Raw genomic sequence first — 461373 nt, 5'->3', positions numbered from 1 at the left:
CCAGAACTGGCCGCTGGCCGATCTGCTGTCCGCCGACGCGGACTCGCTGTACGCGACGGCGACGGGAGCCATCACGCTCGCCGATCGCCGCAGGCTGCGATTGTTCCTTCGCCGGGATCCGTACGGGCGGTTCTACTCGTGCCTCGTGTTCCTGCCGAGGGACCGTTACACGACGTGGTCGCGCCTTGCCATGCAACAGGTGCTGCTCGACGAACTCGACGGCACGTCGCTCGAATACAGCACCCGCCTCGGTGAGACGCTGCTCGCGCAGATCCACTTCACGGTGTACACCGAAACGGACGTCGTCACCGAGCCCGACACCGTTCGCATCCAGGATCGGCTCAACGAGGCCGTAAGGACGTGGGACGACTCGCTGGCCGAGGCCATCCTCGCCGAGCGGAGGGCCCGCGCTGGCAATGGCAAGGCCGTCACGCTGGCCGGTGAGGAATCGGCGACCGAGCAGGCGCAGCGCTTCGCGTCGGCCTTCCCCGAGGCGTACAAGGAGGACTTTGACGCCGAGACCGCGTTGATCGACCTGCGGAGGCTGGAGGCACTCGGCGACCCCGATGCGATCGACATGTCCTTCTACCTCCCCGCGGGCGCCGAGCCGGGAGAACGCCGGTTCAAGCTGTACCTCCGTGAGGGCGTCACACTGTCGGCGCTGCTGCCGATGTTGCAGCGGATGGGCGTCGAGGTGGTGGACCAGCGGCCTTACGAGGTGAGGACCGAGGACGGCAACCGGTGCTGGATCTACGACTTCGGGATGCGGATCGAGCCGGGAGTGCTCGCCGAGCTGGGCGACGCCGCTGAGGACGACCTGCGGGTGCGCTTCCAGGACGCCTTCGCCGCGGCCTGGCACGGGCTGGCCGAGAGCGACGGCTTCAGCGCGCTGGTGCTCAAAGCCGGGCTCACGTGGCGGCAGGCCGCTGTGCTGCGCGCCTACTCGCGGTATCTGCGGCAGGCCGGATCGCAGTACTCGCAGGGCTACATCGAGACGGCCGTCCTCGCGCACACGGAGGTCGCGAAGGCGCTGGTGCGCCTGTTTGACCTGCGTTTCGCTCCCGATCGGGACGACAGCAACCGCGGCGAGGACGTCGATGCCCAGATCGCCGAGATCAACATGATGATCGACTCGGTGACCAGCCTCGACACCGACCGCATCCTGCGGCGCCTGCTCTCGGCGATCGTGGCGACACTGCGGACGAACTACTGGGTCACGGGCGAGGACGGTTCCCCGCGCCCGTACCTGGCGTTCAAACTGGACCCGCAGCGTGTTCCCGACCTGCCCGAACCCCGCCCCGCGTACGAGATCTTCGTGTACTCGCCGCGGGTCGAGGGTGTGCACCTTCGGTTCGGCTCCGTGGCGCGAGGCGGTCTTCGCTGGTCCGACCGCAGGGAGGACTTCCGCACCGAGATCCTCGGCCTCGTCAAGGCTCAGGCCGTGAAGAACGCCGTGATCGTCCCGGTAGGAGCCAAGGGTGGCTTCGTGGTCAAGAAGCCGCCGGTTCCGACCGGCGACCCCGGTATCGATCGGGAGAACCACCAGCGCGAGGGCATCGCCTGCTACCGCATGTTCATCTCCGGCCTGCTGGATCTGACCGACAACCTCGTGGACGGCGTCACGGTGCCCGCGCCCGATGTCGTGCGCTACGACGGTGACGACAACTACCTCGTGGTGGCCGCGGACAAGGGCACGGCGACGTTCTCCGACATCGCCAACGAGGTCGCGGCAGGCTACGGCTTCTGGCTCGGCGACGCGTTCGCCTCCGGTGGTTCGCGTGGGTACGACCACAAGGCCATGGGCATCACCGCGCGGGGTGCGTGGGAGAGCGTCAAGCGCCACTTCAGGGAACTCGGCAAGGACACCCAGCGCGAGGATTTCACGGTCGTCGGTATCGGCGACATGGCGGGCGACGTCTTCGGCAACGGGATGCTGCTGTCGAAGCACATCCGGCTGGTGGCCGCGTTCAACCACCTGCACATCTTCCTCGACCCCAACCCGGACGCCGCGTCCTCCTACGAGGAGCGGAAGCGGCTGTTCGAACTTCCGAGGTCGTCGTGGGAGGACTACGACCGTTCGCTCATCAGCGAGGGCGGCGGTATCTATCCCCGGTCTGCCAAGACCATCCCGATCAGCCCGCAGGTGCGGCTCGCGCTGGGGCTGGCCGACGACGTCACCACGATGGCGCCCGCCGAGCTGATCAGGTCGATCCTGCTGGCGCCGGTCGATCTGCTGTGGAACGGCGGTATCGGAACGTACGTCAAGGCGGAGAGCGAGACCCACGCCGACGCGGGAGACAAGGCCAACGACGCGGTTCGCGTCAACGGTGGTCAGCTTCGCGTGAAGGTCGTCGGGGAGGGTGGCAACCTCGGCTTCACCCAGCGGGGCCGCATCGAGTTCGCCAGAAGCGGCGGCAAGATCAACACCGATGCTCTCGACAACTCGGCGGGGGTGGACTGCTCCGACCACGAGGTCAACATCAAGATCCTGCTCGACCAGCTCACCGCGAAGGGCGAGTTGACATCCGACCAGCGGAACGCGCTGCTGGAGGAGATGACCGACGAGGTCGGGCAGCTTGTGCTGGCCGACAACTACCGGCAGAACGCCGTGCTCGGTGTCAGCAGGGCACACGCCGCGCCGATGGTCTCGGTGCACAGCAGGCTGGTGGCCGCGCTGGAGAAGAAGGGGGTTCTCGACAGGGAACTCGAAGCGCTGCCCGGCAAGGCGGAGTTCGCCGCGAGGGAGAAGGCAGGGGAGGGGCTGAGCTCACCCGAACTGGCGACGCTGCTCGCGCATGTGAAGCTCGACCTCAAGGACGAGGTCCTCGACAGCGACCTTCCCGACGCCGACGTGTTCGCCCGCAGGCTGCCGGAGTACTTCCCGACACCGTTGCGGCGCGACTTCGCAGGTGAGATTGCGAAGCACCCTCTCAGCAGGCAGATCACCACCACACTGCTCGTCAACGAGGTGATCGACGGTGCGGGCGTGTCGTACGCCTTCCGGCTCGCGGAGGAGCTGAACGCGACAGGAACGGACGCGGTGCGGGCCTTCGCGACCGTCACGGGCGTGTACGACCTGCACTCGATGTGGGAGGGCATCGACGCGCTCGACAACGCCGTCTCCACCGACATCGCCGATGCGATGGTGCTGGAGACCCGCAGGCTGCTCGACCGCGCTGCCCGCTGGTTCCTCACCAACCGGCCCCAGCCGCTCGCGGTCGGGGCCGAGATCAACCGGTTCGCCGAGCCAGTCGCGACGCTGGTGCCGAAGCTGGGCGACCTCCTGCGCGGCCAGCAGGCCGAGGCCGTGCGGCGGGAGACCGAGGCGCTCGTGGAGGAAGGAGTTCCCGAGGACCTCGCCCGCAGGGTGTCGTTGCTGCTCACCGGCTACTCGCTGCTCGACATCGTCGAGGTAGCCGAGATGGCCGAGCGCGAAGTGGGGATGACCGCCGAGCGCAGCCCCGTCGAGACAGCCGAGCTGTACTACGCGTTGTCCGACCACCTGGGCATGGATCGCATGCTCACCTCGGTGAACGCACTGGAACGCGGCAGCAGGTGGCACTCGCTGGCGCGTCTCGCGCTGCGTGACGACCTGTACTCGTCGCTGCGGGCGATCACATTGGACGCTCTGCGGCACAGCGACCCCGGGGACAGCGTTGACGACAAGATCGCGCAGTGGGAGCAGGCGAATTCGTCGAGGCTGGCGCGTGCCCGTGTGACGCTGGACGAGATCGAGGGCTCGGGAAGGCTCGATCTGGCGACGCTGTCGGTGGCCGTGCGGCAGATCCGCGGCACGGTGCGCTGAGGCGGGGACCATGAGCCGGGAGGCGAGTCACTACGTCGCGCAGGTTCGGCCCCGATGGTCCGATATGGACGCGTTCGGACACGTGAATCACGCGCGGCTGGTGACGTTGCTGGAGGAGGCGAGGGTGCCGCTGCTGTTCGGCGGCACCACCGCGTCGAGCGACGACGCGGGCCTCCGACGTGATCACGGACGTCGCGCGAGTGAGCTGTCGGAGTTCGCCAAGGGCATCGTCGTGGTGCGCCTGCATGTCGATTACCGGGCGCCGATCGTGGTGGACGGCCGTGCGGTGCGCGTCGAAATCACGCTCGCCGACCTGCGGTATGCGTCGTTCACCCTCGACTACCGGGTACGAACGGGTCCTGCGGAGGACGACACGGTGGCTGCGACAGCGGCCACCGTGCTCGCGCCGTACGACCTCGAACGAGGAAGGCCACGCCGCTTGTCCGAGGCCGAGCGCGCCTTTCTCACCGAACATGTGCCGAGTGGAGGACGGGTGTGACCGAGCTACGGATTCCGGATGCCGCCGACAGGGAGAGCCTCGGCGCGTTTGTGGCTCGGGCGGTGCGCCTCGATGCCGCCACCGCCGTACGCCTGCGGCAGCGCAACGAGCACCTCGTGGAGGCATGGGCCACCACGCCATTCGACGTCCTCGTGACGCGGTCGGTCGAGGGTGAGGTGACGCCGTCGGACGTGACGGTCTCCGGTAACGAACTCCTGGCCGCGCTGACCGTCGCCAGGGTGGACGCCATGGACCCCGGCCCACCGCGCGATCTGCTGTGGCGGTCTGAATTGCCGTCGGTGAACGGGTGGAGGGCCGTGGACTCGCTGCCCGTCACGGTCGTGAGTGACCTGGCCGACCGGGGTGTCGAACTCGCGCGTGAGAACGTCGGCCCGCACGGCACACCTCCCGCGTCCCTGATGGACCAGACCGTCCTCACGGTCTCCGGGAGCGAGGACGAGGTCAAGATTCCGATGCGGTGCCTGTTCGCCCTGTCGGGGATGGGGTTCGTGGACTCGTCGGTGGGCGAGGACACGGTGCGGGTGTCGGCGACGGACTCCTGGTTGCGGCTCGACGCCCGCTACGGCGCTGTGCTGCGCCGCAGGCACGCGTTGCTGCCGCTGCTGTTGTGAGGCCCGTGGGGATGCTCACGGCATCATGGCCCGCAGGTGTTCGATCTCCGCGGTCTGCGTGGTCACGACCTCCTGCGCCATCGCGAGCGCGCGCGGCTCAAGGCCATGGGGAAGGTAGTCCTCGGCCATGGTGAGCGCGCCCTCGTGGTGGGTGATCATGAGTTCGCAGAACAACCGGTCGAACTCCTCACCGGTGGCGGCGCGTAAGGCGGCGAGTTGTTCCTCGGTGGCCATGCCGGGCATCCGGTCGTGTCCGGCATGACCGCCGTGGTCCCCGTGGCCGCTGTGATCACCGTGGTCGCTGTGCCCCTCGCGGCCGTCGTGCTCCTTGTCGCCGTGGCCTTTCGCGTGCTCGTCGAGCCACGACCGCATCATCGCGATCTCGCCCTCCTGCGCCACGGCGATGCGCTCGGCGATCGATTCGACTCGCGCGCTGCGTGAGCGGTCTGGGACGAGGTCCGTCATCACCAGGGCCTGCTCGTGGTGCGGGATCATCATCCGCATGTAGTCCACGTCGGCGTCCGAGACCTGGACCTGCCGCGCCTGCTCGGCCGCCCGCTCAGCCTGGACGACGTCGGCGGCCTCGCCGGGGCCGTGCGGCACGATGACGGCGGGCGAGGCCGACTGCTCCGGCTCCGCCGTGCAACCGGCGACAAGCATGACGATCACGGCCGCAGCGGCCGACAACGCACCTCGCATGGGATTCACACCAGCAGGTAACACCCTTCAGCGTCAAGTGGTCACCCTCCGCTGTCGTCAGAACCCTCCGATCGCCGCTATCTCCGATCGGGTGTCGGTGACCAGAATGACTCGACTGGTCACTCACCCGACCGGGAGGAGAACGCGCGTGAACACAGGACGCAGGCGCGGAGGTCTGGCTGGGGCGCTGCTCGGCGCCACGGCGCTGGCTTTCGCGGGCCTCGGCGCACCCGCCTCGGCGCAGCAGGACGACATCCCGGATGTGGACGAGGTGGTGCACAGCCGCAACATGCAGCCGATCGCCCACCTCGACAAGGAAGGCCCCTTCGCGGGCCGGAGTGCGTACAACACCGACATCGCGTTCACCAGGGGACACGCGGTGCTGGGGAATTATGACGGCTTCACCGTCTACGACGTGAGGAAGCCGTCGAAGCCACGGGTCGTCAGCCAGGTGCTGTGCCCCGGTGGGCAGAACGACGTGTCCGTGTCCGGCGACCTGCTCTTCCTGTCCACCGACTACGCCCGCACGAACGACTCCTGCACGAGCGAGCCCTCGGAGGCGTCGAACCCGGATTCCTGGGAGGGCATCAAGGTCTTCGACATCAGCGACCTGTCGAGGCCCGAATACGTGGCGTCCGTGCGCACCGACTGCGGCTCGCACACCCACACCATGGTGCCCGCGCCGGAACGGAAATCCGTGCTGCTGTACGTGTCGTCGTACTCTCCCGCGCCGGAGCTGCCGAACTGCCAGCCGCCTCACGACAAGGTGTCGATCGTCGAGGTGCCGATCGACAGCCCACAGGACGCGAAGCTGGTGGCGACTCCCGTTCTCTTCCCCGACGGAGGTAACCCCGGTGACGGCTACTCACGCAAGACCACCGGCTGCCACGACCTCACCGCCTACCCCGAGAAGAACCTCATGGCGGGGGCGTGCATGGGCGACGGCATCCTCGTGGACATCAGCGACAGGATGAACCCCCGCGTCATCGACCGCGTGCAGGACAACACCAACTTCGCGTTCTGGCACAGCGCCACGTTCAACAACGAGGGCACGAAAGTCGTGTTCACGGACGAACTCGGCGGTGGCGGCATGCCGACGTGCAACGCGGAGATCGGGCCCGAACGCGGTGCGAACGGGATCTACGACCTCACGGGAAGCGGCGACGACGCGAAGCTCGCGTTCCGCAGCTACTTCAAGATCCCGCGTCACCAGGGAGACACCGAGAACTGCGTCGCGCACAACGGCTCACTGATCCCGGTGCGGGGTCGCGACATCATGGTCCAGGCGTGGTACCAGGGCGGTGTGTCGGTGTGGGACTTCACCGACTCCGACCGGCCGAAGGAGATCGCCTACTTCGAGCGTGGACCACTGTCCGACACCCAGAACATCACCGGCGGTTCGTGGTCGGCGTACTACTACAACGGCCACATCTACTCGTCGGACATCCAGAAGGGTTTCGACGTGCTGGACATCCGTGACAGGCGCACGGCTCCGGCGAAGTCGGTGATCTTCGACGAGTTCAACGCCCAGACTCAGCCTTCCTACGGTCGCCGCTGAGCGGAGCACTTTCCCTGACGAGTACGAGGGCGCCGGTCTCGCTCGACACGTGATCGGCGCCCGCGTGCGCGTTCTACTCCCAGCTGTTCATCAGCGAGTTCGCTGCCATCTCCAGGTACCGCCAGAGCTGCGACCGGTAGGGCTCCTCGATGCCGGATTCGTCCACGGCGATCCGCATGGCCCGAAGCCAGGCGTCCCGTTCGATCGGGCCGATCTTGAACGGCACGTGCCTCATCCGCAGCCGGGGGTGCCCTCTGCGATCGGAATAGGTGTGCGGCCCACCCCAGTACTGCATGAGGAAGAGCCGGAGGCGCTCCTCCGCGGGACCGAGGTCTTCCTCGGGATACATGGGGCGAAGGACCTCGTCGCCTGCGACCTCGGCGTAGAAGCGGGCCACGAGCCTGCGGAAGGTCTCCTCACCGCCCACCGCCTCGTAGAAGGACTCGGGCTGCGGTGCCTGCGGGGAGGAATGGGCACTGCTCACGTCTGTCACATCTCCATTCTGCCGGTTGCGCGGTGTGGGCGGTCTTCCTCGTCACGACGTCGGACGGGGCCCGAAGAACCGTCCGAGCGGCGGGTCGAAGCCCTCGCGCTCCAGTGCGCGCATGATCTCGGCCCGCAGCGCGCGCTGGACAGCCCACTGACGTCCTGGCCGCACCTTCGTGGTGAGGCGGAACTGGATGGCTTCGGGCGTGACGTTCTCGACTCCGAGCACCTGCGGGGATTCGAGGACGTCGGGACGGATCGAGGCGTCCTCCGCGGCCTCCTTGGCGACCTCTTCCAGCACGGCGGTGGCCTTCGTCACGTCGGTGTCGTATCCGAGCGGGATGTCCACGACGGCGACGGCGTATCCCTGGCTGAAGTTGCCGACCCTGAGCACCTCGCCGTTACGCACATACCAGACCGTGCCGTTCAGGTCCCGCACGGTCGTAATGCGCAGACCCACCGATTCGACCGTGCCGATGGCCTCTCCGACGTCCACGACGTCCCCGACGCCGTACTGGTCCTCCAGCATCATGAAGATGCCGGAGAGGAAGTCCCTGACAAGGTTCTGCGCGCCGAAACCGATGGCGACACCGACGATGCCGGCCGAGGCGAGGATGGGGGCGAGGTTGATGCCCAGTTCGCCGAGGATGAGAACGAACGCGAGGCCGAACACCACGAAACTGGTCAGCGACTTCAGGACCGACCCGATGGTCTGGGCTCTCTGTCTCCGTCGCTCCAGCGCGACAGGGCCGAGCATCTCGGGAGCCCGCTCCTTGAGCGGACGCAGCAGCGCGGGAAGTTTGCCGGGGCTGTCGGAACCGGGCTCCCCTGCCGGGGTGCGGGTGAGCCGGTCGATCAGCTTGCGGATCAGCAGCCGGACGAGGAACGCACCGAGCAGGATGAGCAGGATGCGAAGGGGCCGCGCCACGAGCCAGTCGGCCGATGCCGCCAGCCATTCGTTGCCGGTGATGCGGTAGACCTGACCGCACCACGTCTCCATGTCCCTGGTGCAGTCCGGCGGCTCGCTGAGAAACTCTTCCACTGCGCTGCGCACTCCCTCCCTGGTGTGACCCAGCACACCGGCAGGCCGATGTGGGTCTCGAATCGCGGCATGTTGACCGGAACCGGTACGTCCGCAACCGTACTCAGGTGAGCCACGTGGCTAAACGCACGTGCGCGCAGGGTGCGTTGTGTGTTCGACTGGGGGCTGCACCGGTGGAGGTGGTCGCGTGCCAGACCGACAACCCAGCCCATCCGGCGTCGTCACCCGGCAGCCTGCCGGGCCGGCGCCCGAGACGCTCGCGCCCTGTGTGCCCGCAACCGGGGTCGTCGGACCGTCAACCGGCCCGCCCGCGAGAGCGGGAAGGGTCACCCGGTCCTACCATCGCCGTTCGCGGGACCCCGGGGGAACCGGGCCGACTCCGTCGTCGCCCGGCCTCGGGAAGCGGCGCGTGCTGCTGCTCAACGCCACGTTCGAACCCCTCACCGCGCTACCGCTGCGCCGCGCCATCGTGCTGCTCGTCTGCGGCAAGGCCGAGGTGGTGCACGAGGATCCGGCCGGGATTCTGCTGCGCTCGGCCACGATGACGGTGGAGCTGCCGTCGGTGATCAGGCTCAGCAGATACGTCCGGGTACCTTACCGGGCTCAGGTACCCCTGACTCGTGCGGGTCTCATGCACCGGGACCGGTTCCGGTGCGCGTACTGCGGCGGGAAAGCGGAGACCATCGACCACGTGGTGCCCCGAAGCAGGGGAGGGGCGCACTCGTGGGAGAACTGCGTCGCGTGCTGCGCGACGTGTAACCACCGCAAGGCCGACAAGCTCCTCTCGGAGCTGGGGTGGCGCCTGCGGGTCGTGCCGAGGGAGCCGCACGGGCCTCACTGGCGGTTGCTGGCGCATGCCAAGGAGGCGGATCCGTCGTGGCGGCGTTACCTGGGGGCGCCGGCGGCCTGATCCGGCGGTGTCGTCGGTTCAGTGGGTGACGCGGGTACCGCAGGTCACGCGCGTGCCACGCGTCACCCTGGTGCCACGGGTGACCCTGGTGCCCGCCGTGACGCGGGTGCCGCGCGTCACTCGCGTGCCACGCAGGTCGGCGGTGACGCGGGTACCACGGGTTGCGCGGGTGCCACGGGTGACGCGGGTACCGGCCGTGACCCGGGTACCGCGGGTGACTCGGGTGCCGCACGTGACTCGGGTGCCCGAGCCGGCGGCGTCGGTGGTGTCGGTGGCGGCAACGCTCGAAACGGTGAACATGGCAGGTCCTCCTGTGACCGCGTGGTGACCTGTTAAGGGCTTGGGGACGATGGCGCAAGGCCCGTACAGGTGAAAAACGTACGAGCCTTCGCCGGGGGGAACAAGGTGTTGTCGCCGGGTGCCACCGCACGTACGTGGAGTTACGACCTTTCGCGAGCAAGCCTTCCCCTTATCGTGGGATGACCCGCGTGGCAAGCGGGTGACCAGGGGGCCGGGCGCGGCGGAGAGCGGGATATTTCACCGTGGCAGGTGAGTAGTGACCGGGACGGTCGGCTACCCTGCGGCCGTGAGCATCCTCGAGACGATCCTGGTCTTCGTGGCGATACCACTGGCCGTCTACGGCTTCTTCGCACTGGTGACGCTACGGTCTAAGTTCGCGAGCAGGCCCCGATACCGACCGGGGCAGGCGTGGGACTACCCGCCCGTGTGGTGGACCGCCAACCCGGAGGGTGCGGGACAGCACACCGCGGATTCCGGGCACGGTGACGCCGCTCCGTCGAAGGTTCGAGGAGGTGCCAGTGGCAACTGGTGAACTGACCCGCGAAAGCCCGTCAACCGGACTCGAGGGAACCGAACTCCAGCCAGGTACCGCTGTGACGGCGAGCGGCCGGGTCTCGGTCGCGCAAATGTACGAGCCCGCTGCTCCGTCCGGCCCATTCGGTACTGCTGCACTCGCTCGCCTCGACGAGGCGTTGACGCTGGCCAGCAGGGAGACCGGGCTCGACTTCAGCATCTACGTCGGCGAACTCGGTGACGAGCCACGCACGGGAGCGGAGACCCTGCACGACACGCTCGGTGAACGGGGGGACGACTCCGTTCTCGTGGCCGTGTCACCGGGTGAGCGGGTCGTGGAGGTGGTCACGGGCGCTCACGCCGCGCAGCGACTGTCGGATCGGGGAGCCAAGCTCGCGGTCATGAGCATGGTCGCGTCGTTCAAGGAGGGCGACCTCATCGGCGGCCTCGTCAGTGGCCTGCGCATGATGGCCGACCAGGCGGGGTCCACGCCGCGGTCCTGAGCCCTTTCGGCACGAAGGCCGCCGTACGCCACTGGCGAACGGCGGCCTTCGTCGTGCTGGCCTGCCTGATCAGCTCTGGTCGAACTGCCGTGCGGCAAGGGCCCGCACCACACCGGCGCGGCCCTCGCTCACCAGCCGCCGCAGCGCGGCGGCATGGGCTCCGGCGAGCCACGCGTCGGCTTGGGCGATCCCGTCCTGTGACACATCCCACGACGGGTACAGCCCGAGGACGGTCGGCTGCGCGCGTTCGCTCGACCGGCGGCTCCACACCTCGTCGAGCACCTCGAAGTAGCGCTGCGTGTAGTCGCCGAGCAGGTGCTTCTGCGCGGGGTGGGTGAAGCCCGCGATCACGGCCTCGTTCACCGCGTTTGGCGATTCGTCGTCGTAGACGGCGCGCTGCCATGCCTGTGCCTTGGCCTCGGCGGTGGGGCGCAGGGCGCGGGCGCGTTCGGCGTGCCTGCGGCCGGTCGCGGTGTCGTCACGGCGCAGTTCGGCATCGATCTCGGCGTCGGAGGCGCGTCCGTGCGCGACGAGTGCGTGGAGCAGGCGCCACCGCAGGTCGGTGTCCACGGTCAGGCCCTCCAGCGGGGCGGAGCCGTCCAGCCAGCCCGCCAGAACGTCGAGGGTCGGCTCGTCGAGCACCGAACTCGCCAGCGAGTTGACGAACGCCAGCTGGTGGTCCGATGCGGGCTCTGCCGAGCGGGTCAGCTCCAGCAGTGCGGCGGTGAATCCGGGCCAGCCGTGCTCGGCCGCCCACGACGGCTGTGCGTAGGAGTTCAACGCCGTCTGCGCCTGGAGCAGCAGCCTCTGCACCACGCCGACCTCCGTCTCGGCGTGGACTCCCCGCTGCACGAGGGTGACGAAGTCGCGGGCTTTGAGTTCGGCGTCGCGGGTCATTTCCCATGCGGCCGACCAGCAGAGGGTGCGGGGGAGGGGCTCTGCGATGTCGGCGATGCGGTCGGTCAGCGTCGCCAGCGATGCGGGGTCGAGTCGCATGGCGCAGTAGGTGAGGTCGTCGTCGTTGACGAGCACGAGATCGCCCGCCTCGGCACCGACCAGGCCGGCCACCTCGGTGGTGGCGCCCTCGACGTCGAGTTCGACGCGGTGTGTGCGCACGAGTGTGCCGGTGCCGTCGTCGCCGTAGACGCCGACCGCGACGCGGTGGGTGCGCACCTCCCCCGCGCCGGGCTTAGCGCCGCCCTGCTCGATGGTGAAAGAGCGGTAGCGGCCGTCGTGGCCGACCTCGAAGTGAGGGCGCAGCGTGTTCAGCCCGGTGGTTTCCAGCCACTGCGCGCTCCACCACGACAGGTCGCGGCCGGACGCCTCCTCCAGCGCGGCGAGCAGGTCGGCTAGGGTGGCGTTGTCCCAGGCGTGCTTGCCGAAGTAGACGCGCAGCCCGGACAGGAAGTTCTCCAGCCCGACGTAGGCGACGAGCTGCTTGAGCACGCTGGCGCCCTTGGCGTAGGTGATGCCGTCGAAGTTGACCTCCACGGCGTGCAGGTCCACGATGTCGGCCGCGATGGGGTGGGTGGAGGGCAGCTGGTCCTGCCGGTAGGCCCACGACTTCTCGATGTTGGCGAAACTGGTCCACGCACCGGTGTACTCGGTGGCCTCGGCCTGCGCCAGCACACTGGCGAACGTGGCGAACGACTCGTTCAGCCACAGATCGTCCCACCAGCGCATCGTCACCAGATCGCCGAACCACATGTGCGCCATCTCGTGCAACAACGTCTCGGCGCGGCGTTCGTAGGCGTAGCGGGTCACCCTGCTGCGGAAGACGTAGTCCTCCAAAAACGTCACCGCACCCGCGTTCTCCATCGCCCCGGCGTTGAACTCCGGCACGAACAGCTGATCGTACTTCGAGAACGGGTACGCCACCCCGAACGCCTTGTGGTAGAAACCGAAACCCTGCTTGGTCTCGGTGAACAACCGCTGCGCGTCCATGAACTCCGCCAGCGACGCCCGGCAGTAGATGCCCAGCGGGATCGTGGCGTGCTCGTCGGTGTAGGTGTCACGCCACTCCGCATACGGGCCCGCGATCAACGCCACCAGATACGTGGACATCCGCTCCGAGGTCGCGAACACCGTCCGCACCGCCCCCTCCGCGGTGTCCTCCCGCGAGGCGACCAGCGCGTTGGACACCACCACCCAATCCTTCGGCGCGGTCACCACCAACCGATACGTCGCCTTCAGATCAGGCTGATCGAAACACGCGAACATCCGTTTGGCGTCCGCGGTCTCGAACTGGCTGTAGAGGTAGACACCACCATCCACCGGATCCACGAACCGGTGCAAACCCTCGCCGGTGTTCATGTACCGGCACTCCGCGTCCACCACCAACTCGTTCTCAGCGGCCAGACCAGGCAACGCGACGCCCTCGTCCTCCACATACCCCGACACGTCGAGACGACGGCCGTTGAGGACAGCCTCCCGCACGCCCTCCGCCACGATGTCCACCCAGCTGCTCTCACCAGGCCGGACACACGAGAACCGCACCGTCGTCCTCGACGAGAACACACCCTCACCAGGCCCACCACGGCCGTCGGTGAGATCCAACTCGATATCGTAAGTGTCAACCTCCAACAAGCCTGCACGCTGTTGAGCTTGCTCACGGGTCAAATTCGGGGCGGGCACTGGCACCTCTGCGCTGTTCGTCTGTTCTCGGATGTTTTGTCGGTGGTCGCACCTACTGTGCTCAGCGCATCCAATCATGAGCAGGTGGGCGCGGCGACGGGAACAACGCGTGCGGACGCGCTGTTGGCTCCCGTGAGGCTTACCCGGCCTGTCCCCACCCGCAACCAGTGACGGCAAGGAGTTGCCATGACAGCAGGCGCCGCTTCAGAGCGCACCCGGGTTGATTTCTACTTCGACCCCGTCTGCCCCTTCGCGTGGATCACGTCGAGGTGGATCATCGAGGTCGAGAAGCAGATCGATCTCGATCTCCGTTTCCGGGTCATGAGCCTGTCGGTGCTCAACGAGGGCCGGGAACTCGAACAGTGGTACCGCGAGCTGATGGACAGGGCGTGGGCGCCCGTGCGGGTCGCGACCGCGCTGGCCGCCGAGCGGGGCGAGGAAGTGCTGCGTGACTTCTACACCGCTTTCGGCACCCGCTACCACAACGAGGGCAACAAGGACATCGAACTCGTGCTCAAGCAGTCGGTCGAGGAGGTCGGTGGCTCCCCCGAGGTGCTGAAGGCCGGCGACTCCACCGGCTTCGACGAGGCGCTGCGCGCGAGCCACCACGAGGGCATGGACCCGGTGGGGGAGGACGTCGGAACCCCGACGATCCACATCGACGGGGTGGCGTTCTTCGGCCCCGTCCTCAACTCGATTCCGAGGGGTGAGGACGCCCTGCGGGTGTTCGAGGGCGCCAGAATGCTCGCGAGCTACCCGGACTTCTTCGAGCTCAAGCGCACGCGTACGGGTTCGCTGAAATTCGACTGACGCCGTCAGTCCCCGGGTTTGGTCAACGCGGCCAGCGTGACGTCGGCAGGCAGGGGAGAACGCGCGAGGGCAGCTTCGTGGCTCAGCTCCCCGGCCCGTACCCGCTCACGCAGTCCGAGCACGGTGAACAGATCGGAGCGGCAGGTTTCGATGAGTTCGGGGCCTGTCGGTTCGCCATGGCCGGGGACCACCGTCGCCGCTTCCAAGGCCGCGATCTCGTCCAGAGCCGCAGGCCAGGAGGCCAGCGTGGTGTCGCTGCCGAACGACTCGGCGCTGAACGTGCCTCCCGGCACGTGCTCCACAAGATCACCCGCAAACAACACGCCCGCGTCGGCGACGTGCACCACCACGTCGCCGGGTGAGTGGGCGACGCCGGGATGAGCGAGCACCACCTGACGGCCACCGAGGTCGAGGGTGACGCGGTGCTCCACGGACAGGCCCAGCAGGCCGGGTAATGCGGCCTTTCCCGCTTTGCCGAGTTCGTCCCAGCACGCAGGATGAGCCCACACGTCGCAGGGCAGGAAGGCCGGGGCACCGTACGCGTGGTCGTAGTGATCGTGCGTGAGCACCGTCGTCCACGGCAGTGACGTGATGTTCCGCACGGCGGCGGCCAGTTCCGCTCCCTGCTCCGCGTCGCCTCGGGTGTCCACCACGAGGCATCGGTCGTCGCCGAGCACAAGACCCACGGACAAATCCATTTCGGTGTACCTGCGTACGAGGACACCCTCGGCCAGTTCCACCCATCGCGCATTCATCGGTGGCAGCCTACGGCCGCTGTGCCGGGCCCGTTCGGCACACGTCGCAGGGGATGGCAGACTTGACAGCCGTGCGCGTGTACCTGGGAAGCGACCATGCCGGCTACGAGTTGAAGAACCACCTCGTCACTCACCTGCGGGAGCAGGGCCACGAGGTGACCGACGTCGGCCCACACGTCTACGACGCGGCCGACGATTACCCGGCGTTCTGCATCGAGACCGCCCGGAGGGTGGTGGACGACGAGGGCAGCCTCGGCATCGTCATCGGCGGGTCGGGCAACGGTGAGCAGATCGCCGCCAACAAGGTTCCCGGAGCAAGGGCGGGGCTCGCCTGGAGTGTCGAGACCGCCAAGCTCACCCGCGAGCACAACCACGCCCAGTTGATCGGCGTCGGCGCGCGCATGCATTCGCTGGAGGAGGCCACGGAGATCGTCGAGGCGTTCCTGGCAACCCCGGCCTCCGAGGACGCGCGGCACGTGCGCAGGGTCGGGCAGATCAGCGACTACGAGCGCACCGGTACCGCTCCGGAGCTGCCGGAGAGCTGATGCCCGAGGGCCACACGCTGCACCGGTTGGCGCTGCTGCACCAGCGACGGTACGCCGGTGCTCCGGTGGAGGTGTCGAGCCCGCAGGGACGTTTCTCCGCCGAGGCGGCTGTGGTGACCGGGAAGGTCATGACGGCGGCCGAGGCATACGGCAAGCACCTCTTCCACCATTACGGTCCACAGGGGACAGTGCATGTCCATCTGGGACTCTACGGTTCCTTCACCGAGCACACGGTGCCCGTCACCGAGCCGATCGGACAGGTGCGCATGCGGCTCGTCGGCGGTACACACTGGACGGATTTGCGGGGACCGACCCGCTGCGAGTTGCTGAACCCTGGTGAGGTGGAGGCCATCGTCGCGAGGCTCGGCCCCGACCCGCTGCGCAGGGACGCCGATCCCGAACGAGCCTGGCACCGCATCTCCCGCTCGCGGACCTCACTCGCCGCGCTGCTGATGGATCAGTCCGTGATCGCGGGAGCGGGCAACGTCTACCGTGCCGAGGTGCTGTTCCGCCAGGGGATCGACCCCCTGCTGCCGGGCAGGTCACTGCGCCACGAGCAGTGGGAGCAGTTGTGGGCCGATCTGCGCGATCTCATGCGGGACGGCGTCCGCCTCGGCCGCATCGACACGGTCGCCTGGCGGCATCGTCCCGAGGTCACGGGTCGCGCACCACGCAACGACCGCCACGGTGGCGAGGTGTACGTCTATCGTCGTGCCGGACAGCCGTGCCTGGTGTGCGCGACGCCGGTAGCCCAGACCGAACTGGCAGGCCGCAATCTGTACTGGTGCCCCGCCTGCCAGCGACCCTGAGCCGAGGTGGCCTCGCCTGGCGCACGTCGCCGTGATGCCGGGTGCCGATTGCTGCTTCGAGAACAGGGCGTGATCCCGCCGAGCGACGACAGGTGCTCGCTCGCCGCGCTGATGGCACCGGACCCGCCGATCCACACCGGTAGCAGGCGGTCCAGCGTCGGCAAGCGCGCCGTGTGACGACGGGCTTCGTGGAATGTGTGCCGCCGCGACATGACAAGGCGGGCCGGGACCTTCTCGGAGCTGCCCGGCCCGCCCATCAGCGCGTGACCTAGAAACCGCCGAAGTCGCCGCCTCCGAAGTCGCCCCCGCCGAAGCCTCCGAAGTCGCCGCCTCCGCCGAAGTCACCTCCGCCGAAGTCCTCGCCGCCGCCTGCGTCGCCACCGGCGTCACCACCATCACCAGCGTCGCCACCGTCTCCGGCGTCGCCGCCCTCCATCGCGTCCTCCTGGCCCGCGTCGTAGCCCGCTTCCCAGGCCGCGGCGCTCGGGATTCCGGCCATTCCGGAGAACATCGCGGAGAACAACATCATCGAACCGAAGCCCCACGCACCCGCGACCAGCGCAGGCTTCCACCATGGCTCGCTGTACCAGCCCTGTGGCACAGGGCGTCCTGCGACCCGCCCGCCGGGGTAGTAGTGCGGGGTGCCTGCCGTCGGCTGTGGTGACGCTTCGTAGTGCTGTCCTTCGACATCGACGGAGCGGTGCTCGGTGACCTTGCCCGCGCGTTCCCGCTCGGGGTCCTCGGGAAGCGCGGGACCGGGGTCGAGGCCCATCGCCGTGCGCGCGGCGCGGACATAGTAGAGGCCCTCCAGCGCTGTCTTCTTCGCGAGACGCGCCTGCTCGACCGTCTGGGCGCGCTCCATCTCGGAGCCCGCTGCGGTGTATCGCTCGCTGGCATCGGCCATTGCCTGCTGGGACGCCGTGTCGGTGCCGGTGAGGTTCAGAACCTGCCCACCGAGGCGTTCGACCCACCTCCTGGCGTCGGCCATCGCGTCGTCGAGTTGCCGCCGCTTGGCCTGTGCCTGAGACCGGACGAGGTACGCCGTGCCCGCGATGACGATCAGCAGGAGCACGATCACCGTGATCGTGGTTCCCATGGGCTACTCCCCGCTTGTTGGGCTCACTGAACCAGACAACGCGGACAGTATCCCAGGAGTTCCCGATCGGATCACCAGGCGCGACCGACGGTGAAGGACTCCGTCCAGATGTTCTGGAGCCGGACGACGTCACCAGGTTCGGGTGCGGCCCACATCCGGCCGTCGCCCGCGAAGATGCCGACGTGGTAGACCCGGCCGCCCTCGTGGAAGAACAGCAGGTCACCGGGGCGCATCGCGCTCTTCGGCAATTCGGGCAGAGCCGCCCGTTGCTGGCGTGACGTGCGGGGCAGCTCGATACCCACCCGCGCGTGCACGTATTGCGTCAGGCCGGAACAGTCGAACTGATCGGGGCCCTCGGCGCCGTAGACGTACGGGTCACCGGCCTGCTGGGCGGCTATGTCGATGATCCGTTCGCCGATGGGGGTTGCGGATTTGCCGGAATGGTCTCCCGGCTTGGGTTTGTCTTTCACCGCTGCCGAGGAAGCTTCTCCGCCGCCGCTTCCGGCCGCATTCTGATTCATCATGGCCGAACCGACGTTCGGGGTCGCCACCAGCGTCACGGCACCGGCGACCAGCACAGCCGCCGTTCTCGCGAAAGTTCTGTGTGCCATCTGTTTCCTCCAGGCTGATTTGCGTGTTCACGGATCTCCTCTTAGGACTTCGCCGCCGTTTTCGGCGACACAGAACGGTAACCACGCGCAACGTGCGCAAAGCGAATTGTGCAAAGAGGGAAGTCAATAAAGGAGTGAATCCGAGGAATGGGGGGTTTAGCTCCGGGACGCTTTCCGACCTGCGTCTTCATTACTGAACGCAGTCAAAAGAACACTAATGGTGGTGACTCGGATCACAGGAAAATTTGTGATATGGGTCACTGTCCTGGGGTGGTGGGAAACAGCGCTTCCACCGTTCTGCAGGGAGGACGGACAGGTGGCGCGGGGGCGCCGAGATCTGAGGGCTTACGACGACGAAGGCCCGGCCGCTGGGTCGGCGACCGGGCCTTCGGTGGAGCGGGCGACGGGAATCGAACCCGCGTAACCAGTTTGGAAGACTGGGGCTCTACCATTGAGCTACGCCCGCGGGCGGCCGGATCACCCGGCCGCGTAGGTAGTGTAGCGGCACCCGCTAGAGTGGTCGCACACCGCCCTCGGGCGGACGGGGTGTGGCGCAGCTTGGTAGCGCATTCGCTTTGGGAGCGAAGGGTCGCAGGTTCAAATCCTGTCACCCCGACAGAGTGGCTTCGGCCAGCGGAAACACCGGTCTCGGTTGGCCCGTTGGCCGAATCCGGTCGGGGGCGCGGCGCCGAATGACACCGGCGCCTGGATGTGGACTCTGGCCCCGTCGCCGAGGGTTCCGGCAGCTGAGCTTGGAAGTTCCCTGCACATTGAGTGGGATCGATCACTCCACGACGGGTGGCCGAGCGCGCTGAGTCGGTGGCCGGCCTCCGTTCGAGGACCCGGCCACCGACCCACGGCGGAGCGCTGTGCGCCAGCGCGTCAGTGCGAGGTGGCCTTCTCGGCACCGGCCCCGGTGAGCGCGCGTACCTCCATCTCCTTGTGCTTGCCCTCCAGATGTTCCTTGGAGAGGACCGTTCCCAGCCAGCCGAGGAAGAACGACACCGGGATCGACACCAGTCCCGGGTTCTGGAGCGGGAACCAGTGGAAATCGACACCGGTGATCATGGATTTCTCGCTGCCTGACACGGCCGGTGAGAACACGATCAGCACGATCGTCACCGTGAGCCCGCCGTAGATCGACCACAGCGCGCCCGAGGTGTTGAACCGCTTCCAGAACAGCGAGTAGAGGATCGTCGGCAGATTCGCGGAGGCGGCGACGGCGAACGCGAGAGCCACGAGGAACGCCACGTTCTGGTCCTTGGCGAGGATGCCGCCGACGATCGCGACGGCGCCGATCACACAGGCGGTGATGCGGGCGACCTTCACCTCAGCGTTCTTGCTGTCCACCTTGCCGTGCTTGATGACGTTGGCGTACACGTCGTGGGCGAACGACGCCGACGCGGTGATGGTCAGGCCCGCGACCACGGCGAGGATCGTCGCGAACGCCACCGCGGCGATGAAACCGAGGAGCAGTGGGCCGCCCAGCGCTTCCGCGAGCAGTGGCGCGGCCGAGTTCTCGCCTCCCGGCGCGTTGCTGATCGTGTCCGACCCGACGATCGCGGCCGCACCGTAGCCCAGCACCAGCGTGAAGAGGTAGAAGAGGCCGATCAGGGCGATGGCCCAGACCACGGACTTCCTGGCGTCCTTGGCCGTCGGCACGGTGTAGAAGCGCATGAGCACGTGCGGAAGGCCCGCCGTGCCAAGTACGAGTGCGACGCCGAGCGACAGGAAGTCGAGTTTGGATGTCTCGCTCGCACCGTACTTCGCGCCGGGGTTGAGCACGGACTCGCCGCCTGGCGAGTTCTCGGCAGCCGAGCCGAGCAACTCGGAGAGGTTGAGCCCGTAGCGGCCGAGGACCCACACGGTCATGGCGAAGGTTCCCGCGATGAGCAGAGCGGCCTTGATGATCTGCACCCATGTGGTGCCCTTCATGCCGCCCACCAGCACGTACACGATCATGACGACGCCGACGACCGCGATGACCACGGCCTGACCGAAGTCGCCCTCGACGCCGAGCAGCAGGGACACGAGCGCACCGGCTCCGGCCATCTGCGCCAGCAGATAGAAGAAGGAGACCGCCATCGTGGAGGTCGCCGCCGCCGCGCGAACGGGCTTCTGCCGCATACGGAACGCCAGTACGTCACCCATCGTGAACTTGCCCGTGTTGCGCAGGAGTTCGGCCACGAGCAGCAAGGCCACGAGCCACGCGACAAGGAACCCGATCGAGTAGAGGAACCCGTCGTAGCCGTACACCGCGATGGCGCCCGCGATGCCGAGGAACGACGCCGCGGAGAGGTAGTCGCCCGCGATGGCCGTACCGTTCTGCGGCCCGGTGAACGCGCGTCCCGCCGCGTAGTAGTCGGAGGCGGTCTTGGTGTTCCGCGACGCCCTGAAGACGACCACGAGGGTGATGAGCACGAACAGGGCGAAGATGGTGATGTTGAGGACCGGGTTGTTGCCTTCGATGCCCTGTGCCAGCGTCATGACGCCTCCCCTTCGACGTCGTGCCTGATCCGGTCGGCGATCGGGTCGAGCTTGCGGTTCGCGTAGCGCACGTAGAGGCCGGTGATGGCGAACGTCGAGACGAACTGGAGCAGGCCGAGGACAAGCCCGACGTTGATGTTGCCGACGACCTTGACGGACATGAAGTCGTGCGCGTAGTCCGCCAGCACCACGTACAGCAGGTACCAGACGAGGAACAGCGCGGTCATGGGGAAGACGAACCGCCGCAGCCGGGAACGCAGGCGCTGGAAGTCCTCACTCGCGTGGATCTCCGCCCAGGCAGGCGATTCCGGCGGGTGGGTGGGGGGCTCGGTGGCACTCACTCCTGACCTCCTCGTCAGTGACACATCAGGACATGTCGCACGTGAGCGCGCCATGGGCGTGCGCGAACGCCTCACGTGCGTGGTGCGTCACAGTAAGGAAGGGGCCGGACCGGACGACATCGTCAGCGGACCAACCGGCGCGTGATGCGACGAACGGCCGACGAGCGGCGCGCCGTCCACGACGAGTGGCCCAGATCACGAGCCAGTGTCGAGCGGTCGGTGAACGTCATCCTGCGGTGCTCGTGAAGGTGCAGGCGCAGCATCGCCGCCGTTGCCCACGGTTGCGGCCTGCCGAACAACGACACGACGACCATCGTGGCGAACGCGAGGGGAACCGACCACGGGGCGGGTTGCACGAGCAGGATCGACACCCAGCCCGGCACCGGTGGGTCGGCGACACCGAGTGCGAAGCCACCGCAGGAGGCGAGCAGCCCCGCACTCACCCCCGCCACGGCACCCGTGGCCGTCAGGCGCGACCACCAGATACCGAGGACGAGCAGCGGGCAGAAGGTTGAGGCCGCCACGGTGAACCCCCACGTGACGAGTGTGCTCGCGTCGAAGGAGAGCGCGAGCAACGCCAGCGGGACCACCACGGCCGCGGCACCGACGACCGCGACCCGCAGTTGCCTCAGCCCTCCCGGCACGAGGTCGTGGGAGATCGCGCCGGAGACGACGAGCAGCAGACCGAGCGACGTGGCGAGGAACGCGGCGAACGCGCCTGCCGTGAGCAGCCCGGTGAACAGCCCGCCCATCGCGCCCGCGTCCACCTGTGCGGGCAGCGCGACCACGGCGCTGTCGGTCGCGCCGGAAAGGTAGAGGTGCGGCACGAGAACCCTCCCGAGCATCCCGTAGACGCCGGGGAAGATGTAGAAGACGCCGAGCAGTGCCACGGTGAGCGCCGCCGTGCGCCGGGCGGCCCTGCCGTCGGGGCTGGTGTGGAACCGCATGATGACGTGAGGAAGCCCCATCGTCCCGAACATGGTCGCCACGAGAACCGCCCAGGTCGCGAGCAGCGGATGACCGCTGCCGCCGAGGTCGAGAAGCGGATTCTCCCACCCCGGTGAGCCGGGAGCGACCGAGTCCTTCGGCACGGGTGCGGCGCTGCCCTCCGCAAACACGATCGTGGACCCCGCAGGCACGTGCCATTCGCCGGGAGGGACGGCCTGTCCTTCACCGTCGCGGCCGACGACGCGCACGCCGTCGGGCACGTCGAGGGTGGCGTCGATCCGGAAGGACACCGGTGTGCGCGCCTCGAAGTGCGTGAACTCGACCGGATGCAGTGCCTCTCGCCGAACCTCCGGTCCCACCTGTGTGAGCAGCCACACGGCGGGGACGATGAACAACACGAGCTTCAGGACGAACTGGAACGCCTGCACGTAGGTGGCGGCGCGCATTCCGCCCAGCGCGAGGGTGGCGCTGACGGCGACACCCGACAGCAGCACGCCGACCCAGTACGGGGTGCCGCTGACGACGCTGAGCACCAGCCCTGCCGTGCGGAACTGCGGCACGAGGTACAGCACGCCGATGACCAGCACCACCACGGCGGCGAGCTTGCGCAGGGCAGGCGATCCGAGCCGGGCCTCGGCGAAGTCGGGCACGGTGAGAGCGCCGGATCGGCGCATGGGTGCGGCGACGAGCGCGAGCATGGCGATGTATCCGGCCGTGAAGCCGACCGGATACCACAGCGCCCCCACACCGTCGCGGACCATGAGCCCCGCCACCCCGAGGAACGACGCGGCCGAGAGGTACTCGCCGGACACGGCGGCGGAGTTCAGCAGCGGGGACACGCGGCGTGAGGCGACGAGGAAATCGGACGTGGTGCGCATCGCGGCGACACCACGCAGGCCGATGGCGAGCGTGGTGAGCAGCACGGTCGCCACGGCGAACGCGACGATCATCGGTTTTCCTCGTGGGAAACGTTCTTCTCGACGGCGCTTTCCTCCTCCTCGGCGCGCCGCAGGTGCCAGAAGGCCAGCAGTGTCATCGAGGGGAACGGCAGGACCATCACCGCGAGCCAGGACACCGGGACGTCGAACAACCGCAGCTCACCGAGCCATGGCGACAGCGCCAGCACGAGCGGAAGGCCGAAAACCAGCGCGAACGCCGTCATCATCGCGACGACCGCGCGCCGCCGCTGCCGCCGGTAGAGCGCGACGGCGAACGGCGCCTCGACAGGATCGAGCGTGGTCGGCCGCCACGGTCCCCGGTAGCGGCGCCGGGCATGGGCGAGCCGGGTTTGCGGACTCGTCACCGTCACCCTGCGCTGCGCGCTCACGGAGCCGTGCCCTGATGCAGCTCACCGCGTTGCGCCGCCCGCAACAGGCGCTCCCTGAGGTTGCGGGCGTGCCTGCGGCTCACCGGCACGTCACCGAGGTCCGTGTGAGCCAGCAGCCCGCCGACAGAGTCACTGCGCAGTTCGCGCACCGCGGCCAGCGCCACGAGGAATCCCCGGTGGGTGCGCACGAAACCGGCGTCCGCCCAGTACTCCTCCAAACGGGAGATCGGCATCCGCACCAGGTGAACACCCGAGCGCGAGTGCAACCGGACGTAGTCGCCGTGCGCCTCCACGAACCGCACCTCCTGCCTGCTCACGTATCGCGTGCGGCCCGCCGACTCCACGGGCAGTGCCGCGAGCGCGTCGGGAGCGGGCTGCTGCGAGGCGGGCTGTGCGGACCCCTGCGAGGACCCGGCCGAGGTGAGGCGGACCACCCGCGCGAGCGCGTCGGCCAGCCGCTCCGGCCGCACGGGTTTGAGCAGGTAGTCGATCGCGCCGATACCGAAGGCGGCGACAGCGTGTTCGTCGTAGGCGGTGACGAACACGATGGCGGGCGGCTTCGCGAGCTTGGTCAGCAACCTGGCGAACTCCAGCCCGTCGAGGCCGGGCATCGCGATGTCGAGGAACACCGCGTCGAACTCCTCCGACTGCAACCGCTTGAGCGCGGACACGGCGTCGCCCGCGGCGACGACGTCGGACACCTCGGGGGCGTCCCGCAGCAGACGGCACAGGTCGTCCAGCGCGGTCGGTACGTCGTCCACCGCGAGCACACGCACAGCTTCTCCGGTCACGGCATCACTCCCGGCTGGAAACGTGGCACCCGCACGATCACCCGTGTGCCCTCGCCCTCCTCTGTCTCCACGACGAGGCCGAACCACGGTCCGTACACGTTGCGCAGCCTCCGATCGACGTTCGCGAGTCCCACACTCTCCGACTCACCGGCTCCGGCGAGCAGGCGCCGTGCCTTCGCGGGGTCCATCCCCGTCCCGTCGTCCTCCACACTGATCACGCAGTCGGTGCCCTCCGCCTCCCCGAGCACGGTGACCGTGCCGCCCTCCGGCCTGCGCTCGATCCCGTGTCGCACGGCGTTCTCCACGAGCGGCTGGAGCACGAGGTAGGGGATGGACACGGGCAGGACCTCGGGAGCCACGCGCACCTGCACGCGAAGGCGCTCGCCGAGAACGGCGCGCTGGAGGGCCAGGTACGTCTCGATGGCATGGAACTCGTCGGCGACGGTCGTGTACTCGCCGTGGCTGGCCAGGCTGTACCGGATGTAGTCGGCGAAGTCGAGCATCAGCTCGCGCGACCGGTCGGGGTCGGGACGGACCAGCCCGGCGATGACGGTGAGCGCGTTGTAGACGAAGTGCGGCGAGATCTCCGCGCGCAGCGCCCGCAGTTCGGCCTCGGCGGCCTCCTCGGCGGACGCCTCCAGCCTGCCCCTTTCGAGCGCCGCCTCCCCGAGGCTCGCGACCTCACGCAACGCAGCCGTTCTCGCCGTTCCCGCGACGACGAGCACACCGGCCAGTTCGTCGTGCACGATCAACGGGAGTGCGACCACCTCCGCCCTCCTGCACAGGTTCTCCGTGTGCAGCACGTCCTCGATCATCGCGGCCGTATCGACGTCGGAGGGCATCGTCCCCGCGACGACGAGGTGGCCGGACAGGTCGGAAAGACCGACGGCGTCGGCGGCGAGCAGACGGCGGATGCCGCGCGCGGCCGCCCGCACCCTCGGACCGGCCAGGCCGTCGGCGAGGTCCTCGGACACGTGCCTCGCCGTCTCAAGGGTGGGACCGGGGTCGCGCAGTCCGCGTCCCCACGGTGTCCATCGGCTGCGAGACGGAGTCCGGGCCGCCACGGACGCCGCCCGCCCTCCGGGTATCGGCAACGGACCTCCCAGCTACGTCGGCGGTAGGGGGAATCTAACGGCGTGCCGGGTCCGCCGGAAGGGTGCGGAGCGGGCGAATCCGGCCACGGCGCGCGCGAGGGGTGTCGGACGGAGGCGTCGCCGGAACATAATCGCGGTGGTGATGACGCCATGGCACTTCGTGACGACGAGCAACGTCGGCTCGCCGAGATCGAGCGCAGGCTGAGCGAGGACGATCCCCGTCTCGCCAGGCGACTCGCGCACCTCGGCTCCGCCTACCTGTCGCGGTCGATCGTGACGTTCGTCGCGTTGTGCGCGTGCTTCGTCGCGGGCCTCGCGCTCGTGGCAGCGGGCACGCAGTTGCGGTTCTGGCCGGTCAGCATCATCGGAATCGTTCTCGCCGTCGGCGTCCCCACCGTGGTGACGTGGCGCGTGTGGCTGCGCGGGCTGCGCTGAGGTCGCGAACCAGTCGATCTCTCGAACTCCCAGATCGTGAGTTTCGGCAAGTAAAGTGACGGGCACCATCGCGGACTGTCCATCCGATCAGGAGGGGTTGACGACACCCACATGAGCAACCCGCCCCACACGAAGACCAAACTGTTCAGCCGCACGTCCTGGAGCGAGTGGAAACGCGTCGCCGACATTCTCCGGCAGGAGACCGTCGGCGGGATGCTGCTGCTGGCTGGCGCGGTCGTGGCTCTCATCTGGGCCAACTCGCCGCTGTCCGACAGCTACACCGCCGTGCGCGAGTTCACCATCGGCCCGCATGCCCTGCACCTCGACCTCTCGGTGTCGCAGTGGGCTGCCGACGGGTTACTCGCCATCTTCTTCTTCGTGGTGGGGGTCGAACTCAAACGGGAGTTCGTCGTCGGCGACCTGCGGGATCCACGCAGGGCAGCCATCCCGATCGTCGCGGCCGTCGGTGGCGTCGTCCTGCCCGCTCTGATCTACGTGCTGGTGAACCTCGGTGACGCGAGCGCGTTGCGAGGCTGGGCCATCCCGACCGCCACCGACATCGCCTTCGCGGTCGCGGTTCTCGCGGTGGTCGGGCGGTTCCTGCCCTCGGCGCTGCGGATGTTCCTGCTGACACTCGCCGTGGTGGACGACCTCATCGCCATCTGCATCATCGCGGTGTTCTACACCGAGGAACTCTCCGTGGTTCCGCTGCTGCTCGCTCTCGTGCCGCTCGCGGTGTTCACACTGCTCGTGCAGCGCAGGGTGCGGTCGTGGTGGCTGCTCGTCCCTCTCGGTCTTGTGACCTGGGCGCTGGTGCACGCGTCCGGAATCCACGCGACGGTCGCCGGTGTGCTGCTCGGCTTCGCGGTGCCCGCGCTCAAGCGCGAGGGCGAGGCCGTCTCCGTCGCGGAGCACTTCGAACACCGGTGGCGGCCCATCTCCGCAGGCGTGGCGGTGCCGATCTTCGCCCTGTTCGCCGCAGGTGTCGCGTTCGGCGGGCTCGACGGCCTCGCCTCGGCGCTGACCGATCCCGTCGCCATCGGCATCATGGCCGGTCTCGTCCTCGGCAAGGCCATCGGCATCTTCGGCACCACGTTCCTCATGAGCCGGTTCACCAGGGCCGAACTCGACAGCGACGTGGCATGGGTGGACGTCTTCGGCATCGCCGTTCTCGCCGGCATCGGGTTCACGGTGTCGCTCCTGGTGGGCGACCTCTCGTTCGGGGAAGGCGACGAGCGGGGCGAGACCGTCAAGATCGCCGTGTTGTTCGGGTCATTGCTGGCGGCGCTCATCGCCTCCGTGGTGTTGCGCATGCGCAACCGGCACTACCGCAAGATCCACGAGAAGGAGACGAGGGACGCCGACCGCGACGGCATCCCGGACATCTACCAGGGTCGCGATTCGAGTGAGGACCGCCTCGCCTGACGGCTCCGGCACGTTCACCCGGGGTGCGGACCCGCGCCTCGGGTGAGTGTGGTCGGTGGCCTAGACTCGGACATCCGGTCCCTGCTTGGCCTGCGGTCGCTGGACCGGTTACCGATACCGACTCAAGTCCCGGCGAGGAGATAACGTTGAAGAGCACCGTCGAGCAGCTGAGCCCGACGCGCGTGAAGATCAATGTCGAGGTGCCGTTCGACGAGCTCAAACCGAACTTCGACCGCGCCTACCGGAAGATCGCTCAGCAGGTTCGGATCCCAGGTTTCCGCCCAGGCAAGGCCCCGGCTCGTGTACTCGAGAGCCGCATCGGCAGGGCCCCGGTGCTCGACGAGGTCGTCAACGAGGCCATTCCCGCCAAGTACCTCGAGGCCGTGCGCAGTGGTGAGGTCCGCACGCTCGGACAGCCCGAATTCGAGGTGACCCGGCTGGAGGACCGCGAGGTGCTGGAGTTCAGCGCCGAGGTTGACATCCGCCCTGAGATCACTCTTCCCGACCTCGACGACCTCACGGTCAGCGTGGACGACGTTGAGCTCGACGACGCGGAGATCGACGAGCAGCTCGACCAGCTGCGCGCCCGGTTCGGCACGCTGACCGGTGTGGACCGTCCCGCCGAGAACGGCGACTTCGTGTCGATCGACCTCTCGGCGACGGTCGATGGCGAGGAGGTGCCCGACGCCGCCACCACCGGCCTCTCCTACGAGATCGGTTCCGGCCAGCTCGTCGAGGGTATCGACGACGCCATCATCGGCGCCGGCGAGGGCGAGACCCGCACCTTCACCACGAAGCTGGTGGCAGGCGAGCACGCGGGCAAGGACGCGGAGGTCACCGTGAAGGTGAACTCCATCAAGCAGCGCGAACTTCCGGAGGCCGACGACGAGTTCGCCCAGCTCGCCAGCGAGTTCGACACGCTGGAGGAGCTGAAGGCCGACCTGCGTGAGCGGCTGATGCGCATGAAACGGGTCCAGCAGGGCGTCCAGGCGCGCGACAAGGTGCTCGACGCGCTGCTGGAGCGCGTGGAGGTGCCGCTGCCGGAGAAGGTCCTCGAAGCGGAGATCTCCAACCGCAAGCACGACGCCATCCACCCGTTCGACCACGACGAGGAGGCGTTCAAGCGCTCGCTGGAGGAGCAGGGGGGCAACCCAGAGGAGTGGGAGAACGAGGTCCGTGAGGAAGCGGAGAAGTCGGTGCGGACCCAGCTGCTCCTCGACGCTCTCGCCGACGAGCGGGAACTGTCGGTGAACGACTCCGAGCTCACCGAGCGCATCATCTACCAGGCGCAGCGTTTCGGCATGAACCCCGACGAATACGTGCGGAGGGCGCAGGAGGCTGGCCAGCTCGGCGCGATCTACGCCGACGTGCGCAGGGGCAAGGCACTCGCCACGGTGGTGCGCGAGGTGACGGTGACGGACGCCTCCGGCGAGACACTGGACCTCAGTGAGCTCTTCGGCACCGACGAGTCCGACGAGGCCGCCGAGTCTGCGGGCTCGCAGGAAGCCGACGAGACTGCCAAGGGTGAGGGGTCGAGCGAAGGCGACGCGGCCAAGGCCGCCGACGGCGGTTCGGACAAGTCCGACGCCTGACCAGTGACCTTTTCTCATGCTCTGAGCGAACTCGGGCGGTATCAGGACTTCTGAGCCGCCCGAGTTCGTTAGGGTCGGTGACAAGATCTTCGAACTCCCGAAAAGGCAGGCAGACGTGACGCAGCACATGCCCGAGGGGCGGACCGGCACCGCCGGTCTCAACCTGACCGACTCGGTGTACGAGCGGTTGCTCCAGGAGCGCATCGTCGTGCTCGGCTCCGAGGTGAACGACGAGGTCGCCAACCGCATCACCGCGCAGCTGTTGCTGCTGGCCGCGGAGGACCCGCAGTCGGACATCCGCTTCTACATCAACTCGCCGGGCGGGTCGGTGACCGCAGGCTTCGCCATCTACGACACGATGCAGCTCATCGAACCCGACGTCGCCACCTACGCGATGGGGCTCGCGGCCTCGATGGGCCAGTTCCTCCTGTCGTCGGGAACGCCGGGCAAGCGGTACGCCTTGCAGCACGCGCGCATCCTCATGCACCAGCCGTCGGCCGGTGTCGGTGGTACGGCCTCCGACATCGCCATCCAGGCCGAGGTCTTCAGCAAGTGGAAGTACGAGCTGGCTCGCATCACGGCCGAGCAGACCGGCCAGACGGTGGAGCAGATCATCGCCGACGGTGACCGCGACCGCTGGTTCACCGCGACCGAGGCCAAGGACTACGGCTTCGTTGACCAAGTCCTCACCCGTGAGAACCCGACCCCGAACGCGAACTGACCGGGCAGGGTAGGAGGAGAATCATGAACGGCTTCCAACTTCCGCAGTCCCGGTACATCCTGCCGTCGTACGTGGAACGCACGAGCTACGGGATCAAGGAATCGAACCCGTACAACAAGCTGTACGAGGAACGGCAGATCATGCTGGGCGTCCAGGTGGACGACGCCTCGGCCAACGACGTCATGGCCCAGTTGCTCCACCTCGAACACGAGGACCCCGACAGGGACATCATCCTCTACATCAACTCGCCTGGTGGGTCGTTCACCGCGCTGATGGCGATCTACGACACGATGCAGTACGTGCGCCCCGACATCCAGACGGTGTGCCTCGGGCAGGCCGCTTCGGCCGCCGCGGTCCTGCTGGCGGCCGGCACGAAGGGCAAGCGGCTCGCGCTGCCCAACTCGCGCGTACTCATCCACCAGCCGGCCACCGAGGGCGCGTACGGGCAGGTTTCGGACCTGGAGATCCAGGCAGCCGAGATCCAGCGGGTGCGCCGCCTCATGGAGAACACGCTGGCGAAGCACACGAACAAGTCGGCCGACGAGGTCAGGCGCGACATCGAGCGCGACAAGATCCTGACGCCTCAGGAGGCCAAGGAGTACGGCATCATCGACCAGGTGCTGGAATACCGCAAGGCGTCGCAGGACTGACAGCGGCAGGGAAAGGGCGGCAGGCGACGGCCATCCGACGCGTCGGTGTTCGAGCCGCCGCCGCCCGATTCCCGCACTAGGCTGGAACCTTCGAGCGTCCGATCGCTGGTAATTCTCCCTTCGGGCGCTCGGGACGGGTACCGTCAGTGGCAACGCACGACAGAGGTGTCATCGACACCGGGAGGGGACGAGGTCAGCGGTCATGGCACGGATCGGCGACGGCGGAGACCTGCTGAAGTGCTCTTTCTGCGGCAAGAGCCAGAAACAGGTGAAAAAGCTCATCGCCGGGCCCGGTGTGTACATCTGTGACGAGTGCATCGAGCTCTGCAACGAGATCATCGAGGAGGAGCTCGCCGAGACGAGCGATGTCAAGCTCGACGAGCTGCCCAAACCCGCTGACATCCACGAGTTCCTCGAGCAGTACATCATCGGCCAGGACGAGGCTAAGCGAACGCTGGCAGTGGCCGTCTACAACCACTACAAGCGGATCCAGTCGGAGTCCAGGGGGACGAAGGACTCCAAGGACGAGCCCGTGGAGCTGGCGAAGTCCAACATCCTGATGCTGGGGCCGACAGGGTGCGGCAAGACCTACCTCGCGCAGACGCTGGCGAAGCTCCTCAACGTGCCGTTCGCGATCGCCGACGCCACGGCCCTCACCGAGGCCGGATACGTGGGCGAGGACGTCGAGAACATCCTGTTGAAGCTCATCCAGGCGGCCGATTACGACGTCAAGCGTGCCGAAACCGGCATCATCTACATCGACGAGGTTGACAAGATCGCCCGCAAGTCCGAGAACCCGTCGATCACGCGCGACGTCTCGGGCGAGGGTGTGCAGCAGGCGTTGCTGAAGATCCTGGAGGGCACCACGGCGTCGGTGCCGCCACAGGGTGGCCGCAAGCATCCGCACCAGGAGTTCATCCAGATCGACACCACGAACGTGTTGTTCATCGTCGCCGGCGCTTTCGCGGGTCTCGAAAAGATCATCAACGACCGCATCGGCAAGCGTGGCCTCGGTTTCGGTGCGGAGATCCGAACCAAGCGGGAGATCGAGGAGAGCGACGTCTTCAGCGAGACGATGCCGGAGGATCTGATCAAGTTCGGTCTGATCCCCGAGTTCATCGGCCGGTTGCCGGTGGTCGCCAGCGTCACCAGCCTCGACAAGGCATCGCTGGTCAGCATCCTCACCGAGCCCCGCAACGCGTTGACCAAGCAGTACAAGAAGTTGTTCGAGATGGACAACGTGGAGCTGGAGTTCACCAAGACCGCGCTTGAGGCGATCGCCGACCAGGCCCTGTTGCGGGGCACCGGGGCCAGGGGTTTGCGCGCCATCATGGAGGAGGTCCTCCAGCCGGTGATGTACGACATTCCGAGCCGCGACGACGTCGCCAAGGTGGTCATCACCGAGCAGACCGTGCGCGAGAACGTGAATCCCACGATCGTGTCGCGTCAGCCGACACGCAGGCAGCGGGAGCGTGGCGAGAAAACAGCCTGAGGGCACCACCGCTACTCTCGGTTCCCATGACAGTGACAACGCCGACGTCGCCACCTGTTCCAGGTGGTGACCAGGACGTCGATTTCGACGCGCTGGCACAGAAATTCGTCGCCGTGACACGGTTACGTCGCCCTCGGGTGCACCTCGCCATCGTGGTCACACTGGGTGTTCTGACGGCCGTGTGCCTGCTGGCGACCGTGACGCGCGCGTCTGCCGTGCCGCTCATTCCCGTGGCGGGGCTCGCCGCCGCGGCCTTCGCCGCACGGCGAGCACGGACGGCACCGACCGACCGGCAACTGGTGACGCACCTTGCGGTGGCGGCGGTGGCGATCGCCGTGTCGCTGTGGTCGATGTCCTTTCTCACGCGGACTTTTCTCTGAGGTTTACGCGAGCCACCCTTCGGATAACCCGTACGGGTTAACAGTGCGCTGGCAGGGGGTCGGTGGTTGTGTCAGGACTCCGGGGGGCTGAGGAGACGTTCTGCCATCAGGCGTTCCTCTACCAGGACGACGGCGACTATGTTGCCGGTGTCGTCCCGTTCGTTCTCGACGGGCTCAGCAGGGGAGAAGTCGTGGCCGTGGCGGTGCCTGCCCGGCGGTCGCATCTGCTGGAGAAGGCGTTGAGCACGGCTGCCGCGCGAGTGCGGTTCATCGACATCGAAGACGAGGGTCGAAACCCTGCCCGGCTCATCCCCGCCGTGTTACACGCCTTTCTCGACGAGCATCCGGAGCCGGTGCGCGTGGTGGGAGAACCGGTGTGGCCGGAGCGTTCCGGCGAGGAATACGCGGCGTGTGTGCAGCATGAGGCGATGGTGAACCGGGCGTTCACCGGTCGCAGGGCCACGTTCCTGTGTCCCTACGAGGCGGCGCTGGGGCCCAGCGTGCTCGACGATGCCGAGGCCACCCACCCGTTGCTCGTCGATGCCGCCGGAGTACGCCGGAGTCGCCATTTCTCACCCGAGGCGGCGTACGACCGTTACAACCTGCCGTTGCCCACGTCGCGTGATGCGTTCCTCGTGCCGTTCGACATCGAGACCCTCTCGAAGGCGCGCCGGGTCGCCACCGAATTCGCTGCCCGCGCGGGGATCGAAGACGAGCGGCTGGAGGACGTCGCGCTGGCGGTGGGGGAGGTGTGCGCCAACAGCGTCCAGCACGGGGGCGGCCACGGCGAGCTGGCGGTGTGGTCGGACGAGGAGGGCGTGGTCTTTCAGGTGTCCGACGCGGGCATTCCTTCCAGTCGGCTCGCGGGCCGCAGACCACCTACGATGTACCGGCACGGTGGCCGAGGGCTGTTTCTTGTCAACCAGGTCGCCGATCTCGTCCGCACCCATGTGGCAGCAGACGGCATGACCACACGGGTGCGCATGCGCTATGACGGCACCCCGCGCGCGGCTGGGTGAACCCGCACGGCGGCACGCACCACCGCGACACGCGCCCGGCTGCGCGAGCCGGTGTCGGCCCGCTGGTTCACGTCCTGCGCTGTGGTATGCCGGGCGCGTAGCGCCCGAGGAAACGCAGCAACCCGGGCACGGTGGTGCGGAAGTAGGCGCCGTTGTGGCGTCCGGGGTCGATGTCGGCCACCTCGGGGTCGGCTCTGCGGATGAACGTGCGCACCCCTTCGATGAACGGGTCGTCGGTGCCGCACCAGATGCCCGTGGGGATGCCCCGTGTGGTGGCGACATTGGCCAGCGGGTCCATGGAGCGCCACTCGGCCATGCTGCGCCAGGCGTCGCGCTGACGCATCCTGCGCCATGACATGAACGCGGGGGCGATGGCGGCGATGGCACGCACGGGTTGACGTCGTTCTGACCGGCGCCGCGCGTAGAGCAGAGCGCCGAAGCCGCCCATGGACGTTCCCGCCACCGCGAAGGGGAGACCCCGCCGGTCGCCGAGGCCACGCTCCCGCAACCAGGCGGGAATCTCCTCCAGCAGCATCCCCATGGGATCGTCACCTCGGCGGTGTTCGTGCCAGTAGCTGTTGCCTCCGTCCACGGCGACGAACCCGAACGGCGGGACACGCCCGGCGTGCACGGCATCGGCGAGCTCGGACACCAGGCCGGGTGGCCCTGCCCAGCGGGCGTTTCCGTTGCGGCCGTGGAGCAGCAGCACCATCGGCAGGCCGAGTGGTGGCGGCCTCCGGGGCAGTTTGTAGACGACCTCGACGTCTCCGCCCCTGAACTGGGAGTACCGGCGTTCCACGATCATCGTGCCATCGGGGTCCGCCGATCTCGTCGTCGAGGATGCGCTGTACCACGAGGTGACTCCGAGCGTGGTCAGGGCGGTGGTGCCCAGCAGAAGCGCCCGCCTGCTGGGCATGTGCCCGTTGTTCCACAGCCTGTCGTCGGTCATCCTCAGCACCCGCACCCCCAGGTGACTCCACAAGCCCTCAGGGCTTGTCTGTCCTCATGCGATTCCGTTTCCGGTATACAGATTCATGCTTTGCCCCCGCAAAAAACCGACCAGTGTCATGTGGTGATCCTCGGCGAGCGCGACGGCCAGTGAGGACGGAGCGGAGACGGCAGCGACGAGGGAGATACCCGCCATCGCGGCCTTCTGAACCAACTCGAACGAGGCACGGCCGGACAGCAGAAGGCCCAGATCGGATGCGGGAACACGGTTCTGCTGGAGCGCCCAGCCGAGGATCTTGTCAACGGCGTTGTGCCTTCCGACGTCCTCCCGCACGGCGAGGAGGGTGCCGTCCGAGGTGAACAGCCCGGCCCCGTGCAGCCCGCCGGTGGCGGCGAACACGCGCTGCCGTCGTCTCAGCGCGCCGGGCAGGGTGGTCAGGAGTTCGGCGTCGATCGTGAATCCGGAGTCCGAGGGCGGGAACCGGCTGGCGAGTCGCACGGCGTCCAGCGCGGCCTTTCCACACACCCCGCACGAGGAGGTGGTGTAGAAGTTGCGGCGCACACCGACGCCGGGCATGGGCACGTCGTCGGCCAGGGTGAGGTCGAGGACGTTGTAGGTGTTGCGCCCCTCGTCGTCAACGCCGTCGCAGTACCGCGCGAGCACGACGTCCTCTCTGTGGCCGATGACGCCTTCCGACAGCAGGAAGCCGTGAGCCAGTTCGACGTCGTGGCCGGGTGTTCGCATGGTGACCGCCAGTGGGGTGCCCGAGATGCGGATCTCCAACGGTTCCTCGACCGCGAGGGTGTCCGGCCGTCGCCGCTGTCCCTGTGGCGTCAGCGTGCGCACGGGCCTGCGTACGGTCACTCGCCCCACGGTGTATCACTTCCTCGCTTCTCAGGTGCGAACTGGTTCGCCGCTTCCCATGATGTCGCGGCGCGCGACGGGCTCGCATGAGCGAAGTGCTCGTGAGATCGCCACTGTGGAGTCACGTTTCGAGGGGCGAGCGCGTCGAAGGCCCGACGTTGCCGACCGCTCGACCACGAGAGGTGCCGCCGCGACGAACGACGTTGTTACCTGGCGCTGGCTGTGGTGTCGCTCTTCGTGGCCCTGTCGTGGTGAACGGCCCGCCCGTAGGGTTGGCGCATGCTCCTCGCCGAGGAAATGTTGCTGGTCGCCTTCGACCCCGAGGCGGGGAGCGAGGTCCTTGTGACCTCCGAGCTGCGCTGGGGACTGGCAGGCGCGGTGCTGATCGACCTTGTTCTGCTGGGGCGGGTGGGCGTCTCGACGAAGGCGGATGGCGGTCGCAGGGGCAGGATCGTCGTCAGGGACGGCACTCCGACCGGTCACGGTGTCCTCGACGATGTGCTGCTGCGGCTGTTCAACGGCCTCGCCGGACAGCCGATCGTCCGTGTGATCCGCACGCTGGCGGGCGCGGACCTGAAGCTCCACCTGCTCGATGGTCTCGTCGAACGTGGCATCCTGCGGCGATCCGAGCGCAGGGTGCTGAAGGTCCTCGTCACCGTTCGCTGGCTCGCGGCGAATCCCTGGTACAGGGAACAGGTAAAGGCGCGGCTGCACCGGGTGCTGGTCCATGGCGAACAGCCGGACGTGCGCACGGTCGCGCAACTCCGCCTGCCCGGCAGGGCCGCGCTTAAATACATCGTGGGCCACGAGAACGTCAAGACGGCCCGGCGTGCTCTCAAGACGATCAAAGCGGCCGATGAGCCGACCGGCGACCGGCGCCGCCTCGCCGTCATGGCGATCTGCGACGCCGCCAGGAAGGAGGCGTCCCGAGGCGAATGACGACGGTGGCGTCCTGCGCCGCCCTGTCGTGGCAGGTGAGAGCCGGTGCACGGCGCCCAGCGGACGTTCGTAGACTTACTGATCGTGACGGAGACCGCAGCCAGCACCCCCGACCTGCCCAACGCGTGGAATCCGGCCGACGAAGAGGCCGACATCTACCAGCGGTGGGTAGCGGCTGGCTACTTCACCGCCGACGCGACGTCGGACAAGCCGCCGTTCACCATCGTGCTTCCGCCGCCCAACGTCACCGGCAGCCTGCACATGGGGCATGCGCTCAACCACACGCTCATGGACGCCATGACGCGGCGGCGGCGCATGCAGGGCTACGAGGTGCTGTGGCTCCCCGGCATGGACCACGCGGGTATCGCGACGCAGAACGTCGTGGAACGGGAACTGGTCAAGGAGGGCCTTTCCCGCCACGACCTCGGACGCGAGCGGTTCGTCGAGCGGGTCTGGGAGTGGAAGGCCGAGTACGGCGGCAGGATCCTCGACCAGATGAAGCGCCTCGGTGACGGCGTTGACTGGTCGCGCGAGCGGTTCACGATGGACGAGGGCCTGTCGAAGGCCGTCCAGACGATGTTCAAGCGCCTCTACGACGACGGCCTGGTGTACCGCGCCGAGCGCATCATCAACTGGTGCCCGCGCTGCATGACGGCACTGTCGGACATCGAGGTGGATCACTCCGACGACGACGGCGAACTCGTCTCCATCCGCTACGGCGACGGGGACGACTCGATCGTCGTGGCCACGACACGGGCCGAGACGATGCTCGGCGACACGGCCGTGGCGGTGCACCCTGACGACGAGCGCTACGCGCACCTCGTGGGCACCGAGGTCGAACTGCCGCTGACGGGGCGGCGTATCCCGATCGTGGCCGATGCCCACGTGGACCCGGAGTTCGGCACGGGTGCCGTCAAGGTGACGCCCGCGCACGACCCCAACGACTTCGAGATCGGCAAGCGGCACGACCTGCCCATGCCGACGATCATGAATGAGCGCGGCGTGATCACCTCGCACGGTCCTTTCGAGGGCATGGACCGCTTCGAGGCCCGTCCCGCCATCGTCGCGGCGCTGCGGGAGCAGGGCCGCATCGTGGCGGAGAAGCGCCCCTACGTGCACGCGGTCGGCCATTGCTCGCGTTGCGACACCGTGGTGGAACCGCGCCTGTCGTTGCAGTGGTGGGTGAAGGTCGAGCCGCTGGCCAAGGCGGCAGGCGACGCCGTGCGCGACGGCCGTGTGAAGATCCACCCGCCTGAGCTGGCGAAGCGCTACTTCGACTGGGTTGACGACATGCACGACTGGACCATCTCGCGCCAGTTGTGGTGGGGCCACCGCATTCCGGTCTGGTACGGCCCGAACGGCGAGACGGTGTGCGTCGGCCCCGACGAGCAGCCGCCGACGGGTGAGGGCTGGACGCAGGACGCGGACGTGCTCGACACGTGGTTCTCGTCGGGCCTGTGGCCGATGTCCACGATGGGCTGGCCCGAGCCGACGGCCGACCTGACGAAGTTTTACCCGTCCAGCGTGCTGTCCACCGGCTACGACATCCTCTTCTTCTGGGTCGCCAGGATGATGATGTTCGGCCTGTACGGCATGCGGGACAACGGACCGGAGCGTTCGATTCCGTTCGAGCACATCTACCTGCACGGGCTCATCAGGGACGCCCAGGGCAAGAAGATGTCGAAGTCGCGCGGCAACGTCATCGACCCGCTCGACTGGATGGACCGTTTCGGTGCGGACGCCACCCGGTTCACGCTCGCGCGCGGAGCCAACCCTGGCGCCGACATGGCGCTGGCCGAGGAGTGGGCCGCGGGCTCACGCAACTTCTGCACGAAGCTGTGGAACGCCACGCGGTTCGCGCTGTCCAACGGCGCCACCGTCGCGACGCCGGTGCCCGACGCCAGCGAGCTCACCGAGTCCGACCGCTGGATTCTCGGCAGGCTCTCCACCGTGGTGTCCGAAGTGGATGATCTGCTTGAGCGATTCCAGTTCGCCAAGGCCACGAACGTGCTCTACCACTTCACGTGGGACGAGTTCTGCGACTGGTACCTGGAACTGGCGAAGGTGCAGCTCTCCGGTGAGCACGCCGACGGCACGCGTGCGGTGCTCGGCCACGTGCTCGACGTCGTGCTGCGGCTATTGCATCCGTTCATCCCGTTCATCACGGAGCGCCTGTGGATCACGCTCACGGGCGGGGAGTCGCTCGTGGTGGCCGAATGGCCGGCCGGTGAGAAGTGGACCAGGCAGCCCGACCCCGGCGCCGACGCGCGCATCGTGGACGTGCAGAAGCTCGTCACGGAGGTGCGGCGGTTCCGCTCGGATCAGGGCCTCAAACCCGGCCAGCGCGTCGCGACACGGTTGTCCGGTGACGGTTTCGCGGTCATCGCGGGCCACGAGGAGGCCGTGCGTGCGCTGGCCAGGCTCACGTCGCCGGGTGACGGCTTCTCGGCGACGGCGTCGCTGGAGGTCGCGCTGTCCGGCGGCATGGCGACGGTGGAGGTGGACACCTCGGGTGCCATCGACGTCGCGGTCGAACGCAAGCGGCTGGAGAAGGATCTCGCCGTGGCGAGCAAGGAGCTGAAGCAGACCGAGGGCAAACTCGGCAATCAATCCTTCTTGGACAAGGCTCCCGCCGACGTGGTGGAGAAGATCCGCGCTCGCAGGGATATCGCCGCCGCCGACATTGAGCGCATCACGGCCCGGTTGGACCAGCTCGGCTCGTGACGCCGAGGGTGGTGGCGGAACTCGTCACCACCCTCGCTCGCCGAGGTGTCCGAGGATGACCTCGGCGACGCCCTCCATGCCCCAGCGGTTCGGGTGGTAGTTCGCCGCGCCGATGGGGTTGATGTGTTGACCTTGGATCCACGCGTGGTCGGCGCACGCGTCGTGGCCGAGGGATGCGGGATAGGTGTCGATGAACGTCGTCGTGCCGTTGTTCGCGGCGGCGGTGGCGAGCGCGGCGTTGAGTGTCTCTTCGATGTCGTTCAGCCAGGCGTAGTCCCCGTCGGCGAACGGCAGGATGCCGGGGCACGTTCCGCTCGGCGGGGCGATCCTCGGGTACCCGATGAGCAGGATCGTGGCCTCCGGTGACCGTTCCCGGACGCCGTCGAGCACAGCCTCGACGTCCTCGCGTGTCTTGGTGATGGCGGCCTTCAGCGTGTCAACGCCATCGACGGTGAAATGCTCCCTGCATGGGCTTCCTGTCGGATCGGAGTCGCGGAGCCCGGGGCACGTGCCGATGACGCTGCCGAACACGCTGTGGTCGTTGCCGCCGATGCCGATGGTGACCAGGTCGGTGTCGGGCCGCAGCGCGTCGAACTGCGGGCGGTTGTACCCGAACGTGATCTTCTGCGGTGACGTCATGTCGCCGGTGTCGGCCCCGGCGCAACTGGCGTCGGTGAGCACAGTGTGGCCGAGGCGATAGGCGACGAGCGAAGGGTAGTTCGCCGTGGAGCGCAGGCAGCCGACGGGATCGAGGCGCTGGAACGGGATGAGCGGGCCGGAGGTGTAGGAGTCGCCGAGCGCGACGTAGTGCGTCCAGCCGTGCGACCACTGGGACGACGGAGCGTGCGACTGACCCGTTGGCCGGGCTGACGTGGCCGAGGCCGCGGGGCTCAGAAAGGTCAGGGTGAGTATCGGGGCGAGCACGGACACGAGGACGGCGACCAGGCTCCGGCGGCTGCGCATGTCCTAGTTCTATCTGCTCACCAGCGACGGTGGATCTTCCGAACGGGTGAGATCGACGATGTGTGATAGCCATCGTTGAGTGCGCTGCACGCGCGCTTAGGTGTTGTAAGTCGCAACTTTTGTTTGACATACGCAAAAGATCGACACTATTGTGCCCAGTCATGACTGTGACTGGCCTCACCGGGGACGCGCCGGTTGTCCGGATGCGGGGCATCACCAAGGAGTTCCTCGGCAACCCGGTGCTCCGCGGTGTGGATCTCGATCTCCATCCCGGTGAGGTGCACGCGCTGGTGGGAGAGAACGGCGCGGGCAAGTCCACGCTGATGAAGATCCTGGCCGGGGTCCACACCGCTGATGCGGGCAGCGTCGAGCTCGACGGCAGGCAGGTCACGTTCTCCTCGCCCCGGCAGGCTCAGGCGTCGGGTGTGTCGATCGTCCACCAGGAGCTGAACCTGCTCGGCGATCGTTCCGTCGCGGAGAACGTGTTCCTCGGCTCGGAGCCTGTCCGCAGGGGCGTGGTTGACCGGCGGCGCATGGAGGCCGACACGGCGGCGCTGCTGGACGATCTCGGAGCGACGGGAATCTCGCCTCGCGACCCCGTGCGGCTGCTTTCGGTGGCGCAGCGTCAGGTCGTGGAGATCGTCAAAGCGCTGTCCACCGATGTCAGGGTGCTCGCGATGGACGAGCCCACAGCGGCTCTGGCCGACCACGAGGTGGAGTTGCTGTACCGGCTCGTGCGCCGGCTGTGCGAGCGGGGTATCGCTGTCCTCTACGTCTCCCACCGCCTCGTGGAGGTGTTCGACCTCAGCCACCGGATCACGGTGCTCAAGGACGGCGCGCTCGTGACCTCCCAGCCTGCGCGTGAGCTGACGAGTGACGACCTCGTGCGGCACATGGTGGGCCGCTCGCTCGACACCCTGTTCCCGCCGAGGGCGACCGAGTCCGAACTGGGTGGCACACGCCTGCGGCTGGTGAGTTGCGCCAACGAGCGGCTCTCGGACATCGACCTCACCGTGAGGGCAGGGGAGATCGTCGGTCTCGCCGGCTTGCAGGGCGCGGGCCGGTCTGCGGTGGCGCGTGCGGTGTGCGGCGTCGAGCCGTTCCGTGCGGGAACGGTGGAACTGGACGGCGAGGTGGTGCGCCTGACGTCGCCCCGTGCGGCTGTCCGGCTCGGCATCGCGTACGTCACCGAGGACCGCAAGGGCGAGGGCCTGGCGCTGCGGCAATCGGTGCGGGACAACACGTTGCTCGTGCGCAGGGCCGCGTTCTCCCGGCGTGCACGGTTGAAACCGGTGTCGCTTGCGGACCTGCTGGAGTCGGTGACCGTGGTCGCGCGCTCTCCGGACCAGGAGGTGCGGTTCCTCTCCGGGGGGAACCAGCAGAAGGTCGTGCTCGCGAAATGGCTGGCTGTCGAGCCGAGGGTGCTCGTCGTGGACGAACCGACCCGAGGCATCGACGTCGGCGCGAAGCAGGCGGTGTACGAGCTGCTGCGCGGACTGGCTCGTGACGGCGTGGCGATTCTGATGATCTCGTCGGAGCTGCCCGAGTTGATCGGCATGAGTGACCGGGTGCTCGTGATGCATGACGGGCGGATCGCGGGCGGACTGCCCTCACCTCCGACGGAGGAGGCGGTGATGAGGCTGGCGACGGGCCACGCCGTGGAGACGACACAGGAGGCCGTGTGAGCGAGGATTTTGTGCCGCTTACTGAGGCCGATCGGGTGCGGGTGTCCCGCAGGACGCAGGAGGCCGTGTGAGCGAGGTTGTCCCGGCTCCCGTAGTGAAACGTCCTGAATGGACTCGGCAGCTCAAGAACCCCGTCGTCGCCGTCTACGCGGCCCTGGTGCTGGTGCTGATCGTGGGCAGCGTGCTCGTCGGTGTGAGAGGAGGGGTGCTGCTCGATCAGGGTGGCATTCTGAACATCCTGACCCGCAGCACCGCGCTCGGCCTTGTCGCGATCGGACAGACGATGGTCATCCTGACCGGCAAGCTCGACCTGTCGGTGGCCTATCTCGCCGGGCTGTGTTCGCTGATCGCGGCGGAGACGATGGCGGGCAAGGAGTCGATGATCCTGCCCGCCGTGTTGCTCACGATCGCGTGTGCGGCAGGCGTGGGTCTGGTCAACGGGCTCGTGGTGACGAAGCTGAAGGTCAATGCCTTCATCGCCACACTCGGCACGGGCCTGGTGATCCGGGGTTATCTGGAACACAACTACGAAGGCCCCGCTGGTGAGGTGCCGAGGGTGTTCCAGCATCTCGGCTACGACCGCATCGGACCTGTCCCGGTTTCGGCTTTGCTGATGTTCGGGCTGGCCGTCCTCGCCTGGTGGTTCCTCGCGAGGACCCGCCCCGGCTATCACGTGTACGCCGTGGGCGGCGACGAGGAGGTCGCGCGGTTCTCCGGTATCCGTCACGACCGCACCGTGATCACCGTGCACGTGCTGTGCGCGGTAGCGGCGGGGCTGGCGGGCCTGTTCCTGGCGAGCAGGCTCGGCTCCGGCTCGCCGTGGGTGGGGATCGACGGCGGCTACGACCTGGAGTCCATCGCGGCCGTCGTGCTCGGCGGCACGATCCTCGCCGGAGGCCGGGGCGGGGTCGCGGGCACGATCGGCGGCGTTCTCATCCTCGCCACGCTCGACACGATCTTCGACGACCTCGGCATGAACTCGTTCTTCAAGGACGTCGTCCGTGGAGTGGTGCTGATCGTGGCCGTCGCCCTGTACGCCCGTCGCAGGAGGGCCACCCGATGACGCAGCCAGACACGCAGGCGACTCGCAGGCTGCCGCGCCCGACGTTCTCCGACGGCACAGGACCCGTACTGGCCGTCCTCGCGTTGCTGCTGGTGGCGCTCGCCTTCGCCGGTCCTGCCTACAGCGAGCCGTCGGGATACCTGGCGTTGCTGAAGCGGGCAGCCCCGTTGATGATCCTCGCGATTGGCCAGTACTTCGTCATCGTCAGCGGTGGGTTCGATCTTTCGGTGGGATCGCTGGTGACCGCAGAGGTGGTGATCGCCGCGAGGCTGCTGGACGGCGACGAGTCGGCGACGCTGTGGGTGATCCCGCTGCTGCTGGCGATCGGCGCGGTGGTGGGACTGGTCAACGGGCTCGTCACCACCCGGCTCTTGGTGCCGTCGTTCATCGTCACGCTGGGGATGCTGCTGGTACTCGACGGTGCGGTGTTCCTGTGGACGGGTGGCGCGCCGCGCGGCTCGCTCACCGAGGCGTTTCGCACGGTGGGTCGCGAAGGCTTCGACGTGCCACTGCTCGGTCAGGTGCCGTGGTCTGTGCTGCTGCTCGCGGCGCTCGTGGTCGCGGCTGTGATGTTCATGCGCAGCGGGAGGGGCCGCACCCTGGTCGCTGTCGGGGACAACGAAACGGCGGTCCGCCTCGGTGGTGGCAGCGTCGAGGGGATGCGCCTGCTGGCCTTCGTGCTCTCGGGGCTCTCGGCGGCCGTCGCCGCGATCCTGCTCGGCGGTTTCGCCGGTGTGTCGGCGCAGGTCGGTGAGGGGCTGGAGTTCCAGGTCATCACCGCTGTCGTGCTCGGTGGTGTCGTGCTCGGTGGCGGACGCGGTTCCGTCGTCGCCGCGATGGCGGGCGCGCTCACGTTGGAAGCCCTGTTCTCGTTGCTCAACCTCCTCGGCGTCTCGGGAGGACTGGAGTCGGCTGTGCAGGGCGTCATCATCATCGCCGCCGTGGCCTACGCGGCACTGGGGCGGTCGAAGTTCCGGACAAGGAGAACGGCATGAGAAAGACATGGCTGACCGCCGTCGCGGCGGTCGGTGCACTCGCGATGGCGAGCTGCACCAGCGAACTTCCCGCCGAGACCGGAGCGGGGGACACCGCGCAGGCCGAGTCGTCGCAGTCGAACAACGAGTTCTTCGACAAGGCCGAGTACGAGCGGCAGCTCGCGCTGCGGGACGCCACAGCCGAGGGGCCCGCGGACAAGCCGTGGGAGCAGGCGCTCGAACCGGAGCTGGTTGACACCTCCGAGTACGCGAACGACGGCCCCTACCACCTGTGCTTCTCGAACGCGTCGGTGGACAACCCGTGGCGGCAGGTCGGATGGAAGACCATGCAGGCCGAAGTGGACCTGCACGACGAGATCGAGAAGTTCACCGTGCTCGACGCGGAGGCGAAGGACGACAAGCAGATCAGCGACATCGCGTCGCTGACCTCGCAGGGCTGTGACGCGCTCATCGTCTCACCGAACACGACCTCGACGCTGACGCCTGCCGTGGAGCGGGCGTGTGACAACGGGATGCCGGTGATCGTGTTCGACCGCGGTGTCAACACCGACTGTCCCGTGACGTTCATCCATCCCATCGGAGGTTACGCGTTCGGTGCGTCGGCCGCGGACTTCCTCGCCGACGAGGTGGGTGAGGGTGGCAAGGTACTGGCCCTTCGGGTGCTGCCGGGTGTCGATGTGCTGGAACATCGGTGGGCAGCGGCCGAGCGGATCTTCGCCGACCGTGGGGTTGACGTCGTGGGCGTGGAGTTCACCGAGAACGACACCGCGGGTGCGAAGAACATCGTCAGTGACTACCTCCAGCGCGAGGGACAGATCGACGGCATCTGGATGGACGACGGCACGGCGGCGGTCGCGGTGCTGGAGGCGTTCGAGGACCAGGGCATGGAGGCTCCCGCCATCTCTGGTGAGGACCAGCAGCAGTTCCTTGAGAAGTGGAAGAGCGAGAACCTCACCGCGCTGGCGCCCACGTACCCGACCTACCAGTGGCGCACGCCCGTCATCGCCGCGCTCAAGATCCTGAAGGGCGAGGAGGTGCCGAGCGAGTGGATCCTGCCGCAGCCGGTGGTGACCTCGGACAACCTCGACGACTACCTCTCGGCCGGTATGCCGCCGTTGCACTACGCGCTGTGCGGCTGCCAGGAGATGCCCGGCTTCCCGCAGCGCTGGAAGTGAGGGGAGCCACGAGTGCATCCCATCGGGGTGAACACCTGGGTCTGGACGTCCCCGCTGGACGGCAAGGGCCTTCGTGAGCTGGTGCCAGCCATCGCGTCGGCGGGGTTCGACGTCGCCGAGCTCCCCGTGGAGAACCTCGGGGACTGGGACCCCGCCGAGGCGGCGGAGCTGCTCGCCGACCACGGCTTGGGAGCGTCACTGGTCCTCGTCATGTCCGAGGGGCGCGAGCTGGTCCGAGCTGACGCCGCCACGGTCGCCGCCACTCAGGACTACCTGCGCCGGTGCCTCGACATCGCGGCCTCGCTCGGGGCGCCCGCGCTGGCGGGGCCCGCGTACACCTCCGTGGGCCGGACCTGGCGGATGACCGAACGCGAGCGAGCCGAGTGCGTCCGTGAGTGGCGCGACAACATCGGCCCTGTGGTGGAGCACGCGGCCGACGCCGGGGTTGTCCTCGCCGTCGAGCCGCTCAACCGCTACGAGACCAGCCTGTTCAACACCGTGGACCAGACGTTGCGGGCGATGGACGGGCTGCCGGGGTGCGGCATCGCGCTGGATCTCTACCACCAGAACATCGAGGAACGTGACATCGCGTCGGCCATCCGCTCGGCTCACGGGCGCATCGCCCACGTGCAGGTGTGCGCCAACGACCGGGGCACACCGGGCCGCGACCACTTCGACTGGCCGCACCTGCTCGCCGCGATCGCCGACGCCAACTACCTCGGCTCGCTCTGCATCGAGTCCTTCACGTCCCACAACGACAGCATCGCGACCGCCGCCTCGATCTGGCGCCCGCTCGCGACGAGCCAGGACGCACTGGCTGTGGACGGGCTTGCCTTCCTCAAGGAGGTGATGTCGCAGCCGCTCGGATCGTGATTCCCACCGTGGACGGCGCCGGCACGCCGTGCTCGCTCATCTCCCTCTTCTCACCGTGAGGATTCCATGAGTAGACGCAAGACACTGTTGTCGCGCATCGGCGCCGGCGCGCTCGGCGGGGTGCTCGCCGCCGGGTTGCTCCCGGCAGGCGCCCAGGCCCAGGAAGCCGAGTTCCACGCGCTGTTGTTCACCAAGACGGAAGGCTATCGGCATGCGTCGATCCCGGCGGGGATCGCGATGTTCGAGAACCTGGCCGCGGAGCACAACTTCACGTTCGACCACACAGAAGACTCCACCGTCTTCAACGAGACCGACCTCGCCGAGTACGACGTCGTCATCATGTTCCAGACCTCGGGCATGGTGTGGGAGAACGACGCGCAACGCGAGGCGATGCAGAGCTACGTCGAGGACGGTGGCGGTATCGCCGCCATCCACAACGCCACGGACATGGGGATCGAGAACGACTTCCCCTACTGGGACGACCTCGTCAACGCGGGTGCGCACATGCCGTCCCACTCGCCGGGCGTGCTCGACGGCACGGCGAAGGTCACCGACCACCGGCAACCCTCGACGGAAGGGCTTCCGGCGCGCTGGGAACGCGCCGAGGAGTGGTACAACTTCGACAAGAGCATGCGCGGTGACGTGCACGTGCTCGTGTCGGCCGACGAGTCAACGTACGATCCCGGTCCCGACGCGATGGGTGCGGACCACCCGATCTCCTGGTGCCGCGACGTGGGGCTGGCCCGGGTCTGGGCGACGGCGATGGGCCACGACACGGCGGCGTACAGCGAGGAACTGTTCATCCAGCACATCCTCGGTGGCGTGCGCACGGCCGCCCGTACCGTGGACGCCGACTGCTCGGCCACGGTGGATAGCGCGTTCGAGAAGGTCGCGCTGGACACCAACACGCAGGCTCCGACCGCGATGGACATCGCGCCGGACGGCCGCGTGTTCTACACCGAGATCCTCGGCCGCGTGATGGTGTACGACCCGGCCGCCGAAAGCACCTCCACCGCGATGGAGTTGCCGGTCTACTCCGGCGGTGAGGACGGTCTCGTCGGGCTGGTGCTCGATCCGGACTTCTCCGAGAACGGCTGGGTCTACCTGTACTACTCGCCTCCTGGCGAGGAGGAGATCAACCGGGTGTCCCGGTTCACGGTGGAGGGCAACACGATCTCGCAGGGCACAGAGGCGAAGATCCTGGACATTCCGGCGTCGCGTCGCGCCGAGCCCGGCCACACGGGCGGTTACCTGACTTTCGGGCCGGACGGCAACCTCTACATCGGCGTCGGCGATGACACGAACCCGTTCGAGTCGAGTGGCTTCACCCCCATCGACGAGCGGGAGGGGCGTGATCTCTTCGACGCGCAGAAGACCGCGGCGAACACCAACGACCTCCGCGGCAAGATTCTCCGCATCACCCCGCAGGCCGACGGCGGATACACCGTGCCGGAGGGCAACATGTTCGCCCCGGGAACGGAGAAGACACTGCCGGAGATCTACGCGATGGGTTTCCGCAACCCGTTCCGGTTCACTGTGGACATTGATGGCACCATCTATCTCGCCGACTACGGACCCGACTCCGGTACAGCGGACCCGAACAGAGGCCCTGACGGCAAGGTCGAGTGGAACATCGTGAAGGAGCCGGGCTTCTACGGCTGGCCCTACTGCGTCGCGAACAACATCGCGTACAACGACTACGACTTCGCCACCGGAACGTCGGGGGAGAAGTTCGACTGCGCCAACCCGGTGAACGACTCGCCGAACAACACGGGGCTCACCGAGCTGCCCGCCGCGCAGGAAGCCGACGTGTGGTACGGCTACGGCGCGTCCGAGGAGTTCCCGATCCTCGGCACGGGCGGCGCCGCGCCGATGGGCGGACCGGTGTACCGGTACGACCCCGCCCTGGATTCGGAGATCAAGTTCCCCGAGTACTACGACGGCAAGCCGTTCTTCTACGAGTGGGCGCGCAACAAGATCTACACGATCACACTCGATGAGCAGGGTGAGGTCCTGAACCTCGACCCGTGGCTGACGAGTCAGCGCACACTCGCCCCGATGGACATGCGGTTCGGTCCCGACGGTGCGCTGTACCTGCTGGAGTGGGGCGGCGGCTACGGACGCGACAACCCGGACTCCGGCCTGTACCGCATCGAGTACAACCAGGGCAACCGGCGGCCGGTGGTCGAGGTGAGTGCCGACCCGACGTCGGGCACGAACCCGCTTGCGGTGTCGTTCAGCAGCGAGGGCACACACGACCCCGAGCAGACGGAGATCACGTACTCGTGGGACTTCGGTGACGGCGGCACGTCCACCGAGGCCAACCCGACGCACACGTACACCGAGAACGGGCAGTACAACGTCCAGCTCACGGTGACGGACGCGACGGGGAAGACGGGTGTGGGCAACGTGACCGTGACGGTGGGCAACACCGCGCCCTCGGTGTCGGTGAAGGCACCCGCTGACGGCGGTTTCTTCGAATTCGGTGACAGGGTGCCCTTCGACGTCGATGTCACCGACGCGGAGGACGGCGAGATCGACTGTGCTGAGGTCGTCGTCCAGCCCGCACTCGGCCACGACGCGCATGCGCACCCGATGGACCCGGTCAACGCCTGCGAGGGTGTGATCGAGACGATCGTGGACGACGGGCACGCCGGTGCGAACATCTTCTACTCCGTCGATGCCAGCTACACCGACCACGGTGGCGACGGTGTGCCCGCGCTGACCGGCAGGGACACCGTGGTGCTCCAGCCCAAGCACAAGCAGGCGGAGTACTTCACGTCGTCGCAGGGCATCCGCGTGGTGAACCACGCGGGTGCGGAGAACGGCAAGCGGATCGGTGACATCAGCGACGGTGACTGGATCGCGTTCACCCCGGTGAACTTCACCGGCATCGACGAGGTGTCGCTGCGCGTGTCGGCTCCGGACGGCCGTGGTGGAGCGGTGGAGCTGCGTGCGGGCGCGGTGGACGGTCCGCTCGTCGCCGAGGTGGACGTGCCCGCGACGGGCGGCTGGGACAAGTACGTGGAGCTGCCCCCTGTCGCCGTGACCGACCCCGGTGGGACGACCGAGCTGTTCGTCGTGTTCCGCGGCGGAACCAGCCCCTTCGACCTCGACTCGCTTACGTTCATCGGCGACGGCGTCGCGCAGGCCGACGGCGAAGCCCCGACCGTCACGGTGTCCGGTGTGGAGGACGGCGCGTCCTACGGCGACTCCGGTGATCTCACGCTGGGCTTCGAGGCGACGGATTCCGGCTCGGGTGTGGCTTCCGTGGAGGCGACGCTCGACGGAGAGATCGTGGACAACGGTGTGCGGCTGCCGCTGTACACCCTTGACCTGGGTGCCCACGAGCTGGTGGTGACAGCCACCGACAAGGCGGGCAACACGGCGGAGCGGAAGGTCACCTTCACGGTGACGACCTCCGTCGAGGACCTGCGGGCACTGGTGAAGCGCTTCGCGGAGGACGAACGCGTCAGCAGGGCTGTCGAGAAGAACCTGGACGGAAGGCTCGTCGCGGTGGAGAAACTGCGGCGGACCGATGTCGCCGCGGCCGCGACGACGCTGGAGAAGTTCGTCGCCGAGGTCGAGAAGCAGGTTCGGGACGAGGAAGTGAAGACCGTGCTGGTCCGTGATGCGAGGGCACTGATCGAGCAGTGGCGCGCGTGACGGATCGGTGACAGCCGTGGGGGCGGATGCCGGGCCGTCCCCGCAAAGGCCGGTGCCGGACGGCGAGTGATGCCGTCCGGTACCGGCTTCGTCATGCGTGCGGCAGCCCGTCCAGCCCTCGCGTGACGACGCGCACGGCCTCGCGCGCGGCGGCGTAGGCGTCCGATGTGGACCCGGAAGGGAGGATCGCCGACAGTCCCGCGCTTTGCATCGCCCCGATCAGGGCGCCGACGGCTGCGGCGGCCTCCGCCTGAGTGAGCACGCCGGGATACGCGTTGTGCAACACGGTGGCCAGCCTGAGTTGTGCTTCGTGGAGCAGGCTCAGAGCAGCGCCGCGCAGCTCAGGGACCGACAGGATGAGCCGCCCCTGCGCGATCTGCTCGGCGCCGGTGCCGCCGCTGTCTCCTTCGAGCAGCAGGTGCAGCAGGTCGTTCGCGGTGGCGAGCAACGCGTCCCTCGGTGACAGTGTCGCCGTGTGCTCGGCGAGCTTCGCCTCGACGACGTCGATGCGCTGCCTCCGGTGTGCGAAGAGGATGTCCTCCTTGCCTCTGAAGTAGTTGAACAGGGTCTTCGTGGAGACGTCGGCCGCGGCGGCGATTTCGGCGACGGTCGTCTCCGCGTAGCCCTTCTCCGTGAACAGGCGCAGAGCCTCCCGCTGGAGGGCGTGGCGTGTCCGTTCCTTCTTGCGCTCGCGCAACCCGACCTCGGTCATGGACATCACTGTAGAACTGGCCCCCTAAAACTTCATTGACTGTAAAAATCAAGTCAGTGTAACTTTAGCTTCAGCGAAAGGAGCTTATATGGCCTTGCCACTGCCGATAGCCCGAACGAATCCGTTCGACCCGCCGTCGTCGCTGCTCGACGGCGAGCCCCTGCGCCCGCTGGCCTTCCCCGACGGGCACGTCGGCTGGCTCGTCACCGACCACGGCCTCGCGAGACAGGTGCTTGCCGACCCGCGCTTCTCCACCAAGATGGAGCTGCGCAGGGTTCCCGTGGAGCGGCCCAAGATCGAGGGGTTCGAAACGGGCCAGAGCGCGCTGCGTGGCTTCTTCATCGCCATGGACCCACCGGACCACACCCGCTATCGCAGGGCGCTCACGGGACAGTTCACCGTGCGGAGGATGAACGCGCTGCGCCCTCGGATCGAGCAGATCGTGGCCGAACGCCTCGACGTCCTCGAGAGCAAGGGCCAGGGCGCCGACCTCGTGAGCACCTTCGCGTTGCCCGTGCCGTCTCTGGTGATCTGTGAGCTGCTCGGTGTGCCGACTGAGGACAGGGGGTTGTTCGAAAGTGCCGCCTCGACGTTGCTCCGCCTCGACGCCTCAGACGCGGACGCGGCAGAGGCGATGACGACCCTGCTCGGATACCTGAGCGAGCTCATCACGCGGAAACGCCGGAGCCCCGGCGACGACCTCCTGAGCGGTCTCGTCTCGGAGGAGGAGGAGTTCGACGAGGAGGAACTCCTGGGCATCGCGCTGCTGCTGCATGTCGCGGGACACGAGACCACGGCCAACATGCTGGCGCTCGGCACCTTTGCCCTGCTGAGCCATCCGGAGCAGGCCGAGGCCTTGCGTTCAGGGGCCGTGCCCGTGGCCTCGGCGGTGGAGGAACTGCTGCGATACCTCTCGATCATCCAGTTCGGCACCGGCCGCGCCGCCCTCGAAGACCTCGAACTGGGCGGGCAGCGGATCAAATACGGCGACACGGTGATCCTCTCGATTCCCGCGGCCAACCGCGATGCCGACCGGTTCGCCGAGCCCCACACGCTCGACCTCGCCCGGAACGCGCGCGGCCACCTGGCTTTCGGATACGGCGTGCACCAGTGCCTCGGGCAGCAGCTCGCCCGCATCGAGATGGCAGCGGCGTACCCGGCGTTGTTCGGGAGGTTCCCGAAGCTGCGCTTGGCCGTTCCACCCGAGGAGGTGCCGCTGCGCCACGACATGGCGATCTACGGTGTGCACGCACTGCCCGTGGAGTGGTCGTGATCGAGGTGCGCAGGGACGTGTGCGTCGCGTCCGGACTGTGTGTTCTGACCGCCCCTGGCGTGTTCGATCAGGACGACGACGGGGTCGTGCTCGTGCGGGGCATTCCGGCAGAGCACGCCGAGGCTGTCGCCGTCGCGGTCGATGAATGCCCCTCCGGCGCGCTCAGGCTCGCACCCGGCGGTACGTGAGGAGGTAGCGCCAGAACGGAACCACGCGCACCCTGCTTCCCGGCAGCAGCCTGGCGGCCTCACGGCGGACGTCGTCCAGAGACATGTCCCAGCTGCTGACCGGGGCCGTGGGAACTCCGTCGGGACCACCGCCGAGGCGTTCGGCCAGCGACACGATCGCCTTCGCCAGCAGGTTGAGCGGGATCGAGCCGATCGACACCGCCCAGTCGCGTGCGGTCGAGGGATCGGCCAGGCCCAGCACCACGAGGACGCCACCCGGCGCGAGTGCGTCACGCAGCCGCGTCACGGTGTCGAACGGCATGTGGTGCAACGACGCGACACAGGTGATGAGGTCGTAGTGCTGCGAAGGCAGGGGATGAGTCGCGGCGTCAGCCTGCCGGTAGGTGATCGTTCCGGGCCCGGGCGAACCGATCGCTGAGGCCACAGCCAGCATCTCGCCTGCGGGGTCCAGCGCGTCCACCTCCAAGCCCCGCGCGGCGAGCCTGCGGGCGAGTTTCCCCGCGCCACACCCGACATCCAGCGCTCGCCGCGCGCCTGCGGGGGCGAGCCGGAGCAGCAACGGATGGTAGGCGTCGTTGTGGTCGAAGGGCACGCGGTCAGCGTATCGGCGGCGACGTAGACTCGGTGGTGTCACCGCGAGTTGTGAGGGAGAGTGCGTGCCGTCCGACGACCAGGAGTTTCCTCCGGAACTGTCGCAGGGGGAGAACTTCATCGCCGGTCCGTTGCCGGACGACGAGATCGATGCCGAGCCGGTCGATGAGGCCGCGATCGATTCCGAGGCACGCAGGGAACTGCTGGCTGTGGAGGCCGAACTCAACCGCCGCTGGCCCGAGACGAAGATCGCGCCGTCACTGACGCGGATCTCCACGCTGGCGAACCTCCTCGGTGATCCTCACCGCGCGTACCCGGTGATCCACGTGGCCGGCACCAACGGCAAAAGCTCGACGGCGCGGATGATCGAGGCGCTGCTCAGCCACCTCGGGCTTCGAGTCGGCCGGTACACCAGTCCCCACCTGCAACTGGTCACCGAGCGGATCAGTATCGACGGCGCGCCCGTCTCGGCTGAGAAGTACGTCGGCACCTACCGCGACATCGAACCGTTCGTGTCGATGGTGGACGACGCGGCGGGTGAGAACGAGCCGAGGATGAGCAAGTTCGAGGTGCTCACCGGCATGGCCTTCGCCGCGTTCGCCGACGCTCCCGTCGAGGTCGCGGTGCTGGAGGCGGGGATGGGTGGCCGCTGGGACGCCACCAACATCGCCGAAGCCCAGATCTCCGTGATCACGCCCATCGGCTTCGACCACACCGACTATCTCGGGGACGACCTCCGGTCGATCGCGGGGGAGAAGGCCGGGATCATCAAGCCCGGCGGCGTCGCCGTGCTGGCCGAGCAGCAGCCCGACGCCGAGCGGGTCCTGCTCGAAAGGGCGGTCGAGGTGGACGCCGCCGTCGCCAGGGCAGGCAGCGAGTTTGGCGTGTTGAGCCGCGACGTCGCCGTCGGAGGGCAACTGCTCAACCTCCAGGGGCTCGGCGGCGTGTACGACGAGGTGTTCCTTCCCCTGCACGGTCTGCACCAGGCAGCCAACGCGGCACTGGCACTCGCCGCCGTCGAGGCGTTCTTCGGCGCGGGCAAGGACCGCAAACTCGTGGTGGACGCGGTGCGTGAGGCATTCGCCTCCGTGGCAACCCCCGGCAGGCTGGAACGGGTCAAGGCGGCGCCGACCGTACTGCTCGACGCGGCACACAACCCACACGGCGCCGCCGCACTCGCCAGCACGCTCGACGAGGAGTTCGCATTCCGCAGGCTCGCCGCCGTGGTCGGTGTGATGGCGGACAAGGACGCGGCCGGAATCCTCGAAGCCCTCGAACCCGTGGTGTCCGACCTCGTCGTCACCCGCAACTCGTCGCCGAGAGCCATGCCGGTGGACGAACTCGCCACGCTCGCCGTCGGTGTCTTCGGTGAGGAACGCGTCACCGTGGAACCCCGTCTCGACGCCGCCATCGAGACCGCGGTGGCCCTCGTCGAGCAGCCGGAGGACCCCGAGGAGCCGGTGTCGGGCGGCGGCGTTCTCGTCACGGGATCGGTGGTCACGGCGGGAGAGGCCCGCACGTTGTTCGGCAAGGAGCCAGCATGAGTGAGTCAGCCTCGCGGGGCGAGCAGGCGGCCTCGGGCACACCTGCGCCACCCGCGAAGGACCCGATGAAGGGTTTTCGCGGGGTGCAGGCCGGGACGCTGGTGCTGGAGGCCATCGTCGTCGGGCTCGCGTTGCCGGTGGTCGCTCAGCTCGGCGACGGGCTGGAGAGCGTCCAGGGCTGGACGGTGGGCGGTATCGCCGTGGCATTGCTCGCGTGCAGCGCGCTGCTGAGGTTCTCCTGGTCGATCTGGGTCATCCTCGCCCTCAACGTCGTCCTGGTGGCCTTCGTCGTGACGCTGCCGTGGGTGACGGTCATCGGCGTGCTGTTCCTGGCGGTGTGGGGCTGGCTGATGTGGCTGCGCCGCGATGTCGCCCGCCGCATGGCCGAGGGTCGTCTGGCCAGCCAGCAACCGAGCGGGCAAGCCGACCGCTGACCTGACACCCCTGGCACACCGTGTCCGCAGTTCCTGCACGCGTGTTCGCAGTTTGTGTACGCACCCCGGCTGAGGTCGTGGGCCACTGAGGCAACGGAGTCACTCGGTCGTCGAATCGAGTGGAAGCGAGTGTCAACACCGCCCACGAGGTTTGGCGTGAACGAGTCAGTGAGAACGTTCCCGTGCCGAGACGAACCGATCGGGTGCGGCGCCCGGAACACGGTGCGCGACCGCGGTCCCGTTAGGCTGCGCACACCGGGGGTCCGAGTTCGGCCCTCTTCTCGCACGTCATCACCGAAGGAGTAACGCACCGTGAGTGAGCGCACGCTGGTCCTGGTCAAGCCCGACGGCGTCGAGCGTGGTCTCGTCGGCGAGGTCGTCGCCCGGATCGAGCGCAAGGGACTGCGCCTCGCCGCCATGGACCTGCGCGTCGCGCAGCGTTCGGTGGCCGAGGAGCACTACGCCGAGCACAAGGACAAGCCGTTCTACGGCGACCTGCTCGACTTCATCACGTCGGGGCCTCTCGTGGCCATCGCGGTGGAAGGCCCGCGTGCCATCGCCGCATTCCGCCAGCTGGCTGGCGGCACCGACCCGGTCGAGAAGGCCACGCCGGGCACGATCCGCGGCGACTTCGCCCTGGAGACGCAGTACAACCTCGTGCACGGTTCCGACTCGCCGGAGTCGGCCGAGCGTGAGCTGAAGCTGTGGTTCCCCAACCTGTGACGACGGCTGCCGAGGCCGCGAACGCACGGGAGGACACCGTCGGCAGGTGACCGGGCGACAGCCGCCCGGTCACCTGCTCGGTGCTCAGCCTGCTTCCACCCTGCCGAGCCCTGCCTCATCGAGGAGTGCCGCGATCTCCTGCTTCTCCTCGTCGTCGAGTCGCCGCAGGGGCAGATTCGTCGCGGGGTTGGCGATGACGCCGCGCACCGCGAGTGCGGCTTTGAACGCACCGAGCGCACCGGCCGTGAAGCCGATGCGGGAGCGGTCGGCCACGGAGATGATGCGGAACAGCCTGGCGAGCCGCTCCTGTTCCTCGGCCGCCGCGCGGTGATCGCCGTTGCGGGCAGCCCTGTGGAGGCGCACGTAGCCGTGCGGGTCCACATTGCCGAGCCCCGGCACGATGCCCGAGGCGCCCACCTGCACAGCCGTGTCGGCGAACAGCTCCGAACCGGTGAGAGCGGGCAGGTCGGTGCTCCGCAGAATCTCCCTGAAGGCGGCGAGGTCGCCGCTGGAGTCCTTCAGCGCCACAACCAGTTCCTCGGCGGCCAGTTGCGCCACGATGTCCGGGGTCAGCGGGACGTGGACGGCGCTGGGGATGTCGTAGGCCACGACCGGCACGTCCACGGCCGTGTGGACGTGCCGGAAGTGATCGACGATCTCGGCGGTGCCTGGCCTTACGTAGAACGGGGCGGTGACCACCACGGCGTCGGCGCCGAGTTCGGCGGCCTGCCGCGCGTGTTCGACGACCCTGCGCGTTCCCGTGTCGATCGCACCGGCGAGCACCGGCACGGCCTTCGCCGCCGTACCGGCCACCACCTCGATCGCCGCCCGGCGCTGCGCGGTGTCGAGCAGCGCGATCTCGCCGCTCGACCCGCCGACGAACAGCCCGTCCACACCGGCGTCGAGCTGAAAGGACACCAGCCGTTCGAGAGAGGCGCGGTCCACGTCCCCGTGTTCGTCGAGCGGGGTGACGAGCGGGGGGACGACGCCGTGCGGACGCCGGGAGGGGTCAGGAGCCACTGCTTGCCTTCCTTTCCGGTGTGGACAGTGCGGGTGCGTCGGAGGGCACCCGCAGCGCGCGGCCGATCCGCGCGGGAACGTCGAGGCCGATGATGAGGGCCACCACGACGGTCAGTGACACGGCGAGTGTGGTCAGCGCGGAGCCGAGACTGCCGAATTCCTCGGCGATCGCGGCGCCCGCGAGCGGTGCCACGGCACCGCCGAGCGCGCCGACGTTGTAGGAGAAACCGAGACCGGCCGCACGCAGCCGGGTGGGGAAGTGGTCGCCGATGAACTTGGGCAGCAGCCCCGAGATTCCCTGGCTGGTGGCCTGCATGGCGAACAGCAACACCCACAGCAGCACCACGTTGCCCGCAGGCAGGGCGAACACGGGGAACACGAAAGCCAGTGACACGAAGAGGCCGAGTACGTAGGCGCGTCGGGTGCCGAGCCGGTCGCCGACCATCCCGGCGAGGCACGACCCAGCCGCGTAGCCGAGGCCTGCCCACGTCAGCGCGTTGGAGACCTGCCCCGCGTCGTAGCCGAGTTCGGTCTTCAGATAGGTGGGCAGCAGCGATTGGATCGGCCACGAGTACAGGAACGCGCAGAAGACCGTGAGCATGATCGCGATCATCACCGGCCACAGACGTCCGGCGAGCTGCACGGCGAACGCCACGAGACACAGCACCGCGAGCACGATCAGGTAGGGGATGGCGCCACCTCCGGTCCGACTGAAGATCAACACAAGTGCTCCGGAGAGCACGACCGCGAGAGCGATGTTGGGGATGCGGCGGTGGGGCGCGAACAGCACGGACGACGTTGTCGCCTCGGCGCGTCCGCCGACCTCGGCCTCCCACTCGGCGGCCTCGGGCAGGGAACGACGCAGGTAGAGGGTGAGGGCGATCGGCACGATGCCCGCGTAGAAGAGCCACCGCCAGCCCCCGGCAGGCACGATGACCTCGTACGCGAGGGCGGCGAGCACCGTCCCGATCGGGTAGGCCGACAGCAAGAAGCCCGTGGCGCGATTGCGCATCGACGTCGGCCAGGACTCCATGACGTAGGTGGCGCTGGCCCCGTACTCACCGGCCATGCCGATGCCGACGATCGCGCGGAAGAGGAACAGCGACCAGTAGTCCCAGGCGAAACCGCACAGGGCGCTGCCGATCGAGAAAGCGAGGATCGCCAGGATCATCGCGGGTTTGCGGCCGAACCGGTCGCCGATCGCGCCGAGCGCGAGCCCGCCGAGCCAGCGCGACACGAACGCCGCGGAGACGAGGGTGGCCGCCTGGGTCAGGGAGAGGTCGAAGTCGGCGGCGATCTCGGTGAGGACGAGGGTGATGAGGATGAAGTCGAAGCCGTCGAGCAGGTAGCCGAGCCAGGCGGCGAAGAACGCTTTGCGCTGGGAGCGACTGAGCTGACGGAACGAGTTGGGGACATCGGGCGGCGTCGGCGTCGTTGCCATGACCTGGACCTCCGTGGAAGACCGGACATAGGATGTCCTATGTCGGCGGGTACCGTAGCCCCGGAGGGACGGCGAATGCAAGGTTCGAGGGCAGGGCGGACTTCGGTAAGGGTGCGGGGCCACCATGGGTGAACCTCTAGACTCGGCTGCCGTGACAACCTCGACGGCGGGCGGGCGCAGGCAGGGAGCCCGCGCCAACCAGAGGGCGCTCCAGGATGCGATCAAGCGTCTCATCGTCGAGCGCGGGCTCGCGCCGGGTGCGCCGCTGCCCACCGAGGTCGAGCTGATGAAGGAACTCGACGTCAGCAGACACCCGCTCAGGGAGGCGATGAAGGCGCTGGAGGCTGTCGGCATCGTCGATATCCGCCACGGCTACGGCACGTACGTCGGTTCCGTGCCGCTCACCGGTCTCGAAGCGGGACTGGCGTTCAGGGGAGCGTTGTCGCTGCGGGGCGACTACACCGACATCCGTGATCTGCTCGAAGTGCGGGAGGTCCTGGAGACCGGGCTCGTCGATCGGGTTCTCGGCGTCTACGACCGGATCGACCTCGACGCGCTGACCGCGACGGTGGTCACGATGGAGGAGGAAGCCGGGCAGGGCAGGTACGCGCCCGAGGCGGACTGGCGATTCCACGAGATCCTCTACCGGCCGCTCGGCAACGGACTCGTCCTCGACCTGCTCCGCGTGTTCTGGCGGGTTTTCAACACTCTCGACGCCGAACTCCCCAGGGCGGATGACACACCGCAACTGACCGCCCGCAGGCACAGGGCGATCCTGGAAGCTCTCCGCGCCAGGGACGAGGCGGCTCTGCGTGCGGCGGTTGACGAGCATTTCCGAGGTATCAGGGCGCGGGTGCCCGATCGGGGTTGAGTTCCGCTGTGTGGTGTCACGGCGGCTCGAAATCGCTTTAATCCTGTCGGTGTTTTCTGGCAGTGTTGCCGTCGTGTCGGACGACAGCAGACCGCAGGAGACCGAGGGAGACGCCCTCGTACTGGCCGAGGGACTGGTCAAGCGCTTCGGTGACTTCGAGGCGGTGCGAGGTATCGACCTTAATGTGCGCAGGGGTGAGGCGTTCGGATTCCTCGGGCCGAACGGCGCGGGCAAGTCCTCCACGATGCGCATGATCGCCTCGACGTCCCCTCGATCGGGAGGGCGGCTTTCGGTACTCGGGATGGACCCCGACAGGGAAGGCCCGCGCATCCGGGCGAGGCTGGGTGTGGTGCCGCAGCAGGACAACCTCGATCAGGAACTCACGGTGCGGCAGAACCTCCAGGTGTACGGCCGCTACTTCGGACTGTCGCGAGCGAGCGCGAGGGCGAAGGCGGAGGAGCTGCTCGACTTCGCGCAGCTCGTGGACAAGGCCGATGCCGAGGTCGAGTCGCTGTCCGGTGGAATGAAGCGCAGGCTCACCATCGCCCGCTCGCTCGTCAACGAGCCGGAACTGCTGCTGCTCGACGAACCCACAACGGGGCTCGACCCGCAGGCTCGGCATTTGTTGTGGGACAAGCTGTTCCGTCTCAAGTCGCAGGGGGTCACCCTGCTCGTCACCACGCACTACATGGACGAGGCGGAACAGCTGTGCGACCGCCTCGTCGTCATGGACGGCGGCCGGATCGTGGCGGAGGGCTCACCTGCCGACCTCATCTCGCGTTACTCGACGCGGGAGGTGCTGGAATTGCGGATGCCGAAGGCGGAACACGAGCAGGCGGTCGCCGTCGTCAGCGATCTCGGCGAGCGCATCGAGGTGCTGCCCGACCGCATCCTCGTCTACACCGATTCGGGGGAGGCGGCACTGGAGAAGTGCCACTCGCGGGGTGTGCGTCCCGTGTCGAGCCTGGTGCGCCGCAGCACGCTGGAGGACGTCTTCCTGCGTCTCACCGGCAGGAGCCTGATCGAATGACCACCACCGAACGGCCGCTCGTGAGCACCGTCCGGTCCGAGGTCCGCGTCGTCGGTGCGTGGCGGGGTGCCTGGCTGCGCGTCGAGGGACAGTGGGCCTGGTATCGCAGATACTGGACGTCCAATTTGTACTCGTCGGGGTTGCAGCCGTTGCTCTACCTACTGGCGATGGGAGTCGGATTCGGCTCGCAGGTCGAGCCGGGGGCACTCACGGGCGGGGTGTCCTATGTGCAGTACGTCGCGCCTGCCCTACTGGTGGCCGGAGCCATGCAGTTGGCGGTCGGTGAGTCCTCCTACCCGGTGCTGTCGGGCTTCAAGTGGCAGAAGGACTACCTGTCGATCACCGCGACGCCCATCACGCCGGGCCAGGTGCTGGGCGCCCATTTCCTCTGGATCGGGCTGCGCAGCGTACTCGCCGTGGTGGTGTACGCGGTGGTGGCGGCGTTCTTCGGCGCCTGGACCGGCCCCGGCGTCGTCGTCGCGGCGATCGTCGGCGTGGCCACCGGCCTGGCCTGCGCCGCCCCGGTGACGGCGTTCGCCGCCACGACCTACGACGAGGGCACCCGCTTCGCGGCGCTGTTCCGGTTCGTCGTCATCCCCATGGTGCTGTTCGCGGGAACGTTCTTCCCCGTCTCGGAGATCCCGCTCGCGCTGAGGTGGCTCGCGTGGATCTCGCCGTTGTGGCACGGCAACGAACTCGCCCGTGGCGTGACCCTCGGCGGGCTGGACCTGCTTCCCGCACTCGGCCACGCGGCGGTGCTCGTGGCGCTGTTCGCCGTCGGCGGCCTGCTCGCCCGGCACTTCTTCTACCGAAGGCTGGTGGTGTAGGCGATGGTGGTCACCGAAAACGCGGCCGCTGGGGTGCGTGTCCCCGGGCGCAGGTCCGGCGGGCTGCTGCTGCGGATCCTGCCGCCCTCGCTCTACGCGGGCAGGGCGAGCGCTCTCATCGAGAGGTCGGCACTGGTCTACTCCCGTGCGTGGCTGGTGTTCGTCTCCGGGGTCTTCGAGCCGCTGTTCTACCTGCTCGCGTTCCGGGTCGGTTTCGGGCAGCTCGTGCCCGAGGTCACCGGACCGGGTGGCGGCACGATGAGCTACGTGGCGTTCGTGGCTCCCGCCCTACTGGCCGCCTCGGCCATGAACGGCGCCGTGTTCGACGCGACGTACGGGGTGTTCTTCAAGTTCCGCTACGACAAGACCTACGAGGCCGCGCTCAGCACACCGCTGGGGCCGCTCGACATCGCGCTCGGTGAGATCGGCTGGGCCGTGTTGCGCGGCGGGCTGTACGCGGTGTCGTTCTTCGGCGTGATGGGTGTCATGGGGCTCGTCACCACGCCGTGGGCGGTGCTGGTGGTTCCGGTGGCGGTGCTCGTGTCGTTCGCGTTCGCCGCCGTTGGGATGGTCTGCGCGACACTGCTGCGCACCACCTCGCAGTTCGACTACATCCAGCTCGCGGTGATGCCGCTGTTCTTCTTCTCGACGACGTTCTACCCACTGTCGGTGTACCCGGAACCGTTGCAGGTGCTGGTCCAGTGCCTTCCGCTCTACCACGGCGTCGAGCTGTCCCGAGGGTTCGCCGCCGGTGTCCTGGACTGGTCGATGGCCGGGCATGTCGCATACCTGGTGGGCCTCGCCGCGCTCGGTGTCTACGGCGTGTCGAGGAGGCTGCACACGTTGCTGCGCTGACCGGGCCGCAGGCTCACCGCGAGCGCGGTGCGGCGTCGCGATCGGTGCGCCGCGGGTCGATCAGCGGAACCCGGTGGCCTGCTCCACGGCAGTGAGGGCATCGACCCTGCCGTGGCCGAAGAAACCGTTGTAGCCGGTGTGGCCCTCGCAGTGGGTGTCCTGGGTGCCGTTGCCGGTGAGGTCGTCGTCGGGGCAGGGTACCGAGGTGGCTGTCTCGGTGAGGGTGCGGCGTAGCTGGTCGGGCGGCGCGCCGGGACGCTCGGACGCCACCAGCGCGGCCACGCCGGTGACGTGCGGTGCGGCCATCGACGTGCCGCACAGCGTCGCGTAGCCGCCCGGCACGGTGGAGAGCACACACCGGCCGCCGTCTCCGCCGGGAGCAGTGAGATCGATCACCCCGAGGCCGTAGGAGCTGTACCCTGCCTTCCTGCCGTCCCGGGTGGAAGCCGACACCGACACGGCGTCCCGGAGACCTGCGGGCAGAACCTCGCACGCGCGGCCTTCCGGGGCGAGTGCGTGGGAAGGAGTCAGCTCGGCGGCCTTGTTGGACGCGGCCACGACGGTGAGCGTGCCCCGCTCGTGGGCATGGCGCAGGGCGCGCCGGATCGCCTCGCGCACGGCATCGCGCCCGGAGCCCCGCGCGCAGGTACCCGGCCACGGCGACACGAGAAAACTCCCGTTCACAAGGTCGAAGTCATGGTCTGCCGCCCACATCAGCCCGCACACGGCGGCCTCCGGCGTCACCCTCCCCGCGTCGTCCACGACCCGAACGGACGCCACCCGGGCACCGGGCGCGACGCCGGTCACACCGCGGGCGTCGTCGGCGGCGGCGAGGACACCGGCGACATGGGTGCCGTGAGCCGACGCGCCAGGTCTCCAGCTCGACGGGTTCGGGTCCGCGGCACCCGAGAGGCACCCGGCCGACAGTTCGCTGTCCACGCTGTGTCGAAGATCGGGGTGGTCGGCGTCGATCCCGGAGTCGAGCACGCCGATCACCGCGTCGTCGCTGCCCCGCTGCCGGGTGTGTGCCTGCTCGGCGCGGATCGCGCGCAGGTTCCACTGCCGATCCGTGAGGTCGTTCGCGTCGCCGGTGAACTCGTCCGGTGACCTCGGCACCGTGCCCGCCGACTGGCTGGTATGGCCGGGCTCCCGCGACGCGATCGCGCGGCGCGGTCCGATGTATTCGGTGAAGCGGTTGTCGGCCGAGGTGGCCACCCCGACCGCGATCTGCGCGTGGAAGGTCCCCAACTCGCCGCACGCGGCGTCCACCCGTGCCGCGGCCTGGGCACTGTGGGTCGGTGGCTCGAACACCACGAGATAGCGCACGACCTGGCCCCCCGTGTCGCACTGCCGGACCCCGCCACGAACGGTGTCCGTCCCGGCACCACCCGCGAGCAGGAGCAGAACGGTGAGCAGGACCGCACCGGCGCTGCTGCGCACGCCCACCTCCGTCACGTCCGCGCGTGTCGTGTCCCCGTCTGCGCACGGTAACGAGCAGGTCAGAGGCCGACAAGCCGAACGAACGGGCACGTCGAGTCGCACTCGTTGCCGAACGCGAACGATGACAGCCGGGCCATGTGGGATACTGGATGTCGGTTGCCGGGTTGGCATCGCCGCCGACGAGGTGGCGGACAGCTCAGGGCGACCCGGCGATGCGCTGGGAAAACCGCGCGTTGGTCGCCGCCACCCACATCCTGTGTCGGGCGGCTCGACGACGTGGCGACGCTTTGCGGGGCGTTGGAGGTCGAACCGGTTCGTCGTCGCGGGACCCGTCATCGGGGGTCCGTGCCGGTTCGTCCGGCCCTCCGGTGACATGCAAGGCAAGGATTTCCGTCTCGGTGACCTCACCAGGGCGGTACACAACAGAGAACGGCTCCTGTGCGGCCGCGTGATGAACGCGCCCGGGGGCGGAGGAGATGTATGTCGAACGCGGAGACACCCGCCGAGAACGCTGGCGGGACTGCCGCCACACCCACCGCGCGTGCGCTGGCCGAACTCCCGGACAAGACCCGGGTTCACGTGCTGGCCAAGGTGCTGGGTACCAGCAGCCGTGAGGTGCTCGCCACATTGGCGCAGCTCGGCCACACCGCGCGAAGCCCGCAGTCGGGCGTCGCGAAGGACGTCGCCGTGCGGGTGGCGGAGGCACTCGGGGCGACCGCGCAACCGGGGGCCACCACGGAAACCGAAGGGCACGCCGAGGAGCCCGGGGCGAAGGCAGCGGTACCGGCGGCCGAAGGCAGCGCGGACAGCACCGGCGGAACAGACAGCACCGGCGGCGTGGCGGACACCGAAGCGCCGGTGAGGACGCGGGACAGCGAGCGACCATCGCCGGGGATCGGGACGGAAGCCGGTACCGGAACCGCAGGTGAGCCGGTGCGAGCCGATGTGAAGGAGAGGGAGGCGCAGCAGGGCGGCGAGGCTGCTGCTGTGCCGGGCGGCATGGAGCCGGAGCGGGAGGCCCCGCGCCGGGCGGCCACGGTGCCCCCGCCGACGGCGCCGTTCGCCGCGGCGACGCCGCAGGCGCTCACCCCACCCGCACTCACGCCACCCGTGCGGGCGCAGGAGCCCACACCGCCGCACACCCCGATCTTCGCGGCGCCCTCGCCGCTGTTCCTCCCGCCCGATCCGGTCACGGTGGCAGCAGCCCCTGTCACCCCGGCGCAGCAGGACACCGGTGAGGCCGCGGAGAGCGAGACCGAGCACGACCAGGACCGGACAGCCGACGGTGACGGCGACGGCGATGGCGAGGGCGGCAGCCGACGGCGCCGTCGGCGGGGTCGCCGAGGCCGGGGCAGGGGCAAGGGCGGTGATGACGCGGGCACGGGTGACGAACAGCAGCATTCGCCGGAGTCCGAGCAGCCGGACGAGGACACGACCCCCGACGAAGAGCCGCAGGCCAAGCAGGAGAACGGCGCAGGGGAACACAAGGAACAGGCGGAGACGGAAACGGCCAGCAGGCGCCGCCGCCGACGTCGCCGCCGCAAGAGCGGTGACGACGACCACGCCGAAGCCGCTGCCTCGGACGACCCGCCGAACACGGTCGTGCACGTCAGGGAGTCCAAGCCCGCCGAGGAGAAGGAGGGCAAGGCGGAGGACGGCGTCCGCAGCGTGCGGGGCTCGACACGGCTGGAGGCCAAGCGCCAGCGCCGCCGCGACGGCAGGGAAGCAGGTCGCAGGCGCGCCCCGATCCTGTCGGAGTCGGAGTTCCTCGCGAGGCGTGAGTCGGTCGAGCGCACCATGGTGGTGGCCGAACGCGGCGACTCGACCCAGATCGGTGTCCTCGAGGACGGCGTGCTCGTCGAGCACTTCGTCACCTCGGCAGGCACAGGCTCGATCGTCGGCAACGTCTACCTCGGCAGGGTGCAGAACGTGCTGCCCTCCATGGAGGCGGCGTTCATCGACATCGGGCGTGGACGCAACGCCGTGCTGTACGCCGGTGAGGTCGATTGGGACGCGGCCGGCCTCGAAGGCAAGGCCCGCAAGATCGAGCAGGCGCTGTCCAGCGGCGACCACGTGCTCGTGCAGGTGACCAAGGACCCCGTCGGTCACAAGGGCGCGCGTCTGACCACGCAGATCTCCCTGCCTGGCAGGTTCCTCGTGTACGTGCCGTCCGGTGGTGCCACCGGCATCTCGCGGAAGCTCCCCGAGAACGAGCGACGCAGACTCAAGGACATCCTCAAGCGGATCGTCCCCACCGACGCCGGTGTGATCATCCGGACGGCTTCCGAGGGCGTCACCGAGGCCGAGCTCGCCAGGGACGTCCGCAGGCTGGAGGCGCAGTGGCAGGTCATCAAGGAGAAGGCCGACGCGGCGAACGGTAAGAAGGGCAGCGCCCCCGTTCTGCTGTACGAGGAGCCGGACCTGCTGGTGAAGGTGGTCCGTGACCTGTTCACCGAGGACTTCAGCAAGCTGGAGATCCAGGGCAGCACGGCGTGGGAGACCATCCGCTCCTACGTCGAGCACGTCGCGCCGGACCTGCTCGACCGCGTCAAGCGGTACGTGGGTACCGGGGACGTGTTCGCTGACTACCGGATCGACGAACAGCTCATGAAGGCGCTCGACCGCAAGGTGTGGCTGCCGTCCGGCGGCTACCTGGTGATCGACCGCACCGAGGCGATGACGGTGATCGATGTCAACACGGGCAAGTTCACCGGCTCCGGTGGAAACCTCGAAGAGACGGTCACCAGGAACAACCTGGAGTCGGCTGAGGAGATCGTGCGGCAGCTCCGCCTGAGGGACATCGGCGGCATCATCGTGATCGACTTCATCGACATGGTGCTGGAGTCGAACCGTGAGCTGGTGCTGCGCAGGCTCACCGAGTGCCTTGGGCGCGACCGCACGCGCCATCAGGTCGCGGAGGTGACGTCGCTGGGACTGGTGCAGATGACGCGCAAGCGCGTCGGCACGGGCCTGCTGGAGGCGTTCTCCACCACCTGCGAGCACTGCAAGGGCCGTGGCGTGATCGTTTCGACGGAACCGCAGCGCGGCAACGGGCACGGTGGGGGCGGCGCGAACCACGGTCATCACGGAGCACACCAGGGTGGCCAGCACACGTCCCGCCGTTCGCGCAAGGCGGCGAAGGCCGCCGAGCAGGAGGCCGCGAAGAGCGCCGAGCAGGCTCCGCAGGTTCCCACCCCGGAACAGCGTGAGTCGGTGGTGTCCGCGGTGCAGGCCGTGGCCAATGCCTCCAAGGTCGTCGCCACGAAATCCGCCGAGGCTCCGCAGGAACAGAAGGCCACGGAGCCCCGGACTCCCCGGGAGCCGGACGAGAGTCGCGCGGAGTCCCGGGAAACCGGCGCAGGCAGGCCCGAGGCCACGCGCGAGCCCGTCGAACACCGTAACGGCGCCGTGCCTCCCGCGCCGGAGCGCGCGGAGCCCGCGAAGGAGAAGCCGGCGGAACACGCTCGGCCCGCAACACGAGACGAGGAACCGGTGATCCCCGCTCCCGCGCAGAGGGTGGCGCGGCGGCCGCGCCGCGCCGCGAGCCGTCCCGCAGGGCCACCGGTGCCCGCCAGGGACAACGGCTGAGGAACCCGTCGCGGCGCACCGGATCCCACGCGACCCCGGTGCGCCGCTGCCGGAGAGCACTCAGTACCCTGTAAGACGGCCCGCGACCTGGCGGGTCGTCGTAGCCCCAATTTAGTAGTCGAGTAATCAGGAGACTTCCGTGTCGGCGTATGCAGTCGTCAAGACCGGCGGCAAGCAGTACAAGGTCGCCGTCGGCGATGTCGTCGAGGTCGAGAAGCTCGACGGCGAGCCGGGCACCGAGCACACCCTTCCCGCCGTGATGGTGGTTGACGACGGCAAGGTCACGACGGACGCCGACGCGCTGGCGAAGGTCTCGGTGACGGGCAAGATCGTCGAGCAGACCAAGGGCCCGAAGATCCGCATCCACAAGTTCAAGAACAAGACCGGCTACCACAAGCGCCAGGGTCACCGGCAGCAGCTGACCCGCCTTGAGGTCACCGGCATCAACAAGTGAGGAACCTGACCAGCCATGGCACACAAGAAGGGCGCGTCCAGCTCTCGCAACGGCCGTGACTCCAACCCGAAGTACCTCGGTGTCAAGCGGTTTGGCGGTCAGGTCGTGAAGGCGGGCGAGATCATCGTCCGTCAGCGCGGCACCAAGTTCCACCCCGGCGTGAACGTCGGCCGTGGAGGAGACGACACTCTGTTCGCTCTTGCTCCGGGCTCGGTGGAGTTCGGCACGAAGCGTGGCCGCAAGACGGTCAACATCGTGCCGGTCGAGGCCTGACCGGCCCGGCCAGCGCACGCTACTCGAAACGAGGGACGGGCCCGGAACACCTCCGGCCCCGTCCCTCGTTTTGCTGTCACAGGTGTTATTTGCCCAGGAAGGCGGCCCCAATGGCATCCCGATTCGTGGATCGCGCGGTGATTCATGTCGCCGCGGGCGACGGCGGGAACGGCTGCGCGTCGGTGCACCGTGAGAAGTTCAAGCCACTCGGCGGGCCCGACGGCGGCAACGGCGGCCACGGTGGTGATGTGGTGCTCGTCGTCGATTCCGGGGTGCACACGCTGCTGGACTTCCACTTCCGCCCGCACGCGCGAGGCGGCAACGGCAAGCAGGGCCAGGGTGGTCACCGCAGCGGTGCCGCGGGTGAGACGCTGGAACTGCGGGTTCCCGACGGCACCGTCGTGCTCACCGAGGACGGCGAGGTACTGGCAGATCTCATCGGTGAGGGAACCCGGTTCGTGGCCGCGCAGGGCGGTCGCGGTGGGCTCGGCAATGCCGCGCTCGCGTCGAAGGCCCGCAAGGCCCCCGGGTTCGCGTTGCTGGGGGAACCCGGTGAGCAGCGAGACCTCGTCCTCGAACTGCGGTCGGTGGCCGACGTCGGCCTGCTCGGCTTCCCCTCGGCAGGGAAGTCGTCGCTGATCTCCGTGCTGTCGGCGGCCAAACCGAAGATCGCGGACTATCCGTTCACGACGCTGGTGCCGAACCTGGGCGTCGTGACGGCAGGTGACGTGGTGTTCACGATGGCCGACGTGCCGGGGCTCATTCCCGGCGCCAGCCAGGGCAAGGGACTCGGCCTCGACTTCCTGCGTCACATCGAACGGTGCGCCGTGCTCGTGCACGTGGTGGACTGCGCCACCTATGAGCCGGGCCGCGATCCGGTGTCCGACGTCGATGCTCTGGAGGAGGAGCTGTCCCGGTACACCCCCGCGCTCGGGGGTGATCTGGCCACCCGCCCGCGAATCGTGGTGCTCAACAAGATCGATGTGCCGGACGCCGCCGAGCTGGCCGAACTGGTGAGGCCGGAGTTCGAGGCGCGCGGCCTGCGGGTCTTCGAGATCTCCACCGTCGCGCACAAGGGCCTCAGCGAGCTTACCTACGCTCTCGGCGAGATCGTTGAGTCCTATCGCGCGTCGCAGCCAGCGCCGACACCGACGAAGGTCGTGGTGACCCCGAAGGCCGTGGACGACGGCGGGTTCACGGTCGAACCCGATCCGGAGGAGGAGGGCGGGTTCATCGTGCGGGGCGCCAAACCCGAGCGGTGGATCCGGCAGACGAACTTCGCCAACGACGAGGCCGTGGGCTATCTCGCCGACCGGCTGAACCGTCTCGGTGTGGAGGATCGATTGGCGCGGCTCGGTGCCGAGCCGGGATGCCCGGTCACCATCGCAGGGGTCACGTTCGACTGGGAACCCTCGACCCCGGGTGTGGTGAGCACGCTGACCGGACGCGGCACCGATCCTCGGCTCGAACGGTCCGACAGGGTGACCGCTGCCGAGCGGAAGGAAGCTCGCAGGCTGCGTCGGGAGGGGACCCCCGACGACGTCGCGGACGACTCCGGGGACCCGGGGACGGGTGAGCCTGCCGAGGGCGCCGATGAGTGAGGTGCGGGCCGCCATCGCCCGTGCCGGGCGTCTTGTCGTGAAGGTCGGCTCGTCGGCGCTGACCACGGCGGGAAGCGGGCTCGACGTCGCACGGCTGGACGCGCTCGTCGATGCCATCGCCCAGCGGGTGGAGCGCGGGACGCAGATCGTGCTGGTGTCCTCGGGCGCCATCGGTGCGGGGCTGGCGCCGTTGTCGCTGAGTGCGCGCCCGAAGGACCTCGCGACACAGCAGGCCGCCGCGAGCGTCGGGCAGCTCGCCCTCGCTCATGCCTACGCCGAGTCGTTCGGCCGGTACTCGCTCACCGTGGGGCAGGTGCTGCTGACCTCCGACGACGTGGTGAGGCGAGCGCATTACCGCAACGCCCAGCGCACGTTCTCCCGGCTGTTGGCGCTTGGCGCGGTGCCGGTGGTGAACGAGAACGACACCGTCGCCACCGAGGAGATCCGGTTCGGCGACAACGACAGGCTCGCCTCGCTCGTCGCTCACCTGATCGGCGCCGACGGTCTCGTCCTGCTGTCCGATGTGGACGCTCTGTACGACGGTGATCCCCGGGCTGGAGGAACGCGCAAGATAGCCGAGGTGACGTCGGAATCCGATTTGGAGGGCCTCGCCGTCGGCCGGTCCAGCTCAGGGCTGGGAACGGGCGGCATGATGTCCAAGGTCGCCGCCGCACGAACGGCCGCGGCTGCCGGGATTCCGGTGCTGATCGCCGCGGCCGAGCAGGCGCGTTCGGCGCTGGGGGAAGCCGGGGTCGGCACGGCGTTCACGCACGCGCCGGCCCGGATGTCCGCGCGCCGGTTCTGGCTCGGGTACGCGGCGGGTTCGCGCGGAAGGCTCCTGCTGGACGACGGTGCCGTCACGGCCGTGGTGCGACACCGCCGCTCGCTGCTGGCGGCGGGCATCGTCGGGGTGGACGGGGACTTCCAGGCCGGTGACGTCGTGGACCTGGTGAACCAGGAGCAGGTCGTCGTGGCACGCGGCGTCGTGGCCTTCGACGTCACCGAGCTACCTGAGCTCATCGGCCGCTCCTCCCACGAACTCCCGCCGGAGCAACGCCGCGAGGTCGTCCACGCCGATGACCTGGTGCCCGTGCGTCGTCGCCGCTGACGCCCATCCACCGTGTCCGCACCCTGTGCACGGGTGCCTGCACTTCCCGTACGGGTGTCCGCAGTCGATGTCCACGTCTTCGCACTTCCTGTACGCGTGCTCGGCGCGAACGAAAACCGGATCACGGGCCGGCACGGGGCCTGCTACGCTCGCGCTGTGTCCAGCCCCGAGGCATCCAGACCCGAGCCACCGGTCGCTCCGGTGGCTTCGCGTGCCGACTGAACCTCGCCTGCCTCTCGCGCTCGCGGGGAAATGACGTCGCACCGTCGCTCGTGGCGACCGGCTTCGGCTTCCGCCCTTTCGTGGTGATGCCCCGGCGTGCGAGTGTTTCCCTGCGAAGTCCGTAGTGGACGGATCCACGCCGACTGTCACCACGCTTTCCGTGACGTCGTCTGGAGTCGTCGTGCCACACGTGTTGTACCTGCTCGGGCTGGCTGTGTTCGCCCAGGGCACCTCCGAATTCATGCTGTCGGGCCTCGTGGCGGGAATCGCCACCGATCTCGACGTGTCAGTGGCCACCGCTGGCCTGCTCACGTCCGCCTTCGCCGTCGGAATGATCGTCGGCGCACCGGCCATGGCCACACTCAGTCTCCGCTGGTCGCGCCGCAAAGCCCTACTGGGTTTTCTCGGTACTTTCCTGGTCGTGCACGTCGTCGGGGCACTGAGCACCGACTTCGCCGTCCTGGTGGCCACGCGGGTGGTCGGCGCGCTCGCGAACGCCGGTTTCCTCGCCGTCGCGCTGGCATCCGCGGCGGCCATGGTGACGCCGGAGTCCAGGGCGAGGGCCACCTCCATCCTGCTGTCGGGGACCACTCTCGCGTGCGTCGTCGGAGTACCTGCCGGTGCGGTGCTCGGTCAGCTGTGGGGATGGAGAGCGGCGTTCTGGGCGGTGGCGGCCCTGTCCGCGCCCGCGCTCGTGGCGATCACGCGAACCGTGCCGGACGGTGGCGGTGCGGAAGCGAAGCCGAGCGCACGATCCGAATGGTCCGTACTTCGTGACCCGAAGCTGCTGCTGACGTTGCTGGCAGGCGCTCTTGTCAACGGGGCCACGTTCGCCTCGTTCACGTTCCTGGGGCCGATCGCGACGGAGGCCCTCGATCTTCCCACGATGTGGGTGCCGGTGGTGCTGGCGCTGTTCGGGCTGGGCGCGTTCGCCGGAGTCACGGCGGCAGGCCGTACGGCCGACGCGTGGCCGGGGCGCGTGCTCGTCGGTGGCGGTGCCGCACTCGTCGCCGGCTGGGTGTTCCTTGCCTTCCCCGCCACGACGATGTCGTCACCGGTGCCCGCGCTGACGGCGGTGTTCCTCCAGGGCGCCCTCTCGTTCGCGGTGGGCGCGACGCTGATCGCGCGTGCGCTGGCCGTGGCCGAAAGGGCGCCGACGGTAGGCAGTGGCCTGGCGACGGCCGCGTTCAACGTCGGCGCGGCGGTGGGGCCGTGGCTTGGAGGCATCGGCCTCGCGGGCGGTTCCGCAGTACGGGCTCCGTTGTTCGTGAGCACACTGCTCGCCCTCGCCGGTGTGGCGCTCGCCGCGTGGACCCTTCACCGCACCCGCTCAGCGCAGATGGGTGCCGCTGGTCTCGGGCAGGCGCCAGACGACCAGGAACGTGACGACCGCCGCCGTGGCGACGTAGCCGAAGAACGCCGTGGAAAGGCCGGCCGCCGACAGCGCCGTGATCAGTAACGGCGCGGTGCCGCCGAATACCGCGACGGTCAGGTTGTACCAGGCGCCGATGCCCAGTCCGCGCAGAGACGTGGGGAACAACTCGCTCATGACGGCGGGCGCGATGGAGGTCATCGCGGTGTAGAGACCGAGCCCGACGCAGAACACGAGGAGGAGGTTGAGAAGCCCCGGCTGCACGAAGGACGACAGCGGCACCACCAGAACCGCTGTGGCCGCAGACCACACCAGCAGTTGCGGTCTGCGGCCGACCCGGTCGGACAGCGCGCCCATGGGGTACTGCAATGCCACGAACAACGCCGTCGCGATGGACAGTGCCAGGAACACGTCCACATCGTCCGCACCCCGCGCGTTGACGGCGAAGGGCGTGAGCGCACTGAAGAAGGTGTAGTAGCACAGTGTGGACAGCATCGTGAACCCGACGAGCTGTCCCACAGCCTTCGGGTGCTGCCGCAGTGTGGTCAGCAGCGGCCGGTGAACGCGCCGTGCGGCGGAGGCGTTGCTGCGGAACTGTTCGGTCTCGTCGAGGGTGCGGCGCAACCAGAGGGCGACGAGCCCGAGCACACCACCGAGCAGGAAAGGCAGCCTCCACCCCCACGACTCCAGCTGGGAGGTGGTCAGCGAACGGGCGAGGAGGAAGCCGAGAACGGAGGCGATGAGCACGGCGGTCCCGGTGGAGATGTAGAAGAACGAGGAGTACCGGCCACGTCGCTCCGGGGGTGCCACCTCGGCGAGGTAGGCGGACGCGTTGGACACCTCGCCGCCGAGTGAGAGCCCCTGCGCGATACGGGCGAGCAGCAACAGCAGCGGCGCGCCCCACCCGATCTGGTCGTAGCTCGGCAGCACACCGATCATCACCGAACCACCTGCCATGAGCGTGATCGTGAAGATCATCGCTGGTTTGCGCCCACGTAGATCGGCGAATCGGCCGATGATCATCCCGCCGAGCGGGCGGAAGAAGAACGCGAGTGCGTACGTGGCGAAGGTGTTGATCTGCGCGAGATCGCCGGGGAAGAAGGCGCTCGCGAAGTAGATGCTGAAGGTGGCGTAGATCGTCCAGTCGAACCACTCCAGCGCGTTGCCCGCACTGGCGGCGAACAGTGTCCTGATCGGCAGCCGGTGCCGCCCTGCGGACTCCCCGGTGATCTCCACACCCGTGCCGGTCATGTCGTCCCTCCCGGTGGTTCAGTCCACGCCCGGTGGTGAACTGTGCCACAGGAGTGAGCGCCGGGAAAGGCCCCGAGCGGCACGGTGGTTGCATTGCATGGACCGCCGGAACCGCCGGTGGCCCGGTGCAGCGTCTAAGGTGGGTTGCCATGTCCGCACGTCGGCTCGGGGTCATGGGTGGCACGTTCGATCCCGTCCACAACGGTCACCTCGTCGCCGCGAGCGAGGTGCAACACCGGTTCGGGCTCGACGAGGTCATCTTCGTCCCCACGGGACAGCCCTGGCAGAAGGCGGGCAGGGCGGTGTCGAAGGCTGAGGACCGCTACCTCATGACCGTCATCGCCACCGCGTCGAACCCGGTGTTCTCCGTCAGCAGGGTGGACATCGACAGGGGCGGCCAGACCTACACCGTGGACACGCTGCGTGACCTCCGCGCGGAGTACCCCGACGACGAGTTGTACTTCATCACCGGAGCCGACGCGCTCGAACAGATCCTGACCTGGCGCGACGCGGACGAACTGTTCGAGCTGGCTCACTTCATCGGTGTCACCCGCCCGGGCTACCAGTTGAACGGCCACCACCTGCCGGAGGGCAGGGTGAGCCTCGTCGAGGTCACCGCGATGGCCATCTCCTCCACCGCGTGTCGCGAGCGGGTGCGCAACGGCGAGCCCGTGTGGTACCTGATGCCCGACGGTGTGGTGCGCTACATCGACAAACGCAGGCTGTACACGCGGGATCAGGGCTGATATCGGGGCGCACCCGTTGTCCGGCTGCGGGTAGGCTTTTCCGGCATACGTTCTACTCAGTAAGGAGCACCGTGGCAGCGACGGCCGAAGCCCGAGACCTCGCGACCGCGGCCGCACGAGCGGCCTCGGACAAGAAGGCGACCGACGTGGTGTTGCTCGATGTCTCGGAGCGGCTCGTGATCACAGACGTCTTCGTGATCGCGTCCGCACCCAACGAGCGGCAGATCGGGGCCATCGTTGACAACATCGAGGAGAAGCTGCGCACCGCGGGGCACAAGCCGGTGCGCAGGGAAGGCGCCAGGGAGGGGCGCTGGGTGCTGCTCGACTACGTTGACGTCGTCGTGCACGTTCAGCACACCGAGGAGCGCGCGTTCTACGGTCTGGAACGGCTGTGGAAGGACTGCCCTCGCATCGAGGTGACAGGGCTGGGACCGCGGCCGGAGGACGACGAAGGTGCCGACGGTGACCAGGGGACGGACGCGCCGTGACACTCCGGCGGCTCGTGCTCTGGCGGCACGGTGAGACCGATTACAACGCGGCAGGACGGATGCAGGGGCAGCTCGACTCGGCACTGACCGAGGTCGGCTGGAAACAGGCGCGGTTCGCCGCGTCGGCGCTCGCCCGGTTCGAGCCCGGTCTCGTCATCGCATCCGACCTGCGCAGGGCCACCGATACCGCCACGGTGCTGACGGAGGCGTTCGATCTGCCGCTGCGGCTGGACAAGCGGCTGCGCGAGACCCATCTCGGCGAGTGGCAGGGTCTCACCGGCGCGGCCGTGGACGAGCGCGCGCCCGGCGAGCGCGACCGCTGGCGGCTCGACGCGACGTGGGCCCCGCCGGGTGGCGAGTCCCGCCTCGAGGTCGCCGAGCGGGCCCACGAGGTGGTCGCCGACCTGCTCAACAGCGACGAGAGAGCTGCCACCGTGCTGTTCGCCGCGCACGGCGGGTTGATCCTCGCGCTGACCGCGAAGTTGCTGCGGCTGCCCGTCGAGTTGTGGCCGTCGCTCGGGGGCATCGGCAACTGTCATTGGGTGGAGCTGGAGCACCAGGCCGGCACGTGGAGACTGCGCGCCTACAACGCGGGAATCACCGGGTGACGAAGCCGGGCTCACCACGGATTCTCGTGTTCGGTGACTCGCTGAGCTTCCACGGCCCCGAAGGTGGCTGCCCTGCAGATGATCCGAGGCTGTGGCCGAATGCCGCCGCGCGCGCCCTCGGGGGAAGCGCCGAACTCGTCGCGGGAGCGGGGTGGACCGCCCGCGACGCGTGGTGGTCGATGATCGGCGATCCCCGGGTGTGGGCGGAGTTGCACCGGACGGATGTCGTGGTGCTCGCGGTGGGCAGCATGGACACGCTGCCGTCACCGCTACCGACGTACCTGCGCACGGGTTTGCGCTATCTCCGGCCCGATCCGCTTCGGCGCATCGTGCGCGGGGCGTATCTCGCCGCGCAGCCCCTGCTGTCGGTCGCGTTGCGGGGACGGCCCTCCGCCCTGCCTCCGCGCCTGACCGCGCGCTACCTCGACACGGCCCTGTCCGCGCTGCGTGTGCTGCGTCCCTCGCTGCCCGTGGTGGCCTGGCTGCCGTCGGTGCATCGCGCGCGGTCGTACGGTCATGTGCAGACCGCGCGTCCGCGTACCGCCGCCGCCATCGCGGGCTGGGCCGAAGGCAAAGGCGTCCCTGTACTGGACGTGCCGGCCGTCGTGGCCTCTCATGTCTTCGGTGGGCACGGCAACCCAGACGGCATGCACTGGGGCTGGGAAGGGCACGCGGCGGTCGGCGCCGCGATGGCCGAGCTGATCCGGCCGCTGGTCACCCATGAGGGCGCCGTCGCTGCCGACGCCGACCGGTTCGGCCACGTAGGCTGACCGGCGTGCCGGTCGCGGTTGTCACGGATTCCACAGCGCATCTGCCCGAGGGTTTCGCCGAGCGGAGCGACATCACCGTCGTTCCACTGCATGTCCTCGTCGATGGTGTCTCCTCGCTCGACGGCGTCGAGTTCGGCCCCTCGGCACTGGCGAGCGCGCTGGCGCAGCGGAAGATCGTGACGACCTCGCGACCCTCGCCCGCGGCCTTCGCAGCGGTTTACCGGAATGCGCTGGACGCGGGGGCCGACGCCATCGTGTCGATCCACCTGTCGAAGAAGCTGTCCGGTACTTGGGAGGCCGCGCTGCTCGCCGCTCAGGAAGTGGGGCCCGACCTCGTGCGCGTGGTCGATTCACGCTCCATCGCGATGGGCTTGGGCTTCGCCGTGCTCGACGCCGCGGAGGCGGCGGGCCGCGGCCACGATGTCGCGGAGGTCGAGCGGGCCGCCGTGGCCGCAGCCGAGGCATCGGACACGTTCTTCGTCGTGGAGACCCTGGAATATCTGCGGCGCGGCGGTCGGATCGGTGCGGCTTCGGCATTGCTCGGCACCGCGCTCGCGGTGAAGCCGGTGTTGCACATGACCGACGGCGAGATCCGTCCATTGGAGAAGGTGCGCACCATACACCGTGCGCTGAACCGCTTGGTGGACCTTGCTGAAGAGGCCGCCGGTGACGGCGAGGTGTCGGTCGCTGTCCACCACTTGGCGGCTCCTGACCGCGCCGCGGCGATCGCCACGCGGCTCGACGAGAGGTTGTCAGGATCATTGGGATGCGTCGTCTCCGAGTTGGGGGCGGTGATCGGTGCGCACACCGGTCCCGGTGTGGTCGGTGTGGTGGTGCATCGGCGATTCCGGTGACGTGATCGTGACACCGCGTCGAGCCGAGGACGCCTGTCGCGGCCGAGTTGTCCACAGGATCGGAGTTGTCCACAGGCGCAGTGCGATCCTCTCGTGCCGAACAGCCGTGTCACCGTAGCGTCGAACGCATGGTCGAGACGACAGGGAACGCGACGGCGGAGAACACGGCGTCGGTTACGGGCACGATGTCCCGAACAGCGCGAGCAGAGTCCGTACAGTATCGCCGTAATCTCGAGTTCCGGATGGACGAGCAGGATCGGGACCGTGGCGGGGGCGTCGATGGTGTCCACGGCGTTCCCGGTGTGAGTGCTGTTCGTACGGTTCGGGAAACCGAGGCCGGTGATCGCACGGGCCACGCCGGCGACTGCATAGAGGACAGCGGCGACAGCCCTTGCCGTGTGGACGTGCTCAGTGAGGACCGATCCGGTCCTGGCGACGTCGGCGGGCCGCCACAGCGTGTGCGGCTCGCGCAGTTGGCCGCCGAGGCCAGTGGGCACGCTGAGCGTCCGGAGGCGGTGAGCAGGCCATCACCACGCCATCGCGAACCGTCAGGCGAGACACCGCTTGCCAGGCTTGTGGAGCGTTGGCGTCCCGGCCTGCACGGTGGCGCGCCCGCACGCCGCAGGCCTGCCATGGTCGTCGCGGCGGTGGCAGGGGTGGTTCTCGGTGTCGTCACCGCGATGCTGATCGGCAGCGGTCCTGAGCCGGAGCGAGCGCCGCCATTACCCGTGGCCCGCCAGAACTCGGTGCCGAATCTTCCTCCCTCGGGTGCGGGGACACCCGCGAGCGCCACCGCGACATCCCTGGTGGTCAGCGTCGTCGGGAAGGTCGCTGAACCCGGGCTGATCACCGTGGAACCCGGTGCCCGGGTCGCCGACGCCGTCGAGCTCGCGGGAGGGGCGAAGCGGGGTGCCGACCTGCTCACGGTCAATCTGGCGCGCCGGGTCTCGGACGGTGAGCAGATCTACGTCGGCGTGACACCGCCTCCGGGTGCGAGCCAGGAGGACAAGGCAGGCACCTCCAGCGTGTCCACATCAGACGGTTCAACGTCGTCGAAGGTGGATCTGAACTCCGCTGATCAAGGGTTGCTGGAGACTCTGCCGGGCGTGGGGGAAGTGACGGCGGCGCGAATCCTCGAATGGCGCGACAGCCATGGACGGTTCACGTCTGTCGAGCAACTTCGTGAGATCGACGGTATCGGCGCCAAGCGGTTCGCGCGCCTGCGCGACCGGGTATCCGTCGGATGACGGAGAACAAACGTGATCGTTCGGGTTGCGGAACACCCGGCTCCCACCAGCATAGGACGGCACGACTGGCGGTTGGTGCCCGCGGCGGTGACGGTGTGGGCGGCGACGATTCTCGGCCTTCTGGGCGGCTGGTGGCTTGCCGTGCTGTGCGGGGCCACCGGCTGCGTCTGCGGTATGGCGTTGTGGCGGTGGTCCGGCCGGTCTGGCCGCGCTGACGGCACCGACGGCACCGACGGAGCTGCCGACGTCGGCGGCGTTGGCGAAAGTAGCGGCGTTGGCGGAACTGAGGCCACTGGAGGAGCTCACGGCACCAGCCGCTCCGGATCAGCTGCCTGCCCCGGTCGAGGCGGACGGTCTGAGCGGTCGGACTGCCCACGGAAACGTTGTGACCGCTCGCGATGGCGACCGGCTGCCGGTGCGCTCCTGATGTGCGGACTGCTCACGGCGTGGCCAACCGCAGTCCGGTTGTACGACGCGGAACATGATCCGCTCAGGGAGAGGGCGCGAAGAGGGGAGGAGGTGATGCTGACCGCCGTGGTCGCGGAGCGGCCGCGCCAGGTGCACACGAGTGGGTACGGCTCCCTGCGAGGCGGAACCCGGTCGGTGCTCGTACCCGTGGATGTCCGGCATGTGAACTTCGGTGGGGAGCGCATCGATTCGGATGGCCGTGTGTTGTTGCTCGGCGCGGCGGAGTCGTGGGCCGGTGTGCTCGTCGGACAGCGGGTGACGGCACGCGCCGAGCTGGCGCCCGCGCGTCCTCACGAGCTGACGGTCGCGGTTGGTTACGTGCGCGGGCCGCCCAGCGTTGAAGGGGAAGCACCGTGGTGGCAGCGGGGCGGCGAATCGTTGCGGGTCGCGTTCCGCGATGTATCCGGCGTACTCGACCAGGAATCGGCCAGCCTGCTGCCAGGACTGGTCGTGGGCGATACCACCGGGCTGCCGGGCCGGGTCGAGCAGGAGTTCCTCGACGCGGGGATGTCGCACCTCACCGCCGTGTCCGGGTCCAATGTGGCCATTGTGTGCGGCGCGGTGTTGTTGCTGGCGCGGGCCTTCCGTTTCGGGCCGCGCGGTTCTGCCGCGCTCGCCGCAGGCGCGCTCGCCGGGTTCGTGGTCCTCGTGGGGTACGAGCCGAGCGTCCTGCGGGCCGGTGTGATGGGTGCCGTGGGCCTGCTCGCCCTCGTCCTCGGCCGTCGTGGGTCCGCCTTGCCCGCGCTGGCAGCGGCGGTGTGCGTGCTCTGCCTCCACGATCCCGAAATGGGGGTGAGCATGGGTTTCGTGCTGTCGGTAGTGGCGACGGCGGCGCTCGTGCTGGTGGCGCCGCCGTGGTCTCGGACGCTGGCCCGCAGGGGACTGCCTCGGGGCGTGGCCGACGCGATCGCGGTGCCCGCAGTGGCCTTCCTCGCGACGGCGCCGGTCATCGCCGGGATGGTGGGCGAGGTGAGCCTGGTGTCCGTGGTCGCCAACCTCCTGGCGGCCCCTGTCGTTGCTCCTGTGACCGTGCTGGGCGCCGTGGGCGCGATACTCGCACCGATCTGGCCTGGCGCCGCGGAGCTGGTCGTGCGCCTCGCCGGTCCGGGGGTGGAGTGGTTGATTCTCGTGGCCCGGCGGGCAGCGGCGGTTCCCGGCGCGGTGCTTCCATGGCCGCAGGGTTGGTGGGGCGGAGCGCTCGCGGTGGTCGTTGTGGCCGTCCTGGTCTGCGGGTTCCGGTTCCGCCGGTCACGGTCGTTGTTCGTTCTCCTGGCGGCGGTGGCGTTGGTGCTGGCTCTGCCGGTGCGGGTGCTCACTCCGGGATGGCCGCCCGACGACTGGGTGCTCGTCGCGTGCGACGTGGGTCAGGGCGACGGACTCGTCCTGGCCACGGGGGAGCCGGGGCGAGCGGTGATCGTCGATACGGGGCCCGATCCGCTGTCACTCGACCGCTGCCTCGACCGGCTCGATGTGGAAAGGGTGCCGTTGGTGGTGCTCACCCATCTGCACGCCGATCACGTGGGTGGTCTCGCCGCGGTGTTCGACGGACGCGCCGTCGGTGCGGTGGCCGTGGGGCCCGGGCGTGCCCCGGGCTGGGCGTGGAGGGATGTGCTGGAGAGTTCCTCCACCCGTGGTGTTCCGGTGGTCGAGCTGGCGGAAGGTGATCGGCTCGTCTGGGCCGAACTGTGGCTGGAGGTGCTGGCTCCGGCCGGGCCTGTCGATCCGCCTTCCGGAGACACCGGAGACACCGGAGACAGAGGCGGCACCGGCGGCACCGACGACACTGGCGGCACCGACGGCACCACGGTCAACAACAGTTCGGTGGTGCTGCGGGCCACTACACCGGCAGGACGTGTCCTGCTGACCGGTGACGTCGAGCTGACGGCGCAGGCGGAGTTGCTCGCGGCGACCGATCTCCGCGCGGAGATCTTGAAGGTGCCGCACCACGGGAGCCGGTACACGCTGCCCGCATTCCTCACTGCGGTGTCGCCCAGGGTGGCTGTCACCAGCGTGGGAGCGGACAACACCTATGGGCACCCCAGTCCGGTCACTCTCCGGATGCTCACGGGCGCTGGGGCACTCGTGACGAGGACTGACACCGGTGGTGACGCGGCCGTGGTCATGGACGGTGGTCAACCGGCCGTCGTCGAGCGAGGACCGGAGCCGCGACGGCGGCGGGGCCGCGCTGGGGAACTCATCCGTCCAGCGCGGCTTGCACGGCCTCCACCGACGGCGGGACGGTGGCCTTGGGCCCCACCCGGTCGCCGAGCGCGTCCAGGGTCTTCAAACCGTCCCCGGTGATCAGCAGGACCGTTTCGGCGTCAGGGTCGAGGCTGCCCTCGTCGAGGAGCTTCTTGGCGGTCGCGACCGTGACACCCCCGGCGGTCTCGGTGAAGATGCCCTCGGTGCGGGCGAGCAGCCGGATGCCCTCCACCACCTCGTCGTCACTGACGTCGGCGATGGCTCCACCTGTCCGTCGAACGGTGTCGAGGACGTACGGCCCGTCGGCGGGATTTCCGATGGCCAGCGAGCGGGCGATGGTGTCGGGGCGGACCGGCCGAACCACGTCGTGGCCCTCGCGGAACGCCGACGACACCGGCGAGCATCCGGTGGCCTGCGCACCGAACACGCGGTACGGGGTGGACTCCACGAGACCGAGTTCGCCGAGTTCGTGAAACCCTTTGTCCACTTTGGTCAGTTGGGAGCCCGATGCGATAGGCACGACGATCTGCTCGGGAAGCCGCCAGCCAAGCTGTTCGGCGACCTCGAACGCGAGCGTCTTGGACCCCTCCGAGTAGTAGGGGCGCACGTTGACGTTGACGAACGCCCAGCTCTCGTGTTCGGCGGCGAGCTGGGTGGCCAGCCGGTTGACGTCGTCGTAGTTGCCGTCCACCGCGATCAGCGCGCCGTCGTACACGGCTGTGGTGAGCACCTTCGCCCGCTCGAGCGACGACGGAATCAGCACGACGGAACGCCAGCCTGCCCTGGCCGCCGCTGCGGCGACGGCATTGGCGAGATTGCCTGTGGAGGGACAGGCGAGCGTGTCGAAACCGAACTCGCGAGCGGCGGCCAGCGCCACGGCGACGACACGGTCCTTGAACGAGTGCGTCGGATTTCCGGTGTCGTCCTTCACCCACAGGCGCCGCACACCGAGTTCCTTCGCGAGCCGGTCGGCCCGCACCAGCCTCGTACAACCGGGCTCGGTGTTCGGGATGTCCTCGACGTCCGATGGAACGGGGAGCAGCTTCTTGTACCGCCAGATGTTGCGCGGCCCCGCCTCGATGTCCTCCCTGCGGACCCGCCCGAAATCGTAGGCGACCTCCAGCGGAGAGAAATCGTGCGGCGAGACGAACTCCGGTGCCAGCGGCTGGCGGTGTCCCTCCTCCTTTGACACGAGTTCCACGGCAGGGCCGAGGTCGATGGCGCGGCGGGAGGGAGTGGGCACAACTACGGTCATCGCGAGGTCCTTCCTCATCTTTCCCGCTGACGCGGGGCGGAATTGGCACCGATGTCGTCAGCTACCTCGCACGAATCCGAGATGACAGGCTGACGCCGGTTGCCGGGGCTTCAACGGGCCGTTCCCTCTACCCCTCTGGATGAGCTATTCGGTTGTGATCCGCCGTGGGCGTGCCGCGGCGACGAGACCGTAGCATACGGCGTCCACACCGCAGGCCGCCACGACTCCGCCGAGGAACGTCGCTCGTGGCAGGATCGAGCCGTGAGTCGTCCAGCCACTACGCCGCCACCACTGCACCTGGTGCTCGGGGAGGAGGAACTCCTCGTCGAGCGGGCTGTTCGGGAGGCACTCGACACCGCCCGCCTCGCCGATCCGACCGCCGATGCCACTCGCGTGCGCGTGAGCGATCTCACGCCTGCCCAGTTCGTGGAGCTGGTGAGCCCGTCACTGTTCAGCGAGGGACGCGTCGTGGTGCTCGACGCCGCGCAGGACATCGGTCAGGACAACGCCGACGCTGTGCTGTCGTACATCAGGGACCCTGCGGACGGCATCGTGCTGGTGGTCGTCCACAGCGGCGGCGGGCGGAGCAAGGCCGCGAAGTCGTTGCCCTCGGCGTTACGCAAGGCTGGGGCTGTCGTCACCGAATGCGCGAAGATCACCAAACCCGCCGAGCGGGAGTCGTTCGTCCGGGGGGAGGTGCGCAGGGCAGGCGGGCGCATCGACGCGGCCGGTGTCGTGGCTCTGATCGACGCGGTGGGCACCGACCTCAGGGAACTGGCTTCGGCCGCCGCGCAGTTGGTCGCCGATTCCGGCGGTGCGATCGACGAGGAGGCGGTGCGGCGATACCACCGGGGCAGGGCGGAGGTGACGGGCTTCCAGGTCGCGGAGAAGGCGGTGGCCGGTGACCGGGCGGCCGCGCTGGAATCGCTGCGGTGGGCGCAGCAGATCGGGGTGGCCAACGTGTTGCTGGCGGATGCGCTCGCCGACGCGGTCCGCACGATCGCCAGGGTGTCCGCAGCGGGCCGTGGCAACCCGAACCAGATGGCGGGCGAGCTCGGTATGCCGCCGTGGAAGATCCGCAAAGCGCAGGGCCAGGTGCGGGGCTGGAGCGAGGCGGGGCTCGCCGCCGCCATGCGGGTGGCCGCGCGGGTGAACGCCGAGGTCAAGGGCGCTGCGGCAGACCCGGGATACGCTCTGGAGCGTGCCGTGCTCGACATCGTGTCCGCCCGGCACCAGCGCTGAGCACGGGGCCGAACCCAGACAGGGCTCTCCTGCGAAAATCAGCTCCCGCGTCCGCTCGACACCCAGGAACCGCGCTGAGCACCAGGCGGGACCCCGGCATGACGAACCCCCGGCGTCCTGTTCCCGAGCCTCCCGAAGGCCATCGCATCCCGAGGGCGGGTGCAACGGCGACTCCGGTAACCCGAGACGACTGCGCCGGGGGCTGTCGAACCGGGTCTGTCAGAGCTTGTTGACGCGCTGCGCCATCGCCGACTTCTTGTTGGCGGCCTGGTTCTTGTGGATCACGCCCTTGGTCACGGCCTTGTCGAGCTTGCGCGCGGCGTCGCGCTGCAATTCGATGGCCTTCGCCTTGTCACCTGCGTCGGCGGCCTCGCGGAACCGGCGGATCGCGGTCTTCATCGCCGACTTGACCGACTGGTTGCGCACGCGGCGCTTCTCGTTGGTCTTGATGCGCTTCATCTGGGACTTGATGTTGGCCACGTGGGCGCTCCTTCGTCTCTCGGCGGTTGTCGCTGCCGCGCTGAACCGGCCCCGGGTGATGAGGTGTGATCGCCCCGGGTTTCCTCCCTTGCGGAATGCCGCACGGCAACAGCTGAACAGCCTAGCAACGCCGAGACCACGGGGAATGCGACACCCCGGAGGCCCCCGTGAGACCGTGGAGACATGGACGTGCTGAGCAGCCGAATCCTGTTGAATCCGAAGGATCCCGCCGTCACGACGGCGTTCTACCGCGACATTCTCGAGCTGGCGATCTACCGTGAGTTCCCCGGTGGCACGGTCTTCTTCCTCGGCGGAGGTTTCCTCGAAATCGTCGGCCGGGGCGAGGCAGGGCCCTCGGAGAACGTCGCCCTGTGGCTCCAGGTCCGGGACCTCGCCGCGGTGGTGGCCGATCTGGAAGGAAAGGGCGTCGTCTTGGATCGCGAACCGCGAAGGGAGCCGTGGGGCCTCGACGAGGCGTGGCTGTCCGACCCTGACGGAACCCGGATCGTGCTCGTGGAAATCCCCTTCGACCACCCTCTCAGGGTCGATGTCCGCACCCGGTGACGTGTCGGCCTATCCCGCTCGCCAGGCTCGCAGTTGCACGGCGAGACCGGCGAGGGGGCCGGGGGGCTGCCACGTCCATGTCTGGACGTCGGTGAAACCGGCTGCTTCCACCTCGGCCGCGAGTTCGTGGCGGGTGACGGAGAGCCACTTCTCGTGCGCCGAGAGCACCATCCTGCCGCTGGGGCGCAGGACGCGGCGCAGTTCCGACCACGCAGCCGCCCTGTCGTCCCACAGGTGGAGATTGTTGACGCCGAGGACGACGTCCACCGACTCGTCCTCGGCGCCGGTCCTCGCCGCGGTCGCGTGGCGGAGCACCACGACGCCGTCGTCCACCGCGCCTGCGCAGCGCCGCGCGCTCAGTTCGAGCATTTCCCGCGACGGATCGACACCGATCACCGTGCGTGCCCGTTCGGCGACCGCCGCGAGCCCCACGCCCGGTCCGGGGCCGATGACGAGTACCGTCTCGTCCGCCGTGGGGGCCGCGATCGACACGACGTGGTGCTCGGTCGCCGCGTTGCCCCTGGCCATCACCAGGCCGCCGAGCCTGCCGAGTGGTCCGCGTGGATGACCGAACGCGCGGTCGAGTACCTGTCCGAGAGAGCTCATACTTCGAGGTCAACACGAAAGCGCGGGACACGCATCGGGGATCACCCCGGAATACCGGCGCGGCGAGGCATGGGAACATGAACTTCACCAGCCACGAGTGACCCCGAGGTACGAGTGACACAGCCACGCCCTTCAGCCGACGCCACGTTCACACCGCCGGAGTTCATCCGCAACTTCTGCATCATCGCCCACATCGACCACGGCAAGTCCACCCTGGCCGACCGCATGCTGCAGCTCACCGGTGTGGTCGAGGAACGGACGATGCGTGCCCAGTACCTCGACCGCATGGACATCGAGCGGGAGCGGGGCATCACGATCAAGGCCCAGAACGTGCGCCTTCCGTGGCGTCACGAGGGCCAGGACCACGTACTGCACCTGATCGACACTCCGGGCCACGTCGATTTCACCTACGAGGTCTCGCGGGCGCTGGAGGCCTGCGAGGGTGCGATCCTGCTGGTGGACGCGGCGCAGGGCATCGAAGCGCAGACCCTGGCGAACCTCTACCTCGCCCTCGACAAGGACCTGCACATCATCCCGGTACTCAACAAGATCGACCTGCCCGCCGCCGACCCGGACAAGTACGCGGCCGAACTCGCGGGCATCATCGGGTGCGAACCGGGTGACGTCCTCCGGGTCTCGGCGAAGACCGGCGAGGGCGTGCGCGAGCTGCTCGATCACGTCGTGGCGCAGGTGCCGCCGCCTCAGGGCGAAGCCGACGCACCCTCGAGGGCGCTGATCTTCGACTCGGTCTACGACACCTACCGGGGCGTGGTCACCTACATCAGGGTCGTGGACGGCAGGATCACGCCGAGGGAACGCATCAAGATGATGTCCACCGGCGCCACCCACGAGCTGCTGGAGGTCGGCATCATCTCGCCGGAGCCCAAGGCGTGTGCCGGGCTCGGCGTCGGGGAGGTCGGCTATCTGATCACCGGAGTGAAGGACGTCCGTCAGTCGAAGGTCGGCGACACGGTCACGTCGGAACGCAAGGGGGCCACGGAGCCGCTCGCCGGGTATCGCGAACCCGTTCCGATGGTGTTCTCCGGCCTGTACCCCGTGGACGGGTCCGACTATCCGGACCTCCGGGAGGCCCTCGACAAGCTCCAGCTCAACGACGCGGCCCTGAGCTATGAGCCCGAGACGTCGGTCGCGCTGGGGTTCGGGTTCCGCTGCGGTTTCCTCGGGCTGCTGCACCTGGAGATCACCAGGGCCAGGCTGGAGCGGGAGTTCGGGCTCGACCTGATCTCCACCGCGCCGAACGTGGTGTATCAGGTGTTCATGGAGGACGGCACGGAGCACGTCGTCACCAACCCGTCCGACTGGCCGTCCGGGGGCAAGATCGCGGAGATTCGCGAACCGGTCAGCAAGGTCACCGTGATCGCGCCGTCCGAGTTCATCGGCGCGATCATGGAGCTGTGCCAGGGCAAGCGCGGTCACCTGTTGGGCATGGACTACCTCTCGGAGGACCGGGTCGAGCTGCGGTACAACCTGCCGCTCGCCGAGATCATCTTCGACTTCTTCGACGCGCTGAAGTCGCGCACCCGTGGCTATGCCTCGCTGGATTACGAGGAGGCCGGTGATCAGGCCGCCGATCTCGTCAAGGTGGACATCCTGTTGCAGGGCGAGCCGGTGGACGCCTTCTCGGCGATCGTGCACAAGGACGCCGCCTACGCCTACGGCAACCGCATGGCGACCCGCCTGCGCGAGCTGATCCCTCGCCAGCAGTTCGAGGTGCCGATCCAGGCGGCGATCGGTTCCCGCGTTATCGCGCGCGAGACCATCAGGGCGATCCGCAAGGACGTCCTCGCCAAGTGTTACGGCGGTGACATCTCGCGGAAGCGCAAGCTGCTGGAGAAGCAGAAGGAAGGCAAGAAGCGGATGAAGACCGTCGGCCGCGTCGAGGTGCCGCAGGAGGCGTTCGTGGCCGCGCTGTCCACCGGTGACGGCGACAAGGGCGACAAGCCCGACAAGGGCAAGGGCAAGGGCAAGAAGTAGCTCCCACTCGCTGGTCCATACCGATGGGCGTCCGGGCACGGGAGGCAACCGGTGGGCGCGTCACACGGCCGGTGGGGTTGTTCGTACGCTGGTGCCATGTTCGACAGCCTGCGCGTGCCCGTGATCGCCGCGCCCATGGCCGGTGGCCCTTCCACGCCCGAACTCGTGGCCGCGGTGGGGCGAGCCGGAGCCTTCGGATACCTGGCGGGCGGATACCTCAGTGCCGCGAGACTGGCTGAGCAGATCGCCACTGTCCGGCGTCTTTCGGACACCGCGTTCGGTGTGAACCTGTTCGTGCCGGGCATTCGATCCACTGTGGACTTGAGTGCGTACGTCGAGCGCGTCGGCAGGGAGGCCGATCGCTACGGCACCGAGGCTGGCGAGCCCCGCTGGGACGACGACGGCTACTCGGCGAAGCTCGATCTGCTCGTCGAGGCGCGGGTGCCTGTGGTCTCGTTCACCTTCGGGCTGCCCTCCGACTCCGACGTCGAACGACTGCACGAGGTGGGCACCACGGTGGTCGTCACGGTGACCTCGCCGGAGGAGGCACGGCAGGCCCAGGAGGTGGGCGCCGACGCGCTGTGCGTGCAGGGCTTCGAGGCCGGTGGGCATCGCAGTGTGTTCACCGACGACCCCGACGACCCCTGCGGAGGGCCGCTGTACGGGCTGCTGGCGGCATTGCGGCTGTGCGCGAGCGTCACCGACCTGCCGCTGGTGGCCGCGGGTGGGCTCGTGCGGGGTGCCGATGTGGCTGCCGTGGTGACGGGCGGAGCCGTGGCCGCGCAACTGGGCACCGCGTTCCTGCGCGCCGACGAGGCCGGGACCAACCCCACTGCGCGGAAGGCTCTCGACGACGGCGGTCGTCCCACCGCTCTGACCCGCGCGTTCAGCGGTCGCCCCGCGAGGGGACTCGTCAACCGCTTCCTGCGGGAACACTCGGCCCACGCACCGGCCGCCTATCCCCAGCTGCATCGGCTGACCAAGCCCGTGAGGGCCGCGTCCGGCGGCGCGGGCGACCCCGAGGCCATGTCGCTGTGGGCAGGGCAGACCTACACCCTCGCCGAGGGCGGACCCGCACAGGACATCGTCGGCAGGTTGTGGGAGGACGCCCGGCAGGCGCTGCGCCGCGCGGCACGTCGCTTCGAGTGAAGCGGTGCGCCGGGCAACGTTCGGTGGCCGAGGTACACGCCTGCGGTGCCCTCCACAGTCCTTGCCGTCCTCGGCACGTGCGGGAGCGACGCGGCGAAAGCCGCACGGCTGAGCCGCCGCGTCGCGATCAGCACGTCACCGCGTGAAGACGATCTTGCCGGCGGTGCGGCCTTCGAGCATGTCGGCGAACCCTGAGGCGGCCTCGGTCATCGGCAGCTCGGCGCCGATCCGTGGGCGGATGCCTGCGAGTTCGACGTAGGAGAGCAGGTCGGCCAGTTCGTCCCGCGAGCCCATGGTGGAGCCCACCACCCGCAACTGAAGGAAGAACACGCGCTGGAGGTCGGCGCTCGGGTCGCCGCCACTGGTCGAACCCGAGACCACGACGATCCCGCCGGGCTTCAGCGACTTCAGCGAGTGAGCCCAGGTGGCCTTGCCCACAGTCTCGAAAACGGCGTCCACCCGTTCCGGAAGGCGAGCGCCCGGCTCGAAGGTGGCGTGAGCGCCGAGCTGCTCGGCCAGCGCGCGCTTCTCCTCCGACCGGCCCGTCACCCACACCCGCATCCCGGCGGCGTGCCCGAGCTGCACGAGAGCGGTGGCGACACCACCGGACGCGCCCTGCACCAGCATGGTCTGCCCAGGCCGGAGCCCGGACTTGACGAACAGCATGCGGTAGGCGGTCAGCCACGCTGTACCCATCGTGGCGGCCTCCGTGAACGAGAGACCGGCCGGTTTCGGAAGCACGTTCCGGGCAGGCACCACGACGCTGTCGGCGAACGTGCCCTGGTACTTCTCCGTCAGCAGCGTCCGCTTCGGATCCAGCGTGTCATCACCGTGCCACGCCGGGTCGTTGACGACGGAGTGCAGCACCACCTCGGTCCCGTCGTCGAGGACACCCGCTCCGTCACACCCGAGGATCATGGGGAACTGGTCGGGCTTGATCCCCACGCCCCGCAGGGTCCAGATGTCGTGCATGTTGAGGCTGGCCGCGCGTACCGAGACGCGGACCCAGCCCTCGGGTACGTCGGGGTCTTCACGCTCGCCCACGACGAGCGAGGCCAGGGGATCGTCGGCGTTGGGTTCTTTGGCGTAGACGGCGAACATGGCGCCAACCTACCTGGCGTACGCTCGGTGAGGTGTTCGACGGAGTGGCCGGCTGGTGGGACGGCTTCGAGTTGTGGCTCGCGCAGCAGTGGTTCCCGATTCAGTTCGTGCTGGTGGCCGCCGTGCTCCTACCCCTGTGCGCGGGAGCCGCGTGGGTGATTCACCGAGGCGTTGACGGCATTGCCGACCGGTTCGCGGCCCCACGCGGGAACGCGACTGACGACACCCGTGGTGACGACGACCTCGGGAGGTCCGATGCTGTCTCGTAGGCGCATCCGTATCGCGCTGATCGCATTGATCGTGCTCGCGCTGGTGGGGTGGTTCGCGCAACAGGCACTGGGGGTTGGCGATCCGGGCCCCCATGGCGGTAGCCTGCCGGGCGCGGAACCCGTTCCCGGGAACGGGGCGGCATGCGTCGTCACCGGGGTTTCGCACCACGACGGTAGGAGCAACGGGGCAAGGGAGACGTTGTCGGTGCACAGGTCAGCCGGTACCTGCGGGGAGGGTCTCCCGCAGCGCGTCGCGGTGGAACAGCCGTGACGGTCCGACCCAAGCTGGATTCGAAAACGCTCGCCGACCAGGCGCGCGCTCGGGGCGCGTACCCGCACGTGGTGGACACGGCGGCGTATCCCGATCGCGGCGGCACGCTCGACGCGATCGCCTCCGCCCTGTCGCTGCCCGAGCACTTCGGTCGCAGCCTCGACACGTTCTACGACGGGCTGACCGACCTGTCGTGGCTTCCGCCCGGCGAGCACGTGTTGATCTGGCGCGCAGCCGACGTGCTCAAGCGCGCCGATCCCAGGTCCTACCTCGCCGTGCACGGCGTGCTCTCCGACGCGCAGCGCGCGCTGAACCCCAGGCAGGGGCGGCGCGACGGGCGCAGCCTCACCGTGGTACTCGCCGACTGAGCGACCCCGGGTCCTGTCCGGACCTGATGGTGCGGACCCGGGGCGCCGTCGCTGCGTCAGGAGCTCTCGGGAACCCAGTTCGGCTTGCGCTTCTCGCCGAACGCCGTGATGCCTTCCTGGCCTTCCTCGCTGGCGAAGAACTCGGCGGACAGCGCCAGCATGCGCTCGAACGTCTCGGGCATCGCGCGTGCCGTCTCGCCCTGCAACAGGTTCTTCGTCGCCGCGAGGGCGGTGGGCCCGCCCAGCGTGAGCGAGGTGACGTAGCGGTCCACCGCGGCGTCGAGTTCGTCGGCGGGAACGGCGGCATTGAGGAGGCCGATCTCAGCCGCGCGCCGTGCGTCGAACTTCTCGCCCGTGAGGAACAGCTCGTGCGCGGCCCTGGCGTTGAGACGGGGGAGCACGGGTACCGAGATCACCGCCGGTACCACACCAATCCGCACCTCGGTGAACGCGAACGTGGCGCTCTCGGCAGCGACCGCGATGTCGGTGGCGGCGACCAGACCCACACCGCCAGCCCTCGCGTGGCCTGCCAGTTTGGCCACGACCGGCTTCGGGCTCGTCCACAGCCGTTGCAGCAGCGCGGGGAACTCATTCACCCCTTGCTGCCCCGCACCGGCGCCCTTCGCCTCCTTGAGGTCCATACCCGCGCAGAAGACGGGGCCGGTGTGCGCGAGCACGATCACGCGCACGGCGTCGTCGTCGATCGCCCTGTCCAGGCCGACGGCGAATTCCGATCGCAGCTGAGCGGACAGCGCGTTGCGGTTGTGCGGAGAGTCCAGGGTGATCGTGGCGACTCCCGCAGCGGTGGTGTAGTGCACCAGTTCGTCTGCCATGCCCCACACCTTGGCACACCGTGTCCCGAGCCTCCTGCGCCGTGTCCGCACTTCTCGCACGTGTGTTGGCACTTCTCTTACGTCTGTCGGCAGGTCGTGCGCGGCTGCGTTCTGTGCTGCACCGAGCGTGGCCCTATACCAGACTCGGAATCCGTGTTGTTCTCACTGTGGCCGGTCTGGCTCGCTGTGGTCGTGTTCGCCGTGTCGGGGCTGGGCACCGTGCTGTCCAGCGTTCGTCTCGTTGGCCTCGGCGACACCCTCGCCGACCGTTCCGGCTGGGGCGAGGCGTTCTTCGGTGCGGTGTTCTTCGGGCTGGTGACGTCCTTGTCGGGCATCGTCATGACGGCGGTCACCGCAGCGGACGATGCTCCGCGACTCGCCTACAGCAATGCCGTTGGTGGGATCGCGGTGCAGACTCTCGCGATCGTGGCCGCTGACGCGGCCTACCGCAGGGTGAATCTCGAACACGCCGCCGCGTCGGAGCAGAATCTACTCTTCGGGTGCCTGCTGATCGTGTTGCTCAGTACCGCTCTGCTGGGGTCGTTCAGCCCCGATGTCACCGTGCTCGGCGTGCATCCCATCTCGCCGGTCCTTGTGGCGCTCTACCTCGGCGGTCTCAGGCTGATCCGGACGCGAGGGCAACCGATGTGGCGAGCGGTGACCACCCGAGATACGAGGCTCGACCGTCCCGACGAGCAGGACGCCTTCGCATCACGGTCCACCGCCTCGCTTGTGGGCGAGTTCACACTGATCGCGGCTGTCGTGGTGATCGGAGGCTGGGCCGTCGCACGCGCGGCCGAGAGCCTGGTGACGGCCACCGGGCTGAGCGCGGGTTTCGTCGGCGGCGTGCTGATGGGCCTCGTGAACGCCATTCCTGAGACGGTGACAGCCGTGACGGCCGTACGGCGGGGTGCGCTGACCCTGGCGATCGCGGCCATCATCGGCGGCAACAGCCTCGACACACTCAACCTCGTCGTCGGCGACGTCGCGTACCGAACGGGCTCGCTCTTCCACTCGGCCACCCCGGATCAGCTGTTCCTCACCACCGCAGCCCTCCTGATGACGGCAGTTCTGCTGGGAGGGCTGCTGTTGCGCCAGCGCGGTGGCTGGTGGCGGATGGGCTTCGACGGGGTGCTGCTGGCCGTGATCTACGCGGGCGCGGTCGTCACACTTCTGTTCTGAACCGGGGTGCGTGCAAGAAGTGCGGACACACGTGCAGGAGGTGCGGACACGAGACACACGGTGTCGTGTCCGCAGTCTGTGCACGGGCGTTTGCACCTCACGGCGCCGAATCCGTTCGGGAAGTGCCGACACCCGTACGGGAAGTGCCGACACCCGTACGGGAAATGCGGACACGGGTGCAGGAAGTGCCGATCCAGGGTCGTCACCGGCGGGGCTATTCATTGGGCATCGGCATCGGCATCGGCATCGGCTGCGGCATCAGCATCGGCATCGGCTGCGGCGTCGGCATAGCGGCGGAGCACGACGTCGGCTACCCGAACGTCGGCGCCGAGCGGGGCGGCGACGAGCACTCCGGGCTCGGCGTTCCTCGCGAGCCTCGCCACGCGCTCCGGCAGCAGACCCGGCGCGAGGAACCAGGAGGCGAGGGCGAACCGCCGGGCCCCGCCTGCTCGCAGCGTTCGCAGAGCCGACGGCACATCCGGCCGCGCCGCGCTCGCGAACGCCGGACTGACCAGGCATCCGTACCGCCGCTGCCAGTCGCGGGCGAGGGCAGCGACGGCCGTGTTGGCCGGGGCGGACGACGTTCCGACGGCCGCGAGCACGACGCCGAGTTCCGGGTCGCCGAGATCGGCTCCGGCCTCGGTGAGGCGGTCGAGAGCGACCTGCTGTATCCCGGCTTCGGGGCCGAGGACACCGGCCACCGTCACCTGCGAGGACCTCAGCCGTGAGGTCGCCCCGGCGACGATGGCGGGCAGATCGACGCGGGCGTGGTACGCGCAGGCCAGCAGCAGCGGCACCACCACGGCTCGCCGGTGCCCTTGTTCGTGCAGGCCGGTGAGCACCTCGTCCACCCGGGGTTCGGACAGGTCGAGGAACGCCTCACGGACCACCAGGTCAGGGGCGAGCCGCCGCAGCACGCCGGCGAGGTCGCGCACGGTTGCGGGGGACCGGTCGTCACGGCTGCCGTGCGCCGCCACGACCAGCGCCGCTCGTCCGGTCATGTGCCTGGCGCGGCGAAGCGCTCTCCGACGAGTCCCGCGGCCAGCGTGTCACCGTCGGCGGGGTCGATCACCAGGAACGACCCCGTGCGCGGGCTGTCACCGTAGTCGTCGAGGGGGAGCGGTTCGGACAGCCGCAGCGTGGCCGAGCCGATCTCGTTGCGCCCCAGCGATTCCGGCGCCGCCACGGTGGACAGCGTCTGCTCGTCGAACCGCGACCGGAGTTCCCGCACCAGTGCCTGCACGGTGCGCGTGCCGTGTTTGACGAGCACTCTGGTCCCCTGCGTCAACGGTTTCGCCGACAGCCAGCACAGTGTGGCGCGGCACTCGTCGGTCACGGCAGGTGCCGCCGTCGCCGACGCCAGCAGATCACCGCGGGCGACGTCGAGGTCGTCGGTGAGCAGGAGGGTCACGGATGTGCCCGCACAGGCCTCGTCGAGTGGACCTCGCGGAGTGTCGATGCGATCCACCGTGCTGCGCAGGCCGGAGGGCAGCACCACGACCTCATCACCGGGTCGGACGGTTCCCGCCGCGATCTGCCCCGCGTACCCGCGATAGTCGGGGTGCGACGCGGTGCGCGGCCGGATCACGTACTGCACCGGGAAACGGAACGCGGCATCGTGCGGGTCCGGTGCTATCGGCACGGTTTCGAGGTGCTCCAGCAGCGTCGGCCCCGCATACCACGGCATGTTCGGCGAGCGGGTGGCCACGTTGTCGCCGTGGAGTGCCGACACCGGGACGGCGAGCACGGCGTTCTCGGGGTACCCGAGCCAGACGGCGTGTGCCGTGAACTCCTTGGCGATGACCGAGAACGCCGCCTGGTCGTAGTCGATGAGGTCGGTCTTGTTCACGGCCAGCACGAGGCGCGGGACGCCGAGCAGGGCGAGCACGGCCGCATGGCGGCGGGTCTGCGCCACGACACCCTTGCGTGCGTCCACGAGCAGGACGGCGAGCTGTGCGGTGGATGCGCCCGTCACGGTATTGCGCGTGTACTGGACGTGGCCGGGCGTGTCGGCCAGCACGAAACTCCGCTTCGGGGTCGCGAAGTACCGGTAGGCGACGTCGATCGTGATGCCCTGTTCACGTTCGGATCGCAGGCCGTCCACGAGCAGCGAAAGATCTGGTGTGGACAGTCCTTTGTCCACGCTCGCGCGTTCGACGGCGTCGAGCTGGTCGGCGAGCACCGACTTCGTGTCGTAGAGCAGGCGCCCGACGAGCGTGGACTTCCCGTCGTCCACACTGCCCGCGGTGGCCAGCCTCAACAGCGGTGCCATCAGAAGTACCCCTCCCGCTTGCGATCCTCCATCGCGGCTTCCGAGAGCCGGTCGTCCGCTCTCGTGGCGCCGCGCTCGGTGAGCCTGCTGGCCTTGACCTCGGCGATCACCTGCTCGACGGTGGTGGCGGTGGATTCCACGGCCCCGGTGCACGAGCCGTCGCCGACGGTGCGGTAGCGCACCATCAGCTCCCGCACTTCCTCGCCGTCGCGGGGCCCGCCCCACGGCCCCTCGGTGAGCCACATGCCGTCGCGGCGGAAAACAGAGCGCCGGTGGGCGTAGTAGATCGAGGGCAACTCGATGTCCTCCCTCGCGATGTAGTTCCACACGTCGGCCTCGGTCCAGTTGGACAGCGGGAAGACCCGCACGTGCTCGCCGGGACGGTGCCGCCCGTTGTAGAGGTTCCACAGCTCGGGGCGCTGGCGCCGCGGGTCCCACTGGCCGAACGCGTCTCGCAGGCTGAAGATCCGTTCCTTCGCCCTCGCGCGTTCCTCGTCGCGCCGCCCGCCGCCGAACACGGCGTCGAAGCGGTGCTCGGCGATGGTGTCGAGCAGTGGCTGTGTCTGGAGCGGGTTGCGGGTGCCGTCGGGGCGTTCTTCGAGCCTGCCGTCGTCGATCCAGTCCTGCACCTTCGCGACGATCAACCGGAGGCCGTGAGTGTTCACCACGTGGTCGCGGAAGGTGATGACCTCCTCGAAGTTGTGTCCCGTGTCCACGTGGAGCAACGGGAACGGCACCGGCGCGGGCCAGAACGCCTTGATCGCGAGGTGCAGCAGCAGTGTGGAGTCCTTGCCGCCGGAGAACAGGATCACCGGGCGGTCGAACTCTCCCGCGACCTCACGGAAGATGTGCACCGCCTCCGATTCGAGGGCTGCGAGGTTGTCCCGCGCCGCGTCCGTCGCGGTCTGTGCGGTGGTCATGGATTCCCTTCCTTGGCGCGAAAGCTTCCGGAACAGTTCTCGCGGGTCGTGACCGTCAGGCGTGCAGACCGCATTCGGTCTTCGACGTCCCTGCCCAGCGGCCGCTGCGGGGGTCGGCGCCCGGCGCGACCTTCGCTGTGCAGGGTGCGCAGCCGATCGAGAGGTAGCCCTCGCCGACCAGCGGGTTCTGGAGGATGCCGTGCCGCTGGAGGTAGTCGTCGAACTGCTCGTCCGTCCACGCGGCGATGGGATTGACCTTGACGAGACCGTTGCGGTCGTCCCACATGACGACGGGTGTGTCCGCCCTTGTCGGCGCATCGACGCGGCGAACGCCGGTGATCCAGCACGAGTACCTCGCGAGGGTGCGCCGCAGGGGGACCACCTTCCGCAGGTGGCAGCACCGATTGGGATCGCGGTCGTGGAGTTCCGGTCCGTACTCGGTGTCCTGCTCGGCCACGGTCAGCTCGGGCCTGGCGTTGACGATGCGGATGTCCGGGTAGACGGTGGCGACCGCGTCACGGGTGCCGATCGTCTCGGCGAAGTGGTATCCGGTGTCGAGGAAGAGCACGTCGATGTCGGGCTTCACCTTCGTCGCGAGGTCGATGAGCACGGCATCCTGCATGTTCGAGGCGACGACGAGATCGTCGCCGAACCGCTCGACGGCCCAGCGCAGTGCCTCTCCGGCGTCGGCCTCGGCCAGACTCTCCGACGCCTCGGCCGCCAGCGCCGTGAGGGCGTCCCGCGACGCGCTCGTGGTCATCGACTCACCTCCGGTATTCGCAACCCGACGAACCGCACCGCGAAGACCCGCCTACAGGCTTCGCACAGCCAGGCGGCGCGGTTCGTGCCGTCCGTGCCGTTTTCGGGACGGAGTTCCTCTTCGCCGCAGTAGGGACAGTGGAAAGGCGTGGCCCTCGTGGCCCCGGGGTCGCTCATGCGAGATCCGCTTCCTCGGCGCGGGCGGCCCAGTGTGCGAATCGCTCACCCTGCTCGCGCTGCGCGAGGTAGGTACGCACGAGCCGTTCCACATAGCCCGCGAGTTCCGTCGCGACGACCTTGTGGCCGCGCAGCTTGCGGCCGAACCCGGCCTCGAACCCGAGCCTGCCACCGAGGTGGACCTGGAATCCCTCGACCCGCTTGCCGTCGGCGTCGGTCACGATCTGTCCTTTGAGACCGATGTCGGCGACCTGGATGCGGGCGCACGAGTTGGGGCAGCCGTTGAGGTGCACGGTCACGGGATCGTCGATATCGGACTGAATCTCCGCCAGCCGCTGTTCGAGATCGGCGACGAGCCGGGCGGCACGCGCCTTCGTCTCGACGATCGCGAGCTTGCAGAACTCGATGCCGGTGCAGGCCATGACACCGCGTCGCCACGGCGACGGATCGGTGTGGAGCCCAGCCTCGGCGAGAGCGGTTCGCAGGCCGTCCACCTCCGACTCGGCGACGTCGAGGACGATCAGTTTCTGTTGCGGTGTCAGCCGGACCCGCGTCGAGCCTGCGCGTTCGGCTGCCTTGGCCGCGGCGACGAGCATCGACCCGGAAGCCCGGCCCGCCACGGGGGCGGCCCCGACGTAGCAGAGCCCGTCCTTCTGCCGGTGCACGCCGACATGGTCGAAAGGCCGCTCACCGGTCTCGGGGGCCGGGCCGTCGGGAAGGCGGTGTCCGAGGTACTCCCGCTCCAGGACCTCCCGGAACCTCGCGGCTCCCCAGTCCTTGACGAGGAACTTGAGCCTGGCGCGGGATCTCAGTCGGCGATAGCCGTAGTCGCGGAACAGGCCCACCACGCCCGCCCACACGTCCGGCACCTCGTCCAGCGACACCCACGCGCCGAGGCGGACGGCGAGCATGGGGTTGGTGGACAGCCCTCCGCCCACCCACACGTCGAAACCCGGCCCGTGTTCGGGGTGGTGGACGCCGACGAACGCGACGTCGTGGATCTCGTGAGCGACGTCGGGAAGGCCGGAGACGGCGGTCTTGAACTTGCGGGGGAGGTTCGCGAACTCGTCGGCGCCGATGAACCGGCGCTTGATCTCTTCGACGGCGGGAGTTCCGTCGATCACCTCGTCGGCGGCGATCCCCGCGACGGGAGAACCGAGAATCACCCTCGGGCTGTCGCCGCACGCCTCCGTGGTGGACAGGCCTGCGGCTTCGAGCCTGGCCCAGATGGTGGGGACGTCCTCGATGCGGATCCAGTGGTATTGGATGTTCTGCCGGTCGGTGATGTCGGCCGTGTCGCGGGCGTAGGTCGAGGAGAGCTCGCCGAGGAGTCGGAGCGCCTCGGTGCTCAGCACGCCGCCGTCGATGCGCACGCGCAGCATGAAGTAGCGGTCTTCGAGTTCCTCGGGTGCGAGCGTGGCCGTGCTGCCGCCGTCGATGCCCGCCTTGCGCTGGGTGTACAGGCCGTACCAGCGAAAGCGGCCCCGCAGGTCGGCGGGATCGATGGTGTCGAAGCCCCTGCGGGCGTAGACGTTCTCGATCCGCGCCCTGACGTTCAGCGGGGAATCATCTTTTTTGGAGCGTTCGTTCGCGTTCAGCGGCTCCCGGTGGCCGAGGGCCCACTGCCCCTCGCCTCGGGTTCGCCGGGTTCGGGTGGCACTGCCTGCGTCTGGGGCCATGTCGCGGAGTCCTCCGGAGCTGGTCGATGTCGGGACAGGGACGGCAGGCCGGTCACCGACGGCAGAGCTCGTCGTCCACGCGCGGGGAGCCGACGTGGTGTCGCGTCGTGAGGTACACACCTGCTGATCTCACGGGCTCACCGTCGCACGTGGTTCGGATGTGGTCCAGGACGGTTCGCATCGTGGGAACCGGCCCCCTACCAGTGGTTCTCGTGCTCCCGGATGCCGCGCACGCACTCGCGTTGCAGCGCTCGTTGCCGCCGGAGCCGATCGAGAAGCCGCAACGGCCGCGCGAGGGCACCGGGTTCGCCCGTTCGTCGTTCGACGCCGAGCAGGTCACCGTCGAGGGTGCCCAGCATCGACCAGCTCTCCCAGCGTTCCAGGTCCGGCATGGAGTAGTCGTGCCCGAAGAGCAGGGCCGTGCCGGGGGCGGAATCCGGCAGGGCGAGGTTGCCGAGCCGGACGGCGTCCCCGTCCGCACCGTCGTTCCCGGTGAGCTCGACGACGGAGACGCGCGGCCGGATGCCTTCGGGCCGGACGAGGAGGGCGTGCCGTTCCGGATTGGTCCGTGGTGCCGTGCTCTCCGGCTGTTCCCGCCGCGTCAGCCGTACGATGATCCGGGGCAGCCACCACCAGTTCTCCCTGCATAACAGGGGGCTGTCGGCCAGTGTCCTGGACGGCGGGTACTTGACCAGCTCCTGTTTGAGCAGCTCCACCGCGAAGTGGTCGCCGTCGAGGTCGTCGATGATCTCGGGAACCCCCACGCTCACGAGCCCCTGCCGGGCACCGCGCAGCGATCGGGAATCCGTGACGGCGAAGGCCACGCTGGTCGCGCTGCGAAGCCCCGCGATCTGGCAGGCCCGCGAGTAGGGGAGCGCGACGGCGGGGGCGCCCTGATCGAGGACCGGGGTCGCCGCGAGCGCGCACGGGTGTCCTTCGTGGTCGATCCAGCACACCTCGGCCGCGATCGCGCGGCGCCATAACGGAACAAACTCGGTCATCGGCTCAGCCCTTACCAGATCGTCATTGGCCTGTTACGTTGCCACCTCGTCACATCGAGGACGACGGAAACTCGGGAAGTGAGCGTATGCCTGCTGTGGTCGTGGCCCTGTCGGTGGCCGTGTTGTTCTATCTCGGGTACCGCTACTACTCGGCGTATCTGGCGACGAAGGTGTTCGCCCTCGACCCCGCTTTCGTGACGCCCGCGCACAGCATGCGGGACGACATCGATTTCATGCCGACGAACAAGCACGTCCTCTTCGGACACCACTTCACGTCGGTGGCGGGAGCAGCGCCGATCGTGGGACCGGCCATCGGGGTGTACTGGGGCTGGGGTCCCGCTCTCGCGTGGATCATCGTGGGAACGATCTTCGCGGCGGGGGTCCATGACTTCGGTTCGCTGGCCGTGTCCGTGCGGCACAGGGCCAAGAGCATCGGCACCCTGGCCAAGGAAGTGGTCAACAAGCGGGCACGAGCGCTCTTCCTGGTGATCATCTTCTTCCTGCTGACCCTGGTCAACGCCGTGTTCGCGGTGGTGATCGCGAACCTGTTCGTCGCCAATCCCGAGGCCGTGCTGCCGATGCTGCTCCAGATTCCCCTCGCCATCGGGATCGGGCAGTATGTCTACCGCACGCGCAGCGCGGCGCTGCTTCCCTCGATCGTGGGTGTGGTGCTCCTGTATGTGTCGATCGCTCTCGGCCAGGTGCTGCCGATCTCGCTCGAAGGAATCGCCGCGCAGGAAGGTTTTCTCACCGAGCGCAATATCTGGGTGATCCTGCTGTTCGTGTACACCTTCGTGGCGTCGCGGCTGCCGGTGTGGGTGCTGTTGCAGCCCCGCGACTACATCAACTCGCACCAGTTGTTCATCGCGCTGGGTGTCATCGGGCTCGGCATCGTCGTCGGGATGGACACCCTCAAGGCGCCGCTGGTCAACGACACGCCCGATGACTCGCCGAGCTGGTTCCCGCTGCTGTTCATCACGATCGCGTGCGGCGCGATCTCGGGTTTCCACAGCCTTGTGGCGTCGGGAACCACGTCGAAGCAGCTCGACAAGGAGACCGACGGCCGGTACGTCGGCTACGTCGGTGCGGTCGGTGAGGGCTCGCTCGCCGTCGCCTCCCTGCTCGCCTGCACGGCCGGGGTCGTCGCGACGACGGCGGACTGGGACGCCCTCTACGCCGACTTCGCGACGGCGTCCGGCGGGGCGACGTCGAACTTCGTCAACGGAGTCGCGAGTTTCGCGGGCAATCTCGGTGTTCCCGCCTCGATCGCGGTCGTCTTCGCCGCCATCGTGGTGATCAGCTTCGCCGCGACGACCATGGACACCGGGGTTCGTCTCCAGCGCTACATCGTCCAGGAGATCGCCGAGATCTCCGGGGCGAAGCGCCTGGCGCGCAACGCCACAGCAGCGACGATCATCGCGGTGGTGGTTCCGCTCGTCATGGCGTTGCTGCCGGGTGGCGGCGAGAAGGGTTACACGTTCGGCGTGCTGTGGCAGCTGTTCGGCACCACCAACCAGCTCACCGCGGGGCTCGCCCTCGCTGTGATCGCCGTGTGGGTGACGAAGAGCCGCCGTAACCCGATCGCGGTGCTCGTCCCGCTGGTGTTCCTGCTCGTGATGACGTGCTGGGCGCTGCTGGAGAACCTCGTCACGTTCGTCGAGGAGGAGCAGTGGGTGCTCGCGCCGCTCGACGCGATCATCTTCGTGCTCGCGCTGTGGCTCATCGTCGAGGCCGCGCTGGCGCTGCGCTCCTCGTGGCGCTCGCGTGAGGCCGCGACCGAGCCGCAGCCGGAGCCGGAGCCCGAGCGGTGAGTGTTCTCGAAAGGATCGGCTCCGGGTGGCGGCGTCTCGAACGCGCGCACGACGCGGTGTTCGTCGCCCGGTGGCGGCGGGGGCTGCGGCGTGAGGCTCGCCGGGAGCAGGACGTCCTCCGTGCGCTGGTGTCGCTGGAATCGCTCGGCGTTGACAACCCCGTCGCCTACGAGACGCTGGATCTGCTCCCGTATCTCGTCGCCGATGTCCACGCCTGGCACCAGCGCATGGGCGCCGAGCGATTCGGTGACCCTGGAGTGTGCTGTTGATCAGGTTCATCGGCGGTAAGGGAGGTGTCGGCAAGACCACGCTGTCCGCCGCGTTCGCACTGTCCCGCGCCCGGCGGCGCGAGCGCACTCTCGTGGTATCCACCGACCCGGCGCACTCGCTCGGCGACGTGCTCGGCCGCACGCTGGGCGACGACCCTGTCGAGGTGTGGCCCGGCCTGTGGGCCGCGGAGATCTCGGGGGAGGCACAGGCGCGGCGGAGGGTCGAGCAGGTGGCGGAGGACGCGCGGCACGCGGTGCCCGCCGACGTGCTGCCTGCCGTGGAGCGGCACCTCGCCCGTGCCGCCGAAAGTCCGGGCACGGTGGAATCCGCCCTGCTGGACCGGCTGACCGACCTGGTGGGACAGGTGGGACATCGGTGGGACACCCTCGTCGTGGACAGTGCCCCGACGGGGCACATGGTGCGCTTGCTGACGCTGCCCGCATTGCTGACTCCGTGGATCGAGGGCCTCGCCAGGCAGCGAGCCAGGGCCGCCGGAACGGAACGCCTCGTCGCCGGCATGATCGGCGACACGGCCGAGCAAGAGCCCGACCCGCTGTTGCGGCGGTTGCATGCCCGGCGCGACAGGATGGAGTGGATGCGCACACGGCTCACCACCGACGCGCTGGTGCATCTCGTGGTCGTTCCCGAACGCCTCCCGCTGGCCGAGACGATCAGGGCTGCCGAGTCGCTCGGCGACGCGGGGCTGCGGCTCGGCGCCGTGCTCGTCAACCGGGTGCTTCCGCCCGACGACCCCGGCCTGCTCGGCCGAAGGATCGAGCAACAGACCGAGGTGCTGCGGGAGTTGGAGCGGCACTTCCCCGGCGAGACCGTGGTGCGGCTGCCACTGCTCGCCGGTGCCCTGACCGGTGTCGGCGAACTCGCCGCGCTCGCGGACCTGCTCGACGCCGCCGACCTGGGGTGACCCACCGGGTGCGACACTGGGCGGTGTGGATGAGTCGCCGGTTCCGTTCGTCCTTCCTCCCGACGCGCTGAGGGGAGTGGGCAGCCGCCCGTTCGGCGTGTACGTGCACGTTCCGTTCTGCGCGACCCGCTGCGGGTACTGCGACTTCAACACCTACACGGCGGGCGAACTGGGATCGGCCGCCTCACCCGAGTCCTGGCTCGACGGTCTCCGCAGGGAACTCGACCTCGCCGCGAAGCTGCTCGGCGCGGCCCCGCCCGCCGACACGGTGTTCGTCGGCGGCGGCACCCCGTCACTGCTCGGCGCGGGCGGCCTCGGGCACGTGCTGGACGCCGTGCGATCGTCGTTCGGGCTCGCACCGGGAGCCGAGGTGACCACCGAGTCGAACCCCGAATCCACGTCGCCGGAGTTCTTCGCCGGGCTGCGTGAGGCCGGGTATACGCGCGTCTCGCTGGGCATGCAGTCCACGGCCCGGCACGTGCTGACGGTGCTCGACCGCGTGCACACGCCGGGGCGGCCGACCCGTGCCGTCGCCGAGGCGCGCGACGCGGGGTTCGAGCATGTGAACCTCGACCTCATCTACGGAACGCCCGGCGAGCGCACCTCCGATCTGCGGGCGTCCGTCGAGGCGGTGCTCGACGCCGGTGTGGATCATGTGTCGGCGTACGCGCTGATCGTCGAGGAAGGCACGGCGCTGGCTCGCCGCGTGCGCAGGGGAGAGCTGCCCCCACCCGACGACGATGTGCTCGCCGAGGATTACGAACTGATCGACTCGATGCTCTCGGCCGCGGGACTGCGCTGGTACGAGGTGTCCAACTGGGCGGCGTCCGAGGCGGCGCAGTGCCGCCACAACCTCGGCTACTGGCTCGGCGGTGACTGGTGGGGAGCCGGTCCCGGCGCGCACAGCCACGTCGGCGGAGTGCGATGGTGGAACGCCAAGCACCCGGCGAGGTACTCGTCCGTGCTCGCGCAGGGTCACCTCCCCGTGGCGGGACAGGAACGCCTGACCGGCGACGACCGGAAGCTGGAGCGGGTGATGCTCGAACTGCGCCTCGCCGAGGGACTTCCGCTGGACGCGCTCGACGGCGACGGTCTGCGGCAGGCGGAACGGGCCGTGTCCGACGGTCTGCTCGATCGCGCTGCCGCTGCGAAGGGCAGGGCCGTGCTCACCGACCGGGGCAGGCTGCTCGCCGACGCCGTGGTCCGCCGTCTCGTGGTGTAGCGCCTGCGCGTCAGCGATCGGGACGGCAGCGCCGGACGACCCGGATCGTCATGCCCGCACTGGCGAGCCGGTTGAGCAGTGCGTCTCCCATCGCCGCTGCCGTGGTGACCTGGCCCGACGTGGCCGGGAGCTGGTCGAAGGCAAGGCACAAGGCCGACTCCGCGAGCATCTTCGCCGTTTCGTCGTATCCGGGGTCGCCGCCTGCGAACTCGGTGACGACGCGCTCGCCGCCGCCCTCACCGACGAACCGCACGGTGAACCACGACCGAAGGCGGCGCTGGGCGCTGGGGCCTTCTCCGGGCTTGCGGAGGGTGCCGAGCGCTCTGCGCGCGGGCGGGATCTGGGCGAGGACGCCGAGCAGCACCAGCCCGAGCGCTGCGGCGGCGATCGTCGGAAGCCGCTTGACGGACGCGTAGTGGCGGTAGGTGAAGTCGGGGCCGTAGCGGTCGAGTGCGGCGGCCGAGAAACCGACGATCCGCGGGTCGATGGTCGGCAGCGGCACCTGCCAGCGGCCGGTCTCCCTGTCGCGGTACAGCGGCCCGTTCGGCAGGTGGACGCGGCGGTTCTCCGGCCGTGGCTCGACCTCGCGGCGCCGCCGCGCCGCGCGCGCCATCCGCGTGGGCCTTGAGAGTGCGGTGAGCAGCGAGGCATAGGTGCCTCCCGAGAACTCCGCATGCGCCCGTACCTGGCCCTCCACGGTCAGCGGGACACCCTTCGGCAGATGCTGCACGGTGAAGTAGACGCCGAGGTCGTAGGGCACGGAGTCGAAGCCGCAGGCGTGCACGATCCGCGCCCCTGTCCTGCGCGCGGTCTCGTGGTGGGCCAGGTACATGCGGTCCACGAACTCCGGCTCGCCCGTGAGATCCACGTAGTCGGTGCCGCCTGCGGCGCAGGCCGCCACGAGCGGCTCGCCGTAGTGCAGGTAGGGGCCGACCGTGGTGATCACCACGCGGGTGGACTCGACCAGCCGCCGCAGTGATCCGCTGTCGGTCACGTCGGCCTCGATCAGCGGGAGGTCCTCCAGGTCGGGGTTGATGCGCGCGAGGCGCTGTCGCAGCCGTTCGAGCTTGGCCGGGTCGCGTCCGGCGAGAGCCCAGCGGCACCCGAGAGTGGCGTGGGCCGCAAGGTACTCCGCAGTCAAGCCGCCGGTGAATCCCGTTCCCCCGAAGAGAACGAGGTCGTACTCGCGCTCGGCCATGGTGTCCCTCCGTAGTCTCGGGGCGTGTTCTATGCGTAACACGCCGGAGCGGCACTCCACGGCACAGGTGACCAGAGTCAAGCTCATCGGACGTGCGGCGCTGCGACGGACGGCCGATTGAAAGAGCCGGGCCCGGGGTACCTGCTCGATCATGACGGAGAACCACGACCTCGCGCCCGAGGCTGACGTCACCGAGCAGCAGCTCCCCGCCGTCGAGACAGCCGATCTCCCCGTGGAGACGCGGGTGCCGATGGAGGCGAATCCCGCAGACGTGGCAGAGCAGGCCGCGCCCGTGCCGTACGACGAGGACGACGACTTTCGTCCGAGTACCTGAGGTGTGAGGTTCTCGCAACCGGGGTAAACGGCCCCCCGAGACCGCAGAGACCGCAGAGAAAACCGAGCCAGCAGAGACAACCGAGATCACGGGAACCACGGAGACCGCTGGGGACTGTCAAGGCCGGCGCCAGCACAGCAGCACTGACGGCACCGACAGCACTGACGCGGTTCCACGAGCACGGAGGTGACACCACCGATGGCCGACACGTCTCGCCTGCCCACCCCTGTCGCCGAGGTCTGGGAGTGGCAGCGACACGGCAATTGCCGGAATCTCGACAGCTCCGTGTTCTTTCATCCTGACGGAGAACGCGGTTTCGCGCGCGCCGACCGCGTCGCGAGGGCGAAGGAGATCTGCCGTACCTGCCCGGTGATCGTGCAGTGCAGGCACCACGCCTTGACGGTGCAGGAACCCTTCGGCGTCTGGGGGGGACTCGACGAGACCGAACGCCGAGAGGCGATCGCGCGCAGGAAGAAGCTCCAGCCGACGGCCTGACTCTCCCCGTCTTCCGTGCCGATCGTCGTCGCTGTCGGGAAGGAGAGCCGGGTGCGGCTGGGGTATACATTGCTGACCGAACAGGCAGGTCCGCGCGCTCTTGTCGAGCATGCCGTCCGCGCCGAGCTGGCCGGCTTCGACTTCGCGGTGATGAGCGACCACTACTCGCCGTGGCTCGATTCGCAGGGGCACGCCCCGTACGCCTGGAGCGTGCTCGGCGCGGTGGCGCAGGCGACCGAGCGCGTGGAGTTGATGACCTACGTGACCTGTCCCATCATGCGCTACCACCCCGCTGTGGTCGCGCAGAAGGCCGCCACCGTCCAGTTGCTGTCCGAGGGACGGTTCCTGCTCGGCCTCGGGGCGGGGGAGAATCTCAACGAGCACGTGGTGGGGCGGGGCTGGCCCCCGGTGAACGTGCGCCACGACATGCTGGCCGAGGCGATCCGCATCATCAACGACCTGTTCGACGGGGGCTACACGAACTTCTCCGGTGAGCACTATCGCGTCGATTCGGCGAAGCTGTGGGACCTGCCTGACCTGCGCCCGCCGATCGGCGCGGCGGTCTCGGGTGACCAGTCGATACGGCGATTCGCTCCGCTGGCCGACGCGATGATCGCCGTGCAACCAGAACCCCGGCTGTGCTCGTTCTGGGACGAGGTGCGCGTGTCGGCGAACGCCGACGACTCCCGCAAGATCGCCCAGCTGCCGCTGTGCTGGGACACCGACGCCGACGCCGCCGTGGCGCGTGCGCACGACCAGTTCCGGTGGTTCGCCGGAGGATGGAAGGTCAATGCCGAACTCCCGGGAACGCAGGCGTTCGCCGCGGCCACGCAATTCGTGACCCTCGGTGATGTCGCCGCCTCGATCCCGTGCGGGGCGGATGTCGAGCGGGTCGTGGACGCGGCCAAACCGTTCTTCGACGCCGGTTTCACCGATCTCGCGCTCGTCCAGATCGGTGGCGAGCATCAGGAATCTTTCCTCGACGCGGCCGAGCGGGAGTTGTTACCAGCGCTGCGCGAGACGTCCGCGCACTGAGCCCCCGCAGGCGGGAACGGGATCACCCTTGGCCGACCGTCGTTGACGGTGCCCTCACCACGGCAAGGCCGCCAACGCGAGCACCGCCGCCGTCGTCACCAGCACCGCGACGACGGCCAGCGTCGCCTTCGGCGCCGCAGGAGGAACGGCGCGGCGGAGATCGCGGTCCCTCCTCGCGCCTGCCGTGGCCAGCACGACCGCGGCGACGGCGGTGCACGCGGAGGCCGCGGTCAGCTCACTCCAGCCCGTGTGCGCCGTGTGGTAGAGCAGCAACAACGACACCGCCCCTGCGCCGAGGGCGCTGCGCTGCCACGCGAGCCCGGTGCGTTCGGACGGCAGGCCACGCTCCTCGGTCACCCCTTCACCACCAGAACGGCCGCGACGACGGTGATCACGAGCACGACCGCCGACACGACGGGTAGCAGCGGGCTGCGGGGAAGCGGTTCGCGGCGTCGCATGGCGCGCTGGATTCGCCACCAGCGCGGGTAGGCGAGGGCGGCGAGCAGGGTGGCGAGACCGATGCACAATGCGGCGAGCAGCGTGCGCGCGGTGGCGGTGGCCAGTCCCGGCACCAGTTGATGCACCGCGACCCCACCCGCGACAAGCCCGAGCGACGTGCGAATCCACGCCAGAAAGGTGCGTTCGTTGGCGAGGGTGAACCGATAGTCCGGTTCGATCTCCTCGCGATCGTCCGTCACGCCGTCGCGAGGATCGGGTTCACGCGCCCGCACGGCGGAAGCCGGAAGCCACGAACGCCCTGCTCGTCAGGTGTGGTCTCGGGCGCGGCGTCACTTGTCCCCGGCCACGGCCTGCACGGCGTCGTCGATGTTCTCGTACACGGGCATCTGCGCGACGAGGCCCGTGGCCTCCAGCGGACGGAGGACGACGCGTTTCGTCGCCACGATCGCCCACGTCAACGTGTCGTGCGCGGCCTGTTCCGACAGTTCGGCCAGCACGGACAATCCCGCCGAGCCGAGGAAACCGACGCCGTCGAGGTCGAGCACGAGGGCGCTCGGCGCGGTGACGTTCTGCTTGACCCACTGCCGCAGTTCCGGTGCGGAAAGCAGATCGACCTCGCCGGAGACGTGCGCGAGCACCACATCGCCCTGCCGCCGTTCTGCGTCGATACGCATGCCATGACTGTCCAGCGACCGTGGCTGCGCGGCCGACGTCGATTGGGAGGCCAGGGTGTTCGGGTCGGTGCTACGCACTGTTGTCCCTCCGTAGCGTTCGGACAGAGCGCACAGGCAGGATTCGCGATCCGCGATGGCTTGCACGGGCATCCCCGACGTCCTGCCGTGGTTTGCGGCTGAAGCTCCACCGCCCTTCCTACCGTAGGAAGCGCGCCACCTGCAGCGCAACCTTTTCCCGTTCTGCTCACAGGCTCGCCGCATCGGGTTTGTGATCGTCCCCGGATGGGTAGGCGCCTAGCTCGCGAACACAGGGAGAGTGTCGATGAGCGATGGCAGCGAACCGGTGACTCCTCCGCAGGACACCGGGATGCCGGACAGCGTCGAGACCGACCCGGCCGCGTTGAGCAGTGCCGAGGATCTGGACGAGGACAGGTTGCGTGTCGATCCGCTGGAGGAGGGAGTCGAGCCTCCCGAGCACTGGAGCGTGGCAGAACGCTACGCCACGACACCGTTCGAGCAACGTCACGGCGAGACACTGGATCAGCGAGTGTCGCAGGAACGGCCCGACGTCGGCGAATCCGAAGCGCGTGAGGAGGACCTCGACTTCGGCCCCGGCGGCGGAGCCGAGAACGGTCCCGAGGACGCCGTGGAGGCGACCGTGGACTACGTCACCGAGGACGTTCGGCCGGCCCGGCCGCACGAAGAACCGGATACTCCCGCTGTGCGGCGTGGACAGAACGCCGACGAGGTGGACGAGGCGGGAGAGCCCGACGTGATCCGGACTCCGGACGACGAGGATGGTGGCGGGCGCGGTTGATGCCTCTGGCCAAGGGGCGCCCTGTGCGTGAGCGGAGAACGTGTCGTCCAGCGGACGAGAGCGTGGTGACGAGGTGTGGTCGCGTACGAGGGGGCACAGAGATTCCTCCCGCGTGAGCGAGATCTGAGCGCACTACGCGAAGCGTCGGCAGATTGCCGGGGCTGCGATCTGTATGCCGAAGCGACACAGACGGTCTTCGGCGAGGGCTCCGTCCGCGCCCGGCTCGTCATGGTCGGAGAGGTACCCGGCGATCGCGAGGACCGTGAGGGAAGGCCCTTCGTCGGCCCTGCGGGTGGGCTGCTCGACCGCGCGCTCGCCGATGCCGGCATCGACCGGGACGACGTGTACGTGACCAACGCCGTCAAACACTTCCGCTTCACCCGGGACGACCGTGCGAGCAGGCGCATACACAAGAAGCCGTCGCGGTCGCAGATCGTGGCGTGCAGACCGTGGCTGCTGGCCGAACTCGACACCGTCAAGCCCGATGTCGTGGTCGCTCTCGGTGCCACGGCGGCGCAGTCGTTGTTCGGCAAGGACTTCCGGGTCAGTTCCCGGCGCGGAGAGGTACTGGAGTTGCCGGGGCCGCCCGATCTGCCGCTCGCCGTGGCGACCGTCCACCCCTCGGCAGTGCTGCGCGCACGGGATTCCGAACGCGACAGCGCCTATGCCGGTCTCGTCGCCGATCTCGCCGTGGTGGCGAAGGCCGCTTCGCGCCGCACGGCGCGGTGAGCGCGGTGAGCGCGCGAGCGGCGTGTCCGGGTCGATGCCCCTACGGTGGGAGTGGGAGCTGTACGCGAACGAAGGGAACACCGACATGCTCGCCATGACCGACGCGGCCGCCGAGGCGATCAGCGCTCTGACCGCACAGGATGGCCAGGACTCCGCGGGCCTGCGTTTCGCGGTGCGGGAGGAGACCGAGGCCGGCGCGCAGCTCGCGCTGTCGATCGCCCCGGCTCCCGAGGAGGGCGATCAGGTCCTCGGCACGGACAGCGGAGCCAGGGTCTTTCTCGAACCTCAGGCGGCGACGTTCCTCGACGACAAGGTGCTCGACATCCAGCAGGACGACGAGGGACAGCTCAACTTCGCCGTCATGCCGCAAGCAGGCTGATCCGTTTGATCACGGGTCATCGGTGGTACGCCGCGTCGAGACACCGGCGACCACCGATGACCCGTGTGCGCGGACGAGGGAGACGGACCAGCGATGAAAGCCGTGACCTGGCAGGGCAAGCGCAACGTCCGGGTCGAGGAGGTACCTGACCCGAAGATCGAGAAACCCACCGACGCGGTGATCAGGGTGACCTCCACGGGAATCTGTGGATCGGATCTGCACCTGTACGAGGTGCTCGGTGCGTTCCTCGAACCGGGAGACATCCTTGGCCACGAACCGATGGGCATCGTCGAAGAGGTCGGCGCCGAGGTGGAGAACCTCAAGCCGGGGGACAGGGTCGTCGTCCCCTTCAACGTCTCATGTGGACACTGCTTCTACTGCGACCGGAACCTGCAATCGCAGTGCGAGACCACGCAGGTGACCGAACACGGCAAAGGTGCGGCCCTCTTCGGCTACACCAAACTCTACGGGCAGGTACCGGGCGGTCAGGCCGAGCGGCTGCGGATACCGTTCGCGGATTACGGTCCGATCAAGGTGCCGGACGGCCCTTCAGACGATCGCTTCCTCTACCTGTCCGACGTGGTGCCCACCTCGTGGCAGGCCGTGGAATACGCCGCCGTCCCTCCCGGCGGTTCGGTGCTGATCCTGGGACTCGGGCCGATCGGGCAGATGTGCGCGCGCATCGCCCGGCATCGGGGCGCGGGCAGGGTGATCGGTGTCGATCTCGTTGACGAGCGCCTCGAACTGGCCAGACGGTACGGCGTTGACACCATCGATCTGCGCCAGTACAAGCATGTGGCGGACGCGGTGCGCGACCGCACCGACGGACGGGGTGCCGACTCCGTCGTGGACGCCGTGGGCATGGAGGCGCACGGGGCGCCGGTCACGGGGCTGGCTCAGCAGCTGGCGACACTGTTGCCGAGTCCGATCGCGGCGAGGGTCGTGGAGAAGGCCGCGGTGGACCGGCTCTCCGCGCTCTATCTCGCCATCGACGCTGTCCGCAGAGGCGGCACCATCTCACTGTCCGGTGTGTACGGTGGGATGCTCGACCCGATGCCGATGATGACGTTGTTCGACAAGCAGGTCCAGCTCCGCATGGGCCAGGCGAACGTGCGGGCGTGGATCGACGATGTGCTGCCGTTGGTCAGCGATGACGCTGATCCGCTCGGGGTGGAGGATCTCGCCACGCATCACCTGCCGCTGTCCGAGGCGCCCGACGCCTACGACATGTTCCAGAAGAAGCGGGACGGCGCCATCAAGATCGTGCTTGCGCCCTGAGCTCCTGACAGAGTCGCGTCGCGAGCCGGACAGGCGGATGCGTCAGGGGCTCTGTGCTATGCGGTCACCGACGATCGCCGCTGTCGCCTCCCGCAGCAGTTCGGCGGCTCTGCGCAGGGAGTCTTCCTTCGAGGTGGCCTGGTCAACGAGGGCACGCCAGGCCGTGAATCCCGCTTCGGCGAGGTCGGCGGGGGAGAGCGTGATCCGCCCCGCGACAACGGCGACCGGCACTCCTGCTCCGTGTGCGCGGTCGGCGACCCCGGCGGGAGCCTTTCCCGCGAGGCTCTGGGCGTCCAGCGACCCTTCGCCCGTGATGACGAGATCGGCGCCGCGGACGGCGTCGTCGATGCCCGTGAGGGACGCGACGAGGTCGAAGCCCGACTCCACCTGGGCGCCGATCGTCATGGCTGCTCCCGCGACACCCCCGCCCGCGCCTGATCCGGGGACGGCGGCTATGTCGCGCCCCCCTGCCCGCAGCAACGCGTCGGCGCACGTGCGCAGCCCCGTTTCGAGATGCTCCACCTCGCGGGGCCCAGCACCCTTCTGCGGGCCGAACACGGCCGCGGCGCCGTCGCGGCCGAGCAGCGGATTGGTGACGTCGGTCGCCACCCTGAACTCGATGCCGTCGAGCAGCCGCCGCGCCGCTGTGAGGTCCACGGTGGCGACCGAGGTCAGAGCCCCGCCACCGAGCGGAACCGGGTTGCCCCGCGCGTCGTGGACGGTGGCCCCGAGCGCCCGCAGCATTCCGGCGCCGCCGTCGGTGCTCGCCGTGCCGCCGACTGTCAGCACCACGCCGCGAGCACCGCCCTCGACCGCGTGCCGGATCAGCTCGCCGACGCCCTGGGTGTGGGTGAGCAGGGCTGTCCGCGCGGACGGCTCGACGTAGGAGATACCGCACGCGCTCGCCGACTCCACGTAGGCACTTCCGCCCAGAACCACGTACCGTGCGGCGACCGGCCGCGACAGCGGTCCGGTGACCTCCACGTCCACCCTGCGGCCGCCCGAGGCGACAAGGACGTCGAGGGTGCCTTCCCCACCGTCGGCCACGGGGCAGCGATCGATTCGCGCGTCCCCTGCGGCGTCGCGGACACCGGCGGCCATGGCGTCGGCCGCCTCGACCGCGGTGAGGCAGCCCTTGAACTTGTCGGGAGCGACGACGACGTGCACGATCTAGCTCCTCACAGGAGTGGGCGGTTCCTCGCCACGCAGCACCGCGACGGCATTGCGTGCGGCGAGCACGGCCATCGCCGTGCGGGTCTCCGTCGTGGCGGACCCGAGGTGGGGCGCGAGCGCCACATTGTCCAGTTCCAGCAGCGCTGGATGGACGTCCGGTTCCCGTTCGAACACGTCGAGTCCCGCACCGGCGATCACACCGCTGCCCAGTGCCCCGGCGAGAGCGGCCTCATCGACGACGGGGCCACGGGTGGTGTTGATCAGGAAAGCGGTCGGTTTCATGGCGGCGAGCGCGCCCGCGTCGATCAGATGCCGGGTCTGCGGGGTGAGCGGGCAGTGCAGCGAGACGACATCGGAGGAACACAGCAGCTCGTCCAGCGGGACGTACCGGGCGTCGAGTTCCCGCTCCACCGAGGTCTCGGCGCGGCGACGTCCGGTGTAGACGATGCGCATCCCGAACGCTCGCGCCCTCCGGGCCACGGCCGTGCCGATCTGGCCGAGCCCGACGATGCCCAGCGTCTTGCCCTGGAGCCCGGTGCCGAGCAGGAACCCGAGATCGAACCGCCACGGTTCCCGCGCGCGCAGCAGCCGTTCACCCTCGCCGAGTCTGCGGGTCACCGACAACAGCAGGCCGAAGGTGAGGTCGGCGGTCGCATCCGTGAGCACGCCGGGCGTGTTGGTGACGACGACGTCGCGGGCGTGCAGGGCGGCCACGTCGATGTTGTCGTAACCGACGGCGACCGTGGACACCACCTTCAGCTGTGGGCCTGCCGCGTCGGCGAACGCTCCGTCCACCCTGTCGTGCAGCGTGCTCACCACGGCGTCGGCTCCTTTCACGGCGGTGTGCAACTCCTCGGTGGGCAGAGGGCGGTCCGGCTCGGGAACCCAGACGTCACCGGATTCCCGCAACAGCGCCATGGCGTCCTCGGCGATCCTCCGGGTCGCCACGATCCTGGGTCTCATCGAGGTCGTCCTCCCACATTCGTCGCAGGCCAGATGTGCCCCGCGAAGGACCTTAGCCGCACGAACGCTTCGGAGGCTCGGGGCGCGGCCGGAACCGGACGGCGCGGTGTGAGCAGGTCGGCTTCGTCACTTCGATCGATCCGGTGGTGGAGCGGGGCCGAGCATCCTGCGAGAGTTGCGGTCAGCAGCGCAAGGGACCTCGCAGGGATCGGGCGGGGACCACGCAGGGACGCAGAGGAGACACCATGACTGACGTGTTCGTGCTCGACGGGATTCGCACTCCCTTCGGCCGTTACGGTGGCGCGCTGTCCGGCGTGCGACCCGACGACCTCGCCGCACACGTACTGCGCGCGCTGGGGGAACGCAACGACCTCGACCCGTCCGTCATCGACGAGGTGATCCTGGGCGACGCGAACGGCGCGGGCGAGGACAACCGGAACGTGGCTCGCATGGCGACGCTGCTCGCTGGATGGCCGACGAGCGTGCCGGGCAGCACCGTGAACCGGCTCTGCGGCTCCGGCCTCGACGCCGCGATGCAGTTGAGCAGACAGATCGCGGTCGGTGAGGCGTCGGTCGCCGTCGCGGGCGGTGTCGAGTCGATGAGCCGCGCGCCGTGGGTGTTGCAGAAACCGGGTAAGGCGTTCCCGAACGGCAACGAGACGCTGCACTCCACCGCATTGGGCTGGCGGATGATCAACCCGAGGATGCCTGCGGAGTGGACGGTCTCGCTCGGGGAGAGCACCGAACTGCTGGCCGAGAGGTACGGCATCAGCCGCGAGCAACAGGACGAGTTCGCCCTGCGCAGCCACCGCGCCGCAGCGAAAGCATGGGACGAGGGCTTCTACGACGACCACGTCGTGCAGGTCGAGGGCACGGAACTACGCCGCGACGAGGGCATCCGCCCCGACACGTCGCGCGAGAAGCTCGCGAAGCTCAAGCCGTCGTTCCGCCCCGACGGCACAGTGACGGCCGGTAACGCCTCACCGCTGTCCGACGGTGCGTCGGCGGTCCTGCTCGCCGACCGGGCCGGTGCCGACCGGATCGGAGTCACACCGCTGGCGCGGATCGCGGGCCGCGGAGCGGCGGGAGTCGATCCGGACATGTTCGGCATCGGCCCCGTCAAGGCCGCCGAGATCGCGCTGAAGCGGGCCGGGATCGGCTGGGGTGACCTCGCGGCGGTGGAGCTGAACGAGGCGTTCGCCGCGCAGTCGCTGGCCTGTCTCGCCGACTGGCCGGAACTCGACCCGCAGATCATGAACGTCCACGGCGGTGCCCTCGCGATCGGCCACCCGCTCGGCGCGTCGGGTGGCCGCATCCTGGCGACACTGGCGCACACGCTGCGCAAGCGCGGCGGTGGCTGGGGTCTCGCGGCCATCTGCATCGGCGTGGGCCAGGGCCTCGCGGTGGTTCTCGAAGCCTGACCCCAAGGACGGTGAGCGGGGCCGCAGGCGATCGCCCGGCGGCCCCGGCCGCCGTTGCCTCGGGGAGCGTTCCGCCGGAGGCGATGGCATGTGGTGTTCCTGTGGTGGCCTCGGCGGTGAGTGGGCTGAGCGGCAACTGTGGTGGACGGGTGACCGTGGTGCTGCTCGGCGGCGAACGCGTGGTACCCGCAGCCGCGCTGAGCGGCGAGGAGCTGTGTGGGGTCTTTCGTTTCTCTGTCGTTTCTCCGGACAGTGAGTGACCTGTCACGCTACGATGCTGCTCGTTCGCGTATGGGTGAGGGGGCGAGCAGGTGGAAATCAACAGCGGAACTGGTGATCTTCCCGCAGACGGTGACGACCAGGGGACGTCGATGAGGCCGGGCGGCAGCGCCGCCGCCGATGTCGGTGGTATGGCGAGGCTGTGGGACGACACAAACTTCATCGTGGACGGCAAACCGTCCCAGCCGGGCGCGGAAGGAGGCTTCGACCTCGATCTCGCCACAGCCGAAGGCCTCTACAGAGAAGCCGTTTCTCTGGCCAACGACCTGGCGCAGATCATGATCGAAGCGGATCGCCTTTGTGAGACTCAGCCGCCGGCTGACGACCCGGCGAGTGTGAGTTTCAACAACGCTGGTGTCGAAGCGTTCAAAGCGGGCGCCGCGCATATCCAGGCCGAAGTGGAGTACTTCCGGAGCCTTGCCAGAGCGCTGGGAAAGGCATTGGGCGTCTATCAGGAATCCGATGAGCAGGCCGGACGGGACATCTTCGCCTCTGGTGACGAGGCGAAGTCCGGCGGGGGTTACATCTGATGAAGTTTGCAATCGCGGTGGTGGGCACCTGTGCTGTGTTGACTGTCGTAGGGTGTTCGGCGAAGCCGAGTAGTGAGGCGGTGCCGACGCCACTGTCGTCGGTGTCCTCGTCGGCGGGTTCTGGGGGTAGTCCGAGGTTGCCGCACAGTGGTGCCCCAGCCGTGGCGGACCCGTTGCCGGAGTCTGTGCTGTCGGATCATCCGTGCGAGGTGCTCACGCCGGAGCAGGTGCGGCAGGCGTTGGGACCAGGGGCGTCGGAGGGCGAACGCAGAGATCTGGAGCAAGTCGGGCCAGGCTGTGGTTGGGGGAATCCGGAGAATGCCGCTGCGTTCCAAATTGGCTTCAGTGTCGTGTCTCGGGAGGGGCTGAGCGCGCAGTATGCGAATACGAAGCCACAGAAGGCGGTTTTCCGGGAGTTGGCGTCGGTCGCAGGATTTCCTGCGGTGGCCTTCAAGAGAAGCGAAGACGACAACTTCTGCACTGTGGCAGTGGGAATAGCCGACGAGTATTCGATAACAGCTGGTGTGAGCCAGAGCTTGGAGAAGGAGTCAGACGGAACCGATTCCTGCGTTCCGGCGGAGAAGGTCGCCGAAGTGGTCGTGGGGAACCTGAAGGCCAAAGCGGGAAGGTAGCCAGTGAGGTCCGGGGCACCGTTGTTCGGGAAAGCCGACGGCCGTGTGGCTCGACGGTGCCCCACGTGTGTGGGTGCGATGGACGATCCGGTGGTGATCGATGCGTTGCCGGAGCCGGTGCTGTTCTGATGATCCGGGTGTGAGAGCCGGTCAGGGAGACAGCAGGGCGTGAGCTTCCGAGGGGAGAGCGCAAAGTCCTCCAGGCCGAGGACGGCCTTGCCCCCGTCGTGACGCGATAGGTTGGATACATCATGCAGTCACGTACAGGACGCGCCGCGCAGGCCGAAGGTGCGGGGACACCGTTGACGGGTCCGACCTCGGCGGGAGTGTCGTGAGAACCGCGGGCCTGCTCCTCGCGGCCGGAGCGGGGCGCCGGTTCGGCCGCCCCAAGGCCCTCGTCGAGGTGGAGGGCGAGGCTTTGGTGACCCGCGCCGTGCGCGTGCTGGCCGACGGCGGCTGCGACCCCGTCGTCGTCGTGCTCGGCGCGCGGGCCGACGACGTGCGAACGCTGCTGCCCGGCCGTGTCACCACCGTCAACGTGCCCGATTGGGAGGAAGGCATGAGCGCATCCCTGCGCGAGGGGCTGCGCACACTCGCCCACCTCACACCCGTTCCGGACGCGGCCCTCGTCCACCTCGTGGACCTGCCAGGCGTCGGGGCCGACGTCGTGGCCCGTCTCCGTGAGTCGGCCGCCCCCGAGGCGGTGGTGCGCGCCGCCTACGGCGGGGTGCCCGGCCATCCGGTTCTGCTCGGTCGCCGCTGGTGGGCCGACATCGCCGAGGTCACGCGCGGTGACGTCGGCGCGAGAGAGTGGCTGCGCAGCCGTGCCGACCTGCGGCTCGTGGAATGCGGTGATCTTTCCGAAGGCACCGACATCGACTCTCCTGCCGACCTGCCGGGGTCGCAGCGCGACTGAACAGGGGCCCCAGCCGCGCGCCGGGGCCAGTAGGCTCGGCCGTGTGACAGCCGACAGCAGCGGACTGCCCGGCTCGGGCGCGGTGTCGCCGGAGACACCGGACGAACTCGCCTCGATCCTGGACCAGGTCGGATACCTCGCCGACGAAGGTGTGGCCACGGCCGCGTTTCTGGCACTGCGCATGCGGCGACCCCTGTTCTGCGAGGGAGAACCCGGCACGGGCAAGACCTCGCTCGCGGTCGCACTCGCCGAAGCGCTGAAACAGCCGTTGATCCGGTTGCAGTGCCACGAGGGCATCGACGCGGGGCAGGCACTGTACGAATGGGATTTCCCCCGCCAGTTGCTGCACCTGCGGGCGCTGGAAGCAGCGGAGGGCGGGCGGCTCGACGCCGAGACCGCGGAGCAGTCCCTCTACACGGAACGATTCCTCCTGGCGCGCCCCTTGCTGCGCGCCCTCACATCGGCGCCGTGCGTGCTCCTCGTCGATGAGATCGACCGCGCCGACGACGAGTTCGAGGCATTCCTGTTGCAGCTGCTCGACGAGAACGCCGTCACGATCCCGGAGTACGGGGAGGTGAGGGCCGAGGTTCCGCCGCTGGTGGTACTGACGTCCAACCGCACCCGCGAGGTCCACGACGCGCTGAAGCGCCGGTGCCTCTACCACTGGCTCGAACATCCGGGGCTCGACAGGGAGATCGCGATCCTGCGCCGCAGGGTGCCCGGCATCGGCGACCGGCTCTCCCACCAGGTCGCCGAAGCCGTCCAGCGGCTGCGCTCGCTGGAACTGCTCAAGCCACCGGGCGTGGCCGAGGCCATCGACTGGGCGAAGGCGCTGACGGCGTTGAACAAGGACACGCTCGACGCCGCCTCCGCGGCCACCACACTCGGGGCCGTCCTCAAGTACAGCGAAGACCTCGACAGGGTGCGCGCGACACTCGATTCGCTGCTGAGCTGATGAACGCCGACAGCGTGGGGCAGTGCCCGCGGCCGGAGCACAATGGAGACATGAGCACGCGGGCGTCGAGGCCGCATTCGTCGGCTCGGCCGACGGTGGCTGGATCGTCGGCTCGGCCGACTGTGGCTGGATCGTCGGCTCGGCCGACGGTGGCTGGATCGTCGGCTCAGCCGACTGTGGCTGGATCGTCGGCTCAGCCGACTGTGGCTGGATCGTCGGCTCAGCCGACGGTGCCGACCCCGCTGCCCGGCCTCGTCGGCTTCGCGGCAGCGCTCCGGGAAGCCGGCTTGCGGTGCGACGCACACCGGGTGCGGGCCTATCTCGACGCGGTGGACCAGATGGACATCGCCGACCCGCGCCGCCTGTACTGGGCTGGCAGGGTGGCGCTGTGTTCGGAACCCGACGACATCCCTCGCTACGACGAGGCGTTCGCCGCGTGGTTCCGCGACGAGCCGCCCGTGCGGCAACGCAACGCCCTCCCCGTGCCCACGCCACCGAGGATCGCGGCTCTGGTGACCCAGCCTTCGGGAACGGGTGAAGGCACGGAAACGCAGGATCCGCTCAGTGTGGCCGCGACCGACGCCGAGGTACTGCGGCATCGCGACCTCGCCGAACTCACCAAGGCGGAACGGCGCCACCTGAGGGAGCTGCTGGACACGCTGCGTCCCGTGCCCGCGCCACGCCCGTCACTGCGGTACCGCACAGCGCGAAGAGGCCGGCTCGACGCGAGCCGGACACTGCGGGCGATGCTCGCGGGCGGAGGGGAACCGGGGAGGCTCGTGCACGCCAGGCGCCGAACACGGGCCCGCAGAACCGTGTTCCTCATCGACGTGTCCGGGTCGATGAAGCCGTACGCCGACGCCCTGCTGCGCTTCGCGCACGTCGTGGTCCGCGCGGCGCCCTCCGACGTGGAGGTCTTCACACTGGGCACGCGGCTCACCCGCGTGACGCGGCAGTTGCGGCAACGGGACCCCGAGCGCGCCATGCTCGACGCGGCGGGTGCCGTCCCAGACTTCGCCGGAGGCACGCGGCTCGGCGAGACGCTACGGGTGTTCCTCGACCGCTGGGGACAGCGCGGCATGGCTCGCAGGGCCACCGTGGTCGTTTTCTCCGACGGCTGGGAACGCGGCGACACCACGCCGCTTGGTGAGGCGTCGGCGCGGCTGAGCCGCCTGGCTCACCGGGTCTTCTGGGTCAACCCGCACGCGGGGCACGAGGGTTACCAGCCCGTGCAGTCCGGCATCGCCGCCGTCCTGCCGCACGTGGACCGGCTGCTCGCCGGTCACAGCCTGGCCACGCTGGAACGACTGCTGAGGGAGACCGCTCATGCATGACGTGCTGGACGAGCTGCACCGCCGCTGGCAGGCGGGACAGACCGTGGGAGTCGGAACCGTGGTGGCGACCTTCTCGTCGGCGCCCCGCGCGCCCGGCGCCGCGATGCTGGTGGGAGCCGAGGGCGACGTGGTCGGCAGCGTGTCCGGCGGCTGCGTCGAAGGTGCGGTGTACGAGCTGGCGCAGCAGGTCGTGGACACCCGCGTTCCCGTGCTGCAACGCTACGGCGTCAGCGACGACGACGCGTTCGCCGTGGGGCTGACGTGCGGCGGCATCATCGACATCTTCGTCGAGCGCATCGACCGCGACTCGATGCCCGAGCTGCCCGACCTCGTCACCTCGGTACGTGAGGGCACACCGGTGGCGGTGGCGACGATCGTCGAGCACACCGACCCGGCACTGGTGGGCAGCCGCATGCTGGTGTGGCAGGACCGGGTGGCCGGAGGGCTCGGCTCGTCGCGCATCGACGACGCCGTCGCCGACGACGCGCGCGGCCTGCTCGCCTCGGGCCGGTCGGGGACGCTGCGCTACGGGCCGGAAGGGCAGCGCAGGGGTGAGGGCATGGCAGTGTTCGTGAACTCCTTCGAACCGCAGCCGAGGATGCTGGTGTTCGGCGCGATCGATTTCGCCGCCGCGATGGCGAGGATGGGTTCCTTCCTCGGCTACGAGGTCACGGTGTGCGATGCCCGCCCGGTGTTCGCGACGAAGAGCCGGTTTCCGGACGCCGACCACGTGGTCGTGGACTGGCCGCATCGCTACCTGGCCGCGGAGGCCGAGGCAGGGCGCATCGACGGCAGGACGGTCGTCACCGTGCTCACCCACGACCCGAAGTTCGACGTTCCGGTGCTCAAAGTGGCGCTGCGCCTCGACCTCGCCTACGTCGGAGCCATGGGCTCCCGGCGCACCCACGACGACCGGCTGCGCCGCCTGCGTGAAGCCGGTATGACCGACGCCGAGCTGAAACGGCTGTCGTCGCCGATCGGCCTCGATCTCGGTGCGCGCACACCAGAGGAGACCGCCGTGTCGATCGCCGCCGAGATCATCGCTTTGCGGTGGGGAGGCGGGGGCCGCAGGCTGTCCGACACCGACGGCCGCATCCACACTGAACAGCACCGCTGAGCGAGCGAGGCCGATGAGGCGCCAGCCCATGGTGTCGAAGACACCTGGGGCAGCCGGATGTGGTTGCCGGAAGAGTCGCGGAAACCGGAGTCGATGCCGTAGGGCCGTTCCTCGGGAGGCTTTCGTCCTGGTCGTGCACCCACACCTGCATGCTGTGCCGATCCGGAATACCCTCACTCCTCACTGTTCGATCAGGTGTTCGGAGGTTGGCGACGTTACCCGTCTCCCTTCCCCGCTTCTTCCCGAAACGTCCGGAGTCGTGGCTGCCCGTACGCGCGCGGCACGCATCCGGGCACCGGGGCCGCCGAGGGCCGGAACTCACGCCGGTACGCGGTCGGTGACCTGCTGTAGGTGCGGGTGAAGCTGCTGGTGAACGACCCCACGCTGGTCAAGCCGACGGCGTGGCAGGTCTCGGTGACCGTCCGTTCGGTGGGACGCGGCAACGCCGCGGCGCGCTCCAGCCTCCTGGTCAGGAGGTAGGCATGGCGGATTCCCGAACGCCTCGCGCGAACGTTCGCAGAAGTAGGAACGCGGCAGCGCGGCCGCCTCGGCGAGGTCGGCGACGGTGAGTGGCTCGGCGTACCGCGCGTCGGCGAGGTCCTTCGCCCTCAGCAGGTGCCGGGTGATCGACGGGAAGCCCATGGGCGTCAGTACCCGGGCTCGGGCGACCTGGAACGCTCGTTTTGGTGCAATGCTGCAAAGCCGGTGCCCGATCGAGGGACGGGGCCGGGTCCTCCTGCGCCAGGGGTTGTCGCGGCAGTGTGGACGTAGCAGGGTTGCTTGTGAGGCCGATCACTGGATGATCGGCTACGGCCCTTCCACCCGCGGCCCGCTCCGGCGGGCCGAGCCAGTACAGGAGGCCCCATGCGCATCACCGTCACCGTTGACGGAACCCGCTACACCGACGAGGTCGAGCCGCGCACACTCCTCGTCCACTACCTGCGCAACCAGCTCGGCAAGGTCGGCACCGTGGTGGGGTGCGACACCAGCAACTGCGGTGCCTGCACCGTCCATCTGAACGGGCAGAGCGTCAAGTCGTGTTCGGTACTCGCCGTCCAGGCCGACGGCAGCGAGATCACGACGATCGAGGGACTCGCCCGCGACGGCGAACTGCATCCGGTGCAGAAGGCGTTCCAGGACAATCACGCGCTCCAGTGCGGGTTCTGCACACCGGGCATGATCATGCAGTCCCTCGACCTGCTTTCCGAGAACCCCGATCCCGACGAGAAGGCAGTCCGGGAAGGGCTTGAGGGCAACCTCTGCCGCTGCACCGGTTACCAGAACATCGTCCGTGCGGTGAGGGACGCGGCCGAGAGCATGCGGCCGGGAGCCGGACCAAGGGCCGAACGGGCCGGTGAGACCGCCGAGCGCGCCGCGACGGCACCGAGCATGGGCGGAGGTGCGGAGTAGATGACAGCCACGATGGAGCCGGAGATCGGCAAGGCCCGTCGCCGCAAGGAGGACGCGCGGCTGATCACCGGAAGAACCCGCTGGACCGACAACATCACGCTGCCGGGCATGGTTCATGTCGCGGTGCTGCGCAGCACCGTCGCACACGCGCGCATCACGAACATCGACACGTCCGAGGCGCGCCGGATGCCGGGCGTCATCGCGGTGTACACGGCCGACGACCTCGACCCCGATGGCGCCATCGGCATGCCGTGTGCCTGGCCGATCACGCCGGACATGAAGTGGCCGCGAAGGCCGGTCCTCGCGCAGGGCACCGTGAACTACGCGGGCGAGGGCATCGCCGTCGTCGTGGCGCGCAGCCAGGCCGAGGCGTACGACGCGCTCGCCGAGATCGACGTCGATTACGACGAATTGCCCGTGGTGCTGGGGCTGGAGCACGCGCTCGCGGACGACGCGCCGCTCGTGCACGCCGATCTGGGCACCAACCGCAGTGCCGTGTGGACGTTCGACTCCGCCGAGGCGGGGTCGGGTGACGACGTCGAGCGGGCCATCGCGGAGTCCGAGGTGGTGTTGCGGAAGCGGTTCCGGCAGCAGCGGCTGATCCCGGCGTTCATGGAGCCGAGGTCGGTGGTGGTTGACCCGACCGCGGCGCAGCTGACCATGTGGTCGGCGACGCAGATCCCGCACATCACCAAGACGTTGTCCGCGCTGACGCTCGGCATCCCCGAACACCAGTTGCGCGTCATCGCGCCCGACGTGGGCGGCGGGTTCGGCGGCAAGCTGGCGGTGATCCCCGAGGAGTTCATCGCGCTGCTCGTGGCCCGCAGGCTCGGCAAGCCGGTGAAATGGACCGAGTCCCGTTCGGAGTCGATGGTGGCGGCACACCACGGCCGCGACCAGATCCAGGACATCACCATCTGCGCCAAGCGTGACGGAACGCTCACCGGCTTGAAGGTGGAGCTGCTCGCCGACATGGGCGCCTATCTCAGCCTCGTCGGGCCCGGCGTGCCCATCCTCGGCGCGTTCATGTTCAACTCGATCTACAAGTTCCCCGCGTACCACTTCACGTGCACGAACGTGTTCACCAACACCACCGTCACCGACGCCTACCGGGGCGCGGGACGGCCGGAGGCCACGTTCGCCATCGAGCGCATCATGGACGAACTCGCGGCTGAACTGGGCATGGACCCGCTGGAGCTGCGGGAGAAGAACTGGATCGCCCACGACGAGTTCCCGTACACCACCGTCGCGACGCTGACCTACGACTCGGGCAACTACGAGGCCGCCACCGAGAAAGCCAAGCAGTTGTTCGACTACGACGGTCTGCGCCGCGAACAGCGCGAGCGGCGGGAGCGCGGCGACACGGTGCAGTTGGGTATCGGTGTCTCGACGTTCACGGAGATGTGCGGCCTGGCGCCGTCGCGGGTGCTCGGTTCACTCGACTACGGGGCAGGCGGCTGGGAGTACGCCTCCATCCGCATGCTGCCCACCGGTAAGGTCGAGGTCGTCACGGGGGTCTCACCGCACGGTCAGGGCCACGAGACGGCCTGGAGCCAGATCGTGGCCGACCAGCTCGGGGTCCCGTTCGAGGACGTCGAGATCCTGCACGGCGACACGCAGTCGTCCCCTCGGGGCCTCGACACCTACGGTTCCCGTTCACTCGCCGTCGGCGGCATCGCGGTCGTCAAGGCCGCGGAGAAGGTCGTGGCCAAGGCCCGCACGATCGCCGCGCACATGATGGAGTGCTCCGAGGACGACCTCGAATTCTCCGGAGGAACGTTCACGGTCAGGGGCACCGACCGGTCAACGGGAATCCAGGACATCGCCCTCGCGGTGTTCGCGGCTCACGACCTGCCCGACGGAGTCGAGCCCTCGCTCGACTCCGACGCGACCTTCGATCCGGAGAACTTCTCGTTCCCGCACGGCACCCACCTGTGCGCGGTGGAGGTGGACACCGAGACGGGGCGGGTGGCGATCCGCGACTACGTATGTGTTGACGACGTGGGTTCCGTGGTCAACCCGCTGATCGTCGAGGGCCAGATCCACGGTGGGCTCGCCCAGGGCATCGCGCAGGCGTTGTTCGAGGAAGCGGCCTTCGACGAGGGTGGAACGCTGATGTCGGGCACGTTCGCCGACTACCTGCTGCCGTCGGCGGCCGACCTGCCGTCGTTCACCACCGACCGCACCGAAACCCCCGCGACGACGAACCCGCTCGGGGTCAAGGGCGTCGGCGAGGCAGGCACCATCGCCTCAACACCCGCGGTTGTGAACGCGGTGGTGGACGCGGTGCGGCACTTCGGAGTCACCGACATCGAGATGCCGTGCACGCCGATGCGGGTGTGGCGGGCTGTCCACACAGGAGAGCGGGCCGCCGGAGGCCTTGGCACCGAGGCCGGTGGCGGTCTCGGATCGATCGACGCCGCGACTGGAGGTGCACAGTGATTCCGGCCCCCTTCGACTATGTGGCTCCGACCACGGTGGACGAAGCCGTGCGGGCTCTCTCCGAGGCGGGAGAGGACGCGAAGCTGATCGCGGGTGGGCAGAGCCTGCTGCCCGTGTTGCGGCTGCGTATGGCAGCGCCCACCACGTTGATCGATATCGGGCGGATCGCCGAGCTTCGAGGGGTGCGCGACGACGGCGACGCCGTCGTGATCGGGGCGATGACCACGCACCACGAGGTCTTGCGCGATCCGCTCATCGCCGACCACGCGGAACTGCTCGCCAAGGCGACTGCCACCGTGGCCGATCCGCAGGTGCGGCACAGGGGCACGTTCGGAGGCTCGCTTGCCCACGCCGATCCGGCAGGGGACCTCCTGGCGCCTGCCCTTGCTCTGGACGCGGAGATGGTGGTGCGCGGCATGGACGGCTCCCGGACGCTGGCCGCCACGGAGTTCTTCTCGGACTTCTTCACCACGGCCATGCGGCCCGACGAGATCCTCGTCGAGATCAGAGTGCCCAAGCACACCGGCTGGCGGGCGCACTACGAGAAGTTCAACCGGGTCGCGCAGGCGTGGTCGATCGTGGCCGTCGCCGCCACCGTGCGCACCGAGGCGGGCGACATCGCCGAGGCGAGGATCGCGCTCACCAACATGGCGTCGGTTCCGGTGCGGGCCAGAGCGGTCGAGGAGGCGCTGGTCGGTCAACCCGCCACGGCCGAGGCCATCAGAGCGGCCGCGGAACGTGCGGCGGAGGGCACCAGCCCCACCACCGACAGCAATGCCGACGCGGAGTATCGACAGCACCTCGCCCGGGTACTCACCGGCAGGGCACTCACCACGGCGGTGACGGGCTGACGGTCACGACGGCCCGTGAGTGAAGGCGGTGTTCCCGAGGCCACGCTCGGTAGCGATCTCCGGGTTACAGTGGCCTCGGGGACAGCCTTGGTGATCAAGCCCAGGCACGAAGGAAGACTTGAGGAAGGAGGTCGGCCCGTGCGGCTCGACCACGAATTCACCGTTCCGGCGCCCATCGACGAGGTGTGGAAGGCGGTGCTCGATCCGGAACGTGTCGCGCCCTGCATGCCGGGAGCCACCCTCACATCGGTGGAGGGTGACAAGTTCAAGGGCACGGTGAAGGTCAAGCTCGGGCCGGTGTCCCTGCTGTACAAGGGATCGGGCGAATTCCTTGAGAAGAACGCCGACGAGCGCAAGATCGTGATCAAGGCGTCGGGCAAGGACGCGCGGGGTGCGGGCACGGCGGCGGCCACCGTGACGGTCACTCTCACCGCCGAGGGCGGCTCGACCAAGGGCGGCGTGGCCACCGACCTGAACGTCACCGGAAAACCGGCCCAGTTCGGTCGCGGCATGATCTCCGAGGTCGGCGGCAAGATCCTCGACGATTTCGCCGCCAACCTGGCCGATATGCTCACCGGGGCAGGCGCGGCGAAGGCCATGCACGGCGAGGAGACCACGCCCGGTGCGCCGAAGACCTCCGAGGGCGCCACCGCGGGGGCCACGACAGGGACCGCAGCGGCGGCCGGAACGGCGGCGGCTGCGGGAACGGCAGAGGGAACGGCGGGAGCAGAGGCGGGCGCGGCACCCACCGGGAAGCCGAAGCTGGAGAGCGTCAAGCCGACGGCCACCACGCCGCAGAGGGAAGCCGAGCCCATCGACCTGTTCGACTACGCGGGTGCCTCCGTGGCCAAGCGGCTCGCGCCCGCGCTCGCGGGTCTCGCGGCCCTGTTCGCGTTTCTGGCCGTCCGAAGGCTGCTGCGCCGCCGCCACCGCTGCTGACAGGTGTGTCCGCAGTCTGTGCACGGGTGTTCGCACTGTGCGTACGACTGTTCGCACCTCGTGCACGGGTGCCTGCACCTGCTGCACGCCGCCGCGCGGGAAGACCGGCTCGTGCGGCGGCGTTGCACCCGGTATGAGCGCTGATCACGAGACCGACGTCGTCGTCATCGGTGCCGGTCAGGCAGGGCTGTCGGCCGCCTACTTCCTGCACCGCGCCGGACTGCGCGGCGATACCGGATTCGTGGTGCTCGACCACGGCAAACGGGCGGGCGGGGCGTGGCAGTATCGCTGGCCGTCGTTACGGATGGACCGGGTTCACGGCGTTCATGACCTTCCCGGGCTGCGGCTCGCCGAGGTTCCCGGCGCGAGCGACCCGGACCGTCCCGCCGCCGAGGTGATGGCGGACTACTTCGCCGAGTACGAGCGTGTGTTCGACCTGCCGGTGCGCCGTCCCGTGAGCGTGCGTGCCGTGAGCAGGACCCCTGACGGCCGGTTTCTCGTGGATTCGGCGGGGGAGGCGTGGTCGGCGCGTGGCGTGATCAACGCGACGGGAACGTGGGACAAGCCGTTCTGGCCGTACTACCCGGGCCGCGAGACGTTCCGGGGCAGGCAGCTCCATACCGCCGACTACACCGGTCCCGCACCACTGGCGGGCGCGCACGTCGTGGTCGTGGGTGGCGGCACATCGGCGGTACAGCTACTGACCGAGATCGCGGACGTCGCCGAGGGCACCACCTGGGTCACCCGGCGACCCCCGGTTTTCCACGAAGGCGAGTTCACACCGGAATACGGGCGGAAGGTCGTCGCGGCAGTGGATGCCCGGGTGCGCGAGGGGAGGCCACCGGGCAGCGTGGTGGGGGTGACCGGCCTGACGCTGACCCAGCAGGTGCGGGCCGCGCGGGACTCCGGAGTGCTGGTTCGGCACCCGATGTTCGAGCGCATCACGCCGGGCGGCGTGCGCTGGGCCGACGGCAGGGAGCAGCGCGCTGACGTGATCCTCTGGGCGACGGGCTTCCGCGCGGCGCTCGACCACCTCGCGCCGTTGCGGTTACGCGGGCCGGGCGGCGGTATCCGGATGGACGGGACGCGCGTGGTGGGGCAGCCCCGGCTGCGTCTTGTGGGCTACGGGCCGTCGGCCAGCACCGTGGGTGCGAGCAGGGCAGGACGGGAAGCCGTGCGTGGCTTGCTCGCCGAACTCGGCAGCTGAGCGATGTCCGCACGCGTCGGCAGCGAACGGACGGGAGCCCCACCGTCGCGTGTTCGCAGCCTCCGTCGGTGACGTCGCCCCTCCGCTGCGAGCATCCCGTGCGCACGGTGAGGGCGCACGCGCCCTGCGTGGACACAGGCGCACAGCGTGCGGGCTGAGGTGTGCAGTGTTCGGACACAGGCGCACAGCCTGCGGGGCCAGGCGTGCACCGTGGGAACTCGGTCCCCACGGTGCGGCACTTGCGTGGTGTGCGGGAGCTCATGCACACGATGGCGGCACGCGGTCACACAGTGCAAAGGCGCGCACAGGGTGCAAACACACGCGCACAGGGTGCCAACACCCGTGCACAGGGTGCGGACACGGCCGTCTGTCCTTAGTGGACCTCGAAGTTGGCCATCATCATCATGTCCTCGTGTTCCAGGTTGTGGCAGTGGAACACGTAGCGGCCCCGGTAGCCGTCGAAGCGGAGCAGGATTTCCGCCTGCCCGCCGTTGTCGAGGTCCACGGTGTCCTTCCAGCCCGAGGTGGTCGTTCCGCCGCCGAGAACCTGGAACGGCGCCAGGTGCACATGGACCGGGTGTGGCACGTTCTGCGCCCTGATCCGCCAGAGCTCCACCGACCCCAGTGCGGGGTCGGCGTCGATCCGCCATGGGTCGAATGCCTTGCCGTTGACGGTCCACAGGGTCATGCCGTGGTGTTCTGCGCCGCCACGGGCGAACACGAAGTCGCGCTCGACGCGCACCTGCGACCGCGAAAGGGGCTCGATCTCCACCAGTGTGCGGGGCACACGGCTGTCGTCGCGGACTCTGCGGGTGACGACGAACCGCATGACGTGCCGCGTGCCTCCCTCGCCGAGGGTGTTGACGAGGGTGATCTGCTGCCCCGGCCGGTATGCGGAGAAGTCCACCACCACGTCGAAGCGTTCGGCCTGCGCCATCGGCAGTGCCTCGTGGCCGACCGGCGCCGCGAGCAACCCCTGATCGCCGCCCACCTGCGTGAACGCGGTTCCGCCGGGCGGCGGCGGGTCGAGCGCGAGCCGGTACCGCCGCGCGTTTGAGGCGTTGAGCAGCCGGAAGCGATACCGCACGGCCTCCACCTCCAGCAGCGGCCACGGCACGCCGTTCACCAGGACACAGTCGCCCATGACTCCGCTGGCGAATTCGTCGGTCACCCCCGGTTCACCACGTAGAGAGGGATCACGCGCGGGGTAGTCGAAGGAGCCGTCCTCGGCGAAGGCGCGGTCGGTGATGAGTAGCGGGATGTCCCGCTCGCCGTTGGGAAGACGGAGTCGCTCCTCCTCGTCGTCGCGTACCAGGTGGAACCCGGCGAGCCCTCGGTACACCTGCGGTCCGGTGAAATCCATGCGGTGGTCGTGATACCAGAGCGTGGCGGCCGGCTGATCGAGTGGATACACGTAGTCGCGTCGCGCGCCGGGCTGGACGAGGTCGGTCGGGTAGCCGTCGTGTTCGGGAGGCGTCCTGCCACCGTGCAGGTGCACCACGGTCGGCACGGGCAGGTTGTTGCGGTGCCGCACCACTGTGCGCCGACCCCGCCGCGACACGATCGTCGGGCCGGGGAACCGCCCCTCGTAGCCCCACACCCTGGTTCGCAGGCCGGGCAGGATCTCCACTTCGGACTCGCGTTGGACGATGTCGTAGTAGTCGGTGGTGGAGTCGGACGACGACGGCCGCGCCACGCCGGGGACGGTCAGCGGCAGCGTGAACGGCTCCGGAAGCCGGGCCCGGGAGCGCAGAACGGCACCAGCACTCGATTCCGTCGTGGTGTTGGGACCGCCGGAGCGCGACAGCCCGGAACACGCCGAGGTCAGCGGCAGCGCCGCCAGCCCACCCGCCGCGAGTCGCATCGCCGTTCGCCGGGACACGTTCGTGCTCATCGGCCCTCCCGCCTGCGCCGCAGCTTGTTGTCGAGCACGACGGCGAGCACACCGCCCGCCACGGCGGTCAACTGGGGGCCGAAGCCGATGACGAAGGCCCACGGTGTCTCCACCACGCCGTCGGCGGCCACGAGCCTGCCGACGAGTTCGCTGAAGAGGGCGAAACCGACTGCCAGCCCGGCGAAAACACCGAGCACGGCGACTCCGAGAGTGCGCATGACGGCACGCTAGGCGCCGGCGCCGCAGCGGGGCGTCCGTCCTCACGCGGTTCTCGACGCGCCGAGGTGTCGTCGGGAAGCGACATCGGGGCGGTCGCGGACTCGACTGTGGACGACCGCAACCTGCCCCTCAGGCGGCTACTCTCGACGGCGTGCGCATCGGTGGCAGGGTGAACGGCCGCGTCCTCGACGCGGTGCTGGCCGTGGCCGTCACCTCGGTGGTCGCGGTCGCCATCGCGGCGGATCTGGGTGGGACGCGCGGGCCTGAACCCGTGGCGTTCCTCTTCGCTTTCGGCCTCGGCGCCCTGATGTTCGTGCGGCGCTCCTACCCGGTGCTGACCCTCGCGGCCACCGTGGCGGGCATCATCGGCTACTACCTCGCGGACTACCCGCCGATCGGGCTGGCGATCCCGGTCGCGGCGGCGCTCTACTCGACAGCAGAGGCGGGCAGGGCGAGGGTGGCCCTCGCCGTGGCGTCCGGGCTGCTGGCGGTGACGACCGCATTCCGGCTCGCGGAGGGTGACGACCCGGCGTACCTGCTCGGATACGAGTTCGCCTCCACCGTCGGCTTGATGGCCGCGGCGATCGCGCTCGGCGACGGCGTGCGCTCGCGGGCTCTGCTCGCGGCGGAGCAGGAACGGCGCGCGCGACGCAGGATGGAGGAGGAGCGGATGCGCATCGCACGCGAGGTGCACGACGTGCTCGGCCACACCGTCACGGTGATCTCGATCCAGGCGAACGTCGCCACCGAAGCCGTGGACGACGACCCCGAGGCGGTGCGGGCGGCACTGGGGGTGATCCGCACGGCGGCCGACGGAGCCGTGCGGGAGCTGCGGGCGACCGTGGGGCTGCTGGCCTCGCCCGATGACCCGTCGCGCGCCCCGGTGGGGAGCGTGCGCCACCTCGACACTCTGGTACGGGCGACCTCGGAGAGCGGGTTGCCGGTCAACACCACGGTCGAGGGTGTACCGAGGCCGCTGCCGTCGGCGGTGGACTCGACGGCGTATCGGATCGTGCAGGAGGCCCTGGCCAACAGCCTGCGCCACGCGAAAGCCACTCGCGCCGATGTCGCGCTCACCTATGCCGACGACCGCCTGCTGATCAGCGTCGCCGACGACGGCCGTGGTCGGCAGAGCGCGCTGGACGACGCCGAGGACAGCGGTCCATGGACGGGCAACGGCCTTCGCGGTATGCGGGAACGTGCCGAACTGCTCGGTGGGGTGCTGACCGTCGAATCCTCGCCGGGGCGGGGTTTCCGTATCGAAGCCGAACTACCCCTGGAGTGGCGATGATCCGGGTTGTCGTCGCCGACGACCAGCAGCTCGTGAGGGCCGGGTTGTGCTCGTTGCTCGAACGGGCCGACGACATCACGGTGGTGGGGGAGGCCGCGGACGGGGCAGGCGCGGTCCACGCGGTGCGCTCATTTCGCCCTCATGTGGTGCTGATGGACATCCGGATGCCGGGCACGGACGGCATCGAGGCGACCCGGCAGATCACGGCCGACGCGGCGTTGCGGTCGGTCAAGGTCGTCGTGCTGACCACGTTCGACACCGACGAACACATCTTCGACGCCGTTCGTGCCGGCGCGGCAGGTTTCCTGCTGAAGAACACGGCTCCCGAACAGCTGCGGGAAGCGGTGAGAACCGTGACCGACGGCGAGGCGCTGCTCTCCCCGTCGGTGACGAGGCGGGTGCTCGCGTCGGTGGCCGCCGAGAGCGGCGCGGTGCGGCCACACCTGCTCGACCCGCTCACGGAACGCGAGCGCGAAGTCCTCGCCGAGATCGCCGCGGGGCTGTCCAACGCGGAGATCGCGGCGGCCCTGTACCTCAGCCCTGCCACGGCCCGCACCTACGTCAGCAGGTTGCTCGCCAAACTCGGCGCGCGGGACAGAGCGCAGCTCGTGCACATCGCCTACGAGGCGGGGCTCGCGCGGCCGGGGATGCGTCACCGGTCACGGTGAGTCGCCGCGCCGGCGTCGAGCCGGGAGGTGTAGCGCTCGCGGGCCTGTTCGACCAACTCGGGAGCCACCCACGCGACCGGCCGGATGTCCACGAGCAGCGGCTCGTTGTCGGGCCCGAAGTCCACCCGCGTACCCGACAGCAGCCACGGACGGGCGCCCTCGTCGAGTTCACGGAGATACTGGCACACGCGCCGGGCGAGCCAGTCCTCGAGCGGCAGTGTCCACCAGCCCGGCGCGGCGAGAGGGTTCGCCGAGACACCAGGCATCGTCAGGCCGCTCTCGTGGTCGGTGCTGGAGTGTCCGGCATCGGCCTCCGGGCCGGGCGAGTAGCGCAGGTACGGCGCCTCTCCTGACCTCGTGAGTTCGGCCAGGTGAGCCAGCGTTCGTACGGTCGGCATCTCCGCTGCCATCACCCGGGAGATACCCCCGTCGTGTTCGACCAATCGTCCACCTCTGCGCGGGCGGAACGCCCCGTCTGCGGCACGGAGCGTCGCCCGTCACTCACGCGGTTGTTTCGGGTGCGGGGAAGGATTGCCGATCTCGGTCGCTGCGCATTCTGTAGTCGCACGGGCGCGGAGCGTGCATGGGTACGCGCACCGTTGCTGTGATCGAAAATCCAGTAATCCGAGGAGAACTCTCACTATGGCAATCCGCAAAGCCGCTGTCGTCACGGCGATCGCGATCGGCGCCGCGCTGGCCGTTTCGGGCACCACCAACGCTTCCCCCGACGAGAACTGCGCGACGACCTCAGTGCAGTCGATGTCCGACACCGAGTGCACCGAGTACGAGTTCGCCAGCAGCGACGAGGAGTGGGACAAGGACAAGCACCACGACAAGGACTGGGAGCACCACGACAAGGACTGGGACAAGGACAAGCACCACCACAAGGACTGGGGCCACCACGACAAGGACAGGCACCACCACAAGAAGCAGATCCACAAGAAGCCGCACGGTGGTGTCGAGACCGGTGACGGCTCCCTCGCGGCGCTGCTCTGACCCGGTTCACGATGCGTGATGTGACGTCTCGCCGTTCCCGCCATTCGGTTCGCCGGCTGGCGGGAACGGCCGCGTTGGCGTTCCTCCTGCTGCTCACCGGATGCGGCGGCCCCGAGCAGGTCTCAGGGCACGCCGAGGCGGCGATGGAGCAGGTGCAGGCCGACGCGCCACAGGAATCTCAGCCCCGGCCTCCTGCGCTGTCGCCGTCTCCGCCGTCGCGGTTGCGCATCCCCTCCGTCGGCGTGGACACGGACACCTTCGTGGAACTCGGTCTCAAGCCGGACAACACCATGGAGGTTCCCGAGGGAGCGGAGGCGGTCGGCTGGTACGTCGAATCGCCGACCCCCGGCGAACCCGGACCTTCGGTCCTCGCCGCGCATGTGGACTGGAAGAACCAGAAAGGTGTCTTCTTCGACCTGCGTAACCTCCGGCGCGGTGACGACGTGATCGTGGACCGCGCCGACGGCACGTCGCTGCGGTTCCGGATCGACGAGGTCGAGCAGTACCCGAAGGACGGGTTCCCCACCGAGAAGGTGTACGGAGACACCACCGGCGCGGAGTTGCGGCTCATCACCTGCGGTGGCACGTTCGACCGCTCCGAGGCGAGTTACCGCGACAACGTCGTGGCCTACGCGACGATGGTGCCGGGCGGCTAGGCGTATCGCGGCCCGTGCCGCAGCGCGGGGTCCTGCCCCTTCGTGGCAGGCGAGAAGGTGATCGGTGTCGTGGTGGACGAGTTCCGGCTCGGCCACCCGGCACCGATTTCGTGTTTCTCCGGCCATGAGCACTGCCGGTGCGGCAGGGCCGGCAGTGCTCATGGCCGGTGGCGTGGTGCTTGGCGTTCGGTGAGAAGGGGGCCACGTCGCGTTCACGCGCCCGTCAACGTCTCCGCCTACGGTGAGATCGCCCTGCGACGCCCGTCGCCCGTTCGGCGCCGCGACGGCGGTGTGGTCGCCGTCCGCGTTGCCACAGGGACGCGACAGTCCTCGCTCCGTGCTTTTCGGCCGCGTCGCCGGAGCGCGGAACACTACCCGCCAAGGAGATTCCCATGCGTGTCAGAGCGGTTCTCGCCTCGGTCGTCGCCACGGCGGCACTGGTCACGGCTCCTGCGGCCGCGTCAGCCCTTCCAGCTCCGCAGAACCTCACCACCGCGACGCCGGAATCCCGGCCGTGCGCTGAAGCGCCCCTCCGCGCCGTGGCCACGACCGCCGTGTTCAACAACCCGGTGGCAGGGCAGCCGACGGGCGTGGTCGAGCAGATCTGTTCACTCGTCAAGCAGGCGGAGCCGGGCTCGACCATCCGGCTGGCCCACTTCGTGATCTCCGGCAACGCCGGTGCGGATTTCGTGGGCGAGTTGGTGAAGGCACACCGCAGGGGAGTCGATGTGCAGGTGGTCCTCGACGGATGGCAGGACGACAACGCCGCCGTCGATGCCCTGCGCGCGCAGATCGGCACAGACAAGGCGCGCGACTCCTGGCTGCACGTTTGCGGCAACCTCTCGCCGGAGGGCAACACGTCGTCGTGTCTCGGCACGAAGGGGCAGCACAACAAGTTCTACCTCTTCTCGCGCACGGGTGGCCGGTCGAGCGTGGTGGTGCAGTCGTCGGCCAACTTCACCGACCTCAACTCCTCGACGTACTGGAACAACGCCACCACGCTCGTCGGCAACCGCCGCCTTCACGACGCCTACGCCTCCTACTTCGCCGACCTCGCGGCGCAGCAGCAGGACGCCGGCTACTACCGCACCGTGACCACCGGGATGCGCGGCGGTTCGGTGACGGCGCATTTCTTCCCGAGGGCGCAGGGTGATCCGATCGAGGAGTTCCTCGACGGCGTCGCGTGCGGTGACGGCACCACCATCCGCGTCGGAATGTCCGAATGGGACAGTTACCGCATCGGGATCGCCGAGCGCCTCGTCGAACTGGCCGAGCAGGGCTGCGAGATCAGGATCGTCAGGGGCCTCATGGACGACGACGTGAGCGCGCTGCTGGCAGGGCACGAGGGCATCGCGATGCGCACACTCGGCACGGCGAAGGAGCTGCCGGGGCGGATCCACTCCAAGTACCTCATCGTCGAGGGCCGCATCGACGGTGACGCCGACGCGCGGCGGGTGCTCACCGGAAGCCCGAACTTCAACCACACGTCGCTGAGGCGCAACGACGAGGCGATGATCTCGACCAACCTCCGGCCGATCTACGACGCCTACGAGGACAACTTCGAGCAGATGTACGCGGCGGCGCGGTGAACGACCGGGTCGCGAGGACCCACCCGAGGGCCGCGACCCCCGGGCCGTCGGCGGCGCGGCGTACGCACCCCGGTGCGGGGGCCGTGCCTGCCCCGGCCCGGGGTTGCGCCAGCGGCACCGCCCGACCTCGCTCCCCGAGCGGTGTTGGTCACCGTTCGTCGCGCGTGGTGGACTGGCCACGTTCCGGTCGGTACGGTCTGGAACTCGACAACCGAAACACCCAACTGGATATCGCGGCTGATCGAGCCCGAGCGGGAGAGTCCCCGTGCTGTCGGCGGGGCACCGAAGGAGTAAACGCCCCACAATCTCTCAGGTCCACCCACCGCTTGCGGCGAGGCCACTCTGGAAAGAAGGCACTGCGGGTGCCTCACCCAAGGTGTAAGCCGTGCGCGCTCGCACGGTGAAACTCTCAGGTGCCCATGACAGAGGGGGAGTTCCAGCACAGGGCGGGTAACCCTGTCCTACGGCGAGAAGGAGCTCCTCATGTCCGTGTCATCCTCGGCGCCCCCGCCACCCGTTCCTGCCGCGCAGGCACCACCGGCCTTCGTCTCCCGGCACGTCGGTCCAGGGCCGTCCGACCAGGCCAAGATGGTGGCCGAGTGCGGCTTCGGCAGCGTTGACGCCCTCGTCGCCGCCGCCGTGCCCAGCGCGATCCGCACCAGCGACGAGCTGCGCCTTCCCGATCCCGCATCCGAGGAGCAGGCCATCGCCGAGCTGCGCGAACTGGCGCGCCGCAACCGGCCGATGACCCAGATGATCGGCCTCGGCTACCACGACACCGTCACACCGGCCGTCATCCGCCGTAACGTGCTGGAGAACCCGGCCTGGTACACGGCCTACACGCCGTACCAGCCGGAGATCTCGCAGGGGCGGCTCGAAGCGCTGCTCAACTTCCAGACGGTGGTCTCCGACCTCACCGGGCTCGCCACGGCCAACGCCTCGCTGCTCGACGAGGGCACAGCCGTCGCCGAGGCCGTGATGCTCATGAAGCGTGCCGCGAAGTCGCGGTCTAGCACGGTGGTCGTCGATGCGGAATGCCTGCCGCAGACCGTCGCGGTGGTCCGCACCCGCGCGCAGGCCGTGGGCGTCGAGGTCGAGGTCCGCGACCTGTCACTGGGGCTTCCCGAGGAGTTCTTCGGTGTCGTGGTGCAGTACCCAGGGGTTTCCGGGGTGCTGCGCGATCCCGGCTTCTACGAGGGGATCGCGGAGGCAGCGCACCGCGCCAAGGCGCTGTACTGCGTCGCGGCCGACCTGCTCGCGCTGACGCTGGTGACCGCGCCCGGCGAGTTCGGGGCCGACCTCGCGGCTGGCACGACGCAACGCTTCGGCGTCCCGCTCGGCTACGGCGGCCCGCACGCCGGATACCTCGCCGTGCGGTCGGGGCTGGAGCGCTCGCTGCCGGGCAGGCTCGTCGGGGTCTCCATCGACGCGGCCGGTGCGCCTGCCTACCGGCTCGCGTTGCAGACACGCGAGCAGCACATCCGGCGTGAGAAGGCCACGAGCAACATCTGCACCGCCCAGGTGCTGCTGGCCGTGATGGCGTCGATGTACGCCGTCTACCACGGCCCCGACGGTCTGCGCCGCATCGCCGAGCGGGTGCACGGGCACGCGGTCGCGCTGGCCGACGCGCTGAGGGCCGGTGGCGTGGAGATCGTCCACGACCACTTCTTCGACACCGTGCTCGCCCGCGTGCCAGGCCGTGCGGAGGCCGTGCTCGCCTCCGCACGGGAGGCGGGCGTCAACCTCGGCCGCGTCGATGCCGACCACGTGAGGGTGGCCTGCGACGAGGTGACCACGCCGGAGGTGCTGGCCGTGGTCCTCGGCGCGTTCGGCGTCGAGGACTCCCCTGCCCCTGCCGCGCGTTCGGCGCTGCCCTCCGGACTGGAGCGCACCGGCGAGTACCTCACGCACGAGGTGTTCCACACGCACCGGTCGGAGACCGCGATGCTGCGCTACCTGCGCAGGCTCGCCGACTCCGACTACGCGCTCGACCGGGGCATGATCCCGCTCGGCTCGTGCACGATGAAACTCAACGCGACCACCGAGATGGAGCCGGTGACCTGGCCGGAGTTCGCGAACATCCATCCGTTCGCGCCTTCGGAGGACGCCGAGGGATACCACGAACTCGTGGCGCAACTCTCCGCGTGGCTCGCCGAGGTCACCGGCTACGACAGCGTGTCGCTGCAACCCAACGCGGGCAGCCAGGGTGAACTCGCCGGTCTGCTGGCCATCAGGGCCTACCACCGCGCGAACGGGCAGCCCGAACGCGACGTGTGCCTCATTCCGTCGTCGGCGCACGGCACCAACGCCGCGTCCGCCGTACTCGCCGGGATGCGGGTGGTCGTCGTCGCGTGCACGGCCGACGGCGACGTGGACCTCGACGATCTGCGGGCCAAGGCCGACGCCCACCGCGACACCCTCGCCGCGATCATGGTCACCTACCCCTCGACACACGGCGTGTACGAGGCGGGCATCGGTGAGCTGGCGGAGATCGTGCACGAGGCGGGCGGGCAGGTCTACGTCGATGGCGCCAACCTCAACGCCCTGCTCGGCCTCGCCAAGCCGGGCGAGTTCGGCGGCGACGTCTCCCACCTCAACCTCCACAAGACCTTCTGCATCCCGCATGGCGGTGGAGGACCGGGTGTCGGGCCCGTCGCGGTGCGCGCGCATCTCGCGCCGTACCTGCCGAACCACCCGCTGAGCGTCGAGGCCGGTCCCGAAACCGGTATCGGCCCGATCTCGGCCGCGCCGTTCGGCTCGGCGTCGATCCTGCCGATCTCCTGGGCCTACGTGCGCATGATGGGCGCGGAGGGGCTCACCGAGGCCACCAAGATCGCCGTGTTGAACGCCAACTACGTGGCGGCACGCCTCGCGCCGCACTACCCGGTGCTCTACACCGGTCAGAACGGGCTGGTCGCCCACGAGTGCATCCTCGACCTTCGCGGCATCACCAAGCAGACCGGAGTCACGGTCGATGACGTCGCCAAGCGGCTCATCGACTACGGCTTCCACGCGCCGACCATGTCGTTCCCCGTTCCCGGCACCCTCATGGTGGAGCCCACCGAGAGCGAGGACCTCGCCGAACTCGACCGCTTCTGCGAGGCGATGATCGCCATCCGGCACGAGATCGACGAGGTGGCTAACGGCACGTGGCCCGTCGAGGCAAGCCCGCTGCGAGGAGCTCCCCACACGGCCGAGCAGCTCGCGGGAGACTGGACGCTGCCCTACGACCGGCGCACCGCCGTCTACCCCGGCCACACCTCGCCGAAAGGCAAGTACTGGTCCCCCGTCCGGCGCATCGAAGGCGCCTACGGCGACCGCAACCTCGTGTGCTCCTGCCCGCCCGTCTCCTCCTACGAAAGCGCAGGTTCGCCGTCGTGACCGACTCCACCGTGAAGACGACACCGCTGCACGAGGTCCATGCCGAACTCGGCGCGTCGTTCACCGAGTTCGCGGGCTGGTCCATGCCCGTCCGGTACTCGAGCGAGCTGGCAGAGCACCGCGCCGTGCGCGAGGCGGCAGGGCAGTTCGACCTCTCCCACATGGGCGAGATCGAGGTGACCGGGGCCGGCGCCGCCCGCGCGCTCGACTACGCGCTGATCGGCAACCTGTCGGGTGTGAAGGTCGGGCGGGCCCGCTACACCATGCTGTGCGACACCGACGGCGGCGTGCTGGACGACCTCGTCGTCTACCGCCTCGCCGAGGAGCGCTTCCTCGTTGTCGCCAACGCGGGCAACGCGGCGCTGGTGAGCAAGGAGTTGCGCGAGCGGAGCGAGCAGTTCGACGCCACGGTCACCGACGTCGGCGACCGCACCGCGCTCATCGCGGTGCAAGGCCCCGCGTCGGCGGCGATCGTGGCCGAGGCGAGCGGTGCTGAACTCGACGGGCTGCGCTACTACGCGAGCATGCAGGCCACCATCGCCGGTCACGAGGTGCTGCTCGCCCGCACCGGCTACACCGGAGAGGACGGCTTCGAGCTGTTCGTCGGTACCGGGGACAGCGCGGTCAGCGCCGACGGCGCCGACGGCACCGCACCTGCCGTCGCCGTGTGGCGGAGGCTCGCCGAGGCCGGTGCCTCCCACGGACTGGTGCCCTCGGGGCTCGCCTGCCGGGACACGCTGCGGCTGGAGGCCGGAATGCCGCTGTACGGCAACGAGCTGACCGCCGCGCGCACCCCCTTCCACGCCAACCTCGGCAAGGTCGTGAAGTTCGACAAGCCAGGAGACTTCATCGGCCGTGCCGCACTGGAGCGGGCGGGTGAACCCGACGTCGTGCTCGTCGGCCTCCGAGGCGAGGGCCGTCGTGCCCCACGCCACGGCTACCGTGTGCTCCACGGCGACCGCGAGGTCGGCGAGATCACCAGCGGCGCGCTGTCGCCCACCCTTGGTCATCCGATCGCGATGGCGTACGTCACCGCCGACGTCGCCGAACCCGGAACGGCCCTTTCGGTCGATATCCGGGGCCGCACGGCCGATGTCGAGGTCGTGTCCCTGCCCTTCTACCGCCGCCCCTCCACGTCGAAAGGCTGAAATCCGTGTCTTCTCCGAACATCCCGCAGGACCTCCGCTACAGCAACGAGCACGAATGGGTGCGCACGGGAAGTGACGGGGTCGTGACCGTCGGCGTCACCGCGTTCGCGGCCGAATCACTGGGAGACGTGGTCTTCGTTCAGCTTCCCGACGCGGGTAGTACCGTCACAGCGGGTGAGGTATGCGGCGAGATCGAATCGACCAAGTCCGTCAGCGAGCTGTATTCGCCGGTGACCGGGGAGGTCGTCGAGGTCAACGAGTCCGTCGTGGACTCGCCAGAGACCGTCAACTCCGATCCCTACGACGCGGGCTGGTTGTTCACGGTCCGCACGGAGTCGGTGCCGGAGCTGCTCGACGCCGACGCGTATGCCGCGCTGATTCAGGAGGGCTGACATGAATTCGTTCGACGCCGACCTTTCCACGGTCGATCCGGAGGTCGCCGAGGCGGTGGCCGCCGAGCTGCACCGGCAGCAGTCAACGCTGGAGATGATCGCGTCGGAGAACTTCGCACCCGTCGGCGTGCTCGAGGCGCAGGGATCGGTGCTGACCAACAAGTACGCCGAGGGTTATCCCGGCAGGCGGTACTACGGCGGCTGCGAGCACGTCGATGTCATCGAGACCCTCGCCATCGAGCGGGCGAAGGAGTTGTTCGGCGCCGAGCACGCCAACGTGCAGCCGCACTCCGGCGCGCAGGCCAACGCCGCCGCCATGGTGGCACTGCTGGAGCCGGGCGACACCATCCTCGGCCTCGACCTCGCGCACGGCGGGCACCTGACGCACGGCATGAGGCTCAACTTCTCCGGCAAGCTCTACAACGTCGTCGCCTACCACGTCGATAGGGAGACGGGCAGGCTGGACATGGCGGAGGTCGAGCGGCTCGCCGCCGAGCACAAGCCGAAGCTGATCATCGCGGGCTGGTCGGCGTACCCGCGTCAGCTCGACTTCGCGGAGTTCCGGCGGATCGCCGACTCGGTGGGCGCCAAGCTGATGGTGGACATGGCGCACTTCGCGGGTCTCGTGGCGGCCGGCCTGCACCCGAACCCGGTGCCCCACGCCGACGTCGTGACCACCACGACGCACAAGACGCTCGGCGGCCCGCGCGGCGGCATCGTCCTTTCGCGGCAGGAATACGCCAAGAAGATCAACTCGGCGGTGTTCCCCGGCCAGCAGGGCGGCCCGCTGGAACACGTGATCGCGGGCAAGGCGGTGGCCCTGAAGATCGCCGCCACCGACGAGTTCCGGGAGCGCCAGCAGCGGGTGCTCGACGGCGCGAAGCTCCTCGCGGAGCGACTGTCGGGTGAGGACTGCGTCGCGGCGGGGGTCCGGGTGCTGACCGGAGGCACCGACGTGCATCTCGTGCTCGTCGATCTCGTGAACTCCGATCTGGATGGCAAACAGGCCGAGGACCGCCTGCACAGCATCGGCATCACGGTCAACCGCAATGCCGTGCCGTTCGACCCGCGCCCGCCGATGGTGACCTCGGGACTGCGCATCGGCACACCGGCGCTGGCCACCCGAGGGTTCGGCGCCGACGACTTCGCCGAGGTCGCCGACATCATCGCCAAGGCCCTGCTGCCCGAGTTCGACGACACCACCCGCGACGACCTGCGCTCCCGCGTCGCGACCCTGGCGGGCAAGCACCCGCTGTACGCAGGCCGGTCCTGACCACACCGCCGTGTCCGCAGCCTGTGCACGCGTGCTGGCAGTTCTCGTACGCGTGCGTGCGGTGTGGGGACACCACGGCGGGCCCTGCCCTACGGGGCGTGGGGACACCGCGTCGTCACGAGGTGATGAGGGCTACGGCGAGTCCGTCGTAGCCCTTCACTCCCACGGTCTGGAGGGCGGTCGCGTCGAGGCGGGGTTCGTCCCGTAGCAGCTCGATCGCCTCGCGGGTGCCGAGGATCGCGGGATCTGCACTGCCCGCGTCGGTGACCGTCCCCCTGCGCACCACGTTGTCCACGACGATCACTCCGCCCGGCCTTCCGAGTCGCAGCGCCCAGCGGAGGTAGTGGGCGTTGCTGGCCTTGTCGGCGTCGATGAATGTGAGGTCGAACGGGGTGCTCGCGTCGAGTCCGGGGAGGACGTCGAGCGCCTTCCCGACGCGGATGTTCACCCTGTCGGCCAGCCCGGCCCGCTCGATGTTGCCGCGAGCGACCTCGGCGTGGGCGGGGTCTGCCTCGATCGTCACGAGCCTCCCGTCGGAGGGGAGGGCCCGCCCGAGCCAGATGGTCGAGTAGCCGCCGAGTGTGCCGATCTCCAGAATGCGACGCGCGCCGACCATACGGGCGAGGAGATTCAGCAGCTTGCCCTGGTTGGCGGCCACGGCGATGTCGGGTAGTCCGGCTTCGGCGCATGCTCGCACGGTGGCGTCGAGGACGTCGTCGTGCGGGGCCAGCTTCTCGTCGAGGTAGTGATCGACGGCGGTCCACAGGTGCTGTTCCATGGCGAAAGGCTAAGCCGGAGCGCGAAAGCTGCGGACCCACGTACGGGAGATGCCAACGCGCGTGCGGGAAGTGCGGACACGCGTGCGGGGAGTGCGGACACGAGACGCCGTGGTTCGTGTCCGCAGTCTGTGTACGGGTGTTTGCATCGTGTGGTGCCAACATGCGTGCGGGAGGTGCGGACACGGACGCGGTCAGTCGTCGAAGGCGTCCTCGGGGAGATCGTCCGCCTGCATTACCGCTTCTCTCAACGCTCCTCTGAGTCTGCCCACGTCGAGAGACGTCAGCACCGCGGCTTCGCCGGGCGGTGCGACGAGCACCACCCTGCCCGCGTTCACGAACACCGTCAGTTCCCGGCGCCGCCCGGCCAGGTCGCGGCAGGGGACAGCCCACTCGTCTCGCGAACTCACCCAGCCCCCCTTCATCCCACCAGGAGAGACTGTAGTAGCAAACATCACCTCAGGTGATCGATTCGGTCGATTCGGTCCGAAGACGACGTCACTCGCGTGAGCGAGGCGAAGGCCGCGAGCGCCGCGATCGCCGCAGCGGCCATCGCGACGGCCATCGCCAGCGCCGATCCGCCGAGCAACCCGACGAGGGGGGATGTTCCGCCGCCGACGAGGAACTGCACGAGACCCAGCAGCGCCGACGCCGATCCCGCGGAGCGGGGATGGTCGGCCAGCGCGAGCGTGGTGGCGTTCGGGCTCACCATGCCCACGGACGACACGGTGACGAACAGCGGTGCGAGCAGCAGCGCAAGCGGTGCCTGCCAAGCTGCGGCGGCCACGATGCCGAGCCCGCCGATCACGGCGATCACCAGCCCGGTCCGCAGCAGTGTCCTCGGCGCGAAACGGCCGAGGAGCCTGCCGTTGATCTGTCCGACGAGTACGAGGCCGAGCCCGTTCGCGCCGAACACGAAGCCGTACTCGGAAGGGGAGAGGCCGTAGTCGTGTTGCAGCACGAAGCTCGACCCTGAGATGTAGGCGAACATCGCCGCGAAGGCCAGTCCGATGGTGAGCGCGAACCCGATGAACACGCGGTCGCGTAGCAGTGCGGCGTAGGTCCGCGCGATGCGGCCGGGGCGGGCCGAACGCCGGTTCTGCCGGGAGAGGGTTTCCGGCAGCGCGAGCGCGGCCACCACGAGCAGCAGCACACCGAATCCGGTGAGTGCGATGAAGATTCCCCGCCACGACGTCAACCGCAGCAGCTGACCGCCGATGACCGGCGCGAGCACGGGGGCGGCTCCGGTGACGAGCATCAAGGTGGAGAAGAACCGCGCCATCGCCACGCCCGAATACAGATCACGGACCGCGGCCCTGGCGATCACCATGCCGGTGGCCGCTCCGAGCGCCTGCACGGCCCTGGCCGCGATGAGCGCGGGAACGGAGGGGCTGAATGCCGCCAGCGCGGACGCCGCGGCGAACACCGCCACACCCACGAGCAGAGGTCTGCGCCTGCCGAAGGCGTCGGACAGCGGCCCCGCGACGAGCTGGCCGATGCCGAGCCCGACCAGGAACACGGCAAGGGTGAATTGCAGCTGGGTGTCGGTGGAGCGCAGTTCCTGCGCCATCACGGGCAGCGCGGGGAGGTACATGTCGATAGACAGCGGCCCGAAGGCGGTGAGCCCTCCGAGGAGCAGTGCGTAACGCGCCGTGCGGTGTGGCCGGGAGGTCGCCGCCCTTTCCGTCACCGGTTCGGTCGTCGAAGCTGCCGTTGTCGTCTCACTCGCCGCCGTGCTCGCGGTCATCCGACCTCCTTGCGTCGTGTCGTGGCCGGGTGCGCCTCACCACAGCAGCGCGCCCTGCCATGCGAGTGCCGTCTGCCTTGCCGGGGCCTGGCGCTGTCCTGACCGGTGTGGACCGGAAATCCCGCCCGTCGTGATGAGGTCGGCCGCCCGTGGGTGAGGTTCGTTCCACATCACCCTTGCCGAGGGGACGGGTGTCACCTGGGCGGGGAAGGCCGCTCGGAAGCGGTGACCTCGGCCTGTGGCGGCTCAACGCCGTCCACTCGGGGCATCGTCGCCACGGTGGTGTCGAAGCCACCGGGAGCCACCGGGAGCCACCGAGAGCCACCGCGCGGCACCGGCAGTCTACGTGGCCCCCCGCGGCGGAAAAACCTCAGGTCGCGTCGCCGGGGCAGGTACACCGGCCGATGCGGTCGCGCGAGACCACGATCGCACGACACAGCAACGGTCCCGTGAACACAGGTGGTCCGGTTGTTCACCGGTGTGTTCACGGGACCGTTGCCGGGGTTCTTCTCAGCGGTTGAAGATGCGCGACAGCAGCCCTCCATTGCTGGGCTCGTTCTCGTGGCCCTGGCAGCGCTGGCTCTTCGGTACGTCGCGCAGAACCTGGTCCACGTGCTGGCCGCATCCGGCCCAGGTGGTCTTCCCGCACTTGCGGCATGTCACTGGACGGCACATGAGAGTTGTCCTTCCTGGATTGGGTGATTCATCACGACAGGGCGAGGAAGAGCTTCTCCAGCTCGTCGGTCGTCAGACCGTCCTCGACCTTGGCTGTTTCCTCGGGGTCGGTGATGCAGTACTTCATGGCGTTCGAGACGATCGTGAAACCGGCTCTGTCGAGTGCCGTGGACACGGCGGCGAGCTGGGTCACGACATCCCGGCAGGAACCTCCGTTCTCCACGGCGGCGATCACGCCGTCGAGCTGACCTCGGGCGCGCTTGAGCCGGTTGAGGATGCGACGCTGGGTTTCGGGGTCGGCGTTTCTCATCGGGCGATCACTCGCTTTCGTTCGTTGTGGCTCGAAGGAGCCGGGGTGCGATCACGTCCTCTGTGGTCCGGCTCGATCGCACCGGCGGCGGGTCAGGTATCGGCTGCCGCGATCGAGGACCGAACGCGCGCCATGTCCAGATCCTTCACCGAGCTGATGACACGTTCCAGCGCGGCTGAGGACAGCGCGCCGGGTTGGGAGTAGACGAGCACGCCTTCCCTGAAGGCCATCAGAGTGGGGATGGACGAGATCTTCGCGGCCCTCGCCAGCGCGGGCTGTGTCTCCGTGTTCACCTTGCCGAAGGCGATGTCGGGGTGAGCGGTCGCTGCGGCCTCGAAGATCGGGGCGAACCTGCGGCACGGTGCGCACCAGGCCGCCCAGAAGTCAACGAGGACGATGTCGTTCTCGGCCACGGTCTGGGTGAAGTTGTCCTGTGTCAGCTCGAATGCGGTCATCTCGCTCCTTTCGGTGGGCGCTATCGCGCTTGTGGCTGCGGCACCAGTGGGCACCGGTCGGTGGTCAGGCGGCAGATGATCGCCAGCCCTGCCAGCGCCGCCGCGACGATCCCGACGACGAGCCCGGCGGGCGGTGGCAGTTCCTGGGTGAGCACGAAGACACCCATGACCAGCACGAAGATGCCGAAGCCCTTGCGCAGCGCCGCCTCAGGAACCCGGGAGGTCAGCATGGCGCCGAGTATCGAGCCGACGATCGCGGCGGCGGTCACTCCGAGGACCAGAGGCCAGTTGAGCGCCACCGTGGTGAGGTATCCGGCGAGTCCCGCGAAGGATTTCATCGCGATCACCACCAGGGAGGTTCCGACGGCGATGGCCATGGGAAGTCCGCCGAGCAGCGCGAGTGCGGGGACGACGAGGAATCCACCGCCCGCTCCGACGAGCCCGGTGACGAGGCCGACGACGAGTCCGTCGAGGATGATGCGCTTGAGCGGAAGGTCGCCGTGCCCGGAGTTTTCGCCGGTCGCCTTCTTCTTGCCCCGGATCATCGCGGTCGCGGTGGCGACCATCATCAACGCGAACGCGATCATCAGGACGGTGTCGGGGATGTAGCCACCCGCGAGTCCACCGACGAAGGCGCCTGCCATGCCCGCGGCACCGAAGACGAGCCCGGTGCGCCAGCGGACGTTGCCCTTCCTCGCGTGCGTGATCGCGCTGATCAGCGACGTCGTGCCGACGACGAAGAGGGACGCGGCGATGGCCTCCTTCGCGGGCATGCCTGCCACGTAGGTCAGCAGCGGGACCGTGAGGATGGAGCCCCCGCCGCCGAGCAGCCCGAGCGACAACCCCACGGCCACGGCGAGAACCAGAACGATGATCACAGAGATTCCCATGTCTCCTGCCTTCCGTGAGGCCGTGAGCCCGGTGTGCTCACCGGGCGGTGGTGGAGCCGAAGCCGGCCGGAGCGGATGCCCGACCGGCTGAACAGGCCGTGGCCAGCCCAACCGGTGCGCACCCGGTGCTTCCCGGCGGCTTCGGCGACACCCGTGAGGTGTGACACGACGGTTTCCTCAGAACTGCTGGGGCGCCGTCGGGATGCTGTTGAAGGCATCCTCGACCGTGGGGTCGGCTGCCGTGCGGTTCCACGGCATCTTCGCGAGCAGTGCTGCCATGCCGCAGGAGTTGGTCAGAGCCGAGAATGTCAGCCCCGCGCCGATCGCGGCGGAGAGGTAGCCCAGCTTCGGGGTGATCAGCTTGGCGCCGGCGAGCCCGAGCAACACGAGCGAACCCGCTGCCATGCGAACCTGACGCTCCATGTCCCAGCGCTGGGCTCCGTGGATCACGTCACCGCCTGCGGCCTCGTACGCGGCGATCCCACCGGTGAGCACACTCGCGTGGGAGATACCCACCGCGGCGAGCCGCTGGTGCGCCTGCGTGGCCCTGACTCCGGACTGGCAGATCAGCACCGCCTGGCCACTGATGCGCTCGGCGAGGTCGTGCGGGTTCTTCGACAACAGCGGCAGGGGCAGGTTGTAGGAACCGCGGATGTGCACGGACTCGAATTCCGCAGGCGTGCGCACGTCGATGATCGTGAGCTTGTCGCCTTCGGCGAGCCGCTTCTTCAACTCGGCAGGGTCGATGGGCGAGACACCGTTGGTGGTCGCTCGATCCATGAGGTCGGTCTCCGTTTCGGGGAAAATGGTGGTGGTCGCGCGGTGGTCGCCGGAAAGCCGGCGACCACCGCGAGGGGGTGTGTGTTCGCTGGTGCCGGGGGCGTTACGCTCCGGCGGACACCGGCTCGTCGCGGTCCTGCCGTGCCGCGTTCCAGGCCGTCCATCCCGCGTAGCTGCCGTCGAGTTCGACGACGTCGTAGCCCTCCCTGCGCAGGGCGCTCGCGGCGACGGAGTTACGCACACCGCTCTGGCAGTACGTGACGATGGTGCCTTCGGCGGGCAGCGTGTCGAGGTTCCAGAGCACCCGGCCGGCGCTCAGTTGCTCGGAACCCGGGATGTGTCCGGCCGCGTGCTCAGTCTTGTTGCGGACGTCGAGCACCAGTGCGGCGTCGAAGCCCTCCAGTTCGGCGGGCGAGATGACCGAAGGCTTGACGATCGGCAGGTCGTCGAGGCTCGTGGTGTAGCCCGCGACGGTGTCGATGCCGACGCGCAAGAGGTGATCACGCACGGCGTGCGCCATCTCCTGATCACGTGCCAGCAGCACGAGCGGGCGGCTCTCCCGCTCGGGGTCGTAGGCCCAGCCGCCGTAGGTGGCGGCCTTGCCAGGGCCCGGAATGTTGAGCGCACCCGCGACGGTGCCCTCGTGCACGTCGGCGTGGGACCGGGTGTCGGCGAAGATCATTTCACCCGCGTCGAGTGATCGGGCGATCTCCGCGTTGGCCAGTTCGGCGAGTTCCGGAAGCGGTCCGAGGACGGCGGGGCCTTCCCTGTTCTGCCGCTTCATACGGCCGAAGTACGCATGGGCGTCGGGCTGCCCGCTGAGCAGCTCGTCGATGAAGCCCTGCTCGTCGTTGTCCCGCAGGTACGGGCCCCACCAGGCGTTGAGCCGCTCGTACCCGACCGTGGTCGAGGGCAGCGCGCCCAGCGCCTTGCCGCAGGCGCTGCCCGCGCCGTGTGCGGGGTAGACCTGCACGTGATCGGGCAGGGTCAGGAAGCGGTCGCGGAGGCTCGCGAAGAGCTGGCGAGCGCCCTCGAATCGGGTGTCAACCCCACCGGCCGCCTCGTCGAGGAGGTCGGGGCGTCCGAGGTCGCCCGCGAACACGAAGTCTCCGGAGAGCAGGTAGCCCGGATCGTCGCTGAAGGCACCGTCGGTGATCAGGAACGAGAGGTGTTCGGGCGTGTGGCCCGGGGTGTGGCTGGCTCGCACCGTGATGTTGCCGATGGTGATGGCGTCACCGTCGTAAAGGCGGGTGGCGTCGAAGCCGTACTGCCAGTCCTCGCCGCCCTCACCCGAGACGTACACCTCGGCTCCGGTCGCCGCTCCCAGCTCTCGCGTCCCGGAGAGGTAGTCGGCGTGGATGTGCGTCTCCGTCACTGCCACGATCCGCATCCCGTGCCGCTGTGCCAGGTCAAGGTACTCGCCGATGTCGCGACGAGCGTCGATCACGACCGCCTCGCCCTTGGCCTGGCAGCCGACGAAGTAGCTGGCCTGGGCGAGATCGTCGTCGTAAATGCGTTCAAGCAGCATGGCATCTCCCTCGTGCGGTCTGTGTGCCTTCGTCAGTCTGGCATATACCCGGGGGGGTATGCAAACACGGTGGGAGACGCTGGTCGGGGTCGGGTGACGGCGATCACGGCAGGCGTGGCTGTGATCGCCTCGGCCGTCCGGGACCGGGTGGGTGCGACGTGGTTCGCACGCTGGCCCCGGACGGTCCAGCGCGCAGGTCAGGACAACGCGGTCAGCGCAGCGCGCAGGATGTCCTCGGCCTCGGCGGGCAACCGGCGCTCCGCGTGCAACCGATGCGCGGCCTCGGCGAGCCGCCGCCGATCCTGCGAGGTGCCCGTGTGCCCGCAGAACGCGGGCAGCAGCACGGCCAGCGACCGCAGATCACGCTGCTCGCACAACAGGTCGAGCAGGTCAGCCACGCGTTGTTCCCCGGAGTTGTGGACGACGGCACCGGTGTCCCGCAGACCCTCCGCCACGGCGTAGCGCAACCAGTCGGCGTACCCGCCCGAGGGCAGCGCGCCGAGCCGGTCTGCCGCGTGGCGGAAGTGCGTGGCGGCCTGCTCGGCATCGCCGAGTGCACGGTGGCAGCGGGCGATGCAGGCGTGCAGCGACGGGTAGAACGCGGCGACCCGCTCGTCGCCCACCGCGTCCGCGCGGGCGAGGCACACCTGGTTCCAGTGCAGTTCGTCGGCGATCGTGGATTGGTGGCGGGCGAGGTAGTGTGCGGCGACGCAGGCTTCGTAGTCGTCGCCCGCCCGCTCCCACGCCTGCTCGAACAGTGCCTTCGCCTCGGCGGGCCTGCCTTCCGCTTCCGCGCGCATTCCCTGCGAACACAACGCGATCACGGGGTTGTCCTTGTCGAGCGACTGCTGTGTGGATTGTGCGGTCATGGCTGTCCTTCCTCGTGAGTGTTCTCTTGCTGTCGCATGTGGACCGGCATGACGAGCGTGGTGAAGCTGCCCTGGTCGGCGGAGCGGACCACCGCGGGCCGGTCGGCGGCGGTGATCTCCAGCAGCACGTCGGGGCCGACGCCACAGGCCACGGCAGGCGCCAGCACGGCGGGATCGAAGGCCAGGCGTGCGCTGCCCGAGCACACGGCGGGCACGGTGGTGTCGCCCACCCTCAGCGCGTCGGTGTCGGTCTCCAGCACCACGGCCTCGCCGTCCGTGTCCAGCGCGCCGAGCAACGCGTCGCGGCCGACGACGATCCGGCTGGTATGCGGCCCGAGCGCGTCGAGAATCCCGCGGTAGTCGGGGTAGTCGCCGGTGTGCACGGGCAGCGGCACGACATCCTCGGTGCCGTCCTTGCCGTCCTCGGCGACGAGGCGTGCTGTTTCCGCGTCAACGACCAGCCGCACGACGTCGTAACGCAAGCCCCACGGCAGCGCGTTGAGCATCGCCTCGACCGGGATCAGCAGCTGGTCCGGCCTTCCCGTGACGCGGTGGGGAACGAGTTCCCTGACCGCGAGGCGATAACGGTCGGTGGCCACCAGCCGGAGCGCGTCGGTTGTCCACTCCACCAGGACGCAGCCGAGTGCGGCGATCTCACCTGTGCGAGAGGCTGCCGGAGCCACCTGCCTGATCGCGCTGGCGAGTTCGGCTCCACCGACGGAGATCTCCCCGTGGGCGGGCCGCTCCACCATGCGCAGCGCGGCCTCCACGGCGGCGTGCGCGGTGTCGGCACGGGCCCGCAGCCTGCGGGCGTGGGCCGTCAGTATCTCGCGGGCGCGGTCGGGTTCACCGGCCAGGACGGCGGTGATGTCGGCGAGCGGTACCTCCGCCTGCCTGAGCGTGCGCAGCAGCACGGCATCGCGCTCCTGCCCCGTGTCGTAGTAGCGGTATCCGGAGTCGGGGTCCACGTGTGCCGGACGGAGGACGCCGCAGTCGTCGTAGAAACGCAGTGCGCTCGGGGTGAGGCCGACGCGGCCTGCGAAGGCGCTGATCGTGTCCATGAGGCAGAGTCTGTGGCCTCGAGTGGCTTGAAGGTCAACCGTAGGATGCGCGGCACAACGGCGAGTCGGCGGCACGGCGGGAGGAGACGCGGATGGGCGAGCGGTTCGGGAACTACCAGAGCGAGATCTACCTGTCCGGTTACGGGGGAACGCCACCGGCGTTCACGACGGACCTCACCCGCCTCGAATCGTCCGCCGAGAGGGTGCTGGAATCGGGGCCGTTCTCCTACGTCGCGGGAGGCGCGGGGGCGGGGGCGACGATGCGCGCGAACCGGGAGGCGTTCGAGCGCTGGGGACTCGTGCCCCGCATCCTCACCGGAGCCACCGAGCGAGACCTGACCACCTCGGTGCTCGGCGAGACGCTGCCCGCGCCCGTGGTGCTCGCCCCGGTGGGGGCGCAGTCCATCGTGCATCCCGGCGCCGAGCCTGCCACCGCGAGAGCCGCCGCAGGGCTGGGGCTGCCGATGGTGCTGTCCACCGCGTCGTCAACGAGCATCGAGGAGGTGGCGGCCGCCTCGGGCGCGGGGCCGCGCTGGTTTCAGCTGTACTGGCCGAACGATCCCGACGTGTGCGGCAGCATCCTCGTCAGGGCACGCGCCGCTGGATACACGGTGCTGGTCGTCACGCTCGACACGTGGTCGCTCGGGTGGCGGCCGTGCGATCTCGACAACGGATACCTGCCCTTCCTTCGAGGTGAGGGTACCGCCGTGCCGTTCACGGACCCGGTGTTCCGCTCCCGGCTCGACGCCACGCCCGAGGAGGACCCCGCGACGGCCGTGCTGCGCTGGATCTCGATGATCACCGGAACGGACCGCGACTGGGACGCGGTGCCGTTCCTGCGCGAACACTGGGAAGGGCCGATCGTGCTGAAGGGCGTCCAGCACGTCGATGACGCGCTACGTGCCGCCGACGCCGGGGTGGATGGCATCGTCGTGTCGAACCACGGCGGGCGGCAGGTGGACGGTGCCGTCGCGGCGCTGGAGGTGCTTCCCACCATCGCCTCCGCGGTGGGAGACCGGCTCGACGTGCTGTTCGACTCGGGTATCCGCACGGGTGCCGACGTCGTGAAGGCGCTGGCATTGGGTGCGAAGGCGGTGCTCGTGGGCCGCCCTTACGTCTACGGGCTGGCCCACGGGGGCGAGGACGGCGTGCGGCACGTGCTGCGCTGCCTGCTCGCTGATCTCGACCTCACGCTGGCGTTGTGTGGCCACCGCAGTGCCGCCGACGCCGGACGGAACTCACTCGTGCGACGGTGACCCCGGCACGGCGAGGTGACCTGGGCGCCGCTACCCAGCCGTTGCCGTCCAGCGGCCCTGGCCACACGGCAACGGATGTCTCACGCCTGTGGAAGACCCGGACCTTTTCGCGGGCCGATCAGGTTGCCGGCCAACGTCAGCACAACCCCGCCGAGCAGCACCCACGGGCCGGGGTCCGCCACGTCGAAGTGTCCCTCGAACAGCATCGCGATGCCGAGACCGTGGAGGATGAGGATGGTGAGGGCGCTGGTCGCCACCAGCAGGCGGAACCGCGTGAAGGTGGCGTGGGTCAGCCGGGTGCGGGGAAGGCCGCTCATCAGCTTCGCCACTTTCTGCGTGCGCACGGCACCGAGTGTCCAGGGCAGCGCGTACAGCGGTTGCAGGGCCACAGCCACGAAAGCCAGCCAGGCCACGTACATGTCCGGCATGACGAACAGGTTGTCGCCGACCGCGTCCAGGAAGTCGAGGAAGCCAAGCGAGTTGTCGCCGATGGTTACCCACGGCAGCACGAGAAGACCTACGAGGGAGGCCACCACGCCCAGTGCGGCCGGGACGGCACCCCACCCGGGCAGGGTGAGCGGTCCCTGCGGAACGGGCCCATGGGGGAACTGTCCCGGCACGGGTTGCGGAGGGTAGGGCTGCCCCGGGTACGGCTGCTGGCCGTACGGCTGCCCGGGGTAAGGCTGCTGCTGGAAAGGCTGTGGTTGCTGCGACGGCTGGTTCGGCATCGCCGGATACTGCTGGGGCTGGAACTGTTGCGGGTATCCCTGGCCCTGGACATGAGGGGGATTCGGCTGTGCGAGCCACGCCCCTGGCTGCGGTTGCTGCTGAGGCGGTTGCTGGCCGGGAGTGTGAGATTGCCACGGCTGAGTCATGGCGTCGCAGCGTACCCGCAGGTGGTGACGGTGACACCGTGCGTTGTGCGGAAAACGGGTGGCCGTCGCCCGAGGGTCGCCGGTTAAGCTGGCCGCCGTATGTCCCCCTCATCCTTTCCGCAGTCGCTTCGCGAGTTGCGTTCCCGCCTCTCCGACCTCACGGTGCGCGACGCGCACCGGCTGAGCCGTCGGCTCGACGGGCTCGGCAAGGCACGCGAACCCAAACCCGGGATACTGGCCGCGATCGCCGTGGACGTGGAGAAGGCCGAGGAGCGGGTGCGGCGGCGCCGCGAATCGCTGCCCGAGGTGACCTACCCCGACGAGTTGCCCGTCAGCAGGCGAAGGGACGACCTCGCCGAGGCCATCCGCGACAACCAGGTGGTGATCGTCGCGGGGGAGACGGGCTCGGGTAAGACCACGCAGCTTCCGAAGATTTGTCTCGACCTCGGGCGCGGTGTGCGCGGGCAGATCGGGCACACACAACCGCGCAGGCTCGCCGCGAGAACGGTGGCCGAGCGCATCGCGGCCGAGTTGAAGACCGACCTCGGCGCGGCGGTCGGCTACAAGGTGCGCTTCACCGACACCTCGGGCGACGACACCCTGGTCAAGGTGATGACCGACGGGATCCTGCTCGCCGAGATCCAGAACGACCGCCTGCTGCGGCAGTACGACACGATCATCATCGACGAGGCGCACGAGCGGAGTCTGAACATCGACTTCCTGCTCGGCTACCTCAAGCGTGTCCTGCCGCGAAGGCCCGACCTGAAGGTGATCATCACCTCGGCGACCATCGACCCCGAGCGGTTCTCCCGGCACTTCGACGGCGCGCCGATCGTGGAGGTCTCCGGCCGCACGTACCCGGTGGAGGTGCGGTACCGGCCGATCGTCGATCCCGACGATCCCGGTGCCGAGGACCGCGACCAGGTGCAAGCCATCTGCGACGCCGTCACCGAACTGCGAGCGGAGGGCCAGGGCGACATCCTGGTATTCCTCTCCGGCGAGCGGGAGATCAGGGACACTGAGGAAGCGCTCGCGGGCATGGACCTGCCGAACACGGAGATCCTGCCGCTGTACGCGCGTCTCTCGGCGGCCGACCAGCACCGCGTCTTCGCGCCGCACCGGGGACGCCGGATCGTGCTCGCGACCAACGTGGCCGAGACGTCGCTGACCGTTCCGGGCATCAAGTACGTCATCGACCCCGGCACGGCCCGTATCTCCCGCTACAGCCATCGCACGAAGGTGCAGCGGCTGCCCATCGAAGCGATCTCGCAGGCGTCGGCCAACCAGCGCAAGGGACGATGCGGGCGCACCTCCGACGGCATCTGTATCCGGCTGTACTCCGAGGACGATTTCACCTCACGGCCCGAGTTCACCGATCCCGAGATCCTGCGGACCAACCTCGCCTCGGTCATCCTTCAGATGATCTCGCTCGGACTCGGCGACATCGGCGCCTTCCCGTTCGTCGAGGCGCCCGACCGCAGGCAGATCACCGACGGCGTGCAGCTGCTCACCGAGTTGGGCGCACTCGAAACGCCGGGATCGGGGCAGGGCAAGGCCACGCAGCGCGGGGCGGCACGGAGCGGGTCCGCACGGGGTAAGGCCGGGCAGGGGCAGGCACTCACGCAGGTGGGGCGCACACTGGCGCAGTTGCCCGTTGACCCCAGGATGGGCCGGATGATCGTGGAAGCCGCGTCGCTCGGCTGCGTGCGCGAGGTACTGGTCATCGCCTCAGGGCTGTCCATTCAGGACCCGCGCGAACGGCCTTCGGAGAAGCAGCAGCACGCCGACCAGCTGCACGCCCGCTTCGCCGACCCGAACTCCGATTTCCTTGCCTACCTGAACCTCTGGAACCACGTCAGGGAACAGCAGAGGGCGCTGTCGAACAACCAGTTCCGCAAACTGTGCCGGGCCGAGTACCTGAACTACCTGCGCATCAGGGAATGGCAGGACGTCCACTCGCAACTGCGCCAGCTGACGAAACAACTCGGTATCACACTGAACGACGTGCCCGCTGACCCGCAGCGCGTCCACACCGCACTGCTCGCGGGACTGCTGTCCCATGTCGGGCTCAAGGACCCGGCGAAGGGTGACTACCTCGGGGCGCGCGGAGCCCGCTTCGCGGTGTTCCCCGGCTCGGCGTTGTTCAAGAAACAGCCGAGGTGGATCGCCTCGGCCGAACTGGTCGAGACCTCCCGGCTGTGGGCGAGGGTCAACGCCAGGGTGGAACCAGAGTGGATCGAGCCGCTGGCCCAGCATCTGGTGAAGCGCACGTACTCGGAGCCGCATTGGGAACGTAAGCGGGGCGCTGTCGTGGCGCTGGAGCGGGTGACGCTGTACGGCATCCCGCTCGTGGTCGGCAGGAAGGTCGATTACGGCCGGATCGATCCGGAGATGTCGCGGGAACTGTTCATCCGTCATGCTCTCGTGGAGGGCGACTGGGACACCAATCACCGCTTCTTCCGCGACAACCGCGCGCTGCTGGACGAGGTCGCCGACCTGGAGAACAGGGCACGGCGGCGTGACCTGCTCGTGGACGACGAGACGCTCTTCGAATTCTACGACCAGCGCGTCGGGGCCGAGGTCACCTCGGCGCGGCACTTCGACACGTGGTGGAAGAAGACCAGGGCCACGCAGCCGGACCTGCTCGATTTCGAGAAAGCCATGCTCGTCAACGAGCGCGCCGACGACGTGCGGCAGGCCGACTATCCCGACACGTGGCGGCAGGGCAGCCTGACGTTCGACCTCACTTACCAGTTCGAGCCGGGGGCCGACGAGGACGGCGTGACCGTTCACATCCCGCTCGCGGTGCTGAACCAGGTCGCCGCAGGCCCCTTCGAATGGCAGGTTCCCGGTCTGCGTGAGGAACTCGTCACCGCGCTGATCAAGTCGTTGCCGAAACCGTTGCGGCGTCAGCTCGTGCCTGCGCCGGATACGGCACGGCAGGTGCTGGCCGAGGTCGGCCCCGCCGACGGTCCGTTGCTGCCGACGGTGGGGCTGGCGCTGGAGCGGCTCCGCGGGGTGGAGGTGCCGCTGGAAGCGTGGCAGCTCTCGTCGGTGCCCGGCCATCTGAAGGTGACCTTCCGGGTGGTCGGCGAGCGCGGCAGGACGCTCGCCGAAGGCAAGGACCTCGAAGCGTTGCGCGACAAACTCGGCGACCAGTTGCGCAGCACCATTTCCGCCGCCGCCGACGACCTGGAGCGGTCGGGTCTGCGTACCCCCGACTTCGGTTCCCTGCCGCGCCAGTTCTCCGCCCGGCGCGGCGGACACGAGGTGAAGGCGTATCCGGCGCTGGTTGATGAGGGCGACAGCGTGGCCGTGCGGATGCTCGACACACCGGGCCAGCAGCGCGCGGCGATGTGGCGGGGCACGCGCAAACTGTTGCGGCTCAACGTCGCCTCGCCCGCGAAGTACGTCAACCGTCACCTGTCGAACGAGTCGAAACTGGTCCTGACCCGCAATCCCCACGGCGGGGTAGCCGCACTGGTCGATGATTGCGTGAACTGTGCCGTGGACAAGCTCATGGCAGGAGCAGGCGGCCCGGCATGGGACGAACGGAACTTCGCGCCCCTTCTCGAACGGGTGCGCTCAGGGCTGAACGGCACCGTGCTGACCGTGCTGCGCACCGTGGAGGACGTGCTGCGCGCGGCGCACGACGTCGAGGCGAGATTGCAGACCGTGCGCGGTGACGCCCTCACCGAGTCCCTTCAGGACATCCGGGCCCATCTGTCCGGACTCGTCCACGCCGGATTCGTCACCGAGACGGGCTTCGACAGGCTCGGCGACCTGGTGCGGTACGTCAGGGGAATCGAGCGCAGGCTCGACAAGCTGCCCTCAGACCCGGCGCGCGACGTCGAGCGGCTGCGGGACATCGCGTGGCTTCGGCAGGAGTATCAGGCTGTGGTTGACGCGCTGCCCCCTCGCACGGACCCGAGCCCTGAGCTGGCCGAGATCCCGTGGATGATCGAGGAGCTACGGGTGAGCTTCTTCGCCCAGACCCTCGGCACGGCCTATCCCGTCTCGCTCAAGCGAGTGCTGAAAGCTTTGGACACCGCAGCCCCCTGACGCCGTGTCCGCACTTCCTGCACGCGTGTCCGCACTTCCTGTACGCAATGCGGGATTTCAGGGCCGGTGTGGACACTCGGCCGAATTCCCTTGACCTCGACGTTACTGGAGATACCAGGCTGTCGGTGTGCCCGCCGTCAGGCTGGCAGGGAGTGAGGATAGAGGGACGATGACCACGACAGCGACTGGCACGACAGGCAGTCTTGCCGCAGACCCGGTGACCGTACTGGGCCTCGGCGACATGGGATCGGCGATCGCCAGGGCGTTCGTCGAACGCGGGCACCGAACGACGGTCTGGAACAGGACCGCGAGCAAATGCCGCCCGCTCGTCGAAGCGGGGGCCTCGGCGGCCGCTACTCCCGACGAGGCGGTGGAGGCGAGCCGGTTCGTCGTGGTCTGCCTGCTGGACAGCGCAGCGGTGGACGAGGTACTGGGCTCCGTCACGAGCTCGCTCGCGGGCAAGGTGCTGGTGAACCTCACGAGTGGCTCTCCCAGCCAGGCGCGATCCAACGAGCGCTGGGCGCGAGAACGGGGCGCCGAGTATCTCGACGGCAAGATCATGGGAGACCCGCCGGATGTGGGTACGTCGAACGTCTCGCTCTCGTTCAGCGGTTCCCGCAGTGCGTTCGACGCCCACGAGCCGATACTGCGGGAACTCGGTGGCGTCGCGTACCACGGCGAAGACGCCGGCCTTGCAGCCGTGGAGTTCCTCGCCCAGGTCGCGATGGGATACGAACTGTTGATCGGTTTCCTGCACACGCTCAGCGTGGTTCACGCGGAAGGCGTCGAGGTGGAGGCGTTCGCTGAGCGCGTCGCGGGCTCGGTCGCCGCATATCCGCCCTTGCTGACCATGATGGGTAAGGCGATCGGCAGCGGCGAGTACGGGCCCGATCTCGGCTCTCTCCGGGTGCAGGCCGCGTTGATGGACGATCTGATCAGCCACAGAGAATCTCTCGGTGTGGAGGCAGTGCGGATGCGGGAGGTCAAGGAACTGATGGATCAGCGCATCGCCGACGGCCACGGTGGGCAGGGCTTCTCCAGCCTGTTCGAGCTGCTGACGAAGCGCTAGCGACGCCGTGTCCGCAGTTCCCGCACGCGTGTCCGCAGTTCACGGCGCATCGGCGTAGACCTCGACAGCCGTGGTGGGCATGGGAAACCGCACCGGGCACGAAGGCCCGAACACCAGCGTGGTGGTCTCTATCGCCGCCCCGGCCAGCTCCGTGGTGACGCGGTCGGCCAGCTCGGCGGGGCAGTGCACGAGCACCTCGTCGTGCTGGAAGAACACCAGGTGTGCCGGTGCGGGCAGGCGTCGGCGGAGCATCGCGAGGAACACGGCGGTCCAGTCGGCCGCGCTGGCCTGCACCACGAAGTTGCGGGTGAAGCGGCCCCAGTCGCGCGCGACCCTCCGGGCTGTCTCCTCGTCACCGTTGCCGCCTGTGAGCGTGCGCCATTCCTCGGAAGGAAGGGGTGACGTCCTGCCGAGGCGAGACCGGACGGTACCACCGCGCTCGCCCTGAAGGGCCGCGTGCTCCACATAGGACACGGCGTGCGGGAACCGCCGTCGCAGCAGAGCGAGCAGTGAGGCAGCCTCACCTGCCACTCCGCCGTACATCGCCGAGAGCATCGCGATTTTCGCGCGGTCGCGGTCGTCGCCGCGGGGCGTCCTGCCGAACATGGTGGAGGCGAGGCTCGCGTAGAGGTCGGCCGACGCCGACACCTCCGCGAGCCTGCGATCACCGGACAACGCGGCGAGGACACGCGGTTCCAGTTGCGCGGCGTCGGCCACGACGAGCGTCCAGCCCTCGTCGGCGCGCACGCACTCGCGCAGCACCTTCGGAATCTGCAGGGCCGCCCCACCTCGGCTCGCCCAGCGGCCTGACACCACACCGCCCACGACGTAGACGCCGCGGAACCGGTCGTCGCGCACCCACTGATCGAGCCAACTCCAGCCGTGGGCGGAGTGCAGGCGGGCGAGTTCCTTGTACTCCAGCAGCGGCGCGATCGCGGGGTGGTCGATTCTGCGAAGGGCGTGGGCGCGGGCGGAGGTCACCTCGACGCCGTCCCTGCGCAATGCGCGCACGATGCTGCCGGGGGCGTCCGGGTTCACCGGTCTTCCACCGAACGCCGAGGCGACCCGCTCGGTGAGTTCGGCGAGTCTGCGAGGTCGTTGCCCTGACGGCACTCTGGGGCCGAGTAGGTCGGTGAGCAGTCTTCTGTGCACGTCGGCACGCCACGGCAGCCCGTCTGCCGACATCTCCACGGCGGCCAGCGCGCTGGCGGCCTCGGCCGCGACGAGCAAGCGCATCCGATCGGGGTGAGGGAGATCGCGAATCCGCTGTTCCTGGTCGAGGAGAACGACTTCCGCCGCTTCACCGGGGTCCACACCCGGTGGAAGACCCGAGTGGTGGAGGTCGAACAGGGTCGGTTCGTCGCCGTCGTCCGCCGGACCGGAGTCAGCGGCGAGAGGAGGCGGCAGTCCTTTCGCCCTGGCGTAGGCGGAGGAGAGCGAACGTGATTCCCCGTGGCGGCCCGCGTGGGCGAGCAGCAGGTATTCGGTCAGCGCGAGATCGATGCATCGACCGATCCGCACGCCGTCGGCGACCAACGGAGGGTAGTCGTGCCCGACCGAGGGGAACACCCATCTCGGCTCGTGCTCGCGTTCCCACCTCCGTATCAGTGCGGCGGCCTCGGCCGCGTGGAGCCCGTCTTTTCGCGCACCCGGGATGGGTGTGCTGGGGCGCACCAGATAGCCGCCGTCCGGCTGCCGCGCCACGATGATGCGCACCAGGACAGTGTGCGGTCGCCCACCGACATTTCACCCTCGACGAGGTAACCTACTTGCCGGTAGGTTTGCGTTGTCGTGGGGACGAGGAGGTGGGCATGGGCTTGTCACTGCTCGACCGGGTCGCGGGCGCAGTGGTACGGACCGCTCGGAGCATCGCGGTGCTGCACAGGGCTGGGCTCGTGCCGGTACCCCGCCTCGACGAAGCCGTCCGGTCGATGATCCTCACTCGCCGCTACGGTCCCCTCGCCGGTTCCGTCCGCATCGCCGCCCGCCGTTCCCCTCACTCCGTCGGCCTCGTTGACGAGCGTGGCTCGCTGACGTTCGCCCAGCTCGATCTGCGGTCGAACGCGCTGGCACGGGCACTGGCGCGGCGTGGTGTGAGGGCGAGCACCACCATGGCCGTGCTGTGTCGCGATCACCGAGGGCTCGTGCTGACCTTGCTGGCGGCTGGCAAGCTCGGCGTTCCGGTGTTGCTGCTCAACACCGGGTTCGCCACACCCCAGCTCGCCGACGTCGTCGCGCGCGAGAACGTCGGCGTACTCGTCCACGACGCGGAGTTCACGGACCTGCTCGGTGGCATCGCGGGTGTCGATCGGTACCTCGCGTGGACGGACTCCGATGCGGCGACCTCGCCGGATGTGCCGCTGCTTGACGACGTCATCGCCGGTGCCGACGACCACCCACTGCCCGCGCCGGCCAGCCCGGGTGGCTTCGTCCTGCTGACCAGCGGGACCACGGGGGCCCCGAAGGGAGCGCCCCGCCCGAAGGTCTCCGCACTGCGTTCCGCCGAATTCCTCGACCGCATCCCGCTGCGCACGGGTGAGGCGACGTACTTCGGGGCGCCGTTGTTCCACGCCACCGGGATCTCCCAGTTCATCCTCTCCTGCGCGCTCGGATGCACGGTGGTGTTGCGCAGGCGGTTCGACCCCGAGGCCACGGTGCGCGGCGTCGCCGAGAACCGGTGCACCGCTCTCGTCGTGGTGCCCACCATGCTTCAGCGGATTCTCGACCTCGGACCGGAAGTACTGGCCAGATACGACACGTCGAGCCTGCGGGTGATCTTCGTCGCCGGGTCGGCACTCGCGCCGGAGGTCGGCAACCGCGCCAGGGCGGCGTTCGGTGACGTCGTCCACAACGTCTACGGCTCCACCGAGGTCGCGATCGCCACGGTCGCCACACCGCAGGACTGGGCGCGGGCGCCTGGCACGGTGGGCAGGCCGCCGGTCGGGTGCCACGTGGCCCTGTACGACGACGAAGGACGCCGCATCACCACGCCGTACGTCACCGGCCGTGTGTTCGCGGGAAGCGGGCTCGCCTTCACCGGTTACACCGATGGCAGGGCCAAGGACACCATCGACGGCCTCATCGCCACCGGCGACGTCGGGCATTTCGACGCGGAGGGCCTGCTGTTCCTCGACGGCCGCGACGACGAGATGATCGTCTCGGGTGGCGAGAACGTCTACCCGGTCGAGGTCGAGAACGTGCTCCTGGCGCATCCCGGCATCCGCGAGGCCGCGGTGATCGGCGTGCCCGACGAGGAGTTCGGGCAACGGCTGAAGGCGTTCGTCGTCGTCCGAGACGGCTCCACGGTGGACGCCGATGCCGTCCGTGAGCACGTGCGCGGCAACCTCGCGAGGTTCAAGGTGCCGCGCGATGTCGAGTTCCTCGACGCGCTGCCCCGGAACTCCACCGGAAAGATCCTCCGCAACGCCCTGGCGTAGCCGTGTCCGCAGTCTGTGCACGCGCGTTCGCAGTCTGTGCACATGTGTCGGCAGCTTGTGCACAAGCCGCGTACACCAAGTGCGGACACGCGTACGGGAGGTGCGGACACGGCGTCAGGCCAGGTGGCGGCGGGAGGCGATGCCACGCGGGCGTGGCGGTGGCAGCAGGCTGAGCAGGGACCCCGTCGGAACGTCGAGAATCTGTTCGAGGACGAGCACCGCGCGCAGCGACCGTTGCCGCTCGGGCTGTCGCTTGCCCGACTGCCAGTAGCTCAGCGCGGTGACGCTCACCGGCACCCCTCGTTGCTGGAGTCGCACTTGGATCCGGTCGAGGCTCAGGCCGCTGGTGGAGATCGCCGACCGAAGCTCCTCCGAAAACGCCGTCGTGCTACTCATTGTGTCCCCTCGCCTGCCCTGGATAACGATCTGGGAACACGTTAGCAGCACCTGTAACGCCTGGTGAGGAATCCGCTGCGAAAGATTTGATCCGAACGGAGTAGTGCTCACTCGGTCGAATGGTCCAGAACTGGTAAATGTGAATCATTGCCCATGTTCCACGGTCGGCGCTCTCATGGTCACACCACGTTGTTGCCTGACACGGAAGGAATCCGATGGGCACCTCAAGGAAAGTCACCAGGGCGGCCCTGACCGGCGCCGTCGCGGTGGGTGTGACAGGACTGTTCGCCACCGCGATGGCTCCGGCGTCGGCCGCGACCGGCGAGGTCCTGCACGCGGACTCGGCGAAGGCGATCGACGGCAGCTACATCGTCGTGCTGAAGGACCAGCAGGCCGGTTCGCTGTCGGCGTCGGAGGTCGCGGCGCAGGCGCGTTCGCTCGCCGGCGACTACGGCGTCGCGGTGAAGCAGACGTTCGACACCGCACTCGACGGGTTCACGGTCAAGGCCGACGAGGCGACCGCGAAGCGGCTGGCCGCCGACGAGTCCGTGGCTTTCGTCAGCCAGAACCAGCGCCTCCACATCTCCGACGAGCCGGGCACACGGGCGGTGTCGTCGTGGGGACTGGACCGCATCGACCAGCGTGACCTGCCGCTCGACGACAGCTACACGCCGCCGAGCTCGGCCGCCGATGTTACGGCGTACATCATCGACACCGGTGTGTCGGCGCACAGTGACTTCGGCGACCGCCTCCAACCGGGCATCGACTTCGTGGACAACGACGAGGACGCCACCGATGAGAACGGCCACGGCACGCATGTGGCCGGCACGGTCGGCGGTTCCACCTACGGCGTCGCCCCCGACGTCAAGCTTGTCGGTGTCCGCGTTCTCGACGCCAACGGCAGCGGCACCACCGCCGGGGTCATCGCGGGTGTCGAGTGGGTCGCGGAGAACGCCTCAGGGCCTTCCGTGGCGAACATGAGCCTCGGCGGCGGTGTTGACGAGGCTCTGGACGAGGCCGTCCGCGGTGCCATCGCGGCCGGTGTCACGTTTGGTGTCGCGGCGGGCAACGAATCGTCCGACGCCAGCAACTCGTCGCCCGCCAGGGTCGCCGAGGCGATCACCGTCGCGGCGAGCGACCAGGACGACAGCCAGGCGTCCTTCTCCAACTACGGCGACGTGGTGGACATCTACGCCCCCGGCGTGAACATCACCTCGGCGTGGCACGACGGCAGCGAGAACACCATCAGCGGTACCTCGATGGCCACCCCGCACGTGGTGGGTGCCGCGGCGCTGCACCTGGCCGCCAACCCGGACGCCTCGCCCGCCGATGTCGCCGACGCGCTGACCTCCTCGGCGACGCCGGACGTCATCTCCAACCCCACAGGTGAGACTCCGAACCGCCTGCTGTACGTGGGAGGCTGAGGCCAGGACCCTGACCCGCACATCACTTCTCCTCCCGGCCCGGCGCACCTCGCGCCGGGCCGGGCTCGTTACTGATGGGTAAGTTCCGGGTAGGGTCGGGCGCATGGCCGTCAGGAAGAACATCGTGATCACCGGCGCGAGCTCGGGCCTCGGTGAGGGAATGGCCCGCCGATTCGCCGCAATGGGCCGTGATCTCGCCCTGTGTGCCCGCCGCCGTGAGCGGCTCGACGCCCTCGCGGCGGAACTCACCGAACGGCACCCCGGCATCCGGGTCGTGGTCCGCGAACTCGACGTCAACGACCATGACCGGGTTTTCACGGTTTTCGAGGAGTTCCGGTCGGAACTCGGCACGCTCGACCGCGTCGTCGTGAACGCGGGCCTCGGCAAGGGGCAACCCGTCGGGACGGGGCATTTCACCGCCAACCGGCAGACCGTGGAGACCAACCTGGTGGCAGGACTCGCCCAGTGCGAGGCCGCCGTGTCGGTCTTCCGGGAACAGAACGCGGGACACCTCGTGGTGATCTCGTCGTTCAGCGCGGTGCGGGGAATGCCGCGCAACCTCACCGCGTACGCCGCTTCGGAGGCGGGCCTCGCCACGCTCGCCGACGGCATCAGGACGGACCTGCTCAGCACTCCTGTCGCCGTCACCACGGTGCTGCCCGGCTACATCGAGTCGGAGATGACCCGCCGCGCCTCAGGCAGAACTCCTCTGCTGGCGAGCGCGGAGGCGGGTGCGAGGGCACTCGTCGCGGCGATCGAGAAGGAACCGGCGAGAGCCTACGTTCCTTGGTGGCCGTGGACACCGCTCAGCGTGCTCGTGCGCATGCTTCCCGCAGGCCTGCTCCGCAGGATCGGCTGAACCGGAAAGGCTGGGCCGATGGGAGTCGTTTACCTGATCCGGCACGGGCAGGCGTCGTTCGGCGCCGACGACTACGACGTCCTTTCCGGTCTCGGGCGGGTTCAGGCGAGGGCACTCGGCGCCGAACTCGCGCGAAGGGAGACGGCGGTGTCACTGGCGTGGTGTGGCACGCTGTCCCGCCAGCGAGCCACAGCCGAATTGGCGCTCGCCGAGGTCACCGGTGACATCTCCGTGGAGACCGACGCCCGCTGGAACGAGTACGACCACGTCGAGATCGGGGCCCACCACGGTGGCGGGCTCGCGCAGGACAGCGCCGACCCGAGGGCGTACCAGCACATGCTTGAGAAGGCGCTGAGGGCGTGGGTCGAGGCCGGCGCCGACAGCCCGTGCGCCGAGACGTGGCCGATGTTCCTCGCCCGCGTCCGTGCGGCGTTCGACGATGTCGTGTCACGTGTGGGAACGGGGGAGCGGGCTGCCGTCTTCACGTCAGGTGGGGTGATCTCGACGTTGTGCGGCGACCTGCTCGGCGACGCCGTCACAGGGTTGCTCTCCCTGAACCGGGTGACGGTCAACGCGGGACTGAGCAAAGCGGTCACCGGCCGTTCCGGAACGACGCTGGTGTCGTTCAACGAACACGGTCACGTCGATGGTGAGACGGTGGGATTGCTGACCTACCGGTGAGCACGGCCGTCACGTGGCCGCGAGTTCGGGCAGCACCTCGTCGGCGAGCGACCGGAGGACGTGACTGAGGAGTGAGTGCACCTGTGGGCGGTCGAGAGTGCCACGCACCAGCCATTCCCGCCCCGCGGCCTTGACCATGCCCGCGTAGGCGCGGACGACGGCGTTGAACTGCTCCCACCTCGTGTCGTCCCGGTGGAAACCCAGGGCTTCCAGCACGCGGTCGGCGGCGTGCCGGTCGGCTTCGTCGAGGATGCGATCGACCTCGCTGTCCCGTCCTATGCCTTCGGGGGTGATCGCGGCGAGCCACCTCGTCTCCTGCGCGCTCACCATGTCGAGGAACCACTCGACAGCGGCGTTCGCGCGTTCCTCGGTTGATCCGGCAGGGCGGAGGGACACGGCTCCGTCGGGGACGTTGAGCGCTCTCCGCACCACGGCGAGATACAACTCGCGTTTGGTACCGAAGTAGTGGTTGATCAGACCTCGTGCCACGCCTGCCCGTGCTGCGATGTCCGAGGTGGACACATCGGCATAGGGGCGCTCCCCGAACAGTTCGGCGGCGCAGGCGAAGATCTGCTCTCTGCGTCGGTCGGGCTCCAGCCGCCGCCATTTCGGCGCGGATTCCGTGGTCATGCGCCGCAGTTTCTCACTTCTTTCCGCGTCGCGCCGGGAGAATCGGCGGTCGGAGAGCTCTGGTGGCCGACACGGGCACGATCGGGTGGTGTGGAGCCACGGGGACGGTGCGTCGGTACGGGGCGGGTCGCGACACCACGATGAAAGGGCGGCGTCGCGACCGTCCTTCTGCGTCACCGCTGTGTCGTGTGGATGGGCAGGCAGGCGTCGCCTCCGCCCGCGAGCGGTCCGACCTCGATGACCGTCGTGAGCGGATGCACTGTACCCGCGATCTGGAGCGAGGTGGAGGTGTCATCCGGTGGGGCTGTTGACGGCGCGGCCATGAGTCGATCGGGTGGTTCGGGCGTCGTCGGTTAGGGTAGGCAAGGCATGCCTAATCTGGCGGCGGCGGTGCGACGAGGAGTCCCGATGGCGGAACAGCGCGGAGGCAAACCGATCATCCAGGCCAGGGTGGTGCGCACCGAGCGGCTCACTCCCACCATGATCAGGGTGGTGTTCGGCGGCGAGGATGTGGCGTCGTTCCGGCACAACGGCTTCACCGACTGCTACGTGAAGGTGCTGTTTCCCGTCCCGGGTGTGAGCTATCCGGAGCCGTTCGACTTCGACACCGTCAAGGCGTCCCTCCCTCGTGAGCACTGGCCGCGTATGCGCACCTACACCGTCCGCCATCACGATGCCGAAGCCGGGGAGATCGCCCTCGACATCCTCGTGCACGGCGACGAGGGACTCGGTGGCTCGTGGGCCTCGCGGGTGCGGCCGGGTGACGAGGTCCTGCTGCGCGGTCCCGGCGGAGCCTACGCGCCACGGTCCGATGTCGATCACCATCTGCTGGTCGGCGACGAGTCGGCGCTGCCCGCGATCGCCGCCACGATGGAGGCGCTGCCTGCCGATTCGATCGCCACGGTGCGTCTGCTCGTGGAGAACATCGCCGAGCACCAGCCTCTCGCCACGAAGGGGGCCGTTGACCTGCGCTGGCTGCACAGAGCGGACGGCGCCGACCTCGTCCGTGAAGTGCGTGGCCTGACGCTCGGAGGCGGCACCGTCCAGGCTTTCGTCCACGGCGAGGCGGCCATGGTGCGCGAACTCCGTGGCCATCTGCTGCGGGAACGCGGCCTCGACAGGGGCCTGCTGTCGATCTCGGGTTACTGGCGGAAGGGCCGCACCGACGAGGCGTGGCGTCAGGAGAAGAAGGCGTTCATGGCGTGAGGCCGGCGTGGCACGCAGGGCCGCCACGGCCCTGCGCCCTTCTCAGGCAGGCACGGACTCGGTGATTCGCTCCCACGCCCTGTGCCGCGCGAGCCGGTCGAGCAGCGTCGTGGCGAAGTCCTCGGGCAGTGCGTCGCCCTCGGCTGTCGTCGTGATGAGGCCCTGATCGTCCATCACGTCGGTGCTCTCCGCGATCCGGCCGGTAACGCCTGCCGTGCGCAGGAGTTCCGTTCCCGAACCCCACGCGGCCACCGGTTTGGCGTGCTTGTACGCCTCGGTGACGAAATGGACCGCGTAGCCGTCCTCGCGTAGCGTTCCGACACCGGCGGCCCCCGAGGCGACCACGACGGCGTCGTAGAGCACCGACGCCATGGTGGTGATCGCCCGATCGGCGCTGACCGGGCCGTGCTCGCCGCCGTCGAGTTCACCGTCCACGGGTGCGAGTACCTCCGCCGTGACTCCCCGGTCCGCGAGTGTGGCGACGAGGCGCCGCAGCCCCGCGCCGTCGGCGCCGTCGGCGGCGAGCACGGCGACCGTGCGGGTGTCCGGCCGGTCCAGCGCCGTGTTGAGCTGGGACAACGCGGGGGACGACCGGCCGTGGTTGGGCCGGGACACCTCCGTGGGCGGCTCCACCCCGATACCGCGTGCCACCCGCACGGCCAGATCGTGGTCAACGTGGTTCAGCCGCTCGACGACGCGGGCCCGGATGGGCTTGTGCTCGACCTTGCCGAGCTCGAAGCGGAACGCCGCCACGATGTGCTCCGCCTCGACCTCCGACATGCTGTTCCAGAACAGCGTCGCCTGGGAGTAGTGATCCTGGAAGCTCTCGCTGCGCTGACGGATCTTGTGGCCATCGACCTTCTCGGTGTAGTGCGAGAAGGTGCCGGACTCGGCGATCGCGGGGCAGCCGCCGCCGAGGGTGTTCTTGTGGTACGAAGTCTGTCCTTTGTGGATTTTCTGCTGGCCGTAGCCGTCGCGCTGGTCGTTGTGCACGGGCGCGACGGGGCGGTTGACAGGCAGCTGCGCGAAGTTCGGGCCACCGAGCCGGATCAACTGCGTGTCCAGGTACGAGAAATTGCGCGCCTGGAGCAGCGGGTCGTTGGTGAAGTCGATGCCGGGCACGACGTTGGCTGTGTGGAAGGCGACCTGTTCGGTCTCGGCGAAGAAGTTGTCCGGGTTGCGGTCGAGCACCATGCGCCCGACAGGACGCACCGGAACCTGTTCCTCCGGGATGATCTTCGTCGGGTCGAGGAGGTCGAAGTCGAAGGCGAACTCGTCCTTCTCCTCGACGAGCTGCACCCCGAGTTCGTACTCGGGAAAGTGACCGGCTTCGATGGCGTCCCAGAGATCGCGGCGGTTGTAGTCGGGATCTTTCCCGGCGATCTTCTGGGTCTCGTCCCACACGAGCGAATGGGTTCCGAGCAGCGGAGTCCAGTGGAACTTCACGAACGTGCCCCGGCCGTCGGCGTTCACGAGCCGGAACGTGTGCACGCCGAAGCCCTGCATCATGCGGTAGCTGCGCGGCAGAGCGCGGTCGGACATCAACCACATCATCATGTGGATGGTCTCGGGCTGGAGAGCGACGAAGTCCCACAACGTGTCGTGGGCGGACTGCGCTTGCGGGATCTCGTTGTGCGGTTCTGGCTTCACCGCGTGGACGAAATCGGGGAACTTGATGCCGTCCTGGATGAAGAACACCGGCATGTTGTTGCCGACGAGATCGTAGTTGCCCTCGTCGGTGTAGAACTTCGTGGCGAAACCGCGGACGTCGCGCACGGTGTCGGCCGAGCCACGCGACCCTGCGACCGTCGAGAACCGCACGAACACCGGCGTGCGCTGGGCCGGATCGCTGAGGAACCCGGCCACCGTGTACTCGCCGAGCCAGTCGTCGTAGGGCTGGAAGTAGCCGTACGCCCCCGCGCCGCGCGCGTGCACGACACGCTCGGGGATGCGTTCGTGGTCGAAGTGGGTGATCTTCTCCCTGGCGTGAAAATCCTCGAGCAGGGTGGGGCCGCGTTCGCCTGCGGAGAGCGAGTCGTCGGTGTGGTCCACCCGCACACCCTGTTGCGTGGTGAGTGCGGTGTCGTCGTTCGTGACGCGAAACCGGTCGAGCTGCTCGTGTTTGGCGTCGCCGTGGTCAGGATGGCGCCGGGATTGTGCTGCCATGGCCGGGTTCCCTTCGTGTCGAGCCTCGAAGCGTCGATACCCGGCCGTGGCAGCCCGAAACGATCAGAAGGAGAACACGCCGCCGGAATGCGCGTCGGCGACGCAGCGGTTGGAGTACTCGGTGTCGAACTTGACCGGCGTGCCGTGCCAGTTGCCGCTGGCGGTGGCCAGCACCGGCGAGTAGATCATCGTGCACGCCTGGTTCTTCACGGGCAGCCGCGTGAAGTCGCCGTCGGCCCGCTCCAGTGACCGGCAGGCGGCCTCGCCCTGAGGGTGGTTGCCCTGTGTCGGGCCGCAGGTCAGCTGGACGGATGTCGTGCCGCCCCTGGCGTCGGTGAGAGTCAGGACGAACGAGGAGTCCGGCGTGACGGGGTCCGCGGGGCCGGTCGTGCACACGGCCATGACCGCGCACGCGGCGAGGGAAGTTGCTCCGAACATGGACATGTCTCGACTATCGGCTCGCGGTCGGGCGAACCTGTTGACTCGATCGGCTGGAAGTGATCACTCGTTCCGGCGGCTGATCTTCACGAATGTGGTCGAGATCACCGGGAACGGCCCCTTGCGGTCGCTGAAGCGTTCCGGCCGTCGCCTTCTCCGCTGTCCAGGGTCTTTCGTCACCGCTGGGCACCCTGAAACCGTGTCCCCACCCGTAAACTCGTGGTCGAGCAGGTGACGAGAGGAGGTGCTGGTGGCCAGCGCGGAGGAACGTCGATTCGAGGTCCTGCGTGCCATCGTCGCCGACTACGTGTCGAACCAGGAGCCGGTGGGGTCGAAGGCGCTCGTCGATCGGCACAACCTGGGCGTGTCCAGTGCCACGGTGCGCAACGACATGGCGGCGCTGGAGGAGGAGGGGTACATCACCCAGCCCCACACCAGCGCGGGCAGGGTCCCCACCGACAAGGGGTACCGGCTGTTCGTCGATCGACTCTCCGAGGTCAAACCCCTCTCGGCGGCCGAGCGGAGGGCGATAGTCCAGTTCCTGGAGGGTGCCGTCGATCTCGACGACGTGCTGCGGCGGTCGGTCCGGCTTCTCGCCCAGCTCACCCGGCAGGTCGCGGTGGTGCAGTACCCGACGCTGACCACGTCCACGGTCCGGCACGTGGAAGTGGTGGCCCTCACCCCGGCGCGGCTTCTGATCGTGCTCATCACCGACACCGGCAGGGTGGACCAGCGTACGGTCGATCTGGGGGACGTCGCAGGGGACGAGACCGTCGCCCGGCTGCGTGAGGTGCTCAACGGCACACTGTCGGGGCGCAGGCTGCCCGACGCGGCCGCGAAGGTGTCGGAGTTGCCCGAGCAGGCGCCCTCCGACCTTCGTGATGTGATGGTGCGCGTCTGCACCGTGCTGGTGGAATCCCTCGTCGAGCACCCCGAGGAACGCCTCGTGCTCGGGGGAACGGCGAACCTCACGCGGAACGTCGCCGACTTCCCCGGATCGCTGCGCCAGGTGCTCGAGGCGCTCGAGGAACAGGTCGTCGTGCTCAAGCTTCTCGCGGCCGCTCGCAACCCCGGTGCCGTCACGGTGCGGATCGGGGAGGAAAATGAGGACGAGCAGATGCGGAGCACCTCGGTCGTGTCGATCGGGTACGGCTCGGACCAGGTATTACTGGGGGGAATGGGCGTGGTCGGCCCCACCCGGATGGATTACCCCGGGACGATTGCTGCCGTACGCGCGGTCGCCACGTACGTGGGCCGGATCCTTTCCGGGCGGTAGGAGGTCCGGTGCGCCGGGCTCGAAGCCCGGATGACAGGCTTGTGCAGGCTTTCTAGGAGGACGGCAGACGGTGGCCAGGGACTACTACGGCATCCTCGGCGTGTCGAAGAACGCGACCGAGCAGGAGATCAAGCGGGCGTACCGCAAGCTCGCGCGTGAGTTGCACCCCGATGTCAACCCCTCCGACGACGCGCAGCACAAGTTCAGCGAGGTCACGACGGCCTACGAGGTGCTGTCCGATCCGCAGAAGCGCAAGATCGTCGATCTCGGTGGCGACCCGATGGACAACGGGGCAGGCGGGGGTGCCCGCGACCCGTTCGCCGGTTTCGGCGGGCTCGGCGACATCATGGACGCCTTCTTCGGCGCCGCGGCCGGTGGGGCACGGGGCCGGGGTCCGCGCAGCAGGGTGCAGCCCGGCTCCGACGCGCTCATCCGGTTGAAGCTGACGCTGGAGGAGTGCGCCACCGGCGTCAACAAGCAGATCACGGTGGACACGGCCATCCTCTGCGATCGGTGCCGTGGTGCGGGCACCGCGGAGGGCGGCAGCGTCGTCACGTGCGATACCTGCGGCGGTCAGGGCGAGGTGCAGTCCGTGCAGCGGTCGTTCCTCGGGCAGGTCGTCACGGCACGCCCGTGCCCGACCTGCCGGGGCTTCGGCGAAGTCATCACCGACCCGTGCCAGCAGTGCGGCGGTGACGGCAGGGTGCGGGCCCGCAGGGACGTGACGGCCAAGATCCCACCGGGCGTGGGAGACGGCATGCGGATCAGGCTGTCCGGTCAGGGCGAGGTCGGCCCCGGCGGCGGTCCCGCAGGCGACCTCTACGTCGAGGTGGACGAGGTTCCGCACGATGACTTCGAGCGGCAGGGCAACGACCTGCACTGCCGGCTGCGCGTCCCCGTCACGGCTGCGGCGCTCGGCGCGGTCATCCCCATGGAGACGCTCGTGGACGGCGAGACGGATGTGGAGATCGAGCCCGGTACCCAGCCGAACACCGAACTTGTGCTCACCGGGTTCGGAATGCCGAGGCTTCGCTCGTCCGGCAGGGTGGACGGCCGTGGCGACCTGCACATTCACGTCGAGGTCGTGGTGCCGACCAAGCTCGACGACGAGCAGGCCGATCTACTGCGAGAGCTGGCACGGTTGCGTGGCGAGGAGGTCCCGACCCTGGCGGGCAACGGCCACAAGCCGGGTGGGTTGTTCTCGAAGCTGCGCTCCAAGAGCCGCTGACGCCCAGGACGGGACGGAGCGACTGTCATGGCTGGGGCGGCCGGTACCACTCCGCCGGTGTTCCTCGTGCCGGAACTGCCGGAAGGCGAGTTCGCGACGCTGGACGGCGAGGAGGCGCATCACGCCGTCACCGTGCGCCGGTTGCGCACCGGCGAGCGGCTGACGCTGTCGGACGGGCACGGTGGGGTCGCCGACTGCGTCACCGTCGCCGCGCATCCGGGGCGCAAGCCGATCGTGGAGCTGCGGGTCGTCGCCACGCGCACGGTGCGGGCTCCTGCGCTGCGCGTCACCGTCGTGCAAGCGCTGGCCAAGGGTGATCGTGGCGAACTCGCGGTGGAACTGGCGACGGAGGCCGGGGCCGACGCGATCGTGCCGTGGCGCGCGGCCCGCAGTGTCGTCCGCTGGGACGACGGTGCGAGGACCGAGAAGGCGCTGGGCAAGTGGCGGGGTACGGCCAGGGCAGCGGCCAAGCAGGCGAGGCGTGCCTGGCTGCCCGAGGTCGCAGAACCGGTGACCACCCGGGATCTCGCCGCCGTGTTGTCGGAGGCGGATCTCGCGCTCGTGCTCGACGGTGACGCCCAGGAGGGGATCACCGAGGTGCCGTTGCCGTCCGAGGGCGAACTCGTGCTCGTGGTCGGCCCCGAAGGCGGGGTCGCGCCCGAGGAATTCGCCGCGTTCACCGCAGCCGGTGCGAGGCGTGTCCGGCTGGGACCGACGGTGCTGCGCACGTCCACGGCCGCGGCGGTGGCGCTCGGCGCGCTCGGAGCGCTGACCGCGCGCTGGGCGTAGGGCCAGGTGCGGCTTAGGCCGATCGGACGCTTTCGCTGGCCCCTGTGGCACAAGTCCGCCGCTTTCTCCGCCGTTTCCCCTCGCCGTGGACACCCGGGTCCTACGCTGAGGCGCAGCCTGCTCGACTTGCGGCCTGCCGGAGAACACCCGAGGCGGCCTGCAGCGAAGGCAGCGCGAAGATCCGCCGGACGTCTCCCCCTCGGTCCGGCGGAAGCCGCGGTGGCGCGTGGAGCAACCCCCAGGCTGCACCGCCCCGCGGCGCCCCAGCGCCGATCGTGGGCGAAGATGACAGAACGCGACCACGATCCACGCAGGGAGGGACCTTGAGCGAGCACCAGCCCACCGAGCCCGGCGATTCCTCGGAGACGTTGTTCGAGCGGGTGATCGCGAGGGAGATCCCGGCCGACATCGTTCACGAAACCGCCACCACGCTCGCGTTCCGCGACATCAGCCCTCAGGCCGTCACGCATGTTCTCGTGGTGCCCAAGACCCGCTACCGCACCGTGGCTGAGCTGGCCGCCGCCGATCCGGCCCTGCTCGCCGACATGGTGGACACGGCCGCGAAGGTCGCCGAACTGGAGGGTCTCGGCAACGGTTACCGGCTGGTGTTCAACACCGGTGCCGACGCGGGTCAGACGGTCTTCCACGTGCACGCGCACGTGCTCGGCGGGGAACAGCTCGGTCACTTCGGTCGTTCTTCGGAGTGAGGACGGCAGGTCGCTAAACTCACCTGCCCCTTGGCGGGCGATGCGGTTAGCATCGTCAGCGTCCATCACCGTTGTCGAGCAGCACGATCGTGCAGAAAGCAGGCCCGAGGCCACGTGGCCGGAACCGAACCGTTGCAGCCAGCCGAAGTCACCGCCTCCGAGAACCGTTCGGCCCAGTCGAAGTTCTCGATCCCCGACGCCGCCGCGCTCGTGCTCCTCGGCTCAAGGGACGAGAATCTCAAGGCCGCCGAAGACATCCTGAACGCGGACGTTCACGTCAGGGGTAACGAGGTCACGCTCACCGGAGCCCCGGCGGACGTGGCGTTCGCGGAGCGCGTCTTCGACGAGCTGGTCATCCTCGCCCGGCGCGGCCAGCAGGTCGGCCCCGACACGGTCCGTCGCACGGTCGCCATGCTGTCGGCGGGGGGAGCCGAATCGCCCGCCGACGTGCTCAGCATGGACATCCTGTCGCGGCGCGGCCGAACCATCCGGCCCAAGACGCTCAACCAGAAGCGCTACGTCGATGCGATCGACCAGCACACGGTGGTGTTCGGCGTCGGCCCGGCAGGCACGGGCAAGACCTACCTCGCGATGGCCAAGGCCGTTCAGGCGCTTCAGAACAAGCAGGTCACGCGCATCATCCTCACCCGTCCCGCGGTGGAGGCAGGCGAGCGGCTCGGGTTCCTCCCCGGCACGCTGTACGAGAAGATCGACCCGTACCTTCGCCCGTTGTACGACGCGCTGCACGACATGGTGGACCCCGATTCGATCCCTCGCCTGATGCAGGCTGGCACGATCGAGATCGCGCCGCTGGCGTACATGCGCGGAAGGACGCTCAACGACGCCTTCATCATCCTCGACGAGGCGCAGAACACCACGCCGGAGCAGATGAAGATGTTCCTCACCCGCCTCGGGTTCGGATCGAAGATCGTGGTCACCGGCGATGTGACCCAGGTCGATCTGCCGAGCGGCCAGCGCAGCGGCCTGCGGGTGGTGCGTGAGATCCTCGAGGGTGTGAACGATCTGCACTTCGCCACGCTGACGAGTCACGACGTGGTCCGGCACCGCCTCGTCGGCGACATCGTGGACGCCTACGAAAAGTGGCAGGCGACGCAGGACGCCGCGACCGGCGACAGCAAGGCGGCCGGTGGGCGAGGCCGCCGGTGAGTATCGAGATCGCCAACGAGTCCGGCATCGACGTCGATGAGACGTCCATCGTGTCGGCGGCACGGTTCGCACTCGACCGCATGGAGGTCAGCCCGCTCGCCGAGCTCTCGGTCGTGCTGGTCACCCTCGACGTGATGGAGGACCTGCACGTGCGGTGGATGGACCTGCCGGGGCCCACCGACGTGATGGCGTTCCCCATGGACGAACTGGAGGCGGGCCGCCGTCCCGACGCGGTGGAGTCGTCCCCCGCTCTGCTCGGTGACATCGTGCTCTGCCCCGCGTTCGCCAAGGACCAGGCGCGCAAGGCAGGGCACTCGCTGCTCGACGAACTGCACCTGCTCACCGTGCACGGCGTGTTGCACCTGCTCGGGTACGACCACGCCGAGCCGGAGGAGGAGCAGGAGATGTTCGGCCTCCAGAACCGCATTCTCGGCGAGTTCCGCGACACCCTCGCCGCCGCGCGCAGGCAGGACGCGCAGCGCAGCAACGACGACCGGCTGCTGGGGGCTGCCGGTCTCGACGGAAGGTCTGAGTCGGAGCCATCGTGACCTCTTCGGCCGTCATCCTGGTCGTGGCAGTCCTTCTCGTGTTCCTCGGCGGCGTCTTCGCCGCGGCCGACGCGGCGATCGGCACGGCGTCGCCGGCGCGAGCCGAGGGCCTCGAACGCTCGGGAAGGTTCGGGTCGCGCCAGCTCATCCTGGTCATCCGTGAGCGCACCCGGCACATCAACCTGCTGCTGTTGCTGCGCATGGGGTGCGAGCTCACGGCCACCGTGCTGGTCACCGTCGTGGCGCTGCGCTGGGTCGATCCAGAGTGGCTCGCCGTGTTGCTCGCCGCCCTGATCATGGTGCTGGTCAGCTATGTCATCGTGGGTGTCGGTCCGCGCACGATCGGCAGGCAGCATCCGTACCGGGTCGGTCTCGTCGTGGCGGGTCCGGTGCGGGTGCTGGGAACCGTGCTCGGGCCGCTCAGCAAGCTGCTCATCCTGGTCGGTAACGCCATCACTCCCGGTAAGGGTTTCCGGGAGGGGCCGTTCACCACGGAGGCGGAGCTGCGGGAACTCGTGGACCTCGCGCAGGAACGCGGTGTCGTCGGCACCGACGAGCGCGAGATGATCCACTCGGTGTTCGAGCTGGGTGACACGGTGGCGCGCGAGGTCATGGTCCCGCGCACCGAGATCGTCTGGATCGAGCAGACCAAGACCGTGAGGCAGGCACTGGCGCTGTCCATGCGAACCGGCTTTACTCGCCTGCCGGTGATCGGTGAGTCCGTGGACGACATCGTCGGTGTGGTGAACCTCAAGGACCTGGTGCGGGCGTCGTTCGCGGAGGACGGCACGGGGCGTCAGGTGAGCGAGCTGATGATGCCTGCCGACTTCGTTCCCGACTCCAAGCACCTCGACGGCCTGCTCAGGCACATGCAGCGTTCGCGGCACCACCTGGCGATCGCGGTTGACGAATATGGCGGCACGGCCGGGCTCGTCACCATCGAGGACATTCTCGAGGAGATCGTCGGCGAGATCACCGATGAGTCCGACACCGACGACCGGCCACCCGTCGAGCACGTTGACGAGCAGGTGGTGCGGGTGTCCGCGCGGTTGAGCGTTGACGACCTCGGCGAGCTGTTCGGAGTCGATCTCTCCGAACACGATGTGGAGACGGTCGGCGGCCTGCTCGCGCAGCGGCTCGGCCGCGTGCCGCTGCCCGGCGCGGAGGCCGAGGTCGAGGGGCTGCGACTGCGAGCGGAGGGCGGCAAAGACCGGAGAGGCCGGATGCGGATCAGCACCGTGGTGGTGCGCGCCGCCGATGGCAGGAGGATCGGGCCGGGAACGCCCACCACCACGGAAGACCACGGCAAGAACGGCGATCACGGCGATCGCGACTGGAGAGTGGAACATGCCTGAACTCGACCCCGAGGACGAGAAGATCGTCATCCTGGCGCGATCGACGCGCGCGAGGACGCAGGCCGCGGAGGGCGCGGCCGTGCGGGACACCGACGGTCGCACGTACGCCGCGGCGACGGTGCGGCTGCCGTCGCTGACGTTGACGGCCCTCCAGGCCGCGGTGGCGGCGGCGGTGTCCAGCGGAGCCGAGGGTCTTGAGGCGGCTGCCGTGGTGACGGAGGAGCCGATGGTGCAGGGAGCCTCGGTGCAGGCCGTGCGAGACCTGTCCCCGGACGCGCCGATTCTGCGCGCCGATCCGTCGGGCACCGTGCGGGAGACGGTACGGTGACCGACGCCGGACATCGCTCCGGGTTCGCCTGCTTCGTCGGCAGGCCCAACGCCGGAAAGTCCACATTGACCAACGCGCTGGTTGGCTCCAAGATCGCCATCACGTCGAGCAAGCCGCAGACGACCCGGCATGCCATCAGGGGCATCGTGCACCGGGAGGACGCGCAGCTGATCATCGTGGACACTCCAGGGCTGCACCGGCCGCGCACGCTGCTGGGGCAGCGGCTCAACGATCTCGTGCGCGCGACATGGTCCGAAGTGGACGTCGTTGGGTTCTGCGTGCCCGCCGACGAGCAGATCGGGCCCGGCGACCGGTTCATCGCGGCCGAGCTCGCGAAGATCGCCCAACGCACCCCTGTGCTCGGCATCGTCACCAAGACCGACCTGGTCGGCAAGGAGCAGGTCGCCAAGCAGCTGCTCGAACTCCAGGACGTCCTGGACTTCGCCGACCTGGTGCCGGTGTCGGCCGTCGAGTCCTATCAGGTGGACACACTGGCCGACCTGCTGGTGGAGCGGTTGCCGGAGGGACCGGAGCTGTACCCGGACGGTGAGCTGACCGACGAGCCGGAGCAGACGCTGGTGGCGGAGCTGATCCGTGAGGCGGCGCTGGAGGGGGTGCGCGACGAACTGCCGCACTCCATCGCCGTGACGATCGAGGAGATGTACCCGAGACCCGGCAGGGACGACCTCATCGACGTGTACGCGCACCTCTACGTGGAGCGCACCAGCCAGCGCGGCATCGTGCTCGGGCACCGGGGCGGCAGGCTCAAGGAGGTGGGCGCGAGGGCCCGCAAGCAGATCGAGGCGCTGCTGGGGAGCAAGGTGTACCTCGATTTGCACGTCAAGGTGGCGAAGGACTGGCAGCGCGACCCGAAGCAACTGCGCAAACTTGGCTTCTGACGCCGTGTCCGCAGCCTGTGCACGCGTGTCCGCACTTGTCGTACGAGTGTCCGCACTTCTCGCAGGCTGGGCACGTGTCTCCTCGGGGTTCGCCCTCGGTCCGCAGGGGTCGAGGGCGAATGTGCCGAAGTCGGCCAACCCGACGTCATTGAACGGTATGCTCCTGGTGCACTACGTTCTGTGACAGGGGAGGGTCCATGACGAATCCGTACGGGCAGCAAATGCCTTACGGCGCACCGATGCAGACGCAGCAGGGGCAGCCGGGGCAGATGCAGCTCGGCCCGCCGTCGGCGGGGGTGCCCGCTGCCCAGTACGCACAGCAGCCGTACGGCCAGCAGCCTTTCGCGCAGCAACAGTACGGCCAGCCGCAACCGTACGGTCAGCAAGCGTACGGTCAGCAGCCTTACGGTGCGGGGATGGCAGGGTACGGGCAGGGGATTCCCGACTACAAGGGCTGGGCCATCGGCTCGATCTTCCTCTGCTGGATCGTGGCGATCTTCGCCATCATGAAGTCCAACGAGGTCACCGCCTATCAGATGCAGGGCAACACGGCCGCGGCCATGCAGGCATCGGAGCAGACGAAGACCTTGTGCATCGTCGCGACCGTGCTCGGAGCGTTCGGCTGGGGTCTCAGCCTGATCTGGCTCATCATCCTGGTCGCGTAGGCGCCGTGTCCGCGCTCCGTCGCGGTGACGGGCGAGATGCCGTGTCCGCGAGGAGCATGACGCCGCGGTGGGCGACAGGCGCAACGGAGCGATGGGCCTGACTCGCCTGCGCGTCCGACCCACGTGGGACGATGGGGTCCGTGAGTCTGTATCGGGACACCGGCGTGGTGTTGCGGGTCCACAAGCTCGGTGAGGCCGATCGCATCATCACCCTGCTCACCCGGCGGCACGGCAAGGTCCGCGCCGTGGCGAAGGGGGTGCGCCGCACCACGTCCCGATTCGGTGCGCGGCTGGAACCGTTCGGTCACGTCGATGTGCAGCTCTACACGGGTCGCACCCTCGATGTCATCACCCAGGTCGAGACGGTGGACGCTTTCGCGCTGCCGATCGTCGGCGACTACCAGCGTTACACGGCCGCCAGCGCCGTCGCCGAGACGGCCGACCGGCTGACCGCCGAGGAGGGCGAGCCGGTGCTGAAGTTGTACCTGCTCGTGGTCGGGGCACTGCGGGCGCTGGCCGAGGGCCGCCGGGACGCCTCCCTCGTGCTGGACGCCTTCCTGTTGCGATCGATGGCGTTCGCGGGCTGGGCTCCGGCGATCGCCGAGTGTGCCCGCTGCGGGGAGCGCGGGCCTCACGCCGCGTTCAACATCGCGGCGGGGGGATCGCTGTGCCCCCGGTGTCGCGTTCCGGGCTCGGTGCACCCCGCCCCCGAGGTGGTCGGGCTGCTCGACGCTCTCCTGCACGGAGACTGGGACATCGCCGAGGGCAGTACCCACGGCGTGCGACGCGACGTGAGCGGCCTGGTCGCGGCGCTCCTTCAGTGGCATCTCGAACGGCAGTTGCGGTCGCTGCCGCTCGTGGAGCGCCGTACCCGCGAGGCGCCGGGCGCGGGCACGTTAGGGTCTGACACGGTGTCCGGCGAGACGGAGGTAACGAGTGCGGCGCAGGGGACGCGAGGCCGCGACAACGCACAGGGAACTACGGGAGCCTGATCCGCACCCTTCGGGTGCGAAGCCCCCGAACATCCCACCCGAACTGGTCCCGCAGCACGTCGCCCTGGTGATGGACGGCAACGGCCGGTGGGCCAACCAGCGCGGGCTGCCCAGGATCGAGGGGCACAAACGCGGTGAGGCCGTGATGATCGACGTGGCCAGCGGTGCGGTCGAGCTGGGTGTGAAGTGGCTTTCGGTGTATGCGTTCTCGACGGAGAACTGGAAGCGCAGCCCCGAGGAGGTGCGTTTCCTCATGGGCTTCAACCGCGACACGATCCGCAGGCAGGTGGACTATCTCGGCTCCATCGGGGTGCGCATCCGCTGGGCGGGCCGCACGCCGAGGCTGTGGCGCAGCGTCATCAAGGAGCTGAAGGACGCCGAGGAGAAGACCCGGCACAACACACGCCTCAACATGACGATGTGCGTGAACTACGGAGGCCGGGCCGAACTCGGTGACGCGGCGAGGCGGATCGCCAAGCTGGCGGCCGAAGGCAAGATCAATCCGGACAAGGTGGACGATCGCATGCTCGCGAAGTACCTCTACCAGCCCGAAATGCCTGACGTGGATCTGTTCCTCCGGCCTTCGGGGGAGCTGCGGACCTCGAACTTCCTGCTGTGGCAGTCCGCCTACGCCGAGTTCGTCTTCCAGGACACGCTGTTCCCCGACTTCGATCGCACGAAGCTGTGGGAGGCGTGCCTCGACTACGCCAAGCGCGACCGCCGGTTCGGTGCCGCCGTCGATGCCGCCGCTGCCGCCGCGGCACGGGAAGGCGGTGGGGCGTGAGTTCGGAGGCCGCCGACACCGCCGAGTTGCTGACCTCGGCCCGCCGTGCGCTCGAACGTTTCCTCGACGTCAGGGTCGATGACGACGGGACGCTGACTTTCTCCCACGCTGACGTGCCGTGCGTGGTGCAGGCCATGCGGCTCGCCGACGGGTTGTCGGTACTGAGCCTGACGTGCGTGGTCGCGTGGGACCTGCCCGACGAGCCCGCTCTGGCGGTGACCGTCGCGGAACGCGCCGGTCAGGGACTGTTCGGAACACTCGGCATCGTCCACACCGAACGCGGGATGGACCTCACCCTGCGGTACGCGTTTCCCGCGCAGGGCCTCGATCCGGCCGCGCTCGGCACGTTGCTGATGCTCGTGGTGTCCACCGCGTCCCAGGTCCGCGCCGAGCTCGTCCGGGCATGAGCGAGCGCACCGCGACGACGCGGGCGAAGCCGGGGCGGCGCGGCCCGATCACGTCGATCGAGGTGCTCTGCGCTGTTCTGCTCGTCGCGATCGTCGGGCAGTCCTGGCTCGCGTCCGTGCTCGACGTGCCCGCGTTGCGCACCGCGTCCACGGTGTTCGTCGCCGTGTGCGTACAGGCGCTGCCGTTTCTGGTGCTCGGGGTGCTGATCAGCGGGGCATTGGCCGCGTTCGTGCCGGCCCGCGCGCTGCGAGCGGTGCTGCCGCGCAGGGAGAGCGCGGCCGTGGGAGTCGCGGGACTGTCCGGTGTGGCCCTGCCGGGGTGCGAGTGCGCGTCGGTGCCCGTGGCGAGGCGGTTGATCGGCCAGGGTGTTGCGCCGTCGGCGGCGTTGACGTTCCTGCTCGCCGCACCTGCCGTCAACCCGGTGGTGATCGTGGCGACGGCGGTGGCCTTTCCCGGTGAACCCGGCATGGTGGTGGCGCGGTTCGTCGCGTCGCTGGCCACCTCGGTGGTGATGGGTCTGTTGTGGATTCGCTGGGGACGCGACGAGTGGATCGCCGACCGGGTTCTGCGCCGGATGCCGGAGCAGAGTGGGAACCGCTGGGCGATGTTCGCCGAGACCGCACGCGCCGACCTGGTGGACGCGGGTGGATTCCTCGTGCTCGGAGCACTGGTGTCCGCACTGCTCGGGGTGCTGGTGCCGCCGTCGTGGTTCGCGGTGTTGTCGGACGACATCGTGCTGGGTGTCGTGGTGATGGCGGTGCTCGCGGTGGTGTTGTCGTTGTGCAGTGAGGCCGACGCCTTCGTGGTGGCCTCGCTGGCACCCGTTCCGCTGCTGCCGAAGCTCGTGTTTCTCGTGGTGGGGCCCGCGGTGGATCTCAAGTTGTTCGCCTTGCAGGCGGGAACGTTCGGCAGGGCGTTCGCGGTGCGCTTCGCACCCGCGACGTTCGGGGTGGCTGTGGTCTGCGCCGTGGCGGTGGGGACGTTGCTGCTGGGGGAGGGCTGATGCGGCGCGAGACGCAGAACGTGCTCCTCGTGCTGCTCGGCGGTGCGTTGCTGAAGATCGGGCTCAACGGCGACTACCTGCGCTACGTCAAGGCGTCCCACCAGCCGTGGCTGCTCGGAGCGGCGGTGGTGATGCTGGTGCTCGGCGGCGTCGCCATCGTTCGTGACGTGATCGTCGCGCGGGATGCGGCGGTGGCCGATCACGCGGGGCACCACCACGACACGCGCTCGGCGTGGCTTCTGGTGCTGCCGGTGCTGGCCGTGTTCCTGATCGCGCCGCCCGCGCTGGGTTCGGATTCGGTGAAGCGCGACGCGGCGGCGGGAGCGGTGCAGGGCGGGCAGCGACCGGGGTCGCCGTTCGAGCCGCTGCCGCCCGGCGAGGTGGTGCCGCTGACGATGACCGAGTTCGTCACCCGCGCCGGGTGGGACGCGGAGAACAGCCTGACGGGGCGCACCGTGACGCTGACGGGTTTCGTGGTGCGCGAGGCAGGCGACACGATGCTCGCGCGCATGGTGATCGGTTGCTGCGCCGCCGATGCCTCGCCGGTGCGGGTGCGCCTTGTCGGCGAGGCCGCCGAACCACTCGGTGTGACACCGGAGGACACCTGGCTGACGGTCACGGGCACCGTCGTGCCCGGTTCGACGACGCAGGAGACCGGGTTCCGTCCCGACCTCACCGTCCACACCGCCCGCGAGGTGCGAGAGCCCGCCGACCCTTACGAGTCCTGACACGGCCGGAGAACGTTGGTGTCCTGCTACAGGACGTGTTCAGAACGTCACTTCGCGTCGGCGACAAGGTCACGTCGAGCGTGTGATGCGGTGAGACCATCCGGGGATCGTGTTCCGGGGCCCGGCGCACGACCGGAGGGCGGCGCCGACCGCAGGGCCGGATGTGTGCGAAGTGATCTCGCGCCGTGACGAGCTGGCAGGAAGTGAGGACGAGCGGATCGCGGTGCCGAGCGACGAGACGGAGCCGCGGGTGGCTACTTCTTCTTCGCCGCGCACGTGGCGCACGTGCCGGTGATCTCCACCGTGTGCCGGATGTCGGAGAACCCGTTGCCCGAGGCGATGCGCTCGGCCCAGCGCTCCACCGCGGGACCTTCGACCTCGACGGTGTAGCCGCAGTGACGGCACACGAGGTGGTGGTGATGGTGTGCCGAGCATTGCCGGTACAGCGCCTCGCCGGAGTCGGTGCGCAGCACGTCGATCTCTCCGGCCTCGGACAGGGACTGCAACGTGCGGTACACGGTGGTCAGGCCGATGCCCTCGCCACGCCTGCGCAGTTCGTCGTGCAGTTCCTGTGCGGATCGGAAGTCGTCCACCTCGGCGAGGAGTTCGACGACGGCGGCGCGCTGCCGTGTCGCCCTGCGGCCAGGGACAGGGGCCCGATTGCGGGTGTCGGCTGTACTCATACCGGCTGAGGGTCCTCCTGCACGTGTGCGACGGCGTCAACGACGATGTGCGCGAGATGGTCGTCCACCAAGTGGTACACCACCTCGCGACCTCGCCGCTCACCCTGTACCACCCCGGCTGCCTTCAGAACGCGGAGATGCTGGCTGATGAGAGGCTGGGTCACGTCGAGGGAGTCCACCAATTCGTGCACGCAGCGGGGCCCGTGCCGCAGCTGCAACACGATCGCGATCCGCACCGGAGCGGCCAGTGCCCTCAGAAGTTCACCCGCATCGGTGAGAGTGGCCGCCGGTGGTGGAGCGGGGAGGGAAAGCGCCTGCCGAGCGGGTGAGTGTTCCTGTTGTTCGCCCAGGTCAGCGGGGTCGGGTGCCGGAGAAGACGCCGCGTCGGAGCCTGCCGTCCCCATGTCGCTCTCCAGCCTCGGTCGTCCTGCGATGTCTCGAAAGTGCACTACCATCCTAGTGCTCTTCGCGCGGGGATGATTCCGTGCGGTGATGTGCCGACGATGGCGAGGGGGCAGTGTGGGTCGTGCCGGGTGGAAGGTGAGTGTGGTGACGCTGGCACTGGCCGTGTTCGGGACGATCCCGCCCACCGCGTCCGCCACCGGACCACGGCCCGTTGATCCCGCCGCGGGGCCGGTGGCCTTCGCCAACGTCGCCTCGCTCGCGGTCACCGACGACGGCTACGGAAGGCCGGGCGGCTCCGTGATCAGCGAGACCCAGCGATCACCGCTGGCCCCGGGCAGGTCGCGACTCGGAGCGGACCGGACGGCCGTGCCGGGTTCCGAGGGTGAACGCGCGGCGGTGGGGCCGAATTACCGGCTCGGCATCGAACGCCACGACGTGGCGGCCGGGCTCGACGGCGACGGTGTGCCGGAGGCGACGGCGCTGGCGGATTTTGTGCTCACCGATCTGGCGTCGGGCGTGACCGTGCTGTCGTTCGAGCGTGCTGCCACATCGGCGAGGTGTGCCTCGGCCAGGAGCCCGGAGGTGGCCGCCTCTGCGGCGAGTCTCTCGCTGGTCGGCTCGGACGGCGTGCTGCGGAGGGTCCGCCTGCCGGAGCCCGGCGGCGAGGTGCGAGGGGAGAATCTGCCGTTCGGGGCCTCCGTGGAAATCGGTGAGGGCGAGGCGGTGACGTCCGACATCAGAATCCGCGAGGTCACCGGCTTCGACGAGCTGCTCCGGCAGCGGCAGTGGCGCGACGGCGACGTCACGGCCGCCTCGGGGTGGCTCGTCGAGATCGACACCCGGGTGCGGCCTTCCGCGAAGGACGGCGCCGCACGTGGCGAACCGCCGCTGCCGGAGGAGGTCACCGGGACCACCGAGGCCGAGGCAGGGAGCGAGAAGAGACGGCGGGTGGCCCGCACCGTCGAGACGACTCTCGTGCTGGGCGGTGTGAGCTGCTCGGTGCCGCACGACTTCACGCCGGGAGGGAATGAGCACGCCGGGTCTGGTGCGCCTTCGGTGCCGGTGGCGATCCCCGCGGGTGTCGGCGCGCAGGCTGGAGCGGGCCCGGAGGCCGTGGCTCAGGACGGCACCCGGCCCGCCGTCTCCCCGGCCACCATCTGGGGCACGGCGCTGCTGGCCGGTGGCGGGGTTCTCGGCCTCGCCGCGTTGCTGCTGGCCCGGCGAGCCGGGACGGCGCGGGCACGCTCGTGAACCGCCTGTGGCGCTCTCCTGTGTGGCAGCGCAGGGCGGCCACCGTGCTCGGAGTGCTTGCCGTGCTCGCCGTGACCTCCGGGACCGCGGTGCTTCGCAGCGCGCCGAGCCCATCGAGTTCGTCGAGTCCGGCAGACCGGCCGAGTCCGTCGAGGACGGTTCCCGCCGACGATCAGGCGCCCGGCGCTGTGATCGGCGCCGGGACGACCACGGCGGTGGCAACGGACGCCGCGCGCGAGCCGCTGCCCGCGTCACGACGGCCAGGTCCGCAGCCACCGAGCAGTGTCCGGTTACCGGGCGGAGCCACCTCCGCGCTCGTGCGCACGGGACTGACCGCTGACGGGACGCTGCCGATCCCGGACGGAGTCGGCCACGCGGCGTGGTGGGGCGCGGACTTCGGTGACGACGACGGCGCCGCGCTCGTCGCGGGACACGTCAACTGGCACGGACGTTCCGGGCCGTTCACCACGTTGCGCCTGCTGTCGCCCGGTGACGAGGTGTCCGTGCGCGATGCCGGGGGCGGGATGTGGACGTATCGCGTTGACTCGGCGACGACTCTGCACAAGGCGCGGCTGGGTGAGCTGGCGCCCGAGCTGTTCGACCAGGACGGGCCACACCGGCTTCTGCTCGTCACGTGCGACGGCGACTACCTCGGCGGTTCGAGCGGCTACTCCGGCAACCTCATCGTCTCCGCGACGCCGGTGGGCAAGCGCTGAGGGGCCGCATCCCCACCGGAGCCGTCGGCCGCAACGCCGGATACGCTGTGAGGTCAGAGAACCCAATTCCGGATGCCTTCGGAGCGTGGAGTGCCCGCCAACACCATTGAGACCGTCGTCAACCTGTGCAAGCGCCGTGGCTTCGTCTTCCCTTCCGGGGAGATCTATGGCGGTACCCGGTCGGCGTGGGACTACGGACCGCTCGGCGTCGAGCTGAAGGACAACATCAAGCGCCAGTGGTGGAAGACCATGGTGCAGAATCGCGAGGACGTGGTCGGTCTCGACTCGTCGGTGATCCTGCCGCGCCAGGTCTGGGTGGCGTCCGGCCACGTGGGTGCCTTCCACGACCCGCTGGTGGAGTGCCTCGCCTGCCACCGGAGGTTCCGCGCCGACCAGCTCGCCGAGGACTACGCGGAGCGCACCGGCACCGCGACCACCGAGGACGACCTCTCCGAGGTGCCGTGCCCGAACTGCGGTAACCGCGGCCAGTACACCGAGCCGCGCGAGTTCAACATGATGCTCAAGACGCACCTCGGGCCTGTCGAGTCGGAGGAGGGGCTGCACTACCTCCGTCCCGAGACCGCGCAGGGCATTTTCGTCAACTTCCTCAACGTGCAGACGACCTCGCGCAAGAAGCCGCCGTTCGGCATCGGCCAGATCGGCAAGTCGTTCCGCAACGAGATCACGCCGGGCAACTTCATCTTCCGCACACGGGAGTTCGAGCAGATGGAGATGGAGTTCTTCGTCGAGCCCGGCGAGGACGAGAAGTGGCACCAGTACTGGATCGACGAGCGCACCAACTGGTATGTCGATCTCGGTATCAGCCGGGAGAACCTGCGGCTCTACGAGCACCCCAAGGAGAAGCTGTCGCATTACTCGAAGCGAACGGTGGACATCGAGTACCGCTTCGGCTTCTCGTCGGGTCAGGAATGGGGTGAGCTGGAGGGCATCGCCAACCGCACGGACTTCGATCTCACCACTCACTCGAACCATTCCGGTGTGGACCTGTCCTATTTCGACCAGGCTTCCGGTCAGCGCTACCGGCCGTTCGTGATCGAACCGGCAGCCGGTGTCGGGCGCCCGATGATGGCATTCCTCGTGGACGCCTACACCGAGGACGAGGTGCCCAACGCCAAGGGCGGTGTGGACAAGCGGGTGGTGCTGAAGCTCGACCCGAGGCTGGCGCCGTACAAGGTGGCTGTGCTGCCGCTGTCGCGCAACGCCGACCTGACCCCGAAGGCGCGCGACATCGCCGCCGCGCTGCGCAAGCACTGGAACACCGACTTCGACGACGCGCAGTCGATCGGCAAGCGGTACCGCAGGCAGGAGGAGATCGGAACGCCGTACTGCGTGACGGTTGACTTCGACACGCTGGAGGATCACGCCGTGACGGTGCGGGAACGTGACTCGATGGCGCAGGAGCGGGTCGCGATCGACAAGCTGGAGTCGTACCTCGCGGCGCGGCTGATCGGTTGCTGAGCCGTGCCGGTCGTTGTGAAAAGGTGGCTCACGAGGACGGTCGCCGGGATCGTCCTCGTCGGGCTGCTGATCGTGGGGGGAACGGCCTTCCGGGTGTGGCAGGTCGCCAGGGCTGACGAACGGCCGGCGGCGGACGCCATCGTGGTGCTGGGCGCGGCCCAGTACAACGGCAGGCCGTCGGAGATCTTCGAGGCCCGGCTCGCCCATGCCCGTGACCTGTACGCGCACGGTGTCGCGTCGGCGATCGTTACCACAGGGGGCATGCGTGCCGGGGACGCCTACACCGAGGCGGAGGCCGGTGCGAACTGGCTGCGCGATCAGGGTGTCCCCGTCGAGGCGTTGGTGCCGGTCGGCGAAGGCAACGACACGTTGCGTTCCATTCGGGCCGCAGCCGACGTGATCAAGAACAGTGGCTGGAGCGACGTCGTGATCGTCAGCGACCCGTGGCACTCGCTGCGGGCGGGCATCATGGCCGAGGACGCCGGGCTGTCGGTGTGGACGTCGCCGACGCATTCCGGCCCCATCGTCCAGACTCGCGCCACCCAGGCCCGTTACATCTTCAGGGAGACCGCGGCGCTGCTGTACTACCGGGTGTCGAAGAAGCCGGCGGACGACGTGGATCTCGGACTGTAGGACGGGTATCACCCGAAGGGCGGGTTTCCTCGCCGCTGCCCAGGCCAGGGCGATGTGCGGGACTTGTGAGACCCGGCCTGCCCTCGGGATGACCGTCTCACTGAGTGGGAGACGGTTGGGGTGTGGTGCGTTACTCATTAGCGTCGAGAGGGATATCCGAGCCGCGAAGGAGTGAGTCCAGTGACCGACGGATGGTCGTTCGAGACCAAGCAGATCCACGCGGGAGCGCAGCCCGACCCCGCCACGGGTGCGCGCGCCACGCCGATCTACCAGACGACCTCCTACGTCTTCCGGGACACCCAGCACGGTGCCGACCTGTTCAGCCTCGCCGAGCCGGGCAACATCTACACGCGGATCATGAACCCCACCCAGGACGTCCTCGAACAGCGGGTCGCCGCGCTGGAGGGTGGTGTCGCGGCGCTGGCGTTCGCGTCGGGTTCGGCGGCCACCACGGCGGCGGTGCTGAACCTCGCGGGTGCGGGCGACCATGTGGTGGTGAGCCCCGCGCTGTACGGGGGCACGTACAACCTGTTCCGCCACACGCTGCCGAAGCTCGGTATCGAGGTCACGTTCCTGGCCGACCAGGACGACCTCGGCGAGTGGCGGTCCGCGGCGAGGCCGAACACGAAACTGTTCTTCGCGGAGACGCTGGCGAACCCCGGCAGCAACGTGCTCGACGTTCGCGGTGTCGCCGACGTGGCCCACGAGATCGGTGTGCCGCTGGTGGTGGACAACACGATCCCGACGCCGTACCTGCTGCGGCCGATCGAACACGGCGCCGACGTCGTGGTGCACTCGGCCACGAAGTACCTCGGCGGTCACGGCACGACGGTGGCCGGTGTGCTGGTGGACGGCGGCACCTTCGACTTCGGCGCGCATGCGGAGCGGTTCCCCGGCTTCACCGAGCCCGACCCGAGCTACAACGGTCTGCGGTACTGGGAGGCGCTGGGCCCCGGTGCGTTCGCGGCGAAGGCACGCGTGCAGTTGCTGCGCGACACGGGCGCGGCCATCGCGCCGCTGAACGCCTTCCTGATCCTCCAGGGCATCGAGACGCTGTCGCTGCGGATGGAGCGTCACGTCGCGAACGCCAAGGCGCTCGCCGAGTGGCTGGAGCAGCGTGACGAGGTGGAGAAGGTCTACTACGCGAGCCTGCCGTCGAGCCCCCACCACGAGGCCGCGCGGAAGTACCTTCCCGAGGGCGCGGGCGCGGTGCTGTCCTTCGAGCTGCGCGGTGGCGTCGAGGCAGGGCGTGCGTTCGTTGACGGCACCGAGCTGCATAGCCAGCTCGTCAACATCGGTGACGTGCGTAGCCTGATCGTGCATCCCGCCAGCACCACGCACAGCCAGCTCACACCGCAGGAGCAGCTCGCAGGCGGCGTGACACCGGGACTCGTGCGGCTGGCCGTGGGGCTGGAGGGACTCGCGGACCTTCAGGCCGACCTGGAGGCCGGATTCCGCGCCGCGAAGGCGGCTCTGTGACGGTGCCGGACAGTACCGGTCTCCCGCCTGCCACCGGCGCGTGGCAGGCGGGAGATCCGCCGGGACGAAGGCAGTGGTTCCGGCCGGATTCCGCGCTGCGACTGGAGTCGGGTGGACAGCTGCCCGGCGTCGAGATCGCGTACGAGACGTGGGGGACGCTGAACGCGGACCGCTCCAACGCCGTGCTGGTCGAGCACGCGCTCACCGGCGACAGCCACGCGGCGGGAGACGTCGAGCCGGGCCATCCCAGCCCCGGGTGGTGGGACGGGCTGATCGGGCAGGGGAAGGCGCTGGACACCGGCGAGCTGTTCGTGGTGGTGCCCAACGTGCTCGGCGGCTGCCAGGGTTCGACGGGACCGGCTTCGCTCGCCCCGGACGGCAGGCATTGGGGAAGCCGGTTCCCGCACGTCTCGGTGCGCGACCAGGTCGCCGTGGAGATCGCGCTCGCCGACGCGCTCGGCATCGAACGGTGGGCGGCCGTGCTGGGCGGGTCGATGGGCGGCATGCGGGCCCTGGAATGGGCGGTCATGCGGCCTGAGCGGGTGCGGGCGCTGATGTTGCTGGCGAGCCCTGCCGCGACGTCGGCCGACCAGATCGCGTGGGCGGCGCCGCAGATCCACGCCATCCTGGCCGATGCGAACTGGAGGGGCGGCGACTACCACGGGGGAGGGCCTGGTGAGGGCCCGCACCTCGGACTCGGTGTCGCGCGGCGGATCGCCCACGCCACCTACCGCAGCGCGGCGGAACTCGACGAGCGGTTCGGCCGTAGCCTCCAGGGCGGGGACGATCCCCGGTTCGCCGTCGAGTCCTACCTCGACCACCACGCGCACAAGCTCGTGCACCGTTTCGACGCGGCGAGCTACGTGGTGCTGACCCGCTCGATGAACGGGCACGACGTCGGACGCGGCAGGGGCGGCATCGGAGACGCTTTGTCGCGGGTGACGGCGAGGACGATCGCGGTGGGGGTGGACTCCGACAGGCTGTACCCGCCTGAACAGGTGCGGGAGCTGGCCGACGGTATCCCCGCCGCGCGCTACGCCGAGATCACCTCGCCGTACGGGCACGACTCGTTCCTCATCGAGACCGAACAGGTGGCGGCGCTGGTCAAGGAACTACTGGACGAGTGACGTTGGACACGTATCCCCGGAACCACGCACGGTGGGTGGTGTCGCGGGCGCCGTGCGAGCGCGGGGGTGCTCCGGCCGGTGCGCTCCGCTGCCGAAGCGGACGCATCGCCTGAGGCCGGATCGTGGCCGAGCGCCCGTAAGCTCCCCTGACATGGCCTACACCACGCACGACGCGGAGCGACGGTTCACCGAGCGACCGAAGTCCTCCACGCTGCCCGGCGCGCGCGGTGACGAGCGGACCCCGTTCGCGCGCGACCGGGCCAGGGTGCTGCACTCGGCCGCGCTGCGCAGACTCGCGGGCAAGACACAGGTTGTCGGTCCCGGCGAGGGCGCCGAGGTGAGCGGTGTGCCGAGGACACGGCTCACGCACTCGCTGGAGGTCGCGCAGATCAGCAGGGGTATCGCGGCCGGTCTCGGCGCCGACCCGGACCTGTGTGACACCGCGGGGCTCGCCCACGACATCGGTCACCCGCCGTTCGGCCACAACGGCGAGGCGGCACTGGACGAGGCGGCGCGCTCGTGCGGCGGGTTCGAGGGCAACGCGCAGACGCTGCGCATCCTCACGCGGCTGGAGCCGAAGGTACTGGGCGCCACCGGCGAACCGCACGGCCTCAACCTCACTCGCGCCGGTCTCGACGCCACGATCAAGTACCCGTGGCCCCGCAGGGAAGGGCAGCGCAAGTTCGGCGTCTACGCCGACGACCTCGACGTGTTCACCTGGGTTCGCGACGGCGCGCCCCGCGAGACCACGTGCCTCGAAGCGCAGATCATGGACTGGGCGGACGACGTGGCGTACTCCGTGCACGACGTCGAGGACGGGGTCCTCGCGGGCCGGATCTCACTGCCCGTGCTGGCGGAGAAGCAGGAGCGGGCGGCGGTGGCGGCGCTCGCGGCGGAGCACTTCTGCGCGCTTCCGGTGTCCACGGTCGAGGGCGCGGCGCTGACATTGCTGGAGCTTCCCGCCGTTCGCGGCCTCGTCACGACGCCCTACGACGGTTCGCCTGCGGCTCAGGCGGCGCTCAAGCGCATGACGAGCGAGCTGGTGGGCCGGTTTGTATCGGCGGCGATCACCGGAACCAGGGCAGCTCACGGGGAGGGCGAGCTGTCCCGGTACGGTGCCGCACTCGCGGTGCCCGACCAGGTGGCGGCCGAGGTGGCGTTGCTGAAGGCGCTCGCTTTGCGATACGTGATGAGCGACCGGAGGCGGCTCGCCATGCAGGAGGGTCAGCGGCAGATGCTCACCGAGCTGGTCGAGGTGCTGCCCCTGCGCGCGCCGGACGTGCTCGACGCCTACCTGCGCCCCGCGTGGGACACGGCGCGGGACGACGCCGCCCGCCTGCGCGTGGTGATCGACCAGATCGCCTCCCTCACCGACGCGCAGGCGAGGGCCTGGCATTCGTGGCATCTGGGGCGGCATGGTTGAGCGGCCACGGTAACGTCGGGGAATGCCGGATTCCGACGTCGTCACGACTCATCTGGATTTCACATTGGCCCTGCACGGGGTCGTTGCCGCGCACGGGGGTAACTCCTGTTTCTCGCCCTATTCCGTGGCGAGTGCGCTCGCGCTCGTCACCCGCGCCGCGCGAGGTGAGACCGCGGCCGAGCCCGCCCGTCTCCTCGCGGGATCATCCGGCCGGGTCGCCGAACTGACCAGGATTCTGCACAAGGCGGCCGTGCTCGACGCGGCCCGCAGCGGCGAGGACACTCCCACCCTCGCGGTGTCCAACACGTTGTGGGTGTGGCGGCAACTGGCGATCAAGCCCGGTTTCACTGAAGCACTGGCGGACTGGCCGTCGGGGACCGTCGAGACGGCGCCCTTCGTGGAAGACCCCGAAGGTGCGCGGATGGCGATCAACGCCGAGGTCGCCGACACGACCCGCGGCCTGATTCCCGAACTCCTTCCGCCGGGCACCATCGGCGACGATACGGTGGCCGGCCTGGTCAACGCCCTCTACCTGAAGGTGGGGTGGATCTTCCCGTTCCGCGAGTCCGACACCGCTGACGGTGACTTCCACACGCCGTCGGGTGCGGTGACGGTGCCGATGATGCGCCAGACGGAGCGGCTCACCCACGCGGCCTTCGGCGGTTGGCAGCTCGTGGACCTGCCTGCCGTCGGTGGCGTCGCCGTGTCGGTGCTGCTGCCGGACGGCCCGCTCGCGGACGCCGAACCCGGTCTCGACGCCGCCACGGTGACGGGGTTGCTGGCCGCGCGGCGCGAGACCATGGTGCGGCTGCGGATGCCGCGCGTTTCGCTGGACATCCGCTGCGCGCTGAAGGAGACGCTGCGGTCGCTGGGCGTGCGCGGGATGTTCGAGCCGGGCGCCGACTTCGGAGAGTTGACCGACGACGACCGGCTCGTGGTGTCGGACATGCTCCACCAGGCCGTGCTGCGTGTTGACGAGAGCGGTGTCGAAGGGGCCGCGGCCACGGCCGCGATGATGCGGCTGGTCTCGGCGCCTGCCGGTGAGCCCGTGACCGTCACCCTCGACAGGCCGTTCCTGCTCATGGTGCGGCATCAGGACAGCGGTGCGGTGTACTTCCTTGCGAGGGTCGTCGAACCGTGAGCGCACCGACCCGCGAACCCGCCTGCGTCGAGCAGCCCCAGCTGGAGCGGATGCGCAGGCGAGTTCCGTGGCCAGCACTGGCCGACGCGGCGGTCATGACGATCTTCGTGCTGGCCGCTTTCCTGATCTACCGTCCACTGTGGGAGGACCTGTCCAGCGGCTACCTCCAGCACAGCGGGCAGGACCAGAACATGTGGGAGTGGTTCTTCGCGGTCACGGCACAGTCGGTGCTGAACTTCGAGAACCCGCTGCATTCCTCGTTGCAGAACGCTCCCCTCGGCGTGAACCTCATGGCCAACACGGCCATGTTCGGCGTCGGCATCCCGCTGGCTCCCGTGACGGTGCTGTTCGGGCCCACGGTGACGTGGGCGATCGCCCTCACCGGGGGGCTGGCGGGGACGGCTGTCGCGTGGTACTGGGTGCTGTCCCGGCACCTCGTCGGCACGCGCGCCGGATCGGCCGTGGGCGCGGCGTTCGCCGCGTTCGCGCCCCCGATCATCTCCCACGCCAACGCGCATCCGAACTTCGTGGCGTTGTTCGTCCTGCCGTTCATCGTGCTGTGGCTGCTCAAACTGGCCAGGGGCGAGCGCGTGGTGCGAAACGGCGTCATTCTCGGCCTGCTCGTGACCTACCAGATCCTTCTCGGTGAGGAGTCGCTGCTCATCGCGGCCACGACGCTGGCCGTGTTCGCGCTCGCCTACACGGTGATGCGGCCGGCACCGGCACTGGGGATGGTGAGGCCGCTCGCCAAGGGGATCGGTGTGGGAGCGGCGGTGTCGCTGGCGCTGGTGGCCGTGCCGCTGTGGTGGCAATTCTTCGGGCCGCAGAGCTATCCGGGCCTCGAACACGGCATGCGGGGAAACGACGTCGCCGCGTTCACCGCGTTCGCCACCGAGTCGGTGGCAGGCACGGAGGACAGTGCCGTGGATCTGTCCCTGAACCGGACGGAGGAGAACGCCTTCTTCGGCTGGCCGCTCGTGGTGCTGATGCTGGGGCTCACGGTGGCGATGTGGCGCGATGTCGTGTCCCGTGCCCTCGCCGTGACGATGCTGGTCATGGCGTGGGTGTCGATGAGCGCGCTGCTGATCGTGGACGGCGAGGGCACCTCGATCCCAGGGCCGTGGATGCTGCTGTTCGACGTGCCGCTGTTCGACTCCGTGCTGGAGTCGCGGTTCGCGCTCGGCTGCGTCCCCGTCATCGGTGTGCTGCTGGCCAGGGCCACCGAGAAGGTTCAGAACCTGAACGTGCGGGCCGACTGGCGGCAGGCTGCGTGCATCGTGTGGTTCAGCACCCTCACCTTCGCGCTCGTGCCCATCGCACCGACGGAGCTGACAGTGGGGCAGCGGGGTGAGCCGCCCGCGTTCTTCGCGACGGGGGAGTGGCGGCGATACGTGGACGGCGGTTCGGTCGTCGTGGTGCCGCTGCCGAGCCCCGGGGACGCCGACGCCCTGCACTGGCAGGTGGAGGCGGGACTGGAGTTCCCCCTGGCGGGAGGCTACTTCGTCGGCCCCGGTAGTGACGGCGAAGGCCGATACGGGCCCGAGTACCGGCCGACCACCTACCTCCTCGCCGAGGTGCACGAGACGGGCCAGGTGCCGGAGATCACCGACGACGACAGGGACAACGCGCTGGACGATCTCCGGTTCTGGCGGGCCGATGTCGTGGTGCTCCCGATCGGCGACTCGGAGTCCCAGGTGCAGCTTCGGGAGACCGTCGAGGAGTTGCTGGGACGGCCGGGGAAGGTGAACCGGGACGTGTGGGTCTGGGACGTGAGGGATGTGGCGGGCTCCGCTGTCACATCGCCGCATGCAGCCTCGTCCTCAGGGTGAAAGGTATTCCCGACGACGAGGAGACAGATCATGCCGCGCATTCCCGGCGTTCCCACCGCGAAGGCGTCCCGGCTGCTGCGACTGGTGTACCGATACACGCGCCGTCGCTTCGGCGCGGTGCCCGAACCGGTCACCGTCGTGGCTCACCATCCCCGGCTGCTGCTGGCGTCGGGGTTGCACGAGCTGCTCGCGGAGCGGGCCGTTCGCGTGTTGCCGACGAGCGTTGCCGAGCTGGCCGTCTACCGCACGGCGGTGCGCCTGAACTGCTCGTGGTGCATCGACTTCGGCACGATGTTGCAGAAGCACGCGGGGCTCGACATCGACCGGCTCAAGCACATCGACGACTACGCGACCTCGCCGCTGTTCACCCGGCGGGAACGGCTCGCGATCGCCTATGCCGACGCGATGACCGACACGCCGCTCAGTGTCACTGACGAGCAGGTGACGGAGCTGGAGGCCGAGTTCGGCCGGGCCGGAGTGATCGAGCTGACCTACCTCGTGGGCCTTGAGAACTCCCGGAGCAGGTTGAACCACGCCCTGGGGATCACCGACCAGGGGTTCACCTCGGGCGAGGCGTGCCGTGTGCCGGTGCCCTCGGATCGGCAGGGCGCCACCGGCCTCACCGAGGAACCCGCGTGAGCTTGGCGGGGTTGCAGATGTCGTAGATCGCGACGATCCGGCCGTTCTGGACCACCACCATGTCCACGCGCTCGTCGAGGTCGCGGTAGCGGCCCTCGCCGGGTTCGGCGGTGGCGTGGAAGCCGAGATCGCCGTTGACCAGCACCGGCCGGGCGGACGTGAGCGCCCCCGGCCGGTAGCTCGCGGCCACGCCCACGGCGAAGCGGGCGATCTTCTCGGCGCCGACGAGAACCCGGCGGGCCGTGCGGGCCTTGCCGTCGGAGTCGCCGACGAGGCGAACGTCGGGGTGCAGGATCTCGGCGACGGCGTTGACGTCGCCGGAGACGACCGCGGCCAGGAATCGTTCGACCACCTGGCGCTGCTGTTCCAGGCTTTCCCGGGGCGGCGGCTCGGCGTCGGCGACGGCCTTGCGGCCCCGTGAGGCGTGCTGCCGCGCCGCGGCGGTCGAACAGCCGAGGATGCTCGCGACCTCCTCGAACGGCACGTCGAAGGCGTCGTGCAGGACGAACGCGACCCGCTGCTGCGGGGTGAGCGTGTCGAGCACAACCATGGCCGCCATGCGCACGGCGTCGTCGCGCACCACGACGTCGAGCGGGTCGTCCGGTCTCGCCGCGCCGAGGGGTGTCACGATCGGTTCCGGCAGCCACTCGCCCACGTAGCGTTCGCGGCGGGCCGCCGCTGACCGCAGCCGGTCGAGGCACACCCTGCCGACCACCGTGGTGCACCAGGCGCGCAGATCGCGCACGGCCCTTCTGCGCTCGCCGGACAGACCGGCCCAGCGCAGCCAGGTCTCCTGCACGGCGTCCTCGGCGTCGGAGAGGGAACCGGTGAGCCGGTAGCCCACGGCGAGCAGGTGGGCACGGAGTCCGGAGAACGCCGCGACCTCATCGGCCCCGGAGGGCGTGGCGCCGGTGGCTCCTGCGGTGTCGGCACTGCCTGTGGTGTCGGCACCGTCCGCGCGCTGGGACTCCATGGTTCGAGTATGAGTGAGGGGAAAACTCCCGTTACAGCCGGTGTTCTACAGTGGTCGAGTGGCGGGACGGATCCGGGACAGCGACATCGCGCAGGTGCGTGACCGCAATCGGATCGACGAGGTCGTCGGTGAGTACGTGGCCCTGCGCAGAGCGGGCGGCGGTGCGCTGAAGGGGCTCTGCCCCTTCCACGAGGAGAAGACGCCGTCGTTCAACGTGCGGCCGACGCACGGCACCTTCCACTGCTTCGGATGCGGTGAGGGCGGCGATGTCATCAAGTTCGTGATGCGCATCGAGCACCTCGGGTTCGTCGAGTCCGTCGAGCGGCTCGCCGACCGCATCGGCCTGCGGCTCACCTACGAGGGAGGCGGCGCCTCAGTCCGCCGCGACCGTGGTTCACGCTTGCGGCTCGTCGAGGCGCACAGGGTGGCCCAGGCGTTCTACGCGGAGCAACTCGCCACCCCGGAGGCCGAGGCCGCGAGGCGGTTCCTGACCGAGCGGGGCTTCGACGAGGCAGCCTGGACGAAGTTCGGCTGCGGGTTCGCGCCGGGCGGCTGGGACAGGCTGACGAAACACCTGGTCCGCAGCGGGTTCGAGCTGTCGGAGCTGTACAAGGCGCAGCTGTCCAAGGAGGGAAGGCGGGGGCCGATCGACCGGTTCCACCGCAGGCTCGTCTGGCCGATCAAGGACCGAGGTGGCGACGTCGTCGGGTTCGGGGCGAGGCGGCTGTTCGACGACGACCCGATCCAGGCCAAGTACCTCAACACCAGCGAGAGCCTCATCTACAAGAAGTCGCAGGTGTTGTTCGGGCTCGACCAGGCAAAGCGGGAGATCGCGCGCAGGCACCAGGTCGTCGTCGTCGAGGGATACACCGACGTGATGGCCATGCACGAGGCGGGCGTGCCGACGGCGGTGGCGTCGTCGGGCACCGCGTTCGGCGAGGACCACATGCGGGTGCTCCGGCAGATCATGATGGACGACGATACCTTCCGTGGTGAGGTGATCTTCACCTTCGACGGCGACGCGGCGGGGCAGAAGGCCGCGCTCAAGGCGTTCGAGGGCGACCAGACGTTCGCCGGTCAGACCTACATCGCCGTGGCCCCCGACGGGATGGACCCGTGCGAGCTGCGGCTGGCCAAGGGCGACGGCGCCGTGCGCGACCTGGTGGCCCGCCGCACGCCGCTGTTCGAGTTCGCGATCCGCAGCCTGCTCTCCGAGTACGACCTCGACTCGGTGGACGGTCAGGTCGCGGCGCTGCAACGGACGGTGCCGCTGGTGGCGCAGATCAAGGATCGTTCCAAACGCGACGGTTACGCCACAAAACTGGCGTGGTGGGTGGGCTGGCAGGACGAGGCCATGGTGGTGCGGCGCGTGCGGGAGAGCGCGGGCGCACCGGTGAAGGCCAACGGCACCCGCCGCCCCGCGCGGGACGGCGGTGCGAACGCGAACGGCCGTGCCGAGGGCGGGGGGCGTCCCGCGAGGCTGGAGCGGCCCGATCCCCGGCATCCGGACCTGCGCGCGCAGCGTGAGGTGTTGAAGGCGGCGTTGCAGGAACCCGCACTCGCCGGTCCGGAGTACGACGCGCTGCCCGAGGACGCTTTCGTCCATCCCGCCTACGTGGGTGTGCACCGCGCCATCGGCAAGGCTGGCGGCACGGGTAGCGGCCTCACCGGACCCGCGCTCATCGAGTCCGCCGCCGCGCACGCGGAGGACCCGACCGTCGCGTCGCTGCTGTCGGAGCTGGCGGTGGAACCGTTGCAGTCCAAGACAGACGTGGACGTCCGGTACGTGTCGAGCGTGCTCGCGGCCGTGCAGGAGAACCTCGTGGGCAGGCAGATCGGCGAACTGAAGTCGCGGTTACAGCGACTGTCGCCTGTGGACGCCGCTGAGGAGTACCGTGCTCTCTTCGGCGACCTCGTGGCGCTGGAGCAGTACCGCAAGGCGTTGCGGGAGCAGGCGATGGGCGGATGGGACTGACCCGGTGAGCGTGTGGCGCAGGATCTTCGGCTCCCCGATACCGGAGGAGATCCGGACCAGGCTTTCGGAGGGCGAGCACGTGCTCGCCGCCACCGGCACCGCCGACGGCGGTCCCGTCGCCGTGACCGCGTTGGGGCTGTGGGTGCCGGAAGCCGGCGGCGCTCGCCGCATCGGGTGGGATCTGATCAGCAAGGCCGGCTGGAGCGGCGACGCGCTGACCGTCGTCGAGGCGGAGATCGCCGACCGCGCCGGTGAGGCGGTGGTGTTGCGCGACCTGCCTCCGGTACGCCACGTGCTGCCGAAACCGGGGCGCATCCCGTATCTGGTGCGCCAGCGGGTCGAGGGCTCCATCCGGTCGCGCTACCGCAAGGAACTACCCGGTGGGGGCGCCTGGTTCGTGGTGCGCAAACTGCCGGGGACCGACGGCGTCGTGCTTCAGGTGCGGCCGGACAGCGGCACTGAACCCGGCGTCGTGCGCGGCATCGCCGAGGAAGCCGCGGCGAAGCTCGCGGACGGGCGCGGGCTCGCCGACTAGATCGTCGCCAGACCACGCACAGCCGTGAGGCGGCACGGGTGACGGGCGGCGCGTGGTGTCGCTTCACGACGTCCTGCGCGGCCCATGGCGTACGTCGGTGAGCGCATGCGGAACGCGCGTCGAGGCCGACGACATCCGCGCTCCGCGCTCGTAGCGTCGTGGCCGTGACTGAGAACGACACCGATGACACCGATGACACCGACGTCACCGTGGGCGGCACCAGGCGCGGCCGGAGGCTCGGGCTGTCGCCGCTCGCGGTGTGGGGCCTCGCGGCGCTGGGGGTGCCGCGCGTGGTGGCGCACGACCTGAGCCTCGTGGGGCCTGAGCTGAACCTCGTGCTGGTGTTCGCGCCGCCGCTGGCGTGGCTGGCCGTGGTGCTCGGGCGCCGGGTGGCGTCCCCGTTACCGGCACTGTCCGTGGTCGGCCTCGCCTACGGCGTGCTGCTGGCGGTGACGCACCAGGTGTTGTGGGAGCAGGCTTTCGCCGATGGCCCGCCCACGCTGGGCGGTGACCTCGTGGGGACGTTGTCCCCACTCTGGGAGGACGTCCTTGTGCGCGGGTTCGCGGTCGTGAGCAGCATGGCCACGGGGCTCGGCGCCGGTGTCGCGACGGGCGTGGTGGCCTGGGTGCTGGTGCGCGTCAGGCAACGGCTGCGGGGCGCTCAGGACCGGTCGGCCGATGGCTGATGTGATGGCGCGGAGCAGTGTGGGCGAACCTCTTGACCTCCAGCATCATCGAGGTTTCAGGATGGTGCGGTGACCGACAACGGAGTAACCCTGATCGACGCCTGGGAGCTGCCCGAGGAAAGGGTGGGCCAGACCATTGCCCGCTGGAGGGAGCGGGTCGCGCTCGTCCACACCGCGCCCGGTTTCCGGGACGCGCGGCTGCACCACAGGATGGACCCGCAGGCCCGGCTCGGCCTCGTCAACGTCGCGCATTGGGACAGCGCGGAGGACAGGGACGAGGCGCTGGCGGACCCCGGTTTCGTCGCGTCGGCGGCCACGGCTTCGAGCTATGCCACCGTGCGTGGCGGCTGGTACCACGTCGTCGCCGACGTCCGTGCGGCGGACGGCGATCAGGCGCAGGGACAGCCCGTCACTGTCGTCACCGCGTTCGAACTGCCGGCCGAGCGGATCGACGGTTTCGTCCCGCGCTGGCTCGCCCACGCCGAGGTGCTGAGCAAGGCGCCCGGCTTCCGGGACGACCTCCTGCACCGTGCGGTGGAGCCGGACACCCATTTCCAGCTCGTCGGCATCGCGCACTGGGACGATCTCGAAGCCTGGCGTGCCGCGGACGACGAATTCCCGTTCGCGGACTTCGCCTTCGTCAGCGCCCACGTCGCGCCGTTCCGGGTGGCCGCCGAGTTCTAGGCGAGGACGATTCGCCGAGGACACCTCGCGGTGGTCGGCGATCACCAGAGGCGGATCAGGCTTCCGGGCAGCGAATTCGGCGAGGTGCGTGAACGGGCAGTGTCGGCTTCCGCGTATCCGAGGTACCGCAGTTCCGGCCTGATTTTGCGGAACTCGTCAACGACATCGGCGAGTGCGCCAGGACCAAGGCACTGGCACGACGTGTTCTCGGCGTGCTGGGCACCACGTAATGCGGAGGTCCGATGGCAGCGGCTCTGATCACTGCGGTGAGACCCCGGCCACCGTCACGGCGACGCCGTTGTCCGAATCGCTCGCGGCGGAACCGAAACGATCACGGCAAGGCTCGCCGCGTCTCGCAGTACGCTCGTACTGTCAGCTGTCTGGACAGGAGGCCGCCCGTGTGGGATCCGCAGGAGTATCTGAACCACGCCGAACTTCGAGCCCGCCCGTTCCGGGATCTCGTGGCCAGGATCGGCGCGGAGCGGCCCCGGCGGGTGGTGGACGCCGGATGCGGTCCCGGCACGCTCACCGGGGAACTCACGCGTCAGTGGCCCGGGGCGATCGTGGAGGCGTTCGACAGCTCACCGGAGATGGTGGCCTCGGCCAGGGAACGCGGCGTGGCCGTCCGCCTGTGTGATGTGACGGAGTGGCGGCCCGAACCCGACACCGACGTGGTCGTCAGCAATGCGGTGCTCCAGTGGGTGCCGGAGCACGACGCGGTGCTGAGACGGTGGGTACGCGAGCTACCCCCCGGTGCCTGGCTGGCGGTGCAGGTGCCCGGCAACATGGACGCCCCGTCGCATCGCGCAGCCCGAGCGGTGGCGGCGAGCGACCGGTGGGCGCGGCGGTTGCGGGACGTTCGGCTCCGGGGATCCGGCGCCGTGTCCGAGCCCCGCGACTACGCGGATTTGTTCGCCGACCTCGGCTGCGCGGTGGATGTGTGGGAGACCACGTACGTGCAGCGGCTGGGTGGCGAGAACGCCGTCCTCGACTGGCTCACCGGGACGGCGTTGCGGCCGATCGTCGCCGCGCTCGACGACGACGAATGGCAGGAGTTCCGCCGCGATCTGGCCCCGGTGCTCGACGAGGCATACCCGCCACGATCCGACGGCACGACGTGGTTCCCGTTCCGGCGGATCTTCGCGGTGGCGCGCACGCCGTCGTGAGGCCCGTCGTTCACCCGCTGCGCGAGCCCGAGGCGGCGTGACCGTCATGGCTCGGTGCGACACCGTGCCGCCGCTGGGTGAACGGCAACCGGTCGCCGACCTTCTCGCCGAGCTTCGCGCGGGCGACACCTGCCGCGCCCTGCACGGCGGGATGGTCGGCCAGCTTGCGGTAGTTGCGCACGATCTGCTCGTAACGGGCACGTCCCGCACGGGCCCCGAGGACGTAACCCGCCGCGGCGCCCACCAGGAACATCTTCATCGTGGACCTCCTCGTCGGGGATCGGATTCCCCTCATTGTCCCGTAGCGGCGCGCTCCTCGCCGCGTGTCGCGGAGGGGGGTGGCGTGAATGGCTGATCGGGCATGCGCTACAGTTGTGATCCGTCAGGCCGGAGCGATCCGGCCGACACGAAACGGTCCTCCGTAGCTCAATTGGCAGAGCATTCGGCTGTTAACCGAAGGGTTGCTGGTTCGAGTCCAGCCGGGGGAGCGCAAGCCCCAGGTCGAAAGACCTGGGGCTTTTTTATTTCTCGGGTTCCCACTCCGCACTTCCACGAAGATGAGGCGTCTCTTCTTAGTCCTCCACGACGGGCAAGATCCCCTCCGGAGCAGCCACGTTCGCGTCGTTGACCGCCCGCTTGCGTAGGTAGTGCCGATCGGCCACCGCGGGCGTGTTCGGCCGTTCAGGCTGTGGGGAAGACGAGGGGGTGCGCCCACGGTTTGAGGGTTGCCGCGATGGTGGGCACGTCGAGTTGACCTTCGGCGGTGTCCACAACCAGGGCCACGATGTCGCCTTGGTCGGTGCGGATCTCGTGCCCGTTGAGCAGGTAGAACGTTGCGGTCGCAGCCCAGGCGGTGCGTTTGTTGCCGTCTATGAACGGGTGGTTTCGGGCGATGCCGTGCAGTAGGGCGGCGGCTTTCTCGTGCAGGGTGGGGAAGGCGTCTTCTCCGAAGATGCTGGACTGGGGGCGCATGACAGCGCCGTCGAGGAGCCCGAAGTCACGCAGAGCGTTTGGGCCGACGAAGTGCGCGTTCATCTGCTGCACCTCGTCGCCCGGAGGTAGATCGTCAACTCAGAGGTCCTTGAGCTTGTCCAAGGCGACGGCGTGGTCGGCGAGAACTCGTTCGAAGGCTGCGCGGACCGCCTCGGGGCGGCCCTTGCGCTGGAGGTGGTCAGCGACCGCTTGCTTGACGGTTTCGTTCACCGAGGTTCCGGTGGCGAAGGCGTATGTGCGTAGGGCTTCTGCCATTTCGGCGGGTAGACGGAGTGTGATTGCGGTCTGGCTCATGGTGGTCACCTTCCGGCCTGGCCCGCCCTTCTACTCACGCACTGAGGCGTTCACCGGGGATGCCCTTCAACTCACCGCGCAGCTATCGCTGACCGGGAAGTCCGGTAGCTCCGGGGTGGTTCGTGTTCACCGCACAGCACGAGGTGAACACGTTTTTTCGCAGAACAGCACTTCCTGGGAAGCGTCTAGGTCTTCGAGCGTGCAGATGGCCCAGGACAGTAGTGACAGGGCCGCCGACGGTGACCCAGTGTCCCGTGATCCGGTGGACCCAGACACGGGCCCGGTGGCGAGTTGGCCCGTGGCAATGCCGAGGTCACTTCACCACCCGCGAGCTCGGTGGGCCGGAGCAGGTCAAGGATCGACGGCCGCAGGATGAGGCGAGAGACGACCGCGAGTGGCTCGTCCACCTCGGCTCGGACAGCAGGCAGGCGCAACGTCCGCCCGCCTGCTGTTCCCGCTCTGCACTCCCAGTGGCCCGTCGGCGAGCCGAGGCCGTGTCAGGCGACAGCGGTTCCCTCCAGCTCGACCATGAGGTCGGGGATCGCCAGCCTGGTCACCCCGAGCATCGTGGTGGCAGGCGCCACCCCGGCTGCGCCCAACCGCGACGCCAGCACGCCGTAATGCGGGAACAGGAGTTCGACGTCGGTGGTGTAGACGTTGAGCCGCACGAGGTTCGCGAGCGACATACCGGCCTCACGGAGAACGGCCTCCAGATTGTCGAGGCTCAGCGCCAGCTGCGCGGCCATGTCACCGGCATGCTGGGGCACGCCCTCGGCGCTCATCGCGGTCTGTCCCGAGCAGTACAGGGTCCTGGTGTGCCCGGAGACGAGCTCGCCCTGGTTGTAGCCCATCTCCACCGACCACGTCCACGGGTTGATCGTCGTTCGTTCCACTGCCACATCGGCTCCGTTCGATTCATCGACAACACTGATGGCACCGGTGCGGTAGCCATCACGCGGAGAGCTTCGCAGCGAATACACGACATCCTGTGTCGCGTATTTCGGTAGAGTTTCCGTATGCGCGCCGACCGGTTGGTCTCGCTGGTGCTGCTGCTGCGCCGCCACGGTCGGTTGTCCGCCACCGCGCTGGCCCGCGAGCTGGAGGTCTCCACCCGCACCGTGCAGCGCGACATCGAGGCGCTGTCCGCGGCAGGCGTCCCGGTCTACGCCGAGCGCGGTCGGCGCGGCGGTTTCGCACTGCTACCGGGATTCCAGACAGAGCTCACCGGGCTCAGCCACGACGAGGCTCTCGCCCTCCTCGTCGCCGGATCACGGCGCGGCGCGCAGGCATTCGGCCTCGGCGCGGCGCTCGCGTCCGCCATGCGCAAGGTGGTGGACGCGCTACCCGAGAGCTACCGGGCCACCGCCGCCGGTGCGGCCGAGCGGTTGCTCATCGATCCGGAGGCGGACCTTCTCTCGCGCAGGCTGGTCGAGGACGAGGACGTGCCTGACACGGTCGTAGCCGTGATCCGGCGCGCGGTGTTCGCCGGACACAGATTGCGCATCCACTACGCGGCCACAGGCCAGGCGCCACAGTGGCGGACAGTGGACCCGGTTGGTCTGGTCACCGTGCGCGGGCAGGGCTACCTCCTGGCCACGAAGTCAGGTGCGGATCGCACCTACCGGTTGTCCCGGGTGCTGGCCGCCGAGGAGCTCTCCGAACCCGCACAGCGGCCGGAGCGGGTCGATCTGGAGCGCGTCTGGAAGGAACGCAGCACGCGGTTCCGGACCAGCGGTGACCTCATCGCCGTGCTGGTGCGGGTGAACCCGGCGCGGCGTGCGGAGCTGGTGCGCACCGCGCTGGCCGTTCACGCCGAGGAAGTCGATGCGGACGGCTGGCCGCGCCTCGACGTGACCTTCCAAGATCCCAGGCACGCGGAATGGGCGCTGTGGCAGCTCGCGACGGACGCCGAAGCGCTCCGCCCGCAATGGTTGCGCACCCGCCTTCGGCACCGCGCTGCCGCGCTCGCCGCCCGCTACGAACCACCGTCGTCAGCCACCGGGTGCTGAGGCGATTCGGGCACCGCTACGGCTTCTTGCGCCGGTGTCGCGGTCGGTGCGGGCGGTGGCTTGCCGTGTGGTCGCTCGGCTCCGGATCGGACCAGGCGGTTCGAAGCTCGGCTGAGATGTCCACATAGTCCTCGCTGAGTGGTTCGTCCTGCGCCCTGGCCAGCATGCTGTCCGTGCGCCGGACGCCGTAAGCCCGCCGGAACTCCTCCGGATTGACCTCGTACAGCGACCCGACGAGCAGGGCAGCCGACGCCTGCACCGACGTGGAGGAGTCGCGTTCCACGCATTTCATGAGCACCTCGGTGGGCCAGATCGGGATGCGGCCGTCGGGAAACCACCACCGCCGATCGTGGCAGCGCAGCATGGTGCCGATGCTGCGCAGGATGTTGTCCTTGACCTTGAGCGGCAGCGGTTGCTTCGTCGTCCACTCGTGCAGGAAGTGGCCAGGGAAGTAATAGCCGTGTGAATCGACCAGTTTGTCCGAGTGCTCTCTGAGCAGCACGGCCGCTTCGTTCACCGCGGTCGGATCTGTGCGATCCCCTTCGAGGTAGTCCCTTTCGGCGCCCTCTCCGGTGATGATCTGCCCGATACACCAGGTGGCTGTCGCGGCATCGACGTTGCCGGATTGCCACGCGGGTTCGAGCACACGCAGGGCGACCCGTTCCTGGCCCAGCAGAACCATCGTGGAGAGAATCCCCGCCACCCTGGACTGCACCGAAGCCTCCTCGGGCATGGACTCCAGACCTCTGAGGACATTGTCGAGGCGAAGCCGCCGTCGTTCGCGGGCGTTGTGCTCGCGGGTCAGCAGCGCGCCGAACACGGTCGCCGCCGTGGCGAGTCCCCCGCCGACGAAGGTCAGGAAAACCTGAACCTGTTCCGGGGCCACGGTCCCTTCGAAAACGAACATCCCGGACCGCGCAGCCAGTGCTCCCGCGATCCAGAGCAGTGGCAGGGCGACGAGGACGAGCAGTGCGAGATACGGCCAGTTCCGGCGAAGTCTCATGTCTGCCGATCCGATTCGGCAACGTATCTGCTGCCGATTCCCACCGGTGATCCACCGACATCCGCCTGCGGATGCTCGTCGGTGCTGTGTTCTTCGTCCTTGCTGGCCGGTTTCCGCGAACGGTGAGATTCCTTTTCGGATTCCTGTTTGCTGAGAAAACCGATAAAGGACTTCTTCCGGCAGGCATCCACGACGGTTCGTAGTCGCTTGTACTGGCTGGGGCTCATCCGCTCCACCGTGAGGCCGATCCGTTCGGCTTCGCGGTAGTCGATGGGGAAACGGTGGTGCGCGTATCCGTAGACAAGCTGCCACGCGAGCTGCTTGATCGCGGCCTCGTCCTCGTCGGTGGACTTCTTTTTGAGCAGCTTGACGGCGTAGGACTCGCCTATTCTCAGGCTGCGGCCCCACGAGCCGAAATCGAGGGCGGTCACGCTTTTCAGCATGGGTGCGACCGAACTCGTCGCGAATTGGGTCGCCGTGTCGATCAGTCCGGTGACCGGGAGCCTGCGTTCGGTGGCCGTGATCAGTTTCGGCAGCGCCGAGAGAATCGTCTGGAAAGCGAACTCGCGGACGTAATCGACGCTCTGGTAGCAGTCGAGGGCCGACGTGGTGTTCGCGGGGTTGCGCGGGTCCGCGATCTGGGTGTCGAGCGGACCCAGCTCCGCGAACGGTGACAGGTATGTCCGGTCCGCTCCCACCGCGAGCAGTGTGCTAGCACTTTTCGCGCGATACGGCACATAGACGTTGAGCTTGGCGGCGAATTGCGACAGGTAGAGCACGGTTTTGTAGGCGCTGTCGAGGCTGCCCCCTGGTGAGTCCACCACGACGTTCAGCGTCCGCTTCGGCGGCCGGTCGAGATCGGGATACCCGAAGACGGTGCAGAGCAGCTCCTGGATTTCGCTCTCGGTTGCGGCCCCGTCGCTTTCGGACCTGAACCGGCCGTTGAGGAGCAGCCACACCCCGCCGAGATCCTTCGTCTGCTTGTTCCCGAGCTTCACCACGTCGTCGCGTTCGCTCTCGGTCATCGGCGTTCTGGCGACGTCGGAGCCCGCATCGTATGCGGACGGTGCTGTCGGTGCGCTCGAGTACAGCTGACCGGCGTTCGTTCCTGTGGTCATCGGTCCACCTGCTCGGTCGAGTCGCTCGCGTACGACTCCAGGACAGACCCTTCGGCCACCGTGAGCGAGTGCCATCGGCCCTCACCCGTCAGGGTCGGTCGTCACCGCAAGAGAGGGGCCGCCAGTCAACGGTCTGAGGCGGGGCCTTCGGCGAGTGACAGGCTGTTGCCGTCCGGGTCCGTGATGACGACGTGCCGTACTCCGTTGTCGTAGGTCTCCACCGGTTCGTGCTCGATGCCGTGCGTGGCCAGCCGGGCCAGGATGTCGTCGAGGCCGAGCACCTCGAGGGTGAGCAGTGCGTGTCCCGCCCGCTGGGGGTGCTCATCGACGAAGACCCAGGCTGTGTCGCTGACCCGCCAGAGAGCTTCACCACCGATCACCTCGTCAGCCGGGCGCCCGAAGAAGGACGTGTACCACTTGAGTGCGGCGGCCCGGTCGGCCACCGCCACACCGCTGTAGAGGCGCGTCATCGAATCCATGGGGCGACGGTAGTGGCCGCCGGTGACATCGGCTTTTCTGCGGTTTCGTGTCCGTTCGCGCCGGACGGCCCCTACGGCAGGGCAGGTTTCCACCGCGAGGCTGGCGGATACCTAACCGCCCGTAACCCGGTCGCCGGTCTCGTGCCCGAGTTGACACGAAGCGTCACCGTCGATAGCTTGCCGGGCCTGCACGGAGGGAGATCATCATTCTGAAGAAGTTGGAACGGGTGCTGGGGTTGAGGACGAACCCCGTCATCTTCTTCAGCTCAGCGTTGCTGACCCTGATTTTCGTCGTGGCCTCCATCGTGTTCACCGACGAGGTCGATGGCGTTTTCCGGGGTGCGTCGGAGGCGGTGAAGACCAATCTCGGCTGGCTCTACATCCTTGGTGTGACGTCTTTTCTGGGCTTCCTGCTCTGGATCGCGTTCAGCCGATACGGACATGTTCGACTGGGAGGGAAGGACTCCAGGCCCGAATACACCAATCTGAGCTGGTTCGGCATGCTGTTCGCGGCAGGCATCGGGACGATCCTGATGTTCTGGGGCGTCGCCGAGCCCATCAACCACTTCGCCAACCCGCCGTTCGGCGGTGTGCACGAGCAGGTGGAGGAACTGGCGGGGAACGCGGCAAGTTCGGAGCAGTTCGCTCAGCGGCTGACGGAGTTGCCCGTCGATGAGGGCGCGACCGCCCCGCTGAGCGAGGGCGCCGCCAACGAGGCCGTCGGGTTCGCCCTGTATCACTTCGGTTTCCACACGTGGGCGATCTTCTCGCTGCCCGCGCTGGCGTTCGCCTACTTCGCCTACAAGCGCGGGTTGCCGTTCCGGGTCAGCTCGATCTTCCACCCGATCCTCGGCGACCGGATCAACGGCCCGATCGGCAAGACCATCGACGTCGTGGCCGTGATCGGCACCCTGTTCGGGGTCGCCGTGTCCATCGGTCTCGGCACCCTTCAGATCAACAGCGGACTGAACGGGCTGTTCGGCGTCGAGATCAGCGGCACCGTCCAGATCGCCATCATCGCGGTGGTGACCACCTTCGCGACGATCTCGGTGGTGACCGGTCTCGACAAGGGCGTCAAGTGGTTGTCCAACATCAACGTGGGGATGGCCGTCGGGCTGCTGTTGTTCATCCTGTTCGCGGGCTCGACCGTGTTCCTGCTGCGCGGTGTCATCGAGAGCACCGGCAACTACCTGAGCATGCTCCTTCCGCTGTCGTTCTGGAACGATGCGCTGCCCGCGGGCGAATGGGGCTGGCAGGGCAGCTGGACGGTGTTCTACTGGGCGTGGACGATCACCTGGGCGCCGTTCGTCGGTATCTTCGTCGCGCGTATCTCCAAGGGGCGCACCGTCCGCGAGTTCGTGCTCGGGGTGCTCGGCGCCCCCGTCGCCTTCTCGATCATCTGGTTCAGCATCTTCGGGATGTCGTCCATCAACATCGAGTGGAACGACCCGGGCTCGCTGGTCGGCCCAGTGGTGCAGGAAGGTGACACCGCCGCCGCGCTGTTCTCCTTCCTCGAACACTTCCCCGTCAGCGAGTTACTCATGGCGTTCTCGGTGTTGATCGTCATCATCTTCTTCACGACGTCGTCCGACTCGGCCTCGCTCGTGGTGGACATGCTGACCTCGGGCAACACCGTCAGCCCTCCCGTCCGTCAGCGGGTGTTCTGGGCGCTGCTGGAGGGCGTCGTGGCCGCGACGCTCATCGCCGCCACGGGCCAGGAGGCGTTGCAGGCACTCGAACAGGTCATCACCGTGCTCGGGTTGCCGTTCTTCCTCATCGCGTTCGTGATGATGTATTGCCTGGTGAAGGCGATCCGGCAGGACGTTCCCGAGGAGGAGCTTCTCCCGAGAAGGGCCAGGTTGATGCTGGAGCGGCACCAACGGCCGGCGCACCCGCCGCAGGAGCCGGACCCGGCCTCGCCGCCGTCGGACCCGGCTCCGCCTTCGGAGCCCGAACCGTCGTAGCTCAGTGGCGGCGCGCCTGCCCCGGCGCTGGCGAGGGACCGTGCGGAGGTGGCGGCATGGAGGGCCGGCCGCCGGGCCCGTGACCGCCGTGAGGGAAGCGCGGAATGGGTCGCGTCGGCGCTGTGTCCAGGCGCGCCGTGTCCGGGTGCGTCGCGGACAGGTGCGTTGTGTCCTCGTTCGCTGTGGCCACGCTCGCGGGCGTGGCCACGAGCACCTGGGTGTCGTCGTCCGATGCGCCTGCGGGGTTCTCGGTGCCTGCGGGGCCGTGGCCGAGAACCCGGCCGAGCAGCGGGTGCGGCCGGTACCGCTCGACGAGGTCGGCCGTGCGCCGGGCCACGAGGTCCAGCGCACCGCCGACCACCGCGACGCCGAGGAGGAAGCCGACGAGCACGTCGTGCGGGTAATGCGCGCCGACGACCACACGGGAGAACGCCACGAGTGCCCCCAGACACAGCGCGGTCACGCCGAGCTTCCCGCGACGGCACATAAACACCGCCATGGCTGCGGCACCCGCGATGGTCGAATGGTTGCTGGGGAAGGACCAGTCACCGACGCCAGGACACTCCGCCAGTGGCCGTGCGCCCGGCACGGCTCTACACGGGCGGTCCTGCTCGATCACCAGCTTCGCGACCTCGCTGATCGCGTAGGCGAGAATGGTGATCACCGGCGCGAGCAGCGCAGCCGCCATGGCCCTGCTGTCCTCGCCTCGCGCTCGCCACCACCCGAACACGAGGAGCAACCCGAGTGCCACCACGCCTGCCTCGGTGAAGAACACGGCGAAGTCCCCGAGCCAGCCCGGCGCGGCGTTGGCGCCGTCGAGCACCGCCCTGTACAGCTCGGCCGACACATCGGGAACACCATCGACCTCAAGATCCTCCGTGGCCCTGGGTAATGCTCCGGGGACGGCGATACCGGTCGGGAATGAGAAAGGGGCGGCCTCGGGGACCGGGAAGAGCATGCTGGCAACTCCTGCGTAATCGAACGTCAACCCAGTGTAGTGATGACGTTAACGACGCTCGGGAGCGCCCGCCTGAGCCGATCGGCCGGATCCCCTCGGCCGATCGGCCTTGTCGAGAGAGCGGCCTTCGTCAGGAAAAGCCTTGCTGCGGAAGCATCATCTCGTTGGTCGCGCCCAGTTCCCCGGGTTCGCGGTCGCCGGGCCGGGGGCGTTGCCCTCCGGACAACTCCCGGCTCAGATCCAGCACGGCTCCGGCGAGGAACTCGACCTTGTGGCGCAGTTCCCTGAGTTCCTCATCGCCTCGGGTCGAGCGCACGGAGCCGCCGGCCACCAGCTCGCCGGGCGCGAACATCTCGCGCAGGTCTCGTGGGAGGTGCCCCAGCGCGTGGTCGAGCGATCCCGGCGACAGCAACTCCCGCATCCCTTCCGAGACACCGCGAACGGCGGGCCGCACGTCGGCGCGCCGGACGGTGGCCTCCGACGCGATGCGGTCGATGCAGTCGTCACAGTCGTACCGGATCGGGACTTTGCTCGGCACCCAGCCGTCATAGAAGGTGCCCCGCAGGAATTCGGGAAGCTGCGCCGCGAAATGGGCGGCTCCCTCCACCGTGAGGCGGTCGCGCAGCGTGTGCAGCCACGCCCGCAGGACCCGGTAGGTGTATCGGCGGTCGGTAGTGCCCAGCGCTTCCCCGACGGTGGCGAGCCATTCGTGCGCTGTGTTCTGTGCCCGCGCGAGTGGGTCGCTGGTGTGCGTCATGTGGTCCTCCCTCGACGAGGGGCGTGGCGTCGCATCGGTTGCCAGTGTCGGGGCACTCGATGCGATGGCACAGAGTCCAACGGCTCATCGTCGCCGTGCGCGGCGCTTTCGCGGCGCACGGACACGTCGCCATGATGGATGCGTGGCCTGCTCTTCCGGAGACGGCGACGATGGCGGTCACGCTCTTCCTCGCCGGTGACGTGATGCCGGGCAGGGGGGTCGATCAGATCCTTCCCCATCCCGGCGATCCCCGGCTGCGCGAGTCGTTCGTGCGAGACGCGCGGTACTACGTCCACGCCGCCGAGGAACGCAACGGACCCCTCTCCCTGCCGGTGCCCTTCTCGTGGCCGTGGGGGAGTGCCTTGCGGGTGATCGAGGAGGTCGCTCCGGCCGCGCGGATCGTGAACCTCGAGACGAGCGTGACGCGCACGCGGGCGTTCGCGCCCGGCAAGGCCGTGCACTACCGGATGCGGCCGGAGAACATCCCCGCGGTACTTGCCGCCAGACCCGACGTGTGCGTGCTGGCCAACAACCACGTGCTCGATTTCGGCCGCAAGGGCCTGACGGAGACGCTCGCGGTGCTGTCGAGGGCGGGCGTGCGGGTGGCGGGTGCGGGCAGTGACGCCGTCGAGGCAGCCCGCCCTGCCGTCGTGGGACTCGGCGAGGGCGGCGCGAATGATCTCGTTGTCCTCGCGGCGGCTGCGGCGTCGAGTGGGGTGCCTCCCGGCTGGGAGGCAGGTCCGGGCAGAGCGGGGGTGCGGCTGCTGGACTCCGCAACGAGCGAGATCGTCGAACAGGTGGCGACCGCCAAGCGGGCGGGGAACCTCGTCGTCGTGTCGCTGCACTGGGGTTCCAACTGGGGTTACGGCGTGCCAGCGGGACAGGTCGCGTTCGCCCACCGGCTGATCGACGCGGGCGCGGACGTCGTGCACGGCCACTCGTCCCACCATCCGAGGCCCATCGAGGTCTACCGGGACAGGCTCGTGCTGTACGGGTGCGGTGATCTGATCAACGACTACGAGGGCATCAGCGGGTTCGAGCGCTATCGAGGCGATCTGCGCCTGCTGTACTTCCCCGATCTCGACCCGGCGAGCGGGGCGTTGCTCGGGCTGCGCCTCGTGCCCGTGCAGGCTCGGCGGCTGCGCCTCCAGCGCGCGGGTTCCCGTGATCAGGAGTGGTTGCGCTCGGTGCTCACGCGGTGCGGTGCGCCGTTCGGCACCCGGGTCGAAAGCGGCGGCGATGCCCTGTCGCTGGCCTGGAAGCAGATGTGAGTCTTGCAGGATTGTTGAACAACTCTGTACCTTGTGCCGAACCGCGAGGATCGGAGTTGCGATGACCGACCAGCTCGACCCGGCACAGACCACGTCACGCGCCTCGAAAGGCACGTTGCTCGGCGCCGTCTTCCTGATGGCGACCAGCGCCATCGGTCCGGGTTTCATCACCCAGACCACCACGTTCACCGCCCAGCTCGGCGCGGCGTTCGCCTTCGCCATCCTGCTGTCGATCATCGTTGACATCGCCGTGCAGCTGAACGTCTGGCGCGTCATCGGGGTGTCGGGCCTGCGAGCTCAGGATCTCGGCAACCGCGTGCTGCCCGGCATCGGCTACGTCATGGCCGCGCTCGTGGTCTTCGGCGGGCTCGTGTTCAACATCGGCAACATCTCGGGCACCTCGCTCGGACTCGACGCACTCTTCGGGCTCGACGTCAAGATCGGGGGCGCGATCTCCGCGCTCGTCGCCGTGGGGATATTCCTCAGCAAACGCGCCGGCGTGGCGATGGACCGGCTCGTCGTGGTGTTGGGCATCGTGATGATCGCCCTCACCGCCTACGTCGCTGTGGTGTCCGGCCCCCCGGTCGGCGAGGCACTCCGTCAGGCCGTCTGGCCCGACACCGCCGACTTCCTCGTGATCACCACGTTGATCGGGGGCACCGTCGGCGGCTACATCACCTACGCGGGCGCTCACCGGCTGCTGGACGCGGGCGTGCACGGCCCTGAGCAGGTGGCGCAGGTGAGCCGCAGTTCGATCACCGCTCTGTTGGTGACGGGTGTGATGCGCGCGGTGCTGTTCCTCGCGGTGCTGGGGGTCGTCGCGGGCGGTGTCACGCTCGCGGCGGACAATCCCGCTGCCGACGCCTTCCACCAGGCGGCGGGGGAGGTCGGGCTGCGGCTGTTCGGGATCATCCTCTGGGGCGCCTCGGTGACGTCGGTGATCGGCGCGTCCTACACCTCCGTGTCGTTCCTCGTGTCCTTCTCGCCGGTTCTCGAACGGCGCAGGAACTGGCTCGTGATCGGTTTCGTCGCGGTGTCGCTGGGGACCTTCCTGATCCTCGACCAGGCGCCCACGACGCTGCTGGTGCTGGCGGGAGCGCTGAACGGGCTGATCCTGCCCGTCGGTTTCGGGGTGCTGATGTGGGTGGCGGCGCGGCGGCGCGATCTGCTCGGCGGCTACCGCTACCCGCGCTGGCTGCTCGTGATCGGTGTTGCCGCGTGGCTGCTCACCGTTTACCTGGGCTGGAATTCGCTGAGCGGCATCGGGGCTCTCTGGGGTTGAGTTTGGCGGGGCGATCCGGCGGCCATCCCCGTGAGGGAACCGGACGTCTACCCAGGGAGCGACGATGCCTGTTGCCGAGATGGTGCGCAGCTACCCGGCCGACCTCGGTGGTGTGGACCGCGACGCGCTCGTGCGGTGCATCGAGGAGTGTGTGGCCTGCGCGCAGGCGTGCACGTCCTGCGCCGATGCCTGTCTGTCCGAACCGGACGATGCGCTCGTGACACTGCGCAAATGTGTCAGGACGAACCTGGACTGCGCCGACGTGTGTGACACGACGGCGCGTGTTCTCTCCCGCCACACCGAGTACGACGCCAACGTCACGAAGGCGATGCTGGAGGCGTGTGCGACGGTGTGCTCGTCGTGTGCCGACGAGTGTGGCCGTCATGCCGACCACCATGAGCACTGCCGGGTGTGCGAGCAGGCGTGCCGCCGCTGCGAGCGGGCGTGCCAGGAGTTGATCGGCGGCCTCGGCCGGGGCGCCGGAGGCTGAGGCGCCGACCCGGCGGTGGGCCGCCCGCCAGCGGCCGTTCGTGGCCCACCGCCAGGGACGGGCCGCAGGTCCGGATCAGTCGTCGTCCTTCTTCTTTTTGTTCTTCTTCCCCTCTTCTTTGTCCTCTTTCTCGTCGTCCTTGCGGTCGTCCTCGTCCCGGCCTTCGCGGTCGTCCTTCGGCGGCGGGGTGGTCGTCTCCGCGTGCAGCAGGGTGTCGGACAGGATCACGATCGCGCCCTCGTGCCGCCCGATGCCGTGCTGGTGGTACTCGGTGACAGTGGCGCCCGACCGCAGCACGAGCCGGATGCCGACGTGCACGGTGTCGGTGCCGTTGACACGCGGTGCCGACACGACAGTGACCTCGCGGACCTCGGACCACCTCGTGGCGAAAGCCTCCTCGCCCTGCGCGCGCAGCGCGGGCCCGAGTAGCGCGTAGGCGGCGGGCGGATCGCCGGGAAGGTGACCGTAGTGGTCACCGACCACGCCGAGCAGCTCGGCCGACGACAGCGGCTGGGGACTCGACGCGGTTGTCGAGGGCGCCGGTGGCGGCGGGGCGGCGGCCTGTTCTCCGCTCGACGCGACGGCGATCGTGATCCCGGCGGCGACGACGACGAGACCGCCGCCGAGTGCGGCGAACGCCGCGCGGCGGGAACGCGGTGGCGCTTCGGCCACAGGTGCGTGGACCGGGACCGGACTGGGCGGGGTGTCGAGCGGTCGCAGATCGAGCCGTGTCCCGCTCGGGGGAGCACCGGCAGGAACGGCTCGCAGGGGCTGCGTCAGTTCCTCCGGCCGCACGGCGGGAACCGGGGCCGTGCCGAAAGCGAGTGCCTTCAACTCGTCGCGCACCGCCGCAGCAGAGGGCCGCGCCGCCGGATCGGACACGAGTAAACGGGCCAGCATCGGAGCCAACGGCCCCGCTCTCCGCGCAGGAGCCGCCGATCCTTCGGCCACCCTGCGGAGCACGCCGAGTGTGTTCTCCTCGCCCTCACCGAACGGCGGCGTGCCTTCCACCGCCGCGAACAGCAGCGAACCGAGGGAGAACACGTCCGACGCCGGGGTGGAAGGGTGTCCGCACGCCACCTCCGGCGCCAGGTACGCGGGCGTTCCGGCGACCAGCCCGGCCTGCGTCACGGCGATGTCGCCACCGGCGTGGGCGATGCCGAAGTCCACGAGCTTCGCCGTGCCGTCGGGGCCGAGAAGCACGTTGGCGGGTTTGACGTCGCGGTGCACGACACCGGCGTCGTGTGCGGCGGCGAGCGCGGACGCCACCTGAGCCCCGAGTGCGGCGGCGGCGTAGGGCGGCAGGGGACCGTCGGTGGCGAGCACGTCGGCGAGGCTGCGCCCGGGGAAGTACTCCATCACCAGCACGGGAAGGCCGTCGTGCTCGACGACGTCGTGAACGGTGACGGCGTTCGGGTGGTGCAGGCGCGCGGCGATCCGGCCTTCCCGGTGCGCTCGCTCGCGCGCCTGCGCGGCGGCGTCCGGGTTGGCGGGCAGGAGAAGCCGCTTGACGGCGACCTGCCTGCCGAGCCGCTCGTCAACCGCCTGCCACACGGTGCCCATCGCGCCGCTGCCGATCTCGCGCACCAGCCGGTAGCGGCCGGCCAGCAGCGTGGCCTCACCCGAATTCGTCACGCGAACAGGGTAGGCCGCCACGCAGAGTCCACCGACGTGCGCGGTCCGCGTGGTGCATGGTCAGAGCGCGGTGACTCCGACGAGGGCGACCGCGACGACGAGCAGGAGCGCCGCACCGGCGAGCACGAGGTAGGCGGCGAACGGACGGCGCTCCGCCACACCCGCAGCGCCGGGCCACCGGTGGGAAAGCTGCCGCGGAGTGACGGGCGCGCCGGGCCGCTCGCACGGAACCCCGAGCAGGTGCACGAGACGGTCGATGTCGGGGCGCGGGTAAACGTGGGCCGGTATGCGGGCGAGCACGGCACCGCGCGCGTCGAGGAGAAGGAGAGTGTCGGCGGCGGGCCCCCGGAACGGCACCAGATCGGCGCGCACCACCCGCGCGACGAGGTGACGAGCCACCCTGCGCTCACCCGCGAACGGCTCCCGCACCACCACGTCGTGCGGCGTGACCTCGACGTGGCGGGCGCGGACGATCGCGACGACGATGCCGAAGCACAGCACCGAAACCCCGGCGATTCCAGCAGCCCCTGCCGCCGATCCAGCCACGATCGTCACGGCGAAGAGGATGCCCAGCGGAATCGCGGCCAACAGAACGCCCGCCCACGCCCGAGCCGTGCCGGGACGAAGAACGAGGCGATGATCGTGGTGCGAGTGCATGGCTTCAGAGAGTACAAACGCCGGACGCGCGCGGGGCTGCAATGCCGCGAGCCGATGCGCCGGACGCGGTCGGTGACAACGCGAGCGCGCGCTATAGTGGCGGCACGCTGGACCCCGCTGCGGCGGCTGCGGGAGCTGTCAGCCAGGGCCGGTAGCTCAGTCGGTTAGAGCAGGGGACTCATAATCCCTTGGCCGTGGGTTCGAGCCCCACCCGGCCCACGCGTGTGACCTGGGGTTTCGGGACGCCTTGTCCATATCTGACAGTGCTCCTTGATTACGCGCGCGAGGGCGACACGGTGGCGGTCCAGTCCCTTGACCGGCTCGGCCGTTCCCTATCCGAGGTAGTGCGGGTCGCCGACGACTTACTCAAGCGCGGCATCGTGCTGCGCACGTTGACCGAGGGCATCGACTACTCAACCGCCACCGGGCGGATGGTGGCCGGGATCTTCGCCAGCCTGGCCGAGTATGAGCGCACCCTGATCAACGAGCGCGCCGCCGACGCCCGCGCCGCAGCCAAGGCGCGCGGCAAGCAGACCAGCCGCGCTCGTGCGCTGACCGAGGAGCAGGTGGCGTTTGCCCGGCGGATGCGCGATGCGGGCGAGTCGATCGCGACCATTTGCGAGACGCTCAAGGTCTCCCGCGCGACGCTGTACCGCCACCTCGGTACGGCGCCCTAGCCGCCGACGAAGACTGCCACGGCGGCCACTGCCAACGCGAGGATCGACACGACCAGAGCCCACACGGAGATCAGTTTCTGCCTGGCCGAGAGGTCTCGTGCCTCCGTTGCGAGGGCGAGCGCCTTTTCCTCGCGGGCGACATGTTCAGCCTCTTTCCGATCTCGTTCCTCACGCTGGGTCTGCATGGCGTCCGCGAACTCGCCGAGCTGGGCTTCTTGCTTGGCGCGGCGGCGCTCCGTGTCATCGAGCCAATGCCGTTGCTGCCTGATCCCAGGCAGCAGAAACTGATCATCGTCCATGGGGTCATGAGCCTAGCTAGCCCGAAAACCGCGAGAGAGTGAGCTGATCGACGTGCCACATCGGGCGCGGTTGAGCTAGGCGAACACGGATGGAGGGTAGCCAACTTACGCTCAGATGCAGATGATGTGAATCTGATGTGTTAATCTCATATTATGTATGGATCATTTGCAGAAAGAGTTCGCTACGTCAATCAGCAGCTGGGCGTGACGTTCACCAGGATGGCCTTCAAGAGCAACGAGGCGCGCTCCCAGGTCTGGTTCAACAAGGTCGCCAACGAGGTTGACGGCGTGAGCGCGCCACCGCCCGAGAAGATCCCTGGCATTGCCAAGGCGCTCGATCTCACGCGGGAGCAGTGCACCGCGCTGATCTGCGAGGGCTGGTACGGCGTTCGTGCCGAGGATGTCTCGCCGCGCGTGCAACAACTCGCCCCGGCTTTGGACAAGCTCGGCGATGCTGATGCCGAGCTGGTGGAGCAGGTCGTGAAGCGCCTCGCCGAGTCGGGGGCGAACCACCCTGACTAAGGGATTTCTCGTAACCGGGTGTGGGTTTGTTGGTGGCGGTAGTTGATCGTGGTGTGATGCAGGTGATCTCGGCGTCGCGGTCGGAGTGGATTGCCCCGTTCACGGGGTTGGAGCCGGGTCAGTTCCGCAAGCTGGTGCGGGTCGTGGCGAAGCGTGGTGGTGACGAGATCGCCGATGGCCGTCCTGGTCGTCAGTGGCGACTGGACCTGGCCGATCGGGTGCTGCTGGTCGCGAACTATTGGCGGACGAACCTGACGATGCGTCAGCTCGGACCACTGTTCGGTGTGTCGCATTCCGCGGCGCACCGGGTGATCGACACCATCGGGCCGCTGCTGGCGCTGGCCCTGGTCCGCAAGCGGCGGATCGACGCGATCGCGATCGTACGGGACCTTGGTGCCGGCCCGGGATCACCGGCTGGCCGCGCCGTCGAAGAACTACCGGTACTCGGCGACGTGCAAGTCGCGATCGACGCCGACACCCGGCTGGTGATCGCCACCGGCGACGCACATCCGGGCAACCGCAACGACTGCACCGTCTACCGCGACTCCGGAATCCAGCAGGAATCGGCCGGACACCCGGTCATGGCCGACGACGGTTACCAGGGCAACGCCGAGGTGATCATGCCCCTACCGCAAACCTCGGGACGGGAGCGATCTGCCGGACTGGAAGCAAGACCTCAACGTCGGCCACCGCACGATCCGCGCCCGCATCGAGCACACCCTGGCCAGGATGACGTGCTGGAAAATCCTGCACGACTATCACCGCGCCGCCAGCACACTCAACGACACAGTGTCCGCAATCGCCCACCTACACAACATCCTCATCCTCCTCGCCGACTGACCCACAAACACCCACCCCCCAACCACAAGATCAGCTACAAGACACCCCTTAGCTCAACGTGATGCTGAGCGCTCGCCCACACATCGAGCTTGTTCAACGATTTCACAGACCAGTTGTTGACCATTCGGTTCTGGCGTTTTAGCTGGTGAACCTCGGTCACCCGGCCGCGACGGTAGGTGAATTCCGAACCTTTCGACAACTCGCCGAGGTCCTCGACAGTGATCGAGTCGGCATGCCCCATGACCACATACAGTGATCGAGTCGGCATGCCCCATGACCACATACAGAGCGTGCCGAACTGTCGAAGCGGCCCCTCGGACCTGTTGCCTAATTTGTCGGCCTCGCCACCGGCCCTCGGGCTCACTGTTGTTACTCCAGATGGGTTGAATTGCCGCCAGAGTAGCGGATGGTGCGCGACCTGGTACGGCATGCAGCCGTCCCGAGATGCTGGGTTGGAAACCGTTCCGTCTCAGGCTGTTCAGAAGACATCGGTGATCTCGACGGACAGCTCCGTGTCAGAGGTGCATTCCTTGGACAGGTTTCGCAGTTCGGCGTCGAAGTCGTCGGTGACGGGCAGCGGTTCCGAGCCGCCGAAGTCACACTCGTCCGTAGGTGTGGTGTCGTCCGTGAAAGCGACTTCGGTGCTCGGTTCGGGAGTGGCGGCCAGGATGCTCTCGTCCCCGCTGCCGACAGTCAGGCCGATGGCAAACCCGATGCCGAGGCAGGCGACGCCGACAAGACCGAGCGACCACCAGCGGCTTGAGGTAGTGGGCGAGACGGTGGTCATATGGGTCCTTTCCATGCAGAGGCTGGAGTTCGGCTCGATGGGATGTTCGGCTGCTACGGGGATGCGCTCACCGGTCCACGAAACCGATGGGCAGCCGACGGAAGTGACCACCGCCGCGACGGCGAGAGCGGGCAAGGCCCTCAGCCGAGCGTCACACGCCGGGGTACCAGGAGGTCAGGACTGTGACGAGGTGTTGGAGGTTCTGGGTTCGCATGACCGGCGCGGAGGCGTTGGGCTCGAAGTCACGGCCCGCTTCGCTGCGCCGCCACAGGCTGTCCTCGCTGATCGGGGCGGTCATGTGCTGTTCGAGAGTGCCGAAGAACGCGGTGATGTCGTCGTCGGCGATCTCCTTGCCCCGCAGCACGTGGTAGGTACCGGCGAGCACGCGGAGCATGCCGACCGAGCCGAGCAGTGACCTGCTGCGCAGGTCCGTGGGGCTCAGCGTGCCTTCGGCGACGTCGGCGAGGTCGGTGAAAGCCTCGGTGATGCAGTCGAGGAAGCCGTGGACGGCCTCGATGACCGCCTCGTCGGACAACTCGGCCTCCCGCCGCGCGCTGATCCTTCCGCCCACGCCCACCGCGACGGCCTTGGTCAGGTCGGCGACGTGCTTGGCGCCGATGAGATTGACGTTGTTGCGGGTCATGCGGTCCTGCTCCAGGTCCACCCGCCCCTTGAGCAGGGCATGGTCGATCACACGGTCCAACGTCCGGTTGGCAATCTTGGATCCGTCGAAGCGGGCACGTAGTGCGGTGGAGATGCCCTTGGCGTTGTCGGCGACGTCGACGAACATCTGGCGTGCCCGGACGGAATTGGGTTCGACGTAGATGTCCAACCCGATCGCTTCGCTGTGCAGGCGGGTCAGTCGTCCTCGAAGGTCGTCGAGCTTGGCTTCCAGTTTGGCCTGCCGCTCGGCCGATCGCGCGCGTCCCAGGTCGCGTTCTACCTTGGCGATCTCTTCCGACAGTCGCCGTGTTTCCAGGTGGCTGCCGAGGATACGGTGCTGCCCGTCGATCGTGGTGAGGGCGCCGAACGCGCCGGTGGCCCAGGGAATCTCTAGGTAGCCGATCTGACCGTTGGCACCGTCGAGCGGCTGGAACGTGCACCCACCGTTGTCCCGCGCCAGCAGAGCGGGCGCCACCCAGGTCTCGTGCTGGGAGATGTAGTCGCCGAACGATCGGGCGTGGCGCGGATCGACCTTGCGGTTGTCCGGGTCGGGCTGAGCCGGATCGGGCAGGTGAAGGATCTTGTCGAGATCGAGCAACGGCACACGGGTGCTGTAGACGGTGCGTCCACCTTGGACACTGCGCATGGCCAGGTAGGTGTCCGAGCGACGGCCTGCGGTGACTCGGGCGCTGTCGACGGTGATTGACATGGTGTTCCTTCCTCTGCAGGGGGCTGGTCGGCTGGAGGGGGCTCGGAGAACGAGGCATCCGCCATGGGCGTGAGGCCGCCGCATGTCACAGATCCGCTGAAAACAAGTGTTGACGTAAGGAAGTCAATCACCATTGATGTACACGGTCAACAAGGTGATTCACGTGTGTTACGGTAACAGCTGCTTGAGGAGACGATGGGCATGTCAGACGGGACGCTCGTGACGGCGGCGGAGATCGCCCGCATGGCAAGTGTCGGCCGGGCCGCCGTGAGTAACTGGCGTCGGCGCCATACAGACTTCCCCGCCCCTGTAGCCGGACCCGGCGGGACACCCGTCTTCCGGTTGGACGAAGTGGAGCGGTGGCTGCGGGAGCGGGGGAAGCTCACCGGCAGCGGGCCGTCGGACACGGTGTGGCGGGCGTTGGAAGGCGACGCCAATGTGCTGGAACGAATCGCCGACGTCGCCACCTATCTGCACGAGCCGGGCACGACCACGCTCCCCGAGGGGGTTCGCCGTGTCCTTGGCGACCTTGACGCCAGGTCGCGGGACGAGCTTGTCGAGTCGCTGTGTGGTCGAGCGTTCGAGCGGCAACAACGTCAGCATCTGGTGAGTCCGCCGGAACTGGCGCGGCTGATGGTCGAACTCGCCGGGCCCGTTACGGGCACCGTGTTCGACCCCGCCTGCGGCCCGGGCAACATCCTCCGCGCCGCCGCCGAGGCAGGTGCCGAACGACTCGCCGGGCAGGAACTCGACCCGGTTCTGGCCAGGCTCGCCCGTGCACGTTTACAGGGCTCTCGCCCCGCGACCATCGTGGACGGCGACGCGCTGCGGGCAGATGCCTTCTCCGAGCTTCGAGCCGACGCGGTGGTCTGTGATCCGCCCTTCGGCTACCGCGACTGGGGGCATGAGGAGCTCGGCATCGACCCGCGCTGGGAATACGGCGTGCCCGTGAAGGGGGAACCCGAACTTGCCTGGGTTCAGCACTGCCTCGCGCACGTCACCCCCGAAGGCACCGTTGTGGTGGCGCTGCCCGCCGGGGTGGCGTTCCGCCGGTCCGGCCGCGCCATCCGGCAGGCGTTGCTACGACGAGGTGGGCTGCGGGCGATGATCGCGTTGCCTGCCGGCGTGTTGATGTCCACGGGTATCGCCGTTCACCTGTGGGTCTTGCGTGACCCGGGCACGCGGGGTGCCGAACCTGTGCTCCTCGTCGACACCGGTCACCACCAGCCACCCCGGCGGGGACAGGTGGACTGGAACGCGATCCACCGCGACGTCCTCGGCTCTTGGCAGGAGTTCCGGAAGACCGGCACGGTCGAGGAGGTTCCTGGGCAGCGGAAGGTCGTTGAACCGATCGAGTTGCTGGATGAGGACGTGGACCTCACGCCCGCTCGGCATCTTCCTCAGCAGCCGACGGCTCTCGACCTCGACGTGGTCGACCAGGCCCGGGAACGCCTGGTTCGCAGCCTCAACAAGCTGGGCGATCTGCTCCCAACTGTGCGCGAGGCCAGGCAAGGTGGACGCACCAGCACGACGATCAGTGACCTCGCCCGGGCGGGAGCACTCGTGCTACGACAGCAGCTCGGCCCCCTCGACACGGCGGAAACAGGCGATGGGCCTCGGGTACTGACCGGACGTGATGTGGCCACCGGCCGCGAACCCACCGAGCGTTATGCGGGGGACCGAGACGACGTGGTGCCGCTGCGACCGGGCGATCTGGTGGTACCGCTGTTGGCGGCGGGCGGTGGGAAGCCCGCAACCCGGGTCATCGAGGCCGACGACCTGGTGCTCGGCCCGAACCTTTGCTTGATCCGCGTGGACCCGACCAAGCTGGACGTGCATTTCCTCGCGGGTCAGATTCGCGGGGGCAGCACGCCGCGGGGGAGCAGCACGACCGCCTCCGGGGTGCACCGGATCGACGTGCGACGGGCCGAGATCCCCGTACTCGACCTTGGAGTGCAACGGCGGCTCGGGGCGGCGTTCCGGCGGCTCGTCGAGTTCACGGCAGGTTTGCGTGACGCGAGCGACGTGGGTGAGCGTCTCGCGCGGCAGTTGACCGACGGACTGGCCGACGGTGCTGTCGTACCGGGGGAGTAGAAACGATCGGCATCTCATCGACGACATGAACACTGTCACTTCAATTTCCACAGGGGAGATCTGTGAGCAGCACGCACACTCGGCTGGCGAGTTTCATCTGGTCCGTGGCCGATCTACTGCGCGGCGACTACAAGCAGTCGGAGTACGGCAAGGTGATCCTTCCGTTCACCGTGCTGCGCAGGCTCGACTGCGTACTGGCGCCGACGAAGCAGAAGGTGCTGGAACGCAAGGCCAAGCTGGCCGAGCAGGGCGTGCAGAACCTGGACATGCTCAAGCGGGCCACCGGGGGCCTGAGCTTCTACAACACCTCGAAGCTGGATTTCCAGTCCGCAGTGCGTGACCAGGACAACGTCGCGAACAACCTCAAGTCCTACATCGGCGGGTTCTCCGAGAACGCGCGGGAGATCTTCGACGCCTACGACTTCCCCGCCCAGTTGGCGCGGCTCGACGGCGCCGGGCTGACGTATCAGGTGGCGTCGAAGTTCGCCGAGATCGACCTGAGCCCTGAGGCGGTGGACAACCACCAGATGGGCTACGCGTTCGAGGAGCTGATCCGGCGGTTCTCGGAAATTTCGAACGAGACCGCTGGTGAGCATTTCACGCCCCGCGAGGTCATCCGGTTGATGGTGAACCTGCTGCTCGCGCCGGACGAGGAGGAACTGACCACGCCGGGCGTGGTGAAGACCGTGCTCGACCCGGCGTGCGGGACGGGCGGGATGCTCACCGCGGCCGAGGAGTTCATCACCGAGCACAACCCGCACGCCAAGGTGGTGCCGCACGGGCAGGAACTCAACGCCGAGTCCTACGCCATCTGCAAGTCGGACCTGCTGATCAAGGGCGAGAACGCGGCGAACATCAAGCTCGGCAACTCGTTCAGCCACGACAAGCACTACGGCAAGACGTTCGACTACCTGCTGGCCAACCCGCCGTTCGGCGTGGAGTGGAAGAAGGTCAAGGACGACGTCGAGAACGAGGCGAAGATCGGCTTCGCCGGCCGGTTCGGCGCCGGACTGCCGCGTATCAACGACGGGTCGCTGCTGTTTCTCCAGCACATGATCCACCACATGAAGAAGCCGGAGCAGGGCGGTTCGCGGATCGCGATCGTCTTCAACGGCTCGCCGCTGTTCACCGGCGCCGCCGAGTCGGGCGAGTCGAGGATCCGGCAGTGGATCCTGGAGAACGACTGGCTGGAGGCCATTGTCGCGCTGCCCGACCAACTGTTCTACAACACTGGCATCTCGACTTACTTCTGGATCTTGACCAACCGCAAGGACGAGGCGCACAGAGGCAAGGTGCTCTTGCTCGACGCGCGCGAACACTGGGCGAAGATGCGCAAGTCCCTGGGGGACAAGCGCAAGGAGATCCCGGACGAGGAGATCGCGAAGCTCACGGAGCTGTACGGCGAGGCGCTCACGGTGGCGGAGAACCCCGAGCACCCGATGCACGAGAAGGTCAAGGTTTTCTCGCCGCGGGACTTCGGGTACCGGCGGATCACGGTGGAGCGGCCGTTGAAGCTGCGGTTCGAGGTCACCGAGGAAGCGCTGGCCGAACTGGAGGTCGCCAAGCCGCTGGCGAAGTACGAGAGCCGGGAGAAGCTGATCGACGCGCTGCGCACGCTGGTCGACGAGCCCGCGTCGTACCGGAAGGTCGACTTCGTGAAGACGCTGAAGGAGACCCTGGCCCCGCTGGGCAAGTTGCCCGCCGCCGTGGACAAGGCGGTCTGGAAGGTCGTCTCGATCAGCGACCCCGAAGGTGAGTTGCAGACCGATCGCAAGGGCGAGCCGCTGCCTGACCCCGACCTGCGGGACTACGAGAACGTCCCACTGGACGAGGACATCGACGAGTACCTGGCTCGTGAGGTCTTGCCGCACGTCCCGGACGCCTGGGTGGACCACACCAAGACCAAGGTCGGCTACGAGATCCCGTTCACCCGGCACTTCTACAAGTACGTACCACCACGACCGCTGGAGGAGATCGACGCCGAGTTGAAGGACCTCGAAGCCCAGATCCAGCGCCTCCTCAGCGAGGTGACGGAGTGAGCTGGGAAAGCGTTCCCCTTCGGTACGTAACGCGCCTGCTGAATCGTGGCACCGCGCCGAATTATGTCGACGACGGGCCAATTCGCATGGTGAGCCAGGCTGCTAACCAAAAGTCTGGCTTGGATTGGGAGAGAACTAGGTTTCATTCGTATCTAGGTGATCCGCGTAAACTCAAGGGGTACCTGCAGTTGGGTGACTCGTTAGTAAACTCAACTGGCACTGGCACTCTCGGTCGCGTGGGTTGGTTCGAATATTCTCCAGATTCGCGTCCGTGTGTCGCTGATGGTCATGTAACGGTAGTCCGCTTCAATCCACATCGGGTCCATCCGAGGTTCGGGTATTACTACCTGAAGAGTAGTAGTTTTCAGAGGTTCATGTTCGAGACCTTGGTCACCGGATCCACAAACCAGATAGAGTTGAGTCGCGAGGGCATGCGTGCGACATCCATGCCGGTCCCTGCGCTGGAGGAGCAACGGCGCATCGCCGACTTTCTTGACGTCGAGACGAATCGTATCGGCAAATTGATCGGCATGCGTACGAGTCAGTTAGAGTTGATCGAAAGTCGCTCTAAATGTCAACTTGCCAAAGTTTTACTACCGCCAATACCGCCAGCTTCTTGGCGTGAGATTCCAATCAAGTATCTGTTCGAATTTGAACGCGCAGGCGTTTGGGGGGACGATCCGGCTGGGGATAAATCGGATGTATTATGTGTTCGCGTAGCCGATTTTGACAGGATCTCATTGACTGGCGGATCAACCGCAGCAACTTACCGAGCGATTGACGCGCAGCAGATTCGACGTAGGACTCTCCGTAAAGGAGATGTCCTGCTTGAGAAGTCTGGTGGTGGCGAGAAGAATCCTGTTGGGTTCGCGGTCAACTACGATGGACCGGAGAATGTGCTAGCGACAACCTCAAACTTCGTATCCATTCTTCGTCCAAAGTCGATCGTTTTTCCTCGCTTTGCAGGACTTTTGATGGCAGCAAACTACTTCGCTGGAATGAATATTCCGTTCATTAAGCAAACGACGGGAATTCAAAACCTTGACGGTGCGGGTTATTTAGGTCGCAAAGTGCACTTGCCGACCATCTCGGAGCAAGTATCGATTGTCCGGCTGCTCGATCGCAATCTCGATTCCGCCTCCCGGTATCGCAATTCCGCGAACCACCAAATCGACCTCCTTGCCGAGCGTCGCCAAGCCCTGATCACCGCTGCGGTCACTGGGCAGCTCGACGTGACGACTGCGCGGTCGGGGGTGCGCTGACTCATGATGACTGGGGGCATTGAGTGAGCGCGGAGGTACGTGCGTCGGGTGGCTCGCCTGCGGCACCCGACGAGGCGGCCATCAGCGCGGCCAAGACGAAGGTCGGTGCGGCGGCCAAGGCGATGTTCGAGAACGTTCGGGCTTTGGCCGCCCGCGCCGCCGTGTTGCTGTCCGCTTCCGACGTGCTCCGCCGGAGCGCGCATCAGCAGATCGGCATCCTGCTCGACCAGCAGGCACAGGCCACACTGAGCGCCAGGCCGGTCACCGACCTCCGAACCCTGGTGGGTAAGGGCGCCCGCTTGGGCGCTCTGGAGAACGCCGGTTACCGCACCATCGCGAACGTGCTTCAGGCGAGCCCGAACCGGCTTCAAGCGGTTCCGCGCATCGGCCATCATACCGCGCATCAGGTCTCAACCGCCGCACGCCGACTCGCCAACGAAGTCCGGCAGGAAGCGCGGCTCCGGTTCGACCCTGACCGGCAGGACCCCGGACAGACCCAGCTCCTCGCCACGCTCGCGGCCGCCCGCCACGCGGACAGCGCCCGAACATCCCTTCAGGCACCGCTGGAGCAGTTCACCACGCTGGCCGCGGACCTCGTCAGGCAGGCGGAACCGACCACCAGCCGCGGCGCCATGTTCTTCAAGGGCCGAGCCAAGAAGCGGGCGGCGCTCGCGGCGCTGGCGCAACTCGACACCCTCCTCACCTCTCCACAGACGCTCGCGCTGTGGCAGACCGTGGAGGGGCAGGAAAGGGCCGCCGACCCCCGCTCGTACTCGTCGGCGTACCTGTGGCAGGAGTACGCCAACGATGCCGCGAGCTTCAACGCGTTGCTGTCGACGCTCACCGGACACGGTGACGCGGACGACAACGAGGCCGCACAGGGTTATCTGCCCGAAGAACTCCGGCAGGAGATCACGGCCGTCCCGCTCGACACCAGCCTGCTGAAAGCGACCCTGCGCGGATATCAGGTCTTCGGCGCGCAGTACGCGATCCACCAGAAACACTCGATCCTCGGCGACGAGATGGGCCTCGGCAAAACCGTGCAGGCCCTGGCCGTCGTGGCCCACATGGCAGCGAAGGGACAGACCCGCTTCCTCGTGGTCTGCCCCGCCAGCGTGCAGATCAACTGGATCAACGAGATCCGCAAACACACCACGCTCACCCCGCACAGCCTGCACGGCGCCGACCGGGACGCCGCCATGCGGCACTGGCGGCGCACCGGCGGCATCGCCGTCACCACGTTCACCACCCTCGGTCGGCTCAAGGGGATCGCCGACGACGGCATCGCGCTGCTGGTGGTGGACGAGGCCCACTACGTCAAGAACCCGGAATCACAACGCTCCAAAAACGTCGGCCGCGTCGTCTCCCAAGCGCAGCGGGCACTGTTCCTCACCGGCACACCGATGGAGAACCGCGTCGAGGAATTCCGCAACCTCGTCGCCTACCTGCAACCGCACATCGCGGGGAGACTGGACGCCACTGACGCCATTACAGGTGCTCGGCGTTTCCGTCGCGCGGTCGCGCCGGTCTACCTGCGCCGTAACCAGGAAGACGTGCTCACCGAACTGCCCGACAAGATCGAAGTCGAGGACTGGGTGCAGTTCACTCACGCCGACAACACCGCCTATGTGGAGGCAGTGCGGGCACGCAATCTCATGCGGATGCGCCAGGCCGCGTTCGAGGCGGCCGACTCGGCCAAACTCGAACGGCTCGCCGAGATCGTGGACGAGGCCCGCGAGGACAGCCTCAAGGTCGTGGTGTTCTCGTACTTCCTCAACGTGCTCGAGGCGATCCACGACAGGCTCGGCCAGGTTGTGGTGGGGCAGCTGACCGGTTCGGTGCAGCCCGCGGCTCGCCAGCAACTCGTCGACACCTTCACCCGGAGAAAAGGCCACGCCGTGCTCCTCAGCCAGATCGAGGCCGGCGGCGTCGGGTTGAACGTGCAGGCCGCGTCTGTGGTCGTCATCGCGGAACCGCAGTGGAAGCCGAGTACCGAGGAACAGGCCATCGCCCGTGCCTACCGGATGGGTCAGATTCGCAAGGTTCAGGTGCATCGACTGCTGGCCAAAGGCAGCGTCGACGAACGTCTGCGTGAGGTCCAGGAAAACAAGAAACTTCTTTTCGACGAGTTCGCGCGCAAGAGCGACGCGAAGGAAGCCGACCGTCGTGCCGTCGACACCAGTGAGTACCGGCCGGCCATCCTCGACGACGAAGCCGTACCACTCAAGGAACGCATCATCCTCGCCGAACAGCACCGGCTCGGCATTCATCGCTAGACCAAGGGGGAGATAACGTGGTCGTAGCACGCGAGACCAGCCTGCAGGAACTCCTGGAAGGCTCCAAGCAGTACCAGGTGCCGCTGTACCAGCGGACGTATTCGTGGACGAACACCCAGTTCCAGCGGTTGTGGGACGACATCAAGCAGCTCGCCGACGACCGTGCCGGTGACGCGGAACCGACCCACTTCATCGGCTCGGTGGTCCTCGCGCCCAGCCCCACGAACGGCCCGGCGGGAGTGCAGGAATTCCTGGTGATCGACGGCCAGCAGAGACTGACCACCCTGTCGATCCTGTTGTGCGCACTGCGAGACCACCGTGCCAAACACGAACACCCCGAACACCGCGAACGCATCGACCAGCAGTACCTCATCAACAAGTGGAAGCCGGACAACCAGCGGCTCAAGCTCGTGCCGACACAGGCCGACCGGGCCTCGTACCTGGCGTGCCTCAACGCCACACCGAAAGCCGGCGGAACCGACCGGATCGGTGCCGCGTACCGGTTCTTCTCCGCGCAACTCGTCGCCGCCGACGACCCCGACGACCCGAACGACATCGAACGCATCGAGGACGCCGTGATCTCCGGACTCGCGCTGGTGTCGGTGACCGCGCAGCGAGGAGACAACCCACACCGCATCTTCGAGTCGCTGAACAACACCGGGTTGAAACTCACCCAGGCCGACCTGCTCCGCAACTACCTGTTCATGCGACTGCCCACCCGCGGTGAGGCGGTCTACGAGTCGCTGTGGTTGCCGCTCCAGAAGAACCTCGACAACGACCAACTCGAACTGCTCTTCTGGCTCGACCTGGTGCAACGTGATCCGAGGATCAAGCAGACCGATACCTACGCGGGCCAGCAGCGGCGTCTGGACCGCATGCGCACCGAGGAAGAGATCGAGCAGGAAGTCGCCCGGTTCGGTCGGCTCGGCGAGCTACTCCGCACCATCCTGGAACCGTCGCGGGAGGACGACCCGGGCGTTCGGCACCGATTGCGGCGGCTGGGCGCATGGGGCACCACCACCGTCTACCCCGTGCTGCTCCACTTGCTCGACCTGCGCGCCCGCGAGCTGGCGGACTCGGCGGAGATCGCCAGGGCGATGCTGTATCTGGAAAGCTACTTCGTCCGTCGCCTGCTCATCGGCCGCGCCACAACAGGGATGAACCGAGTCATGCTTTCACTGGTGACCGAAGTGGACGCCGACCTCCCGATCGACGAGGCGGTTCGCCGCTACCTGTCGAGCGGACGCAAGTACTACGCCACCGACCGCGACATCCGGGAGGCAGTGCGGACGGTCCCGTACTACCTTAACGGGCGCCCCAACCAGCGAGCCCTGGTGCTGCGGTGGCTGGAGGAGAGTTACGGCAGTAAGGAGCCCGTAGACCTGTCCTCCCTCACCATCGAGCATGTCCTGCCGCAGAGCCCCACGGCCGAATGGAAGCAGGCTCTGGCACAGGACCTCGAACCCGGTGAGGAATTCGGGCAGGTACACGAAGCGCTCGTGCACACACTGGGCAACCTGACGCTCACCGGCTACAACTCCAAGCTCAGCAACAGCCCGTTCGAGGTGAAGCGGGAGCAGTTGGCGTCCAGCGGCGTGCGCATGAACCAGGAGATCGCGGGGCAGGAGCGTTGGGGACGGCCACAGATCCAGCACCGTGCCGATGCGCTGGCGGAACGGGTGATCTCCGAATGGCCCGGCCCCATCGCGCGAGACAACAGCTCGACAGGCCCTGCCTGGGACGTGTTGAACAGGGCTCTCGCCGAGCTTCCCGCGGGATCGTGGACCACCTACGGTGACCTCGCCGCGCTGATCGGCAGTCATGCCGTGGCCATCGGACAGCGGCTGGCCACCGTAGCCGCCCCGAACGCTCACCGGGTACTACAGTCCGACGGTAAGGTGTCGCCCAACTTCACCTGGATCGACCCGGAACGTACCGACGACCCACGGGAGCTGCTCGAAGCGGAAGGCGTGGTGTTCGACGCGCACGGGCGGGCCAATCCGGAGCAGCGCATCACCACCGAGGGGCTTGCCCTGCTTCTCGGCGCCGACGTGCCGGAGCTCGTACCCGAGCCAGACGCGGGACAGGATCCCAAACTGCGTGATCGGTTCCGCGAGCAGCTCATCGAACATCAGGGCCCCGATGTCGCCAATGCGGTGGTCATGATGCTCAACGCATGGACCGCGGCCGGTGGGTACCTCGAATACGGCGTCGAGGCGGAGACCTCCTGCTTCCTGCTCTCCCGGAGGAAGTCGGACCCGGGCGGCAACATCTGGCCCGCCGCCCTCTATCCGAGCGGCAAGTTTGAGATCGTGTTCCAGCACCTCCGCAGCCGTCCGCCGTTCGACGAACTGAGCAGACGCGAGGAGCTGCGTCAACGTCTGAACAAGATCAACGGTGTGGACCTGCCGGAATCGAAGATCGACCTGCGTCCCGGTTTCCCCCTAGACGTCCTGCTGGACGCGTCGAATCGGGAACAGCTCGTCGAGGCGCTCGAGTGGTTCCACACCCTCGCGCGTCACGAGGAGGGAAGCCAGTGATGAGTGTTCACACCGAGCAGGCGTTCGAGGATGCCATCGAAGCATCGCTGCTCGCCTCCGGATGGCAGCGCGGGCAGCGGGACGGCTACGACCGTGAGCTGGGGCTGGACACCGACCAGCTTTTCACCTTCATCGGCGCGACGCAGCAGGACGTGTGGGAACAGCTGCGGGGTTACTACGGCGACGACAGCGTGGAAGCGCAACGGGCATTCGCTCGCCACGTCGCGCGGGAAATCGACAAGCGCGGGGCAGTGGACGTGCTCCGCCACGGGGTGCGCGACCGGGGACATCTGATCCGCCTCGCGTACTTCCGGCCCGCTCACACGCTCGCCGACGACGCCCTCGTGCGGTACGAGCAGAACCGGTTATCGGTCACGCGGCAACTGGCGTACTCGGAGCGCGACCATGGTAAGGAACTCGACCTGGTGCTGTTCGTCAACGGCGTTCCGGTCGCCACCGCCGAGTTGAAGAACCCACTCACCGGCCAGACCGTGGAACACGCGAAGGAGCAGTACCGGCGGGACCGCGACCCGAAGGAACCGCTGTTCGCCAGACGGGCCCTGGTGCACTTCGCGGTCGACCCGGACCTGGTGTTCCTCACCACACGTCTCACCGGGAACACGACCCGCTTCTTGCCCTTCAACACCGGCTCCAACGGCCCCGGTGAAGATGGCGGAGCAGGCAATCCACCTGCGGCTCCCGGCCGGTATCGCACCTCCTACCTGTGGGAAGAGGTCTGGCAGCCCGAGGCGTGGCTGGACATCATCCGGCGCTTCGTGCACCTGGAAAAGGGCGAAGTACGGCGTGGTGGCCGCCGACCGGGCCCCCAAGCCCGCAATCTGATCTTCCCGCGCTACCACCAGTGGCATGCTGTCCGCAGCCTGGTCGCGCACGCCGCCGAACACGGATCGGGACACAACTACCTGGTGCAGCACTCGGCCGGCTCCGGCAAGTCGAACACGATCGCCTGGCTCGCCCACCGGTTGTCGAACCTGCATTCCGCCGACAACGAGCAGGTCTTCGACAAGGTCGTCGTGATCACCGATCGCTCCGTGCTCGACCGGCAACTCCAGGACACCATCTATCAGTTCGAGCATCGGGCCGGGGTGGTCACCAAGATCAGCGAGAAGAGTGAGGGGTCCAAGTCCGAGCAGGTCAGCGCCGCATTGGCAGGCGAGACGACCAAGATCCTCATCGTCACCCTCCAGACCTTTCCCTTCGTGTTGGAGAAGGTCGACGGCCTGCGAGGCAAGCGGTTTGCGATCGTCGTCGACGAAGCGCACTCCTCACAATCTGGTGAGTCCGCGGCAGCGCTCAAGCGGGTGCTGACCAAGCTCGGTAGCGACGACATCGACGAGGACAACGATCCGCTCACCGCGGCGGCGCTGGCGCGTGGCAGGCACGAGACTCTCTCCTACTTCGCGTTCACCGCGACCCCGAAGCCGAAAACCCTGGAGCTGTTCGGAACCCGGGTCGGTGAGACCGAGCGCCCGTTCCACATCTACTCGATGCGCCAGGCCATCGAGGAGGGTTTCATCCTCGACGTGCTGCGCAACTACGTCACCTACAAGACTTACTGGCGGCTCACCGGGGGAGACGACGGACGCGAGGTCGACGAACGGAAAGCCAGCGCAGCCCTGGCCCGCTTCGCCGAACTCAGTCCGGCAAGCCTGCAACAGCGGGCCGAGATCATCGTGGAGCACTTCATCAAGCACACCCGTGGACGTCTTGGCGGACGGGCCAAGGCGATGGTGGTGACACGCTCCCGCGAGCATGCGGTCAAGCTCTACCGCAAAATCAAGTCCTATGTGGACATGCGAGGCTACGACGGTTGCGGTGTTCTCGTCGCCTTCTCCGGAGAACTCAAGGTCGACAACCTCGACTCCGACACGGTCACCGAGTCGTCCCTGAACGGAATCGGTGAGGCGGCACTGCCCAAGGCGTTCGCCTACACCCGTGCCGACGACGAACACGCCGAGAGCAACCCCAAGCAGGAATACCGCATCCTCGTCGTGGCCGAGAAGTACCAGACGGGGTTCGACCAGCCACTGCTGACCACGATGTATGTGGACAAGCCGCTGAAGAGCGTGGCAGCGGTGCAGACCCTGTCCAGGCTCAACCGGACGCATCCGAGGAAGGGTCAGGACGATCTGTTCGTACTCGACTTCGCGAACGAGGCCGAGGAGATACAGGAGGCGTTCCGGCCGTTCTTCGAAGCGACGGTCACCACTCCGAGCGACCCGAACCTCATTTACGACGCCCAGCGAGCGGTGCTCGATCACCAGTTGCTCGTGGAGTCCGAGATGGAGGCCTTCACCGCGGAATACGTGCGAGCGCAGCGGGACGCTGGTGACCGGGTCACCTGGGACCGGGTGCACGCCGAGTTGTACCGGCTGACTGATCCGGCCCGCGACCGGTTCGCCCAGCTCCTTGATGAGGAGCCGGAACGCGCCGAGGAGTTCCGCTCGGACCTGCGTGACTACATCCGCAAGTACGGCTTTCTCGCCCAGGTCGTCGGTTTCGCCGAACGTTCCCTCGAACAGCTCTACGTCTACGGGAAGATGCTCCTTCCCCGATTGGCTCGGAGGCAGGACCCCGGTATAGACCTCGGTCAGGTCGATCTGACTCACCTGCGGATCGGCAAGACCGGCGACCATGATCTGGCACTGACGCCCGAGGGTGAGCAGGTCCTCCCAGGATTCAGCGGCGACGGCCCCGGTGGACAGCACGAGCGCCCTCGCACCTCGCTGGCCGAGCTGATCGCCGAGCTCAACGAGCGGTTCGGCAGCAACCTCGGCGAGGGTGACATCGTGCGCGGCTCGGCGGAGGCCGCGATGGCCGAGCCGCAGGTGCGGGCCGCCGCGTTCGCCAACGACGAGGAGAACTTCGGGCACGTCTTCGACGAGGTGTTCGAGGACAAGCTCTACGAGCGGATCGAGAACGACACCAAGGCGGTACAGAAGTTCGCCGACGACGCGGAGTTCAACTCCGAGTTGAAGAGCATCGCCCGCCGTTACGCCTACGAGTCGCTCCGGCGGGAAGTGGCCTGAGCCATGGCGGCACGGCGGACTCTGGCGCAGCGATACGACATCGTCTCCCCGATCGGACGTGGCGGAATGGGCGAGGTCTGGTCGGGCTTCGACAAGCGGCTCGACCGCGCTGTCGCCGTCAAACTGTTGCGCTCGGAGGCGCTCTCGCCGCGCTCGGAACACGACACGCTCGTGAAGCGATTCCTGCGCGAGGCTCGCTTGACCGCGCGAGTCGAGCATCCCGGGGTGCCCGCGGTGTTCGACGCTGGTACCGAAGGGGACGAGCTGTATCTCGTCATGCAGCTCGTCCCCGGGATCGACCTGGTCGACTTCCTGGCACAGCACCAGCCCGTGCCGCTGGAGTGGGCGGTCGCCGTGACAGCTCAGACGGCATCGGTACTGGCGGCGGCCCACGCCGTGTCCCTGGTGCACCGCGACCTGAAACCAAGCAACGTGATGATCAAGCCAGACGGCACGGTCACTGTCCTCGACTTCGGGGTCGCCGCGCTGCTCGAAGCGGACATCACCCGGCTCACGGCGACAGGTGAAGCCGTCGGCAGCCCGGCCTACATGTCGCCGGAACAGGTTCTCGGCGGTGTTCCCAGTCCACGCAGCGACCTGTACTCACTCGGCTGCATCCTGCATGAACTTCTCGCCGGTGAACGTCCTTTCACTGCGGAAGGCACGTATCCAGCCATGCGTCAGCACGTCGAGGAAGCACCGCCCCGGCTACGGCCACAACGTCGGGACACCCCAATCGCCATCGAAGAACTGGTACTCCAACTTCTCGCCAAGGAGCCGGAGAACCGGCCAGCCGACGCGCAGGAAGTGTATGAACGGCTGCTGCCGTTCCTGCCCCAGCCGGAATCTGGCACGACCGACGACGTGACGACGGCGTCCGACCCCACACGACCGTATAGGCGGCCGCTCGCTCCGCGTCGTCGGGCGGTATCTCAGCAGGCACAGCGAGTTTCCCCGGCAACTCTCGACATCCGGACCGTGCGCGACGAAGCCGCCGACCTGGCGGAGGCGGGACGGTTCACGCAGGCAGCAAGACTGCTCGAGGACCTACTGGCACAAGTGGGGGAGACCGACCGCGCACATCGCGGCGCGCGACTCCAGTTGGCCAACACGCTGCTTCTCGGTGGCGATTACGCACGCGCTCTCGTGCACTATGAACGGCTGGTCGAGCACGTGGCACCGGAGCGTTCGGCGGACGACTCCGACGTCCTGCACTGGAGGATGCAGATCGTGGTGTGCCATGCCGCTCTGGGGCGGGCGGCGGAAGCGTTGGAGCAGCTGGAGCCCGTGCTGGCCATGCGGTTGCGGCAGCACAACGCCAGGGACGACGAGGTGGTCGAGCTACGGCAACAGGTAGCCAGCCTGCGGGCGTCTGCAGGTGACGTGGCCGGTGCCGCCTCGCAAGTCCGGTCGATACTCGCCGACCTGAGCCCCACGGATTCGCGAGCCGAGACGTTACGGTCAATGCTGGCCCGCTACACGCGATGACGTCGGGCGGATGTCTGGCGGCTTATCCGTCGCACCGTTATCGGCGGTGCCCTCGGTCTCCCAGTTTGTCGGCGAGTTAGGGAAGTTGTTCATGGTTTTGTCCGTGGACGGCGCGCTGGCGTGCCCGGTGGGCTGGATAAGTACTGCGGTGATGGCTCCATGAACTGGAGGCGTCGATCGACGTGGACGGGGCAACATCAACGGGGAACACGACCACCAGAAGCCCACAACACCATGGCCGACTACTTCTTCAGCGACGGACCCGGAATCAGCGCCGTCATCATGGCCCTCGCGGATGCCTTCTACGAGGCCGCGATCGATCAGCGGACGGACGGGTGAGCAGCCGGCCCAGGAAAGGGACCACGCACGTGCTCGCGGGCCGCGTTGCGAGCCTGCTGCGTGCAGGTCAGGCGCGCAGCAGGCGGTGAGCCAGCACCACGACAACGCCGTTGTACACGACGAGCACGGCGGGCACGAGGATCTCCACGAAGGCCGTCGGCGCACCGATCGGCTCCGGTGCGGCGGTGACACCCACGCCGAGAGCGAGCCAGCCCAGGCATGCCATGAGCAGGCCGAGGTTCCACAGGACGAGCAGGTTCCGGCGGACCGCGTTGGCGGATCGCAGTTCGAGCCGTCGAGCCGAGACCGTGTTGCGCATGGACATCGTGACGATGCCGAAGAGCGCGGCGATGAGCGCCTGCGCCCCATGCGCGCCCACAGTCATCGCCAGCAGCGGGACCTTCGTCGCCCACCCCACCGCCAGGTACACCGCACTCCCGGTAAGCGCCGTGGCCAGCGAGAACGATCCGAGCGCGAGTGGCGCAGCGCTCGCGCTGATGCGCCGCGCACGGGTCGGATCGATCGCGCGATAGTCACGGCGACGTCCCCGATCGCGACGGCGCACGGAGTCAACCCGTGGGGAGCACACGGCGCATGACGGCCGACGTGAAACCGGCGCAGATCACCGTGATCGCCGCCGTGGCGAACGCGACGGCCAACGTGCTCGTGCTCAGCGGTGTACTACCTCGGCCGCCCGCGATCGCGAGCAACACCAGGACGCCGAGCGCGTCGGCGACCACGGTACACAACCACATGGCGAGCACCAGCCTGCGAATCCCCTGGAAGGACCGGAAATCAGCGGAGGTGGAGGCACGCGATCGGGCGGCCGTCGCTCCGACCCCGGCCAACAGCAAGCCCATCGCTCCGCCACCGAGGAAAATCAGTCCAAAGTAGAATAGCGGATGGGTGTCGGTGGGCGCCGCGACACCGAGCCAGATCAGTGCCGTCAGCGCGAGTACGGCGACACCGATCGCCGTACTCGCGACAGATCGTGCCGTGGACTGGACGAGCGTCATCGCGCTTCCCAATCGGACTCCTCCTGCATGGCGCCGATGTTCGACTTCGCCCACTCGTCCCCCAGGTCGTGCACCTTCTGCGCGATGGAGGTCTGTTCGGTGGAGATGGTGTTCGTCAGCGACTGCAACGACAGGATCGCGGTCGTGACGAGTCCGATCGAAACCCCTGCCGCGGTGGCGATGGCGGCGATGGCAGCAGGAATGCCTACCACGGTGCACGCGGCAGCGATCGCAGCGACAGCGCCGACGACGAACACGCCGGTCGCGACAGCCATCGCCGTCCAGAACGTCTCGATGCCGTTGCCGAGGCTGTCCAGCGAACTCCGCAGCTGGTCCGCCAGATCCTTGACTGAATTCAGCCCGTCAACCTGTGCGGGCACCGTGGCCTTGAATGCTTCGGCGCCGCGACCCTCCCAGTCCAGATTTGTCTGCATCTTGTCGAGGCCGACATCGCCCGCGATATCGCCGATGACGTTGCCGACCTTGTTGGCCCAGTCTTCGGCTACCTCGTGCAGGCGGGTCGGGCTGCCAGGCTGGTCAATCAGCTGGTTGACCCGGTCCCAGAACTCCTTGATTTTCTGCCGAAGCGCGTCCAGACCTTGCTGAATCTGGTCCAACAGGTAGGCGAGGGAATCGGGAACCCAGCTCAGTACGTCGTTGACCTTGTCGAAAAACTCGTTGATCTTCTCCTTGAGCTCTTGGAACTTGGCGTCAGCCTGCTGGATAGCGGGGCTCGTCATGCCAGATCACCCAAGCCTTCTCAGTCGCCTGCGGCGCTTTGAATGTTCTCGTAGTTGTCGGCCTCGGTCTGGTCGTACATGTCCGCGGCGCGCCGCAACGCACCCGCGAGATCACGAAAGTTTTGCGCCGCCTGCCCCAACATGTTCGCCAGTGAGCTCTGAGCGCCGGAGTAGGTAGTGTCGATTCCCGCGTCAACGCCATACATCGACACGTCGTGGCCGGTCAACCCCAGTGAGCCGATCGTCTGTATCGGCGCGTCCAAATCGGTTGCCGCACCGTCCCAGATGTCCGCGTCGGCCCGCAGTGCGGCGACTGCGGCTTTGATGTCAGCCATGTCCTACCCCTCCCCAGTGGGCTCGGTGGGCGCCGGCATGCCGAGCCGTCGCATGAGCAGGCGCGGGTTCGCGGCCAGCCCCATCAATTCGGAGATCGCGCTGCCGCGCGGCCCCGCGGACATCTCCTGCGGAGTGCTGGCCTCGTGCAGGCCCCGTAGTACCTCGGTGAGTTCCGTTTCGATCTCCGTGTGCCGGGCTTGCCCGGCCCACGCGCTGTCGATGTCCAGCGCGAGCACCTGGCCGCGTTGCGCCGAGCCCTGCACATGCCCGCCGGAACTTCGCACCTGCGCCGGCTGATCCACAATCGCCGAGAGCCGCGCGGTGAACTGGCGCAACTCCTCTTCGACCGTATCGAGCAACCGCTGCACATCCCGGGTTGTCAATGCCGACTCGTCCGCGCCGGCGTTCTCCGGCGGCGTGCCGTCCGCCGCGAGATCAGCGTGCTCGACGCTGCGAGCCAGCGCGCTGACCGTCGCGGCGTTCGCGGCGGAGAGCACGCTCGTGTGCAGCGCCCGCGGATCGACCACCTGACGCCACTGCGGCGACAACCGCACGGCGACGACATCCGCCTCAGGCGACACGACCACCTGGACCACCTGGTCGGCGTCCTGCCCGACCAGCGTTTCCTCCGGTTCTGCGACTGGGGCCGGCAGACCACCGGACTTCTCATACTCCCAGTCCTCGGCCTCTTCGAAACCCCATCTCCGGTCATTCACGCTGGCGGACTCTACGTCAGCCTCCCCATGGGCGCAGGCATTTCGCACACATTACGCCTGTTTTGACCATTGAGTTCACGAGCTCCACTTCGAGTAGTCGGCCCCACACAGCGAGGTCCACCTGCGCTGGGTTTCCGCTATCCTTTCGCCTGCTGACGCTCACCGACTGGGAACGGGGACGCTCTTGCGCGACTCGACGCCCAGTTTTGGACGGCGTAGGCGGCCTCACGCAGACTCCCGCGAAGATCCCGTTCCTCGGTCGCTTCCGCAGCTTCGAGCAAACGCTGGTTGCCCGAAGAAAGCCAATATCCCGAGAACCGACCCCGCGATCCCGAGATCCGTCGCTAACTTGTGCGAGCCAGAACCGTCGCGCACCTCTGTGCCCCTCGTGACCTGCCAACGACGAGTAGCTGAGCTTAGGGAAAGATCGGCAGTCGCACACTGAACCGACCATTCCCCCTGGTCATCGGCACCGGCCAATCCTGGCCGCCTCATGGCCTCGTCCGTGCTTCCCGGTGCCCATAGTGTCATCGCCGCATCGCATCGGGGCCCGCGAGAAGGCGCGGACCTCCATCCAGAAGGGGGTAACGGGAATGACAACGACAAGCAACCGACAGCGCCTCACCGGGCTCGCGGGCGGCGCTGCGCTGGCCGTGACGACGGTGATCGCGCCGGTGGCGGAGGCGCAGGAAGACGATCACGCCGAGACCCAGGCCGTGTTGAACCAGTACCAGTCGATCGCCGGACCGGGAGCAGCGGTGTTCGCTGGAGATGCCGACGAGGCGTGGACGCTGACCGCGGGGACGGCAGAGTTCGGCAAGAATCGGCCGATCACCGCGCAGGACCATTTCCGCAGCGGCAGCCAGACGAAAACGTTCGTGGCGGCAGTGGTACTCCAGCTTGTGGACGAAGGACGTGTCGAACTCGACGCTCCGATCGAGAAGTACCTTCCCGGTGTCGTGACCGGCAACTACGACGGCAATGTCATCACCGTGCGCCAGTTGCTCCAGCACACCAGCGGGCTGGCCCGGTTCCCCAGCGACGCCAATCCCGGTCCTGACGGCACCTACGTGCTCGCCGACCTGGTTCGGGCGGCGATGGACGAGCCGCCCGTGGCCGGACCCGGTGAGAAAAGTGTCTACTCCAACACCGGCTATCAGGTGCTCGGCATGCTCATCGAGGAGATCACCGGCCAGTACGCGGGCGACGCGATCACCGAGCGGATCATCGAGCCGCTTGGTCTTGAGGGCACTTCGTTTCCCGCGCCAGGCGAGCGGGCGCTGGCGGAGCCGTTCGTCCACGGCTACGCGGGTGGCCGAATCCCTCCATTTTACCTGTGGATAGACAACACGACCGGAGTGGAGCTGTCGATCTACTCCACGGCGGGGGCGATGGAATCCACGTTGCAGGATTCGGTGACGTTCTTCCGCGCACTGGCCGACGGTGAGGTCGTGTCGGACGCCGCGTGGGCGGAAATGCACAAGACCGTGCCAGGGAACATCGGTGGCGTGGGGCTCGGAATCAACGAGATCCCGCTGTCGTGCGGGGGCACGTACTGGGCGAAGAACGGTGGTGTGGAAACCGGGCACGTCTCCACGACGGGCGTTACCGACGACGGTCGCTTCGCGTCGGTCGTCACGAACACCTTCAGTACGGCGGTGGCCGAGAAGTCTTTCGACGTCCTCGACTCCGCCCTCTGTGAGTAGCGAAGTTCTTCGTTGTCGTCGCCTCATGCGCGGCTGTTCTACGGGGTGCCTGCGCCGGAGATGCGCGGGCACCCCGCCGCAGCGTGGTAACGAGAATGTCTTTGGTCGCGCCCTCACCGCGGGCGCGACCGACATCTCGTGAGCCTCTTCTCGGCGAGTCAGGTGCACTCGGGACGCTTCCCAGTCGCCGCTATCTCTTCCCGGAACTCATCGGAGTCCACGAACCCGGCCGGATCACGCACGACGAAATGTGGGGCGGCTGCATCCAGCTCAGCCGGTGTCGCGCGCCCGATCCGTATGAGGTTCCGTCTTCGCGGACAGTCATCGGCGGCCGGCCCCTCGCGGAGCGCTGGCACCACGGCGAGAAGGTGATCGTTGCCGCCGAACGTAGTCGCCCATTGCGGAATCGACCGGCCACGATCCTCCCTCGTGGCACCGTCTGCGCCGGGTGGTGTGGATCATGTAAGGTTCGCCGCCTCGTCGCGCGTATGCGCGGCGCGCAAACACGTACTGAGGGGACAATCATGACGGTTGTGTGGATTGTGGTCGGCGTTGTCGCCGTCCTGGTGGTCGGCGGTGTTCTGTGGTGGCGCTTTCGCGATCCGTTGAGGGGTGAGGACTTCTACCGGTTCCACGCCGAGCAGAAGTGGGCCTGGGAGCGGCAACTCGACGAGGAGGCGGAAAAAGCGTTCATGGCCGGGCTCGAAGCCTACGACGATGAACACAGCAGCGTCTTCCTCCACCGGGAGGAAGGCGTTCTGCGAGTCTCCGAGCCGCCGATGCTGATCTCTTTGTATCTGCTGACGGCCCGGTTCAGGGATATGGGCGAGGCCGCGATCGCCGATCCGGTCACCGCCGTGCGGCAGCTCATCGACGACGCCGACCACAAGGAGACCGGAGGCGTGCTGCACTTGCGGAGCCGGTGGCTGCCTGACGGCGAGATCGACGGGATGGACAAGTACGAGATCACCAGCCAGATGATGTCGGCAACGCACGCGCAGGGCGTGACCAACCACGCCGTCGGCGGCTACGGCGACGAGGACTACGGCTACGGCGTCTGCGCCGTCCTGCCCGAGCTTCCCGAGCACGTGCGCGAGATGGAGGACGAGGCCTTCGCGCATTCCAACAGCTCCCCGATCGAGAACCGCCTCGACGTCATCAAGGCGGTGGTCCAGGAACCCGAGCCCGAATTCGTGGCCGGGCTGGAGAAGGCCGACGCCGAGAAGAGCAAATACACCAACGCGTTCATGTACGACTACGGTCGCGTGTTGCTGGAATACCAGGTGCTCCGGCACCGGATGCCGGGGGCGCAGGCGTCCGATGTGTTCGGTGCTGCCATGGCACGGATGCTCCTCGATCAGGAGCCCGGCATCACGTGGACCCGCCCGCCGTCGCGGGCGCAGTTCGACCTCGCTGTCGCGCTGCTCTCGACCCGGGGCTGAGGCCGCCACACCCAGGCGGCGCCTCGCTCTCGTCTGCGGGCCGACGACGTTCCGTGTGGCGGGCGCCGGATCACCTCCGTGAGACGGGTGCCGCCGGGGAGGATTCTTGTCCGGTAGGGGAGCGAGCCCTCGCGTTGAGGCCGCCACACTGAGGCCGTCGCAGGAGCCCGACGTGCCGGAGGCTGCCAAGGCGGGCCACCAAGGGTGCGCGACCGTGGCTCGTCGTGGTGGAAGGCGAACGGAGCCTTCCACCACGACCGACGGTCCAGCGCGCGCCGCTTCGTCAACGCCGCCGCAGTGGATTGAATCCGCCCGTGACGACTCGGACGTCGCCGGCGTTTCCCACGAGTTCGCGCGTCCACCTCAGCACGGTCTTGCGCGACGGCTCCGGCGGGTGGTAGGCGTTGGTCGCCGACCACCAGAATCGTTTCTCCTTCGGCGGTTCGCTCGCGAGCCCGGCGACGGCCAAGGTGCTCGGATGTGAAGTCCGTTCCCAGAGCGCCTCCCACTGGTCGTATCGCAGGTTGAGGTAGAGCAGCGAGGGAAGCTCGCCGAGTACCTCGATGTCCGGAATGTCGGTCGCCTCGGACAGGTCGAGCAGGTAAAGCCGAGGGCACGACCGCAGCGGCGCGAGGTCGAGCGGGGCATCCGTGCGCACCGTCAGGCTCCGCACAACCGGATGCCCCTCGAGACCACTCAGGTCCACGGTGTCCAGTGCGAGATCGAGAACCTCTACCGGTGTCCGCGCCAGCGGGGACAGGTCGGCCGCCGGACAGTTCCGCATCGTCACCCGCGTCAGTGCGGGCGTTCCGGCGACCGGCCCCAGATCGACGAATGGGGCGTCACTCACCTCAAGCGCTTCCACGTCGGGGCCCAGTTCCAGGCGCATGGCCGTACCACCGGTGACACGCATGGTGCGGAAGGCGAAGCGCTGACGCCGCGCGGGCCTGAACTCGGCAAGGTCGATCCAGAACTCGCCGTCCACGCACTCGTAAGCGCCGGTCTCCAGCGCGGTGACGTGCTCGCGCAGCAGGCTCGTCACGGAGTCGGCGACATAGGTGGGGCCATCGTTGTGGTGGAGGCCGATCCTGATCACCTGTCCCGGACGGCCACGCGGGCCCGGACTCATGTCCACCGCCAGGAAATCACCGCCGGTGCTCGTGGCGAACGGGATCCACGCGGGGCAGTCGATCATCCGCCGCACGGTCAACGGCGGGCCGACGGTGGTCACGAAAGGCCTGCTCAGGTACTGCTGCCACTCACGCGAGACCCACCACCGGTTGTCCGGGCGGCTGAGAGCTTCGACCTCGTCGAGACCGAACCAGGGATGCCGGGCGAGCAGCCCCTCCCCTCCGTCGCCGTCGATCACGCTGTACAGCGCGCGCAGATCGGGAGGGAGGGCGGCGGGAAGCCCCTTTTCGATCCTGGCGCGTTGTCTGGCAGGCAGCGCGGCGGGTGGGGCGTAGCGGTCGGGGTTCAGGATGCGGTCGCGGAGCCGGAGGTAGGAACCCAGCAGAGCGACCGCCTCGTCGGGGTCTCCTGCGGGAGTGGGATCGGCCGGCCCATCCTGGAGCTCACCCGGATCCGGCGGAAGCGTGTCGTGGTCGAGAACATAGACGACACTGTGCTGGTTCTCCGCGCTGTCCAACCGCTCACTCAGAATTGCCTCGAACCGGCCCCATGCCCACACCACCACGTCGATCGTGAGGCGGCGGCTGGTGCCGGCCAGGTCAGCGATACGGCGCAGTTCCTCGTGCACGTCGATGTCGTTGCTGCCGTACTGGTTGAGCCGGGAGGGCTCGAATGAGAAACCACGGTGGCCGGAGCCTGCGCCGTCGGCGTAACCGTGAAGTTCGGCGCGACGCCACCCCGATGGAGCCCCAGCGGCGATTTTCCCGGCTAGTGCGCGGAGCGCGCGCTCGACAGGCGGGTCTTCTCGGCCGTTCATGAACGAAGTTCCTTGCATCTCGACGATGATCACGCATGTGTAGCAGGCCGACGAGCACCGGCTGGAGTGGGCGATGCGGCTTGCGCGTTCGGGCCGGGCGTCGCTGTCCGCTGTTGCCACACCGAGAGCGAGGCGAACTCCGAGGAGTGCGATCACCACTCGCGAGAGCGAGGTGCGGTCGATCGGCTCGGCGAAAGGCGGCACACGGCGGGCGAGCTGGTGGCCAGGTCGGCCACGGTCGATGACGACCAAACCGCCTTAGCCGAGCCCCGAGCCACCCACCGTCACGGGCTTCCCGCCACGGTGGGTGGCCGCTGCGCCTGGCGCGTCGCGTCGCGCTCAGTTCCCGGTGGCCGCGATCAGACGGGCACCGGCGCGTCGTCGCGGCGAGGCATGATCTGTCCTGACAAAACGATCGCCACGCTGCACCCGACGAGCACCAGCAGGGCATGAGGCAGCGTTGTGGCATCGGCGAGGTAGCCGATCAGCGGCGGCCCGGCGAGAAACCCGACATACCCCACTGTGGACAGTGCGCTCACCGCGACGGCTGGCTGGGCTTCCCTGCGTGAGACCACACTGATGACCGTCGGGAACACGACCGCCAGGCCGATGCCGAGGACCGCGAACCCCACCATGGCAAGCCAGGCCGCCTGTGCGACAACGATGATCGCCGAACCCGCCACGGCGGCGCATCCGGCCAGTCGCACGGTGCTCCGTGGCCCGAGCCTGCCGACCACGACGTCCCCGCAGAATCGCATGGCCGCCATGGACAGCGCGAACGCCGTGTAGCCGAGGCCGACGAGTCCGGGGGAGACGTCGCGGGCGTCGCGAAGCAGCACCGCGCTCCAATCGGACACCGCACCCTCGCACAGCAGGCCGCAGAAGGCGACAAGACCGAACAGGGCGATTCTCCTGTCGGGCAGCGCGAGAACACTGCTGCTGTGCCGGGGAAGGTCGTGAATCAGGAACCGGGCTGCCCCCAGCACCAGTGACGTGAGTACGGCGGCGACGCAGGCCAGATGGACCGCCGCGCTCATGCCCGCCCCGCCAGCCCAGCCCGCGACCAGCGAGCCGAGCAGGCCGCCGACACTGAACACCCCGTGGAAGGATGCCAGAACCAGCCTGCCGGTGTCCCGCTCGAACAGCGCGCCTTGCGCGTTCATGGTGGCCCCGAGCGCGCCGTTGCCCACACCCAGCACGAACAGCGCGGCGATGAGAAGCCCGAGGTCAGGCGCGACAGCGGGCAACGCCAGCGACATCGTGAACACCACGGCAGTGCTCGTGGTGAGCACGGCGGCATCGACGCGGGTGCTGAGGTAGCCGACCAGCGGCATCCCGATCAGTGCACCGACCGATGCCGCCAGCAGGGCGGTGCCCAGCGTTCCGTGAGACAGCCCCAGCTGATGCTGTACGTCGGGAATGCGGACCACCCAGCTTCCGAATCCGGCGCCCAGCGCGAAGAACAACGTCGCGATCGCCACGCGCGTCGATGCCGATCGCCGCGAAGAGCCGAGCGTGCTCGTCACCGCCCGCTCCCCGCGTGCACCAACTCGCCCTCGCGTGTGTTCGTCGCTTCGATCCGGGTGCGAGCAACGGGTGTCAGGAGAGAGAACTTCATCGACCCCGCCGTGCCGTAGCCGGCGAAGGCACGCCGGACCGCGTCCTCGTCGCCGAAGTCGATGTGGTCGCTGACGACCGGACCGACGTCGATGACACCCGTGTCGATCAGCGTCATCGCCACCTGGGCCACGTGTGCCGATCGCTGCATGGGGAAGAGCCGGACGTCGAACGGGGTGGCCCGCAGATGCAGGCCCTTGGCCAGGATGAGCCAGGTGCTGATGTGCTGGGGAACCTCGGTGGCGCCGTAGATGACGTAGAGCCCGCCGGGCCGCAGCAATCCCATCGCCAGTTCGCGGACATCCTTGCCCTGATCGCCGACGGCCACGTTGGGCAGGGCGTCGAATACGTAGTCCGCGAACTCGTCCTGATGGTCGTGGACGAACTGCTCCAGCGCGGGGCCGTCGGTCGTGGTGTTGAACGTCAATCGGGCACCGTTGTGGCGGGACAGCGCCAATCGCGGGTCCACGCGGTCCACAGCGGTGACCGAACCGGCGCCGAGGACCTTGGTCAGGACCTGGATGGCGAGCTGCGCGCTGGGACCGCAGCCGAGGACGACGCAGGAATCGCCCGGTCTCGGCGGGTTGATCAGCAGCGAACGCAGTACCGAGGTCAGCGGTTCGACGATGGTGGCGGCGGTGGAGTCCATCGTGTCCGGCACCGCCACGGCAGCCGCTTGATCGGCGTCGTAGAAGTTCCGGGTCGTGTACCAGGAGGTCTCCCGTGCCGCGACGTCGTGGGCGAAAATGGGACGAATCGCCCGCAGCTCCGCCATTCCTCCGAAATCGGTCTGCCCCCAGTAGGTGATGCGCTGACCGACGCCGACTCTGCCGGTGAGCGACGAACCGACCTCGACGACCTCGCCGACGTACTCGTGTCCCGGGATGATGGGCCACGACGTCGGGAACAGGTGACCTTTGAAATAGGAAATGTCGGTGGAGCACACCGAGACCGCTTCGGTGGCGAGCAGGATTTCGTCCGGTCCGCACACCGGATCGTCAACCGTGGACAAACGGATACGTCCGGGACCGTCCATCACATAAGCGCGCACGACCAACCCCCAATTCCATCCATGGGTGTTCACGTCAGATTTCGTGTCGGGCATGCCTTGCCAACCACAGACGTCGTTGTCCCCCAGTTGCGCACCGCAGTGCCATACGAGAGTGGAACAGACAACCGGCAGGGGACGCAACCACCGATCGGCGCGAGTGGTACCGCTCGGTTACGCGAAATTTCCCGTACCTGGGAATCCGGCGATGGAGAATCGCCCGGACGGGCGCTAGAAACGATCTTCAATACAATCCGTGACGGGCGCGAGTGGTGATCGTGACTCGAATGCAGTGCCCACCCCGCCCGCCTGCGCTGTGATGGCCCTCACGTCACGAGGGGTGGTGTGCTGTGGTGAGGTCGGCCCCGCGCTTCCTGTGCACGCGGCGGCCGTGGTCGTTCGGTGGCGGTTCGGCGAGCGTTCAACGGACGTTCGCCAGAGGGCTGAGGGGTGGGTGGCCACCGGACGGCTTTCCCTTGACGCGTCAGCGATCCCGGTGCTCCTCCGGAGCGGCTGAACGGTGCGGGCGGACGGCGGAGGGGAGGGGTGGTGCGCCGCTCGGCCGCCGATCGCCGGAGGCGGACCGAGGAGCGCTGACCGCGAACGCCACGCTCTTCTGTGCCTGCCCGGGCCTCGGTTTTTGTGGCTGCCGGACCTCGGTCACGGGGACGTCGTGCCGATCGGCGGGCGACTTCCGCTCGCTTCCGGGTTCACCGATCGCCGCAGGCCGGTCCCCGGGCCAAGGTTCCTCAGGTCCCGCCTGACAAGAAACGCATTCCGTGATGGTGATCCGGCGGCGGAATAAACCGGGATCGGGCCGCCGAGGTGTCCTTCCTCGTCTCGTTGTACGCGAGTGCGGAAATGCGGTGTTCGCCTTGAGAAAAACCCGCCTGAAGGCCGATCGGCAGATCGTTCTCCTGGTAAACTGGTGCGGTAGGAAGAGTTCGGCGCCGTTGAAAGTCCCGCGGCAACGGGAACCCTGTTTCGCGAGGCTTTCGGCGGCGCTCCGTGCGGCGAACGGAGTGGTTCGATGAAACCCACTGCCCGTACCGTTTTCATCGGTGGACTCCAATGGTTGGATTACGTTCACGCGGGTCCACGGAAGTCCATGTCACTGGTGGCCGAGCAGAAACGCCGGTATCTCGACCCCGGCCGGTACGCCTGGTCTGCCTACGGTCCGTTGCTCTCGGCTTTCCGGAGGTCCTTGAATTCTGTTGACCGGCACGGCGAACTCGATCGCGTTGTGGCGCGAGCCGAGGAGAAGAACGACTGGCGCGCGGAGGCGTATCGCGATGCCGTGGCGGGATTCTCGAAAACCGTTCCGAAGCGGGCGACCGGCGTTCAAGTCGGTGAAGCCACGTGGGCGGAGGGAAATCTGCGGATCGTCTTCCGTCACCTGCTGGGTGTTCGCCTGCATGACAAGAACGACACGAGGTGGCTCGTGCTCCCGTACTGCAAGGGCGCGGCACTCAATCAGGGCAGTGCCGACATCGTGTTGCAGATGATGGAGACCTTCACCGGCCTGGCGCTTCCCGGGGCCACGCCGGTGGTGCTCGACAGCAGACACGGCAAGCTCTACCGGCTGCGCGCCAACACCAACAGGGAAAACATCGACGCCTGCGTGCGCGGGCTCGCCGTCGCCTACGAACGGCAGTGGTCGCTGGCCGCGTGACCAGGCCCGGAGGCGGCCGGGCCGGGTTGAGTCGTGCCCGGCCGCCTCCGGCGAGGTGATATGCACGCTGGAGACGCGGCTGTCGTTCGCCCCTGATCACCCGGCTCGCCGGACTTCCACAGCGCCGTGGCAGGGCCGCCCCCGAACGACCTGGTGAGCATTTCCGTGACAGCGCAGCAAAACGGAGGTTTCATTTCCGGCGAACGACTACAGCGGCTGCTGGAGCTGGCAACACTCAAAGAAAAACCGGAAACGAGTTGGTTCCCCTGATCGTGTGTCGATAATCTCGGAACAGGCAGCACCTGACGACACACGGTCACAGGGGGCGGCGTGCGGTTGACGGTACTCGGACGATTGCGCCTGCGGGCCGACGACGACACGGAAGTCGCGATTCCTCGCGGTAAGGCCGCGACGTTGCTGTTGCTGCTGGCAGGCCATCACAGCCGCACGGTCACCATCGACCGGCTGATGCAGGCGCTGTGGGGCGAGAACCCGCCGCGAACGGCGATGGCCGGTCTGCACAACCACGTCTGGGCGCTGCGGTCGGCGCTCGGGCACGCACGGCAAGGCGCAGAGGACCGGCTCCAGCGCACTGCCGACGGCTACCAGCTCGATCTCCGGCCCGGCGAATGCGACCTGATCGAGTTCGAGCAGCTCGTCAGGGAGGGCAGGGACGCCGCACGACGTGGTGATCACGAGCGCGTGGCGGGTGCGCTGCGGTTGGCTGTCGCGCTGTGGCAGGGGCAGCCGTCCTCACAAGGTACGACCGCGTCCCCACCGGTGGCCGACCTGCTCAGGGCATGGGAACACGCACGGATCACCGCGCATGAGGACTGCCTCGCCGCGGAGATCGAACTCGGCCGCCACGACGACGTGGTTCCCGAACTGCACACGCTGCTCGCCGAGCACCCGTTGCGGGAGGAACTCGCCGGGCTGCTGATGCGAGCACTGTGGCTGGGCGGGAACCGGGCAGGCGCACTGGAGGTCTACACCGCGACGAGGTCGGCCCTCATCGATGCGCTCGGCGTCGAGCCGGGAGCCGAGCTGCGCGACCTCCAGTCGCGCATCCTCCGGGGGGAACGCGCACCGGAAGGGGGTGCGACACCGCCGCCGTTGTCCGAGCCGCCGAGGCAGCTTCCCGCAGACACGGCGGACTTCACCGGCAGGGACGACGTGCTGACCAGGATCGTGGAGGGACTCGACCCTGAGAAGACCGACGGCGCCGTCCGGGTGGTGGTGGTCAGCGGGCAGCCAGGGGCAGGCAAGACCACGGTGGCCATCCGGGCGGCGCACCGGCTCGCGGACCGCTTTCCCGGCGGGCAGCTCTACGCGTCTCTCGGCGGGGGCTCCGGCTCGCCCCGGTCGCCGGAGGATGTGCTCGCCGATCTGTTGCGCGGTCTCGGCGTTCCGGATGTGGCCATCCCCGCCGGTGCCGAGCAACGCGCCGCCAGCTACCGCACCAGGCTCGCCCGGCGGCGCGTGCTCGTGGTGCTCGACGACGCCGCCGATATGGGGCAGGTCCGCCCGCTGCTGCCGGGAACCTCGGGGGCCTCGGTGCTGGTGACCAGTCGAAGACGTCTGGTGGGACCGCCAGGCGTGATCTCGTTGCCACTCGCGCCGTTGACGCATGAGGAAGGAGTGCTGCTCCTGACCAGGGTGATCGGCCGCGAGCGCGTCGAGGCCGAGCCGGAGGCCGCGGGGGAGCTGGTGGATCTGTGCGGGCGGCTGCCGCTCGCGATCAGAGTGGTGGTGGCGAGGCTGGTGACCAGACCGTCGTGGTCGTTGGCTCGCCTGCTGGCGAAGATGCGTGATCGGAGACTCGTACTCGACGAGCTGGCGGTCGCCGAACTCGACGTGCGGGCGGGGTTCACCGTCTCGCATGACGCGCTCGGTGAGCTGGAGCGGCGGGTGTTCCGGCGCTTCGCTCTCGTGGGGACTCCCGATCTGTCGCCGTGGGCGCTCGCCGCGCTCGTGGACGACGACGCCTGCGTGGACCAGGCGCTGCACAACCTGCTGGAAAGCCATCTGGTCGAACCGGCTTCGGTGCGGGCGGAGCGCTACACGATGCACGATCTGGTGCGGGTCTTCGCCTCGGAGCAGGGCCGCGCGCTGGACGGCGACCCCGAGATCGAGGGGACGGCGGCGAGAGCGGCCTTCCGACGTGTGTTCGACCGGTGCCGGATGCTGATCGAGCTGGCCCATCGCGACCTGCCCCCGCCCGCGGGGTGGCTGGCCCCGGTCGGTCCGCCCCCTTCGGAGACCTTCCAGGCTCTCTCACCGCTGCCGCAGGAGATGGCAGCGGTCGTGTCCAGAGACCCGACGGCGTGGTGTGCCGCGGAGTGTGAGACGTTGCTGGACATCCTGATCAGGGGCGCGGAACTGGGCTGGTATCGCGACGCCCTCGACGCGGCGGAACGGCTGAGCAGCTTCCTCGCCATGAAACACCGCAGGAGTGAGATCGACCGCGTGTACTCGGCGGTGGCGCGGGCCGCTGCGGGAGATGCGCTGGTGTCGGCGCGAGCGGAGTTCGGCAGGGCCCACGCCGCGGCCATGGGCGGCCTGCTCGGCGATGCCGCCGCCATTCTGACGTCGTGCGCCGAGGTTTTCGCCCGTGCCGGAGAGAACCCGGCGTTGATGAACACCCTGGTTCTGCTGAGCTTCTGCCGGATGCAACTCGGTGATCTCGCCGCCGCCGAGCAGCTCGCCCGCGACGCCCTGGACCTCAGAGCGCTCACCGAGGACCTCCGGTGCGAGGCACGGGCGTTGCGGCAGCTGGGCAACGTGCGGATCAGCGCGGGCGATCCGCACAGCGCGGTGAGCCCGCTGCGGCGCGCGCTCGCCGTGGCCGAGCGGATCGGGGAGGCCGACCTTGAGGCCGTGGTACTGAGCAGCCTGGCCAAGGCCCTCATCGCACTCGGGGAGCTGGGCGCGGCCGACGACGTGTGCCGAAGGGCGCTCACCCTGCTCGACGAACTGGATCAGCCGGTGGGGCACGCCTACGTGCGGCTGTCTCACAGCCGCATCGTCGAGTACCGGGGAGGCCACCGCGAGGCCATCGGGCTCATCGAGAAAGCGTTGCGGGTCTTCACCGAGTTCGCCGACCGCAGAGGCGAGGTCGAGGCGCGGCACCGGCTCGCCGTGAACCTTCTCGCGCTGGGCCAGACCGATCAAGCGGCGGAACTGGCCGGGTCGGCGCTCACGCTGGCCAGGGAGCTGGGCATGCACCGCAAGACGGAGGAGCTGGATCGGACACTCGCGGCGGCGCGGGCCGTCACAACTCGATGAGTTCGTCCGAGCCGACGCCCGGCTCGGACAGCACCCTGATCCCCGGGGCGGCCTCACGCTTCGGACGTCGCGCCGGCTCATGGCCGTCCGCGGCGACCCTCGCGTACTCGGCAGGATCGTGGAAGCCCGATCCTGCGGCTGGTCGGGCACATACGTGCTCGGCAACCGTTTGTTCCACCGCACGACCGTCGCGACCAGGTTTTCGCTCAGCGGTAGGACGTCGGTGATCTCCCCGGCCGGGTGCAAGGGGAGTCCCGAGGGGAGTTCGGCCGTGCTTCGCACGTTGAGTTCGCGGTAGACGCGGGTGAGGTGCTGTTCCACCGTGCTCACGATGATGCCAAGTTCTCGGCTGATCGTGCGATTGGTGGTCCGCCTCACCCGGCGGCTGCCACGGTGCGGCGTTCACTCGAGCGCCACGGTGTTGGAGCTGCTTACGCAGCCATTACGGGGAAACGGGTCGGTAGGCCCGCACATAGTGGAGGGAGAAGCCGAGGTCGCCGCTCGTGACCGAGGTGAAACCCGCGTCCTGGGCCATCGGGGCGAGGCGGTCGATCGGATTGTGTCGCATGTCGTTGCCTGCCAACACTCCGGCGAGATGCTGACCCAGGCGACCCTGCGGTGGTCGGAAATCGACTACCACGGCGCAGCCTCCTGGACGCAGCACCCGGTACATCTCCGATATGGCCTTGGCGCGTGCGGCTTCGGGTCCATGGTGCAGAGCCAAACTCGAGAGTACGACGTCGAACGAGGCGTCGGGGGCAGTCAGCGCCTCGGCCTTGCCGAGTTCGAAGGAGCAATTGCCGTGGCCCCGGACCTGCCGGGCGCGGTCGATCATCGGTTCTGACGGGTCGATTCCCACGGCATCTCCCTCGGATGCCACAGCACCGGCGGCCAGTGCGGTCAGATACCCGGGCCCGCATCCGACATCGAGCACGCGGTCACCGGGCTGCGCCCCGCTGAGTTCGACGATCCTGCCGTAGACGCGCCGTCGGTGTCGGTTGAATACGACCAGGGACATCAGATCGTAGAGCCGAGCTTGCCGAAGCGCGCCCGGCGCGTCCGCCTGTGCCCGCCCGCGCAGGAGATGTCTGAAGACCATGAGAACCCTCACTAACTTAGTGGCGACTAAGGACGAGTTGAGCTTAGTCGTCACTAAGTTAATGGGCAAGCGTGGATACGATGCGGACATGACCGAACAGCAGGGGCCGTCGGGCCGCGCGATGGCGGGGCGTTCCCGGATGACAGGACCGCAGCGCCGCGAATCGATCCTGGTGGCGGCGACCGAGGTGTTCGCCGAGGTTGGCTACCAGCGTGCGAGGACGGCTGCGGTAGCGCGACGGATCGGCGTGAGTGAGCCGGTGATCTTTCAGAACTTCGGCACCAAGGCCGAGCTGTTCGCGGCGGCGGTGCGCCGGCGCGCGGATCAGATCTGCGCCTGGTTGGCGGACTTCGTGGCACGGCAGGAGTCGGTGTCGGCGCTGCTAGCCACTGTCCTGGACCCTGTGCACCTGCAGCGTGTGCACACTCCGGGGTCGATCGGCGCACTCTTCGCCGATGCCTCCGCCATCACCGGCGAGCCCGTGATCGAGGCGGCCTCACAAGATGCGACCCGCCGCATCGCCGTTGCACTCGCGGCCGTGCTCGAGCACGGCCGCTGCGCCGGAGAGCTGCGGGCCGATCTGGACGTCGAGGCCGGCGCATGGTGGCTGCTATCCCTGACGGCGTCGCAGAAGTTCCGCCGTGCCACCGCACCCGATTCCGTAGACGTCGAATCCCGTCTTGCCGAGACCGTATTGGACTTCCTTGTCGGCCAACGCCGTCATGACTGAGAGGGTGACTTGGAGTCGGATAATCACTCGTGGAGGGGCGCCGAGCCTGTCGAAGCCCATCTCGGTGACGAAAGCTTCCGAGTGCGCCCACCCGGGCAGGAGAAGCTGGGAGGGCTTGACCAATGGCCGTGGTATCTCACAGTCACCCTCAGCACTGGGCGGCCGGGGCACGCCGGTGCAGGGCGGTGATCGGCCCCTCCTCCCGGTCGCTCGCCGCGATCGTGGGTACCGGGTGCAGCGGGAGACCCGAGGGGAGTTCGGCCCTGCTTCGCACGTTGAGTTTGCGGTAGACGCGGGTGAGGTGCTGTTCCACCGTGCTCACGGTGATGCCGAGCTTGCGGCTGATCGTGCGGTTGGTGTGTCCCAGCCCGGCCAGCGCCGCGACCCTGCGCTCGGCCTTGGTGAGCGAGGCGACTCCATCGGTCTCCCGGGACGCACCACCGTGCTCGCCCGAGGCCTCGCCGCTGGACACCAGTTGCTGGTGCAGGGCCGTCGCATGGCAGCCTCGCGCGAGTTCCACCGCGCGCTCCAGCGTCTCGCGCGCCTTGGCCTGGTCCCCGTCGGCGCGGCTGGCTTCGGCGAGTGCGCCCAGTGTGGCCGCGAGTTCGAGCTGATCGCCGGATTCCAGCAGCAGCTTCGTGGACTCCTCCAGCTGGTGCGTCCGCAGCGCCGGCGGCGACGACGCGGCGAGCAGCCGCAGCGAGACGCCCCTCGTGCGCGCACCGGCGCCGGGTAGCGCCATCTGGTCCACAAGGGACTGCCTGGACTGTCCTGCTCGGCCGAGCAGCAGCTGTACCTGTGCCACGCCGCTGCGCCACGGCGCGATCGCGGGATGGTCGATGTTCCACTCGGTCATCAGCGCACCGCACTGCCGGAAGTCGTTCAGCGCCGCGGTGGGGCGGCCCGTTGCCAGGAAGTACTGGCCCCGCGCGTAGAGGTAGGGCGGCCCGAACCAGGTGGTGAACATGTCCGAGGGAACCGGGTGCTTCAGCAACGAGGCCGCCTCGGCGAAGTCACCCATGGCCGTGGTCGCGAGGAGCAAGGTGGACAGTGGCGTGCCGATGCCGGCACCCCATTCCTTCGCGCTCAGCTGATCGAGCGCGGCCCTGGCATGTTCGGCGGCGAGAAGCGGATCGCCGAGCCGCATCGCGATGTCGGACCTGACGGTGCGCAACTGCGTCCGCCATGCCGTGGCGCGCCGGTGGTCCGCTTCGGCCAGCAACGAGTCGCAGAGCACAGCGGCGCGGTCGGACCTCTCCGCGTAGACCAGTGTCAGCAGGGCGTGGAGCAGCGTGTCCAGCGACCGGTCGGTCATCGCGCAGGTCTGCAGGATGTGTTCCGCCGCGTCAACGGCGGTGTCGAGCGGTCCCCGCGTCAGCACGGCACCCAGTGCCGCCGCGGCTCGCCGCCCTGGTGCCTCGGCAGGGGGTAACGCGCCGTCGCCGACCACATCGAAGCCCACGTCGGAATGCCTGGGGAAGTGCGGAGGGTGGGAGAACGTCAACAGCAGGTAGGCTAGCTGGAGTTCACCCCGCTCGCCGGGGTCCTGCCGGCGCAACAGCGAGCGCAGCGTCGCGGCGGCCTCGTCCGCCTTCCCGTGCCACAGAAGGTACTTGACCAGCGTCAGCGAGCCGGTGTCGCTCAGGTAGCCGTCCCGCAGCGCTTTCTTCAGCCCGTTGATGCGGTGGCCCGCGGTGGCGGGGCGAGAACGCCATTCCGCTCTGGCGAGTAGCTCGGTGAGCATCGCGCGGTCCCGCTCGTCGGCGCATTCGCGCTGGGCGAGTTCGAGGCACGCGGCGGCCAGCATCTCCTCGTCGTGTTCCAGCGCGAGTTCGGCGGCTTCCCTGAGCACGGTCACGGCCCATCGGCCGTCGGCGCGGTTCGCCGCGATGAGGTGGCCTGCCACCGTTGTCGCCGATTCCCCGTCCTGGTTGAGCAGTTCGGCGGCGTGCGCGTGCAGTGCCGAACGCTCGTCGGGCGGGAAATCCCGCAGCACGGCCGCTCTGGCACCGGGATGCCGGAAACCGCCGTTCTCCACGAGACCCGCCATGGTGAGCACGTCGAGCACCTGCGCGGCCGAGTCCGCCGTCATCCCGAGCAGCCGTCCCAGCCGGTGCGGCGAGCCGTGTTCGCCGAGCAGCGCCAGGCCGCGCGCGACCTGGAAGAGCGTGAGTTCCCACCGTTGCAGGCAGGCGAGGACGGCCTGCGCGAACGCGTCCCCCACCACCGGCGCCGCTCGCGACTCCGGGGACACCGGGTGTTCGGAGCTGAGGTAGTCCTCGATCAGCGCGTGCAGCAGCAACGGATTCCCGCCGCTGGCCTGGTAGTAGGGAGGCGCGAGCTGGCGGACCGTCACAGGGTCGAAGCGCTGGGCGAGAAGCTCCGCGACACCGGCCTGCGACAGGGGGGCGAGCCGGAGCCTGCTGAAGTAGGGCAGGCGGGCGATCTCGATGTGGAACGGCAGTTGCCTCGGGCGCGGCTGGGACCACTCGGTGAGGATCAGCAGGACGGGCGCCGAACGCATCCGGCGTTGCAGGTGCAGGAGTACCTGAAGGGACTGGCTGTCGGCGAACTGCACATCGTCCACGCCGAGCACGAGCGGCCGGTCGGACGCGAGTCCGAGCAGCGTGGCCGACAACTCGCGAATCACCTGCGGATGTGGCGGCGGGTCGCCGTCGGTGTCCTGAGGTGCGGACATCCCGTTCTCTTCGATCGAAAGGGCGAGGTTCCCCGCCACTTCCCTCGACAATGTCGCCTGTTGCAGTAATTGGTCAACGACGCCCAATCGAATTATTTGCTCCGCTCTTGACGCGGTCGCGGTGAGAACGATAGCTCCGCTCTCGGAGGCGATATCGGCGAACGTGTTCAACAACTTCGTCTTTCCGCTGGCGACACCGCCGGTGAGCAAGGCGACCTGACCGTGCCCCCGCTGGGACCGGGCGAACAGTTCCCGCAGCGCGGCGATTTCCCGATGCCGTTCCACCACGTCGATGTTCGCCCGTTCTCCCGGTGTTGCCCGGATCGGTGCCGCATGCCGTCGTGACTCGCTGTGATCGATCAGCGTCCCTGCATCCCTCTCCACGGGATCAAATCTACCGTCGGAATATTCGTCTCGTAAAGATATTACGGACTGTGCACGAAGGGTGGTGTTCTTTAACGCGTTCGCCGGTAAGGTCGGTATCGAACTTCGCATTCAGTGATCATCTTCGGCCGCGAAGGAACGGACTTTGTCAGGTCGTAGTCGTTTGTGGACGCATTACGTCCTGTTCGAGTCCGATACTCGTCCCGATCAGGTTCTCCCTCTATCGTGATCCTATGGCGAATCAGATCGAATATTCCCCCGAGTTGCTCGACTACGTTCGGGACGTGTCCCTCAGGGACGACGAGATCTTGCGTGACCTCCGGCACGAGACAGCCCAGCTGCCGATGGGCGAGGCCATGCAGGTGATGGCGGAGGAGGGCCAGTTCCTGGCGCTGCTGGTGAGCCTTGTCGGGGCGCGGGAGGTACTCGAAGTGGGCACCTTCACGGGATACAGCACGCTGTGCATGGCCAGGGCTCTCCCGGCGGACGGCAGGCTGGTGACATGCGACATCAGTACGAAGTGGCCGGACATCGCACGGCCCTACTGGGAACGCGCGCAGGTCGCCGACCGCATCGACGTGCGCATCGGTGAGGGTTCCGCCACGCTCGCCGCGCTGGAGGCCGAGCGAGGGCCGGGAAGTTTCGATCTCGTGTTCATCGACGCCGACAAGAGCGGATACCGCGCGTACTACGAGGCCGCCCTGACTCTGGTTCGCCAGGGCGGCCTCATCGTGCTCGACAACACGCTGTTCTTCGGCAGGGTGATCGACCCCGGGATCCAGGACCCCGACACGGTCGCCCTGCGTGAACTGAACACGTTCATCCGCGACGACGACAGGGTGGAGATGGCCCTGCTCCCCAGCGCTGACGGGATCACGCTGGCGCGCAAGAAGACCGGGTGAGGCGTCAACCTCAAGGCGTGGCCGCCACCGCGTGGTCGGCGGCCAGGTCCGGGGCGGTCAGCCGCATCGTCGTCGGCGCGCTGCGAGGCGCGGGAAGCAGGTGCAGTCGCTGCACCGCCTCGGGCGCGGTCACCAGCTCGTCGAGGCAGGCGCAGGACTGCTCGCCGTACCCCGCGAACCGGTAGGCGACCTCCATCATGCGATTGCGGTCGGTGCGGCGGAAATCGGCGACGAGATGCACCCCGGCGCGGGCGGCCTGGTCGGTGAGCCAGTTCAGCAGCACAGCGCCCGCACCGAAGGAGACCACCCGGCACGAGGTCGCCAGCAACTTCAGATGCCAGACCCCGGGATGGAAGCGCAGCAGCAGAACGCCGACGGCCCCGTGCGGGCCGAAGCGGTCGCGCAGGGAGGTCACCAGCACCTCGTGCGCGGGGTCGTCCAGCAGCCCGCGCAAGGTCTCGTCCGAGTAGTGCACGCCGGTGGCGTTCATCTGGCTGGTGCGCACCGTGAGTTCCTCGACCCGGCTCACGTCTTCCTGACTCGCCCTGCCGATCTCCATTTCGAGGTGCAGCGAGCGCAGGAACTCCTCGTCGGGCCCGGTGAACGCGGCCTGTTCGGCCTCCCTCCGGAACCCGGCCTGGTACATCTGCCTGCGCCTGCGCGAATCCGTGGTCACCGTGGCGGGACTGAACTCGGGCAGGGCAGGCAGGGAGAGCACCTGTTCGGCGGTGTAGCAGCGGACGTCGGGCAGGTGGTACAGCACCTCGGCCCGCTCCGCGGGCTGGTCGTCGATGAACGCCATGGTGCTCTGTTTGAACTTCAGCTTCTCGGCGATCTCGCGGACGGCGTCGGACTTGCGGCCCCAGCCGATCCTCGGCAGCACGAAGTACTCGGCGATGCCCAGCTCGTCGAGTCGGGCCAGCGCGAGGTCCTGGTCGTTCTTGCTGGACACCGATTGCAGGATGCCGCGTGAGTCGAGTGTGGTGACCACCTCGCGGACCGCGTCGGCGAGCCGGACCTCGCGATCCTCCAGCAGCGTTCCCTGCCACAGTGTGTTGTCGAGATCCCAGACCAGGCACTTCACCAGATTCTGCGGGTCGGGCACGATCCCTCCTCGATGAAATCAACGTGAGGCGCCTGCGACGGCGTGCTCGGCGAGCAGCAGCTGGCAGATCTCGTTACTGCCCTCGATGAGTTCCATCAGCTTCGCGTCCCGGTAGGCGCGCGCGACGACATGGCCGTCCCGTGCTCCTGCCGAGGCGAGTACCTGCACGGCCCTCGCCGCCCCTCGTGCGGCGTTCCGCGCGCTGACGTGCTTGGCGAGCACGGTGGCGATGACCAGGTCCGGCGACGCCTCGTCCCAGCAGCGGCTGGCTCTTTCGCAGGCCAGCGCCGCAGTCCGTTCGTCGGCGACCAGTTCGGCCAGGTGCCGGGCCACCAGCTGGTGCCCCGCGAGAGGAACGCCGGACTGGGTCCGGTTCGCGGCATGCGCCGCCGCCGAGGCGAGACAGGCGCGCAGGATGCCGACACACCCCCACGCGACGGAGAACCGCCCGTAGGCCAGCGCGGTGGTGAGCAGCAGTGGCAGTGACTGGCCGACGCCGCCGAGAACACTGGAGGCGGGCAGCCGCACCTCGTCGAGTTCGACCTCCGCGTGTCCCGCCGCGCGGCAGCCGAGTGGGTCGGCGACCTTGCGCACCCTGACGCCGTCGGCCGACGACGGCACCACCACCGCGGCCGCGCCGCCGTCGAACCGGCCGACGACGATCAAAAGGTCGGCGTAGCAGGCGGCGGTCATCCACACCTTGTGCCCTGTCACCACCACGGTGTCGCCCTCGGCACGGATCTCGGTGCGGATGGCGGAGAGGTCGCTTCCGGCTTCCGGCTCGGAGAAGCCGACGGCGGCGAGGTGGCCGCTGGTGAGCTGGGCGAGCAGCGTGTCCCTCTGGCTCCGGTCGCCGAACCGCTGCACCGTCCACGCTGCCATGCCCTGCGAGGTCATCACGCTACGCAGCGAGCTGCACCGGCTGCCGACATGGGCGGTGAACTCGCCGTTGTCCGCGCTGGTGAGGCCGCGACCGCCATGGGCGGTGGGAACCTGAGCGCACAGCAGACCGGCGGTGCCGAGTTCGCGCAGGACCTCCGCCGGGATACGACCCGCGAGGTCCCACGTCTCGGCGTTCTCCGCGACGAGCGAATCGACGAGGGCTCGCTCGGCAGCGAGGTGATCAGGCACCGGAGTGGGCCGTCGAGTCGTCGCGCAGACGCAGGACGAGGTCGGTCATCTTCGCGACGGTCTGGAAGTTGTCCAGCTTCAGATCCGGCCCCGTGATGGAGATCCCGTAGTTTTGTTCCAAGTGGACGATCAGCTCCATGGCGAACATGGACGAGACCAGCCCCGAGGAGAACAACTCCTGGTCGCGGTCGAGCTTCGTCTTGGTGCGCCCTTCGAGCAGGTCGAGCAACGCGGCCTCGATGGCCGCCGCGTCCGGCACGTTGTCGGTCGTGGTCACGGCTTCGTCCTCCCGTAGTCGTAGAAGCCCCTGCCGCTCTTGCGGCCGAGGTCACCGTCGCGGACCTTCGCCAGCAGCGTGTCGCACGGGCGGGCGCCCTCGTCGCCCGTGCGCTCGTAGATGGCCTGGAGAGAGTCCGCGAGGTTGTCGAGGCCGATGAGATCGGCCGTGCGCAGCGGTCCGGTGGGATGCCCGAGGCAGCCTTCCATCAGCGCGTCCACCGCCTCCGCTGTGGCCGTCCCGCCGCCGACCAGCCGGGCCGCGTCGTTGATCATCGGGTGCAGCAGCCTGCTGGTGACGAAACCGGGCGAGTCGCCGACCACGACAGGGCGGCGGTCGAGCGCGGTGAGCAACGCGGTGATGGCGGCCATCGTCTCGTCGCCGGTGCGCGGACCCCGCACCACCTCCACCATCCGGATCAGATACGCCGGATTCATGAAATGTGTGCCGGCGAGTTCGGCGGGCCGTGCCACCCAGTTCGCCATTTCATCGACAGGTATTCCCGAGGTGTTCGAGATGATCGGCGTTCCGGGGCGAACGAGCCCGGAATACTCGCCGAGTACTTTCGCCTTCACCTCGGTCGATTCGGTCACCGCCTCGATGACGGCCGTCACCCCGGCCACCTCCTCGGGGACGGTGGTGGTGACCAGGTCGCCGAGTGGCACTCCTGCTGGCTGGGCTCCCAGCAGCCTGGCGTGCCGGAGCATGCCGTAGATCGAGGATCTGGCCTGGTCAAGGACAGTGTCGCCGAGGTCGGTGAGGATCACAGGGACGCCGTGCCCGAGAATCATCGTGGCGATGTTGGTGCCCATCACCCCGGCTCCCACGACGGCAACGCGGTGGGCGTTGTGGGTCGTCATCGAACCTCCGCAGATGTCGCCGCGCCGCCGTAGCACGAATTCGGAACGGAAATCACCGGAAAAGACCGCGGAAATCAACTCCGGGGCAGAACCGGTGAGAACTCGGCGAACACGAGGCTATTGACGCGCGAGTTGCCCGGTCAAGCCCCTAATACCGGAGGGAAGAAAGTGGGTCCCCTAAACGGACTTTGTCAGGTCGGTTCTCACCATTCGCCGCCTTCCTGCCTCGCGCGCCGCCGGGAGACGTCGTGTTAGGCGGCTGTTAGAGCCGTTCGGGACGCTGGTCCTCAAGGCGCACGCTGGAGCTCAGGACAGGGGTGACCGAGGCGTGGACGACGTGGGTGAGCGCGACCGCTTGACCAGATTCACGGCGGAGGTCTTCGCCTCGCTGGCGAGGTCGGACCAGCGCGCGAAGGCGGAACTGTACCTGAGGGGACTCCTGCTGGACGGCGGGCGCAAATCGATGCTTCCGATGGCGCGCCGCCTCGGCATCGATCACCAGGTGCTCCAGCAGTTCGTCACGTCCTCGACGTGGGAGCTGATGCCGGTCAGGGCGCGGTTGGCGCGGTGGGCCAGCCGGCTCGTGCGACCGGTCGCCTGGGTGATCGGCGATCTCGCGTTTCCCAAGGACGGCACCGGGTCCGCCTGCGTGGCGCGGCAGTACGCCCCCGGTCTGGGGAAAGTCACGAACTGCCAGGTCGGTGCCAGCATGCACCTGGTCGGTGACAGCGTCGCCGCGACGGTGAACTGGCGGCTGTTCGTGCCGCTGGAATGGAACCGCGAAGGACCGGTCGCCGAGACCTCGCGGCGGCGCCACCGCTGCGGCGTCCCGCGCACCGAAACCCACCGTCCACTGTGGGTGCTCGCGGTGGAGATGCTCGACGACCTCGTCGGCTGGGGGCTTCGCCCGCCCGTCGTGGTGGCGGGCGACGGATACGGCGACAGCGACGGGTTCAGGGCGGCACTGGACCGGCGCGGGCTGCCCTACGTGGTGCGGGTCGGCGGCGAGGTGGTGGCAGGCACGGTCATCCGCCCCACGGAGATCAGGCGGCGCATGGAACAGGGCAGGCAGGAACTGGTGGAGCGCTTCGGCCTTGGTCATTTCGAGGGGAGATCGTGGATCGGCTGGCACCGGCACGTCACACTCGCCTCGGCCGCGCAGGTGTTCTCGAACGCCGAGCGGCTCGCCTACGCCGAGGACGGCAGGGAGACGGCCTGATCCGACCCCGGATCCGACCCCGGATCGGGCACTGGATCGGGCACTGGATCGGGCGAGGTCAGGTCCCTCTGGCCCCTCTCACCCCTCAGACTCCGCTGACCCCTCAGTCCCCAGTCCACACCGGAGGGCGTTTCTCCACGAACGCCAGCGGTCCTTCGCGGGCGTCGCGGCTGTGCATCCGCCTGTCCTCCCACGTGTAGCGAGTGGCGAAAGCCTGGTCCAGCGGCAGCGCCACCGATGCCGCCGCGGCCTCCTTGACGGCCCGCACGGACAGCGGAGCGCAGCGCAGGATGTCCCGCACCCACCCTGCCACGCAGTCGTCCAGCTGGTCGGCGGGCACCACGTCGTTGACGAGACCGAGGTGCAGTGCGCGGTCGGCGGAAAGGCGCCGTCCCGTCATCAGATGGCCGAGCGCGGTGCGAAACGGTAGCTGCCTCGCCAGCCGGAACACCCCGCCCGCGCCGGGAACGAGGCCGAGGCGGGCTTCGGGAAGCGCGAAGGTGGCGTGCTCGGCCGCCACGATGATGTCGCAGGCCAGCGCCAGTTCGAACCCTCCGCCGAGCGCGTAGCCGTTGACCCTGGCGATCAGCGGTTTCGACAGGTCGAACCGTTCGGTGAGCCGGGGCCAGCCCGGCCGCCCGCGACTGCCGAAACTCGAAGGGCCCTCGCCACCCTCGACCCTGGCGACGAGTTCCTTGAGGTCCTGGCCCACCGAGAAGGCCCGATCGCCAGCCCCGGTCAGCACGCCGAGCCAGATCGTGTCGTCGCGGTCGAAGTCGTCCCAGACCTCGGCCAGTTCGACGTGCATCCGCAGGTCCATCGCGTTGAGGACCTCCGGCCGGTCGAGCGTGACGTAGGCGACGTGCCCCTCCTTGCGGTAGCGGACGCGTGGCTTCTCGTCCGGCATCGGGCCTCCCTGTCGAGTTCGGCGATCAGAACGGGTAGAGCGGGGCGGTGCCGCGCACGGTGAGCCACTGCCACTGGGTGAACTCGTCCCAGCTGTGCGGGGCGCCGTGGCGGCTTCCGTTGCCGGAGGCGCCTCGCCCTCCGAAGGGGACGTAGGCGTTGTCGTCGATGGTCTGGCCGTTGACATGCACGATCCCGGTGTGAAGGCGGGCGGCCATCGCGACACCGCGTTCGGCCGAACCGGTCTGCACGGCGGCGGAGAGGCCGTACTCGGTGCGGTTGGCCACCTCGACGGCCTCGTCCTCGTCCCGCACGACGATCACTGGCGCCACCGGGCCGAAAACCTCCTCGGTGAACGCGGGCATGTCCCCGGTGACGCCGGAGAGTACCGTCGGAGGGTAGAACAGTCCTCGTGGCTCTCCTCCCGCACACAGGTGCGCTCCCGCCGCGACGCTCTCCCGCACGATTCGATCCACTCTGGACAGTTGTGTGGTGTTGATGAGCGGACCGAGTGCGACCTTCCCGGTCCACGGGTCACCGACGGTGAGGCCCCGTGCTCGCGTGGCGAGGCGCTCCACGTAGTCGCCTGCCACCGACTCGACCACGATGTGCCTGCCCACCGCCATGCAGATCTGGCCCTGGTGCAGGAAGGAGCCCCAGGCGCCTGCCGAACTCGCCGCGTCGAGGTCGGCGTCCTCCAGCACGATCAGCGCGTTGTTCCCGCCGAGTTCCAGCGAGACCCGCTTGAGTGACCGTCCCGCCACGGCGCCCACCTCGCGACCGGCCGTGGTGGAGCCGGTGAAGGCGATCATGCCGACGGCCGGGTGCTCGGTCAGCGCCCTGCCGGGCCCCGCGTCACCGGGAAGGACGTGCAGGACGTCGCGGGGCAGACCCGCCAGCTCGAAGAGACGGGCGATCACCACGCCGCCGGACACCGGTGTGTGCACATCCGGTTTGAGCACGACGGCGTTGCCGAGCGCCAGCGCGGGCGCCACCGCCCGCAACGCGAGGACCAGCGGGAAGTTCCACGGGCTGATGACACCGACCACGCCGAGCGGAACCCTGCGCCCGACGCTGTGGTGACCGGGGTCGGCCGGCAGCAGGCAGCCGTGAGGCTGGGTCGGCAACGCAGCCGCCGCCCACAACTCGTCGATGGCCGAGCGGATCTCGAACTCCGCCTTCGCCGCGACCGCTCCGCCCTCCCGGATCAACCAGGCCGCGACGTCCTCGCGGTGTGTTTCGAGCAGCGACGCGGCTTCGCGCAGCACAGCCGCGCGGTCGGCGGGAGCCAGCGCGGCCCAGGAAGGCTGCGCCAGCTCGGCCGATCGGACGGCGGAACGGATGTCGTCGGCGTCGGCGATCCCGGTGACCGTGAGAACCGCGCCGGTGGCGGGTTCGGTGACCTCGACACTGCCGCCGCCCGCCTCCCGCCAGCCCGAGCTGAACACCTGACCGCGCACGGATTCCACGTCGAACACGGCGGCGCGTTCCTCCCAGCCGCGTGTCATGAGCCCTCGCCGGGCGAGCGCGGATGCGGGAGGCGGGCACGGCGGCCTAACGAGCCCATGACCGCCGCACCTTGTCGAGGACGTCCTCACCGTAGAGCCGAAGGGACTGCTCGGCGGCGAACTCGGCGAAGTACTCGCGGAAGGCGTCAGGCGATTCGTCGGCGAGGTTGAGCATCCGGCGGTTGGCCACGACGGCGGAATTGTCGAGCAGCTCGCGGGCGGCCTCCACCGCCGCGTCCATGTCGCGCGGATCAACCACCTCGTCGCAGAGCAGCCGAGCCTCCGGCTCGTGCGCCCAGATCTTGCGCCCCGACAGGATCACCTGCCTGGCGAGCCGGGGCCCTCCGGAGCGGGTGAGCCGGAAATTGCCCGCACCGGGCACGATGCCCTCCTGTGCGGCGGGGAGGCTGAAGTAGGAGTCGGCCGCCGCGATGACGTGGTCGAAGACCAGCATCAGCTGTGCGCCGCCCCCGATAGCGAACGAGTCGATCGCGGCGATCCACGGCTTGTCGCGGTAACGTCGTGGCCACGCGCCGGGGTGGTCGTCGATCAGCAGTCCGCGCACCAGCTTGGCGATGTAGCCGAGTTCCCGCCGCAGCAGGAAATCCACAAGGGAGATCTGTCCCGAGTGGAGTTTGGAGAGGTTGATTCCCGCGCTGAACACGCGCCTGCCCGCGTACCGGGGATGGGTCATCTCCCCTCCGCGCAGGATGCCGACCCTGACCTCCTCGTCGAGGAGCGCCAGGTCGATGGCGGTCTCCATGGCGTCGATCAGCTCGTTGTCCTCGGCGTTGAGCGCGGAGGTGTTGCACACGGTCAGATAGGCGGCGCCGCTGCGGCGTTCCAGCCGAAGCGGTCCCAGATCGACCTGCCCGCTCGCCGCGAACTCCGGGAGGAGCTCCTGCGCCCGTGCCGTCGGCAGCAGCATCGTGTCCAGCAGGTGCGGGCCCGCGATCCGGTCGCGCAGCATCGCGCGGAAGAACACGCCCTGGTCGATCTCGCGCCCTTCCTTCTCGTCCTGCCGCAGGCGCAGTTCGTCGGCGATCTGCCGCTCTGTCGGGACAAGGCCGGGAAACGCCGTGGCGGCGGCGTAGACCAGCTCCCGAAGGCGGAGGCGCTCGGTGAGGTCACCGGTCAGTCTGCGATACACGCTCTCGGCGTGTGTGACGAGGAACCGGGTGCGAAGCCGCCGTGCCGTGTCGTGCAGGCCGTCGGCGAGGGACTGCTGCGCGGTGGAGCGTTCACGTTTGGGCGGCAGGCCGGCGAGAGCGGCCTCGCAGTCACCGATCTGCGCGGTGAGTGCCGCCGCGTCGGTGTCGAGGGAGTTTCCGAGCTGGGCCGTGGGCAGGTCGGTCGCGGTCATCGGGCACCTCCGGTCAGAGCGGCGACCGGGGCCGGTTCCGGCTCGGCGAGGCGCCGCGCGTAGCGCAGCGCGCGGTCACAGGCGGCGAGATGCACGCCGAGCGCGTCGTCGAAGGCGCTGGTCGGTGCGTCGAGCACCAGGCGCCGCCGCACCGCGAACTCGGGGCCCGCGACACCGCCGAACTCGTGTGCCCGTGCCGCCGACACACCGTCGATGTCGTCGGTGACCTCGTCGAGCAGGCCCAGCTCGGCGGAGCGCGCCGCGGTCAGTTCGCCCGCGCGCAGCAGCAGCCTGCGGGTGCGGGCCACACCGATCTGCGTGACCAGCCGGTGCAGTGCCATGCCGGGCCAGAAATGCCCCGCGTCGATCGGCGGAGCCAGCGTGGCGCCGGTGGCAGCGATCCGATAGTCGGCGGTCAGCACCAGGTCGAGAGCGGGGCCCGCGCACCGTCCGGTGAGCACCACGACGGTGACCGCGGCGAGCCGTTCCATCCGGCGAAGGGCGCGTTCCCAGCGGTTGACCAGCCGGATACCGCCGTCGCCACCGGGCCACGACCCCGTGGCACCGTTCTCACCTCCGTGCAGGCGGACCATGGCGACGGCGGCGGAATCCGAGTTCTCCGCGTGGTCCTCGACACGATCGCAGAACTCGTTGACCGTGCGCACCAGCTCGGGGGAGAGCGGACCTTCGGCCGCCAGATCGAGCACGAGCGTGCCCTTCTCGGTCGGGGGCATCTGAGTCACCAATCTGCTAGTCGGGAAACTACCTGCGACCGGGCTCGTCGCCGGGACGCCACTGGATCAGGGCCGTCTCGATGGTGGAACCGGGGCCCATGGTCATCAGCACGCCGTAGTCGCCGGGGCGCACGACGCCCTCGTCAACGAGCGCGCTGTAGGAGAACAGGAACGACCCGCTGGAGAGGTTCCCGTAGTCGCGCAGCACCGACGTGGTGTGCCGGACGTCCCTTTTGGTCAGTCCGAGATTGACCATCACGGAGTCAACGACCTTCTTGCCGCCGGAGTGCACGATCCAGTGTGAGATGTCGTCCCTGCGAAGGCCGGTGCCCGCGAGCAGGCCACCGATGATCGTCTCGGCGTGTGCTCCCACCACGTAGGGCACGTCCTGGTCGAGGTAGAAGCTGAACTTGCCCGCGTCGTCGTCCCAGTCGTACCGCATGGCGTCGATCGCTTCCGGCACGATGCAGCTGTTGAACTTGAGGATCGCGGGCCCCTCGCGGTCGTCCTCGCCCGCGAGCACGGCCACCGAGGAGGAACCGTCGCCGAAGAGGCTGTTGACCACCGACGTTCGCATGGTGCCGTCGAAGACGTAGGCCGCCGAGCACGCTTCGATGCACAGCAGGACGGCGAGCTTGCCGGGGTGCGCCCTCGCCCAGCCGGACACCGCACCGAGGCCGTTGAGACCGGCGTTGCAGCCCATGCCCACCACGTCGAGGCGGGCGCAGTCGGATCGAAGGCCCAGCTCGCGGATGACCAGCGCGCTGAAGCCCGGGGTCAGAAAGCCGGTGGAGGAGACACAGCACAGGTAGCTGACGTCGTCGAGATCGGCCTCGGCCTGCTTGAGGCACGCCTGGAGCGACCGCGCGCCCATCTCGATGCCGTGGGTGCGGTGCTTCTTGAGCAGCTCGCCCTGGGTCTCCATGTGCCGGGTCCCGTCGGGCAGCTTGGGAGGAAGGTTGAGGAAGCGGCGCTCGATCGCACTGTTGAGGAACACCGACCTCACGCGGGGGTCGGTGATGCCGAAGATGTCGAGTAGTTCCCGCTGCGAGTAGGAGAAGGCGGGCACCGCCGTGCCGACGCCGATGATGCGCGCGTTGCCCGCACCGGGGTCGCCGGCCACGGACGAAACGTGCGGAAGCGGCTGTGTCTGTGTCATCAGTACTCCGCGAGAACTGTCGGGGCAGCCGATTGTTCCGAGTGAAAGACGTTCGTCGAAAATTGACTCACTCGGCAGGATATTAGGCGTGTGGGAGAGTGGATGGCAAGGCGTTCTCGATGATTGTCAAGTCGGCGGTACTTTGTCGGGTCGAGCCGTGTCCCTGGTTCTCCTCTCTGCCGAGGATCTGAGTAAAACCGCTGGCAGGGGTGGCATGAGGGGTGATCCCGAAGGGCACTGGGGGAGGCGTAGGGGGTGCTTTTCCGGGGTCGTACCTGAGAGCTACTCGGGGTTGAACCCAGGTCTGACGGCTGGCTAGCATGGCGTCATTAGCAGGCGATAACCGAGTCTTCCGGTAATTGTCTTTCGGCAATTCCTGACCGCCGTTGATTCTTTTTGTGCGGACGGCTTGTGATCGAGGTCCGCGGCGATTGACGTGATTCCAGGAGGCGAATCCATGGCGCGATCCGAGCTGATCCGGCCGTTGTCCGAGTTGCTGCGAGCACACGCCGGACGGCGCGGGGAGAAGGTCGCGTATTCGGACGCGCGGCGGTCGGTCACCTACGCGGAGCTGGAGCAGCGGACCGCCCGGCTGGCAGGCCACCTCGCCGATCGGGGTCTGTCCCGTGGCGGGCGGGTGCTGATCTGGTTCAACAACAGCGTCGAGATGGTCGAGGGCTACCTCACCTCGGTGCGAGCAGGTGGCGTCGGGGTGCCGGTTCACCCTCGCGCCTCCGACGACGAACTCGCCTACCTGATCGAGGACAGCGGAGCCGAGGTGGTCCTCACCGATGCGGCGCACCTGGAGCAGCTGCACCGGGTCAGCGGCGACGCGGACCTCGTGGTGGTCGCCGCGGGACTGGCGAAGCCGGCCGCTGCGGACAGCGGCGTGGCGTCGTTCGAGGAACTGGCCACCACCGCACCGGCGAGCCCGGCCCGTGACGACACCGGGCTCGACGACCTCGCCTGGATGCTCTACACCTCGGGCACCACGGGCAGGCCCAAGGGAGTGCTCTCCACCCAGGGCAGCTGCCTGTGGTCGGTCGCCGCCTGCTACGTGCCTCTGCTGGGACTGTCTCCCGAGGACCGGGTGCTGTGGCCGCTGCCGATGTCGCACTCGCTGGCGCACATCCTCGGCGTCCACGGTGTCATCGCCGCGGGCGCGAGCGCCCACATCACCGACGGCTTCGCGGGCGGCGAGATCGCCAGGCTGATGCGGGAGGAGCCCTACACCTTCCTCGTCGGCGTGCCCACGATGTACCACGACCTGCTGAGGCACGCGCGGACCGAGGGACTGGACGCCGACTCGCTACGGGTGTGCATGGTCACCGGTGCCGTCACCTCCGCCTCCCTCAGCCGGTCCTTCGAGGACACCTTCGGCGTCCGGCTGATCGACAGCTACGGCAGCACCGAAACCTGTGGCGCGATCACGATGAACCGCCCCACGGGGCCGCTGGTCGCCGGTTCCTGCGGGTCGCCGGTACCCGGTCTGAAGGTGCGGACCGTGGAGCCCGGCACGGGCAAGGAGGTGGAGCCCGGCGTCGAGGGCGAGGTGTGGGTCAAGGGCCCCACCGTGATGCTCGGCTACCACAACCAGCCGGAGGCCACCGCCGCCGCGCTGCGGGACGGCTGGTACCGCACGGGGGATCTCGCCGTCAGGGACGAGCTGGGGTATCTGACCATCACGGGCCGGATCAAGGAACTGATCATCCGGGGTGGGGAGAACATCCATCCCGCCGAGATCGAGGACGTCGTGCGCACCGTCTCCGGTGTCGCCGACGCGGCCGCCGTGGGCAGGCCGGACGCCGAACTCGGCGAGGTGCCCGTGGTGTACGTGGTCGCCGAGGTCCCCGGTGAGGTGGACGCCGAGGCGATCGTCATGGCGTGCCGCAGGCACCTGTCCTACTACAAGGTGCCCTCGGCGGTGTACGAGGTGGAGGCCATCCCGCGCAGGGCATCGGGGAAGGTGGCCCGCCGCATGCTGCTCGGCACCCAAGCCAGGGAACACAGCACGGGCAGCACGGTGCTCGCCGGGCTGTCCCGGATCGACTGGACACCGATCGCGGGCGGGCCGTCCCGTCGTCCCGAGCCGGGGGAGTGGGCGATTCTCGGTGTGGACGAGTTCGGCTTCGCGGCCGACGGCATCCCGGTCTCGGCGTATGCCGATCTGGCGGCGCTCGGCGACGCTGTCGAAGCGGGAACGCCCGTGCCACGAACGGTCCTGACCGGCGCCCCGGCATCGGTGGAGCACGCCCGTGCGCTGGTGGAGTCGTGGCTGGGCGCCGAGCGGTTCGCCGCCACGCGACTGGTCGTGGTGACCAGGTTCGCGGTGGGCACCGGCTCCGAGGCCGCCATCGATCCGTCCGGCGCGCCCGCCTGGGGTGTGGTCAGGGCGGCCGGTGACACCGACCGGCTCGGGCTGGTGGACCGGGGTGAGGCCACGCTCGCCGAGCTGATCACGGCCGTGTGTGCCGGGAAACCCGAGCTGGCCGTGCGCGACGGGGTGCTGCGCGTCCCGAGGCTCGCACCGGTCCGGATGCGGTCCACGCCAACCGAACCCGCTGCCGGCACGGCGATGGTCGTCGGCGACGAGGCCGGGATCGTGGCAGCGCACCTCGCCTCTCGTGGGTTCGGCGCTGTCGTCACGGTGGACGAGGACGAGATCGCCGACGCGCTCACGCAGGTGCCTGGTGAGCATCCTCTGCACACCGTGGTGTACGCCGTCGAGGGTGACCCCGCAGAGCGGATGGCCGGTGCGCGCCTGCTGCACGAGGTCACCCGTGACTCCGCACCCGCGGCGTTCGTGCTGCTCTGCCCGGTGGAGTCGCTCCTCGGACGCGGCACCGAACCCGGCGAAGCCGCCGCAGGTGCCTTCCTGTCGGCCCTCACCCAGCAGCGCAGAGCGGAGGGACTGGCCTCCATCACACTCGGCGTCCCGGCCAATCAGTCCACACAGGACTTCGCCGCACTGCTCGACATTACGCAGGCCACCGACGAAGCCGTGCTGCTCGCGGTGGAGGACGACGCGCTCACCGAAGCCTCCGCCCCGGCGAAGAGCGAAAGCTCACAGCCACAGGCAGGCACCCTGCGTGAACGGCTCACCGGCCTGACCCGCCAGGAACAGGACCGCCTCCTGCTCGCACTGGTACGCACCGAGACCGCCGGTGTGCTCGGCTACGGAAACCTCGCTCGCATACCCGCCCGGCGCGCCTTCAAGGAACTGGGCTTCGACTCGAAGACGGCGGTCGAGCTGCGGACCCGGCTCGCCTCGGCCACGGGACTCGACCTGCCTGCCACGGTGGTGTTCGACCGGCCGAGTGCGGCCGAGCTGGCCGAGCACCTGCGTGCCGAGCTCCTCGGACTGCGAACCGAAGCCACCCGGGTCCACGATCCCAGCGAAAGCGCAGGCCGTACCGACGACCCCATCGCGATCGTCGGTATGGCCTGCCGTCTTCCCGGCGGCGTGAACACCCCCGCCGAGCTGTGGAAGCTCGCCGCCGACGGTGTCGATGCGTTGTCGGGTTTTCCGGTGGATCGGGGTTGGGATCTGTCGGGGTTGTTCGATGACGATCCGGATCGGGCTGGGACGTCGTATGTGCGTGAGGGTGGGTTTCTTCACGATGTGGCGGGGTTCGATGCGGGGTTCTTCGGGATCTCTCCGCGTGAGGCGCTGGCGATGGATCCGCAGCAGCGGTTGTTGCTTGAGGTGTCGTGGGAGGCGCTGGAACACGCGGGCATCGACCCGCAGTCCCTGAGGGAAACCGACACCGGTGTCTTCGCCGGGATGATGTTCCACGACTACGGCGGCGACCGCACCAGGGCACCGGAGGACCTGGAAGGCTATCTCGGCACAGGCAACGCGGGCAGTGTGCTGTCGGGCCGGGTGTCCTACGTCCTGGGACTTCACGGCCCTTCGGTGACTGTGGACACGGCCTGCTCCTCCTCGCTCGTCGCGCTGCACCTCGCCGCCCAGTCGCTGCGTTCCGGCGAATGCTCGCTGGCGCTGGCCGGTGGTGTGGCCGTGATGGCGACGCCGTCGGTGTTCGTCGAGTTCAGCAGGCAGCGCGGTCTGGCTCCGGACGGGCGCTGCAAATCGTTCGCCGACGCCGCCGACGGCACCGGCTGGAGCGAGGGCGTGAGCCTGCTCGTGGTGGAGCGGCTGTCCGACGCCATGCGGCACGGCCACCGCGTGCTGGCCGTCGTGCGTGGCTCCGCCGTCAACTCCGACGGAGCCAGCAACGGACTGACCGCGCCGAACGGGCCGTCCCAGGTTCGTGTCATCCGGAAAGCACTGGAAAGCGGTGGTTTGCGACCGTCTGATGTGGATGTGGTGGAGGCGCATGGGACGGGGACTCGGTTGGGTGATCCGATTGAGGCTGGTGCGTTGGTGGAGGTGTTCGGCTCTGGGCGGCGGGGTGTTCCGTTGTTGTTGGGGTCGGTGAAGTCGAATGTTGGTCATACGCAGGCTGCGGCTGGTGTGGCTGGTGTGATCAAGATGGTGGAGTCGTTGCGGCGTGGTGTTGTGCCGGGGACTTTGCATGTTGATGCGCCGTCGTCGCGGGTGGATTGGTCGTCGGGTGCGGTGGAGTTGGTGACCTCGACGACCGAGTGGCCAGAAGTGGATCGTCCTCGCAGGGCTGGGGTGTCGTCGTTCGGGGTCAGCGGAACCAACGCCCACGTCATCCTCGAACAAGCACCGGAGCCACCCGAAGCACCCGAACCCGGCGCGGCCCCCACCATCTGGACGGTGTCGGGGCGCAGCGAGAAGGCCGTCCGCGCGCAGGCCAGCCGCCTGCTCTCCGCTGTGGACACACTCAACCCCGTTGACGTCGGCTACTCACTGGCGACCACCAGGGCCGCACTCGACTTCCGCGCGTTCGCCGCCGGTGACAACCGCGACGATCTGCTCGAACAACTGCGCGCCATCGCACTCGGAACAACCCCCGTCCTTCCCGCCGACGTCGAACAGGGCCCCGTTTTTGTTTTTCCGGGGCAGGGTTCGCAGTGGGTGGGGATGGTGTTGGGGTTGTTGGAGTCGTCTTCGGTTTTTGCGGAGGCGTTTGGTGAGGTTGCGGGTGTGGTGGAGGGGTTGGTTGATTGGTGTGTTGTTGAGGAGTTGGGGGGTGGGTTGGATCGGGTTGATGTGGTTCAGCCTGTGTTGTTTGTGGTGTTGGTGTCGTTGGCTCGGTTGTGGGAGTCGTGTGGGGTTGTTCCTGTGGGTGTGGTGGGGCATTCGCAGGGTGAGATTGCGGCGGCGTGTGTTGCGGGTGGGTTGTCGGTGGAGGATGCGGCGCGGGTTGTGGTGTTGCGTTCTCGGTTGATTGCGGGGGTGTTGGCTGGTCGGGGTGGGATGGTGTCGGTGGGTTTGTCGGTGGGGGAGGTGGTGTCGCGGCTTCCGGTGGGGGTGGGGGTTGCGGCGGTGAATGGTCCTTCTTCGGTGGTGGTGTCGGGTGATGTGGGGGGTTTGGAGGGGTTTGTTGCGGGGTGTGAGCGTGATGGTGTTCGGGTGCGGTGGGTGGCGGTGGATTATGCGTCGCATTCGGATCAGGTGGGGTTGGTTCGGGATGAGTTGTTGAGTGTTTTGTCGTCGGTGGTGCCTCGGTCGTCGTCGGTTCCGTTTTTTTCGACGGTGACGGGTGGTTGGTTGGATACGGCGGAGTTGGGTGCGGAGTATTGGTATCGGAATTTGCGGGAGACGGTCCGGTTTTCCGACGCGATCGAGACGCTTGAGGCGGAGGGTTTCAAGTCTTTCATCGAGGTCAGTCCGCATCCGGTGCTGACGATGAGTATCGAAGAGTCCGTCGTGGACGGTGCTGTGGTCGGCACGTTGCGGCGTGACGACGGCGGGTTTGACCGGTTCCTGCGCTCCCTCGGCGAGGCCCACGCCCGTGGCGTCGAGGTCGATTGGTCCGCCGTGTTCGACGGGAGTGGCGCGAGGCGCGTCGATCTGCCCACCTATGCCTTCCAGCACGAACGCTACTGGCTCGAATCCGCACCGGCCGCCGGAGACCCGGCAGACCTCGGGTTGGCCTCGGCCGGGCACCCGCTGCTCGGCGCGGCAGTCGATCTCGCAGGCGGTGACGGCCTTGTGCTGACCGGACGCCTCACCACCGCGACGCAGCCGTGGCTCGCCGATCACTCCGTGCACGGCACGGTGATCGTGCCCGGTTCGGCGTTCGTGGAACTCGCGCTGCGTGCCGGCCGCGAACTCGGCCACGACCGCATCGACGAACTCACCCTCGAAGCCCCCCTCGTGCTCGACGACACGGACACGATCGTGCAGGTCGTCGTCGCCCCTGACGGCCGAGGAGTGAGCATCCACTCCCGTCACACCGGCGATCAGACCTGGACCCGGCACGCCCAGGGTGTGCTGGCCTCCGGAGCGGAGCCGGTGTCCGATCCCCTCGCCGACTTCCGGAACTGGCCTCCCGCTGAGGCGCAGCCGCTTGCGGTGGAGGACTTCTACGAGCGGCTCGCCGAAACCGGGCTGGCCTACGGTCCCGCCTTCCAGGGTTTGCGCGCCGCCTGGCGGCACGGCAACGAGGTGTTCGCCGAGATCCGCCTTCCCGAACCGGCGGCGGACGCGGGTGAGTTCTCCGTGCATCCCGCCCTGCTCGACGCCGCCGTGCACGGCGTGGACCTCGGTGTGCTCGAACCGGGCGAGCGGCGTCTCGCCTTCGCCTTCAGCGGCGTGACCCTGCACGCGGTGGGTGCCCGTGTGCTGCGGGTGCACCTCGCTCCGGCAGGTCAGGACGCGGTGTCGCTGACAGCCGCCGACGAGACCGGCGCGCTCGTGGTGTCCGTGGACACCCTGGTGTTGCGGCACACCGCAGGCCCACCACGCAGGCGTGTGGCCGCGCGGTCGATGTACACGCTCGACTGGACGGCTCCACAGTCCCCGGCGCCGGAGCCCACTCGGTGGGCTGTGCTCGACTCCGGTGAGCACAGCGCAATCGGCTGGCTCACCGCGTCGGGCCGGTGCGCGGGCAGCTATGCCGATCTCGACGCACTGGCCGGTGCGGTCGCGCAGGGCGAGCCCGTGCCCGATGTGCTCGTCGCCGCGGGCACGCCGGGTGCGGACAACCCCGGTTCGGCGGCACGGGAACTGCTCGCCGAGGTCTCCGCGACGGTCAGGGCATGGCTCGCCGATGCGCGGTTCGGCGATTCCCGGCTCGTGCTGCTGACCTCCAACGCCGTGGCGACCGGCTCCGAAGGGGCCGCCCCCGACCTGGTGCAAGCGCCGCTGTGGGGACTGCTCCGCTCGGCGGTCTCGGAGCACCCCGGCCGGTTCGCCCTCGTGGACCTCGACGGGGAGGACAGCTCCTTCCTCGCACTTCCCGACGCCCTCGCGCTGCGCGAACCGCAGGTCGCGATCCGGTCGGGCCGAGTCCTGGCGCCCAGGCTCGCCAGGGCGGACGCCACGGCCGCGCCGCGCTGGAACGCCGAGGGCACCGTGCTGATCACCGGAGCCACGGGCGGTCTCGGCCGCCTCGTCGCGCGACACCTGGCGACCGAACACGGTGTGCGGCACCTGCTGCTTCTCGCCAGGAGCGCCCCGAGTGCCGAGGTGGCGGCCGAGTTCGGCGATCTCGACGCGGAGGTGACGTTCGCCGAATGCGACGTGGCCGATCGCGCGGCACTCGCCGATGTGCTCTCCGGCATCGATGACGCGCATCCGCTCACCGGTGTGGTCCACACCGCGGGTGTCGTGGACGACGGCATCGTCGAAGCGCTCACCGGCGAGCAGTTCGACCGCGTGCTCTCGCCCAAATTGGACGGTGCGCTCGCTCTGCACGAACTGACCCAGGACATGGACCTTTCGGCGTTCGTCCTCTTCTCCTCGGCTGCGGGCATCCTCGGCACACCAGGACAGGGCAACTACGCCGCCGCGAACGTCTTCCTCGACGCACTCGCCGCGCATCGCCGCCGCAGCGGCCTGCCCGGGGTGTCCCTGGCCTGGGGAGTGTGGGCCGAATCCGCCGGGATGGGCGGGCGACTCGCCGAGACCGACCTCGCCAGGATGGCGCGGGGTGGCACGGTGGCACTGAGCGCCGCCGAGGCGCTGGCCCTGCTGGACGCCGCGACCGGATCGGACGCCCCGGCGCTGGTGCCCATGGGACTGGACACGACGGTGCTGGCCGCGCAGGACGACGTGCCGGAGTTGTTCCGGGGGCTCGTGCGCGCACAGCCGCGCCGCGCGGCGCGAGCCGAACCCGAGGATGGTCTCCCGCTGGCGAGGCGGCTCGCGCCGCTGCCGGTGGAGGAGCGGGAACGGATGCTGAGCGAGCTGGTCCTCACCCACGCCGCCGCCGTGCTCGGCCACGGCTCGGGCAGCGACCTCGACGGGGGGCGCAGCTTCAAGGAGCTGGGTTTCGACTCGCTGACCGCCGTCGAGTTCCGCAACCGGCTCTCCAGCGCGACCGGGCTCCGCCTGCCACCGACCCTGATCTTCAACCACCCGACCCCCGGCGCGCTCGCCGCCCACCTCGCCGAGGAACTGCTCGGCACCGCGAACGAGTCCGGCGAACCCGCCGCGTCGGTGGCCATGTCCGCGTCCACCGAGGACGACCCGGTGGTGATCGTGGCGATGAGCTGCCGCTTCCCCGGCGGGGTCGATTCGCCGGAACGGCTGTGGCAGGTGGTGGCCGACGAGGTGGACACGATCGGCCCCATGCCGGAGGACCGGGGCTGGGAACCGGACCGGCTCTACGATCCCGACCCCGAACAGCCCGGCAAGACCTACCTGGTCGAGGGTGGCTTCATCGAAGGGCTCGGCCGGTTCGACGCGGAGTTCTTCGGCATCAACCCGCGCGAGGCCCTCGCGATGGACCCGCAGCAGCGGCTGTTGCTGGAGACGGCGTGGGAGGTCTTCGAACGCGCGGGCATCGACCCTCGGTCGCTGCGAGGGGCGCAGGTCGGTGTCTTCACCGGAACCCACGGCCAGGACTACGGCGCCCTGCTCGACGGCGCCCCGCCGGATCTGGAGGGCTACAAAGCCACGGGTACGGCGGGCAGCGTGGTGTCGGGACGCCTGTCGTACACCTTCGGGTTCGAGGGGCCCTCGATGACCGTGGACACCGCGTGCTCGGCCTCGCTGGTGGCGCTGCACCAGGCCGCGAACGCGCTGCGTGGCGGTGAATGCTCGATGGCACTGGTGGGCGCTGCGTCGGTGATGTCAACACCCGAGCCGTTCGTCATGTTCAGCAGGCAGCGGGTGCTCGCGAGGGACGGGCGGTGCAAGTCGTTCGCCGCCGCCGCCGACGGCACCGGCATGTCCGAGGGCGTCGGCATGCTGCTGGTGGAGCGGCTCTCCGACGCGCGCCGCCTCGGCCATCCCGTGCTGGCGATCGTGCGGGGTTCCGCCGTGAACTCCGACGGCGCGAGCAACGGCCTCACGGCACCGCACGGCCCTTCCCAGGAACGCGTCATCCGGCAGGCGCTCGCCGACGCGGGGCTCACGGGCGGGGACGTGGACGTGGTCGAGGCACACGGAACCGGCACCGCACTCGGCGACCCCATCGAGGCGCACGCGCTGCTGGCCACCTACGGTCGCGACCGCTCGCCGGAACACCCGCTGTGGCTCGGCTCGGTGAAGTCGAACCTCGGCCACACGCAGTCCGCGGCCGGGCTCGCCGGTGTGATCAAGATGGTGCTGGCGATGGAGCACGCCACGCTGCCGAAGACGCTACACGTGGACGCGCCGACACCGCATGTTGACTGGGAGCTCGGCGGGGTCCGCGTCCTGTCCGACGCCCGCGAGTGGCCGAGCAACGGCCATCCCCGCCGCGCCGGGGTCTCCTCGTTCGGCATCAGCGGAACCAACGCGCACGTCGTGCTCGAACAACCGCCTTCCGAGGCGCCTTCGGCCTCACCCGCGACCCCGGCGCCACTGACCTCGGCGCTGCCGTGGGTGCTGTCGGCCAAGACCGAGGACGCGCTGCGGGCGCAGGCCGAGCGCCTGCGCGAGCACGTGGAGAACCTGGCCGAGGTGGATGTGGCCTCGATCGGCCTCTCCCTCGCCACGAGCCGCACCGCGCACCCGCATCGCGCCGCCGTGATCGGCCGCGAGATCCCGGAGTTCATGGCCGGGCTCGACTCCATCGTGCAGGGCGCCGACGCGCCGAATCTGGTGCGCGCCCTCGCCACACCGGGCAAGGTGGCCTTCGTCTTCCCCGGCCAGGGATCGCAGTGGCCTGAGATGGCCACCGACCTGCTGGCCACCTCGCCGGTGTTCGCCGACCGGCTCCGTGACTGCGACGAGGCGCTGCGGGAGTTCGTGGACTTCTCCGTGCTGGCCGTGTTGCGCGGTGAGCAGGGCGCCCCCGCCCTCGACCGCCTCCGCGTGGTGCAGCCGGTGTTGTTCTCGGTGATGGTGGCGCTGGCCGAGCTCTGGCGCTCGCGCGGTGTCCATCCCGCCGCGGTCGTCGGGCATTCCCAGGGTGAGGTCGCCGCGGCCTGCGTCGCGGGCGCACTGTCCCTTGAGGACGCGGCGAGAGTGGTGGCTCTGCGCTCGCGCCTGATCGACGAGGAACTGTCGGGCAAGGGTGGTGTCGTGTCGGTGGCACTCGCGGCGGACGAGCTGGCACCACGGCTCGCGCGCTTTGGTGAGAAGCTCTCGATCGCGGCGGTCAACAGCCCCACCGCGGTCGCCGTCGCGGGAGACCCCGAGGCGCTCGACGAGCTGATGGCCGAACTGGAGGCCGACCAGATCCGCGCCCGCCGCATCCGGGGCGCGCACGCGGCGGGACACACTGCGCAGATCGACCGGCTGCGCGAGCGGCTGCTGGAGGAACTGGCCCCGGTCACGCCGAGGGCCGACGCCGTCCCGTTCTACTCGACGGTCACCGGCGCTGCCGTCGATCCGTCCACGTTGGACGCCGAGTACTGGTACCGCAACGCCCGTGAGCCGGTGTTGTTCGAGAAGGCCGTCCGCGCGCTCTCCGCCGAGGGGCACACGGCCTTCGTCGAGTCGAGCCCCCATCCGGTGCTCCTCGGTGCCATTCAGGAGACCGTCGAGGACGCCGCGGTGATCGGCACGCTGCGCCGCGACGACGGCGGGCAGGACAGGGTCGTCACCTCGCTGGCCGAAGCGCACGTCCGCGGCGTGGTCGTGGACTGGGCGGCGGTGTTCCCCTCCGGCGCGAGGAAGGTGAGTCTTCCCACCTACGCCTTCCAGCGAAGGCACTTCTGGCTCGACCGCTCCACGGTGGCCTCCGACGTCACCTCCGCTGGCCTGAATCCGGCCGGGCACCCGCTGCTCGGCGCGGCGGTGCCGGTGCCGCAGTTCGGCGGGTTCCTCTGCACAGGACGGCTCTCCGCACACGCCCAGCCGTGGCTGACCGAGCATCCGTCGGGCGTGAATATCGTCGCCCCGGCCGTCTTCGTGGAACTCGCACTGAGGGCGGGCGAGGAGTTCGGTTGTGACCGGCTCGCCGACCTGACGGTCGAGGCCCCGCTCGCACTGCCCGAACAGGGCGGGGTCCGGGTGCAGGTCACCGTGGGTGGCCCTGACGGCGAAGGGCGGCGCGCCGTCGCCGTGTACGCGCAACCCGACACCGACGCGGGCCGGGAGTGGACCCTGCACGCCTCGGCGACGCTGACCGCCCGCGAGGGCACGCAGCCCGCACCGCTGGCCGTCTGGCCGCCCGAGGGTGCGACCGAACTGGACCGCGACGCCGCCACCGACGTGCGGCGCGCCTGGCAGCGCGACGGTGACCTGTTCGCCGAGATCGTGGTGCCAGAGGAGTCCGCAACCGGTGAGTTCGGCCTGCATCCGATGCTGCTGGAGACCGCCGTGCACTGTGCGGGCCCGCTGCGAGGGCGACCGGCAGGCACGGTGGCCGCGCGCTGGCGGGACGTCACGCTGCACGCCACGGGCGCTCGTGCGCTCCGGGTCCACCTCAGCGAGCGTGAACCGGACGCGCTGAGCCTGGCCGCGTACGACGAGACCGGGTCCCCGGTGCTGTCCGCCACCGTGGAGACACGGCCGGTGGACGGATTCCGGGCCGCTCTCGGCCACGGTGACGCCCTCTTCCGTCTTCTGTGGACGAAGCTGTCGCTGCCGGACACCGAGCCGGGCAACGGGATGGTGCTCGGCGAGGACCACGCCGATCCGGCCGAGCTGGCCTCGGCGATCGCAGGCGGCGCACCGGTGCCGGACTATGTCGTCGTCCCCGCCGACCCCGGTACCGGCAGTACCGAGAACGCCGAGAACACGGCCGAGGCGGCCGGTGCCTGCGCCCTGCGTGTGCTGACACTGCTGCGGGAGTGGCTCGCCGAGGAGCGGCTGGCCCCGGTAACGCTCGTGGTGCTCACCACGGGCGCTGTCGCCACCGGGGCTGACGAGGACGTACCAGGGCTGGCGCAGTCGTCGATCTGGGGGCTCGTGCGCTCGGCGCAGACCGAGAACCCCGGCAGGGTCGTGCTCGTCGATGTGGACACCCACGAGGCGCCCGCTCACCTGCTGCCCGGGGTGGTCGCCTCCGGTGAACCGCAGGCGGCGATCCGTGCGGGCACGGTCCTCGTGCCGAGGCTGGCGCGGACCCGGCCCGCCGAGCAACCGGTCGCGCCCGCGTTCGACGCGGAGGGCACGGTCCTCATCACCGGGGGAACCGGTGCACTCGGGGCGCTGCTGGCCGAACATCTCGTGACCGCGCACGGTGTCCGCCACCTGCTGCTGACCAGCCGCACCGGCAACCGGTCCTCCAGCGCGGCGCGACTGTGCGACAGGCTCGGCGCGCTCGGGGCCACGGTGACCGTCGAATCCTGCGACGTCGCCGACCGCGCCGCGCTGGAGAGCCTGCTCTCCCGCATCCCCTCGGCGCATCCGCTCACCGCCGTCGTCCACGCGGCCGGTGTGATCGACGACGGCGTCCTCGACTCGATCACCCCCGAACGGCTCGACGCCGTGCTGCGGCCGAAGGTCGCCGGGGCGCTGAACCTGCACGAACTGACCGAGGGGCTGCCGCTGTCGGCGTTCGTCCTGTTCTCCTCGGGAGCGGGGATCTTCGGCTCCCCGGGGCAGGCCAACTACGCCGCCGCCAACACCGTCCTCGACGCGCTCGCCCACCACCGGCGGCATCGGGGACTGCCCGCGCGGTCGCTGGCCTGGGGCCTGTGGGCCGAACGCGGTGACCAGTCCAGCGGGCTCGGCGAGACGGATCTGGCCCGCCTCGCCCGCACCGGAACGGTGGAGATCCCGGCCGAGCACGGCCTCGCCCTCTTCGACGCGGCACACGCCGTTGACGACGCGCTCGTGGTGCCGACCAGGCTGGACTTCGCGGCGCTGCGGGCACAGGCCCGCGCCGGTTCCCTGCCCCACCTGCTGCGGGGGCTCGTCCGCGCCGCCGCGAAGACGGCCTCCGCCGAACTGGAGGGTTCGTCGCTCGCCGCGCGTCTTTCCACCTCGTCCTCGGCCGAGCGCAGGGAAACCGTGCTCCAACTCGTGCGCTCCACGGCCGCGGCGGTGCTCGGGCACACCGGTCTCGACACGATCGGTGCGCGCCGCGCCTTCCGTGAGGTCGGCTTCGACTCGCTCACCGCCGTCGAGTTCCGCAACCGGCTCCAGGCGGGTGCGGGCCTGCGACTGCCCGCGACGCTGGTGTTCGACCACCCGACCCCGCAGGCGGTGACCGACCATCTGCTGTCGGAACTGTTCGGCGACCCCGGCTCCGATGCCGGGCCGAGTGCGGTCGCCATCGAACGCGCGGACTCGGCGACCGAGCCGATCGCGATCGTGGCGATGAGCTGCCGGTTCCCCGGAGGCGTCCGGTCGCCTGAGGAGCTGTGGCGATTGCTCGAAGCCGGTGGCGACGCGATCACCGAGTTGCCGTCCGATCGTGGCTGGGACCTGCAAAGCCTGTACCACCCCGATGCGGACCAGCCGGGAACGAGCTACGTCCGTGAGGGCGGGTTCCTGCACGACGCCGCCGAGTTCGACGCCGGGTTCTTCGGGATCAGCCCCCGCGAGGCGGTGGCGATGGACCCGCAGCAGCGGTTGTTGCTGGAGACCTGCTGGGAGGTGCTGGAGCGCGCGGGCATCGACCCGACCTCGCTGCGCGGCAGCCGGACCGGGATCTTCACCGGGACGACCGGCCAGGACTACGCGGCGCTGGCGGAGCATCTGCCGCAGTCGGACGAGGGCTTCCTCGTGACGAGCACCGGCGCGAGCGTGCTGTCCGGTCGCGTGTCCTACACGCTCGGGCTCGTCGGGCCCGCCATGACGGTGGACACGGCGTGCTCGTCCTCCCTGGTGGCGCTGCACCTCGCCGCGCAGGCGCTGCGGTCGGGCGAGTGCACGCTCGCGCTGGCCGGTGGTGCCACCGTGCTGGCCACCCCGCGCACGCTCGTCGCGGCGAGCAGGCAGCGGGGACTGTCGCCCGACGGCCGCTGCAAGGCGTTCTCCGACGACGCCGACGGCTTCGGCATGGCCGAGGGCGCTGGCATCCTGCTGCTGGAGAAGCTGTCCGACGCCCGGCGCAACGGGCATCCGGTTCTGGCGGTGCTGAGCGGGTCCTCGGTGAACCAGGACGGCGCCAGCAACGGGCTCACCGCGCCGAACGGCCCCTCCCAGCAGCGGGTGATCAGGGAGGCTCTCGACGCGGCCGGACTGACCGCGGCCGAGGTCGATGTCGTCGAGGCACACGGCACCGGCACCTCGCTCGGTGACCCGATCGAAGCGCAGGCCGTCCTCGCCACGTACGGCAGGGAACACGGCAACGACAACCCGCTGTGGCTGGGTTCGGTGAAGTCGAACATCGGGCACACGCTCGGCGCGGCCGGTGTGGCCGGGGTGATGAAGATGGTGCTGGCCATCCAGCACGGGGTGATCCCGAAGACCCTGCACGCCGAGACGCCGTCAACCCACGTCGATTGGACCGAGGGAGCGGTGGCCCTGGCCGGGGAGGCCGTGCCGTGGCCGGACACGGGCCGTCCCCGCCGCGCCGGGGTCTCCTCGTTCGGCATCAGCGGCACCAACGCGCATGCGATCGTGGAACAGGCACCGGACACCGAGGTGATCGAGCCCGAGCGGACCGTCCCGAGGGGACGGGTGCCCGTGGTGGTGTCGGCCAGGAGCGCGGCGGCGCTGGCGGGCCAGGCGAAGCGGCTCACGGACTGGCTCGCCGAGCGCAGTGACCTCACCGACCTCACCGACCTCACCGATCTGGCCTTCTCGACGGTGACCTCAAGGGCCGCTCTCGAACACCGCGCGGTGATCACCGCTGAGAGCCGTGACGAGCTGATGCGCGCGCTCGGGGCACTGGCCGACGGCGGGGTGGCCTCGAACCTGGTGCGCGGCGAACAGCGCGACGAGGTCACGTGCGCGTTCGTCTTCTCAGGTCAGGGATCACAACGCCCCGGTATGGGACGCGAACTGCACGAGACGTACCCGGTCTTCGCGCGGGCGTTCGACGAGGTGTGCGCGAGGCTCGACGCCCGGCTGGACGGGTATGCAGACCACCCGGTGCGTGAGGTGGTGTTCGCCGAGACCCCGGACGGTGCGGAGCTGCTCGACCAGACCGTCTACACCCAGGCGGGGCTCTTCGCCTTCGAGGTGGCGCTGTTCCGGCTGCTGACCCACTGGGGATTGCGCCCCGGCTACGTGCTCGGCCACTCCATCGGCGAGGTGGCCGCGGCACACGTCGCCGGTGTGCTGGATCTCGACGACGCCGCGACGCTGGTCGCCGCACGGGGGCGGCTGATGCAGGCCCTTCCCTCCGGTGGCGCGATGGTCGCGGTGGAAGCGTCCGAAAAGGACGTTCTCCCGCTGCTGGACGGCGCGGGAACGGTCGGCATCGCGGCGGTCAACGGACCGAAGGCGACCGTGCTCTCCGGCGAGGAGGACGCCGTGCTCGCCGTCGCCGCCGCCCTCGCGTCCCGAGGGGCGAAGACCAAGCGGCTGCGGGTCAGTCACGCGTTCCACTCGCCGCTCATGGACGGCATGCTCGACGAGTTCACCACGATCGCCGAGAAGCTGACCTACCGCGCACCGGTCATTCCGCTGGTGTCCAACCTGACAGGGCAGCTCGCCACCGACGAGATCCGCTCGGCGGGCTACTGGGCCCGGCACGTCTCCGAGGCTGTCCGCTTCGGCGACAGCGTGTGCCGCCTCGCCGATCAGGGCACCGCTGTGTTCGTCGAACTCGGACCTGACGGCGTGGCCAGCGCCATGGCCGCCGACAGCGCGGGTGAGCAGGCGCTGACGGTCGCCATGTGCCGCAAGGACCGGCCGGAACCGGTGACGCTGATCGGCGCGCTGGCCAGGCTGCACGCGAACGGCGTGAGCCCGGACTGGGCGGCGTTCTTCTCCGGTACGGGCGCTACCAGGATAGAACTGCCGACCTACGCCTTCCAGCGCCGTCGCTACTGGCTGGACGCACCCGGCAGGCCCGCCGAGGCGGAGCAGTCCTGGCGCTACCGCATGGACTGGCAGCCGATCCCCACGACCGGTGCGCCGGTGCTGCAGGGCCACTGGCTGCTGGTGCTGCCCGACGACGCCATCGACGACGCCCCCGCCGACGACTGGAGGGCGACCCTGCTCGAAGGCAGCGGCGCCCAGGTGAGCATCGTCCGCCTCGACCCAGCCGGTGATCGCGGCAGCGCGGCCGAGCGCATCCGCGCGGCGGTGGGCGACTCGGCGATCACCGGGGTGCTCTCCCTGCTGGGACTCGACGACCGAGCGCACCCGGCCCATCCCTCCGCCTCACTCGGCCTCTCGGCCACCGTGCTCCTGCTCCAGGCGCTCGGCGATGCCGCCATCGACTCACCGCTGTGGTGTGTCACCCAGGGCGCCGTCGCCATCGAGCCGGGCGAGGCCGTCACCAGCCTGACGCAGGCGCAGCTGTGGGGACTCGGCCGCGTGGCCGCCCTCGAATACCCCGGACGCTGGGGTGGACTGATCGACCTGCCGCCGTCGCCCGAGACCGCCCGGCACCACGTGATCGCGGTACTGGCCGACGCGCGAGGCGAGGACCAGCTCGCCGTCCGCGAGGCAGGCGTGCTCGCGCGGCGGCTGGTCAGGGCGGAACCGGTGGAAGGCGGAACCGAGTGGGTCCCCTCCGGCACGGTGCTGATCACCGGAGGCACCGGGGCACTGGGAGGTCACGTCGCACGGCGGCTGGCCGCCGAGGGAGCCGAGCACCTGCTGCTGGTCAGCCGCAGGGGACCGGACGCCCCCGGCGCCGCCGCGCTGGCCGAGGAACTGACCGGCCTCGGTGCCCGCGTGTCCGTCGTCGCCTGCGACATCGCCGACCGCGACGGCGTCGCCGCGCTGCTCGCGGACATCCCTGACCAGCACCCGCTGACCGCCGTCGTGCACACGGCGGGTGTGGTGTCCGACGGCGTCCTCGACACGATGACACCGGAGAAGATCGCGGAGGTCATGCGGCCCAAGGCCGACGCCGCACTGCACCTGCACGAGCTGACCCGGCACCTCGACCTCTCCGCGTTCGTGCTCTACGCCGCCATGGCAGGCGCGGTCGGCAGCCCAGGCCAGGGCAACTACGCCGCGGCCAACGCCTTCCTCGACGCGCTGGCCGAACGCCGCCGCGCCGAGGGGCTGCCCGCGCTGTCGGTGTCGTGGGGCTGGTGGGAAGGCGACGGCATGGCCAAGCTCGACGGTGTCGATCAGAGCCGCCTCCGCCGCAACGGCCTGCTGCCGATGGCACCCGAACGCGCGGTCGCCGAATTGTTCGACGCGCTGCGCACCGACGACGCGACCCTGCTGGTGACCAATGTGGACTGGCCGAGGTTCGTGCCCGCCTTCACCACCACCCGGTCGAGCGCGCTGCTGGAACCCGTCACCGTGCGCGTCGCGGCTCCCGCCGCCACGCAGGCGGTCACCACGGTGGCCGACGAGCCGGACGCCGTGTCGGATCTCCTCGGGCGACTCGCCGGGGCCGACGCGACCGAACGCGCTCGCCTGATGCTGGATCTGGTCTGCTCGCACGTGGCCGAGGTCCTCGGCTACGACTCCTCGGACACGGTCGAGGTCTCCAGGGGCTTCCTCGAACTGGGCTTCGACTCACTCACGGCGGTGGAACTGCGCAACCAGCTGACCGCGCGGACCGGACTGCGGCTGCCACCCACGTTGATCTTCGACTATCCGAGCCCTTCCGCGCTGGCGGACTGGCTGACCACCCAGGTGCTCGGCGGGTCCGGCAACGGTGGCGACTCGAGGGAGGCCGAGGTCAGGGGGCTGCTCGCCTCGATCCCGCTCACCCGGCTCGACGAAGCAGGTCTGCTCGACGACCTCCTCAAGCTCGGCAGGAGCGACGAGAACACGGACGAAGGACAGGCCAACGGCGAGGCCGAGCAGCTCGACGACCTGGATGTCGCCGACCTCGTCCGGCTCGCAAGGGAAGACCTCGACCGATGACGGAGCAGAGCATGAGCCAGACGTCGCAGACTGAAATCGTCGAAGCGCTGCGGGACTCGTTGAAGGAGGTCAAGCGCCTCCGCAAGCAGAACCGCAAGCTCAGCGACGAGGCGAGGGAACCGATCGCGATCGTCGGCATCGGCTGCCGCCTTCCCGGCGGTGTCGGCTCACCCGGCGAGCTGTGGGACCTGCTCGAATCCGGCACGGACGCGTTGTCGGGTTTTCCGGTGGATCGGGGTTGGGATCTGTCGGGGTTGTTCGATGACGATCCGGATCGGGCTGGGACGTCGTATGTGCGTGAGGGTGGGTTTCTTCATGATGTGGCGGGGTTCGATGCGGGGTTCTTCGGGATCTCTCCGCGTGAGGCGCTGGCGATGGATCCGCAGCAGCGGTTGTTGCTTGAGGTGTCGTGGGAGGCGCTGGAACACGCGGGCATCGACCCGCAGTCGCTGAAGGGCACCGGCACCGGTGTCTTCGCCGGCACCAACGGGCGCGATTACCCGACCCTGCTGGCCGACGCGCCCGACGAGCTGGAAGGCCACATCGGGATCGGCAACGCGGGCAGTGTGCTGTCGGGCCGGGTGTCCTACGTCCTCGGCCTCGAAGGGCCAGCCGTGACCGTGGACACCGCCTGCTCCTCCTCGCTTGTCGCGCTGCACCTCGCCATGCGGGCACTGCGGGCGGGGGAGTGCGCACTCGCGCTCGCCTCCGGAGTCTCCGTCATGTCCACACCGGAGGGTTTCGTCAGCTTCAGCAGGCAGCGCGGTCTGGCTCCGGACGGGCGCTGCAAGGCCTTCGCCGACGCCGCCGACGGCACCGGCTGGGGAGAGGGAGCCGGTGTGGTGGTGCTGGAGCGGCTGTCCGACGCCGTGCGCAACCGGCGCCGCATTCTCGCGGTGGTACGCGGCTCGGCCGTGAACCAGGACGGTGCGAGCAGCGGCCTGACCGCACCGAACGGCCCCTCGCAGGTCCGCGTGATCCGCGACGCGCTCTCCTCCGCAGGGCTCACACCGTCTGATGTGGATGTGGTGGAGGCGCATGGGACGGGGACTCGGTTGGGTGATCCGATTGAGGCTGGTGCGTTGGTGGAGGTGTTCGGCTCTGGGCGGCGGGGTGTTCCGTTGTTGTTGGGGTCGGTGAAGTCGAATGTTGGTCATACGCAGGCTGCGGCTGGTGTGGCTGGTGTGATCAAGATGGTGGAGTCGTTGCGGCGTGGTGTTGTGCCGGGGACTTTGCATGTTGATGCGCCGTCGTCGCGGGTGGATTGGTCGTCGGGTGCGGTGGAGTTGGTGACCTCGACGACCGAGTGGCCAGAAGTGGATCGTCCTCGCAGGGCTGGGGTGTCGTCGTTCGGGGTCAGCGGAACCAACGCCCACGTCATCCTCGAACAAGCACCCGAGACACCCCAGCCCGAGACCGGCGCGAGTACCGGGAACCCGGTCCCGCTGCTCCTGTCCGCGAAAACCGGCGACGCGCTGCGTGCCCAGGCTTCCCGCCTGCTGTCCTTCCTGGAACGCGACCCCACGGCAAGCCCCTGCCAGGTCGCGCACGCCCTGTCCACCACCCGTTCCACCTTCGACACCCGAGCCGTTCTCGTCGGCGACACGCGCGAATCACTGCGCTCCGCGCTCGGCGCGCTGCGCCGGGGCGAACCCGATCCGGCCGTTGTGCAGGGCGACCTCGTTCGCGGAACCGAACGTCCCGTTTTTGTTTTTCCGGGGCAGGGTTCGCAGTGGGTGGGGATGGTGTTGGGGTTGTTGGAGTCGTCTTCGGTTTTTGCGGAGGCGTTTGGTGAGGTTGCGGGTGTGGTGGAGGGGTTGGTTGATTGGTGTGTTGTTGAGGAGTTGGGGGGTGGGTTGGATCGGGTTGATGTGGTTCAGCCTGTGTTGTTTTGTGGTGTTGGTGTCGTTGGCTCGGTTGTGGGAGTCGTGGGGGGTTGTTCCTGTGGGTGTGGTGGGGCATTCGCAGGGTGAGATTGCGGCGGCGTGTGTTGCTCTCCTGTCCTCGATAACGGATGACGCGCTGGGTGCCCAGGTTTGCTGCCGGTTGTCCTTCCTGGAACGGGACCGTCAGGGGTGGGATGGTGTCGGTGGTTCATGCCTTGTCCACCACCCGTTCCACCTTCCACTCGGGGTGGGGGTTGCGGCGGTGAATGGTCCTTCTTCGGTGGTGGTGTCGGGTGATGTGGGGGGTTTGGAGGGGTTTGTTGCGGGGTGTGAGCGTGATGGTGTTCGGGTGCGGTGGGTGGCGGTGGATTATGCGTCGCATTCGGATCAGGTGGGGTTGGTTCGGGATGAGTTGTTGAGTGTTTTGTCGTCGGTGGTGCCTCGGTCGTCGTCGGTTCCGTTTTTTTCGACGGTGACGGGTGGTTGGTTGGATACGGCGGAGTTGGGTGCGGAGTATTGGTATCGGAATTTGCGGGAGACGGTCCGGTTTTCCGACGCGATCGAGACGCTCACCGCGCAAGGTCACCGTTCTTTTGTGGAATGCAGTCCGCATCCCGTTCTCACCATGGCGATCCAGGAGACCTCGGAGGACGCCGTCGCGCTGGGCACGTTGCGGCGTGATGACGGCGACCTCGACCGGTTCCTGCGCTCCCTCGGCGAGGCACACACCCGGGGCGTCGAGGTCGATTGGTCCGCCGTGATCGGTGACCCCGGCGGTCCCGCGATCAGCTTGCCCACCTATGCCTTCCAACACGAACGCTACTGGCCGCAGCCGACGACGCGCCCCGGCGATCCGGCGGGCCTCGGGCAGATCGCGGCAGGACATCCGCTGCTCGGTGCCACCGTGCACCCCGCAGACGGCGGCGGGCGCATCCTCACCGGTTCACTCTCGGCGGCGACACACCCGTGGCTCGCCGATCACTCCGTGCTGGACACCGTGATCGTGCCCGGTTCGGCGTTCGTGGAACTCGCGCTGCGTGCCGGCCGCGAACTCGGCCACGACCGCATCGACGAACTCACCCTCGAAGCCCCCCTCGTGCTCGAAGGAGACACCGCCTACGACCTCCAGGTGAGCGTCACCGGCGAGTCCGGCACGAGCGAGGTGAGCATCCACTCCCGTCCCTCGGGCGCGGTGGAGGAGAACTGGACCCGGCACGCGAGCGCGACACTGACCCACGGAACCGAACCGGCGGCGTCCCCGGAAGGGCAGTGGCCACCCCAAGGGGCCGTCCCCCTTGCCGCCGAGGACCTCTACCAGCGCCTCGCGGACTCGGGCATCGACTACGGCCCCGCCTTCCAAGGACTGCGCGCCGCCTGGCAGCTCGGTGACGCGGAGATCCTCGCCGACGTCCAGCTCCCCGAGAGCGAGGCCGCGGACGCCGGACGATACGGGCTGCACCCCGCCCTGCTCGACGCGGCACTGCACGGCATGGGCCTCGGTTCGGTGTTCACCACACCCGAGGACACCTCCTCCGGCGGCAGCGTCGCGTTCAGCTGGAGCGGGGTGAGCCTGCACGCCTCGGGTGCCACGTCGGTGCGGGTCCGGCTCGCTCCGGCCGGGGACAACGCGGTGTCGGTGCGGATCGCCGACGCGGCAGGCGCCGCCGTGGCCTCCGTCGAATCATTGGTGATGCGTCCTGTCTCCGCCGACCAGCTCGGCGGCGGCGGACGCCTTCCGAGGAACTCGCTCTTCCGGCTCACCTGGCCCGAACAACCCCTGCCGGCCGACGCCTTCCACCGGATCGCGCTGGTGGGGCCGGACACCTGGAACTGGGCGCCGTGGCTTTCCACCGGCGAGCACAGTGGCGTGTTCCCCACACCGGGTGCGCTGGCCGACGCCGTCGCGGCCGGAACGGCGCAGCGGCCCGACATCATCGTGACCACCGTGACCACCGTGCCCGGCGACCCCGCGTCCTCCGGCGACGACGTGCCCGCCGAGGTGCGTGACGCGCTCGCGGACGTGCTCGGCACCGTGCGCGCCTGGCTGAGCGACGACCGGCTCGCCGACACGCGCCTCGCGGTGGTGACCCGGCGGGCGATCCCGGCGGGACCGGAGGCCGAACCGGAGCTTCCCGCCGCGTCGGTCTGGGGCCTTCTGCGCAGCGCGCAGTCAGAGCATCCCGACCGGATCGTCGTGGTGGACATCGAGGACGAGAAGTCCGACATCGGCCTTCTCCCCGCCGCCGTCGCCGGTGCGGAGCCGCAGCTCGCGATCAGGGCGGGCCGCCTACTGGCGCCCCGGCTCACCAGGGCTGAGCCAGCCGAGGCGACCGGGTTCGGTTTCACCGAGCACGACACCGTGCTGATCACCGGCGCATCCGGCGGGCTCGGCCGCCTCGTCGCGCGGCACCTGGCCACCGCACACGGCGTGCGCCATCTGGTGTTGCTGTCGCGGCGCGGTGACCAGGCGGAGGGAGCGGGTGAACTGGCCGCCGACCTCGTCGAGGCAGGCGCGGAGGTGACCTTCGCCGCCTGCGACGTCGCCGATCCCGCCGCCGTGGCGGCAGTGCTCGACGCCATCCCCGCCGACCGCCCGCTGGCCGGCGTGGTGCACACGGCCGGCGTGGTGGACGACGGGCTGGTCGAATCGCTCGGCACCGGCCAGGTGGATCGGGTGCTGCGCCCCAAGGCTGACGGCGCGTGGAACCTGCACCGGCTGACCGGCGAACTCGATCTCAAGGCGTTCATCCTGTTCTCGTCGGGTGCCACCACCTTCGGCGGCCCAGGCCAGGGCGCCTACGCCGCGGCCAACGCCTTCCTCGACGCACTCGCCGTCCTCCGCAGGGCGCGCGGCCTCAGCGCGACGTCGCTCGCCTGGGGAGTGTGGAGCGAGTCGAACGGCATGGGCAGCAGGCTCGACGAAACGGCGCTGGCACGCATGGCGCGCAACGGTGCGCTGCCCCTGTCGGTGGCCGAAGGGCTCGCGTTACTCGACGCCACACACGGCCTCGACCATGCGGCGCTTGTGCCTGTCCGACTCGACCTCGCGGCCCTGCGGGAACTCGGCGACACCCTGCCGCCGATGGTGCGCGAACTCGTTCCCACCCCGGCTCGCAAGACGGCCGCGGGCGACAGTGCGACGCTCCTCCGGACGCTGGCCGCACTCGGGGAGGCCGATCGGCGGCGGGAACTGCTGGACACGGTGCGCGCCAACGCCGCAGCGGTGCTGGGACACGCCTCGGCCTCCGCCGTCGATCCCGAACGGTCCTTTTTGGAACAGGGCTTCGACTCGCTGACGGCGGTGGAGCTGCGCAACCGGGTCACCCGGATCACCGGAGCACGGCTGCGCGCGACGTTGATCTTCGACTTCCCGACGCCGTCACGGCTGACGGAACACCTGCTGGAGCAGCTCGACCTGGACAGCGCTTCCGTTCCGGCACCGAGCATGTCAGGCACTGACACCGAGGACACGGTGCTGGACCAGCTCGACCGGCTGAGCCGGGCCCTGCCTTCCGCCGTGTCCGACGACGACTCCCGGCGCAGGGTGGCCGCACGGCTTCGGGACCTGCTGCGGTCCTGCGGCGAGCCGTCCGGTTCGGGCGGCGACCTCGACACCGCGAGCGACGACGAGCTGTTCGCGCTGGTCGATAACGAGTTCGAACGAGGAGTGGAGATCGCGTGACCGAGGAGACCAAGCTCCGCGAGTACCTCAAACGAGCCATCAACGACGCTCGCGAGACCAGGGCACGGCTACGGGAACGCGAGGACGCCGACCACGAACCGATCGCGATCGTGGGGATGGCGTGCCGGTTCCCCGGTGGCGTCGCGTCCCCCGGCGACCTCTGGCGGCTCGTGCTGACCGGCGGCGACGGCGTGTCCGCGTTCCCTGCCGACCGGGGCTGGGACATCGAAGCGCTCTTCCACCCCGACCCCGACCACCCCGGCACCACCTACGTCCGCGAGGGCGGGTTCCTGCACGAGGCAAGCGAGTTCGATCCCGGGTTCTTCGGCATCTCACCGCGTGAGGCGCTGGCGATGGACCCGCAACAGCGCCTGCTGCTGGAGACCTCGTGGGAGGCCGTCGAACGCGCGGGCATCGACCCCGTGTCGCTGCGGGGCTCCCGCACCGGGGTGTTCGCCGGAATCAGCAGCATGGACTATGGGGCCGCGCTGGCCGACACCCCGCGGGGGCGGGACGGCACGCTGTCGATGAGCACGGGAGGCAGCCTGGTCTCCGGCCGCGTGGCCTACACCCTCGGGCTTGAAGGCCCCGCGCTCACCGTGGACACCGCGTGCTCCTCGTCGCTGGTGGCACTGCACCTCGCGGCCAAGGCTCTGCGCTCAGGCGAATGCGCACTGGCGCTGGCCGGCGGAGTCACGGTGATGTCGATGCCGGACCCGTTCGTGACCTTCAGCAGGCAACGCGGCCTCGCCCGCGACGGCCGGTGCAAACCCTTCGCCGCGGCCGCCGACGGTTTCACTCTCGCCGAGGGAGTCGGCGTGCTGCTGGTGGAGAAACTCTCGGCGGCGCGTGAACTCGGTCATCCCGTGCTCGCGGTGGTGCGCGGCTCCGCCGTCAACTCCGACGGCGCCAGCAGCGGATTCTCCGCACCGAACGGTCCCTCGCAGGAGAACGTGATTCGCCAGGCACTCGCGAACGCCCGGCTGGAGCCTTCCGAGGTCGATGTCGTCGAGGCACACGGAACCGGCACCACGCTCGGCGATCCGATCGAGGCACACGCGCTGCTCGCCACCTACGGCGCGCGCCGCGAGCGGCCACTGTGGCTCGGCTCGGTGAAGTCGAACATCGCGCACACGCAGGCGGCGGCCGGGGTCGCCGGAGTGATCAAGATGGTGGAGTCACTGCGCCACGGCGTGCTGCCGTCGTCGCTGCACGTCGATGAGCCGTCGCCGCACGTTGACTGGGACCTCGGCGAGGTGGAGCTGCTCACCGAGGCGAGGGAGTGGCCGGACCTCGACAGGCCCCGGCGAGCCGGGGTGTCCTCGTTCGGCATCAGCGGCACCAACGCCCACGTGATCCTCGAACAGGCTCCCGCGCGGGAGCGGGACGAGACCACCGAGCCCGCTGTGCCCGCGGAAACCGGAGAAGGACCCGTCCCGTGGCTGCTCTCCGGCAAGACAGCCGAGGCACTTCGGGCGCAGGCCGGAAAGCTCGTGTCCCATGTGGAGGATAAACCGGAAACGCGTACCGCCGACATCGGTTTCTCCCTCGCGACGGCGAGGACCGCGCTGGAGCACCGCGCGGTCGTGGTGGGAGCCGACCGCGCCGAGCTGATCGCCGGGCTGCGGTCGCTTGCCGAGGGCGAACCCGGCGCGAACGTCGTGCGAGGGACGGTGGCCGCCGACGACAGGGTGGTGTTCGTCTTCCCCGGCCAGGGTTCGCAGTGGCCCGGGATGGCCTCGGAGCTGGTGCGGGAGGCACCGGTGTTCGCCGACCGGCTTGCCGAGTGCTCGCGCGCCCTCGACGAGTACCTGGACTTCTCGGTGATCGACGTGCTGCGTGGCGAGCCGGGCGCGCCCAGCCTCGACCGTGTGGACGTGGTCCAGCCGGTGCTGTTCGCGGTTCTCGTGTCGCTGGCGCGGCTGTGGCGCTCGTACGGTGTCGAACCCGCCGCCGTGATCGGCCACTCGCAGGGCGAGATCGCGGCTGCTTGTGTCGCGGGCGCCCTTTCGCTGCCGGACGCGGCCCGCGTGGTGGCCCTGCGGTCCCGCCTGATCGCCGAGGAACTGTCCGGCAAGGGCGGGATGGCGCTGGTCGTCGCGACGGCAGGCGATGTCCGCGCGCGGATCGCGCGCTGGGAAGGACGGATCTCCGTCGCCGCGACGAACAGCCCCGCCTCGGTGGTGGTTTCGGGAGAGCCCGCCGCGCTCGACGAGTTCCTCGCCGAGTGCCGCCGTGACGGCGTGGCGGCCAAGCGGATCTCCGTGGACTACGCCTCGCATTCGGCGCAGGTCGCACAGATCCGCGACCGGCTGGTGGCGGTGCTGGCCGACCTGGCACCGGTGGAGACCACGATTCCGTTCTTCTCGACGGTCACCGGCGACTGGCTCGACACGACGAGGCTCGACGCCGGCTACTGGTACACGAACCTGCGCGAGACCGTCGGTTTCGAACCCGCTGTGGCCGCGCTCGCGGAACGCGGATTCGGGATCTTCGTGGAGATCAGCCCGCATCCGGTGCTGGCGATGGCCGTGCAGGAGATCGACGAGGACGCCGTCGCCGTCGGCACGCTGCGCAGGGGCGAGGGCGGGCTCACCCGGTTCCTGCTCTCCCTCGGTGAGGTCTGCGCGGCGGGTGTGCGTCCCGAATGGACAGCGGTGTTCGGCGACTCCGCGACGGTGGTGGAGCTGCCGACCTACGCCTTCCAGCACAGGAGGTTCTGGCCGGAGAAGGCGCAGGGCCAGGCCGGTGACGTCGCCTCCGTCGGCCTGTCGCCGACCGGTCACCCCCTTGCCGGTGCTGCCGTGCCGCTGCCGGGAACGGACGGCTTCCTGCTGACCGGTGCGCTGTCCGTGCGCACTCACCCGTGGCTGGCGCAGCACACGGTGCTGGACACGGTGATCCTGCCGGGCACCGCGTTCCTCGACCTCGCCGTCAGGGCGGGGGAGGAGGCCGGACTCGGCAGGGTTGAGGAGTTAACACTCGAAGCGCCGCTCGTGCTGCCCGGCGAGGCGATCGTGCAGGTGCAGGTGGAAGTCGGCGCGCCGGACGACGCGGGGTCGAGGCCGCTGAGCGTGCGATCCCGGCTCGAAGGGGAGCCGTGGACCCGGCACGCCACCGGCACGCTCGCCGCCGCGACACCGGTGCGGGACGACGTCGTGGCAGGGCCGCAGGACGGCACCGAACTCGACATCGGCGAGATCTACGTCAGGCTGGACGAAGCCGGGATCGCCTACGGACCGCTCTTCCGGGGGTTGCGGCGGGCGTGGCTGGACGGCGATGCGGTGATCGCCGACGTGCGCCTTCCCGACGACGCGGACCCCGCCGGTTACGGCGTCCATCCCGCACTGCTGGACTCCGCCCTGCACCCGGCCGATCCGGTGCTCGACCGCGAGGACGACGGCGCGCGACTGCCGTTCAGCTGGCGCGGGGTGAGCGTGCATCGCACCGGGGCGCGAGCGCTACGGGTGCGGGTGTCCTCGTCGGGCCCCGACACACTGTCCCTCGCTGCCTACGACGAGTCCGGCGAGCCCGTGCTCACCGTCGAGTCGCTGGTGCTGCGACCGGTGAGCGGCGATGGGCTCGGCTCGGCCCGGTTCCGCAACTCGCTGTTCCGGCCGGACTGGGAACCGGTCACCGAGGCCACCGCAGGCAAGAGCACCGACCTGGTGGCGCTCCCCTGTCCCGACACCGGGGAACTGCGCGAGACGCTGACCGAGGTCGTGACCGTGCTCCGGTCCTGGCTGGCCGACGACCGCCCCGAGCGGCTCGCACTCGTCACCACGGGCGCCGTCGCCGTCGGCGAGGAGCGAGCGCCTGCCAACCCCGACCAGGCGGCGGTGTGGGGGCTCGTGCGCAGCGCACAGTCCGAGCACCCCGGCCGCTTCGTGCTGATCGATGTGGATCGGCCGGGTGCGCCGCTGCCGGACGGCTCCGAACCGCAGTACGCCGTCCGCGACGGCGAGTACTACGCCCCGAGACTGGTCAGGGCGGTCGCGAACGAGGCTGGCGAGCCGGTGTTCGATCCCGAAGGCACCGTCTTGATCACGGGTGGCTCCGGCACACTGGCCGGGCTCGTCGCCCGCCACCTGGTGACCGCGCACGGCGTGCGCAGGATCGTGCTGGCCAGCCGCAGCGGCGCCGCCGACCCGGTGACCGACGGCCTTCCCGCCGAGATCCTGCCCGTGGTGTGCGACGTGGCCGACCGGGAGTCGGTCGCCCTGCTGCTCGACTCGATCCCGGCCCGGCATCCGCTGACCGGCGTCGTGCACACGGCAGGGGTACTCGACGACGCCACCGTGGACTCGCTCGACGCCGATCGGATCGACAGGGTGCTGCGGCCCAAAGTGGACGGTGCTCGCGTGCTGGACGAACTCACCGCGGGGCAAGATCTCGCGGCGTTCGTGCTGTTCTCCTCGGGCGCCACCACGTTCGGCGCACCGGGACAGGGCAACTACGCGGCGGCCAACGCCTGGCTCGACGCGCTCGCCGCACACCGCAGGGCCCGTGGACTCGCGGGCGTCTCCCTCGCGTGGGGACTCTGGGCTGAACGCAGTGGGCTGACCAAGGGGCTGTCCGGCAGCGATGTCGCGAGGATGGCGCGCAGCGGTTCGGAAGCCATGGCCACCGACGACGCGCTCGCTCTGTTCGACGCCGGGCTCGGCTCGGCCGAACCGGTGCTGGTGCCAGTGCACCTCGACCCGCGTTCGCTGCGCGAGCAGGCGGTGTCCGACACGCTTCCCGCGCTGCTGCGCGGCCTCGTCAGCATGCCGGCGAGCACGTCGGCGAATGCCGGATCGTCCGCCGTGGCGGAGGACCTGGCCACCGTGCCGGGTCCCGAACGGCTCAGGCGGCTTCTGGCGCTGGTCCGCACGCACGCCGCGACCGTGCTCGGGCACGACAGCAGCGACGCCATCCTGCCGGAGGCGGCGCTCAAGGAGCTGGGTTTCGACTCGCTGACCGCCGTCGAGCTGCGCAACAGGCTGAGCACCGCGACCGGCCTGAGGCTGAGGGCCACCCTGGTCTTCGACCACCCGACACCCGTGGCGCTGGCCGCGCACCTCGACTCCTTCTTCGGCGAGGAGCGGAGCGGGACCGACACGATCCTGGCCGAACTCGACCGGATCGAGGCGCGCCTCGCAGAGCTGGACGACGCGGGCAGCGAGCGTGTGGCGCGCCGCCTCGAAGCGCTCGCGGCGCGACGAAACGGGCCGAGGGACGAGGGCGCGGACATGCGCCTCGACTCCGCGACCGACGACGAGATGTTCGCCTTCATCGACCGTGAACTCGGTGTCTGAACCACCGCAAGAGCTGAAGGGCAGCTGGATGTCGAACGAGGACAGGCTTCGCGATTACCTGCGGCGAGTGTCGGCCGAACTGCGCGACACCAAGGCGCGGTTGCGACAAGCCGATGATCGGTCGCACGAACCGGTGGCGATCGTCGGGATGAGCTGCCGGTTCCCCGGTGGCGTCCGCACACCCGACGACCTGTGGGACCTCGTGGCCGAAGGACGGGATGCGGTGGGACCGTTCCCGGACGATCGGGGCTGGGACGTCGAGGGCCTTCACGACCCCGACCCGGACCACCCCGGCACGACCTACGCCGCCGAGGGCGGCTTCCTCGACGACGCAGGCCATTTCGACGCGGCTTTCTTCGGCATCAGCCCGCGTGAGGCGCTGGCCATGGACCCGCAGCACCGGCTCCTTCTGGAGTCGGCGTGGGAGGCGGCCGAGCACGCCGGGCTCGACCCGGCCACGCTGCGCGGATCGCGGACGGGCGTCTTCGCGGGGGCCATGTACCACGACTACGGCGTCCGGCTCAGCCCCGTGCCCAAGGGGCCGGGCAGCTACCTGACCAACGACAGCGTCGGCAGCGCGGTGTCCGGCAGGATCGCCTACTCGCTCGGGCTCGAAGGTCCCGCGGTGACGGTGGACACGGCGTGCTCGTCGTCGCTGGTGGCGCTGCACCTCGCCGCGCAGTCGCTGCGATCCGGCGAATGCTCGCTGGCGCTCGCCGGGGGTGTGGCCGTGATGGCGACGCCGTGGTTGTTCGTCGAGATGAGCAGGCAGCGCGGCCTCGCCTCCGACGGTCGGTGCAAGGCGTTCGCCGCCTCCAGCGACGGTGCGGGCTTCTCCGAGGGCGCTGGCCTGGTGATGCTGGAGCGGCTCAGTGACGCCGAACGCAACGGGCACCGCGTCCTCGCCGTGATCCGGGGTACGGCGGTGAACTCCGACGGCGCGAGCAACGGGTTCACCGCGCCGAACGGCCCCTCGCAGGAACGGGTCATCCACGAGGCCCTCGCGGCTGCCCGGCTGGGCGCCAAGGACATCGACGTGGTGGAGGCGCACGGCACGGGCACGTCGCTCGGCGACCCGATCGAGGCCAACGCGCTGCTGTCGGCCTACGGGCGCGACCGCGCGCACGGACGTCCGCTGTGGCTGGGCTCGATCAAGTCGAACATCGCCCACGCGCAGGCGGCGGCCGGGATCGCCGGTGTGATCAAGATGGTCCAGGCGATGCGCAACGGGACACTGCCGCGCACCCTCCACGTCGATCAGCCGTCACCGAAAATCGACTGGTCTTCCGGCGCGGTGGAACTGCTCACCGAAGCCAGGCAGTGGCCGAGGACGGGGCAGCCGAGAAGGGCGGGAGTGTCCTCGTTCGGCATCAGCGGGACCAACGCCCACGTCATCCTGGAACAGGCGCCGCCGGAGGAGGAACCCGAAGCGGACGACCGCCCCTGCGGACCCGCGCTGTGGACAGTGTCCGGCCGGAGCAAGGCCGCGCTGCGGGCGCAGGCAGCCACCTTACTGGCCTTTACAGACGATCATCCTGACGTGGACCCCGCCGATCTCGGGCACGCACTGGCCACCACGCGCACACCGTTCGAGCATCGCGCGGCGATGGTCGGCGGCAACCGTGAACAGCTCAGGTCGGCACTCGCCGCGCTCGCCGAGGACCGGCCCTCGGCAGGGCTCGTCGAAGGGGTAGCCCCGGGCGAGGCCCGGGTGGTGTTCGTGTTCCCCGGGCAGGGCACTCACTGGGCAGGCATGGCGAGACAACTGCTGGACACCTGCCCTGTCTTCGCCGAGTCGATCCGAGCCTGCGCGCGAGAGCTGTCCCGCTTCACCGACTGGGATCCGCTCGCGGTGCTGCGGGGCGAGCCGGACGCTCCACCACTGGAGCGGGTGGACGTTCTCCAGCCGGTGTCGTTCGCGATGATGGTGTCGCTGGCCCGGCTGTGGGAGTCGCGAGGGGTGCGCGCCGACGCGGTGATCGGGCATTCCCAGGGCGAGATCGCGGCTGCCCACGTGGCGGGGGCACTCTCGCTGGCCGACGCCTGCCGTGTCGTCGCTCTGCGCAGCCGCGAACTGCTGGCCCTGGCGGGCCGGGGCGGCATGATCTCGGTGGAGCGGCCCTTCGACGAGGTCACGCGATGGCTTAAACCGTGGGGAGATCGCCTGGCGATCGCGGCGGTGAACGGCCCCACCTCGGTGGTGGTCTCCGGGGACGCGGACGCGCTCGCCGAGTTCGGGCGCATGCTGTCCGCCGAAGGCGCGCTGCGCTGGCAGCTTCCCGGCGTCGATTTCGCCGCGCACTCGCCGAGGATCGACGCACTCGCCGAGGCACTGCACGACGTGCTGGCCCCGGTGCGGCCCGGCACGGCCGAGATTCCCTTCTTCTCGTCAACGGACGGCCGGTGGGTCGAGGGCACCGAGTTGGACGCCGCGTACTGGTACCGGAACCTGCGCGGGACGGTGTGGTTCGAACCGGCCGTCGCGACGCTGCTGGACGAGGGCCACTCGGTGTTCATCGAGGTCAGCGCGCATCCGGTGCTCACCATGGGCATCACGGCGACGGCCGAGCAGCGCGACACCCGCGTCCGCACCGCGGGCACGCTGCGCAGGGGTGAGGGCGGCCTCGACCGGTTCCTGCTCTCGCTCGGCGAGGCGCACGTCCACGGTGTTCGCCCCGACTGGCCTTCGGTGTTCGGGCTCGCGCGACCGAAGCGGGTGGAGCTGCCCACCTACGCCTTCCAGCGCGAGCGGTACTGGGGCGGCCCTTCCGGGGAGACGGCCGACGCCGGGAGCCTCGGCCTGGCCGCCACCGACCACGCGATTCTCGGGGCCGCCGTGCCGTTGGCCGACACCGGCGGGTTCCTGCTCAGCGGACGGCTGTCCCGCCGTACGCACCCCTGGCTTGCCGACCACGCCGTGGCGGACACGGTGATCCTGCCCGGCACGGCGTTTCTGGAGCTGGCCCTGCGCGCCGCCGACGAGGCGGGCTGCGAGGTGATCGACGAACTGGTCGTCGAGGCACCGCTCGTGCTGCCCGAACAGGGCGGCGTCGCGGTGCAGGTCCTCGTCGGCGCCGCCGACGAGTCGGGCGCGCGGGAGGTGAGTGTGCACGCCCGCCCCGAATCGGGGGAGCGGCCGTGGACCCGCCACGCCGTCGGAATCCTCACCGGCACACCGGCGGCACCCGCAGGCGATCTGACGACGTGGCCGCCGCAGGGTGCGGAGCCGATCGATCTCGACGGTTTCTACGACCGCATCAACGACACGACCCTCTACTACGGACCGGCTTTCCAGGGGTTGCGCGCCGCGTGGCGGCTGGGCAGGGACGTCTATGCCGAGGTGGCACTCCCCGAGGCGGTCGCGAACGAGGTGGCCGGATACGGCCTGCACCCGGCGTTGCTGGACGCCGCGCTGCACGGCCTCGGTCTCGGTTCGCTGCTGAAAGGCGGGCAGGACCCCGGCAGTGTGCCGCTGCCGTTCTCCTGGACCGGACTTCGGGTGGCCGCCACCGGCGCCACAGCGCTCCGAGTGCGGCTGTCCCCCGCGGAGCGGGACGATGAGATCGCTGTGTTCGCCGCCGACGAGAGCGGGGCACCGGTGGCCTCCGTGGCCTCGCTGGCCGTCCGCCCGGTCTCGGGAGAGCAGCTGCGGGCCGCCCGCGACGACGACGGCGGCGCGCTGTACCGCCTCGACTGGATTCCCACGCCGCCGAGCAGCGAGGCACCGCGGTGCGTGCTGGCAGGGCCGGATCCGTTCGGGCTCGACCTCGCCGAGCGGGTCGCCGAGCTGGCCTCCGTCCCCGATCCGGTGCCGGATGCCGTCGTGGTCGCCGTCGCTCCGGTGAACGCCCGTGACGGTGAGGCCGCTGCTGACACCGTGCTGGAGCACGTCAACGCGGTGCTGGCGCTGGCACAGAACTGGCTCGACGACGACAGGTTCGCCGACTCCCGGCTGGTTCTCGTCACCCGTGGAGCGGTCGCCACGTCCGGTGACGACGGCGAAGGCGATACCGTCCACAGTGCACTGTGGGGTCTGCTGCGCTCGGCCCAGTCGGAGAACCCCGGCCGGTTCGTGCTCGTGGACCTCGACGCGCACGCCGATTCCCCGGCCAGCCTCGCCGCCGCCGTGGCCACCGGTGAACCGCAACTGGCGATCCGCGCCGGTGGGCTCCTGCGCGCCAGGCTCGGCGTCGCCGAGGCGAGCGAGGCGCTCGCACCACCGGACGCCGCTGCCTGGCGACTGGACATCCCGGTCACCGGCACGTTCGACAACCTGACTCTCACGGAGTGTCCCGAGGTGCTCGAACCGCTCGGGCCGGGGCAGGTCAGGGTCGAGGTGCGCGCGGCGGGACTGAACTTCCGCGACGTGCTGTACGGGCTTGGTCTCTCCCTCGGCGAAGGCTCCTTCGGCGGGGAAGCGGCCGGTGTGGTGCTGGAAACCGGGCCCGGCGTCACCGGGCTCGCCCCCGGTGACCGGGTGATGGGGGCGATCGCGGGCTCGTTCGGGCCGATCGCGGTGGCCGACCATCGCATGATGACCCGGATTCCGGCCGGGTTGAGTTTCGCCGAGGCGGCCACGGTGCCGATCGCCTTTCTCACCGCGTACTACGGTCTCGTCGATCTCGCGGGGCTCACGCGGGGTGAGTCGGTGCTCGTGCACGCCGCCGCAGGCGGTGTCGGCATGGCCGCCGTGCAGATCGCCCGGCACCTCGGGGCCGAGGTGCACGGCACCGCCAGTGAAGGTAAGTGGCCCGCGCTGCGCGCGACCGGATTCACCGACGACCACATCGCCTCCTCGCGGTCGCTCGACTTCGCGGAGCGGTTCCTCGGCGAGACCGGAGGCCGGGGTGTCGATGTGGTGCTCAACTCGCTCGCGGGCGAGTTCGTGGATACCTCACTGGAACTGCTGCCGAGGGGCGGCCGGTTCCTGGAGATGGGCAAGACCGACAAGCGCGAGCCCGGCGAGGTCGCCTCGGCTCACCCTGGTGTGGAGTACACGGCCTACGACCTTCAGGAGGCCGGTCTCGGCCGGATCAAGGCCATGCTCGACGAGCTGAGTGCCTTGTTCGAGCGCGGGGTTCTCCGCCCGCTGCCGCATCGGGCGTGGGACGTCCGCAACGCGCCGTCGGCCTTCCGTTTCCTGAGCCAGGCCAAGCACGTGGGCAAACTCGTGCTGACCGTGCCGAGACGGAGCAGGCAGGACACGGTGCTGGTCACCGGTGGGACCGGAACCCTCGGCGGGCTGGTCGCCCGGCACCTCGTGGCCGAGCACGGCGCCCGGCACGTCGTGCTGGCGAGCCGCAGCGGGCGCCGCGACCCGGACCTGGCGACCGAACTGGCCGAGCTGGGTGCCGAGGTCACCTTCGCCGCCTGCGACGTTGCCGACCGCGACGCGCTCGCCGCGCTGCTCGCGACCATTCCCGCCGACCGGCCGCTGACGGGCGTGGTGCATGCCGCAGGGGTGCTCGACGACGCCGTGATCGGCTCACTCACTCCCGAGCGGGTGGAGCGGGTGTTGCGGCCCAAGGTGCGCGGCGCGCTGAACCTTCACGAGCTGACCCGCGACGCCGACCTGTCGATGTTCGTGCTCTTCTCCTCAGGCGCGGCCACCTTCGGCTCGCCGGGACAGGGCAACTACGCGGCGGCGAACGCGTTCCTCGACGCGCTGGCCGCACACCGCCGAATCAGGGGGCTGCCCGCCGTGTCGCTGGCCTGGGGACTCTGGGCGCAGCGCAGCGCACTGACCGAGGGCCTCGACGACATCGACCTCGGGCGCATGGCACGGGGCGGAGCCGCCGCACTGTCCACAGAGGATGCGCTGCGGCTCTTCGACACCGCGCTCGGCAGGGACGAGGCAGTACTCGTGCCCGTGCGGATCGACACCGCGGCGATGCGGGCCGAAGGAGACTCCCTGCCGCCCCTGTTCCACAATCTCGTCAAGGGAAGGCTACGGCGTGCCATGGTGACGGCCGGAGCGGTGGCCGGAGCGGCGAACGACCGGTCGCTGCTCACGCGGCTGCCCGCGATGACCTCGGCCGAACGCCGCGCGGCGCTGCTGGAGCTGGTGTGCCTGCACGCGGCGGCGGTGCTGGGACACGGCTCCGCCGACGGGATCGAGGCGGAACGGGCGTTCAAGGACCTCGGGTTCGACTCGCTGACCTCACTGGAACTGCGCAACCGGCTCACCTCGGCCACCGGTCTGAAGCTGAGGGCCACGCTGATCTTCGATCACCCCACCCCGGTGGAGCTGGCGCAGCGGTTGCTCACCGACCTGGTGCCCGACAGCGCCGACAGTGGCGACGGTGGCGACACCGAAATCGGCGCAGCCGACGCGGTGACCGTCGAACACAGCGACGCCGAGATCGAACGGCTGCTGGCCACGATCCCGGCGCACCGGGTCAGGGAGGCCGGACTGGTGGAGGCGCTGGCCCGGCTCGCGGTGACGTCACCGGACGGCGAGGGCGGCGAGGGTGGCGACACCGCTGACGCCGCAGGCCCACCCGAGGCCGAGGGCGCCCTCGACGAATTGGACGTGCAGGGCCTCCTGCTCAAAGCACAGCAGAGCCTCGGCTCCTGACCACAGGCTTCTTCCGGGAGGACACCATGAACGCACCCGCCGAGAAGGTCGTCGAAGCCCTGCGCGACTCGCTCAGGGAGATCGACCGCCTTCGCGCGCGCAACCGGAGGCTCGCCGACGCGGCGAGCGAACCGATCGCGATCATCGGCATGAGCTGCCGCTTCCCCGGTGGCGTGCGGTCACCGGAGGATCTGTGGCACCTGGTCGCCTCGGGCACCGACGCGATCTCGGAGTTCCCCACCGACCGGGGCTGGCCCGAGCAGGGCAGCGGCGGATTCCTGCCCGACGCGGGCGAGTTCGACGCGGACTTCTTCGGCATCAGCCCGCGCGAGGCGCTGGCCATGGACCCGCAACAGCGGCAGTTGCTGGAAACCTCCTGGGAGGCGCTGGAACGGGCAGGCATCGAGCCGAAAGCACTGCGCGGCACCCGCACCGGTGTGTTCGTCGGCAGCCACGGTCAGGACTACCTCGGCCTGCTGACCAGTTCGAAAACCAGCGACGGCTACCTGGCCACCAGTACCAGCGCCAGCATCATGTCCGGCAGGCTGGCCTACACCTTCGGCTTCGAGGGCCCCGCCGTCACCGTGGACACGGCGTGCTCCGCCTCGCTGGTGGCCCTGCACCTCGCCGTGCGGTCGCTGCGGTCCGGTGAATGCTCCCTCGGCCTCGTCGGCGGTGTGTCCGTGATCTGCATGCCCGACGGGCTCGCGGCGTTCCGGAAGCAGGGCGGCATGGCCCCCGACTACCGCTGCAAGGCGTTCGCCGAGGGCGCCGACGGCACCGGGTTCGCCGAGGGCGTGGGGGTGCTGCTGGTGGAGCGGCTGTCCGACGCGCGGCGCAACGGGCACAGGGTGCTCGCGGTGGTGCGCGGCTCGGCGGTCAACTCCGACGGCGCGTCGAACGGCCTCTCCGCCCCGAACGGACGCGCACAGGAGGCCGTGATCCGGCAGGCACTCGCCGACGCGCGGCTCTCGGCGTCCGATGTGGACGCCGTCGAGGCGCACGGGACGGGCACTTCGCTGGGCGATCCGATCGAGGCACACGCGCTGCTGGCGACCTACGGCCAGGACCGCGACCGCCCACTGTGGCTGGGGTCGCTCAAATCGAACATCGGGCACGCGCAGGCCGCGGCCGGGGTCGGCGGCGTGATCAAGACCGTGCAGGCGTTGCGGCACGCGACGCTGCCGAAGACTTTGCACGTGGACCGGCCTTCCTCGCACATCGACTGGTCGGCGGGGTCGGTGGAGCTGCTGACCGGTGCGCAGCCGTGGCCGGAGACCGGGCGGCCGAGGCGGGCAGGGGTGTCCGGATTCGGCATCAGCGGGACCAACGCCCACGTGATCCTGGAGCAGGCGCCGGAGAACGACGCGGAAGCTCCGCCCGCACCGGCTGGCCCCGCCGCCAGCTCCGCCGAGGCTTGCGGCCCCGTGCCGTGGCTGGTGTCGGCGCGCACCCCGGACGCCCTGAGGGAACAGGCGCGGCGGCTGCTGACCGAGACCGTGGACGCTCTGGCCGCCGAGGCGCCTGAGAAGGCCGAAGCGGCGGTGCCCGAGGTTTTCTCGGCTGCTGACGTCGCGTGGTCGCTCGCGACGACCCGGACCCATTTCGAGCACCGCGCCGTGATCGTCGGCCGGACCCGTGACCAGCTTCGGGACGGGCTCGCGGCGCTGGCCGCCGGTGACCCTGCCGCGAATGTCGTCCTCGGCAGGGTGCGTCCGGGGCCGACGGCGGTGTTGTTCTCGGGACAGGGCTGCCAGCGCACCGGCATGGGACGCGGGCTCGCCGCGGAGTTCCCGGTGTTCGCCGACGCGTTCGGTGACGTGGTGGCGGAGCTGGACCGCCACCTCGACCGGCCGCTGGACACCGTGCTCGGTACCGACCTCGTGCACAGCACCGCCTACACCCAGGCCTCGCTGTTCGCGTTCGAGGTCGCGCTGTACCGGCTGGTGGAGCACTGGGGGGTGCGTCCGGCGTTCCTGCTGGGGCACTCGATCGGCGAGCTGGTCGCCGCACACGTCGCCGGGGTGCTCACCCTGCCCGACGCGGCGCGGCTGGTGACCGCGCGGGGACGGCTCATGCAGGCCCTTCCCTCAGGCGGAGCCATGGCGTCGGTCCAGGCGAGCGAGGAGGAGGTGCTGCCGCTGCTGGGCGACCGGTTGTCGATCGCGGCGCTGAACGGTCCTCGCGCGACCGTGGTCTCCGGTGAGGAAGCCGACGTCGCCGCGTTCACCGAGCGGTGGTCGGAGCAGGGCAGGAAGGTCAAGCGGCTCACGGTCTCCCACGCCTTCCACTCGACGCTGATGGAGCCGATGCTCGGCGAGTTCCGCCGCGTGGCCGAGAGTGTCACGCACCGTCCACCCCGGATTCCGGTGGTGGCCAACCTGACCGGTGAGCCCGTCACGGAGTTCACCGCCGACCACTGGGTCCGCCACGTCCGCGAGGCCGTGCGGTTCCACGACGGCGTGCGCAGGCTGCGTGCCGACGGGGTGCGGACCTTCCTCGAACTGGGCCCGGACGCCGTGCTCACCGCGATGGCCAAGGATTGCCTCGACGACGGGGAACCGGCGGTGCTGGCTCCCGCGTGCCGCCGGGGTCGCGACGAACCGGCCACCCTGCTGGCGGCCCTCGGCAGGCTGCACTCCTGCGGGGTGGCCGTGGACTGGCGGACGGTGCTCGACGGCTCACCGCACCGCGCCGTGGATCTGCCGACCTATGCCTTCCAGCGCAAGCGGTTCTGGCCCGGCCCTCCGATGCCGCGCGGCGCCGACGCGGTGACAGACATGACCGAGGCGGAGCCCACCGCAACAACCGACACAGCCGACACAGCCGACACGAAGGACATGGCGGGCGCCGCCCCCGCTGCGTTCCGTCTGCCCGAAGGTGATCGGGAACGCACGCTGCTGGACCTCGTTCGCCGCAGCGCCGCCACCGTGCTCGGCCACGACTCGCCGTCGGACATCGACCAGGACCGTCCTTTCGAGGAACTCGGCTTCGATTCGATGACGGCGGTGGAGTTCCGCGATCTGCTGGGGCAGGCGCTCGACATCGCGCTTCCGGCGACGCTGGTGTTCGACTACCCCGCCCCGGCCGTCCTCGCGCGGCATCTGCGGGCGGTGCTCTCCGGTGAGGAACGGCAGGTGGCTGTCACCTCGGCCACCGCGAGCGACGAACCGATCGCGATCATCGGCATGAGCTGCCGGTATCCCGGCGGTGTGCACTCGCCGGAGGACCTGTGGCGGCTGGTGGCGACCGGCACCGACGCGATCACCGAGTTCCCTGCCGATCGCGGCTGGGACGTCGAGGGCTCCTACGACCCCGACCCGGAGAAGGTGGGGACGAGCTACACGCGGCACGGCGGGTTCGTGCTCGACGCTGCGGAGTTCGACAGCGGCTTCTTCGGCATAGGGCCGCGCGAGGCACTGGCGATGGACCCGCAGCAGCGGCTGCTGCTGGAGACCTCGTGGGAGGCGATCGAACGCGCCGGTCTCGACCCGACGTCGTTGCGCGGAAGCAGGACCGGGGTCTTCGCCGGTGTGGTGTCCAACGACTACGCGAGCAGGCTGCGCGTCGTGCCGGCCGAGCTGGCGGGATACCTGGGCAACGGCAGCGCCGCGAGCGTGCTCTCCGGCAGGGTCGCCTACACACTCGGGCTGGAGGGTCCGACCCTGACGGTGGACACGGCGTGTTCGTCGTCGCTCGTCGCCCTGCATCTGGCGGCGCAGGCGTTGCGGGCAGGGGAATGCGACCTCGCGCTGGCCGGTGGTGTGACGATCATGTCAACGCCGTCGGCGTTCATCGAGTTCAGCCGCCAGCGCGGGCTGGCGGCCGACGGGCGGTGCAAGTCGTTCGCGGCGGCCGCTGACGGCACGAGCTGGGGCGAAGGCGTCGGTGTCCTCGCGGTGCGGCGGCTTTCCGACGCCCGGCGCGACGGCAACCGGGTGCTGGCTGTGCTGCGAGGCTCCGCCGTCAACTCCGACGGGGCGTCCAACGGGCTGTCCGCACCGAACGGCCCCTCGCAGCAGCGGGTGATCCGCCAGGCACTGGCCAACGCGCGGTTGACGCCGCAGGAGATCGACCTGATCGAGGCTCACGGCACCGGCACCACCCTGGGTGATCCGATCGAGGCGCAGGCTTTGCTCGCGACCTACGGCAGGGACCGGACGGAACCGGTGGCGCTGGGCTCCCTCAAATCCAACATCGGCCACACGCTCGGCGCCGCAGGGGTGGGCGGGGTGATCAAGGCTGTTCAGGCGCTGCGGCACGGGATACAGCCCAAGACCCTGCACGTGGACGAGCCCTCGCCGCACATCGACTGGTCGGAAGGGTCGGTGGAGCTGCTGACCGAGGCCAGGCAGTGGCCTGAGCTCGACCGGCCTCGCAGGGCTGCGGTCTCGTCCTTCGGTGTGAGCGGCACCAACGCCCATGTGGTGCTGGAGCAGGCACCCGACCCCGAACCGGACGCACGCGACACCTCCGATGCGACGGAGGCGGCCGAAGCGCCCGAAGCGGCCGAAGTGGCCGAGGTGGCCGTGTGGCCGCTGTCCGCCAAGAACGCCGAGGCGCTGCGAGCGCAGGCCGCGCGCCTTCGCGCGCACGTCGCGAGCCACCCCGGCCTGCGCAGCGCCGACATCGGTCTCTCACTGGCCACCACCCGTACCCACTTCCCCGTGCGGGCCAGCCTCGCCGGTGATCGCGAGACCCTGCTCGCGGGCCTGGACGCGGTCGCCGAAGGCCGGATCGCCGGGCGCACCGCCACACCGGGCACGCTCGCGTTCCTGTTTTCCGGTCAGGGATCGCAGCGGGCGAGGATGGGCGCCGAGCTGCACGAGACGTTCCCGGTGTTCGCGCGGTCCTTCGACGCCGCCACCCAGGCTCTCGACGCCGAACTCGACGGCCACACCGCCCACCCGGTCGGCGCGGTCGTTTTCGGCAGTGCCGGTGAGGACGCGCTGATCGACCAGACCGTCTACACCCAGGCCGGGTTGTTCGCCTTCGAGGTCGCGGTGTTCCGGCTGTTCGAGAGCTGGGGCGTCGTGCCGGACCACGTTCTCGGCCATTCCATCGGCGAGCTGGCCGCCGCGCACGTCGCCGGGGTGCTGACCCTGCCCGACGCCGCCAAGCTGGTGGCCGCGCGGGGCCGCCTCATGCAGAGCCTGCCCACCGGCGGGGCGATGGTGTCGATCAACGCCGCGGAGGAGATCGTGCTGCCGCTGCTGGGCGATCGGGTCGCCGTCGCCGCCGTCAACGGTCCCGAGGCCACGGTGATCTCCGGCGACGATGACGCCGTGATCGCCGTCGCCGAGGTGATGCGCGCCGAGGGACACAAGGTCAAACGGCTCACCGTGTCCCACGCGTTCCACTCGCCCCGGATGGCGGGAATGGTGGAGGACTTCCGCGCGGTGGCGGAGTCGGTGACCCACGCCGAGCCGGTGATCCCCGTCGTGTCCAACCTCGCTGGTGAGCCCGTGACGTTCGACGCCGGGCACTGGGTCAAGCACATCGTGGACGGTGTCCGCTTCGCGCAGGGGATGCGCTGGCTGCTGGAGAACGGCACGACCCGGTTCGTGGAGCTGGGACCGGACGGCGTGCTCAGCGCGATGGCCCGAGACTGCGGCGCCGAGGAGGCTTTGCCGGTCTGCCGTCGTGGACGGCCCGAGGTGCGCACACTGCTCGGCGCGCTCGCCCGCCTGCACGACGGCGGGTCCGGCCCGCACTGGCCGTCGGTCTTCGCCGGTACGCGAGCGCGGCGGGTGGACCTGCCCACCTACGCGTTCCAGCGGCAGCGGTACTGGCTTCACGACACCGCTGCCGCCCCTGCCTCGACGTCGGGACACCCGCTGCTCGGCAACGCCGTCGTGCTGGCCGGTGGCGACGGCGCCGTGCTGACAGGGGAGCTGTCCTCCCAGGCCCAGCCCTGGCTGGCCGACCACGAGGGTTCGGTCGTCGCGGAGCTGGCTCTGCGTGCGGGGCAGGAGGTGGGCTGCGACCGCATCGAGTCGCTGACCACCGACCTCCCGTTGCGCGCGGTGGAGGGCCGGACGGCGATCCAGGTTCGGGTGGGTGAGGAGGAATCCGGGCGGCGACCGGTAAGCATTCACAGCCGCAGGGACGACGACGCACCCTGGACCCACCACGCCACGGGCGTGCTCACCGCGGGGCCGGTGCCACCGGCCGAGCAGGGCGAGTGGCCGCCTTCCGGCGCCACGGAGTCCGGCCTCGACGGTGCCGAACGCGCCTGGACGCGCGACGGCGACACCTTCGCGGAGTTCCGGCTTCCTGACGAATGCCCCGTCGAGGGCTTCGGTGTCCATCCCGCCCTGCTCGATGCGGTCGTGCTCGCGCTCGGCGGTGACCTGGACGACCTGGTGCCGCTGACCTGGCGCGGTGTCACGCTGTGGGCCACCGGAGCGCGCACGGTCAGAGCGCGACTGTCCACGATGGACGGCCGCTCGCTGACCGCCGAGCTGTGGGACGAGACGGGAGCGCCGGTGCTGGCCGCCGAGGCGATCACACTCGGCGAACCGCCGAGGCAGCGAGCGGCCTCCGCGCTGCGTCTCGCGTGGCGGGCCGTGGGCACGGGCGGCACCACTCAGCCGGACCGGCTGGCCGTCGCCGGTGCCGACGAGCTCAAGATCGGTGTCCACCTCGAATCGGCCGGTGTGGCCGTGACGTCGTGCTCCGGCCTCGCCGAGGTGCCCGAACCGGTGCCGGACGTGGTCGTGGTGCCCTGCGGCCCGTGGGCGGGCGAGGTGCGTTCCGCCGTGCGCGAGGCGACGGCGTGGGTGCTGAACCTGCTGCGGGAGTGGGTCGCCGAGCCCAGATTCGCCGGGTCGCGTCTCGCGCTGGTGACTCGTGAGGCGAGCACCGACCCGGCCTGCGCCGCTGTCGGCGGCCTTGTCAGGTCGGCGCAACTGGAGCACCCCGGCCGGTTCGTGCTGATCGACACCGACGACGCGGCGGCGCCCTCGGCGCTGCTGCACGCCTGCGCGAGTGCCGAACCGCAGTCCCGCGTCCGGGGCGAGGAGGTGTCCGTTCCGCGTCTGCTCACCGCCACCGCGGCGGCCACGGACGCTGGGAGCGCGGCGACAGTCTTCGATCCCGAAGGAACCGTCCTGGTCACCGGGGCCACCGGGGGACTCGGCCGCAGGCTGATCCGGCACCTGGTCACCGAGCACGGCGTCCGGCACCTCCTCCTGCTCTCCCGAACGGCGACGACCGGCGACCCCGACTCCTTCGACGCCTCCGCCGACGACACCGGTCCTGCCGAGGCCGAGATCACGTGGGTGGCCTGCGACGTCGCCGACCGGGCCGCTCTCGCCAGGGCGCTCGGCGGCATCCCCGCGTCGCGCCCGCTACGCGGCGTGGTGCACCTCGCAGGCGTGGTGGATGACGGACTCCTCGACTCGCTCACCCCGGAGAAGTTCGACGCCGTCCTGCGCGCCAAGGCGGATGGGGCGCTCAACCTGCACGAGCTCACCGAGGGTCTCGACCTCACCGCGTTCGTGATGTTCTCCTCGGCGGGGGCGACGGTGGGAAGCCCTGGACAGGGCAACTACGCCGCGGCCAACGCGGTACTCGACGCGCTCGCGCGGCGCCGCCGCGACCTCGGGCTCCCCGCCACCGCGCTCGCGTGGGCACCGTGGAAAGAGCCGGGCGGCATCACGGGCAGGCTCGCCGACAAGGATCGCGCCAGGATCACCCGTGGCGGTGCCGTCCCGTGGGAGACCGGCGACGCGCTGTCGGCCTTCACGGCGGCGTGCGGTGGTGAGGACCCCGTTCCGGTGCTGATGCGCGTGGACCGAGGGGTGCTGGCTGAGCAGGCGCGGGCAGGCAGCCTGCCACCGGTGCTGTCCGCGCTCGTGCGCACCCGCAGAGCCGCCAGGGCCACGGAGGCGAGTGCCGGTGCCTCGCTGCTCGACGATTTGGCCGCGATGTCCGGTCCCGACCGCGAGTCCGCGCTGCTCGACCTTGTGCGAGCACACGCGGCCACCGCGCTGGGGCATACCTCCGGCGCTGCGGTGGAACCCCACACCGCGTTCCTTGAACAGGGTTTCGACTCGCTGTCCGCGATGGAACTGCGCAACCACCTCACCACCGCCACCGGTCTGCCGCTGCCCGCCACGTTGGTCTTCGACTTCGAGAACCCCGCCGTGCTGGCCGCGCACCTCGCGGAACAGGTCACCGCGGCAAGCGACCCCACACCGGTGCTTCCTTCGGCCACACTCGACTCCGACGCGGCCGGGCCGCTGGCCGCCCTGTACTGGCAGGCGTGCGAACTGGGCAAGATCGAGGAGTCGGTCAAGCTGCTCGAAGCGGCCTCGCGCCTGCGCCCGGCATTCACTGTGGACGATCTCGACGAGGCTCCGCCCACGGTCCGGCTCGCGCAGGGCGGGGAAGGGCCGCTGCTGATCTGTTTCCCTTCGTTCGCGCCGGTCGCCGGTCCTCACGAGTTCGCCCGGTTCGCCGCGAGTTTCGAGCACCCGCGCGAGGTCTGGGCCATCCCCGAACCCGGTTTCATGAAGGGGCAGCGGCTTCCGGACACCATCGAGGCGCTCGCGCTCATGCATGCCGACGCCGTGCGGCAGCGCGCGGGCGATCGTGAGTTCGTGCTCGTCGGCAGGTCGGCGAGCGGCTGGCTCGCCCAGGAGATCGCCTACCAGCTCGAACGACGGGGCGACATCGCACCGGTTGCCGTCGTGCTGATGGACAGCTCCTCGCCGGAACACATGGCGAAAACGGGCGTCGCGAACGCGATGGGCGGCGCGATGGCCGACCGCGAAAGCGGGTTCGACCTGCTCAGCGACATCCGACTGGCCGCGATGGGCGGCTACTCGCGGATCTTCGACGGGTGGCGGCCGAAGCCGATCGACACACCCACCGTGCTGCTGAGCGCGCTCGACCCGTTCTCCCCTGACCTGCTGGACGAGGAGAACCCCCATCACACCGACTGGCGCTCCTTCTGGGAGTTGCCGCACCACGCCGTGGACGTTCCCGGCGATCACTTCTCAATCCTGGAAAAACACGCCGACACCACGGCGAGCGCGGTCGAAACGTGGCTGCGCGAGTCGCACCGGACGGCACGAACGGAAGGTTCGCGGACATGAAGGTCGTCATCATCGGTGCCGGTTTCGGCGGTATGGCCGCTGCGATCTGGCTGGCCGAAGCGGGACACGAGATCGAACTGTACGAGCAGGCTCCCCAGATCCGCGCCAGCGGCAACGGTGTGCTGCTCCTGCCCAACGGCACCGGCCTGCTGCGGGAACTCGGCGTTGACCTCGACGGACTCGGCGCGAGGATGGACTCCGTCGATGGGTTGTTCCGCGACGGGTCGCGGGCGATCCGGGTCAAGTTGTCGAAGATCGCGCAACGCCACGGAGCGCCCGTGCTCGTCGGTTCGCGCGGCCGGGTCGCCCAGCGCCTCGCCGCACGGCTTCCCGAGGGCGCATTGCGAGTGAACATGCGGTGTACCGGGATCGAGTACACCGAAGACGGTCCGGTGGCGGTGTCCTTCGCCGACGGCACCGAGACCAAGGCAGACCTCGTGATCGGCGCCGACGGGCAACGCTCGGTGGTGCGGACGGCGTTGTTCGGCGAGGACCCAGCCGTGTACCTCGGGGACGCCACCTGGCATGGGATCACCCGGCTGCCAGGGGCTTTCGCCGAGGGACACGCCGTGCACAGCGTCTTCGGCGACGAGGGCATCTGCGTCATGCATCCCGTCGGCGACGGCGAGGTGTACTGGGCGTTCGAACTGCCCTTCTCCGACGGCGACGTCCTCCCTCCCGGCGCGCCGGGCGACACCGGCTCGCTCGCCGGCGAAGGCTCGGCCGTGGCCAACCTGCGGGCGCGGTTCGGGTCGTGGACGGCACCGGGACTCCCGGAACTGCTGGCCGCGATGCGGGACGAGGACGTCAGCGTCTTCCCGCACATCATCCACCGCGAACTCACCCAGTGGGGCAAGGGAGCGGTGACCCTCGTCGGCGACGCCGCACACGTGGTGCCGCCCCGCGTCGGCATGGGCCTGAGCCAGGCACTGGAGGACGCCTGGGTGCTCAGTAGGGCGGTCGCGGGCTCCGATGACGTCGTCGCCCGAATCCGCGCCTACGAGCAGGCCCGCATCCGGCGCGTGCGGGGCATGCAGAAGGCCGCCAGGATGCTCGGGCGTAAAACCGTTCCGATGCCGCCGTGGCTGCTGAGGCGCGTCGGCAAGCTGCTCCCGGTGACCAAGTTCAACGAGGCGCAGGTCCGCAACTCCAGCAACTACCTCAACAACGACCTGGCCGAGCCCGCCGATCTGGTCACGGTCGCGGGAGGGCGGCGTTGATGTACGCGGCTGTGCTGCACGAGTTCGGTGGCATCCCCCGGTTCGACACCTTCCCCGAGCCGGAACCGCGCGACGGTGAGGTGCTGGTCGAGGTCACGGCGGCGGCGCTCACCCCGCTGGCGCGCTGGGTGGCGTCGGACCGGGACTTCAGCCGTGGCAGGGAGGTGCCGTTCATCTGCGGGACGGAGGGGATCGGCAGGCGAGAGGACGGAAGCCGGATCTCCTTTGGCGTGAGCCGCGCGCCGTTCGGCACGATGGCGCAGTACGCCGTCGCGCCCGAGCGGTTCTGCACCCCGATCCCCGACGAGATCGACGACGTGACAGCGGCCGCCGTGATGAACCCCGGTCTCTCCGCGTGGAGCGCGCTGACCTGGGGCACCAAGCTGGCGCCTGGGGAGACCGTGCTCGTGCTCGGCGCCACCGGCGTGGCGGGAAGGACCGCGATCCAGGTCGCGAAGCTGCTCGGTGCGGGCAGGATCGTGGCAGCGGGAAGGGACGAGGCGGCCCTCGCGACGCTGGGAGAGTACGGTGCCGACCTCACCATCGCACTCGGACAGTCCGATGAGGACCTTGGCGACGCTTTCCGTGAGGCGGCGGGAGATGCCGGGTTCGACATCGTGCTCGACTACCTGTGGGGCCGCCCCGCACAGGTCCTCCTCGACGCGCTGCCCCGGCGGTTCATGATCTCCTCGGAGACCCGCTACCTCCAGCTGGGCAACAGCGCCGGCAAGGAGATCACGTTGCAGGCCGGTGCGCTGCGCCGCACCGGGGTGACGATGGGCGCGGGAACGCCCCCGCCCATCGAGTTCATCTGCGACCTGCACGCGACCGTACTGGGCCACGCCGCGAGTGGGCTGGTGCGCGTGGACACCGAACCGGTGCCGCTGGCCGACATCTCCCCGGCGTGGCGGCGCGAGGTGCGTGGCAGGCGCCTCGTCGTCATTCCCTGAAACCAGCGAAAGAGAGAAGGTAGTCATGGACGTTCTTGCCGAAGCCGCCCTGCACGGTGCCTCCCCCGAGGACCTCGAACGCCTCCCCGTTCCCGACACCTACCTGGCCGCCCACACCCGGGTCGAGGACATCGACATGTTCAAGGGTGTCGAGGACAAGGACGTCCGCAAGTCGCTGCGGGTGGGCGAGGTGCCGATGCCCGAACTCGCGCCCGACGAGGTACTGATCGCGGTGATGGCCAGCTCCGTCAACTACAACACCGTGTGGTCCGGCACCTTCGAGCCGGTGCCGACCTTCAGCTTCCTGAAAGCGTACGGAAAGCGCGGGCGCTGGGAGGCACGGCACGACCAGCCGTACCACGTGCTGGGCTCCGACGCCGCGGGCGTCATCGTGCGCACCGGGGTCGGCGTGCGGCGCTGGCAGCCGGGCGATCACGTGCTGGCCAGCCCGATCCAGGTGGACGATCAGGAGGCCGTCACCCACGCCGACGGCATGCTCGGCGAGGGACAGAAGGCGTGGGGTTACGAGACGAACTTCGGCGGCCTCGCGCACTACGCGGTGGTGCGGGCGAGCCAGCTCATCCCTAAGCCCGCACACCTGACGTGGGAGGAGGCGGCCAGCACGCCCGCCTGCGCGGGCACCGCGTACCGGATGCTGGTCAGCGACCGTGGCGCGCGGATGAAGCAGGGCGACGTGGTGCTGATCTGGGGTGCCGCGGGAGGGCTCGGCGTCTACGCCACCCAGCTCGTCAAGCAGGGCGGCGGCATCCCGGTCGGGGTCGTCGGGTCCGAGGAGAAGGCCGAAAGCCTGCGCAGACTCGGCTGCGACGTGGTGATCAACCGCTCCGAGATCGGGATCGGTGACGACCTCACCGACCCGGCGAGCGTCGTCGCGGCTGGCAAGCGGCTCGGCGCGATCATCCGGAGGGAGACCGGCGAGGACCCGCACATCGTGTTCGAGTACGTCGGGCGCGCCACCTTCGGTATCTCGATGTTCGTCGTCCGCAGGGGTGGTGTGGTGGTGACCTGCGGGTCGAGCACCGGCTACCGTCACGAGTACGACAACCGGTACCTGTGGATGAAGCTGAAGCGGCTGATCGGCAGCCACGCGGCGAACCTTCAGGAGCAGTGGGAGAGCAACCGGCTCATCGACCTCGGGCGGATCATGCCCGTGCTGTCCACTGTGTACCCGCTCGGCGAGATCGGCGAGGCGGGCCGCCTCGTGCAGGCCAACCGCCACATCGGCAAGGTCGGCGTGCTCTGCGTCGCGCCAGAGCGTGGGCTCGGGGTCACCGACCCGGTCAAGCGCGCCAGGATCGGTGAGGACCGGCTCAACCCGTTGGGGGTGATGGCGCGGTGATCGCCCCAGCGGCCGGGATACTCGCCACCGGCTCCTCCGTCCCCGCGACCGAGGTCACCAACGACGACCTCGCCCCCCGATTCGACGTGACCCCCGACTGGATCGAACGCAAGACGATGATCCGTTCCCGCCGGTACGCGGCGCAGGGGGAGGCGACCTCGGACCTCGCCATCGCGGCGGCGACCGAGGCACTGGAACGGATGGGCCTTCCCGCCGAATGGCTCGACTACGTCATCGTGGCCACCTCGACACCGGACGCCCCGCTGCCACCGACCTCGTGCCTCGTGCAGCGGGCGCTCGGCGCGCATCACGCGGCGTGTTTCGACATCAACATCGCGTGCAGCGGGTTCGTCTACGCACTTGCCGTGGCCAGGGGTCTGCTGTCGAGCAGGCCGGGCGCCTACGCGCTCGTGGTGGGCGCGGATGTGTGGTCACGTTTCATCGACCCGCACGACCGGAGTACCACGGTGCTGCTGTCCGACGGGGCGGGCGCGGCCGTGCTCGGGCCCGTCCCCGGCCCCTACGGCATCGTCGAGACGGACCTGATCAGCCACGGTGAACTGTCCGACCTGCTGGTCGTGGAGGCTGGCGGCAGCAGGCGCCCCGCCTCGCACGAGACGGTGGACGAGGTCGGGCACGTCCTGCGCATGAGGGGAAGGGACGTGACCGAGTTCGCACTCGGCACCGTGCCGCAGACGGTGAAGGAACTGCTCGCGCGAGCCGGGGTCAGGGCCGAGGAGATCGACCACTTCGTGCCGCATCAAGCCAACGGTGTGCTGCTCGGCAAGCTCGGCGAGCGGCTCGGCCTCGACAACGCGACCACACACCTGACCGTCGGCGAGTACGGCAACTCCGGTGCGGCGTCGATGGCGGTCACGCTCGACCACGCCGCGCGCTCCGGCGGCCTCAAGGACGGGGAACTGGTGCTGTTGACGGGATTCGGCGGGGGAATGGCGGTGGGCAACTGCCTGCTGCGGTGGACGACGGAGGTGACCGCGTGAGCGACATCAGCAGGGTCGGCATCGTCGGCTGCGGCCTGATGGGGTCAGGGCTGGCCGAGGTGTGCGCCAGACCGGGTATCGACGTCCTCGTCGCGGTCAGCTCGGACGACTCGGCGCGGCGAGGAAGGGACAGGCTCACCGGTTCGCTCGACCGCGCGGTGCGCAAGGGACGGACGAGCGAGAAGGACAAGGACGGTGTGCTCGGCCGGATCACCTTCACCACCGAGCTGGCCGACCTCGCCGACCGCGAACTGGTGATCGAGGCCGTCACCGAGGACGAGCCGCTCAAACTCGGCCTCTTCGCCAGGCTCGACCGGATCGTCGAGGACCCCGAGGCGATCCTCGCGACCAACACCTCCTCGCTTCCGGTGATGAAACTGGCCAGGGCGACGGCGAGGCCGGAACAGGTGCTCGGAACACACTTCTTCAGCCCGGTGCCCGCGATGCCGCTGGTCGAGCTGACCGGGTCGCTGCTCACCTCGGAGAGCACCGTCGATCGCGTCGAGGCGTTCGCGGTGAAGGTGCTGGACAAGGAGGTCATCCGCTCCCCGGACCGCGCCGGTTTCGTGGTCAACGCGCTGCTCGTGCCCTACCTGCTGGCCGCGATGCGCATGGTGGAATCCGGTTTCGCGCTCGTCGAGGATGTGGACAAGGGCATGATGCTGGGCTGCGCGCACCCGATGGGCCCGCTCCGGCTGGCCGACCTGATCGGACTCGACACGCTCGCGGCGGTCGCCGCCGGGCTCTACGACGAGTTCAGGGAACCGCACTACGCAGCTCCGCCCCTGCTCGCTCGCATGGTGGACGGCGGGTTGCTCGGCAAGAAGTCCGGCAGGGGCTTCTACTCCTACGAGGGATGAACACGATGCAGAGCACGAAAGTCCGGCAGCGCCGGATCGCGCGAGCGCAGCGGCCCGGTGGCCCCGAGGTGATCGAGGTCGCCGTCGAGGACCTGCCCGAACCAGGGCCGGGTGAGGCGCTCGTCCGCGTGGAGGCAGCCGGACTCAACCACGCCGACAGCCTCATCCGCTCCGGCGGGTACGTGGTGACGATGCCGTTCCCGCTCGCCGTCGGCGTCGAGGCGGCGGGAACCGTGGTCGCGGCCGGTGACGGCGCCGGGGTCGCGCTGGGGTCCCGTGTGTGCGGCACCGGCTGGCTCGGCTCGTGCGCGGACCACGTGGTCGTCCCGGTCGAGCGGCTGGTCCCGATCCCCGACGGCCTCGGGTTCGAGGAGGCGGCGTCGGTCGCGCACGCCGGAGCGGCGGCAGGTGCGCTGACGAGGGTATGGCCGCTCACGGGAAGGCGCGCGGCGGTGTGGGGCGCGGCGGGCGCGGTGGGGCGGTTGCTGGTCGCCTGGCTGTCCCGCAACGGGACGGAGGTCATCGGCATCGCCGGGGGCGACCGGGTGGACATCCCGGCGCTCCTCGGGGCCGCGCACATCGTGGACCGCACGGCCGGGGACGTGGCGGTCCAGGTCCGCGAGGCCACAGGAGGACGCGGCGTTGACGCCGTCTTCGACCCCGTGGCAGGCTCCACGTTCCGCACGAGCCTCGCCATGCTCGCGCCACGAGGCTGTCTCATCAATTACGGGCAGCTCAGCGGCGCGGTCGCGGGCACCGAGTTCGCCGACCTGTTCAACGCGGGAGGGGTGTTCGTCACCAAGTTCAACGCCGGAGCCTATGTGGACGACTACGCCGATGTGACCGCGCTCATCGGCGAGGCGCTGCACCTCGCCGTGGAGCGACCGGAGGTGCTCTCGCCCGTGGCGGCCAGATTCCCTCTCACCGAGGCCGCCGCCGCCTACCGGGCTCTGGAATCCGGCGCGGCAGGCAAGGTGCTCGTCGTCCCCGGACTGTCGCAGGGGGACGGGTGACACCGGCCGGGAGGGTACCGCAGGGCGCCGGATGGTCTCGAACAGCACGGAATGATGCCGTTCGGCGGCTCCGGCCGCACCGGTCGTGACAGTGTGTGAGGAAGACGGTGAGCGGCGCGGCCGAGCGCCGCCCGCCTCCGGCGCCGTGATGCGCCGGTCGCCGCGGTGTCACGGCCTGACCGGCAGCCGCGCGGCGGAGTGTTGATCAGTTGTCGAGTTGGGGGGATTCATGCCGACCAGTACCGTTGCCGCGCCGCCGAAAGGTGCTGGCCCTCACCGGGCCCGGTGAGGCCCTGTGATCGTCGGATTCCCCCGAAGGCCGGGCGCGCGGGCCCGGCTGGTGTGCTTTCCCGGCTCGGAGTCTCCCGAGGAGTTCCACCGCGCGGCCAGCCGCATGATGGCCCCCGAGGTGGAAGTCCTCGCGGTGAAGTTCCCCCACGACGCACTGGCCGAGGGCGATGTGCGGGCACTGGCCGTCCATGCACTGCCATCGGTGCGATCTCTCACCGGCCTGCCGATGCGCCTGTTCGGGCACGGCCCCGGTGCGTTCGTCGCCTTCGAGGTCGCCAGGCTGCTGGAAGCGAAGGGCGGCGTCCTCGAAGGACTGATCGTGGCCTGTGACGATGCCCGGCCCGCTTGCGACGAGATCGGCTACAAAGGACCGATTCGGAGACGGTCGAGCCCGCCGCTCGACCACTACGACCTCGCCTATCTGCGCTGGTTCTCGCAGCAGACAGGAAAACCGGAGACGACGCTGACCTGCCCGATTCTCGCCCTCATCGGCGACGACGATCCCGGCACCTCGATCGAGCGCATGTCGGCGCTGCGGCAGCGCACCAGCGGTGAGTTCGTCCTTGAGGTCTTCGGCGGGGGACCCGGTTTCCTGGAAAGCTGTGCGGCCACCGTGGTCACCACCATCCGTGACCGGATCATCCCACCCCCTACCTGAGTACTACCGGCGAAGTGAGTTCCCGAGGGGGACGCGGGCCACCCGCAGCCGGCCGTAGCGTTCGAGTCAGTACCGGCTCAGCACGCGAGGAGAGGTGTCATGACCGGACCACGCGACCTCACCGACGTCACCGATCTCACCGGCCTGAGCGCCGAATCGGCCGTGCAGCTCTACGACAGGTATCTCGACTCACTCCTCGCCGTGCGCGACGAGCAGCGCGAGGAGCACGAGCGGGGCCTGATCGCGCAGCTCGACGATATCGAGGCCGAACTGCTCTACCTGCGAATCCGGCGACTCCGCCCGGCGAGGGTGGTGGAGATCGGCGCTCTGCACGGCTGGTCAACCATGTGGATTCTGCGCGCGCTGCGCGACAACGGGGAAGGCAGGCTGCTCAGCATGGACCTGCTCGACGCCGCCCCGTACACCGTGCCGCGCGAGCTGGCGCGGCGCTGGACCTTCCGCAAGGGCGACGCGCGGACCCTGTGCCGGGATTGGGTGAGCGACGTGGATTACCTGCTCATCGACGCCGAACACACCGGCAGGTTCGCGCGATGGTACCTGTCCGAGGTCATGCCGGGGCTGAGATGCGGCGTCGAGGTGGCCGTGCACGACGTGTTCCACCGCCGTCGCCCGCTGCCGTGGAGCGAGGGCGCGGTGCTGCTCTCCTGGCTCGAACGGCGGCGCTTTCCTCAGTTCACCGCCTCCCGCGCCGCGGCCCCGGACGTCCACGAGCGGATCTCGCAGTTCCGGCGGAAGGCGGGACTCACCCGGCCACTGCATCGCGGCCACCGCAATCCGATGGTGTTCTTCAGGATCGGTCCCGGTGCGCCACATGGCCGTTCCCACTGATCCATCGACGGTGGTCGCGCCGTGGCGGTGACGACCCGGCCTGCGGCAGACTGGCCCCGACCGTTGCACCCCGACCATCGAGGACACCACATGCCGGTGCGTCGTTCGCCGACAGCGCGGGTCGTCGCGGCCGTGACGACGGTGGCGCGTGATCTGAACCCGGTGTCGCGGGACCGGTCGCAGGGCACTGTCCGATGGCCGTTCGTGACCGCGGGCACGGCACGCTGGCTGCCGTGGTCGCTGGCCGGTCTGCTCGCCGTCATTCTCGCCGCGTTCGGAGCGGCCCACGGCGTGGAGTCGATGCAGGCCGTGCCCGTCGCGGGAGCGGTGGTGTTCGGCGCGTTGCACGCGGCCCCTCTGCTGCTGTGCCTGCCCTACCCGATCGCGGGTATGTGGTCGTCCCTTCTCGTGCTCGTGCTGACGAGCACACCCGTCGGCGGAGGCGAGGAAACACAACTGTGGCCCGAGGCGAGCGTGCTCACCCACCTGTGCGTGCTGGGGTTCGTCGGCCTGCGAGTGCGGCCGAGGGTGCTCGTGGAGATGTGGGTGCTGACACTGGCCGCCGGAGTGATCGTGGTGGGACGCATGCCACCCGGTGATCACATCCCGGCCGTCGAGGAGCTGGGCATGCTGTCTGCGGTGGTCCTCGTCGCCGCGGGTGCGGTGCGCGGTCGCGCCGAGGCGTCGCGGCGCCTCGAGGCGCAGCGGGCGCTCACCGCGGCCGAGCAGCAGCGGCGTGCCGTGCTGGAGGAACGAAGCCGAATCGCCCGCGAGTTGCACGACGTGCTGGCACACCACATGTCGGTCATCGCGATTCAGGCCGAGGCCGCGCCCTACCGCGTCGCCGATCCGCCGGAGCGGCTCACCGAGAGCTTCGCGACCATCAGAACCCACGCCCAGGACGCGCTGACGGAACTGCGCAGGGTGCTCGGTGTCCTGCGCTCGGGAGGTGACGATGCCGACTCCGCGCCGCAGCCCACGCTGAGCAGGGTCGCTGACCTCGTCGCGGGGGTCAGAAATGCCGGGTTGCGCGTGACCACGGTGGTCTCCGGTGATCCGGTCACGCTGCCCTCGGGGCTGGAGTTGTCCGCCTACCGGATCGTCCAGGAAGGCCTGAACAACGTCCTGCGGCACGCTCCGGGAGCCGACGTCGGAATCGAGATCGAATACCGGCCGTCGCGGCTGCGGCTGCGGGTGGCCAACGGACCGGCGGTGACGCGTCCTTCCCGGAACGCGGCGAGGGGGAACGGGCACGGGATCGTCGGGATGCGAGAGCGGGTGGGCATGCTGAACGGAGAGTTGACCGTGGGTGCGACGCCGGACGGCGGATACGCCATCGAGGCCGTGCTGCCGTTGAGCGGCGGTGACCGGTGATGGCTGTCAGGGTGCTGATCGCCGACGATCAGGAACTGGTCAGGGAAGGACTGACGGTGCTGCTGTCCTCCCAGCAGGACATCGAGGTGGCCGGTGAGGCGGTGGATGGCAGCGACGCCGTGCGCAAGGTCGCCGAGTTGCGGCCCGACGTCGTGTTGATGGACGTGCGCATGCCCGTGCTGGACGGTATCGAGGCCACCCGGGTGATCGCCGGTGACGGCGACGCGGAGACCAAGGTGCTGGTGCTCACCACCTTCGATCTCGACGAGTACGTGTTCCAGGCGCTGCGGGCCGGCGCGAGCGGTTTCCTGCTGAAGGACTCCTCAGCCGCGACGCTGGCCAACGCGGTGCGGGTGGTCGCTTCGGGCGACGCCATGCTGTCACCGGCGATGACCAAACGGCTGGTGGCCGAGTTCGCCCGGCTCGGCGCGCCCCGGTTCCCGCCGCGCGTGCGCCTCGACGAGCTGACCGACCGCGAGACCGAGGTGCTGACCCTGTTGGCGCGCGGGCACTCCAACGCCGAGGTCGCCGACCGCCTCGTCATCGCCGAGCAGACCGTGAAGACCCACGTGAGCCGCATACTCGCCAAGCTCGGCCTTCGCGACCGCACCCAGGCGGTGATCTTCGCCTACGAGGTCGGTCTCGTCCGCCCACCGGGCTGACCTCGGGTGCGGGGTCGTCAGCTACTGGACGTCAGGAACTCCACACACGAGTCGAAGGTCTCCAGCCTGAGGTAGTCGTCCTCGGTGATGTCCCTGCCCGTGTCCCCGGCCAGCCTTCGCACGAAGGTGAGGAAGTCCAGTGAGTCCAGCTCCAGCGCCTGCCGGAGGTTCTCGTCGGGACGCAGGTCGTCCAGTTCGGCGTCGGGCACGATCCCGAGCAGCGCGGCGCGCACGGCTTCGCGAGCCTGGTCGGGCGACAGTGGTGCCGGCGGTGTCGGTGGTGTCGGCGGTGTCGTGCTCATCGCAGGTCCTCCGGCCGTTGCAGCAGATGGTCGAGGGTGTCGAGGAAGCGGGCTCCGGTCGCGCCGTCGCTCGCCCTGTGGTCGGCGGCCAGCGTCGCGGTGACCACAGGCCGCACCCCGAGCAGGTCGCCCACCGCCCAGGGCCGCCGGACGATCGCCCCGAAACCCACCAGCGCCACCTGCGGCGGGTAGATGACTCCCTGCACCGATTCCGCGCCCTCACCGAGGTTGGTCACGGTGAGCGAGGCCGGTTCGAGGTCCGACGACCGCAGCCGACCGCCGCGTGCCCTGGCCACGACGTCGGTGAGCATGCGCATCACCTCGTCCAGCGGCCTCGCGCCGGGGTCATCGATGCCGGGCACCAGGAGCCCCCCGCCACGCAGCGACACCGCGACCCCCAGCCGCACCACCGTCGAGGGCCGGAACCGCCCTTCGATCCAGTGCCCGTTGAGCGCGGGAACAGCGCTCGCGGCGCGCGACGTCGCCTTGAACAGCAACGCGGCCGGGATGATCCGGTCGTCAACCCCGGCATGCCGGTTGCGTTCGTGCAGCCAGTCCAGTGCCGTGCCCAGGTCAATGGTGGTGGCGAGGTAGTAGTGCGGAATCTCCTTCTTGGACCGTGACATCAGCGCCGCGATCGCCTCGCGTGCCGCGGCTCGCGGGGCCCGCTCGGCGGGTGCCTTCCCAGCGGGCTCGCCCTCGGCAGTCGCGCTTTCGGCGGCCTGAACGTCCCTGCCGTGGATCACCGGCCCGGGCACCGTGGCCAGGTCGATGTTCTTCTCACGGGCGAGCCGCCTGGCGTAGGGGGAGATTCTGGCCCCGGTGCCGGGCTGTGGCGGCCGTGCCGGTGCCGTCCTGTCGATGTCGGCGCGGGTGATCGCACCGCCCCTGCCGGTGCCCCGCACGTCGGCGAGATCGACTCCCGCGCGTTTGGCGTAGGCACGCACCGGCGGGGAGGCGGGCACCTTCGCCGCGGGTGCCTGCGTGGGCGGCGCGGACGGCGGCGTGCGCGGCGAAGGTGTCGGTGGTGGTGTGGGTGCTGACGGTGGCGCGGGTGCCGGAGTGGGCTGGGGCTTCGGGGTGGGCGGTGGCGGCGGTGGCGCTGGTGCTGGTGCGCTGCCGGTCGTCGGCGTGGGCGAAGGCTCCGGCGCGGGTGGCGGCACGGGCGGTGCTGCGGGGGCGGGCGGTGCTGCGGGTGTCGGCGGGGGCACGGGCGTGGGCGGCGGCGCTGGGGCCTCGGCCCGTTCCGGTTCCTCTCGCGCCGGGGCCTTCCCCCCGGGCTCACCGGTGCCGATCATCGCGAGCGGCGTACCGACCGGAACCGTGCGCCCCACCGGAACGAGCAGTCTCTCGATCGTCCCCGAGTCGAAGCATTCGACGTCCACCGCCGACTTGCTGGTATCCACCACCGCGACGATGTCGCCCTTGCGCACGACGTCGCCGGGCGCCACGAGCCATTCGAGGACCGTTCCATCGTCCATGTCCGCCCCGAGGGAGGGCATCCGGAACTCGGCCACCTCAGCCCACCGCCCTCCGCACGGCCGCCACGACGCCGTCGGGGCTGGGAAGGGCGGCGTCCTCCAGGTGCTTGGCGTAGGGGATGGGAACCTCCTCGGTGCAGACGCGTTCGATCGGCGCGTCCAGGTCGTAGAGGGCGATCTCGGCGGCGCGCGCGGCGATCTCGGCGGAGAGGCTGCCCGTGCGCCAGCCCTCGTCCACCACCACCAGCCGATGCGTGCGGCGCAGCGAGTCGAGGACGGTGCCGAAGTCGAGCGGGCGCAGAGTCCGCAGGTCGATGACCTCGGCGTCGATGCCGTCGCCTGCCAGCCGTTCGGCCGCGGCGAGCGCGGTGCGCACCGTCCCGCCGTACGCGACGAGGGTGACGTCGGAGCCGGGCCGCCGGATCGCCGCCGAGTCGATGTCCACCGCACCGGCTCCCTCGTCCAGTTCCTCCGCGACGGGGTAGAGCGCGATGTGCTCGAACAGCAGCACGGGATCGGGGTTCTCCAGCGCCGTCCACAGCATGCCTCTCGCGTCGGCCACCGTGGCGGGGACGACGATCCGCAACCCGGGGATGTGCGCGTACCAGCCTTCGAGGCTGTGGGAGTGCTGCGCGGCGAGTTGCCGTCCCGCCCCGGTGGTCATCCTGATCACGAGGGGGACGCCGAGCTGGCCGCCTGACATGTGCCGCAACGTCGCGGCGTTGTTCATGATCTGATCGAGCGCGAGCAGGCTGAAGTTGACTGTCATGATCTCGACGATGGGGCGGAGTCCACCGAGCGCCGCGCCGATACCGGCCCCCACGAACGCGGATTCCGACATCGGGGTGTCGCGGACGCGCTCGGGCCCGAACTCCTCCAGCAGGCCGAGACTCACGCCGAAGCAGCCGCCGTAGGCGCCGACGTCCTCTCCCATGAGGAAGACCCGGTCGTCGGCGGCGAGCGCCTCCCGAAGACCCTCCCGCAACGCCTCCCGGTAGGTGATCACGACTGCCGCTCCGTGTAGACGTGACGGGTGAGCTGCTCCACGGGTTCCAGCTCACCGGCTTCGGCCGCCGCGACAGCGGCCTCGACCTCCGCCGACACCTCGGCCTCGATCTCCGCCAACCGGGCTTCGTCCACCTCACCCTCCTCACGCAGCACCTCGGCGAGCCGGGGAATGGGGTCACGCTGCTTCCACTGCTCCACTTCGGACTTCTCGCGGTAGCGCTCCGCGTCGTACATCGAATGCGCCCTGAACCGGTAGGTGCGCAGTTCGAGGAAGCAGGGACCGGAGCCGCCGCGCACCGAGGCGACGGCGCGCCGGGCTGCGTCGGCGACGGTGAGTGCGTCCATACCGTCAACAGGCCAGGCCGTGACGCCGTACGACGCGGCGCGCAACGCCAGGTCGGTCTGCGCCTGCTCCTTCCGCAGGGCTGTGCCCATGGCGTAGTAGTTGTTCTCGCAGCAGAACAGCACGGGAAGCCGCCACAGCGCGGCGAGGTTGAGGCTTTCGTGGAACTCGCCCTCGGCGAGGGCGCCTTCACCGAACAGGCACACCGTGATCGACGACTCGCCGCGCATCGTGTCGGCGAGCGCGAGCCCTGTCGCCACGGGAAGCCCTCCACCGACGATGGCGTTGCCGCCGTAGAAGCGCCGCCCCGCGTCGAAAAGGTGCATCGACCCGCCGCGCCCCCCGCTGCATCCGCTGGTGCGCCAGAACATCTCGGCGAGAACGGCCTCCATCGGGATACCGGCGGCGAGGGCGTGGCCGTGCTCTCGGTAGGTGGACACGACGGCGTCGCCGGGTCGCAACGCCTGCAACACACCCGTGGCGACCGCCTCCTCCCCGATGTAGAGGTGCATGAAGCCGCGGATCCTCGCCGCGCTGTACAGCTCGACACAGCGCTCCTCGAAGCGGCGGATGCGGATCATCTGCCGCAGCAGCCACTCGCGATCCGTTCCGGTCATCGCGCGGCGTCCGCCGTTTCCAATGTGGATAGATCGCCTTCGGGAAGGTTCAGCTCCCGTGCCTTGAGCAACCTGCGCATGACCTTCCCACTGCGGGTGTGCGGGAGCTGCGTGGCGAACTCGATCTCCTTCGGAGCCACCGCGCCGAGCGCCCTCCGCCCGAAAGCCAGAATCTCCGAGGCCAGCTCGCTGGTGGCATCGTGGCCCGGATTCAACGCGACGAACGCCTTCACCAGCTCGCCCGCGACGGGGTCGGGTTTGCCGATCACCCCGGCTTCCGCGACGGCGGGGTGAGCCAGCAGCGTGCTCTCCACCTCGAACGGCCCCACGAGATGCCCCGCCGACTTGATCACGTCGTCGGCCCTGCCCACGAACCAGTAGTAGCCGTCGGCGTCGCGTCTGGCGACGTCGCCGCTCAAGTACCAGCCGTCCGCGAACGTCTTCGCATACCTGCCCGGCTCGTTCCAGTAGGCCCGGAACATCGAAGGCCAGCCCGGCCGCAGCGCCAGTTCGCCGTCCTCGCCGGGTTCGGTCACCTGCTGCACCCGCCCCTCGGTGACCAGCGCGCGGCCGTCGGGACCCCGGCGGAGCAGACCCGTCTCGATGCCGGGCAGCGGCCGTCCCATGGAGCCGGGCCTGATGTCCTCACCCGCGAAGTTGCTGATCATGATGGCGCCGGTCTCGGTCTGCCACCAGTTGTCGTGCACCGGCAGCCCGAGCGCCTCCTCGCCCCACACCACCACCTCCGGGTTGAGCGGCTCCCCGACACTCGCGATGAACCGCAGCGCCGAGAGGTCGTAGCGGTCGGCGAGGCCGCCGTGCCGCATCAGCATCCGCAGCGCGGTGGGCGCGGTGTACCAGACGGTGACGCGCTGCTGCTCCAGCACGCGATACCACCGGTGTGCCTCGAAGTCGCCCTCGTCGCTCACCAGTGTCGCGCCGTGGGTGAGCGGCGCGATCAGGCCGTAGGAGGTGCCGGTGACCCACCCCGGATCGGCCGTGCACCAGAACATGTCGCCTGCTCGCAGGTCCAGCGCGTACGCGGCCGTGACATGGTGGGCCACCACGGCGTCGTGGACATGCAGCGCACCCTTCGGAGCCCCCGTGGTGCCGCTGGTGAAGTGCAGCAGCGCCGGGTCCTCCGGCGCGGTGCGAGCGATCTGCGCCTCGGGGGAACTCGCGGCGAGCAGCGGGTCCAGCGCGGGCGGGTCGCCCTCACCGGCGGCGCCGCTCAGCAGCACGTGCCGCAGGCTCGGCACCCGATCACGGATGGGCCGCACCTTGCGCCGATACAGCGACGACGTCGTGACCAGGACAGTCGCCTCGCCGAGGGCGAGCCGCTGCCGCACGGGCTCGGGACCGAAAGCCGAGAACAGCGGCGAGACCACACAGCCCGCCTTCAGCGACCCGAGCACCGCGACGTAGAGGTCCGGAACCCGGCCCAGCAGCGTGAACACCCGCTCACCCTGGCGCACGCCGAGGTCGCGCACCATCGCAGCGAACCGGTTGGTGCGCTCGGCGAGGTCGGCGTAGGTGAACTCGGTGACCCCGCCCGCGGTGTCGATCCAGCGCAGCGCCGCCTGCCCAGCCCTGGGTCCCTCGGCGTGCCGGTCCACCGCCTCGTACGCGATGTTCAGCCCGCCGCCGGGCAGGCCGGACACGGCCGACCGCGCCGTGGTCCAGTCGAAGTCGCGGCACGCCGTCGCGTAGTCACGCAGGTTCGCTCTCGCGCGAACCTCGGGCGGTTTGCGGATCGGTGCCCAGTCCATGTCCGCACACGATCCTGCGGATCGCCGCGCCGTGGCAGGGCTGAACGGAGCCGGGTTCCGGGGCACAAAGTCACCGAAGTCCCCGCGCTCGACACGGCGCGACGGGTGATCGATCCCGGACCAAGGTCCCTGCCCTCGGGGACCTCCGCCGGTATCGCGAGCGGTGTCGCGCTCCTAGACTCGGGTCATCCTTGAGAAATCGAATGATTGGGGGCGGAATGCCTGCTCGGGACATCCCGGAAGGCCCGCTGGTGGTCGGTACCGACGGCTCGGAGGACTCGCTGGACGCGGTGCGCTGGGCCGCTGACCTGGCGGCGCGGCGCAACAGGGCACTGCGCATCGTCCACGCCTACACCATCGTGATCGGCTATGCCACGGAACTGCCGCCGACCCAGGAAGTGCGCGACAGCATCGAGGCGGAGGCGAAACAGTTCGTCGCCGCCGCCGAGCAGGAAGCGAAGCTCACCGCACCCGGCGTCAGGGTCGAGACGGCGCTGATCGACAACGACGCCGTCCCCGCGCTGGTGAGGGAATCGGCGTCGGCGTGCATGGTGGTGCTGGGTGCGTCGGGGCGCGGTGGCTTCCTCGGCAGGCTCATCGGCTCGACGGCGGTGGCGGTGACGAGCCACGCCGAATGCCCCGTGGCGGTCATCCGCCGCAGGGAGGACGGCACCACGGCTCCGCTCGACGGCCCCGTGGTGGTGGGCGTTGACGGAAGTCCGGTGAGCGAGGAGGCCATCGCGGTCGCCTTCCGTGAGGCGGCGCTGCGGGGTGTGCCGCTGGTGGCGGTCAACGCCTGGCTGGACGTCGAGTACGACAGCACGTTCACCCAGCGCGTCTATGTCGAGGACGGCCCTCAGGAACAGGAGCAGCAGCGCATGCTGGCCGAGCGGCTCGCGGGCTGGCAGGAGCACTATCCCGACGTCGAGGTGGAGCGCGTGACGGTGCTGGACCGGCCGCGCCATCAGCTGCTGGAGCGCTCGCAGACCGCGTCGCTGGTGGTGGTGGGCAGCAGGGGCCGTGGCGGTTTCCGAGGACTGCTGCTGGGCTCCACCAGCCAGGCGCTGATCTATCACGCGCAGTGCCCCGTTCTGGTGGTCCGCAACACCTGAGCCGGACCCTGGACCGGACGGGGCTTTCGGCCCACGCCCCGGATGCCGTGTCCCGGTCACCATGGAGGCGGACCTGACCCGCCGTGGCCGCCACGGCGGGACCCAGCGGGACCATGGCGGGAAGGGAACGCGATGACCGGCACGGACGTGATCGCCGCGGGCGTGGACGGCTCCGCGTCCGCGCTGCACGCGGTCGCGTGGGCCGCCGCCGAGGCGGCACGGGCTGGCGCCGTGCTGCGACTGGTGCACGCCTACCGGGTGCCGGAACACGGTGACGCCGCAGGGCGGATCGTGGCGGGTGAGGTCGGGACCGCGCTGCGGCGGCAGGGCGAAGGGTGGCTTCGGGAAGCGGGGAAGGTTGCCGAAGCCACCGCGCCCGGGGTCGAGGTGCAGGCCGTGCTCACGGAGGAATCCCCGGCCACCGCCCTGCTCGACCAATCCCGGCATGCCGCGACGGTGGTGGTGGGCGCGCGCGGTCTCGGCGGCTACGAGGGGCTGCTCGTCGGCTCGGTGGCGGTCGCGCTCGCCGCGCACGGCGAATGCCCTGTCGTGGTCGTGCGCGGCAGGCGCCCCCACGACCCACCACCGGCCGAGGGCCCGGTGGTGGTCGGCGTGGACGACTCGGAGGCCGGTGTCGCGGCGGTGGAGTTCGCGTTCACCGAGGCGGAGCGGCGCCGGGTTCCGGTGGTGGCGGTCCACGTGTGGGGCGATGTCGTTCTCGACGTCGTTCTCGACACCACCGCGCACCGCCACCCGGTGTCCGCCGACCCTGCCGAGATCGCGGAGAAGGAGCGCGCCGTGCTCGACGAGCGGCTGGCTGGGTGCCGCCGCCGTCACCCCGGCGTCGAGGTGGAGGCGATCGTCGAGCGCGGCCGCCCCGTCAGAGCCCTGCTCGCGCACGGCCAGCGGGCACAACTGGTGGTCGTCGGCAGCAGAGGCCTCGGCGGCATCCCCGGCATGCTGCTGGGTTCGACGAGCAGAACGCTGGTCGTCCACGCGCCGTGTCCCGTCGCGGTGACCCGGCCGCGACAGCGAACAACCCGCCCGCACGGAGGGGAGACGCCGCCGTGACCTTCATCTGGCTGATCGTCTGGCTCATCCAGGGAACCCCGGACGTGGCGTCCTGGGGCCCGTGGAACAGCTGGGGCATCGCGCTGTTCGTGTGCCTGGCCATCGACGTGATCGGTGCCCTCGGCGCGGGCTCCCGGCGCGCGGGCAAACGAGCATGACGCCGGGCGGCGTCACCGCGCCGACCCCACGCCGAGCCGTGGGTGAACCGGGGAGGCGCGGGGCGTCGGCGGACCGATCTCCGCGCACGCGGGCGGACAGGCCGGGTCGGGAGTGAAACCCGCGCGGACCATCCCGTGTGCGTGGGGCCGACTCTTCGTTACGATCGATCCTCTAGCTCGGCGAGGAAAGCCTGGCTGGGATTGTCAACCAGCACCGCTCCGCCTTCGGGCGCGGTGCTCGCGCCGATGACCCGGGCCGTACCTCCCTTGGCGTAGGGGAAAGCCGAGACGATCATCACGACGAATCCGGCCATCGCCACTGCGGCCAGCGACCGCACGGTGCCGTGTTCCGCGAGTGCTCCAGCGACCAGGGAACCGGCAAAGGTCAGCAGGCCGCCGACAGCCAAAACGGCGGCGATGGCGAGCCACACCGTTCTGGTACGCGCTCAGATCTCGCACAACGGCCATCCTTTGAGGTGGGTCACCCGTACCTTGCGCGCGTGCTGCCCGAGACGTTCGGCCATGCCCAGCGCACCGAAAATGCCGACCTGGCTGGCGCGGCTGCCTTCGATGTGAACCGTGGACTGCAAGGCGAAGTCGGCGCGCCGAACCGCTGGGCGGCCATGCCGGGCGCAGTGAGACGGAAGTTCTCCCCGTTCCGCCAGTTCCGCCGGAATCCTGACAACGCCGGACTCCACTGACATGAGAACTTCCTCCTGGATGTCTCGAAAAGCCGTCCGCCGCCGAAGCCTAGTCGATACGATGCGGCCGCGCGGGAGAAATGTGGCGACACGTCACTGAAGGAAGGGGGAGCAGTGGGATTCAAAGCGGAGCCCGGAAGCATCCGGCAGTTCGGTGAACGAATCGACGAATTGAAGGAGACGACGAGGACTTCAGCGACCGAAGCTGGCTGGGATAGCGCTGGGGCTGCGGGGCGGAAGACCAGTGTGAGGGTGAGTAGCTAGTGAGTCTCCGCAGGAGTTCTTCCGGAATGCGCTGGGTTTGCTACATCCCGTTGCGCCGACCCGAGCAAGAACAACGCGGCGACGATCGTGACGGCGCGCCGGGCGCGGATGGTGGCGATCAACGCGTTGATCGGCGGGCACGTGGGCGGGAGAGTTAGGGTGCGAGCCGAGCCTCGGCGCTACTCACCGGAAGGCGGAGACATGGAGATCTGGATCAATCCGGCCTGCTCGAAATGCCGGTCCGCGCTGTCGCTGCTGGACGCCGAGAAGGCCGAGTACACGGTCCGGTACTACCTGGAGGACCCGCCGACGGTCGAGGAACTCCATGCGGTACTGACGAAGCTGGGTCTGGAACCGTGGGACATAGCCCGGCTCGGCGAACCCGAGGCCGACACGCTGGGGCTGGCTTCGTGGGCGAGGGACGAGACCCAGCGCGATCGCTGGCTGGAGGCCCTCGCCGCGCACCCCGCACTCATCCAGCGGCCCATCATCACAGCCGACGACGGAACAGCTGTGATCGGCCGTTCCCCTGACGCGGTCAGGTCGATCCTGCCGTAGCGGGAGGAACGCACACGGGGATGGTCGCGCCGGTGCCGCGGAACAGGGCGGTCACGGTGGCCGATCTGCACTCGTGGGCGATCCGAATCTCACGGTGACATGTGTCGTGCCCTGTGAGGCGGCCCCGCGCATACGGGGATGGTTTCCATCGTCGGTGACGCGCTCGCCGCCGACGGAGCGTCAGTTCGCCTGTGGCGGTGTCGGGTCGTCGATGTCGATGGTGCTGCCCGTGCCTCGCAGCACAATAGCCGACGAGAAGTGCCCCTCGCCGAGCAATCGCCCGGTTGTGCCCTTCATCCGGACGACCTCCTGACCGCGCATGAACACGTGGATGTTGCCCTCGGCGTCGAACCCGTACTCGGAGTCCGGCAGCGGCGCACCCACCTCACGCTCGACCCATTCCTCAGTGTGAGGGCCGAGAATGATGTGGACACTGGTCCAGTCGCCAGGGACCAGATCCTTGAGCGGCTTGTTTTGTGCGCCGTCGCGCAGCGCGCGCAGTTGTCCGGAGAATTTCTTGTCGTAGTCCATCGACTCGCGTCCCCCTTCCGAGCCACAGCTGTTCAGCGTGGCAAGCAGCACGAACATGAAAACAACGACTCGCACGAAAGATCCATTATTAGTAACCGCGCTCCAGGTAAGCCGAAGGAACCTCCGTTGTGGCAAGCCAGATTCGTTCCGGGTTGTCGGTTCTCCAGCCAGTCGTTGCGGGCGTGATTTGCGGAGTTCTGCCAAAATCTGCTCACCGCGAACATGTTTGTCAGCCAGGTCCCGGAGGGGGCCGCGCTGCCGCGCCGTGCTCGACACGTCATTGATCGTGGTCGTGATCGACGAGGATGTTGTGGATCACCTGGCGAGCGGTGATGGATTGTTCCGGGTCGGTGGTGAGGGATCGCGAGAGGGTGAGTGCGGCCTTCCACAGAGCCCAGCCTCGTGCGCGTGCCCAAGTGGTCTTGTCCTGATCGACGGCTTGCCGGAATGCCTGACGGCTGTCTCCCGAGAAGGTCGTCCACGCGACCGTGAGGTCGCACGCCGGGTCGCCGACTCCGCAGCAGCCGAAGTCGATGACCGCGGTGAGCTGTCCATCCGCGACGAGGAGGTTCCCAGGGGCGATGTCGCCGTGGAACCACACGGGTTTCCCGCGCCACTCGGCAGCCAGGGCCGCCTCCCAAACGGCGGTGGCCCGAGCGGTATCGATGTGCTCGGTCAAACCGGCCAGGCAGTGGCGGGTTTGCTCGTCGTAGTGGGCTGGGGAAGCCCCACGGTAGAAGCTGTGTTGCCCGGCGAGTGGACCACCACTGGGGTCGCAACGCTGAATAGCGCGGATGAACCGGGCTACCGATAGCGCGAATCGCGGCATGTCGTCGATGTGCGCTCGGTCCGCGGTGTCGCCGGGAATCCAGCGCCGTATCGACCACGGAAACGGATATTCCTCTCCTGGGACGCCGTGCCCGAGGATCTGCGGCACCGCGACCGGCAGCGAGGGCGCCAACCGCGGCAACCACGAATTCTCCTTGGCCACGGCGGGGGCGTAAGCGGCGGCAGTTGGCAGCCGAACCGTCATCGTCCTGCCGAGGCGGAAAGTCCGGTTGTCCCACCCTTGAGGCTCGACCGGAGTCACCGGGAGGTCGCACCACTGCGGGAACTGTGCGGCAAGAAGTCGCCTGACGAGGGCGGCATCGATTCTCGCTCGACCATCAGGCGGAGTCGGCATCATCCAACATGATCACCCCTCAACGCGAGGCACTCGACTATATGGGGCCGCTGTCGAGCCTCGTAGCACCGACTGTCTGACGACGTGGCAGCCCTGACCTTGTCCGCGTTGCAGGCTCGGCAATGGGCGGTGGGGTGTGGGGTTGCACGCCGCTGAGACCGGTATGGGAGGTCGTCGATCAGCTTGGTGAGCTGCTCGGGCGTGGATTTGATCCGTCGGGCCATCTATTTGATCACGTCGGCACACCAAGCATGTCGGCAATCTACCGGCGAGTTCGAACTTGTTGTTGCAGTGTCAACCAAAGTCATCCGTCGATCTAGGGGCCTGACGGTGAAAACCCACTCGCGGGTCGATGGGTTGTGTTACCGTCGGCGTGTTTGAAGGTTCGGCGTGTACCAATCGCCTTATGTTGGAAAGCGAGTGCACGAAGGGGGACCGGCCTTGCCTGATTTGAAACGACAGCACCCGGAGGGTGGAACACCGCTGCCAGCTATGTTCCCTCCAGTGCTGTACGTTCCGGCCGCAGAAGATCATCCTCATGATGGCAATCTCACGATACAGTTGCGCAATACTCGCGATGGTCGCATTGCATTGCTGGTTTATTCTGCATTGGATCGCTTGGTGCGATGTTGTGGTGAGGGGCAGCCGTGGGTCATTATTCCCACACCTAATTTGGGGAAAGTTTGGAAAGTTCAGCGGTTTGATCTGGTTCTCCTTGATGTGGAAATCCCTGAGGTGTATCGGTGCGGGGGGATTGAATATGGCTGACCGTATCGACTACGGGTTGCTCGAAACCATTGCTTCCGCTCTCCGATCTGTAAGTTCGGATATCGACTCTTTGGCGGACTCGCTGCCATCTTCCCCTGACGCCGGCAACGGAACCGCTGCGATCGTCGTCATCCTTTCGAAATTTGCCGAAAATGCTGGGAACTTGGTGGTCGGCGCGGCTGCCGCTGCGGAAGCGGTGATGTCCGCGAAAGTTGCATATCAGGAGAATGATCTCATGTCCGCGGACCTGATCACGCGTACTGGTATCAAGGCGGTGTGACAGGTGCCCATAAACGCGACGATACGTGGTAATCCGGCAAGTGTCTCTGGCGTTGCTGAGTGGCTACGCTCCCGATTCTCCGATGCGGTCACGGCTGGCGCATCACAGATATATGCCGCGCGTAACGACGCGGAAGCTGGGTGGAACAGTTCGGCAGGCGAAGATTTCAGGCAGAAGATGACCGAAGGAGCACGAAAAACCGATGATCTGGCGGTCGCGGCAACGAACTCTGCACAGAGTCTTGACGACTATGCAGTCGGGTTGCGGCGTTTGCGTGACGACATGGAACGCATACGAGCGCAAGCCGCCGCGGCTGGGCTTGAGGTTGACGGCGGGATAATCCGGGACCCAGGTCCAGCGCCACCTGACCCTGGACGGCCGCCCGTTGGCCCTGCGGCCACAGAGGTGGTTGTCGTCGCTCACCGTCAGGCGACTGCGGAGTGGAACGCGTATGCGAATCGGATTCGGGCATACGCGGAAGCTGAGACGCAAGTAGCGCAGGTCCGTCGAGCGCAGGAGTTTCTCGATGACACGCTGCAGAACGCGTGGAACGATGTGAAATCCAAGTGGTTCATCACAATCGGCGACCTCGCCAATGGTGCGGTAGAGAGTCTGCGGGCCGTTCATTCGTCGATCTTGCTGCGGGAGTCTGGACGTCTGGCTGACGACGCGGCCAGGTTCATGGCCCAGGCGACGTCTACGTCTGGGGTCACGCCTGATGTGGTGTATCGCGATGTTGATACCGCGAGGACCATGGCGAACCAAGCCGACGATCTCGCGCGAGAATCCGCGGACGCTAAGGCGGCGGCGGGAAGGTTGGCACTCAAGACGAGTGGAGCGCTTGCGGCAGCCGGCGTTGTGTACGACATCGCCGTCGCGGACAAGCCGGTGGGCCAGGCCTTCGTCTCCGGCGCGGGTGGCTTCGCCGCCTCTGTTGGAGCGGGAGTGGCAACCGGTGCCCTAGTGGGGTCGGCAATACCGGTTCCAGGGGTTGGCACTGTGGCTGGCGCGGTTGTCGGTGCTGTGGTTGGCGTGTTCACCTCCGGCGCCATCGATTCGCTCTACCAGAACGGAATTGGAGCCCTGGGGGACGCTGTAGAGGCAGGCGCGGAGGCGGTCGGGGACACGGTGGAAGCCATCGGAGACGCTGCGGGTGCTGTCGGTGACGCGATCGGAGATGCGTGGGATGCGGTCTTCTAGTCAGGTTCCGTGGCCCCAGCAGTGGCGGAATACAGGTCGGCTCAAGTGGATCCTGGGTATGGTGTGGTTGGCGTCGCTGGCGACAGTTGCGTTCGTCAGCGCGTTCGTCGTATCGTCTGGCGAAAGATCGGGCGCCGTGAAGTATTTTATCTTGTTCGGATTGTTTTTGTCAGTTGTCATCGCGGTAGGGTGCAACAGTCGGATCAATGTGCGAAAAAATGGCTCCAAGGCGGCCATGGTTCTTCCTTCAAAGGGTTTGGTTATACCCTATTCTCGATTGGCTTTCGCTGGATCTATCACTCTGGTAGTGCTGATGGTTTCGATGTTCTCGCTCGCATCCTACGATCTCGTGCGAATGTCGGGTGGGGAAGCCTCGGCGCCAGTGGTGGCCGCCGCGGTATTCGGTTTGATCGGTCTCTTTGTCGCAACCTACCTGGTCAATGTGGTGACGGGCCGGATCGCGCTCGGAAAAGTCGTTCTCAGCCCTGATGGGATCGAGCACAGATCCTGGGGATATCGGTCGCGGGTTCCCTGGGAAGGAGTCATGCATGTATCGCCGATCGGAGTCGAATCCCCTGAGATCTGGGTCCGAACCCACTCCAACATGATCGAAACCGAGGTCTACTCCGGCAGATGGGGTGGGAGACCTCCCAGATCGGACGGTCTGGCGATACAGGCGAAGAATCTCGGAGTGGACCCGGCCCTTGTCTATCACCTGATAGATTTTTATGTCGCAAACGCTGCCGCGCGGGGCGAGTTGAGCGACGAATCCGCGCTACACCGTCTGAGGACTGCGTCGTTCGCGTAGTTGTCGGCTGTCACGGCGAGGGAGCGACGGGCCACAAGGGGCGGCCTGATCGTTTCCGGTCGAGCCGCAGGGCCGATCGCTTGTGCCGCTGGGCCGACCAGATGCGCCATCTCCGTCTGGCCTGTTCACTAGTCTGTCCGAAGGACGCAGCACACCGCCATGCCGCGCAACCACGGGAAAACGCCGAACCAGGCGTGAAAAACTACAGGTCAACAAGTCTCGGCCCCGCGCACGCGGGGATTGGTCCTCTAGACGGCAAAGAGGGTGTCTTGTCAACGACGTCGGCCCCGCGCGTGCGGGGATGGTCCGCTGACATGCTCGACAGTAGGCTGGCCACCGATGTCGGCCCTCCGCACGGGACGGCTTGGCAAGCGACCCGGCGTCGGCGTTCGGGCTCGCTCCGCGCACGCAGGGTTCGCTCCCCGACACGCAGCAGCCCGCCCACCGCACGCTCCACGTTCGTGCGGTGCCTGCTTCCCCTCCGTACGCTGGAGGGGTGCGGATGAGACCGAGCCTGACCTGGACCCCGACCGGCGTGGCCGCGCCGTGCACGACGGAGTTGACGGAGGTCGTCCGGGTGGTCGGCGAAGGCGGTGTCGTGGTGCTCAGCGGGGCCGGGTTGTCCACCGAATCCGGCATTCCCGACTATCGGGGCGAGGGCGGCACGCTGCGCCGCCAGGCTCCCATGACCCACCAGGAATTCGTGAACAGCGAGGACGGCAGGCGCCGGTACTGGGCGCGCAGCCACCTCGGCTGGGACGTGTTCTCGCGCGCCCGGCCCAACGACGGGCATCGCGCGGTGGCCGCGTTGCGGCGTCGTGGTCACCTGCTCGGCGTGATCACGCAGAACGTTGACGGCCTGCACCAGGCGGCGGGCGCCGACGGCGTCGTCGAGTTGCACGGCAGTCTCGGGCGCGTCGTCTGCCTCGACTGCGGCCACAACAGTTCCCGCTGGGCGCTTCAGCAGCGTTTGCGCGCGGCCAACCCCGGTTTCTCGGCCGACGTCACTCAGCTCAACCCCGACGGCGACGTGGAGCTGCCCGAGCCGCTCGTGCGTGAGTTCCGCGTGGTCTCCTGCGCAGCGTGCGGCACCGGGGTGTTGAAGCCGGACGTCGTGTTCTTCGGCGACTCCGTGCCACGCCGCAGGGTCGAGCGGTGCCGCCGCCTGATCGACGACGCCGCCGCCGTGCTCGTGCTCGGTTCGTCGCTGGCCGTCATGTCCGGGCTGCGTTTCGTGCGGCAGGCCGCGAGCGCGGGGAAGCCCGTGCTGATCGTCAACAGGGGTGAGACGCGGGGCGACGCCCACGCCGTGCTGCGCGTCGATCGCCCGCTGGGCGCCGCGCTGATCGAGCTGGCCGAGCGGCTCGGGTGTCCGGTGGCCGACGCTGATGTGTGCGCTGAGTGAGGATGCGGGGCGCGGCGGTGAGCGGGTGGCTGCCGAGGGCAACCGCCGTGTCCGCACTTCCCGCACGTGTGTTGGCACTTCCCGCACGTGGGTCCGGACTGTGAGGTGCAAACACTCGTGCACAGACTGCGGACACGACACCCTGCGTCTCGTGTCCGCACTTCCCGCACGTGTGTTGGCACCTCCCGCACGGCTGTCCGCACTCGTCCCCAGCCTGCTTCCCCGGCCCGCGTCGCCGCGCGAGGCCGGGGGTTCGCCCGTCAGCCGCGCCGGATTCCGGGCGTTCCGGCCTCCACCTTGAACGACGCCAGGGTGCGAACCCCGGACTCGGGGCGCTCGACGGTGTCCACCACCCGGTAGTCCGCTCGAAGCTCCACATCGGACATCGAGAGCCGCACATAGCCCCGGTCGCCGGAGTTCTCGAACTTGATGTGCGGGTTGGCGGGGTCGGGGTCGTAGCGGGTGACGCTCGTGCCGTCGCCGCCCGAGCTGATGGACGTGCCCACGAACTCGCTGCCCACGGCAGGTGCGGCGGGATCGTCCCAGTCGAGCTTCAGGTCGGCGGCGAAGTTCTTGTGCACGTCGCCGGTGAGCACCACCGGGTTGCCCACCCGCTCCTCGGCGAAGACGTCGAGCAGGCGGGCGCGGGAGGCGCGGTAGCCTTCCCACTTGTCCGAGGGCTGCCCCACATTCGGGTCCTCGAACAGCGGCACCTGCTGGGCGAGCACGTTCCAGCGGGTCCGCGACTCGCGCAGCCGCGCGAACAGCCAGGATTCCTGCTCGTCGCCGAGCATGGTGCGGGCCGGGTCGAAGGCGTCGGCGCAGTCGGCTTGCTTGCAGGCCACCTGGTCGCTGCGGTACTGGCGGGTGTCGAGCACGCTGAACGTGGCCAGCGCGCCGAAGGTGAAACCACGGTAGAGGGTCATGTGCGGCCCCTGAGGCGCCCGGTTCGCGCGGATCGGCATGTGCTCCCAGTACGCCTTGAACGCACGGGCGCGTCGCGCGAGGAACTCCTCGACGGGGCTGTCCGGGTCGGAGTCGTCGCCTGCCCAGTTGTTCTCGACCTCGTGGTCGTCCCAGGTCACGACCCACGGGAAGGCGGCGTGAACGGCCTGGAGGTTGTCGTCCGTGCGGTACTGGGCGTGGCGCACACGGTAGTCGGCCAGCGACCTGATCTCGTGGTTCGGCACGTGCCCGCGCCCCAGCTTGCCCTGCCCGCCGCCCTCGTAGATGTAGTCGCCGAGGTGGAAGGCGACGTCGAGGTCCTCTCGCGCGAGGTTGGCGTGCGCGGTGTAGTAGCCGGCGGGATAGTTCTGGCAGCTCGCGAACGCGAAGTTCAGCCGGTTGACCGCCGCACCCGGGGCGGGCGCCGTGCGCGTCCGGCCGACGGGGCTCAGCTCCGACCCCGACCGGAACCGGTAGTAGTACCAGCGCGCCGGTTCGAGCCCCGCCACGTCCACGTGCACGCTGTGGGCATCGGCGGGGTCCGCCATCGTGGCCCCCGCCCGCACGACCTGCGTGAACGACTCGTCGCGGGACACCTGCCACTGCACGGGAACACGCCGGTCGGGCATGCCGCCGAGGCCGTCGAGGGCCAGCGGCTGCGGCGCGAGCCGCGTCCACAGCACCACGCGGTCGGGCAGCGGATCACCCGAGGCCACTCCCAGCCGGAACACGCCGTCGGGCACAGGGCCGCTGTGCACGGGGGTGTCGGTGGAGGCACTCGCCCAGTGGCTCGCTGTGAGGGCCGCCGCGGCGGTGCCGCCCCCGAGTGCGAGGAATCGGCGCCGGTCCAAGGGTGTGTTCATCGATCACTCCTGATCTCGTGTGGCGGGGCCGCGGGGCACGAAACCAGGTGAAGGTGACCAGCACGATACGTCCGCGCGACGGGGCGGAGAACGAAAGGCCGCGCCGGAACACGTAGGGCAAAGCTGTCCTTTGTGGAAGAGGATGCGTGGGGCACTGGAATACCGTCGCGCGATGTCGAACGGCGACGCGGCCTCGATCCCGACCCCCGTGCCATCAACCAACGAGCGCGTCGCGGCCACGCCAGGGAACTGCCCGAGAAACCGGGCCACGTCCAGGCGGCCGGCCCCTCGGCAAAACCCGAAAGCGACACTGTCGGCGGGCAGCTCCGCCTGTCGCGGCACGACAGCCACGCGCAGCTGACCGGCCTGCTAGCTCGATGCGCCGGTTCGCGGAAGTGCTTCGAGCCGTTCCATGTGCTCCTCGCCCCACTGACCGAGAGGTTCCAGCGCAACCCGCAGGGATTGACCGAACTCGGTCAGCGAGTATTCCACCTTGGGTGGCACCTGGTGGTGAACCTCGCGATGCACAAGGCCACTTGTCTGCATTTCCCGTAGTTGGAGGATGAGCATCCGTTCGCTGATCCCGGCCACCGTCCGGCGTAGTTCGCCGAACCGGAGTGGCCCCTCGCCGAGCCAGAACAGAATCAGACCTTTCCACTTGCCGCCCATGACATCGATGGCGGCGTCGAGTCCGCAGGTGTATTCCCTCTTTTTCATCGCGACTCCTCCTCACAGGATTGTCGGTACCGAACAAGAATGTCGGTACTTGTGGTGACTTCGGTGTCCTTGCAGGATGGCAGGTGCGAATCGATTCCTTCCCTCGAAACGGTACGTCCTCAGCGACGCCGTGATCTCCCTTGACCCGACAGCAATCAGGAGCGCAGCGTATGACCGAGTATTCCCGCACGCCCGTGACCGTCATCGGGCTCGGCTCGATGGGCAGTGCGCTGGCCGAGACCTTCGTCGCGGCAGGACATCCCACCACCGTGTGGAACCGCACCGCGGCCAAGGCGGCACCACTGGTGGAGAGAGGGGCGCGGCACGCGGCGACCGTGGACGAGGCCGTGGCCGCAGGCCCTCTGGTCGTCACCTGCCTCATGACGTACGACGACACGCGCGAGGTGCTCGCCCCCGCCGCCTCGGTGCTGAAGGACCGGGCTCTGATCACGTTGAACAGCGGCTCGCCGGCCGGGGCCAGGGACATGGCCGACTGGGCGATCGGCCACGGTGCTCGGTTCCTCGACGGCGCGATCAAGAACGTTCCTTCCGCGGTGGGCGCGGCGGACACCCTGCTGTACTACGCCGGAGACCGTGGCGTCTTCGACGAGCATCGCGAGACGTTGACGACCCTCGGCGGCGACACCGTCCACCTCGGCGACGAGCCGGACCTCGCCGCTCTCTACGAGATGGCGGTGGGCGGCACCCTGTTGCCCGCCCTCGTCGGATTCTTCCAGGGGGCCGCGCTCGTCCAAGCACGCGGCCTGCCCGCGAGCACACTGGTGCGGTTCACGGTCAAGTGGTTCGAAATGATCAACTCAGTGTTGCCGGTGTTCGCGAGCGAAATCGACAGCGGCGACTACTCGGAACCGGCTTCCTCCGTGAACGCCTTCGTCGCGGGCATCCCCTACGACGAGGAACTCGGCAGGGAGGCGAATCTCGACGTCTCGTGGCATGCGCCCTTGCACGAGCTTTTGCGCAAGGCCGTCGCGGCGGGGTACGGCGAGCACAGCGTCTCGGCCTTGACGGAAGTGCTCAGAAAGCCCGAACCGGCCGCCTGACGTCCTGGCGCCCGCCGACTCCGCCCCGCCTGCCTCGCCCGCCGGGCAGTGGCGTCCCGGAACGCCGGTCGCGTACGAAGGCATCGAGGCCGGGGCGTCGCCGGGGGGCCGGGGGCGTCCTGCCTGCCGGCGGATGCCGGATTGGATAATGCTCGTGCGGGTCCGCCTCACGCGGCGGGACCGGGCTGGAGAGAGGACGCGCGCACATGACCCACGACACCCTCGGCGGGACGTTCACGATGGCCGGAGGCCCCACCGTGCACCGGATGGGCTTCGGCGCGATGCAGTTGGCCGGGCCGGGTGTGTTCGGGCCGCCGAAGGACCGCGACGAGGCGATCTCCGTGCTGCGCACCGCCGTCGAGCTGGGTGTCGATCACATCGACACCGCCGACTTCTACGGCCCGCACGTGACGAACGAGCTGATCCGCGAGGCCCTCTCGCCCTACCCCGAGGGCCTGCACATCGTCACCAAGGTGGGCGCGGTGCGCGACGAGCAGGGCGGCTGGCCGCACGCGCGCTCGCCCGAACAGCTGCGCACGCAGGTGGAGTCGAACCTTCGCACGCTCGGTGTCGAGGCGCTCGACGTCGTCAACTTGCGGGTCGGTGGTGGACCCGACGGTCACTCGCCGGTGCCCGGCTCGCTCGCCGAGCCGTTCGGCGCGCTGGCCGACATGCGCGAGCAAGGGCTGATCCGCCACCTCGGGGTCAGCGTCGTGGATGCCGAACAGGTCCGCGAGGCGCAGTCGATCGCGCCGATCGTGACCGTGCAGAACTGGTACAACGTCGAACACAGGGGCGACGAGCAGCTCATCGCGTCGCTGGCGGAACAGGGCGTCTCGTATGTGCCGTTCTGGCCGCTGGGCGGGTTCAGCCCGATCCGCTCCGCCACGCTGGAGGCCGTGGCGACCGACCTCGGCGCGTCGCCGCAGGCGGTGGCACTGGCGTGGTTGCTGCACCAGTCGCCGAACATCCTGCTCATCCCCGGCACGTCGTCCGTGGCGCACCTGCGCGAGAACGTGGCGGCGGCCACTCTTGAGCTGCCGTCCGAGGCACTCACCGCGCTCGATGCCCTCGGCGGCTGACCGCACCCGGCCGTCACACAGCGGAGGCGCGACAGCGGGGTGCGGCTAGGCTTCTCGGCGTGGCAGGCACGACCAGGGCGGAGAAGACGCGGCAGACCCGGCTGCGCATGCTGGAGGCGGCGAGGGAGCAGTTCGTCGCACACGGATACGGCGCCACCAAACTCCAGGAGATCGCCGACCGCGCCGGTGTGTCGGTGCAGACGATCTACTTCACGTTCGGCAACAAGCGCACGGTGCTCAAGGAACTGCTCGATCACGAGGTGGCGGGGGACGACAGTCCCGTCGCGACACTTCAGCGCCCGTGGTTCCAGGCGGTGCTGGACGCGCCGACGGCGCGTGAGCAGCTCGCCGCGCACGTCGAGGGCGTGTGCGAGGTGTCGGCCAGGGTCGCCCCCGTCGTGGAGGTGCTGCGCGTGGCCGCCGCGACCGACCCTGAACTGACCGACTTGTGGCGTGCCAATGTGGACGCTCGCGCCACGGTGCAGGACGCGGCGGCGACGGCGCTGGTGCGCAAACCCGGCGCCCGTGCGGGGCTGAGCGTCCCGCACGTCGCCGACGTGCTTTTCGGGCTGCTCAGCCCCGAACTGTATCTGGTGCTGGTGCGGGACCGAGGCTGGTCACCGGAGCGCTGGCGGGGGTGGACCCTCGACACGCTCGCCGCTCAGCTCCTCACCGGGTGAGCGGCGCCAGAGGGTGATGCCCTCGCCGGTCAGCCGCTGGGGCAGGTCGGCGAGCCGGTCGAGCTGTTCGGGGACGTGGACGCCCGGTGGCAGGTTCCCGCCGAGCAGGTCGGCGAGCACCTGGTCGGCGATCACGGCGGTGGCCCTGCTCTGGCCGTGTCCGGTGGCCGCGACGGCGGCATGGCGCCGTCCCCGCCACGCGTCGGCGCGCACGCAGAACACGTCACCGCCGAACCCGCCAGGCAACCGGTCCGGATTCACCCGGCAGGCGAGGCCGGTCAGCCGCAACACGGCCAGCCCGGCGTTCGCGACGCGCGAGTCGAGGCCCAGCCGGGTCGTCGCCCTCGCACCGAGTGACCGGCTCAGGGAGTGCTGGTCGGCGAACCCGAACGGGATCGCCCTGCGGTAACCGATGCCGGGGAAGTAGACCCTCCTCGCCTGGCCGCCGGGCCTCTCGGCGAGCCGGTCGATCGTCCATCGAACGGCCTGGGCTCCGTGGGCCTCTCCTGCCCCGAGGAGAACGCTGACGGCGATGTCGTCCACGCCGCCGAGCGCGTCGGCCGCCGTGCGCGCGAGCACGTTGGTCAGTCCGGGTGCGAGCCCGACGCCGAGGACAAGACTCGCCGCCGCGCCGGTCGCGACGTCGTGGAGGCGAGCGTGTTCGGTGGGGGACAGCAGCGGGTCCGCGCCGAGATCAACCACGTGAACGCCGCGCTGGGCGCACGTGGCGAACACCGTGGCGTCCGGCGCCTGCACGCTGAGCACGACAGTGCCGACGCGGTGGGTGTCGAGCACCCTGGCCACGCTCTCCTGGTCGCGCACGTCGATCCGCACGGTGCCGGGCGCGGCCGGTGGGGTGCGTCCCCCGACGAGCACGCGGGCGGAATCACGCCGCCGCAGCAGGTCGGTGAGCTGGGCTCCGACGGTGCCGTAGCCGCCGACGACGAGAACCGTGTGTGACATGGAACCTCCTTGACTAAAGCTGGACTTTAGTGAAATCTCACTATAGTTCAACTCTAATGAAAGGGATTGGTCCATGCTGAATGCTGGAGTGATCTGGCTGCTCGCCGTGGTCGAGCTTGTGGTGTTCCTCGACACGACGGTGATCAACGTGGCGCTCCCGTCGATCGGCGCAGACCTCGGACTCACCGAGGCGGGCCTCGGCTGGGTCGTCAACGCCTACCTGCTGGCCTTCGGCGGTTTCCTGTTGATCGGAGGCAGAGCGGCCGACGTGTTCGGCGCCCGGCGGGCCTTCGTGGCCGGCCTGCTTCTCTTCACCATCGCCTCGGCCGCGGCGGGATTCGCGCAGACGGCGTGGTTTCTCGTGGCCGCGCGAGCGGCGCAGGGAATCGGCGCGGCCGTGGTGATCCCGGCGCAGCTCGCCCTCATCGCGCGCACCTACCCGGACCCGGAGGACAACCGGAAGGCGTTCGGCATCTGGAGTGCCATGGGAGCGGCAGGCGCGGCGCTCGGCACGGCGGCGGGAGGACCGCTGACCGAGTTCCTCGGCTGGCCGTCGATCTTTTTGATCAACATTCCCGTCGGGGTCGTCGCGCTGGCGTTGTCCTCGCCGGTGCTGTCGGCGGACCCACCGGTGCGGGCCGTGCGGCTCGACATCGCCGGTGCGATCACCGGCACGGCAGGGCTGCTCCTCGCGGGCTACGCCATCGGCGAGTTCGCGGTTCCGGGACGGGCGCCGACCGCGTGGCTGCTGGTGGCGCTCGCCGTGGTGCTGCTGGCCGTGTTCGTCGCGCTCCAGCGCAGGAACGTCGAGCCGCTGATGCCCCTGCGCCTGTTCCGGGTCCGCGCGCTGACCGGGTCAACGGTGGTCAACGTCCTCGTGGGCGCGGCCCACGTCCCCGTGTTCGCGCTGCTCGCGCTGTATTTGCAGGGAAGCCAGGACTACGGGCCGACCGAGGCGGGGCTCGCGGTGCTTCCGGTGGCGCTGGTCAACGTCACGGCGTCCAGGACCGTGATCCCCGCCGTGGTCAAGGCTTGGGGGCACGCGGGCACGCTCGCGGCGGGGCTGGCCGCGCAGGCCGCGGCGATGGTGTGGCTGGCGCGGCTTCCCGAGGACACGACCTATTTCGCCGACGTGCTCCCCGCCGCCCTGCTCTTCGGGATCGGCCTGCCTGCCGCGTTCGTCGGCGTCACCGCGCCCGCGGTCAACGCCGTCGCCGAGGCTGACAGGGGAGTGGCGGCCGGCGTGGTCAACACGGCGCAGCGGGTGGGGTCGGGCATCGGCGTCTCGGCGCTGCTCGCCCTCGCCGGGGTCATCGGCGGCACGACGGGACTGCGGGTGTCCTTCGCCGTCGCGGCGGGACTGGCGGTGCTGGGATGTGTGCTCACCCTCGTCATGCTGCGGGGGCCGGAGCGGGCGACTACCGAGGCGAACGCCGGATAGCTCGCAAGCACCTCCACGACGGCGGGCACGGCCATCACAGGCCGGGACCGTGGCCGCGCGGCGGTGTTCTCGACGCTGGGGTCCGTGCCACGCTGTGATCAGCCGGACCCGGAGGCCGAGATGCGTTACGAGACGACGGTGGCGATCGACGCGGACGTGGAGGAGGTGTGGAGGGTGCTCAGCGCGGTGGGGAACTGGCCGGACTGGACACCCACCGTCCTCGCGGCCCGCAAGTGCGACGACGGGCCGCTGCGCGTCGGCGGCAGAGTGGAGTTGCGTCAGCCGGGACAGCCGTCTCGCGTGTGGACGGTGACGGAGCTGGTGCCGTCCCGGTCCTTCACCTGGACCAGCACGGCACCCGGACTGCGCCTCACCGCGGGCCACCGGCTCCGCGCGGACGGCTCCGGCACCCTCGCAGGCTTCGACTTCACCGTCGAGGGAGCACTGTCACCGCTGGCCAGGGTCGCCGCGCGCACGATCCGGCGCTTTGTGGACACCGAGGCGCACTCGTTGAAGTCCCACTGCGAGCGGCAGGCCCGACCACGCTGATCCCCGCAGATCCCCGCCGAGTCTCACTGAGTCTCGCTTGAGTCCCACCGAGCCGTCACACGGAGCTACCGCACTGGATCGCGCTGGGCTGCGCCGAGCCGCCGCTGACGTGACGAGCCGCTGACGCGCAGGGCCGTCAGAGTGCGGTCGGCGACTCGGCGGCGTAGGCGTCGTGCAGCATCCCGGCCAGCGTGGACGAGCTGGGCAGCTCCACCGTGTCGATCCGGCTCACGGGCACGCCGGGAGTCCACGAGTTCAGCACGACGGCACCGGCGAACCCGGCGACGTCGGCGAGTGTGACCTCCCGGACCCGCTGGTTCACACCGAGCCCGTCGAGGTGCCTGCGCACGATGCCCATCGTGACACCGGCGAGCACGTCGGCCGACGGCCATACCACCGTGTCGCCGTCGAGGAACGCCAGGTTCCAGATCGTGGCCTCACTGAGCCTGCCCTTGCGGTCGGTGAAGACGGCGTCGTCGAACCCGCGTTCCTTCGCCCCGCGGAGCAGGTGCGTCTTCGCCACTTCGCCGACGTGCTTGACCTCGGGAAGGAAGCGTTCGTGCTCGACGGGCATGAGCGTGAGCGGACCTTCGGGCGGTGAGGCCGCGGGCCCCGTGCGCACGAGCACGTCGAGACCGGGTGCCGCCTCCGCCGTGAACTCGCCGACCGGCGACGACACGGTCGCGGTCAGCGACACGTCGGCGGGACCGGACTCCAGCGCCGCGCGGAGGTAGGAGCGCACCTGCTCGTCGGGAAGCGCCTGCCCGAACAGCGTCAGCGACGCGTCGCGCAGTCGCCGCAGGTGCAGGTCGAGCCCGCGCACGCGGCCGTCGCGAACCTGCATGGCCGTGAAGTGGGCGTGGCCGGCGAACGCCAGCGGTGCGAGATCGTCGGCCGTGGCGGGGCGGCCGTTGCGGTGGACGGCGAAGAAAGTCATGGCGCGACCGTAGGGCCTGACATCGGTGGCAAGGTCAAGCCGGACTCGCGTCCCCCGTTCCGGTGATGCCGGGTGAAGTCCGCACGCCCGCGCCCGCGCTGTCCCATGATCAGCCCCGTGGCGCAGCGGCGAAGGGGGAAAGGCGCTCATGGGTTACGAGACGCAACCACGGGATTCCCGGGGACGCTGGACGAAGCGCTCGGGCGCTCTGGTGGCCTCGACGACACTGGCGATCACCGTGGCGTACGGCCCTGCTGGAGTCACCGGGGTCACCGGAGTCTCGGGCGGCAGCGGTGTGGCGTCGATGCAGTCGTCATTGAGCCAGGTGGTGCGCACCAAACTCGCCAAGGGCAAGCGATCAGCGGCGAAGGGACACCGCAACACGACGTGGAAGCGGCTGGACCTCGAACGGATCGACGAGAAACTCGACAGGGCGGGCGGCTGCGCCCTCCACTCCTACGGGCAGGTGCAGCGATTCCTCACCAGAACTCCCTGCCATTCGCTGCGGAGGATGCTGTTCCTCCTCGGCGACGGCCACGGCAATCGCATCGTCGTCTCGGTGTCCTGGGTGCGGATGCGCGGGACGGCCGCCGCGCGGGAGTTGCGAGGACTGGCCGATGTGGACGGAACGGGCAACATCACGCCGTTGCCCGGCGCGATCGTCGGAGCCGGGACGATCCGCTGGACCGGAAGGTACTACGACTCCCGCCGGTCGGGAAGCCTCGTGGTGATCGCGGAAACCGAGCCCGTGCGCGGCAACCCGCATCCAGGCTTCCTCGACGGCGTCGCCGACGTCGCGGCGGAGCTGCCGCGTCCGTAGTGCGGAGTCGGGCCGCCCCCGGATCGTTCGACCGGCAGACGAGTCCCTATCGGCACGCGTTCGGCGACACGTGTCGTGCAGCAACGACGTCGTCCAGCATCCCGGCCCGGAGCCACCGGGATCGGGCGTGGCGGGTTCCCTTACCGTGCCACGGCGCCGAGCGGAACCGACGGGTCGGCCAGGCGCGCGGGGTCCACGGCAGCCCTGCTGCGGATGAGTTGTTTGGCCGGTTCGATGCCGTCGTCCCACATGTTGACGTGCAGGCCGGCCACGACCTGATCGTCGGCGAGCCAGAACGCGTGGAAGGCGTCGTCCTCCCGCGCGCCCCTGGTGACCACTGTGTACGGTCGGCCTGGTTCGAGCAGCCCGATGAACTCCATGCCGATGTCGTACTGGTCGGTGTAGAAGAAGGGCAATTCGTCGTAGGGACGCCCTCGGCCGATCAGCGATCGCGCTGCGGCAGGGCCCGCGTTCAAGGCGCCTGCCCAGTGCTCGACGCGCACGTGCCTTTCGTAGAAGGGGTGGAAGGCGGAGGCGACATCACCGGCGGCGGCGATCGTGGGATCGGCCGTGCGCAGGTACTCGTCCACGACGATCCCGTTGTCCACGGTGAGACCACCGCCACGGGCGAGTGCGGTGTTGGGTTTCACGCCGATGCCGACCACCACCGTGCCTGCCTCGATCTCCTCGCCCGCGTCGGTGGAGATACCCACGACCCTGCCGGAGCCGATCAGGGCGTTCGGGCGGCACCCGGTGAGAATCCTGACGCCGTGGCGCCGATGGACGTCGGCGAAGTAGCCGCCCAGTTCCGGTCCCAGCGTGGCCAGCAGCGGAGCGTCCTGCGGCTCCACCACCGTGACGTCGCAGCCGTACTGCCGGGCCGCCGCCGCCACTTCGAGACCGATCCAGCCCGCGCCGACGACGGCCACCGGACCACCCGCGCGTAACGCGTCGCGAAGGCGTTCCGAATCGCCCAGCTCGCGCAGGTAGTGCACACCGTCCAGCTCAGCGCCGGGAACCGACAGCCGCCGGGGGCTCGCGCCCGTGGTGAGCAGCAGGTGCGTGTACCGGACGCGCCGCCCGTCGGCCAGTTCGACGTCGCGGGTGTCGCGGTGGATGTCCACCGCCGCCGTTCCGAGGAGCAACTCGACGTCGTTGCCGGTGTACCAGCCGGGGTCGTGGACGGCGGTGCTCGCCCTGTCCGCGTTGCCGAGCAGGTAATCCTTCGACAGCGGCGGACGCTCGTACGGCGGCTCGCCCTCGGCCCCGATCAGCACGATGGACCCGGTGAACCCCTCCTCACGCAGTGCCTCGGCGGCCTTCGCGCCCGCGAGTCCCGCGCCGACGATCACGACGGTGTCTTTCCCGTCTTTCCCCTCTGTCCCCATGCCTCTCGCCGCCTTCGTGCCGGGTGCCGGTGGTGGGACGGATACCCACCGCGAGCGCCCGTTACCCGCCGGGCAGGTGATGATCGCGCCGCCGTGGCGTGGACGGCCCGGCCGAGTCGTCACCGAGGCGGGTGGCGGGTCAGGCGGCGTGCCCGCCGACTCTCGCCGTGAGTTCGGCGGCCGAGGCCCGCACCTCGGCCGCCTGCTCCGGCCAGTCCTGCCCGCACTCCCGTTCCCTGTCGCACTCGTGCCGGAACGTCACGCTGACAGCCGCGATCGGGGTGCCGGTGGGGCCGAACACCGGCGCGGCGACCGAGGCGAACCCCTCGGTGACGTAGCCGTCCTCGACGGCCCAGCCCCTCCGGCGCTGCGCGGCGAGAAGGCGGCGCAGCCCCGGCAGGTCGGAAGGCCCCCTGCCGGTCCGGCGCACGAAGCTCCCCGCTCTGGGGAACAGCGCCCGCACCTGCGGCGACGGCAGATGCGCGAGGATCGCCCTCCCCGACGCGGGCAGGTGCGCAGGCAGCCGCACGCCGATCTCGGTCACCAGCCCGAGCGGCCATTTCGGCTGTTCCCGCACCAGATACAGCGTCTCGGCGCCGTGCAGCACCCCGAGGTGAGCGGTCAGCTCGACGCGGGCGGTCAACTCGCGCAGCAGTGGCCGGGCCAGCGCCTCCAGCGGGTCGTGGCGCAGATACGCCGAACCGACCTCGAACGCCGCCACGCCGAGCCCGTACCGGCGCTGGTCGGGAAGGTGGGTCGCGAATCCGGCCGCCACCAGTTCGGACAGCAGGTGGTACGTCGTCGAGCGCGGCAATCCCAGCTCGCGAGCCACCGAGGCCGCCGTCACCGGCTCAGCCTTCGCGGCCAGCAGCCGCAGAACCGCGAGCCCGCGCCGCAACGCGGGCACGTCACTGCTCCGGCCCATCCCGCACCTCCCAGCTGTCTGGTATCCGAGACAGTGTCGCCCGCCGAGGTCTCGCTCGCGAGCCCTGCGCGAGGTGAGATGGGGGTATGCGAGCTGTTCCCATCGGACTCACGCCACTGTCGCGTGAGCAGGTCGTCGCCGTCGCCCGCGAGGGCGCACCCGTCGAGGTGGCGCCGGAGGCGGTGAAGGCCACCACCACGGCGAGGACCCACATCGACGCGCTCGCCGCGTCCGAACGCGCTGTCTACGGCGTGTCCACCGGCTTCGGGGCGCTGGCCGTGAAGTACATCCCGGAGGACCGGCGCGCGCAGCTCCAGCGTTCGCTGGTGCGGTCGCATGCCGCCGGTGCCGGTCCTGAGGTGGAGCGGGAGGTGGTGCGTGCGCTGACGTTGCTGCGGCTGCGCACCCTCGCGAGCGGCCACACCGGTGTGCGGCCTGCGACGGTGCTGGCCATGGCCAGCCTGCTCAACGCCGGGATCACGCCCGTGGTGCGCGAATACGGCTCGCTCGGCTGCTCCGGTGATCTCGCGCCGCTGGCCTCCGTCGCGCTCGCGCTCATGGGAGAGGGCGAGGTCAGGGACGCCACGGGCAGCGTGCGCGCCGCGGCCGAGGCGCTGGCCGACGCGGGCGTCGAACCCGTGGAGCTGGCGGAGAAGGAAGGGCTCGCCCTCATCAACGGCACCGACGGCATGCTCGGCATGCTCGTGCTGGCTCTCGCCGACCTGCGCCGCCTCCTCGACACCGCAGACCTGACCGCGGCGATGAGCGTGGAGAGCCTGCTCGGCACGGACAGGGCGTTCGCCGCCGACCTCCAGGAACTCCGCCCGCACCCCGGCCAGGCCGTCTCGGCGGCGCGCATGCGGCGGTTCCTCGCGTCGTCCGGCATCGTCGCAAGCCACCGTGGCCCCGACTGCACGCGGGTGCAGGACGCCTACTCACTGCGCTGCGCCCCGCAGGTGCACGGCGCGGCACGTGACACGGTGGCCCACGCCGAGGCCGTCGCAGACAGAGAACTCGTCGCCGTGGTGGACAACCCCGTCGTGCTCGCCGACGGGCGCGTGGAGTCGAGCGGCAACTTCCACGGCGCGCCGCTGGCCTACGTGCTCGACTTTCTCGCCATCGCCGTGGCGGACGTGGCGAGCATGGCCGAGCGGCGCACCGACCGCCTGCTCGATGTCGCGCGCTCGCAGGGGTTGCCGCCGTTCCTCGCAGCCGACCCCGGCGTCGATTCCGGCCACATGATCGCCCACTACACGCAGGCGTCGGTGGTGTCCGAGCTGAAACGTCTCGCGGTGCCAGCCTCCGTTGACTCGATCCCTACCAGCGCCATGCAGGAGGACCACGTCTCGATGGGCTGGGCCTCGGCCCGCAAGCTCCGCAGGGCCGTCGAGGGATTGACCACCGTGCTCGCCGTGGAACTGCTGACCGCGGCCCGCGCTCTCGATTTGCGCACACCGCTGGCCCCCGCCCCCGCCACGGCGGCGGCCCTCGCCGTGCTGCGCGAGCACGTGCCGGGCCCCGGCCCCGATCGCCACCTCGCTCCCGAGATCACCGCCGCCATCGACCTGGTCCGATCCGGCACCGCACTGCGCGCTGCCGAGAACTGTGGGGAGGAATCATGAACGCACCCGTCCGAGCGGCTCGCGGCACCGCGCTCACCGCGCGGTCGTGGGCCACCGAGGCGCCGCTGCGCATGCTGCACAACAACCTCGACCCCGAGGTCGCGGAACGGCCCGGCGACCTCGTCGTCTACGGCGGAACCGGCAAGGCGGCCCGCGACTGGCCGAGTTTCCACGCCATCACCGCCGAACTCGCCGACCTGCACGACGACGAGACACTCCTCGTGCAGTCGGGACGGCCGGTGGGTGTGCTGCGCACCCACGAGTGGGCGCCGAGGGTGCTGATCGCCAACTCGAACCTCGTGCCGGACTGGGCGAGCTGGCCTGAGTTCCGGCGCCTCGACGCGCTCGGGCTAACGATGTACGGGCAGATGACCGCGGGGTCGTGGATCTACATTGGAACGCAGGGCATCCTCCAGGGCACGTACGAGACGTTCGCCGCCGTGGCGGCCAAGCGGTTCGGCGGCTCGCTGCGCGGCACCCTCACCGTCACCGCAGGGCTCGGCGGGATGGGTGGGGCTCAGCCGCTGGCCGTCACCATGAACGAAGGCGTCGCGCTCGTGGTGGAGTGCGACGCCGAACGAGCACACCGCAGGGTGGCCACGCGCTACCTCGACGAGGTGGCCACCGATGTGGACAGTGCGATCAGGACGGTCGAGCAGGCGAAGCGGGAGGGCAGGGCACTGTCGGTCGCCGTCATCGGCAACGCGGCCGAGGTGCTGCCCGAGCTGCTGCGCCGGGGCGTCGAGATCGACGTCGTCACGGACCAGACCTCGGCCCACGACCCGCTGTCGTACTTGCCGAAGGGCGTCGCCGTGGAGGACTGGGGCGACTACGCCGCCGCCAAGCCCGACGAGTTCACCGACCGCGCCCGCGAGTCGATGGCCGAGCACGTTGACGCGATGGTGGGCTTCCTCGACGCGGGTGCCGAGGTGTTCGACTACGGCAACTCCCTGCGCGGCGAGGCGAAACTCGGCGGCTGCGAGCGCGCGTTCGACTACCCCGGGTTCGTTCCCGCGTACATCAGGCCGCTGTTCTGCGAGGGCAAGGGCCCGTTCCGCTGGGCCGCGCTGTCGGGGGAGGCGTCCGACATCGCCGCCACCGACCGCGCCGTGCTGGACCTCTTCGGCGGTGACGACCGCCTTGCCCGCTGGATCCGCCTCGCGGGCGAGCGCGTGGCGTTCCAGGGATTGCCCGCGCGCATCTGCTGGCTCGGCTACGGCGAGCGGGAACTCGCGGGCGCCCGGTTCAACGAGATGGTGGCGAGCGGCGAACTCGCCGCCCCCGTCGTGATCGGGCGCGACCACCTCGACTGCGGTTCCGTGGCCTCGCCGTACCGGGAGACCGAGGGCATGGCCGACGGCTCCGACGCGATCGCCGACTGGCCGCTGCTCAACGCGCTGGTCAACACCGCGTCGGGCGCCACGTGGGTGTCGATCCACCACGGCGGAGGAGTGGGCATGGGCCGCTCCGTGCACGCGGGGCAGGTCACCGTGGCCGACGGCACGGATCTGGCGGCCCGCAAGATCGAGCGCGTGCTCACCAACGACCCCGCCATGGGCGTGCTGCGCCACGCTGACGCCGGGTACGAGCGAGCGGTCGAGGTGGCGGACGAGCGCGGACTGCGTGTCCCCATGCGCGACACCGGCACCGGCACAGGGGTCACGCCGCGTCCGGGAGCGTCGGCATGAGCGGCGCGACCTCGTTGCTCGATGCCATCGCAGGCGTGGGCACCGACCGCAGGGGCGGCTACTCGCGGCACGGTTTCGATCGCGCCGAGGCGGAACTGCGCGAGTGGTTCACCGCCGAGGCCACCGCGAGGGGCCTCGACGTGCACACCGACCGCAACGGCAACCTGTGGGCGTGGTGGGGCGAGCCGGGCCCGGACGCGGTGGTGACGGGAAGCCATCTCGACTCGGTGCCCGGCGGTGGTGCCTTCGACGGCCCACTCGGCGTGGCCTCGGCGCTCGCCGCCGTGGACCTGCTGCGCGCCGAGGGGTTCACGCGGTCGCGCCCGCTCGCCGTCGCGGTGTTCGCGGAGGAGGAGGGCGGGCGGTTCGGCGTGCCCTGCCTCGGTTCGCGGCTGCTCGCCGGCACACTCGACACGGACACGGCGCGCACCCTTCGCGACACCGACGGCGTCACGCTCGCCGAGGCCGTCAGGGCCCGGGGAGTGGCTCCCGAGCACCTCGGACCCGACCCCGAGACGCTGGGCCGCATCGGTTGTTTCGTCGAGCTGCACGTGGAGCAGGGCCGGGGTCTCGTGGACCTGGGCAGGCCCGTGGGCCTCGCGAGTTCGATCCTCGCGCACGGTCGCTGGCGGCTGAGCTTCTCCGGCGAGGGAAACCACGCCGGGGCCACGGCGCTGGCCGACCGCAGGGACCCGATGCTGCCTGCCGCGTCGCTCGTGCTGGCCGCGCGCCGCGCCGCCGCGTCGGTTCCCGGTGCGCGAGCCACCGTGGGCAGGCTGGTGCCCACACCGGGCGGCACGAACGTCATCCCGTCCACTGTGGACGTCTGGCTCGACGCTCGCGCGAGCGGGGACGGCGAGACCCGGCACGTCGTCGCCGAGATCACCGAAGCGGCGCGCGAGGCGGCCGAGGCCGAGGGCTGCACCGTCGCCGTGCGCGAGGAGTCGTACACCGGCACGGTCACCTTCGACAGCGCGTTGCGCGACGAGCTGGCCGGTGTGCTCGGCGGGGCGCCCGCGCTGGCGACGGGCGCGGGACACGACGCGGGCGTGCTCGCGCACCACGTGCCCACCGCGATGCTGTTCGTGCGCAACCCCACCGGAGTCAGCCACGCCCCGGCCGAGCACGCCGAGGCGGACGACTGCGAGGCCGGGGCCGCCGCCCTCGCCCGCGTCCTCGCCCACCTCGCGGGGGTACCGTGCTGAGCTACTGGTGCGAACACGCGTGGCTGCCCGAGGGACTCACCTCTCGCGTGCTCGTGAGGGTGGGCGGCGACGGCACGATCACCGCCGTGGAACGCGCGCGTCCCGAACCGGGATCACACCGCCTGCCCGGCGTGGTGCTGCCCGGGTTCGCCAACGCGCATTCCCATGCGTTCCACCGGGCGCTGCGAGGCCGCACCCACGGTGGCGACGCGGCGGGCGGCACGTTCTGGACCTGGCGCGACACGATGTACCGGGTGGCGGAGCGGCTCGACCCCGACTCCTACTTCCGGCTCGCCAGAGCCGTCTACGCCGAGATGGTGGTGGCCGGGATCTCCTGCGTCGGAGAGTTCCACTACCTGCACCACGCGCAGGACGGCCGCCGCTACGCCGACCCGAACGCGATGGGCGAGGCGCTGCGGCAGGCCGCGGCCGAGGCGGGGCTACGCCTGACCATCCTGGACACGTGCTACCTCACGGGCGGCATCGGCGAGCCCCTCGACGGGGTTCAGCGCAGGTTCGGTGACGGTGATGTGGCGCGGTGGCGGGAGCGGGTCGAGGCCCTTGATCGCGACGGCACCGACGCCACCACCCGCGTCGGTGCCGCAGTGCACTCGGTGCGTGCCGTCGCCGCGCCTGACCTGCCCGAGGTGGCCGCCGCGCTGCCGGGCCGTCCCCTGCACGTCCACGTCTCCGAGCAACCCGCCGAGAACGCCGCGTGCCACGCCGCCTACGGGCGCACCCCGGTGGAGTTGCTGCACGAGACCGGGGTGCTGTCGGCGCGCACCACGGCCGTCCACGCCACCCACCTCAGTGCGGGCGACGTGGCGCTGCTCGGCGGAAGCGGCACGGCGGTGTGTGCCTGCCCGACCACCGAGGCCGACCTCGCCGACGGCCTCGGGCCGATGCGCGAGCTCGCCGACGCGGGTTGTTCACTCTGCCTCGGCAGCGATCAGCACGCCGTGGTGGACCCGCTGGGCGAGGCCAGGGCACTGGAGTACGGCGAACGACTGCGCTCCGGCCGCCGTGGCCGGTTCACACCTGCCGAGCTGCTGAAGACAGCCACGGCGGCGGGACACGCCACGCTCGGGTGGCCTGAAGCCGGAGTGATCGCACCGGGAGCGCCCGCCGACCTGGTGGCCGTACGTGACGACACACCGAGGACGGCCGGTGCGGCACCGGAGCAGGTGCCGCTGGTGGCCTCGGCAGCCGACGTGGCCGCGGTGGTCGTCGCCGGTCGTGTCGTGGCGTCGGAGGGACGGCACACCACCCTCGGCGACGTGGGAGCACTGCTGGCACGGGAGATCGAACGGCTGTGGGCATGACGACGACATCGACACTGATCACCGGGATCGGCGAGTTGACGACGAACGACGAGCACCTCGGCACGATCACCGACGCGGCGCTGGTGCTGTCGGGCCGTCGCGTGGAGTGGGTCGGCCCCGCGACGCGCGCGCCCGACGCGGACGAGCGCATCGACGTCGAAGGACGCGCTGCGCTGCCCGGCTGGGTGGACAGCCACACCCACCTGGTCTTCGCGGGCGACCGGTCCGCCGAGTTCGCCGCGCGCCTCGCCGGTCGCCCCTACGACGCGGGCGGTATCGCCGTGACCGTGGAGACCACGCGCGCCGCGTCGGACGACGCGCTCGCCGCCACCCTGCGGCGCCTCACCGAGGAGGCCGTGAACCAGGGAACGACCTGCCTCGAAACCAAGACCGGCTACGGCCTCACCGTGGCCGAGGAGACGAGAGCCGCGCGCCTCGCGGCCGGGTTCGTGGACGAGGTGACCTTCCTCGGCGCCCATGTGGTTCCACCCGGCTGGGACACCGACGACTACGTCGCCCTCGTGTGCGGCGAAATGCTCGACGCGGTGGCACCCCACGTGCGCTGGGCGGACGTGTTCTGCGAGCGTGGCGCGTTCGACGCCGACGCGGCGAGCGCGGTGCTCACCGCCGCCGCGAAGGCAGGACTCGGACTGCGGGTCCACGGCAACCAGCTCGGTGCAGGACCGGGTGTGCGGGTCGCGGTGGAGCACGGCGCGGCCAGTGTGGACCACTGCACGTATCTCACCGGTTCCGATGTGGACGCACTGGCGAACTCCGAGACCGTGGCGACGCTCCTGCCGGCCTGCGACCTCTCGACGCGCCAGCCGTTGCCGGACGCCCGCGCACTGCTCGACGCGGGCGCGACCGTGGCGCTGGCCTCCAACTGCAATCCCGGCTCGTCGTACACGACGTCCATGGCGTTCTGCGTCGCCACCGCCGTGTTGCAGATGAGGATGACCGTCGAGGAGGCCGTGCGCGCCGCGACCTGGGGCGGAGCGCGGGCACTGCGCAGGGAGTCGGGCGAGGGAGCCGTCGGCGTGCTGCGCCCCGGCGCGCGCGCCGACGTGCACGTGCTCGACGCGCCGTCGGCCGCCCACCTCGCCTACCGCCCGGGGGTCCCGCTGACGCACGCCGTGTGGCGAGAAGGCAGCCGAGCCCGCTGACGGGCGTGTCCGCACTTCCTGCACGTGCGTCCGCACTTCCTGCACGCGTGTCGGCACTTGCTGCACGGGTGTCGGCACTTGCTGTACGTGCGTCCGCGCCGCAAAGTGCAAACACCCGTACACAGACTGCGGACACGACACCCTGCGTCTCGTGTCCGCACTTCCTGCACGGGTGTCGGCACTTCCTGCACACACGCGGCAGCCCGCGTCCGCGTGTTCGCCATCGGCGGACGGTGACGATCCGCACCTGGCGCCGGTGACATGCGCCGGCTTACGGTTCCGCGGTGACGCGACCGACGACTGTGGACACCGCGAACCCACCACGCCGCCGCTGGCGGCGCGCGGTGGCGTGGTCGGGCACGGCACTGGCCGCGTACGCGACGACACTGTCCGTGGCGAGCGACACCGTGTACCTGCTGGCGATTCCGGGGATGGTATGCCTGCTGGTCCTGACGATCCTCGCGGTGAGGCGGGTGCAGCGGCGCAGGATCGGCCTTCCCGCCGACGCCGATCTGCGCCGACTGCTACGCCTGCACCGGGCCGTCGTGCTCCGCCGTTACGCGGCCTTGCTCGCGCTGTCGGCCGTGTTGTGCACGGTGCCGTTCGTGCTCGACGTCGGCGTGCTGTACCCGCTCGTGGGCGTCGGGATCGGTGTGACGAAGATCGTGCACTACTTCCTTTTCGGCCAACTCGCGCTGTTGCGGGCACAGTCCCGGGTACTGTCCGTCTACGCCCCGGAGTTCCGCGAGCCTGTGCGGATCGTGCTGGGGCTCGACAACGGCACGCTGAGTGTCCGCCTCGGGCAGGGGCAGCGGTGGCCGATGATGGTGGCGCGCGGTGTGGCCGACCACGACGCGGGTCAGCAGGGCATCGAGGGTGGGGGCTGGTTCGCCGGTGACGCCGAACTCGGGGGCGTTCTCGCGACTCAGGGTGGTGATCTGCTGCTGCTGGTGCCGCGGGACGGCAAGCAGCGAGCGAGCAGGCGAAGCCGCGCCGACGCCGCGCGCAGGGAGAAGGAGCGGCGTGCCGGGCTCGACCGGCTTCAGCCATAGGATGAGGGGGTGCGGTGATGAGACGTCGGCGTGGGTGGGCCGTGGCGATCGCTGTGGCAGGCGTGGTGGCGGCGTCGTTCGCGGTGACCGCGGGGCTGACACGCGAGCCGGCTCAGGACAGCGGGCGGGAACAGGTGGCGGAGCCGGTGGCGTTCGCCGCCGACGTCGTTGACGTCGTGCGCACGGGCGAGCGATCGGTGCGGGTGGTGGTGGAGCTGCCCTCGGGCGGGGAGGACTGCGGCGACGACGTGCGCGTCGAACACGTGCAGGACGCGTTGCCGGACCGGCCGGACACCGTCTACGCCAACGTCATGTACTCGGCGCCGATGCCGGACGTCGGCGCGTGCCGTGGGCGGCGCACGGCGGAGGTTCCGTTGACGGTGTCCGCTCCCCTCGGTGAGCGGATGTTGGTGTTCAACGCCGCCTTCCCCGCGTGGACACCCGACGGTGATCGCTATCGCCGGTGTGACGACCTCCTCGGCTGCCACCCGCCGGAGGACACCTGCGATCCCGTGTGGATCGACAAGGCCGTGTACCAGCTCGACGTTCCGGTGAAGCGCCTGCGCAGCGTGCGCGAGGTGCGCGCCTGTGACGGCACCTGGCTGATCCTCGACGTGAATCCGGCGGCGGGCAGGTGCGCTCCGGACGGCGGTGAGTGCGAGCCGGGCGGCGACGTCGCCCGATGGTTCCTGCGGTTCGACCGTGACCACTGGGAGACGGTGCTGCGCACGAGCGGCGCCGGATGCACTGGTCTGGACCGCGAGTTCACCGACCTTCCCACCGAACTCTGCGCGACGCTCCCCGCGCCGTGACAGCACACGCGAACCCCGCGAGGGTGGCGGCGGCAGCGCTCACGCGTTCTCCGGCAGCGGAGGGATGTCGTGGGCGGGAAAACCCGCGCGGACCCGCCATTCGCGGTCGCAGGCCCAGCAGGTGGGGTCGTGCCACCAGCCGGACAGCTCGACGAAGTCGTGTTCCCGTGGGATGACCTCCGCGCCGCACAACGCCTCGAACGCGATGCCGGGATGCGGTGTCGCGGTCTTCCACGCGTTGTAGGCGTGCCGCCGTCCTTCCGCCTGCTGCCAGCGAAATCGTTCCATCGTCGGACCCCCTGGATTCCGGTGTTCGCTGATCACAGTGGCTGTCTACAGGCTGTAGTTGCAATCTCCCGATCGTGTGACTGCTGCGCGAGGGTGATCTCTCGCTACGATCCGGCGCGTGCCATGGGACACCAGCGGGCTGACGACACGGGCCCGCGCGTTGACGGCGGCGATCCGCAGACTCGTGGATGCGTCCGGAATGAGCGGGAGAGAGATCTCGCAACGGCTGGGTTTCAGCCATGGCACCGTGTCCCACTGGGCGACGGGGCGGAGGCTGCCGAACCCCGAGGACACGGCGTCGCTGCTGACCCTGCTCGGCGTCACCGGTGAGGAGAAGCAGCGCCTCGTCGAGCTCGCCCGCCACGCCGCGGAACCGAACTGGCTCGTGGTGGGCATGCCGGGGATTCCGCAGCAGCTCGCGGGCGCCATCGAGTCGGAACGCCATGCCTCGGCGGTGGTCGAGTGGGCGCGGGACGTCGTACCCGGCCTGCTCCAGACCGCCGACTACGCCCGCGCGCTAGCCGGTGCCACCCAGCTTGAGCCGCACGAGGTGGACGCGCGGGTGATGCTGCGCGTCGGGCGTTCGGAGGTGGTCACCCGCCGCGATCCACTCCGGCTGCTCGCGCTCATCGCCGAGGACGCGGTGCGCGAGATCGTCGGGTCGCCTCCCGTGATGGCCGACCAGCTCCGGCATCTGGTCGCGATGGGTGGTCGCGACAACATCACTGTCCAGATCGTGCCGCCGCGTATCGGCTGGCATCCGGGCTGGGCTGGCCCTTTCGTGCTCTACGAATTCCCCGACGCGCCACCGGTGGTGCACTTCGAGCACTACAGCTCGGGCGCCTTCGTGCTCGACGAGGACGACGTGGAGGCGTACCGGAAGGCGGTGGAGATCATTCGTGGTCTCGCGAGAAGTCCCGCCGAATCGGCCGATCTGCTGAGGACGATCACAGAGGAACTGGAGGCAACGTGACACACGGTCTGTTGTGGAGGAAGAGCAGTTTCAGCAACCCCAACGGAAACTGCGTGGAATTCACCCCGGTGTGCGACGGCAGCGGGGATGTGCTGATCCGGCATTCGAAACGTCCCGACGACGCCACGATCCGCTACACGGCGGCGGAGTGGCGGGCTTTCGTGGCCGGGGTCAAGGCAGGCGAATTCGAGGTGTGACGAGGGAGAGGCGTCGCTCGGCGGAGACTTCGGGCACCGCTGCCCGATGCGGGGCGGCCGTGGCGCCGACGACCAGCCGGGTACGGGGCCGCACCGATGACCGGACACGGCATCCGCCGTGCGCCGGGGGCGCTCGTGGCCTGCTCGGGGCCCGTTGACGCGGACGCGTTGCGCAGCGGAGCCGCGACGCCGCGCGCCTGGGGGTTGCGGGTGCGGTCCACGCCAGGCAGCAGGCCGGGGCGGCGGTGTCACAGGAGGCGCACCGCATCCAGGACGAGCAGGAGCACCGGCAGCGCCACGGTGGCGAAGGCGAGGACGGCGCATCCGCCCTTGCGGGCGAGCGCCTTGTCCTCGTGCCGCCACTGCTTCAGAATCTCCTCGGACTCGCGCATCGTCTCCCGCGCGTACCGTTCGGACTCCACGTCGATCTCCCGGATGCAACGGTCACAGCACATGGAGGGAGCCGTGGTGTTCATCCGCCCGCAGCGATTACAGGGATACAGCATGAGGCGTCTCCTTCGCGGACAGGACGCTCCGGCAGCGGCGGCGTGCGCGAGATCCCGCGATCGTAGCGATCAGGGACGGCTTCAGGGGAGTTCTCTCGCCGGATTGCCGTAGCCGGAAGGCGGTCAGCGCGGCGGCGCGGGTACGTGGTCGCGTACGGCGATGGCGAGCAGGCGAGCCGCATCCCGCGTGGGGCGGGTCCCGGTGCGCCACACCGCGCGGAGGTTGCGGCCGAGTTCGAGCCCGATGGTGGGAACCTCGACGAGCACACCTCGGGCGAGTGCTCCGGCCACCACGAGTTCGCTGACGAGCGCGGGACCCGCTCCCGCGATCACGGCGCTGCGGACCGCCTCGCTTGAGCCGAGTTCGAGCAGCGGCGGCGCGAGCGTGGCGCCGTGGGCGGCCATGGCCTGCTCGACGGTGTCGCGGGTCCCCGAACCGCGTTCGCGGCTCACCAGCGGTGTCCGCGCGAGTTCGTGCGGGCCGACAGGACGCCGTCGGCCGGCCCACCCGTGGTCCGGCCGCACGGCGAGCACGAGCCGATCGCGGGCCACCGTGCGGTAGCGCAGCCCTCGCCTCGGCCGCGGTGTCTCCACGAAACCGAGATCGGCCGTTTTCGCCTCGACGAGTTCGCACACATGCGCCGAGTTCGTGACTTCCAACCCGACGTGCAGGCCGGGGTTCTCCCTGCGCAGCTCACCGAGCCAGGCGGGCAGCAGGTGTTCGGCCACCGTCAGGCTCGCCGCCACCACGAGGTTGGCGGTGTAATCGTGCCGCAGCGACGCGACGCCGTCCTCCAGCGCGCGGACCTCGTCCAGCACCCGCTGCGCCAGGCCACACACGAGTGTCCCGGCAGGAGTCAGTGCCGAGCCCCGCCGCGTGCGGTCGAGCAGTGTGATCTTCCAGCGCCGTTCCAGCGCGCTCATGCGCTTGCTCGCCGCGGGCTGGCTGATGCCGAGTTCGGCCGCGGCGGCGGTGAGGCTGCCCCGGTCGCGGACGAGCAGGAGCAGCCGGAGCGCGTCGAGATCGGACAACGATGGCATTCCCTCAGGTTATGACGTCAGACAAGATCGACGGCTACCGCGTCCGCGGTACGCCCGACACGCTCACGACATGGCACAACCAGAAGAGCGCGTCGGCTCCGGGTTCCACAGGGCCCGGTCGCTGGCGCCAGGACTGTCCGTGGCCGCGGCGGCGACCGCCGTCGCGCTGGCAGTGAACGCCGCGTTGCCGTCCGTGAGCGCGCTGACCGTCGCCGTCGTGCTGGGCGTACTGGCGGGGCCGCTGCTGCCCCCCGCGACACACGAGGGCGTGACCTTCGCGGCGAAGACGTTGCTGCGGATCGGCGTCGTGCTGCTCGGGCTGCGGCTGAGCGTGGCCGACGTCGTCGATCTCGGGGCGGGAACACTCCTCGCCGTGACCGTCACGGTGACGGCGTCGTTCGCGGCGATCCTGTTGCTCGGCAGGCTTCTCGGTCTGCCGAGAGGACTCGGGTTGCTGGTGGCGACCGGGACGTCGATCTGCGGTGCTTCCGCGATCGCCGCCATGGACAGCGTGAGCGATACCGAGAACGAGGACGTGGCAGGTGCCGTCGCGCTCGTCACCGTCTACGGCAGCGCCGCGATGGTGGCGGTTCCGCTGCTCGGCTCGTGGTGGGGCTGGTCGCCCGAGCGGATCGCGACGTGGGCGGGGCTGAGCGTCCACGAGGTGGCGCAGGTGGTCGTGGCGGCCTCACCGGTGGGCGCGGCGGCTGTCGCGGTGGCCGTGGTGGTGAAACTGACGCGCGTGGTGTTTCTCGCGCCGATGGTGGCCGGCGTCAGTGTCTGGCAGCGACGCCGCACGCCGCGCGACGGCGGTACCCGCAGGCCCCCGTTGATTCCGATGTTCGTGCTCGGGTTCTTGCTCATGATGGCCGCGCGCGGCACCGGCCTTGTTCCCGAAGGCGTGCTCGGCGCCGCCGAGGTGGCGACGACGGTGTTGTTCTCGGCGGCCCTTTTCGGTCTCGGGACGGCCGTGCGGCCCGGCGTCCTGCTACGCGGGGGATGGCGTGGCATCGCGTTCGGCGGTCTCGCGACAACGGTGGTGGCCGGTGTCGCCGCCGCCGTGCTTCCCCTGACGGGCACCTGACCCGCCACGGCCCGCCGGGCGGCGCGGCCTGGCGTACGGGAGGTGCGGACCCGCGTACGGGAGGTGCGGACACGAGACGCGGGGTGTCGTGTCCGCAGTCTGTGTACGGGTGTTTGCACTTTGCGGTGCGGGCATGGGTGCGGGAAGTGCAGACACAGATGCGGGAGGTGCGGACACGCGTACGGGAGGTGCGGACACGGGTGCGGGAAGTGCGGACACGGTGTGTGGCGGCAGCCCGGCATGCGGGGGCCGCCAGACCAGCACCACAGCACCCACAGCGCTGGCTGCACCCACAGCGCTGGCTGCACCCACAGCGCTGGCTGCACCCACAGCGCTGGCTGCACCCACAGCGCTCGCTGCGCCACGGCGCTCCCGCACCACAGCGCGGGCACCGCAGCGCGGGCACCGCAGCGCGGGCACCGCAGCGCGGGCACCGCAGCGCAGCGAGTGTGGGTGATCAGTTCTCTTCGCCCCTGTGGTGTTCGTGTTCCAGGCGTTCGGCTTCCTCCTGCGGGACGGTGATCGGGCGCAGCTTCGCCCACAGCACGAACAGCCCCGCGAAGATCAGCATGGCGACGCCGGTCCACAGGTTGATGTTGATGTCGGCTGCCTTGGCGATGTCCTCTTCGGTGGTGAAGCCGAGTCCCAGCACCGTCAGCACGGCGCCGTAGACGCCGATGAGGAGGGCGATCACGAGGCGGATGTCGAACGCCCTGGCACGGCGGGTTCCGGAGTTCGTCATGGTCTCGTCCTCCTAGAAGATGATGTTGAACAGGATGGTGACGGCCAGCACGATTCCGGCGAGCAAGCCGGGGCGGCGGTACCAGCCCGCGTCCTCGCCGCTGGTGGAGTGCCGCAGGCTTTCCTTCGGGGTCAGCGAGTAGACCAGCCCCACGAGCTGTGCTTCCGGCTTGGGTTGCGTGGCGTAGGTGACGGCGACACTCACCGCGATGTCCACCACGAAGGCCGCGCCCGCCCCGACGAACGACGCGCCCTGCCCCGGCAGGTCCCACACCCCGGTCTCGGCGAGCAGGAACACCCCGACCGCCGCCGCGGTACCGCTGACGAGGCCGGTCCAGCCCGCCGTCGGCGTCATCCGCTTCCAGAACATGCCGAGGATGAACGTGGCGAACAGCGGCGCGTTGAAGAACGAGAAGAGCTGTTGCAGGTAGTCCATCAGGTTGGAGTACGAGGCGGCGATGAACGCCGTCCCGATGGCCAGCACCGTGGCGACGACGGTGACGACCCTTCCCGCCCTGAGGTAGTAGCCGTCGGGGCGGTCCTTGACGACGTACGCCTGCCAGATGTCGTAGGTGAACACCGTGTTGAACGAGCTGAGGTTCGCGGCCATCCCCGCCATGAACGACGCCAGCAGGCCCGCGATCGCGATGCCGAGCATGCCGTTGGGCAGCAGGTCGCGCATCAGCAGCAGCAGCGCGTCGTTGAACGTCGCCCCGCTCGGGGCCGCTTCACCAGCCAGCAGCGCGGACTTGTTCTCACCGGCCAGCTCGGTGACGCTCACCCCGGCGACCATGCCGGGGATGATCACGATGAACGGCACCAGCATCTTCGGGAAGGCACCGATGATCGGCGTCCGGCGTGCGGCCGACATGCTCTTCGACGCCATCGCCCGCTGGACCTCGACGAAGTTGGTGGTCCAGTAGCCGAAGGACAGCACGAACCCGAGGCCGAACACCAGGCCGAGCACCGAGAGGAAGTTGCTGCCGAAACCGGTGAGCTGGTTGCCAGGCCACGAACTGAGCTGTTCGGCCCCTCCCGGTCCCGCCGACACCTTGTCAACGAGTCCCTGCCAGCCACCGACCTTGGCGAGCCCGACGATCGTGAGCGGGAGCAGCGCCGCCACGATGACGAAGAACTGGAGGACCTCGTTGTAGATCGCGGCGGAGAGTCCGCCGAGGGCGGTGTAGACGAGCACGATCACCGCGGCGAGGATCACCGAGAGCCAGATGGGCCAGCCGAGCAGGAGGTTGACCACCGTGGCGAGCAGGAAGAGGTTCGCGCCTGCGATGAGCACCTGAGCCAGCGCGAAGCTGATGCCGTTCACCAGGTGCGCGGGTTTGCCGAACCGGCGCAGCATGAACTCGGGAACGCTGCGCACCTTCGACCCGTAGTAGAACGGCATCATCACGATGCCGAGGAACAGCATCGCGGGAACGGCGCCGATCCAGAAGTAGTGGGCGGTCGGCATCCCGTACTGGGCGCCGTTGGCCGACATTCCCATGACCTCGATCGCGCCGAGGTTGGCGGCGACGAAGGCAAGGCCGGTCACCCAGGCGGGCAGCGAGCGGCCGGACAGGAAGAAGTCGAGACTTGTGGACACCTGCCTGCGGGCGAGGTATCCGATGCCGAGTACGAGCACGAAATAGAACGCGAGCAATACGTAGTCGATCGCCGCTGCGTCGAGGCGCAGGTCCGCTTCAGCGAGGACGTGCACGGCCCACCTCCGGTGGTCGGGGAGAAGTCATGGGGATTCGTCGGGCGAAGCCGGTGCGGACACGCGCGTGGGGCGTGGCCCGCGCCGGGACGAAGGATCGGGTCAGGTTCACGCCGCCGCTGTGAACAGCGACGTGGACACCGCTGTGAACAGCGACGTGGACACCGCTGTGAACAGCAGAGTGAACACTGTGGACACGGTGGACTGTGTGTCTTCCGGCTACACCTCCCTGAGCCTGCTGGCGACGTCTTCGGGCAGTACGTCGGTGATGAAGGCCCCCATTCCCGACTCCGAGCCGGCCAGGTACTTGAGCTTGTCGGCGGAGCGGCGGATCGAGAACAGTTGCAGGTGCAGGTGGCTCAACTCCTCGTCGTCGCAGGCAGGCGCCTGATGCCATGCGGAGATGTAGGGGAGGGGATCGCCGTAGAGGCGGTCCAGTCGCACAAGCAGGTCGAGGTAGAGCGTCGTGAAGTCGTCGCGCTCGGCGTCGCCGAGGTCGGCGATGGTGCGGACCTTGCGCAGGGGGTAGACGTGCACCTCGACCGGCCAGCGCGCCGCGGCGGGCACGAACGCCACCCAGTGCGCGGTCTCGGCGATCAGCCGCACTCCCGATTGCCTTTCGGCGGTCAGGATGTCGCGATGCAGGTCGCGGCCGGTGCGTTCGCGGTGGTGGCGCGCGACCTCCAGCATCCGCCGGGTCCTCGGTGTGACGAACGGGTAGGCGTAGATCTGCCCGTGCGGGTGCGGCAGGGTGACCCCGATCTCCTTGCCCCTGCTCTCGAAGCAGAATACCTGCTCGACACCGTCGAGTGTGGACAGTTCGGTGGTGCGATCGGCCAGTGCGTCGATGACCAGCCGCGCCCTGGACGGGGAGAGGTCGGCGAACCGGGCATGGTGGTCGCTGGTGAAGCAGACCACCTCGCAGCGCCCGAAGCCGGGCCGGACCTCGACCAGCGGATGCCGCACCTCGACGCCGTCGAGCCGCGCTTCGGTGGACAGGCTGGGAAAGCGGTTCTCGAAGATCGCGACGGCGTACCCAGGGGCAGGGATCTCGGTGTGCCTTCCCTCGCTCGACGGGCACAGCGGGCAGTCGTTCCGCGCCGGCATGAACGTGCGGTTCTGCCGGTGGGTCGCCATCATCACCCACTCGCCGAGCAGGGGGTCCCAGCGCAGTTGGGACGCGGTGCTGACGGCAGGGAGGTCTCTCGGGTCGGGCGGCGCGGGCACGGCCTCGTCGTCGGCCGCGAAGTAGAACAGCTCGCGGCCGTCGGCCAGAAACGTTCGTGTCCTCTTCACCGGCTGCCTCGTCCCTTCCTGCTCACGTGCCGAACGCAGGAATTCAACCACGAAGCAACAGAAACCAACAGGCTCGGGTGGTCACCAGCCGGTATCGGTCCGACTGGGCCGAACGGGGAGCTGTCACCCGAGTGCCTTTACTCCCCTGTACGCACGGTGGTGGCCTGCGGCATCGCTCTGTTCGGGCGATGTTGTGTTTGAACCTGGTCGATAGTGATTGCACATGTTGACACTCCGGGTTGTTGTGTGTGAAATGCTTCACGCCGGACATCATCCGCCACGAGCGCGGTCCGGCGTTCCCTGCGTCGGCGGCGATGGCCGACGCGGTCCCCTGCGAGGAGGGTGTTCGATGCTGTCACCCGCACCACCGCCCCGATCCCGTGACCGCCGCGTCCGGCGGCGCGGCGCGCTCGCCGCGATATCCGCGCTGCTGTTCGCGGCCCTCACCCCGGCGGCCACCGCCGAGCCCTCGGCCGAATGGACGATCGGCGAACCACCACTCGCGACGCCGTGGACGGGCGACGTGTCACCCGGGAATGCGCTGCCCGAGTACCCGAGGCCCCAGCTCACCCGTCCCGAATGGCGCAACCTCAACGGCGTCTGGGAGTTCACGGGCGCGACCGAGGGTGAGTCGCCGCCGTTCGGCGAGACGCTGCCCGAGCGCATCCTCGTGCCCTACCCGACGGAGTCGGCGCTGTCCGGAATCCAGCGGCGCGCCGACCACATGTGGTATCGCCGCACCGTCACCGTGCCGAGGAACTGGCGTATCGGCGAGCACAACCGCCTCCTCCTGCACTTCGGTGCCGTTGACTACGAGGCGACGGTGTACGTCAACGGGCACGAGGTCGCCTCGCACACCGGCGGCTACGACGCCTTCTCCGCCGACATCACCGACGCGCTACGGCCGGGCGGCGAGCAGGAGATCGTCGTGGGAGTCACCGACCTGACCGACGCCACCTGGCAGCCGGTGGGCAAGCAACGCAGGGTCCCCGATCGCGGCATCTTCTACGAGGGGGCCTCGGGCATCTGGCAGACCGTGTGGATGGAGCCGGTCGCCGAAACCCACATCACGACTCTGGACCTGGTTCCGGACATCGACACGGCCACGCTCGGCCTCACCGTGAACACCGAAGGTCCCTCCAGGGGCCTGACGGTGGAGGCCGTGGTGCGCGACGGCGAGCGCGTCATCAGCCGGGCGCGTGGCGAAGCCGGCCTGCCGCTGACCGTCGCCGTTCCGGACGCGCGACTGTGGTCGCCGGACTCGCCGTTCCTCTACGACCTCGACGTCGTGCTGAAGGATCGGGATGGGGTGGTGGACCGGGTGTCGTCCTACTTCGGCATGCGCGAGATCGGCATGACCGAGGGCGAGGACGGGAAACGGCGGATCACGCTCAACGGCGAGATCCTGTTTCTGATGTCCACACTGGACCAGGGCTACTGGCCGGACGGCATCTACACCGCGCCGACCGACGAGGCGCTGCGCTGGGACCTGGAGGCGCACAAGCGCCTCGGCTTCAACACCGTGCGCAAGCACATCAAGACCGAGCCCGACCGCTGGTATTACCACGCCGACCGGCTCGGCCTGCTCGTGTGGCAGGACATGCCGTCGATGCGCACCGGGGGCAGGCCGCCTGCGGACGCGGCGGCGCAGTTCGAGTCCGAGCTGCGGGAACTCGTGGCGGAGAAGAAGAACTGGACCTCGATCATCGGGTGGGTGCCGTTCAACGAGGGCTGGGGCGAGTGGGCACGGGAGGACACCGGCCGCATCGCCGAGGAGATCGCCGCCCAGGACCCGACCCGGCTCGTCAACGCCCACAGTGGAGTGAACTGCTGCGACTCACTCGGCGATTCGGGCAAGGGCCACGTCATCGACTGGCACGCCTACGTCGGGCCTGCCACGCCGGAACCGGACGCGCACCGCGTCGCCATCGACGGCGAGCACGGCGGGTTCGGTCTGGAAGTGGACGGTCACATGTGGTTCGGCGAGGGGCACGCCTATCACATGCTGCCCGACTCCGGGAGTCTGACGGCCGCCTACGTCGATAACCAGCGAACCGTGTTGAGAGCGGCGAGGTCGTGCGGCATCAGCGGCGCGGTCTACACGCAGCTCACCGATGTCGAACACGAGGTCAACGGCTTTTTCACCTACGACAGGATGGTGGAGAAGATGGACTTCGAGGCCGTCCGCCGCATCAACGAGGAGATCATCGAGAAGGCCGACGGCTCCGAGGGCGGACAGCCCGCTCCGTTGCCGGGAACACCTGGACTCGACGGCGTTCACGCCTACCTGTTCGACGAGGGAACGGGTTCCGTCGCCGAGGACGCCGTCGGCGACGCCGACGCGACGCTCACGGGCACCGAGTGGACGGACGGCGTTCGCGGCGGCGCGGCGTCGTTCGCCGGTGCGGGTGAGGCGGACACCGGCGCGGCGCTCGCCGACACCCGGGGCAGCTACTCGGTGTCGGCGTGGGTCCGGCTCGACGAGGCGGGAACCGGCTTCCAGACCGTCGTCAGCCAGGACACCGATGTCCACAGCGCGTTCTTCCTCCAGTACTCCGGACAGGACCAGAGGTGGGCGATGAGCTTCGCGGGGCTGCGCACCCTCTCGCCGGAGAAGCCGGAGCCCGGCCGGTGGTACCACCTGACGGGCGTTCGCGACGCCGAGGCCGGAACCCTGTCGCTCTACGTGGACGGGCAACACGCCGACACCAGAGGCGCGTGCCTCGCCGAGGGAGGTGACGGCAACACGGTGATCGGTCGAGCCCGGTACGGCGGTGCCGACGTGGACCACCTGCGCGGCGACGTGGACGAGGTCAGGATCTTCGACCGCGCCCTGTCTCGGGACGAGGTCGCCCTGCTCGCCTCCGGCGGGCGTTGACCAGTGCGGGGGCGGGGGTGGCTCGTTCCACCTCCGCGCTCAGCGGACCCGGTGGGCACCAGCCGACGGGGTGGCGGCGAAAGCCCTCGGTTCGGCGTAGCCCTCGGCGGCGAACGCGGTGCGCACGGCGTCGAGAACGGCGTCAACACGGTCGTCCGGCACCAGTGAGACCACGCAACCGCCGAACCCTCCTCCGGTCATGCGGGCGCCCAGCGCTCCGGCGCCGAGGGCGGCCTCCACAGCGGTGTCGAGTTCGCCGACGGTGACCTCGTAGTCGTCGCGCAGCGAGACATGGGACGCCGTCAGCGCGGGCCCTGTCCCGTCGAGGTCACCCTCGCGCAATCTGGCCACCACCTCGGTGACGCGGGCGTTCTCGGTGACCACGTGCCGCACCCTGCGCCGCTGCTCTTCACTGTCCATACGCGACAGCACCGATGGAAGGTCCTCGACGGCGATGTCGCGCAGCGCGCGCACACCCAGGGCCGCCACCGCGGCCTCGCAGGCGGCGCGGCGCCTGGCGTACTCGCCGTCCACGAGCCGGTGCGGCGCCCGCGTGTCGATCACGAGCAGGGTCCGGCCGTGGGCCGAGGGGTCGAATGGAACGTGCTCGGTGGCCATCGAGCGGGTGTCCAGGAAAAGCAGGTGACCTTCCTGGCAGGCGATGGAGGCCATCTGGTCCATCACACCGCAGGGCATGCCCACGAAGTCGTTCTCGGCGCGCTGAGCCGACAACGCGAGGTCGGCCCGCTCCATACCGAGGGCGAACAGGTCGTTGAGCGCACTCGCCACGGCGCATTCCAGTGCGGCCGACGACGACAGCCCCGCGCCTGCCGGGACGTCACCGTCCACGACGAGTTCGAGGCCGCCCACGTCGTGCCCCGCCTCGCGCAGACTCCACACCACGCCTGCGACGTAGGCGGGCCAGCCGGTGACCTCACGCGGCCCCGCGCCGAGCCGGACACTCACGTCGGCACCGGGTTCCTGAAGTGATCGCACGCGCACCAGCGCGCCGGATGCCCGCCGCGCCGCCACACGCACACCGTGCGGCAGCGCCATGGGAAGGACGAACCCGTCGTTGTAGTCGGTGTGCTCGCCGATGACGTTGACCCGGCCCGGCGCGCACCACACTCCCTCGGGCTCACCGCCGAAAGTCTCGGCGAATGCCGTGCTGACGGGGGAGGCGGGGGACACCGCGCCGAGGCCGGGCCGGACGGCGGACTCGTGGATCATGCGCCCGCCTCGCTGCCGGAATCGCCGCCTGCCGTGTCCTGCGCCGCCGCGTCCACCACGACGAGGTCACCGACGCGCTCGCGCAGAGCCCGCTGGTGCTCCTCGGCGAGCCCGGAGTCGGTGATCAGCACATCGGCGGCGTCGATGTCGGCGATGGTGCTGATGCCGAGCACGCCGTACTTCGTGTGGTCGGCCAGCACCACGAACCGCCTCGACGCCGCCACGAACGCGCGATCAGTCTCGGCTTCCATGAGGTTGGGTGTGGTGAAGCCGCTGTGCACGTCCATGCCGTGCACGCCCATGAACATGATGTCCAGGTTCACCGAGCGGATCGCGGACACGGCGAACGGGCCTACCAGCGCTTCCGACGGGGTGCGGATGCCGCCGGTGAGGACGACGGTCTGGTCGGTGCGCGGGCGCCGGGAGAACACGTCGGCGACCTGCACGGAGTTGGTGACCACCGTGATGTCGGGCGTCTCGCGCAGCAGGCTGGCGAACGTCCACGTCGTCGTGCCTGCCGACACGCCGACCGCCATTCCCGGCTCCACGAAGCGAACCGCCTCGCTGGCGATGGCGAGTTTCTCGGCGTTCTCCCGGCTGGATTTGGCGGCGAACCCGGGTTCCTCCGTGCTGCGCGCGCCGGGCAGGACGGCTCCGCCGTGCACCTTCTGTAGCTGGCCCTGCTGAGCCAGTACCTCCAGATCGCGGCGCACGGTCATATCCGAAACGCCGAGCCGCTCGACCAGCGTGCTCACCCGCACGGCGCCGGATCGGCGGATCTCCTCCAGAATCCGCGACCGGCGTTGGCTCGCCAGCATGGGCCGTCCTCCTCGCGTCGGTGGCGTCGCTGTGCCGCCGCCGGATGTCGCCCGATGAGCACAGGATCGCACAATTTCCCAAGCCTATCGAGCCGGGTGCTTCGCCGGCTCAGAGGCTCGGCGGAGGAAGTCTCGCAGGTCGTCCGGCACTTTGTGCTGCCGGACGCCTGCGCTGCTGACGCTGGCGGTGTTCGGATTCTTCCACAGTGGAACAGAATCCGACATCCGTCATCGGAGAGCGGGTTCGTCACCCATGCCGTCGAGGATGTTCCGCAGGCTCTCCCTGATCCGGCGGAGCCGGTACTCGATCTGCCCGATCGAGGCCGTCGTGTCGATGTTCTCCAGCTGTTCCGCGGTCTTGCGCAGGGCGTCGAGTCCCGCGAGCGTCAGCTCACCGTCCCGCGCCGCCTTCGCCTGCTCCACGGCGAGGAGCAGGTCGTTCAACTCCGACGACAGGTCCGTTTCGTGCGGGGGCAGGGTTCTCACCGCGCGAAGGCACCGGACGAAATAGTCGTGCTCGGTGGGCGATGGTTCTGGCGCGGCCCGGCTCGCCTCGCGTCCCGCGCGGTCGAGCACGGCGGTGGTCAGCACCATCGAGGCGTGGACGGCTGCGGCGACGACCACGCCCGCGACGACGCCCCACCAGCCCTGTTTCGTGGCGGTGACGACGCCACCCACGAGCCCGAACAGCAGCGGCAGGACGATCGGGTCAGAAATTGCTGAACGCACTGATGAACACCTGTTCGATGGTGTTGGGGTCGCTCGCGTCGTAGGACTGTGCCTTGGATGCGGCGGCGATCTCGGCGAGGGTGGCGCGGTCGGCGTCCTTTCCGTAGGCGATGGTGAAGACGCGGACCGACGTGTCGAGGTACTCGGCGTCGATGGCGTCGAGCAGTTCGGCGCGCGACATACCGTCACGTGTCGTGTCGTGGCCGTCGGTGAGCACGACGACGGCGTTGATGCGATCGGCGTCGAGGTTCTCCCGCATCGCCTCGTGCGCGGCGCGCGTGGCCTCGTAGAGGGCCGTGCGGTTTCCCCGTACCTCGAGGCCGTCCACGTGGGCGGTGAGTTCGTCACGGACCTTGTCCACCCTGCCCATCGGCACGACCTCCGTGAAGGCCGGTTCGGTAGCGAACGTCCACAGGGCCACCTCGTCGTCGTCGTCGAGCAGTTCGAGGCCGCGCAGCACAGCGGGCCTGAGCTTCTCCAGCTTCGACTCCACCTGCGTGGCTGCCGCGTCGGCGGTCTCCTTCATGGACTCCGACACGTCGAGCAGCAGCAGGACGCTGCCCCTGAGACGCACCTTCTCCCAGCTTTCGAGCATGGTGTGCACCATGGCCGTCTCGGGAAGGTCGATGGGTTTCGTGTCCCACCGGGTGCTGCTGCCCACGCTGGAGGCGACGGTCTCGTCCGTCTCTCCCTCGGCGTCGCGGAAACCGTCTTTGACGAAGGCCTGCTGCTGCTTCTCGGCGAGCAGGTACGTGCGGAAGTCCTCCGCGACGGCGCGTTTCTGCTCGCTGACGCCACGCAGCACGAGATACGGGTGATCGAGGAGCACGGTTCCGTCGTCGGGGTGGATCGCCACCAGCCGGTCGCGCGGTTTCGCTTTCGTTCCGAGGTCGGTCACCTCGCCTGCCAGCTCACCCTGGTTGTAGTGGTAGACCATCTGTTCCTGGATCGCGATCGCGCTGACGTACGGCCTGGGGCTGGCTTTCTGCTCCTCGGCGTAGAGGGTTTCGAGGAACACCACCGAATCCTTTTCGTAATGCAGTACCGACGACTCGATGTTGCGCGCGAACGTGAGCACGTCCCCGTTCTCGTCGAGGTTCTGCTCGGTGAAACCGCCGTGAGCGAGAGTGGCCGCGTGGTAGGTGGCGATGGTGGCGGCGAGGCCGGAGCTGGACAACCGAGGGTTGTCCTTGCCCATCCGGAAGCGACCCCACTCGGGATGCCCGTACTCGCTCCAGCCGGGGCCGTTCACGAGGTCCCTCAGGTCGGACCAGCCCAGCGACCTCTCCGGCCAGCCGAGCGCCTTCGCCATTCGCTCCGGCATGGCGATCACGAGGGGGCTCGTGATGATGGAGTCGTCCTCGCCGGACACCACGTCCTCGCCCCTGCGGTGTTCGAGGAGTCTGGCCCACAGCGATGTGCTCGGCAGCCAGACGTCCGGTTCGGAGACCTCCGAGGCCTGCTCGTTCCAGCCCCGTTCGAGATGCTCGGAGGCCGCCCCTGATGTCAGCTTCTCCACCTCGACCCTGCCGCACACCCCACCGACCACGCGCCGGTCTGCGTTGTACTGCTCGGCCAGTTTCTGAACGAGGTCGCCCTTTTCCGTTGACGAGTTCACCTTGATCTCGACGCAGTGGGAGAAATCGACCTCTGCCCCGTTCGACGGCAGCAGCAGCGTTCCTGTGACGAGTACGGCGCCCACCAGCGCGCCGACCGTCCTCGGCATCGTGCGGCGATCCATGGTCACGGCCATCCTCCCCCAGTCGGCCCGGAACTCGCAGGGCGCTGCCCCCGCCATCCGGCTTCGCCCGGCTTGTCGTCTCCGGCTTCGCCGGGCTTGTCACGGTGTCACCAGGTCGTGCGTGTCGAAACCGAATCGCGCGATGGTCCCGACCCAGTGCCGATACGTCTGGAGATCATCGACGATGTCGTCGCGCCATTCAAGTGGAAGGGCGGACGAGAAATCGTCGGTGGTGACGATCGCGACGAAAACGGAACGAGCCGACGCCGGGTCGGCCACCAGCAATCCGAGCAGGGTGAGCACGGCGCGATAGGGAAAGGCATCGAATTCGTCGTCGCGGATACCGACGCGAACGAGTCGATACAAATTCACCAGTTTCTTCACCGCGCGCGGAGTGGGCAGGCGCGGTGCGATGCGGTGAAGGTGGTCGCGTTCCTCCTGCCTGAGGTGGAGGCGTCCGGTGCGCAGTTCCCTGGCCTCCTGCCCGCGCACCCTGGCCTGCCGCGCGGAAGACTGCCGATCCGGTGGGGCCGGGTCGGGCGAGCCCGCCCCACCGGACGGCGCAGGCTGAGCGGGACGAACTGAATCGTCCCCCGGTGGAGGCACCATCGCGTCGATGAGCCCTGCCGTGCTCGTGCCCATGGGACGCAGGGCGTAGACGATCTGGAAGACCTTGTCGAGGTACTCCGGTGGCAGGCCGACCTCGTCGAGGCACCAGCGCAGCCATCGGGGGTCCACAGCCACGACCACGACGAACAGGGGCAGCGCGAGCAGCAGGTGCACGGCCGCGAGGACATCGACGACCTTGCGCGGCGAGCAGCGGTCGAGATCGTCGATGTAGAGCACGATGCGTTCCAGCGGTGGCGGGCCTTGTGAGCCCGCGAGCTGCCACTCCGCCTGCGCGGCGCGCATGTCCCTGTCCAGTACCCGCAGATCCTCGTGAACGCGGCCGAGCAACCCCCGGTACTGCCCGTACCGGCCCTGGCGCACCGCATCGACGAGTTCCCGCATCCGGTGGGCGGCATCGAGCTGGCTCAACCGCTCGCGCACGGCCCGGATCTCGGTGTCCAGCTCGTCCCTGCGGGCCCGCATCGTGTCGCGCACGCCGGAGGTGAGCGGGGCCACGGACGTGCGCACCGTGTCGAGCGCGCCTGCCACGGAGGCCACGGCCGTGATGACAGCGACGAGCGCGCCTGCCGCCGTGATCAGCCAGTTGCGCAGGAAGAACCACCCCGCCACGACCGCCGCGATCCCCAGTAAGCCCACCACAGCCGACACCACGGCGGCTTTGCGGCGCCTTCGCCGGGTCCCCGGGTCCACACCGGACTTCAACAGCCGCAGTGTGCGCAGGATCGGGGAGCGGTCGGCGTTGTCGCGCACCGTTTCGAGGTCGGCGAGCCTCGTCCTGAGTTCGTCGCGGGCCCTCGGCACGTCGCCGGGATCGTCGGCGAGGTCGGCGAACAACTGCTCCACCATGCCGACCCACAGCTCGTCGTCGTGGTAGTGCCAGGCGTTGAACCGCACCTGCCGCACGGTGGCGGCGAACACGCTGCGCCCCGGATTGTTGCGGGACAGATCGGCCAGCGTGTCAACCCGGTCGTGCAGCTGGCGCACGAAACTCGACTTACCGGAGCCCCACGGGCCGAGCAACGCCACGCACAGCGGCGGTTCGGTGGTGCGGTCGGCGATCATCGCGGCGAGTGTGCGGACGTCCTGCCGGAAGTTCAGCAGGTCCCGGGAGCTGGGTTCGTCGCTGGCCGGGGTCGGGCGGGGCGGCGGTGGCGCGGGCTCGGTGAACCCGGTGCCCGCGACCTGCTCACCGACGAGGTGATCCCACACGCGGATGGTGCCGTCCTCGCCGATGCTCACGACGTGCTCGCCGCCGGGAACGGAGGCGAGGGCGCGCACGCCGCCGATGTGTCCGTTGAGGACTGCCGGGTCGTGTGGTCTCGACGAATCCCACGCCAGCAGGGTGCCGTCCTCGGCCGCGGCGAAGACCTGGGTGTCGTCGTCCCCGAACGCCACCGACGACACGGGTGAGGTGTGCCCGGGGAATCGGACGAGCGGGGCGTTCTGGGCGGTGTCCCACAAGATCACGGCGCCGTCGGCGCCTCCGGTGAGCAGGTCGCCGTGGTGGGACTCGCGCACGGCGACGGCTGTGACGGTGCCGGTGCCCACGTGCCGCACCTCGCCAGGGCCCACGTCCACGACGTAGGCGCCCCTGTGCTCGACGCCGACAGCGACCCTGCCCGCCGACGGGGTGGTGGCGACGGCATCGACCCACACCCCCGTGGAGAGCAGTGTTCTGACCGAGCCTTCGGCCAGGTCGTGCAGGATCACGTCGCCGTTGGCGAGCCCGGCCACCACCGCACCCCTGCTCGCGGACGCCGGGGCGCACGCCGTGGTGGTGAGAGCCCACTGCGAGCGCACGGCACCCCGGTGCAGTGACTGGCCGAACGTGTAAGCCCAGGTACGTGCCTGCCCGGACTCGTCGCAGGTCACCATCGTGTCGCCGTGGACCGCCACCGCGCGGACGGGCCGCGAGTGTCCCGGCAGTTCCCTGCGCAGCCTGCCCGTGAACAGGTCCCATTCGCGGATCACGAGATCCTCGCCCGCCGTGACGACCCTGGTGCCGTTCGGTGAGACGGCCACGGCGTGGATGCCGCCCTCGTGTCCCGCGAAGCGCTCCATGGTGACCCAGTTCACCAGACCGGCCGAGGGGAGGGATCCGCCCGTGAGCGATGTGCTTCAGCTCACAGGCCGAGTCCCTCCCTTCGGCGGCCTCGCGCTACCGCGTTCAGCAGATGGTGCGCAGGTCGATGGCCTCGGCCATCGCGGCGAACCCCGCGTCGTTGGGGTGCAGGTGATCACCGATGTCGTAGGCGGGCAGGAAACGGGTCGGGTGCTCAGGATCGCGCACGGCGGCGTCGAGGTCCACGACGGCGTCGAACTCGCCCGAGGTCCTGATCCACTCGTTCACCGCCTGCCGGTCGGCCTCACCGGCCTCGGTGTAGTACCCGGCGCCCTCGAACGGGGTCAGCGTGGCCCCGATCACCTCGATACCCGCGTCGTGGGCTCTGGCGATGAACTGCCGGTAGACGGCGATGAGCTGCTCGGGCTCCACGGCACCTCGGCTGCCGCCGATGTCGTTGATGCCCTCCAGCAGCACCACCGACCGCACGCCCTGCCTGCTCACCACGTCGCGCTCGAAGCGGGAGAGCGCGGAGTCGCCCGACGACCCGGCGTCGGTCAGCAGGCGGTTGCCGCTGATGCCGCTGTTGAGCACACCGCATTCCTGCGGCTCGGGACGCTCCAGCAGCCGGTCGGCGACCTGGTCGGGGTAGCGCAGGTTCGCATCGACACTGGAGACGACGCCGTCGGTGATGGAGTCGCCGAAGAACACGACGGAGCCCTTGGCTCGTGCCGTGACATCGACCCCGCTGAGGAAGTAACGCGACGTGTCCAGTGCCGTGAACGCGGCACCGGGGTCGGTGGTGGCGTCACCGGTGGCGGTGAACGACGTCGCGTATCCCCGCGCGTGGAAGGTGGCTGGGCCGGTGGGGCCCGGCAGGTACAGGCTGACGGCCAGGTCGGAGTCGTCCGGCACGGTGACGTTGACCGGGTCGGAGACCCAGTCCGCGCCTGCCGGGACGGTCACCGACGTCCTGCCGCCGAAGGTGACGGGAACCAGGGCGCCGGCATCGACGTCCGGGGTGCCTGCGCCGCTGTCCGGCCTTGGGGCCACCGTGACGGAACCGACGACAAGCGGCGACTGGCCGTAGGCGTTGCTGAGCCGCACACGCACGGAATCGCCGCCCACGGACAGGTGCGCGACCTGGCGCAGGGTGGTGTCGGTGAACCCGTCGAGCGACGGCCCGCTGCGGGCAGGTCCGGTCATGGCGGCGTGCCAGCTGCCCACCCATCCGGCCTGCGGTGGAGGGGAGGGTTCTGCCGCGGCGGGAAGGGGAGCGATCAGTGCCAGTGAGGTGAAGGCGCTTACCACACTCGCCGCGATCCGGGATCGCGTTCGTGACATGGAAGGGTCCTCTCGTGTTCGACTGTGTCGCACCAACTGCCGGGCCTTCCATGCCAGCAGGCCGGTGATCGTCGTCACAAGTGATCGGCGATCAACGGCCGGTGATCGGGTCGAACGGTGTGTGCTCCGCGACGAACGGTGCCGCCGACCGGGTTGTGCGTGAGGGGGCGGCCCGCTGCTCCACGTTTGGGTGATGTGCGGGCCGGGTATGTCCGCAGTGGCCCGGTGAGCACCGGGCGGATGTGTGTGAATGGTCGGAGTGTCCATGGAATGGGAACTGGGATCCGCGGATCCTGTCGTGAGAGGCCTGCGGAACTACGTTCGCAATGTCGTGGAAACCCTGGGATACAGCGGTGATTCCTCGTTCGTGCAGTCGGAGCCGCTGAGCCTGTACCTCGCGGTGGACGGGCACTTTCCCGAGTTTCCCCACCGTGATGTCGCGCTGCTGTGGGACGAGGAGCGGGGCTGGGCGGGGGCGCTCGAAACCGGCTGCGGCGAGGACCTCATCGTCGTGAGCTACCTCGGCGACGACCCGCTGCCCAAACCCGAGGCGGTGGCGGCCTTCGCCGCAGCGCTGCTGCGCGGGGACTCGCCGGGGAAGGCGGAGCCGCCGCTGTTCCCTGCCGCGGAGGTGCGGCGCGGACTGCGCTGGATGGCCAGGACCCCTGGCCTCGCGGGTTCGGACCTTCCCACGGGTTCGGACCTTCCCGCAGCCAGGCCAAGGGCAGGGGTGCCCGCAGTCCGGGCAGCGGCGACGACTCCCGCAGCCGGTGCGGGGGCAACCGTGGTGGCCAGGACGAAGACGACCGTCGCGGCCAAAGCAAGCTGACTCGCGACGCGCGGCGGCCAACTCGAAACCCCGCCGCCGTGTCCGCACTTCCTGCACGGGCTTTGGCACCTCCTGTACGGGTGTCCGCACTTGTTGTACGCCCCACCGGCGCAGGGGTTTGAGATCGGTGCGCAGCGTGAGAAGACCCTGAACCTGAACTGCCAAGACCTGTTCGTAAGGTGCGGACACGCGTGCAGGAAGTACCAAGACCCGTACGTAAGGTGCGGACACGGCTGTCCGGGAAACCGGCTTCGTCGGCCTGGTCTGAACGTCTCGGCGCTGTCGGCGTGCCGGTCCGATCTGGACGCGAGGGGCGCGGTTACTCCCGTGTGGAGCCGGGGTGGTTGCCGTGATGGTCGATCAGAACGCGAAGTAGCCTGCTGAGCAGGCTGCGTTCCTCCGCCGACAGGGGCGCGAGCACGCGGTCCTGAATGCGGCGCACCGTGGTGTCGAGGCGGCGAAGGCGGCGCCGCCCCTCCGTGGTGAGGGTGACGACGTTGCGACGCCGGTCTGCGGGATCGGGATCACGGCGGACGTAGCCGCCGTCCTCGAGTTCGTTGATGGTGGCGACGAGGTCGCTGGCGTGGATTCCGCAGCGGCGGCCCAGCGTGTTCTGGCTGGCGGGCCCTTCCTCCGCCAGGGCCGCCAGCAACCGGTAGTGGTAGGCCCGCGCGCCGATCTCGCCCAGCCCCTCGCTCACCAGCCGATGGGCGTGCAGCGCCGATTGGCTGAGCAGCCAGCTGGGCAGCTCGACCATGTGGGAGGGGACGGGAGGCGTCGCCATGCCGCCGAGTCTAGCTGGCGGGGTGCCTGTTCCCTTGACCCTTGTTCGTTAGTGCGACTAACGTTAGTCGCACTAACGAACAAGGGATCTGACATGATCGAACCTTTCCGCGTCCACATCGACGACGAGGTACTCGACGACCTCCGGACGCGACTGGACGCGACGCGCTGGCCGGACGAACTTCCCGGCGCGGGACACGACTACGGCATTCCGCTGGCCAGGGTTCGCCAGCTGGCCGAGCACTGGCTCACCGGCTACGACTGGAGGGCCTGCGAGCGGGAACTCAACGCCATTCCCCAGTACGTCACGGAGATCGAGGGGCAGCGGGTGCATTTTCTCCACGCCCGTTCGTCGGCGCGGGACGCGTTGCCGCTGCTGCTGACTCACGGCTGGCCGGGCTCGGTGGTGGAGTTCCTCGACGTGCTGCCGTTGCTGACTCGCCGGTTCCACGTCGTCGTCCCGTCGATCCCCGGGTTCGGCTTCTCCGGCCCCACGACCCGGCGAGGCTGGGACACGACCAGGGTGGCGACGGCGTGGGCGGAGCTGATGGCCAGGCTCGGCTACCGCCGCTACGGCGTGCAGGGCGGCGACTGGGGCGCGGCGATCTCCCGGCTCGTGGCGCAGGCGGCGCCGGAGGCGGTGGTCGGCGTGCACCTCAACTACCTTCCGACCCCCGCTCTTGAGGCGGAGCTGCGCGAGCTGTCCCCCGCCGAGCGGGCGCGGGTCGAGCACACGAACGCCTTCGCCGCGAACCGGCCCGCCTACCAGCTCGTGCAGGCGCAGATGCCGCAGACTCTCGCCTTCGGGCTGACCGACTCGCCCGTGGGGCAACTCGCGTGGATCGCCTCGCGGTTCGACGAGTGGACAGACCCGCGTTCGGTGGTCGCCGACGACCGGATTCTCACCGACGTGATGATCTACTGGGTGACACGAACGGCGGCGTCGTCGGCGCGGCTGTACCGGGAGTCGGGGCCGCTCACCGGCACGTCCGGTACTCCGGTCGGAGTGGCTGTCTTCGCGCACGACCTGAATCTGCCGGCCCGGCCGATCGCGCAGCGCCGCCTCAACATCGTGCACTGGGCCGAGTACGACAGAGGCGGGCACTTCGCCGCGATGGAAGTGCCCGCCCTGTTCGCCGACGACGTCACGACCTTCTTCGAGGCCGTGCGCTGACGCCGTGTGTCCTAGGCTTCCTCCTCCGGCTGTTCCGGGTGCTTGCGCAGGCGCAGGATCGCCAATGCCAGCCCACCCCACACGAGTCCGATGGAGACGATGAGCATCACGATGGCGCTCGTTGACATCAGCCTTGCACCTCCTCTTCGGCGGTCTTCCCGCCACGCTTCCACGGCACGATCGACAGGATCACGCCGAGCACCAGTGCACCCAGCGCGACGCCCCAGCCCGCGCCCAGCAGGAAGGAGCCCTCGTAGTCGCCGTAGTTCTCCGACAGCTCCGTCTGGAGGCTGTCCCACATCATCCAGCCGAGTACGAGCGGGGTGATCACACCGAGGGTGATCCGCCACAGCAGGCCGAGCCTGATCGCGGACGTCGCGTTGGCGTGCTGCTCAAGGGGTTTGAGCTGGCGCAGCACCCACGCGACGACGATCACCGAGACCAGAGCCGCGACCACGATGCCGTACTGGTTGATGAAGTGATCGACGACGTCGAGCAGGTAGAGGCCGCCGGTGGTGGGGAACAGCAGGATCGAGACGAGCGCGGTGAAGCCACCGACGATCAGCACGGCGGGGATGCGCCGCAGGCCGGTGCGGTCGGCGACGGAACCCACGATGACCTGAACGATGCTGATCATGGAGGTCAGCCCGGCGATGGTGAGCGAGGCGAAGAACAGAACACCGAACAGCTCGCCCGCAGGCATGTTGGAGATGATCTGCGGGAACGCCACGAAGGCGAGGCCGATGCCGCTCGTGGCGAGTTCACCCACGGGGATACCGGCGTTCGCGGCCATGAAGCCGATCGTCGCGAAGACGCCGATGCCCGCGAGCAGTTCGAACGAGCTGTTGGCGAAGCCCGCCACCATGGCCGACCCGCTGAGGTCGGACCGGCGCCGCAGGTACGACGAGTAGGTGATCATGATGCCGAAGCCGATGGAGAGCGAGAAGAAGATCTGCCCGTAAGCCGCGACCCACACGCTTCCGTCGGTGATGGCCGACCAGTCGGGCTGGAAGAAGGCGTTGAGCCCGTCGGCGGCGCCGGGCAGGGTGATCGCCCTGATCACCAGCGCCACGAACATCATCAGCAGCAGCGGGATGAAGATCTTGTTCGCGCGCTCGATCCCCTTACGCACACCTGCGGCGAGCACACCGAGGGTGATGAGCCACACGGCGATGAGTGGCAGCAGGATGGTGCCGACGAACGAGGTGTCCATCGTCGGTGCGTCGGCGGCGTTGAGGACGTCGGAGAACAGGAACGTCTCGGGATCGTCGCCCCACGCCTCGGTGAACGAGTACCCCGTGTACATGACCGACCACGCGATGATGACGGCGTAGTAGGCCGCGATGACGAAGCAGATGAGGACCTGCCACCACCCGATGACCTGCGCGGGTTTGGAGAGCCTCAGAAACGCCGTCGGCGGCGTTCCCCGGTACTTGTGCCCGAGTGAGTACTCCATGATGAGCAACGGGATACCCGCTGTGAGAAGTGCGGCGAGGTAGGGAACCAGAAATGCGCCGCCGCCGTTCTCGTAGGCGATGTAGGGGAACCGCCAGATGTTGCCAAGGCCGATGGCCGAGCCGATGGCGGCCATGAGGAACCCCGCGCGGGTTCCCCATTGCTCACGGTGCTCTGCGTGCATGGCATCGTGTCCGAATCGTTGTCGTGCCGATGAGGGGTGTCTTTCAGCCTGCCCCTGCGAGGCCAGCCGAAACGTCGGCGGCTTCGCGGGCCTGCCCCGAGATGGTGACGCAACCTACCGTCGAGGGGAAGACCCTGTCGTGGCTGGGGCCGGTGCCGCAGGCCGCACCCGGCTGGGCCGAACGGAGTCTTTGTCCTCACTGGTCTGGACATCGTGCGGGCCTGGCGGTAGCTGTGAGTCGATCACCTCGACGCCGTCGTCGATGCCAAGGGGGGTTCGTGCGACTCGGATTCGCCGGTTTCCTCGCGCTGGTTTCCGCCGTCACCGCCGCTCTGTCGGCGACGGTCACCCCTGTCGGCGCGGGCGCGGCCGAGCCCGCGCCCGAGGTGGCCGGCCGTACCGTCTCCGACCTGCGCGCCATGCTCGACGACGGAGCCGTGACCTCGGTGCAGCTGGTCGAGGCCTACCTTCGCCGTATCGACGCCTACGACCGTGACCGCGATGGCCGTCCCGGATTACGGGCTGTGCTCACGATCGACCCCTCCGCGGTGGCGCAGGCGAGGCGACTGGACGCCGAGCGTGCACAAGGCCACGTGAGAGGGCCATTGCACGGCATCCCCGTCGTGGTGAAGGACAACATCGACACCGCGGGCCTGCCCACGACGAGCGGTTCGCTGGCGCTGCGCGGACTGCGCCCGCCCGACGACGCCACGCAGGTGGCCCGCCTGCGGGAGGCAGGCGCGATCGTGCTCGCCAAGACCAACCTGCACGAGTACGCCATGAGCATCTACACGACCTCCTCACTGGGCGGGCAGACCCGTAACCCGTACGATCCGGGCCGTCATCCCGGGGGGTCGAGCGGCGGAACGGCGGCGGCTGTGGCCGCGTCGTTCGCTCCCGCGGGTCTCGGCACGGACACGTGCGGATCGGTGCGCATCCCGGCCGCGCACAACAACCTCGTCGGCGTGCGACCCACGCTTGGACTGTCCAGTCGCGACGGTGTCGCCCCGCTGGCGGGCACGCAGGACACCGTGGGGCCGCTCACCACGTCGGTGGAGGACGCCGCGCTGCTGCTCGACGCCACGGTGGGCTACGATCCGGCCGATCCGGTCACCGAGGCGGCCGTCGGCGCGGTGCCCGGCTCCTACACCGGCGCGCTCCGGCGCGACGCGCTGGAGGGTGCTCGGCTGGGGATCGTCACCGACTACTTCGGCGCCGAGGGCAGGGAAGCCGACACCACCGCGCTCGTCCGCGCGGCCGTCGCCGACATGGAGGCGCTCGGGGCGGAGGTGGTGGAGCTGGGACCGCGACCGGAACTCATGGACACCGCCGACAGGGCCAATCGGGTGCGGCACGAATTCGAGCGCGACCTCAACGCCTATCTCGCCGGCTCCGCGCGGGGCAGGCCGGGCAGGCTCGCCCACCTCGCCGAACCCCGGGACGAACTCACGCTCGCCGACATCGTCGCCTCCGGTGAGGTGACCCCGAGCGTGCTGGACACCCTGCGGGCGTGGGTGAACAGTCCGGCGCTGCCCAACCCGGAGTACGACGAGGTGCTGCGCAGGCGCGATCTGCTGCGGGAGATGCTGTCCGGCCTGCTGGCCGCCAACGACCTCGACGCACTGGTCTACCCGGCCATCAGCGAGCCGCCGACTCCGATTGGGGTCCGGCAGTCGTACCGCAATTGCCGGCTCGCGGCTTTCAGCGGTTTCCCCGCCGTGAGCGTGCCGGCCGGGTTCACCTCCGACGGTCTGCCGGTGGGGGTGGAGCTGCTGGGAGCGCCCTTCTCGGAACCGGAGCTGCTCGGCTACGCCTACGCCTACGAACAGGCCACGGGACACCGCGCTCCCCCGGAGGGAACACCGCCACTGGGGTAGCTTTCCGTCATGAACGACGACGCCGTGACACTTCCTCCCGCACTGGCCGAGGCGCACCGGCTCGGTTTCGACTTCCGGGGCGGTGACGGGGTGGACTTCGAGCCGTACCCTCGGTTTCTCACCCCGGAGGAGACGGTGCGGTGGTTGCGGGACTGGACGGGTGATCCGGCCCCGGACGCAGCTGCCTTCCGCATCTTCGGGCAGGACGGGACCGGTGGGGTGGCGGCGTTCTGGTTCGTGCGCGACGGTGAACCGCTCACCCGGCAGCCCGTGGCGTTCCTGGGATCCGAGGGTGAGACCGGTGTGATCGCACCGGATTTGGACGGCTATCTCTGGTTGCTCGCGGCCGGGTTCGGTCCTCGCGAGGCGATGATGTACCCGGAGCACGAACACGAACCCCGCGAGGATGTCAGGCTGACGCGGATCGCGCAGAGCTGGGCGCCGTCGGCGCGACGGCCGGTGGCGGACATCATCGCCGAGGTGCGCGACCTGGCCGACCGGCTTGAGGCGTGGGCCGAGCAGTGGTGAGCGTGAGCCGGAGTCAGCGCTGCGGGCGCAGGGGGAACAGCACCTCCTGACCGATCGGGCGGTAGCCCGCCGCGAGCAGGGCTCGCAGCGACGCCGCGTTGCCCGGGGTGACCTGCGCGAACACGGGTTCTCCCCTGGGGACGCCTGCTCGCGCCGCGGACGCGAGCGCCCTGCCGAGGCCGCGGGCCCTGGAGTGAGGGACCACGTCCATGCTCATCTCCCACCGCCCGCCGAGGCCACGGCCCAGCACCAGCAGCCCGTCGCCCTCCACGGTGGTCCACGCCCGCACGTCGTCACGGAACCGGCGGGCCAGCTCCACCCGTGGATGCCCGTCGTCGAACGGCAACAGCCGCACCGGCGGCGCGAGCGACACGGCGGGGGAGGGCGGTGCCACCAGCACCGCGTCGTTCTCCCCCACGGTGGTGCCGAGGTGGTCGGCGAGGGCCAGCAGCACCCGGGGATGCAGGGGATCGGCGCTGCCCGCTCCGGCGAGGGTGCGCTCCCACCATGCGCGCTCCACAGGCGCGGACACCAGGAAGCATCCGGTGAAGGCCACCACCGCGGCGGCGGGTCCGCACAGCGGCGCCACGCGCACCGACGAGTCGGGGTCGGGGAACATGCCCTGCGCCGCGCGCGTGAACACGCCGGGGACCTCGTCGGCCGTCAGTGTGTCAAGGCGGGGACGAGGCCCGTTCATCCGGTGACACCCTCCAGAGGGCTTCCGTTCCCGCCACGCCGGAAGCGGCGTGTCACGACGACGGCGGCGATCACGGCGAGCCCTGCGAGCGACACCCACGGGCCGGGGTGGATGGCCGCGAGCCCGCCCGCGACCAGTGCCGCGCGCGGCAGCGTGCCGTCGTCCTGCGCGAAGCCGACGAGCCCCGCCGCCACCGCGATGATGCCCACGACGGCGGTGAGCAGCGTGACGGTGAACCCGGCGACGGTCGGGTCCTGCAACAGCAACTGGGGTTCGAGCACGAACACGTACGGCACGAGGAACGCGGGCACCGCGAGCTTGAACGCGGTCAGCCCTGTGCGCATCGGGTTCGCGCCCGCGAGACCGGCTCCCGCGTACGCGGCGAGGCACACCGGCGGCGTGATGTCGGCGACGATGCCGAAGTAAAAGACGAAGAAGTGCGCGGCCACGGTCGGCACGCCCAGCTGCACGAGGACGGGCGCGGCCACCGTGGCCGTGACCACGTAGTTCGCGGTCGTGGGTAAGCCCATGCCCAGCAGCAGGCACGCCACCATCGTGAGCACGAGCACGAGCGCGAAGAGGCCGCCCGACAACTCGACGATGCCACCGGCGAGCTTGCCGCCCAGGCCGGTGCGCGTGACGGTGCCCGCGATGATGCCCGCGCTCGCGCAAGCCGCGATCACCGGCAGTGCCGCACGCGCACCTGCCTCGAACAGCCGCGCGAACGCCACGGGCGACAGCCGGGTGTCGGCGCGGAAGACACTGACCAGCAGCGCGGTGAGGATGCCGAACAAGGCGGCGCTCGCCGGGGAGCGGCCTGCCATGAGCAGGCCGATGATGACCACCACCGGTGCGAGCAGGTAGCAACGGCCGAGCAGGCCGCGAAGGCGGGGCAGCGCCTCCTTCGGCGCGCCGCGCACACCCGTGCGCAGAGCCTCGAAGTGCACGCCGCTGAACACGCCGAGGTAGTACAGCGCGGCGGGGATCACCGCGTACAGGATCAGCTCGTTGTAGGGGACGCCGGTGTACTCGGCCATGATGAACACGGCCGCGCCCAGCACGGGCGGCACGAGCTGTCCTCCGGTGGAGGCGGTGGCCTCCACCGCACCCGCGACGTGGGGGCGGAACCCCGCCCGCTTCATCATCGGGATGGTGAACGACCCCGACGCCACCGTGTTGGCCACCGAACTGCCGGACACCATGCCCTGCAACCCGCTGGCCACCACCGCGGCCTTCGCCGTGCCACCGGTGTAGCGGCCGGTGAGCCCGAAGGCCAGATCGTTGAAGAACCGCGCGATGTTGGTCCTGACGAGGACGACCCCGAAGAACAGGAACAGGAAGATGAAGGTGGACGACACCTGCACGGGTGTGCCGAACACCGACGTCGAACTGTAGACGGACTCGGAGACCAGCGCGTCGAACGAGAAACCGGGGTGGGAGAACACCGGCATGGCCTGCCCGTAGTAGCCGTAGGCGAGCGCGGCCAGCGCGATCACGACGATGGGCAGGCCCACGCAGCGGCGCGTGGCCTCCAGGATCAGGAGGAGAGCGACGGTGGCCACGGCGACGTCGAACGGCGTGAAACCGAAGACCACCGCCCGCGTCGTCAGCCGCTCGTAGTCCAGCACGATGTAGCCGTTCGCGGCGAGCGCCAGCCCGCACAGGACCACGTCGTGGACCGGAACGCCCGGCCTGCCTGCCTGCGCCCTTCTGGCCGGATACAGCAGGTACACGAGGCTCAGCGCCATGCCGACGTGCACGGCGCCCTGGATCACCGAGGTGAACGTGCCGAACAACGCCGTGTAGAGCTGGAACAGCGTCAGTGCCGTGCCGAGTGCCGCGACGAGGTACTTCCACGGTCCCAGCCGGGTGCGGTGGCGGCTCTCCCTGTCGTGCGTGAGCGCCTGCTCACGCCGCTTGTCGTCGTGCGTGAGCGCCTGTTCACGCCGCTCGTCGCCGTCCTGCTCGGAGCCCGGACCGGACGCCGGGGCTGCCTGAGGAGGCGCGGTGTCGTCGGACATCGTGCGGTGTTCCTTCCCCTCGCGCCGGTCAGCCGATCAGCCCGTGCTCCGCGAAGTACTTGCGCGCGCCGGGATGCAGCGGCACGTCACCCTGCCCGACCGTGGCCTCCTCCAACGTGATCAGCTCCTTCTGCGCCAGCGTGAGCGAATCGGCCCGCTCGTACATCGCCTTGGTGAGCTCGTAGCCCAGTTCCTCGCTGACCTGCGTGGTTGACGCGTACATCGAGGCGAACACGGAGACGGTCGGGACCGGCTCGTCGAGGAAGTCGTAGGTGCCTGCCGGGATCTCGTACTTCTCGAAAGAGCTGTTGCCGACGACGGTGTCCAGTTCGGGGCCGTCGATCGGGACGAGCTTCACCTGCCCCGTCGTCGCGTGCAGCTCCTGAAGGCTCGCCGCGGGCACACCGAGGATCTCGATGGAGGCGTCGGCGTTGCCGTCCTGCAATTTCGCCTTCGCGTCGGCGAAGCCCTCCTCCAGCGCGGTGTAGGAGCCCTCGTCGAGGCCGTAGGCGGCGAGGATCTGCTCGGCGGCCTCGCGTGTGCCGCCGCCGGGCGGTCCGATGGCGACGGTCTTGCCGCGAAGGTCGGCCACCGAGTCGATGCCGGAGGACTCCAGGGTGATGATCTGCGCGGCCTCGGGGTAGAGCTTGCCGAGCAGCCCGACGTTCTCCACGGTCGCGCCCTCGAACTCCCCACGACCGTTCACGGCGTCCTGTGCGGTGTTGTGCTGGGCGATGGCGAGTTGCAGCTCGCCCCGCGCGATCTTGGCGAGGTTCTCGACGGACGCCCCGGTCTCCACCGCCGTGACGTTCAGGCCCTCGACCTCGATGGTGTCGGCGAAGATTCCGGCGTACTCCTGCCCCAGCGGGTAATAGACCCCTCCCGTGCTGCCGGTGCCGAGCTGGAGGTCGGTGGTGAACCCGTCGCCGCCGGAGCCGCCGCCGGAGCACGCCGCCGTGACGGCCACGGCCGCGAGCAGCGCCGTGATCGAACCCGCGCCACGTCCACGCCTTGCGTGTGTTGTCGTCCGCACGCTGTTCCCTCCTTCGCAGGGGAGTACTGGTCTATACCAAAGCTCCAGCACCGGGTGCTTTCCGGCCGAGGCGGGCGCACCGATCGTTATCCGTTCGCGATCTTTCGTGGGCGACCGCGTGCCTGGGTGCCGCGCGAACGGTGGAAGCGGATTCATCCGGGTGGAGCACGGTCGCGTGGCGGTCCGTCGTGGACGATGCTGGGAGAGTTCCGCATGCGACACCGGGAGGTGGCGATGTCCCCAGCGATTACGCGGTCACGTCGATCGAGAGCACTGGCGGGTCTGGCAGCGGTGGGCATGATCGCCGGTCTCACGACGGCCGCTCCGGCGAGCGCGGGCACCGAGCAGTGGTCACCGGAGACGGTCCCCGGCGCGACCGAGGGGAAGATCGCGGAGAAGAGAGCTGTCGCGATCGGTGCGGGCGGCGCGGTCAGCTCGGTGGACCCCGACGCCACCGCCGTGGGCATCGAGGTGCTGCGCCGGGGCGGTACCGCCGCCGACGCCGCTGTCGCGACCGCCGCCGCGCTGGGGGTCACCGAGCCGTACAGCGCGGGAATCGGTGGTGGTGGCTTCTTCGTCCACTACGACGCCGCGACCGGCGAGGTCGGGACCATCGACGGCAGGGAGACCGCGCCGAGCGCCATGCCCCACGATGCGTTCCTCGACCCCGAGACGGGGCAGCCCTACCCGTTCTTCCCCGACATGGTCACCAGCGGTGTGTCCGTCGGGGTGCCCGGCACACCCGCCACGTGGGAGGCCGCGCTGCGGGAGTGGGGGACGTACTCGCTCGCCGAGGCGCTGCGGCCGGCCACCCGGCTCGCCAGGCGCGGCTTCGTGGTGGACGAGGAGTTCCGCGAGCAGACGCTCGACAACGCCGAGCGCTTCTCGGCGATCACACCGACCGCCGAGCTGTTCCTCCCCGATGGGGACGCTCCCGAGGTGGGCTCGGTGTTCCGCAACCACGACCTCGCACGCACCTACGCCGAACTCGGCCGCAAGGGCACCAGCTGGTTCTACACGGGAGAGATCGCAGGGGAGATCGCGGACACCGTGCGGAACCCACCACGCAGCGGGCACACCGGCCTCCCGGTGCCGCCAGGGCAGCTGACCACCGGCGACATGGCGGCCTACGCCATCGCACGCCCCGAACCCACGCGCCACGACTACCGGGGCTACGAGATCGTGGGTATGGCGCCGCCGTCCAGCGGCGGCACCACCGTCGGTGAGCTGCTGAACATCCTCGAACGCTTCGACACCTCCGCGATGAGCACCGAGCAGGTTCTGCACCACTACCTCGAAGCGTCGGCGCTGGCCTACGCCGACCGGGCCCGCTACCTCGGCGACCCGGCCTTCGTCGAGGTTCCTGTCGGCGAGCTGCTGTCCGACGACTTCGCCGCCGAACGCGCCTGCGAGCTGAACCCACGATCGGCGGCGGACAAACCGGTCGCGGCGGGAACCGCTGACGGCGATTACGACCCCAGCTGTTCGGCAACCGGCACCGAGGTACCCCACCGGCAGAGCGAGGAGGGACTCTCCACAACCCATCTGTCTGTTGTGGACACATGGGGCAATGTCGTGGCGTACACGCTGACCATCGAGCAGACGGGCGGCAGCGGCATCACGGTGCCGGGACGCGGCTTCCTGCTGAACAACGAGCTGACCGACTTCAGCCACGTGTACGACCCGGATGACCCGAACCGCATCGAGGGGGGCAAGCGACCGCGTTCCTCGATGTCGCCGACGATCGTCCTGCGCGACGGCGAACCGTGGCTCGCGCTCGGCTCCCCGGGAGGCTCCACGATCATCACCACGGTGGCGCAGACGCTCGTCAACCGCATCGATCTCGGCATGGACCTTCCCACCGCGCTCGCGGCACCGAGGGCGACACAACGCAACACCGTCACGGTGTCGGCCGAAGCGGGGTTCCGCGGCGCTCACGGTGCGGCGCTGGAGGGCTATGGCCACCGGTTCTCCACCACACAGGAAATCGGTGCCGCCGCTGCTGTGGAGATCCTGCCGGACGGCACGGTGCAGGCCGTCGCCGAACCACACCGGCGAGGCGGCGGTGCCGCCGCCGTGGTGCTTCCGGCACCATGAATCGAGGACGGCCAGGTCGGTTGACAGATGTGTCCCCGACCCGGCTGCCCTTACGGTTCCCGCATGACCTCAAACACCACCCCCAGCGGTCCCGCGCCCCATCCCGTATTCCCGGACGTGCGGCGCGCCGACGCCGCTGTCGCCGTCATCGACACCATCACCGTGCGGGACGACGCGCGGCAGCACGAGGTGGCCGACGCGCTCCTGACGGCCGACCGGCCCTGGCACGCGGGCCTGGTGTCGGACACCGTGCTCCTCGGCGCCGACGGCATCACGGTTTTGCGGTACTCGCAGTGGACCGGCGAGCAGACCCTCGACGGCGCACCGGAACACGAGGCCGCCGAGACCACGAGTTCGGTGCGCCACGGCCTCTATCGCAGCGCCGTGCCGAGTGACCCCACCACGCCGGGCATCATCGTCGTCGTCACGTTCGACACCGCAGACGCCGAGACCGCGCGCCGCTTCGTCGATGCGCTGCTGGATCGCCACCCCGCCACCACCGGTGCCGCCTATCCCACCGGCATGGGCGGCAACCACTTCCACGTCGCCCTCGACGGCACGCAGATGCTCAACTGGGCCGAATTCGCCGACGAGGAGTCGCATCAGCGTGTGGTGGAGGAACAGTTGAGCGCCGACGACGACGTGCCGAGGCTCATCGCCGAGACTCCCGGCCTCACAGGGCGCGGCTTCCGCCGCTACCTGCCCTACGGCACGGCAACGCGAGAAGGAACAGCGCGCTGGTAATCCAGCGTGGCCATCAATCCGACAGCCTGCGCAGCAGCGCCTGCTTGGCCGTGGCGAACTCGGTCTCGTCGAGAACACCGTCGCGGTGCAGCTCACCCAGCTCGCGGATGCGCCGCAGGACCTCGTCCACGTCGGTGAGCCCGCCTTGGGGTGGCGTGGACTCCTGCCGCGCGTTCGCGGGTTCGGTCGGCGCGTTCGGGTGCGGAAGCCGCGCCGCGACGGCGGCGGCCACGAGCACCGTCAGCAACTCGTTCTCCGTGCCCCAGACCAGGCGCACGCAATGCGGGTCGCTCTCGGGAGGCAGCGTGACGGGGACACCTCGTGGACGCAGGCGCAGGAGCCCGTCGGTGAGCCCGGCCGACGGCCGCCAGTCAACGCCTTCGACGGTGTCGAGGGACAGTTCGGTGCGGCCGAGTTTGCGTTTCGCCTCGGCCGCCTGCCAGCCCCACTCGATGAGGACCCGGTTCCCGTCGCACGACACCACACCCTCGCTGACCGACGCTGTCACCGGCAGGGCGGGGCCGGGCAGCGCGAAACGCGTGAAGGACACGGGATCGCCGTCCGGTCGCGGGGTGAACCGCACGGCGTCCACCAGGTACTCGGCCGCCTGCTGCTGGCCCGGCTCGACTGTGAGTTGATACGGGTCGGCGTTGTCCGGCAGGTTCCCGCGTGCCACCAGCGAGAGCGGGTCGGCGCCGTCCTTCAGTCGCACACGCAGTCGCCCCGATTTCCGGCCCTGCTCGAACGAGACGCCCGCGACCGCGGTGAGCGGCAACTCCATTTCCCCGAGCGTCCTTCGGAGCTTGTGGACGCGGCGGTGTGAGCCGGGGGTAATGCGCAGGACGTCGCCGTCGAACTTCCACGTGCCGAAGGGCGAGTTGATCTCGGCCATGCTGGCAGGATAGAGCAGCCCCGGCATCGCTTCGTGCGACGGTGGGCGCGGTGCGTGACCGGACGAGCACGACTGCCGAAGCCCGGCAGTCGTTCGGTGCGGAGCGACCGTCAGCGGCGCAGCTTGCGGTGGAGGGCGTCGAACTCGTCGTCGGTGAATCCGTTGCCGCCGAGCACGCTCAGCACGCCGCCGTGACGCTTGTCCACCTGCTCCAGGAACGCCTCCATCGTCTCGGCACGTGGGCGATGGTGGTCTTCGGGGACGCTGTCGATGCTCCCGGCATAAGTGGGTGAGCGGCGCAGGCGATCGAGAATACGGTCGAGCCGTTCGCCCGTGGCCGCGTAGTCCCGGATGATGTCCTCGCGGCGCGCACCGGCGACGGTGAGCGCGAACGCCACGACGACACCCGTGCGGTCCTTGCCTGCCGCGCAATGCACCAGCGCCGCGCCTGCCGAGCGGTTGACGGCCCGCAGCGCGGCCACGATGCTGTCGGGCCGGTGCTCGACGTAGCCGAGGTAGTGCGCGCACGACGGGTCGCCAGGGTAGCGCTCCTCCTCACGCTTGCGGCGCACCAGCAACGCCTCGGCCGTGGCGGCGAAACCGTGTTCCGGCAGCAACGAGTGATTGACGTGCAGAACCCGGTCGATCCGGGTCAGGGGCGCCGGGCCCTCGGACGTGACCTCGGCCGGCGAGCGGAGGTCCACCACCGTGCTGAGCCGGACGTTCTCCACCAGGAAATTGATATCGGTGGGGGAGAGGTTCTGGAGGTTGTCGGAGCGGAGCAGCCTGCCCCGCGCGATCTTTTCCCCGTCGTCGGTGGGAATCCCCCCGACGTCCCTGACGTTGACGGCACCTTCGAGATCGAGCCACAGCACGCCGACCAGTCTCCCAGCATCGATGATCGTCCGCCAGGACCGTGGCCCTTCCGGCCCAGTGTCGCGTGTGGACGGGGCGGGAACTGTGCCGCCGATCACCCGGAAAGCCAGGGCCGAACGCACACCGGATACGGGCGACGCCGTGGCGTGACACGCCGCGCTGCTCAGACCGGCGCGGCGAGCCGGTGGGGCGGCCAGGACTGCCTGCCCGCCCCACCGGGGCCGCCCAGCCTCAGGCCGTCAGCCGCCGCAACGGATGAGCCTGCCCTCGGACACATCGAAGACGCACACGACCCAGTCGAGCGTGCTGTCCTCGTAGTAGTTCTTGTTGCACACCCCCCACTGACCGGAGCCGAGGCGATTCTGGCATTCGCCCTGGCGGTACAGGGAGCCGTTGCGGTAGTTGTCCCAGATGACGACCGCGGAGGCGCCGTCGGTCGCGGTGTCCTTCACCCACCACTTGTCGCCGTAGTGCTCGAAGCACGCGTATGCCCCGGTCACCGATTTGCAGACAAGACCGCTCGACGGCGGCGTTCCGGCGACGGCGAGGTCGAGTTCGTACGCGTTCACCGACACCCTGTCCTCTCCGGCGGCCGGAGACTCTTGCCCCGCCGACGCTGTCGCGGGCAACAACGCCAGAATCAACGCCGCCACAGCAGGCAGCAGCACGCGGATCGTGCGCATCCTTCAGGCCCCTTCCCGATCACCACCCGCACCACCGTGGTGCGGATCACTGTCGAGGCACCATGGTCGCCTCGGACGCCGGCGTTGTCGTTGGCATGGCCGCTCCGGTTTCTTGACGCTCGCTGCACGACTTCACGCGCACTCGTGCGGCAACGCGCGCCGGAAATCTCGGGGCGCAATCCCGTAGGCCGCACGGAAGGCCCTGGTGAACGCCGCGCGGTGGGAGAAGCCCTAGCGCAGCGCGATGTGGTGGACCGGAACGGTATTCATCGCGGGGTCGGCAAGGTCCATGCGAGCTCGTTCCAGCCTCCTGGCGCGAATCCAGCCCGACACCGTGGTTCCTTCGGCGCCGAACAGCCGGTGGACGTAGCTCGTCGAGACGTGGTGGGCCTCCGCGACGAGGCGTGGCCCGAGGCGACGGTCGGGAAGGTGCTGGTCGATGAACGCCCGCATGCGCAGCAACAGGGTCCTACGGTGGACCTCGGCGGGCACGGGTTGCTTCTCGTCCTCCAGCGCTCGCGCGAACAGTCCCGCGAGCACCTCCCGCAGAATCGTCGCCAGCCGAGCTGAGTCGGTGCTCCGGTAGGAGCTGTGGTCGGCGACGATCCGATCCAGCACGCCTGCCAGCAGGCCGCCCAAGCCGTCCCCGGCCGACAACCGGCGTCCTGCCAGTCATCGCATGCGGTCAACCGGTACCGGCAGCATCGCCTTCGGGGCCGTGACACCGATGCAGGACACGACGTTGGTGTCGTCCGCGTCGAGCCGGAAAGGCAGCGACGAATCGATGATGTGGAGATCGCCGGGCCGGTACACCACGTCGGCGGTGCAGTCGATGCGCCGCAACGTACCGTGGCGCAACACCAGGACGTTGTAGGTCTTCGGGTCGGACCGCGCGATCATGTCGCGGGTTCTGAACAACACCATGGGCGCGAACGACATCGTCCAGACCCGCACTGGGCCGAGGACAAGGTCACGCTGCCGGAGAAAGGTGTCCGAGGTGAGGGGATGGGCCTGGACCTCGGGAGCAGCAGGCGCCTGCGCGGAAGCCGGATCATCAGCTGCGGTGGGTGCTGCGTGACGCGTGTCGCGTGCGGTCGCGGACGCTTCCCCATCGGCCATCGGACCCCCAGGTAAAGGCGACTGAGCCGAGCCATGGTATCGAGTTCGCCGGGTGCGGTGCTTTCCTTTTTCGCCACGACCACGGTCGTCAGCCACGGCTCGGCCCGCGCCGGTGCCGGTTCCCGCGCAGGCCGCTCTGGCGGCACCGCCAGGGAAACGACCTCCCCCAGCAAGATCGAAAAATCCGGTTTGCCGGACAGCGCGACCGGCAACCCGAGGGCGTGAAACGGAAGCGACCACGAGGCAGGTGATCTCCGTGCCGGGACGCAAGGAACTTCCGAGCACGCTCCAGCGCTCCCCCGAGAAGGCTCAGCGTACGTGGATCGAGGCGCACGACTCGGCGGTCGAGAGCTACGGCGAGGGCAGGCGGGCCCACCAGACGGCCTACGCCGCGCTCAAGCACACCTTCGAGAAGGTGGGCGATCACTGGGAGCCGAAGGGCCGCAAGGGGCCGTCCGACAAGCAGGCGTCGCGGGGCGCGGGCCAGCGCACGACCGCGACGGCAGGCGGAGTTGACGCGAACGCGAGCAAGCAGCATCTCTACGAGCGGGCGCGCCAGCTCGACATCCCCGGCCGCTCGTCCATGAGCAAGAAGGACCTCGTGTCCGCGCTTCAGAAGGCCAGCGGACGCCGCACGGCGAAAGCCCGTAGGGGCGGCTCGTGAGCCAGCCGTAACCGATTCGGCAACGACGGTCGGCAACGACCGGCGGGGCGGGTGACCCTGCCGGTTCAGGAGCGTGAGGAACGCCTTGCCCTGCTCGGCGCGACCCTCGGTGGCTCACCGGGCTGCTTGGGATACACGGGTGGCCACGGCGCGTCGAGCAGCCCCGCCTCACGGTCGCGCCGGGACAGCTCCACGAGCGGTTCCAGCGATTGGGGCCGCTCGCCCATGCCGTCCCACGGGTTACCCCGCTCGGCCAGCAGAGCCGGGATGCTCACGAGAGTGAGGTCGTCCGGTACGACGTCGTTCACCTCGTCCCAGCCGATGGGGGCCGACACCTGTCCGCCGGTTCTCGGGCGCACGCACCACGCGCCGAACACGGTCTTGTGGGGCGCGTTCTGGTTGAAGTCCACGAACACCCGCGAACCCCGCTCCTCCTTCCACCACGCGTCGGTGACGAGGCCGGGATGCCTGCGATGCAGCTCCCTAGCCAGCGCGACCGCACCTGCGCGGACCTCGTAGCTGTCCCAGCGCGATTCGAGGCACACGTACACGTGCAGGCCCCGTGAGCCGGTGGTCTTGACGAAGCTGTCGATGCCGAGTTCGTCGAGCAACGCCTTCGTGGCCCACGCGGCCTCGCGGACCTGACCGAACGTCACGCCGGGAGACGGGTCGAGGTCAATGCGTAACTCGTCGGCGACATCGGGGGTGTCGGCGTGGTAGGGCCACACGTGGAAGCCGAGGCAGCCGAGGTTCACCGCCCACAGCACATGGGCGAGATCGGCCGCGACGAGCGCGTCACTGGTGGTGCCGTTCGGGGTGGAGACGACCGTGGTCCGCAACCACGGCGGCGCCGACGACGGCACCCGCTTCTGGAAGAACGACTTGCCGCCTGCTCCCGAGGGGTAGCGCTCCATCAGCAGTGGACGCCCGCCCAGCGTCGCGAGCAGCGGCTCGGCGACGGCCTGGTAGTAGCGGACGAGGTCGAGCTTGGTCTCGCCGCGTTCGGGGAAGTACACCTTGCCCGGATGGGAGATCGGCACCTCCGTGCCGTCGATGTCGAGCACCGCCGTCTCGTCCTTGCTTCCCTTGCCGCTCACGGGGTGCCCGCCTCGGCGAAGAACGCGGTCAGCTCGGCGGGCGCCGCCTCGTCGAGCTGGCTGTACGTGCACGATCCGGGTGTCCGGTCGGGGCGGAACCGCACCAGCCTGCCGCCGTGGCGGAACCGGCCCGCCTGGACGTGCTCGTACCGCACCTCGGCGACCAGTTCGATGCGCAGCGGCTCCCACGACAGATCCTTGCCGCCGCTCCAGCGGCTCAACCCGCCCGGCATCCGCCCCGCCGTGGCCGAGGGATCACCGGCCGCGGCGGCCCAGTCGCGCCATGGGTGCTCATCCAGCGCGCCCTGCCGCAGCGGCCGCAGCTCGTCCACCAGCTCGGCGCGGCGTGCGGCGCTGAAACCGCTGGCGACACCGACGTGGTGCAGCGTCCCCACGTCGTCGTAGAGCCCGAGCAGCAGCGATCCGATCCCCTTGCCGTCCTTGTGCCAGCGGAACCCGGCCACGACGCAATCGGCCGTTCGCTCATGCTTCACCTTCCACATCGCACGCTTGTCCTGCTGGTACGGCAGGGTGGGGTCCTTGGCCATCACGCCGTCGAAACCCGCGCCCTCGAACCGCGTGAACCAGTCGCGCGCCACCTCGGGGTCGTCGGTCAGCGGGGTGAGATGCACCCTGGCGAACGCGGTGTCGAGCACGGTTTCGAGCAGGCGACGCCGCGTGGCGAATGGCTCCGCGGTCAGCTCGCGATCGTCGAGGGCGAGCACGTCGAACGCCACGAAACTCGCGGGGGTCTCGGCAGCGAGCTTGCGGACGCGCGAAGCCGCGGGATGCAGGCGATTCTGCAGCGCATCGAAGTCGAGGCCGTTCTCGGTGACCACGATGATCTCGCCGTCCACGACGCATCGCTGTGGCAGCGCGTCGGTCAGCAGGTCAACCAGCTCGGGGAAGTACCGGGTCAGCGGACGGTCGTTGCGCGAACCGAGTTCGATCTCGTCGCCGTCCCGGAACACAATGCAGCGGAAACCGTCCCACTTCGGCTCGTAGAGCAGGCCCGGCGAGCGGGGAAGGTCGCGCACCAGCGTGGCCAGCATCGGCCGCACCGGCGGCATCACGGGCAGTTCCACGCCTCGATCCTAGGACCGCCGTCCGACAACGGCAGGATCGTCGCTCTCACCGCTCGCGATCGCTGTGACCGCCAGTTGCCGCTCAGCTCGCCCAGTCGAGCAGCGAATCGCTGCGCCCCGGCTCCCTGAGCAGGCTCATGGCGCGGGATTCCAGGGTGCGCACCCGCTTGCGGCTCAGGCCGAGTCGTTGCGAGATCTCCGGGATGGTGTGCTGGTGCCCGTCGCGAAGGCCATAGCGCAGGGACACCACAGCGGCTTCGGAAGGCGGCAGGCTGTCCAGCGCCGCGCGCAGCTGCTCCACCATGGCCTGACGCTCGACGCCCTCGCCAACGGCGGGCACGGTGCCGTCCGACACGAGATCGCCGAGGTGCAGCTCGCCGTCCTCGTCGAGCGGCACGTCGAGGCTGACGGTGGAGCGCCCGGCCTTGCGCAACGCCGCGACGCGCTCCACCGGAAGCTCCGCAGCCTCGGCGAGCTCCTCCAGTGTCGGCTCGTGGTCGCTGTGCGACTGGAGAGTGCGTTCGAGCCTGTCGAGCTTCGCGACCTGCTCGCTGACGTGCATGGGAAGGCGGATGGTGTTGCTCTGGAAGGCGTTGCCCCGCTGGATGGCCTGGCGGATCCACCACATGGCATACGTCGAGAACTTGAAGCCCTTGGTGTAGTCGAACTTCTCGACGGCCCTGATCAGGCCGAGGTTGCCCTCCTGGATGGCGTCCAGCAGCGGCAGGTTGGTGTGCCGGTTCTTGCGCGCGGCCGTCACCACGAGCCTCAGGTTCGCCCTGACCATGTGGTCCTTGGCGCGCTGCCCGTCCCTGGCGACGAGGCCGAGATCCCTGCGCCGGTCGTGATCGAGAGTGATCTCCCCCGCGTCGGCCCTGCGCAGCAGTTCGGCGGCGTAGACGCCTGCCTCGATCCGCTTCGCGAGCTCCACCTCCTGGTTGGCTGTCAACAGGGGTGTCGCGCCGACCTCGTCGAGGTAATACCGGACGATGTCCGGCTCGTCGCTCGCGGGGCGCCCGCGCCGGGAGGCGCGCCGTGCGGTCGAGGAACGTGCGGCGGTCAGTGTCGCGTCAGCCAATTCTGCACCCTCCTTCTCGGGGAGCAACGCCCCCTATAGCAGGTGCATTCCGGTGACGGCCCTCAGCCGGGCATGATGTGACGGTCACCACCGAAGGTCTGCCGGTACGCGCTGGGTGAGACACCGAGTGTGGTCGCGAGGTGCTGACGCAGCGACACCGCCGACGTGAACCCGACAGCCTCCGCGACGCGATCCACCGGCAGGTCCGTGCGTTCCAGCAGTTGCCGCGCGCGCTCGACGCGCTGCTGGGTCAGCCACCGCAGGGGCGAGGTGCCCACCTCCTGACGGAACCGGCGAGTGAACGTGCGCGTGCTCATCGCCTCCCGCGCGGCCAGTTCGGGCAGCGACAACGGCCGGTGCAGGTTCCGCAGCGCCCACTCGCGAGCGCGGGCGGTGGAGTCGCGGGCCCCCGGCTCGGGTACTGGGAGCTGGAGATACTGAGCCTGACCGCCCTCCCTGTGCGGGGGCACCACCATGCTGCGCGCGACCTCGTTGGCCACCGCGGCCCCGTGGTCGCGGCGGATCAGGTGCAGGCACAGGTCGATGCCCGCGGCTTCGCCTGCCGAGGTCAGCACCTCGCCGTTGTCCGTGTAGAGCACGTTCGGGTCTACCTCGACGGCGGGGAACGCGCGCCGGAACCGCTCGGCGGAGTGCCAGTGGGTGGTCGCCCTGTGCCCGTCGAGCAGTCCGGCCGCCGCGAGGACGAACGCTCCCGTGCAGATCGAGGCGATCCGGGTGCCGGGCCGGATGCGCGCCAGCGCGTCGCGCAGCGCGGGCGGCAGGACGTCGTCGGTCTCGTCCAGCAGATGGCTCGCGGGGACGACGACCGTGTCGGCGTCGGCGAGCACGGCCGGTCCGCACTCGACGTGGACGGCGAAGTCGGCGTCGGTCGGCACCGGGCCCGGTTCGAGTGCGAAGCTCGTGACCTCGTACAACGGCACTTTCCGCGGTGAACGGGCGGCGCGGAACAGTTGGTGGACCAGCCCCAGTTCCATGGGCAGCACACCGGGACGCACGAGCACGGCGACCCGATGAGGTCTCCGCGGTTCGACGGGACGAGCCATGGCCAGATTCTTTCACATGATGTCCTTTCAGCCACTCGTCGCGGACCGGCCGCCTCGGCAGGCTGAGGGACATGAACATTCTCTGGCTCGTGGCCCACCCCGACGCCCGTTCGATGACCCGCTCCCTCGCCGACGAGGGCGCAGCCCACCTCACCGAACTCGGCCACGACGTGCACATGCGGGATCTCTACGCGCTGAACTGGGACCCGATCGTCGCCGCCACCGACTTCGGTCACGACCCCGAGGAGCGGTTGTTCGTGGCCAGGGCCGCCAAGGAGGCGATTGATGCGGGCAGGTTGTCCGCCGACATCAAGGCAGAGCAGGAGCTGGTGCTCGCCGCGGACGTCCTCGTGGTGCACTTCCCGCTGTGGTGGTTCGGGATGCCCGCGATCCTCAAGGGCTGGTTCGACAGGGTCTTCCTGCACGGGTTCGGCTTCGGTATCAAGGACCCCGAAACGGGGACGACCCTGCGATACGGCGACGGGAACCTGCACGGCAAGCGGGGCATGGTGGTCACGTCCGTCGGTGCGCGGGAGGCGTCCTTCGGGCCGCGAGGAATCCACGGCGAGCTGGAGCAGGTGCTGTTCCCTATCCAGCACGGCATCTTCCACTACACCGGGATGGAGGCGCTGCCACCGCTGGTCGTGTACGGGGCGGATCGGTCAACCGAGGCCGAGTACGCTCTCGCCGCGGCGCGGCTGAAGGAGCGGCTGTCCGTGCTGGGTGAACTGGAACCGGTGCCCTTCCGCACCCAGGACGGCGGTGACTACGACGCCGATCTCGTTCTTCACCCGCACATTGCCCCGGGTGCCACCGGCCTGGCCGCCCACGTCGCCGACACCTGTGTCCGCACCTGACGCGCGCGAGCCTGCACCTCACGTACGCGAGTCGGCACCTCCCGCGCGTGTCCGCACCTCACGTACACCTGCCGGCACTTCCCGCACGCGAGCCTGCATCTCACGCACGCGAGTTTGCGTCGTGCGTTCGGGGCGAGCGTGCGGGAACCGGGTTCAGTTCCTCGAGCAGGCGCAGCGTCCGCCGAGCGTTCTCGTCGCTGACCGCCCGCAACACGCGCAGGCCCTCGGCCACCCGCCGGGCGAGAAGGGGTTCGACGTCGGGAACCGGACCGTCGTGCCGCACGGTTGCGCCCAACCCGGCGAGCACGGTGGCGAGAGCGGCGATGTACAGCGTCGTGACGACCACGAGGACCACCTTCCGGACCGTTCTTCGCCGGTCCACTTCCTATTGGACTGTTCGTGATCTACGATCGGCCGAATATTGGACCGGAGGTAGAGCCAATGGCTGGAGAAGTGGACCGTTTTCAGCACGGTGTGGCGCTGGCCACCGTGCTCGGCAACTGGAGCACAGGCGACGGCCCCCTGTACCGCAAGCTGGCTGACGCCGTGGCCAGGGCCGCGGACGACGGTTCACTCGTGCCCGGCGAGCGGTTGCCTGCCGAACGTGAACTCGCCAAGGTCCTCGCCGTGAGCCGCGCGACCGTGGTGGCCGCCTACGAGAACCTCCGCGAGCGCGGGGTGGTGGACCGCAGGCAGGGCAGCGGGACCAGGGTGAACGGCGCACGGCGGGTACCCCGCAGCGACGGGCGGGTACGGGGTGGCCAGGGCACCGCGATCGTGCAGCGGCTCATCGACGGCCCGGGGCGGCTCATCTCGCTCAGCTGCGCGGCCGACGCGGGAGTGCCCGAGGTGGCTGCGGCGTTGCGCGCGGTGGCCGACCACGACATCACGGGCCTGCTCGACGATCCCGGCTATCACCCGCGTGGCCTGCCTGCCCTGCGCGAGGCGGTGGCGAGCCACTACACCGCTGTCGGGCTGCCCACCTCCGCCGAGCAGGTGCTCGTGACGACCGGTGCGCACCAGGCGCTGGTGCTGCTCGCCGAGGTCTACCTCAAGGGCGCGTCCGCGGTGGCGGTCGAGGCGCCGAGCTGGGCGCCGTGCCTCGACATCTTCCGCCAGCACGGCGTGCGGCTGCTGCCGGTCGGCCTCGACGACGAGGGGATCGACGTCCGTGCCCTCGCCGGCGTGCTGGCGGAGCACAATCCCGCGCTGCTCTACGTGATGCCCACCTTCCACAACCCCACGGGCAGGCTCATGTCAGCGACCCGGAGGCGGCAGGTGGCGGAGCTGGCGGCCAGGCACGGTGTCGCGGTGATCGAGGACAACGCCTACGCGGGGAGCAGCCTCACCGCCGACGAGACGTCGCTGCCCTCGCCGCTCGCGGCTTACGCGCCGGAGCAGGGCGAGGTGTTGACCGTCGAATCGTTGAAGGGCGTGTGGGCGGGGCTGCGCGTCGGCTGGGTGCGGGGGCCTGCGGGGATCATCGAGCGGTGCGCCCGCCGCAAGGCCATGGCCGATCTCGGGAGTCCGCTGATCGAGCAGGCGGTCGCGGCCCGGCTGGTGCCCAGCCTTCCCGAGTTGTCGCGCGCCCGCAGTGTGGTGCAGCGGGAACAGTTCGCCGTTCTCGAAAGCCTGCTGCGGTCACGGCTTCCCGAGTGGACCTGGACGGTGCCGGACGGCGGCTCGTCGATGTGGGTGCGCCTTCCCGAAGGGCACAGCGCCGACGTGTACGCGCAACTGGCTCTGCGACACGGTGTCGAGGTGGTTCCCGGATCCACAATGGACCCGACGGGGCAGCACGACGGCTACTTCCGCATCCCGTACGTGCGCAGGCCGGGCGAGCTGGCCGAGCTGGTCGCCAGGCTCGCGTCCGCGTGGACGGAGCTGGTGCGGCACGGCCCGCACGAGGACCTTCCGTTGCGGCCCGTCGTGTGATTCCCGGCGCCGCGTCGCCCTGAGCGCGGACGGCCGGTCGTCGAGCGGTGCGGTGTCGCCTCCGGCGTGCGGTCGCGACAACGGTGCCCGGTTCCGCAACGCCGGGTGTGGCCGTGGTGACCTCTGCCCGCGTGCCGTCTCGCCGATCGCCGTCCTCGCCACGGTCGTGCGCTCGGCGACGCACGACGACCGGGTGTGCCACCACGATGTCCGGCGTTCTCCACGGCCTGCGCCCCACCGGTCACGGCCACGCGGAGCATCGTGCATCTCGCCGGCGGCCGGGGGACGCCAGCCCTGATCACGGTGCCTAGGGAGGTCGCGCCCGGGCCCGGCCGGTGAGACGGCCGCGTAGGCAGGCGAGCGCCTCGGCCATGGTCCTGTGCCGCGGGTTCCGGTTGGCTTGAGAACCATGACAACGACGGATGTGACGAAGGTTCTGGTGCTCGGCGCGAGCGGCAAGACGGGGCGCAGGGTGGCCGAAAGGCTCCGTCGGAGGAGCAACGTCGTGGTGCGACCGGCTTCCCGCTCGACGCGGCCCCGCTTCGACTGGAACGATGAGTCCACATGGGACGAGGTGCTCGACGGGATGGACGCCGCCTACGTGGTGTACGCGCCGGATCTCGCCGCCCCCGGTGCTGACGAGGCCGTTGGTGCGTTCGCGCGGCGCGCGGTGTCCCTCGGTGTGCGCAGACTCGTGCTGCTGTCCGGCAGGGGCGAGGAAGGGGCAGGCAGGGCCGAACGCACCCTGGGCGCGTCGGGTGCCGAGTGGACGGTCGTGCGGTGTGCCTGGTTCGCGCAGGCGTTCAGCGAGGATTTCCTGCGGGATGCGGTGGTGGACGGCACCATCGCGTTACCGGCGGGGGAGGTCGCGGAGCCGTTCGTGGACGCGGACGACATCGCCGACGTCGCGGTGGCGGCGCTGCTCGACAGTGGCGACGCAGGCCACGCGGGACGCGTCTACGAGCTGACGGGTCCGCGTGCCCTGACGTTCGCGCAGGTGGCCGCCGAGTTGTCCGAGGCGATCGGGCGCGAGGTGCGTTACGTGCCCGTGCCCGAGACCGAGTACGGCGCGATGCTCACCGGCCACGGAGTACCGGAGGCGGACGCGGAGTTCCTGGCGGGATTGTTCGCGACGGTGCTCGACGGCCGCAACGCCCACGTCGCCGACGGTGTTCGGGAGGCGCTCGGCAGGGAGCCCCGCGACGTCCGTGACGTCGTGCGTGCGGCCGCCACCGACGGCGCGTGGGATGCCGCGGCCGTCACGCGGGCCGGGTGAGGCGGTACCGGCCGGGGCTGACGCCGTAGGCGCGCTTGAACGCGGTGCTCAACGCGAACGCGCTGCCGTAGCCGACGCGGCGCGCGATGGTGTCGAGGGTGACGCCGGGATCGCGGAGCAGGTCGGCGGCCAGCGCGAGGCGCCAGCCGGTGAGGTAGGTCATCGGCGGTTCACCGACCAGCTCGGTGAACCGCCTGGCCAGCGCGGCTCGCGACACGCCGACGCGGGTCGCGAGCGCCGACACCGTCCAGGGCAACGCGGGCTCGTCGTGCAGCAGCCGCAGGGCGCGGCCGACGACCGGGTCGGCATGCGCCCTGACCCACCCGGGAGCATCCCGTCCGGGACTCGCGAACCACGTGCGAAGCACACTGACGAGCAGCAGGTCGAGCAGGCGGTCGAGAACGACCTCCTGGCCGGGATCGGCGCGGTCGATCTCGGTTTCCAGCAGTGACACCAGCGGGGTGTGACTGTCGTCGGACTCCAGCGCCAGCCGGGGAGGAAGTGCGGCGAGCAACCGCCCGCCCACCTCCCCGCGCACGTCGTAGGACCCGATCAGCATGGCATCGCCCGCCGCCGTTCCGGTGCCCCACGTCCGCAACCCTGTTGACCACGTCCCGCAGAGGTCGTCGCCGGTCGTGGTGGTGCTGTGCCCGCCGGGTTCGATCACCACGGTCGGTTCGAGTCCGGGTTCGCACGCCACGGTGTACGGGTCGGGGCCGGACAGCACGGCGATGTCGCCCGCGTCGAGGCGGACCGGGCCGGCGTCGTCGGGGACGAGCCACGCCCGCCCCCGCGTGATCGCGAGCACGGTAAGCGCGGCGCCGTCGCGCACCCGCAGTGACCACGGCGGGTCGAGCATCGCCCTGAGTACGAAGGCCCCGTGTGCTCTCGGCCCGTCGAGCAGGCTGCCCAGCGCGTCCACACCGGAACCGTAGCGCGGCGTGGCTAGACTCCTGACCGGGTGCCGCGAGGGCACCGTGAGGGGTTCGGACGAGGAGTGTCATGGCGCAGGGACGCACGCCCGGAGCCGCGTCCTCGCCGACCTTCACCGAACAGGCACGACGACGGCAGATCATCGACAGCACGATCGAACTGGTGTCCCAGCGCGGCTATGCGGGCACGTCACTGGCGGCGATCGCCCAGCACGCCGGCATCTCGAAGGCCGCCGTGCTGTACCACTTCGGGTCGAAGGCCGACCTCGCTGAAGCGACATTGGCGCACGTGTTCGACCGTTTCGGCGCGTACGTGCGTGAGCGCATGGACGCCGCGCCCGACCCGGAGAGCAGGCTCGTGGCGTACGTGCGGGCGATGATCGGCTACCAGCGTGAGCATCGCACGCACGTCCGGCTGATCACCGAGGTGTTGCTCGACGACCGCGAGGGCACGCGGTTCCGGCAGCCCGGCCAGCACGACCGGAACGGCCGATGGCGGTCACTCGCGGAGTTACTGCGGCAGGGGCAGCGGGAGGGGCGGTTCCGGCCTTTCGACGCCGACTGGGTGGCGCTGGCCGTGGGCGGGGCCATCGACAACATCGTGTCGCACTGGCTGGCCGATCCCGGCCTCGATCTGGACGCCGCGACGGCCGAGTTGGAGACCTTCGTGCTCACGGCCGTTCACGCGCGCTGACCCGGCGGGCGAACGTGGGAGGCCGTTCGCGGAACAGGCCCTTGCCGCCGAGGAACGCCGTCGCCGCCTGGAGCAGGCCACTGCGGCCCACCACGCGCAGCGGCACCGGCACGCCCGCGAGTGTGCCGTCGAGCGCGGGGCGCAGGAGCGTCTCGTGCTCACCGTGCTGCATGCGCTGCGTGATCATCGTGGGCGCCGTGCGCCTGCGCTGCACCCTGGCGAGGTCGGCCGTGGTGACGGTTCCGCGTTCGCGGAGGGCGGGGCCCAGCAGCCGCGCGGCGGCCACGGCGTCGGCGATGGCGAGGTTGACGCCGACACCGCCGACGGGCGACATCGCGTGGGCGGCGTCGCCGAGGCACAGCAGTCCGGGGCGGTGCCATCGCCGCAGCCGGTTCATGCGCACCCGCAGCAGCGGGACGTCGTCCCACGAGGTGATCGCGCCGACGACGTCGTCACCGACCCCGAGCAACCCGGCGAGGTGCGCGCGGAAGGCATCGAGACCCTGCGCCCTGCGCCGCGCGTCGGTTCCCTTCGCGATGAGGTAGGCGACCTGGGCGTAGGTTCCCCTGTCCATGCTGACAGCGGCGCCACCTGCCTCGACATGCGCGACGACGGCGCCCCTGGCGTTCTCGGAGAGCACCGGCAGCCGCACCTGCCAGACGTCCATCGGCACGTCGAACTCGCGCGGCCGCAGCAGGGCGGCCTGCCGGACCAGCGAGTCTCGCCCGTCGCAGGCGAGCACGAGCCCGGCCCGTAGCTCGTGCTCGCTGCCGTCCTGGTGCAGGTAGCGCACACCGTGCACGCGGGGGGAGCCGTCCTCGGTACTCGTCAGGAGCCCGGTGACCGGAGCCGGTCGCCGCAGGGTGAACGTGGGTTCCTCCGCTGCGGCGTCGGCCAGCAGGTCCAGGAAGTCTGCCTGCGGAACCATCGCGATGTGGTCGTACGGCGCGCGCAGCCTGCTGAAGTCGGCGGCCACGATGCTCGCCTCACCGATCCGCATCCGCATCCGGTCGAGCCGTCCCGATGACAGTGCCGCGAAGTGGCTGCCGAGGCCGAGTTCGTCGAGCAGGCGCATCGTGGACGGGTGGACCGTGTCACCCCGGAAGTCGCGGAGGAAATCGGGGTGTTTCTCCAGCACGGTGACCTCGACTCCGGCTCTGGCCAGCAGCAGCGCGATCGTCATACCGGCAGGGCCGCCGCCGACGACACAGCACGTCGTGTGTTCCATGCCGGGAGACTAACCGATCGGTCAAATGGCTGACCGCACGGTCAGCACGGTGCGGAGTAGGGTGATTGCGGCAGGGTGTCGAGCGGGGTGGGGAGCGTGGTCACATGCGCGCGACCACAGGATTACTGGCGGCGAGCCTCGGGCTGGCCGCCACGGCGGGAGCCGCCGTGGCGACGTCGGGAGTGCTCACGGCGCTCGGTGGGCGTCCCGACCCTGAGGTGCTGCGATCGTCCCCGCAGTACCGCGACGGCACGTTCCACAACGCGCGTCCCGCGCGATGGCTCCCACGCGGCAGCACGGGCGACGCGGTGCGGTCGATGCTGTTCTCCCCAGAGGCGAGGAGACCAGCGGGCGCGGTGCCGCTCGTGGGGCCGTCCCCCGGCCCGCCTGACCGAGAGGAGGAGCTGCACGTCACGTGGTACGGGCACGCCTCGTCGCTCGTCGAATTGGGCGAGACGCGGGTGCTGCTCGATCCCGTGTGGAGCGACCGCGTGTCACCGGCGCGGTTCGCGGGGCCCCGGCGCCTGCACCCCGTACCCCACCGGCTGGCGGATCTGCCCCGCCTCGACGCGATCGTGATCTCGCACGACCACTACGACCACCTCGACCTGAACACCGTCCGGGAGCTGACCCGCCTGCAAGCGGCGCCGTTCGTGGTCCCGCTCGGCGTCGGTGCCCATCTGAGGGCGTGGGACGTGCCCGACGAGCGCATCGTCGAACTCGACTGGCACCGGCGGGCGAACTTCGGGGCCCTGACGATCACCGCGACCCCGGCGCAGCACTTCTCGGGACGCGGCTTCACCCGCAATCCCACGCTCTGGGCCTCGTGGGTGCTGACCTCCCCGCAGGGGCGGGTGTTCTACAGCGGCGACACCGGGTACTGCGACGCCTTCGCCGATATCGGCCGCGACCACGGGCCGTTCGATCTGACACTTGTGCAGGTGGGCGCGTACGCGCCGAGTTGGCCCGACATCCACATGACGCCGGAGGAGGGTGTCGCCACCCACCGTGACGTCAGGGGCGAGTTGCTCGTGCCCGTCCACTGGGGCACCTTCACCCTCGCCCCGCATGCCTGGGCCGAACCGGTGGAGCGGTTGCTGAGCGCGGCGGGGGAACACGACGTCCGCGTCGCGGTGCCGCGCCCCGGGGAACGGCTGGCGGTCAAGGCAGGCTCCGCCGCCCGGTCGCCGGAACACTGGTGGCGCTCGCTCATGGAGTCCTGAGCCGTCCGGTCCCGATTGCCCGGTTCACTCGCCCTCCTAGGGGTATCGCTCTCGAAGTGAGTACTCCGTCCGGCGAGGACAGTGCGCTGTCACACCGTGAGGCACCGGAGAGTGCGCAGGATTCTCTCTGGGACCACCTCTACGCGCGGTATCACGGCCTCGTGTTCGCGGTCGCGCTCGCCGAGGTCTCCCACTGGGCCGACGCCGAGGACGTCGCGCAGCGGGTGTTCGTGCGCGCATGGCGCAGCCGGGAATCGTTCGATCCGGTCAAGGGAGAGATCCGGAGCTGGTTGCTGGCCATCACCAGGAACGTGATCGCCGATTTCCGGACGGCGCGGACACGGGAGCGAGCGCTACGGGAAGCCGTGGCCTCCGTCGCCGGATTCGACGAGGCGGGCCGGGGCGGCGGGGAAGTGGAAGAGGACGTCGTCAACCGGCTGCTGGTCACCTCGGAGCTGGACCGGCTGGCCGAGCACCAGCGGCTCGTGGTGGAACTGGCGTTCTTCGCGAACCTGACGCACAGCGAGATCGCCGAGGACACCGGGCTGCCGATCGGCACGGTGAAGAGCCAGCTGCGCCGCGCCCTGCACAGACTGCGGGGGCGTCGCGCCTGCCTGGCCGGTTCTGACTGAGGAGGGCCGAGTGGCGAGAGAGCGCATCCGATCGGCCGGTCTCCCCGGTACAGGGATGCAGACGGCGGTGGCGGAGAAACCCGCGCAGGCCCTATCGGGGCGGGTGGTGCCGTTCCGCCGTCCCGTGACTGACGAGCGAGAGGGAGAAACGTCATGCGCAGTCGAGTACTCGGTGTCCTCGGTGCGGCTGCCACACTGGCAGCCGCGGTGGCGGGCGGCGGCGTCGCGGCAGCACAGGGGACCGGCATGGTCTACGTGGTGCACGGCGTACCCGACACCCCGGTGGACGTCTACGTCGATGGTCAACGCACCCTCGACGACTTCGAACCCCTGACGGTGCAGGGCCCGCTGGACGTTCCCGCCGGACCCCACGAGGTCGCGATCTTCCCGGCGGACGCCCCCGACAACAGCGGGCAGCCGGTGATCGAGGCGACGGCCGACGTCCCCGCGAACGGCAACGTCTCGCTGGTCGCGCATCTCGACGAAGGAGGCAACCCCACCCTCACGCCGTACGCGAACGACGTGAGCGAGGTTCCGGCTGGGCAGGCCAGGCTCGTTGTCCGGCACGACGCGGCGGCACCCGCCGTTGACGTTCGCGCGGCGGGAACCCCTGTGGTCACCGGGCTGACCAACCCGAACGAGCAGGCGCTGGTGACGGCCGCAGGCACCGTCGAGGCGGATGTCGTTCTCGCGGGGACCAGTGATGTCGTGATCGGTCCCGCGTCGTTGACCCTGGAGGATGGCTCGGCGACGTTCGTTCACGCCGTCGGTTCCGCGCAGGACGGCACGCTGGCCCTGGTGCCGTTCACCATCACCGGACTCGGCGGGGCGCCGTCCGGTGTGCCCGCGGGTAGCGGGGAGCCCCCCGGTTCCACGGTGCTCTGGGTCGTCGGCAGTTCGGCGTTGACCTTCGTTCTCGTCGGCGCCGGTCTGGTGCTCCGGCGCAGGTCGGCGGACCGGGGTGTGACCGGGTCGTGAGCCGCGGCGCGGTGCCGGGGCGGGTGAACGGCCCGCCCCGGGCACACCGTGCGCCGGTGGGCGCTCGTGGTCGTGGCGCTCGTGACGGTTCCGCTGCTGTGGTGGTGGGCGCGACCGGACGCGGCAGGGCCGGAGGTCGGCAGCTCGGGCGGTCGCGCCGCTGATGCCCTGGCCGCCGCACCCGCTCCCGCGGCGTCCGAGCCCGCGCCCGCACCTCCGGCCGAGGTGTCCGTGCCCTCGGTCGGCCTGCGAGCCCCGGTCGTCGGCGTCGGCGTCGCCGAAGGGGGTCAGCTCGACGTACCCGTGGACGTCGCCACGGCAGGGTGGTACCGGGCAGGCCCTGTGCCGGGCCAGACGTCCGGGTCGTCGGTGCTTGTCGGGCACGTCAACGACGTCGAGCAAGGGCCGGGAGCCTTCGCTCGCATCGCGGAGGTCGAACTCGGTGACGTGGTACGGCTCAGGACCGAATCCGGGCAGGACCTTCGTTTCACCGTCGTCGCGCGGGAACAGTGGGCCAAATCGGAGGTGCCGCTCGACCGGCTCTTCGACACCGGCGGCGCCGCTCGGCTCGTCCTGCTGACCTGCGGCGGGGTGTTCGATCGCGACAGCGGCTCCTACGAGGACAACATCGCGGTCACGGCGGTGCCACTCGATCGCACGCCTGGCTGAGCGCCTACAGCCGGGTGGTCCGGCGTGACGCTGAGTGAGCGGGCAGGATGAGCCCGACCTGCCGTCTCGCCGAAGGGCCCATCCATGTCTCGTCGCGCCGGGGCCACGGTGCTGGGGGTACTCGGTACCGCCGCACTCGTCGCCGCGTGTTCCCCCTCGCCCGAACCTGGGTCAGGCGAGGCCCAGGCCCACACGGGGAGCGCCGAACCCACGGCTGCCACTCCTGCCGCACCGCAGTCGTTCAGCGTGGTCGCCACCGGTGACGTCCTCATCCACCCCGAACTCACCGACCAGGCCGCCTCCGACGCCGAGGCTGCCGGCAACGGCGGCCCCGACGAGTTCGACTACGGCCCGCTGCTCGCGGGGGTGAAACCCCTGGTGTCGGAGGCCGACCTCGCGCTGTGCCACCTGGAGGTGCCATTGGCGCGGGACGGCGGGACCTATGCGGGCTACCCGCAGTTCATCGCGCCGCCCGAACTCGCGGGCGACCTCGCGGAGGTCGGCTACGACGGCTGCTCGACGGCCTCCAACCACACCCTCGACCACGGTGCCGAAGGCGTGGTCAGCACGTTGGACGCGCTCGACGAGGCAGGAATCGAGCACACCGGGTCGGCGCGCGACCAGGAAGAGGCGGCCACACCGCTGGTGTACGACGTCGGCGGGGTCGCCGTCGGCCACGTCTCCTACACGTTCGGCTTCAACGGGTTCGAACTCCCCTCGGACAAGCCGTGGTTGTCGAACCCGCTGGACGCGGACGCGCTCGTCGCCGAGGCCGAAGCGGCGAAGGAAGCGGGCGCCGAGGTCGTCATCGTGAGTGTCCATTGGGGACAGGAATACGTCCACGAGCCGACGGCGGATCAGCAGGCGCTCGCCGAACGCCTCGCCACCGAGGAGGCCATCGACCTCGTCATCGGCCACCACGCCCACGTCGTGCAGCCGATCGAGAAGGTGGGCGACACGTGGGTGGCCTGGGGGCTCGGCAACTCGATAGCCCGGCACGCCGAGCCCAAGGGCGTGTCGGAGGAGGGTATCGCGGCCCGCTTCACGTTCGTCCGCGAGGACGGCGGCTGGTCGGTCGGGAAGGCCGAGTACGTGCCCACACTCGTGGAGCTGGGGCCGCCGATCCGGCTCGTGGACCTGACCACGGCCGAGCCGACGGAACGCAGGCGGCAGGCGCTGGAACGCACCGACGAGATCGTGCTCAGCCGGGGTGGCGCCGAGGACGGCCTGACCCGTCCAGGGAACTGACCCGCTCCACGAGTAGCTCCACGACGCGGGCCACCGAGGGCGAGGGATCGGCGTGCCTCGTGGTGGCGTGCACCTGTCTGCTCAAGCCCTCAGGAGCACTGATATCGCGGTAGGTCACCCCGGCTCGCGGCGTGGCGGCCAGCTCCGGCACGAGCGCGATCCCGAAGTCAGCCGCCACCAGTTCGAGCATCACCTCGTAGCTGTCGGTGCGAAACCCGACGTCGGGCTCGAACCCCGCCGCCCTGCAGGCCAGCTCGACCACGGCCTGGAACCCGGCACTCGGGCGGGGTGAGATCCAGCTCGCCCGTGCGTGGTCGGACAGTGCGACAGGACCGTCGTCGGCGGGTGAGCGGCTCGGCGGCAGCGCGAGCAGCAGCCGGTCCTCCCGCAGCGGGGTCTGCCTCAGCCCCCGCAGGTCGGGAGGCGGTAGCTGGGCGTACTGGTGGGTGACCGCGACGTCCACCTCACCCGAGCGGACGGCGTGCACCGACTCCTCCGGTTCCAGTTCCACGAAGGACAACTCCACCCCCGGAGCGGCCCGCCGGAACGCCGCCAGCGCGGGCACGGTGAACCTCGCCGCCGTGCCGAACGCGGCCACCCGGACCCGCCCGCCACGCAGGCCAGCCACCCGCCGCACGGCCTGCTCGGCGCTGTCGGCCTCAGTCAGCATGCGATCGGCGTGCTCGGCGAGCACCCTCCCGGCGTCCGTGAGCCTGACGCTGCGCGGGCCGCGTTCCAGCAGCGCGACGCCGAGGTCACGTTCCAGAGCCGCGAGCTGCTGTGACACGGCCGCGGCCGTACGGCCGGCCAGCTGCGCGGCTCCTGCGATGGAGCCGGTGCGGGCGACGTCCCGCAGGAACCCGAGTCGCCGGAGATCGAGCACGACCCGAGCTTAGAACCCCTGGCCCGATCTGTTCGGCTCGAGACGCACTGCCTTCGCGCTTCGCCGCGCGGGAGAACCGCGCTGTCCCGTGCGGCGAGGCAGCCCGGCCGCCGCTCCCTTGATCGAACGCCGCGCTGCTGCGCTGGAAAAGCTTAGGCTCAGGCGAAGAAGCACTCGCTTGTCTGCCCTGTCGAGGAGGGGCCAGGCTGTCGGTATGACTCATCGCCTTGTACGGATTCCGACCGAAGCGGACGTCGAGCGAGCCGTGGACGTCGTGCGGCCGGTGTTGCCGCCGACGCCGGTGAGGGACGCGGAGTGTGTGCTGAAACTGGAGACGTGGCAGCCGACCGGTTCCTTCAAGGTCAGGGGAGCGCTGGCCGCGCTCGCCTCGATCGGCCAAGGCGACGAGGTGGTCGCGGCGTCGGCGGGTAACCACGCGCTCGGCATCGCCTTCGCCGCGACCCGGCTCGGCCGCAGGGCGACCGTCGTGGTGCCTGCCACGGCGTCCGAGGCGAAGGTCGCCGCCCTGCGTCAGTACGACATCACCCTGCTCCAGCACGGCGAGACCTACGCCGAGGCCGAGGCACACGCGCTGTCCCTCGCCGAGCGCGGAGCCCGGTTCGTCTCCCCGTACAACGACCCCGACGTCATCGCGGGGCAGGGCACGCTCGGGAGGGAACTCGATGAGCAGTGCCCCGGTCCGCTGACCGTCGTGTGCGCGGTCGGAGGGGGAGGGCTCGCGTCGGGGCTGGGCCTGTGGGCGGCGACCCGCGGCGACGTGCGCGTGATCGGTGTGGAGGCCGAAGCGGCTCCGGCCATGGCGGCGTCCGTTCGGGCGGGACGCAGGATGCCCGTCGAGGTGCGGACCACCGTGGCCGACGGCATCGCGGCCAACCTGGAGGATGGTGCCGTGACGATCGGCCTCGTCGCCAAGTACGTCGATCGCCTCGTCACGGTGAGCGAGGATGAGATCGCCCAGGCCGTGCGGCACCTGGTGCGTGAACACGGCATCGTGGCCGAAGGCGCGGGAGCCGCCGCGTTCGCGGCCGTGCTCGCCGGCCGGATCGACGCGGGCGAGGGCAGAGTGGTCGCCGTGGTGTCCGGGCGCAACATCGCCCTTTCTACACTGGCCCGGCTGCTTGGCCCTGTTTCCTAGGTCCTCTCCGTGCGAGCAGACACGCGGGAGGTGTGAAGCGGGCGCGAGCCGGTCCGATCGCTTCACAGGGGGAGAGCGATCGCGCGGGCCGATCGGGCGTCCCCCGGGGCTGGAGGACCGATGACGGCAGGGGATTCCGGAGCGCTGCGGCTGCGGCCGCCGAAGCGAAGCATCGACCGGCGGGCCAGGGCGTGGTGGTGGACCCAGTGGGCGCTGACGCTGACGCCGGTCTTACTCGCGCTCGGCGTGCTCGCGTGGCTGATCGCGCCTGCCCGACCCTGGTTGCTGCTGTCGCTCGCGGTCGTGGCGATCGCAGGCGTTCCCGCGGCCGTGCTGCTGCCGATCTGGTGGTATCACGTCCATCGCTGGGAAGTCACCGCCGACGCCGTCTACACACGCACAGGGCATTTCTGGCAGGAATGGCGTGTGGCGCCCATGTCGCGTATCCAGACGGTCGATACGCGGCGCGGTCCGCTGGAGCGGCTGTTCGGGCTCGCCACGGTCACGGTCACCACGGCGTCGGCCAAGGGAGCCGTCGAAATACCCGGGCTGGACCACGCTCTGGCCGCCGACCTCGTCGAGCAGCTGACCCGCACCACGCAGGCCACTCCGGGGGACGCCACATGAGCGCGGAGGAGCCGGAGTGGAAGCGACTGGACCGGCGCACGATCGCCGTCACCGCGCTGCGGGTCACGGGAGTCGCCGTGGTCGTGGTGGTGCCTGCCTCATTCTCGCTGCGCGAGGTGCTCCCCGTGTGGGCCGTCCTCGCCCTCGTGATGACTGCCCCGATCCTCGCCGCCTGTGTGGGCGCCGCCGTGGACGGCCTTCGCTGGAGCCGGACCGGCTACCGGGTGCTGCCCGACCGGTTCGAGCTGCGTCAGGGCATCGTCGTGCGGTCACGCCGATCGCTGGAACGTGACCGCATCCGCACGGTGGACATCACCGCATCGCCGCTGCTGCGGCTGTTCCGGCTGGCTCACGTGAAGATCGGCACGGGGGAGCAGGCGAGCGGCGAGGCCGGTGCACTGTCGCTGAACCCGATCGGCAGGAGTGACGCTGAATGGCTCCGTACCACGTTGCTCGACCGAGCGGGAGCGAGGGAGGACACCACCGGACGCGACGGCGTACTGTCCACTCTGGACGCCTCGTGGATGCGGTACGCGCCGATGTCGTTCCTGACACCCACACTCGGCGCCGCGGCGTTCGGTGGTGCGCTCCAGGTCGCCGAGTGGTTCGGTTTGCAGTCCGACGTCGTGAACTGGGCACTCGACGTGCTCGACGGGTTGCCGCTCGCCGGGGCCATCGTGCTGCTGGTCGCGGCCGGTCTCGCCGTCGGCGTCGTCGCGGCGACGGCTCTGTTCGTCGAGATGTGGTGGCAGTACCGGCTGGAACGCGAGCCCGGCGGCACACTCCGCGTCCGGCGCGGGCTGCTCACGACGCGCTCGATCTCGGTGGAGGAGCGGCGGCTGCGCGGCGTCGAACTAGTGGAACCTCTCGGCAACCGGTTCCTCGGCGCGGCGAGGATCGACGCTGTGGCGACCGGACTGGCGCGGGGACAGGACGACAAGAGCGCAAGCCACAACACTCTTCACCCTGCCGCTCCCCTCGATCAGATCCACCGGATCGTCGCGGTGGTTCTGCGCGAGCCGGTCTCCCCCGCCGAGGCCGTGCGGCTGCGGGCGCATCCGACGGCGGCCCTCGGCCGCCGCGTCCGGTGGGCATTGGCCGCCGCCGTCGCCGTGGAACTCCCCCTCGTCGTGCTCGGGCTCGCCGTGACCCCGGTGCTGCTGCACATCGCGTGGATCAGTGCGATCGTCCTGCTGCCGGTGGCCGTGGGGCTGGCGTTCGCGGCCTACCGCAGCCTCGGCCACGGCATCACGGGCGGATACCTTCTCGCCCGACACGGTGCCGTGCGGCGCGCAACCGTGGCGCTGCAACGCAGCGGCGTCATCGGATGGACCATCCGCCAGTCGGTGTTCCAGCGCAGGCGAGGACTGCTGACCGTCACCGCCACCACGGCAGCGGGTTCGCAGGCGTACGCGGTGTACGACGTGGCGGAGGCGGAAGGGCTCGCCTTCGCCGAGCACGCCGTGCCGGGGCTGCTGACACCGTTTTTGGAGCGCGACGACCGCTGAGCGGGGTGCCCTCCGCGCGGTGGACAGGCCGGACCCAGTAGGCCGAGCACACCCGGCCGTGTCGGACGCCCTGGTTAGGGTCGCCGCATGAGAGCAGCGTTCGGAGCGGAGTTCGACATCACCGGCGGGTACCTCAACACACCCGCGGTGGGGGTACCACCGGTGCACGTCGCGGAGGCGGCCGAGGAATTCGTGCGGCGCTGGCGCACCGGCGCGCAGCGTCCGGCCGAGTTCGACGCGGTCGTGGACGACACGCGCGAGCTGTTCGGCAGGCTCATCGGCGTTCCCGGCGAGCGCGTGGCCGTGGGCGCCGCCGTCTCCTCGCTGGTCGGCATGGTGGCGCAGGCGGTACCCGACGGCTGCCGCGTCCTCGTCGCCGAGGGCGAGTTCACGAGTGCCACCTTCCCGTTCGCCGCGCAGGCCGACCGGGGTGTGACGGTCACCGAGGTGCCCCTTGCCGAACTGCCGGGCGCCGTGGCGGAGCACGACCTCGTGGCGGTGAGCGTGGTGCAGTCGGCCGACGGGGCCGTCGTGGATCTCGACGCACTGCGCACCGCGGCCGAGGCCGGGGGCGTGCCCGTCCTGCTCGACGTCACCCAGGCGGCGGGATGGATGCCGCTGCGGCTCGACTGGGCGGACTGGGTGGTGGGCGCCGGGTACAAGTGGCTGCTGGCTCCCCGAGGTGCCGCGTGGCTGGCCGTCCACCCGAGGGCGATCGAGCGAACCCGCCCCGTCGCCGCGTCCTGGTACGCGGGTGAGGACCGGTGGAGCAGCATCTACGGCCTGCCGCTGCGACTGGCCGAGGGTGCGCGCCGGTTCGACAGCTCCCCGGTGTGGTCGGCGTTCGCTGGCGCGGCGCCCGCGCTGTCCTACCTCGCCTCACTCGACCTCGACGCCGTCCGCGCACACGGCGTCGGGCTCGCCGACCGCGTGAGGGCGGCCTTCGACCTTCCCGCGCAGGACAGCCCCATCGTGGCGCTGCCTGCCGATGGCGCGACGGAGCGGCTGGCCGGTGCGGGCGTGGTCGCCAGCGCACGAGCGGGACGCGCGCGCGTGGGCTTCCATATCTACAACACGGCCGAGGATGTTGACCGGGTGGTGCGCGCCCTCGGGTGAGTCCCGACTACGGTCACGGTTCGTGGCTGCACAGGAGCACAGACATGGAGTGACCAACACGGCGCCGCTCCCGGCTGTCGGAAATGGACCCGCGCAGGCGATCGGTCCCGTACCGGGGCCGGTCGCGCAGGAGCCCCAGGGCGGATCGTTCGAGCCCCAGGGCGGGAGGGGCGGTCCGTCACCATTCGTCCTCGGTGCCGTCCTCGTGGGCGTCGCCGTGGTGGCCGGGCTGTTCTGGGGACTGATCCGCTCCGGCGACGGCGGTGTGGTCGGCACACCGCAGGCAGGGGCGCCGTCCTCCGACCCGCTGAAGGACGGCCGGTTCGACTACGAGGTGGTCACAGGGCCCGTCGAGGCCACTGACTGCTCGGCCAACGCCTACGGCGACATGATCCAGTGGTTCGCCGACCATCCGTGTGAGAAGGTTCTGCGCGGCCTCTACACGGTGCAGGAGGGCGAGGCGCGGGCGCTCGTCTCCGTGGTCCTGGTGGTGATGCCGGAAAACGCGCAGGCCCAGCAGCTCAAGGCGGTCACCGACACCGACGGCACCGGCAACGTCAACGACCTCGTCCGCGACGGCACGGCCACCCTGCCCAAGGCTCCCGTGGTCGCGCAGGGCGAGTACCACTCCGAGGTCAACGGGCGCGAGGTGACGATCGTGGAGGCGAACTTCTTCGAAGGGCACTCCGACGCGCAGTTGCTCGCCGAGATCGGCGAGGACGCCGCCCGGCTCTCCGAGCACCTGAGCGAGGGGTGAGCTTTCCGTGCCCCGAACCGTCTCGGGGCACGGAAACGGCCGAGCCTGCCGAAGGACCCGTCGAGACTTCCGGGATCGCCGGAACCGCTGGGGCGCTCAGTCCGCTGTGGTCTGCCTGCCCGGCAGTGGCGGGACGACGGGGTCGATCCCCGCGTCCGCCCGCCAGTGCACCCCGCGGGTCGCAGCGCCGATCAGGCAGTGGACCGCGAGGGCGCGAACGACTTCGTCGTCGGTGCGTTCGAGCACACCGTGCCAGGCGGATGCCGCGTCGGACTCGGCTGTGGCGACCGCGCGAACCGCCGAGGCCGGGTCGGTCACCTGCTCGTCGAGGACGTAGGCAGGCTCCGAGGGCTGGGGGGTCCGGCCCGCGGCCGATAGCACACGTTCGCAGCGGTCCCTGCGGTCGAGATGGGCTCGCTCGCCGCGAGTGATCGCGGACTCGTAGTCCTCGTCGAGGAACGCCCGCACCAGGCTGTACACCCAGACGGCGGCGTGTTCGGCCCGCAGTGCCGTCTGCAACGCGGGCACGGTGTCGTCCTCCAGTTGCTTCACCGTCGCCGTGCCGGGTGCCTGCTCCTCCGCGCCGCCCGCCGGGTTCAGCTCCATGGCCGCCGCGCACCCCGCTGCCACCGCGCCGACGAGACCCGCGCGGTAGCGGGGCAGATCACCGACCAGCGCCAGCGCGGCGTCCCTGCTCTCGGCGAGCCACTGCCAGAACTGCCCGCCGTCCGTGCCGAACGCGGGCGCCTTCTCTCCTTCGGGAACCGGCCGGTTGAGCCGGCGTACCTCGGCACGCAGCGCCTCGGCGTGCGCGGTGCGGATGGCAGCCACCCGCTCCGCCACGTCACCGAGCTCGGGGGAGCCCGCAGCCAGGGCTTTCGCGGCCTTGGCGTGGCCCTCTGCCTGCAACCACAGCGGGCGCAGCGGGTCGGGCGCGTCGTCGTAGCCGGACGTGCATGCGGCGAGCCCGGATGCCGCCGGTACCGCGAGCGCGGTGAACGCGGCGGACCGCAGGAACGCCCGCCTCGTCAGAGCGGCTCTGCCAGATCGGGATGTCACGCCCTGCATCCTGCCAGCAGCGGGCGACGCCCGGCGGGAGGTGGTCGGGGCGCGATAAGCTGGACCACCATTCCAGAACAATGACAACAGGGAGCATCACGGTGCCCAACGAACTCGCCAGCAGGCTGGAGCCACTCGTGGCCGAGGCCGTCGCGGCCGCGGGTTTCGATCTCGACGCGCTGGACGTGAACAAGGCGGGCAGGCGCAAGCTGGTGAAGGTTGTGATCGACAGCGACGACGGTGTCGAACTCGACCAGGTCGCGGAGATCAGCAGGGCGGTGTCGGCGGTGCTCGACCGGCACGAGCATGTGATCGAGGGCGCGTACACGCTCGAGGTGACATCGCCGGGACTCGACAGACCGCTCACGAAACCGAGGCACTGGCGCAGAGCGCGGTTCCGGCTGGTCAAGATCACCCCGCACGAGGGCCCCGATTTCGTCGGCCGCGTCGGCGCCGAAGGGGAGGAGTCCGTGCGGGTGCTCGTTGGCGGTGAGATCCGCGACGTGCGCTACGCGGACGTGAGCAAGGCCGTGGTCGAGGTCGAGTTCAAGCAGCCACCTTCCGAGGAGCTCAAGCTGCTGGAAGACGACGGTTGCGGCAAGATCGAGGAAGGCACCGGAGCGAAGGAGGAGTCGAGGTGAACGTCGATATCGCGGCGTTGCGCGCGATCGAACGGGACAAGGACATCCCCTTCGAGACGGTACTGGAAGCCATCGAGAGTGCGCTGCTGACGGCGTACAAGCACACCGAGGGTCACCAGCCGCACGCGAAGGTCGATATCGACCGCAAAACCGGCTACGTGCGGGTGCTCGCGTACACGCTGGACGCGAACGGCGAGGTCGAGGAGGAGTGGGACGACACTCCCGAGGGCTTCGGCCGGATCGCGGCGGCCACCGCGCGCCAGGTCATCCTTCAGCGGTTGCGCGACGCGGAGCACGAGAAGACCTACGGCGAGTTCTCGGCCCAGGAGGGCGAGATCGTGGCGGGGATCGTGCAGCGGGACGCCAGGGCCAATGCCAGGGGCATGGTGATCGTGCAGGTCGGTGACACCGAGGGTGTGCTGCCGGCGGCGGAGCAGGTGCCCGGCGAACGCTACGAGCACGGATCGCGGCTCAAGGCGTACGTCGTCGGGGTCGCGCGCTCGGCGCGTGGCCCGCAGATCACGCTGTCGCGGACCCACCCGAATCTCGTGCGGAAACTGTTCGCGCTGGAGGTGCCGGAGATCGCCGACGGAACTGTCGAGATCACGGCGGTGGCCAGGGAGGCAGGACACCGGTCCAAGATCGCGGTCCGCTCCACGGTGCCCGGCGTGAACGCCAAGGGTGCGTGCATCGGCCACGTGGGCGCCAGGGTGCGCAACGTGATGAGCGAACTCGGCGGCGAGAAGATCGACATCATCGACTACTCCGACGACCCGGCGCGGTTCGTCGGGAATGCGCTGTCGCCCGCGAAGGTTGTATCCGTCAGTGTGGTCGATGAGCGAGCCAGGACCGCCAGGGTGGTCGTGCCCGATTTCCAGTTGTCACTGGCGATCGGCAAGGAAGGGCAGAACGCCCGGCTCGCCGCCCGGCTCACCGGATGGCGAATCGACATCCGCAGCGATGCGGCGCCCGATGCCGAACAAACCGAGAAGCGGCACCCCGCGGCGACCGGTTCCGCCGACTGATCGACCAAGGTCTAAACTGGGTTGTGGTGCGATACCCACAGCCGAATTCGACGCGACGTGCGGACGGAACCTCCCCGGTCCGTCTGTGCGTCGGGTGTCGGCAAAGGGCGTCGGCCGGCGAGTTGTCCCGCGTTGTCGCATCGGACGGCCGGTTGGTCGTCGATGAGCGTCGGCGCCTGCCGGGCCGAGGGGCCTGGTTGCACCCGCACCCGGACTGCCTGGCCAAGGCCGAGCGGCGCCGGGCGTTCCCCAGGGCCCTTCGGGTAAGGGGGATGCTCGACACGGCAGGCGTGCGGCATTATGTGGAGCGGCTCGCCGAGAGCAAGGCGGGCGTGGAGTTGCCACGCCCGGAACGGACAAGGAAGCAGGTCGACCCGTCATGAGTCAGCCGTGAAGCTGAAGCCATGAACGCGCGACGATAGGACGAGGTCTGCGGGTTGAGCCGCCAGACCTCACCAGTTGAGGAGAGCAGTGGCAGGCAAAGCCCGCGTACATGAGCTCGCGAAAGAGCTCGGTGTCACGAGCAAGGAAGTACTCGCCAAGCTGAAGGAGCAGGGCGAGTTCGTCAAGTCAGCGTCATCCACGGTCGAGGCGCCCGTCGCCCGCCGGTTGCGTGACGCTTTCTCGAGCGGCAAGCCCGAGAAGTCGTCCGGAAGGGACAGGGCCTCCGGCCCGAAGCCGGCGCCGTCAGGGCGCGGTGTTCCCGCGCCCAAGCCCGCGCCGCCGCAGCGGCAGCAGCAGCCTGGCCAGGCCAGGCCGGTGCCGCAGCAGGGCCCCGGGCCCAAGCCAGGGCCGCGACCGGCTCCGAAGCCGGGGCCCAAGCCGAGTGAGCAGGCTCCGGCCGCGAAGGCTGCTCCGGCCGCGAAGCCCAAGGAACAGCAGAGTTCGGTCGTCCCGCCGAAGCCGCAGGGGCCCAAGCCGGGCCCGAAGCCGGGTCCCCGGCCCCCTCGGGTCGGCAACAACCCGTTCGGCGTCGGCTCGGGCGCGCCCGCGCCGCGTCCCGCGCCGCCCCGCCCCGGTGGCGGCCAGCAATCAGATCGCGGTCCGCGCCCCGGTGGCGAGCGGCCCGGTCCCCGCGGTGGTGCCCCCGGCGGCAACCGTCCGAGCCCCGGCAACATGCCGCCGCGTCCGAACCCCGGCATGATGCCGTCGCGTCCCGCGCGGCCCGCCGGTGGTCCCGGTGGTCGTAGCGGCGGCCCCGGCGGTCGTGGCGGTCCCGGTGGTGGCCGTGGTGGCGGCGGCCCGCGTGGCGGCGGCGGTGGCGGTTTCCGGCCCGGTGGCGGTGGCGGCGGCGGCGGTGCCGGTGGCGGTTTCCGCCCGGCTCCCGGTGGTGCCGGTGCCGGTGGCGGTGGCGGTTTCCGTGGCGGTCGTGGCGGCCCCGGCGGCCGTGGCGGCACGGCCGGTGCCTTCGGTCGCCCCGGTGGTCCCTCGCGCAAGGGCCGCAAGTCGAAGCGGCAGAAGCGCCAGGAGTACATGGAGAACATGCAGGCGCCGTCGGTCGGCGGCGTGCGTCTGCCGAAGGGCAACGGCGAGACCATCCGGCTACCGAGGGGCGCCTCGCTGACCGACTTCGCGGAGAAGATCGACGCGAACCCGGCCTCGCTGGTGCAGGTGCTGTTCCATCTCGGTGAGATGGTCACCGCCACGCAGTCCGTCTCCGAGGACGTGCTGGAACTGCTCGGCTCGGAGATGAACTACAACGTCCAGGTGGTCAGCCCCGAGGAGGAGGACCGCGAGCTGCTGGAGACCTTCGACATCACCTACGGCGAGGACGCCGGTGGTGAGGAGGAACTCCAGGCGAGGCCGCCTGTGGTGACCGTCATGGGTCACGTTGACCACGGTAAGACCCGGCTGCTGGACACGATCCGGCAGGCGAAGGTCGCCGAGGGCGAGGCGGGTGGCATCACCCAGCACATCGGCGCCTACCAGGTCGAGACCGACGTGGACGGCGACCGGCGCGTGATCACCTTCATCGACACCCCGGGTCACGAGGCGTTCACCGCCATGCGTGCCCGTGGTGCGCAGGCCACCGACATCGCCGTGATCGTGGTCGCGGCCGACGACGGTGTCATGCCGCAGACGGTGGAGGCCATCAACCACGCGCAGGCCGCGAAGGCTCCGATCGTGGTCGCCGTCAACAAGATCGACGTCGAGGGTGCCAACCCGGCGAAGGTGCGTCAGCAGCTCACCGAGTACAACCTCGTCGCCGAGGAGTACGGCGGCGACACGATGTTCGTCGATATCTCGGCGAAGCAGGGCACCAACATCGACGGCCTGCTCGAAGCGATCGTGCTGACCGCCGACGCGGCGCTGGACCTCCGGGCCAACCCGGAGATGGAGGCCCAGGGTGTGGCCATCGAGGCACACCTCGACCGTGGCCGGGGTCCCGTGGCGACGGTGCTGGTGCAGCGCGGAACGTTGCGGGTGGGTGACTCGGTCGTGGCAGGCGACGCCTACGGGCGGGTGCGGCGCATGGTCGATGAGCACAACCGCGACGTCAACGAGGCGACGCCGTCGAGGCCGGTGCAGGTCATCGGTTTCACGTCGGTTCCCCGCGCCGGTGACACCTTCCTCGTCGTCGAGGAGGACAGGGTGGCCCGGCAGATCGCCGAGCGCAGGCAGGCACGCATCCGCAACGCGGAGAACGCGGCCCGGCGCAAGCGCGTCAGCCTGGAGGACCTGGACTCCGCGTTGAAGGAGACCAACACCCTCAACCTGATCATCAAGGGCGACAACTCGGGTACCGTCGAAGCGCTGGAGGCGTCGCTGCTCCAGATCGACGTCGGTGACGAGGTGGAGCTGAACGTCGTCCACCGCGGCGTGGGTGGTGTCACCGAGAGCGACATCGACCTCGCTACGGCGTCGGACGCGATCGTGATCGGGTACAACGTGCGGGCACAGGGCAAGGCGACCGAGCGGGCCACCCGCGAGGGCGTCGATGTCCGGTACTACACGGTGATCTACCAGGCGATCGAGGAGATCGAGCAGGCTCTGAAGGGCATGCTCAAGCCGATCTACGAGGAGGTGGAGCTCGGCAAGGCCGAGGTCCGCGACGTGTTCAAGTCCTCGAAGTTCGGCACGATCGCCGGTTGCCTCGTCACCTCGGGCGAGATTCGCCGCAACGCGAAGGCGCGCTTGCTGCGGGACAACGTGGTGGTCGCTGAGAACCTTCCGATCAACTCGCTGCGCCGGTTCAAGGACGACGTGGTGGAGGTCCGTGAGGGGTTCGAGTGCGGTCTCACGCTCGGCAAGTTCGGTGACATCAAGCTCGGCGACGTCGTCGAGACGTACGAGCTGCGCGAGAAGCCTCGCGAATGACACGAACCGTGGCAGGGCGGGCGGCGATCCATCCGCCCGCCCTGCCACGATCATGAACAGGGAGCGACGTCGTTGTTCGTCGGCACACTGGAACTGGACGTGCTGCTCGGCGACGTCCGGTCGCTGAAGCAGAAGCGCTCCGCCGTGCGGCCGATCGTGGCCGAGCTGCGGCGCCGGTACGAGGTCGCGGTGGCCGAGGCAGGCCATCTCGACCTGCACCGGCGCTCGTTGTTGGGGGTGGCCGTCGTGGCCGCCGACGCCTCTCACGTGCGGGACGTGCTTGACGAGTGCGAACGGTTCGTGGCGGCACGCCCGGAGATCGAGTTGCTGTCGGCACACCGGCGGCTGCTCGGTCCCGACGACTGACACCGTGGGAGCGGACAAGAAGGGGGTGCGCCATGGCTGACCAGGCTCGCGCACGACGATTGGCGAAGCGGATCGCGCAGATCGTGGCGTCCGCACTGGAACACGAGATCAAGGACCCTCGGCTGGGTAACGTGACCATCACCGACGCCAGGGTCACGGGAGACCTCCGAGACGCGACGGTGTACTACACGGTGCTCGGCGACAGCCTCGATTCGGAACCCGACTTCCCCGGTGCCGCTGCCGCGCTGGAGTCGGCACGCGGTGTGCTGCGGACGAAGGTCGGGCAGGGCACCGGCGTGCGGTACACGCCGACGCTGACGTTCGTGCCGGATCGCTTGCCACAGGACGCTCGCACCATCGACGAGCTGCTGGCGAAGGCGAGGGAGGCCGACGCGGAGGTGGCTCGTCTGGCCACGGGTGCCAAGCCCGCGGGTGAGGCCGACCCGTACCGGGCGAAGGACGACAACGAGGACTAGGGCGTGTTGTCCGGCGGCCCGCGCACTTGGTGCTCGACAGCAGCGGGCACGCCTCGTGTGCGACAGGCACGTCCGCGCCGCCCTCGAACGGGAGCCCGCCGAGGGCGGCGCGGACTCCGGCGCACCCGGCCCCGCCACGGTCCTCGGCCGGGCTCGCACCGATCGCGCAACGCACGGGTCAACAGCCTCGAAGCGTGTTCCCGCGGTAGAGGAACGCCAGGGCGAGCCCCGCGGCACCAGACCGATGCTGGCCACGCCGTACTGCCATGCCGGGCCGGTGACGTCGAACCCGTGCCGCGCGGGCGGCCCAGGCTACTTCCTCGCGACGAGCACGTCCCGCACGATCGCCTGATCGACGCGGTGTGCGAGATCGTCGTAGCCGGGTCCGGTGACGACGGTGAGCCCCGCGCGTTCGACCACGTCCACGAGATCGGAGCGGCGCAGCACGTGGGTGTTGTAGGAGATCCCCATCGCCCCGCCGGGACGCAGCACCCTCGTCCAACCGGGGATCGCCGCCGCGAGCAGGTCGCGCGGGCTGCGGGCCAGTGACTCGTCCTCACCCCGGCTGCCGTGCTGGACACCGTACGGCGCGTCGGTGACGATCAGGTGCGCCGACTCGGGTCGCACCAGCTCGTCGGTGCGCAACGTGTCGGTGTTGTAGTAGACGAGGTCGCGCACCTCGCCCGCCCGGTACTCCTCCTTGGTCGCCGCGTACTCGATCTCCAGCCGCTGACCGAGCCGCGTCCGATGGCGCCGCAGCACACCCGACTGCGCGGTGTGCTTGAGCCGCTTGCCGCGCAGCCACGTCTTGATGAACCGCTCGTACGCCTCGAAGTCCTTCGCCGAGACCTCGACGCCGGTGGCGTCGTAGCCGTACATCATGGCCTGGTTCAGCGTTGTCCCCCTGCCGCACAGCGGGTCGAGCACGTGCAGCGGCGTGCTGAACGCCTCCTTCGCCCAGCGTGATGCCAGCACGGTGAGGTTGAGCACGAACTGCGTGAACTGCTCGTTGGTCTTGCCCGGGTATTTCTGGATGGTCAGCAGGTCGGAGTCGAAGCGTGCGGCCGGGGTCATCGGCAGTGGCCGCAGCAGCTCGCCCGTGACCTCGAAGAGCGCGTACGCGGACGAGATGTTGGACAGCAGCGCCAGATCGGTGCCGGACAGCGGCGCCGACGTGTCCATCGTGACGTAATCGACACCGCCCATCGCGCGAATGCCGGTGGCGGTCACCGGGGTGGACAGAACCGGGGCGAACGCGGACAGTTCGGCCTGGACCAGGGCGGGCGCGGTGTCGGTGTAGACGCGGTTGGCTGAGGGAAGGATGAGGATCGCGTGCTCGGGCATCGGCCAGAGAGCCTAGCCGAGACCTGCCGGAGGCCGATTACGCTGCCCTCGATGACTGACACGATCCGGCACCGCGTTCCCGCCAGGCAGGTGTGGCGGCTCGCCGTGCCCGCGCTCGGGGTGCTGGCGGCGGAACCGCTCTACGTGCTCGTGGACACCGCCGTGGTCGGTCATCTCGGCGCGCTGCCACTCGCCGGTCTCGCGCTCGGCGGAACCCTGCTGTCACTGCTGTCCACGCAGCTGACCTTCCTGTCCTACGGCACGACGTCGCGCACCGCCCGGCTGTACGGCGCGGGACGGCGCGCCGAGGCCGTCGGCGAGGGTGTGCAGGCGACGTGGCTCGCGCTCGCGGTCGGCGTCGTGGTGCTCGTCGTGGGGCAGGTGCTGGCCGAACCCGTCGCGATGGCGATGTCGGGGGACACCGCCGTCGCCGAGCGGACGGTGTCGTGGCTGCGCATCGCCCTGTTCGGCGCTCCGCTGATCCTCGTCACGATGGCGGGCAACGGCTGGATGCGCGGCGTGCAGGACACGATGCGCCCGCTGCGCTACGTCCTGGCGGGCAACGCGCTGTCGGCCGTTTTGTGTCCGGTGCTCGTGTACCCCGTCGGCTGGGGTCTTGAGGGCTCCGCCGTCGCCAACGTCGTCGCGCAGACCGTGTCGGCGACCCTGTTCCTGCTGGCGCTGGCGCGGGAGGGCAGCCTCGCCAGGCCCGACCTCGTGGTGATGCGCGGCCAGCTGCGGCTGGGCCGCGACCTCGTGCTGCGGAGCCTGGCGTTCCAGGCGTGTTTCGTGTCCGCCACGGCGGTGGCCGCGCGCACGTCCACCGAGGCCGTCGGCGCGCACCAGGTGGTGTGGCAGCTCTGGACGTTCCTGTCGCTTGTGCTCGACTCCGTCGCCATCGCGGCGCAGTCGCTCGTGGGTGCGGCGCTCGGTGCGCGCGATGCGCGGCGGGCGCGGGGGATCGCCGCGCAGATCGTCACCTACGGGCTGGTATTCGGCTGCGTGCTGGGGGTGGTGTTCGCGGCGGCGTACCCGGTGCTGCCGCACGTGTTCACCACCGACGCCGGGGTGCTCGCCACCATCCCGCAGGCCTGGTGGTTCTTCGTGGCGCTGCAACCCGTGGCTGGGGTGGTGTTCGCGCTGGACGGTGTTCTCCTCGGCGCGGGTGACGCCGCGTTCCTGCGCACGGCGACGCTGGGCAGCGCCATGCTCGGGTACCTGCCGCTGATCTGGGTGTCACTGGCCCTCGGCTGGGGACTCCTCGGGATCTGGACGGGACTGACGGTGTTCATGCTGCTGCGCCTGGTGTTCGTGGTGGTGCGGTGGCGTTCGGGCCGCTGGGCCACGGAAGGGGTGTAGAAGCCGAAAGGGCTCGTGAAGGCGTGAAGCGCAGCCGGGCTGCCCCTCGTGCGAGCACGGTCACTGTGGCCAATCACACCGAGATCACGGGTAAGTATCGTGGTTGTTGAGGCGATACAACTGTCGGGACCCACTGTCGCGCCGCCCCGAACGGTCCTTATCCGAACGGCCGCCCGGCCCGCACTGTGAGGAGTCTTCTTGCCGTCCCGACCTGCCACGACCGCGCCCGCCTCGCCGCTGACGTCGTGGTTGATCTGGTTGACAGCCGCCGTCGTCTACCTGCTCGCCGTTTTCCACCGCACCTCGCTCGGGGTCGCGGGTCTCGACGCCGCCGAACGATTCGGCGTCGGCTCCGCCGCTCTGGCCACGTTCACCGTCTTGCAGATCGGTGTGTACGCGGCCATGCAGGTCCCCACCGGAGTGCTGGTTGACCGGTTCGGGCCCCGCAGGGTCCTCACCGGCGCTCTGCTTTTCCTGGGGCTCGGGCAGGTGCTGCTCGCGCTCGCCCAGACCTACGCCGTCGCGCTCGTCGCGCGCGGTGTGCTCGGGCTCGGTGACGCCCTGACGTTCGTCTCGGTGTTGCGCCTTGCCGCCAACCACTTCCCCGGCAGGCAGTACATGCTCGTCACCGCGTTGACGGGCACCCTCGGTTTCCTCGGTAACCTCGCCGCCACTCTGCCACTGACGCTGCTGCTCGCGGGGCCAGGCTGGACACCCACCTTCCTCGCGGCAGGGTTGGTGACGCTGGCGTTCACCGCGGCGGTCACCCTGCGCGTGCGGGACACACCGTCCCACCGCACGGCGGCCTCGCCGTCGGTGTCGATGTCGGAAGTCGTGGCACAGCTGCGGGAGGCGGTGCGGGTTCCCGGCACCAGGCTCGGGTTCTGGACGCACTTCTCGGCGCCGTTCTCCCAGAACGTCATGGTGCTGCTGTGGGGACTGCCGTTCCTCGTTGACGGGCAGGGCTATCCGGCCACGACGGCGAGTTCGCTGCTGGCGGTGTTCGTCGTGGGCGCGATGGTCGGTGGTCCCGTGCTCGGCGGGTTCGTCGGGCGAAGGCCGGAGCTACGGATGCCACTCGCGGTCACCTACCTCGCGACGGTCGGGGTGACGTGGGCGGTGCTGCTCGGCTGGCCCGGTCAGGTGCCGGTCGCCGTGCTGGTGCCCGCGTTCACGGTCCTCTCATTCGGCGGGCCGTTCTCCACGATCGGGTTCGCGCTCGCCCGCGACTACAACCCGATCTCCCGGGTCGGCACGGCCACCGGGATCGTCAACGTGGGAGGGTTCGTCGCCACCACCGTGGTGGCGCTGGCCGTCGGCGTGCTGCTGGAGGTCACGGGTGGCGACTACCGGATCGCGCTGCTGACGATGCCGGTCGTGCTCGCCGTCGGTGCGTGGCGGATGAGTGTGTGGTGGCTGCGGGCTCGGGCGGCCGTGTTCGCGGCGGAGGAGCGGGGCGAGCCGGTTCCCGTGCGGTTGCGCAGGCACCGCTGGGACGCGGCCGGCGTCTCTCTCGAACGCACGCCGTCGGCGGCCTGACCGCCGTCCGCACCGGCGACCGCCGCTCTGCTCCTGGCAGGGCGGCGGCTACCCTGCGGGCGTGTCTGCCCTCGCTCCCTCTCCCGGACTGCTGATCATCGACAAACCCGGGGGGATGACGTCCCACGACGTCGTCGCCAAGGTTCGCCGGTTCCTGCGCACCCGCAAGGTCGGTCACGCGGGAACGCTCGATCCCATGGCCACCGGAGTGCTCGTGCTCGGCATCGAGCGTGCCACCAAGCTGCTCGGCCACCTCGCGCTCGACCGCAAGACCTACCTCGCCACGATCGCGCTCGGCGCGGCGACCACGACCGACGACGCCGAAGGAGAGGTCATCTCCCGCGCGGACGGCCAGGCCGTCGCCGCTGTCTCCGACGCCGAGATCGAGGCCGGGATCGCCGCGCTCACCGGTGACATCCTCCAGAAACCCAGCGCGGTGAGCGCGATCAAGGTCGGAGGGAAGCGGGCGTACGCCATGGTGCGCGCGGGCGAGGACGTGGACCTTCCCGCGAGGCCCGTCAGCGTGTACCGCTTCGATCTGCGGGCCACCCGCAGGGACGCCGGAAGCCTCGAACTCGACGTGATGGTGGACTGCTCGTCGGGTACCTACGTGCGCGCGCTGGCCCGTGACCTCGGTGCCGCGCTGGGTGTCGGTGGTCACCTCGCCGCGTTGCGGCGTACGTCCGCGGGCCCGTTCACGCTGGCGAAGGCTCGCACCCTCGACGACGTCGAGCGCGAACCCGGCCTGTCGCTGACTCTTGCCGAGGCGGTGGCGGCGGCCTTTCCCCGCGCGGACGTGGACGCGTCGTCGGCCGCCGCGATCCGGCACGGGCAGCGGGTCCCCGCGACCGGGCTCTCCGGAACCTACGGCGTGTTCGCGCCGGACGGCCGTGTGCTCGCGCTGGCCGAGGACGCGGGGCACACCGCGCGGCCGGTGGTCGTGCTCGACCCCGCGTAAGTCGTTTCCCTCGCCCATGTGCGGCGGGCGGTGAGCGGCGCGGTGCGGCCCTGCCCACCGGCAGGGTGGCCCCTCCCGCACGGTTACGCTGCATCACGTGCAGCGATGGCGTGGTGTGACGGACCTTCCCGGCGATTGGGGCCGGTGCGTGGTGACGATCGGAGTGTTCGACGGTGTCCACAAGGGGCACCAGGCGCTGATCTCCCGCACCGTGGAGGTCGCTCGGCAACGAGGGCTGCCGAGCGTGGTCCTCACCTTCGACCCGCATCCGGCCGAGGTCGTGCGTCCCGGCAGCCATCCCGCTCAGCTCACGACGCTGACGCGCAAAGCCGAACTGGTCGAGCAACTCGGTGTCGATGTCTTCGCCGTCCTGCCGTTCACCGTGGAGCTGTCGCGGCTGAGCCCCGACGAGTTCGTGCACGAGATCCTCGTCGATCGGCTGCACGCCGCCACGGTGATCGTCGGCGAGAACTTCCGGTTCGGGCACAAGGCCGCGGGCACGGTGGAGACGCTGAAGACGCTGGGGCGGCGGTTCGGGTTCACGGCGCACGAAGCAGGCTTGCAGGGCCACTCGTCGCCGGAGGACGGCGAGCACACCGAGATCACCTACTCGTCCACGTACGTGCGGTCGTGCATCGACGCCGGTGAGGTGGTAGCCGCGGCCGAGGCACTCGGCAGGCCGCACCGGCTCGAGGGCATTGTCGTGCGCGGTGAAGGACGTGGACGCGACCTCGGCTACCCGACAGCCAACCTCTCGCTGCCCCGCTTCGCCGCCGTGCCCGCGGACGGGGTGTACGCCTGCTGGTTCGTTCCGCAAGGCGCGGGCGGCAAGCGGCTGCCCTCGGCCGTCTCGGTGGGTACCAACCCCACCTTCTCGGGGCGCGAACGCACGGTGGAGGCGTACGTGCTCGATTTCGACAGCGACCTGTACGGGCAGCACGTCGCCCTGGACTTCGTGCGGCGGCTGCGGGGCCAGATCGCCTTCGACACCCCGGACGCGCTCGTCGCCGAGATCGACAAGGATGTGCTGCGCACCAGGCAGGCACTGGGGGCGTGAGGCCGCAGCGGGACAGGGTGGCGCGGGTGCTATTGCGAATGCCTTCGCCGTTTCGCCCCGGACCGCTGTCCCGCCTGAGAAGATGCTGACTGGCCGGGTGTCCCCGGCCGCCGTCGTGGAGGGGAGCAGAGCGCAACCGTGGATGACCACAAGATCGTCCAGCGGAACATCGCGTTGCAGCGCGAGTGGTACGGCGAACCACTCGGTGATCGGGTGCGCAGACTTGTGGTCGCCTTCGACGTCTCGCAGGCCTACCTCGCCGAGGTCCTCGGCATCAGCGCACCCATGCTCAGCCAGGTGATGAGCGGGCGGCGCGCCAAGATCGGCAACCCGGTCGTTCTCGCCAGGCTCATCATGCTCGAACGCAAGGTGCTCACACCGGATGTCGCGGCGGGCAGCAAGGAGGCCATCAGGGCCGCTCTCGAGGACGTCAAGGCGTCGCGGCCCACGGTGAACCGGGACAATTTCCCCGTGGGGACCGGCCCCGACGAGACCGCCGTGCTCACCGCCCTGCGCGAGATCGCGGAGGACGAGAGCCTGCTGGAGGCCGCCGAACGTCTCGACGCCGACTTCCCGGCCATCGCCGATCTCCTGCGCAGGGCGGGGAAGGCGCAGTAGGCTCGACCGCCGTGGCGGAGCGGGCTCGGCTGTTCAGCGCGGTGATACCGCCGCCAGGGGTGGTCACCGCCCTCCACCGTGAACTGCGGCAGGCCGGGCATCGCCGCTCGCCGGGATTGCGGTGGACCACGAGGGCCCGGTGGCACATCACCCTCGGCTTCTACGGAACGGATCTGATCGAGCAGCGGGCCGAGTGGTTGAGGACGCGGCTGGCCGGGCTCGCGGCGCCGGTGGTGCGGATCGAGGGGGCGGGATCGTTCCGCGGAGTACTGTGGATGGGGGTGCGGGGGCGCGGCCTCGACGAGGTGGCGGCGGCCGCGAGACCCGATGGCGAGAACCGCCCTTACATCGCCCACCTCACGCTGGCACTGGCCCGGCGCGGGACGTGGGCCCAAGAACGCAGAACCCAGTCGGTGATCGAGCGGTGGCGCACGAGTCTCGCGGAGGTCCGGAGCCCGGAATGGGCCGCGACCGAGGTGGTGCTGATGCGCAGCGAGCCGTCCCGCGAGCCCGGCGGTGCGCCGCTCTACAGCGTGGTCACCCGGTTCGCGCTCGACGCGCCCGGGTGAGCGCGTGCGAACGGGAACGCACAGGGTGAGCTGATAGTCTCGACAGTCGAGTCCGGCTGCGGTCCGTGGCGGCCGGTACTTGCGAGAATCGACAACACGGCACAAGTTCGAGGAGTTCACACGTGGCGCTGACCACCGAAGAGAAGAAGTCGATCCTGGCGGAGTACGGGCTCCACGAGTCCGACACGGGATCGCCGGAGGCCCAGGTGGCCCTGCTGACGAAGCGGATCATCGGTCTCACCGAGCACCTCAAGATGCACAAGCACGACCACCACTCGCGTCGTGGCCTGTTGCTGCTGGTCGGCCGCCGCCGCCGGCTGCTCAACTACCTGATGCGCGTGGATATCGCGCGGTACCGGTCGCTGATTCAGCGGCTCGGCCTGCGTCGATGACAGGCTCCGAGGGGGCGTGACTCCGACCGGGGTCACGCCCCCTCGGTACAAGAGAGCAACACCAGTGGGCCAGCGCAGTTGCGCACGAGGACGCCGCAGCCGGTCCTCGGTAGTGGCCGCCGGGACAGTCCAGGCAGTCCCGCCGGCTTCGATCGATGACCGGCCTCGTACCTCGCGCGTACCCCGACGAGCGGGGAGGCGCCAGCCCGGACGTACGAGGAGTAACAACACATGACTGAATTCAGCGGTACAGCCGCACCAGCCGTCCACGAGACGGAAGCCGTGATCGACAACGGACGGTTCGGAAGCCGCACCGTCCGGTTCGAGACCGGAAGGCTCGCCAGGCAGGCCGCGGGGGCCGTCGTCGCCTATCTCGACGACGAGACGATGCTGCTGTCGGCGACCACCGCGTCCAAGCAGCCAAAGGAACAGTTCGACTTCTTCCCGCTCACGGTGGACGTCGAGGAGCGGATGTACGCGGCAGGGCGTATTCCGGGCGCGTTCTTCCGCAGGGAGGGCCGCCCGTCAACGGACGCGATCCTCACCTGCCGGTTGATCGACCGCCCGCTGCGTCCTTCGTTCGCCGACGGGCTGCGCAACGAGATCCAGATCGTCGTCACGGTGCAGAGCCTGCACCCGGACGACCCCTACGACGTGCTCGCGATCAACGCCGCGTCGGCCTCCACCCAGCTCGGCGGGCTGCCGTTCTCCGGTCCGATCGGCGGCGTGCGCGTCGCGCTGATCGAGGACCAGTGGGTGGCGTTCCCGACGTGGAAGCAGCTTGAGCTGGCCACGTTCAACATGGTCGTGGCAGGCCGCATCGTGGGCGACCGGCCCGAGGACGTCGCGATCATGATGGTCGAGGCCGAGGGCACCGAGAACACGCTGCACCTGATCGCCGAGGGCGCCACGGCACCCACGGAGCAGACGGTGGCGCAGGGCCTCGACGCGGCGAAGCCGTTCATTCGCGTGCTGTGCGAGGCGCAGCAGCGCCTTGCCGACGCCGCCGCGAAGCCGGTCGGTGACTTCCCGGTGTTCCCGGCCTACCAGACCGACGCCTTCGACGCGGTCGCGGCCATCGCCACTGAGGACCTCGCCAAGGCGCTCACCATCGCGGGCAAGCAGGACCGCGAGGACGCCATCGACGAGGTCAAGAGCGCCGTGCTGGAGCGTGTCGGTCTCGGTGAGGGCGAGGCGTTCGAGGGCCGCGACAAGGAGATCGGCGCCGCGTTCAGGGCGCTGACCAAGAAGCTGATCCGGCAGCGCATCCTCCGCGATAAGGTGCGGATCGACGGCCGTGGGGTCACTGACATCCGTCAGCTCTCGGCCGAGGTCTCCGTGGTGCCGAGGGCACACGGTTCGGCGCTGTTCGAGCGCGGTGAGACCCAGATCCTCGGGGTCACCACGCTGAACATGCTCCGCATGGAGCAGCAGCTCGACACGCTGTCGCCGGAGACGACGAAGCGCTACCTGCACCACTACAACTTCCCGCCCTTCTCCACGGGCGAGACCGGCAGGGTCGGCACCCCGAAGCGCCGCGAGATCGGCCACGGGATGCTGGCGGAGCGCGCGCTCGTGCCGGTGCTGCCCAAGCGCGAGGAGTTCCCCTACGCCATCCGGCAGGTCTCCGAAGCCCTCGGGTCCAACGGGTCCACCTCGATGGGTTCGGTGTGCGCGTCCACGATGAGCCTCTTCAACGCGGGTGTGCCGCTGAAGGCTCCGGTGGCGGGCATCGCGATGGGGCTCGTGTCGGACGAGGTCGAGGGCGAGACGCAGTACGTGGCGCTCACCGACATCCTTGGAGCTGAGGACGCCTTCGGTGACATGGACTTCAAGGTGGCGGGCACCAGGGACGTCATCACGGCGTTGCAGCTCGACACCAAGCTGGACGGCATCCCGTCGGACGTCCTCGCCGCGGCGCTCAACCAGGCCCGCGACGCGCGGCTCACGATCCTGGAGGTCATGGCCGAGGCCATCGACAGGCCGGACGAGATGAGCCCGTACGCGCCGCGCGTCACGAGTGTGAAGGTTCCGGTGGACAAGATCGGCGAGGTCATCGGCCCGAAGGGCAAGATGATCAACTCGATCACCGAGGAGACCGGCGCCGACATCTCCATCGAGGACGACGGCACGATCTACGTGGGTGCCGCCGACGGCCCCTCGGCCGAGGCCGCGATCGACAAGATCAACGCCATCGCCAACCCGCAGCTGCCGAAGGTCGGCGAGCGATTCCTCGGCACCGTCGTGAAGACGGCGGCGTTCGGTGCGTTCGTGTCGCTGCTGCCCGGCAAGGACGGTCTCGTCCACATCTCCAAGCTCGGCGGCGGCAAGCGCATCGACAAGGTCGAGGACGTCGTCAACGTCGGTGACAAGCTGCGCGTGGAGATCGCCGACATCGACAGCCGAGGCAAGATCAGCCTGATCGTCGTCAAGGATGAGGACGAGCAGGGTGGCGCGGCGGAGCCCGCGGCCCCGGCTGCCGAAAGCCCGGCTGCCGAGACCTCGGCTGCCGGGACCTCGGACGAGGACACGGCGAAGGCCGACAAGGGCGAGCGGGGCGCGCGGTCCGACCGCCCGCGCCAGCGGACCCGCCGTGGAGGCCGCAGCCGTGGCAGTGACAGGGAGCGCACCGAGAAGGCCGACAAGCAGGCAGGCGAGGGCGGCCCCGCCGACGTCGAGTAACGCCACTCGACGCATCCGTTGTCCACACCCGAACGAATAGTCTCGAACGGCCCGTCGCCGCCGCGCTGGTGGTGACGGGCCGTTCGGGTGAGGTGAGTCGAACGAAGTCATGGCTCCACAGATCGCCGGACATCTGCAACCCGTCGGTTCCACCCACACTCTCGACGCGGAGTCGGCCGTCAGGCGCACCGTGTTGCCCGGAGGGCTCCGGGTGATCACCGAGTCGGTGCCCGGCGTGCGCTCGGCCACGCTGGGGCTGTGGGTCGGGATCGGTTCCCGCGACGAGCAGCCCACTGTGGCCGGAGCGGCCCACTACCTGGAACACCTCCTGTTCAAGGGCACCCGGCGACGCGACGCGACCCGGATCGCCGAGGAGATCGACGCGGTCGGCGGGGAGATGAACGCCTTCACCTCCAAGGAGCACACGTGCTTCTACGCGCAGGTGCTCGACGAGGACCTCGAACTGGCGATGGATCTCATCACCGATGTCGTGTTCCAGGCGACCTGCGCGGACGCCCACGTGGACACCGAGCGGCGGGTGGTGCTCGAGGAGATCGCCATGCGCGACGACGACCCCGAGGACCTGCTACAGGAGATGTTCGCGGAGACGATCATGCCCCGGCATCCGCTCGGGCGGTCGGTGCTCGGCACGGAGCAGTCGGTCACGGAAATGACACCGTCGTCGCTTCGGGGTTTCTACCGCCGCCGTTACCGTCCACATCGGATGGTGCTGGCGGTCGCGGGCAACGTCGAGCACGACGACGTGGTACGCCTCGTCCGCTCGGCGCTGCGTGACCGGTTGTCCGGCTCGGAGGCGCCTGCGCCCCCGAGAGCGGGCAGGGCCAGGTTCGGCCGCTCACCCCGGGTGGCGCTGCACAGCGACGACACCGAGCAGGCACACCTGATGCTGGGGGTGCGGGTGCCGGGGAGGCACGACGAGCGGCGGTACACGCTGTCCGTGCTGAACGCCGCGCTCGGCGGCGGGATGAGTTCGCGGTTGTTCCAGGAGATCCGCGAGCGAAGGGGACTGGCGTACCAGGTGTACTCGTCGGTGGCGGGTTACGCCGACGCGGGACACCTCGACGTGTACGTGGGTTGCCAGCCCGACCGGCTCGGTGAGGTGGCCGGCGTCGTCGGCGAGGTCCTCGCCGACGTGGCCGAACACGGGCTCACCGAGGCGGAGGTTGCCAGGGCGAAGGGGCAGCTGCGAGGAGGTCTGGTCCTCGGCCTGGAGGACACCGCCTCCCGGATGTTCCGGCTCGGCAAGAACGAGTTGAACTACGGTCAGTACCAGAGCGTGGACGACACCGTGGCCCGCATCGACGCGGTCACCGCCCAGGATGTGGCCAGCCTCGCCCGCACATTGCTGAGGAGGCCGGGTGGCCGGTCGGCGTCGGCTGTGGTCGGTCCGTACGCTCACACCGACGAGCTTCCCGACGAACTGCACGAGGTGATGGCATGACCGGGATGTCGGACAACGGCGAAGAGACTCCGATCAAGGTCGGTGTGCTGGGCAGCCGGGGCAGGATGGGCGCCGAGGTCGTCAGGGCCGTGGAAGGCGCGGCCGACATGACCCTGGTCGCGGCCGTGGATTCCGGCGACGACCGCGCAGCGCTGACCTCCGCGGACGTGGTGGTCGATTTCACCCATCCCGACGCCGTGATGGACAACCTGCGGTTCGCCGTGGAAAGCGGCCTGCACGCGGTGGTCGGCACCACCGGGTTCACCGAGGAGCGGGTCGGGACACTCACCGGATGGCTTGCGGAGAAGCCGGAGCTGGGCGTGCTGATCGCCCCCAACTTCGCACTCGGCGCCGTGCTCGCCCTGCGCTTCGCCCAGCAGGCCGCGCGGTTCTACGACTCAGCGGAGGTGGTGGAACTGCACCACAACCGCAAGGCCGACGCGCCGTCGGGCACGGCGGAACACACCGCCCGCGTGATCGCGAGGGCCAGGGCCGAGGCAGGGATGGAGCCGGGGGAGGACGCCACCACGTCCGAAAGGGACGGTGCGAGAGGCGCCGATGTTGCCGGGGTCAGGGTGCACTCGGTGCGGCTGCCCGGTCTCGTGGCGCACGAGGAGATCCTGTTTGGCGGTCAGGGCGAGACACTGACGATCCGCCACGACTCGCTCGACCGGACGTCGTTCATGCCGGGCGTGCTGCTCGGGGTCCGCGCTGTGCTCACCAGGCCGGGGCTGACCTTCGGCCTCGACCGTGTTCTCGACCTGTGACGGCCGCTGTGAGAACTCGCAATCTCGCTCTCGTCGTCACCGCCGCCGTCGTCATCTACCTGGTGTTGCTGGTCGGCAGGGCCGTGGAGCTGCTGCGATCCGGCGATCCGGTGGCCGTCGGGCTCGGCGCGGCCGTGTTGGTGCTGCCAGTGCTCGGTGCCTGGATGGTGGTGGCGACGTGGCGTTCCGGGGTCCGGATCCAGCGACTCGCGAGGAAGCTGGAGGCCGAGGACGGACTGCCCGACACCTCAGGGCTTCCTCGCAGGCCCTCAGGGCGGGTAGACCGGCCTGCGGCCGACGCTTGGTTCGCCGAGCGGCGCGCCGAGGTGGAGGCCGATCCGCACGACTGGCGGCGCTGGTACCGCCTCGCCTACGCCTACGACATGGCGGGTGATCGCAGGCGTGCTCGCGCCACCATGCGCAAAGCGGTGGAGCTGGAAGCCGCCGACAGCGGCGACGACTGACGGACGCTGCGCCGACGCCGCACCACGTCACACCCGGAGCAGGCTCGCGAAGACCGAGGGAGCGGCGGCCAGCGCGCTGAACCGGACGAGGCGGCCGAGGAAACCCACGACGACGAAGACCGGCAGCCGCATGCGAACCATGCCCGCGAGGACCGCGGTGGCCATGTAGGGCGGAATACCGGCCACCGAACTGATCCCGTAGGTCGTGATCATCCAGTGCGGATGCCGGTGGCAGCGTTCCCGCACCGCTTCCAGCAGGCCCCGCAGCCGCTTGGTGCGCCGCCGCCAGCGCTCCCTGGCCGGTGAGGGCGGCCGCAGTTTGCGGGTGCGATGCAGAGCCGAGGGGAGTTCGATGCTGCCCCGGGCGGCGAGATAGTAGAGCAGCTTTCCCGCCACCTGACCGAGGGCGGCGGCGGCGCCCACACCGATCCAGGGCAACCACGGCTCGCTGGTCACAAGGCCGATCACGAACAGCTCCACGCTCATGACCGGCAGCACGGACGTGCCGAAGGCGACGCCGAGCGAGATGCACAGCCACGTGAGCACGGGAAGCCTCTCGGACGTGGGACGGGTGACGCCCACCCTAGCGACGCCGGAGCCCCGGGAGGCGCGAAAGCAGCCGATCTCGGGGAAAATCCCGGAGCGTTTCCGGCCAGGCCGTACTAGCCGGCCCCAGCGGGGGCCGGCCGAGATGGGGGGCGGGTGAGCAGGCGGGTGAGAGGTTCCACGACCCTGGCCGCTATCGGGCCGAGGATCGCCATGAGCAGAACGTACGTCGCGGCGAGTGCGGCGAGTTCACCGTCCACCGCGCCTGCCGATACGGCGAGTCCGGCGATGACGATGGAGAACTCGCCCCTGGCCACCAGAGCGGCCCCGGCCCTCGCCCTGCCCATACGGCCCACCCCGGCGCGCCTCGCGGCCCACCATCCCGTGACGACCTTGGTGGCCGTGGTGACCACGGCGAGTATTACCGCCCACAGCAGAACTGGCGGAATGCTGCGCGGGTCGGTATTGAGACCGAACACGACGAAGAAGACGGCCGCGAAGAGATCGCGAAGCGGTTCGAGCAGCTTCGTGGCGTTCTCCGCCGTGGAACCGGAGATCGCGATGCCCAACAGGAACGCGCCGACCGCGGCCGACACCTGCATGGCCGAGGCCAGTCCTGCCACCAGCAGTGCGGCGCCCAGGAGCTTCAGCAGGAACACCTCGCGGTCCCGGCTATCCACGACAGCTGAGACAAACCGGCCGTACTTCAGAGCCACGAGCATGACCACGGACACGACCGCGAGCGAGATGCCCACCGCCTTCAGCCCGCCGAGCAGGCTCGCCCCGGCGAGCACGCCCGTGAGGATCGGCAGATACGCCGCCATCACGAGGTCCTCGAACACGAGGATCGACAGCACCACCGGGGTTTCCCGGTTGCCCAGCCTGCCGAGGTCGCCGAGGACCTTGGCGACGATGCCCGACGACGAGATATAGGTGATGCCGCCGAGCGCCAGCGCTCCCAGCGGTCCCCAGCCGAGGATCAGCGCGACCCCGGCACCGGGCGCGGCGTTGAGCGCGACGTCGAGCAACCCGGCCATCCAAGACCGGCGCAGACCGGTGAACAGCTCATCCGCCGTGTATTCGAGGCCGAGGGTGAGCAGGAGGAGGACGACCCCGATCTCACTGGCGAGGGTCGTGAAGCCGCTGATGTCACCGAGCGGGAAGACGCCGCCTGTGCCGAAGGCGAGGCCGCCCAGCAGGTACAGGGGGATCGGGGACATACCGATCTTGCCGGCGAGCCTGCCCAGCACGCCCAACACGAAAAACACAGCACCGAGTTCGAGAAGGGACAGTGCGGTGTGATCCACGCGAGTGTGCCTCAGCCTTGCTTGAGAATCTTGGCGGCCTCGTCGAGCCCGTCGGAGGTGCCGACGACCACGAGCACATCACCGGCGGTGAACAGGAATTCCGGCGTGGGGGAGGGGTTGATCTGGCCCGCACGCATGACGGCGACGACGGAGACGCCCGTGCGGGTGCGCAGTGCCGTGTCGGCGAGGGTATGGCCGTCGAACGGGGACCCGCTTTTGATCGTCAGCTGTCTCGTGCTGATGCCGGGGAGCTCCCGATGCTCCTCGGTCAGTTGTGCCACCAGTTGCGGCGCGCCGAGAAGGTTGGCCAGGGTGCCTGCCTCTTCCGTGGTGAGCGGCAGCGAGGCAAGGCACGCATCGGGGTCCTCGGACTTGGACACGATGAGCTCGATCGTCCCGTCCCGGTGTGTGACCACCCCGACGCGCCGGCCGCTGTTCAACGCGAAGTCCTTCCGGACGCCGATGCCCGGCAAGGGGGTTACGTCCACGTTCACGAGTTCACGGTAACGCATGAGGGGTATCGCATCGGCGGTGGTCGCGCGCGGGCACCGAGCGCGGGAGAGGTGTCGCGGGCGCTCCGGTGGTGCCGGTGAAGTCCGCCGACTTCACCGGCCACAATTCTCCGACTTTACCGGCAATCGGTCCCGTTGAAACTGAGAAGATCATCACCCGTCGTATCGATCGTTCGGCGCTGCGCTGGAGAAAGGTCGTTCGTAGGATGGAACGGCGGGGTTGATCGCTGATCGCACGCTGACGCGGTGGCCGTCCCGTTCGAATGCCCGACGACGGACCCGAGACGGCGGTGGAATGAATGCTGGTGGCGATTCTGGCTCATTTCGCCGTCGCGGCGGTGCTTCCGGCCGTCGCGCGCAGGTGGGGCAGAGCCGCCTTCGTCGTCGGCGGGCTGCTGTCAGCGGCGACGCTCGCCACGCTGCTCCTCTTCTTTTCCGAGGGCGCGTTCGGCGATGCGGACGCAGCCGTGGAGCAGACAATCGCCTGGGCGCCGTCGATCGATCTGGAGATAACACTCCGCATCGATTCCCTTTCGGTGCTCATGTCATTGCTTGTCTCCGGAATCGGCGCACTGATTCTGTTCTACTACGCTTCGTACGCGAAATCAGGAGACCGGAACGTCGGCCGTAATTCCTCGTTGCTCGTGGCATTCGCCGGAGCGATGCTGGGACTTGTTCTCGTCGATGACATCTTCTCCCTGTATCTGTTCTGGGAACTGACCACCGTGGCTTCGTTCCTGCTCGTCGGCGGAGACGGCACGACGAGGAGGTCGCGCCGGTCTGCCACGCAGGCGTTGCTCGTCACGATCGTGGGCGGGCTGTCGATGTTGCTGGGCCTGATCCTGCTCGCCACCGCCTCGGGGACGGTCAGGGTGTCGGAGATCGTGGCGGACCCACCACCTGCGGGGCCGCTGGTGAGCGTCGCGGTGGTGCTCGTTCTCGTGGGCGCCTTCACCAAGTCGGCCCAGTTCCCGTTCCACTTTTGGCTTCCCGCCGCCATGGTGGCGCCGACGCCGGTCAGCGCCTACCTGCACGCGGCGGCCATGGTCAAGGCGGGCGTCTACCTGGTGGCGCGCTTCGCGCCCGGTTTCTCGGGGCTGCCCGCCTGGTGGATTCCCGTGGTGGTGCTCGGGCTGTGGACCATGATTCTCGGTGCGGTGAGAGCCCTGCGGCAGAACGACCTGAAGACGCTGCTCGCATTCGGCACCGTGAGCCAATTGGGCTTTTTGATGGTTTTGGTGGGTTCGGGTGGCTTTGTCTCCGCGCTGGCGGGCGCGGCGCTGATTCTGGCGCACGGGTTGTTCAAATCGACGCTCTTTCTCGTCACCGGCATCATCGACAAGCGGGCAGGCACCCGCGACGTGCGGCATCTGTCGGGCCTAGGACGCCGGTGGCCGTTGTTGGCCGGGCTGGCGGCGCTCGCCGTGGCCTCGATGGCCGGTGTGCCGCCGCTGCTCGGTTTCGTCGGCAAGGAGGCGGCGCTTGAAGCCTTCCTGCACGGTGGCGCGCTCGGGCCGGTCGCGGGTCAGGTGGTTCTCGTCGGCCTTGTCGTCGGCTCGGCCCTGACGGCGGCGTACAGCCTGCGCTTTCTCGTCGGCGCGTTCGGGACCCGCCCCGAGGTCGAGCCGATGCGCCCGGAACGCCCTGGAGCGCTGTTCGTGGCTCCGGTGCTGGTGCCTGCCGTGGCGGGGCTCGTGCTCGGGCTCGTCCCGTCGTGGGTGGAGGTCCTCGCCGGGCGCTACGCAGACGTCTACCCCACGGAGGGCGCGCGCTACCACCTCGCGCTGTGGCACGGGTTCAGTGTGCCGCTGCTCCTGTCGGCGATCATTCTGATCGCGGGGTACGCGGCCTACCGCACGAGCCGGGTGCTTCGCCGGTTCGCCGGTCGCCTGCCCACGGCGATGCAGGCGGAGCCGGTCTATCTGGCCACGGTCGGTGCTCTCGATCGGAGTGCCCGCTGGTTGACCGGACGGTTGCAGGTCGGTTCGCTACCCGCCTATCTCGGCGTGATCGTGGTGGCGATGGCACTGGTGCCGTCCTTCGGCCTGCTGGCCGGTGTCGAAGGCACAACGGACCTGCGGTTCGCCGACTCGTGGATGCAGCCGGTGCTGGTGCTGCTGCTGCTCTCGGGGGCGGTGGCGGCCGTACTCGCCCGCCGTCGGCTCACCGTTGTCCTGGTGACCGGGCTGGTGGGCTACAGCATCGGGGCGTTGTTCGTGGTCGAGGGCGGGGTGGATCTCGCGCTCACTCAGTTCCTCATCGAGTCGCTGACCCTCGTGGTTTTCGTGCTGGTGTTGCGCCGCTTCCCCTCTGCGTTCGGCAAGGACCGGCCCCGGCCGCGCAGGGTGCGGCTCACCAAGGCGGCCATCGCCGCGGCCGGTGGCGTGGTGGTCGCGGCGCTGGCGGTGCTGGTGTCGGGTTCCCGCAGCGGCCTTCCCGAGACAAGCCAGGAGTACATCGCCCGTGCTGAACCCGAGGCCGGAGCCACCAACGTCGTGAACGCGATCATCGTCGATTTCCGGGCTCTGGACACGCTCGGCGAGATCACCGTGCTCGCGGTTGCCGCGATCGGCGCGGCGAGCCTCATTCTCGCCGCGCACCGGGAGCCGAGGAAACCCGGGTACGACACCGACGACCCGGAGGACACCGGTGAGCCCGGTGCGGACGAGGGGGACACCGGCGGCACCCGGGTCGCGGAGAGCCGGGCGGCGGGGCGCCTGACGCGCGACGATCCGAGCGGTGATCCCGGCCAGGAAGGGGCGAGTTCGTGACCACTTCCCGATCCGATGCGGCGGCGCAGCGCTGGTGGGACACCTGCGACCGGCCGCGCGAACACTGGCTGATGCGCGAGAGCGAGCGGACACGCTGGCCCCGTTCGCTGCTGCTGGAGGTGAGCCTGCGCATCGTCTTCCCGACGGTGCTGCTCGTGGCGATCTATCTGTTGTTCGCGGGCCACACCCGGGCCGGAGGCGGCTTCAGCGGCGGACTCGTGGCGGGTCTGGCGTTCGTTCTGCGCTACGTCGCAGGCGGGTCCGTGACGGGCCTGCGCCGGTCCTGGGTGCAGCCCCCGGTGGTGGTCGGTTTCGGGCTCATTGTCGCGCTGCTGAGCGCGATCGTGCCTGTGTTCTTCGGGCTCCCGGTGCTGTCCACCGCGGTGTGGACGGTGGACGTCCCGTTGCTGGGCTCGCTGAAGATCGCGTCGAGTTTGGCATTCGACTCCGGCGTCTTTCTGCTCATCGTCGGGGTGGTGCTGAACCTGCTGCGCACCCTCGGCGAGGGAATCCATCTGGGTGAGCTGGAGAGCGAACTGCACGACCAGCAGCCGGGGGGTACGAGCCCGTGACGATCAATCTGACGATGGCCGTGGCGATCGCCGGGCTCTACGCGGCAGGTTTCTACCTGCTCATGCAGCGGTCGTTGATGCGCGTGATCATCGGTATCACGATCCTCGGACACGGTGCCAACTTGTTTCTCCAGGTCGCGGGCGGTCCGCCCGGCATGCCGAGCTTCATCGGCGAGGCCATCCCCGACCTGATGGTCGATCCGCTTCCGCAGGCGCTGGCGCTGACCGCGATCGTCATCACGTTCGCGCTCACCACGTTCCTGCTCGCGCTGGCGTTCCGATCATGGGTGTTGCTGGGGCACGACGAGGTGCAGGACGACCTCGAGGACCGCAGGGTCGCGGTGCGCAGGGCCCGCGCCGTCGAGGAGACCGCGTCGCCGGATGTCGCGGGCCCCGACACGTCGGGCGAGGCGGAGGAAGCCTCCGAGGACGCTCCCGACGCTCCCGACGCTCCCGAGGTCTCCAGGGAGGCAACCCGGTGACCGTGCTGCTCGCGCTTCCTGTTCTGCTGCCGCTGCTCGGCGCGGCGTTGTCGCTCGTGCTCGGGCGAAGGCCCGACCTGCAACGGGTGATCGGCCTGACGGTCCTCAGCGTCGTCGTCGTGATCGCCTCGGTGCTGGTGTACACGACCGACACCCGAGGCCCAGTGGTGGCGCAGCTCGGCGGGTACGCCGCGCCGTTCGGCATCACGCTGGTGGCCGACCGGCTCGCGGCGCTGCTGCTCCTGGTCTCGGCTGTGGTCACGCTGGCCGTGCTCGTGTTCTCCATCGGGCAGCGGGTCACCGACTACGGCAGGGAGATCGCGTCCACGACGTTCCAGCCCGCGTACCTGGTGCTGTGCGCGGGCGTCTCGCTGGCCTACATCACCGGCGACCTGTTCAACCTCTTCGTCGCCTTCGAGATCATGCTCTCGGCGTCGTACGTGCTCATCACCCGCCGCACGACGGCCCGCCGCGTCAGGGCGGGCATGACGTACGTGATCGTGAGTCTCACGTCGTCACTGCTGTTCATCACGCTGATCGCGCTGGTGTACGCGGCGGCGGGCACGATCAACCTCGCCGACCTCTCCGTGGCGTTCCGCGACCTCTCGCCGGGAGTGCAGACGAGTATCGCCCTGCTCGCGACGGTGGTCTTCGGTATCAAGGCCGCGCTGGTGCCGCTGCATTTCTGGTTGCCGGACAGCTACCCGACCGCGCCAGCGCCCATCACCGCCGTGTTCGCCGGGCTGCTCACGAAGGTGGGTGTGTACGCGCTCATCCGCACCCACACGCTGGTGTTCCAGAACGACACAGGGTGGACCGTGATCCTCGTGGTGTCGATGCTCACCATGATCGTCGGTGCGCTCGGGGCCATCGCACAGGAGGACATCAACCGGTTGCTGTCCTTCCTGCTGGTCAGCCACATCGGTTTCATGCTCTTCGGGCTCGGCATGGCCACGGTCGTCGGGGTCACCGGCGCGATCCTCTACGTCGTGCACCACATCACGGTGCAGGCCGCGTTGTTCCTGGTCAGCGGTCTGCTCACCCGGCGAACGGGCACGGTGTCACTGCGCGAGATGTCCGGCGTCGCCAGAACCGCGCCGTTCATCGCGGTCCTGTTCGCGGTTCCGGCACTCAACCTCGCGGGCATCCCGCCGTTCTCCGGCTTCATCGCCAAGATCACGCTCTTCCGCGCGGGTGCGGAGAGCGCCACGGCGCTCGTGTACACGGCCACCGCCGCCGCCGTATTGACGAGTTTCCTCACCCTGTACGCCCTCACCAGGGTCTGGGTCGGCGCGTTCTGGGGTGCCGAGCGGGAGCCGTTCCCCAACGCGGACCCCACCGACGAGGTCACTGTGGGAACCGGCCTCACCAGCCGCCCGATGGTGTTCGCCACGAGCGTGCTCGTGCTGGCGGGGGTGGCGATCGCGCTGGCAGCGGGTCCGCTTTCCGCCATGAGCGAGAGGGCGGCGGAGGATTTGCTGGGTGGCGACCAGTACCGCGGCGTGGTGCTCACCGGAGCGGAGGACTGACATGCGAGACGGGATGCGCCGGTTCTCCCCCCTACTTGCCCTGTGGCTGTTGGGGGCCTGGTTGCTGCTGTGGCGCTCGGTCGAACCGCTCGTGCTGGTCTCCGGTGTGCTCGCCACCGTGGCGGTGCTGTCGATGTTCCCGTTCGGTCCTGTGCGATCACCACTGCTGCTCCGTCCGCACCGCCTCTTCGTACTCACGGTCTACCTTGCCTGGGATCTGCTCGGTTCCGGCGTTCGGGTCGGGCGCGACGCGGTGCGTTCGGGTCCCCGTACGAAAGCGGTCATCGTCGAGGTGCCGATCCTCGTGAACCGGGATTTCCTGGTGGCGTCAACGGCCAACTTGGTGTCCTTGTCACCGGGCACGTTCGTCCTGCACATCGACCGCTCCGGCGGCCGTCTCTATCTCTACGCGCTCGGCGTGGGTGCTCGGGACATCGCCTCACTGGTGCGGGACTCCATACGGATGCAGACACGGGTGGTGAAGACGTTCGGTACCACCGAGGAGATCCGTACCTCGGAGGAGCAGGCTCGGCGATTCGGTGCCGAACCGCGCCTGGCTCCAGGCCAGCCCGACAGTGGAGGGGACACCGGCACCGACTCGACTCGTGAGGAGAAACAGTGACCGTCGTCTACATCGTCACCCTCGCGCTACTCGCCGTGGCAGGACTGCTCACGCTGGTCCGACTGGTGAAAGGCCCGTGGATCCTTGATCGTGCGAAATCGCTCGACGTGCTGGTTGTCCTCATCGTCGCGGGCTTCGCCGTGAATATGGCGATGACCGACTCCGTGCTTACTGTGCCGATCCTGGTGAGCACCGTGCTGCTGGGTTTCGTTGGCACGCTCAGCGTCGTCCGGCTGACCGAGGGACGGAAGGAACACCGGTGATGCTGATCGACGTCGTCTCCAGTGTCTTCTTGCTCGGTGGAGCCCTGTTCTGCGTCGTGGGTGCCTTTGGACTGCTGAGGTTTCCCGACGTACTCAGCCGCTTGCAGGCCGGTACCAAACCCCAGACCGTGGGATTGCTCATGGTGCTGGCTGGAGTGGCGCTCCAGCTCGAGGCCGTGGACGCCGTTGGACTGATCCTCGTGGCGCTCCTCCAGGTGGTGACGGCCCCCGTGCTGTCCCAGCTCGTTGGAAGGGCCGCGTACCGGATCGGCGCCGTGGACAGGTCGTCCCTGCTGCGCGACGACCTCGGTGACCGGCTGCGCAGCGAGGGTTTTCCCACCCCGAAGGGTCGCCCGGGGGACCGGTGAGCCGGGGCTGCTCACACCACCGGGCACAATGAGAGCCGCAGGTCCGGCCCGCTGTCCGAGGTGAGGTCGGCAGGCGAATCCGAACTCATCGAACGGCAAGGAGTTGGCCCGGTGGCTCAAGCCCTGTGTGGCGTGGTGGCGTTGGACGGCCCGTCGGGAACCGGCAAGACGACGGCGGCGCGGAAGCTGGCCACGCAGCTCGGCGCCGGGTATCTGGACACGGGCGCCATGTACCGCGTGGCGACGCTGGCCGTGCTGAGGGCCGGTATCGATCCCGCTGACGAGGACGCCGTCGTGGCGCTGGTGCGCCGCACCCGGATCGAGGTGGGCACCGATCCCGGCGCGCCGTCGGCCTTTCTCGACGGCGCGGAGGTGGGCGCCGAGATCCGCACAGAGGACGTCAACCGCGCGGTGTCGGCGGTGTCGGCGGTGCCGGAGATCCGCGAACTCCTCGTCGCCGAGCAACGCAGGGTCATCCGCGAGGCCACAGGCTCCGGAGGGGGAATCGTGGTTGACGGCCGCGACATCGGCACGGTGGTCGCGCCCGAGGCGCCGCTCAAAGTGTTCCTCACCGCCTCGGCCGACGTGCGGGCGCGACGGCGCAGCGCACAGGACGCCGCGGAGGGCCGCCAGTCCAGTCCGGATCAGGCGAAGGCCTCGGTGCAGCGCCGCGACCACCTCGACTCGACGCGGGCGACCTCGCCGTTGCGCGCCGCGGACGACGCCGTCCTGCTCGACACCTCCGACCTGACGATCGACGAGGTCATCACCAGGCTCGCCGAGCTGGCCGACGGCAGGGGACTGCTCGGAGGCGAGGTCGCGGGGGTGCGCCGGTGAGCAGGCCGAGGCCGAGGCAGGGCACGGGGCTTCCCCCCGGCGCGGTACCGTGGCTGCACGACACGGGCCGGTTCATCGGTCGCTGGCTCTACCGGCCCGCCTTCCGGATCCGGGTCCAGGGCGTGGACAGGGTGCCGCGCACCGGTCCCGTCGTGCTCGTGGCCAACCACAGCTCGATGATCGAACCGCAGCTGATCTTCGGAATGCTGCCGAGGCGTTCGGTGTTCCTCGTCAAGGAGGAGATGTTCACCGGCGCGGCCGGATGGGGACTGCGCCGCATCGGCCAGGTGCCGGTGCGGCGCGGCGTGCCCGACCGCGCGGCGCTGCACACGGTCACCGAGGTGCTGCGTGATGGCGGGCTCGTGGGTGTCTTCCCCGAGGGCACCCGAGGCGCGGGCGACGTGAGCCAGGCGCAGCAGGGAGCCGCGTGGCTGGTGAGGGCCGGAGGTGCCGTGGTGCTTCCGGTGGCGGTGCGGGGCACCCGACGCCGACAGGGCGAACGGAGGCGCCTGCGCCCCGTGATCGACGTGGTGGTGGGTGAGCCGTTCGCCCTCGACGTCGGCAAGGGGCGGGCCGGGCTCGCCTCGGCCACCGAACGGCTCCGCGACACCCTCGCCGCGCTCGTGCGCGCCGTTGACGACGAGCGCGCGGGACGTGACCGCGAGGATTGACGATCTGGGGGAGCGCCCCCGGCAGGACAGGCAGAACGAGGGAAGAGACGTATGACCGAACTGGACGGGACCTGGTCCGACGAGGCGGAGTTCCTCCGGCTCGACGCTGCCGCCGCCGAGGAGCCGCAGTCGGACGACGGCGAGCCGGAACAGCCCGTGGTGGCTGTCGTCGGTAGGCCGAACGTCGGCAAGTCCACGCTCGTGAACCGCATTCTGGGCCGCCGCGAGGCGGTCGTGCAGGACACGCCGGGTGTGACGAGGGACCGCATCGCCTACGACGCCACGTGGCGGGGCCGCCGGTTCACGCTGGTGGACACCGGAGGCTGGGAGCCCGGCGCGTCGGGGTTGCAGGCGTCCGTGGCCGCGCAGGCGGAGCTGGCGATGGCGACGGCCGATGTGGTGCTGCTCGTGGTGGACGCCTCCGTGGGCGCCACCGCGACGGACGAGGCCGTGGCGAAGGTGCTGCGCCGCTCCAAGCGGCCGGTGATCCTCGCGGCCAACAAGGTGGACGACGAGCGGCTGCTCGCCGAGACGGCGTCGCTGTGGTCGCTCGGCCTCGGCGAACCGCAGCCGGTGAGCGCGCTGCACGGGCGCAGCTCCGGCGACCTGCTCGACGCGATGGTGGAGGCTCTGCCCGACGCGCCACGGGAGACCGACAGGATCAGCACGGGGCCGAGGCGGGTGGCGCTGGTCGGCAAGCCCAACGTGGGCAAGTCGAGCTTGTTGAACAAGCTGACGGGCGAGCAGCGCGCCGTGGTCGATTCCGTGGCGGGCACGACCGTCGATCCGGTGGACTCGCTCGTCGAACTCGACGGCCAGCTGTGGCGTTTCGTCGATACGGCCGGTCTGCGCAAGCGCGTCCAGACCGCCAGCGGCATGGAGTACTACGCGTCGTTGCGCACGAAGACCGCGATCGACGCCGCCGAGGTGGTCGTCGTGCTGCTGGACGCGAGCGAGCCGCTGTCGGAGCAGGACCTGCGCATCGTCACCACCGTCGCCGACGCTGGCAGGGCGCTTGTGCTGGCGTTCAACAAGTGGGACCTCGTCGATGAGGAACGGCGCCACCAGCTCGACCGCGAGATCGATCGCGGGCTGGTGCGGGTGCCGTGGGCGGAGCGGGTGAACGTCTCCGCGCTGACGGGCCGGGCCGTGCGCAAGCTCGCTCCCGCGCTGCGCACGGCACTGACGTCGTGGGATCAGCGGGTGCCCACAGGCCAGCTCAATGGCTGGCTCTCCGACCTCATCGCCGCCACCCCGCCGCCGGTGCGGGGCGGTAAGCAGCCGAAGGTGCTCTTCGCGACGCAGGCGGGCGTCCGCCCTCCCACACTCGTGCTGTTCAGCACCGGTTTCCTCGAAGCGGGTTACCGCCGGTTCATCGAGCGCAAGTTCCGGGAGCGGTTCGGTTTCACCGGCACCCCGGTGCGCATCAACGTCAGGGTGCGGGAGAAGAAGCCACGGAAGAAGTGAGGGACCGTGTTCTGTGACCCGCCGCCTGCGCCCGAGGGCGGCGGCGGGTCAGAACACGGGCGCGCGCAGCGGCACCTCGACGAGGGCGGGATCGCCTGCTGGGGAGCCGTTGCCCACCCACCGCGCGAGCCTCTCGGCGGCGAAGAGTTCGTCCAGAGCCATGAACGCCGCTCCGACGAGACCGGCCCTGTCGCTGAGTTCGGAGCGGGTGATGCGCAGTTCCCGTGTGGCCAGCGGCAGCGACCGCCGGTAGACGGTCTCCCGCACGGCAGCCAGCAGCAGGTCGCCTGCCCCGGAGACACCTCCGCCGATGATCACGAGTGCGGGGTTGTAGAAGCTGACGAGGGTGGCCAGCAGGTTGCCGATCAGCCTGCCTGCGCGGGTCAGCAGCTCCACGGACACGCGGTCGCCGCTCTGCGCCGCGCGGGAGACGTCGGCGGCCGTCACCGTGCCCGTGGCCGCCAGGACGTCGGCGAGGAACGGGCTGCGGCCCTCCTCCGCCGCGGCCAGCCCGTCCCGCGCCAGCGCGGCACCGCCCGCGTGGGCTTCGAGGCAACCCGTGTTCCCGCACCGGCACACGACCTCGTCCTCGTCGGAGACGGCCGCGTGTCCGATGTCGCCCGCGCAGCCTTGGCTGCCCCGGTGCAGCGTGCCGCCGGAGACGAGCCCCGCCCCGATCCCGGTGCCGATCTTCACGTAGAGGATGTCCCCGTGCCCCCGCGCCGTCCCGGCCCTCAGCTCGCCGAGCGCCATCGTGTTGACCTCGTTGTCCACCCACACCGGCGTGTCGTAGCGGCGGGCGAGGCGATCACGCACCGGGTAGCCGTCCCACCCCGGCATGATCGGCGGCGCGCTGGGCCGTCCCGTCGCGAACTCGACAGGGCCGGGAAGGCCGATGCCCACCCCCCACACGGCGAGGTCCTCGTCGGCCGTGTCGGCGCGCACGCGGTCCAGTAGCTCGTCAAAGAGCTCTTCGACACGGCCGAGTACGCTCTCCGGCCCCTGCGCGATGTCGGCCGGCTCGGTGTGTTCGGCCAGCACGCTGCCCGCGAGGTCGGTGACGCCGACACCGATGCTGGTGGCCCCGAGTTCCGCCGCGAGGATCACCCCCGCCCTCGCGCGGAACCGCAGTTCGCGGGGCGCGCGGCCGCCGCTGGAAGGGCCGAGTGCACCCTCTTCCAGCAGTCCGCACGCGGTGAGCTGGTTGACCCGCTGGGTCACGACGGTGCGGCCGAGCCCCGAGTGCCTGCCGATCTCCGGCCGGGTCCTCGCGGTGCCGGAGCGCACGAGGCCGAGCACGGTGGCAAGGCTGTCGGCATGCTCGCCGACCAGCGTCGTCGTGGTTGTCGATCCGGTTCGAGACACCTGCACCTGCCCCATCTTTCCACCATGCTTTCCGCCACCGCCCGCCTCGCAGGGGCACACTCGGCCGATGTGATGGGATTGAACGAGCGTCAGCAGGCGTTGCCCCCTGTGACGGCGAATGTGGTGAGTCAGGAGGTTGACGGTGGATCGCAATCCGGAGCAGCTGTACGACCTGGATTCCGGGGTGTTCGTGCCGGAGGAAGCGGTGCTGCTCTACCACTTCGACGGGTTCGTTGACGCGGGCTCGGCGGGGCGGACGCTCGTCGATCACCTGCGGTCGGAGTTCGACGGGCCGGTCGTGGCGCGATTCGACGTCGATCGCCTGCTCGACTATCGCTCACGGCGGCCCATGATGACGTTCTCGGCCGACCACTGGGCGGACTACGACGAGCCCGAGCTTGCCGTGCGACTGCTGCACGACGCCGATGGGACACCCTTTCTGTTGTTCACCGGCCCTGAGCCGGACACGGGGTGGGAGACGTTCATCGCCGCCGTGCGCGGTCTCGTCCAGCAATGGCGGGTGCGGCTGTCGGTGACGGGGCACGGCATCCCGATGGGTGTGCCCCACACCCGTCCGCTCGGCATCACGCCTCACGCGACGAGGCCCGAGCTGGTGCGGGGTGAGCGGGCGACGTTCAACCACATGCAGGTTCCCGGAAGCGCCGCGGCGTTGTTGCAGTACCGGCTCGGCCAGGCGGGGCACGACGTGGTGGGCTTCGCGGCCCACGTGCCGCACTACCTCGGGCAGTCGCGCTACCCCGCTGCGGCGTTGCGGCTGGCGGATGCCGTGATCGAGACGACGGGGCTGAGCGTCCCGCTCGCGGACCTGCGGGAGGCGGCACACGCCGCGAACCAGGAGATCGACCGGCAGGTGCGCGAGAGCTCGGAGGTCGCGGACGTGGTCGCCGCGCTGGAACGCCAGTACGACGCTTTCACGGCGGCAGGGCCGGAGAACAACCTGCTCGCCGACACCGGTGAGATGCCGAGCGGGGACGAACTGGCCGAGTACTTCGAGCGGTTCCTCGCCGAGCAGCAGCAGGGCCCCTCGGAGCAGGGTGAGGGCTGAAAGCGGGCGCGGATGTCCGCACGCGCCGGGGCCACCGGTGTGATCGTCGGTAGTGTCGCCGTGTGGCGACACCGGTGCTCCAGGCGATGCAGGCCGACGGGACGACGTGGGACGATCCGTCGGCCGACCAGTTGCACGACCTGCTGGCGGATTTGAACCTGACCTTGCGATTCGTCGTGGTGACACGGCTCGACCTCGAACCCGTCGGTCAGCACTATTTCCAGGTCTGGCTCGACGACGACCTGAGCTACCAGGTGGAGTACCGCGAGGGGGCGCCGGAGCGACATTTCCAGGCGCGGGTGCCGCGCGAGCACGAGGTGTTCGCGGTGGAGCCGGTGGCGAGGGTGCTTCAGGGCTGGGCGTCTGAGCGAGCCGGTTGGCGAGAGGCGCTGCCGTGGGTTCGGTGGTCGCCCGAGCAGTAGGGCGACGGCGGCGACGAAGGACGTGCGGGGGAACCCGGTGTGTGGGTGGCTGATCTGCTGGGTGCGGGCACGAGTTGTCCGGCAGGGAGGTCGGTGAGTTGTTCGAGCGGCCGACCCGGTGGGGCCGTGGCCGGGGTTCGGGTCCGCGCTGCTCGGCTCGCGCCGACGAGGTCTACGGCCGCACGCCCGTCAGCCTCGCAGCGTCGCCCATCGCGACGTGCGCCCTGCCACGCCACACCGGTCCTGGTCCCGGATCGGCCGGTAGGCCGACACCCCGAACTCGGCTGCCTCACGCTCGGCAGTCAACCGCTCGTTGAGGCGTGACGCGGAAACGCGACTCTGTCTCCTCCTGCTTCAACACCGCCGGCATGTCCGGGAACTCGCCGTCAGCGCCCCAGAACTCCTCCGGCATCGGTCTGCCCCGTGGCACCGGACGGTGCGGCGCGTTCCCACGCCTCCCGCAAAGGCTCCCCAGACACGAAGAAGGGGCTCCCGGTGATCCGGAAACCCCTTCTGAACTGGTGCGCGATACTGGGATCGAACCAGTGACCTCTACCGTGTCAAGGTAGCGCTCTCCCGCTGAGCTAATCGCGCGAGGCGGAGACGGGAATCGAACCCGTGTACAGGGCTTTGCAGGCCCTTGCCTGAACCACTCGGCCACTCCGCCGTGCTTGTGGATCAAGCGTGAACTCGATCCAACTGCGGAATGCCGCCGCAGTCGAGCGGACGACGGGATTCGAACCCGCGACCCTCACCTTGGCAAGGTGATGCGCTACCAGCTGCGCTACGTCCGCAATCTCCGACTCCGTGTCATCGCGACCTTCCGGCCAGTGACCCTTCGTCGTTGTGTGGAAAGAACTGTATCCGATGCCTTTCGGTCGCTTGCACGGGGGGTGGTCATCTTCTCCCGCAAGCCCATGATCAGCTCAAATCGTGCGGGATGAGTCTCGTGAGCGCGTCATCGACATCGACCCACAGGTGTTCGTTGCCGGGGAGCACGACGTCGTAGGTCTGGTCGAGGAAGTCGGCCAGCTCCTGTGCGGATGCCTCGAACATCGCGTGGCCGGAGGGTGAGCTTAGCTCCACGTAGACGGAGTCGGGGTCCTCGATCGACGGCTTGATGCGTACGTCGCCGTCACCCGCCTCGCCGAGTAGTCCGTCGGCGAGGAGGTCGCGGGCGAAAACCCACTCGACCCAGCCCGCGCGTCCCGTGCGGAACGCCGCGACGACCGCGTAGGGGTCGCGGGTGTCGTACCGCAGTTCGACCTTCACCGGAACCGGCGGGGTTCGCGGAGCCAGGAGGTCGAAGACCGCCGTGGACCGGAGCGTGACGTGATCGTTTCGCATGGTCGTTACCCTTCTGCTCCCTTCCGGCCGGCTTCGGCCGCGTCCTACGGGTGAGACGCGCGTGTGCGCCGGTTCGCTCACCGTGAATCCGGGTATCACCCGAACGTATGCGTCGCGGTGGGGTCCCGGTACATCCTGCTCGCTGCACCGTGGGAAAGGACAGGCAAGTCGCGCGAATGTTGCAGCAGACACGCGCCCGCCGGGATCGCCTCGTGCTCTGTTCCGGTCGCCGTCTCGGTGTCTCACCTGGGATGACGGCGCACGTGTCCCGCTGCCCACTCCGTTTGGGGGACCCCGTTCACAGGGCGAGATCAGCCTCCGCTACAGTGGTTCCCACAACGCAAGGGGCGATTAGCTCAGCGGGAGAGCGCTTCGTTCACACCGAAGAGGTCACTGGTTCGATCCCAGTATCGCCCACCACGAATTCAGTTTTCTGATATTTCGTTGTTTCGAAAGACCCGGTGTTCGTCGCCGGGTCTTTCTCATGTTCCCGTCGCCATTGGTTCCAACCAGCCACGATGGAGCAGGAACCCCGGCCCGAGTGAACGCCTCGGGCACGGTGTGCTGCTGACCTCGCGGCATCGGCTGGATGGTGACCCACGACCGAGCGGTGCGGGCCACGGGTCGCCACCCACTACGGTGGGTGCCCGGTCACTCACGGCGACAAACGATGTTCTTCTCGGGTTCGCCACGGACATCGGCGAATTCGAAGGGCACCGGGTGGCCGCCGGGGGTGCAGCCTCGGCAGGGTCGGGAAACATCCGTTCTCTGCTCCTCCCACGGTAGCGAGGGACTCGGCGATTGTGACAATCCTGTAACCACGCCCACCTTGTGTCCGGGACCACAGTGCGGGTGATGGCCGATGTGTTCTCCTGGGGAGCTGTCCTCACGCCCCGGGACAGAGGCGACCTGCGTGAGGACTAGCATCGTGGGCGCACGTCAAACCACGTTCCCGAGGGAGTTCCCCGTGTCGCAGTCGTCGTCCGCCGCAGCCCCGTCCGCCTCGCGCGTGGTGGTGCGAGCAGGCACTACGGCGGGTGCCGCGGTGCGGGAAGCGGGCCTGCCCACCAAGGGTGCCGAGGCCGTCGTCGTCGTCCGGGACGCGGAGGGGGCGCTGCGGGACCTCGCGTGGGTACCGGAAACCGACGTCGAGGTCGAGCCGGTCGCGGCGAACACCGACGACGGCCGCAGCGTGATCCGGCACTCGGCCGCACACGTGCTGGCGCAGGCGGTGCAGCAGCAGTTCCCCGAGGCCAAGCTGGGCATCGGGCCGCCGATCAGGGACGGTTTCTACTACGACTTCGCGGTGGACCGGCCCTTCACCCCCGAAGACCTCCAGTCGCTCGAGAAGCGGATGAAGCAAATCGTCAAGGGCGCACAGCAGTTCTCGCGCCGGGTGGTCGAGTCCGTGGAGGCCGCGAGGGCGGAACTCGCCGACGAGCCGTTCAAGCTCGAACTGGTGGACCTCAAGTCGGGCGGTGACGCCTCCTCCGTCGATACCTCCGAGGTGATGGAGGTCGGTGCGGGCGAGCTGACGATCTACGACAACCTGGACCCCCGCACCAAGGAGCGGGTGTGGGGCGATCTGTGTCGCGGCCCTCACGTGCCCACCACCAAGTACATCCCGGCATTCAAGCTCACCAGGGTCGCGGCGGCGTATTGGCGCGGCGACGAGAAGAACCCGCAGTTGCAGCGCATCTACGGCACCGCGTGGGAGTCGCAGGAGGCGCAGGACGCCTACCTGGAGATGCTCGCCGAGGCCGAGCGGCGCGACCATCGCAGGCTCGGTGCCGAACTCGACCTCTTCTCGTTCCCCGACGAGATCGGCTCGGGGCTGCCCGTCTTCCACCCCAAGGGCGGCGTGATCCGCAAAGAACTGGAGGATTACTCGCGCCGCCGCCACGAGGAGGCAGGCTACGAGTTCGTCAACACGCCGCACATCACCAAGGCGCAGCTGTTCGAGACCTCGGGGCACCTCCACTGGTACCGCGAGGGGATGTACCCGGGCATGCACCTCGACGCGGAGTACAACGAAGACGGTAGCGTGCGCAAGCCCGGCCAGGAGTACTTCCTGAAGCCGATGAACTGCCCCATGCACAACCTCATCTACCGCTCAAGGGGGCGCAGCTACCGGGAGTTGCCGCTGCGGTTGTTCGAGTTCGGCACCGTCTACCGGTACGAGAAGTCCGGTGTCGTCCACGGCCTCACCAGGGCAAGGGGCTTCACCCAGGACGACGCGCACATCTACTGCACGGCCGACCAGATGCACGACGAGATCAAGTCGCTGCTCCAGTTCGTGCTGGATCTGCTCCGCGACTACGGTCTCGACGACTTCTACCTCGAACTGTCCACGCGTGACCCCGAGAAGTCGATCGGCAGCGACGAGGACTGGGAGCGGGCCACCGCCGCGCTGCGCGAGGCCGCCGAGTCCAGCGGCCTCGACCTGGTGCTCGACCCCGGTGGAGCGGCGTTCTACGCGCCGAAGATCAGCGTGCAGGTCAAGGACGCCATCGGCCGGAGCTGGCAGATGTCCACGATCCAGGTTGACCTCATGGAGCCCGACCTGTTCGGGTTGGAGTACCAGGCGGCCGACGGCTCCCGCAAGCAGCCCGTGATGATCCACCGGGCGCTCTTCGGGTCGATGGAACGGTTCTTCGGCGTGCTCACCGAGCACTACGCAGGCGCGTTCCCCGCGTGGTTGTCGCCGGTGCAGGTCGTGGGAATCCCGATCGCCGACGCGCACACCGAGCACCTGCGGGGTGTCGAGAAGGCGCTGCGGGACAGGGGAATCCGGGTCGAGGTGGACACCAGCGACGACCGCATGCAGAAGAAGATCCGCACCCACACCACGCAGAAGGTGCCCTTCCTGCTGCTCGCGGGCGCCAAGGACGTGGAGTCGGGCGCGGTGTCGTTCCGTTTCCGCGATGGGAGCCAGATCAACGGTGTTCCCGTGGCGACAGCCGTGGACGCCGTGGCCGGCTGGGTGGCGCGCCGCGAGAACGCGTCGCCGACCGCCGAGGCGCTGGGAGCCTTCGTTGGCCGGTGACGGCGAGGGCGCGGGCCTGCGCCGGGAGTACGTGGAACAGGACGGTGTCGGGGTCGCGGACCAGCTCCAGCGGTTGTGGACCCCGCACCGCCTCGCCTACATCAAGGGCGAGAACAAGCCCGAGGGAGACGACGAGAGCGGGTGCCCGTTCTGCCGCCTCGCCCGGCTGGACGACGAGACGGCACTGATTGTGGCGCGGGGCGAGAGCGTGTTCGCGGTTCTCAACCTCTACCCGTACAACCCGGGCCATCTCATGGTGGTGCCCTACCGTCACGTGGCGGACTACCCGGACCTCACTGCCGAGGAGACGGTGGAGGTGGCCGAGTTCACGCAGCGGGCCATGCGGGTGATCAGGAGGGTGTCGGCGGCGCACGGGTTCAACATCGGCTTGAACCAGGGTGTGGCCGCTGGCGCCGGAATCGCCGCCCACCTGCACCAGCACGTGGTGCCCCGGTGGGGCGGCGATTCCAACTTCATGCCCGTCATCGGGCACACGAAGGTGTTGCCGCAACTACTCGGGCAGACCAGGCAGTTGCTCGCCGACGCCTGGTAGGCGCGCGGGTTCAGCCCTGGTTCATCGCCTCGATATCGAGTTCGATGACGACCTTGTCGCTGACGACGGCCGTGGGGATGTTGCCGCCGACTCCGAAGTCCGATCGCTTGATCTCGGTGCGGGCCGAGACCCCGAGCACCTTGCCGCCCTCGGTCAGGCCGTCGCCGAAGCCGCCGAGTTCCGCGGTGAGGGTGACCGGCCTGGTGACGCCGCGCAGCGTCAGCTCACCGTCGATGAGGTAGTCGTCGCCGTCGGCGCGGATTCCGGTGGACCGGAAACTCAGCGTGGGATGGTTCTCCACGTCGAGGAAGTCGGTGCTGCGCACATGCTCGTCGCGCTGCTGGTTGGTGGTGTCGATGCTCGCCGCCTGCATGGTCGCCGTCACCGAGGAGCCGAGGATGTTCTCTCCTGTCGTGATTTCCCCGCCGAGTTCGGTGAACCGGCCTCGGACCCTGGTGACGCCGAGGTGGCGCACGACGAAGCTCACGTTGGAGTGCACGGGGTCGATCGTCCAGGTCCCTGCCAGGTAGCCGGGAATGCCGGTGGTGCTCGTGGTCATGGGTGTCCCCTCTGTGGTTGAGCGTTCAAGCGTGCACACTGTAACCGAGAAATGGTTGAGGGCTCAATCAGGTGTGGAGCAGGGCTAGAATGGGTGCTATGCCGACACCTCGCTGGCTCACGGACTCCGAGCAGCGCGTGTGGCGCGACTTCTCGGCCGCCATCGACATGTTGCGCGGCCATCTCGAAGCGCAGCTCCAACGTGACGCCGGCATGCCGGCCACCTACTACGCCGTGCTCGTCGCACTGTCGGAGGCGCCGGATCGTGTGCTGAGGATGAGTGATCTCGCGCTCGCCACGCGCTCCTCCCGGAGCAGGCTCTCGCACGCCGTCGCCCGGATGGAGGCGAATGGCTGGATCAGGCGAGAGGCGTGCCCCACCGACAGGAGGGGGGCGTTCGCCCACCTCACCGACGCGGGGCTCAAGGCCATCCGCGATGCCGCTCCCGGGCACGTCGAGGCTGTGCGCGAAGCGTTGTTCGACGTGCTCACCCCGGAGCAGGTCCGCAGCCTGGGGGAGATCAGTGTGGCGATCAGGCAGCGGTTGACGCCGGAATGCGCCGGGGTGCTGGCGGAGGCCGACGACGCGGGGGAAGACGGGGGGCCCGACCGCGCCGCCGAGCCTGCCTGAACCCGGTCCGGTCGGCTTCACCGGATCGAGGGAGTCACCCAGGACACGTGGGCAGGGGCACGGGACGCCGATGTCGTGGCGGCTCGATAGGGTTTGCTTGCCGAGTTGATCCGCACTCGCCAGCAAGCACCCGTAGGATGAGATGCTCAACATCTTCGCTCGCGCGTCCGTGTCCCGCGTCACCGACCCGATCGGTGCCGCACTGGTGCGCGCCGGGCTGACTCCCAATGCGATGACGCTCATCGGCACAGCCGGCGCCATCGCGGGGGCATTGGTGTTCTTCCCTGCCGGGATGCTCCTCGCGGGCACCTTCGTGGTGTGGGGCTTCGTCATGCTCGATCTGCTGGACGGCGCCATGGCGAGAGCCAAGGGGAGCACGCCGTTCGGCGCGGTGCTCGACGCCACGTGCGACCGGTTGGTGGACGGCGCGGTGTTCGCGGCCATCGCCTGGTGGGCGTTCGCCGTCGCGGACAATCCCAGGGTGGCCGCTGCGGCGCTGCTGTCGCTGGTGCTGGCGCAGGTCATCTCCTACGTCAAGGCCAGAGCGGAGGCGTCCGGGTTCGGCGACGTGGCCAACGGAGGGCTCGTCGAACGGGCGGAGCGGCTGATCATCGCACTCGTCGGAACCGGCTTGCAGGGACTGGGGCTGCCGTACTCCGTCGAGGTGTCCCAGTGGTTGCTCGCCGTGCTCTCGGTGATCACCCTGGCCCAGCGGATCGTGGCGGTGGCGGCAGCGGGGAAGGCGCGACTGTGAACAGGCAGCGGCTCGCGGACTGGGGGTACGCCGCAGGGTGGCGCATGGTGCCGAAGCTGCCGGGCTCCTTCGTTACGACGGCGTTCGCCGTGGGTGCCGACATCGCGGCGCGGCGCGGGGGAGACGGCGCGGCACGGCTGCGCCGCAATCTCGCCAGGGTCGTGCCGCAGGCGGGGCCGGTCGAGTTGGAGGACCTCACACGCAGGGCGATGCGCTCGTACGCGCGGTACTGGCACGAGGCGTTCTGCCTGCCGTCGATGGACGCCGACGACGTGCGCGGCAGGGTGGACGCCACGGGCATCGAGTACCTCGACGCCGCACTCGACGAGGGCAACGGGGCTGTGCTCGCGCTGCCGCACACGGGTAACTGGGATGTCGCCGGTGTGTGGCTGGTCGGCCGCTCCGGCAACTTCACCACCGTGGCCGAGCGGCTGAGGCCGGAATCTCTGTACAAGAGGTTCGTCGCCTACCGGGAGTCGCTCGGCTTCGAGGTCGTTCCCGCCGACGGGAGCATGTCCTTCCGGATGCTGCTGCGGCGGTTGCGTGAGAACAAGGTGGTGTGCCTCGTCGGCGACCGCGACGTCACCGGCTCCGGTGTGCCCGTGACGTTCTTCGGAGAGAAGGCACCGTTTCCCGTCGGTCCCGCCCGTCTGGCGCTGAGTACCGGAGCCGCGCTGCTTCCGGTGGGCTGCTGGTTCACGGACGGAGGCTGGGCCGTGCGGATCCACCCCAGGATCCGGGTCAGCCATCGCGAGGAGGTGCCCGCCGCGACCCAGGCGCTCGCGGACGTCTTCGCCGGGGACATCGCGGCACATCCCACGGACTGGCACATGCTCCAACCGTTCTGGTTCGCCGACCGCGAGAGCGAGGACGGCGAGAATGGCAAGGGCGGCAAGGGCGGCAAGGACTCCGGTCAGGACCGCACCGGCGCCGACGGCGTCGAGCAGGGTGAGCGGAGCGCGTCATGAGGGTCGGCATCGTGTGCCCGTACTCCTTCGACGTGCCGGGCGGCGTGCAGGGGCACATCGTGGACCTGGCGAAGGCTCTGCGTTCGCTTGGGCACGCCGTGTCGGTGCTCGCGCCGGGGGACGACGACAGCAACGCCTTCCCCGAGTTCGTTCAGCCTGCGGGCCGGGCCCTCGGCATCCCCTACAACGGTTCGGTGGCGCGGTTGCAGTTCGGGCCCGTCTCCTACGCGCGGGTACGGCGCTGGCTGCGTGAGCACGACTTCGACGTGCTGCACCTGCATGAGCCGACCGCGCCCAGCCTCTCGCTGCTCGCGTTGACGGTCGCGGAGGGCCCCATCGTCGCGACGTTCCACACCTCGACGCCGAGGTCGCGCACGCTGGCGGCCTTCGAACCGGTGCTGCGTCCGCTGCTGGAGAAGGTGACCGCCCGCATCGCCGTGTCGGCGCTCGCCCGGCGGGTGCAGGTCGAGCACCTCGGCGGTGACGCCGTGGAGATCCCGAACGGCGTGGACGCCGGGTTCTTCGCTGCCGCCGAGCCGCTGGAGGGTTACCCGCGCGAGGGCGGCACGATCGGGTTCGTCGGCCGCTACACCGAACCCCGCAAGGGCATGGGTGTGCTGCTCGACGCGCTGCGACTGCTGGCTCCCGACCTGCCCGCGCTGCGGCTGCTGGTGGTCGGCGGGGGCGAGGCGGAGACGCTGTACCGGCAGGCGGGGCCCGAACTCGCAGGCAGGATCGATCTGCTCGGGCAGGTGGACGACGCCACCAAGGCGAGGGCGCTGCGCAGCGTGGACGTCTACTGCGCGCCCAACACCGGTGGCGAGAGTTTCGGGATGATCTTGACCGAGGCCATGGCCGCGGGCACGCCCGTGGTGGCCAGTGCGCTGGACTCGTTCCGCAGGGTGCTCGACGACGGCCGTGCCGGGATGCTGGTGCCAACCGGCGACGCGGCCGCGCTGGCCGGCGCCCTGCGCGGGTTGATCGGCGACCCGGTGCGCAGGGCCGCGCTGTCGGACGCGGCAGGGGAGCATGTCGCGCGCTACGACTGGCGCACCGTCGTGCGGCAGGTCGTCCGTGTCTACGAGACGGCCATCGCGGCCGACCCGCGCAAGGTCCGCGCCAGGAGCGACGCGCTGCGATGACCACATTGCTGGTGGCGCTGGCGCTCACCGCGGCTCTGGTGATGGCGGTCGCGTTGTGGCTGGTCGCGACGGCGAACCGGCTCGACCGCCTGCATGTGCGCATGGACGCGGGCTGGGCCGCGCTCGACGCGGCGCTCGCGCGGCGCGCCGTCGTGGCCAGGACGGTGGCCGCGAGCGCGATCGAAGGCGAGGAGGCGAGGTCTCTGCGTGCCGCGGCCGACGCGGCTGAGTCCGCTCCCCGGCCCGAACGCGAACCCGCAGAGAACGAGCTCACGCGCAGGCTCGCCGACGTGGACAGGGCGAGGCTGCCCGCCGGGCTGGCCGACGAACTGGCCGACGCCGAGGAGCGGGTGGTCATCGCGCGCCGCGTCTACAACGACGCGGTACGGGACACACTGGCGTTACGCCGCCGCCGGAGGGTGCGGTACTTCCGCCTCGCGGGGACGGCGCCCCGCCCCGAGTACTTCGAGATCGCCGAGCCGGACCTCACCGCCGACCGAAGTCCCTGACCCCGAAACCCCGTGTCCGCACTTCCTGCACGTGTGTTGGCACTCGCTGCGCGTGTGTTGGCACTTCTCGTACTCGTGTCCGCAGTTCCTGCGCGCGTGTTCGCAGTTGCTGCACGTGTGTCCGCAGTCGCTGTGTGTCCGACGGTTTCCTACGGGTGTCTGTGCCTGAACTGCCGTTGTCTGCGGGCCGAGCCTTGTGTCCGAGCACGTGCACCAGGTGCGGACACGCGTGCGCCAGGTGCGGACACGGGTGCGTCAGGCCTTCGCCTTGGCTCGGTCGGGCGCAGGGGTCCGGTGGGGGGACGGCTCGTAGCGGGCGTGGCGGCGGGTGAAGCTCGCCCGCCCCGACGTGAGCCCGCGCAGCTGCACCGCATACTTGACCAGCTCCTCCGCGGGGACCTCCGCGCGGACGATGCTATGCCCTCCCGCGACCGACTCGGTGCCGAGCACTCGCCCTCGCCGTGCCGAAAGGTCGCCGAGCACGGCGCCGAGATACGCGTCGGGCAGCCGGACGACGACCTCGTCGAGCGGTTCGAGTGTCACGAGCCCCGCCTTGGCCGCGGCGTCCTTCACGGCGAGTGCGCCCGCCGTCTGGAACGCGGCGTCGGAGGAGTCCACGCTGTGTGCCTTGCCGTCGAACAGGGTCACGCGCACATCGACGACGGGGTCGTCGTTGCCGATGCCCTGCTTCAGCTGAGCCAGCGCGCCCTTCTCCACGCTGGGGATGAACTGGTGAGGGACGACCCCGCCGACGGTGCGGTTGACGAACTCCACTCCGGCACCGCGTTCGAGCGGCTCCACCGACACGTCACACACCGCGTACTGACCGTGCCCTCCCGACTGCTTGACGTGGCGCCCGTGCCCGTCGGCCGAGGTGGCGAACGTCGCGCGGTGGCTGATCCGCACAGGCTCGACCGTCACCTCCGCGCCACCGGCGCGCAGTTGGGAGAGCACCACCTCGGCGTGGGCTTCACCCATGCACCACAGCACCAGTTGGTGGGTGTCCGCGTTGCGCTCCAGCCGCAGCGTGGGGTCACCCGCGACGAGCCTCGCCAGGTTGCGGGCGAGCGCGTCCTCGTCGCTGCGGGTCTGCGCGGCGACGGCGACGGGAAGCAGGGGTTCCGGCATCTGCCACGGCTCGATGAGCATCGGATCGCCGGGGTCCGACACCGTGTCGCCGGTCTCGGCCGAGGTGAGTTTCGTGAGCGCGCACACATCGCCGGCCACGCAGTGCGGGACCTCGCGGAGGGTCGCTCCGAGTGGGGAGTACAGGTGGGCGACACGTTCGTCGGCGTCGTGGTCGGCGTGCCCCCTCTCGGCGAGGCCGTGGCCGCTGACGTGCACGGGTCGTTCCGGCGAAAGCGTGCCCGAGAACACTCTGGCCAGCGACACCCTGCCCACGTAGGAATCGACGGACGTGTGCACGATCTCGGCGGCGAGCGGGCCGTTCGGATCGGGCGAGAGCCGGGGCAGGGGGACGCCGTCCGGGGTGGTGGCGGCAGGCGGTGCGTGTTCCAGCGGTGAGGGGAACGCGTGGGCGATGCCGTCGAGGATCTCGGCCGTACCGACACCGGTCTCCGCGCACGCGGGGATGACGGGATGAAAGGTGGCCCTGGCCACGGCCTTCTCGAGGTCGTCGATCAGGACGTCGTCGGAGACCGGTTCCCCCGCGAGGTAGCGGTCCATCAGGCTCTCGTCCTCGCTTTCGGCGATAACGCCCTCGATGAGCGCGTCGCGGGCGGCACGCAGGCGCTCGGCATCCTCCGGCCCAGGGTCGGAAAGCTGCGGCGGGTGGCCGTTCGCGTAGTCGTAGCGGCGGCGGGTGACCAGGCCGATCAGGGCGGGGTCGCCGCCCTGAGCAGGCAGGTACAGCGGGAGCACACTTGCCCCGAACGCCTCCTGGCAGGCCGCGATCGTCGCCTCCACGTCGGCGCGTGCGTGGTCGAGCCGGGACACGACGACGGCGCGCGGAAGACCGGCGACGGCGCACTCCTCCCACAGTGACACCGTGGCGCTGTCCACTCCGTGGCCCGCGCTCACGACGAACAACGCGGCGTCGGCCGCACGGAGACCGGCACGAACCTCCCCCACGAAGTCGGCGTACCCGGGGGTGTCGATGAGGTTGATCTTGACATCGCCGTGGACGACCGGTGCGACGGCGAGGCTGACCGATCGTTGCTGGCGGATGGCGGCCTCGTCGTGGTCGCACACGGTGGTGCCCTCCACGACG

399 protein-coding genes, 8 tRNA genes, 4 pseudogenes and 2 riboswitches (2 of these 413 running past the window's edge) are annotated in these 461373 nt (G+C 69.3%); of the genes and pseudogenes, 253 read left to right on the top strand and 158 right to left on the bottom strand.

Annotated features, from left to right (window positions below; all coding sequences use genetic code 11):
• The 3 genes in view from SACXIDRAFT_RS03750 to SACXIDRAFT_RS03740 are tightly spaced (at most 10 nt apart) and all read left to right on the top strand, a layout consistent with a single transcriptional unit that may run on beyond the window.
• On the top strand, positions 1-3805 hold the 3' portion of the coding sequence (locus tag SACXIDRAFT_RS03750) for an NAD-glutamate dehydrogenase (protein ID WP_006237144.1). It extends 1178 nt beyond the left edge of the window; the window shows 3805 of its 4983 coding nt (coding positions 1179-4983); its start codon lies beyond the left edge, outside the window; the stop codon is at positions 3803-3805.
• A 10-nt stretch (positions 3806-3815) separates the two neighbouring features.
• Positions 3816-4304 (top strand): acyl-CoA thioesterase, encoded by a 489-nt coding sequence (locus SACXIDRAFT_RS03745; protein ID WP_006237143.1) that lies wholly within the window; start codon positions 3816-3818, stop codon positions 4302-4304.
• Complete coding sequence (locus tag SACXIDRAFT_RS03740) at positions 4301-4936, top strand: DUF8185 domain-containing protein (protein ID WP_006237142.1); 636 nt, start codon at positions 4301-4303, stop codon at positions 4934-4936. Before SACXIDRAFT_RS03745 ends, SACXIDRAFT_RS03740 begins: the two co-directional genes overlap by 4 nt.
• A 15-nt stretch (positions 4937-4951) precedes the next feature.
• On the opposite strand, the gene SACXIDRAFT_RS03735 is transcribed toward SACXIDRAFT_RS03740, so the two are convergent.
• A complete protein-coding gene (locus tag SACXIDRAFT_RS03735) occupies positions 4952-5635 on the bottom strand; it encodes a DUF305 domain-containing protein (RefSeq protein WP_006237141.1) in 684 nt (227 codons plus the stop codon).
• Between the two features lie 148 nt (positions 5636-5783).
• Here SACXIDRAFT_RS03735 and SACXIDRAFT_RS03730 point away from each other — a divergent pair, with 148 nt between their 5' ends.
• The gene (locus SACXIDRAFT_RS03730) at positions 5784-7193 is read left to right on the top strand and encodes an LVIVD repeat-containing protein (RefSeq protein WP_006237140.1); all 1410 of its coding nucleotides are present in this window, start codon (positions 5784-5786) and stop codon (positions 7191-7193) included.
• Between the two features lie 73 nt (positions 7194-7266).
• On the opposite strand, the gene SACXIDRAFT_RS03725 is transcribed toward SACXIDRAFT_RS03730, so the two are convergent.
• Positions 7267-7677 carry a globin gene (locus tag SACXIDRAFT_RS03725; protein WP_006237139.1) on the bottom strand — a complete coding sequence of 137 codons (411 nt, stop codon included), beginning with the start codon at positions 7675-7677 and terminating at the stop codon, positions 7267-7269.
• A 51-nt stretch (positions 7678-7728) separates the two neighbouring features.
• Positions 7729-8721 carry a mechanosensitive ion channel family protein gene (locus SACXIDRAFT_RS03720; RefSeq protein ID WP_040922030.1) on the bottom strand — a complete coding sequence of 331 codons (993 nt, stop codon included), beginning with the start codon at positions 8719-8721 and terminating at the stop codon, positions 7729-7731.
• Between the two features lie 409 nt (positions 8722-9130).
• Here SACXIDRAFT_RS03720 and SACXIDRAFT_RS03715 point away from each other — a divergent pair, with 409 nt between their 5' ends.
• From SACXIDRAFT_RS03715 to SACXIDRAFT_RS03700, 3 genes are all read left to right on the top strand, one after another.
• Positions 9131-9631: an HNH endonuclease gene (locus SACXIDRAFT_RS03715; protein ID WP_040922029.1), complete on the top strand. Its 501-nt coding sequence runs from the start codon at positions 9131-9133 to the stop codon at positions 9629-9631.
• Positions 9632-10217: 586 nt separating this feature from the next.
• On the top strand, positions 10218-10463 hold the full coding sequence (ctaJ, locus tag SACXIDRAFT_RS03705) for an aa3-type cytochrome oxidase subunit CtaJ (protein ID WP_040922444.1): 246 nt from the start codon (positions 10218-10220) through the stop codon (positions 10461-10463).
• Positions 10450-10947, top strand: coding sequence for a DUF5130 family protein (locus SACXIDRAFT_RS03700; protein ID WP_006237134.1), 498 nt, complete (start codon positions 10450-10452; stop codon positions 10945-10947). The genes ctaJ and SACXIDRAFT_RS03700 overlap by 14 nt, the downstream gene beginning before the upstream one ends.
• A gap of 69 nt (positions 10948-11016) precedes the next feature.
• Here the strand turns inward: SACXIDRAFT_RS03700 and pepN are convergent, their stop codons facing one another.
• The gene (gene pepN / locus SACXIDRAFT_RS03695) at positions 11017-13581 is read right to left on the bottom strand and encodes an aminopeptidase N (protein ID WP_006237133.1); all 2565 of its coding nucleotides are present in this window, start codon (positions 13579-13581) and stop codon (positions 11017-11019) included.
• Between the two features lie 186 nt (positions 13582-13767).
• Between pepN and SACXIDRAFT_RS03690 the strand changes: the two genes are divergently transcribed.
• Complete coding sequence (locus SACXIDRAFT_RS03690) at positions 13768-14391, top strand: mycothiol-dependent nitroreductase Rv2466c family protein (RefSeq protein WP_006237132.1); 624 nt, start codon at positions 13768-13770, stop codon at positions 14389-14391.
• 5 nt (positions 14392-14396) lie between these two features.
• Here the strand turns inward: SACXIDRAFT_RS03690 and SACXIDRAFT_RS03685 are convergent, their stop codons facing one another.
• Positions 14397-15146: an MBL fold metallo-hydrolase gene (locus SACXIDRAFT_RS03685; RefSeq protein ID WP_006237131.1), complete on the bottom strand. Its 750-nt coding sequence runs from the start codon at positions 15144-15146 to the stop codon at positions 14397-14399.
• Positions 15147-15217: 71 nt separating this feature from the next.
• On the opposite strand from SACXIDRAFT_RS03685, the gene SACXIDRAFT_RS03680 reads away from it, so the two are divergent.
• Both SACXIDRAFT_RS03680 and SACXIDRAFT_RS03675 read left to right on the top strand, forming a co-directional pair.
• Complete coding sequence (locus tag SACXIDRAFT_RS03680) at positions 15218-15691, top strand: ribose-5-phosphate isomerase (protein ID WP_198284298.1); 474 nt, start codon at positions 15218-15220, stop codon at positions 15689-15691.
• Positions 15691-16500 carry an Fpg/Nei family DNA glycosylase gene (locus SACXIDRAFT_RS03675; protein ID WP_006237127.1) on the top strand — a complete coding sequence of 270 codons (810 nt, stop codon included), beginning with the start codon at positions 15691-15693 and terminating at the stop codon, positions 16498-16500. The genes SACXIDRAFT_RS03680 and SACXIDRAFT_RS03675 overlap by 1 nt, the downstream gene beginning before the upstream one ends.
• Before the next feature lie 268 nt (positions 16501-16768).
• On the opposite strand, the gene SACXIDRAFT_RS03670 is transcribed toward SACXIDRAFT_RS03675, so the two are convergent.
• The 3 genes from SACXIDRAFT_RS03670 to SACXIDRAFT_RS03660 all read right to left on the bottom strand — a co-directional run bounded on the left by SACXIDRAFT_RS03670 (position 16769) and on the right by SACXIDRAFT_RS03660 (position 18673).
• Positions 16769-17596: a hypothetical protein gene (locus SACXIDRAFT_RS03670; RefSeq protein WP_006237126.1), complete on the bottom strand. Its 828-nt coding sequence runs from the start codon at positions 17594-17596 to the stop codon at positions 16769-16771.
• 71 nt (positions 17597-17667) lie between these two features.
• The gene (locus SACXIDRAFT_RS03665; protein ID WP_006237125.1) at positions 17668-18207 is read right to left on the bottom strand and encodes a C40 family peptidase; all 540 of its coding nucleotides are present in this window, start codon (positions 18205-18207) and stop codon (positions 17668-17670) included.
• A 392-nt stretch (positions 18208-18599) separates the two neighbouring features.
• Positions 18600-18673: transfer RNA gene (locus SACXIDRAFT_RS03660), tRNA-Gly, on the bottom strand.
• A gap of 76 nt (positions 18674-18749) precedes the next feature.
• Between SACXIDRAFT_RS03660 and SACXIDRAFT_RS03655 the strand changes: the two genes are divergently transcribed.
• Positions 18750-18823 (top strand) — tRNA-Pro (locus SACXIDRAFT_RS03655).
• A gap of 266 nt (positions 18824-19089) precedes the next feature.
• Here the strand turns inward: SACXIDRAFT_RS03655 and SACXIDRAFT_RS03650 are convergent.
• The 6 genes from SACXIDRAFT_RS03650 to SACXIDRAFT_RS03625 all read right to left on the bottom strand — a co-directional run bounded on the left by SACXIDRAFT_RS03650 (position 19090) and on the right by SACXIDRAFT_RS03625 (position 25195).
• The gene (locus tag SACXIDRAFT_RS03650) at positions 19090-20694 is read right to left on the bottom strand and encodes a monocarboxylic acid transporter (RefSeq protein WP_006237124.1); all 1605 of its coding nucleotides are present in this window, start codon (positions 20692-20694) and stop codon (positions 19090-19092) included.
• A complete protein-coding gene (locus SACXIDRAFT_RS03645) occupies positions 20691-21035 on the bottom strand; it encodes a DUF485 domain-containing protein (protein ID WP_006237123.1) in 345 nt (114 codons plus the stop codon). The genes SACXIDRAFT_RS03650 and SACXIDRAFT_RS03645 overlap by 4 nt, the downstream gene beginning before the upstream one ends.
• 122 nt (positions 21036-21157) lie before the next feature.
• The gene (locus SACXIDRAFT_RS03640) at positions 21158-22933 is read right to left on the bottom strand and encodes a sodium/solute symporter (protein WP_006237122.1); all 1776 of its coding nucleotides are present in this window, start codon (positions 22931-22933) and stop codon (positions 21158-21160) included.
• Positions 22930-23310 (bottom strand): hypothetical protein, encoded by a 381-nt coding sequence (locus SACXIDRAFT_RS03635; RefSeq protein WP_006237121.1) that lies wholly within the window; start codon positions 23308-23310, stop codon positions 22930-22932. Before SACXIDRAFT_RS03635 ends, SACXIDRAFT_RS03640 begins: the two co-directional genes overlap by 4 nt.
• Entirely contained in the window at positions 23307-24101 is a 795-nt protein-coding gene (locus tag SACXIDRAFT_RS03630; RefSeq protein WP_006237120.1) for a LytR/AlgR family response regulator transcription factor, read from the bottom strand. Before SACXIDRAFT_RS03630 ends, SACXIDRAFT_RS03635 begins: the two co-directional genes overlap by 4 nt.
• Positions 24098-25195, bottom strand: coding sequence for a sensor histidine kinase (locus SACXIDRAFT_RS03625; protein WP_006237119.1), 1098 nt, complete (start codon positions 25193-25195; stop codon positions 24098-24100). Before SACXIDRAFT_RS03625 ends, SACXIDRAFT_RS03630 begins: the two co-directional genes overlap by 4 nt.
• A 150-nt stretch (positions 25196-25345) precedes the next feature.
• On the opposite strand from SACXIDRAFT_RS03625, the gene SACXIDRAFT_RS03620 reads away from it, so the two are divergent.
• The 8 genes from SACXIDRAFT_RS03620 to SACXIDRAFT_RS03585 all read left to right on the top strand — a co-directional run bounded on the left by SACXIDRAFT_RS03620 (position 25346) and on the right by SACXIDRAFT_RS03585 (position 32909).
• The gene (locus tag SACXIDRAFT_RS03620) at positions 25346-25630 is read left to right on the top strand and encodes a DUF3040 domain-containing protein (protein WP_006237118.1); all 285 of its coding nucleotides are present in this window, start codon (positions 25346-25348) and stop codon (positions 25628-25630) included.
• Positions 25631-25741: 111 nt separating this feature from the next.
• Complete coding sequence (gene nhaA, locus SACXIDRAFT_RS03615) at positions 25742-27055, top strand: Na+/H+ antiporter NhaA (RefSeq protein WP_006237117.1); 1314 nt, start codon at positions 25742-25744, stop codon at positions 27053-27055.
• Between the two features lie 146 nt (positions 27056-27201).
• Entirely contained in the window at positions 27202-28647 is a 1446-nt protein-coding gene (gene tig / locus SACXIDRAFT_RS03610; RefSeq protein WP_006237116.1) for a trigger factor, read from the top strand.
• A 115-nt stretch (positions 28648-28762) separates the two neighbouring features.
• A complete protein-coding gene (locus tag SACXIDRAFT_RS03605; RefSeq protein ID WP_269730002.1) occupies positions 28763-29368 on the top strand; it encodes an ATP-dependent Clp protease proteolytic subunit in 606 nt (201 codons plus the stop codon).
• Between the two features lie 23 nt (positions 29369-29391).
• The gene (locus SACXIDRAFT_RS03600) at positions 29392-30018 is read left to right on the top strand and encodes an ATP-dependent Clp protease proteolytic subunit (RefSeq protein WP_006237114.1); all 627 of its coding nucleotides are present in this window, start codon (positions 29392-29394) and stop codon (positions 30016-30018) included.
• 202 nt (positions 30019-30220) lie between these two features.
• Complete coding sequence (clpX, locus tag SACXIDRAFT_RS03595) at positions 30221-31510, top strand: ATP-dependent Clp protease ATP-binding subunit ClpX (RefSeq protein ID WP_006237113.1); 1290 nt, start codon at positions 30221-30223, stop codon at positions 31508-31510.
• Positions 31511-31536: 26 nt separating this feature from the next.
• Positions 31537-31890 (top strand): hypothetical protein, encoded by a 354-nt coding sequence (locus SACXIDRAFT_RS03590; protein ID WP_006237112.1) that lies wholly within the window; start codon positions 31537-31539, stop codon positions 31888-31890.
• 68 nt (positions 31891-31958) lie between these two features.
• Positions 31959-32909: an anti-sigma factor RsbA family regulatory protein gene (locus tag SACXIDRAFT_RS03585; RefSeq protein ID WP_006237111.1), complete on the top strand. Its 951-nt coding sequence runs from the start codon at positions 31959-31961 to the stop codon at positions 32907-32909.
• Between the two features lie 67 nt (positions 32910-32976).
• Here SACXIDRAFT_RS03585 and SACXIDRAFT_RS03580 read toward each other — a convergent pair whose 3' ends face one another.
• Both SACXIDRAFT_RS03580 and fdhD read right to left on the bottom strand, forming a co-directional pair.
• The gene (locus tag SACXIDRAFT_RS03580; RefSeq protein ID WP_050986987.1) at positions 32977-33858 is read right to left on the bottom strand and encodes an alpha/beta hydrolase; all 882 of its coding nucleotides are present in this window, start codon (positions 33856-33858) and stop codon (positions 32977-32979) included.
• A 54-nt stretch (positions 33859-33912) separates the two neighbouring features.
• A complete protein-coding gene (fdhD, locus tag SACXIDRAFT_RS03575; RefSeq protein ID WP_006237109.1) occupies positions 33913-34731 on the bottom strand; it encodes a formate dehydrogenase accessory sulfurtransferase FdhD in 819 nt (272 codons plus the stop codon).
• Positions 34732-35001: 270 nt separating this feature from the next.
• Here fdhD and SACXIDRAFT_RS03570 point away from each other — a divergent pair, with 270 nt between their 5' ends.
• On the top strand, positions 35002-35661 hold the full coding sequence (locus tag SACXIDRAFT_RS03570; RefSeq protein WP_006237108.1) for a GOLPH3/VPS74 family protein: 660 nt from the start codon (positions 35002-35004) through the stop codon (positions 35659-35661).
• Positions 35662-35706: 45 nt separating this feature from the next.
• Positions 35707-38385: a valine--tRNA ligase gene (locus SACXIDRAFT_RS03565; RefSeq protein ID WP_006237107.1), complete on the top strand. Its 2679-nt coding sequence runs from the start codon at positions 35707-35709 to the stop codon at positions 38383-38385.
• A 24-nt stretch (positions 38386-38409) separates the two neighbouring features.
• On the opposite strand, the gene SACXIDRAFT_RS03560 is transcribed toward SACXIDRAFT_RS03565, so the two are convergent.
• Positions 38410-39348, bottom strand: coding sequence for an SGNH/GDSL hydrolase family protein (locus tag SACXIDRAFT_RS03560; protein WP_006237106.1), 939 nt, complete (start codon positions 39346-39348; stop codon positions 38410-38412).
• Positions 39349-39509: 161 nt separating this feature from the next.
• Here SACXIDRAFT_RS03560 and SACXIDRAFT_RS03555 point away from each other — a divergent pair, with 161 nt between their 5' ends.
• The 6 genes from SACXIDRAFT_RS03555 (at position 39510) to SACXIDRAFT_RS03530 (ending at position 48805) form a co-directional block, all read left to right on the top strand.
• Entirely contained in the window at positions 39510-41033 is a 1524-nt protein-coding gene (locus SACXIDRAFT_RS03555) for a sugar ABC transporter ATP-binding protein (RefSeq protein ID WP_006237105.1), read from the top strand.
• A 67-nt stretch (positions 41034-41100) separates the two neighbouring features.
• The gene (locus tag SACXIDRAFT_RS03550) at positions 41101-42096 is read left to right on the top strand and encodes an ABC transporter permease (protein WP_006237104.1); all 996 of its coding nucleotides are present in this window, start codon (positions 41101-41103) and stop codon (positions 42094-42096) included.
• Entirely contained in the window at positions 42093-43091 is a 999-nt protein-coding gene (locus SACXIDRAFT_RS03545) for an ABC transporter permease (protein WP_006237103.1), read from the top strand. The genes SACXIDRAFT_RS03550 and SACXIDRAFT_RS03545 overlap by 4 nt, the downstream gene beginning before the upstream one ends.
• Positions 43088-44266 carry a substrate-binding domain-containing protein gene (locus SACXIDRAFT_RS03540; protein WP_006237102.1) on the top strand — a complete coding sequence of 393 codons (1179 nt, stop codon included), beginning with the start codon at positions 43088-43090 and terminating at the stop codon, positions 44264-44266. Before SACXIDRAFT_RS03545 ends, SACXIDRAFT_RS03540 begins: the two co-directional genes overlap by 4 nt.
• Before the next feature lie 12 nt (positions 44267-44278).
• On the top strand, positions 44279-45139 hold the full coding sequence (locus SACXIDRAFT_RS03535) for a sugar phosphate isomerase/epimerase family protein (RefSeq protein ID WP_006237101.1): 861 nt from the start codon (positions 44279-44281) through the stop codon (positions 45137-45139).
• 66 nt (positions 45140-45205) lie between these two features.
• Entirely contained in the window at positions 45206-48805 is a 3600-nt protein-coding gene (locus SACXIDRAFT_RS03530) for a ThuA domain-containing protein (protein ID WP_006237100.1), read from the top strand.
• A gap of 91 nt (positions 48806-48896) precedes the next feature.
• On the opposite strand, the gene SACXIDRAFT_RS03525 is transcribed toward SACXIDRAFT_RS03530, so the two are convergent.
• Positions 48897-49517 carry a TetR/AcrR family transcriptional regulator gene (locus SACXIDRAFT_RS03525; protein WP_232285244.1) on the bottom strand — a complete coding sequence of 207 codons (621 nt, stop codon included), beginning with the start codon at positions 49515-49517 and terminating at the stop codon, positions 48897-48899.
• Positions 49518-49605: 88 nt separating this feature from the next.
• Here SACXIDRAFT_RS03525 and SACXIDRAFT_RS03520 point away from each other — a divergent pair, with 88 nt between their 5' ends.
• Positions 49606-50790, top strand: coding sequence for a cytochrome P450 (locus tag SACXIDRAFT_RS03520; protein ID WP_006237098.1), 1185 nt, complete (start codon positions 49606-49608; stop codon positions 50788-50790).
• Complete coding sequence (locus SACXIDRAFT_RS03515) at positions 50787-50978, top strand: ferredoxin (protein ID WP_006237097.1); 192 nt, start codon at positions 50787-50789, stop codon at positions 50976-50978. Before SACXIDRAFT_RS03520 ends, SACXIDRAFT_RS03515 begins: the two co-directional genes overlap by 4 nt.
• Here SACXIDRAFT_RS03515 and SACXIDRAFT_RS03510 read toward each other — a convergent pair.
• Entirely contained in the window at positions 50953-51570 is a 618-nt protein-coding gene (locus SACXIDRAFT_RS03510; RefSeq protein ID WP_006237096.1) for a class I SAM-dependent methyltransferase, read from the bottom strand. The genes SACXIDRAFT_RS03515 and SACXIDRAFT_RS03510 overlap by 26 nt on opposite strands.
• A 64-nt stretch (positions 51571-51634) precedes the next feature.
• Between SACXIDRAFT_RS03510 and folC the strand changes: the two genes are divergently transcribed.
• From folC to ndk, 3 genes are all read left to right on the top strand, one after another.
• Entirely contained in the window at positions 51635-53113 is a 1479-nt protein-coding gene (folC, locus tag SACXIDRAFT_RS03505; protein WP_006237095.1) for a bifunctional tetrahydrofolate synthase/dihydrofolate synthase, read from the top strand.
• A complete protein-coding gene (locus SACXIDRAFT_RS03500) occupies positions 53110-53547 on the top strand; it encodes a DUF4233 domain-containing protein (protein WP_006237094.1) in 438 nt (145 codons plus the stop codon). Before folC ends, SACXIDRAFT_RS03500 begins: the two co-directional genes overlap by 4 nt.
• A 312-nt stretch (positions 53548-53859) precedes the next feature.
• Positions 53860-54270: a nucleoside-diphosphate kinase gene (gene ndk, locus SACXIDRAFT_RS03495; protein ID WP_006237093.1), complete on the top strand. Its 411-nt coding sequence runs from the start codon at positions 53860-53862 to the stop codon at positions 54268-54270.
• 84 nt (positions 54271-54354) lie between these two features.
• Here ndk and SACXIDRAFT_RS03490 read toward each other — a convergent pair whose 3' ends face one another.
• Positions 54355-55290, bottom strand: a complete 936-nt coding sequence (locus tag SACXIDRAFT_RS03490) for a dihydrodipicolinate synthase family protein (RefSeq protein WP_006237092.1) — start codon at positions 55288-55290, stop codon at positions 54355-54357.
• The gene (locus SACXIDRAFT_RS03485) at positions 55280-56731 is read right to left on the bottom strand and encodes an MFS transporter (RefSeq protein WP_006237091.1); all 1452 of its coding nucleotides are present in this window, start codon (positions 56729-56731) and stop codon (positions 55280-55282) included. Before SACXIDRAFT_RS03485 ends, SACXIDRAFT_RS03490 begins: the two co-directional genes overlap by 11 nt.
• A 151-nt stretch (positions 56732-56882) precedes the next feature.
• Between SACXIDRAFT_RS03485 and SACXIDRAFT_RS03480 the strand changes: the two genes are divergently transcribed.
• The 4 genes from SACXIDRAFT_RS03480 to SACXIDRAFT_RS03465 all read left to right on the top strand — a co-directional run bounded on the left by SACXIDRAFT_RS03480 (position 56883) and on the right by SACXIDRAFT_RS03465 (position 60314).
• Positions 56883-57602, top strand: coding sequence for a FadR/GntR family transcriptional regulator (locus SACXIDRAFT_RS03480; RefSeq protein WP_232285243.1), 720 nt, complete (start codon positions 56883-56885; stop codon positions 57600-57602).
• A gap of 73 nt (positions 57603-57675) precedes the next feature.
• Positions 57676-58632: an ABC transporter ATP-binding protein gene (locus SACXIDRAFT_RS03475; protein WP_050986986.1), complete on the top strand. Its 957-nt coding sequence runs from the start codon at positions 57676-57678 to the stop codon at positions 58630-58632.
• Positions 58629-59459, top strand: a complete 831-nt coding sequence (locus SACXIDRAFT_RS03470; protein ID WP_006237088.1) for an ABC transporter permease — start codon at positions 58629-58631, stop codon at positions 59457-59459. The genes SACXIDRAFT_RS03475 and SACXIDRAFT_RS03470 overlap by 4 nt, the downstream gene beginning before the upstream one ends.
• 3 nt (positions 59460-59462) lie before the next feature.
• A complete protein-coding gene (locus SACXIDRAFT_RS03465; RefSeq protein WP_006237087.1) occupies positions 59463-60314 on the top strand; it encodes an ABC transporter permease in 852 nt (283 codons plus the stop codon).
• 60 nt (positions 60315-60374) lie between these two features.
• On the opposite strand, the gene SACXIDRAFT_RS03460 is transcribed toward SACXIDRAFT_RS03465, so the two are convergent.
• On the bottom strand, positions 60375-61754 hold the full coding sequence (locus SACXIDRAFT_RS03460; RefSeq protein WP_006237086.1) for a S8 family peptidase: 1380 nt from the start codon (positions 61752-61754) through the stop codon (positions 60375-60377).
• A 480-nt stretch (positions 61755-62234) separates the two neighbouring features.
• On the opposite strand from SACXIDRAFT_RS03460, the gene SACXIDRAFT_RS03455 reads away from it, so the two are divergent.
• The 6 genes from SACXIDRAFT_RS03455 to SACXIDRAFT_RS22205 all read left to right on the top strand — a co-directional run bounded on the left by SACXIDRAFT_RS03455 (position 62235) and on the right by SACXIDRAFT_RS22205 (position 70459).
• Positions 62235-65342, top strand: coding sequence for an Rne/Rng family ribonuclease (locus SACXIDRAFT_RS03455; RefSeq protein ID WP_006237085.1), 3108 nt, complete (start codon positions 62235-62237; stop codon positions 65340-65342).
• A gap of 139 nt (positions 65343-65481) precedes the next feature.
• On the top strand, positions 65482-65796 hold the full coding sequence (gene rplU / locus SACXIDRAFT_RS03450) for a 50S ribosomal protein L21 (RefSeq protein ID WP_006237084.1): 315 nt from the start codon (positions 65482-65484) through the stop codon (positions 65794-65796).
• A 15-nt stretch (positions 65797-65811) separates the two neighbouring features.
• On the top strand, positions 65812-66069 hold the full coding sequence (rpmA, locus tag SACXIDRAFT_RS03445; RefSeq protein WP_006237083.1) for a 50S ribosomal protein L27: 258 nt from the start codon (positions 65812-65814) through the stop codon (positions 66067-66069).
• A gap of 110 nt (positions 66070-66179) precedes the next feature.
• Positions 66180-67670, top strand: a complete 1491-nt coding sequence (obgE, locus tag SACXIDRAFT_RS03440) for a GTPase ObgE (protein WP_006237082.1) — start codon at positions 66180-66182, stop codon at positions 67668-67670.
• Complete coding sequence (proB, locus tag SACXIDRAFT_RS03435) at positions 67663-68778, top strand: glutamate 5-kinase (RefSeq protein WP_006237081.1); 1116 nt, start codon at positions 67663-67665, stop codon at positions 68776-68778. The genes obgE and proB overlap by 8 nt, the downstream gene beginning before the upstream one ends.
• 403 nt (positions 68779-69181) lie before the next feature.
• On the top strand, positions 69182-70459 hold the full coding sequence (locus SACXIDRAFT_RS22205; RefSeq protein ID WP_006237079.1) for a Cmx/CmrA family chloramphenicol efflux MFS transporter: 1278 nt from the start codon (positions 69182-69184) through the stop codon (positions 70457-70459).
• Here the strand turns inward: SACXIDRAFT_RS22205 and SACXIDRAFT_RS03425 are convergent.
• Positions 70397-71623 (bottom strand): annotated as a pseudogene (locus tag SACXIDRAFT_RS03425) (MFS transporter); the annotation flags it as partial. The gene SACXIDRAFT_RS22205 and the pseudogene SACXIDRAFT_RS03425 sit on opposite strands and share 63 nt — an antisense overlap.
• Before the next feature lie 149 nt (positions 71624-71772).
• Here SACXIDRAFT_RS03425 and nadD point away from each other — a divergent pair.
• The 7 genes from nadD (at position 71773) to SACXIDRAFT_RS03390 (ending at position 79105) form a co-directional block, all read left to right on the top strand.
• Positions 71773-72369: a nicotinate-nucleotide adenylyltransferase gene (nadD, locus tag SACXIDRAFT_RS03420; RefSeq protein WP_006237077.1), complete on the top strand. Its 597-nt coding sequence runs from the start codon at positions 71773-71775 to the stop codon at positions 72367-72369.
• 71 nt (positions 72370-72440) lie between these two features.
• A complete protein-coding gene (gene rsfS / locus SACXIDRAFT_RS03415; protein WP_006237076.1) occupies positions 72441-72857 on the top strand; it encodes a ribosome silencing factor in 417 nt (138 codons plus the stop codon).
• Positions 72854-73465, top strand: coding sequence for a histidine phosphatase family protein (locus tag SACXIDRAFT_RS03410; RefSeq protein ID WP_006237075.1), 612 nt, complete (start codon positions 72854-72856; stop codon positions 73463-73465). Before rsfS ends, SACXIDRAFT_RS03410 begins: the two co-directional genes overlap by 4 nt.
• Positions 73462-74235: a diglucosylglycerate octanoyltransferase gene (gene octT / locus SACXIDRAFT_RS03405; protein WP_006237074.1), complete on the top strand. Its 774-nt coding sequence runs from the start codon at positions 73462-73464 to the stop codon at positions 74233-74235. Before SACXIDRAFT_RS03410 ends, octT begins: the two co-directional genes overlap by 4 nt.
• Positions 74236-74240: 5 nt before the next feature.
• Entirely contained in the window at positions 74241-75089 is an 849-nt protein-coding gene (locus SACXIDRAFT_RS03400) for a DegV family protein (protein ID WP_006237073.1), read from the top strand.
• Between the two features lie 404 nt (positions 75090-75493).
• Positions 75494-76336, top strand: coding sequence for a ComEA family DNA-binding protein (locus SACXIDRAFT_RS22200; RefSeq protein ID WP_232285242.1), 843 nt, complete (start codon positions 75494-75496; stop codon positions 76334-76336).
• Positions 76337-76762: 426 nt separating this feature from the next.
• On the top strand, positions 76763-79105 hold the full coding sequence (locus SACXIDRAFT_RS03390; RefSeq protein ID WP_232285241.1) for a ComEC/Rec2 family competence protein: 2343 nt from the start codon (positions 76763-76765) through the stop codon (positions 79103-79105).
• On the opposite strand, the gene thrC is transcribed toward SACXIDRAFT_RS03390, so the two are convergent.
• Entirely contained in the window at positions 78999-80261 is a 1263-nt protein-coding gene (gene thrC / locus SACXIDRAFT_RS03385; RefSeq protein WP_006237070.1) for a threonine synthase, read from the bottom strand. The two genes, SACXIDRAFT_RS03390 and thrC, sit on opposite strands and share 107 nt — an antisense overlap.
• Before the next feature lie 11 nt (positions 80262-80272).
• A riboswitch (SAM riboswitch) is annotated at positions 80273-80407 on the bottom strand.
• A 115-nt stretch (positions 80408-80522) separates the two neighbouring features.
• Between thrC and holA the strand changes: the two genes are divergently transcribed.
• Complete coding sequence (gene holA / locus SACXIDRAFT_RS03380) at positions 80523-81503, top strand: DNA polymerase III subunit delta (protein ID WP_006237069.1); 981 nt, start codon at positions 80523-80525, stop codon at positions 81501-81503.
• 219 nt (positions 81504-81722) lie between these two features.
• On the opposite strand, the gene rpsT is transcribed toward holA, so the two are convergent.
• The gene (gene rpsT / locus SACXIDRAFT_RS03375) at positions 81723-81983 is read right to left on the bottom strand and encodes a 30S ribosomal protein S20 (RefSeq protein ID WP_006237068.1); all 261 of its coding nucleotides are present in this window, start codon (positions 81981-81983) and stop codon (positions 81723-81725) included.
• A 183-nt stretch (positions 81984-82166) separates the two neighbouring features.
• Here rpsT and SACXIDRAFT_RS03370 point away from each other — a divergent pair, with 183 nt between their 5' ends.
• Positions 82167-82547 carry a VOC family protein gene (locus SACXIDRAFT_RS03370; RefSeq protein ID WP_006237067.1) on the top strand — a complete coding sequence of 127 codons (381 nt, stop codon included), beginning with the start codon at positions 82167-82169 and terminating at the stop codon, positions 82545-82547.
• A 9-nt stretch (positions 82548-82556) separates the two neighbouring features.
• On the opposite strand, the gene SACXIDRAFT_RS03365 is transcribed toward SACXIDRAFT_RS03370, so the two are convergent.
• Complete coding sequence (locus SACXIDRAFT_RS03365) at positions 82557-83153, bottom strand: class I SAM-dependent methyltransferase (protein ID WP_040922027.1); 597 nt, start codon at positions 83151-83153, stop codon at positions 82557-82559.
• A 114-nt stretch (positions 83154-83267) separates the two neighbouring features.
• Here SACXIDRAFT_RS03365 and lepA point away from each other — a divergent pair, with 114 nt between their 5' ends.
• Together lepA and SACXIDRAFT_RS03355 are read left to right on the top strand one after the other, a co-directional pair.
• A complete protein-coding gene (gene lepA, locus SACXIDRAFT_RS03360; RefSeq protein ID WP_006237065.1) occupies positions 83268-85148 on the top strand; it encodes a translation elongation factor 4 in 1881 nt (626 codons plus the stop codon).
• Between the two features lie 96 nt (positions 85149-85244).
• Positions 85245-86297 (top strand): nitronate monooxygenase, encoded by a 1053-nt coding sequence (locus tag SACXIDRAFT_RS03355; RefSeq protein ID WP_040922026.1) that lies wholly within the window; start codon positions 85245-85247, stop codon positions 86295-86297.
• Positions 86298-86432: 135 nt separating this feature from the next.
• Here SACXIDRAFT_RS03355 and SACXIDRAFT_RS03350 read toward each other — a convergent pair whose 3' ends face one another.
• Positions 86433-87398, bottom strand: a complete 966-nt coding sequence (locus SACXIDRAFT_RS03350; RefSeq protein WP_006237063.1) for a zinc-binding dehydrogenase — start codon at positions 87396-87398, stop codon at positions 86433-86435.
• A gap of 32 nt (positions 87399-87430) precedes the next feature.
• Between SACXIDRAFT_RS03350 and SACXIDRAFT_RS03345 the strand changes: the two genes are divergently transcribed.
• Genes SACXIDRAFT_RS03345 through SACXIDRAFT_RS03335 form a run of 3 tightly spaced genes read left to right on the top strand, consistent with a single transcriptional unit; the run spans position 87431 to position 88306 of the window.
• Positions 87431-87667 carry a hypothetical protein gene (locus SACXIDRAFT_RS03345; protein WP_040922025.1) on the top strand — a complete coding sequence of 79 codons (237 nt, stop codon included), beginning with the start codon at positions 87431-87433 and terminating at the stop codon, positions 87665-87667.
• Positions 87654-87938: a hypothetical protein gene (locus SACXIDRAFT_RS03340; protein ID WP_006237061.1), complete on the top strand. Its 285-nt coding sequence runs from the start codon at positions 87654-87656 to the stop codon at positions 87936-87938. The genes SACXIDRAFT_RS03345 and SACXIDRAFT_RS03340 overlap by 14 nt, the downstream gene beginning before the upstream one ends.
• A complete protein-coding gene (locus tag SACXIDRAFT_RS03335; protein ID WP_006237060.1) occupies positions 87935-88306 on the top strand; it encodes a barstar family protein in 372 nt (123 codons plus the stop codon). Before SACXIDRAFT_RS03340 ends, SACXIDRAFT_RS03335 begins: the two co-directional genes overlap by 4 nt.
• A 56-nt stretch (positions 88307-88362) precedes the next feature.
• Here SACXIDRAFT_RS03335 and SACXIDRAFT_RS03330 read toward each other — a convergent pair whose 3' ends face one another.
• Entirely contained in the window at positions 88363-89139 is a 777-nt protein-coding gene (locus tag SACXIDRAFT_RS03330; protein WP_006237059.1) for an enoyl-CoA hydratase family protein, read from the bottom strand.
• A 153-nt stretch (positions 89140-89292) separates the two neighbouring features.
• Between SACXIDRAFT_RS03330 and SACXIDRAFT_RS03325 the strand changes: the two genes are divergently transcribed.
• Entirely contained in the window at positions 89293-90321 is a 1029-nt protein-coding gene (locus tag SACXIDRAFT_RS03325; protein ID WP_083840050.1) for a sodium:calcium antiporter, read from the top strand.
• A gap of 218 nt (positions 90322-90539) precedes the next feature.
• On the opposite strand, the gene SACXIDRAFT_RS03320 is transcribed toward SACXIDRAFT_RS03325, so the two are convergent.
• The 7 genes from SACXIDRAFT_RS03320 to SACXIDRAFT_RS03295 all read right to left on the bottom strand — a co-directional run bounded on the left by SACXIDRAFT_RS03320 (position 90540) and on the right by SACXIDRAFT_RS03295 (position 97129).
• Positions 90540-91322 carry a sirohydrochlorin chelatase gene (locus SACXIDRAFT_RS03320; protein WP_006237057.1) on the bottom strand — a complete coding sequence of 261 codons (783 nt, stop codon included), beginning with the start codon at positions 91320-91322 and terminating at the stop codon, positions 90540-90542.
• On the bottom strand, positions 91319-92593 hold the full coding sequence (locus tag SACXIDRAFT_RS03315; protein ID WP_006237056.1) for a sulfate adenylyltransferase subunit 1: 1275 nt from the start codon (positions 92591-92593) through the stop codon (positions 91319-91321). Before SACXIDRAFT_RS03315 ends, SACXIDRAFT_RS03320 begins: the two co-directional genes overlap by 4 nt.
• Complete coding sequence (gene cysD, locus SACXIDRAFT_RS03310) at positions 92593-93513, bottom strand: sulfate adenylyltransferase subunit CysD (protein WP_006237055.1); 921 nt, start codon at positions 93511-93513, stop codon at positions 92593-92595. Before cysD ends, SACXIDRAFT_RS03315 begins: the two co-directional genes overlap by 1 nt.
• 55 nt (positions 93514-93568) lie before the next feature.
• Positions 93569-94273, bottom strand: coding sequence for a phosphoadenylyl-sulfate reductase (locus SACXIDRAFT_RS03305; RefSeq protein ID WP_006237054.1), 705 nt, complete (start codon positions 94271-94273; stop codon positions 93569-93571).
• Entirely contained in the window at positions 94270-94449 is a 180-nt protein-coding gene (locus SACXIDRAFT_RS23495; protein WP_006237053.1) for a hypothetical protein, read from the bottom strand. Before SACXIDRAFT_RS23495 ends, SACXIDRAFT_RS03305 begins: the two co-directional genes overlap by 4 nt.
• A complete protein-coding gene (locus tag SACXIDRAFT_RS03300; protein WP_006237052.1) occupies positions 94446-96128 on the bottom strand; it encodes a nitrite/sulfite reductase in 1683 nt (560 codons plus the stop codon). Before SACXIDRAFT_RS03300 ends, SACXIDRAFT_RS23495 begins: the two co-directional genes overlap by 4 nt.
• 197 nt (positions 96129-96325) lie before the next feature.
• Positions 96326-97129: a hypothetical protein gene (locus SACXIDRAFT_RS03295; protein WP_006237051.1), complete on the bottom strand. Its 804-nt coding sequence runs from the start codon at positions 97127-97129 to the stop codon at positions 96326-96328.
• Between the two features lie 86 nt (positions 97130-97215).
• Between SACXIDRAFT_RS03295 and SACXIDRAFT_RS03290 the strand changes: the two genes are divergently transcribed.
• The 4 genes from SACXIDRAFT_RS03290 to hemW are packed head-to-tail and all read left to right on the top strand — an operon-like array spanning position 97216 to position 101354.
• A complete protein-coding gene (locus tag SACXIDRAFT_RS03290) occupies positions 97216-98940 on the top strand; it encodes a carbon starvation CstA family protein (protein ID WP_006237050.1) in 1725 nt (574 codons plus the stop codon).
• Complete coding sequence (locus SACXIDRAFT_RS03285; RefSeq protein WP_006237049.1) at positions 98937-99209, top strand: cory-CC-star protein; 273 nt, start codon at positions 98937-98939, stop codon at positions 99207-99209. The genes SACXIDRAFT_RS03290 and SACXIDRAFT_RS03285 overlap by 4 nt, the downstream gene beginning before the upstream one ends.
• Complete coding sequence (locus SACXIDRAFT_RS03280) at positions 99200-100132, top strand: ArsA family ATPase (RefSeq protein ID WP_157599634.1); 933 nt, start codon at positions 99200-99202, stop codon at positions 100130-100132. The genes SACXIDRAFT_RS03285 and SACXIDRAFT_RS03280 overlap by 10 nt, the downstream gene beginning before the upstream one ends.
• A 25-nt stretch (positions 100133-100157) precedes the next feature.
• Positions 100158-101354 carry a radical SAM family heme chaperone HemW gene (gene hemW, locus SACXIDRAFT_RS03275; RefSeq protein WP_006237047.1) on the top strand — a complete coding sequence of 399 codons (1197 nt, stop codon included), beginning with the start codon at positions 100158-100160 and terminating at the stop codon, positions 101352-101354.
• A 10-nt stretch (positions 101355-101364) separates the two neighbouring features.
• On the opposite strand, the gene SACXIDRAFT_RS03270 is transcribed toward hemW, so the two are convergent.
• Complete coding sequence (locus tag SACXIDRAFT_RS03270) at positions 101365-102552, bottom strand: saccharopine dehydrogenase family protein (protein WP_006237046.1); 1188 nt, start codon at positions 102550-102552, stop codon at positions 101365-101367.
• Positions 102553-102703: 151 nt separating this feature from the next.
• On the opposite strand from SACXIDRAFT_RS03270, the gene SACXIDRAFT_RS03265 reads away from it, so the two are divergent.
• The 3 genes from SACXIDRAFT_RS03265 (at position 102704) to SACXIDRAFT_RS03255 (ending at position 104416) form a co-directional block, all read left to right on the top strand.
• Positions 102704-102886: an Rv3202a family protein gene (locus tag SACXIDRAFT_RS03265; protein ID WP_006237045.1), complete on the top strand. Its 183-nt coding sequence runs from the start codon at positions 102704-102706 to the stop codon at positions 102884-102886.
• A 198-nt stretch (positions 102887-103084) separates the two neighbouring features.
• Positions 103085-103381 (top strand): WhiB family transcriptional regulator, encoded by a 297-nt coding sequence (locus SACXIDRAFT_RS03260; RefSeq protein WP_005444655.1) that lies wholly within the window; start codon positions 103085-103087, stop codon positions 103379-103381.
• 51 nt (positions 103382-103432) lie between these two features.
• Positions 103433-104416 (top strand): TIGR03557 family F420-dependent LLM class oxidoreductase, encoded by a 984-nt coding sequence (locus SACXIDRAFT_RS03255; protein WP_006237044.1) that lies wholly within the window; start codon positions 103433-103435, stop codon positions 104414-104416.
• Positions 104417-104470: 54 nt separating this feature from the next.
• Here SACXIDRAFT_RS03255 and SACXIDRAFT_RS03250 read toward each other — a convergent pair whose 3' ends face one another.
• The 3 genes from SACXIDRAFT_RS03250 to SACXIDRAFT_RS03240 form a co-directional block, all read right to left on the bottom strand.
• Positions 104471-104773, bottom strand: a complete 303-nt coding sequence (locus SACXIDRAFT_RS03250) for a DUF202 domain-containing protein (protein WP_006237043.1) — start codon at positions 104771-104773, stop codon at positions 104471-104473.
• Entirely contained in the window at positions 104770-105114 is a 345-nt protein-coding gene (locus SACXIDRAFT_RS03245) for a YidH family protein (RefSeq protein WP_040922435.1), read from the bottom strand. Before SACXIDRAFT_RS03245 ends, SACXIDRAFT_RS03250 begins: the two co-directional genes overlap by 4 nt.
• A 90-nt stretch (positions 105115-105204) precedes the next feature.
• Complete coding sequence (locus SACXIDRAFT_RS03240) at positions 105205-105627, bottom strand: STAS domain-containing protein (RefSeq protein ID WP_040922434.1); 423 nt, start codon at positions 105625-105627, stop codon at positions 105205-105207.
• A 244-nt stretch (positions 105628-105871) separates the two neighbouring features.
• Between SACXIDRAFT_RS03240 and SACXIDRAFT_RS03235 the strand changes: the two genes are divergently transcribed.
• From SACXIDRAFT_RS03235 to SACXIDRAFT_RS03220, 4 genes are all read left to right on the top strand, one after another.
• Positions 105872-106366, top strand: a complete 495-nt coding sequence (locus SACXIDRAFT_RS03235; protein WP_006237040.1) for a hypothetical protein — start codon at positions 105872-105874, stop codon at positions 106364-106366.
• Positions 106367-106441: 75 nt separating this feature from the next.
• Entirely contained in the window at positions 106442-107095 is a 654-nt protein-coding gene (locus SACXIDRAFT_RS03230; RefSeq protein WP_006237039.1) for a UdgX family uracil-DNA binding protein, read from the top strand.
• Positions 107096-107180: 85 nt separating this feature from the next.
• Complete coding sequence (locus SACXIDRAFT_RS03225; protein WP_040922433.1) at positions 107181-107474, top strand: HesB/IscA family protein; 294 nt, start codon at positions 107181-107183, stop codon at positions 107472-107474.
• A 93-nt stretch (positions 107475-107567) separates the two neighbouring features.
• On the top strand, positions 107568-108752 hold the full coding sequence (locus SACXIDRAFT_RS03220) for a zinc-dependent alcohol dehydrogenase (protein WP_006237037.1): 1185 nt from the start codon (positions 107568-107570) through the stop codon (positions 108750-108752).
• A 42-nt stretch (positions 108753-108794) separates the two neighbouring features.
• Here SACXIDRAFT_RS03220 and SACXIDRAFT_RS03215 read toward each other — a convergent pair whose 3' ends face one another.
• Together SACXIDRAFT_RS03215 and SACXIDRAFT_RS03210 are read right to left on the bottom strand one after the other, a co-directional pair.
• On the bottom strand, positions 108795-109919 hold the full coding sequence (locus SACXIDRAFT_RS03215) for a glycerate kinase (protein ID WP_006237036.1): 1125 nt from the start codon (positions 109917-109919) through the stop codon (positions 108795-108797).
• A 3-nt stretch (positions 109920-109922) separates the two neighbouring features.
• Complete coding sequence (locus SACXIDRAFT_RS03210; RefSeq protein ID WP_006237035.1) at positions 109923-110888, bottom strand: 2-hydroxyacid dehydrogenase; 966 nt, start codon at positions 110886-110888, stop codon at positions 109923-109925.
• 245 nt (positions 110889-111133) lie between these two features.
• Here SACXIDRAFT_RS03210 and SACXIDRAFT_RS03205 point away from each other — a divergent pair, with 245 nt between their 5' ends.
• From SACXIDRAFT_RS03205 to SACXIDRAFT_RS03175, 7 genes are all read left to right on the top strand, one after another.
• Complete coding sequence (locus SACXIDRAFT_RS03205) at positions 111134-112309, top strand: thiolase family protein (RefSeq protein ID WP_006237034.1); 1176 nt, start codon at positions 111134-111136, stop codon at positions 112307-112309.
• 371 nt (positions 112310-112680) lie between these two features.
• Positions 112681-113118, top strand: a complete 438-nt coding sequence (locus SACXIDRAFT_RS03200; RefSeq protein ID WP_006237033.1) for a hypothetical protein — start codon at positions 112681-112683, stop codon at positions 113116-113118.
• A complete protein-coding gene (locus SACXIDRAFT_RS03195; protein WP_006237032.1) occupies positions 113118-113750 on the top strand; it encodes a DUF3558 domain-containing protein in 633 nt (210 codons plus the stop codon). The genes SACXIDRAFT_RS03200 and SACXIDRAFT_RS03195 overlap by 1 nt, the downstream gene beginning before the upstream one ends.
• Before the next feature lie 331 nt (positions 113751-114081).
• Positions 114082-114666, top strand: coding sequence for a nucleotidyltransferase family protein (locus SACXIDRAFT_RS03190; RefSeq protein WP_006237031.1), 585 nt, complete (start codon positions 114082-114084; stop codon positions 114664-114666).
• Between the two features lie 43 nt (positions 114667-114709).
• Positions 114710-115621, top strand: a complete 912-nt coding sequence (locus SACXIDRAFT_RS03185) for an AAA family ATPase (protein WP_006237030.1) — start codon at positions 114710-114712, stop codon at positions 115619-115621.
• Between the two features lie 203 nt (positions 115622-115824).
• Complete coding sequence (locus tag SACXIDRAFT_RS03180) at positions 115825-116955, top strand: vWA domain-containing protein (protein WP_050986903.1); 1131 nt, start codon at positions 115825-115827, stop codon at positions 116953-116955.
• On the top strand, positions 116948-118072 hold the full coding sequence (locus tag SACXIDRAFT_RS03175) for an XdhC family protein (RefSeq protein ID WP_006237027.1): 1125 nt from the start codon (positions 116948-116950) through the stop codon (positions 118070-118072). Before SACXIDRAFT_RS03180 ends, SACXIDRAFT_RS03175 begins: the two co-directional genes overlap by 8 nt.
• A 215-nt stretch (positions 118073-118287) precedes the next feature.
• Here SACXIDRAFT_RS03175 and SACXIDRAFT_RS23490 read toward each other — a convergent pair whose 3' ends face one another.
• Complete coding sequence (locus tag SACXIDRAFT_RS23490; protein WP_232285240.1) at positions 118288-118515, bottom strand: hypothetical protein; 228 nt, start codon at positions 118513-118515, stop codon at positions 118288-118290.
• 421 nt (positions 118516-118936) lie between these two features.
• Between SACXIDRAFT_RS23490 and SACXIDRAFT_RS03165 the strand changes: the two genes are divergently transcribed.
• The 5 genes from SACXIDRAFT_RS03165 (at position 118937) to SACXIDRAFT_RS03145 (ending at position 124921) form a co-directional block, all read left to right on the top strand.
• Positions 118937-119482 (top strand): (2Fe-2S)-binding protein, encoded by a 546-nt coding sequence (locus SACXIDRAFT_RS03165; protein ID WP_006237026.1) that lies wholly within the window; start codon positions 118937-118939, stop codon positions 119480-119482.
• A complete protein-coding gene (locus SACXIDRAFT_RS03160; RefSeq protein WP_006237025.1) occupies positions 119483-121924 on the top strand; it encodes a xanthine dehydrogenase family protein molybdopterin-binding subunit in 2442 nt (813 codons plus the stop codon).
• Positions 121921-122775, top strand: coding sequence for an FAD binding domain-containing protein (locus SACXIDRAFT_RS03155; RefSeq protein ID WP_006237024.1), 855 nt, complete (start codon positions 121921-121923; stop codon positions 122773-122775). Before SACXIDRAFT_RS03160 ends, SACXIDRAFT_RS03155 begins: the two co-directional genes overlap by 4 nt.
• A 138-nt stretch (positions 122776-122913) precedes the next feature.
• Positions 122914-123714, top strand: a complete 801-nt coding sequence (locus tag SACXIDRAFT_RS03150; protein ID WP_006237023.1) for an SRPBCC family protein — start codon at positions 122914-122916, stop codon at positions 123712-123714.
• Between the two features lie 133 nt (positions 123715-123847).
• Positions 123848-124921, top strand: coding sequence for an NAD(P)-binding domain-containing protein (locus SACXIDRAFT_RS03145; RefSeq protein WP_006237022.1), 1074 nt, complete (start codon positions 123848-123850; stop codon positions 124919-124921).
• Positions 124922-125294: 373 nt separating this feature from the next.
• Here SACXIDRAFT_RS03145 and SACXIDRAFT_RS03140 read toward each other — a convergent pair whose 3' ends face one another.
• A complete protein-coding gene (locus SACXIDRAFT_RS03140) occupies positions 125295-126815 on the bottom strand; it encodes a multicopper oxidase family protein (protein ID WP_006237021.1) in 1521 nt (506 codons plus the stop codon).
• Positions 126812-127033 (bottom strand): DUF5957 family protein, encoded by a 222-nt coding sequence (locus SACXIDRAFT_RS03135; RefSeq protein ID WP_006237020.1) that lies wholly within the window; start codon positions 127031-127033, stop codon positions 126812-126814. Before SACXIDRAFT_RS03135 ends, SACXIDRAFT_RS03140 begins: the two co-directional genes overlap by 4 nt.
• A gap of 152 nt (positions 127034-127185) precedes the next feature.
• On the opposite strand from SACXIDRAFT_RS03135, the gene SACXIDRAFT_RS03130 reads away from it, so the two are divergent.
• Both SACXIDRAFT_RS03130 and SACXIDRAFT_RS03125 read left to right on the top strand, forming a co-directional pair.
• Positions 127186-128325, top strand: coding sequence for a sensor histidine kinase (locus tag SACXIDRAFT_RS03130; protein ID WP_006237019.1), 1140 nt, complete (start codon positions 127186-127188; stop codon positions 128323-128325).
• Entirely contained in the window at positions 128322-128993 is a 672-nt protein-coding gene (locus tag SACXIDRAFT_RS03125) for a response regulator transcription factor (protein WP_006237018.1), read from the top strand. The genes SACXIDRAFT_RS03130 and SACXIDRAFT_RS03125 overlap by 4 nt, the downstream gene beginning before the upstream one ends.
• Here SACXIDRAFT_RS03125 and SACXIDRAFT_RS03120 read toward each other — a convergent pair.
• Complete coding sequence (locus tag SACXIDRAFT_RS03120; RefSeq protein ID WP_040922432.1) at positions 128978-129403, bottom strand: DUF6098 family protein; 426 nt, start codon at positions 129401-129403, stop codon at positions 128978-128980. The genes SACXIDRAFT_RS03125 and SACXIDRAFT_RS03120 overlap by 16 nt on opposite strands.
• Before the next feature lie 232 nt (positions 129404-129635).
• Between SACXIDRAFT_RS03120 and SACXIDRAFT_RS03115 the strand changes: the two genes are divergently transcribed.
• From SACXIDRAFT_RS03115 to glyA, 7 genes are all read left to right on the top strand, one after another.
• Positions 129636-129989: a hypothetical protein gene (locus tag SACXIDRAFT_RS03115; RefSeq protein ID WP_006237016.1), complete on the top strand. Its 354-nt coding sequence runs from the start codon at positions 129636-129638 to the stop codon at positions 129987-129989.
• Positions 129990-130000: 11 nt separating this feature from the next.
• Entirely contained in the window at positions 130001-130645 is a 645-nt protein-coding gene (locus SACXIDRAFT_RS03110) for a class F sortase (protein WP_198284297.1), read from the top strand.
• Between the two features lie 392 nt (positions 130646-131037).
• Entirely contained in the window at positions 131038-132234 is a 1197-nt protein-coding gene (locus tag SACXIDRAFT_RS03105; RefSeq protein ID WP_006237014.1) for a phospholipase D-like domain-containing protein, read from the top strand.
• Between the two features lie 332 nt (positions 132235-132566).
• Positions 132567-132670: riboswitch (glycine riboswitch) on the top strand.
• A 47-nt stretch (positions 132671-132717) separates the two neighbouring features.
• Positions 132718-135615: an aminomethyl-transferring glycine dehydrogenase gene (gene gcvP, locus SACXIDRAFT_RS03100; protein WP_006237013.1), complete on the top strand. Its 2898-nt coding sequence runs from the start codon at positions 132718-132720 to the stop codon at positions 135613-135615.
• Complete coding sequence (gcvT, locus tag SACXIDRAFT_RS03095) at positions 135612-136763, top strand: glycine cleavage system aminomethyltransferase GcvT (protein WP_006237012.1); 1152 nt, start codon at positions 135612-135614, stop codon at positions 136761-136763. Before gcvP ends, gcvT begins: the two co-directional genes overlap by 4 nt.
• A 5-nt stretch (positions 136764-136768) precedes the next feature.
• Entirely contained in the window at positions 136769-137155 is a 387-nt protein-coding gene (gcvH, locus tag SACXIDRAFT_RS03090) for a glycine cleavage system protein GcvH (protein WP_006237011.1), read from the top strand.
• 1 nt (position 137156) lies between these two features.
• The gene (gene glyA, locus SACXIDRAFT_RS03085) at positions 137157-138428 is read left to right on the top strand and encodes a serine hydroxymethyltransferase (protein ID WP_006237010.1); all 1272 of its coding nucleotides are present in this window, start codon (positions 137157-137159) and stop codon (positions 138426-138428) included.
• A 115-nt stretch (positions 138429-138543) separates the two neighbouring features.
• Here the strand turns inward: glyA and SACXIDRAFT_RS03080 are convergent, their stop codons facing one another.
• From SACXIDRAFT_RS03080 to SACXIDRAFT_RS03035, 11 genes are all read right to left on the bottom strand, one after another.
• Entirely contained in the window at positions 138544-139206 is a 663-nt protein-coding gene (locus tag SACXIDRAFT_RS03080) for an O-methyltransferase (RefSeq protein ID WP_006237009.1), read from the bottom strand.
• 192 nt (positions 139207-139398) lie between these two features.
• A complete protein-coding gene (locus tag SACXIDRAFT_RS03075) occupies positions 139399-139614 on the bottom strand; it encodes a hypothetical protein (RefSeq protein ID WP_006237008.1) in 216 nt (71 codons plus the stop codon).
• A 44-nt stretch (positions 139615-139658) separates the two neighbouring features.
• A complete protein-coding gene (locus tag SACXIDRAFT_RS03070; RefSeq protein WP_006237007.1) occupies positions 139659-140951 on the bottom strand; it encodes a multidrug effflux MFS transporter in 1293 nt (430 codons plus the stop codon).
• 510 nt (positions 140952-141461) lie between these two features.
• Entirely contained in the window at positions 141462-141626 is a 165-nt protein-coding gene (locus SACXIDRAFT_RS23880; protein WP_006237006.1) for a DUF8730 family Cys-rich protein, read from the bottom strand.
• A 31-nt stretch (positions 141627-141657) separates the two neighbouring features.
• Positions 141658-141936 (bottom strand): metal-sensitive transcriptional regulator, encoded by a 279-nt coding sequence (locus SACXIDRAFT_RS03065; RefSeq protein ID WP_006237005.1) that lies wholly within the window; start codon positions 141934-141936, stop codon positions 141658-141660.
• Between the two features lie 92 nt (positions 141937-142028).
• On the bottom strand, positions 142029-142391 hold the full coding sequence (trxA, locus tag SACXIDRAFT_RS03060) for a thioredoxin (protein WP_006237003.1): 363 nt from the start codon (positions 142389-142391) through the stop codon (positions 142029-142031).
• 20 nt (positions 142392-142411) lie between these two features.
• On the bottom strand, positions 142412-143281 hold the full coding sequence (locus tag SACXIDRAFT_RS03055; protein ID WP_006237002.1) for a sulfite exporter TauE/SafE family protein: 870 nt from the start codon (positions 143279-143281) through the stop codon (positions 142412-142414).
• A 177-nt stretch (positions 143282-143458) separates the two neighbouring features.
• On the bottom strand, positions 143459-144061 hold the full coding sequence (locus tag SACXIDRAFT_RS03050) for a rhodanese-like domain-containing protein (RefSeq protein WP_006237001.1): 603 nt from the start codon (positions 144059-144061) through the stop codon (positions 143459-143461).
• A gap of 103 nt (positions 144062-144164) precedes the next feature.
• Entirely contained in the window at positions 144165-145589 is a 1425-nt protein-coding gene (locus SACXIDRAFT_RS03045; protein WP_006237000.1) for an MBL fold metallo-hydrolase, read from the bottom strand.
• A gap of 197 nt (positions 145590-145786) precedes the next feature.
• Positions 145787-146458: a hypothetical protein gene (locus SACXIDRAFT_RS03040; RefSeq protein ID WP_006236999.1), complete on the bottom strand. Its 672-nt coding sequence runs from the start codon at positions 146456-146458 to the stop codon at positions 145787-145789.
• A complete protein-coding gene (locus SACXIDRAFT_RS03035; RefSeq protein ID WP_006236998.1) occupies positions 146455-147519 on the bottom strand; it encodes a DNA polymerase III subunit beta family protein in 1065 nt (354 codons plus the stop codon). The genes SACXIDRAFT_RS03040 and SACXIDRAFT_RS03035 overlap by 4 nt, the downstream gene beginning before the upstream one ends.
• A 92-nt stretch (positions 147520-147611) precedes the next feature.
• Here SACXIDRAFT_RS03035 and SACXIDRAFT_RS03030 point away from each other — a divergent pair, with 92 nt between their 5' ends.
• Positions 147612-148775: an alpha-hydroxy-acid oxidizing protein gene (locus SACXIDRAFT_RS03030; RefSeq protein ID WP_006236997.1), complete on the top strand. Its 1164-nt coding sequence runs from the start codon at positions 147612-147614 to the stop codon at positions 148773-148775.
• Positions 148776-148855: 80 nt separating this feature from the next.
• Here SACXIDRAFT_RS03030 and SACXIDRAFT_RS03025 read toward each other — a convergent pair whose 3' ends face one another.
• Complete coding sequence (locus SACXIDRAFT_RS03025; RefSeq protein ID WP_006236996.1) at positions 148856-149503, bottom strand: hypothetical protein; 648 nt, start codon at positions 149501-149503, stop codon at positions 148856-148858.
• A gap of 246 nt (positions 149504-149749) precedes the next feature.
• Between SACXIDRAFT_RS03025 and hrpA the strand changes: the two genes are divergently transcribed.
• Both hrpA and SACXIDRAFT_RS03015 read left to right on the top strand, forming a co-directional pair.
• Positions 149750-153712, top strand: coding sequence for an ATP-dependent RNA helicase HrpA (gene hrpA, locus SACXIDRAFT_RS03020; RefSeq protein ID WP_006236995.1), 3963 nt, complete (start codon positions 149750-149752; stop codon positions 153710-153712).
• A gap of 169 nt (positions 153713-153881) precedes the next feature.
• A complete protein-coding gene (locus SACXIDRAFT_RS03015; RefSeq protein ID WP_006236994.1) occupies positions 153882-154781 on the top strand; it encodes an NAD(P)-dependent oxidoreductase in 900 nt (299 codons plus the stop codon).
• Between the two features lie 39 nt (positions 154782-154820).
• Here SACXIDRAFT_RS03015 and SACXIDRAFT_RS03010 read toward each other — a convergent pair whose 3' ends face one another.
• Complete coding sequence (locus SACXIDRAFT_RS03010) at positions 154821-156497, bottom strand: bifunctional 3'-5' exonuclease/DNA polymerase (protein ID WP_006236993.1); 1677 nt, start codon at positions 156495-156497, stop codon at positions 154821-154823.
• A gap of 95 nt (positions 156498-156592) precedes the next feature.
• Between SACXIDRAFT_RS03010 and SACXIDRAFT_RS03005 the strand changes: the two genes are divergently transcribed.
• Positions 156593-158218 carry an acyl-CoA synthetase gene (locus SACXIDRAFT_RS03005; protein ID WP_006236992.1) on the top strand — a complete coding sequence of 542 codons (1626 nt, stop codon included), beginning with the start codon at positions 156593-156595 and terminating at the stop codon, positions 158216-158218.
• 114 nt (positions 158219-158332) lie between these two features.
• On the opposite strand, the gene SACXIDRAFT_RS03000 is transcribed toward SACXIDRAFT_RS03005, so the two are convergent.
• Positions 158333-158614, bottom strand: a complete 282-nt coding sequence (locus tag SACXIDRAFT_RS03000; RefSeq protein ID WP_006236991.1) for a hypothetical protein — start codon at positions 158612-158614, stop codon at positions 158333-158335.
• A gap of 215 nt (positions 158615-158829) precedes the next feature.
• Between SACXIDRAFT_RS03000 and SACXIDRAFT_RS02995 the strand changes: the two genes are divergently transcribed.
• The 3 genes from SACXIDRAFT_RS02995 (at position 158830) to SACXIDRAFT_RS02985 (ending at position 161578) form a co-directional block, all read left to right on the top strand.
• Entirely contained in the window at positions 158830-160038 is a 1209-nt protein-coding gene (locus SACXIDRAFT_RS02995) for a S8 family peptidase (RefSeq protein ID WP_006236990.1), read from the top strand.
• Positions 160039-160141: 103 nt separating this feature from the next.
• Positions 160142-160897 carry an SDR family oxidoreductase gene (locus SACXIDRAFT_RS02990; protein WP_006236989.1) on the top strand — a complete coding sequence of 252 codons (756 nt, stop codon included), beginning with the start codon at positions 160142-160144 and terminating at the stop codon, positions 160895-160897.
• 18 nt (positions 160898-160915) lie between these two features.
• Positions 160916-161578 (top strand): histidine phosphatase family protein, encoded by a 663-nt coding sequence (locus SACXIDRAFT_RS02985; protein ID WP_006236988.1) that lies wholly within the window; start codon positions 160916-160918, stop codon positions 161576-161578.
• A gap of 9 nt (positions 161579-161587) precedes the next feature.
• Here the strand turns inward: SACXIDRAFT_RS02985 and SACXIDRAFT_RS02980 are convergent, their stop codons facing one another.
• Together SACXIDRAFT_RS02980 and SACXIDRAFT_RS22980 are read right to left on the bottom strand one after the other, a co-directional pair.
• On the bottom strand, positions 161588-162208 hold the full coding sequence (locus SACXIDRAFT_RS02980; RefSeq protein WP_006236987.1) for a TetR/AcrR family transcriptional regulator: 621 nt from the start codon (positions 162206-162208) through the stop codon (positions 161588-161590).
• 173 nt (positions 162209-162381) lie between these two features.
• Positions 162382-162531, bottom strand: coding sequence for a hypothetical protein (locus SACXIDRAFT_RS22980; RefSeq protein WP_157599633.1), 150 nt, complete (start codon positions 162529-162531; stop codon positions 162382-162384).
• An 85-nt stretch (positions 162532-162616) separates the two neighbouring features.
• On the opposite strand from SACXIDRAFT_RS22980, the gene SACXIDRAFT_RS02975 reads away from it, so the two are divergent.
• Positions 162617-163414 carry a siderophore-interacting protein gene (locus SACXIDRAFT_RS02975; protein ID WP_006236986.1) on the top strand — a complete coding sequence of 266 codons (798 nt, stop codon included), beginning with the start codon at positions 162617-162619 and terminating at the stop codon, positions 163412-163414.
• A 42-nt stretch (positions 163415-163456) separates the two neighbouring features.
• Here the strand turns inward: SACXIDRAFT_RS02975 and SACXIDRAFT_RS02970 are convergent, their stop codons facing one another.
• Together SACXIDRAFT_RS02970 and SACXIDRAFT_RS02965 are read right to left on the bottom strand one after the other, a co-directional pair.
• A complete protein-coding gene (locus SACXIDRAFT_RS02970; protein WP_006236985.1) occupies positions 163457-165580 on the bottom strand; it encodes a catalase in 2124 nt (707 codons plus the stop codon).
• Between the two features lie 63 nt (positions 165581-165643).
• Positions 165644-166024 (bottom strand): SSI family serine proteinase inhibitor, encoded by a 381-nt coding sequence (locus SACXIDRAFT_RS02965; protein ID WP_040922022.1) that lies wholly within the window; start codon positions 166022-166024, stop codon positions 165644-165646.
• A 244-nt stretch (positions 166025-166268) separates the two neighbouring features.
• On the opposite strand from SACXIDRAFT_RS02965, the gene hrcA reads away from it, so the two are divergent.
• The 15 genes from hrcA (at position 166269) to SACXIDRAFT_RS02890 (ending at position 178895) form a co-directional block, all read left to right on the top strand.
• Positions 166269-167294, top strand: a complete 1026-nt coding sequence (hrcA, locus tag SACXIDRAFT_RS02960) for a heat-inducible transcriptional repressor HrcA (RefSeq protein WP_006236983.1) — start codon at positions 166269-166271, stop codon at positions 167292-167294.
• 70 nt (positions 167295-167364) lie between these two features.
• A complete protein-coding gene (gene dnaJ / locus SACXIDRAFT_RS02955; protein WP_006236982.1) occupies positions 167365-168522 on the top strand; it encodes a molecular chaperone DnaJ in 1158 nt (385 codons plus the stop codon).
• A gap of 27 nt (positions 168523-168549) precedes the next feature.
• Positions 168550-169311 (top strand): 16S rRNA (uracil(1498)-N(3))-methyltransferase, encoded by a 762-nt coding sequence (locus tag SACXIDRAFT_RS02950; RefSeq protein WP_006236981.1) that lies wholly within the window; start codon positions 168550-168552, stop codon positions 169309-169311.
• A 323-nt stretch (positions 169312-169634) separates the two neighbouring features.
• The gene (locus tag SACXIDRAFT_RS02945) at positions 169635-170018 is read left to right on the top strand and encodes a histidine triad nucleotide-binding protein (protein WP_006236980.1); all 384 of its coding nucleotides are present in this window, start codon (positions 169635-169637) and stop codon (positions 170016-170018) included.
• 114 nt (positions 170019-170132) lie between these two features.
• Entirely contained in the window at positions 170133-171185 is a 1053-nt protein-coding gene (locus SACXIDRAFT_RS02940) for a PhoH family protein (RefSeq protein WP_006236979.1), read from the top strand.
• On the top strand, positions 171182-171733 hold the full coding sequence (gene ybeY / locus SACXIDRAFT_RS02935) for an rRNA maturation RNase YbeY (protein ID WP_006236978.1): 552 nt from the start codon (positions 171182-171184) through the stop codon (positions 171731-171733). Before SACXIDRAFT_RS02940 ends, ybeY begins: the two co-directional genes overlap by 4 nt.
• A complete protein-coding gene (locus tag SACXIDRAFT_RS02930; RefSeq protein ID WP_006236977.1) occupies positions 171730-173088 on the top strand; it encodes a hemolysin family protein in 1359 nt (452 codons plus the stop codon). Before ybeY ends, SACXIDRAFT_RS02930 begins: the two co-directional genes overlap by 4 nt.
• Positions 173081-173416 carry a cytidine deaminase-like protein gene (locus SACXIDRAFT_RS02925; RefSeq protein WP_006236976.1) on the top strand — a complete coding sequence of 112 codons (336 nt, stop codon included), beginning with the start codon at positions 173081-173083 and terminating at the stop codon, positions 173414-173416. The genes SACXIDRAFT_RS02930 and SACXIDRAFT_RS02925 overlap by 8 nt, the downstream gene beginning before the upstream one ends.
• A complete protein-coding gene (era, locus tag SACXIDRAFT_RS02920) occupies positions 173413-174315 on the top strand; it encodes a GTPase Era (RefSeq protein ID WP_006236975.1) in 903 nt (300 codons plus the stop codon). Before SACXIDRAFT_RS02925 ends, era begins: the two co-directional genes overlap by 4 nt.
• 197 nt (positions 174316-174512) lie before the next feature.
• Positions 174513-174980 (top strand): CD225/dispanin family protein, encoded by a 468-nt coding sequence (locus tag SACXIDRAFT_RS02915; protein WP_006236974.1) that lies wholly within the window; start codon positions 174513-174515, stop codon positions 174978-174980.
• Between the two features lie 140 nt (positions 174981-175120).
• Entirely contained in the window at positions 175121-175972 is an 852-nt protein-coding gene (gene recO / locus SACXIDRAFT_RS02910) for a DNA repair protein RecO (protein ID WP_040922021.1), read from the top strand.
• Positions 175917-176756, top strand: coding sequence for an isoprenyl transferase (locus SACXIDRAFT_RS02905; RefSeq protein WP_006236972.1), 840 nt, complete (start codon positions 175917-175919; stop codon positions 176754-176756). Before recO ends, SACXIDRAFT_RS02905 begins: the two co-directional genes overlap by 56 nt.
• The gene (locus SACXIDRAFT_RS02900; RefSeq protein ID WP_006236971.1) at positions 176753-177163 is read left to right on the top strand and encodes a YbjN domain-containing protein; all 411 of its coding nucleotides are present in this window, start codon (positions 176753-176755) and stop codon (positions 177161-177163) included. The genes SACXIDRAFT_RS02905 and SACXIDRAFT_RS02900 overlap by 4 nt, the downstream gene beginning before the upstream one ends.
• Positions 177160-178167, top strand: a complete 1008-nt coding sequence (locus SACXIDRAFT_RS02895) for a permease (protein ID WP_006236970.1) — start codon at positions 177160-177162, stop codon at positions 178165-178167. The genes SACXIDRAFT_RS02900 and SACXIDRAFT_RS02895 overlap by 4 nt, the downstream gene beginning before the upstream one ends.
• A complete protein-coding gene (locus tag SACXIDRAFT_RS02890; protein ID WP_006236969.1) occupies positions 178167-178895 on the top strand; it encodes a TIGR03943 family putative permease subunit in 729 nt (242 codons plus the stop codon). Before SACXIDRAFT_RS02895 ends, SACXIDRAFT_RS02890 begins: the two co-directional genes overlap by 1 nt.
• Before the next feature lie 254 nt (positions 178896-179149).
• Here SACXIDRAFT_RS02890 and SACXIDRAFT_RS02885 read toward each other — a convergent pair whose 3' ends face one another.
• Together SACXIDRAFT_RS02885 and SACXIDRAFT_RS02880 are read right to left on the bottom strand one after the other, a co-directional pair.
• Positions 179150-179578 carry a Fur family transcriptional regulator gene (locus SACXIDRAFT_RS02885; RefSeq protein ID WP_006236968.1) on the bottom strand — a complete coding sequence of 143 codons (429 nt, stop codon included), beginning with the start codon at positions 179576-179578 and terminating at the stop codon, positions 179150-179152.
• On the bottom strand, positions 179575-179982 hold the full coding sequence (locus tag SACXIDRAFT_RS02880) for an ArsR/SmtB family transcription factor (protein WP_006236967.1): 408 nt from the start codon (positions 179980-179982) through the stop codon (positions 179575-179577). The genes SACXIDRAFT_RS02885 and SACXIDRAFT_RS02880 overlap by 4 nt, the downstream gene beginning before the upstream one ends.
• Before the next feature lie 145 nt (positions 179983-180127).
• On the opposite strand from SACXIDRAFT_RS02880, the gene SACXIDRAFT_RS02875 reads away from it, so the two are divergent.
• From SACXIDRAFT_RS02875 to SACXIDRAFT_RS02830, 10 genes are all read left to right on the top strand, one after another.
• On the top strand, positions 180128-181234 hold the full coding sequence (locus tag SACXIDRAFT_RS02875; RefSeq protein WP_157599632.1) for a hypothetical protein: 1107 nt from the start codon (positions 180128-180130) through the stop codon (positions 181232-181234).
• Positions 181231-181950, top strand: coding sequence for a class F sortase (locus SACXIDRAFT_RS02870; protein ID WP_006236965.1), 720 nt, complete (start codon positions 181231-181233; stop codon positions 181948-181950). Before SACXIDRAFT_RS02875 ends, SACXIDRAFT_RS02870 begins: the two co-directional genes overlap by 4 nt.
• Positions 181951-182040: 90 nt before the next feature.
• Positions 182041-183429 carry a glycine--tRNA ligase gene (locus tag SACXIDRAFT_RS02865; protein WP_006236964.1) on the top strand — a complete coding sequence of 463 codons (1389 nt, stop codon included), beginning with the start codon at positions 182041-182043 and terminating at the stop codon, positions 183427-183429.
• A gap of 3 nt (positions 183430-183432) precedes the next feature.
• Complete coding sequence (locus SACXIDRAFT_RS02860; RefSeq protein ID WP_006236963.1) at positions 183433-184062, top strand: YdcF family protein; 630 nt, start codon at positions 183433-183435, stop codon at positions 184060-184062.
• Positions 184063-184242: 180 nt separating this feature from the next.
• Positions 184243-185541: a bifunctional o-acetylhomoserine/o-acetylserine sulfhydrylase gene (locus SACXIDRAFT_RS02855; RefSeq protein ID WP_006236962.1), complete on the top strand. Its 1299-nt coding sequence runs from the start codon at positions 184243-184245 to the stop codon at positions 185539-185541.
• Positions 185538-186668: a homoserine O-acetyltransferase MetX gene (gene metX / locus SACXIDRAFT_RS02850; RefSeq protein ID WP_006236961.1), complete on the top strand. Its 1131-nt coding sequence runs from the start codon at positions 185538-185540 to the stop codon at positions 186666-186668. Before SACXIDRAFT_RS02855 ends, metX begins: the two co-directional genes overlap by 4 nt.
• A gap of 151 nt (positions 186669-186819) precedes the next feature.
• Positions 186820-188091 (top strand): deoxyguanosinetriphosphate triphosphohydrolase, encoded by a 1272-nt coding sequence (locus SACXIDRAFT_RS02845; protein ID WP_006236960.1) that lies wholly within the window; start codon positions 186820-186822, stop codon positions 188089-188091.
• A gap of 22 nt (positions 188092-188113) precedes the next feature.
• Positions 188114-189232 carry a serpin family protein gene (locus tag SACXIDRAFT_RS02840; RefSeq protein WP_006236959.1) on the top strand — a complete coding sequence of 373 codons (1119 nt, stop codon included), beginning with the start codon at positions 188114-188116 and terminating at the stop codon, positions 189230-189232.
• Positions 189229-191061 (top strand): hypothetical protein, encoded by a 1833-nt coding sequence (locus SACXIDRAFT_RS02835; protein WP_006236958.1) that lies wholly within the window; start codon positions 189229-189231, stop codon positions 191059-191061. The genes SACXIDRAFT_RS02840 and SACXIDRAFT_RS02835 overlap by 4 nt, the downstream gene beginning before the upstream one ends.
• A gap of 30 nt (positions 191062-191091) precedes the next feature.
• Complete coding sequence (locus tag SACXIDRAFT_RS02830; protein WP_006236957.1) at positions 191092-191700, top strand: carboxymuconolactone decarboxylase family protein; 609 nt, start codon at positions 191092-191094, stop codon at positions 191698-191700.
• Here SACXIDRAFT_RS02830 and SACXIDRAFT_RS02825 read toward each other — a convergent pair.
• Complete coding sequence (locus tag SACXIDRAFT_RS02825; RefSeq protein WP_006236956.1) at positions 191681-192673, bottom strand: sigma-70 family RNA polymerase sigma factor; 993 nt, start codon at positions 192671-192673, stop codon at positions 191681-191683. The genes SACXIDRAFT_RS02830 and SACXIDRAFT_RS02825 overlap by 20 nt on opposite strands.
• Before the next feature lie 58 nt (positions 192674-192731).
• Between SACXIDRAFT_RS02825 and dnaG the strand changes: the two genes are divergently transcribed.
• The 5 genes from dnaG (at position 192732) to SACXIDRAFT_RS02800 (ending at position 197719) form a co-directional block, all read left to right on the top strand.
• Complete coding sequence (dnaG, locus tag SACXIDRAFT_RS02820; protein WP_006236955.1) at positions 192732-194648, top strand: DNA primase; 1917 nt, start codon at positions 192732-192734, stop codon at positions 194646-194648.
• 4 nt (positions 194649-194652) lie between these two features.
• The gene (locus tag SACXIDRAFT_RS02815) at positions 194653-195183 is read left to right on the top strand and encodes a hypothetical protein (RefSeq protein ID WP_006236954.1); all 531 of its coding nucleotides are present in this window, start codon (positions 194653-194655) and stop codon (positions 195181-195183) included.
• A gap of 164 nt (positions 195184-195347) precedes the next feature.
• Entirely contained in the window at positions 195348-195869 is a 522-nt protein-coding gene (locus SACXIDRAFT_RS02810) for a hypothetical protein (protein ID WP_198284296.1), read from the top strand.
• 69 nt (positions 195870-195938) lie between these two features.
• On the top strand, positions 195939-196553 hold the full coding sequence (locus SACXIDRAFT_RS02805; protein WP_006236952.1) for an antibiotic biosynthesis monooxygenase family protein: 615 nt from the start codon (positions 195939-195941) through the stop codon (positions 196551-196553).
• A 398-nt stretch (positions 196554-196951) separates the two neighbouring features.
• The gene (locus tag SACXIDRAFT_RS02800; protein WP_006236951.1) at positions 196952-197719 is read left to right on the top strand and encodes a trans-aconitate 2-methyltransferase; all 768 of its coding nucleotides are present in this window, start codon (positions 196952-196954) and stop codon (positions 197717-197719) included.
• A gap of 10 nt (positions 197720-197729) precedes the next feature.
• Here the strand turns inward: SACXIDRAFT_RS02800 and SACXIDRAFT_RS02795 are convergent, their stop codons facing one another.
• Entirely contained in the window at positions 197730-197978 is a 249-nt protein-coding gene (locus tag SACXIDRAFT_RS02795) for a hypothetical protein (protein WP_006236950.1), read from the bottom strand.
• A gap of 156 nt (positions 197979-198134) precedes the next feature.
• Here SACXIDRAFT_RS02795 and SACXIDRAFT_RS02790 point away from each other — a divergent pair.
• Positions 198135-198207: transfer RNA gene (locus SACXIDRAFT_RS02790), tRNA-Asn, on the top strand.
• Positions 198208-198400: 193 nt separating this feature from the next.
• Here SACXIDRAFT_RS02790 and SACXIDRAFT_RS02785 read toward each other — a convergent pair.
• The 3 genes from SACXIDRAFT_RS02785 to SACXIDRAFT_RS02775 all read right to left on the bottom strand — a co-directional run bounded on the left by SACXIDRAFT_RS02785 (position 198401) and on the right by SACXIDRAFT_RS02775 (position 199899).
• The gene (locus tag SACXIDRAFT_RS02785) at positions 198401-198754 is read right to left on the bottom strand and encodes a type II toxin-antitoxin system death-on-curing family toxin (protein WP_006236949.1); all 354 of its coding nucleotides are present in this window, start codon (positions 198752-198754) and stop codon (positions 198401-198403) included.
• Positions 198755-198790: 36 nt separating this feature from the next.
• Positions 198791-199006 carry an Arc family DNA-binding protein gene (locus tag SACXIDRAFT_RS02780; RefSeq protein WP_006236948.1) on the bottom strand — a complete coding sequence of 72 codons (216 nt, stop codon included), beginning with the start codon at positions 199004-199006 and terminating at the stop codon, positions 198791-198793.
• A 497-nt stretch (positions 199007-199503) separates the two neighbouring features.
• Positions 199504-199899: a RidA family protein gene (locus tag SACXIDRAFT_RS02775; RefSeq protein ID WP_040922428.1), complete on the bottom strand. Its 396-nt coding sequence runs from the start codon at positions 199897-199899 to the stop codon at positions 199504-199506.
• Positions 199900-200022: 123 nt separating this feature from the next.
• Between SACXIDRAFT_RS02775 and SACXIDRAFT_RS02770 the strand changes: the two genes are divergently transcribed.
• Complete coding sequence (locus SACXIDRAFT_RS02770) at positions 200023-201015, top strand: helix-turn-helix transcriptional regulator (RefSeq protein ID WP_006236946.1); 993 nt, start codon at positions 200023-200025, stop codon at positions 201013-201015.
• 16 nt (positions 201016-201031) lie between these two features.
• Here the strand turns inward: SACXIDRAFT_RS02770 and SACXIDRAFT_RS02765 are convergent, their stop codons facing one another.
• The 3 genes from SACXIDRAFT_RS02765 to SACXIDRAFT_RS02755 form a co-directional block, all read right to left on the bottom strand.
• Positions 201032-202018 (bottom strand): hypothetical protein, encoded by a 987-nt coding sequence (locus SACXIDRAFT_RS02765; RefSeq protein WP_006236945.1) that lies wholly within the window; start codon positions 202016-202018, stop codon positions 201032-201034.
• The gene (locus SACXIDRAFT_RS02760; RefSeq protein WP_006236944.1) at positions 202015-203136 is read right to left on the bottom strand and encodes an SDH family Clp fold serine proteinase; all 1122 of its coding nucleotides are present in this window, start codon (positions 203134-203136) and stop codon (positions 202015-202017) included. Before SACXIDRAFT_RS02760 ends, SACXIDRAFT_RS02765 begins: the two co-directional genes overlap by 4 nt.
• Positions 203137-203261: 125 nt before the next feature.
• Complete coding sequence (locus SACXIDRAFT_RS02755) at positions 203262-203615, bottom strand: VOC family protein (RefSeq protein ID WP_006236943.1); 354 nt, start codon at positions 203613-203615, stop codon at positions 203262-203264.
• A 206-nt stretch (positions 203616-203821) separates the two neighbouring features.
• On the opposite strand from SACXIDRAFT_RS02755, the gene SACXIDRAFT_RS02750 reads away from it, so the two are divergent.
• Positions 203822-205579, top strand: a complete 1758-nt coding sequence (locus tag SACXIDRAFT_RS02750) for a BCCT family transporter (protein WP_040922019.1) — start codon at positions 203822-203824, stop codon at positions 205577-205579.
• A gap of 1 nt (position 205580) precedes the next feature.
• Here SACXIDRAFT_RS02750 and SACXIDRAFT_RS02745 read toward each other — a convergent pair whose 3' ends face one another.
• Both SACXIDRAFT_RS02745 and SACXIDRAFT_RS02740 read right to left on the bottom strand, forming a co-directional pair.
• On the bottom strand, positions 205581-206537 hold the full coding sequence (locus tag SACXIDRAFT_RS02745; RefSeq protein ID WP_006236941.1) for a phosphatase PAP2 family protein: 957 nt from the start codon (positions 206535-206537) through the stop codon (positions 205581-205583).
• Positions 206538-206667: 130 nt separating this feature from the next.
• Positions 206668-207294: a DUF2267 domain-containing protein gene (locus SACXIDRAFT_RS02740; RefSeq protein WP_006236940.1), complete on the bottom strand. Its 627-nt coding sequence runs from the start codon at positions 207292-207294 to the stop codon at positions 206668-206670.
• Between the two features lie 170 nt (positions 207295-207464).
• On the opposite strand from SACXIDRAFT_RS02740, the gene SACXIDRAFT_RS02735 reads away from it, so the two are divergent.
• From SACXIDRAFT_RS02735 to SACXIDRAFT_RS02725, 3 genes are all read left to right on the top strand, one after another.
• A complete protein-coding gene (locus SACXIDRAFT_RS02735) occupies positions 207465-208565 on the top strand; it encodes a CapA family protein (RefSeq protein ID WP_006236939.1) in 1101 nt (366 codons plus the stop codon).
• A 61-nt stretch (positions 208566-208626) separates the two neighbouring features.
• A complete protein-coding gene (locus tag SACXIDRAFT_RS02730; RefSeq protein WP_006236938.1) occupies positions 208627-209847 on the top strand; it encodes an NRAMP family divalent metal transporter in 1221 nt (406 codons plus the stop codon).
• A 64-nt stretch (positions 209848-209911) separates the two neighbouring features.
• Entirely contained in the window at positions 209912-210337 is a 426-nt protein-coding gene (locus SACXIDRAFT_RS02725) for a four-helix bundle copper-binding protein (RefSeq protein ID WP_006236937.1), read from the top strand.
• 75 nt (positions 210338-210412) lie between these two features.
• On the opposite strand, the gene SACXIDRAFT_RS02720 is transcribed toward SACXIDRAFT_RS02725, so the two are convergent.
• Together SACXIDRAFT_RS02720 and SACXIDRAFT_RS02715 are read right to left on the bottom strand one after the other, a co-directional pair.
• Positions 210413-211972, bottom strand: a complete 1560-nt coding sequence (locus SACXIDRAFT_RS02720) for a serine/threonine-protein kinase (protein WP_040922425.1) — start codon at positions 211970-211972, stop codon at positions 210413-210415.
• A 60-nt stretch (positions 211973-212032) separates the two neighbouring features.
• Entirely contained in the window at positions 212033-212629 is a 597-nt protein-coding gene (locus tag SACXIDRAFT_RS02715) for a hypothetical protein (protein WP_006236935.1), read from the bottom strand.
• 145 nt (positions 212630-212774) lie between these two features.
• Here SACXIDRAFT_RS02715 and SACXIDRAFT_RS02710 point away from each other — a divergent pair.
• Positions 212775-212848 (top strand) — tRNA-Ile (locus tag SACXIDRAFT_RS02710).
• A gap of 44 nt (positions 212849-212892) precedes the next feature.
• Positions 212893-213306, top strand: a complete 414-nt coding sequence (locus SACXIDRAFT_RS02705) for a recombinase family protein (protein WP_050986901.1) — start codon at positions 212893-212895, stop codon at positions 213304-213306.
• Here the strand turns inward: SACXIDRAFT_RS02705 and SACXIDRAFT_RS02700 are convergent.
• Positions 213303-213605: a hypothetical protein gene (locus SACXIDRAFT_RS02700; protein WP_006236934.1), complete on the bottom strand. Its 303-nt coding sequence runs from the start codon at positions 213603-213605 to the stop codon at positions 213303-213305. The genes SACXIDRAFT_RS02705 and SACXIDRAFT_RS02700 overlap by 4 nt on opposite strands.
• A 153-nt stretch (positions 213606-213758) precedes the next feature.
• On the opposite strand from SACXIDRAFT_RS02700, the gene SACXIDRAFT_RS02695 reads away from it, so the two are divergent.
• On the top strand, positions 213759-214127 hold the full coding sequence (locus SACXIDRAFT_RS02695) for a hypothetical protein (protein ID WP_006236933.1): 369 nt from the start codon (positions 213759-213761) through the stop codon (positions 214125-214127).
• 56 nt (positions 214128-214183) lie between these two features.
• A pseudogene (locus SACXIDRAFT_RS02690) lies at positions 214184-214967 on the top strand (transposase family protein).
• A gap of 478 nt (positions 214968-215445) precedes the next feature.
• Here the strand turns inward: SACXIDRAFT_RS02690 and SACXIDRAFT_RS02680 are convergent.
• Together SACXIDRAFT_RS02680 and SACXIDRAFT_RS02675 are read right to left on the bottom strand one after the other, a co-directional pair.
• Entirely contained in the window at positions 215446-215754 is a 309-nt protein-coding gene (locus SACXIDRAFT_RS02680; protein WP_006236930.1) for a hypothetical protein, read from the bottom strand.
• 151 nt (positions 215755-215905) lie between these two features.
• Positions 215906-217126 (bottom strand): DNA sulfur modification protein DndB, encoded by a 1221-nt coding sequence (locus SACXIDRAFT_RS02675; RefSeq protein ID WP_006236929.1) that lies wholly within the window; start codon positions 217124-217126, stop codon positions 215906-215908.
• A 201-nt stretch (positions 217127-217327) separates the two neighbouring features.
• Here SACXIDRAFT_RS02675 and SACXIDRAFT_RS02670 point away from each other — a divergent pair, with 201 nt between their 5' ends.
• The 7 genes from SACXIDRAFT_RS02670 (at position 217328) to SACXIDRAFT_RS02640 (ending at position 231875) form a co-directional block, all read left to right on the top strand.
• Positions 217328-219220, top strand: a complete 1893-nt coding sequence (locus SACXIDRAFT_RS02670) for an N-6 DNA methylase (RefSeq protein WP_006236928.1) — start codon at positions 217328-217330, stop codon at positions 219218-219220.
• A gap of 62 nt (positions 219221-219282) precedes the next feature.
• Positions 219283-221259, top strand: coding sequence for a type I restriction-modification system subunit M (locus tag SACXIDRAFT_RS02665; RefSeq protein WP_006236927.1), 1977 nt, complete (start codon positions 219283-219285; stop codon positions 221257-221259).
• A gap of 86 nt (positions 221260-221345) precedes the next feature.
• A complete protein-coding gene (locus SACXIDRAFT_RS23485; RefSeq protein ID WP_083840044.1) occupies positions 221346-222521 on the top strand; it encodes a restriction endonuclease subunit S in 1176 nt (391 codons plus the stop codon).
• Between the two features lie 23 nt (positions 222522-222544).
• Positions 222545-224797 (top strand): DEAD/DEAH box helicase, encoded by a 2253-nt coding sequence (locus SACXIDRAFT_RS02655; protein ID WP_006236925.1) that lies wholly within the window; start codon positions 222545-222547, stop codon positions 224795-224797.
• 17 nt (positions 224798-224814) lie between these two features.
• Positions 224815-227337 carry a GmrSD restriction endonuclease domain-containing protein gene (locus tag SACXIDRAFT_RS02650; protein ID WP_006236924.1) on the top strand — a complete coding sequence of 841 codons (2523 nt, stop codon included), beginning with the start codon at positions 224815-224817 and terminating at the stop codon, positions 227335-227337.
• Positions 227337-230387, top strand: coding sequence for a type I restriction endonuclease subunit R (locus SACXIDRAFT_RS02645; protein ID WP_006236923.1), 3051 nt, complete (start codon positions 227337-227339; stop codon positions 230385-230387). The genes SACXIDRAFT_RS02650 and SACXIDRAFT_RS02645 overlap by 1 nt, the downstream gene beginning before the upstream one ends.
• A gap of 3 nt (positions 230388-230390) precedes the next feature.
• Positions 230391-231875 carry a serine/threonine-protein kinase gene (locus SACXIDRAFT_RS02640; protein WP_006236922.1) on the top strand — a complete coding sequence of 495 codons (1485 nt, stop codon included), beginning with the start codon at positions 230391-230393 and terminating at the stop codon, positions 231873-231875.
• Positions 231876-232281: 406 nt separating this feature from the next.
• Here SACXIDRAFT_RS02640 and SACXIDRAFT_RS02635 read toward each other — a convergent pair whose 3' ends face one another.
• From SACXIDRAFT_RS02635 to SACXIDRAFT_RS02615, 5 genes are read right to left on the bottom strand one after another with little or no spacing between them, the layout of a single operon-like run.
• Positions 232282-232779, bottom strand: a complete 498-nt coding sequence (locus tag SACXIDRAFT_RS02635; protein ID WP_232285239.1) for a hypothetical protein — start codon at positions 232777-232779, stop codon at positions 232282-232284.
• A gap of 4 nt (positions 232780-232783) precedes the next feature.
• On the bottom strand, positions 232784-233242 hold the full coding sequence (locus tag SACXIDRAFT_RS02630) for a hypothetical protein (RefSeq protein WP_232285238.1): 459 nt from the start codon (positions 233240-233242) through the stop codon (positions 232784-232786).
• Positions 233227-233970 (bottom strand): hypothetical protein, encoded by a 744-nt coding sequence (locus SACXIDRAFT_RS02625; RefSeq protein WP_006236918.1) that lies wholly within the window; start codon positions 233968-233970, stop codon positions 233227-233229. Before SACXIDRAFT_RS02625 ends, SACXIDRAFT_RS02630 begins: the two co-directional genes overlap by 16 nt.
• A gap of 20 nt (positions 233971-233990) precedes the next feature.
• Positions 233991-234305 carry a hypothetical protein gene (locus SACXIDRAFT_RS02620; protein ID WP_006236917.1) on the bottom strand — a complete coding sequence of 105 codons (315 nt, stop codon included), beginning with the start codon at positions 234303-234305 and terminating at the stop codon, positions 233991-233993.
• 3 nt (positions 234306-234308) lie between these two features.
• Positions 234309-235022, bottom strand: coding sequence for a hypothetical protein (locus SACXIDRAFT_RS02615; RefSeq protein WP_006236916.1), 714 nt, complete (start codon positions 235020-235022; stop codon positions 234309-234311).
• A gap of 593 nt (positions 235023-235615) precedes the next feature.
• Between SACXIDRAFT_RS02615 and SACXIDRAFT_RS02610 the strand changes: the two genes are divergently transcribed.
• Together SACXIDRAFT_RS02610 and SACXIDRAFT_RS02605 are read left to right on the top strand one after the other, a co-directional pair.
• Entirely contained in the window at positions 235616-236728 is a 1113-nt protein-coding gene (locus SACXIDRAFT_RS02610) for a serine hydrolase domain-containing protein (protein WP_006236915.1), read from the top strand.
• Between the two features lie 524 nt (positions 236729-237252).
• The gene (locus SACXIDRAFT_RS02605) at positions 237253-238170 is read left to right on the top strand and encodes a hypothetical protein (RefSeq protein ID WP_006236914.1); all 918 of its coding nucleotides are present in this window, start codon (positions 237253-237255) and stop codon (positions 238168-238170) included.
• 283 nt (positions 238171-238453) lie between these two features.
• Here SACXIDRAFT_RS02605 and SACXIDRAFT_RS02600 read toward each other — a convergent pair whose 3' ends face one another.
• The 3 genes from SACXIDRAFT_RS02600 to SACXIDRAFT_RS02590 all read right to left on the bottom strand — a co-directional run bounded on the left by SACXIDRAFT_RS02600 (position 238454) and on the right by SACXIDRAFT_RS02590 (position 242786).
• Positions 238454-240118 (bottom strand): SMI1/KNR4 family protein, encoded by a 1665-nt coding sequence (locus SACXIDRAFT_RS02600; RefSeq protein ID WP_006236913.1) that lies wholly within the window; start codon positions 240116-240118, stop codon positions 238454-238456.
• Positions 240119-240477: 359 nt separating this feature from the next.
• Entirely contained in the window at positions 240478-241644 is a 1167-nt protein-coding gene (locus SACXIDRAFT_RS02595; RefSeq protein WP_006236912.1) for an MFS transporter, read from the bottom strand.
• Positions 241641-242786 carry a zinc-dependent alcohol dehydrogenase gene (locus tag SACXIDRAFT_RS02590; RefSeq protein ID WP_157599630.1) on the bottom strand — a complete coding sequence of 382 codons (1146 nt, stop codon included), beginning with the start codon at positions 242784-242786 and terminating at the stop codon, positions 241641-241643. Before SACXIDRAFT_RS02590 ends, SACXIDRAFT_RS02595 begins: the two co-directional genes overlap by 4 nt.
• Before the next feature lie 1027 nt (positions 242787-243813).
• Between SACXIDRAFT_RS02590 and SACXIDRAFT_RS02585 the strand changes: the two genes are divergently transcribed.
• Both SACXIDRAFT_RS02585 and SACXIDRAFT_RS02580 read left to right on the top strand, forming a co-directional pair.
• Positions 243814-244455: a hypothetical protein gene (locus SACXIDRAFT_RS02585; RefSeq protein WP_006236909.1), complete on the top strand. Its 642-nt coding sequence runs from the start codon at positions 243814-243816 to the stop codon at positions 244453-244455.
• Positions 244456-244785: 330 nt separating this feature from the next.
• Positions 244786-247740, top strand: a complete 2955-nt coding sequence (locus SACXIDRAFT_RS02580; RefSeq protein WP_006236907.1) for an AfsR/SARP family transcriptional regulator — start codon at positions 244786-244788, stop codon at positions 247738-247740.
• Here the strand turns inward: SACXIDRAFT_RS02580 and SACXIDRAFT_RS23480 are convergent.
• The 3 genes and pseudogenes from SACXIDRAFT_RS23480 to SACXIDRAFT_RS02570 form a co-directional block, all read right to left on the bottom strand.
• On the bottom strand, positions 247727-247918 hold the full coding sequence (locus SACXIDRAFT_RS23480; protein WP_040922015.1) for a hypothetical protein: 192 nt from the start codon (positions 247916-247918) through the stop codon (positions 247727-247729). The genes SACXIDRAFT_RS02580 and SACXIDRAFT_RS23480 overlap by 14 nt on opposite strands.
• 95 nt (positions 247919-248013) lie before the next feature.
• Positions 248014-248118: pseudogene (locus SACXIDRAFT_RS23800) on the bottom strand (LuxR C-terminal-related transcriptional regulator); the annotation flags it as partial.
• Between the two features lie 64 nt (positions 248119-248182).
• The gene (locus SACXIDRAFT_RS02570) at positions 248183-248851 is read right to left on the bottom strand and encodes a class I SAM-dependent methyltransferase (protein ID WP_232285236.1); all 669 of its coding nucleotides are present in this window, start codon (positions 248849-248851) and stop codon (positions 248183-248185) included.
• Between the two features lie 76 nt (positions 248852-248927).
• Between SACXIDRAFT_RS02570 and SACXIDRAFT_RS02565 the strand changes: the two genes are divergently transcribed.
• Positions 248928-249569 carry a TetR/AcrR family transcriptional regulator gene (locus SACXIDRAFT_RS02565; protein WP_232285235.1) on the top strand — a complete coding sequence of 214 codons (642 nt, stop codon included), beginning with the start codon at positions 248928-248930 and terminating at the stop codon, positions 249567-249569.
• Positions 249570-249717: 148 nt separating this feature from the next.
• On the opposite strand, the gene SACXIDRAFT_RS02560 is transcribed toward SACXIDRAFT_RS02565, so the two are convergent.
• Positions 249718-252651, bottom strand: a complete 2934-nt coding sequence (locus SACXIDRAFT_RS02560; RefSeq protein WP_006236904.1) for an ATP-binding protein — start codon at positions 252649-252651, stop codon at positions 249718-249720.
• A gap of 233 nt (positions 252652-252884) precedes the next feature.
• Here SACXIDRAFT_RS02560 and SACXIDRAFT_RS02555 point away from each other — a divergent pair, with 233 nt between their 5' ends.
• Positions 252885-253553 carry an O-methyltransferase gene (locus SACXIDRAFT_RS02555; RefSeq protein ID WP_006236903.1) on the top strand — a complete coding sequence of 223 codons (669 nt, stop codon included), beginning with the start codon at positions 252885-252887 and terminating at the stop codon, positions 253551-253553.
• Between the two features lie 10 nt (positions 253554-253563).
• Here the strand turns inward: SACXIDRAFT_RS02555 and SACXIDRAFT_RS02550 are convergent, their stop codons facing one another.
• Genes SACXIDRAFT_RS02550 through SACXIDRAFT_RS02535 form a run of 4 tightly spaced genes read right to left on the bottom strand, consistent with a single transcriptional unit; the run spans position 253564 to position 256926 of the window.
• Positions 253564-254658 (bottom strand): HAD-IIIC family phosphatase, encoded by a 1095-nt coding sequence (locus tag SACXIDRAFT_RS02550; protein WP_006236902.1) that lies wholly within the window; start codon positions 254656-254658, stop codon positions 253564-253566.
• Between the two features lie 18 nt (positions 254659-254676).
• Positions 254677-255789: an acyl-CoA dehydrogenase family protein gene (locus SACXIDRAFT_RS02545; RefSeq protein WP_006236901.1), complete on the bottom strand. Its 1113-nt coding sequence runs from the start codon at positions 255787-255789 to the stop codon at positions 254677-254679.
• A complete protein-coding gene (locus SACXIDRAFT_RS02540) occupies positions 255782-256066 on the bottom strand; it encodes an acyl carrier protein (RefSeq protein WP_006236900.1) in 285 nt (94 codons plus the stop codon). Before SACXIDRAFT_RS02540 ends, SACXIDRAFT_RS02545 begins: the two co-directional genes overlap by 8 nt.
• The gene (locus SACXIDRAFT_RS02535) at positions 256063-256926 is read right to left on the bottom strand and encodes a 3-hydroxyacyl-CoA dehydrogenase family protein (protein WP_006236899.1); all 864 of its coding nucleotides are present in this window, start codon (positions 256924-256926) and stop codon (positions 256063-256065) included. The genes SACXIDRAFT_RS02540 and SACXIDRAFT_RS02535 overlap by 4 nt, the downstream gene beginning before the upstream one ends.
• Positions 256927-257254: 328 nt before the next feature.
• Here SACXIDRAFT_RS02535 and SACXIDRAFT_RS02530 point away from each other — a divergent pair, with 328 nt between their 5' ends.
• Positions 257255-258145 (top strand): IS701 family transposase, encoded by an 891-nt coding sequence (locus tag SACXIDRAFT_RS02530; RefSeq protein ID WP_050986899.1) that lies wholly within the window; start codon positions 257255-257257, stop codon positions 258143-258145.
• A gap of 103 nt (positions 258146-258248) precedes the next feature.
• On the opposite strand, the gene dpgD is transcribed toward SACXIDRAFT_RS02530, so the two are convergent.
• The 5 genes from dpgD to dpgA are packed head-to-tail and all read right to left on the bottom strand — an operon-like array spanning position 258249 to position 263815.
• A complete protein-coding gene (gene dpgD / locus SACXIDRAFT_RS02525) occupies positions 258249-259052 on the bottom strand; it encodes an enoyl-CoA-hydratase DpgD (RefSeq protein ID WP_006236897.1) in 804 nt (267 codons plus the stop codon).
• A gap of 25 nt (positions 259053-259077) precedes the next feature.
• Positions 259078-260559, bottom strand: coding sequence for a benzaldehyde dehydrogenase (locus tag SACXIDRAFT_RS02520; protein ID WP_006236896.1), 1482 nt, complete (start codon positions 260557-260559; stop codon positions 259078-259080).
• A 46-nt stretch (positions 260560-260605) separates the two neighbouring features.
• Positions 260606-261922, bottom strand: a complete 1317-nt coding sequence (gene dpgC, locus SACXIDRAFT_RS02515) for a (3,5-dihydroxyphenyl)acetyl-CoA 1,2-dioxygenase DpgC (RefSeq protein ID WP_006236895.1) — start codon at positions 261920-261922, stop codon at positions 260606-260608.
• On the bottom strand, positions 261919-262656 hold the full coding sequence (dpgB, locus tag SACXIDRAFT_RS02510) for an enoyl-CoA-hydratase DpgB (RefSeq protein ID WP_006236894.1): 738 nt from the start codon (positions 262654-262656) through the stop codon (positions 261919-261921). The genes dpgC and dpgB overlap by 4 nt, the downstream gene beginning before the upstream one ends.
• Before the next feature lie 28 nt (positions 262657-262684).
• Positions 262685-263815 carry a 3,5-dihydroxyphenylacetyl-CoA synthase DpgA gene (gene dpgA / locus SACXIDRAFT_RS02505; protein ID WP_006236893.1) on the bottom strand — a complete coding sequence of 377 codons (1131 nt, stop codon included), beginning with the start codon at positions 263813-263815 and terminating at the stop codon, positions 262685-262687.
• A 457-nt stretch (positions 263816-264272) separates the two neighbouring features.
• Between dpgA and SACXIDRAFT_RS23255 the strand changes: the two genes are divergently transcribed.
• The 17 genes and pseudogenes from SACXIDRAFT_RS23255 to SACXIDRAFT_RS02425 all read left to right on the top strand — a co-directional run bounded on the left by SACXIDRAFT_RS23255 (position 264273) and on the right by SACXIDRAFT_RS02425 (position 318975).
• Positions 264273-282191, top strand: coding sequence for a type I polyketide synthase (locus tag SACXIDRAFT_RS23255; protein ID WP_006236892.1), 17919 nt, complete (start codon positions 264273-264275; stop codon positions 282189-282191).
• A 35-nt stretch (positions 282192-282226) separates the two neighbouring features.
• Positions 282227-284164: a type I polyketide synthase gene (locus tag SACXIDRAFT_RS23470; protein ID WP_503487619.1), complete on the top strand. Its 1938-nt coding sequence runs from the start codon at positions 282227-282229 to the stop codon at positions 284162-284164.
• Complete coding sequence (locus SACXIDRAFT_RS23250; protein ID WP_083840040.1) at positions 284061-287759, top strand: type I polyketide synthase; 3699 nt, start codon at positions 284061-284063, stop codon at positions 287757-287759. The genes SACXIDRAFT_RS23470 and SACXIDRAFT_RS23250 overlap by 104 nt, the downstream gene beginning before the upstream one ends.
• The gene (locus SACXIDRAFT_RS02485; RefSeq protein ID WP_006236889.1) at positions 287756-293056 is read left to right on the top strand and encodes a type I polyketide synthase; all 5301 of its coding nucleotides are present in this window, start codon (positions 287756-287758) and stop codon (positions 293054-293056) included. Before SACXIDRAFT_RS23250 ends, SACXIDRAFT_RS02485 begins: the two co-directional genes overlap by 4 nt.
• A 28-nt stretch (positions 293057-293084) precedes the next feature.
• The gene (locus tag SACXIDRAFT_RS02480; RefSeq protein ID WP_006236888.1) at positions 293085-299633 is read left to right on the top strand and encodes a type I polyketide synthase; all 6549 of its coding nucleotides are present in this window, start codon (positions 293085-293087) and stop codon (positions 299631-299633) included.
• A pseudogene (locus SACXIDRAFT_RS23245) lies at positions 299582-305836 on the top strand (type I polyketide synthase); the annotation flags it as partial. The gene SACXIDRAFT_RS02480 and the pseudogene SACXIDRAFT_RS23245, both read left to right, overlap by 52 nt.
• Positions 305837-306070: 234 nt before the next feature.
• Positions 306071-308737 carry a type I polyketide synthase gene (locus SACXIDRAFT_RS23845; RefSeq protein WP_442852559.1) on the top strand — a complete coding sequence of 889 codons (2667 nt, stop codon included), beginning with the start codon at positions 306071-306073 and terminating at the stop codon, positions 308735-308737.
• The gene (locus SACXIDRAFT_RS02470) at positions 308734-309957 is read left to right on the top strand and encodes an FAD-dependent oxidoreductase (protein ID WP_006236886.1); all 1224 of its coding nucleotides are present in this window, start codon (positions 308734-308736) and stop codon (positions 309955-309957) included. Before SACXIDRAFT_RS23845 ends, SACXIDRAFT_RS02470 begins: the two co-directional genes overlap by 4 nt.
• A complete protein-coding gene (locus SACXIDRAFT_RS02465; RefSeq protein ID WP_006236885.1) occupies positions 309957-310907 on the top strand; it encodes a quinone oxidoreductase family protein in 951 nt (316 codons plus the stop codon). Before SACXIDRAFT_RS02470 ends, SACXIDRAFT_RS02465 begins: the two co-directional genes overlap by 1 nt.
• Before the next feature lie 25 nt (positions 310908-310932).
• Positions 310933-312267: a crotonyl-CoA carboxylase/reductase gene (gene ccrA, locus SACXIDRAFT_RS02460; RefSeq protein ID WP_006236884.1), complete on the top strand. Its 1335-nt coding sequence runs from the start codon at positions 310933-310935 to the stop codon at positions 312265-312267.
• A complete protein-coding gene (locus SACXIDRAFT_RS02455; protein WP_006236883.1) occupies positions 312264-313268 on the top strand; it encodes a 3-oxoacyl-ACP synthase III family protein in 1005 nt (334 codons plus the stop codon). The genes ccrA and SACXIDRAFT_RS02455 overlap by 4 nt, the downstream gene beginning before the upstream one ends.
• Entirely contained in the window at positions 313265-314128 is an 864-nt protein-coding gene (locus tag SACXIDRAFT_RS02450; protein WP_006236882.1) for a 3-hydroxybutyryl-CoA dehydrogenase, read from the top strand. The genes SACXIDRAFT_RS02455 and SACXIDRAFT_RS02450 overlap by 4 nt, the downstream gene beginning before the upstream one ends.
• 5 nt (positions 314129-314133) lie before the next feature.
• The gene (locus tag SACXIDRAFT_RS02445) at positions 314134-315141 is read left to right on the top strand and encodes a zinc-binding dehydrogenase (RefSeq protein WP_006236881.1); all 1008 of its coding nucleotides are present in this window, start codon (positions 314134-314136) and stop codon (positions 315139-315141) included.
• A 295-nt stretch (positions 315142-315436) separates the two neighbouring features.
• Positions 315437-316090 carry a thioesterase II family protein gene (locus tag SACXIDRAFT_RS21735; RefSeq protein WP_006236880.1) on the top strand — a complete coding sequence of 218 codons (654 nt, stop codon included), beginning with the start codon at positions 315437-315439 and terminating at the stop codon, positions 316088-316090.
• A gap of 99 nt (positions 316091-316189) precedes the next feature.
• Entirely contained in the window at positions 316190-316939 is a 750-nt protein-coding gene (locus tag SACXIDRAFT_RS02435) for a class I SAM-dependent methyltransferase (protein ID WP_006236879.1), read from the top strand.
• A gap of 90 nt (positions 316940-317029) precedes the next feature.
• Complete coding sequence (locus tag SACXIDRAFT_RS02430) at positions 317030-318313, top strand: sensor histidine kinase (RefSeq protein WP_006236878.1); 1284 nt, start codon at positions 317030-317032, stop codon at positions 318311-318313.
• Positions 318313-318975, top strand: coding sequence for a response regulator (locus SACXIDRAFT_RS02425; RefSeq protein ID WP_006236877.1), 663 nt, complete (start codon positions 318313-318315; stop codon positions 318973-318975). Before SACXIDRAFT_RS02430 ends, SACXIDRAFT_RS02425 begins: the two co-directional genes overlap by 1 nt.
• Before the next feature lie 17 nt (positions 318976-318992).
• Here SACXIDRAFT_RS02425 and SACXIDRAFT_RS02420 read toward each other — a convergent pair whose 3' ends face one another.
• The 5 genes from SACXIDRAFT_RS02420 to acsA are packed head-to-tail and all read right to left on the bottom strand — an operon-like array spanning position 318993 to position 324495.
• Positions 318993-319277 carry a phosphopantetheine-binding protein gene (locus SACXIDRAFT_RS02420; protein ID WP_006236876.1) on the bottom strand — a complete coding sequence of 95 codons (285 nt, stop codon included), beginning with the start codon at positions 319275-319277 and terminating at the stop codon, positions 318993-318995.
• Positions 319274-320779, bottom strand: coding sequence for a dihydrolipoamide acetyltransferase family protein (locus tag SACXIDRAFT_RS02415; RefSeq protein WP_006236875.1), 1506 nt, complete (start codon positions 320777-320779; stop codon positions 319274-319276). Before SACXIDRAFT_RS02415 ends, SACXIDRAFT_RS02420 begins: the two co-directional genes overlap by 4 nt.
• A gap of 16 nt (positions 320780-320795) precedes the next feature.
• Complete coding sequence (locus SACXIDRAFT_RS02410; protein WP_006236874.1) at positions 320796-321764, bottom strand: alpha-ketoacid dehydrogenase subunit beta; 969 nt, start codon at positions 321762-321764, stop codon at positions 320796-320798.
• Positions 321761-322726 (bottom strand): pyruvate dehydrogenase (acetyl-transferring) E1 component subunit alpha, encoded by a 966-nt coding sequence (gene pdhA, locus SACXIDRAFT_RS02405; RefSeq protein WP_006236873.1) that lies wholly within the window; start codon positions 322724-322726, stop codon positions 321761-321763. Before pdhA ends, SACXIDRAFT_RS02410 begins: the two co-directional genes overlap by 4 nt.
• Complete coding sequence (gene acsA / locus SACXIDRAFT_RS02400; protein ID WP_006236872.1) at positions 322723-324495, bottom strand: acetate--CoA ligase; 1773 nt, start codon at positions 324493-324495, stop codon at positions 322723-322725. Before acsA ends, pdhA begins: the two co-directional genes overlap by 4 nt.
• Positions 324496-324713: 218 nt before the next feature.
• Between acsA and SACXIDRAFT_RS02395 the strand changes: the two genes are divergently transcribed.
• The 3 genes from SACXIDRAFT_RS02395 to SACXIDRAFT_RS23240 all read left to right on the top strand — a co-directional run bounded on the left by SACXIDRAFT_RS02395 (position 324714) and on the right by SACXIDRAFT_RS23240 (position 326836).
• Complete coding sequence (locus SACXIDRAFT_RS02395) at positions 324714-325607, top strand: universal stress protein (RefSeq protein ID WP_040922012.1); 894 nt, start codon at positions 324714-324716, stop codon at positions 325605-325607.
• 132 nt (positions 325608-325739) lie between these two features.
• On the top strand, positions 325740-326678 hold the full coding sequence (locus SACXIDRAFT_RS02390) for a universal stress protein (RefSeq protein ID WP_006236870.1): 939 nt from the start codon (positions 325740-325742) through the stop codon (positions 326676-326678).
• On the top strand, positions 326675-326836 hold the full coding sequence (locus SACXIDRAFT_RS23240; protein WP_006236869.1) for a hypothetical protein: 162 nt from the start codon (positions 326675-326677) through the stop codon (positions 326834-326836). The genes SACXIDRAFT_RS02390 and SACXIDRAFT_RS23240 overlap by 4 nt, the downstream gene beginning before the upstream one ends.
• 158 nt (positions 326837-326994) lie before the next feature.
• Here the strand turns inward: SACXIDRAFT_RS23240 and SACXIDRAFT_RS23465 are convergent, their stop codons facing one another.
• Positions 326995-327243 carry a hypothetical protein gene (locus SACXIDRAFT_RS23465; RefSeq protein WP_232285233.1) on the bottom strand — a complete coding sequence of 83 codons (249 nt, stop codon included), beginning with the start codon at positions 327241-327243 and terminating at the stop codon, positions 326995-326997.
• Between the two features lie 93 nt (positions 327244-327336).
• Between SACXIDRAFT_RS23465 and SACXIDRAFT_RS23460 the strand changes: the two genes are divergently transcribed.
• Complete coding sequence (locus tag SACXIDRAFT_RS23460) at positions 327337-327537, top strand: hypothetical protein (protein WP_232285232.1); 201 nt, start codon at positions 327337-327339, stop codon at positions 327535-327537.
• A 465-nt stretch (positions 327538-328002) separates the two neighbouring features.
• On the top strand, positions 328003-328359 hold the full coding sequence (locus tag SACXIDRAFT_RS02380; RefSeq protein WP_006236866.1) for an arsenate reductase family protein: 357 nt from the start codon (positions 328003-328005) through the stop codon (positions 328357-328359).
• 180 nt (positions 328360-328539) lie between these two features.
• On the opposite strand, the gene SACXIDRAFT_RS02375 is transcribed toward SACXIDRAFT_RS02380, so the two are convergent.
• Both SACXIDRAFT_RS02375 and SACXIDRAFT_RS02370 read right to left on the bottom strand, forming a co-directional pair.
• A complete protein-coding gene (locus SACXIDRAFT_RS02375; RefSeq protein ID WP_157599628.1) occupies positions 328540-328965 on the bottom strand; it encodes a hypothetical protein in 426 nt (141 codons plus the stop codon).
• 202 nt (positions 328966-329167) lie between these two features.
• Entirely contained in the window at positions 329168-330073 is a 906-nt protein-coding gene (locus tag SACXIDRAFT_RS02370) for an aminoglycoside phosphotransferase family protein (RefSeq protein WP_006236864.1), read from the bottom strand.
• A gap of 504 nt (positions 330074-330577) precedes the next feature.
• Between SACXIDRAFT_RS02370 and SACXIDRAFT_RS22175 the strand changes: the two genes are divergently transcribed.
• The 5 genes from SACXIDRAFT_RS22175 (at position 330578) to SACXIDRAFT_RS02355 (ending at position 334534) form a co-directional block, all read left to right on the top strand.
• Positions 330578-330841 carry an SAV_915 family protein gene (locus tag SACXIDRAFT_RS22175; protein WP_232285230.1) on the top strand — a complete coding sequence of 88 codons (264 nt, stop codon included), beginning with the start codon at positions 330578-330580 and terminating at the stop codon, positions 330839-330841.
• Entirely contained in the window at positions 330834-331121 is a 288-nt protein-coding gene (locus SACXIDRAFT_RS02365; protein WP_006236862.1) for a hypothetical protein, read from the top strand. Before SACXIDRAFT_RS22175 ends, SACXIDRAFT_RS02365 begins: the two co-directional genes overlap by 8 nt.
• 3 nt (positions 331122-331124) lie before the next feature.
• Entirely contained in the window at positions 331125-332321 is a 1197-nt protein-coding gene (locus SACXIDRAFT_RS02360; RefSeq protein WP_157599626.1) for a hypothetical protein, read from the top strand.
• A gap of 58 nt (positions 332322-332379) precedes the next feature.
• The gene (locus tag SACXIDRAFT_RS22875) at positions 332380-333129 is read left to right on the top strand and encodes a hypothetical protein (protein WP_006236860.1); all 750 of its coding nucleotides are present in this window, start codon (positions 332380-332382) and stop codon (positions 333127-333129) included.
• A gap of 502 nt (positions 333130-333631) precedes the next feature.
• On the top strand, positions 333632-334534 hold the full coding sequence (locus tag SACXIDRAFT_RS02355; protein ID WP_006236859.1) for an NAD-dependent protein deacetylase: 903 nt from the start codon (positions 333632-333634) through the stop codon (positions 334532-334534).
• A 260-nt stretch (positions 334535-334794) separates the two neighbouring features.
• Here SACXIDRAFT_RS02355 and SACXIDRAFT_RS02350 read toward each other — a convergent pair whose 3' ends face one another.
• Positions 334795-336342 carry an alkaline phosphatase D family protein gene (locus tag SACXIDRAFT_RS02350; RefSeq protein WP_006236858.1) on the bottom strand — a complete coding sequence of 516 codons (1548 nt, stop codon included), beginning with the start codon at positions 336340-336342 and terminating at the stop codon, positions 334795-334797.
• A 369-nt stretch (positions 336343-336711) separates the two neighbouring features.
• Positions 336712-337059, bottom strand: a complete 348-nt coding sequence (locus SACXIDRAFT_RS02345) for a winged helix-turn-helix transcriptional regulator (protein ID WP_006236857.1) — start codon at positions 337057-337059, stop codon at positions 336712-336714.
• 170 nt (positions 337060-337229) lie between these two features.
• On the opposite strand from SACXIDRAFT_RS02345, the gene SACXIDRAFT_RS02340 reads away from it, so the two are divergent.
• From SACXIDRAFT_RS02340 to SACXIDRAFT_RS02330, 3 genes are all read left to right on the top strand, one after another.
• Positions 337230-338120, top strand: coding sequence for an NAD(P)-dependent oxidoreductase (locus tag SACXIDRAFT_RS02340; RefSeq protein WP_006236856.1), 891 nt, complete (start codon positions 337230-337232; stop codon positions 338118-338120).
• Between the two features lie 206 nt (positions 338121-338326).
• Complete coding sequence (locus tag SACXIDRAFT_RS02335; RefSeq protein WP_006236855.1) at positions 338327-339202, top strand: oxidoreductase; 876 nt, start codon at positions 338327-338329, stop codon at positions 339200-339202.
• A 59-nt stretch (positions 339203-339261) separates the two neighbouring features.
• Entirely contained in the window at positions 339262-339882 is a 621-nt protein-coding gene (locus SACXIDRAFT_RS02330; protein ID WP_006236854.1) for a TetR/AcrR family transcriptional regulator, read from the top strand.
• Here SACXIDRAFT_RS02330 and SACXIDRAFT_RS02325 read toward each other — a convergent pair.
• Entirely contained in the window at positions 339820-340845 is a 1026-nt protein-coding gene (locus SACXIDRAFT_RS02325; RefSeq protein ID WP_006236853.1) for an NAD-dependent epimerase/dehydratase family protein, read from the bottom strand. The two genes, SACXIDRAFT_RS02330 and SACXIDRAFT_RS02325, sit on opposite strands and share 63 nt — an antisense overlap.
• Before the next feature lie 73 nt (positions 340846-340918).
• Between SACXIDRAFT_RS02325 and SACXIDRAFT_RS02320 the strand changes: the two genes are divergently transcribed.
• Both SACXIDRAFT_RS02320 and SACXIDRAFT_RS02315 read left to right on the top strand, forming a co-directional pair.
• Entirely contained in the window at positions 340919-342286 is a 1368-nt protein-coding gene (locus tag SACXIDRAFT_RS02320) for an MFS transporter (RefSeq protein WP_006236852.1), read from the top strand.
• 84 nt (positions 342287-342370) lie between these two features.
• Positions 342371-342835: an SRPBCC family protein gene (locus SACXIDRAFT_RS02315; protein ID WP_232285229.1), complete on the top strand. Its 465-nt coding sequence runs from the start codon at positions 342371-342373 to the stop codon at positions 342833-342835.
• 136 nt (positions 342836-342971) lie between these two features.
• On the opposite strand, the gene SACXIDRAFT_RS02310 is transcribed toward SACXIDRAFT_RS02315, so the two are convergent.
• On the bottom strand, positions 342972-343772 hold the full coding sequence (locus SACXIDRAFT_RS02310) for an aminotransferase class IV family protein (RefSeq protein WP_006236850.1): 801 nt from the start codon (positions 343770-343772) through the stop codon (positions 342972-342974).
• 148 nt (positions 343773-343920) lie between these two features.
• Here SACXIDRAFT_RS02310 and SACXIDRAFT_RS02305 point away from each other — a divergent pair, with 148 nt between their 5' ends.
• A complete protein-coding gene (locus SACXIDRAFT_RS02305) occupies positions 343921-344592 on the top strand; it encodes a hypothetical protein (RefSeq protein WP_006236849.1) in 672 nt (223 codons plus the stop codon).
• A gap of 140 nt (positions 344593-344732) precedes the next feature.
• Here SACXIDRAFT_RS02305 and SACXIDRAFT_RS02300 read toward each other — a convergent pair whose 3' ends face one another.
• Together SACXIDRAFT_RS02300 and SACXIDRAFT_RS02295 are read right to left on the bottom strand one after the other, a co-directional pair.
• Positions 344733-345980, bottom strand: coding sequence for an NAD(P)/FAD-dependent oxidoreductase (locus SACXIDRAFT_RS02300; protein ID WP_006236848.1), 1248 nt, complete (start codon positions 345978-345980; stop codon positions 344733-344735).
• 139 nt (positions 345981-346119) lie between these two features.
• On the bottom strand, positions 346120-346905 hold the full coding sequence (locus SACXIDRAFT_RS02295; protein WP_006236847.1) for an IclR family transcriptional regulator: 786 nt from the start codon (positions 346903-346905) through the stop codon (positions 346120-346122).
• A gap of 86 nt (positions 346906-346991) precedes the next feature.
• Between SACXIDRAFT_RS02295 and hutH the strand changes: the two genes are divergently transcribed.
• From hutH to SACXIDRAFT_RS02260, 7 genes are all read left to right on the top strand, one after another.
• A complete protein-coding gene (hutH, locus tag SACXIDRAFT_RS02290; protein WP_006236846.1) occupies positions 346992-348527 on the top strand; it encodes a histidine ammonia-lyase in 1536 nt (511 codons plus the stop codon).
• Positions 348524-350215: a urocanate hydratase gene (hutU, locus tag SACXIDRAFT_RS02285; RefSeq protein WP_006236845.1), complete on the top strand. Its 1692-nt coding sequence runs from the start codon at positions 348524-348526 to the stop codon at positions 350213-350215. The genes hutH and hutU overlap by 4 nt, the downstream gene beginning before the upstream one ends.
• Positions 350212-351420, top strand: coding sequence for an allantoate amidohydrolase (locus tag SACXIDRAFT_RS02280; RefSeq protein WP_006236844.1), 1209 nt, complete (start codon positions 350212-350214; stop codon positions 351418-351420). The genes hutU and SACXIDRAFT_RS02280 overlap by 4 nt, the downstream gene beginning before the upstream one ends.
• A complete protein-coding gene (locus tag SACXIDRAFT_RS02275; RefSeq protein WP_006236843.1) occupies positions 351414-352742 on the top strand; it encodes a formimidoylglutamate deiminase in 1329 nt (442 codons plus the stop codon). The genes SACXIDRAFT_RS02280 and SACXIDRAFT_RS02275 overlap by 7 nt, the downstream gene beginning before the upstream one ends.
• On the top strand, positions 352739-353905 hold the full coding sequence (gene hutI / locus SACXIDRAFT_RS02270) for an imidazolonepropionase (protein ID WP_006236842.1): 1167 nt from the start codon (positions 352739-352741) through the stop codon (positions 353903-353905). The genes SACXIDRAFT_RS02275 and hutI overlap by 4 nt, the downstream gene beginning before the upstream one ends.
• Positions 353906-354189: 284 nt before the next feature.
• Positions 354190-354957, top strand: coding sequence for a hypothetical protein (locus SACXIDRAFT_RS02265; protein WP_232285228.1), 768 nt, complete (start codon positions 354190-354192; stop codon positions 354955-354957).
• Between the two features lie 17 nt (positions 354958-354974).
• Entirely contained in the window at positions 354975-355769 is a 795-nt protein-coding gene (locus SACXIDRAFT_RS02260) for a hypothetical protein (RefSeq protein ID WP_006236840.1), read from the top strand.
• 39 nt (positions 355770-355808) lie between these two features.
• Here SACXIDRAFT_RS02260 and SACXIDRAFT_RS02255 read toward each other — a convergent pair whose 3' ends face one another.
• On the bottom strand, positions 355809-356057 hold the full coding sequence (locus SACXIDRAFT_RS02255; RefSeq protein ID WP_006236839.1) for an HC3 family zinc finger protein: 249 nt from the start codon (positions 356055-356057) through the stop codon (positions 355809-355811).
• Between the two features lie 118 nt (positions 356058-356175).
• Between SACXIDRAFT_RS02255 and SACXIDRAFT_RS02250 the strand changes: the two genes are divergently transcribed.
• A complete protein-coding gene (locus SACXIDRAFT_RS02250) occupies positions 356176-357030 on the top strand; it encodes a helix-turn-helix domain-containing protein (RefSeq protein WP_006236838.1) in 855 nt (284 codons plus the stop codon).
• Positions 357027-357227, top strand: a complete 201-nt coding sequence (locus SACXIDRAFT_RS02245; protein WP_006236837.1) for a DUF397 domain-containing protein — start codon at positions 357027-357029, stop codon at positions 357225-357227. Before SACXIDRAFT_RS02250 ends, SACXIDRAFT_RS02245 begins: the two co-directional genes overlap by 4 nt.
• A gap of 248 nt (positions 357228-357475) precedes the next feature.
• Here SACXIDRAFT_RS02245 and SACXIDRAFT_RS02240 read toward each other — a convergent pair whose 3' ends face one another.
• Both SACXIDRAFT_RS02240 and SACXIDRAFT_RS02235 read right to left on the bottom strand, forming a co-directional pair.
• Positions 357476-357649 carry a hypothetical protein gene (locus SACXIDRAFT_RS02240; RefSeq protein ID WP_232285227.1) on the bottom strand — a complete coding sequence of 58 codons (174 nt, stop codon included), beginning with the start codon at positions 357647-357649 and terminating at the stop codon, positions 357476-357478.
• 207 nt (positions 357650-357856) lie between these two features.
• Positions 357857-358774, bottom strand: a complete 918-nt coding sequence (locus SACXIDRAFT_RS02235; protein ID WP_006236835.1) for a LysR family transcriptional regulator — start codon at positions 358772-358774, stop codon at positions 357857-357859.
• A gap of 70 nt (positions 358775-358844) precedes the next feature.
• Between SACXIDRAFT_RS02235 and SACXIDRAFT_RS02230 the strand changes: the two genes are divergently transcribed.
• A complete protein-coding gene (locus SACXIDRAFT_RS02230) occupies positions 358845-359858 on the top strand; it encodes a YeiH family protein (RefSeq protein ID WP_050986896.1) in 1014 nt (337 codons plus the stop codon).
• Positions 359859-360315: 457 nt separating this feature from the next.
• On the opposite strand, the gene SACXIDRAFT_RS02225 is transcribed toward SACXIDRAFT_RS02230, so the two are convergent.
• The 3 genes from SACXIDRAFT_RS02225 to galT all read right to left on the bottom strand — a co-directional run bounded on the left by SACXIDRAFT_RS02225 (position 360316) and on the right by galT (position 363609).
• Entirely contained in the window at positions 360316-360600 is a 285-nt protein-coding gene (locus SACXIDRAFT_RS02225) for a hypothetical protein (protein ID WP_006236833.1), read from the bottom strand.
• Positions 360601-360612: 12 nt separating this feature from the next.
• Positions 360613-362313 (bottom strand): sodium:solute symporter family protein, encoded by a 1701-nt coding sequence (locus tag SACXIDRAFT_RS02220; RefSeq protein WP_006236832.1) that lies wholly within the window; start codon positions 362311-362313, stop codon positions 360613-360615.
• 219 nt (positions 362314-362532) lie between these two features.
• Positions 362533-363609: a galactose-1-phosphate uridylyltransferase gene (galT, locus tag SACXIDRAFT_RS02215; RefSeq protein WP_006236831.1), complete on the bottom strand. Its 1077-nt coding sequence runs from the start codon at positions 363607-363609 to the stop codon at positions 362533-362535.
• Between the two features lie 349 nt (positions 363610-363958).
• Between galT and SACXIDRAFT_RS02210 the strand changes: the two genes are divergently transcribed.
• A complete protein-coding gene (locus tag SACXIDRAFT_RS02210; RefSeq protein ID WP_006236830.1) occupies positions 363959-366487 on the top strand; it encodes a glycoside hydrolase family 2 in 2529 nt (842 codons plus the stop codon).
• Positions 366488-366526: 39 nt separating this feature from the next.
• Here SACXIDRAFT_RS02210 and galK read toward each other — a convergent pair whose 3' ends face one another.
• The 6 genes from galK to SACXIDRAFT_RS02180 all read right to left on the bottom strand — a co-directional run bounded on the left by galK (position 366527) and on the right by SACXIDRAFT_RS02180 (position 375041).
• A complete protein-coding gene (gene galK, locus SACXIDRAFT_RS02205) occupies positions 366527-367717 on the bottom strand; it encodes a galactokinase (RefSeq protein ID WP_006236829.1) in 1191 nt (396 codons plus the stop codon).
• Positions 367714-368535, bottom strand: a complete 822-nt coding sequence (locus tag SACXIDRAFT_RS02200) for a DeoR/GlpR family DNA-binding transcription regulator (protein WP_006236828.1) — start codon at positions 368533-368535, stop codon at positions 367714-367716. Before SACXIDRAFT_RS02200 ends, galK begins: the two co-directional genes overlap by 4 nt.
• A gap of 228 nt (positions 368536-368763) precedes the next feature.
• A complete protein-coding gene (locus SACXIDRAFT_RS02195) occupies positions 368764-369264 on the bottom strand; it encodes a hypothetical protein (RefSeq protein ID WP_006236827.1) in 501 nt (166 codons plus the stop codon).
• Positions 369245-371005 carry a substrate-binding and VWA domain-containing protein gene (locus SACXIDRAFT_RS02190; protein ID WP_040922400.1) on the bottom strand — a complete coding sequence of 587 codons (1761 nt, stop codon included), beginning with the start codon at positions 371003-371005 and terminating at the stop codon, positions 369245-369247. The genes SACXIDRAFT_RS02195 and SACXIDRAFT_RS02190 overlap by 20 nt, the downstream gene beginning before the upstream one ends.
• Positions 371006-371104: 99 nt before the next feature.
• A complete protein-coding gene (locus tag SACXIDRAFT_RS02185) occupies positions 371105-373711 on the bottom strand; it encodes a P-loop NTPase fold protein (RefSeq protein ID WP_332306756.1) in 2607 nt (868 codons plus the stop codon).
• A gap of 91 nt (positions 373712-373802) precedes the next feature.
• A complete protein-coding gene (locus SACXIDRAFT_RS02180) occupies positions 373803-375041 on the bottom strand; it encodes an SGNH/GDSL hydrolase family protein (protein ID WP_006236824.1) in 1239 nt (412 codons plus the stop codon).
• Between the two features lie 250 nt (positions 375042-375291).
• Here SACXIDRAFT_RS02180 and SACXIDRAFT_RS02175 point away from each other — a divergent pair, with 250 nt between their 5' ends.
• The gene (locus SACXIDRAFT_RS02175) at positions 375292-375870 is read left to right on the top strand and encodes a DUF6292 family protein (RefSeq protein WP_408640371.1); all 579 of its coding nucleotides are present in this window, start codon (positions 375292-375294) and stop codon (positions 375868-375870) included.
• Between the two features lie 319 nt (positions 375871-376189).
• Here SACXIDRAFT_RS02175 and SACXIDRAFT_RS02170 read toward each other — a convergent pair whose 3' ends face one another.
• On the bottom strand, positions 376190-376654 hold the full coding sequence (locus tag SACXIDRAFT_RS02170) for a MarR family winged helix-turn-helix transcriptional regulator (RefSeq protein WP_006236822.1): 465 nt from the start codon (positions 376652-376654) through the stop codon (positions 376190-376192).
• Between the two features lie 93 nt (positions 376655-376747).
• Between SACXIDRAFT_RS02170 and SACXIDRAFT_RS02165 the strand changes: the two genes are divergently transcribed.
• On the top strand, positions 376748-377827 hold the full coding sequence (locus SACXIDRAFT_RS02165) for an epoxide hydrolase family protein (RefSeq protein WP_006236821.1): 1080 nt from the start codon (positions 376748-376750) through the stop codon (positions 377825-377827).
• An 11-nt stretch (positions 377828-377838) separates the two neighbouring features.
• On the opposite strand, the gene SACXIDRAFT_RS22170 is transcribed toward SACXIDRAFT_RS02165, so the two are convergent.
• Both SACXIDRAFT_RS22170 and SACXIDRAFT_RS02160 read right to left on the bottom strand, forming a co-directional pair.
• Positions 377839-377955 carry a methionine/alanine import family NSS transporter small subunit gene (locus tag SACXIDRAFT_RS22170; RefSeq protein ID WP_006236820.1) on the bottom strand — a complete coding sequence of 39 codons (117 nt, stop codon included), beginning with the start codon at positions 377953-377955 and terminating at the stop codon, positions 377839-377841.
• Positions 377955-379466, bottom strand: a complete 1512-nt coding sequence (locus tag SACXIDRAFT_RS02160; protein WP_006236819.1) for a sodium-dependent transporter — start codon at positions 379464-379466, stop codon at positions 377955-377957. The genes SACXIDRAFT_RS22170 and SACXIDRAFT_RS02160 overlap by 1 nt, the downstream gene beginning before the upstream one ends.
• Before the next feature lie 278 nt (positions 379467-379744).
• Between SACXIDRAFT_RS02160 and SACXIDRAFT_RS02155 the strand changes: the two genes are divergently transcribed.
• Both SACXIDRAFT_RS02155 and SACXIDRAFT_RS02150 read left to right on the top strand, forming a co-directional pair.
• Complete coding sequence (locus SACXIDRAFT_RS02155) at positions 379745-381343, top strand: amidase (RefSeq protein ID WP_006236818.1); 1599 nt, start codon at positions 379745-379747, stop codon at positions 381341-381343.
• A 9-nt stretch (positions 381344-381352) separates the two neighbouring features.
• Positions 381353-381871 carry a hypothetical protein gene (locus SACXIDRAFT_RS02150; RefSeq protein WP_006236817.1) on the top strand — a complete coding sequence of 173 codons (519 nt, stop codon included), beginning with the start codon at positions 381353-381355 and terminating at the stop codon, positions 381869-381871.
• 13 nt (positions 381872-381884) lie between these two features.
• Here SACXIDRAFT_RS02150 and SACXIDRAFT_RS02145 read toward each other — a convergent pair whose 3' ends face one another.
• The 3 genes from SACXIDRAFT_RS02145 to SACXIDRAFT_RS02135 are packed head-to-tail and all read right to left on the bottom strand — an operon-like array spanning position 381885 to position 385622.
• Complete coding sequence (locus tag SACXIDRAFT_RS02145) at positions 381885-382568, bottom strand: hypothetical protein (RefSeq protein ID WP_006236816.1); 684 nt, start codon at positions 382566-382568, stop codon at positions 381885-381887.
• Positions 382565-384589, bottom strand: a complete 2025-nt coding sequence (locus SACXIDRAFT_RS02140) for a TRAP transporter permease (RefSeq protein ID WP_006236815.1) — start codon at positions 384587-384589, stop codon at positions 382565-382567. Before SACXIDRAFT_RS02140 ends, SACXIDRAFT_RS02145 begins: the two co-directional genes overlap by 4 nt.
• A 28-nt stretch (positions 384590-384617) precedes the next feature.
• A complete protein-coding gene (locus SACXIDRAFT_RS02135; RefSeq protein ID WP_006236814.1) occupies positions 384618-385622 on the bottom strand; it encodes a TAXI family TRAP transporter solute-binding subunit in 1005 nt (334 codons plus the stop codon).
• Between the two features lie 234 nt (positions 385623-385856).
• Here SACXIDRAFT_RS02135 and ggt point away from each other — a divergent pair, with 234 nt between their 5' ends.
• Entirely contained in the window at positions 385857-387719 is a 1863-nt protein-coding gene (gene ggt, locus SACXIDRAFT_RS02130; protein WP_006236813.1) for a gamma-glutamyltransferase, read from the top strand.
• Between the two features lie 63 nt (positions 387720-387782).
• Positions 387783-388463, top strand: a complete 681-nt coding sequence (locus SACXIDRAFT_RS02125) for a hypothetical protein (RefSeq protein WP_006236812.1) — start codon at positions 387783-387785, stop codon at positions 388461-388463.
• Positions 388464-388476: 13 nt separating this feature from the next.
• On the opposite strand, the gene SACXIDRAFT_RS02120 is transcribed toward SACXIDRAFT_RS02125, so the two are convergent.
• The 5 genes from SACXIDRAFT_RS02120 to SACXIDRAFT_RS23870 form a co-directional block, all read right to left on the bottom strand.
• Positions 388477-389355, bottom strand: coding sequence for a DUF4429 domain-containing protein (locus tag SACXIDRAFT_RS02120; RefSeq protein ID WP_040922398.1), 879 nt, complete (start codon positions 389353-389355; stop codon positions 388477-388479).
• Positions 389356-389465: 110 nt separating this feature from the next.
• Positions 389466-390230 carry a tyrosine-protein phosphatase gene (locus SACXIDRAFT_RS02115; RefSeq protein WP_006236810.1) on the bottom strand — a complete coding sequence of 255 codons (765 nt, stop codon included), beginning with the start codon at positions 390228-390230 and terminating at the stop codon, positions 389466-389468.
• Positions 390231-390470: 240 nt separating this feature from the next.
• Positions 390471-390914, bottom strand: a complete 444-nt coding sequence (locus SACXIDRAFT_RS02110; RefSeq protein ID WP_006236809.1) for a hypothetical protein — start codon at positions 390912-390914, stop codon at positions 390471-390473.
• A gap of 231 nt (positions 390915-391145) precedes the next feature.
• On the bottom strand, positions 391146-391571 hold the full coding sequence (locus SACXIDRAFT_RS23875; protein ID WP_232285226.1) for a helix-turn-helix transcriptional regulator: 426 nt from the start codon (positions 391569-391571) through the stop codon (positions 391146-391148).
• 15 nt (positions 391572-391586) lie between these two features.
• Positions 391587-391838, bottom strand: coding sequence for a hypothetical protein (locus SACXIDRAFT_RS23870; RefSeq protein WP_232285225.1), 252 nt, complete (start codon positions 391836-391838; stop codon positions 391587-391589).
• Between the two features lie 451 nt (positions 391839-392289).
• Here SACXIDRAFT_RS23870 and SACXIDRAFT_RS02100 point away from each other — a divergent pair, with 451 nt between their 5' ends.
• A complete protein-coding gene (locus SACXIDRAFT_RS02100) occupies positions 392290-392697 on the top strand; it encodes a ChaB family protein (protein ID WP_006236807.1) in 408 nt (135 codons plus the stop codon).
• A gap of 65 nt (positions 392698-392762) precedes the next feature.
• Here SACXIDRAFT_RS02100 and ligD read toward each other — a convergent pair whose 3' ends face one another.
• From ligD to SACXIDRAFT_RS02080, 4 genes are all read right to left on the bottom strand, one after another.
• Entirely contained in the window at positions 392763-393794 is a 1032-nt protein-coding gene (gene ligD / locus SACXIDRAFT_RS02095) for a non-homologous end-joining DNA ligase (RefSeq protein ID WP_006236806.1), read from the bottom strand.
• On the bottom strand, positions 393791-394879 hold the full coding sequence (locus SACXIDRAFT_RS02090; protein WP_006236805.1) for an ATP-dependent DNA ligase: 1089 nt from the start codon (positions 394877-394879) through the stop codon (positions 393791-393793). Before SACXIDRAFT_RS02090 ends, ligD begins: the two co-directional genes overlap by 4 nt.
• Positions 394880-394961: 82 nt before the next feature.
• Positions 394962-395957: a sigma-70 family RNA polymerase sigma factor gene (locus tag SACXIDRAFT_RS02085; RefSeq protein ID WP_006236804.1), complete on the bottom strand. Its 996-nt coding sequence runs from the start codon at positions 395955-395957 to the stop codon at positions 394962-394964.
• Positions 395958-396019: 62 nt separating this feature from the next.
• Positions 396020-397021, bottom strand: a complete 1002-nt coding sequence (locus SACXIDRAFT_RS02080; protein ID WP_006236803.1) for a GlxA family transcriptional regulator — start codon at positions 397019-397021, stop codon at positions 396020-396022.
• Positions 397022-397092: 71 nt separating this feature from the next.
• Between SACXIDRAFT_RS02080 and SACXIDRAFT_RS02075 the strand changes: the two genes are divergently transcribed.
• The gene (locus tag SACXIDRAFT_RS02075; RefSeq protein ID WP_006236802.1) at positions 397093-397878 is read left to right on the top strand and encodes an NAD(P)H-dependent oxidoreductase; all 786 of its coding nucleotides are present in this window, start codon (positions 397093-397095) and stop codon (positions 397876-397878) included.
• Positions 397879-397978: 100 nt separating this feature from the next.
• Here the strand turns inward: SACXIDRAFT_RS02075 and SACXIDRAFT_RS02070 are convergent, their stop codons facing one another.
• Positions 397979-398224, bottom strand: a complete 246-nt coding sequence (locus tag SACXIDRAFT_RS02070; protein ID WP_006236801.1) for a hypothetical protein — start codon at positions 398222-398224, stop codon at positions 397979-397981.
• Between the two features lie 95 nt (positions 398225-398319).
• Here SACXIDRAFT_RS02070 and SACXIDRAFT_RS02065 point away from each other — a divergent pair, with 95 nt between their 5' ends.
• Complete coding sequence (locus tag SACXIDRAFT_RS02065; RefSeq protein WP_006236800.1) at positions 398320-399813, top strand: aminotransferase-like domain-containing protein; 1494 nt, start codon at positions 398320-398322, stop codon at positions 399811-399813.
• A 409-nt stretch (positions 399814-400222) separates the two neighbouring features.
• A complete protein-coding gene (locus tag SACXIDRAFT_RS02060; RefSeq protein WP_006236799.1) occupies positions 400223-401089 on the top strand; it encodes an NAD(P)H-binding protein in 867 nt (288 codons plus the stop codon).
• Here the strand turns inward: SACXIDRAFT_RS02060 and SACXIDRAFT_RS02055 are convergent.
• Positions 401073-402011 (bottom strand): AraC family transcriptional regulator, encoded by a 939-nt coding sequence (locus tag SACXIDRAFT_RS02055; protein WP_040922009.1) that lies wholly within the window; start codon positions 402009-402011, stop codon positions 401073-401075. The two genes, SACXIDRAFT_RS02060 and SACXIDRAFT_RS02055, sit on opposite strands and share 17 nt — an antisense overlap.
• Positions 402012-402091: 80 nt before the next feature.
• On the opposite strand from SACXIDRAFT_RS02055, the gene SACXIDRAFT_RS02050 reads away from it, so the two are divergent.
• On the top strand, positions 402092-402715 hold the full coding sequence (locus SACXIDRAFT_RS02050) for a TetR/AcrR family transcriptional regulator (RefSeq protein WP_006236797.1): 624 nt from the start codon (positions 402092-402094) through the stop codon (positions 402713-402715).
• Here the strand turns inward: SACXIDRAFT_RS02050 and SACXIDRAFT_RS02045 are convergent.
• A complete protein-coding gene (locus SACXIDRAFT_RS02045; RefSeq protein ID WP_006236796.1) occupies positions 402693-403943 on the bottom strand; it encodes an FAD-dependent oxidoreductase in 1251 nt (416 codons plus the stop codon). The genes SACXIDRAFT_RS02050 and SACXIDRAFT_RS02045 overlap by 23 nt on opposite strands.
• Positions 403944-404047: 104 nt before the next feature.
• Here SACXIDRAFT_RS02045 and SACXIDRAFT_RS02040 point away from each other — a divergent pair, with 104 nt between their 5' ends.
• The 5 genes from SACXIDRAFT_RS02040 to SACXIDRAFT_RS02020 all read left to right on the top strand — a co-directional run bounded on the left by SACXIDRAFT_RS02040 (position 404048) and on the right by SACXIDRAFT_RS02020 (position 408693).
• Entirely contained in the window at positions 404048-405166 is a 1119-nt protein-coding gene (locus tag SACXIDRAFT_RS02040; protein WP_006236795.1) for an MBL fold metallo-hydrolase, read from the top strand.
• Positions 405167-405222: 56 nt separating this feature from the next.
• A complete protein-coding gene (locus SACXIDRAFT_RS02035) occupies positions 405223-405798 on the top strand; it encodes an RNA polymerase sigma factor (protein ID WP_040922007.1) in 576 nt (191 codons plus the stop codon).
• Between the two features lie 153 nt (positions 405799-405951).
• Entirely contained in the window at positions 405952-406776 is an 825-nt protein-coding gene (locus tag SACXIDRAFT_RS02030; RefSeq protein ID WP_006236793.1) for a DUF4397 domain-containing protein, read from the top strand.
• A gap of 66 nt (positions 406777-406842) precedes the next feature.
• On the top strand, positions 406843-407445 hold the full coding sequence (locus SACXIDRAFT_RS02025; protein WP_006236792.1) for a class F sortase: 603 nt from the start codon (positions 406843-406845) through the stop codon (positions 407443-407445).
• Between the two features lie 84 nt (positions 407446-407529).
• On the top strand, positions 407530-408693 hold the full coding sequence (locus SACXIDRAFT_RS02020; protein WP_006236791.1) for a CapA family protein: 1164 nt from the start codon (positions 407530-407532) through the stop codon (positions 408691-408693).
• On the opposite strand, the gene SACXIDRAFT_RS02015 is transcribed toward SACXIDRAFT_RS02020, so the two are convergent.
• Positions 408647-409576, bottom strand: coding sequence for a LysR family transcriptional regulator (locus SACXIDRAFT_RS02015; protein WP_006236790.1), 930 nt, complete (start codon positions 409574-409576; stop codon positions 408647-408649). The two genes, SACXIDRAFT_RS02020 and SACXIDRAFT_RS02015, sit on opposite strands and share 47 nt — an antisense overlap.
• Before the next feature lie 214 nt (positions 409577-409790).
• On the opposite strand from SACXIDRAFT_RS02015, the gene SACXIDRAFT_RS02010 reads away from it, so the two are divergent.
• From SACXIDRAFT_RS02010 to SACXIDRAFT_RS01990, 5 genes are all read left to right on the top strand, one after another.
• A complete protein-coding gene (locus SACXIDRAFT_RS02010; RefSeq protein ID WP_006236788.1) occupies positions 409791-410732 on the top strand; it encodes a threonine ammonia-lyase in 942 nt (313 codons plus the stop codon).
• Positions 410733-410852: 120 nt separating this feature from the next.
• A complete protein-coding gene (locus SACXIDRAFT_RS02005; RefSeq protein ID WP_006236787.1) occupies positions 410853-411359 on the top strand; it encodes a PH domain-containing protein in 507 nt (168 codons plus the stop codon).
• Positions 411356-412867 carry a PH domain-containing protein gene (locus SACXIDRAFT_RS02000; protein WP_006236786.1) on the top strand — a complete coding sequence of 504 codons (1512 nt, stop codon included), beginning with the start codon at positions 411356-411358 and terminating at the stop codon, positions 412865-412867. The genes SACXIDRAFT_RS02005 and SACXIDRAFT_RS02000 overlap by 4 nt, the downstream gene beginning before the upstream one ends.
• A gap of 87 nt (positions 412868-412954) precedes the next feature.
• Positions 412955-413983: an aminotransferase class V-fold PLP-dependent enzyme gene (locus SACXIDRAFT_RS01995; RefSeq protein WP_006236785.1), complete on the top strand. Its 1029-nt coding sequence runs from the start codon at positions 412955-412957 to the stop codon at positions 413981-413983.
• Between the two features lie 49 nt (positions 413984-414032).
• Positions 414033-414740, top strand: a complete 708-nt coding sequence (locus tag SACXIDRAFT_RS01990; RefSeq protein ID WP_006236784.1) for a hypothetical protein — start codon at positions 414033-414035, stop codon at positions 414738-414740.
• Between the two features lie 96 nt (positions 414741-414836).
• On the opposite strand, the gene SACXIDRAFT_RS01985 is transcribed toward SACXIDRAFT_RS01990, so the two are convergent.
• The gene (locus SACXIDRAFT_RS01985) at positions 414837-415799 is read right to left on the bottom strand and encodes a ferritin-like domain-containing protein (protein WP_006236782.1); all 963 of its coding nucleotides are present in this window, start codon (positions 415797-415799) and stop codon (positions 414837-414839) included.
• Positions 415800-415900: 101 nt separating this feature from the next.
• Between SACXIDRAFT_RS01985 and rimP the strand changes: the two genes are divergently transcribed.
• From rimP to rbfA, 6 genes are all read left to right on the top strand, one after another.
• A complete protein-coding gene (rimP, locus tag SACXIDRAFT_RS01980) occupies positions 415901-416440 on the top strand; it encodes a ribosome maturation factor RimP (RefSeq protein WP_006236781.1) in 540 nt (179 codons plus the stop codon).
• A complete protein-coding gene (nusA, locus tag SACXIDRAFT_RS01975) occupies positions 416437-417465 on the top strand; it encodes a transcription termination factor NusA (protein WP_006236779.1) in 1029 nt (342 codons plus the stop codon). Before rimP ends, nusA begins: the two co-directional genes overlap by 4 nt.
• 23 nt (positions 417466-417488) lie before the next feature.
• Positions 417489-417848, top strand: coding sequence for a YlxR family protein (locus SACXIDRAFT_RS01970; protein ID WP_040922005.1), 360 nt, complete (start codon positions 417489-417491; stop codon positions 417846-417848).
• 88 nt (positions 417849-417936) lie between these two features.
• Positions 417937-420783 carry a translation initiation factor IF-2 gene (gene infB, locus SACXIDRAFT_RS01965; RefSeq protein ID WP_006236777.1) on the top strand — a complete coding sequence of 949 codons (2847 nt, stop codon included), beginning with the start codon at positions 417937-417939 and terminating at the stop codon, positions 420781-420783.
• 72 nt (positions 420784-420855) lie between these two features.
• Entirely contained in the window at positions 420856-421149 is a 294-nt protein-coding gene (locus SACXIDRAFT_RS01960) for a DUF503 domain-containing protein (protein WP_006236775.1), read from the top strand.
• A 32-nt stretch (positions 421150-421181) separates the two neighbouring features.
• Complete coding sequence (gene rbfA, locus SACXIDRAFT_RS01955; protein ID WP_006236774.1) at positions 421182-421625, top strand: 30S ribosome-binding factor RbfA; 444 nt, start codon at positions 421182-421184, stop codon at positions 421623-421625.
• 312 nt (positions 421626-421937) lie between these two features.
• On the opposite strand, the gene SACXIDRAFT_RS01950 is transcribed toward rbfA, so the two are convergent.
• Positions 421938-422969 carry a TRM11 family SAM-dependent methyltransferase gene (locus tag SACXIDRAFT_RS01950; RefSeq protein ID WP_006236773.1) on the bottom strand — a complete coding sequence of 344 codons (1032 nt, stop codon included), beginning with the start codon at positions 422967-422969 and terminating at the stop codon, positions 421938-421940.
• A 51-nt stretch (positions 422970-423020) separates the two neighbouring features.
• On the opposite strand from SACXIDRAFT_RS01950, the gene SACXIDRAFT_RS01945 reads away from it, so the two are divergent.
• The 11 genes from SACXIDRAFT_RS01945 (at position 423021) to SACXIDRAFT_RS01895 (ending at position 434836) form a co-directional block, all read left to right on the top strand.
• Positions 423021-424328, top strand: coding sequence for an MATE family efflux transporter (locus SACXIDRAFT_RS01945; RefSeq protein ID WP_006236772.1), 1308 nt, complete (start codon positions 423021-423023; stop codon positions 424326-424328).
• Positions 424329-424526: 198 nt separating this feature from the next.
• Positions 424527-425867, top strand: a complete 1341-nt coding sequence (locus tag SACXIDRAFT_RS01940) for an MFS transporter (protein ID WP_006236771.1) — start codon at positions 424527-424529, stop codon at positions 425865-425867.
• 61 nt (positions 425868-425928) lie between these two features.
• On the top strand, positions 425929-426825 hold the full coding sequence (truB, locus tag SACXIDRAFT_RS01935; RefSeq protein WP_006236770.1) for a tRNA pseudouridine(55) synthase TruB: 897 nt from the start codon (positions 425929-425931) through the stop codon (positions 426823-426825).
• Positions 426826-426922: 97 nt separating this feature from the next.
• Complete coding sequence (locus tag SACXIDRAFT_RS01930) at positions 426923-427882, top strand: bifunctional riboflavin kinase/FAD synthetase (protein ID WP_050986894.1); 960 nt, start codon at positions 426923-426925, stop codon at positions 427880-427882.
• Between the two features lie 138 nt (positions 427883-428020).
• Entirely contained in the window at positions 428021-428500 is a 480-nt protein-coding gene (locus SACXIDRAFT_RS01925) for a helix-turn-helix domain-containing protein (RefSeq protein ID WP_006236768.1), read from the top strand.
• A gap of 11 nt (positions 428501-428511) precedes the next feature.
• Positions 428512-429069, top strand: a complete 558-nt coding sequence (locus tag SACXIDRAFT_RS01920; protein WP_006236766.1) for a 2'-5' RNA ligase family protein — start codon at positions 428512-428514, stop codon at positions 429067-429069.
• A 122-nt stretch (positions 429070-429191) separates the two neighbouring features.
• Positions 429192-429461, top strand: coding sequence for a 30S ribosomal protein S15 (rpsO, locus tag SACXIDRAFT_RS01915; protein ID WP_006236765.1), 270 nt, complete (start codon positions 429192-429194; stop codon positions 429459-429461).
• Between the two features lie 231 nt (positions 429462-429692).
• A complete protein-coding gene (locus SACXIDRAFT_RS01910) occupies positions 429693-432143 on the top strand; it encodes a polyribonucleotide nucleotidyltransferase (RefSeq protein WP_006236764.1) in 2451 nt (816 codons plus the stop codon).
• Positions 432144-432252: 109 nt separating this feature from the next.
• Complete coding sequence (locus SACXIDRAFT_RS01905; RefSeq protein WP_006236763.1) at positions 432253-433605, top strand: M16 family metallopeptidase; 1353 nt, start codon at positions 432253-432255, stop codon at positions 433603-433605.
• Positions 433602-434372, top strand: coding sequence for a 4-hydroxy-tetrahydrodipicolinate reductase (dapB, locus tag SACXIDRAFT_RS01900; protein WP_006236762.1), 771 nt, complete (start codon positions 433602-433604; stop codon positions 434370-434372). Before SACXIDRAFT_RS01905 ends, dapB begins: the two co-directional genes overlap by 4 nt.
• Before the next feature lie 8 nt (positions 434373-434380).
• On the top strand, positions 434381-434836 hold the full coding sequence (locus SACXIDRAFT_RS01895) for a membrane protein (protein ID WP_040922395.1): 456 nt from the start codon (positions 434381-434383) through the stop codon (positions 434834-434836).
• Positions 434837-434863: 27 nt separating this feature from the next.
• Here SACXIDRAFT_RS01895 and SACXIDRAFT_RS01890 read toward each other — a convergent pair whose 3' ends face one another.
• The 3 genes from SACXIDRAFT_RS01890 to SACXIDRAFT_RS01880 all read right to left on the bottom strand — a co-directional run bounded on the left by SACXIDRAFT_RS01890 (position 434864) and on the right by SACXIDRAFT_RS01880 (position 437183).
• The gene (locus tag SACXIDRAFT_RS01890) at positions 434864-435382 is read right to left on the bottom strand and encodes a hypothetical protein (RefSeq protein WP_006236760.1); all 519 of its coding nucleotides are present in this window, start codon (positions 435380-435382) and stop codon (positions 434864-434866) included.
• A 116-nt stretch (positions 435383-435498) separates the two neighbouring features.
• Complete coding sequence (locus tag SACXIDRAFT_RS01885; protein WP_006236759.1) at positions 435499-436689, bottom strand: cation:proton antiporter; 1191 nt, start codon at positions 436687-436689, stop codon at positions 435499-435501.
• A gap of 11 nt (positions 436690-436700) precedes the next feature.
• Positions 436701-437183 carry a cation:proton antiporter regulatory subunit gene (locus SACXIDRAFT_RS01880; protein ID WP_198284294.1) on the bottom strand — a complete coding sequence of 161 codons (483 nt, stop codon included), beginning with the start codon at positions 437181-437183 and terminating at the stop codon, positions 436701-436703.
• A 317-nt stretch (positions 437184-437500) separates the two neighbouring features.
• Here SACXIDRAFT_RS01880 and mbhE point away from each other — a divergent pair, with 317 nt between their 5' ends.
• The 10 genes from mbhE (at position 437501) to der (ending at position 446783) form a co-directional block, all read left to right on the top strand.
• On the top strand, positions 437501-439972 hold the full coding sequence (gene mbhE / locus SACXIDRAFT_RS01875) for a hydrogen gas-evolving membrane-bound hydrogenase subunit E (protein ID WP_006236756.1): 2472 nt from the start codon (positions 437501-437503) through the stop codon (positions 439970-439972).
• On the top strand, positions 439969-440544 hold the full coding sequence (locus SACXIDRAFT_RS01870) for an MnhB domain-containing protein (protein ID WP_006236755.1): 576 nt from the start codon (positions 439969-439971) through the stop codon (positions 440542-440544). The genes mbhE and SACXIDRAFT_RS01870 overlap by 4 nt, the downstream gene beginning before the upstream one ends.
• Positions 440541-441026, top strand: a complete 486-nt coding sequence (locus SACXIDRAFT_RS01865) for a Na(+)/H(+) antiporter subunit C (RefSeq protein WP_006236754.1) — start codon at positions 440541-440543, stop codon at positions 441024-441026. Before SACXIDRAFT_RS01870 ends, SACXIDRAFT_RS01865 begins: the two co-directional genes overlap by 4 nt.
• Positions 441023-442555, top strand: a complete 1533-nt coding sequence (locus SACXIDRAFT_RS01860; protein WP_006236753.1) for a Na+/H+ antiporter subunit D — start codon at positions 441023-441025, stop codon at positions 442553-442555. The genes SACXIDRAFT_RS01865 and SACXIDRAFT_RS01860 overlap by 4 nt, the downstream gene beginning before the upstream one ends.
• 1 nt (position 442556) lies before the next feature.
• Complete coding sequence (locus SACXIDRAFT_RS01855) at positions 442557-443177, top strand: Na+/H+ antiporter subunit E (RefSeq protein ID WP_006236751.1); 621 nt, start codon at positions 442557-442559, stop codon at positions 443175-443177.
• Positions 443174-443440 (top strand): MrpF/PhaF family protein, encoded by a 267-nt coding sequence (locus SACXIDRAFT_RS01850; protein ID WP_006236750.1) that lies wholly within the window; start codon positions 443174-443176, stop codon positions 443438-443440. Before SACXIDRAFT_RS01855 ends, SACXIDRAFT_RS01850 begins: the two co-directional genes overlap by 4 nt.
• Positions 443440-443808: a monovalent cation/H(+) antiporter subunit G gene (gene mnhG / locus SACXIDRAFT_RS01845; protein WP_006236749.1), complete on the top strand. Its 369-nt coding sequence runs from the start codon at positions 443440-443442 to the stop codon at positions 443806-443808. The genes SACXIDRAFT_RS01850 and mnhG overlap by 1 nt, the downstream gene beginning before the upstream one ends.
• Positions 443809-443919: 111 nt before the next feature.
• Positions 443920-444645 (top strand): (d)CMP kinase, encoded by a 726-nt coding sequence (gene cmk / locus SACXIDRAFT_RS01840; protein WP_006236748.1) that lies wholly within the window; start codon positions 443920-443922, stop codon positions 444643-444645.
• The gene (locus SACXIDRAFT_RS01835; protein WP_006236747.1) at positions 444642-445316 is read left to right on the top strand and encodes a lysophospholipid acyltransferase family protein; all 675 of its coding nucleotides are present in this window, start codon (positions 444642-444644) and stop codon (positions 445314-445316) included. The genes cmk and SACXIDRAFT_RS01835 overlap by 4 nt, the downstream gene beginning before the upstream one ends.
• A 51-nt stretch (positions 445317-445367) precedes the next feature.
• Positions 445368-446783 (top strand): ribosome biogenesis GTPase Der, encoded by a 1416-nt coding sequence (gene der / locus SACXIDRAFT_RS01830; protein ID WP_006236746.1) that lies wholly within the window; start codon positions 445368-445370, stop codon positions 446781-446783.
• Positions 446784-446831: 48 nt separating this feature from the next.
• Here der and SACXIDRAFT_RS01825 read toward each other — a convergent pair whose 3' ends face one another.
• Entirely contained in the window at positions 446832-448163 is a 1332-nt protein-coding gene (locus SACXIDRAFT_RS01825) for an ROK family protein (protein ID WP_006236745.1), read from the bottom strand.
• Between the two features lie 127 nt (positions 448164-448290).
• Between SACXIDRAFT_RS01825 and SACXIDRAFT_RS01820 the strand changes: the two genes are divergently transcribed.
• Positions 448291-449214 (top strand): PAC2 family protein, encoded by a 924-nt coding sequence (locus SACXIDRAFT_RS01820; protein ID WP_006236744.1) that lies wholly within the window; start codon positions 448291-448293, stop codon positions 449212-449214.
• A 62-nt stretch (positions 449215-449276) separates the two neighbouring features.
• Entirely contained in the window at positions 449277-449636 is a 360-nt protein-coding gene (locus SACXIDRAFT_RS01815; RefSeq protein WP_085978648.1) for a hypothetical protein, read from the top strand.
• 519 nt (positions 449637-450155) lie between these two features.
• Here SACXIDRAFT_RS01815 and SACXIDRAFT_RS01810 read toward each other — a convergent pair.
• The 4 genes from SACXIDRAFT_RS01810 to SACXIDRAFT_RS01795 all read right to left on the bottom strand — a co-directional run bounded on the left by SACXIDRAFT_RS01810 (position 450156) and on the right by SACXIDRAFT_RS01795 (position 450983).
• Positions 450156-450230, bottom strand: a tRNA-Val gene (locus SACXIDRAFT_RS01810).
• A gap of 1 nt (position 450231) precedes the next feature.
• Positions 450232-450303 (bottom strand) — tRNA-Cys (locus tag SACXIDRAFT_RS01805).
• 54 nt (positions 450304-450357) lie between these two features.
• Positions 450358-450430 (bottom strand) — tRNA-Gly (locus tag SACXIDRAFT_RS01800).
• 127 nt (positions 450431-450557) lie between these two features.
• Positions 450558-450983 (bottom strand): SsgA family sporulation/cell division regulator, encoded by a 426-nt coding sequence (locus tag SACXIDRAFT_RS01795; protein ID WP_006236742.1) that lies wholly within the window; start codon positions 450981-450983, stop codon positions 450558-450560.
• Positions 450984-451328: 345 nt separating this feature from the next.
• On the opposite strand from SACXIDRAFT_RS01795, the gene SACXIDRAFT_RS01790 reads away from it, so the two are divergent.
• The 3 genes from SACXIDRAFT_RS01790 (at position 451329) to SACXIDRAFT_RS01780 (ending at position 454582) form a co-directional block, all read left to right on the top strand.
• Positions 451329-451403 (top strand) — tRNA-Val (locus tag SACXIDRAFT_RS01790).
• A gap of 547 nt (positions 451404-451950) precedes the next feature.
• Positions 451951-454029, top strand: a complete 2079-nt coding sequence (gene thrS, locus SACXIDRAFT_RS01785; RefSeq protein WP_040922391.1) for a threonine--tRNA ligase — start codon at positions 451951-451953, stop codon at positions 454027-454029.
• Positions 454019-454582, top strand: a complete 564-nt coding sequence (locus SACXIDRAFT_RS01780) for an HIT family protein (RefSeq protein WP_006236740.1) — start codon at positions 454019-454021, stop codon at positions 454580-454582. The genes thrS and SACXIDRAFT_RS01780 overlap by 11 nt, the downstream gene beginning before the upstream one ends.
• A gap of 10 nt (positions 454583-454592) precedes the next feature.
• Here SACXIDRAFT_RS01780 and SACXIDRAFT_RS01775 read toward each other — a convergent pair whose 3' ends face one another.
• On the bottom strand, positions 454593-455141 hold the full coding sequence (locus SACXIDRAFT_RS01775; RefSeq protein WP_006236739.1) for a YceI family protein: 549 nt from the start codon (positions 455139-455141) through the stop codon (positions 454593-454595).
• Between the two features lie 98 nt (positions 455142-455239).
• Here SACXIDRAFT_RS01775 and SACXIDRAFT_RS01770 point away from each other — a divergent pair, with 98 nt between their 5' ends.
• From SACXIDRAFT_RS01770 to SACXIDRAFT_RS01750, 5 genes are all read left to right on the top strand, one after another.
• Entirely contained in the window at positions 455240-455770 is a 531-nt protein-coding gene (locus SACXIDRAFT_RS01770) for a MarR family winged helix-turn-helix transcriptional regulator (protein WP_050986893.1), read from the top strand.
• 142 nt (positions 455771-455912) lie between these two features.
• Entirely contained in the window at positions 455913-456524 is a 612-nt protein-coding gene (gene pgsA, locus SACXIDRAFT_RS01765; RefSeq protein WP_006236737.1) for a phosphatidylinositol phosphate synthase, read from the top strand.
• Positions 456521-457492 (top strand): phosphatidylinositol mannoside acyltransferase, encoded by a 972-nt coding sequence (locus SACXIDRAFT_RS01760; protein WP_006236736.1) that lies wholly within the window; start codon positions 456521-456523, stop codon positions 457490-457492. The genes pgsA and SACXIDRAFT_RS01760 overlap by 4 nt, the downstream gene beginning before the upstream one ends.
• Positions 457489-458634 (top strand): glycosyltransferase family 4 protein, encoded by a 1146-nt coding sequence (locus SACXIDRAFT_RS01755; protein ID WP_006236735.1) that lies wholly within the window; start codon positions 457489-457491, stop codon positions 458632-458634. The genes SACXIDRAFT_RS01760 and SACXIDRAFT_RS01755 overlap by 4 nt, the downstream gene beginning before the upstream one ends.
• Positions 458631-459143: a hypothetical protein gene (locus SACXIDRAFT_RS01750; RefSeq protein ID WP_006236734.1), complete on the top strand. Its 513-nt coding sequence runs from the start codon at positions 458631-458633 to the stop codon at positions 459141-459143. Before SACXIDRAFT_RS01755 ends, SACXIDRAFT_RS01750 begins: the two co-directional genes overlap by 4 nt.
• Positions 459144-459398: 255 nt before the next feature.
• Here the strand turns inward: SACXIDRAFT_RS01750 and SACXIDRAFT_RS01745 are convergent, their stop codons facing one another.
• Positions 459399-461373 carry the 3' portion of an elongation factor G-like protein EF-G2 gene (locus tag SACXIDRAFT_RS01745; RefSeq protein WP_006236733.1) on the bottom strand. The gene runs 167 nt beyond the window's last position, so only the last 1975 of its 2142 coding nucleotides appear in the window; the start codon falls outside the window, past its right edge; its stop codon occupies positions 459399-459401.

Source organism: Saccharomonospora xinjiangensis XJ-54, from assembly GCF_000258175.1.
GTDB classification, from domain to species: Bacteria; Actinomycetota; Actinomycetes; order Mycobacteriales; family Pseudonocardiaceae; genus Saccharomonospora; species Saccharomonospora xinjiangensis.
The sequence above is the reverse complement of the archived record's forward strand: the minus strand, read 5'-3'. Positions and strand labels throughout refer to the sequence as shown.

Bases quoted from the DNA above. Each gene is read 5' to 3' on its own strand.
- SACXIDRAFT_RS03745 (WP_006237143.1), top strand. From the start codon at position 3,816: ATGAGCCGGGAGGCGAGTCACTACGTCGCGCAGGTTCGGCCCCGATGG.
- SACXIDRAFT_RS03735 (WP_006237141.1), bottom strand. From the start codon at position 5,635: ATGCGAGGTGCGTTGTCGGCCGCTGCGGCCGTGATCGTCATGCTTGTC.
- SACXIDRAFT_RS03690 (WP_006237132.1), top strand. From the start codon at position 13,768: ATGACAGCAGGCGCCGCTTCAGAGCGCACCCGGGTTGATTTCTACTTC.
- SACXIDRAFT_RS03685 (WP_006237131.1), bottom strand. From the start codon at position 15,146: ATGAATGCGCGATGGGTGGAACTGGCCGAGGGTGTCCTCGTACGCAGG.
- SACXIDRAFT_RS03675 (WP_006237127.1), top strand. From the start codon at position 15,691: ATGCCCGAGGGCCACACGCTGCACCGGTTGGCGCTGCTGCACCAGCGA.
- SACXIDRAFT_RS03670 (WP_006237126.1), bottom strand. From the start codon at position 17,596: ATGGGAACCACGATCACGGTGATCGTGCTCCTGCTGATCGTCATCGCG.
- SACXIDRAFT_RS03665 (WP_006237125.1), bottom strand. From the start codon at position 18,207: ATGGCACACAGAACTTTCGCGAGAACGGCGGCTGTGCTGGTCGCCGGT.
- SACXIDRAFT_RS03650 (WP_006237124.1), bottom strand. From the start codon at position 20,694: ATGACGCTGGCACAGGGCATCGAAGGCAACAACCCGGTCCTCAACATC.
- SACXIDRAFT_RS03640 (WP_006237122.1), bottom strand. From the start codon at position 22,933: ATGATCGTCGCGTTCGCCGTGGCGACCGTGCTGCTCACCACGCTCGCC.
- SACXIDRAFT_RS03620 (WP_006237118.1), top strand. From the start codon at position 25,346: ATGGCACTTCGTGACGACGAGCAACGTCGGCTCGCCGAGATCGAGCGC.
- nhaA (WP_006237117.1), top strand. From the start codon at position 25,742: ATGAGCAACCCGCCCCACACGAAGACCAAACTGTTCAGCCGCACGTCC.
- SACXIDRAFT_RS03600 (WP_006237114.1), top strand. From the start codon at position 29,392: ATGAACGGCTTCCAACTTCCGCAGTCCCGGTACATCCTGCCGTCGTAC.
- clpX (WP_006237113.1), top strand. From the start codon at position 30,221: ATGGCACGGATCGGCGACGGCGGAGACCTGCTGAAGTGCTCTTTCTGC.
- SACXIDRAFT_RS03590 (WP_006237112.1), top strand. From the start codon at position 31,537: ATGACAGTGACAACGCCGACGTCGCCACCTGTTCCAGGTGGTGACCAG.
- SACXIDRAFT_RS03580 (WP_050986987.1), bottom strand. From the start codon at position 33,858: ATGACCGACGACAGGCTGTGGAACAACGGGCACATGCCCAGCAGGCGG.
- SACXIDRAFT_RS03570 (WP_006237108.1), top strand. From the start codon at position 35,002: ATGCTCCTCGCCGAGGAAATGTTGCTGGTCGCCTTCGACCCCGAGGCG.
- SACXIDRAFT_RS03560 (WP_006237106.1), bottom strand. From the start codon at position 39,348: ATGCGCAGCCGCCGGAGCCTGGTCGCCGTCCTCGTGTCCGTGCTCGCC.
- SACXIDRAFT_RS03555 (WP_006237105.1), top strand. From the start codon at position 39,510: ATGACTGTGACTGGCCTCACCGGGGACGCGCCGGTTGTCCGGATGCGG.
- SACXIDRAFT_RS03545 (WP_006237103.1), top strand. From the start codon at position 42,093: ATGACGCAGCCAGACACGCAGGCGACTCGCAGGCTGCCGCGCCCGACG.
- SACXIDRAFT_RS03540 (WP_006237102.1), top strand. From the start codon at position 43,088: ATGAGAAAGACATGGCTGACCGCCGTCGCGGCGGTCGGTGCACTCGCG.
- SACXIDRAFT_RS03530 (WP_006237100.1), top strand. From the start codon at position 45,206: ATGAGTAGACGCAAGACACTGTTGTCGCGCATCGGCGCCGGCGCGCTC.
- SACXIDRAFT_RS03525 (WP_232285244.1), bottom strand. From the start codon at position 49,517: ATGACCGAGGTCGGGTTGCGCGAGCGCAAGAAGGAACGGACACGCCAC.
- SACXIDRAFT_RS03520 (WP_006237098.1), top strand. From the start codon at position 49,606: ATGGCCTTGCCACTGCCGATAGCCCGAACGAATCCGTTCGACCCGCCG.
- SACXIDRAFT_RS03500 (WP_006237094.1), top strand. From the start codon at position 53,110: ATGAGTGAGTCAGCCTCGCGGGGCGAGCAGGCGGCCTCGGGCACACCT.
- SACXIDRAFT_RS03485 (WP_006237091.1), bottom strand. From the start codon at position 56,731: ATGGCAACGACGCCGACGCCGCCCGATGTCCCCAACTCGTTCCGTCAG.
- SACXIDRAFT_RS03470 (WP_006237088.1), top strand. From the start codon at position 58,629: ATGACCACCACCGAACGGCCGCTCGTGAGCACCGTCCGGTCCGAGGTC.
- SACXIDRAFT_RS03465 (WP_006237087.1), top strand. From the start codon at position 59,463: ATGGTGGTCACCGAAAACGCGGCCGCTGGGGTGCGTGTCCCCGGGCGC.
- SACXIDRAFT_RS03455 (WP_006237085.1), top strand. From the start codon at position 62,235: ATGTCGAACGCGGAGACACCCGCCGAGAACGCTGGCGGGACTGCCGCC.
- rpmA (WP_006237083.1), top strand. From the start codon at position 65,812: ATGGCACACAAGAAGGGCGCGTCCAGCTCTCGCAACGGCCGTGACTCC.
- obgE (WP_006237082.1), top strand. From the start codon at position 66,180: ATGGCATCCCGATTCGTGGATCGCGCGGTGATTCATGTCGCCGCGGGC.
- proB (WP_006237081.1), top strand. From the start codon at position 67,663: ATGAGTGAGGTGCGGGCCGCCATCGCCCGTGCCGGGCGTCTTGTCGTG.
- nadD (WP_006237077.1), top strand. From the start codon at position 71,773: ATGTCCGCACGTCGGCTCGGGGTCATGGGTGGCACGTTCGATCCCGTC.
- SACXIDRAFT_RS03390 (WP_232285241.1), top strand. From the start codon at position 76,763: ATGTGCGGACTGCTCACGGCGTGGCCAACCGCAGTCCGGTTGTACGAC.
- thrC (WP_006237070.1), bottom strand. From the start codon at position 80,261: ATGACCGTAGTTGTGCCCACTCCCTCCCGCCGCGCCATCGACCTCGGC.
- SACXIDRAFT_RS03370 (WP_006237067.1), top strand. From the start codon at position 82,167: ATGGACGTGCTGAGCAGCCGAATCCTGTTGAATCCGAAGGATCCCGCC.
- SACXIDRAFT_RS03365 (WP_040922027.1), bottom strand. From the start codon at position 83,153: ATGAGCTCTCTCGGACAGGTACTCGACCGCGCGTTCGGTCATCCACGC.
- SACXIDRAFT_RS03355 (WP_040922026.1), top strand. From the start codon at position 85,245: ATGTTCGACAGCCTGCGCGTGCCCGTGATCGCCGCGCCCATGGCCGGT.
- SACXIDRAFT_RS03350 (WP_006237063.1), bottom strand. From the start codon at position 87,398: ATGTTCGCCGTCTACGCCAAAGAACCCAACGCCGACGATCCCCTGGCC.
- SACXIDRAFT_RS03340 (WP_006237061.1), top strand. From the start codon at position 87,654: ATGCTGTCTCGTAGGCGCATCCGTATCGCGCTGATCGCATTGATCGTG.
- SACXIDRAFT_RS03330 (WP_006237059.1), bottom strand. From the start codon at position 89,139: ATGGCAGACGAACTGGTGCACTACACCACCGCTGCGGGAGTCGCCACG.
- SACXIDRAFT_RS03320 (WP_006237057.1), bottom strand. From the start codon at position 91,322: ATGACCGGACGAGCGGCGCTGGTCGTGGCGGCGCACGGCAGCCGTGAC.
- SACXIDRAFT_RS03315 (WP_006237056.1), bottom strand. From the start codon at position 92,593: ATGGCACCGCTGTTGAGGCTGGCCACCGCGGGCAGTGTGGACGACGGG.
- cysD (WP_006237055.1), bottom strand. From the start codon at position 93,513: ATGACCACCGCACAGACCGCGACGGACGCGGCGCGGGACAACCTCGCA.
- SACXIDRAFT_RS03305 (WP_006237054.1), bottom strand. From the start codon at position 94,273: ATGACCACGAGCGCGTCGCGGGACGCCCTCACGGCGCTGGCGGCCGAG.
- SACXIDRAFT_RS23495 (WP_006237053.1), bottom strand. From the start codon at position 94,449: ATGAGCGACCCCGGGGCCACGAGGGCCACGCCTTTCCACTGTCCCTAC.
- SACXIDRAFT_RS03300 (WP_006237052.1), bottom strand. From the start codon at position 96,128: ATGGCCCCAGACGCAGGCAGTGCCACCCGAACCCGGCGAACCCGAGGC.
- SACXIDRAFT_RS03295 (WP_006237051.1), bottom strand. From the start codon at position 97,129: ATGACCGAGTTTGTTCCGTTATGGCGCCGCGCGATCGCGGCCGAGGTG.
- SACXIDRAFT_RS03290 (WP_006237050.1), top strand. From the start codon at position 97,216: ATGCCTGCTGTGGTCGTGGCCCTGTCGGTGGCCGTGTTGTTCTATCTC.
- SACXIDRAFT_RS03270 (WP_006237046.1), bottom strand. From the start codon at position 102,552: ATGGCCGAGCGCGAGTACGACCTCGTTCTCTTCGGGGGAACGGGATTC.
- SACXIDRAFT_RS03265 (WP_006237045.1), top strand. From the start codon at position 102,704: ATGACGGAGAACCACGACCTCGCGCCCGAGGCTGACGTCACCGAGCAG.
- SACXIDRAFT_RS03260 (WP_005444655.1), top strand. From the start codon at position 103,085: ATGGCCGACACGTCTCGCCTGCCCACCCCTGTCGCCGAGGTCTGGGAG.
- SACXIDRAFT_RS03235 (WP_006237040.1), top strand. From the start codon at position 105,872: ATGAGCGATGGCAGCGAACCGGTGACTCCTCCGCAGGACACCGGGATG.
- SACXIDRAFT_RS03225 (WP_040922433.1), top strand. From the start codon at position 107,181: ATGCTCGCCATGACCGACGCGGCCGCCGAGGCGATCAGCGCTCTGACC.
- SACXIDRAFT_RS03220 (WP_006237037.1), top strand. From the start codon at position 107,568: ATGAAAGCCGTGACCTGGCAGGGCAAGCGCAACGTCCGGGTCGAGGAG.
- SACXIDRAFT_RS03210 (WP_006237035.1), bottom strand. From the start codon at position 110,888: ATGAGACCCAGGATCGTGGCGACCCGGAGGATCGCCGAGGACGCCATG.
- SACXIDRAFT_RS03205 (WP_006237034.1), top strand. From the start codon at position 111,134: ATGACTGACGTGTTCGTGCTCGACGGGATTCGCACTCCCTTCGGCCGT.
- SACXIDRAFT_RS03200 (WP_006237033.1), top strand. From the start codon at position 112,681: ATGAGGCCGGGCGGCAGCGCCGCCGCCGATGTCGGTGGTATGGCGAGG.
- SACXIDRAFT_RS03195 (WP_006237032.1), top strand. From the start codon at position 113,118: ATGAAGTTTGCAATCGCGGTGGTGGGCACCTGTGCTGTGTTGACTGTC.
- SACXIDRAFT_RS03175 (WP_006237027.1), top strand. From the start codon at position 116,948: ATGCATGACGTGCTGGACGAGCTGCACCGCCGCTGGCAGGCGGGACAG.
- SACXIDRAFT_RS03165 (WP_006237026.1), top strand. From the start codon at position 118,937: ATGCGCATCACCGTCACCGTTGACGGAACCCGCTACACCGACGAGGTC.
- SACXIDRAFT_RS03160 (WP_006237025.1), top strand. From the start codon at position 119,483: ATGACAGCCACGATGGAGCCGGAGATCGGCAAGGCCCGTCGCCGCAAG.
- SACXIDRAFT_RS03145 (WP_006237022.1), top strand. From the start codon at position 123,848: ATGAGCGCTGATCACGAGACCGACGTCGTCGTCATCGGTGCCGGTCAG.
- SACXIDRAFT_RS03140 (WP_006237021.1), bottom strand. From the start codon at position 126,815: ATGAGCACGAACGTGTCCCGGCGAACGGCGATGCGACTCGCGGCGGGT.
- SACXIDRAFT_RS03135 (WP_006237020.1), bottom strand. From the start codon at position 127,033: ATGCGCACTCTCGGAGTCGCCGTGCTCGGTGTTTTCGCCGGGCTGGCA.
- SACXIDRAFT_RS03125 (WP_006237018.1), top strand. From the start codon at position 128,322: ATGATCCGGGTTGTCGTCGCCGACGACCAGCAGCTCGTGAGGGCCGGG.
- SACXIDRAFT_RS03120 (WP_040922432.1), bottom strand. From the start codon at position 129,403: ATGGCAGCGGAGATGCCGACCGTACGAACGCTGGCTCACCTGGCCGAA.
- SACXIDRAFT_RS03115 (WP_006237016.1), top strand. From the start codon at position 129,636: ATGGCAATCCGCAAAGCCGCTGTCGTCACGGCGATCGCGATCGGCGCC.
- SACXIDRAFT_RS03110 (WP_198284297.1), top strand. From the start codon at position 130,001: ATGCGTGATGTGACGTCTCGCCGTTCCCGCCATTCGGTTCGCCGGCTG.
- SACXIDRAFT_RS03105 (WP_006237014.1), top strand. From the start codon at position 131,038: ATGCGTGTCAGAGCGGTTCTCGCCTCGGTCGTCGCCACGGCGGCACTG.
- gcvP (WP_006237013.1), top strand. From the start codon at position 132,718: ATGTCCGTGTCATCCTCGGCGCCCCCGCCACCCGTTCCTGCCGCGCAG.
- glyA (WP_006237010.1), top strand. From the start codon at position 137,157: ATGAATTCGTTCGACGCCGACCTTTCCACGGTCGATCCGGAGGTCGCC.
- SACXIDRAFT_RS03080 (WP_006237009.1), bottom strand. From the start codon at position 139,206: ATGGAACAGCACCTGTGGACCGCCGTCGATCACTACCTCGACGAGAAG.
- SACXIDRAFT_RS03070 (WP_006237007.1), bottom strand. From the start codon at position 140,951: ATGACCGCGAGCACGGCGGCGAGTGAGACGACAACGGCAGCTTCGACG.
- SACXIDRAFT_RS23880 (WP_006237006.1), bottom strand. From the start codon at position 141,626: ATGTGCCGTCCAGTGACATGCCGCAAGTGCGGGAAGACCACCTGGGCC.
- SACXIDRAFT_RS03065 (WP_006237005.1), bottom strand. From the start codon at position 141,936: ATGAGAAACGCCGACCCCGAAACCCAGCGTCGCATCCTCAACCGGCTC.
- trxA (WP_006237003.1), bottom strand. From the start codon at position 142,391: ATGACCGCATTCGAGCTGACACAGGACAACTTCACCCAGACCGTGGCC.
- SACXIDRAFT_RS03055 (WP_006237002.1), bottom strand. From the start codon at position 143,281: ATGGGAATCTCTGTGATCATCGTTCTGGTTCTCGCCGTGGCCGTGGGG.
- SACXIDRAFT_RS03050 (WP_006237001.1), bottom strand. From the start codon at position 144,061: ATGGATCGAGCGACCACCAACGGTGTCTCGCCCATCGACCCTGCCGAG.
- SACXIDRAFT_RS03045 (WP_006237000.1), bottom strand. From the start codon at position 145,589: ATGCTGCTTGAACGCATTTACGACGACGATCTCGCCCAGGCCAGCTAC.
- SACXIDRAFT_RS03040 (WP_006236999.1), bottom strand. From the start codon at position 146,458: ATGACCGCACAATCCACACAGCAGTCGCTCGACAAGGACAACCCCGTG.
- SACXIDRAFT_RS03035 (WP_006236998.1), bottom strand. From the start codon at position 147,519: ATGGACACGATCAGCGCCTTCGCAGGCCGCGTCGGCCTCACCCCGAGC.
- SACXIDRAFT_RS03030 (WP_006236997.1), top strand. From the start codon at position 147,612: ATGGGCGAGCGGTTCGGGAACTACCAGAGCGAGATCTACCTGTCCGGT.
- SACXIDRAFT_RS03025 (WP_006236996.1), bottom strand. From the start codon at position 149,503: ATGCCGAACCAGCCGTCGCAGCAACCACAGCCTTTCCAGCAGCAGCCT.
- hrpA (WP_006236995.1), top strand. From the start codon at position 149,750: ATGTCCCCCTCATCCTTTCCGCAGTCGCTTCGCGAGTTGCGTTCCCGC.
- SACXIDRAFT_RS03015 (WP_006236994.1), top strand. From the start codon at position 153,882: ATGACCACGACAGCGACTGGCACGACAGGCAGTCTTGCCGCAGACCCG.
- SACXIDRAFT_RS03005 (WP_006236992.1), top strand. From the start codon at position 156,593: ATGGGCTTGTCACTGCTCGACCGGGTCGCGGGCGCAGTGGTACGGACC.
- SACXIDRAFT_RS03000 (WP_006236991.1), bottom strand. From the start codon at position 158,614: ATGAGTAGCACGACGGCGTTTTCGGAGGAGCTTCGGTCGGCGATCTCC.
- SACXIDRAFT_RS02995 (WP_006236990.1), top strand. From the start codon at position 158,830: ATGGGCACCTCAAGGAAAGTCACCAGGGCGGCCCTGACCGGCGCCGTC.
- SACXIDRAFT_RS02990 (WP_006236989.1), top strand. From the start codon at position 160,142: ATGGCCGTCAGGAAGAACATCGTGATCACCGGCGCGAGCTCGGGCCTC.
- SACXIDRAFT_RS02985 (WP_006236988.1), top strand. From the start codon at position 160,916: ATGGGAGTCGTTTACCTGATCCGGCACGGGCAGGCGTCGTTCGGCGCC.
- SACXIDRAFT_RS02980 (WP_006236987.1), bottom strand. From the start codon at position 162,208: ATGACCACGGAATCCGCGCCGAAATGGCGGCGGCTGGAGCCCGACCGA.
- SACXIDRAFT_RS22980 (WP_157599633.1), bottom strand. From the start codon at position 162,531: ATGGCCGCGCCGTCAACAGCCCCACCGGATGACACCTCCACCTCGCTC.
- SACXIDRAFT_RS02975 (WP_006236986.1), top strand. From the start codon at position 162,617: ATGGCGGAACAGCGCGGAGGCAAACCGATCATCCAGGCCAGGGTGGTG.
- SACXIDRAFT_RS02970 (WP_006236985.1), bottom strand. From the start codon at position 165,580: ATGGCAGCACAATCCCGGCGCCATCCTGACCACGGCGACGCCAAACAC.
- SACXIDRAFT_RS02965 (WP_040922022.1), bottom strand. From the start codon at position 166,024: ATGTCCATGTTCGGAGCAACTTCCCTCGCCGCGTGCGCGGTCATGGCC.
- SACXIDRAFT_RS02950 (WP_006236981.1), top strand. From the start codon at position 168,550: ATGGCTGGGGCGGCCGGTACCACTCCGCCGGTGTTCCTCGTGCCGGAA.
- SACXIDRAFT_RS02925 (WP_006236976.1), top strand. From the start codon at position 173,081: ATGCCTGAACTCGACCCCGAGGACGAGAAGATCGTCATCCTGGCGCGA.
- SACXIDRAFT_RS02915 (WP_006236974.1), top strand. From the start codon at position 174,513: ATGACGAATCCGTACGGGCAGCAAATGCCTTACGGCGCACCGATGCAG.
- SACXIDRAFT_RS02895 (WP_006236970.1), top strand. From the start codon at position 177,160: ATGAGCGAGCGCACCGCGACGACGCGGGCGAAGCCGGGGCGGCGCGGC.
- SACXIDRAFT_RS02890 (WP_006236969.1), top strand. From the start codon at position 178,167: ATGCGGCGCGAGACGCAGAACGTGCTCCTCGTGCTGCTCGGCGGTGCG.
- SACXIDRAFT_RS02885 (WP_006236968.1), bottom strand. From the start codon at position 179,578: ATGAGTACAGCCGACACCCGCAATCGGGCCCCTGTCCCTGGCCGCAGG.
- SACXIDRAFT_RS02880 (WP_006236967.1), bottom strand. From the start codon at position 179,982: ATGGGGACGGCAGGCTCCGACGCGGCGTCTTCTCCGGCACCCGACCCC.
- SACXIDRAFT_RS02845 (WP_006236960.1), top strand. From the start codon at position 186,820: ATGGCCTACACCACGCACGACGCGGAGCGACGGTTCACCGAGCGACCG.
- SACXIDRAFT_RS02840 (WP_006236959.1), top strand. From the start codon at position 188,114: ATGCCGGATTCCGACGTCGTCACGACTCATCTGGATTTCACATTGGCC.
- SACXIDRAFT_RS02830 (WP_006236957.1), top strand. From the start codon at position 191,092: ATGCCGCGCATTCCCGGCGTTCCCACCGCGAAGGCGTCCCGGCTGCTG.
- SACXIDRAFT_RS02825 (WP_006236956.1), bottom strand. From the start codon at position 192,673: ATGGAGTCCCAGCGCGCGGACGGTGCCGACACCACAGGCAGTGCCGAC.
- SACXIDRAFT_RS02795 (WP_006236950.1), bottom strand. From the start codon at position 197,978: ATGAAGATGTTCCTGGTGGGCGCCGCGGCGGGTTACGTCCTCGGGGCC.
- SACXIDRAFT_RS02785 (WP_006236949.1), bottom strand. From the start codon at position 198,754: ATGAACGCGCACTTCGTCGGCCCAAACGCTCTGCGTGACTTCGGGCTC.
- SACXIDRAFT_RS02780 (WP_006236948.1), bottom strand. From the start codon at position 199,006: ATGAGCCAGACCGCAATCACACTCCGTCTACCCGCCGAAATGGCAGAA.
- SACXIDRAFT_RS02770 (WP_006236946.1), top strand. From the start codon at position 200,023: ATGCGCGCCGACCGGTTGGTCTCGCTGGTGCTGCTGCTGCGCCGCCAC.
- SACXIDRAFT_RS02765 (WP_006236945.1), bottom strand. From the start codon at position 202,018: ATGAGACTTCGCCGGAACTGGCCGTATCTCGCACTGCTCGTCCTCGTC.
- SACXIDRAFT_RS02760 (WP_006236944.1), bottom strand. From the start codon at position 203,136: ATGACCACAGGAACGAACGCCGGTCAGCTGTACTCGAGCGCACCGACA.
- SACXIDRAFT_RS02755 (WP_006236943.1), bottom strand. From the start codon at position 203,615: ATGGATTCGATGACGCGCCTCTACAGCGGTGTGGCGGTGGCCGACCGG.
- SACXIDRAFT_RS02745 (WP_006236941.1), bottom strand. From the start codon at position 206,537: ATGCTCTTCCCGGTCCCCGAGGCCGCCCCTTTCTCATTCCCGACCGGT.
- SACXIDRAFT_RS02740 (WP_006236940.1), bottom strand. From the start codon at position 207,294: ATGACGCACACCAGCGACCCACTCGCGCGGGCACAGAACACAGCGCAC.
- SACXIDRAFT_RS02735 (WP_006236939.1), top strand. From the start codon at position 207,465: ATGGCGGTCACGCTCTTCCTCGCCGGTGACGTGATGCCGGGCAGGGGG.
- SACXIDRAFT_RS02730 (WP_006236938.1), top strand. From the start codon at position 208,627: ATGACCGACCAGCTCGACCCGGCACAGACCACGTCACGCGCCTCGAAA.
- SACXIDRAFT_RS02725 (WP_006236937.1), top strand. From the start codon at position 209,912: ATGCCTGTTGCCGAGATGGTGCGCAGCTACCCGGCCGACCTCGGTGGT.
- SACXIDRAFT_RS02715 (WP_006236935.1), bottom strand. From the start codon at position 212,629: ATGCACTCGCACCACGATCATCGCCTCGTTCTTCGTCCCGGCACGGCT.
- SACXIDRAFT_RS02700 (WP_006236934.1), bottom strand. From the start codon at position 213,605: ATGGACGATGATCAGTTTCTGCTGCCTGGGATCAGGCAGCAACGGCAT.
- SACXIDRAFT_RS02695 (WP_006236933.1), top strand. From the start codon at position 213,759: ATGTATGGATCATTTGCAGAAAGAGTTCGCTACGTCAATCAGCAGCTG.
- SACXIDRAFT_RS02680 (WP_006236930.1), bottom strand. From the start codon at position 215,754: ATGACCACCGTCTCGCCCACTACCTCAAGCCGCTGGTGGTCGCTCGGT.
- SACXIDRAFT_RS02675 (WP_006236929.1), bottom strand. From the start codon at position 217,126: ATGTCAATCACCGTCGACAGCGCCCGAGTCACCGCAGGCCGTCGCTCG.
- SACXIDRAFT_RS02670 (WP_006236928.1), top strand. From the start codon at position 217,328: ATGTCAGACGGGACGCTCGTGACGGCGGCGGAGATCGCCCGCATGGCA.
- SACXIDRAFT_RS23485 (WP_083840044.1), top strand. From the start codon at position 221,346: ATGGTGAGCCAGGCTGCTAACCAAAAGTCTGGCTTGGATTGGGAGAGA.
- SACXIDRAFT_RS02645 (WP_006236923.1), top strand. From the start codon at position 227,337: ATGAGTGTTCACACCGAGCAGGCGTTCGAGGATGCCATCGAAGCATCG.
- SACXIDRAFT_RS02640 (WP_006236922.1), top strand. From the start codon at position 230,391: ATGGCGGCACGGCGGACTCTGGCGCAGCGATACGACATCGTCTCCCCG.
- SACXIDRAFT_RS02625 (WP_006236918.1), bottom strand. From the start codon at position 233,970: ATGACGAGCCCCGCTATCCAGCAGGCTGACGCCAAGTTCCAAGAGCTC.
- SACXIDRAFT_RS02620 (WP_006236917.1), bottom strand. From the start codon at position 234,305: ATGGCTGACATCAAAGCCGCAGTCGCCGCACTGCGGGCCGACGCGGAC.
- SACXIDRAFT_RS02610 (WP_006236915.1), top strand. From the start codon at position 235,616: ATGACAACGACAAGCAACCGACAGCGCCTCACCGGGCTCGCGGGCGGC.
- SACXIDRAFT_RS02605 (WP_006236914.1), top strand. From the start codon at position 237,253: ATGACGGTTGTGTGGATTGTGGTCGGCGTTGTCGCCGTCCTGGTGGTC.
- SACXIDRAFT_RS02600 (WP_006236913.1), bottom strand. From the start codon at position 240,118: ATGAACGGCCGAGAAGACCCGCCTGTCGAGCGCGCGCTCCGCGCACTA.
- SACXIDRAFT_RS02585 (WP_006236909.1), top strand. From the start codon at position 243,814: ATGAAACCCACTGCCCGTACCGTTTTCATCGGTGGACTCCAATGGTTG.
- SACXIDRAFT_RS02565 (WP_232285235.1), top strand. From the start codon at position 248,928: ATGACCGAACAGCAGGGGCCGTCGGGCCGCGCGATGGCGGGGCGTTCC.
- SACXIDRAFT_RS02555 (WP_006236903.1), top strand. From the start codon at position 252,885: ATGGCGAATCAGATCGAATATTCCCCCGAGTTGCTCGACTACGTTCGG.
- SACXIDRAFT_RS02535 (WP_006236899.1), bottom strand. From the start codon at position 256,926: ATGACGACCCACAACGCCCACCGCGTTGCCGTCGTGGGAGCCGGGGTG.
- dpgD (WP_006236897.1), bottom strand. From the start codon at position 259,052: ATGCCGGACGAGAAGCCACGCGTCCGCTACCGCAAGGAGGGGCACGTC.
- SACXIDRAFT_RS02520 (WP_006236896.1), bottom strand. From the start codon at position 260,559: ATGACACGCGGCTGGGAGGAACGCGCCGCCGTGTTCGACGTGGAATCC.
- dpgC (WP_006236895.1), bottom strand. From the start codon at position 261,922: ATGACCGCGACCGACCTGCCCACGGCCCAGCTCGGAAACTCCCTCGAC.
- dpgB (WP_006236894.1), bottom strand. From the start codon at position 262,656: ATGCCCCCGACCGAGAAGGGCACGCTCGTGCTCGATCTGGCGGCCGAA.
- dpgA (WP_006236893.1), bottom strand. From the start codon at position 263,815: ATGACACAGACACAGCCGCTTCCGCACGTTTCGTCCGTGGCCGGCGAC.
- SACXIDRAFT_RS23255 (WP_006236892.1), top strand. From the start codon at position 264,273: ATGGCGCGATCCGAGCTGATCCGGCCGTTGTCCGAGTTGCTGCGAGCA.
- SACXIDRAFT_RS23250 (WP_083840040.1), top strand. From the start codon at position 284,061: ATGTGGTTCAGCCTGTGTTGTTTTGTGGTGTTGGTGTCGTTGGCTCGG.
- SACXIDRAFT_RS02480 (WP_006236888.1), top strand. From the start codon at position 293,085: ATGTCGAACGAGGACAGGCTTCGCGATTACCTGCGGCGAGTGTCGGCC.
- SACXIDRAFT_RS23845 (WP_442852559.1), top strand. From the start codon at position 306,071: ATGGACGGCCGCTCGCTGACCGCCGAGCTGTGGGACGAGACGGGAGCG.
- SACXIDRAFT_RS02470 (WP_006236886.1), top strand. From the start codon at position 308,734: ATGAAGGTCGTCATCATCGGTGCCGGTTTCGGCGGTATGGCCGCTGCG.
- SACXIDRAFT_RS02465 (WP_006236885.1), top strand. From the start codon at position 309,957: ATGTACGCGGCTGTGCTGCACGAGTTCGGTGGCATCCCCCGGTTCGAC.
- ccrA (WP_006236884.1), top strand. From the start codon at position 310,933: ATGGACGTTCTTGCCGAAGCCGCCCTGCACGGTGCCTCCCCCGAGGAC.
- SACXIDRAFT_RS02445 (WP_006236881.1), top strand. From the start codon at position 314,134: ATGCAGAGCACGAAAGTCCGGCAGCGCCGGATCGCGCGAGCGCAGCGG.
- SACXIDRAFT_RS02435 (WP_006236879.1), top strand. From the start codon at position 316,190: ATGACCGGACCACGCGACCTCACCGACGTCACCGATCTCACCGGCCTG.
- SACXIDRAFT_RS02430 (WP_006236878.1), top strand. From the start codon at position 317,030: ATGCCGGTGCGTCGTTCGCCGACAGCGCGGGTCGTCGCGGCCGTGACG.
- SACXIDRAFT_RS02425 (WP_006236877.1), top strand. From the start codon at position 318,313: ATGGCTGTCAGGGTGCTGATCGCCGACGATCAGGAACTGGTCAGGGAA.
- SACXIDRAFT_RS02420 (WP_006236876.1), bottom strand. From the start codon at position 319,277: ATGAGCACGACACCGCCGACACCACCGACACCGCCGGCACCACTGTCG.
- SACXIDRAFT_RS02415 (WP_006236875.1), bottom strand. From the start codon at position 320,779: ATGCCCTCCCTCGGGGCGGACATGGACGATGGAACGGTCCTCGAATGG.
- pdhA (WP_006236873.1), bottom strand. From the start codon at position 322,726: ATGACCGGAACGGATCGCGAGTGGCTGCTGCGGCAGATGATCCGCATC.
- acsA (WP_006236872.1), bottom strand. From the start codon at position 324,495: ATGGACTGGGCACCGATCCGCAAACCGCCCGAGGTTCGCGCGAGAGCG.
- SACXIDRAFT_RS02395 (WP_040922012.1), top strand. From the start codon at position 324,714: ATGCCTGCTCGGGACATCCCGGAAGGCCCGCTGGTGGTCGGTACCGAC.
- SACXIDRAFT_RS02390 (WP_006236870.1), top strand. From the start codon at position 325,740: ATGACCGGCACGGACGTGATCGCCGCGGGCGTGGACGGCTCCGCGTCC.
- SACXIDRAFT_RS02380 (WP_006236866.1), top strand. From the start codon at position 328,003: ATGGAGATCTGGATCAATCCGGCCTGCTCGAAATGCCGGTCCGCGCTG.
- SACXIDRAFT_RS02370 (WP_006236864.1), bottom strand. From the start codon at position 330,073: ATGCCGACTCCGCCTGATGGTCGAGCGAGAATCGATGCCGCCCTCGTC.
- SACXIDRAFT_RS02365 (WP_006236862.1), top strand. From the start codon at position 330,834: ATGGCTGACCGTATCGACTACGGGTTGCTCGAAACCATTGCTTCCGCT.
- SACXIDRAFT_RS22875 (WP_006236860.1), top strand. From the start codon at position 332,380: ATGGTGTGGTTGGCGTCGCTGGCGACAGTTGCGTTCGTCAGCGCGTTC.
- SACXIDRAFT_RS02355 (WP_006236859.1), top strand. From the start codon at position 333,632: ATGAGACCGAGCCTGACCTGGACCCCGACCGGCGTGGCCGCGCCGTGC.
- SACXIDRAFT_RS02350 (WP_006236858.1), bottom strand. From the start codon at position 336,342: ATGAACACACCCTTGGACCGGCGCCGATTCCTCGCACTCGGGGGCGGC.
- SACXIDRAFT_RS02345 (WP_006236857.1), bottom strand. From the start codon at position 337,059: ATGAAAAAGAGGGAATACACCTGCGGACTCGACGCCGCCATCGATGTC.
- SACXIDRAFT_RS02340 (WP_006236856.1), top strand. From the start codon at position 337,230: ATGACCGAGTATTCCCGCACGCCCGTGACCGTCATCGGGCTCGGCTCG.
- SACXIDRAFT_RS02335 (WP_006236855.1), top strand. From the start codon at position 338,327: ATGACCCACGACACCCTCGGCGGGACGTTCACGATGGCCGGAGGCCCC.
- SACXIDRAFT_RS02325 (WP_006236853.1), bottom strand. From the start codon at position 340,845: ATGTCACACACGGTTCTCGTCGTCGGCGGCTACGGCACCGTCGGAGCC.
- SACXIDRAFT_RS02320 (WP_006236852.1), top strand. From the start codon at position 340,919: ATGCTGAATGCTGGAGTGATCTGGCTGCTCGCCGTGGTCGAGCTTGTG.
- SACXIDRAFT_RS02310 (WP_006236850.1), bottom strand. From the start codon at position 343,772: ATGACTTTCTTCGCCGTCCACCGCAACGGCCGCCCCGCCACGGCCGAC.
- SACXIDRAFT_RS02305 (WP_006236849.1), top strand. From the start codon at position 343,921: ATGGGTTACGAGACGCAACCACGGGATTCCCGGGGACGCTGGACGAAG.
- SACXIDRAFT_RS02300 (WP_006236848.1), bottom strand. From the start codon at position 345,980: ATGGGGACAGAGGGGAAAGACGGGAAAGACACCGTCGTGATCGTCGGC.
- SACXIDRAFT_RS02295 (WP_006236847.1), bottom strand. From the start codon at position 346,905: ATGGGCCGGAGCAGTGACGTGCCCGCGTTGCGGCGCGGGCTCGCGGTT.
- hutH (WP_006236846.1), top strand. From the start codon at position 346,992: ATGCGAGCTGTTCCCATCGGACTCACGCCACTGTCGCGTGAGCAGGTC.
- hutU (WP_006236845.1), top strand. From the start codon at position 348,524: ATGAACGCACCCGTCCGAGCGGCTCGCGGCACCGCGCTCACCGCGCGG.
- SACXIDRAFT_RS02280 (WP_006236844.1), top strand. From the start codon at position 350,212: ATGAGCGGCGCGACCTCGTTGCTCGATGCCATCGCAGGCGTGGGCACC.
- hutI (WP_006236842.1), top strand. From the start codon at position 352,739: ATGACGACGACATCGACACTGATCACCGGGATCGGCGAGTTGACGACG.
- SACXIDRAFT_RS02260 (WP_006236840.1), top strand. From the start codon at position 354,975: ATGAGACGTCGGCGTGGGTGGGCCGTGGCGATCGCTGTGGCAGGCGTG.
- SACXIDRAFT_RS02255 (WP_006236839.1), bottom strand. From the start codon at position 356,057: ATGGAACGATTTCGCTGGCAGCAGGCGGAAGGACGGCGGCACGCCTAC.
- SACXIDRAFT_RS02235 (WP_006236835.1), bottom strand. From the start codon at position 358,774: ATGCCATCGTTGTCCGATCTCGACGCGCTCCGGCTGCTCCTGCTCGTC.
- SACXIDRAFT_RS02230 (WP_050986896.1), top strand. From the start codon at position 358,845: ATGGCACAACCAGAAGAGCGCGTCGGCTCCGGGTTCCACAGGGCCCGG.
- SACXIDRAFT_RS02225 (WP_006236833.1), bottom strand. From the start codon at position 360,600: ATGACGAACTCCGGAACCCGCCGTGCCAGGGCGTTCGACATCCGCCTC.
- SACXIDRAFT_RS02210 (WP_006236830.1), top strand. From the start codon at position 363,959: ATGCTGTCACCCGCACCACCGCCCCGATCCCGTGACCGCCGCGTCCGG.
- galK (WP_006236829.1), bottom strand. From the start codon at position 367,717: ATGATCCACGAGTCCGCCGTCCGGCCCGGCCTCGGCGCGGTGTCCCCC.
- SACXIDRAFT_RS02200 (WP_006236828.1), bottom strand. From the start codon at position 368,535: ATGCTGGCGAGCCAACGCCGGTCGCGGATTCTGGAGGAGATCCGCCGA.
- SACXIDRAFT_RS02190 (WP_040922400.1), bottom strand. From the start codon at position 371,005: ATGGATCGCCGCACGATGCCGAGGACGGTCGGCGCGCTGGTGGGCGCC.
- SACXIDRAFT_RS02180 (WP_006236824.1), bottom strand. From the start codon at position 375,041: ATGTCACGAACGCGATCCCGGATCGCGGCGAGTGTGGTAAGCGCCTTC.
- SACXIDRAFT_RS02175 (WP_408640371.1), top strand. From the start codon at position 375,292: ATGGTCGGAGTGTCCATGGAATGGGAACTGGGATCCGCGGATCCTGTC.
- SACXIDRAFT_RS02170 (WP_006236822.1), bottom strand. From the start codon at position 376,654: ATGGCGACGCCTCCCGTCCCCTCCCACATGGTCGAGCTGCCCAGCTGG.
- SACXIDRAFT_RS02165 (WP_006236821.1), top strand. From the start codon at position 376,748: ATGATCGAACCTTTCCGCGTCCACATCGACGACGAGGTACTCGACGAC.
- SACXIDRAFT_RS22170 (WP_006236820.1), bottom strand. From the start codon at position 377,955: ATGTCAACGAGCGCCATCGTGATGCTCATCGTCTCCATCGGACTCGTG.
- SACXIDRAFT_RS02160 (WP_006236819.1), bottom strand. From the start codon at position 379,466: ATGCACGCAGAGCACCGTGAGCAATGGGGAACCCGCGCGGGGTTCCTC.
- SACXIDRAFT_RS02150 (WP_006236817.1), top strand. From the start codon at position 381,353: ATGAACGACGACGCCGTGACACTTCCTCCCGCACTGGCCGAGGCGCAC.
- SACXIDRAFT_RS02145 (WP_006236816.1), bottom strand. From the start codon at position 382,568: ATGAACGGGCCTCGTCCCCGCCTTGACACACTGACGGCCGACGAGGTC.
- SACXIDRAFT_RS02140 (WP_006236815.1), bottom strand. From the start codon at position 384,589: ATGTCCGACGACACCGCGCCTCCTCAGGCAGCCCCGGCGTCCGGTCCG.
- ggt (WP_006236813.1), top strand. From the start codon at position 385,857: ATGTCCCCAGCGATTACGCGGTCACGTCGATCGAGAGCACTGGCGGGT.
- SACXIDRAFT_RS02125 (WP_006236812.1), top strand. From the start codon at position 387,783: ATGACCTCAAACACCACCCCCAGCGGTCCCGCGCCCCATCCCGTATTC.
- SACXIDRAFT_RS02120 (WP_040922398.1), bottom strand. From the start codon at position 389,355: ATGGCCGAGATCAACTCGCCCTTCGGCACGTGGAAGTTCGACGGCGAC.
- SACXIDRAFT_RS02110 (WP_006236809.1), bottom strand. From the start codon at position 390,914: ATGCGCACGATCCGCGTGCTGCTGCCTGCTGTGGCGGCGTTGATTCTG.
- SACXIDRAFT_RS23870 (WP_232285225.1), bottom strand. From the start codon at position 391,838: ATGGTGTTGTTCAGAACCCGCGACATGATCGCGCGGTCCGACCCGAAG.
- SACXIDRAFT_RS02080 (WP_006236803.1), bottom strand. From the start codon at position 397,021: ATGGCTCGTCCCGTCGAACCGCGGAGACCTCATCGGGTCGCCGTGCTC.
- SACXIDRAFT_RS02075 (WP_006236802.1), top strand. From the start codon at position 397,093: ATGAACATTCTCTGGCTCGTGGCCCACCCCGACGCCCGTTCGATGACC.
- SACXIDRAFT_RS02065 (WP_006236800.1), top strand. From the start codon at position 398,320: ATGGCTGGAGAAGTGGACCGTTTTCAGCACGGTGTGGCGCTGGCCACC.
- SACXIDRAFT_RS02060 (WP_006236799.1), top strand. From the start codon at position 400,223: ATGACAACGACGGATGTGACGAAGGTTCTGGTGCTCGGCGCGAGCGGC.
- SACXIDRAFT_RS02050 (WP_006236797.1), top strand. From the start codon at position 402,092: ATGGCGCAGGGACGCACGCCCGGAGCCGCGTCCTCGCCGACCTTCACC.
- SACXIDRAFT_RS02045 (WP_006236796.1), bottom strand. From the start codon at position 403,943: ATGGAACACACGACGTGCTGTGTCGTCGGCGGCGGCCCTGCCGGTATG.
- SACXIDRAFT_RS02040 (WP_006236795.1), top strand. From the start codon at position 404,048: ATGCGCGCGACCACAGGATTACTGGCGGCGAGCCTCGGGCTGGCCGCC.
- SACXIDRAFT_RS02030 (WP_006236793.1), top strand. From the start codon at position 405,952: ATGCGCAGTCGAGTACTCGGTGTCCTCGGTGCGGCTGCCACACTGGCA.
- SACXIDRAFT_RS02020 (WP_006236791.1), top strand. From the start codon at position 407,530: ATGTCTCGTCGCGCCGGGGCCACGGTGCTGGGGGTACTCGGTACCGCC.
- SACXIDRAFT_RS02010 (WP_006236788.1), top strand. From the start codon at position 409,791: ATGACTCATCGCCTTGTACGGATTCCGACCGAAGCGGACGTCGAGCGA.
- SACXIDRAFT_RS02005 (WP_006236787.1), top strand. From the start codon at position 410,853: ATGACGGCAGGGGATTCCGGAGCGCTGCGGCTGCGGCCGCCGAAGCGA.
- SACXIDRAFT_RS02000 (WP_006236786.1), top strand. From the start codon at position 411,356: ATGAGCGCGGAGGAGCCGGAGTGGAAGCGACTGGACCGGCGCACGATC.
- SACXIDRAFT_RS01995 (WP_006236785.1), top strand. From the start codon at position 412,955: ATGAGAGCAGCGTTCGGAGCGGAGTTCGACATCACCGGCGGGTACCTC.
- rbfA (WP_006236774.1), top strand. From the start codon at position 421,182: ATGGCTGACCAGGCTCGCGCACGACGATTGGCGAAGCGGATCGCGCAG.
- SACXIDRAFT_RS01950 (WP_006236773.1), bottom strand. From the start codon at position 422,969: ATGCCCGAGCACGCGATCCTCATCCTTCCCTCAGCCAACCGCGTCTAC.
- SACXIDRAFT_RS01945 (WP_006236772.1), top strand. From the start codon at position 423,021: ATGACTGACACGATCCGGCACCGCGTTCCCGCCAGGCAGGTGTGGCGG.
- SACXIDRAFT_RS01910 (WP_006236764.1), top strand. From the start codon at position 429,693: ATGACTGAATTCAGCGGTACAGCCGCACCAGCCGTCCACGAGACGGAA.
- SACXIDRAFT_RS01905 (WP_006236763.1), top strand. From the start codon at position 432,253: ATGGCTCCACAGATCGCCGGACATCTGCAACCCGTCGGTTCCACCCAC.
- dapB (WP_006236762.1), top strand. From the start codon at position 433,602: ATGACCGGGATGTCGGACAACGGCGAAGAGACTCCGATCAAGGTCGGT.
- mbhE (WP_006236756.1), top strand. From the start codon at position 437,501: ATGCTGGTGGCGATTCTGGCTCATTTCGCCGTCGCGGCGGTGCTTCCG.
- SACXIDRAFT_RS01855 (WP_006236751.1), top strand. From the start codon at position 442,557: ATGCGAGACGGGATGCGCCGGTTCTCCCCCCTACTTGCCCTGTGGCTG.
- mnhG (WP_006236749.1), top strand. From the start codon at position 443,440: ATGCTGATCGACGTCGTCTCCAGTGTCTTCTTGCTCGGTGGAGCCCTG.
- der (WP_006236746.1), top strand. From the start codon at position 445,368: ATGACCGAACTGGACGGGACCTGGTCCGACGAGGCGGAGTTCCTCCGG.
- SACXIDRAFT_RS01825 (WP_006236745.1), bottom strand. From the start codon at position 448,163: ATGGGGCAGGTGCAGGTGTCTCGAACCGGATCGACAACCACGACGACG.
- SACXIDRAFT_RS01795 (WP_006236742.1), bottom strand. From the start codon at position 450,983: ATGCGAAACGATCACGTCACGCTCCGGTCCACGGCGGTCTTCGACCTC.
- SACXIDRAFT_RS01775 (WP_006236739.1), bottom strand. From the start codon at position 455,141: ATGACCACGAGCACCACCGGCATTCCCGGCTACCTGGCAGGGACCTGG.
- SACXIDRAFT_RS01770 (WP_050986893.1), top strand. From the start codon at position 455,240: ATGCCGACACCTCGCTGGCTCACGGACTCCGAGCAGCGCGTGTGGCGC.
- pgsA (WP_006236737.1), top strand. From the start codon at position 455,913: ATGCTCAACATCTTCGCTCGCGCGTCCGTGTCCCGCGTCACCGACCCG.
- SACXIDRAFT_RS01755 (WP_006236735.1), top strand. From the start codon at position 457,489: ATGAGGGTCGGCATCGTGTGCCCGTACTCCTTCGACGTGCCGGGCGGC.
- SACXIDRAFT_RS01750 (WP_006236734.1), top strand. From the start codon at position 458,631: ATGACCACATTGCTGGTGGCGCTGGCGCTCACCGCGGCTCTGGTGATG.